The sequence below is a fragment of the Streptomyces sp. DG2A-72 genome (assembly GCF_030499575.1).
Taxonomy (GTDB): Bacteria; Actinomycetota; Actinomycetes; order Streptomycetales; family Streptomycetaceae; genus Streptomyces.
Genome location: NZ_JASTLC010000001.1, coordinates 3,260,536 through 3,721,908 on the forward strand (window position 1 = coordinate 3,260,536; position 461,373 = coordinate 3,721,908).

Annotated in this window: 374 protein-coding genes, 7 tRNA genes and 26 pseudogenes (2 of these 407 cut by a window edge); 197 read left to right on the forward strand and 210 right to left on the reverse strand. The window is 69.8% G+C overall.

The annotated features are described in order from the left end of the window. The 8 genes from QQY66_RS15525 to QQY66_RS15560 all read left to right on the forward strand — a co-directional run. On the forward strand, positions 1–687 hold the 3' portion of the coding sequence (locus tag QQY66_RS15525) for a PhoH family protein (protein WP_301980913.1). 384 nt of this gene lie to the left of the window's left edge; only the last 687 of its 1,071 coding nucleotides appear in the window; its start codon lies beyond the left edge, outside the window; it ends in the stop codon at positions 685–687. A 13-nt stretch (positions 688–700) separates the two neighbouring features. After that, positions 701–1,198 (forward strand): rRNA maturation RNase YbeY, encoded by a 498-nt coding sequence (gene ybeY / locus QQY66_RS15530; protein ID WP_301980914.1) that lies wholly within the window; start codon positions 701–703, stop codon positions 1,196–1,198. Next, positions 1,195–2,493, forward strand: a complete 1,299-nt coding sequence (locus tag QQY66_RS15535) for a hemolysin family protein (RefSeq protein ID WP_301980916.1) — start codon at positions 1,195–1,197, stop codon at positions 2,491–2,493. Before ybeY ends, QQY66_RS15535 begins: the two co-directional genes overlap by 4 nt. Next, a complete protein-coding gene (locus QQY66_RS15540; protein WP_301980917.1) occupies positions 2,490–2,849 on the forward strand; it encodes an MmcQ/YjbR family DNA-binding protein in 360 nt (119 codons plus the stop codon). The genes QQY66_RS15535 and QQY66_RS15540 overlap by 4 nt, the downstream gene beginning before the upstream one ends. Before the next feature lie 23 nt (positions 2,850–2,872). Continuing rightward, the gene (locus tag QQY66_RS15545) at positions 2,873–3,223 is read left to right on the forward strand and encodes a cytidine deaminase (RefSeq protein ID WP_301980918.1); all 351 of its coding nucleotides are present in this window, start codon (positions 2,873–2,875) and stop codon (positions 3,221–3,223) included. A 210-nt stretch (positions 3,224–3,433) separates the two neighbouring features. Then, complete coding sequence (locus QQY66_RS15550) at positions 3,434–3,904, forward strand: hypothetical protein (RefSeq protein ID WP_301980919.1); 471 nt, start codon at positions 3,434–3,436, stop codon at positions 3,902–3,904. A 178-nt stretch (positions 3,905–4,082) separates the two neighbouring features. Next, on the forward strand, positions 4,083–5,402 hold the full coding sequence (locus QQY66_RS15555) for a beta-xylosidase (protein ID WP_301980920.1): 1,320 nt from the start codon (positions 4,083–4,085) through the stop codon (positions 5,400–5,402). Between the two features lie 55 nt (positions 5,403–5,457). After that, entirely contained in the window at positions 5,458–6,468 is a 1,011-nt protein-coding gene (locus QQY66_RS15560; RefSeq protein WP_301980921.1) for a DUF916 domain-containing protein, read from the forward strand. On the opposite strand, the gene QQY66_RS15565 is transcribed toward QQY66_RS15560, so the two are convergent. Beyond that, a complete protein-coding gene (locus tag QQY66_RS15565; RefSeq protein WP_301980922.1) occupies positions 6,362–6,700 on the reverse strand; it encodes a P-II family nitrogen regulator in 339 nt (112 codons plus the stop codon). The genes QQY66_RS15560 and QQY66_RS15565 overlap by 107 nt on opposite strands. A gap of 159 nt (positions 6,701–6,859) precedes the next feature. On the opposite strand from QQY66_RS15565, the gene era reads away from it, so the two are divergent. Continuing rightward, a complete protein-coding gene (era, locus tag QQY66_RS15570; RefSeq protein WP_301980923.1) occupies positions 6,860–7,810 on the forward strand; it encodes a GTPase Era in 951 nt (316 codons plus the stop codon). Between the two features lie 4 nt (positions 7,811–7,814). On the opposite strand, the gene QQY66_RS15575 is transcribed toward era, so the two are convergent. Next, positions 7,815–8,927, reverse strand: a complete 1,113-nt coding sequence (locus QQY66_RS15575) for a carbohydrate kinase family protein (protein ID WP_301980924.1) — start codon at positions 8,925–8,927, stop codon at positions 7,815–7,817. A gap of 281 nt (positions 8,928–9,208) precedes the next feature. Beyond that, positions 9,209–9,740, reverse strand: a pseudogene (locus tag QQY66_RS15580) (enolase C-terminal domain-like protein); the annotation flags it as partial. Between the two features lie 295 nt (positions 9,741–10,035). On the opposite strand from QQY66_RS15580, the gene QQY66_RS15585 reads away from it, so the two are divergent. The 5 genes and pseudogenes from QQY66_RS15585 to QQY66_RS15605 all read left to right on the forward strand — a co-directional run bounded on the left by QQY66_RS15585 (position 10,036) and on the right by QQY66_RS15605 (position 14,324). Beyond that, entirely contained in the window at positions 10,036–11,250 is a 1,215-nt protein-coding gene (locus QQY66_RS15585) for an MFS transporter (protein ID WP_301980925.1), read from the forward strand. A 58-nt stretch (positions 11,251–11,308) separates the two neighbouring features. Beyond that, positions 11,309–11,461, forward strand: a pseudogene (locus QQY66_RS15590) (transposase); the annotation flags it as partial. A 62-nt stretch (positions 11,462–11,523) separates the two neighbouring features. Further along, the gene (locus QQY66_RS15595) at positions 11,524–11,913 is read left to right on the forward strand and encodes a hypothetical protein (protein WP_301980926.1); all 390 of its coding nucleotides are present in this window, start codon (positions 11,524–11,526) and stop codon (positions 11,911–11,913) included. A gap of 225 nt (positions 11,914–12,138) precedes the next feature. Then, complete coding sequence (locus QQY66_RS15600) at positions 12,139–13,731, forward strand: peptide-N4-asparagine amidase (RefSeq protein WP_301980928.1); 1,593 nt, start codon at positions 12,139–12,141, stop codon at positions 13,729–13,731. Between the two features lie 284 nt (positions 13,732–14,015). Beyond that, entirely contained in the window at positions 14,016–14,324 is a 309-nt protein-coding gene (locus QQY66_RS15605; protein WP_301980929.1) for a hypothetical protein, read from the forward strand. Here the strand turns inward: QQY66_RS15605 and QQY66_RS15610 are convergent. The 11 genes from QQY66_RS15610 to hrcA all read right to left on the reverse strand — a co-directional run bounded on the left by QQY66_RS15610 (position 14,321) and on the right by hrcA (position 26,125). Beyond that, complete coding sequence (locus tag QQY66_RS15610) at positions 14,321–14,905, reverse strand: DinB family protein (RefSeq protein WP_301980930.1); 585 nt, start codon at positions 14,903–14,905, stop codon at positions 14,321–14,323. The genes QQY66_RS15605 and QQY66_RS15610 overlap by 4 nt on opposite strands. 223 nt (positions 14,906–15,128) lie before the next feature. After that, positions 15,129–16,121, reverse strand: coding sequence for an adenosine deaminase (locus QQY66_RS15615; RefSeq protein ID WP_301980931.1), 993 nt, complete (start codon positions 16,119–16,121; stop codon positions 15,129–15,131). Positions 16,122–16,141: 20 nt separating this feature from the next. After that, positions 16,142–17,047 (reverse strand): ribonuclease Z, encoded by a 906-nt coding sequence (locus QQY66_RS15620; protein ID WP_301980932.1) that lies wholly within the window; start codon positions 17,045–17,047, stop codon positions 16,142–16,144. Positions 17,048–17,053: 6 nt separating this feature from the next. Continuing rightward, positions 17,054–17,407: a histidine triad nucleotide-binding protein gene (locus QQY66_RS15625; protein ID WP_301980934.1), complete on the reverse strand. Its 354-nt coding sequence runs from the start codon at positions 17,405–17,407 to the stop codon at positions 17,054–17,056. A 119-nt stretch (positions 17,408–17,526) separates the two neighbouring features. Continuing rightward, positions 17,527–20,727, reverse strand: a complete 3,201-nt coding sequence (locus QQY66_RS15630) for a S41 family peptidase (RefSeq protein WP_301980935.1) — start codon at positions 20,725–20,727, stop codon at positions 17,527–17,529. 74 nt (positions 20,728–20,801) lie between these two features. After that, positions 20,802–21,335, reverse strand: coding sequence for a hypothetical protein (locus QQY66_RS15635; RefSeq protein WP_301980936.1), 534 nt, complete (start codon positions 21,333–21,335; stop codon positions 20,802–20,804). A 152-nt stretch (positions 21,336–21,487) separates the two neighbouring features. Then, positions 21,488–21,880, reverse strand: coding sequence for a VOC family protein (locus QQY66_RS15640; RefSeq protein ID WP_301980938.1), 393 nt, complete (start codon positions 21,878–21,880; stop codon positions 21,488–21,490). 16 nt (positions 21,881–21,896) lie between these two features. Next, positions 21,897–22,637 (reverse strand): 16S rRNA (uracil(1498)-N(3))-methyltransferase, encoded by a 741-nt coding sequence (locus QQY66_RS15645; protein ID WP_301980939.1) that lies wholly within the window; start codon positions 22,635–22,637, stop codon positions 21,897–21,899. Then, positions 22,637–23,722, reverse strand: a complete 1,086-nt coding sequence (locus QQY66_RS15650; RefSeq protein WP_301980941.1) for a nitronate monooxygenase — start codon at positions 23,720–23,722, stop codon at positions 22,637–22,639. Before QQY66_RS15650 ends, QQY66_RS15645 begins: the two co-directional genes overlap by 1 nt. A 246-nt stretch (positions 23,723–23,968) precedes the next feature. Further along, positions 23,969–25,108: a molecular chaperone DnaJ gene (dnaJ, locus tag QQY66_RS15655; protein WP_301980943.1), complete on the reverse strand. Its 1,140-nt coding sequence runs from the start codon at positions 25,106–25,108 to the stop codon at positions 23,969–23,971. Beyond that, positions 25,109–26,125, reverse strand: a complete 1,017-nt coding sequence (gene hrcA / locus QQY66_RS15660; RefSeq protein ID WP_301980944.1) for a heat-inducible transcriptional repressor HrcA — start codon at positions 26,123–26,125, stop codon at positions 25,109–25,111. 139 nt (positions 26,126–26,264) lie between these two features. Here hrcA and QQY66_RS15665 point away from each other — a divergent pair, with 139 nt between their 5' ends. After that, positions 26,265–26,990 (forward strand): MBL fold metallo-hydrolase, encoded by a 726-nt coding sequence (locus QQY66_RS15665; RefSeq protein WP_301980945.1) that lies wholly within the window; start codon positions 26,265–26,267, stop codon positions 26,988–26,990. Between the two features lie 34 nt (positions 26,991–27,024). After that, positions 27,025–27,837, forward strand: a complete 813-nt coding sequence (locus QQY66_RS15670; RefSeq protein ID WP_301980946.1) for a DUF3097 domain-containing protein — start codon at positions 27,025–27,027, stop codon at positions 27,835–27,837. On the opposite strand, the gene QQY66_RS15675 is transcribed toward QQY66_RS15670, so the two are convergent. From QQY66_RS15675 to QQY66_RS15685, 3 genes are all read right to left on the reverse strand, one after another. Further along, positions 27,815–28,405, reverse strand: coding sequence for a Uma2 family endonuclease (locus QQY66_RS15675; protein WP_301980947.1), 591 nt, complete (start codon positions 28,403–28,405; stop codon positions 27,815–27,817). The genes QQY66_RS15670 and QQY66_RS15675 overlap by 23 nt on opposite strands. 104 nt (positions 28,406–28,509) lie before the next feature. Beyond that, positions 28,510–29,742 carry a radical SAM family heme chaperone HemW gene (hemW, locus tag QQY66_RS15680; protein ID WP_301980948.1) on the reverse strand — a complete coding sequence of 411 codons (1,233 nt, stop codon included), beginning with the start codon at positions 29,740–29,742 and terminating at the stop codon, positions 28,510–28,512. Positions 29,743–29,769: 27 nt separating this feature from the next. Continuing rightward, on the reverse strand, positions 29,770–31,647 hold the full coding sequence (locus tag QQY66_RS15685; protein WP_301980949.1) for an ATP-binding SpoIIE family protein phosphatase: 1,878 nt from the start codon (positions 31,645–31,647) through the stop codon (positions 29,770–29,772). A gap of 180 nt (positions 31,648–31,827) precedes the next feature. On the opposite strand from QQY66_RS15685, the gene QQY66_RS15690 reads away from it, so the two are divergent. Both QQY66_RS15690 and QQY66_RS15695 read left to right on the forward strand, forming a co-directional pair. Further along, positions 31,828–35,922 (forward strand): HAMP domain-containing protein, encoded by a 4,095-nt coding sequence (locus QQY66_RS15690; protein WP_301980951.1) that lies wholly within the window; start codon positions 31,828–31,830, stop codon positions 35,920–35,922. Between the two features lie 12 nt (positions 35,923–35,934). Further along, complete coding sequence (locus QQY66_RS15695; RefSeq protein ID WP_301980952.1) at positions 35,935–36,489, forward strand: two-component system response regulator; 555 nt, start codon at positions 35,935–35,937, stop codon at positions 36,487–36,489. 83 nt (positions 36,490–36,572) lie between these two features. Here QQY66_RS15695 and QQY66_RS15700 read toward each other — a convergent pair whose 3' ends face one another. Together QQY66_RS15700 and lepA are read right to left on the reverse strand one after the other, a co-directional pair. Then, positions 36,573–38,447 (reverse strand): long-chain fatty acid--CoA ligase, encoded by a 1,875-nt coding sequence (locus QQY66_RS15700; RefSeq protein WP_301980954.1) that lies wholly within the window; start codon positions 38,445–38,447, stop codon positions 36,573–36,575. A gap of 255 nt (positions 38,448–38,702) precedes the next feature. Beyond that, entirely contained in the window at positions 38,703–40,571 is a 1,869-nt protein-coding gene (lepA, locus tag QQY66_RS15705; protein ID WP_301980955.1) for a translation elongation factor 4, read from the reverse strand. Between the two features lie 221 nt (positions 40,572–40,792). Between lepA and rpsT the strand changes: the two genes are divergently transcribed. After that, positions 40,793–41,059, forward strand: coding sequence for a 30S ribosomal protein S20 (gene rpsT, locus QQY66_RS15710; protein ID WP_301980956.1), 267 nt, complete (start codon positions 40,793–40,795; stop codon positions 41,057–41,059). A 180-nt stretch (positions 41,060–41,239) separates the two neighbouring features. Here rpsT and QQY66_RS15715 read toward each other — a convergent pair whose 3' ends face one another. From QQY66_RS15715 to leuS, 9 genes are all read right to left on the reverse strand, one after another. Beyond that, a complete protein-coding gene (locus tag QQY66_RS15715; RefSeq protein ID WP_301980958.1) occupies positions 41,240–41,638 on the reverse strand; it encodes a nuclear transport factor 2 family protein in 399 nt (132 codons plus the stop codon). A 67-nt stretch (positions 41,639–41,705) separates the two neighbouring features. Further along, on the reverse strand, positions 41,706–42,695 hold the full coding sequence (gene holA, locus QQY66_RS15720; protein WP_301980959.1) for a DNA polymerase III subunit delta: 990 nt from the start codon (positions 42,693–42,695) through the stop codon (positions 41,706–41,708). A gap of 204 nt (positions 42,696–42,899) precedes the next feature. Further along, positions 42,900–43,145: a hypothetical protein gene (locus QQY66_RS15725; protein WP_301980961.1), complete on the reverse strand. Its 246-nt coding sequence runs from the start codon at positions 43,143–43,145 to the stop codon at positions 42,900–42,902. A 42-nt stretch (positions 43,146–43,187) separates the two neighbouring features. Continuing rightward, on the reverse strand, positions 43,188–44,021 hold the full coding sequence (locus QQY66_RS15730; RefSeq protein WP_301980963.1) for an arylamine N-acetyltransferase: 834 nt from the start codon (positions 44,019–44,021) through the stop codon (positions 43,188–43,190). A gap of 4 nt (positions 44,022–44,025) precedes the next feature. Continuing rightward, entirely contained in the window at positions 44,026–46,488 is a 2,463-nt protein-coding gene (locus tag QQY66_RS15735) for a ComEC/Rec2 family competence protein (protein WP_301987330.1), read from the reverse strand. A gap of 74 nt (positions 46,489–46,562) precedes the next feature. Continuing rightward, the gene (locus QQY66_RS15740; protein WP_301980964.1) at positions 46,563–47,678 is read right to left on the reverse strand and encodes a ComEA family DNA-binding protein; all 1,116 of its coding nucleotides are present in this window, start codon (positions 47,676–47,678) and stop codon (positions 46,563–46,565) included. A gap of 140 nt (positions 47,679–47,818) precedes the next feature. After that, positions 47,819–48,664 carry a DegV family protein gene (locus QQY66_RS15745; RefSeq protein ID WP_301980965.1) on the reverse strand — a complete coding sequence of 282 codons (846 nt, stop codon included), beginning with the start codon at positions 48,662–48,664 and terminating at the stop codon, positions 47,819–47,821. Between the two features lie 72 nt (positions 48,665–48,736). Continuing rightward, complete coding sequence (locus tag QQY66_RS15750; protein WP_301980966.1) at positions 48,737–49,468, reverse strand: hypothetical protein; 732 nt, start codon at positions 49,466–49,468, stop codon at positions 48,737–48,739. Between the two features lie 192 nt (positions 49,469–49,660). Then, entirely contained in the window at positions 49,661–52,537 is a 2,877-nt protein-coding gene (gene leuS, locus QQY66_RS15755; RefSeq protein WP_301980968.1) for a leucine--tRNA ligase, read from the reverse strand. Between the two features lie 422 nt (positions 52,538–52,959). On the opposite strand from leuS, the gene QQY66_RS15760 reads away from it, so the two are divergent. Together QQY66_RS15760 and QQY66_RS15765 are read left to right on the forward strand one after the other, a co-directional pair. Further along, positions 52,960–54,276, forward strand: coding sequence for a cytochrome b/b6 domain-containing protein (locus tag QQY66_RS15760; RefSeq protein WP_301980970.1), 1,317 nt, complete (start codon positions 52,960–52,962; stop codon positions 54,274–54,276). Then, positions 54,273–55,886 (forward strand): NADH-quinone oxidoreductase subunit NuoF family protein, encoded by a 1,614-nt coding sequence (locus tag QQY66_RS15765; protein WP_301980972.1) that lies wholly within the window; start codon positions 54,273–54,275, stop codon positions 55,884–55,886. The genes QQY66_RS15760 and QQY66_RS15765 overlap by 4 nt, the downstream gene beginning before the upstream one ends. A 58-nt stretch (positions 55,887–55,944) precedes the next feature. On the opposite strand, the gene QQY66_RS15770 is transcribed toward QQY66_RS15765, so the two are convergent. The 10 genes from QQY66_RS15770 to QQY66_RS15815 all read right to left on the reverse strand — a co-directional run bounded on the left by QQY66_RS15770 (position 55,945) and on the right by QQY66_RS15815 (position 61,129). Continuing rightward, positions 55,945–56,017: transfer RNA gene (locus QQY66_RS15770), tRNA-Ala, on the reverse strand. 113 nt (positions 56,018–56,130) lie between these two features. Next, positions 56,131–56,364, reverse strand: coding sequence for a hypothetical protein (locus tag QQY66_RS15775; protein ID WP_003976229.1), 234 nt, complete (start codon positions 56,362–56,364; stop codon positions 56,131–56,133). A gap of 3 nt (positions 56,365–56,367) precedes the next feature. Next, on the reverse strand, positions 56,368–56,541 hold the full coding sequence (locus QQY66_RS15780) for a hypothetical protein (protein ID WP_210574530.1): 174 nt from the start codon (positions 56,539–56,541) through the stop codon (positions 56,368–56,370). A gap of 244 nt (positions 56,542–56,785) precedes the next feature. Next, positions 56,786–56,858, reverse strand: a tRNA-Ala gene (locus tag QQY66_RS15785). A gap of 94 nt (positions 56,859–56,952) precedes the next feature. Next, positions 56,953–57,615 carry a histidine phosphatase family protein gene (locus QQY66_RS15790; RefSeq protein ID WP_301980974.1) on the reverse strand — a complete coding sequence of 221 codons (663 nt, stop codon included), beginning with the start codon at positions 57,613–57,615 and terminating at the stop codon, positions 56,953–56,955. Further along, positions 57,612–58,055 (reverse strand): ribosome silencing factor, encoded by a 444-nt coding sequence (gene rsfS / locus QQY66_RS15795; protein ID WP_301980975.1) that lies wholly within the window; start codon positions 58,053–58,055, stop codon positions 57,612–57,614. The genes QQY66_RS15790 and rsfS overlap by 4 nt, the downstream gene beginning before the upstream one ends. Before the next feature lie 122 nt (positions 58,056–58,177). Then, entirely contained in the window at positions 58,178–59,983 is a 1,806-nt protein-coding gene (locus QQY66_RS15800; RefSeq protein ID WP_301980976.1) for an LCP family protein, read from the reverse strand. Positions 59,984–59,999: 16 nt separating this feature from the next. Then, a complete protein-coding gene (gene nadD / locus QQY66_RS15805; protein WP_301980977.1) occupies positions 60,000–60,626 on the reverse strand; it encodes a nicotinate-nucleotide adenylyltransferase in 627 nt (208 codons plus the stop codon). Between the two features lie 46 nt (positions 60,627–60,672). Beyond that, the gene (locus QQY66_RS15810; RefSeq protein ID WP_301980978.1) at positions 60,673–60,837 is read right to left on the reverse strand and encodes a hypothetical protein; all 165 of its coding nucleotides are present in this window, start codon (positions 60,835–60,837) and stop codon (positions 60,673–60,675) included. Positions 60,838–60,967: 130 nt separating this feature from the next. After that, entirely contained in the window at positions 60,968–61,129 is a 162-nt protein-coding gene (locus tag QQY66_RS15815) for a hypothetical protein (RefSeq protein WP_301980979.1), read from the reverse strand. 124 nt (positions 61,130–61,253) lie between these two features. On the opposite strand from QQY66_RS15815, the gene QQY66_RS15820 reads away from it, so the two are divergent. Beyond that, the gene (locus QQY66_RS15820) at positions 61,254–62,399 is read left to right on the forward strand and encodes a M48 family metallopeptidase (protein ID WP_301987331.1); all 1,146 of its coding nucleotides are present in this window, start codon (positions 61,254–61,256) and stop codon (positions 62,397–62,399) included. 43 nt (positions 62,400–62,442) lie between these two features. On the opposite strand, the gene QQY66_RS15825 is transcribed toward QQY66_RS15820, so the two are convergent. The 8 genes from QQY66_RS15825 to QQY66_RS15860 form a co-directional block, all read right to left on the reverse strand. After that, complete coding sequence (locus tag QQY66_RS15825; protein ID WP_301980980.1) at positions 62,443–63,513, reverse strand: hypothetical protein; 1,071 nt, start codon at positions 63,511–63,513, stop codon at positions 62,443–62,445. A gap of 100 nt (positions 63,514–63,613) precedes the next feature. Continuing rightward, on the reverse strand, positions 63,614–64,189 hold the full coding sequence (locus tag QQY66_RS15830; RefSeq protein ID WP_301980981.1) for a hypothetical protein: 576 nt from the start codon (positions 64,187–64,189) through the stop codon (positions 63,614–63,616). A 188-nt stretch (positions 64,190–64,377) separates the two neighbouring features. After that, the gene (locus QQY66_RS15835; RefSeq protein WP_301980983.1) at positions 64,378–65,664 is read right to left on the reverse strand and encodes a glutamate-5-semialdehyde dehydrogenase; all 1,287 of its coding nucleotides are present in this window, start codon (positions 65,662–65,664) and stop codon (positions 64,378–64,380) included. A gap of 86 nt (positions 65,665–65,750) precedes the next feature. Beyond that, complete coding sequence (locus QQY66_RS15840; protein WP_301987333.1) at positions 65,751–66,203, reverse strand: hypothetical protein; 453 nt, start codon at positions 66,201–66,203, stop codon at positions 65,751–65,753. Between the two features lie 121 nt (positions 66,204–66,324). After that, the gene (proB, locus tag QQY66_RS15845) at positions 66,325–67,452 is read right to left on the reverse strand and encodes a glutamate 5-kinase (protein ID WP_301980984.1); all 1,128 of its coding nucleotides are present in this window, start codon (positions 67,450–67,452) and stop codon (positions 66,325–66,327) included. 400 nt (positions 67,453–67,852) lie between these two features. Then, positions 67,853–68,689 (reverse strand): ABC transporter permease subunit, encoded by an 837-nt coding sequence (locus QQY66_RS15850; RefSeq protein WP_301980985.1) that lies wholly within the window; start codon positions 68,687–68,689, stop codon positions 67,853–67,855. Further along, positions 68,686–70,248 (reverse strand): ABC transporter permease subunit, encoded by a 1,563-nt coding sequence (locus tag QQY66_RS15855; protein WP_301980986.1) that lies wholly within the window; start codon positions 70,246–70,248, stop codon positions 68,686–68,688. The genes QQY66_RS15850 and QQY66_RS15855 overlap by 4 nt, the downstream gene beginning before the upstream one ends. Next, complete coding sequence (locus tag QQY66_RS15860) at positions 70,245–71,192, reverse strand: ABC transporter ATP-binding protein (RefSeq protein ID WP_301980987.1); 948 nt, start codon at positions 71,190–71,192, stop codon at positions 70,245–70,247. Before QQY66_RS15860 ends, QQY66_RS15855 begins: the two co-directional genes overlap by 4 nt. A gap of 118 nt (positions 71,193–71,310) precedes the next feature. Between QQY66_RS15860 and QQY66_RS15865 the strand changes: the two genes are divergently transcribed. The 3 genes and pseudogenes from QQY66_RS15865 to QQY66_RS15875 form a co-directional block, all read left to right on the forward strand. Next, positions 71,311–72,570 carry a cell wall metabolism sensor histidine kinase WalK gene (locus QQY66_RS15865; RefSeq protein ID WP_301980988.1) on the forward strand — a complete coding sequence of 420 codons (1,260 nt, stop codon included), beginning with the start codon at positions 71,311–71,313 and terminating at the stop codon, positions 72,568–72,570. Further along, the gene (locus QQY66_RS15870; RefSeq protein ID WP_301980989.1) at positions 72,567–73,244 is read left to right on the forward strand and encodes a response regulator transcription factor; all 678 of its coding nucleotides are present in this window, start codon (positions 72,567–72,569) and stop codon (positions 73,242–73,244) included. Before QQY66_RS15865 ends, QQY66_RS15870 begins: the two co-directional genes overlap by 4 nt. Positions 73,245–73,665: 421 nt before the next feature. After that, positions 73,666–73,968, forward strand: a pseudogene (locus tag QQY66_RS15875) (recombinase family protein); the annotation flags it as partial. Between the two features lie 81 nt (positions 73,969–74,049). Here the strand turns inward: QQY66_RS15875 and QQY66_RS15880 are convergent. From QQY66_RS15880 to QQY66_RS15945, 14 genes are all read right to left on the reverse strand, one after another. Beyond that, positions 74,050–74,310, reverse strand: a complete 261-nt coding sequence (locus QQY66_RS15880) for a hypothetical protein (RefSeq protein WP_301980990.1) — start codon at positions 74,308–74,310, stop codon at positions 74,050–74,052. A 301-nt stretch (positions 74,311–74,611) separates the two neighbouring features. Next, positions 74,612–75,820, reverse strand: coding sequence for a glycosyltransferase family 2 protein (locus QQY66_RS15885; protein WP_301980991.1), 1,209 nt, complete (start codon positions 75,818–75,820; stop codon positions 74,612–74,614). 205 nt (positions 75,821–76,025) lie between these two features. Next, entirely contained in the window at positions 76,026–78,083 is a 2,058-nt protein-coding gene (locus QQY66_RS15890) for a hypothetical protein (RefSeq protein ID WP_301980992.1), read from the reverse strand. A 122-nt stretch (positions 78,084–78,205) separates the two neighbouring features. Further along, positions 78,206–79,702, reverse strand: coding sequence for a bifunctional cytidylyltransferase/SDR family oxidoreductase (locus tag QQY66_RS15895; RefSeq protein WP_301980993.1), 1,497 nt, complete (start codon positions 79,700–79,702; stop codon positions 78,206–78,208). Positions 79,703–79,916: 214 nt separating this feature from the next. Continuing rightward, positions 79,917–80,381 carry a hypothetical protein gene (locus QQY66_RS15900; RefSeq protein WP_367666973.1) on the reverse strand — a complete coding sequence of 155 codons (465 nt, stop codon included), beginning with the start codon at positions 80,379–80,381 and terminating at the stop codon, positions 79,917–79,919. A 440-nt stretch (positions 80,382–80,821) separates the two neighbouring features. Further along, positions 80,822–82,372 (reverse strand): alkaline phosphatase, encoded by a 1,551-nt coding sequence (locus tag QQY66_RS15905; RefSeq protein WP_301980994.1) that lies wholly within the window; start codon positions 82,370–82,372, stop codon positions 80,822–80,824. A gap of 854 nt (positions 82,373–83,226) precedes the next feature. Beyond that, positions 83,227–84,663, reverse strand: a complete 1,437-nt coding sequence (obgE, locus tag QQY66_RS15910; RefSeq protein ID WP_301980995.1) for a GTPase ObgE — start codon at positions 84,661–84,663, stop codon at positions 83,227–83,229. Positions 84,664–84,767: 104 nt separating this feature from the next. Further along, positions 84,768–85,022, reverse strand: a complete 255-nt coding sequence (rpmA, locus tag QQY66_RS15915; protein WP_030051735.1) for a 50S ribosomal protein L27 — start codon at positions 85,020–85,022, stop codon at positions 84,768–84,770. 14 nt (positions 85,023–85,036) lie between these two features. Beyond that, positions 85,037–85,357 carry a 50S ribosomal protein L21 gene (gene rplU, locus QQY66_RS15920; RefSeq protein ID WP_030601628.1) on the reverse strand — a complete coding sequence of 107 codons (321 nt, stop codon included), beginning with the start codon at positions 85,355–85,357 and terminating at the stop codon, positions 85,037–85,039. Positions 85,358–85,585: 228 nt separating this feature from the next. Next, positions 85,586–89,590, reverse strand: a complete 4,005-nt coding sequence (locus QQY66_RS15925; protein ID WP_301980996.1) for a ribonuclease E/G — start codon at positions 89,588–89,590, stop codon at positions 85,586–85,588. Between the two features lie 262 nt (positions 89,591–89,852). Further along, positions 89,853–90,620 (reverse strand): TIGR03936 family radical SAM-associated protein, encoded by a 768-nt coding sequence (locus QQY66_RS15930; protein WP_301980998.1) that lies wholly within the window; start codon positions 90,618–90,620, stop codon positions 89,853–89,855. Between the two features lie 48 nt (positions 90,621–90,668). Beyond that, on the reverse strand, positions 90,669–91,787 hold the full coding sequence (locus tag QQY66_RS15935) for a hypothetical protein (RefSeq protein WP_301980999.1): 1,119 nt from the start codon (positions 91,785–91,787) through the stop codon (positions 90,669–90,671). A gap of 43 nt (positions 91,788–91,830) precedes the next feature. Further along, positions 91,831–92,277, reverse strand: coding sequence for a hypothetical protein (locus QQY66_RS15940; RefSeq protein WP_301981000.1), 447 nt, complete (start codon positions 92,275–92,277; stop codon positions 91,831–91,833). Positions 92,278–92,360: 83 nt separating this feature from the next. Beyond that, the gene (locus QQY66_RS15945; RefSeq protein ID WP_301981001.1) at positions 92,361–92,504 is read right to left on the reverse strand and encodes a hypothetical protein; all 144 of its coding nucleotides are present in this window, start codon (positions 92,502–92,504) and stop codon (positions 92,361–92,363) included. 465 nt (positions 92,505–92,969) lie between these two features. Between QQY66_RS15945 and QQY66_RS15950 the strand changes: the two genes are divergently transcribed. Both QQY66_RS15950 and QQY66_RS15955 read left to right on the forward strand, forming a co-directional pair. Then, entirely contained in the window at positions 92,970–93,617 is a 648-nt protein-coding gene (locus QQY66_RS15950) for a dihydrofolate reductase family protein (protein ID WP_301981002.1), read from the forward strand. Positions 93,618–93,786: 169 nt separating this feature from the next. Continuing rightward, positions 93,787–95,406, forward strand: coding sequence for a recombinase family protein (locus QQY66_RS15955; protein WP_301981003.1), 1,620 nt, complete (start codon positions 93,787–93,789; stop codon positions 95,404–95,406). A gap of 58 nt (positions 95,407–95,464) precedes the next feature. On the opposite strand, the gene QQY66_RS15960 is transcribed toward QQY66_RS15955, so the two are convergent. From QQY66_RS15960 to QQY66_RS16040, 17 genes and pseudogenes are all read right to left on the reverse strand, one after another. Continuing rightward, a complete protein-coding gene (locus QQY66_RS15960; protein WP_301981004.1) occupies positions 95,465–95,950 on the reverse strand; it encodes a hypothetical protein in 486 nt (161 codons plus the stop codon). Between the two features lie 324 nt (positions 95,951–96,274). Next, positions 96,275–97,599 (reverse strand): annotated as a pseudogene (locus QQY66_RS15965) (replication initiator). 102 nt (positions 97,600–97,701) lie between these two features. After that, the gene (locus QQY66_RS15970) at positions 97,702–98,238 is read right to left on the reverse strand and encodes a hypothetical protein (protein ID WP_301981005.1); all 537 of its coding nucleotides are present in this window, start codon (positions 98,236–98,238) and stop codon (positions 97,702–97,704) included. A 248-nt stretch (positions 98,239–98,486) separates the two neighbouring features. Beyond that, the gene (locus tag QQY66_RS15975) at positions 98,487–99,350 is read right to left on the reverse strand and encodes an SAVMC3_10250 family protein (RefSeq protein ID WP_301981006.1); all 864 of its coding nucleotides are present in this window, start codon (positions 99,348–99,350) and stop codon (positions 98,487–98,489) included. A gap of 203 nt (positions 99,351–99,553) precedes the next feature. Continuing rightward, a complete protein-coding gene (locus tag QQY66_RS15980) occupies positions 99,554–100,816 on the reverse strand; it encodes a VanZ family protein (RefSeq protein ID WP_301981007.1) in 1,263 nt (420 codons plus the stop codon). A 59-nt stretch (positions 100,817–100,875) separates the two neighbouring features. Next, positions 100,876–101,268, reverse strand: a complete 393-nt coding sequence (locus QQY66_RS15985) for a hypothetical protein (RefSeq protein WP_301981008.1) — start codon at positions 101,266–101,268, stop codon at positions 100,876–100,878. Between the two features lie 480 nt (positions 101,269–101,748). Further along, the gene (locus QQY66_RS15990) at positions 101,749–103,719 is read right to left on the reverse strand and encodes a TIGR03960 family B12-binding radical SAM protein (protein WP_301981009.1); all 1,971 of its coding nucleotides are present in this window, start codon (positions 103,717–103,719) and stop codon (positions 101,749–101,751) included. A gap of 80 nt (positions 103,720–103,799) precedes the next feature. Further along, positions 103,800–105,320 carry a CYTH and CHAD domain-containing protein gene (locus QQY66_RS15995; RefSeq protein WP_301981010.1) on the reverse strand — a complete coding sequence of 507 codons (1,521 nt, stop codon included), beginning with the start codon at positions 105,318–105,320 and terminating at the stop codon, positions 103,800–103,802. 91 nt (positions 105,321–105,411) lie between these two features. Then, a complete protein-coding gene (rodA, locus tag QQY66_RS16000) occupies positions 105,412–106,608 on the reverse strand; it encodes a rod shape-determining protein RodA (RefSeq protein WP_301981011.1) in 1,197 nt (398 codons plus the stop codon). After that, positions 106,605–108,848, reverse strand: a complete 2,244-nt coding sequence (gene mrdA, locus QQY66_RS16005) for a penicillin-binding protein 2 (RefSeq protein ID WP_301981012.1) — start codon at positions 108,846–108,848, stop codon at positions 106,605–106,607. Before mrdA ends, rodA begins: the two co-directional genes overlap by 4 nt. An 80-nt stretch (positions 108,849–108,928) precedes the next feature. After that, the gene (mreD, locus tag QQY66_RS16010; protein ID WP_301981014.1) at positions 108,929–109,600 is read right to left on the reverse strand and encodes a rod shape-determining protein MreD; all 672 of its coding nucleotides are present in this window, start codon (positions 109,598–109,600) and stop codon (positions 108,929–108,931) included. A gap of 14 nt (positions 109,601–109,614) precedes the next feature. Then, the gene (mreC, locus tag QQY66_RS16015) at positions 109,615–110,562 is read right to left on the reverse strand and encodes a rod shape-determining protein MreC (protein WP_301981016.1); all 948 of its coding nucleotides are present in this window, start codon (positions 110,560–110,562) and stop codon (positions 109,615–109,617) included. A gap of 135 nt (positions 110,563–110,697) precedes the next feature. After that, positions 110,698–111,717 (reverse strand): rod shape-determining protein, encoded by a 1,020-nt coding sequence (locus QQY66_RS16020; RefSeq protein WP_301981017.1) that lies wholly within the window; start codon positions 111,715–111,717, stop codon positions 110,698–110,700. 318 nt (positions 111,718–112,035) lie between these two features. Then, positions 112,036–112,449, reverse strand: coding sequence for a nucleoside-diphosphate kinase (gene ndk / locus QQY66_RS16025; RefSeq protein ID WP_301981019.1), 414 nt, complete (start codon positions 112,447–112,449; stop codon positions 112,036–112,038). Positions 112,450–112,517: 68 nt separating this feature from the next. Further along, positions 112,518–112,871: a DUF4233 domain-containing protein gene (locus QQY66_RS16030; protein ID WP_301981021.1), complete on the reverse strand. Its 354-nt coding sequence runs from the start codon at positions 112,869–112,871 to the stop codon at positions 112,518–112,520. Between the two features lie 8 nt (positions 112,872–112,879). After that, positions 112,880–114,364: a folylpolyglutamate synthase/dihydrofolate synthase family protein gene (locus QQY66_RS16035; RefSeq protein ID WP_301981022.1), complete on the reverse strand. Its 1,485-nt coding sequence runs from the start codon at positions 114,362–114,364 to the stop codon at positions 112,880–112,882. 170 nt (positions 114,365–114,534) lie between these two features. Next, positions 114,535–117,159, reverse strand: a complete 2,625-nt coding sequence (locus QQY66_RS16040) for a valine--tRNA ligase (protein WP_301981023.1) — start codon at positions 117,157–117,159, stop codon at positions 114,535–114,537. 136 nt (positions 117,160–117,295) lie between these two features. Here QQY66_RS16040 and QQY66_RS16045 point away from each other — a divergent pair, with 136 nt between their 5' ends. Further along, the gene (locus QQY66_RS16045) at positions 117,296–118,276 is read left to right on the forward strand and encodes a hypothetical protein (RefSeq protein WP_301981024.1); all 981 of its coding nucleotides are present in this window, start codon (positions 117,296–117,298) and stop codon (positions 118,274–118,276) included. A gap of 74 nt (positions 118,277–118,350) precedes the next feature. On the opposite strand, the gene clpX is transcribed toward QQY66_RS16045, so the two are convergent. The 5 genes from clpX to QQY66_RS16070 all read right to left on the reverse strand — a co-directional run bounded on the left by clpX (position 118,351) and on the right by QQY66_RS16070 (position 123,203). Next, the gene (clpX, locus tag QQY66_RS16050; RefSeq protein WP_301981025.1) at positions 118,351–119,637 is read right to left on the reverse strand and encodes an ATP-dependent Clp protease ATP-binding subunit ClpX; all 1,287 of its coding nucleotides are present in this window, start codon (positions 119,635–119,637) and stop codon (positions 118,351–118,353) included. Between the two features lie 184 nt (positions 119,638–119,821). Next, positions 119,822–120,502 (reverse strand): ATP-dependent Clp protease proteolytic subunit, encoded by a 681-nt coding sequence (locus QQY66_RS16055; RefSeq protein ID WP_301981026.1) that lies wholly within the window; start codon positions 120,500–120,502, stop codon positions 119,822–119,824. Positions 120,503–120,553: 51 nt separating this feature from the next. Further along, positions 120,554–121,168 carry an ATP-dependent Clp protease proteolytic subunit gene (locus tag QQY66_RS16060; RefSeq protein WP_301981028.1) on the reverse strand — a complete coding sequence of 205 codons (615 nt, stop codon included), beginning with the start codon at positions 121,166–121,168 and terminating at the stop codon, positions 120,554–120,556. Between the two features lie 386 nt (positions 121,169–121,554). After that, positions 121,555–122,949 carry a trigger factor gene (tig, locus tag QQY66_RS16065; RefSeq protein ID WP_301981029.1) on the reverse strand — a complete coding sequence of 465 codons (1,395 nt, stop codon included), beginning with the start codon at positions 122,947–122,949 and terminating at the stop codon, positions 121,555–121,557. Between the two features lie 177 nt (positions 122,950–123,126). After that, positions 123,127–123,203, reverse strand: a tRNA-Pro gene (locus tag QQY66_RS16070). Between the two features lie 131 nt (positions 123,204–123,334). Between QQY66_RS16070 and QQY66_RS16075 the strand changes: the two genes are divergently transcribed. Beyond that, positions 123,335–123,408 (forward strand) — tRNA-Gly (locus QQY66_RS16075). 89 nt (positions 123,409–123,497) lie between these two features. Here QQY66_RS16075 and QQY66_RS16080 read toward each other — a convergent pair. After that, entirely contained in the window at positions 123,498–123,692 is a 195-nt protein-coding gene (locus QQY66_RS16080; protein WP_129802323.1) for a hypothetical protein, read from the reverse strand. Between the two features lie 445 nt (positions 123,693–124,137). On the opposite strand from QQY66_RS16080, the gene QQY66_RS16085 reads away from it, so the two are divergent. Beyond that, the gene (locus QQY66_RS16085; RefSeq protein ID WP_301981030.1) at positions 124,138–125,301 is read left to right on the forward strand and encodes an acyltransferase family protein; all 1,164 of its coding nucleotides are present in this window, start codon (positions 124,138–124,140) and stop codon (positions 125,299–125,301) included. Between the two features lie 127 nt (positions 125,302–125,428). On the opposite strand, the gene QQY66_RS16090 is transcribed toward QQY66_RS16085, so the two are convergent. Then, positions 125,429–125,881: an HD domain-containing protein gene (locus QQY66_RS16090; protein ID WP_301987335.1), complete on the reverse strand. Its 453-nt coding sequence runs from the start codon at positions 125,879–125,881 to the stop codon at positions 125,429–125,431. Positions 125,882–125,917: 36 nt separating this feature from the next. Next, positions 125,918–127,099: a PP2C family protein-serine/threonine phosphatase gene (locus tag QQY66_RS16095; protein ID WP_301981031.1), complete on the reverse strand. Its 1,182-nt coding sequence runs from the start codon at positions 127,097–127,099 to the stop codon at positions 125,918–125,920. A gap of 162 nt (positions 127,100–127,261) precedes the next feature. Between QQY66_RS16095 and QQY66_RS16100 the strand changes: the two genes are divergently transcribed. Further along, positions 127,262–128,515, forward strand: a complete 1,254-nt coding sequence (locus QQY66_RS16100) for a GNAT family N-acetyltransferase (RefSeq protein ID WP_301981032.1) — start codon at positions 127,262–127,264, stop codon at positions 128,513–128,515. Positions 128,516–128,522: 7 nt separating this feature from the next. On the opposite strand, the gene QQY66_RS16105 is transcribed toward QQY66_RS16100, so the two are convergent. Further along, the gene (locus QQY66_RS16105; protein ID WP_301981033.1) at positions 128,523–129,341 is read right to left on the reverse strand and encodes an Fpg/Nei family DNA glycosylase; all 819 of its coding nucleotides are present in this window, start codon (positions 129,339–129,341) and stop codon (positions 128,523–128,525) included. Positions 129,342–129,418: 77 nt separating this feature from the next. Next, on the reverse strand, positions 129,419–129,907 hold the full coding sequence (locus QQY66_RS16110; RefSeq protein ID WP_301981034.1) for a ribose-5-phosphate isomerase: 489 nt from the start codon (positions 129,905–129,907) through the stop codon (positions 129,419–129,421). 215 nt (positions 129,908–130,122) lie between these two features. Here QQY66_RS16110 and QQY66_RS16115 point away from each other — a divergent pair, with 215 nt between their 5' ends. Then, a complete protein-coding gene (locus QQY66_RS16115; protein ID WP_301981035.1) occupies positions 130,123–131,556 on the forward strand; it encodes an amino acid permease in 1,434 nt (477 codons plus the stop codon). Between the two features lie 29 nt (positions 131,557–131,585). Here QQY66_RS16115 and QQY66_RS16120 read toward each other — a convergent pair whose 3' ends face one another. Beyond that, on the reverse strand, positions 131,586–133,496 hold the full coding sequence (locus QQY66_RS16120; protein ID WP_301987336.1) for a serine/threonine-protein kinase: 1,911 nt from the start codon (positions 133,494–133,496) through the stop codon (positions 131,586–131,588). A 182-nt stretch (positions 133,497–133,678) separates the two neighbouring features. On the opposite strand from QQY66_RS16120, the gene QQY66_RS16125 reads away from it, so the two are divergent. Next, entirely contained in the window at positions 133,679–134,404 is a 726-nt protein-coding gene (locus tag QQY66_RS16125; protein ID WP_301981036.1) for an LPXTG cell wall anchor domain-containing protein, read from the forward strand. 75 nt (positions 134,405–134,479) lie between these two features. On the opposite strand, the gene QQY66_RS16130 is transcribed toward QQY66_RS16125, so the two are convergent. After that, positions 134,480–135,064 carry a biotin transporter BioY gene (locus QQY66_RS16130; protein WP_301981037.1) on the reverse strand — a complete coding sequence of 195 codons (585 nt, stop codon included), beginning with the start codon at positions 135,062–135,064 and terminating at the stop codon, positions 134,480–134,482. Positions 135,065–135,349: 285 nt separating this feature from the next. On the opposite strand from QQY66_RS16130, the gene QQY66_RS16135 reads away from it, so the two are divergent. Both QQY66_RS16135 and QQY66_RS16140 read left to right on the forward strand, forming a co-directional pair. Further along, positions 135,350–136,726: an amino acid permease gene (locus QQY66_RS16135; RefSeq protein WP_301981038.1), complete on the forward strand. Its 1,377-nt coding sequence runs from the start codon at positions 135,350–135,352 to the stop codon at positions 136,724–136,726. Positions 136,727–136,829: 103 nt separating this feature from the next. Then, entirely contained in the window at positions 136,830–137,471 is a 642-nt protein-coding gene (locus QQY66_RS16140; protein WP_301981039.1) for a superoxide dismutase, read from the forward strand. A gap of 108 nt (positions 137,472–137,579) precedes the next feature. Here QQY66_RS16140 and QQY66_RS16145 read toward each other — a convergent pair whose 3' ends face one another. Further along, positions 137,580–138,209 (reverse strand): histidine phosphatase family protein, encoded by a 630-nt coding sequence (locus tag QQY66_RS16145; protein WP_301981040.1) that lies wholly within the window; start codon positions 138,207–138,209, stop codon positions 137,580–137,582. 198 nt (positions 138,210–138,407) lie between these two features. Then, entirely contained in the window at positions 138,408–139,841 is a 1,434-nt protein-coding gene (locus tag QQY66_RS16150) for an FGGY-family carbohydrate kinase (protein WP_301981041.1), read from the reverse strand. A 223-nt stretch (positions 139,842–140,064) separates the two neighbouring features. On the opposite strand from QQY66_RS16150, the gene QQY66_RS16155 reads away from it, so the two are divergent. The 4 genes from QQY66_RS16155 to QQY66_RS16170 are packed head-to-tail and all read left to right on the forward strand — an operon-like array spanning position 140,065 to position 143,622. Then, positions 140,065–140,883 carry a DeoR/GlpR family DNA-binding transcription regulator gene (locus QQY66_RS16155; protein WP_301981042.1) on the forward strand — a complete coding sequence of 273 codons (819 nt, stop codon included), beginning with the start codon at positions 140,065–140,067 and terminating at the stop codon, positions 140,881–140,883. A gap of 45 nt (positions 140,884–140,928) precedes the next feature. Then, positions 140,929–141,963, forward strand: a complete 1,035-nt coding sequence (locus QQY66_RS16160; RefSeq protein WP_301981043.1) for a 2-hydroxyacid dehydrogenase — start codon at positions 140,929–140,931, stop codon at positions 141,961–141,963. A 19-nt stretch (positions 141,964–141,982) separates the two neighbouring features. Next, positions 141,983–143,428, forward strand: coding sequence for an FGGY-family carbohydrate kinase (locus QQY66_RS16165; protein WP_301981044.1), 1,446 nt, complete (start codon positions 141,983–141,985; stop codon positions 143,426–143,428). Continuing rightward, entirely contained in the window at positions 143,428–143,622 is a 195-nt protein-coding gene (locus QQY66_RS16170) for a hypothetical protein (RefSeq protein WP_301981045.1), read from the forward strand. Before QQY66_RS16165 ends, QQY66_RS16170 begins: the two co-directional genes overlap by 1 nt. 19 nt (positions 143,623–143,641) lie before the next feature. Here the strand turns inward: QQY66_RS16170 and QQY66_RS16175 are convergent, their stop codons facing one another. Continuing rightward, on the reverse strand, positions 143,642–144,286 hold the full coding sequence (locus QQY66_RS16175) for a DsbA family protein (protein ID WP_301981046.1): 645 nt from the start codon (positions 144,284–144,286) through the stop codon (positions 143,642–143,644). Positions 144,287–144,434: 148 nt separating this feature from the next. Here QQY66_RS16175 and pepN (QQY66_RS16180) point away from each other — a divergent pair, with 148 nt between their 5' ends. After that, on the forward strand, positions 144,435–147,023 hold the full coding sequence (gene pepN / locus QQY66_RS16180; RefSeq protein WP_301981047.1) for an aminopeptidase N: 2,589 nt from the start codon (positions 144,435–144,437) through the stop codon (positions 147,021–147,023). A gap of 223 nt (positions 147,024–147,246) precedes the next feature. Further along, the gene (locus QQY66_RS16185) at positions 147,247–148,284 is read left to right on the forward strand and encodes a hypothetical protein (protein ID WP_301981049.1); all 1,038 of its coding nucleotides are present in this window, start codon (positions 147,247–147,249) and stop codon (positions 148,282–148,284) included. 170 nt (positions 148,285–148,454) lie between these two features. On the opposite strand, the gene bla is transcribed toward QQY66_RS16185, so the two are convergent. Beyond that, the gene (bla, locus tag QQY66_RS16190; RefSeq protein WP_301981050.1) at positions 148,455–149,417 is read right to left on the reverse strand and encodes a class A beta-lactamase; all 963 of its coding nucleotides are present in this window, start codon (positions 149,415–149,417) and stop codon (positions 148,455–148,457) included. Between the two features lie 143 nt (positions 149,418–149,560). On the opposite strand from bla, the gene QQY66_RS16195 reads away from it, so the two are divergent. Continuing rightward, entirely contained in the window at positions 149,561–150,466 is a 906-nt protein-coding gene (locus tag QQY66_RS16195) for a LysR family transcriptional regulator (RefSeq protein ID WP_301981052.1), read from the forward strand. Beyond that, positions 150,463–151,388 (forward strand): annotated as a pseudogene (locus QQY66_RS16200) (serine hydrolase). The gene QQY66_RS16195 and the pseudogene QQY66_RS16200 overlap by 4 nt, the downstream one beginning before the upstream one ends. 34 nt (positions 151,389–151,422) lie before the next feature. Here QQY66_RS16200 and QQY66_RS16205 read toward each other — a convergent pair. From QQY66_RS16205 to QQY66_RS16220, 4 genes are all read right to left on the reverse strand, one after another. After that, positions 151,423–152,562 carry a serine hydrolase gene (locus tag QQY66_RS16205; protein ID WP_301981053.1) on the reverse strand — a complete coding sequence of 380 codons (1,140 nt, stop codon included), beginning with the start codon at positions 152,560–152,562 and terminating at the stop codon, positions 151,423–151,425. A 91-nt stretch (positions 152,563–152,653) separates the two neighbouring features. Continuing rightward, positions 152,654–154,438, reverse strand: a complete 1,785-nt coding sequence (locus tag QQY66_RS16210) for a TIGR03767 family metallophosphoesterase (RefSeq protein ID WP_301981054.1) — start codon at positions 154,436–154,438, stop codon at positions 152,654–152,656. A gap of 315 nt (positions 154,439–154,753) precedes the next feature. Further along, on the reverse strand, positions 154,754–155,641 hold the full coding sequence (locus QQY66_RS16215) for a pyridoxamine 5'-phosphate oxidase family protein (protein ID WP_301981055.1): 888 nt from the start codon (positions 155,639–155,641) through the stop codon (positions 154,754–154,756). Positions 155,642–155,643: 2 nt separating this feature from the next. After that, complete coding sequence (locus tag QQY66_RS16220) at positions 155,644–156,087, reverse strand: VOC family protein (protein WP_301981057.1); 444 nt, start codon at positions 156,085–156,087, stop codon at positions 155,644–155,646. Positions 156,088–156,204: 117 nt separating this feature from the next. On the opposite strand from QQY66_RS16220, the gene QQY66_RS16225 reads away from it, so the two are divergent. Next, on the forward strand, positions 156,205–156,735 hold the full coding sequence (locus QQY66_RS16225; protein ID WP_301981058.1) for a CGNR zinc finger domain-containing protein: 531 nt from the start codon (positions 156,205–156,207) through the stop codon (positions 156,733–156,735). A gap of 241 nt (positions 156,736–156,976) precedes the next feature. Further along, on the forward strand, positions 156,977–160,264 hold the full coding sequence (locus tag QQY66_RS16230) for a S8 family serine peptidase (RefSeq protein WP_301981059.1): 3,288 nt from the start codon (positions 156,977–156,979) through the stop codon (positions 160,262–160,264). Between the two features lie 54 nt (positions 160,265–160,318). Here QQY66_RS16230 and QQY66_RS16235 read toward each other — a convergent pair whose 3' ends face one another. Next, positions 160,319–161,059, reverse strand: coding sequence for a hypothetical protein (locus QQY66_RS16235; RefSeq protein WP_301981060.1), 741 nt, complete (start codon positions 161,057–161,059; stop codon positions 160,319–160,321). Between the two features lies 1 nt (position 161,060). Further along, the gene (locus QQY66_RS16240; protein WP_301981061.1) at positions 161,061–161,582 is read right to left on the reverse strand and encodes a sigma-70 family RNA polymerase sigma factor; all 522 of its coding nucleotides are present in this window, start codon (positions 161,580–161,582) and stop codon (positions 161,061–161,063) included. A gap of 208 nt (positions 161,583–161,790) precedes the next feature. Between QQY66_RS16240 and QQY66_RS16245 the strand changes: the two genes are divergently transcribed. Then, positions 161,791–162,807, forward strand: a complete 1,017-nt coding sequence (locus QQY66_RS16245; RefSeq protein WP_301981062.1) for an aspartate-semialdehyde dehydrogenase — start codon at positions 161,791–161,793, stop codon at positions 162,805–162,807. 34 nt (positions 162,808–162,841) lie between these two features. Here QQY66_RS16245 and QQY66_RS16250 read toward each other — a convergent pair whose 3' ends face one another. After that, positions 162,842–163,312 (reverse strand): DUF1203 domain-containing protein, encoded by a 471-nt coding sequence (locus QQY66_RS16250; RefSeq protein WP_301981064.1) that lies wholly within the window; start codon positions 163,310–163,312, stop codon positions 162,842–162,844. A 121-nt stretch (positions 163,313–163,433) separates the two neighbouring features. Between QQY66_RS16250 and pepN (QQY66_RS16255) the strand changes: the two genes are divergently transcribed. Then, entirely contained in the window at positions 163,434–166,004 is a 2,571-nt protein-coding gene (gene pepN / locus QQY66_RS16255) for an aminopeptidase N (protein ID WP_301981065.1), read from the forward strand. A gap of 57 nt (positions 166,005–166,061) precedes the next feature. On the opposite strand, the gene QQY66_RS16260 is transcribed toward pepN (QQY66_RS16255), so the two are convergent. The 6 genes and pseudogenes from QQY66_RS16260 to QQY66_RS16285 all read right to left on the reverse strand — a co-directional run bounded on the left by QQY66_RS16260 (position 166,062) and on the right by QQY66_RS16285 (position 172,095). After that, entirely contained in the window at positions 166,062–166,256 is a 195-nt protein-coding gene (locus QQY66_RS16260; RefSeq protein ID WP_301981066.1) for a hypothetical protein, read from the reverse strand. Between the two features lie 294 nt (positions 166,257–166,550). Beyond that, positions 166,551–167,207, reverse strand: a pseudogene (locus QQY66_RS16265) (hypothetical protein); the annotation flags it as partial. 44 nt (positions 167,208–167,251) lie between these two features. Next, entirely contained in the window at positions 167,252–167,755 is a 504-nt protein-coding gene (locus QQY66_RS16270; protein WP_301981067.1) for a nucleoside deaminase, read from the reverse strand. Between the two features lie 34 nt (positions 167,756–167,789). Continuing rightward, positions 167,790–170,108, reverse strand: coding sequence for a xanthine dehydrogenase subunit D (pucD, locus tag QQY66_RS16275; protein ID WP_301981068.1), 2,319 nt, complete (start codon positions 170,106–170,108; stop codon positions 167,790–167,792). Positions 170,109–170,331: 223 nt separating this feature from the next. After that, positions 170,332–171,228, reverse strand: coding sequence for a LysR substrate-binding domain-containing protein (locus QQY66_RS16280; RefSeq protein WP_301981070.1), 897 nt, complete (start codon positions 171,226–171,228; stop codon positions 170,332–170,334). 9 nt (positions 171,229–171,237) lie between these two features. Then, positions 171,238–172,095: a DMT family transporter gene (locus tag QQY66_RS16285; RefSeq protein WP_301987337.1), complete on the reverse strand. Its 858-nt coding sequence runs from the start codon at positions 172,093–172,095 to the stop codon at positions 171,238–171,240. 301 nt (positions 172,096–172,396) lie between these two features. Here QQY66_RS16285 and QQY66_RS16290 point away from each other — a divergent pair, with 301 nt between their 5' ends. Continuing rightward, positions 172,397–173,275 carry a trypsin-like serine protease gene (locus QQY66_RS16290; protein WP_301981071.1) on the forward strand — a complete coding sequence of 293 codons (879 nt, stop codon included), beginning with the start codon at positions 172,397–172,399 and terminating at the stop codon, positions 173,273–173,275. A gap of 63 nt (positions 173,276–173,338) precedes the next feature. Here QQY66_RS16290 and QQY66_RS16295 read toward each other — a convergent pair whose 3' ends face one another. After that, on the reverse strand, positions 173,339–174,802 hold the full coding sequence (locus QQY66_RS16295; RefSeq protein ID WP_301981072.1) for an FAD-dependent monooxygenase: 1,464 nt from the start codon (positions 174,800–174,802) through the stop codon (positions 173,339–173,341). 130 nt (positions 174,803–174,932) lie between these two features. Between QQY66_RS16295 and QQY66_RS16300 the strand changes: the two genes are divergently transcribed. Then, positions 174,933–175,526 (forward strand): TetR/AcrR family transcriptional regulator, encoded by a 594-nt coding sequence (locus QQY66_RS16300; RefSeq protein ID WP_301981073.1) that lies wholly within the window; start codon positions 174,933–174,935, stop codon positions 175,524–175,526. A gap of 137 nt (positions 175,527–175,663) precedes the next feature. Here QQY66_RS16300 and QQY66_RS16305 read toward each other — a convergent pair whose 3' ends face one another. From QQY66_RS16305 to QQY66_RS16315, 3 genes are all read right to left on the reverse strand, one after another. Beyond that, positions 175,664–175,951: a hypothetical protein gene (locus QQY66_RS16305; protein WP_301981074.1), complete on the reverse strand. Its 288-nt coding sequence runs from the start codon at positions 175,949–175,951 to the stop codon at positions 175,664–175,666. 91 nt (positions 175,952–176,042) lie between these two features. Next, complete coding sequence (gene malQ, locus QQY66_RS16310) at positions 176,043–178,136, reverse strand: 4-alpha-glucanotransferase (RefSeq protein ID WP_301981075.1); 2,094 nt, start codon at positions 178,134–178,136, stop codon at positions 176,043–176,045. 44 nt (positions 178,137–178,180) lie between these two features. Then, complete coding sequence (locus QQY66_RS16315; protein WP_301981076.1) at positions 178,181–178,456, reverse strand: hypothetical protein; 276 nt, start codon at positions 178,454–178,456, stop codon at positions 178,181–178,183. A 199-nt stretch (positions 178,457–178,655) separates the two neighbouring features. Between QQY66_RS16315 and QQY66_RS16320 the strand changes: the two genes are divergently transcribed. The 3 genes from QQY66_RS16320 to QQY66_RS16330 all read left to right on the forward strand — a co-directional run bounded on the left by QQY66_RS16320 (position 178,656) and on the right by QQY66_RS16330 (position 181,574). Continuing rightward, the gene (locus QQY66_RS16320; RefSeq protein WP_301981077.1) at positions 178,656–179,189 is read left to right on the forward strand and encodes a PadR family transcriptional regulator; all 534 of its coding nucleotides are present in this window, start codon (positions 178,656–178,658) and stop codon (positions 179,187–179,189) included. Beyond that, positions 179,186–179,872 carry an ABC transporter ATP-binding protein gene (locus tag QQY66_RS16325; RefSeq protein WP_301981079.1) on the forward strand — a complete coding sequence of 229 codons (687 nt, stop codon included), beginning with the start codon at positions 179,186–179,188 and terminating at the stop codon, positions 179,870–179,872. Before QQY66_RS16320 ends, QQY66_RS16325 begins: the two co-directional genes overlap by 4 nt. A gap of 352 nt (positions 179,873–180,224) precedes the next feature. Next, positions 180,225–181,574, forward strand: coding sequence for an FtsX-like permease family protein (locus QQY66_RS16330; protein WP_301981080.1), 1,350 nt, complete (start codon positions 180,225–180,227; stop codon positions 181,572–181,574). A 104-nt stretch (positions 181,575–181,678) separates the two neighbouring features. Here the strand turns inward: QQY66_RS16330 and QQY66_RS16335 are convergent, their stop codons facing one another. After that, positions 181,679–182,218 carry an HNH endonuclease gene (locus QQY66_RS16335; RefSeq protein ID WP_301981082.1) on the reverse strand — a complete coding sequence of 180 codons (540 nt, stop codon included), beginning with the start codon at positions 182,216–182,218 and terminating at the stop codon, positions 181,679–181,681. Between the two features lie 318 nt (positions 182,219–182,536). Between QQY66_RS16335 and QQY66_RS16340 the strand changes: the two genes are divergently transcribed. After that, positions 182,537–183,637, forward strand: a complete 1,101-nt coding sequence (locus QQY66_RS16340; protein WP_301981083.1) for a mechanosensitive ion channel family protein — start codon at positions 182,537–182,539, stop codon at positions 183,635–183,637. 11 nt (positions 183,638–183,648) lie between these two features. Here the strand turns inward: QQY66_RS16340 and QQY66_RS16345 are convergent, their stop codons facing one another. Continuing rightward, positions 183,649–184,068: a VOC family protein gene (locus QQY66_RS16345; protein ID WP_301981084.1), complete on the reverse strand. Its 420-nt coding sequence runs from the start codon at positions 184,066–184,068 to the stop codon at positions 183,649–183,651. 359 nt (positions 184,069–184,427) lie between these two features. Here QQY66_RS16345 and QQY66_RS16350 point away from each other — a divergent pair, with 359 nt between their 5' ends. After that, the gene (locus QQY66_RS16350; protein ID WP_301981085.1) at positions 184,428–185,639 is read left to right on the forward strand and encodes an ROK family transcriptional regulator; all 1,212 of its coding nucleotides are present in this window, start codon (positions 184,428–184,430) and stop codon (positions 185,637–185,639) included. A gap of 6 nt (positions 185,640–185,645) precedes the next feature. Here QQY66_RS16350 and QQY66_RS16355 read toward each other — a convergent pair. Further along, positions 185,646–187,278 (reverse strand): annotated as a pseudogene (locus tag QQY66_RS16355) (IS200/IS605 family accessory protein TnpB-related protein). Positions 187,279–187,439: 161 nt separating this feature from the next. Here QQY66_RS16355 and QQY66_RS16360 point away from each other — a divergent pair. From QQY66_RS16360 to QQY66_RS16400, 9 genes and pseudogenes are all read left to right on the forward strand, one after another. Next, positions 187,440–187,811: a hypothetical protein gene (locus tag QQY66_RS16360; RefSeq protein WP_367666974.1), complete on the forward strand. Its 372-nt coding sequence runs from the start codon at positions 187,440–187,442 to the stop codon at positions 187,809–187,811. Further along, positions 187,804–188,116, forward strand: a pseudogene (locus QQY66_RS16365) (ATPase); the annotation flags it as partial. The gene QQY66_RS16360 and the pseudogene QQY66_RS16365, both read left to right, overlap by 8 nt. 249 nt (positions 188,117–188,365) lie before the next feature. Further along, entirely contained in the window at positions 188,366–189,784 is a 1,419-nt protein-coding gene (locus QQY66_RS16370; RefSeq protein WP_301981086.1) for a hypothetical protein, read from the forward strand. 221 nt (positions 189,785–190,005) lie between these two features. Beyond that, the gene (locus tag QQY66_RS16375; RefSeq protein ID WP_301981088.1) at positions 190,006–190,989 is read left to right on the forward strand and encodes a glutamate ABC transporter substrate-binding protein; all 984 of its coding nucleotides are present in this window, start codon (positions 190,006–190,008) and stop codon (positions 190,987–190,989) included. Positions 190,990–191,051: 62 nt separating this feature from the next. Further along, positions 191,052–192,386, forward strand: a complete 1,335-nt coding sequence (locus tag QQY66_RS16380; RefSeq protein ID WP_301981089.1) for a hypothetical protein — start codon at positions 191,052–191,054, stop codon at positions 192,384–192,386. Continuing rightward, entirely contained in the window at positions 192,383–194,902 is a 2,520-nt protein-coding gene (locus QQY66_RS16385) for a serine/threonine-protein kinase (protein ID WP_301981090.1), read from the forward strand. Before QQY66_RS16380 ends, QQY66_RS16385 begins: the two co-directional genes overlap by 4 nt. Next, entirely contained in the window at positions 194,903–196,228 is a 1,326-nt protein-coding gene (locus QQY66_RS16390; protein WP_301981091.1) for a PP2C family serine/threonine-protein phosphatase, read from the forward strand. A gap of 113 nt (positions 196,229–196,341) precedes the next feature. Next, positions 196,342–197,688, forward strand: coding sequence for a VWA domain-containing protein (locus tag QQY66_RS16395; RefSeq protein ID WP_301981092.1), 1,347 nt, complete (start codon positions 196,342–196,344; stop codon positions 197,686–197,688). Between the two features lie 82 nt (positions 197,689–197,770). After that, positions 197,771–199,210 (forward strand): FHA domain-containing protein, encoded by a 1,440-nt coding sequence (locus tag QQY66_RS16400; protein WP_301981093.1) that lies wholly within the window; start codon positions 197,771–197,773, stop codon positions 199,208–199,210. 28 nt (positions 199,211–199,238) lie between these two features. On the opposite strand, the gene QQY66_RS16405 is transcribed toward QQY66_RS16400, so the two are convergent. Then, positions 199,239–200,249, reverse strand: a complete 1,011-nt coding sequence (locus QQY66_RS16405; RefSeq protein WP_301981095.1) for a methyltransferase domain-containing protein — start codon at positions 200,247–200,249, stop codon at positions 199,239–199,241. Positions 200,250–200,388: 139 nt separating this feature from the next. On the opposite strand from QQY66_RS16405, the gene QQY66_RS16410 reads away from it, so the two are divergent. After that, positions 200,389–200,802 carry a globin gene (locus tag QQY66_RS16410; protein ID WP_301981096.1) on the forward strand — a complete coding sequence of 138 codons (414 nt, stop codon included), beginning with the start codon at positions 200,389–200,391 and terminating at the stop codon, positions 200,800–200,802. A gap of 154 nt (positions 200,803–200,956) precedes the next feature. Here the strand turns inward: QQY66_RS16410 and QQY66_RS16415 are convergent, their stop codons facing one another. The 3 genes and pseudogenes from QQY66_RS16415 to ettA form a co-directional block, all read right to left on the reverse strand. Then, positions 200,957–201,652: a hypothetical protein gene (locus tag QQY66_RS16415; protein WP_301981097.1), complete on the reverse strand. Its 696-nt coding sequence runs from the start codon at positions 201,650–201,652 to the stop codon at positions 200,957–200,959. Beyond that, complete coding sequence (locus QQY66_RS16420; RefSeq protein ID WP_301981098.1) at positions 201,649–202,062, reverse strand: thioesterase family protein; 414 nt, start codon at positions 202,060–202,062, stop codon at positions 201,649–201,651. Before QQY66_RS16420 ends, QQY66_RS16415 begins: the two co-directional genes overlap by 4 nt. A 2-nt stretch (positions 202,063–202,064) precedes the next feature. After that, positions 202,065–203,730 (reverse strand): annotated as a pseudogene (gene ettA / locus QQY66_RS16425) (energy-dependent translational throttle protein EttA). Between the two features lie 349 nt (positions 203,731–204,079). On the opposite strand from ettA, the pseudogene QQY66_RS16430 reads away from it, so the two are divergent. After that, a pseudogene (locus tag QQY66_RS16430) lies at positions 204,080–204,199 on the forward strand (IS5/IS1182 family transposase); the annotation flags it as partial. Here QQY66_RS16430 and QQY66_RS16435 read toward each other — a convergent pair. Together QQY66_RS16435 and QQY66_RS16440 are read right to left on the reverse strand one after the other, a co-directional pair. After that, positions 204,171–204,506 (reverse strand): ankyrin repeat domain-containing protein, encoded by a 336-nt coding sequence (locus tag QQY66_RS16435; RefSeq protein ID WP_301981100.1) that lies wholly within the window; start codon positions 204,504–204,506, stop codon positions 204,171–204,173. The pseudogene QQY66_RS16430 and the gene QQY66_RS16435 overlap by 29 nt on opposite strands. Positions 204,507–204,641: 135 nt before the next feature. Then, positions 204,642–205,367, reverse strand: coding sequence for a transporter substrate-binding domain-containing protein (locus QQY66_RS16440; RefSeq protein ID WP_301981101.1), 726 nt, complete (start codon positions 205,365–205,367; stop codon positions 204,642–204,644). 90 nt (positions 205,368–205,457) lie between these two features. Between QQY66_RS16440 and QQY66_RS16445 the strand changes: the two genes are divergently transcribed. Continuing rightward, positions 205,458–205,916 carry a PPOX class F420-dependent oxidoreductase gene (locus QQY66_RS16445; RefSeq protein WP_301981102.1) on the forward strand — a complete coding sequence of 153 codons (459 nt, stop codon included), beginning with the start codon at positions 205,458–205,460 and terminating at the stop codon, positions 205,914–205,916. A gap of 262 nt (positions 205,917–206,178) precedes the next feature. On the opposite strand, the gene QQY66_RS16450 is transcribed toward QQY66_RS16445, so the two are convergent. The 4 genes from QQY66_RS16450 to QQY66_RS16465 form a co-directional block, all read right to left on the reverse strand. Continuing rightward, positions 206,179–207,591: a Cys-Gln thioester bond-forming surface protein gene (locus tag QQY66_RS16450; protein ID WP_301981103.1), complete on the reverse strand. Its 1,413-nt coding sequence runs from the start codon at positions 207,589–207,591 to the stop codon at positions 206,179–206,181. A gap of 260 nt (positions 207,592–207,851) precedes the next feature. Next, complete coding sequence (locus tag QQY66_RS16455) at positions 207,852–208,328, reverse strand: single-stranded DNA-binding protein (protein ID WP_301981104.1); 477 nt, start codon at positions 208,326–208,328, stop codon at positions 207,852–207,854. 248 nt (positions 208,329–208,576) lie between these two features. Then, the gene (locus QQY66_RS16460; protein WP_301981105.1) at positions 208,577–210,814 is read right to left on the reverse strand and encodes a GTP-binding protein; all 2,238 of its coding nucleotides are present in this window, start codon (positions 210,812–210,814) and stop codon (positions 208,577–208,579) included. A 3-nt stretch (positions 210,815–210,817) separates the two neighbouring features. Beyond that, entirely contained in the window at positions 210,818–212,425 is a 1,608-nt protein-coding gene (locus tag QQY66_RS16465; RefSeq protein ID WP_301981107.1) for a dynamin family protein, read from the reverse strand. A gap of 318 nt (positions 212,426–212,743) precedes the next feature. Here QQY66_RS16465 and QQY66_RS16470 point away from each other — a divergent pair. Next, positions 212,744–212,816, forward strand: a tRNA-Arg gene (locus QQY66_RS16470). A gap of 642 nt (positions 212,817–213,458) precedes the next feature. Here QQY66_RS16470 and QQY66_RS16475 read toward each other — a convergent pair. The 4 genes from QQY66_RS16475 to QQY66_RS16490 all read right to left on the reverse strand — a co-directional run bounded on the left by QQY66_RS16475 (position 213,459) and on the right by QQY66_RS16490 (position 223,429). After that, complete coding sequence (locus QQY66_RS16475) at positions 213,459–216,530, reverse strand: DUF3962 domain-containing protein (protein ID WP_301981109.1); 3,072 nt, start codon at positions 216,528–216,530, stop codon at positions 213,459–213,461. An 81-nt stretch (positions 216,531–216,611) separates the two neighbouring features. Then, the gene (locus QQY66_RS16480) at positions 216,612–220,379 is read right to left on the reverse strand and encodes a hypothetical protein (protein WP_301981111.1); all 3,768 of its coding nucleotides are present in this window, start codon (positions 220,377–220,379) and stop codon (positions 216,612–216,614) included. Further along, the gene (locus tag QQY66_RS16485) at positions 220,372–221,640 is read right to left on the reverse strand and encodes a hypothetical protein (protein ID WP_301981112.1); all 1,269 of its coding nucleotides are present in this window, start codon (positions 221,638–221,640) and stop codon (positions 220,372–220,374) included. The genes QQY66_RS16480 and QQY66_RS16485 overlap by 8 nt, the downstream gene beginning before the upstream one ends. Continuing rightward, positions 221,633–223,429, reverse strand: coding sequence for a PD-(D/E)XK nuclease family protein (locus tag QQY66_RS16490; protein WP_301981113.1), 1,797 nt, complete (start codon positions 223,427–223,429; stop codon positions 221,633–221,635). Before QQY66_RS16490 ends, QQY66_RS16485 begins: the two co-directional genes overlap by 8 nt. 166 nt (positions 223,430–223,595) lie before the next feature. On the opposite strand from QQY66_RS16490, the gene QQY66_RS16495 reads away from it, so the two are divergent. Continuing rightward, positions 223,596–225,170, forward strand: a complete 1,575-nt coding sequence (locus tag QQY66_RS16495; RefSeq protein WP_301981114.1) for a serine/threonine-protein kinase — start codon at positions 223,596–223,598, stop codon at positions 225,168–225,170. 66 nt (positions 225,171–225,236) lie between these two features. Here QQY66_RS16495 and QQY66_RS16500 read toward each other — a convergent pair whose 3' ends face one another. Further along, on the reverse strand, positions 225,237–227,258 hold the full coding sequence (locus QQY66_RS16500; RefSeq protein ID WP_301981115.1) for an N-6 DNA methylase: 2,022 nt from the start codon (positions 227,256–227,258) through the stop codon (positions 225,237–225,239). 157 nt (positions 227,259–227,415) lie between these two features. Further along, complete coding sequence (locus tag QQY66_RS16505) at positions 227,416–229,566, reverse strand: UvrD-helicase domain-containing protein (protein ID WP_301981116.1); 2,151 nt, start codon at positions 229,564–229,566, stop codon at positions 227,416–227,418. Between the two features lie 174 nt (positions 229,567–229,740). Here QQY66_RS16505 and QQY66_RS16510 point away from each other — a divergent pair, with 174 nt between their 5' ends. The 3 genes from QQY66_RS16510 (at position 229,741) to QQY66_RS16520 (ending at position 232,736) form a co-directional block, all read left to right on the forward strand. After that, positions 229,741–231,798 (forward strand): GNAT family N-acetyltransferase, encoded by a 2,058-nt coding sequence (locus QQY66_RS16510; RefSeq protein WP_301981117.1) that lies wholly within the window; start codon positions 229,741–229,743, stop codon positions 231,796–231,798. After that, positions 231,795–232,274: an ASCH domain-containing protein gene (locus tag QQY66_RS16515; protein WP_301981118.1), complete on the forward strand. Its 480-nt coding sequence runs from the start codon at positions 231,795–231,797 to the stop codon at positions 232,272–232,274. The genes QQY66_RS16510 and QQY66_RS16515 overlap by 4 nt, the downstream gene beginning before the upstream one ends. 261 nt (positions 232,275–232,535) lie before the next feature. Beyond that, complete coding sequence (locus QQY66_RS16520) at positions 232,536–232,736, forward strand: DUF397 domain-containing protein (protein WP_301987338.1); 201 nt, start codon at positions 232,536–232,538, stop codon at positions 232,734–232,736. 25 nt (positions 232,737–232,761) lie between these two features. On the opposite strand, the gene QQY66_RS16525 is transcribed toward QQY66_RS16520, so the two are convergent. From QQY66_RS16525 to QQY66_RS16535, 4 genes and pseudogenes are all read right to left on the reverse strand, one after another. Then, complete coding sequence (locus QQY66_RS16525) at positions 232,762–236,916, reverse strand: DNA methyltransferase (RefSeq protein ID WP_301981119.1); 4,155 nt, start codon at positions 236,914–236,916, stop codon at positions 232,762–232,764. Continuing rightward, a complete protein-coding gene (locus QQY66_RS50390; RefSeq protein ID WP_367666975.1) occupies positions 236,913–238,181 on the reverse strand; it encodes a helicase-related protein in 1,269 nt (422 codons plus the stop codon). Before QQY66_RS50390 ends, QQY66_RS16525 begins: the two co-directional genes overlap by 4 nt. Positions 238,182–239,053: 872 nt before the next feature. Beyond that, positions 239,054–239,875, reverse strand: a pseudogene (locus QQY66_RS50395) (DEAD/DEAH box helicase); the annotation flags it as partial. Positions 239,876–239,983: 108 nt separating this feature from the next. Beyond that, positions 239,984–245,257 carry a DEAD/DEAH box helicase gene (locus QQY66_RS16535; protein WP_301981120.1) on the reverse strand — a complete coding sequence of 1,758 codons (5,274 nt, stop codon included), beginning with the start codon at positions 245,255–245,257 and terminating at the stop codon, positions 239,984–239,986. A 244-nt stretch (positions 245,258–245,501) separates the two neighbouring features. Here QQY66_RS16535 and QQY66_RS16540 point away from each other — a divergent pair, with 244 nt between their 5' ends. Together QQY66_RS16540 and QQY66_RS16545 are read left to right on the forward strand one after the other, a co-directional pair. Continuing rightward, positions 245,502–246,473, forward strand: a complete 972-nt coding sequence (locus QQY66_RS16540; protein ID WP_301981121.1) for a serine/threonine-protein kinase — start codon at positions 245,502–245,504, stop codon at positions 246,471–246,473. 283 nt (positions 246,474–246,756) lie between these two features. After that, positions 246,757–247,899: a Fic family protein gene (locus tag QQY66_RS16545; protein ID WP_301981122.1), complete on the forward strand. Its 1,143-nt coding sequence runs from the start codon at positions 246,757–246,759 to the stop codon at positions 247,897–247,899. Between the two features lie 18 nt (positions 247,900–247,917). Here the strand turns inward: QQY66_RS16545 and QQY66_RS16550 are convergent, their stop codons facing one another. After that, positions 247,918–249,300: a tyrosine-type recombinase/integrase gene (locus QQY66_RS16550; protein ID WP_301981123.1), complete on the reverse strand. Its 1,383-nt coding sequence runs from the start codon at positions 249,298–249,300 to the stop codon at positions 247,918–247,920. 717 nt (positions 249,301–250,017) lie between these two features. On the opposite strand from QQY66_RS16550, the pseudogene QQY66_RS16555 reads away from it, so the two are divergent. After that, positions 250,018–251,123: pseudogene (locus QQY66_RS16555) on the forward strand (hypothetical protein). A 136-nt stretch (positions 251,124–251,259) separates the two neighbouring features. Further along, the gene (locus tag QQY66_RS16560) at positions 251,260–253,170 is read left to right on the forward strand and encodes a TerD family protein (RefSeq protein WP_301981124.1); all 1,911 of its coding nucleotides are present in this window, start codon (positions 251,260–251,262) and stop codon (positions 253,168–253,170) included. A gap of 268 nt (positions 253,171–253,438) precedes the next feature. On the opposite strand, the pseudogene QQY66_RS50400 reads toward QQY66_RS16560, so the two are convergent. Together QQY66_RS50400 and QQY66_RS16570 are read right to left on the reverse strand one after the other, a co-directional pair. Next, a pseudogene (locus QQY66_RS50400) lies at positions 253,439–254,380 on the reverse strand (tyrosine-type recombinase/integrase); the annotation flags it as partial. A 266-nt stretch (positions 254,381–254,646) separates the two neighbouring features. Continuing rightward, positions 254,647–254,847, reverse strand: coding sequence for an AlpA family transcriptional regulator (locus tag QQY66_RS16570; RefSeq protein ID WP_301981125.1), 201 nt, complete (start codon positions 254,845–254,847; stop codon positions 254,647–254,649). A 536-nt stretch (positions 254,848–255,383) separates the two neighbouring features. Between QQY66_RS16570 and QQY66_RS16575 the strand changes: the two genes are divergently transcribed. The 7 genes and pseudogenes from QQY66_RS16575 to QQY66_RS16605 all read left to right on the forward strand — a co-directional run bounded on the left by QQY66_RS16575 (position 255,384) and on the right by QQY66_RS16605 (position 263,055). After that, on the forward strand, positions 255,384–256,304 hold the full coding sequence (locus tag QQY66_RS16575) for a hypothetical protein (RefSeq protein WP_301981126.1): 921 nt from the start codon (positions 255,384–255,386) through the stop codon (positions 256,302–256,304). Continuing rightward, a complete protein-coding gene (locus QQY66_RS16580) occupies positions 256,301–256,996 on the forward strand; it encodes an ATP-binding protein (protein WP_301987339.1) in 696 nt (231 codons plus the stop codon). The genes QQY66_RS16575 and QQY66_RS16580 overlap by 4 nt, the downstream gene beginning before the upstream one ends. 93 nt (positions 256,997–257,089) lie before the next feature. Then, positions 257,090–258,424, forward strand: a complete 1,335-nt coding sequence (locus QQY66_RS16585; RefSeq protein ID WP_301981127.1) for a hypothetical protein — start codon at positions 257,090–257,092, stop codon at positions 258,422–258,424. A gap of 311 nt (positions 258,425–258,735) precedes the next feature. Further along, positions 258,736–259,077 (forward strand): plasmid mobilization relaxosome protein MobC, encoded by a 342-nt coding sequence (locus QQY66_RS16590; protein WP_301981128.1) that lies wholly within the window; start codon positions 258,736–258,738, stop codon positions 259,075–259,077. Continuing rightward, positions 259,074–260,704, forward strand: a pseudogene (locus QQY66_RS16595) (mobilization protein); the annotation flags it as partial. The gene QQY66_RS16590 and the pseudogene QQY66_RS16595, both read left to right, overlap by 4 nt. A gap of 354 nt (positions 260,705–261,058) precedes the next feature. Beyond that, the gene (locus tag QQY66_RS16600; RefSeq protein ID WP_301981129.1) at positions 261,059–262,633 is read left to right on the forward strand and encodes a hypothetical protein; all 1,575 of its coding nucleotides are present in this window, start codon (positions 261,059–261,061) and stop codon (positions 262,631–262,633) included. A 26-nt stretch (positions 262,634–262,659) separates the two neighbouring features. Then, positions 262,660–263,055: a hypothetical protein gene (locus QQY66_RS16605; RefSeq protein ID WP_301981130.1), complete on the forward strand. Its 396-nt coding sequence runs from the start codon at positions 262,660–262,662 to the stop codon at positions 263,053–263,055. 125 nt (positions 263,056–263,180) lie between these two features. Here the strand turns inward: QQY66_RS16605 and QQY66_RS16610 are convergent, their stop codons facing one another. Continuing rightward, positions 263,181–263,738: a flavoprotein gene (locus QQY66_RS16610; protein WP_301981131.1), complete on the reverse strand. Its 558-nt coding sequence runs from the start codon at positions 263,736–263,738 to the stop codon at positions 263,181–263,183. Continuing rightward, the gene (locus QQY66_RS16615) at positions 263,735–265,006 is read right to left on the reverse strand and encodes a helix-turn-helix domain-containing protein (protein WP_301981132.1); all 1,272 of its coding nucleotides are present in this window, start codon (positions 265,004–265,006) and stop codon (positions 263,735–263,737) included. Before QQY66_RS16615 ends, QQY66_RS16610 begins: the two co-directional genes overlap by 4 nt. A 176-nt stretch (positions 265,007–265,182) precedes the next feature. On the opposite strand from QQY66_RS16615, the gene QQY66_RS16620 reads away from it, so the two are divergent. The 10 genes and pseudogenes from QQY66_RS16620 to QQY66_RS16665 all read left to right on the forward strand — a co-directional run bounded on the left by QQY66_RS16620 (position 265,183) and on the right by QQY66_RS16665 (position 274,222). After that, positions 265,183–265,614, forward strand: a complete 432-nt coding sequence (locus QQY66_RS16620) for an ATP-binding protein (protein WP_301981133.1) — start codon at positions 265,183–265,185, stop codon at positions 265,612–265,614. 3 nt (positions 265,615–265,617) lie between these two features. Continuing rightward, entirely contained in the window at positions 265,618–266,940 is a 1,323-nt protein-coding gene (locus QQY66_RS16625) for a UDP-N-acetylglucosamine 1-carboxyvinyltransferase (RefSeq protein ID WP_301981134.1), read from the forward strand. Further along, the gene (locus QQY66_RS16630; RefSeq protein WP_301981135.1) at positions 266,937–268,175 is read left to right on the forward strand and encodes a metallophosphoesterase; all 1,239 of its coding nucleotides are present in this window, start codon (positions 266,937–266,939) and stop codon (positions 268,173–268,175) included. The genes QQY66_RS16625 and QQY66_RS16630 overlap by 4 nt, the downstream gene beginning before the upstream one ends. Further along, positions 268,172–268,711 carry a dCTP deaminase gene (gene dcd / locus QQY66_RS16635; protein WP_301981136.1) on the forward strand — a complete coding sequence of 180 codons (540 nt, stop codon included), beginning with the start codon at positions 268,172–268,174 and terminating at the stop codon, positions 268,709–268,711. The genes QQY66_RS16630 and dcd overlap by 4 nt, the downstream gene beginning before the upstream one ends. Beyond that, positions 268,708–269,244 carry a deoxycytidine triphosphate deaminase gene (locus QQY66_RS16640; RefSeq protein WP_301981137.1) on the forward strand — a complete coding sequence of 179 codons (537 nt, stop codon included), beginning with the start codon at positions 268,708–268,710 and terminating at the stop codon, positions 269,242–269,244. The genes dcd and QQY66_RS16640 overlap by 4 nt, the downstream gene beginning before the upstream one ends. Before the next feature lie 23 nt (positions 269,245–269,267). Further along, positions 269,268–270,356, forward strand: a complete 1,089-nt coding sequence (locus tag QQY66_RS16645; protein ID WP_301981138.1) for a glycosyltransferase family 4 protein — start codon at positions 269,268–269,270, stop codon at positions 270,354–270,356. A 147-nt stretch (positions 270,357–270,503) separates the two neighbouring features. After that, positions 270,504–271,547 (forward strand): serine hydrolase, encoded by a 1,044-nt coding sequence (locus QQY66_RS16650; protein ID WP_301981140.1) that lies wholly within the window; start codon positions 270,504–270,506, stop codon positions 271,545–271,547. A 203-nt stretch (positions 271,548–271,750) separates the two neighbouring features. Next, the gene (locus QQY66_RS16655; protein WP_301981141.1) at positions 271,751–272,350 is read left to right on the forward strand and encodes a hypothetical protein; all 600 of its coding nucleotides are present in this window, start codon (positions 271,751–271,753) and stop codon (positions 272,348–272,350) included. A 518-nt stretch (positions 272,351–272,868) separates the two neighbouring features. Further along, positions 272,869–273,297 (forward strand): NUDIX domain-containing protein, encoded by a 429-nt coding sequence (locus QQY66_RS16660; protein WP_301981142.1) that lies wholly within the window; start codon positions 272,869–272,871, stop codon positions 273,295–273,297. A 126-nt stretch (positions 273,298–273,423) separates the two neighbouring features. Beyond that, a pseudogene (locus QQY66_RS16665) lies at positions 273,424–274,222 on the forward strand (IS5 family transposase). Between the two features lie 10 nt (positions 274,223–274,232). Here QQY66_RS16665 and QQY66_RS16670 read toward each other — a convergent pair. Beyond that, positions 274,233–274,601: a VOC family protein gene (locus tag QQY66_RS16670; RefSeq protein ID WP_301981143.1), complete on the reverse strand. Its 369-nt coding sequence runs from the start codon at positions 274,599–274,601 to the stop codon at positions 274,233–274,235. A 574-nt stretch (positions 274,602–275,175) separates the two neighbouring features. Here QQY66_RS16670 and QQY66_RS16675 point away from each other — a divergent pair. The 9 genes and pseudogenes from QQY66_RS16675 to QQY66_RS16715 form a co-directional block, all read left to right on the forward strand. Beyond that, positions 275,176–275,442 (forward strand): annotated as a pseudogene (locus QQY66_RS16675) (hypothetical protein); the annotation flags it as partial. Positions 275,443–275,480: 38 nt separating this feature from the next. Beyond that, the gene (locus QQY66_RS16680; protein WP_301981144.1) at positions 275,481–276,185 is read left to right on the forward strand and encodes a DUF5994 family protein; all 705 of its coding nucleotides are present in this window, start codon (positions 275,481–275,483) and stop codon (positions 276,183–276,185) included. 10 nt (positions 276,186–276,195) lie between these two features. Beyond that, positions 276,196–276,465, forward strand: a complete 270-nt coding sequence (locus QQY66_RS16685; protein WP_301981145.1) for a hypothetical protein — start codon at positions 276,196–276,198, stop codon at positions 276,463–276,465. A 453-nt stretch (positions 276,466–276,918) separates the two neighbouring features. Continuing rightward, entirely contained in the window at positions 276,919–278,160 is a 1,242-nt protein-coding gene (locus QQY66_RS16690) for a PP2C family protein-serine/threonine phosphatase (RefSeq protein ID WP_301981146.1), read from the forward strand. A gap of 314 nt (positions 278,161–278,474) precedes the next feature. Next, complete coding sequence (locus QQY66_RS16695) at positions 278,475–278,933, forward strand: STAS domain-containing protein (protein WP_301981147.1); 459 nt, start codon at positions 278,475–278,477, stop codon at positions 278,931–278,933. Beyond that, complete coding sequence (locus tag QQY66_RS16700) at positions 278,930–279,181, forward strand: hypothetical protein (RefSeq protein WP_301981148.1); 252 nt, start codon at positions 278,930–278,932, stop codon at positions 279,179–279,181. The genes QQY66_RS16695 and QQY66_RS16700 overlap by 4 nt, the downstream gene beginning before the upstream one ends. A gap of 61 nt (positions 279,182–279,242) precedes the next feature. Continuing rightward, entirely contained in the window at positions 279,243–279,440 is a 198-nt protein-coding gene (locus QQY66_RS16705; protein WP_301981149.1) for a hypothetical protein, read from the forward strand. Beyond that, on the forward strand, positions 279,407–279,853 hold the full coding sequence (locus QQY66_RS16710) for an ANTAR domain-containing protein (RefSeq protein ID WP_301981150.1): 447 nt from the start codon (positions 279,407–279,409) through the stop codon (positions 279,851–279,853). Before QQY66_RS16705 ends, QQY66_RS16710 begins: the two co-directional genes overlap by 34 nt. Before the next feature lie 78 nt (positions 279,854–279,931). Continuing rightward, positions 279,932–280,648: a GAF and ANTAR domain-containing protein gene (locus QQY66_RS16715; RefSeq protein ID WP_301981151.1), complete on the forward strand. Its 717-nt coding sequence runs from the start codon at positions 279,932–279,934 to the stop codon at positions 280,646–280,648. A gap of 595 nt (positions 280,649–281,243) precedes the next feature. On the opposite strand, the gene QQY66_RS16720 is transcribed toward QQY66_RS16715, so the two are convergent. After that, the gene (locus QQY66_RS16720) at positions 281,244–282,077 is read right to left on the reverse strand and encodes a ribonuclease BN (protein ID WP_301981153.1); all 834 of its coding nucleotides are present in this window, start codon (positions 282,075–282,077) and stop codon (positions 281,244–281,246) included. A gap of 158 nt (positions 282,078–282,235) precedes the next feature. On the opposite strand from QQY66_RS16720, the gene QQY66_RS16725 reads away from it, so the two are divergent. From QQY66_RS16725 to QQY66_RS16745, 5 genes and pseudogenes are all read left to right on the forward strand, one after another. Next, complete coding sequence (locus tag QQY66_RS16725) at positions 282,236–282,592, forward strand: PRC-barrel domain-containing protein (protein WP_301981154.1); 357 nt, start codon at positions 282,236–282,238, stop codon at positions 282,590–282,592. A gap of 36 nt (positions 282,593–282,628) precedes the next feature. Continuing rightward, positions 282,629–282,799: a hypothetical protein gene (locus tag QQY66_RS16730; RefSeq protein ID WP_301981155.1), complete on the forward strand. Its 171-nt coding sequence runs from the start codon at positions 282,629–282,631 to the stop codon at positions 282,797–282,799. A gap of 295 nt (positions 282,800–283,094) precedes the next feature. Further along, positions 283,095–283,529: pseudogene (locus tag QQY66_RS16735) on the forward strand (THUMP domain-containing protein); the annotation flags it as partial. An 83-nt stretch (positions 283,530–283,612) separates the two neighbouring features. Continuing rightward, positions 283,613–283,813 (forward strand): hypothetical protein, encoded by a 201-nt coding sequence (locus QQY66_RS16740; protein ID WP_301981157.1) that lies wholly within the window; start codon positions 283,613–283,615, stop codon positions 283,811–283,813. After that, positions 283,795–284,058, forward strand: coding sequence for a hypothetical protein (locus QQY66_RS16745; protein ID WP_301981158.1), 264 nt, complete (start codon positions 283,795–283,797; stop codon positions 284,056–284,058). The genes QQY66_RS16740 and QQY66_RS16745 overlap by 19 nt, the downstream gene beginning before the upstream one ends. Before the next feature lie 67 nt (positions 284,059–284,125). Here QQY66_RS16745 and QQY66_RS16750 read toward each other — a convergent pair whose 3' ends face one another. From QQY66_RS16750 to QQY66_RS16770, 4 genes are all read right to left on the reverse strand, one after another. Further along, a complete protein-coding gene (locus QQY66_RS16750) occupies positions 284,126–284,545 on the reverse strand; it encodes a CBS domain-containing protein (protein ID WP_301981159.1) in 420 nt (139 codons plus the stop codon). A 170-nt stretch (positions 284,546–284,715) separates the two neighbouring features. Further along, the gene (locus QQY66_RS16755; protein WP_367667082.1) at positions 284,716–285,210 is read right to left on the reverse strand and encodes a YbhB/YbcL family Raf kinase inhibitor-like protein; all 495 of its coding nucleotides are present in this window, start codon (positions 285,208–285,210) and stop codon (positions 284,716–284,718) included. A 525-nt stretch (positions 285,211–285,735) separates the two neighbouring features. Next, positions 285,736–287,493, reverse strand: a complete 1,758-nt coding sequence (polX, locus tag QQY66_RS16765) for a DNA polymerase/3'-5' exonuclease PolX (RefSeq protein ID WP_301981160.1) — start codon at positions 287,491–287,493, stop codon at positions 285,736–285,738. 134 nt (positions 287,494–287,627) lie between these two features. Then, positions 287,628–288,413, reverse strand: coding sequence for a VOC family protein (locus tag QQY66_RS16770; RefSeq protein WP_301987342.1), 786 nt, complete (start codon positions 288,411–288,413; stop codon positions 287,628–287,630). 281 nt (positions 288,414–288,694) lie between these two features. Between QQY66_RS16770 and QQY66_RS16775 the strand changes: the two genes are divergently transcribed. From QQY66_RS16775 to QQY66_RS16785, 3 genes are all read left to right on the forward strand, one after another. Continuing rightward, positions 288,695–289,171: an Hsp20/alpha crystallin family protein gene (locus QQY66_RS16775; protein ID WP_301981161.1), complete on the forward strand. Its 477-nt coding sequence runs from the start codon at positions 288,695–288,697 to the stop codon at positions 289,169–289,171. A 107-nt stretch (positions 289,172–289,278) separates the two neighbouring features. Next, positions 289,279–289,539 (forward strand): DUF5133 domain-containing protein, encoded by a 261-nt coding sequence (locus tag QQY66_RS16780; RefSeq protein ID WP_301981162.1) that lies wholly within the window; start codon positions 289,279–289,281, stop codon positions 289,537–289,539. A gap of 117 nt (positions 289,540–289,656) precedes the next feature. After that, on the forward strand, positions 289,657–289,878 hold the full coding sequence (locus QQY66_RS16785) for a hypothetical protein (RefSeq protein WP_301981163.1): 222 nt from the start codon (positions 289,657–289,659) through the stop codon (positions 289,876–289,878). Positions 289,879–289,937: 59 nt separating this feature from the next. Here the strand turns inward: QQY66_RS16785 and QQY66_RS16790 are convergent. Continuing rightward, a pseudogene (locus tag QQY66_RS16790) lies at positions 289,938–291,033 on the reverse strand (acyl-CoA dehydrogenase family protein). Positions 291,034–291,200: 167 nt separating this feature from the next. Between QQY66_RS16790 and QQY66_RS16795 the strand changes: the two are divergent. Beyond that, on the forward strand, positions 291,201–292,160 hold the full coding sequence (locus QQY66_RS16795) for a D-2-hydroxyacid dehydrogenase family protein (RefSeq protein WP_301981164.1): 960 nt from the start codon (positions 291,201–291,203) through the stop codon (positions 292,158–292,160). Between the two features lie 27 nt (positions 292,161–292,187). Here QQY66_RS16795 and QQY66_RS16800 read toward each other — a convergent pair whose 3' ends face one another. From QQY66_RS16800 to QQY66_RS16810, 3 genes are all read right to left on the reverse strand, one after another. After that, positions 292,188–292,784, reverse strand: a complete 597-nt coding sequence (locus QQY66_RS16800; protein WP_301981165.1) for a DUF2087 domain-containing protein — start codon at positions 292,782–292,784, stop codon at positions 292,188–292,190. A gap of 87 nt (positions 292,785–292,871) precedes the next feature. Further along, positions 292,872–293,732, reverse strand: coding sequence for a tyrosinase family protein (locus tag QQY66_RS16805; protein ID WP_301981166.1), 861 nt, complete (start codon positions 293,730–293,732; stop codon positions 292,872–292,874). Beyond that, entirely contained in the window at positions 293,729–294,139 is a 411-nt protein-coding gene (locus QQY66_RS16810) for a tyrosinase family oxidase copper chaperone (protein WP_301981167.1), read from the reverse strand. The genes QQY66_RS16805 and QQY66_RS16810 overlap by 4 nt, the downstream gene beginning before the upstream one ends. Before the next feature lie 326 nt (positions 294,140–294,465). On the opposite strand from QQY66_RS16810, the gene QQY66_RS16815 reads away from it, so the two are divergent. The 4 genes from QQY66_RS16815 to QQY66_RS16830 all read left to right on the forward strand — a co-directional run bounded on the left by QQY66_RS16815 (position 294,466) and on the right by QQY66_RS16830 (position 296,351). Next, positions 294,466–294,852, forward strand: coding sequence for a hypothetical protein (locus QQY66_RS16815; RefSeq protein ID WP_301981169.1), 387 nt, complete (start codon positions 294,466–294,468; stop codon positions 294,850–294,852). Positions 294,853–295,269: 417 nt separating this feature from the next. Further along, a complete protein-coding gene (locus tag QQY66_RS16820) occupies positions 295,270–295,596 on the forward strand; it encodes a hypothetical protein (protein WP_301981170.1) in 327 nt (108 codons plus the stop codon). 58 nt (positions 295,597–295,654) lie between these two features. After that, positions 295,655–295,972, forward strand: a complete 318-nt coding sequence (locus QQY66_RS16825) for a hypothetical protein (RefSeq protein WP_301981172.1) — start codon at positions 295,655–295,657, stop codon at positions 295,970–295,972. A gap of 58 nt (positions 295,973–296,030) precedes the next feature. Further along, complete coding sequence (locus QQY66_RS16830; protein WP_301981173.1) at positions 296,031–296,351, forward strand: hypothetical protein; 321 nt, start codon at positions 296,031–296,033, stop codon at positions 296,349–296,351. Between the two features lie 329 nt (positions 296,352–296,680). Here the strand turns inward: QQY66_RS16830 and QQY66_RS16835 are convergent, their stop codons facing one another. Beyond that, on the reverse strand, positions 296,681–297,013 hold the full coding sequence (locus QQY66_RS16835; RefSeq protein ID WP_301981174.1) for a hypothetical protein: 333 nt from the start codon (positions 297,011–297,013) through the stop codon (positions 296,681–296,683). A 269-nt stretch (positions 297,014–297,282) separates the two neighbouring features. Between QQY66_RS16835 and QQY66_RS16840 the strand changes: the two genes are divergently transcribed. The 12 genes from QQY66_RS16840 to QQY66_RS16895 all read left to right on the forward strand — a co-directional run bounded on the left by QQY66_RS16840 (position 297,283) and on the right by QQY66_RS16895 (position 311,050). Further along, the gene (locus tag QQY66_RS16840) at positions 297,283–298,503 is read left to right on the forward strand and encodes a glycosyltransferase (protein ID WP_301981175.1); all 1,221 of its coding nucleotides are present in this window, start codon (positions 297,283–297,285) and stop codon (positions 298,501–298,503) included. 140 nt (positions 298,504–298,643) lie between these two features. Next, complete coding sequence (locus tag QQY66_RS16845; protein WP_301981176.1) at positions 298,644–299,654, forward strand: family 16 glycosylhydrolase; 1,011 nt, start codon at positions 298,644–298,646, stop codon at positions 299,652–299,654. Positions 299,655–299,855: 201 nt separating this feature from the next. Then, positions 299,856–301,160 (forward strand): O-antigen ligase, encoded by a 1,305-nt coding sequence (locus QQY66_RS16850; protein ID WP_301987343.1) that lies wholly within the window; start codon positions 299,856–299,858, stop codon positions 301,158–301,160. Beyond that, on the forward strand, positions 301,157–302,854 hold the full coding sequence (locus QQY66_RS16855) for a lipid II flippase MurJ (RefSeq protein WP_301981178.1): 1,698 nt from the start codon (positions 301,157–301,159) through the stop codon (positions 302,852–302,854). Before QQY66_RS16850 ends, QQY66_RS16855 begins: the two co-directional genes overlap by 4 nt. After that, the gene (locus QQY66_RS16860; protein WP_301981180.1) at positions 302,844–303,626 is read left to right on the forward strand and encodes a polysaccharide deacetylase family protein; all 783 of its coding nucleotides are present in this window, start codon (positions 302,844–302,846) and stop codon (positions 303,624–303,626) included. The genes QQY66_RS16855 and QQY66_RS16860 overlap by 11 nt, the downstream gene beginning before the upstream one ends. Beyond that, positions 303,623–304,771, forward strand: coding sequence for a glycosyltransferase (locus tag QQY66_RS16865; protein ID WP_301981181.1), 1,149 nt, complete (start codon positions 303,623–303,625; stop codon positions 304,769–304,771). Before QQY66_RS16860 ends, QQY66_RS16865 begins: the two co-directional genes overlap by 4 nt. Further along, complete coding sequence (locus QQY66_RS16870) at positions 304,768–305,442, forward strand: lipopolysaccharide biosynthesis protein (RefSeq protein WP_301981182.1); 675 nt, start codon at positions 304,768–304,770, stop codon at positions 305,440–305,442. Before QQY66_RS16865 ends, QQY66_RS16870 begins: the two co-directional genes overlap by 4 nt. Further along, on the forward strand, positions 305,439–306,581 hold the full coding sequence (locus QQY66_RS16875; RefSeq protein ID WP_301981183.1) for a GNAT family N-acetyltransferase: 1,143 nt from the start codon (positions 305,439–305,441) through the stop codon (positions 306,579–306,581). The genes QQY66_RS16870 and QQY66_RS16875 overlap by 4 nt, the downstream gene beginning before the upstream one ends. 236 nt (positions 306,582–306,817) lie before the next feature. After that, positions 306,818–308,281, forward strand: a complete 1,464-nt coding sequence (locus QQY66_RS16880) for a UDP-glucose/GDP-mannose dehydrogenase family protein (RefSeq protein WP_301981184.1) — start codon at positions 306,818–306,820, stop codon at positions 308,279–308,281. After that, positions 308,274–309,209 carry an NAD-dependent epimerase/dehydratase family protein gene (locus tag QQY66_RS16885; protein WP_301981186.1) on the forward strand — a complete coding sequence of 312 codons (936 nt, stop codon included), beginning with the start codon at positions 308,274–308,276 and terminating at the stop codon, positions 309,207–309,209. The genes QQY66_RS16880 and QQY66_RS16885 overlap by 8 nt, the downstream gene beginning before the upstream one ends. Positions 309,210–309,318: 109 nt before the next feature. After that, entirely contained in the window at positions 309,319–309,996 is a 678-nt protein-coding gene (locus tag QQY66_RS16890) for a sugar transferase (RefSeq protein WP_301981188.1), read from the forward strand. Further along, the gene (locus tag QQY66_RS16895; protein WP_301981190.1) at positions 309,986–311,050 is read left to right on the forward strand and encodes a glycosyltransferase family 4 protein; all 1,065 of its coding nucleotides are present in this window, start codon (positions 309,986–309,988) and stop codon (positions 311,048–311,050) included. The genes QQY66_RS16890 and QQY66_RS16895 overlap by 11 nt, the downstream gene beginning before the upstream one ends. A 25-nt stretch (positions 311,051–311,075) precedes the next feature. Here the strand turns inward: QQY66_RS16895 and QQY66_RS16900 are convergent, their stop codons facing one another. Then, positions 311,076–312,143 (reverse strand): glycoside hydrolase family 26 protein, encoded by a 1,068-nt coding sequence (locus tag QQY66_RS16900; RefSeq protein WP_301981192.1) that lies wholly within the window; start codon positions 312,141–312,143, stop codon positions 311,076–311,078. Between the two features lie 204 nt (positions 312,144–312,347). On the opposite strand from QQY66_RS16900, the gene galE reads away from it, so the two are divergent. Next, the gene (gene galE, locus QQY66_RS16905) at positions 312,348–313,310 is read left to right on the forward strand and encodes a UDP-glucose 4-epimerase GalE (protein ID WP_301981194.1); all 963 of its coding nucleotides are present in this window, start codon (positions 312,348–312,350) and stop codon (positions 313,308–313,310) included. Between the two features lie 78 nt (positions 313,311–313,388). Here galE and QQY66_RS16910 read toward each other — a convergent pair whose 3' ends face one another. Then, positions 313,389–314,093 carry an LPXTG cell wall anchor domain-containing protein gene (locus QQY66_RS16910; RefSeq protein ID WP_301981195.1) on the reverse strand — a complete coding sequence of 235 codons (705 nt, stop codon included), beginning with the start codon at positions 314,091–314,093 and terminating at the stop codon, positions 313,389–313,391. 170 nt (positions 314,094–314,263) lie between these two features. Continuing rightward, entirely contained in the window at positions 314,264–316,183 is a 1,920-nt protein-coding gene (locus QQY66_RS16915; RefSeq protein ID WP_301981196.1) for a long-chain fatty acid--CoA ligase, read from the reverse strand. 165 nt (positions 316,184–316,348) lie between these two features. On the opposite strand from QQY66_RS16915, the gene QQY66_RS16920 reads away from it, so the two are divergent. After that, entirely contained in the window at positions 316,349–316,942 is a 594-nt protein-coding gene (locus QQY66_RS16920) for a chorismate mutase (protein ID WP_301987344.1), read from the forward strand. Here the strand turns inward: QQY66_RS16920 and QQY66_RS16925 are convergent. From QQY66_RS16925 to QQY66_RS16935, 3 genes are all read right to left on the reverse strand, one after another. Further along, positions 316,930–318,450, reverse strand: a complete 1,521-nt coding sequence (locus QQY66_RS16925) for a VWA domain-containing protein (RefSeq protein ID WP_301981197.1) — start codon at positions 318,448–318,450, stop codon at positions 316,930–316,932. The genes QQY66_RS16920 and QQY66_RS16925 overlap by 13 nt on opposite strands. 138 nt (positions 318,451–318,588) lie before the next feature. Continuing rightward, positions 318,589–319,500: an ABC transporter permease gene (locus QQY66_RS16930; protein WP_301981198.1), complete on the reverse strand. Its 912-nt coding sequence runs from the start codon at positions 319,498–319,500 to the stop codon at positions 318,589–318,591. Beyond that, positions 319,497–322,145, reverse strand: a complete 2,649-nt coding sequence (locus QQY66_RS16935) for a CocE/NonD family hydrolase (protein WP_301981199.1) — start codon at positions 322,143–322,145, stop codon at positions 319,497–319,499. Before QQY66_RS16935 ends, QQY66_RS16930 begins: the two co-directional genes overlap by 4 nt. Before the next feature lie 391 nt (positions 322,146–322,536). Here QQY66_RS16935 and QQY66_RS16940 point away from each other — a divergent pair, with 391 nt between their 5' ends. After that, complete coding sequence (locus QQY66_RS16940) at positions 322,537–323,922, forward strand: condensation domain-containing protein (protein WP_301981200.1); 1,386 nt, start codon at positions 322,537–322,539, stop codon at positions 323,920–323,922. Positions 323,923–324,006: 84 nt separating this feature from the next. After that, entirely contained in the window at positions 324,007–324,852 is an 846-nt protein-coding gene (locus tag QQY66_RS16945) for a hypothetical protein (RefSeq protein WP_301981201.1), read from the forward strand. Positions 324,853–324,899: 47 nt separating this feature from the next. Here the strand turns inward: QQY66_RS16945 and mmsA are convergent, their stop codons facing one another. The 5 genes from mmsA to iolC are packed head-to-tail and all read right to left on the reverse strand — an operon-like array spanning position 324,900 to position 330,952. After that, positions 324,900–326,402: a CoA-acylating methylmalonate-semialdehyde dehydrogenase gene (gene mmsA / locus QQY66_RS16950; protein WP_301981202.1), complete on the reverse strand. Its 1,503-nt coding sequence runs from the start codon at positions 326,400–326,402 to the stop codon at positions 324,900–324,902. A gap of 21 nt (positions 326,403–326,423) precedes the next feature. After that, positions 326,424–328,307: a 3D-(3,5/4)-trihydroxycyclohexane-1,2-dione acylhydrolase (decyclizing) gene (iolD, locus tag QQY66_RS16955; protein ID WP_301981203.1), complete on the reverse strand. Its 1,884-nt coding sequence runs from the start codon at positions 328,305–328,307 to the stop codon at positions 326,424–326,426. After that, positions 328,304–329,116 (reverse strand): 5-deoxy-glucuronate isomerase, encoded by an 813-nt coding sequence (gene iolB, locus QQY66_RS16960; RefSeq protein WP_301981204.1) that lies wholly within the window; start codon positions 329,114–329,116, stop codon positions 328,304–328,306. Before iolB ends, iolD begins: the two co-directional genes overlap by 4 nt. Positions 329,117–329,123: 7 nt before the next feature. Continuing rightward, positions 329,124–330,005, reverse strand: coding sequence for a deoxyribose-phosphate aldolase (locus QQY66_RS16965; RefSeq protein WP_301981205.1), 882 nt, complete (start codon positions 330,003–330,005; stop codon positions 329,124–329,126). Further along, positions 330,002–330,952, reverse strand: coding sequence for a 5-dehydro-2-deoxygluconokinase (iolC, locus tag QQY66_RS16970; protein ID WP_301981206.1), 951 nt, complete (start codon positions 330,950–330,952; stop codon positions 330,002–330,004). The genes QQY66_RS16965 and iolC overlap by 4 nt, the downstream gene beginning before the upstream one ends. A gap of 125 nt (positions 330,953–331,077) precedes the next feature. Here iolC and QQY66_RS16975 point away from each other — a divergent pair, with 125 nt between their 5' ends. Then, positions 331,078–331,995 carry a sugar phosphate isomerase/epimerase gene (locus tag QQY66_RS16975; RefSeq protein ID WP_301981207.1) on the forward strand — a complete coding sequence of 306 codons (918 nt, stop codon included), beginning with the start codon at positions 331,078–331,080 and terminating at the stop codon, positions 331,993–331,995. 376 nt (positions 331,996–332,371) lie between these two features. Beyond that, complete coding sequence (locus QQY66_RS16980) at positions 332,372–332,593, forward strand: AlpA family transcriptional regulator (protein WP_301981208.1); 222 nt, start codon at positions 332,372–332,374, stop codon at positions 332,591–332,593. Positions 332,594–332,660: 67 nt separating this feature from the next. Here the strand turns inward: QQY66_RS16980 and QQY66_RS16985 are convergent, their stop codons facing one another. Further along, positions 332,661–333,707, reverse strand: a complete 1,047-nt coding sequence (locus tag QQY66_RS16985) for a zinc-dependent alcohol dehydrogenase family protein (protein ID WP_301981209.1) — start codon at positions 333,705–333,707, stop codon at positions 332,661–332,663. A gap of 143 nt (positions 333,708–333,850) precedes the next feature. Beyond that, positions 333,851–336,085, reverse strand: a complete 2,235-nt coding sequence (locus tag QQY66_RS16990; RefSeq protein WP_301981210.1) for an MMPL family transporter — start codon at positions 336,083–336,085, stop codon at positions 333,851–333,853. A 128-nt stretch (positions 336,086–336,213) separates the two neighbouring features. On the opposite strand from QQY66_RS16990, the gene QQY66_RS16995 reads away from it, so the two are divergent. The 3 genes from QQY66_RS16995 (at position 336,214) to QQY66_RS17005 (ending at position 339,528) form a co-directional block, all read left to right on the forward strand. After that, the gene (locus QQY66_RS16995; protein ID WP_301981211.1) at positions 336,214–336,888 is read left to right on the forward strand and encodes a TetR/AcrR family transcriptional regulator; all 675 of its coding nucleotides are present in this window, start codon (positions 336,214–336,216) and stop codon (positions 336,886–336,888) included. 82 nt (positions 336,889–336,970) lie between these two features. Further along, positions 336,971–337,186, forward strand: coding sequence for a heavy-metal-associated domain-containing protein (locus QQY66_RS17000; protein ID WP_301981212.1), 216 nt, complete (start codon positions 336,971–336,973; stop codon positions 337,184–337,186). 47 nt (positions 337,187–337,233) lie between these two features. Further along, complete coding sequence (locus QQY66_RS17005) at positions 337,234–339,528, forward strand: cation-translocating P-type ATPase (RefSeq protein WP_301981213.1); 2,295 nt, start codon at positions 337,234–337,236, stop codon at positions 339,526–339,528. Positions 339,529–340,349: 821 nt separating this feature from the next. On the opposite strand, the gene QQY66_RS17010 is transcribed toward QQY66_RS17005, so the two are convergent. Continuing rightward, positions 340,350–341,639: a citrate synthase gene (locus QQY66_RS17010; RefSeq protein ID WP_301981214.1), complete on the reverse strand. Its 1,290-nt coding sequence runs from the start codon at positions 341,637–341,639 to the stop codon at positions 340,350–340,352. 230 nt (positions 341,640–341,869) lie between these two features. After that, positions 341,870–344,143 (reverse strand): ATP-dependent RecD-like DNA helicase, encoded by a 2,274-nt coding sequence (locus QQY66_RS17015; protein WP_301981215.1) that lies wholly within the window; start codon positions 344,141–344,143, stop codon positions 341,870–341,872. 135 nt (positions 344,144–344,278) lie between these two features. On the opposite strand from QQY66_RS17015, the gene QQY66_RS17020 reads away from it, so the two are divergent. The 6 genes from QQY66_RS17020 (at position 344,279) to QQY66_RS17045 (ending at position 351,261) form a co-directional block, all read left to right on the forward strand. Further along, complete coding sequence (locus tag QQY66_RS17020; protein WP_301981216.1) at positions 344,279–345,292, forward strand: LacI family DNA-binding transcriptional regulator; 1,014 nt, start codon at positions 344,279–344,281, stop codon at positions 345,290–345,292. Beyond that, positions 345,289–346,809, forward strand: coding sequence for a sugar ABC transporter ATP-binding protein (locus tag QQY66_RS17025; RefSeq protein ID WP_301981217.1), 1,521 nt, complete (start codon positions 345,289–345,291; stop codon positions 346,807–346,809). Before QQY66_RS17020 ends, QQY66_RS17025 begins: the two co-directional genes overlap by 4 nt. Then, entirely contained in the window at positions 346,799–348,745 is a 1,947-nt protein-coding gene (locus QQY66_RS17030; protein ID WP_301981218.1) for a substrate-binding domain-containing protein, read from the forward strand. The genes QQY66_RS17025 and QQY66_RS17030 overlap by 11 nt, the downstream gene beginning before the upstream one ends. 47 nt (positions 348,746–348,792) lie before the next feature. Beyond that, complete coding sequence (locus tag QQY66_RS17035; protein ID WP_301981219.1) at positions 348,793–349,695, forward strand: ribokinase; 903 nt, start codon at positions 348,793–348,795, stop codon at positions 349,693–349,695. Beyond that, the gene (rbsD, locus tag QQY66_RS17040; RefSeq protein WP_301981220.1) at positions 349,692–350,081 is read left to right on the forward strand and encodes a D-ribose pyranase; all 390 of its coding nucleotides are present in this window, start codon (positions 349,692–349,694) and stop codon (positions 350,079–350,081) included. The genes QQY66_RS17035 and rbsD overlap by 4 nt, the downstream gene beginning before the upstream one ends. A gap of 187 nt (positions 350,082–350,268) precedes the next feature. Beyond that, entirely contained in the window at positions 350,269–351,261 is a 993-nt protein-coding gene (locus tag QQY66_RS17045; protein WP_301981221.1) for an AraC family transcriptional regulator, read from the forward strand. 20 nt (positions 351,262–351,281) lie between these two features. Here QQY66_RS17045 and QQY66_RS17050 read toward each other — a convergent pair whose 3' ends face one another. The 3 genes from QQY66_RS17050 to QQY66_RS17060 are packed head-to-tail and all read right to left on the reverse strand — an operon-like array spanning position 351,282 to position 354,417. Further along, positions 351,282–352,115, reverse strand: coding sequence for a sugar phosphate isomerase/epimerase (locus tag QQY66_RS17050; RefSeq protein WP_301981222.1), 834 nt, complete (start codon positions 352,113–352,115; stop codon positions 351,282–351,284). Beyond that, complete coding sequence (locus QQY66_RS17055; RefSeq protein WP_301981223.1) at positions 352,112–353,263, reverse strand: dihydrodipicolinate synthase family protein; 1,152 nt, start codon at positions 353,261–353,263, stop codon at positions 352,112–352,114. Before QQY66_RS17055 ends, QQY66_RS17050 begins: the two co-directional genes overlap by 4 nt. Further along, positions 353,260–354,417 (reverse strand): Gfo/Idh/MocA family protein, encoded by a 1,158-nt coding sequence (locus QQY66_RS17060; RefSeq protein ID WP_301981224.1) that lies wholly within the window; start codon positions 354,415–354,417, stop codon positions 353,260–353,262. Before QQY66_RS17060 ends, QQY66_RS17055 begins: the two co-directional genes overlap by 4 nt. A gap of 295 nt (positions 354,418–354,712) precedes the next feature. Here QQY66_RS17060 and QQY66_RS17065 point away from each other — a divergent pair, with 295 nt between their 5' ends. The 3 genes from QQY66_RS17065 (at position 354,713) to QQY66_RS17075 (ending at position 357,835) form a co-directional block, all read left to right on the forward strand. Further along, complete coding sequence (locus QQY66_RS17065) at positions 354,713–355,759, forward strand: LacI family DNA-binding transcriptional regulator (protein WP_301987346.1); 1,047 nt, start codon at positions 354,713–354,715, stop codon at positions 355,757–355,759. Between the two features lie 324 nt (positions 355,760–356,083). Continuing rightward, on the forward strand, positions 356,084–357,016 hold the full coding sequence (locus QQY66_RS17070) for a bifunctional helix-turn-helix transcriptional regulator/GNAT family N-acetyltransferase (protein ID WP_301981225.1): 933 nt from the start codon (positions 356,084–356,086) through the stop codon (positions 357,014–357,016). 18 nt (positions 357,017–357,034) lie between these two features. Continuing rightward, a complete protein-coding gene (locus tag QQY66_RS17075) occupies positions 357,035–357,835 on the forward strand; it encodes a sugar phosphate isomerase/epimerase (protein ID WP_301987348.1) in 801 nt (266 codons plus the stop codon). Here QQY66_RS17075 and QQY66_RS17080 read toward each other — a convergent pair. Beyond that, a complete protein-coding gene (locus QQY66_RS17080; RefSeq protein WP_301981226.1) occupies positions 357,819–358,415 on the reverse strand; it encodes an alpha/beta hydrolase in 597 nt (198 codons plus the stop codon). The genes QQY66_RS17075 and QQY66_RS17080 overlap by 17 nt on opposite strands. A gap of 51 nt (positions 358,416–358,466) precedes the next feature. Here QQY66_RS17080 and QQY66_RS17085 point away from each other — a divergent pair, with 51 nt between their 5' ends. Next, positions 358,467–359,405 (forward strand): LysR family transcriptional regulator, encoded by a 939-nt coding sequence (locus QQY66_RS17085; RefSeq protein WP_301981227.1) that lies wholly within the window; start codon positions 358,467–358,469, stop codon positions 359,403–359,405. Here the strand turns inward: QQY66_RS17085 and QQY66_RS17090 are convergent. Beyond that, positions 359,395–359,814 carry an ATP-binding protein gene (locus tag QQY66_RS17090; RefSeq protein WP_301981228.1) on the reverse strand — a complete coding sequence of 140 codons (420 nt, stop codon included), beginning with the start codon at positions 359,812–359,814 and terminating at the stop codon, positions 359,395–359,397. The genes QQY66_RS17085 and QQY66_RS17090 overlap by 11 nt on opposite strands. Before the next feature lie 120 nt (positions 359,815–359,934). On the opposite strand from QQY66_RS17090, the gene QQY66_RS17095 reads away from it, so the two are divergent. The 3 genes from QQY66_RS17095 to QQY66_RS17105 all read left to right on the forward strand — a co-directional run bounded on the left by QQY66_RS17095 (position 359,935) and on the right by QQY66_RS17105 (position 361,718). Further along, complete coding sequence (locus QQY66_RS17095; protein ID WP_301981229.1) at positions 359,935–360,753, forward strand: helix-turn-helix transcriptional regulator; 819 nt, start codon at positions 359,935–359,937, stop codon at positions 360,751–360,753. Continuing rightward, on the forward strand, positions 360,750–360,923 hold the full coding sequence (locus tag QQY66_RS17100) for a DUF397 domain-containing protein (protein WP_301981230.1): 174 nt from the start codon (positions 360,750–360,752) through the stop codon (positions 360,921–360,923). Before QQY66_RS17095 ends, QQY66_RS17100 begins: the two co-directional genes overlap by 4 nt. A 309-nt stretch (positions 360,924–361,232) precedes the next feature. Then, positions 361,233–361,718: a hypothetical protein gene (locus QQY66_RS17105; protein WP_301987351.1), complete on the forward strand. Its 486-nt coding sequence runs from the start codon at positions 361,233–361,235 to the stop codon at positions 361,716–361,718. Between the two features lie 635 nt (positions 361,719–362,353). Here the strand turns inward: QQY66_RS17105 and QQY66_RS17110 are convergent. Then, a complete protein-coding gene (locus QQY66_RS17110; RefSeq protein WP_301981231.1) occupies positions 362,354–362,980 on the reverse strand; it encodes a GNAT family N-acetyltransferase in 627 nt (208 codons plus the stop codon). A gap of 167 nt (positions 362,981–363,147) precedes the next feature. Between QQY66_RS17110 and QQY66_RS17115 the strand changes: the two genes are divergently transcribed. Further along, positions 363,148–363,600, forward strand: coding sequence for a hypothetical protein (locus QQY66_RS17115; protein WP_301981232.1), 453 nt, complete (start codon positions 363,148–363,150; stop codon positions 363,598–363,600). An 889-nt stretch (positions 363,601–364,489) separates the two neighbouring features. Further along, a pseudogene (locus tag QQY66_RS17125) lies at positions 364,490–365,099 on the forward strand (DnaJ C-terminal domain-containing protein); the annotation flags it as partial. On the opposite strand, the gene aroA reads toward QQY66_RS17125, so the two are convergent. Further along, entirely contained in the window at positions 365,055–366,296 is a 1,242-nt protein-coding gene (gene aroA / locus QQY66_RS17130) for a 3-phosphoshikimate 1-carboxyvinyltransferase (RefSeq protein ID WP_301981233.1), read from the reverse strand. The pseudogene QQY66_RS17125 and the gene aroA sit on opposite strands and share 45 nt — an antisense overlap. 403 nt (positions 366,297–366,699) lie before the next feature. Here aroA and QQY66_RS17135 point away from each other — a divergent pair, with 403 nt between their 5' ends. Further along, entirely contained in the window at positions 366,700–368,490 is a 1,791-nt protein-coding gene (locus QQY66_RS17135; protein WP_301981234.1) for a glycoside hydrolase family 3 protein, read from the forward strand. Between the two features lie 107 nt (positions 368,491–368,597). Next, entirely contained in the window at positions 368,598–369,230 is a 633-nt protein-coding gene (locus tag QQY66_RS17140; protein WP_301981235.1) for a hypothetical protein, read from the forward strand. 25 nt (positions 369,231–369,255) lie between these two features. Here QQY66_RS17140 and QQY66_RS17145 read toward each other — a convergent pair whose 3' ends face one another. Next, positions 369,256–370,689, reverse strand: a complete 1,434-nt coding sequence (locus QQY66_RS17145) for a S28 family serine protease (protein WP_301981236.1) — start codon at positions 370,687–370,689, stop codon at positions 369,256–369,258. Positions 370,690–370,808: 119 nt separating this feature from the next. Beyond that, entirely contained in the window at positions 370,809–371,198 is a 390-nt protein-coding gene (locus QQY66_RS17150) for a hypothetical protein (protein ID WP_301987352.1), read from the reverse strand. A 62-nt stretch (positions 371,199–371,260) separates the two neighbouring features. On the opposite strand from QQY66_RS17150, the gene QQY66_RS17155 reads away from it, so the two are divergent. Further along, positions 371,261–371,407: a hypothetical protein gene (locus QQY66_RS17155; RefSeq protein WP_301981237.1), complete on the forward strand. Its 147-nt coding sequence runs from the start codon at positions 371,261–371,263 to the stop codon at positions 371,405–371,407. A 130-nt stretch (positions 371,408–371,537) separates the two neighbouring features. Here QQY66_RS17155 and QQY66_RS17160 read toward each other — a convergent pair whose 3' ends face one another. From QQY66_RS17160 to QQY66_RS17170, 3 genes and pseudogenes are all read right to left on the reverse strand, one after another. Then, positions 371,538–375,260, reverse strand: a complete 3,723-nt coding sequence (locus tag QQY66_RS17160; RefSeq protein ID WP_301981238.1) for an ABC transporter ATP-binding protein — start codon at positions 375,258–375,260, stop codon at positions 371,538–371,540. 170 nt (positions 375,261–375,430) lie between these two features. Beyond that, positions 375,431–376,509, reverse strand: a pseudogene (locus tag QQY66_RS17165) (esterase-like activity of phytase family protein). A 48-nt stretch (positions 376,510–376,557) separates the two neighbouring features. Continuing rightward, entirely contained in the window at positions 376,558–377,418 is an 861-nt protein-coding gene (locus QQY66_RS17170) for a serine hydrolase (protein WP_301981239.1), read from the reverse strand. Between the two features lie 227 nt (positions 377,419–377,645). On the opposite strand from QQY66_RS17170, the gene QQY66_RS17175 reads away from it, so the two are divergent. Together QQY66_RS17175 and QQY66_RS17180 are read left to right on the forward strand one after the other, a co-directional pair. Next, the gene (locus tag QQY66_RS17175) at positions 377,646–378,578 is read left to right on the forward strand and encodes a DMT family transporter (RefSeq protein WP_301981240.1); all 933 of its coding nucleotides are present in this window, start codon (positions 377,646–377,648) and stop codon (positions 378,576–378,578) included. A 187-nt stretch (positions 378,579–378,765) separates the two neighbouring features. After that, positions 378,766–379,569: an endonuclease I family protein gene (locus QQY66_RS17180; RefSeq protein WP_301981241.1), complete on the forward strand. Its 804-nt coding sequence runs from the start codon at positions 378,766–378,768 to the stop codon at positions 379,567–379,569. A gap of 48 nt (positions 379,570–379,617) precedes the next feature. Here the strand turns inward: QQY66_RS17180 and QQY66_RS17185 are convergent, their stop codons facing one another. The 4 genes from QQY66_RS17185 to QQY66_RS17200 form a co-directional block, all read right to left on the reverse strand. Next, positions 379,618–380,397 (reverse strand): M48 family metallopeptidase, encoded by a 780-nt coding sequence (locus QQY66_RS17185; RefSeq protein WP_301981242.1) that lies wholly within the window; start codon positions 380,395–380,397, stop codon positions 379,618–379,620. 4 nt (positions 380,398–380,401) lie between these two features. Beyond that, a complete protein-coding gene (locus tag QQY66_RS17190; protein ID WP_301981243.1) occupies positions 380,402–383,992 on the reverse strand; it encodes a type I restriction endonuclease subunit R in 3,591 nt (1,196 codons plus the stop codon). A gap of 158 nt (positions 383,993–384,150) precedes the next feature. Further along, positions 384,151–384,516 carry a hypothetical protein gene (locus QQY66_RS17195; RefSeq protein WP_301981244.1) on the reverse strand — a complete coding sequence of 122 codons (366 nt, stop codon included), beginning with the start codon at positions 384,514–384,516 and terminating at the stop codon, positions 384,151–384,153. Beyond that, on the reverse strand, positions 384,513–384,866 hold the full coding sequence (locus QQY66_RS17200; protein WP_301981245.1) for a hypothetical protein: 354 nt from the start codon (positions 384,864–384,866) through the stop codon (positions 384,513–384,515). Before QQY66_RS17200 ends, QQY66_RS17195 begins: the two co-directional genes overlap by 4 nt. A gap of 321 nt (positions 384,867–385,187) precedes the next feature. Here QQY66_RS17200 and QQY66_RS17205 point away from each other — a divergent pair. After that, positions 385,188–385,904, forward strand: a pseudogene (locus QQY66_RS17205) (hypothetical protein); the annotation flags it as partial. Positions 385,905–386,028: 124 nt separating this feature from the next. Here QQY66_RS17205 and QQY66_RS17210 read toward each other — a convergent pair. The 6 genes from QQY66_RS17210 to speB all read right to left on the reverse strand — a co-directional run bounded on the left by QQY66_RS17210 (position 386,029) and on the right by speB (position 394,751). Next, positions 386,029–387,249, reverse strand: coding sequence for a restriction endonuclease subunit S (locus QQY66_RS17210; protein WP_301981246.1), 1,221 nt, complete (start codon positions 387,247–387,249; stop codon positions 386,029–386,031). Then, positions 387,242–389,860, reverse strand: coding sequence for a class I SAM-dependent DNA methyltransferase (locus tag QQY66_RS17215; protein WP_301981247.1), 2,619 nt, complete (start codon positions 389,858–389,860; stop codon positions 387,242–387,244). Before QQY66_RS17215 ends, QQY66_RS17210 begins: the two co-directional genes overlap by 8 nt. Positions 389,861–389,955: 95 nt before the next feature. Further along, on the reverse strand, positions 389,956–390,636 hold the full coding sequence (locus QQY66_RS17220; protein WP_301981248.1) for an RloB family protein: 681 nt from the start codon (positions 390,634–390,636) through the stop codon (positions 389,956–389,958). Next, positions 390,636–391,913 carry an ATP/GTP-binding protein gene (locus tag QQY66_RS17225; RefSeq protein ID WP_301981249.1) on the reverse strand — a complete coding sequence of 426 codons (1,278 nt, stop codon included), beginning with the start codon at positions 391,911–391,913 and terminating at the stop codon, positions 390,636–390,638. The genes QQY66_RS17220 and QQY66_RS17225 overlap by 1 nt, the downstream gene beginning before the upstream one ends. Before the next feature lie 118 nt (positions 391,914–392,031). Further along, positions 392,032–393,774, reverse strand: a complete 1,743-nt coding sequence (locus tag QQY66_RS17230; RefSeq protein WP_301981250.1) for a thiamine pyrophosphate-binding protein — start codon at positions 393,772–393,774, stop codon at positions 392,032–392,034. Further along, positions 393,771–394,751, reverse strand: a complete 981-nt coding sequence (gene speB / locus QQY66_RS17235; RefSeq protein WP_301981251.1) for an agmatinase — start codon at positions 394,749–394,751, stop codon at positions 393,771–393,773. Before speB ends, QQY66_RS17230 begins: the two co-directional genes overlap by 4 nt. A 228-nt stretch (positions 394,752–394,979) precedes the next feature. On the opposite strand from speB, the pseudogene QQY66_RS17240 reads away from it, so the two are divergent. Beyond that, positions 394,980–395,399, forward strand: a pseudogene (locus tag QQY66_RS17240) (helix-turn-helix domain-containing protein); the annotation flags it as partial. A gap of 66 nt (positions 395,400–395,465) precedes the next feature. After that, positions 395,466–396,254 (forward strand): phosphatase, encoded by a 789-nt coding sequence (locus QQY66_RS17245; protein ID WP_301981252.1) that lies wholly within the window; start codon positions 395,466–395,468, stop codon positions 396,252–396,254. Here the strand turns inward: QQY66_RS17245 and QQY66_RS17250 are convergent. The 3 genes from QQY66_RS17250 to QQY66_RS17260 form a co-directional block, all read right to left on the reverse strand. After that, positions 396,247–397,116 (reverse strand): acyl-CoA thioesterase II, encoded by an 870-nt coding sequence (locus QQY66_RS17250; RefSeq protein WP_301981253.1) that lies wholly within the window; start codon positions 397,114–397,116, stop codon positions 396,247–396,249. The two genes, QQY66_RS17245 and QQY66_RS17250, sit on opposite strands and share 8 nt — an antisense overlap. Positions 397,117–397,151: 35 nt before the next feature. After that, the gene (locus QQY66_RS17255; RefSeq protein ID WP_232033298.1) at positions 397,152–398,309 is read right to left on the reverse strand and encodes an acyl-CoA dehydrogenase family protein; all 1,158 of its coding nucleotides are present in this window, start codon (positions 398,307–398,309) and stop codon (positions 397,152–397,154) included. A 96-nt stretch (positions 398,310–398,405) separates the two neighbouring features. After that, complete coding sequence (locus QQY66_RS17260) at positions 398,406–398,996, reverse strand: TetR/AcrR family transcriptional regulator (protein WP_301981254.1); 591 nt, start codon at positions 398,994–398,996, stop codon at positions 398,406–398,408. 86 nt (positions 398,997–399,082) lie between these two features. Here QQY66_RS17260 and QQY66_RS17265 point away from each other — a divergent pair, with 86 nt between their 5' ends. From QQY66_RS17265 to QQY66_RS17325, 13 genes are all read left to right on the forward strand, one after another. Next, positions 399,083–400,699, forward strand: coding sequence for a carboxyl transferase domain-containing protein (locus tag QQY66_RS17265; protein ID WP_301981255.1), 1,617 nt, complete (start codon positions 399,083–399,085; stop codon positions 400,697–400,699). 15 nt (positions 400,700–400,714) lie between these two features. Beyond that, on the forward strand, positions 400,715–402,712 hold the full coding sequence (locus QQY66_RS17270; protein ID WP_301981256.1) for a biotin carboxylase N-terminal domain-containing protein: 1,998 nt from the start codon (positions 400,715–400,717) through the stop codon (positions 402,710–402,712). After that, a complete protein-coding gene (locus QQY66_RS17275; RefSeq protein WP_301981257.1) occupies positions 402,709–403,665 on the forward strand; it encodes a hydroxymethylglutaryl-CoA lyase in 957 nt (318 codons plus the stop codon). Before QQY66_RS17270 ends, QQY66_RS17275 begins: the two co-directional genes overlap by 4 nt. A gap of 6 nt (positions 403,666–403,671) precedes the next feature. Further along, positions 403,672–404,832 (forward strand): acyl-CoA dehydrogenase family protein, encoded by a 1,161-nt coding sequence (locus QQY66_RS17280; RefSeq protein ID WP_301981258.1) that lies wholly within the window; start codon positions 403,672–403,674, stop codon positions 404,830–404,832. Between the two features lie 443 nt (positions 404,833–405,275). After that, a complete protein-coding gene (locus tag QQY66_RS17285; protein ID WP_301981259.1) occupies positions 405,276–407,474 on the forward strand; it encodes a glycoside hydrolase domain-containing protein in 2,199 nt (732 codons plus the stop codon). A gap of 29 nt (positions 407,475–407,503) precedes the next feature. Beyond that, positions 407,504–407,824 (forward strand): hypothetical protein, encoded by a 321-nt coding sequence (locus QQY66_RS17290; protein WP_184984484.1) that lies wholly within the window; start codon positions 407,504–407,506, stop codon positions 407,822–407,824. 16 nt (positions 407,825–407,840) lie between these two features. Then, complete coding sequence (locus QQY66_RS17295; protein ID WP_367666976.1) at positions 407,841–408,545, forward strand: hypothetical protein; 705 nt, start codon at positions 407,841–407,843, stop codon at positions 408,543–408,545. A 277-nt stretch (positions 408,546–408,822) separates the two neighbouring features. Continuing rightward, a complete protein-coding gene (locus tag QQY66_RS17300) occupies positions 408,823–409,869 on the forward strand; it encodes an ABC transporter substrate-binding protein (RefSeq protein WP_301981260.1) in 1,047 nt (348 codons plus the stop codon). Positions 409,870–410,004: 135 nt separating this feature from the next. Then, positions 410,005–410,850 carry a siderophore-interacting protein gene (locus QQY66_RS17305; RefSeq protein ID WP_301981261.1) on the forward strand — a complete coding sequence of 282 codons (846 nt, stop codon included), beginning with the start codon at positions 410,005–410,007 and terminating at the stop codon, positions 410,848–410,850. Positions 410,851–411,001: 151 nt separating this feature from the next. Further along, complete coding sequence (gene desA / locus QQY66_RS17310) at positions 411,002–412,444, forward strand: lysine decarboxylase DesA (RefSeq protein ID WP_301981262.1); 1,443 nt, start codon at positions 411,002–411,004, stop codon at positions 412,442–412,444. Continuing rightward, the gene (locus QQY66_RS17315) at positions 412,428–413,705 is read left to right on the forward strand and encodes a lysine N(6)-hydroxylase/L-ornithine N(5)-oxygenase family protein (RefSeq protein ID WP_301981263.1); all 1,278 of its coding nucleotides are present in this window, start codon (positions 412,428–412,430) and stop codon (positions 413,703–413,705) included. The genes desA and QQY66_RS17315 overlap by 17 nt, the downstream gene beginning before the upstream one ends. 5 nt (positions 413,706–413,710) lie before the next feature. Beyond that, positions 413,711–414,235, forward strand: coding sequence for a GNAT family N-acetyltransferase (locus QQY66_RS17320; protein WP_301987356.1), 525 nt, complete (start codon positions 413,711–413,713; stop codon positions 414,233–414,235). Next, positions 414,232–416,001 carry an IucA/IucC family siderophore biosynthesis protein gene (locus QQY66_RS17325; protein ID WP_301981264.1) on the forward strand — a complete coding sequence of 590 codons (1,770 nt, stop codon included), beginning with the start codon at positions 414,232–414,234 and terminating at the stop codon, positions 415,999–416,001. The genes QQY66_RS17320 and QQY66_RS17325 overlap by 4 nt, the downstream gene beginning before the upstream one ends. A 118-nt stretch (positions 416,002–416,119) precedes the next feature. On the opposite strand, the gene QQY66_RS17330 is transcribed toward QQY66_RS17325, so the two are convergent. Further along, positions 416,120–417,679, reverse strand: a complete 1,560-nt coding sequence (locus QQY66_RS17330; protein WP_301981265.1) for a beta-N-acetylhexosaminidase — start codon at positions 417,677–417,679, stop codon at positions 416,120–416,122. Between the two features lie 105 nt (positions 417,680–417,784). Between QQY66_RS17330 and QQY66_RS17335 the strand changes: the two genes are divergently transcribed. Further along, positions 417,785–418,669 carry a DUF4429 domain-containing protein gene (locus QQY66_RS17335; RefSeq protein WP_301981266.1) on the forward strand — a complete coding sequence of 295 codons (885 nt, stop codon included), beginning with the start codon at positions 417,785–417,787 and terminating at the stop codon, positions 418,667–418,669. 11 nt (positions 418,670–418,680) lie between these two features. On the opposite strand, the pseudogene QQY66_RS50405 reads toward QQY66_RS17335, so the two are convergent. Then, positions 418,681–418,904, reverse strand: a pseudogene (locus QQY66_RS50405) (hypothetical protein); the annotation flags it as partial. A gap of 142 nt (positions 418,905–419,046) precedes the next feature. Here QQY66_RS50405 and QQY66_RS17345 point away from each other — a divergent pair. Both QQY66_RS17345 and glmS read left to right on the forward strand, forming a co-directional pair. Next, positions 419,047–419,304, forward strand: coding sequence for a hypothetical protein (locus QQY66_RS17345; protein ID WP_210576728.1), 258 nt, complete (start codon positions 419,047–419,049; stop codon positions 419,302–419,304). Positions 419,305–419,316: 12 nt separating this feature from the next. Further along, positions 419,317–421,134 carry a glutamine--fructose-6-phosphate transaminase (isomerizing) gene (gene glmS / locus QQY66_RS17350; protein WP_301981267.1) on the forward strand — a complete coding sequence of 606 codons (1,818 nt, stop codon included), beginning with the start codon at positions 419,317–419,319 and terminating at the stop codon, positions 421,132–421,134. A 153-nt stretch (positions 421,135–421,287) separates the two neighbouring features. Here the strand turns inward: glmS and QQY66_RS17355 are convergent, their stop codons facing one another. Together QQY66_RS17355 and QQY66_RS17360 are read right to left on the reverse strand one after the other, a co-directional pair. Beyond that, positions 421,288–421,854: a GPR1/FUN34/YaaH family transporter gene (locus QQY66_RS17355; protein ID WP_301981268.1), complete on the reverse strand. Its 567-nt coding sequence runs from the start codon at positions 421,852–421,854 to the stop codon at positions 421,288–421,290. 151 nt (positions 421,855–422,005) lie between these two features. After that, on the reverse strand, positions 422,006–422,533 hold the full coding sequence (locus tag QQY66_RS17360) for a universal stress protein (RefSeq protein WP_301981269.1): 528 nt from the start codon (positions 422,531–422,533) through the stop codon (positions 422,006–422,008). 315 nt (positions 422,534–422,848) lie between these two features. Here QQY66_RS17360 and QQY66_RS17365 point away from each other — a divergent pair, with 315 nt between their 5' ends. From QQY66_RS17365 to QQY66_RS17385, 5 genes and pseudogenes are all read left to right on the forward strand, one after another. After that, positions 422,849–423,169: a hypothetical protein gene (locus tag QQY66_RS17365; RefSeq protein WP_301981270.1), complete on the forward strand. Its 321-nt coding sequence runs from the start codon at positions 422,849–422,851 to the stop codon at positions 423,167–423,169. Positions 423,170–423,547: 378 nt separating this feature from the next. Beyond that, positions 423,548–424,810: a helix-turn-helix domain-containing protein gene (locus tag QQY66_RS17370; RefSeq protein WP_301981271.1), complete on the forward strand. Its 1,263-nt coding sequence runs from the start codon at positions 423,548–423,550 to the stop codon at positions 424,808–424,810. Between the two features lie 162 nt (positions 424,811–424,972). Continuing rightward, on the forward strand, positions 424,973–425,575 hold the full coding sequence (gene orn / locus QQY66_RS17375; protein ID WP_301981272.1) for an oligoribonuclease: 603 nt from the start codon (positions 424,973–424,975) through the stop codon (positions 425,573–425,575). A 115-nt stretch (positions 425,576–425,690) separates the two neighbouring features. After that, positions 425,691–425,763: transfer RNA gene (locus tag QQY66_RS17380), tRNA-His, on the forward strand. A 66-nt stretch (positions 425,764–425,829) separates the two neighbouring features. Next, positions 425,830–426,118: pseudogene (locus QQY66_RS17385) on the forward strand (GNAT family N-acetyltransferase); the annotation flags it as partial. A gap of 28 nt (positions 426,119–426,146) precedes the next feature. On the opposite strand, the gene QQY66_RS17390 reads toward QQY66_RS17385, so the two are convergent. Next, complete coding sequence (locus QQY66_RS17390; RefSeq protein ID WP_301981273.1) at positions 426,147–427,199, reverse strand: LacI family DNA-binding transcriptional regulator; 1,053 nt, start codon at positions 427,197–427,199, stop codon at positions 426,147–426,149. A 427-nt stretch (positions 427,200–427,626) separates the two neighbouring features. On the opposite strand from QQY66_RS17390, the gene QQY66_RS17395 reads away from it, so the two are divergent. The 4 genes from QQY66_RS17395 to QQY66_RS17410 all read left to right on the forward strand — a co-directional run bounded on the left by QQY66_RS17395 (position 427,627) and on the right by QQY66_RS17410 (position 432,424). Next, entirely contained in the window at positions 427,627–428,952 is a 1,326-nt protein-coding gene (locus QQY66_RS17395) for an ABC transporter substrate-binding protein (RefSeq protein WP_301981274.1), read from the forward strand. A 5-nt stretch (positions 428,953–428,957) separates the two neighbouring features. Then, a complete protein-coding gene (locus tag QQY66_RS17400) occupies positions 428,958–429,974 on the forward strand; it encodes a carbohydrate ABC transporter permease (RefSeq protein WP_301981275.1) in 1,017 nt (338 codons plus the stop codon). 11 nt (positions 429,975–429,985) lie between these two features. Continuing rightward, positions 429,986–430,888: a carbohydrate ABC transporter permease gene (locus QQY66_RS17405; RefSeq protein WP_301981276.1), complete on the forward strand. Its 903-nt coding sequence runs from the start codon at positions 429,986–429,988 to the stop codon at positions 430,886–430,888. 99 nt (positions 430,889–430,987) lie between these two features. After that, complete coding sequence (locus QQY66_RS17410) at positions 430,988–432,424, forward strand: GH1 family beta-glucosidase (protein ID WP_301981277.1); 1,437 nt, start codon at positions 430,988–430,990, stop codon at positions 432,422–432,424. A 57-nt stretch (positions 432,425–432,481) separates the two neighbouring features. Here QQY66_RS17410 and QQY66_RS17415 read toward each other — a convergent pair whose 3' ends face one another. Further along, the gene (locus tag QQY66_RS17415) at positions 432,482–432,667 is read right to left on the reverse strand and encodes a hypothetical protein (protein ID WP_301987358.1); all 186 of its coding nucleotides are present in this window, start codon (positions 432,665–432,667) and stop codon (positions 432,482–432,484) included. Between QQY66_RS17415 and QQY66_RS17420 the strand changes: the two are divergent. Together QQY66_RS17420 and QQY66_RS17425 are read left to right on the forward strand one after the other, a co-directional pair. Then, a pseudogene (locus QQY66_RS17420) lies at positions 432,660–432,782 on the forward strand (XRE family transcriptional regulator); the annotation flags it as partial. The gene QQY66_RS17415 and the pseudogene QQY66_RS17420 sit on opposite strands and share 8 nt — an antisense overlap. 11 nt (positions 432,783–432,793) lie before the next feature. Next, positions 432,794–432,982, forward strand: coding sequence for a DUF397 domain-containing protein (locus QQY66_RS17425; protein ID WP_301981278.1), 189 nt, complete (start codon positions 432,794–432,796; stop codon positions 432,980–432,982). A gap of 24 nt (positions 432,983–433,006) precedes the next feature. Here QQY66_RS17425 and QQY66_RS17430 read toward each other — a convergent pair whose 3' ends face one another. The 8 genes and pseudogenes from QQY66_RS17430 to QQY66_RS17465 form a co-directional block, all read right to left on the reverse strand. Continuing rightward, positions 433,007–435,016: a beta-galactosidase gene (locus tag QQY66_RS17430; RefSeq protein ID WP_301981279.1), complete on the reverse strand. Its 2,010-nt coding sequence runs from the start codon at positions 435,014–435,016 to the stop codon at positions 433,007–433,009. Further along, on the reverse strand, positions 435,013–436,326 hold the full coding sequence (locus QQY66_RS17435) for a glycoside hydrolase family 36 protein (protein ID WP_301981280.1): 1,314 nt from the start codon (positions 436,324–436,326) through the stop codon (positions 435,013–435,015). The genes QQY66_RS17430 and QQY66_RS17435 overlap by 4 nt, the downstream gene beginning before the upstream one ends. A gap of 24 nt (positions 436,327–436,350) precedes the next feature. Continuing rightward, complete coding sequence (locus tag QQY66_RS17440) at positions 436,351–437,235, reverse strand: carbohydrate ABC transporter permease (protein ID WP_301981281.1); 885 nt, start codon at positions 437,233–437,235, stop codon at positions 436,351–436,353. Continuing rightward, a complete protein-coding gene (locus QQY66_RS17445) occupies positions 437,232–438,209 on the reverse strand; it encodes a carbohydrate ABC transporter permease (protein WP_301981282.1) in 978 nt (325 codons plus the stop codon). Before QQY66_RS17445 ends, QQY66_RS17440 begins: the two co-directional genes overlap by 4 nt. Next, complete coding sequence (locus tag QQY66_RS17450) at positions 438,206–439,519, reverse strand: ABC transporter substrate-binding protein (protein ID WP_301981283.1); 1,314 nt, start codon at positions 439,517–439,519, stop codon at positions 438,206–438,208. Before QQY66_RS17450 ends, QQY66_RS17445 begins: the two co-directional genes overlap by 4 nt. A gap of 243 nt (positions 439,520–439,762) precedes the next feature. Then, positions 439,763–439,996: pseudogene (locus tag QQY66_RS17455) on the reverse strand (sugar hydrolase); the annotation flags it as partial. Further along, entirely contained in the window at positions 439,981–441,345 is a 1,365-nt protein-coding gene (locus QQY66_RS17460; RefSeq protein ID WP_301981284.1) for a HAMP domain-containing sensor histidine kinase, read from the reverse strand. The gene QQY66_RS17460 and the pseudogene QQY66_RS17455, both read right to left, overlap by 16 nt. Beyond that, on the reverse strand, positions 441,342–442,040 hold the full coding sequence (locus tag QQY66_RS17465; protein WP_301981285.1) for a response regulator transcription factor: 699 nt from the start codon (positions 442,038–442,040) through the stop codon (positions 441,342–441,344). Before QQY66_RS17465 ends, QQY66_RS17460 begins: the two co-directional genes overlap by 4 nt. A gap of 110 nt (positions 442,041–442,150) precedes the next feature. Between QQY66_RS17465 and QQY66_RS17470 the strand changes: the two genes are divergently transcribed. Then, on the forward strand, positions 442,151–442,669 hold the full coding sequence (locus tag QQY66_RS17470; RefSeq protein WP_301981286.1) for a hypothetical protein: 519 nt from the start codon (positions 442,151–442,153) through the stop codon (positions 442,667–442,669). A 91-nt stretch (positions 442,670–442,760) separates the two neighbouring features. On the opposite strand, the gene QQY66_RS17475 is transcribed toward QQY66_RS17470, so the two are convergent. Together QQY66_RS17475 and QQY66_RS17480 are read right to left on the reverse strand one after the other, a co-directional pair. Then, positions 442,761–443,630 carry a spermidine synthase gene (locus QQY66_RS17475; RefSeq protein ID WP_301981287.1) on the reverse strand — a complete coding sequence of 290 codons (870 nt, stop codon included), beginning with the start codon at positions 443,628–443,630 and terminating at the stop codon, positions 442,761–442,763. A gap of 182 nt (positions 443,631–443,812) precedes the next feature. Beyond that, a complete protein-coding gene (locus QQY66_RS17480; protein ID WP_301981288.1) occupies positions 443,813–444,289 on the reverse strand; it encodes a hypothetical protein in 477 nt (158 codons plus the stop codon). Between the two features lie 272 nt (positions 444,290–444,561). Between QQY66_RS17480 and QQY66_RS17485 the strand changes: the two genes are divergently transcribed. Beyond that, the gene (locus tag QQY66_RS17485; RefSeq protein ID WP_301981289.1) at positions 444,562–446,001 is read left to right on the forward strand and encodes a hypothetical protein; all 1,440 of its coding nucleotides are present in this window, start codon (positions 444,562–444,564) and stop codon (positions 445,999–446,001) included. Positions 446,002–446,016: 15 nt separating this feature from the next. On the opposite strand, the gene QQY66_RS17490 is transcribed toward QQY66_RS17485, so the two are convergent. Next, complete coding sequence (locus QQY66_RS17490; protein ID WP_301981290.1) at positions 446,017–446,613, reverse strand: histidine phosphatase family protein; 597 nt, start codon at positions 446,611–446,613, stop codon at positions 446,017–446,019. A 199-nt stretch (positions 446,614–446,812) separates the two neighbouring features. Between QQY66_RS17490 and QQY66_RS17495 the strand changes: the two genes are divergently transcribed. The 7 genes from QQY66_RS17495 (at position 446,813) to QQY66_RS17525 (ending at position 453,319) form a co-directional block, all read left to right on the forward strand. Further along, positions 446,813–447,766 (forward strand): phosphatase PAP2 family protein, encoded by a 954-nt coding sequence (locus QQY66_RS17495; protein ID WP_301987360.1) that lies wholly within the window; start codon positions 446,813–446,815, stop codon positions 447,764–447,766. Continuing rightward, positions 447,717–448,853 (forward strand): hypothetical protein, encoded by a 1,137-nt coding sequence (locus tag QQY66_RS17500; protein ID WP_301981291.1) that lies wholly within the window; start codon positions 447,717–447,719, stop codon positions 448,851–448,853. The genes QQY66_RS17495 and QQY66_RS17500 overlap by 50 nt, the downstream gene beginning before the upstream one ends. Then, entirely contained in the window at positions 448,844–450,433 is a 1,590-nt protein-coding gene (locus QQY66_RS17505; protein ID WP_301981292.1) for a hypothetical protein, read from the forward strand. The genes QQY66_RS17500 and QQY66_RS17505 overlap by 10 nt, the downstream gene beginning before the upstream one ends. After that, on the forward strand, positions 450,430–451,770 hold the full coding sequence (locus QQY66_RS17510) for an AAA domain-containing protein (RefSeq protein ID WP_301981293.1): 1,341 nt from the start codon (positions 450,430–450,432) through the stop codon (positions 451,768–451,770). The genes QQY66_RS17505 and QQY66_RS17510 overlap by 4 nt, the downstream gene beginning before the upstream one ends. 280 nt (positions 451,771–452,050) lie before the next feature. Next, positions 452,051–452,422: a hypothetical protein gene (locus QQY66_RS17515; RefSeq protein ID WP_301981294.1), complete on the forward strand. Its 372-nt coding sequence runs from the start codon at positions 452,051–452,053 to the stop codon at positions 452,420–452,422. 242 nt (positions 452,423–452,664) lie between these two features. Continuing rightward, entirely contained in the window at positions 452,665–453,255 is a 591-nt protein-coding gene (locus QQY66_RS17520; protein WP_301981295.1) for a bifunctional DNA primase/polymerase, read from the forward strand. Next, positions 453,246–453,319 (forward strand) — tRNA-Lys (locus QQY66_RS17525). The genes QQY66_RS17520 and QQY66_RS17525 overlap by 10 nt, the downstream gene beginning before the upstream one ends. Positions 453,320–453,379: 60 nt before the next feature. Here QQY66_RS17525 and QQY66_RS17530 read toward each other — a convergent pair. Further along, positions 453,380–454,585, reverse strand: coding sequence for a M6 family metalloprotease domain-containing protein (locus tag QQY66_RS17530; RefSeq protein WP_301987363.1), 1,206 nt, complete (start codon positions 454,583–454,585; stop codon positions 453,380–453,382). Positions 454,586–455,082: 497 nt separating this feature from the next. Here QQY66_RS17530 and QQY66_RS17535 point away from each other — a divergent pair, with 497 nt between their 5' ends. Continuing rightward, positions 455,083–456,939 (forward strand): bifunctional diguanylate cyclase/phosphodiesterase, encoded by a 1,857-nt coding sequence (locus tag QQY66_RS17535; protein ID WP_301981296.1) that lies wholly within the window; start codon positions 455,083–455,085, stop codon positions 456,937–456,939. Here the strand turns inward: QQY66_RS17535 and QQY66_RS17540 are convergent. The 3 genes from QQY66_RS17540 to QQY66_RS17550 form a co-directional block, all read right to left on the reverse strand. Then, positions 456,915–458,006, reverse strand: coding sequence for an LLM class flavin-dependent oxidoreductase (locus QQY66_RS17540; protein ID WP_301981297.1), 1,092 nt, complete (start codon positions 458,004–458,006; stop codon positions 456,915–456,917). The genes QQY66_RS17535 and QQY66_RS17540 overlap by 25 nt on opposite strands. Before the next feature lie 266 nt (positions 458,007–458,272). Continuing rightward, positions 458,273–459,004, reverse strand: a complete 732-nt coding sequence (locus QQY66_RS17545; RefSeq protein ID WP_301981298.1) for a decarboxylase — start codon at positions 459,002–459,004, stop codon at positions 458,273–458,275. Then, positions 459,001–459,816, reverse strand: coding sequence for an aspartate/glutamate racemase family protein (locus QQY66_RS17550; RefSeq protein ID WP_301981299.1), 816 nt, complete (start codon positions 459,814–459,816; stop codon positions 459,001–459,003). The genes QQY66_RS17545 and QQY66_RS17550 overlap by 4 nt, the downstream gene beginning before the upstream one ends. Before the next feature lie 193 nt (positions 459,817–460,009). Here QQY66_RS17550 and QQY66_RS17555 point away from each other — a divergent pair, with 193 nt between their 5' ends. Both QQY66_RS17555 and QQY66_RS17560 read left to right on the forward strand, forming a co-directional pair. After that, complete coding sequence (locus QQY66_RS17555; protein ID WP_301981300.1) at positions 460,010–460,969, forward strand: D-2-hydroxyacid dehydrogenase; 960 nt, start codon at positions 460,010–460,012, stop codon at positions 460,967–460,969. 19 nt (positions 460,970–460,988) lie between these two features. Beyond that, a protein-coding gene (locus QQY66_RS17560) for an amidase (protein WP_301981302.1) crosses the window boundary here: on the forward strand, positions 460,989–461,373 show its beginning. The gene runs 1,010 nt beyond the window's last position; the window shows 385 of its 1,395 coding nt (coding positions 1–385); the start codon lies at positions 460,989–460,991; its stop codon lies off the right edge, out of view.

Here is a 461,373-nt window from a genome sequence, read left to right on the forward strand (position 1 = left end):
CGCCCCAAGACCCTCAACCAGAAGCGGTACGTCGACGCGATCGACAAGCACACGATCGTCTTCGGCATCGGCCCCGCCGGTACCGGCAAGACCTATCTCGCCATGGCCAAGGCAGTGCAGGCCCTGCAGTCCAAGCAGGTCAACCGCATCATCCTGACCAGGCCCGCGGTCGAGGCGGGCGAGCGTCTCGGCTTCCTGCCGGGCACGCTGTACGAGAAGATCGACCCGTATCTGCGGCCTCTGTATGACGCGCTGCACGACATGCTCGACCCCGACTCCATCCCGCGGCTCATGGCGGCGGGCACGATCGAGGTCGCGCCGCTGGCGTACATGCGTGGGCGTACGTTGAACGACGCCTTCATCATCCTGGACGAGGCCCAGAACACGAGCCCCGAGCAGATGAAGATGTTCCTCACCCGCCTCGGCTTCGACTCGAAGATCGTGATCACGGGTGACGTCACGCAGGTCGACCTCCCGGACGGCACCAAGTCCGGTCTGCGCCAGGTCCAGGACATCCTGGACGGCGTCCCGGACGTCCACTTCTCCCGGCTCTCGTCCCACGATGTCGTTCGGCACAAGCTCGTCGGCCGTATCGTCGACGCGTACGAGGAGTACGACAACAAGCACGGCACTCAGAACGGCTCCCACAAGGGCGGCCGGAGCAGGTCCGGGCACAAGGGGAAGTAGACCGAGCAGCACCATGTCGATCGACGTCAACAACGAGTCCGGAACCGAGGTCGACGAGCAGGCGATCCTCGACATCGCCCGCTACGCGCTCGCGCGGATGCGCATCCACCCGCTCTCCGAGCTCTCGGTGATCGTCGTGGACGCCGAAGCCATGGAGCAGCTGCACATCCAGTGGATGGACCTGCCGGGCCCGACGGATGTCATGTCCTTCCCGATGGACGAGCTGCGTCCGCCGGCGAAGGACGAGGACGAGCCGCCGCAGGGCCTGCTCGGCGACATCGTGCTGTGCCCTGAGGTCGCCGAGAAGCAGGGCAAGGAAGCCGAGACGCAGCACTCCATGGACGAGGAGCTCCAGCTCCTGACCGTCCATGGTGTGCTGCACCTGCTCGGCTACGACCACGAGGAAGCGGACGAGAAGGCCGAGATGTTCGGTCTCCAGGCGGCGATCGTGGACGGCTGGCGTGCGGAGAAGGGTCTCACCGGCCCGTCCCCGGCCCCGACCGTGTCATGAGCCCCCCGCTGATCTCCGGCGCCGTCGCGCTGGTCGTCGTCGCCTGGCTCGCCGCGTGCGCGGAGGCCGGTCTCGCCCGTGTCTCCAGCTTCCGCGCAGAGGAGGCCGTCAAGTCCGGCCGCCGCGGCAGCGAGAAACTCGCCCAGGTCGCCGCCGACCCGACCCGCTATCTCAATGTCGCGCTGCTGGTGCGCGTCGCCTGCGAGATGGCCGCCGCGGCGATGGTGACGTACGCCTGTCTGAACGAGATCGACAGCACCACCCGGGCCCTGCTCGCCGCGATCGGCGTCATGGTCCTGGTGTCGTATGTCGCCGTCGGCGTCTCCCCGCGCACCATCGGCCGCCAGCACCCGCTGAACACCGCGACGGCGGCGGCGTACGTCCTGCTGCCGCTGGCCCGCGTGATGGGCCCCATCCCGCCCCTGCTGATCCTCATCGGCAACGCGCTCACCCCGGGCAAGGGCTTCCGACGCGGCCCCTTCGCCTCCGAGGCGGAGCTGCGCGCACTGGTCGACCTCGCCGAGAAGGAGTCCCTGATCGAGGACGAGGAGCGCCGCATGGTGCACTCCGTCTTCGAGCTGGGCGACACCCTCGTACGGGAGGTCATGGTCCCGCGCACCGACCTGGTCGTCATCGAGCGCTACAAGACCATCCGCCAGGCCCTGACGCTGGCGCTGCGCTCCGGTTTCTCGCGGATCCCGGTGACCGGCGAGAGCGAGGACGACGTCGTCGGGATCGTGTATCTGAAGGACCTGGCCCGCAAGACGCACATCAGCCGGGACGCCGAGTCCGAGCTGGTCTCCACGGCCATGCGGCCCGCCGCCTTCGTGCCCGACACCAAGAACGCCGGCGATCTGCTCCGCGAGATGCAGCAGGACCGCAACCACGTCGCCGTCGTCATCGACGAGTACGGCGGCACGGCCGGCATCGTCACCATCGAGGACATCCTCGAGGAGATCGTCGGCGAGATCACCGACGAGTACGACCGGGAACTCCCGCCCGTGGAGGAGTTGGGCGAGGACCGCTACCGTGTCACCGCCCGCCTCGACATCGGCGACCTCGGCGACCTGTACGGCCTGGAGGCGTACGACGACGAGGACGTGGAGACCGTCGGCGGACTGCTGGCGAAGGCGCTGGGCCGCGTTCCGATCGCCGGGGCGTCGTCCGTCGTCGAACTCCCCGACGGCCGTGAGCTGCGGCTGACCGCGGAGGCCGCGGCGGGGCGCCGGAACAAGATCGTGACGGTGCTGGCGGAGCCGGTGGGCGCCACGAAGGAAGGGGCGGAAGAGGAGTGAGCCCCGAGGAGCTGCGCGGCTTCTGCCTGTCCTTCAACGCGGCAGTGGAGGACTTCCCCTTCGCGCCGGACATCTCGGTCTTCAAGGTCCTGGGCAAGATGTTCGCCCTGAGCTGGCTGGACTCCCGCCCGCTCACCGTCAACCTCAAGTGCGACCCGGAGGACGCTGTCCGGCTGCGCGGCGAGTACGAGGGCCTGATCATCCCCGGCTACCACATGAACAAGCGCCACTGGAACACGGTCGCTGTGGACGGCGGTCTCCCGGACCAGCTGGTCCGCGAGCTCATCGAGGACTCCTACGACCTCGTCGTCGCCGGACTTCCGCGCGCCGAACGCCTCCGCCTGGACCGGGCCTGACGGCCACTTCGTATGCTCAGGGCATGACCGACAGCGCGCTTGACCCCGAGGACCGCAAGATCGTCACCCTGGCCCGTTCCGCGCGGGCCCGCAACGGTGTGCCCGAGGGGGCGGCCGTACGGGACGAGACCGGGCGTACGTATGTCGCCGGGACCGTTGCCCTCGATTCGCTGAAGCTGAGCGCGTTGCGGACGGCCGTGGCGATGGCGGTGGCGTCCGGGGCGACGTCACTGGAGGCCGCGGCCGTGGTCACGGAGGCCGAGTCGGCGTCGGCCGAGGACCGGGCGGCGGTGGCGGATCTCGGCGGGCCGGGGACGCCGGTGCTGGTGGCAGGGCCCGACGGCACAGTGCGGATGACTGTGCCCGCAGGCTGAAAACCGCCCTTTTCAGAGTCGTCCGGAATTCAGCCTTGCCGACCCGCGTCCCACACGCATCAATGGGTCCGGTAGTTCCGACGGGCCGTCAGATTCATCCCCCCACCCCCCACCGAGCGTCCCGCACCGCGCGCGTCGACGGCCCCGCCGGGCTCTCCCAATCCATCCCCACATGGCAATTCCCAGACAGGGAAGGGAGCCGGATTCCCCATGAAACGCATAGCAACGGGTGCGGCACTGACGGTCGGGGCCCTCGCGGTCACCGGCCTGGCCTTCGCCCCAGCCGCCCTCGCCGTCACGCCGGAGACGGCGACGCTCACCGCCGACTGCGGCAGCTTCGGCGGCGGCGAGGCCACACTCACGGCCACGCAGGACGGCACCGCGGCGACCATGACCCTCAAGTCGTCCGCCGTCACCGCGCCGATCGCGCTGGGTGAGGACTCGATCCAGTCCACCCTCACCCTCGTGAAGGCGGGCGGCGGCACCACCACCTTCACCGCCACGGAGAACCCGGCCATGGCGGCCGGCGACGACGTCCAGGTCGGTCCGCTCCCCGGAACCGTGGCCTCCGGCGACAGCCTGGAGGCGTTCGGCGGATCGCTGAAGATGTCGGTCCTCGGCATCACCATCACCTGCACGGCGACGGGACCGCAGTCACCGGGTCCGTTCGTGTTCGACTGACAGTCACCTGGCCGATGGATCGTCAGTTCCTTGGAGCCACAACGGAACTGACGATCCATCAGTTCTTTTCTGCGTCTCCATTGACTTCTCACGCGATCCCCACATCAATGCCCCTCAGCGGGCGCGGGAGTCAGCAGCCGCGCCCGCATCCTCAGCCATAGCTCAGGAGGGGGCACCCATGGCTACGAGAGCCCGAAGACGCCGCTGGTCATCGCTGCTCGGGGCGACCGCGCTCGCGGTCACCGGGGGCGGCGCACTGGCCTGTCCGGCCGGCGCCGCGCCCACGAACGTGGACTTCGCCACGCACTGCATCCCGCCCGACATCGCGGGCATCCCGCCGATCGACGGCACCACCACGGCCAGTGTCGCGGTGGACAACGCCAGTCCGAAGGTCGGCGACACCGTCACCGTCACGTACACGGTCGTCAAGCCCGCCGCCAACAACCCCACCGCCATCGCCCTGCCGGCCGACATCATGACGCCCACCGGCAAGGTCACCCTCGGCGGGGCGCAGACCGGTGAGGTGACCGTCGCCGGGCCGAAGAAGAACGACCCGGTGCCCGGCAACGGCGCCTTCCCGTCGTTCTCCATGACCGGCACCTTCAGAGTCACCGCGCCTGGATCGATCACGCTCTCGCCCGGCGACTACAACATCCACACCAGCTACATCCTCGAACTGGACACGCCCTGCACGGTGATCACCCCGCCCGCGCCGGTCTCCGAGACCATCACCGCGACGGACGGCAACCCCACCAACAACCGTGCCATCGCGCTGAGTTCGGCCTCCGGCGACCCGGGTGACAGCGTCACCGTCAGCGGCAGCGACTTCACGCCGGGGGCGACGGTCACGCTGGCCGGGCGGTCCGGGGGCACCCAGACCGCGGACAAGGCCACCGTCACCGCCGGAGCGAACGGCTCCTTCAGCGGATCGCTCGTCGTCAACGACAAGACCACGACCGGTGTGGTGGCGTACGAGGGGAGTGCGTGGAGCGCGGAGAAGGGGGCCGGGCCCGCCGCGTACGTCGTCAATGACGACACGCCCGTCCCTGACGGAAGTCAGAAGCTGACGACGACCGTGAAGGCGGGGACGCTGTCCATGTCCCAGGCCGGGGACTCCGTGCAGTTGTCGGCGGTGGACTTCGGCGAGGGCGGGGCCTCCACGGGCGCCCTGCAGACCGTCACCGTCGAGGACTTCCGGGGCGGGCCCGCAGGCTGGTCCCTCACCGGCAAGGTCACCGACTTCACCGGGCCCGGCGCCAAGATCGACGCCGGGAAGCTGAAGTGGACCCCCGCCTGCGCCACCAAGGCGGGCAGCCCGAGCACGTGCCGGACCGGTTCGTCCGGCACGGTCGGCAGCGCGGGCGCCACCCTGGCGTCCACCCCCAACGGCACGCTCACCGGCGGTGAGTTCACCGTCGACGCCGGGCTCTCCCTGGACGTACCGGCGTTCACACCTCCGGGCTCGTACGCCGCAGTGCTCACCCTCACGCTCAGCTGACCGCACGGGCGTCCGCACCCGCCCGTTCACCTCATCCACGTGGGGGTCCGCACCCATGCGCAAGCTGTACGTCCTCCTCCTGGGCCTGCTCCTCACCGCCTTCGCCGCGCCCGCGCACGCCGCCGACAACGGCAGCTGGTCCGTCTACCCGGCCGCCTCGAAGGTCGCCGCGCGCCCGTACTTCTACCTCTCCGCCGATCCCGGGACGACCGTCGAGGACAAGGTCGTCGTCGCCAACAAGACGGGTCGGCCGCTGACTTTCCGGCTGTACGCGGCCGACGCCTACAACACCGCGCGCGACGGCGGGTTCGCGGTGCGGACGGTCAAGGAGAAGCAGCGCGGAATCGGAGCGTGGGCCAGGCCCGTCAAGTCCCGGGTGACCGTCCCCGCGCACGGCGAGGTCACCGTCCCCTTCACGCTCCGCGTGCCCGAGAGCGCCGAACCCGGCGATCACCCGGGCGGGTTGGTCGCACTCGACGAACGCGTGAACCGGGGCGACGGCTCACTCGCCCTCGGTGTGCAGCGGGCCGTCGCCGCCCGGATCCACCTCCGCGTCGGCGGTCCGACGCTCCCCGCGATCGCCGTCGAGGACGTCCGCGTCACCCACCACCAGCCCCTCGTCCCGGGCCTCGGCGACAGCACGGCGACGATCTCCTACACGCTGCACAACACCGGCAACGTCACCCTGAACCCGAAGGTGGAGCTACGCGCGAAGGGCCTGTTCGGCCGTACGCTGCTGGCCCGCGACCTGTCGCGCGTCCCCACGGAACTGCTGCCGCGCCAGCGCGTCCGCCTCACCGAGCCCTGGCGCGGGGCGCCCCAACTCGACTGGGGCGATGTGACGTTGACGGCGAGCGCGCAGGACACGCGCGAATCGGGCAGCGCGTCGTTCTTCGCGCTGCCGTGGCTGATCGGCGTGGTGCTGCTGGTCGTGGTGGTCGTCGGGGTGGTGCTCGGGGTCAGAGCGCGTCGGGGCCGCGCTCGCCGGTCCGCACGCGTACGACCGTCTCCACGGGCAGCGCCCACACCTTCCCGTCCCCGATCTTCCCCGTCTGCGCGGCCTTGACGATCGCGTCGATGACGTCGTCCGAGGCGGCGTCCTCGACGACGATCTCGATACGGACCTTCGGTACCAGGTCGACCTGGTACTCGGCGCCGCGGTACACCTCGGTGTGGCCGCGCTGCCGGCCGTAGCCGCTGGCCTCGGTGACGGTCAGGCCGTGCACGCCGAGTTCCTGGAGCGCGTTCTTGACCTCGTCGAGGCGGTACGGCTTGACGATCGCGGTGATGAGCTTCATGCCGGGGCTTGACCTTCTGGGCGGAGGGGACGGGGGACGCGCCGGCCGGGGCGCCATGGCCCAGGACGCCGTGATCGTATGCGGTCCCGGCGCGCACCGTAAGGGAGGCGGGCGCGCACTGGTGCGGCGGGGGCTTGTGGATCAGGGAGAATGGGCGCCATGAGCGTGCGTATCCAGTCATCCGAGCCGTCCGAGGCCACCCATCGCGCCGGCTTCGCCTGCTTCGTGGGCCGCCCCAACGCGGGCAAGTCCACCCTTACGAACGCTCTGGTCGGCCAGAAGGTGGCGATCACCGCGAACCAGCCGCAGACCACGCGGCACACGGTACGGGGCATCGTGCACCGGCCCGACGCCCAGCTGATCCTGGTCGACACCCCGGGGCTCCACAAGCCGCGCACGCTGCTCGGCCAGCGGCTCAACGACGTCGTACGCACCACCTGGGCCGAGGTCGACGTCATCGGCTTCTGTCTGCCGGCGAACGAGAAACTCGGCCCCGGTGACCGCTTCATCGCCAAGGAGCTGGCCGGGATCAAGAAGACCCCGAAGGTCGCCATCGTCACGAAGACGGACCTCGTCGACTCCAAGACCCTGGCCGAGCAGCTGATCGCGATCGACCAGCTCGGCAAGGAACTCGGCTTCGAGTGGGCGGAGATCGTGCCGGTGTCCGCGGTCAAGGACAAGCAGGTGGACCTGCTGGCCGACCTGCTCGTCCCGCTCCTGCCGAAGGGCCCCGCCCTCTACCCCGAGGGTGACCTGACCGACGAGCCCGAGCAGGTCATGATCGCGGAACTGATCCGCGAAGCCGCCCTGGAGGGCGTCCGCGACGAGCTCCCCCACTCCATCGCGGTCGTCGTCGAGGAAATGCTCCCCCGCGAAGACCGCCCCGCCGACAAACCCCTCCTCGACATCCACGCCTTCGTCTACATCGAGCGCCCCAGCCAGAAGGGCATCATCATCGGCCCCAAGGGCAAGCGTCTGAAGGAGGTCGGCATCAAGAGCCGCAAGCAGATCGAGGCGCTGCTGGGTACTCCGGTGTTCTTGGACCTGCACGTGAAGGTGGCGAAGGACTGGCAGCGGGATCCGAAGCAGCTGCGGAAGCTCGGCTTCTGAGCTTTCAGGCAGACCTTCGGAAACCGATCGTCGGGACTGCTCGGCGTAGTGGCCAGGGGCGGGCCGCTGTTTTGGGGACCAGGGGCTGAAGGAACGCGTAGCGCTGGAGAGCCGACTGGTCCTGGGTTTCCAGGGACTGGACCTCGCGCCACCATGTGGCGACCTCGGCCCAGCCGGGGGCCGAGAGGGAACCGCCGAATTCCTGGACGGAGAGGGCGGCGGTGAGGCCGGCGAAGGCGAGACGGTCGGCGAGGGGCCAGCCGGCCAGGGTGCCGGTGACGAAGCCTGCCACGAAGACGTCCCCGGCGCCGGTCGGATCGAGAGCCTCCACGGCGATCGCGGGCACCTCCGCGGTCTCGCCGGTGCGCCGGTCCACGGCGTACGCGCCCTCCTTGCCAAGGGTGACGACGGCGACCGGCACATGCTCGGTGAGGGCATGGGCGGCGGCACGCGGGCAGGTGGCGCCGGTGTAGCGCATGGCCTCCTCGGCGTTCGGCAGGAACGCCTCGCAGTACTTGAGGTCGGTCAGCCCCGCCAGGTCCCAGGCGCCGGTGTCGTCCCAGCCCACGTCGGCGAAGATCCGGGCGCCCTTGCCCGCGGCCTGGGCGACCCAGTGGGCGGGTTTGCCGGGGGTCAGCGAGGCGATGGCGGCACGCGCGCGGGGCGGGCAGTCCGGCGCGGGCTCCTCCGGCGGGGGCTCGTGGCCGTGGGAGACCATCGTGCGCTCGCCCTCGTACGCCATGGAGACGGTGACCGGCGAGTGCCAGCCGGGCACGGTGCGTGCCAGGGAGAGGTCGATGCCCTCCCCGTGCGCCAGGGCGTCCCAGCAGTACTCGCCGTAGTGGTCGTCACCGAAGGCCGCCGCGAGGGACGTCCTCAGGCCAAGCCGGGCCAGCGCGGTCGCCATGTTGGCGACGCCGCCGGGGCTGGAGCCCATCCCGCGGGCCCAGGACTCGGTGCCCCGCACGGGCGCCGAGTCGAGGCCGGTGAAGATGATGTCGAGAAAGACGGTGCCGGTGAGGTACACGTCCCAGGGCGGGTCGTCGGATCTGCGCAGGGCACCCAGGGGGTCGACCTGGGCCTGGCAGCGGTGTCCCTCTCCGTTGAACACGATCACGGTGAGCTCCCTGGCATGGTGCGGATCAGGCCAGTGTGCCTCACACCACTGACAGCGCGCCGTCGCTCACCGGCAGCCACCGCCCCGCGTCAGCCCACCGCAGATCCCGGCCGTACGGTGCGGGCCGCACCCGGCGTCATCTCGGGCCCGGTCGCCGTGGGAGCCTTCGCCGGCCGCGTACGGATCCGGTCATTGCGTCCCCCGCCCCGCACCGGCAGCACGCTCGGCGCGGCGTGGCTCTGCGGGATCGTCCAGCAGATCGGGGCCGCCGCGATCACGCATCACCGGCGAGGCACCGCCGGCGTGACCCAGCCCGGCTCGGCGATGCGCATGGCGGCCTCGTCGTCACGCTCCCGCAGCTTGTCGCGGTCGAGTTCGACGCCGAGGCCGGGGGCGTCACGGACGGCGACCTTGCCGCCCTCGAAGGTCAGCCGCTCGGTGAGCATGGACACCCCGACGCCGAACGTGCGGCAGATCGCGGCGAGTTGCTGCGTGTTCCGCAGCCCGCCCCAGTAATGGTGATCGGAGAGGACGACCTGCACGGCGTCCTTCGCGAACGCCTCATTGATCTCGCCGAACGTCGTCACGCACATGTTGGTGGCGAGCGGCACGTCGAGACGGTGCGGATGCCCGGGAAACGCCTCCGCCAGTGCCCGTACGGCGGTGATCTCCTCCTCCGGCGGAAAGACACCCCCCTTGAGCTTGGAGGACGTAAACCGGCAGCCCGAGCGCCTTGCCGAGCGCGTCCAGGCAGGCCACCTCGAAGCCGGAGACGACGGACAGCCGCAGCTTGTCGGCGGTCTGAACACGACGAGGATCGGGGTGAGGCGGACGTCCGTGATGGTGAGGTTCACAGGGCGGCTCCTACGAGGTCGAGTCCGGTGACACGTCGACCGCGAAGAGGACGTGCCCGGCATCGTCGGCTTCGAGGGGCGCTCATTTACCCGACCCACCCCACCCCAAACAGAATGTGCCTCAGATCACGCCCTCCCCACTTCTTTCAAGAACCGCGTGCTTGATACAAATTGGCCGCGCGTTCCTGTCCGTCGACGGTCGTCGCCCCATCCCCTTTTTTGTGCCGCTCCTTTCGCATGCCCTGGGAACGCCCGTGTTCGCCCGCACCACCACGCCCTGGCCCCTCGTCGCCCTTTTCACGGCCGGGTACCTCGCCCCGTACCTCCTCCCGACCACCGTCGGCAGGCTCGGCTCGGGGCTCCCCCTCTCCGCCACGCAGGCGGGCGCCATCGGCAGTGTGCTGCTGCTGAGTTCGGCGGCGGCGGGCTTCCTGCTCGCCTCCCGCGTGGACCGAGTCGGCCCGCGCACCCTCGCACGCCTCGGCCTCACCCTCGCCGGCGTCGGCTACGGCGGGGCCGCCCTCACGCACTCCGTCCCGGCCGTCGTCGCGGGCGCGGTCGTCGGCGGTTTCGGGTCCGGTACGGTCACCGCCGTCGCCGCCACCGGGATCGCCGGCCGCCCGGACCCGCACCGGGTCACCACACTCGGCCTGCTCGGCGTCTCCGCGCTCGCGGCCACGGTGTACCTGACGGTCCCGCACCTCGGTCCCGGGCACGGTCAGCCCCTGGCCGCCATCGCTCTCACAGCACTGGCGGTCTGGCCCCTCACCACACGGCTCCCGAACCGTTCGGACCCCGAACCGGCCCGCTCCGAGAAGACCCCGCTCCCCCACCCCCGCTCCGGCCTCGTCCTCGCCGTCACCCTGCTGTGCTGGTCCCTCGCCCAGAACGCCCTCTGGGGCGTCAGCAGCCGCATCGGCCTGACCCAGGCTCACCTCACCGAGGTCACCGTCGGCGCGGTGTTCGCCGTGGCGCTGGGCACGGGACTGCTGGGGGTGATCGGGGCGAGCGCGCTGGGCCCGAGGCTCGGTCTCGCCCTGCCGATCGGCGCGGGTACGGCCGTCATCGCCGGCTGCATCGCACTCAGCGCCTCCGCGACCGACCTGGCGACCTTCGCCACCGGCGAGATCGCCTGGAACACCCTGTACCCGATCGTCCTGTCCTACGTCATCGGCCTCGCCGCCTCCCTCGACCCACGCGGCCGTTGGGCGGTCCTGGTCGGCTCCGCGTCCTCACTGGGCACGGCGGCGGGTCCGCTGACCGGCAGCCTGCTGTCGGCACAGGCGGGCTTCCCGGCGATGGGCGCGATGCTCGCGGCCGGACTGCTGATCATCGCCGCCCCGATGACGGCGGTCGCCCTGCACGCCGGACGTTCGCGGGTACCGGAGATCATCGAGATCCCCCTGGACACACCAGCAGTCCCGGCCCAGCGCAAGGCATACGACACGGCAGGAGCGCCCCGTTACTGACCTTTTCGGCGTGATGTCGTTGGGGAGGGCTGACGATGCGTGATCGTTGCGGTATGCCGGTTGTGTGAACTGGGCAGTCGACCTGAACGCGGGCGGAGCCGCCCTGCTGATCGCATTGCTCACCGGTCGCGGCCAGCGGCTTCTCCATATTCCTGGCCGCACCGTTCACCATGCCTCCCGCAGCTACCGGGGCGACGGCAAGACCACTGCGGCAGCCGCCCCAGCACGTCCAACCTCAACTACCGCGCCGGGCAGACCGTTTCCAACCTGGTCGTGACCAAGGTGTGCACCGGCGGCCAGATCAAGCTCTACAACAGCGGCGGACACATCCACCTGATCGCCGACCTCAAGGGCCTCCATACCAGCTCCGTCGTCGACGGCACCTCCCCCTGGGGCAGCCCCTTCGTGCCGGCCAACCCCACCCGCTTCCTCGACACCCGCAACGGCACGGGTGCCCCCGCCGGGCGGCTCGGCGCGAACAGCACCCTCACCGTGAAGGTCGCCGCAGTCCACGGCGTACCGGCCGGCCGACGCGACCTCCGTCCTGGTCAACAGTCCACCGGTCAGGGCGACAGCCATGGCCGTGGCGAGAGCCGGGCGAAGGTCGGTGCGCGTGAACACGACGCTCCTGCGGAGCGCGTGGCCTGTGGCAGCCCGCGATGATCTGAGTGCGGCGGGAGGGGGACTCACCACGCAGCAATGGTGGACGTCCAGTGCACCATGGGGTGGCCTCGCGAGCCGGGCTTCCCCGGCGGCTGGATTACGGGCGCATACCCGCTCGGTCGGTGAACGGTCTGGAATTGGTCAATACCTTCCACCTCCCCTTGGCCGGGGCCGGGACGCGCATATTCACTGCGCCCTATGACACTCACGAGACCTTCGGCACCCATGAGATCCCTGATCAGTCCGGGGAGGACGGCCACCGTGCTGGTCGGCGCGCTTGCCGCTCTCAGTCTGTCCCTGGGCACAGCTTCCGCCGACACGGTGCCGGCGGAGTTCGGGACCGATTACCACGACCCGGTGACCGCCGCCCCGGCCATCTCGACGCCGCACACCAAGTCGTGTTCGGTCACGGTCGCCCAGGCGCAGTTCAAGGACTTCACCCCCTACACCGGTACCTACACGCCGCCCACCGGCTGCGGCACCCCCGGCCGCTGGTCCAAGGTCGTCCTGCGGATGGACGGGAGTGTGAAGGGACGGCAATACGACCGGCTCGGTTATCTGGACATCGGTGGTGTACAGGTCTTCCGTACATCGACGCCCGAGCCCTCGCAGGACGGGATCAACTGGTCCGTCGAGAAGGACGTGACCGAGTACGAGAAGACGCTGAGCAGCGCACAGTCGGTCGACATGCTCATAGGCAACGTTGTAAACGACACCTACACCGGCGTGCTCGACGTCAAGGTGACCCTCACCTTCTACGCCCCCGAGCCCGGCCGCACCCCCTCCGCCCCCGACCGGGTCATCCCCCTCAGCGACGGCGACAGCGTGACGACCGGCGCCTCGCTGACCACTCCACGCAACTCCACGCGGATTCTCGCCGAGGTGTACGCCACCGGCTCGGGCGGCGGCTGTGAGGAGTTCTGGTACTCGGTGGTCACGCCGTCCGCGTCGTACTCCTGCCAGGGCGGGGACGACGGTCCGTACCGCGAGGTGCAGGTGAGCATCGACGGGAAGGTCGCCGGAATCGCCTCGCCGTATCCGAACGTGTGGACCGGGGGCTGGTCGCCCTATCTGTGGTCGGTGATCCCCGCCCCACACGCCTTCGACGTACGGCCGCTGGAGTTCGACCTGACTCCGTTCGCGGGGCTGCTCAACGACGGCAGAGCGCACAAGGTCGACGTGTCGGTGGTCGGGGTGCCGAGCGGCCAGACGGGGTGGAGCGCGCCGACGAACATCCTGGTGTGGCAGGACGCACACAAGTCGGTGGTGACGGGGGCCGTGACGTCGTACACGAAGGCGGATCCGGCGGTGAGCAACACCTACACCGACGGTTCGCTGCGCCACCTGGTGACCGACGGCGAGGACCGGTTGAAGGTCACCGGCTACCTGGACACCTCCCACGGCCGGGTCACGACGACGGTCGAGCGGACCGTCACGACCGCGATCGACCACCAGTGGACGCCGGACGAGAACACCGACGCCCAGACCGGTACGTGGAGCGACCACCAGGCCGTGACCACCAACGGCCAGGTGTCCCGCACGAACCGCACCTACACGCTCGACGGCCGCTCCACCATCGACAGCGCCAACCGCCTCCGCGTGATCATGTCCGTCGGCGACCACGCGCTCCTCGACGCCACCCGCATCGACGACATCTACCAGGGAGACGCCACCTTCACCCTCGGCGTCCCCCGCGAGGACCGGCACGCGGTGGCCACAACCAGCGAGCGCTACCGGCTCCGGGCTCCCGGCGCGTGCTACGACCACACGCTCGCGACGGAGCAAGGGGTGCTGACGAAGGACGTGCGCGGCTGCTGACCCCGGACCCAGCCCTTGGCGCGCAGTCGCTCCACAGAAATTGCGGCCCCCGCCCATCGGCCTGGACGACAAAGAACCCCCGGGTCGCTGACCTGGGGGTTTCTGCTGGAGCGGGTGACGAGAATCGAACTCGCGCTCTCAGCTTGGGAAGTTGCGATCATTTGCAGGCGGATTGCCTTCACAGTGGTTCCCCGCTGTTCCCCGCAGGATCGCTACCGTGCGGTGGCAGTTGCTGGGGTTGCGGTACCTGGCTGCTGTGCCACAAGATCCGAACGGGGGTGACCATGGAACCGCATGTGCTGGAATCACTGTTGGCTGGTGATGACGAGGCGTCCGTGACAGCTCTGGCCACCCTCCGCAGCGGCGCCACCTACTGGGTGGGAGACCGGGCACAACCCGCAGGCCAGCATGCGGGAGTCTTCAAGCGCCGTCTTCAGCGCATGCGCGAACATGGCCGGCCCGTGCGCACAGGGCTGATCGATTCTGCCGATCGGACATGGACCACCCTGCTCTTTCTCACCGAGGACGGCAGCGCACCAGTGGCCTGCGCCGGCTGGCCGCTGCCGCTGGTTGCCAGGGAGCCACCGCTCTAAGCCTTGATTGGTGCGGCCGACCTGGCGGCCTGCTCGATCTTCGCGCAGTAGGCTGCACGGGCTTCCTCGTCGATCGGCTTCTCGTGTTCGGCGCGCACGCCGGTCCGGCCGTCGAGGCCCTCGCGCAGGATATCGGCGTGCCCGGCATGCCGGATGGACTCGCCGAGGACATGGACCATGACGGCGAACAGGTTCGTGTTGGGGCAAGGCTCCGTCCACCACGGCACGTGGCCGGGGGCGTCGAGGGGAAGTTCGTTGATCGTCGCGTCCGAGTGTTCCCACGTGCGCCGGTAGAACCCGATGATCTGATCGCGGGTCTCGTCCTCGGTCGCCCACAGATCGCTGCCGTTGGAGTCCTGCCACCGGGGCAGCGGTTCCGGGCAAGGGCGGTCGAAGACCTCGCCGAAGTACCTGGCCTCGACGGTGGCCACGTGTTTGACCAGGCCGAGGAGGTTGGTCCCGGTCGCTGTCAAAGGCCGGCGGGCGTCGTACTCGGACAAACCGTCGAGTTTCCAGAGCAGCGCCTTGCGGTCCCGCCGCAGTCTCCCGTGCAGGTTGTCTTTCGCGAATTCATCGATCATGCGGCATGAGCCTGCCATGGGCTGTCTCGTGGTCTCAAGATCCCGTACGTGGTCCGCAACGACTGGCAGAACCGAGGCCTGGCCATGGCCGCCGCCCTGACCTGCTACAACCGGTCCCACATTGGAGGGGAACCGTTCGGCGTTCAGCGGGGACCGGCCCCTACAGTAGGGGCGCGGGGAACTGCGCGATCACCCCCCACCGGCCCGCGGCAAACCAGACCGCTCAGCCGAACTCGTACGCCTCCACCTCAGCCAAATACCCCGCCCGCCGCTCCTCATCGTGTTCCAGAAACGCCGCGAGGAACGAGTTACGCGCCAACTCACGCAGCCGATCCTCGCCCAGCCCCAGCGCCGACCGCACCGCATCGTAGTTGTCGCCGACGTACCCGCCGAAGTAGGCCGGATCGTCGGAGTTGACCGTGCACAGCAGCCCCGCCTCGAGCATGGCCGGCAGCGGATGATCGGCGAGGACATCCACCGTGCGCAACCGGACGTTGGAAAGCGGGCACAGAGTCAGCGGCACGCGCTCCCGCACCAGCCGCTCGACGAGGACCGGGTCCTCCACGCACCGCAGCCCATGATCGATCCGCTCGACGCCCAGCACGTCCAGCGCTTCGGTGATGTACTCCGGCGGCCCCTCCTCCCCCGCATGCGCGACGCGCCGCAGCCCCAGCTCCGCCGCCGCCTCATACACCTCGCGGAACTTCACCGGCGGATGCCCGACCTCGGCGGAGTCCAGCCCGATGCCCACGATCCGGTCGAGATACGGCTTCGCGGCCTCCAGCGTCGCCATCGCCGACTCGGCGGACTCGTCGCGCAGGAAGCACATGATCAGCTGCGTGGAGATGCCATGGTTCTGCTCGCTGCTGCCCAGCGCCCGCCACAGCCCCTCGACAACCGTGCCCATGTCCACGCCCCGCGCGATGTGGGCCTGTGGGTCGAAGAAGATCTCCGCGTGCCGTACACCCTGCGCGGCGGCGCGCGCGAGGTAGGCGTTGGCGAGATCCTCGAAGTCCCGCTCGGTCCGCAGAACGGTCATGAGCTCGTAGTACAGGTTCAGAAAGGACTGGAGGTCCTCGAACTGGTACGCCTTGCGGAGCTGGTCCGTGTCGGCGTACGGCAGCTCGACGGCGTTGCGCGCGGCGAGCTCGAAGGCCAGCTCGGGCTCAAGGGAGCCTTCGATGTGGAGGTGCAGTTCTGCTACGGGGAGGGACATCGAAATATCGTACGGGCGTTTTACCGTCGTTTCGGAACCGGCACCCTCAGCAGATCATGCGCCACGGTCAGCTCCCCCTCGAACCCGGCGGCCCGCGCCTGCCGCTCGAACTCGTCGGGCTCGGTGTACCGCTGGCTGAAGTGGGTGAGCACCAGATGCCGTACACCCCCCTCCTTCGCCACCCGTGCAGCCTGACCAGCCGTCAAATGGCCGTGTTCTACGGCGAGTTCCTCGTCCTCGTCGAGGAACGTGGACTCGATGACGAGCATGTCGCAGCCCTCGGCGAGGGCGTACGCCCCGTCGCACAGCCGGGTGTCCATGACGAACGCGAACCGCTGTCCGCGCCGGACTTCACTGACGTCCTCCAGCGTGACGCCGCCGAGAGCGCCCTCGCGCTGGATGCGGCCCACGTCCGGGCCCTTGATGCCGTGCGCGGCGAGCCGTTCGGGGAGCATCCGCCGCCCGTCGGGCTCGACGAGACGGTAGCCGTACGACTCGACGGAGTGGGAGAGCTTGCGGGCTTCCAGCGTGTAGGCGGGGGTGGTGGCGAGCGCCCCGTCGGCGGTCACGGGTGCCTGGGTGAGCTGGACCGTCTCCCGGTAGGCGGTGGCGTACCGCAGCCGGTCGAAGAAACGCCGGCCCGACTTCGGGTAGTGGGCGGTGATCTCGTGCGGCACCTGGTCGAGGTTTATGCGCTGGATGACACCGGCGAGGCCCAGGGAGTGATCCCCGTGGAAGTGGGTGACGCAGATCCGGTTCAGGTCGTGGGCCGCGGCCCCGGCGCGCAGCATCTGGCGCTGGGTGCCCTCGCCCGGGTCGAACAGGATGCCCTCGCCGTCCCAGCGGAGCAGATAGCCGTTGTGGTTGCGGTGCCGGGTCGGGACCTGGCTGGCCGTGCCGAGGACCACCAATTCACGTACGGACACGGTGAGTTACCCGGGCGGCCACTGCATGCCGCGACCGCCCATGACATGGGCGTGTGCGTGGAAGACGGTCTGACCGGCGCCGGCTCCCGTGTTGAAGACGATGCGGTAGCTCTCCAGCTTGTCCTCGTCGGCGACCGCCTTCGTCTCACGCAGTATGTGCGCGGCGAGTTCGGGGGCCTCGGTGGCGAGTTCGGCGGCGTTCGCGTAGTGGGCCTTGGGGATCACCAGGACGTGAACGGGCGCCTGGGGGTTGATGTCACGGAACGCAACGGTCGTCTCCGTCTCTCGGACGATCGTCGCCGGGATGTGCCCCTCGACGATCTTGCAGAACAGACAGTCGTCCTGCGGTTCCCCTGCCATGGTCCCTCCGGGGTGCGCGGCGGTTTACACGGTGCATCGTATCGTCGTCGGCTGCGGGTGCTTTGTGGCTGGTCGCGCCCACGCGGCGGAGCCGCAAATCGATACAGCCCCGCGCCCCTCTACGTCGGCAGAGTCGGCGGTGTTTTTGCCGGGCTGTTCTCCAGCGCCTCCAACGCCAGCCTCACCGCCTCGTCCAGCTGTACGTCCCTCCCCGCCGCATAGTCCTGCGGTCGCTGCACGACCTCCACATCCGGATCCACCCCGTGGTTCTCCACACCCCAGCCGTAATTCTCCAGCCAGAACGCGTACTTGGGCTGAGTGACGAGCGTGCCGTCGACCAACCGATAGCGGTTGTCGATGCCGATCACGCCGCCCCACGTACGCGTGCCCACCACCGGCCCGATCCCCAGCGCCTTGATCGCCGCGTTGACGATGTCCCCGTCGGACCCGGAGAACTCGTTGGCGACGGCGACGACGGGACCGCGGGGGGCGTCCTCGGGATAGCTGTACGGCCGCATGCCGCGCGGCGAGGCCCAGCCGACGATGCGGCGGGCCAGCTTCTCGACGACCAACTGGGACGTGTGGCCGCCCCGGTTCTCCCGGACGTCGACGACGAGCCCTTCGCGGGCGACTTCCACGCGCAGGTCGCGGTGGATCTGGGCCCAGCCCGGCGCCTGCATGTCGGGCACGTGGAGGTAGCCGAGACGGCCGCCGGAGCGTTCGTGGACGTAGGCGCGCCGGTCGGCGACCCAGGCGTGGTAGCGGAGCGGCTCCTCGTCGGCGACGGGGACGACGACGGCGTGCCGGGGCTCGCCGCCGCCGGAGGGCGACACCGTCAGCTCGACCGGCTTGCCCGCCGTACCGACGAGGAGAGGACCGGGCCCGGTCACCGGGTCGACCGGGACGCCGTTCACCGCCATGATCGCGTCGCCCGCGCGAACCGCCACGCCGGGCGCGGCGAGCGGGGCACGGGCATCCGGGTCGGACGTCTCGGAGGGCAGGATCCGGTCGATGCGCCAGCTGCCGTCCGGGTGGCGGGAGATGTCCGCGCCGAGCAGCCCCTGCCGGTCCCCACTGCCGTGGCCGCCGCGCGGCATGACGTACGCGTGGGAGGTGCCCAGCTCGCCGTGCACCTCCCACAGCAGGTCGACGAGGTCGTCGTGGGTGGCGACGCGGTCGAGGAGGGGGCGGTAGCGGTCGAGGACGCCGTTCCAGTCCGTGCCGCCCAGGTCGGGACGCCAGAAGTTGTCCCGCATGATGCGGCCGTTCTCCTCGTACATCTGCCGCCACTCGGCCGCCGGGTCGACGGTCTGGCGGATCCGGCCGAGGTCGACGGTGATGTTGGTGTCGCTCTCGTCGTCGCCCGCGGCCCGCCGGTCGCTGGGGACGACCTTGAGCCGGCCGTCGGTCCACAGCAGGACCCGCTTGCCGTCGCCGCTGACCCGGAAGTGGTCGGCGTCGTCCGCGAGATGCTCCACGCGCCGCTGGACGAGGTCGTACCGCTCCAGCTCCGACTTGGGGTCGGGGTCGTCCGGGTTGGCCCGGGTGGCACCCAGCGCCCCGCGCACCGGGTGGCGCAGCCACAGCACGCCGTCCTTCGCGGCGCGCAGCCCGGAGTAGCGGGCGGCCTCGACCGGGAACGGCACGATCCGGTCGGCGAGCCCCTCCAGGTCGACGCGGGTGGTCGGGGCGCCCTCGCTGTCCGGGGTCTCGTCCTTGTCCGGCGCGTCGAAGGGGCGGCCGTGCCGCTGCGGGCCGAACGGGGACGGGGTGGTCGCGGCCAGCGTGATCAGGTGCGGACGGGAGCCGACGACGAAGGCCAGGTCGAAGACGTGCTCGTCGTAGACCGGGTCGAAGGCGCGCGTCGACAGGAAGGCGAGGTGCTTGCCGTCGAGGGTGAACGCGGGTGCGTAGTCCTGGAAGCGCAGCGGGGTCGCCTCGGTGACCGACAGGTCGGTGGTGTTGGCGAGCTTGAGATGGCACAGCGGGCGCGGGCCGGGGTGCGACCAGGCCAGCCATGCCGAGTCGGGCGAGAAGACCAGCCCGGAGGCGTCGCCGTCCTCGCTGCGGTCGACCTCGCGCACCTCACCCGTCTCGCGCTCGACCAGCAGCACACGTCCGTCGTGCGAGGCCACGGCGGCCCTGCTGCCGTCGGGCGCCATCGCGAGCCCGAGCACGCGGCCCAGCTGCCCGGCGGCGAGCCGGCGCGGAGTCGCCCCCGGAGCCAGACCGGTCGCCGGCGCGAACTCCAGGGCGTCGTCGCCCTCGGCGTCCGTCACCCACACCACCCACTCCTCGCCCTCCGCGCGGAACGTGCGCGGCAGCCGGGCCCGTACGCCGGGCTCGGCGGCGAGCGCGCGGGCCGGTCCCGAGCGGTGGGTGACCCAGTGCACGGCGCCGCGCACCGCGACCGCGCTGCCGCGCGCGGTGTGGTCGGGGGACGCCGACCCGAACCAGCGGGAGGCGTTCACCGGGTACGGCTGCCGGTCGGTGCGCTGCCCCCCGAGCCGGATGTCGAGCCCCCGCGGCTCGGCGCCGTCGAGGTCGTCCAGGATCCAGAGTTCACCGGCGGAGGAGTACACGACGCGGGTGCCGTCGCCGGAGGCGTGCCGGGCGTAGAAGCCGTCGACAGGAGTGTGCCGCCGTAGATCCGAACCGTTGCCGAGGGAGGAGTACAACGCCCCGACCCCCTCATGGTCGGACAGGAACGCGATCCGCTCCCCCGCCCACACCGGGTACTCGAGGTTGCCGTCCAGCTCTTCATGCAGCCGTACGAACTCCCCGTCCCCCTCCCGGTCGATCCACAACTTGCCCGCCGTACCGCCCCGGTACCGCTTCCACCACGCCGCCTCCCGCCCCATGGGCGAGGAGAGCAGCACCGCGCTCGGGCCGTAGGCGACATGGCCGACCCAGCCGTACGGCAGGACGGTCGACGGTCCGCCGTCGAGCGGGACGGCGTGGGCCCAGCTGCGGCGGAGGTTGGCCTGGCCGTAGGTCGTGACGGCGAGAACCTGGCCGTCGGGGGTCCAGCCGCGCACCTGGGTGCGTGAACTGCCCCAGTGCGTCAGGCGCTTGGCGGGCCCGCCGTCGATGGGGGCGATGTGCACCTCTGGGGCGCCGTCGCGGGTGGAGGTCCACGCCACCGTCGTACCGTCGGGCGAGATGCGCGGCAGGGTGACCGGCACATTGTCGGCGCTGACCCGCCAGGCCCGGCCGCCGTCGAGAGGCGCGAGCCAGACGTCGTCCTCGGCGGTGAAGGCGACCAGGTCGCCGTGCAGGTGCGGGAAGCGGAGATACGCGGCGGATGCGGGCTCTGTCACCCGATCACCCTATGCAGGCGCGGCGCCGCTGGACAGGCCTTTGGATCACTTGCCCGGTCTGCGGGGACCACGGCTCACTTGCCCTCGGGCCAGCAGTCCGGCTGCTCCTTGCACCACAGGGTCTTCGTCTCGGTGACCGTGACCGTGGCCCCGGGCTGTTGCGGGTTGTCGACCGGCGGGGTGTTCGCGGCGTCGCAGTCGCCGAGACCCTCGACGTGGAACCACTCCTTGCCGTCGATCTTGGCGGTGAGGTCCCCGCGTACGCACTTGCCGTTGACCGCGCGCGTCACCTTGCCGGTGACGGTGATGTCCTGCCCCTGGTCGGTGCGGCCCTGGCAGTCGACATTGGCGACGGCGTCCTCGGTCGGGCTCGAACTCCCCGGCGTAGAGGCCTTGTTGCCGTCCCCGAAGGACGCCGTGCAGCTGAGCCAGCTCACCTTCGCGTTCTGCCGTTCCAGTTCCTTGGTGACGGTCTGGTCGGTCGTGTACGCCACCGTCGCCGAACTCAGCCCGGCCGGATCACAGGCGACGGCACCGCCGACGGCTCCAGCCACGGCAACCACTCTCGCCCCGCGCGGGCGATCCCAAACCCACCGCAATGCCCCCATGGGAGGGCAGCCTGCCACTGTCCCGCCCGACACGAAAGAGCGCATACGGCCACTCAAGTGCCGCCCGACTGAGGCGCCCCAAAGGGGCGCGGGGAACTGCGCGACAAGCCCCCACCGGCCCGCAGGTCACCACCGCCCTTCCAGCGGAGCGCTCACGTGCGCAGCAGCAACCACTCCTGGAGTTCCACCAGGTTGCCCTCCGGATCCTTGAGGTGGGCGACACGCATACGGGCGGCCATATGGGTCGGCCCATGCAACAGCGTGGCGCCACGCCCGGCGATCTGCTCGCAGTAGGAGTCCAGGTCATCGACGCGCAGGACGACCAGAGAACGGTGACCCGTGGCCGCGTCACCCAGCTCACCCAGCACCTCCGCCATCATCGCCCGGTCCTGGAGCGCGATCCCCGCCGAGCCGGTGGCGGAACTGAACTTCTCGTACGGACCCTCCGTCGCCCCCGACTGCGGCTTGAGGCCGAGAACCTCGGAGTAGAAGCGGTAGCAGGCGGCGAAGTCGGTGACGAGCAGCCGTACTTGGGCGAGTTCCATGACCACTCCCGGGTGTTCAGGACCACCGGCCGGTGCGGCCGAGAAGAAGCGCCGCCGCCGCGGTACCGGCGGTGGAGGTACGCAGCACACTGGGCCCGAGCCGGTACGCCTGCGCACCGGCCTCCGCGAACAGCGTCAACTCCTCGGGAGAGACGCCCCCTTCGGGCCCGACGACCAGCACGATCTCACCCTGGGCGGGCAGTTCGACACCGGCGAGGGGTTCCGCACCGCTTTCATGCAGTACGGCGGCGAAGTCGGCCTTCGCGAGAAGTGCCGCGACCTGCTTGGAGGTCGCGGCGTCCGCGACGTCGGGGAAGCGCACCCGGCGGGACTGCTTGCCGGCCTCGCGCGCCGTGGCCCGCCACTTGGCCAGTGCCTTCAGCCCGCGGTCGCCCTTCCACTGCGTGATGCAGCGGGAGGCGGCCCACGGCACGATCGCGTCCACGCCGACCTCGGTCATCGTCTCGACGGCGAGTTCGCCGCGGTCGCCCTTGGGGAGGGCCTGGACGATCGTGATGCGGGGTTCGGCCTGCGGCTGCTCGGCCACCGAGTCCAGCCGGACGATGAGGCGGTCCTTGCCCTCGGTGTCCAGCACCACGCAGTCCGCCCAGCGGCCCGCCCCGTCGGTGAGCACCAGGTCCTCGCCGGGCCGCAGCCGCTTCACCGAGACCGCGTGCCGCCCCTCGGGGCCGTCGAGGACGTACCGCCCGCCGCTGCCCGCGTCGAAGTGCTCGACCACGAAGACGGGGGCGGTCATCAGGCACCGCCTCCCATGGACGGAGCGGCCGACAACGCTGTCTTCGCGGCGGCGATCTCGGCGGCCAGCACCTCCACCAGCTGTCCGGCGGGCAGTTCGCGGGCCATCCGGTGGCCCTGTCCCGCCCACAGCGCCATGCCCTGCGCGTCGCCCGCCTTGGCCGCCGCCTTGCGCAGCGGCGAGGTGAGGTGGTGGATCTCCGGGTAGGCGGCGGGCGCGTACGGGCCGTGCTCGCGCAGGAAGCGGTTGACCAGGCCGCGGGCCGGGCGGCCGGAGAACGCCCGCGTCAACTCCGTACGGACGAACAGGGGGTTGGTGAGCGCCTGCTTGTGCAGGGCGTTGGCGCCGGACTCGGGGGTGGCGAGGAACGCCGTGCCGAGCTGGGCCGCGCCGGCGCCCGCGGCGAGGGCGGCGGCGATCTGGCTGCCGCGCATGATGCCGCCGGCGGCGACGAGCGGGAGCGACACGGTCTCGCGGACCTGCGCGATCAGCGACAGCAGGCCGATGCCGCCGCCGTCGGTCTCCTGGACGTCCCGGTGCGTGCCCTGATGGCCGCCCGCTTCGATGCCCTGCACGATCACCCCGTCGGCACCGGCCCGCTGCACGGCGAGGGCCTCCTCGGCGGTGGTCGCGGTGACCAGCGTGAAGGTGCCGACGCGGCGCAGCGAGTCCAGCACGTCCCGGCTGGGCACGCCGAAGTGGAACGAGACCACCGGCACCGGGTTGTCGAGCAGGACGGCGAGCTTGGCGTCGTAGCCGTCGTCGCGACCGCTGTCGGGGTCGCCCAGCTCGGTCTCGTACCAGGTGGCCTCACCGGCGAGCTGATGGGCGTAGACGTCCACGGCGGCGGCATCGGCGTACTCGGGCTGCGGCATGAACAGGTTCACGCCGAACGGGCGGCTCGTGATCCGCCGCAGCTGTTCGATCTCCTGGTACATGCCGTCGGCGGTCTTGTACCCGGCGGCCAGAAACCCGAGCCCGCCGGCCTCGGACACGGCGGCAGCGAGATGCGGGACGGAGACTCCGCCCGCCATGGGGGCCTGCACGATCGGATGAGGGAAGAGATCGGTCAGTGCGGAGGACATGACGGCATGTTGTCACGTCCTCCGAACAAGTCCGAATCCGGCCTTCCCTCTGGCATAGGCCAACGGCATGCCAGGGCTAACGCCCGCTGAAGGCATCCTTCAACCGCGAGAACAACCCCTGCTACCCCGACTGGCTGTGTCTGCCCGGGGGACGCTGCGTCCGATAGCCGCTGCGCGGCGGGCCGGACCCCCGGCAGGCCTCCGGCCACCTACGCCAGCAGACAGCCAAGCTCCTCCCAGGCGACGTCAACGCCCGTTGAAGGCATCCTTCAGCCGAGAAAACAGCCCCTGCTGCCCCGGCTGGAACTGCCCCGTGGGCCGCTCCTCGCCGCGCAGCTTGGCCAGTTCGCGGAGTAGGCGTTCCTGTTCGGGGTCGAGCTTGGTCGGGGTCTGGACCTCGACGTGGACGATCAGGTCGCCCCGGCCGCCGCCGCGCAGATGCGTGACGCCCCGGCCGTGCAGCGGGATCGACTGGCCGGACTGGGTGCCGGGCCGGATGTCGACCTCCTCCAGGCCGTCCAGCGTCTCCAGCGGGACCTTGGTACCGAGGGACGCCGCGGTCATCGGGAGCGTGACCGTGCAGTGCAGATCGTCGCCGCGCCGCTGGAACTGCGAGTGCGGCAGCTCGTGGATCTCGACGTACAGGTCACCGGCGGGGCCGCCGCCGGGGCCGACCTCGCCCTCGCCCGCGAGCTGGATGCGGGTGCCGTTGTCGACACCGGCGGGGATCTTGACCGTGAGCGTACGGCGGGACCGTACGCGCCCGTCGCCGGCGCACTCCGGGCACGGCGTGGGGACCACGGTCCCGAAGCCCTGGCACTGCGGGCACGGACGCGAGGTCATGACCTGGCCCAGGAAGGACCGCGTCACCTGAGACACCTCACCGCGACCGCGGCACATGTCACACGTCTGCGCGGAGGTCCCCGGCGCCGCGCCCTCACCACTACAGGTGGTGCAGACGATCGCCGTGTCGACCTGGATGTCCTTGGTCGTGCCGAAGGCCGCCTCGTCCAGCTCGACGTCCAGCCGGATCATCGCGTCCTGGCCGCGCCGCGTACGCGACCGCGGGCCGCGCTGGGACGCCGTACCGAAGAACGCGTCCATGATGTCCGAGAAGTTCCCGAAGCCGCCCGCGCCGAAGCCGCCCGCGCCACCGGCGCCGCCGGCCTGGGACAGCGGGTCGCCGCCGAGGTCGTAGACCTGCTTCTTCTGCGGGTCCGACAGCACCTCGTAAGCGGCGTTGATCTCCTTGAACCGCTCCTGGGTCTTCGGATCCGGATTGACGTCCGGGTGCAGCTCGCGTGCGAGCCGCCGGAAGGCCTTCTTGATCTCTTCCTGCGACGCGTCGCGGCGCACGCCGAGAACGGCGTAGTAGTCCGTGGCCACTTACGACTCCGCCAGGATCTGTCCGACGTACCGTGCCACTGCGCGTACCGCTCCCATCGTTCCCGGGTAATCCATGCGGGTCGGTCCGACCACGCCGAGCTTGGCGACTGCCTCGCCGCCCGAACCGTAGCCGACCGACACGACGGACGTGGAGTTGAGTCCCTCGTAGGCGTTCTCATGACCGATGCGTACGGTCATGCCCGAATCCCCGGCCTCACCAAGCAACTTGAGGAGCACGACCTGCTCCTCCAGCGCCTCTAGCACCGGCCGGATCGTGAGGGGAAAGTCATGCCCGAAGCGGGTGAGATTGGCGGTGCCGCCGATCATCAGCCGCTCTTCGTTCTCCTCGACGAGGGTCTCCAGAAGCGTGGAGAGCACCGTCGAGACCGTGCCGCGGTCCTCGTGGTCGAAGCCCTCGGGCAGGTCCTCGACCAACTGCGGGACATCGGAGAACCGGCGTCCGGCGACCCGGCTGTTGAGCCGCGCGCGCAGATCGGCGAGAGAGGCCTCGCCGAACGGCGCCGGACAGTCGACCATCCGCTGCTCGACCCGCCCGGTGTCCGTGATCAGCACGAGCATCACGCGCGCGGGAGCGAGCGAGAGCAGTTCCACGTGCCGCACGGTGGAGCGGGTGAGCGAGGGGTACTGCACGACGGCGACCTGCCGCGTCAGCTGCGCGAGCAGCCGCACGGTCCGCGCCACCACATCGTCGAGATCGACGGCCCCGTCGAGGAAGTTCTGAATGGCACGCCGCTCGGGCGCGCTCATCGGCTTGACGCCGGCCAGCTTGTCGACGAAGAGGCGGTAGCCCTTGTCCGTGGGGATGCGCCCGGCGCTGGTGTGCGGCTGGGCGATGAACCCCTCGTCCTCCAGGGCTGCCATGTCGTTGCGCACGGTCGCCGGGGAGACACCGAGGTTGTGCCGCTCGGTGAGCGCCTTGGAGCCGACCGGCTCCTCCGTGCCGACGTAGTCCTGGACGATGGCGCGCAGCACCTGAAGCCTGCGTTCACTCAGCATCTGCGCACACCTCCAGAAGTCGTCCTCTCGGCGCCTCGCCTGGCACTCTTCGCTTCCGAGTGCCAGAGTTCCCCGGCCCAGTGTACGGCGGTCAGGCACTCACGGGGCAAGGACGGCGTCGTACGGCTAGCGTCGCCGTATGAGCGTGACTTGGGAAGAGCTGGGGTGGGAGCGGCTGGCGGCCGGGGTCGGGCGGTGCCGGCTGCCGGTGTGGGACTGCACGGTGGGGCTGGTCGTCGGGGCCGGCGCGGCCCTGGTGATCGACGCCGGGTCGAGCCTCCCTGAGGGCGCACGCGTGCGTGCGGGGGCGCAGGAGCTCGCCGGCCACCGTGTGACTCATCTCGCGCTCACCCACCCGCACTTCGATCACGTCTTCGGGGCGGGGGCCTTCGCGGGCGCGGAGTTGTACGGCGCGGTGGGCATCGACACGGCGTACTCGCACACCGGGCGCGAGGAACTGCGTACGGACTCGGTACGCCACGGACTGGACGCCGGCCTGGCGGACGAGGCGGTGCAGGCCCTCACCCCGCCCCGCCATCACGTCTCCGGCGAGTGGACCCTCGACCTGGGCGGCGGCCGGCAGGTCCTCCTCGCCAACGTGGGTCCGGGCCACACCGCCCACGACCTCGCGGTCCTCGTCCCCGGCGATCCGGAGGTCGTGTTCTGCGGCGATCTGGTCGAGGAGTCCGGGGAGCCGCAGGCGGGCGCCGACGCCGTACCGACCCACTGGCCCGCGGCACTTGATCGTCTGCTGGACCTCGGCGGCGAGGACGCGCTGTATGTGCCCGGTCACGGAGCGGTGGTGGACGCGGCGTTCGTCCGCGCGCAGCGGAACGCGCTCGCGCGCGAATTCGGCGTGTCGTGACCACACCCCTCCGGCTTCTCCTATCGTCATCCGAATGCGCCAGTACTCTTCGGACCTGACCCCGCCGTGGAAGAAGCCCAAGCCCGTCCCCGAGGTCCCGGCGGAGCCCGGCCTGGTGGTCGAGGAACCCGGCACCGGTTTCTGCGGCGCGGTGATCCGCTGCGAGGCGGGCACGGTGACCCTGGAGGACCGCTTCGGCAAGCACCGTGTGTTTCCCCTGGAACCGCGGGGCTTCCTCCTGGAGGGCCGAGTGGTGACCCTGGTGAAGCCTGCGGCCGGTCCTGTACGTCCCACCCGTACCGCATCCGGTTCCGTCGCCGTCCCCGGCGCACGCGCGCGTGTCGCCCGCGCCGGGCGCATCTACGTCGAGGGCCGGCACGACGCGGAACTCGTCGAGAAGGTCTGGGGCGACGACCTGCGCATCGAGGGCGTGGTCGTGGAGTACCTGGAGGGCATCGACGACCTGCCGTCCATCGTGGCCGAATTCGCACCGGGCCCGGACGCGCGGCTGGGCGTGCTGGTCGACCACTTGGTGCCGGGCACGAAGGAGTGGCGTATCGCGGAGTCGGTGACGAGCGAGCATGCGCTGGTGGTCGGCCACCCGTACATCGACATCTGGGAGGCGGTGAAACCGTCGTCCCTGGGGATCGCGGGCTGGCCGAAGGTGCCGCACGGGGAGGACTGGAAGACGGGGGTGTGCCGGGCGCTGGGGTGGCCGTCGGAGAACACCGGGGCGGTGTGGCAGGCGATTCTGAAGCGGGTGGGGTCTTACCGGGACCTGGAGCCGGAGTTGTTGGGGCGGGTGGAGGAGCTGATCGACTTTGTTACGGGTAGCGGTGGGGCCTAGCGTTGGGGAACGTTCCGAACTCGCTGGTGTCAAGTTCGAGTCCCAGACGCTCCAGCGGGACTGGGTCTCCGAATTTGATGATCTCCTGGCTGAGGTAGTCGGCGTCCTCGCCCTGGCCCGCGGGCTTCGTCAGCAGGACGCAGTGCCCCATGATCGGGTCGAGGATGAGGTAGGCGGAGATCTTCCCGGCGGCGTAGATCGAGCGCTTGATCACGTAGTCCTGATGGACGCTGGACTTGGAGACGACCTCCACGACCATCGTGACCAGCTTGGAGGGCAGCAGACGGCCCGAGTCCGGTAGGGCGTCTCGCGCCACGACCACCAGGTCCGGTACCGGCTCGCTGGCCTCGTCCAGGATGTCCACGTCCTGAGTCTGAAGGCGAGACCAGCGCTGCCGCGGAATCTGGTCCTGTACATCGGCAACGATCATGTTGTGCACGATGTCAGGGCTGGCCATCATCACGATTACCCCCCGGAGGAGTTCCATCTTGACGCCCTCAGGAGGCTCAAGCTCCTCGAAGATCTTCACCATGCCGGTGGTCATCGGTCGGTCGTCCACAGCGGTCATCTCCGCAGCCCTCCGGTTTCCGCCACCGTGCAATTACGGGGGCAGCCTACGAATCAGGTTAGGGATCGAACCGGCGTTCCGCACCGATTCACCCTTGGGAGTGATCAGTCCACCAGGTCCCTGACCACCGCATCAGCCAGCAACCGCCCCCGAAGCGTCAGCACGGCACGCCCTTCCTCATACGGCCCGCTATCGAGCAGCCCCTCCCCCAACGCCCGCCGAGAAGCCGCAAGCCCCACCTCCCGCAGCAAATCCAACGGCACCCCCTCCCGAAGCCGCAGCTCCAGCAGAATGCGCTCGACCCTGCGGTCCTCCTCCGACAACAGCTCCCGCCCGGCCCCCGGCGACCGCCCCGCCGCCAGCGCCGCCGCATACGCCCCCGGATGCTTCACGTTCCACCACCGCACCCCGCCCACGTGCGAGTGCGCTCCCGGCCCGGCCCCCCACCAGTCGGCCCCTCGCCAGTACAGCTCGTTGTGCAGGCACCGCCCCGCATCCGACGTCGCCCAGTTCGACACCTCGTACCACTCGAACCCGGCCCCCGACAGCACCGACTCCGCGATCAGATACCGGTCCGCATGGACGTCGTCGTCGGTCATCGGAACCTCGCCCCGGCGGATGCGCCGAGCCAGCTGTGTGCCCTCCTCGACGATCAGGGCGTAGGCCGAGACATGGTCGGGCCCGGCGCCGATCGCGGCCTCCAGGGAGGCCCGCCAGTCGTCGTCCGACTCCCCCGGCGTGCCGTAGATCAGATCCAGGTTGACGTGCTCGAAGCCCGCCGCCCGGGCCTCCGCGACGCAGGCCTCAGGGCGTCCCGGCGTGTGCGTACGGTCCAGCACGCGCAGTACATGTTGCTTCGCGCTCTGCATGCCGAACGACACCCGGTTGAAGCCGCCCTCCCGGAGCGTGGCCAGATACGCCGGATCCACCGACTCCGGGTTCGCCTCGGTCGTGATCTCCGCGTCGGCTGCCAGTCCGAACTCGTCGCGGATCGCCCCCAGCATCCGTACGAGATCGTCCGCGGCCAGCAGCGTCGGCGTACCGCCTCCGACGAAGACCGTGCGGACGGGGCGCGGATCGTCGCCCAGCACCTTCCTCGCCAGCCGGACCTCGTCGATCAGCGTCTCCGCGTAGTTGTCACGGGACGCCAGCACGCCGCCCGTGCCGCGCAGCTCCGTCGCGGTGTAGGTGTTGAAGTCGCAGTAGCCGCAGCGGGTGGCGCAGTACGGGACGTGCAGGTAGAACCCGAGGGGGCGGGCGGCGGCGCCGGCGAGCGCGGGCGCGGGGAGCGCGCCGTCGTCGGGGACGGGCTCGCCGTCGGGGAGTGCGGAAGGCATGCCTTCCATTGTCCAGCACAGGAACCTTTACTCGGCTTGCAGCACGAGCAGCGCCAGGTCGTCCTCCGGCGGCCTCCCGCCGAATTCGTGCACCAGTCTGCGGATCCGCTCCGCGATCAGCTCCGCGCCGAGCCCCGCGCACCCCGTCAGCGCCTCCGCCAGCCCGTCGCCGTCGTCGAACTGGCGGGAGCCGGAGCGCCGCTCCGTCACCCCGTCGGTCACGCACAGCAGCGTGTCGCCGGGGCGCAGCTCAAAGGTTTCGCTGGTGTACGTCTCGTCCTCGACCACGCCGAGGAGGGTCTGCGGGCGGGCGGCCGTGCGGACGGAGCCGTCCGGGCCGAGCAGCAGGGGCAGCGGGTGGCCCGCGGACGCGAGCGTGCAGCGTACGCCGCCGTCGAAGGGGGCCAGCTCGCCGTACAGGAGGGAGAGGAAGCGGGTCTGCGGGCCGTCGTCGGGCCGGCCGCCCGCCGCGACCAGCACGCGTGCCGCCGCGTCCGCGGCTTCGGTGGCGTCGTCGAGGAGGAGCTGGTTGAGGCGGTCGAGGACGTCGGCGACGCGGTAGCCCTCGCGGGCCAGCAGGCGCAGCCACGGGCGGGCCAGGCCGATCACCACGGCGGCCTCGGGGCCCTTGCCCTGTACGTCGCCGAGCGCGAAGCACCAGCGGCCGTCGCCGGCCGGGAAGAGGTCGTAGAAGTCGCCGCTGGGTCCGCCCTTGTCGCAGGGCTCGTAGACGAGGGCGCTGTGCACGCCGGGGATCTCGGCGACGGCGCCGGGCAGCAGTCCGCGCTGGAGTACGGCGCTGATGGTGGCCTGGCGGGCGTACTGGCGGGCCGCGCCGATGGCGAGCGCCACCCGGCGGCCGAGGTCCTCGACGAGCCCGGTGATCTCGTCGGGGAAGCGGAGCAGCCCGGAGCGTCCGATGACGAGCGTGCCCAGCGGACGGCCGCCCGCGATCAGCCGGTACGCCAGTGCCGAGCCGTGCTCCGCGCGCGGGCCGAGCGCGTCGCCGGGCCAGGGGTAGGGGACGGGGCCTGAGCGGACCGGATCGGGGGCGCGCGGCGGGTCCTTCTCCAGGGCCCGGCGCAGCTCCTCGATGCGGTTCTCGCTGCTGTGCCAGACGCGGGCGAGCCGGGGCCCGGTTCCGGCGACGCCCTCGGACCAGCCTCCGCGGCCCATGACCTCGTCCTCCAGCCACACCGCGCACCACTCGGCGAGGCGCGGCACGATCAGCTGTCCGGTGAGCGCGGCGACCAGATCCTCGTCGAGCTGTCCGGCGAGCAGGTCGGAGGCCTCGGCGAGGAAGGACAGGGCGCCCCGGTTGAGCCACTCCCGGTCCCGCTCGGCCTGCTGCGGTTCGGGGGCGAGGAAGTCGGCGACGCGGAGGCTGCACTCCCCGGCGTACGCGCCGGGCGCTTCGGCGGGCAGTCGCGCCCACAGCGTCTTGGCGCTGCGGCGGTAGGTGACGCCCCAGTCCTCCGCGAGCGTGGCGACCAGGCGCAGGCCGCGGCCGTACTCCGGTGTCTCGTACGGCGGTTCGCTGTCGCTGTCGCGCGGGGCGCGCGAGGGGTGCTGGTCGGTGACCTCGACGACCAGGTCTCCGGTCGGCGCCTCCAGCCGGCACACCAGCCCGACGTCGGTGCCCGCGTGCACGACGGCGTTGGTGACGAGTTCGCTGACGACCACCACCGCGTCGTCGGCGAGCCGCTCCGTGACGTGTTCGGTGCCGGGCAGGCCCAGTTCGGTCCATTCGGCGAGTGCGGCGTGCAGGAGTGCGCGGGCGGCTCCGGGCGCGAGGGGGCTTCCGCAGAGGGTCGTACTCACCTCCGCGCTCCGGTACCCGCTCTCGTGCGCGGGTGCGTCAGAGGCACGGGGATCGGTCTCCCGTTGCATCGGAATGGCCCCCATGTCCAGCTCCCCGAGCAGATCGGACGAATACACCTCGGTCGATGCGGACAGAGTGACAGACTGGCCACGCCCATAAGCGCCGAGTTACCGAAGTGGGCCGCCATGAGTGAGAACAGTGCCACGCGTGTGCTCGAAGACGGACAGATTCGAGCATCGGATTTGCGCCCTCTGCTCGCCGCGATGACCGCAGCCCGCGACGGGGACTTCTCCAGGGTGCCGGAATCCGGCCATGGATCCGGTCATGGCGACGGCAACGGCCTGGTGGCCGAACTCGCCGCCGTCTTCAACCAGATCATGGACCGCAGCAACCACTTCAACACGGAGGTGCAGCGCGTACGACGCGAGCTGGTCCGGCACGGTCGGCTCGACGAACGCCTCTCGGCCAGCCCCGGCCAGGGCGATTGGACGTCCCGTGTCAACGATGTGAACCAGCTGCTCGACGCCCTGGTCGCCCCGGCCGCGAACGCCACGCGCGTGCTCGATGCCGTGGCAGGGGGCGATCTGACCCAGCGGGTCGACCTGCACGACGGCAACCGGCAGCTGCGCGGTGATCTACGGCGGCTGGGCCGGGCCGTGAACAAGATGGTGGACCAGCTCTCCCTGTTCACCGGCGAGGTCACCCGGGTCGCCCGTGAGGTCGGCACGGAGGGACGGCTCGGCGGACGGGCCAAAGTGACGGGCCTGTCGGGAAGTTGGCGGGATGTCACCGAGGCGGTCAACACGATGGCGTCCCGGCTCACCGCCCAGGTGCGCGACATCGCCCTGGTGACCACGGCGGTGGCGCGCGGCGATCTGACCCGCACGGTCACGGTGGAGGCGACCGGTGAGCTGCTGGAGCTGAAGCTCACCGTGAACACGATGGTCGACCAGCTCTCCGCCTTCGCCGACGAGGTCACGCGCGTGGCCCGCGAGGTCGGCACGGAAGGGCAGTTGGGCGGGCGGGCGCAGGTGCGGGGCGTGTCCGGGGTCTGGAAGGACCTCACCGACAACGTCAACTTCATGGCCTCGAACCTGACCTCCCAGGTCCGCAACATCGCCCAGGTCACCACCGCCGTCGCCAACGGCGATCTGAGCCAGAAGATCACCGTCGACGCCCGCGGCGAGATCCTGGAGCTGAAGTCGACGGTGAACACCATGGTGGACCAGCTGTCCGCGTTCGCCGACGAGGTCACCCGCGTCGCCCGCGAGGTCGGCACCGAGGGAGACCTCGGGGGCCGGGCTCAGGTGCGGGGTGTGAGCGGCGTCTGGAAGGACCTCACCGAGAACGTCAACTTCATGGCGGACAACCTCACTTCGCAGGTCCGCAACATCGCGCTGGTGTCCACGGCCGTCGCCCAGGGCGACCTGTCCAAGAAGATCACGGTCCAGGCCAAGGGCGAGATCCTGGAGCTCAAGACCACCTTCAACACCATGGTCGACCAGCTCTCCGCCTTCGCCGACGAGGTCACCCGCGTCGCCCGCGAGGTCGGCACCGAAGGAAACCTCGGCGGCCAGGCGCAGGTACGGGGTGTCAGCGGCGTCTGGAAGGACCTCACCGACAACGTCAACTTCATGGCGCTGAACCTGACTTCGCAGGTCCGCAACATCGCCCAGGTGACCACCGCCGTCGCCAACGGCGACCTGTCGAAGAAGATCACCGTCGACGCCCGCGGCGAGATCCTCGAACTGAAGGACACCGTCAACACGATGGTGGAGCAGCTGCGCGCCTTCGCCGACGAGGTCACCCGCGTCGCCCGCGAGGTCGGCACCGACGGCCGGCTCGGCGGACGCGCGCAGGTGCTGGGCGTCTCCGGCGTCTGGCGGGACCTGACGGACAACGTCAACTACATGGCCGACAACCTCACTTCACAGGTCCGCAATATCGCGCAGGTGGCGACGGCCGTGGCGCAGGGCGACCTGTCGAAGAAGATCGACGTGGACGCGCGCGGCGAGATCCTGGAGCTGAAGACCACCATCAACACCATGGTGGACACGCTGTCCTCCTTCTCCTCCGAGGTCACCCGCGTGGCCCGCGAGGTCGGCTCCGAGGGACAACTCGGCGGCCAGGCACGGGTGGAGGGCGTGTACGGCACCTGGAAGCGCCTGACGACGAACGTGAACGAGCTCGCCTCGAACCTGACCACCCAGGTCCGCGCCATCGCCGAGGTCGCCTCCGCGGTTGCCCAGGGCGACATGTCCCGCTCGATCACCGTGGAGACCCAGGGCGAGGTCGCCGAGCTGAAGGACAACATCAACCTGATGGTGGCCAACCTCCGCGAGACCACCCGGGCCAAGGACTGGCTGGAGTCGAACCTCGCCCGGCTGGCCGCACTGATGCAGGGCCACCGCGACCTGATGGAGGTCGCCGACCTGATCCTGCGCGAGCTGACCCCGCTGGTGAACGCCCAGTACGGCGCCTTCTACCTGGCCGATCCGGACGAGGACAGCGCCGCGCTGCGCACCACCATCCCGTCGAAGGGCCTTGCGTTCATCGCCGGATACGGCGCCGCACAGGGCGCCACCGTCGAGACCGGCGGCCTGCCCACACACGGCCTGGTCCGGCAGGCGGCCCGCGAGAAGAAGCGGATCCTGGTGGAGGGGGCCCCGCCGGACTACATCAAGATCAACAGCGGTCTCGGTGAGGCGGCGCCCACCAGCGTCGTCATCATCCCGATCCCCTTCGAGGACAAACTCCTCGGCGTGATCGAGCTGGCCTCCTTCTCCCGCTTCTCCGACGTCCACCTGGCGTTCTTCGACCAGTTCGTGAACACCATCGGCGTCGCCATCAACACCATCATCGCCAACTCCCGCACCGAGTCCCTGCTCGGCGAGTCCCAGCGCCTGGCGATGCAGCTCCAGGAACGCTCGGACGAACTCCAGGAGCAGCAGGCCGAGTTGCAGCGCTCGAACGCCGAACTGGAGGAGAAAGCCGCCCTGCTGGCCACCTCCTCGCAGTACAAGTCGGAGTTCCTGGCGAACATGTCGCACGAACTGCGCACCCCGCTGAACTCCCTGCTGATCCTGGCGAGGCTGCTGTCGGACAACCCCGACGGCCATCTCTCCGACCAGGAGGTGCAGTTCGCGACGACGATCCACCGCTCGGGCTCGGACCTGCTCCAGCTGATCAACGACATCCTGGACCTGTCGAAGATCGAGGCGGGCAGGATGGACGTACGCCCGAAGAAGCTCCCCCTCATCAAGCTCCTCGACTACGTCCACGCCACCTTCCGCCCGCTCACCCTCGACCGGGGGCTCGCCTTCGAGGTGGCGGTCGGCGAGGACGTGCCGCGCGAGATGTACTCGGACGAGCAGCGGCTGCAGCAGATCCTGCGCAACCTGCTCTCCAACGCGATCAAGTTCACCGCGACCGGCCGGGTCGAACTCCGCGTCAGCCGGGTCAAGGACCCCCAGCACCACTACGTCCGCGACACCGACGAGGTGATCGCGTTCGCCGTCTCGGACACCGGCATCGGCATCGCGCCGGAGAAACTCCCGGTGATCTTCGAGGCGTTCCAGCAGGCCGACGGCACGACCAACCGCAAGTACGGCGGCACGGGACTGGGACTGTCGATCAGCCGCGAGATCGCCGGCCTGCTGGGCGGCCGTATCGCCGCCGAGAGCGAACCGGGCAAGGGGTCCACCTTCACCCTGTACGTCCCTGTGGCCAGCCCCGGCCACTCGGCGACCGGCCCGGTCCCCGAGCAGCGCCCGCTGCCGGTGCCCGAGCAGCTGTCGGCCGAGCCGTACACCGCGCACGAGCCCGACGACAGCTGGCCGGCACCCACCAGACTGGAGGAGTGGAAATCCGGTCGCGCGGGCCAAGTCCTGCCCGGACGGCGAGTGTTGATCGTGGACGACGACATCCGCAATGTCTTCGCCCTCACCCATGTCCTGGGCCGGGTCGGGATGCCGGTGCTGTACGCGGAGAACGGCCGCGAGGGCATCGAGACCCTGGAGCGCAACCCGGACGTCGAACTCGTCCTGATGGACATCATGATGCCGGAGATGGACGGCTACGAGACCATCGCCGCCATCCGCCGCACCCCCCGCTGGACAGGCCTGCCCATCGTCGCTCTGACCGCGAAGGCGATGCCGGGAGACCGCGAGAAGTCCATCGCACGGGGCGCCAACGGCTACGTACCCAAGCCCGTCGACGTCGACCAGCTGCTGACCGTCGTCTGCGCACTCCTGGATCCGGAGGGCGCGGAGGCGCAGCACACCGACGGCGGCACGGAGACAGCAGTACCGGAACCGCACTCGCCAGGGGAGGCTGCGGTTCCGCCGACCACTGAGTGAGGCACAGTCATCATGAGCGCTGAGGCAACGACCGACGAGCGCGCGAACATCCTCCTGGTGGACGACATGGAGGACAACCTGATAGCGCTGGAGGCCGTCCTGGGGTCCCTCAACGAACCGCTCGTGCGGGCACGTTCGGGCGAGGAAGCGATGAAGGCCCTGCTGCGGCAGCAGTTCGCCCTCGTCCTCCTCGACGTCCGCATGCCGGGCATGGACGGCTTCGAGACCGCCGCGAACATCAAACGGCTCGACCAGACCAAGGACGTCCCCATAATCTTCCTCACCGGCGCGGAGGACGACTCCGGCTACGCCTTCCGCGGCTACGCGACCGGCGCCGCGGACTACCTGACGAAGCCCTTCGATCCCTGGGTCCTGCGGGCGAAGGTGAGCGTCTTCCTGGACCTGCACCGCAAGAACCGGCAACTGGAGAGGTTGAGCGGGGAGATGAGCACAAGACTGGCCGTACTGGAGGAACATCTGACGGGGGACAACCCGCCGGACAAGGCCGGCCTACTGAGGCAGGTGGTGGAGCTACGCCAACTGGTGAACAGGGGCCGCGTCAACTGACCTCAAGGGGCGCGGGGAACTGCGCGACCAGCCACAACGAACCCGCAGCCGCCACGCAGCCCCACCACCCCTCCGCTCCCGCGCTACGCCTCGCGAGAGCCCTCGTACATCTCCTCGATGAGGTACTGGTACTCCCGCTCGACAACCGGCCGCTTCAGCTTCAGGCTCGGCGTAAGCTCACCGTGCTCGACGTCGAGATCCCTCGGCAGCAGCCGGAACTTCTTCACGGTCTGCCACCGCTGAAGCCCCTCGTTGAGCTCCTTCACGTACCCGTCGATGAGGGCCACCGTGGCGGGCGCGGCGACGACCTCCTCGTACGACTTGTCCTCCAGGCCGTTGTCCTTCGCCCAGGCCATGATCGACGGCTCGTCGAGCGCGATGAGGGCACTGCAGAAGTTCCGGTCCGCGCCGATCAGCATGATGTTCGAGGTGTACGGGCACACCGCCTTGAAGCTGCCCTCGACCTCGGTCGGCGCGACGTACTTCCCACCGGACGTCTTGAACAGGTCCTTCTTGCGGTCGGTGATCCGCAGGTACCCGTCGGGCGACAGCTCGCCGATGTCGCCGGTGTGGAACCAGCCGTCCGCCTCCAGCACCTCCGCGGTCTTCTCGGGCAGCCCGTGGTAGCCCTCCATGATGCCGGGACCGCGCAGCAGGATCTCGCCGTCGTCGGCGATCCGGACCTCCGTGCCGGGCAGCGGCTTGCCGACCGTGCCGGTGCGGTACGCCTCGCCGGGGTTCACGAAGGACGCCGCGGAGGACTCGGTGAGGCCGTAGCCCTCGAGGATGTGGATGCCGGCGCCGGCGAAGAAGTACCCGATCTCCGGCGCCAGGGCGACCGAGCCGGAGACACAGGCCCGCAGATTGCCGCCGAAGGCCTCCCGCAGCTTGGCGTAGACGAGCGCGTCGGCGACCTTGTGCTTGGCGGCGAGCCCGAAGGGCGCGGAGTGGTTGCCGGTGCGGCGGAAGTTGTCCTGGGTGACCTTGGCGTACTCGCGGGCGACCCCGGCGGCCCACTGGAAGATCTTGTACTTGGCGGGACCGCCCGCACGAGCCTTGGCCACCACGCCGTTGTAGACCTTCTCGAAGATCCGCGGCACCCCCGCCATGTACGTCGGCTGCACCACCGGCAGATTCTCGATGATCTTGTCGACCCGGCCGTCGACGGCGGTGACGTGCCCGACCTCGATATGGCCGGATGTGAGCACCTTGCCGAAGACGTGCGCGAGCGGCAGCCACAGGTACTGCACGTCCTCGGCGCTGATCAGCCCGGTCGCGGCGATCGCCTTCGCCATGTACGACCAGTTGTCGTGCGGGAGGCGGACGCCCTTGGGCCGGCCGGTGGTGCCGGAGGTGTAGATGAGAGTGGCGAGCTGGTCCTTGGTGATCGCGCCGACCCGTTCCTTGACCAGGTCGGGGTTCTTCTCCAGATACGCCGCGCCCCGGCTCTCCAGCTCGGTGAGGGTGAGCACCCAGTCGCCGGTCTCGACACCCTCCGGGTCGATGACCACGACGTGGGTGAGCTCGGGCAGCTCGGCGCGCTTCTCCTGCGCCTTGGCCAGCTGCTCGGCGTTCTCCGCGACGAGCACCCGGCTGCCGGAGTCGGAGAGGATGAACGCCGACTCCTCGGCGTTGGTCTGCGGATAGACCGTGGTGGTGGCGGCGCCCGCGCACATGATGCCCAGGTCGGCGAGGACCCACTCGATCCTGGTGGCGGAGGCGAGCGCCACGCGCTGCTCGGGCTGCACACCCAGCTCGATCAGCCCGGCGGCGATCGCGTTGACCCGCTCGGCGGTCTGCGCCCAGCTCAGCGACTTCCAGTCGTCCGGGCCCTGCCCGGACGCGGCCGGTACCGGGTAGCGGTAGGCCTCGGCATCCGGCGTGGCGGCCACGCGCTCCAGGAAGAGGCCCGCCACGGACGGCGGACGGTTCTCGATCAAAGTCTGTGTGTCGCTCACGACATCCTCCGGGGCCCGCGGCTGCGCGGCTGGCTCATTGCGGCTGTTTTCACTGCTGCTGTTTCACTCACGAGCGGTTGCCGATCGGTTGTTTAACTCGCGAGTAACTACCGAGCAGAGATCAGAGTAGAGCGCGACCGGCCGGTGCGTAAGGGGCTGCGGCCTGTCACTTCCCCGATCGGGCAACCGTACGGACGCACAGGGGCCCGCCGCGCTGTGACGCGACGAGCCCCAATTTTCGCGGGTGACGGGTGGCTATTTCTTGCCCTTGCCCGATCCGGCGCTCTCGTCGCTGGACAGAACGGCGATGAAGGCCTCCTGAGGAACCTCCACGGAACCCACCATCTTCATCCGCTTCTTGCCCTCCTTCTGCTTCTCCAGCAGCTTCCGCTTACGGGAGATGTCACCGCCGTAGCACTTGGCGAGGACGTCCTTGCGGATGGCTCGGATGGTCTCGCGGGCGATGACCCGGGAGCCGATGGCCGCCTGGATCGGCACCTCGAAGGCCTGCCGCGGAATCAGCTCGCGCAGCTTGGCGACGAGCCGCACACCGTACGCGTACGCGGCGTCCTTGTGCGTGATCGCGGAGAAGGCGTCCACCTTGTCGCCGTGCAGCAGGATGTCGACCTTGACCAGGCTGGAGGTCTGCTCGCCGGTGGGCTCGTAGTCCAGCGACGCGTAGCCACGCGTCTTCGACTTCAGCTGGTCGAAGAAGTCGAAGACGATCTTGGCGAGCGGCAGCGTGTAGCGGATCTCCACCCGGTCCTCGGACAGGTAGTCCATGCCGAGGAGGGTGCCGCGCCGGGTCTGGCACAGCTCCATGATCGAGCCGATGAACTCCGTGGGCGCAAGGATCGTGGCGCGTACGACGGGCTCGTACACCTCGTTGATCTTGCCCTCGGGGAACTCGCTCGGGTTGGTGACGGTGTGCTCGGTGCCGTCCTCCATCAGGACCCGGTAGACCACGTTCGGCGCGGTCGCGATCAGGTCGAGCCCGAACTCGCGCTCAAGCCGCTCACGGATCACGTCGAGGTGCAGCAGGCCGAGGAAGCCGACGCGGAAACCGAAGCCGAGGGCGGCGGAGGTCTCCGGCTCGTAGACGAGGGCTGCGTCGTTGAGCTGGAGCTTGTCGAGGGCCTCGCGCAGCTCGGGGTAGTCGGAGCCGTCCAGCGGATACAGACCGGAGAAGACCATCGGCTTCGGGTCCTTGTAGCCGCCGAGGGCCTCCGTCGCCCCCTTCTGCTGGCTGGTGACGGTGTCACCGACCTTGGACTGGCGGACGTCCTTCACACCGGTGATCAGGTAACCCACCTCGCCGACACCGAGGCCGTCGGCGGGCAGCATCTCCGGCGAGTTCGTCCCGATCTCCAGCAGCTCGTGCGTGGCGCCCGTCGACATCATCTTGATGCGCTCGCGCTTGCTGAGTTGACCGTCGATGACTCGGACGTATGTCACGACGCCGCGGTAGGAGTCGTAGACGGAGTCGAAGATCATCGCGCGGGCGGGAGCGTCCTTGACACCGACCGGCGGCGGGATCTCGCGGACGACCCTGTCGAGCAGCGCGTCTACGCCGACACCGGTCTTGGCGGAGACCTTGAGGACGTCGTCCGGCTCGCAGCCGACGAGGTTGGCGAGCTCCTCGGAGAACTTCTCGGGCTGTGCGGCCGGCAGATCGATCTTGTTCAGTACGGGGATGATCGTGAGGTCGTTCTCCATCGCCAGGTACAGATTGGCGAGGGTCTGGGCCTCGATGCCCTGGGCGGCGTCGACGAGGAGGACGGTGCCCTCGCAGGCGGCGAGCGACCGCGAGACCTCGTAGGTGAAGTCGACGTGCCCCGGGGTGTCGATCATGTTGAGGATGTGCGTGTTGCTCTTGTCGTGGGTGGGGGCCCACGGCAGCCGCACCGCCTGGGACTTGATCGTGATGCCGCGCTCGCGCTCGATGTCCATGCGGTCGAGGTACTGAGCGCGCATCTGCCGCTGCTCGACCACGCCGGTCAGCTGGAGCATCCGGTCGGCGAGCGTGGACTTGCCGTGGTCGATGTGCGCGATGATGCAGAAATTGCGGATCAGAGCCGGGGCGGTACGGCTCGGCTCGGGCACATTGTTAGGGGTCGCGGGCACGCAGGGTCCTGTCTCTTGAGGCGCCTTATGCCTCGGGTCGGATCGATACGTAGGCTCCATGGTCCCACGGGCGGCGTCCGGACACCGTTTTGGGCCGTGGGCCGGGCCACTGGTACTCTGGGTGGCTGTGTCTCATGCCCTCTCAGCGCGAGGCACACCCCAAGAAAATCACCGGTGCGGGACCCGTGCGGCCCCGTACCAGAACCTGTAGAGGCTCATTCGTGGCGAACATCAAGTCCCAGATCAAGCGGATCAAGACCAACGAGAAGGCCCGGCTGCGCAACAAGGCCGTCAAGTCCTCCCTCAAGACCGCGATCCGCAAGGCCCGTGAGGCCGCTGCCGCGGGTGACGTCGAGAAGGCCACCGAGTACCAGCGCGCTGCTGCGCGTGAGCTCGACAAGGCCGTCTCCAAGGGCGTCATCCACAAGAACCAGGCCGCCAACAAGAAGTCGGCGCTGGCTTCCAAGGTCGCTTCCCTCAAGGGCTGACACTTGATTTGACCGCCGGAGGGAATCGAGCGGGCCCTCTCTCATCCGCTCCCGTCCGGCACCCCGAGCCTGTACGCGGCCTGCGTTCGCCACGCGGGTACGGGCTCACCGTCTTGAACCGAAGGCCCCGGCGTCTCGCCCTTCCCCAGGGCGGGAGCCGGGGCCTTCGGCATGCCTGCGTCACGTCCAGAAGTCGTTGGACTTGTCGAGGTCCGCGAGGCACTCGTCGAGATCGGTGATCTTGTCGCCGACGATCCGGAAGACGATGCCCCCGTCCTCGTCGATGTGCTTGTCGCCCCGGTCGGCGGTGAAGCGGTGCACGGTGACGGCGTGCCCGCGGCCGTCCACGAATATGTTGCGCAGCTCGACCTGGAGCGACCCGCCCGTCTCCGAGTAGAGCCGGGCGTAGTACCCGTCGAGGATCGAGTCGATCCCCTTGAAGTCCCCCGAGAGCGGGTGCGAGCCGGGTACGTGGTGCGTGCAGTCCCCGGTCATCAAGCCTCGCAGCGTGTCCATGTCTCCGCGCTGGAAGGCTTCGTAGCCCTTGCGGACGAGAGTTGCGTGCGGGTGTTCAGCCATGCCAGTCGCCACCTTTCCGTCATATCGGCGATCTACGGCTGATACGCCCGATTCTCCTCTCTTCGGGCTACGCGCGCCCCCTGGACCGAGCGGCCCGCGCAATCGTGACGACCGCCTTCTCCAGCGCGTACTCGGGATCGTCCCCGCCGCCCTTCACGCCGGCGTCGGCCTCCGCGACGGCCCGCAGCGCCACGGCCACCCCGTCCGGAGTCCATCCCCGCATCTGCTGGCGCACCCGGTCGATCTTCCACGGCGGCATGCCCAACTCACGCGCCAGATCGGCCGGCCGCCCGCCGCGCGCCGAGGACAGCTTTCCGATCGCCCGTACGCCCTGGGCGAGCGCGCTGGTGATCAGCACCGGAGCCACGCCGGTCGCCAGCGACCACCGCAGCGCCTCCAGCGCCTCCGCGGCCCGCCCCTCCACGGCTCGATCGGCGACGGTGAAGCTGGAAGCCTCGGCCCGCCCGGTGTAGTACCGCCCGACGACGGCCTCGTCGATGGTCCCCTCGACATCGGCGACAAGCTGGGAGACGGCCGAGGCCAGCTCCCGCAGGTCACTCCCGATGGAGTCGACGAGCGCCTGGCAGGCCTCGGGCGTGGCCGACCGCCCGAGCCCCCGGAACTCACCTCTGACAAAGGCCAGCCGATCCGCCGGCTTCGTCATCTTGGGACACGCGACCTCCCGCGCCCCGGCCTTCCGCGCGGCGTCGAGCAGTCCCTTGCCCTTGGCCCCGCCCGCGTGCAACAACACGAGCGTGATCTCTTCGGCCGGCGCCCCGAGATACGCCTTCACATCCTTGACCGTGTCCGCGGACAGATCCTGCGCATTCCGCACGACCACGACCTTCCGCTCCGCGAACAGCGACGGACTCGTCAACTCCGCCAACGTCCCCGGCTGCAACTGGTCCGACGTCAGATCCCGTACATCCGTATCGGCATCAGCGCCCCTCGCCGCAGCCACCACCTCCCGCACAGCCCGGTCAAGCAGAAGATCCTCCTGCCCCACAGCAAGCGTCACAGGCACGAGCGGGTCGTCATCAACAGTCTTCCTGGCCATTGCGACAAGCATGTCACGGCCCACTGACAACGGGGGAAGCAGCCAAGCTGCGGGCATTCGTGCCGCCTAGGGCGGCACGGGTGGGCGCAGGCGGCACCCCGTCAGCGCCGGGCTGCGCGACCCACCCCCGCCCAGCCCTCACGCCGGGCACCCTGCGAACCGAGCCCACCCCTCACTCACCCGGCAGGGCAACGCAACGCAGCGCTACGGCTCCTCCCGCCATCCCTCCCACTCCCCCACAAACGCATCCAGCTCCCCCGGATCCAACCGCCCCTCCTCATCCCGCAGAACCACAAGCCACTGCGCATCCTCCGCATCGTCCTCACCGGCCAGCGCATCCCGCACCACCTGCGGCTCCTCACGCACCCCGAACCGCTCCCCCAGCGCCTCCGCCACCTCTTCCGCGGCAGCCCGGTCAGGCAGCACCAGCACATGTCTCACATCACTCACGCCCCCATTTTCCGGCACCCACCCCGCCCCCGAAGCACCAGGTCAGCCCTCCCGACCGGCCCCCCGAACCACCGGCACAGCCGCCAGCTCGATCCCGAACCTCTCCCGATACGCCGCAAGAACCTCCGCGTCCGACCCCAGCTCCCGCACCTCCCGCGCCCCGTCCGCCGCCGTCACCGTGAGCGCCCGCCCGCTGAGCGTGACCCTCCCTCCGTCCTCCGTGACCCGCGAGCACACCAGCGACTGCACGAAGTGCGAAGCCGCAGACGTGCTGTGCCACCACGCCCCGGCCACGAAGTCACCGAGCACCCGCGGCCGCATCTCCAGCCGATACTGCGGGCTGCCGTTCCGGACGACGTCCAGATCGGGCGCCCCGGCCGAATCGCCCCGCACCCCGGCCGCGTCCGGCCCCGCCTCGACGATCCGGAAGACTCCCCCGGGATCCCCCTGCTCCGCCCGCGCCCCGAACGCCAGCGGATAGTGACTGTTCGCCCCGAACCCCACGTCGGCCAGCCATTCACCCCCGTCCACCGTGCGCACCTTCAGCGCGAGATGGTCGTACGGGATCCCCAACCGCCCCTCGTCGCCGTACACCCGCGCCGCCAGCAGCGTGACGTCGTAGCCCAGCGCGGTCAGCAACGCCCCGAACGTTCCGTTCAGTTCGTAGCAGAACCCGCCCCGCCGCGCCCCCACCACCTTGTCCAGCAGCCGTTTCTCCTCCAGCACGATCTCCTCGCCGAGATGGATCGACAGGTTCTCGAACGGAACGTTCTGCAGATGCCGCAGATGCAGCTCGCGCAGGACGTCGACGGTGGGCCACGCCGGGTGCTCTACTCCCAGGCGACGGAGATAGGCATCAACCTCTGCGGAATTCATGCCCTCAGTCTCGCGCCACGAGCAGCTCTCCGCCCGTACCCGCGACAGCCAGGGCCCCGTCCTCGTCCGTGCGCAGCACCACCGCTCCCTGCGCCCGCAGCGCCGCGACCGTACCGGGGGCGGGGTGCCCGTACGGGTTGTCCCGACCGCAGGAGATCAACGCCAGTCGCGGCGCGACCCGGCGTATCAGCTCCGGCTCCTGATAGGCGGAGCCATGGTGGGCCACCTTGAGCACGTCCACGCCGCGCAGCCACGCCCCCGCCGGTGACCTCAGCAGCGCCTGCTGGGACGGAGGTTCGAGGTCCCCGAGCAGCAGGAGCCGCAGCCCCGCCGACCGGACGAGCAGGCTGACACTGGCGTCGTTCGGCCCCTCCGCGTCCGGCACCGACGCCGCATGCGGTGGCGGCCAGACGACCTGCCAGCTGAGCGCCCCGCTGCGCCGCTGTTCCCCGGCGACGGCTCTCGTCACCGGAATGTGCCGGGCTGCGGCCTCTCTCCCTACGAACTCCGCCTGGTCCTCCGGCTCTTCGAGTCCCGTCGTCTGGATCGCACCTACCGCGCGCCCGTGCAGCACCCCGGGCAGACCGGCCACATGATCCGCGTGGAAATGGGTCAGGATCACCAGCGGAACCCGCGTGATGCCGAGTGTGCGAAGACAGCGGTCGGCCAGCCGAGGATCCGGCCCGGCGTCCACGACCACGCCGGCGCCCTCACCCGCCGCGAGCACCAGCGCGTCCCCTTGTCCCACATCGCACATCGCCATCCGCCAGCCCGGCGGCGGCCACCCCGTGACCACCCTGGCCAGCGGCGGCGGCTGCACAACTGCCAGCAGAAGCAGCACCCCACAGGCTCCGCACCACCAGGGATGCCGCAGCAGCCGGCGGCCGACCAGCAGGACCACCACCGTGACGAGCGCCAGCAGCGCTGCCCCGGTCCAGCTGCCCGGCCAGTCCACGCCCGCCCCGGGCAGCGCCGCCCCGGTACGGGCCACGTCCGCGATCCATCCGGTCGGCCAACTCGCGCACCACGCCAGCGCCTCGGCCACCGGCATCGCCACCGGCGCCGTCGCCAGCGCGGCGAAGCCCAGCACCGTCGCGGGTGCGACCGCGAACTCCACCAGCAGGTTGCACGGCACCGCCACCAGGCTCACCCGTGCCGACAGCACCGCGACGACCGGCGCACACAGCGCTTGAGCGGCGGCAGCCGCGGCCAGCGCCTCGGCGAGCCGCGGCGGGACCCGGCGTCGTTGCAGCGCGGTGCTCCAGCGGGGCGCGAGCGTGAGCAGGGCGCCGGTGGCCAGCACGGACAGCAGAAAGCCATAACTCCTGGCCAGCCACGGGTCGTACAGCACCAGCAGCAGGACGGCCGTCGCCAGCGCCGGGATCAGCGATCTGCGGCGTCCCGTCGCGAGGGCGAGCAGCACGACCGCCCCGCAGGCCGCGGCCCGCAGCACGCTCGGGTCAGGCCGGCAGACCACGACGAACCCGAGCGTGAGCGCGCCGCCGAACAGCGCGGTCGTCCGCAGCGGGATGCCGAGGCGGGGCGCGAGTCCGCGCCGCTCGACGCGCTGGGCCAGGCCGGGCGGTCCGATGAGCAGGGCGAGGATGATCGTGAGGTTGCTTCCGGAGACGGCGAGCGTGTGCGCGAGGTCGGTCTCCTTGAAGGCCTCGTCCAGCTCCGGAGTGATCCGTGCGGTGTCCCCGACGACCAGCCCCGGCAACAGCGCCCGCGCATCCGCCGGCAACCCGTCCGTGGCCTCCCGCAGCCCGGCCCGCAGTCGCCCCGCGAACCGCTGCGCCGCCGACGGCTCCCCCACCACCTGCGGCACCGCCTGGTCCCGCACCCGCACCACGGCGGCGACCCGGTCCCCGCCCACCAGGGCAGGGGCCAGCCGTGCGGTGACGCGCAGCCGTGTGGAGGGCAGCAGCCGGAGCCACGGCGAGGCCTTCGGTCCCTCGGCGGTGGGGCGTGGCCCCGCGTCGACGATCAACAGCACCGGTGCCCGCGTCTTCACCGCCGTCCCGTCCGCCTTCTCGACGTGTCGCACGTCCGCGCCGATCAGCACGGCACTCGGCGCCGCGTGGTTCCCTCTGATCCGGGGCCGGGTGAGCCGGGGATCGGCGGTCACCTCGACCTCGGCCGTCACGGTCGCGTACTCCCGCGCCAGCCCGGGCACCGGCCCGCGCCGCAGATCGGCCCCGTGCAGCCCGGCGGAGGCCGCGCCCGCCGCGACACAGAGGAGGACCGCGGCGACCGAGATGCGGGACCATCGTCGCCGTATCGCCACCAGCACACCCGCCGCGACCAGGCACACTCCCGTGATGCCGGTGATCCACTCCGGCGGCGCGTCCAGCGCCAGCGCGGCCGTCGCCCAGGCAGCGAGCGCGGGCGGAACGAGTCGTAGGTCCGTCGGTCCTTCCTGTCGGGGGTGGGCAGCGCCGAGCCGGTTGCCGGAGGCGGTGTGCACCGAGGCGCGGGGACCGGCAACGCCGGTCTCGTCGGAGATATCGGGGGTGGCCGCACTGCGCCGACGGGCGGCACTCATGGCTGTACGAGATCCCGTAGATCGGCGAAGCGGCGGTCGCCGATGCCGTTCACCTCGCGCAGTTGGTCCACCGAGCGGAAGCCGCCGTGCTGGGTGCGGTAGTCGATGATGTGCTGCGCCAGCACCGGTCCCACGCCCGGCAGGGTTTCGAGCTGTTCCACGGTTGCGGTGTTGAGCGAGACCGGAGCCGTGGGAGCCGCCCCCGCAGCCGAGCCGACCGGGCCGCCTGCCGCCGTACCGCCCGAGACCGGACCGGAGCCCGAGCCTGCGCCGGGACCGCCGACGATGACCTGCTCCCCGTCCACGAGGAAGCGGGCGCGGTTGAGACCGTCGGTGTTCGTCCCGGGACGCACCCCGCCGGCCGCACGGAGTGCGTCGACGACCCGCGAACCCGCGGGCAGCCGCTGGATCCCCGGCTCCCGGACCTTACCGCTGACGTCCACCACGATCTCGGCCGCCGCGGTCCCTCCGGCGGTGGGGCCGCCGGGAGCCTTGCTCGGCTCGCCTTCCGCTTGCGCTGCTTCCGCGAACGGAGCCGCCGCCTGTACGACCTCGGGCGGGCGCACGGGCTGGGTCCGACCGGTCCAGAAGTGCTGCACGGCGAAGGCCGCGGCGACGACCAGCAGCGCGGTGAGTGCGACCACGCTCCTGCGCTCCAGCCCGCACCGCGCCTGCAGCCACACGGGCATCCGCTCCCGCAACACCGGCCCGACCCGCCCTCGCCAAGCCCTCGCGCCCTGCCGGGCCTGGGCACCGGCATCGACGTCCGCGGCGGCGGGCGGGGCATGGTCGCCGGCTCCTCCGCCGGCGGGCGGCACATCGTCGCCGACATCCATGTCGGCGTACGGGATGTGAGGTTCGGCATACGGGACATCAGGGGCGCCCACGCCCGCGTCCCGACCCGCCGTCACCTCTCCCGACTCCCGCCGCCGAACAGCCCGTTCGGCGAAGAGAACCTCCGCACGACGGCGGAGTTCTTCCGCCGATGCGTATGAGTGTCGGGCCCGGCTTCGGGAGTGTAGGCGGCGATGGCGGGTGCGGCTGTCGGAGGCGGGGCCGCGGCCCGGGCCGCTGCTTACGGTCGCTGTGCGTGAACGTGATCGAAGTGCCATGCGACGAGGATCGGGCAGCCCGGCCCTCTCGCGATGATCTTGGTCAAATCCCGGGGATTACCGGCGAGTTGTGGATAACTCCCTCACTCACACGAGTGAGCCACCCGCACCCACCGCCGGAACCCGGCAGGCAGCCACTCTCACCGCGGCGACACCACAACCCCCAGCAACCCGGGCCCGGTATGCGCCCCGATCACCGCCCCCACCTCACTCACATGCAGGTCGGCGAGCCCGGGCACCCGCGCCCGCAGCCGGCCCTCCAGTGCCGACGCACGCTCATGGGCTGACAGATGGTGGACGGCGATGTCGACCTGAGCGCCGCCCGCCCGGTCGGCCACGATCTCTTCGAGGCGGGCGATGGCCTTCGACGCCGTCCGTACCTTCTCCAGGAGTTCGATACGGCCGCCCTCCAGCTTCAGCAGCGGCTTCACCGCCAGGGCGGAGCCGAGCAGCGCCTGCGCGGCGCCGATCCGGCCGCCGCGGCGCAGATAGTCGAGGGTGTCGACGTAGAAGTAGGCGGACGTGCCCGCGGCCCGCTTCTCCGCGGCTGTGACCGCCTCGTCCACCGTGCCGCCGGACTCCGCCGCCTCGGCGGCGGCCAGCGCACAGAACCCGAGCGCCATCGCGACCATCCCGGTGTCCACGACCCGCACCGGCACCGGCGCCTCGCGCGCCGCGACGAGCGCCGCGTCGTAGGTGCCGGAGAGCTCGGCGGACAGATGCAGCGAAACGATGCCGGTGGCACCGGACTCGGCAACCCTGCGATAGGTCTCGGCGAACACCTCGGGGCTGGGGCGTGAGGTGGTGACGGGGCGGCGCTTCTGGAGCGCCTGGGCGAGGGAACGGGTGGAGATCTCGGTGCCCTCTTCCAGTGCCCGGTCGCCGAGGACGACGGTCAGGGGCACCGATGTGATGCCGTGGCGCTCCATCGTCCGCGGCGGCAGGTAGGCCGTTGAATCGGTGACGATCGCGACATGGCGGGACATGAGCTGGAGGTTACCTGGCGTAGTGCCCGGGCGGCAGCCCGGCCCCGCTGACTCGGGCGGGCCGGAACCGGATCAAGTGGTGCTCTCGGGACGGGGCTTCTTCTGCCAGGGATACGTGGGACGCGGGGCCGGCGGGGTGATGGCGGGTCGTGCCGGCTCCTCCTCGGCCGGCTCCGACCGGGGTGTCTCCGGCCAGGTCTGCTGGGCGGCGGGGCTCTCGGCGGCGGGAGCTTCGGGCCACGGGGGCGGCGCGGGTTCCGAGGTGGTCCAGTGTCGCAGCGCGCCGGTCTCCACGTCGATCTGGGTGCTGAGTGAGTCCAGGTCGTCGTCCGCGAAGCGGTGGGCCCGGTCCCGGGCCGCCCAGCGCAGGGAGTCCGCCGAGTCGATGATGCGCTTGGTGCGCTCGCGCAGTGCGGGCAGCCGCTCGGCCAGGGTCGCCCGGTCGGGCTCGGACTCCAGTCGCTTGAGGTCGTCGTCCAGCTCATGGCCGTGCGCACTGAGGCGCTCGAAGAGGCCGATCGACTCCTTGAGGGACTCGTCCTCCGCCACGCGTGCGTGCAGCGCGTCCTGGGTGGCGCGCATCGAGGTGCGCAGCTTCAGCCGGAGCTGGGCGATCTCGCCCGCGGGGCCGATCTGGGCGAGGGACTTGGCCCGCAGGGTGTGGTCCTCCACCGTGCGGCGGGCCTGGGTGAGGGTGCGGTCCACGCCGCGCTTGGCCGCGCCGACCGCCTTCACCGTGGCGTAGGCGCCGAGTCCCAGGAAGAGCACGAAGAGCAGGGCGAAAACTGCGACGACTGCTTCCACGACGCTCCTCCTCCGGACGGGCCCAGCACTCGCGCCGCGCCACTCTTCAACGGTAAACGCAGCGGGCAGGCCCGGAGTTCCAGAAAAACCCCGAACCTGCCCGTAGGGGACCACCCCTAGCCGGAGGCACAATCCCGGCTGGACACCCGCACCCGCACCGACGCGCGCCCGGCGCCCGCCCGGAAACGACGCCTACGCGGGAACGATGTTCACCAGCTTCGGCGCCCGCACGATCACCTTCCGGATCCCGGCGCCGTCCAGCGCCGCGACGACCTTCTCGTCCGCCAGCGCGACCTTCTCCAGCTCCTCCTCGGAGATGGCCGGCGAGACCTCCAGGCGTGCCTTGACCTTGCCCTTGACCTGGACCACGCAGGTCACGGTCTCGTCCACGACGTACGCGGGGTCGGCGACCGGGAAGTCCCGGTGCACCACCGAGTCCTCATGGCCCAGCTTGCGCCACAGCTCCTCGGCGATGTGCGGGGCCAGCGGCGCGACCAGCAGCACCAGCGGCTCGGCGACCGACCGCGGCACCGCACCTCCGGCCTTGGTCAGGTGGTTGTTCAGCTCGGTGACCTTGGCGATGGCGGTGTTGAACCGCATGCCCTCCAGGTCACCGCGCACCCCGTCGATGGCCTTGTGCAGGGCGCGCAGGGTGTCCTCGTCGGGGTCCACGTCGACGACGGTGACCTCACCGGTCGCCTCGTCGACGACGTTGCGCCACAGCCGCTGCAGCAGCCGGAACTGGCCGACCACCGCGCGCGTGTCCCACGGCCGGGAGACGTCCAGCGGGCCCATCGCCATCTCGTACAGGCGCAGGGTGTCGGCGCCGTACTCGGCGGCGATCTCGTCCGGAGTGACCGCGTTCTTCAGGGACTTGCCCATCTTGCCCAGCAGCCGGGAGACCTTCTCGCCCTGGTAGTAGTACGCGCCGTCGCGCTCCTCCACCTCGGCGGCCGGCACCGCGATGCCACGGCTGTCACGGTAGACGTAGGCCTGGATCATGCCCTGGTTGAACAGCTTGTGGAACGGCTCTGCCGACGACACATGCCCCAGGTCGTGCAGCACCTTGGACCAGAAGCGCGCGTACAGCAGGTGCAGTACGGCGTGCTCGGCGCCGCCCACGTACAGGTCGACACCGCCGTGCGGCTGCCCCTCGCGCGGGCCCATCCAGTACCGCTCGATCTCCGGGTCGACCAGCTTCTCGGAGTTGTGCGGGTCCAGGTAGCGCAGCTCGTACCAGCAGGAACCGGCCCAGTTGGGCATGGTGTTGGTCTCACGCCGGTAGGTGCGCGGACCGCGCCCGTCACCCAGGTCCAGGGTGACGTTCACCCACTCCTCGTTGCGCGACAGCGGCGTCTCGGGCTGGGTGTCGGCGTCGTCCGGGTCGAAGGTGCGCGGCGAGTAGTCCTCGACCTCCGGCAGCTCCAGCGGCAGCATCGACTCGGGCAGCGCGTGGGCGATGCCCTCCTCGTCGTAGACGATCGGGAAGGGCTCGCCCCAGTAGCGCTGGCGGCTGAACAGCCAGTCGCGCAGCCGGAAGTTGACCGTGCCCTCGCCGATGCCGGTGCGCTCCAGCCACTCGGTGATGCGCGCCTTGGCGTCGACAACACCCAGGCCGTCCAGGGAGACACCGTCACCGGTGGAGTTGACGATCTTCGCGTCGTACGACACGAAGGCCTCGTCCCACGCGGAGGTGTCCGTGCCACGGCCGTCCGTCGGCTCGACCACACAGTTGATCGGCAGCTCGAAGGCGCGCGCGAACTCGAAGTCACGGCCGTCGTGCGCCGGTACGGCCATGATCGCGCCGGTGCCGTAGCCCATCAGCACGTAGTCGGCGATGAAGACGGGGATCTGCTCGCCGTTGACCGGGTTGGTCGCGTACGCGCCGATGAAGACGCCGGTCTTGTCCTTGGCCTCGGCCTGCCGCTCGACGTCGGACTTCGAGGCGGCCTGCGCGCGGTACGCGGCGACGGCCTCGGCCGGTGTCGCGTGGCCGCCGGTCCACACCTGGTGCGTGCCCTCGGGCCACTCCTGGGGCGTGAACTTCTCGACCAGCGGGTGCTCGGGGGCCAGCACCATGTAGGTCGCGCCGAACAGGGTGTCGGGGCGGGTGGTGAAGACCGTGATGCGCTCGCCGTCTACGGGGAAGTCGACGCGGGCGCCCTCGGAGCGGCCGATCCAGTTGCGCTGCTGCAGCTTGATGGCCTCGGGCCAGTCCAGCGCGTCCAGGTCGTCCAGCAGCCGGTCGGCGTAGGCGGTGATACGCATGTTCCACTGGCGCAGCTTGGCCTTGAAGACGGGGAAGTTGCCGCGCTCGGAGCGGCCGTCGGCGGTGACCTCCTCGTTGGCCAGTACGGTGCCCAGGCCGGGGCACCAGTTGACCGGTGCGTCCGAGGCGTACGCCAGGCGGTACTCGCTCAGGACGTCGGCGCGCTCGACGGCGCTCAGCTCGTGCCAGGAGCGAGCGCCGGGCAGCGCGCGCTCACCGCTCTCGAACTGGGCGACCAGGTCCGCGATCGGGCGGGCCCTGCGCACCTCGTCGTCGTACCAGGAGTTGAAGATCCGCAGGAAGATCCACTGGGTCCACTTGTAGTACGCCGGGTCGATCGTGGCGAACGACCGGCGCTTGTCGTGGCCCAGGCCCAGCCGGCGCAGCTGGATCTTCATGTTCTCGATGTTGGCCTCGGTGGACACCCGCGGGTGCGTGCCGGTCTGCACGGCGTACTGCTCGGCGGGCAGGCCGAAGGCGTCGAAGCCCAGGGTGTGCAGGACGTTGTGGCCGGTCATGCGCTGGAACCGGGCGAAGACATCGGTGGCGATGTAGCCCAGGGGGTGACCGACGTGCAGGCCCGCACCGGAGGGGTACGGGAACATGTCCATGATGAACTTCTTGGGCTTGGCGGCCAGTTCGGGGTCGCCCGCCAGGTCGCCCTTGGGGTTCGGCGCCGCGTAGGTGCCGTCGGCGTCCCAGAAGTCCTGCCAGCGTGCCTCGATCTCCGCGGCCAGGGCCGCGGTGTAGCGGTGCGGCGCGGCCACCTCGGCGGCGGCAGCGGGGTTCGTCTCGCTCATGATCCTCAAAGCTCCATCGATCGTCTCTGCCAGCGGCGACATCCAAGAAACGAAAAATCCCCTCGCACAGGAGGGGACGCCGCGCCGATTCCGACCACCAGGTCTCGCCGTGGTCGGGAGTGATCAGCGCGGCTCGCTAAGCAGAAGGCGTACGGCACGCATGGCGTCAGGGTACCGCAGCCGCCGAGGAGGCCGCGACGGGCTTCCATGGGGCACACTGACGCCTCACAGCCGCTTGTGAAGATTCCGAAAAGCTGAACAACGTTCAATTATTACCCGGCGTAACAGTCGCTAATGGACAACACAGGCCCCGCTTGGCCCGTAGATAACGACGCAATAACTCAAACGGCGTACCGGTCAGTTTGACTGGACTTAGAGTGCGGCAGCGGGACCGCTTTCCCGAACTGCTCGGAGTTGCCCCCATGAACCCTCGTCGTAGTAACAGCTCGCTCCCCCAGACAGGCCGGTCGGCCTACGGGGTGGTGTCGGCTGTCTTTCTGCTGGCCATACCCCTCGTCGTGGTGTACGGGGGCTTCTGGCTCCAGGACCTCCTCAACTTCGCGGCGGGCGTGGTGTCGCTCGTCCTGCTCACCTGCTCCGTGATCTGGGGCCTCGTCGCCCAGGACCGGATGATCCTCAACACCAGGCAGCGGATCATCGCGCAGGGCATCCACCGGGTGACCGCCGTGGGCTCGATCGCGTTCCTGCTGCTGCACATCGGAGTCAAGCTGGCGCTCGACCACGTCGGCTGGATCGCCGTGTTCATCCCCTTCGGCCTGGTGTTCGCCGGCGGCGACGAAATCCCGGGCAGCGCCGCCCTCATCGGCCTCGGCACACTGGCCGGCCAGCTCATGATCTTCGTGGGGATCACCGGCGCGCTGCGCAACCAGTTCGCGTCCCCGGCACCGATCGCCGCCCGCTGGCGGGCGATGCACATGTTGGCCTATCCGGCCTGGTGCGCCGGACTGCTGCACGGCCTGTACTCGGGACGCCCGGTGCAGAGCCCGGTCTTCACCGTCATGTACGCGCTCTGCGTGCTCGGCGTCATGGCGGCCCTCGCTCTGCGCGCGGCACCGCGCCCGTTCAAGCGCCAGGTCATGGACAAGGCCGCCGCGATCATCGGCACCGAGGAGAAGCCGGGCCGCGAGAACCTGGAGGAGAGCCGCGCCCGGGTCGCGGGCGGCGCCACCCTGCCCGGCTACGAGCGGGCCGACGCGACGGGCCCCCAGCCGCGTATGACACCCGGTATGGCACCCCGTACGGCGCCGCTGTACGAGCAGCCCGCCCCGGAGCCCGTGAACGGCTTCGCGGCCGCCTACCGCGCCGTCACGCCCCCGCGCCCCCAGCAGCCGTACGCGGCCGACCAGACCGCCCGCATGGAGCTGCCGCTGGACATGCAGGCCACGGAGGCGATCCCGCGCGTCGACAGCGGCGGCAGCACCTCGGGCAGCTGGCCGATCCCGTCACCGCCGCCCGTCGGCGAGGCGCCCCCATCGGCGTACGACCCGCTCACCGACACGGGATACAACATCCCGGCCTACGACAATTCGGGCACCGGCGGGTACGGCCAGAGTGATGTGTACGACACCGGTGAGACGAACACCCTCTACGGCACGTACAACCCCGATGACACGTACAACAGCGGTCCCGCCAATGAACCAACGCCCGGCGATTCGTACGACTTCGACTCACCGGGTCCGGGCGAACCTTGGAACACGCCTTCCGGAGGCTATAGGTGAACGAGGCCCTGCCCGACGTACCCGAAGTCCGCGTGGTCGGCCTTCCGCAGCTCACGTCTGGCTTCGACCTTGTCGAAAGACTCGATCTGCCCATGCACCTGAAGGTGCACGGGCCGCTTGAACCCATGGGCGGCGAGCAACTCGCCAAGCTCGCCGAGAACATCAGCCTGAAGGGCCGCGGCGGCGCGGGCTTCCCCTTCCACAAGAAGCTGCGCTCGGTCGCCGAGGCGGCGATCAAGCGCGGTGTGCGGCCGGTCGTCGTCGTCAACGGAAGCGAGGACGAACCGGCCTGCCGCAAGGACACGGTGCTCATCAACCGTGCCCCGCATCTGATCCTGGACGGCGCCCTGTTGTGCGCCGAGGCCCTGGGTGCCCGCACGCTCGTGGTGGGGGTCACCCGGGAGTCCACCCAGCGCTCCATGGAAGCCGCACTCGCCGAACGCGGCCTGAGCAACGGCCGTAGGTCGGCGCTCCGCGCGCGCGTGCAGCGCAATCCCGTACGGATGGTCACCGGAGCGGCAGCGTCGCTGATCCGATCCATCGACGGCGGACCGGCGATCCCGCCCGGCCGCAAGATCAGCGCCTCCCAGAGCGGCGTCGGCGGCGCGCCCACCCTGCTGTCCAACGCCGAGACGTTCGCCCAACTCGCCATCGCCGCCCGCATCGGCCCGGAGCGCTACGGCAACACCGGCCTGTACGACGAGCCAGGCACCGTCATGCTCACGGTCTCCGGCGCGGTCGCCCGCCCCATGGTGATCGAGGTCCCCACCGGAGTGCCGTTGCGTTACGTCCTGCAGCTCGCCGGCGCCCCGCCGGTCCCGCAGGGCGTGCTGACCGGCGGCTACCACGGCAAGTGGATCGACGCCGCGACGGTCAACGAGGCGATCGTCTCCCGCAACTCGCTGGACGCGGTGGGCGGTTCGCTCGGCGCCGGCGCGATTCTGCCGATCAGCCAGGAGACCTGCCCGCTGGGCGAGTCGCTGCGCGTGGCCCAGTGGCTGGCCGAGGAGAGCGCGGGACAGTGCGGTCCCTGCTACCTCGGTCTGCCGGCCGCGGCGCGCGGCATGGAGGACATCCTCAACGGCGGCGGTCCGGCCGCCCTGGAGGCCCTCAAGCAGGTCGCCAAGAACGTGAAGCGGCGCGGCGCGTGCTCCCACCCCGACGGCTCCGCGATGTTCCTCGAGTCGACCGTCAAGGCCTTCACCGACGACCTCGCGGCGCACGTCCTCGGAAACGGCTGCGGAAGGCCCGTGGAGGGCGTTCTGCCGCTCTTCGAGGGCGGCAGGACCCCGACGGGCCTCCCGGGCGGCGGCGAGTACGAGGAGAACGGCCCCAGCCGCCAGAAGATCTACGTCGACTGGACGCTCTGCCGCGGCCACGGCCTGTGCGCGGACATCCTCCCGGAGGTCTTCGAACTGGGCGCGGACGGCTTCCCGACCGTCGCGCAGGCACAGGTGCCGCGCTACGCGGAGGCCAAGGCGGTGCGTGCGGTGCGCCGTTGCCCCGCCCTCGCCCTGCGCATCGAGGAAGAGACCCAGCGCGACAAGGCGCCGGCCCGCAACCTCCCGGTCCTGTCCCAGGGCCGCGGACGCCGCGCGCTGGGCCGCTGAGCACGACAGATACGACGAAGGCGGGCCATCCGATCGGATGGCCCGCCCTCAATTTCTGTGGAGCTAAGGAGAATTGAACTCCTGACCTCCTGCATGCCATGCAGGCGCTCTACCAACTGAGCTATAGCCCCGCGTTGCCCTGCCGGTTTCCCCCGGCGGCGACGCCAACATTACACGGTCCACCGGGGGGAACACCAAATCGTTTCCGTCGGCCCAGAGGTCCGCCACGGCAGGGGCGACGGCGTCAAGCCGTGACGAACGAATAGAACCGCTTGAGTGTGCAGTGCTCCTCCAGGAGCCGACCGTAGATCGGCTCGCCCTCCAGTTCACGGTACGTCTCGATGGGGTCGCCCTTTATGATCAGCGCCCTCGCGCATTCCTCGCACCAGTACTGGTAGTCGGGGTTGACCGGCTCCATGTCGCGGACGATCGGCGTCCCGCTGCCGCACCAGTCGCACTTTCGCCTGTGTGCACCCATCGATCAGCTCCAGCTGTGGCCGCAGGCCGTGCACACGTAGGAAATTCCGCCGTTGTCGCCGAGGACCTGAGCGACATGGAGGGAACCGCAGGAAGGGCAGCTGAGCCGGGTCACCGTGTCCCGTGTCATCGCTGCGTCGAGGTGGTCACCGACCGCCTCACGGATGCTCGCAGGCATCACTGGCTCCCTCCCGTCGGGCCGCGCCCCCTTCCGGCCGTTTGATTCTGCCACGGCCGGACCGATACGGTCAGCGACGCCTCAGTACCAGTCCGGACACGGCATTCGCCGCGACCGTCCCGGCCAGCGCGAACCTGCACGCCGGCGGCGTCTCCGTAGAGGTATACGCCTCCGGGGCCCAACTCACTCAAGCCGGTGCGAACAAAAAGATCCCGTCCCCGAGGGGGACGGGATCTTCGTCCTGTGGAGCTAAGGAGAATTGAACTCCTGACCTCCTGCATGCCATGCAGGCGCTCTACCAACTGAGCTATAGCCCCTGGTGTTGCCCCAGCTGAGCGGGGCGAACAAGAAGAACTTTAGCCTGCGACCTGCCGGAAAGTGAAATCCGGGTCACGAGCCCTGGAGCAGGGCTCAGTCGTCGTCGCCGAGCACCGGCTCCGGCAGCGTCCCGGCGTTGTGCTCGAGCAGCCGCCAGCCGCGGGCGCCCTCGCCGAGGACGGACCAGCAGCAGTTGGACAGACCGCCGAGGCTCTCCCAGTGGTGGGCCCCCAGGCCGAGGAGACGTCCTATGGTGGTGCGGATCGTGCCGCCGTGGCTGACCACCACGAGCGTGCCGTCGTCGGGCAGTTTCTCGGCGTGCCGGAGCACGACGGGGGCGGCGCGGTCGGCGACCTCCGTCTCCAGTTCGCCGCCGCCGCGGCGGACCGGCTCACCGCGCTTCCACGCGGCGTACTCCTCGCCGTGCCGGGCGATGATCTCCTCGTGCGTCAGCCCCTGCCAGACGCCCGCGTAGGTCTCGCGCAGCCCCTCGTCGTGGGTCACGTCCAGGCCGGTGAGCACGGAGAGCTCGGCGGCCGTGTGGGCGGCCCGCTTCAGGTCCGAGGCGACGATCGCGTCGGGCTGCAGGGAGGCCAGCAGCCGGGCGGCGCGGCGGGCCTGGGCGAGGCCTGCCTCGGTCAGGGCGACGTCCGTGGTGCCCTGAAAACGGCGCTCCACGTTCCACGCGGTCTGGCCGTGCCGCCACAGGATGACGCGGCGGCCCCGGCCCGGCCTCGCGCCGGCGGGGGCGCTCACCGCAGCCCTCCGAACTCGGCGGCGTCCTCCTCGGCCTGCAGCTTGGCGTGCTCGGCGGCCTTGCCCCGGGTGGCCTTGGCGTCGGCGGGCAGCTCGAGCTCGGGGCAGTCCTTCCAGAGCCGCTCCAGAGCGTAGAAGACCCGCTCCTCGCTGTGCTGGACGTGGACGACGATGTCGACATAGTCGAGCAGCACCCAGCGAGCCTCGCGGTCGCCCTCCCGGCGCACCGGCTTGACGCCGAGTTCCTTCTGCAGGCGCTCCTCGATCTCGTCGACGATCGACTTGACCTGACGGTCGTTGGGCGCGGAGGCCAGCAGGAAGGCGTCCGTGATCGACAGCACATCGCTGACGTCGTAGGCGATGATGTCGTGGGCGAGCTTGTCTGCGGCCGCCTGCGCGGCGGTGTTGATGAGCTCGGTGGAGCGGTCAGTCGCGGTCACTACGTGGCTTTCGGTCGGCGGTCACTTGACATCAAGGGTCTCACGACCGCCGACGGCACCCCACGTGATTAAGGGATCACTCCCGATCACTCCTGATCGCTCCTGATCGCTCGCTGCGGAGCTCACGACGAGGACGGCTCGTAGTCCTGGCCCAGCACCACCGACACGTCCGCGTTCGAGGACCCCTTGCCCTTGGTGACGGCGCTGGTGGGCAGGCCCAGGGTCTTGGCGACCTCGGTGGCGTTCTCCTTGTCGGCTGCATCGGTGTAGGTGACCTTGGACGCTGCCTGGGCGCCGGACGGCGTACCGCCCTCCAGGAAGGTGAAGCCGCCGTTGAGGAGCACCACGCGGGCCTTCTCGGTGTTGTCCTTGACGCCGCTGGCGTTCTGGACGGAGACGCGGACGGCCGCGTCCTTGTCGGGGCTCTTCGCGGTGCCGCCGAGGACGTCCTTGACCACGCTGTCGCTCGCCTGCGCGCTGAGCGTGCCGTCGGTCTGGACGGGCAGCAGCGCCGTCTTGTAGTCGCCGCCCTTGGCGAGGTCGGCGAGCTTGGCGAGGAAGGCGCCGAGGTCCTTGTCGGTCAGCGACGGGTCGAGGATCTGCGCCAGCGTCTGCACGGTGGTCGTGGCCGCGGTGGCGTCGGAGGACAGCTTGCGCAGCACGGCCTGCATGACCTGCCCGAACCGCTCCAGCTGGGCGTTCTGGGCCTCGCCGGAGGCGCGGTAGGTGGCGTAGGCGACGGCCATCTTGCCGCTGAGGGTCTGGTCCTCGCCCTTGCTCACCAGGGGCGCGGCGCCCTTCTTCTTGGCGTCGGGGTCGGGCACGTCGGTGTTGGTGGTGACATCGATGTTGCCGACCAGGTCCACCAGGTTCTGCAGATACGGGGTGTCCAGCCGCCAGGTGCCCTGGATCTGGGTGCCGAGGACGGTGTCGAGGGCCTCGCGCGTTCCGGAGGAGCCGTCGTCCTCGACGGACTTGGCGAGGGTGGTCGTGGTGCCGTCGTCGCCGGTCATGGCGAGGGAGTTGGGCAACAGCACCGTGGTGCCCTGCTTGGTGGTGGTGTTGTCGACGAGCAGCGCCGTGGCGGTGCCGCCCTGCTTGGTGTCGTGCAGATGGACGACGATCACGTCCCGCTTCTGGGCACCCACGGCCGTCGCCTCGCCCGACTTCGAGTCGTCGGAGGAGGACAGGCCGGGCAGCTTGCCCGCGTACCAGAGGTAGCCGACCCCGCCGACCGCGACCAGGGCGAGTACGACGACGAGGGCGACGACCCGGCTTCGGGCGCGGCGCCGGGCCTCCTCACGGCGCTCGGTGCGGTTCTCCGTGAACGCCAGCCAGTCGATGACGTCCTCGGAGTCGACGTCGGGATCCTCGACGAAGGCGAACTGCTCGGTGTGGTAGTCCCGTTCGGGCTGCGCGGGGGCGGCCTCGTGCTCGGCCGGACCGGCCTGCTGCGGGATGTAGGCGGTCTGCTCGGCGGTGCGCTGCTCGACGCGCGGCTGCCGGCCGCTGGTCGCGGCCTGGCCGTAGGGGTCGTACGGCGTGGCGGTTCCGGCGCCCCCTCGGCCGCGGTTGCCGAAGGCGTCGAAGGAAGAGGCGGTGGGCGCCTGCTGACCGGTGTCGTAGGGGTCGAACGACGAAACCGGTTGCTGGGAACCGGTGTCATAGGGAGGAACCGGTTGCTGCGCGCCCGTGTCGTACGGCTCGTAGGGGGGCACCGGCGGCTGTTGGCCCGTGCTGTACGGGTCGTAGCCGTAGCCCTGCTGGCCGCCGTGCTGTTGCTGTGCGTACGGGTCGTACGACTGCTGCTGCGGGAGCTGCTGGGCCGGGACCTGCCGGTACATCGGCCGGCCGTACTCGTCGTAGCCGACGAGTTCGTACTGATCGCCGTGGTCGCCGGGATACCCCGCGTCGTATCGGTCGTTCACCGGTGCCCCTCTCGGCTCAGTCGCCGCGGTACAGCTCGCGCTTGTCGATGTAGCGCACGACTCCGTCCGGCACCATGTACCAGATGGGGTCTCCCTTGGCGACTCTCGCACGGCAATCGGTGGACGAGATGGCCAGAGCGGGAACCTCGACGAGCGAGACACCGCCCTCCGGAAGGCCGGCGTCCGTCAGATGGTGGCCGGGTCGGGTGACCCCGATGAAGTGCGCGAGGGAGAACAGCTCCTCGGTGTCCCGCCAGGTGAGGAGCTGGGCGAGGGCGTCGGCGCCCGTGATGAAGAACAGGTCCGTGTCGGGGTTGAGCTCGCGCAGATCGCGCAGGGTGTCGACGGTGTACGTCGGCCCGCCGCGGTCGATGTCGATACGGCTCACCGAGAACTGCGGGTTCTCGGCGGTCGCGATGACCGTCATCAGATAGCGGTCCTCGGCCGGGGAGACCTTGCGGTGGCTCTTCTGCCATGGCTGGCCGGTCGGGACGAACACCACTTCGTCCAGGTGGAACTGCGCGGCGACCTCGCTGGCCGCCACGAGGTGACCGTGGTGGATCGGGTCAAACGTCCCGCCCATGACGCCCAGGCGGCGCTTGCCCGCATTCGTCGGGCCGGTAGGCATGTCCTGCTCTCCCATGCGTGCAGACCCTACCGGCCCGTCCTGAGGACTCCGGCCGGAGGCTTCAGCGGTCGCGGTTGAAGCGGGTGGTGATCCACAGCAGGAGCAGCAGGATGAAGAGCGCGCCGCCGCCCGTCAGATAGGCGTTGAGGCTCTCGTGGTTGCCGCTGTGCTCCTCGCCCTCGGCGGCGAGGGTGACCAACTGGGCTGCGGTGCTGTGGAAGCTCATCTTCGGCAGTACCTATCCGGTGTGGGCGGGATAAAGATGTCGGCCCATGGTAAGCGGGCGGCCCGGCAGCCCTCACGCCGACTCCGCCGTCGGTACTCGGCAGACGGGCCGGAGGAACTTCCCGGCTGTCTCAGTCGTCCTTTTGTTTGTACCCCCGCAGCAGGAACCACGCGGTCAGGACACAGCCCAGCACCATCACGATCAGTACGACCCGGAGCAGATTCCCCGCCCCTTGCTGTTCGGCGGCGTTCGCGGCTCCGGCGAGCCAGGCGGACGCGGGGTTGTGCTCCATGACGGGACTCCTTCGCTGTACTGCCCGTCCACGGTATATCCGCCTAGGCTGGGCTCTGCTTCGGGGGCGCAAAGGGCCGCACAAGGGTCCGCAAAGGGCCACACACACGCACATGGGGGAAGACATGTCCGACGGCCACGAGCACAACGGGCACGAGAACGTGCCGAGCAGGCAGCGCAGGCGCTTCCCTGGAATCTCCTCGCGTGCGTATGAGCATCCGGCCGACCGCTCCGCCCTGGTGGCGCTGCGCAAGCTGAGCGGCTTCGACACGGTCTTCAAGGCGCTCAGCGGACTGCTGCCCGAGCGCAGCCTCAGGCTGCTGTTCCTGTCCGACTCGGTGCGCGTCTCGGACCAGCAGTTCGCACACCTCAACGACATGCTGCGGGACGCCTGTTACATCCTGGACCTGGAGAAGGTCCCGCCGATGTACGTCAACCAGGACCCGCAGCCGAACGCGATGTGCATCGGCCTGGACGAGCCGATCATCGTCGTCACCACCGGCCTGGTCGAACTGCTCGACGAGGAGGAGATGCGGGCGGTCGTCGGGCACGAGGTGGGTCACGCCCTGTCCGGCCACGCCGTGTACCGGACCATCCTGCTGTTCCTGACCAACCTCGCGCTCAGGGTCGCCTGGATCCCGCTGGGCAACCTGGCGATCATGGCGATCGTGACCGCGCTGCGCGAGTGGTTCCGCAAGTCGGAGCTGTCCGCGGACCGCGCGGGCCTCCTGGTCGGGCAGGACCTCCAGGCCTCGATGCGCGGCCTGATGAAGCTGGCCGGCGGCAACCATCTGCACGAGATGAACGTGGACGCGTTCCTGAAGCAGGCCGAGGAGTACGAGGCGGGCGGCGACCTGCGCGACTCCGTGCTGAAGATCTTGAACGTGCTGCCGCGCTCCCACCCCTTCACCACCCTCCGGGCGGCCGAGCTGAAGAAGTGGTCCGAGTCCCGCGACTACCAGCGGATCATGGACGGCCACTACCCGCGGCGCAGCGAGGACAAGGACACCTCGGTCTCGGACTCGTTCCGGGACTCGGCGTCGCACTACGCCACGCATGTGAAGACCTCCAAGGACCCGCTGATGAAGCTGGTCAGCGATCTCGCCGGCGGGGCGGGCGACCTGGGCGGCAGGGTGCGCCGCGGCTTCAGCGGCTTCGCCGGCCCGGCGGGCGGCTCGGCCGAGTCCACACCGAAGGACCAGCCGCCGCGCGACGACAGCACGGGCCCGGACGGCGACGACAGCACGGGCCGGGACGGCGACAACCGCTGACGTCGTCATCGAGGCAGCCGCTGAGGCCGCGGTTTGCCGCGGTTCACACCTTCGGCTGCGCGCTCTGCGCCAGCGTCCCGCACAGCGCCGGCGCGCTGCCCGTGGCGTAGGGGTCCGTGCCGGCCGGGCCGCCGCCCTTGGCGGTCTGGCCGGCCAGCAGCGGGCGCAGATGGCTGGTGGAGTCGGCGGCGCAGGAGACCGGCCCGGCCTGGACATAGGAGACGGCCAGCTGGGCCTGCTGGAGGCGCAGGTCGTCGCGGTCGAAGCGGAAGTGCAGCTCACGGCGGACGATGAACAGGGACGCCTCGGCCTTCTCGCCGGCGCCGGTGGGCCGTAGCGCGTACACGAAGGTGTGGTCCGAGGTGACCTCGAGCGTGGACGAGTCGGCCTCGGCCGCGTGCAGGCTGCCCTGGACACGGATCTTGTCGTCGGCCAGCTCGGCCCTGTTCGGGTCGAAGCGAACCAGCCATCCGGTCGGCGCATGCCTGCCGTCGGCGGTCGGCTGCCGGAAGCTCTGGTCGAACTGGTCGAGTTGGTCCGGGGCGACCAGGGCACGCACAGGCCGGACCTGTCCGCCGGTGAGCACCTCCGGGTAGAGGGAGGAGCGGACGAGGTAGTCCTTGGCGGTGTTCAGGGCGCTCACGACCTGACTGTCCGAGAAGTGCTCGGTGCGCCGGGTGGCGGGCAGTGGTATGCCCTCGGCGCCGACGCGGTACTGCGCGGCGGGGCTGTGCGCGAACAGTTCGTCGGGCTCGGCGGCGCCGGGCACCTTGCCCTGCGGGGCGAGCGGGATGACGGTCATCCGCAGGGGCTCGGCGGGCTGCCGGCTCTGCGGAGTCTGGTAGGGGTGTCGTACACCCATGTAGATCGCGGCGCCGAAGGCGACCGCGATCAGCACGACCAGGATCAGCGCCTGCCGGGACAGGCCCCGACGCACCGGCGGACGGCGCCGTACGGCGGGCGCGTGGTCGGCCATGCGCTCCTGTGCGGAGAACTCCTGAAGGCGGGCAGCCCGGACGAACGACTCGTCGAAGACGACGGATCGGTATTCGTCCTCGCCACCTCCGGGGCCGCCCTCGGGTGTCCCCTCGGGTGGGTCTGAAGGCCCTCCCATATCTTCAGAGTAGGTCTCCGGGAGGCCAGGTAAACGCCCTGCTGTACGACAAGTTCTGACAGGTTCTCACCAGGATGGTCAGGGCCTGTCGGGGCAGGTGTCAGGGCGTGCGCGGGGTCGCGGGGACCGGTGGCTGGGAGTAGCTGGCGGAAGCGGAGGGTGCCGCCGCACTGCCCTGTTCGACGCCGGTGGAGGCGGGCGGCGGGACCCTGTCCCGGTTGCCCGAGGACGCGCCGCGGTAGACCGCCGTGAAGGCCAGCGCGACCATGCCGATGCCCATCAGGATGGCGAGCATCCAGGCGACCGGGCGGTGCCAGCGGACCTGCTTGCCGTAGGTCCCCGGAGCGCCGTAGCGGCCGTTGAGGGTGTCGGGCTCGTCCAGGTCGTCGAAGTCCGGATCATGGCCGAAACCGCCGTGATCGTCGGGGCCGTAGCCGTCCTCGTAGCGCTCGCCTCTGCGGTGGGCCCGGCGGGCCTCTGCCTCGGAGGCCTCGGCTCTGGCCTGGGCAGCGGCCAGGAGGCGTTCGACGGCGGTCGGCTCGTGCACCACGGCCGCCCGTACGAAGGCCTCGTCGAAGACCACGGAGGCGAACTCTTCGTCCGACACCCCGCGGTCGTGGTCGTCGTCGGGCTCCCAGCCGTCAGGGAACGGCGTGCCCCCCACGTCCTCCGGCACGGATCCAGAGTAGACCTGAGGGGTCAATTTGGGCAGACGGTATGGAAATTCATCCGCCTTGTGAGACACCTAAGCGCTCCGCTGGGAGTGCCGTGACGGGCGGTCGGCCGTCTGCAGGCCCGTCGTGGCTGGTCGCGCCCACGCGGCGGAGCCGCATATAGATACAGCCCCGCGCCCCTTCGGGGCGCTCAGCGCCGTACGTGTCCATCTCCCGTGACGATGTACTTCGTGCTGGTCAGCTCCGGCAGCCCCATCGGGCCGCGCGCGTGCAGCTTCTGCGTGGAGATGCCGATCTCCGCGCCGAAGCCGAACTGGCCGCCGTCGGTGAAGCGCGTGGAAGCGTTCACCGCGACCGTGGTGGAGTCGACCAGCTGGGTGAAGCGGCGGGCGGCCTGCTGCGAGGTCGTCACGATCGCCTCGGTGTGACCGGAGGTCCACAGCCGGATGTGCTCGACGGCCTTGTCGAGCGAGTCGACGACCGCCGCGGCGATGTCGTACGACAGGTACTCGGTCTCCCAGTCCTCCGGCGTGGCCTCGACGACCGTCGCCTTGGAGTCCTTCGCGTACGCCAGCACCCGCTCGTCGGCGTGCACGGTGACCCCGGCCTCCGCGAGGGCGTCCAGGGCGCGCGGCAGGAACTCCGGCGCGATGTCCTGGTGGACCAGGAGCGTCTCGGCGGCGTTGCAGACGCTGACGCGCTGCGCCTTGGAGTTGATCAGGATGTCGATGGCCATGTCGAGGTCGGCGTGCGCGTCGACGTAGACGTGGCAGTTGCCGGTGCCGGTCTCGATGACCGGGACGATGGACTCCTGGACGACCGTCTGGATCAGCGAGGCACCGCCGCGCGGGATCAGTACGTCGACCAGTCCGCGCGCCCGCATCAGCTCGCGTACGCTCTCGCGGCTCTCGCCGGGCACGAGCTGGACGGCGTCGGCGGGCAGCCCGGCGCCGCCCACGGCGTCGCGCAGCACCCGCACCAGGGCGGTGTTCGACTCGTAGGCGGAGGCGGAGCCCCGCAGCAGCACGGCGTTCCCGGACTTCAGGCAGAGCGCGGCGGCGTCCACGGTGACGTTCGGGCGGGCCTCGTAGATGATCCCGACGACGCCCAGCGGGACGCGGACCTGGCGCAGGTCGATGCCGTTCGGGAGGGTCGAGCCGCGGACGACCTCGCCGACCGGGTCGGGCAGGGCCACGACGTCCCGCACATCGGAGGCGATCGCCCGGACCCGCTCCGGCGTCAGCGTCAGCCGGTCGACGATGGCCTCGCTGGTGCCGGCCTCGCGGGCCTTGGCGATGTCCTTGGCGTTGGCCTCGACGATTTCGCTCGTACGGACCTCCAGCGCGTCCGCGATGGCGAGCAGCGCGTCGTCCTTCTCGGCCCGCGGCAGCGGCGCGAGGTCGGCTGCGGCGGCCTTGGCGCGGTAGGCGGCCCGGGTGACCGGGGACATCGAGTCGTACGGCGAAAGCGTGGTCATGAGGGAAGCGTAGTGCGCGGAACGGGTCGGTCCGGCAGGCATCCCAAACCCCGAGACAAGCCGCCCAGACTCGGCAAAACGACCGCTCAATACGGGTGGACGCCTACCGGTGACGCCGGTGGCGGTCCGTACCCTTCCGCGATCCGCTGGTGGTAGGTCTCGCGGTCGATGACCTCCAGGCCGACGATCTCCCAGGGCGGCAGTCCCGCGGACTGGCGGTGCTCGCCCCACAGGCGCAGGGCGACGGCGGCGGCGTCGTGCAGGTCGCGGGCCTCTTCCCAGTAGCGGATCTCGGCGTGGTCGACCGCGTAGCGGCTGGTCAGCAGAAAGGGGTGGTCGTGGGCGAGCTGCTCGAGGCAGCGCCGTACCTCCTTCAGCGGGGTCTCGGCGCCGGAGACGCTCAAGGTGACATGCCACAGGCGGGGCGCGTCCTTGGGCTCCTCGTACCGGTCCCCGGCCGCGACGCTGGTCAGGGCGCGCTCCTCGCCGCCCGCGCGGGAGGGAACACCATCGCGGGACGCCGCCGCCCCAGGGCGCACTCGTCTCACGACGGCCTCCTTACGATGGTCGTGCGGAATGGATCCCCAAGGGATTGGTCCCTAAGACAAAGTTGAGCAGGCCGCAAGCCGCCGCGGGGCTGTTTTGCGCAACGGTCACCTTTTACGGGTGCAGGATCACGAGGTCGTCCCTGTGTACGACTTCACGTTCGTACGCCGGACCCAGTTCACGGGCGAGTTCCCGGGTCGAGCGGCCGAGCAGCTGGGGGATCTCCTTGGCGTCGAAGCTGACGAGCCCACGGGCCACCGCACGTCCCTCGGTGTCGCGCAGCTCGACGGGGTCGCCCGCGCCGAACTCGCCCTCGACGGCGGCGATCCCGGCCGGCAGCAGCGACTTGCGGCGCTCGACGACCGCCCGCACCGCCCCGTCGTCCAGGGTCAGCGAGCCCTGCGGGGTGGACGCGTGCTGCAGCCACAGCAGCCGGTCGGCGGACCGCTTGCCCGTGGGGTGGAAGTAGGTGCCGGTGTCACCGCCGGACAGCGCCTCAGTGGCATGGATGGCGCTGGTCAGCACGACGGAGATGCCGGCTGCGGCGGCGATCCGGGCGGCCTCGACCTTGGTGACCATGCCGCCGGTGCCGACGCCGGCCTTGCCCGCGCTGCCGATCTCCACGTGCGCAAGGTCCGACGGCTCACGCACCTCCGCTATCCGCGCGGTACCCGGCTTGCTCGGGTCGCCGTCGTACACGCCGTCGATGTCGGAGAGCAGCACCAGCAGGTCGGCCCGTACGAGATGGGCGACGAGGGCGGCGAGGCGGTCGTTGTCGCCGAAGCGGATCTCGTCCGTGGCGACGGTGTCGTTCTCGTTGACGACCGGGAGGGCGCCCATCGCGAGGAGCTTGTCGAGGGTGCGCTGCGCGTTGCGGTGGTGGGCGCGGCGGCTCATGTCGTCGCTGGTCAGCAGCACCTGGCCGACGCGGACGCCGTAGCGGGCGAAGGAGGCGGTGTAGCGGGCGACGAGCAGGCCCTGGCCGACGCTGGCGGCGGCCTGCTGCCGGGCCAGGTCCTTGGGGCGGCGACGCAGGCCCAGCGGGGCGAGTCCGGCCGCGATGGCGCCGGAGGAGACGAGGACGATCTCCTTCTCTCCCCCGCTGCGGCTCTTGGCGAGGACGTCCACGAGCGCGTCGACGCGGTCGGCGTCCAGGCCGCCGGACGCGGTGGTCAGCGACGAGGACCCGACCTTGACGACGATCCTGCGGGCCTCGCTCACGGCCTGCCTTGCCCCTGCCACTTCGCTTTCCGTCCCCTCGCACTCGGCTGTCCGCAATCTACGCGAAGGGGGCCAGGAACCGCGCATCGATATCAGTCCCTGGACGTGCGTCCAGTAACGGTGTACTCACGGGTCGCGCACGGCAAAAAGGTTGTATTGGTTGCTTCTAAGATCGCCGCGGCGCCCGCGTGCAGCGCATTCTGCTCCGTTGCGGGAAGAGCCCGTACGACGTCGTCCCCATCGAGGCCCTGTTCTCCCGAAGCTACGGCGAAGTGACAAGTAGCTCTCTGTAGCGGATCTGGGGTGCGCTTGTCAGACCCGCCCGCCCGGCGTCGCTCCCGGTGGCTGGATCGTTGACCGGGTGTGGCGCCGGGCCGGGGAGGGGCCCGAAGCCACCGCGTTCGTGGTCGGCTCGATTCGGCTACGCGTTGCGCCTGTGCAGCAGCAGGCTGCCGACCAGCAGCGCGGCCGCGGCCCACGTGGCGAGCACGCCCAGGCCGGTCCATGGGCCGATGGGCAGCTCGTGCAGATGGACGGTGGCTTGGACCGCGAGTCCGGCGGACATGGGCGAGATCTGCTGGAGGTGGCGCTGCCACTCCGGGTCGTTGACCACCTGGGTGACGACCGGGAAGAGGTAGAGCAGCCCGAGCACGATCCCGATGGCGGTCGCCGCCTCCCGTACTGCCGTCGCCACGCCGAGGCCGAGCAGGGCGATCAGGACGAGGTAGAGGACCGAGCCCACGGCCGCGCGCAGGGTCGGACCGTCGGCCAGGGACAGCGGGGCATAGCCGTGCGCCTCGGTGAATCCGTTGCCGGGCAGGATGTAGCGGCCGACGAGGAGGGAGGCCAGGACGGCAGCCGTCCCGGAGGCCAGGACGACCGTGGTGAGGACCGTCGCCTTGGCGGTGAGGACGGTGAGCCGGTTCGGCACCGCCGTGAACGTGGTGCGGATCATCCCGGTGCCGTACTCGCCGCTGACGGCCAGCACCGCGAAGACGGCGATGACCGCCTGCCCGACGGTGACGCCGGTCAGGGCGAGCTTGACGGCGTCCTGGCCGCACCCCGCGTCCGGGCACTTCACGGCCTTGGCGGTGCCGCAGCCGACGGCCACGGTCAGCGCGACGGCGAGCAGGAGCAACCTGCCCATGTCCCCTGCGGTGCGCAGCTTCGTCCACTCCGCGCGCAGGGCGCGGCCGAAGTCCCCTCGCCACGCGCCGTCCGCCGTGCTCGTGAGTCGTGCACTTCTCAGGACACTCATACGTCCCTCCCCCGCAGCCGCACCACGGCCAGACCGAAGGCGAGCGCGGCGTATCCGCACAGCACAGCGAGGCCGGCCCATGGCGCCAGCGGGTAGTAGCCGGTCGACGGCTCGTACACGCTGAGCACCTGCGCGTACTGCGGCAGGGTCTGCTGGATGGCGAAGCCCGCAGCCGGGGTCACCCGCAGCAGCCACTCCGAGACGCCCGGGGGCAGTACGCCGGAGGTGGCAAGCAGGAAGGGCAGCACGATCGACGCGATGACCAGGGCGACCGCCGTGCCGCTGCGCCGCAGCAGGGCACCGACGCCGAGAGCGAGCACGGCGGCGGCTGCGCAGAGCAGGCCGGTGCCGGCCATGACGCGCACTTCGGTCGCCGACGTGACGGGGAAGACATGGAAGCCCCTGCCGCGCGCGCTGCGTTCCCCGATGGGAATGGTGATCGCGGCGGCCACCAGGCCGATGGCGAACGCGACGCCCCCGGCCACCAGCGCCTTGGCACCAAGCACCCGGCCCCGCAGAGGAGTCGCCGCCATGGTCGTACGCAGCAGACCGCGCCGGTACTCGCCGGTGATGAACACCGTGCCCACGGCGATCACCACGATCAGCCCGGCGAAGGTGCCGACGAGGAAGTTCTCGACGGAGAAGCCGACGCCCATGACGGGCCCGCCGACGACCGGTGCGATGTCACCGGCCCCCGTCACGATGAACCCGCCGCCGTCGGTCTGGGTGAAGCCGCCCTTGGTGGTGTTCGTGTAGCTGCCGGAGGTGCCCGCGTCGCCGCCCACCTGTGTGCCGCTCCACGCCCTCTGGGACCAGCCGCCGGTGAGGGCGGGACGGCCGAAGGTGCCGGTGGCCACGGCGGGGCTGAAGCCCGTGCCCGCCGCGGTGTCCTGCTTCGCCTCCGGTGACGTGGCGAAGAGCCCGGCCTGCACGGTGCGCGCGAGCCCCGGTAGCCTCGCATGGCCGACCTTGGTCCAGTGGAAGCCGTCGGTGGAGGTGGAACCGGTGAGACTGTCACCGGAGCGGACCAGGCGCAGCCAGCGCGGGGACTCCTGGGAGACCTTGCCGGAAGGGCCCGCCATGTCGTGCGTGTAGTCGTACTGCATGCGCACACCGTGGCCGCCGGTGGCCATGACCGCCGCGTACGGGGATCCCTGGGTGAGGCTTTCCTTCACGATGATCCCGGCCTTCGCCCAGGGCTGGGCGCCCTGGGCCGTCTTGCCGGTCCCGGTGTCGGCCACACCAGTCAGCGACCGCAGGGGAACGGTGAGGGTGCCGTCACCGGTGAGCGTCTTGTGGACGAAGTAGAAGCTGTCGTTGACGGCCTCGCCGCCGGGGCCCTTCGGGTACGAGGCGGCGTCGGCGCCGCGACCGCCGGGGGCGGGGGCGGCCGTGCCGAGCAGGCCGACCACGATCGTCACCAGGAGCGCCCCCGCCATGGCGAGGACCCAGCCGCGTACCGTACGGAACTTCGTCCACTCGGCGTGCAGCGTCCTGAGGAACCCACTCTGCTCAGCGCGCCTCGTGGCCGGGGGGCGAGGGGTGAGGGTGGCGGTCATCGCGTGGCCTCCCCCGCCGGGATGCCCCGGTACTCCACCGCGTCCCGGGTGAGCTCCATGTACGCCTCTTCGAGCGTCGCCCGGTGCGTGGACACCTGGGAGAACGGCACCCCGTTCCGGGCAAGCAGAGTCACGATCTCCTCGTCGGGCAGGCCCGTGACGCCGAGGGTGTCGGGGCCGGTGGCGAGAACGGTGGCGCCCGCGCCGTGCAGGACCTGGGCGGCGCGCGGAGGCGCGGAGGTACGCAGGGTGACCCGGCCGCCGGACGCCTCGGCGAGCAGCTCGGACACGCTGGCGTCCGCGACGACCCGGCCGCGGCCGATCACCACGAGATGGTCCGCGGTGTCTTCGAGTTCGCTCATCAGATGACTGGAGACCAGGACGGCGCGGCCCTGCCGGGCCAGCGACGACAGGAAGCCGCGCATCCACACGATGCCGTCGGGGTCGAGGCCGTTGAACGGCTCGTCCAGCATGACGACCGGCGGGTCACCGAGCAGCGCCGCCGCGATCCCCAGGCGCTGGCGCATGCCCAGCGAGAAGCCGCCGGCCTTGCGCCGGGCCGCCGTGCCCAGGCCGGCCTGTTCGATGACCTCGTCCACCCGCCGGGCCGGCACGCCCTGTGAGTGGGCCAGCCACAGCAGGTGGTTACGGGCGGTGCGGCTCGGCTGCAGCGCGGAGGCGTCGAGCAGTGCCCCCAGATGCCGAAGCGGGCGACGCAGGGTGCGGTACGGCACCCCGTCGACCAGGGCCTTTCCCTCCTCAGCCGCGTCAAGGCCCAGGATCACGCGCATGGTGGTGGACTTGCCGGCGCCGTTCGGGCCGACGAAGCCGGTCACCCGTCCGGGCCGCACGGTGAACGTCATCCCGTCCAGAGCCAGCTGTGGCCCGAAGCGTTTACGCAGACCGATGACCTCGATCGTCGCCTTCGTACTCTCATCGCTCATGGCCCCCACCCTGTGACCGAGCGAGTTACAGGGGCCGAACGGCCGCTGTCATCTCGCTGTTAGGCGCCTCGGCTTAGCCTGGCCGGTACGTGTCCTGGTGCGGTGGCGAGAGGCGAACATGCGGATGAAATGGGGTCCGCCCCGACGGCTCGCGGGCCTGACCGCCCGGCTCGGCCTGCGCCGTGGCACTGCCCGCACTCGCTTCACCGCCTTGTACGTGACTCTGTTCCTGCTGTCGGGAACGGCGCTGCTCGCCGTCGCGGCCGTGGTGGCATCCGGCGGATCGCGCTCCAGCCAGACCGCCCCCGACGGCGGCACCGATCAGCCCGCCACGACGGCACACGCCCAGGGCCGCATCGACGAGCTGGAGCAGCAGCTGGCCCAGGCGCACGACACCCAGTCCCGGCAGATCCTGATCGGCTCCGCCATCGCCCTCGGCATCATGGCGGTGATCTCGGTCGGCCTTGGCTGGTTCGTCGCCGGCCGGGTGCTGCGACCGCTGCGCGTGATGACAGCGGCCACCCGCCGGATCACCGCCGACAGCCTGCACGAACGCTTGGCCATCGGCGGCCCCGGCGACGAGGTGAAGGACCTCGCCGACACCATCGACGACCTCCTCGGCCGCCTGGAGGGCTCCTTCGACGCCCAGCGACTCTTCGTCGCCAACGCCTCCCACGAGCTGCGCACCCCGCTCACCACGATGCGGGCCTCCCTGGACGTGGCCCTCGCCAAGCCGGGCCCGGTACCCGAGACCACGGCCACGCTGGCCGCCCGGATGCGCGCCGAACTCGACCAGGTGGACCGGCTGCTGGAGAGTTTCCTCGTCCTGGCTCGCACCCAGCACGGCGAGTTCACCGACTCGGCGCGCCTCGCCCTCAGCCAACTCGCGCTGACCGCCCTGACCGGACGGGCAAAGGACATCACGGCCAAGGGACTGACCGTGCGTGAAAACCGGATCGACGACTCCGCGTGGGTGTGGGGCAGCCAGACGCTGCTGCGCCGCGTGGCCGACAACGTGGTCGACAACGCGATCGCGCACAACAACCCCGGGGGCTGGATCAGTGTCGCGGTAGGGGCCGAAGGAGACGACTCAGGCGCAGTGTCCCTCGTCGTCGAGTCCAGCGGGCCGGTCCTCGACCAGCGGCGGGTGACGGACCTCGTGCAGCCCTTCCGCCGCCTTGGCGCCGACCGGACCGGCACCGGCCAGGGAAACGGCCTCGGCCTCTCCATCGTCGCGGCCATCACCCAGGCCCACCACGGCACCCTGGACCTGAGCGCCCGCCCCGACGGCGGCTTGCGCGTGACCATCACCCTCCCTCGTACGGACGGCAGGGCGGCGGCGGAAGCCCCCGACACAGAGACGGGCGTGGCGCGTTGAGAGTCCTGGTGGTCGAGGACGCCCGCCCCCTCGCCGAAGTCATCGCCGAGGGACTGCGCGACCAGGGCATGGCCGTAGACGTGGCCCACGACGGGCTCGACGCCGCGACCAAGCTGGGCGTCAACGCGTACGACGTCGTCGTGCTCGACCGCGACCTGCCAGGCATCCACGGCGACACCCTCTGTCAGATGATCACCGAGCGGGACGGCCGCGTGATGGTCCTGATGCTGACCGCTGCCGACTCACCCGGCGACCGCGTCAGCGGCCTCACCCTGGGTGCTGACGACTACCTCGCCAAACCCTTCCACTTTCCCGAACTCGTCCTGCGCATCCGCGCCCTGGCCCGCCGTCGTCCCGCTGCCCGGTCCCGCACCCTGAGCGCGGCGGGCATCGAACTCGACCCGATGCGCCGCACCGCCGGCCGCGACGGCCGCCAACTCGACCTCTCCGTCAAGGAATTCGCGGTACTCGAAGCCCTCCTGAACACGAGCCCCGCCTTCCTCAGCGCGGAGGACCTCCTCGAACAGGTCTGGGACGAACACGCCGACCCGTTCACCAACACCGTCACGGTGACCATCAGCCGCCTGCGCCGCAAACTCGGCGACCCTCCGGTCATCGCCACCACACCCGGTGTGGGGTATCGGATCATCGACCCAGCCGTCCCACCCGACTGAGCAGCCGCCAGGGGCCGGCGGCCCGCGAGCGGAGGCGGTGCTCAGTGCACCTGACTCCAGTCATCTGCGCAGTCGACTTCGGAGACTCGTTCGCAAAACCCGTTCTCACTCAAAAGCGGGACGGACCCCCTTCTGAGACTTGCATTGTGCGAAAATCCGGGCCCACGACGAACCCTCAGCAGCCTTCCCCAACCGACCGGTCGGACGCTGACGACGTCGAACAGCACGCCTGTCCGAAGTGTGACGCACAGCCCGGCTCGCCCTGCCGCTCGCGCGGCGACTCGGTCGCCTCCGCTTACCACACCCGCCGCTTCACCATGGTGCCCCGGCTGAAGAAGGCGCTGCGGGTCCCCGGCCGTGGCGGCCGGGCACCCCGCCGCCGACGCCGATCGACCCGGACCTGCCGAGCGCGGACATCCGCATCGGCTACGCCCGCTGCTCGACCCCCGGGCGGGAACTCGACTCCCAGCTCGACGCGCTCGCTAAGCACGGCATCCCGAGGGACAAGATCTTCAGCGAGAAGATCAGCACCCGGGTGCGGGTCCGCCCGAAGTTCGAGGAGGCGCTGAGGACGGCGCGGAAGGTCAAGGCGCACGTCCCGCACTGCCGGGTCATCTTCGCGGTGTACGAGATGAAGCGGCTCGGTCGCGACGCCGCCGAACTCACCGCCCTCACCGACCACCTCACCGCCCACGGCTTGGTCCTGGAGATGCTCGCCGGACCCCTGCCCGGCATCTACGACCCCACCGGCCCTGGGAAGCTGCTGTTCGCGTTCTTCGCCGTCGCGCACGCTGGAGCTGTGCCGCTACTTCGGCATCCCGCACCGCAGGATCGACCAGCTGCCCGAGGACCCCGAAGCCACGGATCCCGCGCGGCTGTACGAGGAGTCCGACGTCGCCGAGCTGACGGGCGGCCACCAGGAGCGCTTCGAGCGGTTCACGGCGTTCCTGGACCGCAACGGACTGCGGAACACCTTCACCCACGGCGACGGCGGCGCCGCCTTCGACGAGCGCATGCGCGCGCCGTCCTTCCCGGCCGGCATCCGCCCCTGGAACGACACGGACATCGCCTCGCTCACCTCCCGGTTCGGCCGGCTGCACAGCCGTATCGCCGAACTGGCCGTGGACAACGCCAAGTTGAAGCGGGAACTGAAGCGCTCGGCCAACCCGGCCGCGTCTCCGCCCCCGGCTTCGGTCTACCGCAAGGCCCGGCGGGCCGTGGGCAGGCCGATCCGCCGGGCGCTAGCGCTCCGCTGGAAGTCCGGTGCTCGTCCGCAGGTCCGTCGTGGCTGGTCACGCCCGCGCGGCGGAGCCGCAAATCGATACAGCCCCGCGCCCCTTCGGGGCGCGGCCGAACCGCAGGGAGTGTCAGGCCGCTGTCCGCATCCCGGATGCGGGCAGCGCCCGGCGTACCCGGCGGATCACCTTTCGCGCGAACGAGTCGGCGCCGCCCTCGCGGTAGCCGGGGAAGACGCGGGCCTCGCGGGACTCGGCGAGGTAGACGGAGTCGGGTATGCCGGCCGCGCGGTCGCGGAAGAGGGGATAGACGAGGTAGACGCGGCGGCCCTTCTTCTCCAGCAGGGCGGCGGCCTGCTTCTTCGCCCGGAGGAACTCCAGGACCTCGACGAGGAGTTCGGACCGCTGCCTGGCCACCAGGTGCAGTCGCAGCCGCTCCTCGACCTTGAGGCGGCGGGCCACCTCTTCGGTCCAGTAGGCCTCCATCAGCGGCTTGGCCAGCTCCAGCTTGTGGAGCCGTACCTCCTCGCTGTCCTTGAGGTAATTGGGGCCGAACTGCGGCAGCAGCGTGATCAGGAAGGGCCGGACCATGAGCGTGTCGCGGCGCGGACCCGCCGGGACGAGGTCGGCGATCAGCCGCATCAGGGCGCGGGCGGAGTCGAAGCGCAGGGTGTAGCTCCCGCTCTTGGTCACATGCTTGCCGTCGTCGCGGCCGACCAGGTAGTAGCAGACGTAGTCCGCGACCACCGAGACGCCGTCGGCCCGCAGATACGCCTCCATCGTGAACAGCGCGTCCTCGCCGGTCCACAGGGACTCGTCGAAGCGCATGCCGTGCCGGTCCAGCAGCGCGCGGCGGAACAGCTTCTGGGCGCTGAGCGTGAACTTGATGTTGGAGGAGTAGACGTCGGTGCGCTCCAGCGTCTTGCCCCACATCGACCTGGGCGGCTTGCGGTTGATGCCCTCGACCTTGCCGAGGACGACGTCCGTGCCGCTGCGGTCGGCCATCGCGACCATCCGCTCCAGGGCCTCGGCGCCCAGCCGGTCGTCGGCGTCGAGGAAGAAGACGTACCGCCCGGCCGCCTTGCCCAGGCCGACGTTGCGCGGGCCGCTGGGGCCGCCCGAGTTCTCCTGACGGATCACGGTCACGCGCATCGGCGCGCGGGCCGCGAACTCCTCCAGATACTCCCCCGTGCCGTCCGTCGAACCGTCGTCGACCGCGATGACCTCGATGCGCTCCGGATCGATGGTCTGTGCCTCGACGGATGCCAGGCACTCGACCAGATACGGCATCGCTTCGTACGCCCCGATGATCACGCTCACATCAGGCTGCGCCACGGTCACGTTTTCTCCCTCGCTAACGGGACATTCCTCCCGTATCTCTTTATTCGCAACCTTGTAGACGGATGAACAAGTGAAGTGGTTGCCTCAAGAGCATGAATTAGTGACCTACGTCATACGAATTCCAGGTGACGTCTATTCATCGGGCACGGAAAAGGCCCCCGAGGATGCGCTCCTCGGGGGCCCTTGTCGGGCTTGTAACGGTCGGTCAGCCCGTCAGCTCCGCCTCCGTCGCCGCGATCCGTGACTCCTGGCCGAGATTGCGGGTCTGGGCCTTCACCGCCAGGTTCGCCACGGCGGTGTTGAACTGGTCGATGGACGTCGGCTCGTCCGGGCCGAGCAGATACCGCTTCAGCTCCTTGCGGTCCGCGGCCAGCGGGTCGGCGGCCGGGTCGCGGACGGCGGCGAGCAGCCCGCCCAGTTCGGCGGCCCTGTTGCTGAGGACGACGGCGGCGCGCACGGCGGTGTTCTGCCGCTTGAACTCCTCCTCGCCCAGCTCGGCGGAGTCGGTGACCGCGTACGGCTTGCCGCTGGCGATGAAGTCCGAGACCACGCTGGAGATGTCGGAGACCATCGCGTCGGAGACGTTGAAGCAGTCGTACAGGCGCGGTTCGGCGCCCGTGATGACGCGGTGCTCATGGGCGGGGAAGGAGCGCCAGTAGGCGTCGTTCCACTCGGCCCGCAACCGGGCGATCTCCTCGTGCTTCGCCACGTCGACCACGCCGTCCCGGGTGGCCTCGGCCTCGTCGCGCTTCTCGGCGCCGGTGCCGGACAGCTCCGCGATACGGGCCTCGATGCGGGCCAGCTCGGCCCTGGCGGCGTCCTGCGCGGCCACATCCACAGGGCCCCGGGCCTCGGCGGCGGCCTTCTCGACCAGCGCGGTGATGCGCTGGTGGGCGGCCCTGGCCGCGGCGCTGCGGGTCCCGGTGAAGGGGTGCGGCTTGTACAGGACGCGGACCGGCGGGTCGGCGGTGATGAGGGTGCGGACGATGTTCTCGCCGGCGAGCAGGATCGAGGTGTTGCCGGGGTTGTCGTCCCAGCCCTCCCAGGTGGGGGCGTACAGGACGGTCGGGCAGCGTCCATCAGCGGCTCCGCCGCGGGGGCCCTCCGGCACGCCCTGCCACGTCTCGATCGGCGCCAGCTGCGGGCGGCCGACCTCCACGATGTCCTCGTCGCGGACCCCGACGTCGGCGATGGCGTAACGGTCGCGGCCCGCGCGCCCGGCGGTCCACACCTCGTCGTACACCTTGCTGAACGGGTTGACGCTGGCCAGCTTGTCGCTGTCGCCGTGGCCGATGAAGACGTGCTTCATGGTCGGGACGCGCAGCATGTGGATGTTCTTGCCGACGTTCGCCGCGTACAGCGTGACGCGCACCGTGGAGAGGTCCATGTTCATCAGGTGCACCCCTCCGGGCACGCAGACGACGGGGACCGTGGTGGGCGCCATCCGCTCCAGGACGGCGCGCTCACGCAGGATGATCAGCGGCTTGGAGTCCAGCTGCTCCATGGTCTCCAGCCACATGTTGACCTGGTACGCGGAGTCCTTGGACCCGGAGAAGTACAGCGCCGTCTCCGGCCGGTACTCGCCCAGCCAGTCGTCGACGGCGGCCAGCACCTTCTCCGCGTTCGGCGGGATCTTCGAGCCGCGGACGTACGGCACCAGCGCGAGGACGTACAGACAGCCCAGGAACAGCGTCACGCCGATGCCGATGAAGCCGGCCTCGGCCGACTCCATGCCCGCGGAGACGATCACGCCGGTGACGGCCGCGAGGTCGAGGTGGAGCATCTTCTCTGCGGAGCGGTGCAGCAGCGGGCACGGCGGGGCGTCCGGGATGCGGATGCGGGAGGCCAGGTCGACATTGCGGGTGGCGACCGGCATCCGGCGGCGGTTGCGGATGAGGGTGACCAGCGCGCCGTGCGGGGCCTGGAGGCCGTAGAAGGCGATGAAGCCGGCGACGGCACCGTAGAAGATCAGGTCGTCCGCGAGGGAGAGGCGGGCCAGCAGCAGGACCAGCAGGAGCTGCCGGATCAGGAAGCGGATCGACAGACCCGCGCGCACCTTGCTCAGGCGGTTGATCAGATAGCTGCTCTTGTGGTGCAGATAGTGGTCCGCCAGATACGTCACGGCGGCCGCGGCCGCGAAGGCGGGAACGCTCGGTACGAGCGCGGCCAGCATGAGCGCCGGGAAGCCCAGCATCATGAGGGCTGCCGCGGCCAGCTCGGCCGCGCTGCCCACCCGGGCGACGCGAATAGCGGTGGAAATCACGGAGAAACCTGCTCCTGGAGGGAGAATGCCGGTTTTGTTCTGTACGGCTTCAGGCCTCTGTGAACACCCCGTAAATGGGTACCCACAAAGGCCTGAATTCAAGATCTATAAGGCGGTAATTATTACACGCCGTCCTGGCGGTCGAGGACCGAGGCCAGCGCCGCATCGAAGCCGGAGGCCTTTGCCGCACCCGCCGTCGGGTCCTGCTGGCGGACGTCGATGACATGGCCGGTCAGCTCGGACAGCAGCACATCGAGCGAGGTGCGGGCGACGGCCTCGGAGGAGAGCAGGCTGCCCGCGGGCTCCTGGCCGAAGGCCTTGGTGCGCATCGGGGTGGCGGTGCGCTCCGGGTTGATGCAGTTGACGCGGATGCCGTCGCCGGCCCACTCGTCGGACAGGGCCTGGGTGAGGTTCACCATGGCGGCCTTGGTGGAGGAGTAGAGGCTGTACTCGGCACGGCCGCGGGTGTAACTGCTGGAGGTGTAGAGCAGCAGCTGGCCCTTGGTCTCCGCGAGGTACTTGTACGAGGAGCGCGCGATCTGCACCGGGGCCAGGTAGTTGACCTTCAGCGCTTCCTCGATGGTGGCGTTGTCCGTCTCGGCGAGCTTGCCGATGCGCAGCACGCCCGCCGTGTTGACGACGTAGTCGATGCGCCCGGTCTCGGCGTACGCCTTGGACAGCGCGTCGTCGACCTCCTCCGGGTTCTCCACGTGCGTGCCGGTGGTGGAGCGGCCCAGCGCGTAGACGTGGGCGCCGTACGCCTGCGCAAGTTCGCAGATGTCCTTGCCGATGCCGTACGAGCCGCCGAAGACGACGACCGTCTTGCCGCCGAGCAGTTCGCGGTAGGCCTCCTCGCCGAACTGCTCGGGCGTGGCGGTGGAGGCCAGCTGGAACAGCTTGTCGGCGATGAACACGTCGACGGGCTGGGTGACCTTCATGTTGTACTCGTCGCCCGCGACGACGTGGATCGGCACGTCCGGCAGATAGCGGAGTACGACCGTGCAGTCGTCCGTGGCCTGGAAGTTGGGGTCGCCGGCCGCGACCTCGTAGGCCCGCTTGATCGTGGACAGCTTGAACGCCTGGGGCGTCTGGCCGCGGCGCAGCCGGGAGCGGTCCGGGATCTCGGTGATGAACTCGCCGTCCTCGCCGTGCGTGCGGGTCACGATGATGGTGTCCGCGGACGGGATGGCGACATCGACGGCCTGGTAACGCTCCAGCGCGGTCACGCAGTCGTCGATCACGCGCTGCGACAGCAGGGGGCGTACGGCGTCATGGAAGAGGACGTTGCGGTCCTCACCCTCGGCCAGGCCCTCGCTGAGCGCGTCGATGGCGCGCTCGGTGGTCTCGTTCCGCGTCGAGCCGCCCTCGATGATCCTGGTGACCTTCTGGAATCCGGCCTTGGCGACGATCTTTTCAATGTCCGGCACATAGCCCGGCGCCATCAGGACGATGACGTCGTCGATCGAGTCGGCCTTCTCGAAAGGGGTCAGGGTGTGCTCGATGACTGCCTTGCCGGCGATCTTCAGCAGCTGCTTGGGGATCGAGAGACCCACACGCTGGCCGGTGCCACCGGCCAGGATCACTGCGGTGGTACGGGGCTTGGCAATGTGCTGTGACACAGGTGACCTACCTTGGGGCGACTGGGGACTTGGAAATGGTCCCACTTGTGGTTACCGCAGTGCAAGGTGAGCGACCTCCACTGCATATGTGCACGCAACCTGGCATTCACCTTGCACGCCTGGTCATGGGCGAGGACGTTCCATGAACCCCCGTGCAATTGCTGTGAGTAACTCCACAGGCGATCGGCATTGCGGAGCGTGACACCCAGGCGGCTCAGCGCCACCGCAGCCGCTTCAGGCACCGATGCCCGAGCACTTTCACCAGTTCCTTGGAAGACGTCTGGTGAACGGTGCGTGCCTTGGTGGGGGCGGTGTGCTTGACGGGCGCCGCGGCCTCCGCGGCCGGCGCGCCGTACAGGGCGTGTGCGGCCGCCTCCGGAGCGATCCGCGGCTCCCCAGCCATCTCGGCACCGATCTCGGAGGCGGCCTCGACGGCCCACTGGGGAGTGCCGATCTTCACGTCATCGGGGCCGGGAGCGCACGTATTCTTCATATGCGTCACGGCGTCATATCGGACGAGCCGCGAATAAAGCCCCTCCGGAAGTCCACTGCCACGGAATTCCACATCAAGATTCCGCAGCATTTCGGTCTCGGCGAGGGTGAGTGACCGGTTTGCGGTGTCCGGAGTGGGCCGCAGAAGATTCCCGGGCAGTCCGAGCAGCGCCTCGAAGATACGCATCAGCCCGCCTTTGCCCCGGTCGTCGACCACGACGACGGTGACCCGCTCGAGCCCAGCGCTCGATGAGCCGGTCGTGCCGGCGCCGGCGCCAGAAGCTGGGGCTGGTCTGCTCGTACGGGGCCTTGCGGAGCATGTGCGCGAGCCAGTCCTCGTAGCCCATGCGCAGGGTGATCAGCACATGCACCCGGTTACCGCCGAGTTCCTCGACGACCCGGGCGATGGTAGCCAGAGGAGGGTTCGTAACTGCTCGCCGGGTCTGCGTGACCGTGCGATCTGGGACGCCGAGTGCGGTGCCGGCGATCCGCCAGGTCGTGAGGGACTCCCCTGCCCCTCGGAGGTGAAAGCGGACGACCGGAACGGTAAGAGGACTCCCTGAGAGCGAACCTCTGCTGAGAGAAGCCTGGGACGGTGTCGAGTCCCAGGCTCTCCCCTACCGACCGTTACACAAGGTGCACGCCCGGCACATCCGACTCCACCCGCAGCTTGGCCAGCGTGCTCGCCGCCGCCGTCGGCTGCCGCACCGTGTCCACGACCCGCACCTGCGCGTCGATCCCGTCGCGGCGGAGGTCGAAGAGGTGGTAGCCGCGGTGGGCGTCGAGCAGCTTCCAGTGCGGGTTGTCCGGCATCCGCGGGTCCCACTCCTTGCGGAAGGCCGCCTGGTCCTGGTCGCCGTTGCTGGAGATGGACGTGCCCACGAACTCGGCGCCGACCACGTCGGAGTCCGGGTTCGCGTAGTCCTTCTTCAGGTCGCTGATCATCGTCAGATGGCGGTCACCGGTGAGCACCACCGGGTTACGGACCTCGGCGAACTCCGCCATCAGCGCGTTGCGTTCGACCTGGTAGCCGTCCCAGGCGTCGTAGAACCACTGCTTGCCCTCGCCGATCAGCAGATCCGTCTCGGCGACCATTATCTGCGAGGCGACCAGGTTCCAGCGGGCGTGCGAGCCGTGCAGCCCGTCCAGCAGCCACTCCCTCTGCTCGGCGCCGAGCATGGTGAGCGACGGGCTCTTGGCGGCTTCCTGGCTGGTCACCTGGTCGCTGCGGTACTGCCGGGTGTCCAGCACATTGAGCCGGGCGAGACGGCCGAACTCCAGGCGGCGGTACATCTGGATGTGCGGCCCGCTGGGGATCGCGCTCGCCCGGACCGGCATGTGCTCGTAGAACGCCTGGTAGCCCGCGGTCAGCCGGGCCACGAACGCGTCGTGGGTCTGCTTGTCCGGGTCCTGCGGGATCTCGCCGGCGAAGTCGTTGTCGATCTCGTGGTCGTCGAAGGTGACCACGAAGGGCGCGCCCGCGTGCATCGCCGCGAGATCGGGGTCGGTGCGGTACTGCGCGTACCGGTTGCGGTACTGGGTGAGGCTGTACGGCTCACCGGTCCCCTCGTGCTTGCGCAGCGCCGTCGTCGACGGCGTCGACTCGTAGATGTAGTCACCGACGAACACCACGACGTCCGGGTCCTGCGCGAGCATGTCGGCGTACGGCGTGAAGTAGCCGTGCTGCCAGTTCTGGCAGGAGGCGAGCGCGACGCGCAAGGTGCCGCCGGAGCTGAGGCGGGAGGGCGCGGTGCGGGTGCGGCCGACGGGCGAAAGCTGGCCGGAGGTGCGGAAGCGATACCAGTACGTACGGCCCGGGCGCAGTCCCCGTACATCGACGTGAACGCTGTGCCCGTACTCGGGCCGGGCCTGGGCGAGGCCCCGGCGCACTCCCTTGCGGAACCGCTCGTCCTCGGCGATCTGCCACTCCACCGGCACGGTGCGCTCGGGCATGCCGCCGCCGTTCAGCGGGTCGGGGGCGAGCCGCGTCCACAGCACGATGCCGTCGGGCAGTGGGTCACCGGAGGCGACACCGAGGCTGAACACCCCGTCGGGAAGCGGGGTTTCGGCTGCTCGGGCCGCCGACGGCAGCCACAGCTGGGCGGAGGCGGCGGCGCCCAGGACGGCGGCGCCCGCGGTCAGAAAGCGGCGTCGGTCGGGGGATACGGCTGGGGTCATGCGCGAACTCCCTTGCCTCGCTGGCCTCTTGGACACTGCAAGGCTCACGCTTCCGGGCAGTCCACCCGTTGAACAGAGGGGTTCGCGTGCATGACAAATAGGGAGACAAGAGGAGACCCGTTGCGACACGGATACAGAACGACAAACGCGATCTTGCCGTAACGGGTCTCATGGGCCGTCAGGAGTCAGACGGCCGCCGGTTTCATCGGCCGTCAGGCATCGACCAGCCGACCAGCACCGGCCGTCAGAGAGTCGACCGACCGGGCTCACCGACCGTCAGAGAGTCGACCGACCGGGCTCACCGACCGTCAGAGAATCTACCGACCGGCCTCACCGGCCGTCAGGAGTCGGCCGACCAGTCTCATCGACGGTCGGTTGTCGGTCAGCCGAGGGGACGCAGCGTGCGAACTCACCGCCGAGGTCGGTCGGGACCGTGCCGGGCGTTCCCGCGCCGAGGCTGAGCGAGCCGGTCGCGTCGGGCCGGTGCCGGCGGAGCGGACGGCCCAGCCAAAGCAGCCTGGGCGAAGTCCGCTGCGGTTCGGCAGCGCCCCAAAGGGGCGCGGGGCTGTATCTGAATATGCGGCTCCGCCGCGATGGGGGTCCCCCCCGGGTTCGAGCGAAGCCGAGAACTTGGGGGAGCGACCAGCCACGACGGCGCCGCAGACGACCGACGACCCATCACCGCACTTCCCGCGGAGCGCTTAGCGTCGTCCCCCTGGTTCTCGCTCGCGGCGCCGACGCACAACTCGACCCGGCCGTCGCGGTCGGTGTCGACCAGCGGTGTCGCTGCCGAAGAAGTCGTTCTGCTCCGCCGTACCCCGGCACGTTCGCAGCGGGGCTGGAACGAAGCCTCCCTAGAACGGATCGAAGTCGTCGAACTCCTGCTCCGCCTCGTCCCGCTCCGCCTGCCGGTCCCGCCGCCGCTGTGCCGCGGGCCTCGGCGCCTCGAGCCGATGGTCCTCGCCCCGTCGGCCCAGCATCTCCGCACCGGCCATCACCGACGGCTCCCAGTCGAAGACGACCGCGTTCTCCTCGGGCCCGATGGCGACGCCGTCTCCGTTCCGGGCGCCCGCCTTCATCAACTCCTCTTCCACACCAAGGCGGTTGAGCCGGTCGGCGAGGTAGCCCACGGCCTCGTCGTTGTTGAAGTCGGTCTGGCGCACCCAGCGTTCGGGCTTCTCGCCCCGCACCCGGAAGAGCCCGTCGTCCTCACGCGTGACGGTGAAGCCCGCGTCGTCCACGGCCTTCGGCCGGATGACGATCCGCGTCGCCTCCTCCTTCGGCTTGGCGGCCCGCGCCTGCCCCACCAACTCCGCGAGCGCGAACGACAGTTCCTTCAGCCCGATGTGCGCCACCGCGGACACCTCGAAGACCCGGTAACCACGAGCCTCCAGATCCGGCCGCACCATCTCGGCGAGGTCCTTGCCGTCCGGTACGTCGACCTTGTTCAGGACGACCATCCGGGGCCGGTTGTCGAGCCCGCCGTACTCCCGCAGCTCGGCCTCGATGACATCGAGGTCGGACACCGGATCGCGCTCGGACTCCAGGGTGGCGGTGTCGAGGACGTGCACGAGCACGCTGCACCGCTCCACGTGGCGCAGGAACTCCAGGCCGAGCCCCTTGCCCTGGCTGGCACCGGGAATGAGTCCCGGCACGTCGGCGATCGTGTAGACGGTGGACCCGGCGGTCACGACACCCAGGTTCGGGACGAGGGTCGTGAACGGGTAGTCCGCGATCTTCGGCTTGGCCGCGCTCAGCACAGAAATGAGGGACGACTTGCCGGCGCTCGGGTACCCGACCAGCGCCACATCGGCGACCGTCTTCAGCTCCAGGACGATGTCCTGCAGATCCCCCGGCTCACCGAGCAGCGCGAAGCCGGGCGCCTTGCGGCGGGCGGAGGCGAGAGCGGCGTTGCCGAGCCCGCCCCGGCCGCCCTGCGCGGCGACGTACGACGTGCCGTGCCCGACCAGGTCGGCGAGCACATTGCCCGCCTTGTCGAGGACGACGGTGCCGTCCGGCACGGGAAGGATCAGGTCCTGCCCGTCCTTGCCGGAGCGGTTGCCGCCCTCGCCGGGCTTGCCGTTGGTGGCCTTGCGGTGCGGGGAGTGGTGGTAGTCGAGCAGCGTGGTGACGGACTGGTCGACGGTGAGGATGACATCGCCACCGCGCCCGCCGTTACCGCCGTCGGGTCCGCCGAGCGGCTTGAACTTCTCACGGTGAACGGAGGCACAGCCGTGGCCTCCGTTACCCGCGGCGACATACAGTTCGACGCGGTCCACGAAGGTGGTCATGTGGGGTGCCTCCAGTTACGTACGCGAATGTCTTCTGATCAACACGCGAAAGGCGGACCCGCTTCCCGTGAGGGAAGTGAGGTCCGCCTCGCGAAAGCTTCCGATCAGGCGACCGGAACGATGTTCACGACCTTGCGGCCACGGCTGGTGCCGAACTCCACCGCACCGGCCTGCAGCGCGAACAGCGTGTCGTCGCCGCCACGGCCGACGCCCGCACCGGGGTGGAAGTGGGTACCGCGCTGGCGGACCAGGATCTCGCCCGCGTTGACGACCTGACCGCCGAAGCGCTTCACGCCGAGGCGCTGAGCGTTGGAGTCACGACCGTTACGGGTGGACGATGCGCCCTTCTTGTGTGCCATCTCTCCTCAGTCCCTTACTTCGCAGCCGCGGGGATCTCAGTGACCTTGATCGCCGTGTACTGCTGGCGGTGGCCCTGACGACGGCGGTAGCCGGTCTTGTTCTTGTAGCGAAGGATGTCGATCTTGACGCCCTTGTGGTGGTCCACGACCTCGGCCTGGACCTTGATGCCGGCCAGCACCCACGGGTCGCTGGTGACGGCCTCGCCGTCGACAACGAGCAGGGTCGAGAGCTCGACCGTGTCGCCAACCTTGGCAGTGGAAATCTTGTCAACCTCAACGATGTCGCCGACAGCAACCTTGTGCTGGCGACCACCGCTGCGCACGATGGCGTACACGCGGATCTCACTCTCTCGCTCGGGAACGGCACCCCCGCAGTCCAGCCGCCCGGCAGAGCGAGCAGCCTCTCCCGGCCGGTGCTGGCCCGAGAGGAAGAGGTTTACGGGGATGTGGCACGTCATCTGTGGACACGCCGACGGTCAAGGTTACGGGGCCACGGCCGAACGGGTCAAACCGGGCCCGCTGGTGTGCGGCCGAGGTGATCAGCCGCACACCAGCGTTCGGTTCTAGCTCTCGTCGGCGGAGGCCGTGACGGACGGCTGCGTCTGCTCCGCCGCCACGGTCTTCTTCGACGTCGACTTCGCGGCCTTCTTGGTGGCGGTGGACTTCGCCGCCTTCTTGGCCGTCGTCTTCTTGGCGGCGGTCTTGGTGGCCGCCGTCTTCTTGGCGGCGGTCTTCTTCGCCGTGGCCTTCTTGGCCGTCTTACGGGCCGTCTTCTTGGCCGGAGCAGCCTCCTCGGCGCCCGCTGCTTCAGCAGGGGCCTCAGTGGCAGCCTCCGCGGCCGACGGCATGACCACGACGGCCGTGTCCTCGGACGTGGTCGGCGCGGTTGCCTTCCGTACCGCACGGCGCCGCGTACGGGCCGGAGCCGCGCTCTCCTCGGCGGCCGGAGCCTCGACGGGAGTCTCGGCCTGCGGTTGTTCGGCGACAGCCGTGGGCGTGGCCTCGGCGACCGTCACCACGGCAGCCTCGGCGCCCGCGGGCGAACCGGCCGGCGCGGACACCTTGCGGGTCGCGCGGCGACGCGTACGGCCCTTGGGCGCGGCCTCTTCTGCGGCCGGAACGACCGGGTCCTCGACCGCGACCGGCTCGGCGTGCGCCTCGGCAGCCGACTCCGGCTGCACCGGACGCTCGACCTCCCGCTCGATCTCGGCGGCCCGCTCGGCGCGGTCGGCCTTGTCCGCCTCTCGCTTGGGCGCGCCCGCCGGAGCCGATGCCCGACGGCCGGCCCGGCGCCGCGAACGGCCTCGTCCGACCGCGGCCTCCGCCTCGGCGACGCTGCTGTACAGCTCCTCGTCCGGCGCGTAGTCGGGAGCGGTCAGCGCGACCGGCTCGGCGACCTCGGCGGCCACCTCGGCCTCGCTCTCCGCCTCCTGCTCGACGGTCTCGAAGGCCTCGGCGCCCTCGACGACGACCGCGGCCTCGTGCTCGTGGACCTGTCCGTCACCGCCACGCCCGCGCTTACGGCGCTTGCCGCCGCCTCCGGTGGAGGTCGGCTGCTCCATGTGCACGATGACTCCGCGCCCGTTGCAGTGGACGCAGGTCTCCGAGAAGGACTCCAGCAGCCCCTGTCCGACCCGCTTACGGGTCATCTGGACCAGGCCCAGCGAGGTCACCTCGGCCACCTGGTGCTTGGTCCGGTCCCGGCCCAGGCACTCCAGCAAGCGCCGCAGCACCAGATCCCTGTTGCTCTCCAGCACCATGTCGATGAAGTCGATGACGACGATGCCGCCGAGGTCCCGCAGCCGCAGCTGGCGCACGATCTCCTCGGCCGCCTCCAGGTTGTTCCTGGTCACGGTCTCTTCGAGGTTGCCGCCCTGGCCGGTGAACTTGCCGGTGTTGACGTCGATCACGATCATCGCTTCGGTCTTGTCGATCACCAGCGAACCGCCGCTGGGCAGCCAGACCTTGCGGTCGAGGGCCTTCATCAGCTGCTCGTCGATCCGGTACGTGGCGAACACGTCGACCTCGGAGGTCCACTTCTGCAGCCGGTCCGCGAGATCGGGCGCGACATGGGCGACATACCCGTGGACGGTGTCCCAGGCCTCGTCACCGCTGACGATGACCTTGGAGAAGTCCTCGTTGAAGATGTCGCGGACGACCCGGACGGTCATGTCCGGCTCGCCGTACAGCAGCGTCGGAGCGTTGCCGTTCTTGGCCTTCTTCTGGATGTCCTCCCACTGCGCCTGCAACCGCTCGACGTCCCGGCGCAGCTCGTCCTCGCTCGCGCCCTCGGCGGCGGTGCGCACGATGACGCCCGCGTCCTCGGGGACGATCTTCTTGAGGATGGTCTTCAGCCGGGCCCGCTCGGTGTCGGGCAGCTTGCGGCTGATGCCGGTCATGGAGCCCTCGGGCACGTACACGAGGTAGCGGCCCGGGAGGGAGACCTGGCTGGTGAGCCGGGCGCCCTTGTGTCCGATCGGGTCCTTGGTGACCTGCACGAGGACGGACTGGCCCGACTTCAGCGCGGACTCGATACGCCGCGGCCCGTTGGCCATGCCGAGCGCCTCGAAGTTGACCTCACCGGCATAGAGCACGGCATTGCGGCCCTTGCCGATGTCGATGAAGGCGGCCTCCATCGAGGGCAGGACGTTCTGCACCTTGCCGAGATACACATTGCCGACGTACGAGGTCGCCTGCTCCTTGTTGACGTAGTGCTCGACGAGCACGCCGTCCTCCAGGACGCCGATCTGCGTACGCTCGCCGCTCTGCCGTACGACCATGACGCGCTCGACGGCCTCACGGCGGGCCAGGAACTCGGCCTCGGTGATGATCGGGACACGACGGCGCCCCTGCTCACGGCCTTCACGGCGGCGCTGCTTCTTGGCCTCCAGACGTGTGGAGCCCTTGATGGACTGCACCTCGTCGGACGGCTCGGCCTTCGGGCGGGGCTCGCGGACCTTGACGACAGTGCGCTCGGGGTCGTCGTCGGACAGCTCGCCGGCATCACCGCCGTCACCGGAGCGACGGCGACGACGGCGCCGACGACGGCTGCTGCTGGAGCCGCCGGATCCACCACCCTGCTCCTCGCGGCCCTCGGCCTCTTCCTCGTCTTCCTCGACCTGCTCGGCGGTGTCCTCGGCGTCCTGCTCGGCGGCGGCCTCCTCGGCCTCCTCCGACTCGTCCTCGCCACCCGGCTCCGCGGACTCACCACGGCGACGGCGACGGCCGCCACGCCGACGGCGACGACGCGAGCCGGTCTCCTCGGCCTCGTCACTCTCGACGGTGTCCTCGGCCTGCTCCTCGGCCTCGTCCGCCGCATCCTCCACGGCGGTCTCGGCGGCGGCCTGCGGCTCGGCCTCCTCACCGAAGGCGGCACCCCGGCGCCGGCGCCGACGCCGCGCCCCGGCCTGCTCCTCCGGGAACTCCTCGGGCTCCACGACCTCGGCCTCCGCAGCCGCCTCGGCCGCGGCCCGCTGGGGCGTCTGGAACTTCGGCTCGGTGAACACGGGCGCCTGGAACACCGGCGCGACCGGCCGCCTCGGCCGACGCGACGTCTCTTCCTCGCCCTCGGCGCCCTCCGCCGCGGCAGGCTGCGCGGGCTCGGCGAACCCGACGGCAGCCGAACGCACGGAACGGCGACGCGAACGCCGGGAGACAGCCCCTTCGGCAGCCTCGGCGGCGGGCTTCTCCGCGGCACGCGGCTCTTCCGCGGCCTCCTCGGCAACCTTCTCCGCCTCAGCCGGAGCTGCCTCTACGGCGGACTCGGCGGCGGTCACTCGCCGGGTGGCCCGGCGGCGCGCACGACGCGGGGCGGCCTCCTCGGCGACTTCGGCGACCTTCTCTGCCTCAGCGGCGGGCGCCTCGGTGCTCTCGACGACGTCGGCAGCGGCCGGAGCGGCGGTCTCGGCGGTCTCGGTGGACTCCACAGCCGCAGGCGCAGCGGCGGGCGCGGACACCCGTCGAGTGGCACGCCGACGCGCACGGGGCGGAGCGGCGTCCTCGGCGGCTTCCGCAGCCGCGACCGGCTCGGCGGCCACGTCGGCAGCGGGCTCGACGGTCTCAGCGGCGGGCACGACCACCTCGGTGGCCGGTACGACGGTCTCGGCGGTCTCGGCCGCCGCCGGAGCCCCGGCAGGCGCCGACGCACGGCGGACAGCACGACGACGCGTTCGCCCAGCGGGCGCGGTCGTCTCTACCGCCTCAGCAGGCTTCTCAGCCTCTTCAGCCTTTTCGACCTCAGCGGCCTCTTCAGCCATAACGGCGTCTCCGGCCTCTTCAGTCTCTTCGGCCGCTGCAACCGCTGCGGCCTCTTCGATGTTCTCGGTCACGTCACTCACGACGCTCGCCTCGGCCACAGCGGCCCCGACTGCCTCTTCGGCAAGGTCCGCGGACTCAGCCACGGCCGGTATGGCCGGCGCGACGGTCTCCGCCGCGGCCTCTGGCGTGCCGGCGGGCGGTCCCGCCGGGCGGGAAGCGGCACGGCGCCGACGACGCGGCGGCAGGGTGTCGCTGGGGGTGTTCGGTTCGGAGTCCGTGACGGACTCATTCGGTTCGGTCGGCTCGAGCATGCGGGCGTTTCTCCCGTCAGGCTCCCGGGCGCCGCACCTGGTCCGGCGTGGATGCCGGTGACGTCCGCGGCTCGCGCGATGCGCGGTGCCGCCGTCCGGGGCGCGGGCGCCGCTCGGGAGCTCTCTGTGTCCTGTCTCGCCGGTTCCGTACGCCGATTTGCGTACGGCCTGGCGAAAGTCTTCTGGTGGGTGCGCTGCCCGACCCAGGTGGCTCCCGAGTACCAGGGCGGCGCTACGACGTCCGTCCTACGCGGAACCTTCCTTACGCCGGCGCCTTCGCGGCGGCAGACGATGGTTCGGCCGATGGGGGGGCCGTGTCTGCCTCGCGGTCGGGCGCGAGCGGGTCGGTCACCGTGCCGGTCTCTTCATCGAACAGCCCCTGCGCCAGCCTGGTCACCCCTGCGGGGACCGGCGGCGCCAGGTCGGCCACGGCGCGGAGACCGGACAGGACGTCGTCGGGTCGTACGGCAGGCGTCACGTGCCGAACAACCAGCCGCAGTATCGCACAGGGCTGGTCGGTCGGCCTATCAGCCGCCGAACTGTGCGTTTCAAGGCTGACGACCGCGGGGCGGGCGTCAAAGGTCCGTACGCCGTTCTTGGTCATCCGCTGGACCTCTACGGACTCGGCGGTGGTGAAGGCCCGGACCGCGCGCTCGGCGTCGGCCGGGTCCACTCCGTCGAGCCGCAGCTCCCATTCGGATGCCGTGAGCCGGTCGGCGAGCCCCGAGGTCCGGGACTCGACCGCCTCGATGATGTCGAGCCCGGTGGGCATCGACTCGTCGAGCAGAACCCTCAGCTTCTCCGGGTCGCGCGCCTCGGTGAGCGCGATCTCCAGGTACTCCGCCTCACTGCCCGTGCCGGTGGGTGCGGCATTGGCGTACGACACCTTCGGATGCGGCGTGAACCCCGCCGAGTACGCCATCGGCACCTCGGCACGGCGCAGCGCACGCTCGAAGGCACGCTGGAAGTCACGGTGGCTGGTGAACCGGAGGCGGCCGCGCTTGGTGTAGCGCAGTCGGATGCGCTGCACCGCGGGTGCGGGCGGCGGGCCTTCGGGCTGTCGCTTGCCCAGTGTCGTTCAGTCCTTCGTGAGAGCGGTCGTACTGCTACCAAGAGTACGTGTCTCGGCGCCCGCAGGTTCCCGCCGTACGACCTCCTCCCGCTCCCGCGGCCGGCCGAACAGCATCTGCCGGACGTCGGCCCTGGCCTGGCGCACGGACTCCCGCGCGGATTCCAGCGCCTGCCGGGCGACCCGCCCCACACCGCGCGCGGCCTCGGCGGCGGGCCGCAGCACGGCGTCCCGCACCACATGCCCCACCGGCGTCAGCACGCTCCGGTACACCCACCGCACCGGCTCGACGAAGATCCACCGCAGGAGCGTCCCGAGGAACCGCCCCACGGCCCGCGAGATCCGCCCCGCGACCCGCCACGCATGCCCGAGCGCCTCCCCGACCTCCCGCCCGATGACGGCGAGCACCCGGCCGACGGGCACGAGGATGTACCGCCACAGCCCAAGGGCGGGCAGCACGAGGAGAACCCGCGCGGTCCAGTACAGGGCCACTCCGATCCCCGTGACGATCATGCGCAGCACCCACACGAGCCCGTTCACGCACCACGCGATGGCCCGTCCGACGGGCGTGAGGACCCACTCGTACAGCCACAGAGCAGGTACGACGAGCAGATACCGCACCAGCCAGGCCACGACGCCGTACACACCGACCGCGACCGCGGCAAGCACCATCCCGATGCCCCTGAGCACCCACATGATCCCGTGCCCGAGAGGCGTCAGCAGCCGCACGTAGATCCACTCGAGACCGGCCCCGATCCCCCGGGCCGCCCAGGCGATCGCATGCCCGACGGGAGTCAGCAGGTACCGATACGCCCACACACATGGCACGACGACGAGCACGTTCCCGAGCCACGCCAGCCCCTTGCCGAGGGGGACGACGGCATACCGCCACAACCCCACGAACGGCCACACGAAGACCGCCCGCCCCACCCACAGCAACGCCCGCCCGAGCGGCCGGAACACCGCGTCGTTCAGGAACCGCGCGGCGACGACAAGTCCGTCCCACACCATCCGCACCGGCACGACCAGCACAAGCACCACGATCCGTACGGGAATCCGAATCGCGACGACGAGGCACCCCTCGGGGTTCTGCTGCTGTGGCGGGGGCGGCGACTTCTCGAGATCCATACCTGCGTAGACGCTTCAGCACCCCGTCCGGATGCAGTAAGGATCACGGTCCGGAGCTGGAGGCCGGTCTCGGATTGATCGTGTCGAAGTAGACGCTGTCCGTACCTGAATCGAAGTGGAACGCGCCGTAGTCGGTGTCGCTCGTCATCTCACGGTCAAAGGACTCGCTCCGGACCCACCTTGCGCTCTGCGGCATGAACTGCGTGAGGACACCCGGCGGTTGGTCCGGCTTCTCGGGCTGAAAGTCCCACTGCGGCGCCCCTGCGAGTGTGGCGACACGACCCGCTCTCAGCCGCGCCAGGCCGACGACACGAACGTCCGTGGGGCCCGGCGCCGGCACCCGTGAGTCCGAGCCCATGACAATGCTCAGCCAATGAGCGTCGGAGAGTGGGCCGAGCGCGGTGAACCGGCGCTCCAGTGGTGCCAAGTCCGTACGGACCTTGTCGCCGTCGGTGCCGCTCGAACCCGACCGGCACGAGGAGAGCGCCACCGCCCCACCAAGCGCAAGCACAAGTGCTCTCCGACGTCCGATGTCTGCCGAGCCACCCACGAAACGTCCTCCCTTGCAGTCCATCAGCAGGCGCCCGCGCGCACCGACGCGAAGAGCTCCACCCGGTCGGGTTCCTCCATGTGCCCGGCCTGCAAGGCGAGCCATTCAGTGCCGTCGACCTCCCTGGCAAGACCCTCGGTGGCCGCCCGCACCTCGGCCGCGGACACCCCGTTGTCGTCGTGCCGATCACCATGACCACCACTCCCACCACCCCCGCGATGCGCCTGTAGAGGAACTGCTCGTCGGACGGTGTGAGCGCCCTGGCAGCCGCTTCGGGGGCGCGGTATTGCTCCATCCCCCTCTCAAAGAGCCGCCGCGGACCGATCAGCGTCATCACAAGAAGGACCGCGGCGACGACAAAGAACACCACAGCGATCCCGACCATCGCTTCCCCCAGCCCGCGCCCAACATGAGCCCTGTTCCCGCCGACTCCTCCTTGCGGACGCTATGCGCTCACAGACGGGAGGGGTCCCGGTTCGGTCAGCCACCACCTGGGGCGGCTGCACGGGACGGCCATCATCGCTTCACGAAGAGCTCACACGCTTCATGAAGATCTGACACGCTTCGTGAAGAGCTGCACCAGCGAAGCTCGATCAGCAGTCGTGATCAGCAGACGGAAGGGAGCACCAGCCATGTCGCTCGCCCGCGTCCACAACTTCTCCATCTCCCTCGACGGCTTCGGCACCGGTGACGGTCAGAGCCATGACGCACCGTTCGGCCACGCCGGCGAAAGGCTGCACGAGTGGATGTTCACCACCGGGTTCTGGCACAACATGACCGGCCGTCCCGGCGGGACCCGCGGCCTCGACGACGCCTTCGCGCGGCAGTTCGAGCCCGGCATCGGCGCCGAGATCATGGGCGCCGGCAAGTTCGGCTACCCCGGATGGCACGAGGACCCGGACTGGAAGGGATGGTGGGGGCCCAACCCGCCGTTCCACACACCGACGTTCATCCTCACCCATCACACGCGCCCGCCGATCGAGATGGAGGGCGGCACGACCTTCCACTTCCTCGACACCTCGCCCGCCAAGGCGCTCGAGACGGCCCGCGAGGCCGCGGGCGGCCAGGACGTACGCATCGGCGGCGGACCCACCGTGATCCGCGACTTCCTCGCCGCCGGCCTCATCGACCACATGCACGTCGTGGTGACCCCGATCCTGCTCGGCCGAGGCGTCCGCCTCTGGGACGGACTGGAGGCCACCGAGCAGGACTACAACATCGAGGCCGCTTCCTCGCCCAGCGGAGTCACGCACGTGACCTTCACCCGCGCGGGCCTCTGAACCACGTCAGCGACCCGCGCCGCGCAGGCGGATTCAGTGAGCGTGACCGCTGGTCGCGGAGTTCTTGACCGTCAGCGGGAGCAACTTCTTCCCCGTAGGCCCGATTTGAATGGACGTGTCCATCTGGGCCATATACCAACGGGGTTAAATCCACACTACCGTCGTTGACATGGGAAAACGAACGAGGACTAGGGCAGCAACTGATCGGCAGCAGTACGCCGTTGAGGCCGAGTGGAGCGAAGCGGATCTTGCACTTCTAGAGGAACTGAAGAGAGCGGACGCCCTCTTACCCGACGACGCCCCAAGGGCCCTGTTGTCCGTGCGCCTGTCCGTCCTCACCGACGACACGACATCACCGGTCCGGCAAGAGCTTGATCTCAGGATCCTCGCCAGGGAGCGCGGCTATCGAGTCGTCGGTGTCGCCAGCGACCTCAACGTGTCGGCGACGAAGGTGCCCCCGTGGAGGCGCAAGGAGCTCGGGGACTGGCTGAACAACCGGGCGCCAGAGTTCGACGTACTGCTCTTCTGGAAGCTGGACCGTTTCGTACGACGGCTCACAGACCTGAGCACCATGATCGACTGGTGCCTGAAGTACGGGAAAAACCTGGTCTCCAAGAACGACTCGATCGACCTGACCACGACGGCCGGAAAGATCATGGTCACGATCGTCGGCGGCATTGCCGAGATCGAAGCGGCCAACACGAGTACGCGCGTCGCGAGCCTCTGGGACTACACCAAGACACAGAGCAACTGGCTTGTGGGCAAGCCAGCGTTCGGCTACGAGACGGCGGTGGACGAGAACGGGAAGGTGGTTCTCGTGATCAACCGCAACGCGTACAAGGCACTGCACTGGTGCCGGAACGCAGCGCTGAGGGCGAACGGTGCGTCCGCCCGGCGCATGGCCAAGGTCCTCGTCCGATCCGGGCTCTGCGGTCCCGGGCTGACGGCGACGACCCTGCTCCGGCGCCTCCGAAACCCGGCGCTCATGGGGTACCGCGTAGAGGAGGACAAGAACGGAGGCGTCCGCCGTTCGAAGATCGTTCTGGGCAACGACGGAAAGCCCATCCGCGTTGCCGATGGCATCTTCACCGAGGATGAGTTCCACAGCCTCCAAGCCGTACTGGATCAAAACGGGAAGGATCAACCGACCCGAAACCCGGAGGGGGCAACGAAGTTCCTCGGGGTTCTGATCTGCCATGACTGCGGCACCAACATGACGGTGCAGAACACCCGCACCGAAGGTCGGTTGTACTCCTACCTGCGATGCGGCAAGTGCAAGAGCGGAGGCCAGGGCGCGCCGAACCCCGAGGCGATCTACAGCAAGCTTGTCGACGACGTCCTGAGGGTTCTGGGCGACGAGCCCGTCATGACCCGCGAGTACCGGCAGGGGGCCGAGGCCCGCAAGGAACAGAAGCGCCTCGAAGAGTCCGTCAGCTACTACATGACCGGCCTGGAGCCGGGAGGCCGCTTCACGAAGACCCGGTTCACCAAGGAGCAGGCCGAGAAGACGCTGGACGACCTCATCAAGCAGTTGGAGGCCATCGACCCCGAGTCGACCAAGGACCGGTGGATCGCGGTACACAACGGCAAGTCGTTCCGCGCCCAGTGGGAGGAAGGCGGCATGGAAGCCATGGCCGCCGATCTACTCCGGGTCGGCGTGCAGTGCAAGATCAAGCGGACGAAGGTGAAGGGCGTACGCGCTCCGCACATCCACATGAAGCTCATGATCCCCAAGGACGTGCGGGACCGCCTGGTACTCAAGGAAGACGACTTCGCGCAGGTCTTCTGACCCCGACTCTGCCACCACACGACGCGACCGCCTTCCCGAGTCACGTGAAGTTGCTTGCTCAGGGCCGGAGCAGGCTGGAGCCCGAGTCGGGTGGCACGACGGCGGCAAGCGCCGCATAGTCCTCAAGAATCCGCAGCAGATGAGGTATCGGGACCAGCTCGCGTTCGCGCCGCACGAACGGGCCGATCGCCTCCCACGTGCGGACGATCCTGTTGTTGAGCGTCATCAAGTAGCGGTCGTCGATGATGCCCAACCGCTTGAGCACTACGAAGTTGTGGAGGAAGAAGGCCACGTCATAGATGGCCTCCTGAGCCTCCGTAGGCAGGCCGGAGATGCCGAGATCAGGATCGTGATCGGCTCCGAGCCGATGAATGACGTACCGATGGTGTTGATGAAACTTCGCTGACCGGAAGTCATCGAGCAACGCCACGTACGCAGGAAGGTAGTTGGCGCGCTTCATGGACGACACCTGCTGGAAGGCGAAGTAGCTCGAACTCAGCAGTGCCAGTACTGACAGGCTGATCGCCACGATATTGAGAATCATCCGATTCCATCCCTTCGCCCAGAAACCTCCGCACCGGATAGACAGAGCTGGTGGGACCCCGGTTCCCAAGCACGGGTACCAGTCACCGCAGGCCAGCCTCTTCCTGGCCTTCACAAGCATCACCTGCACCCCCATCGGCTACCACCGACTCGCTAAATATGATTACTTGTTATTCGAACCAGGACGCTGGATCGAACGGCTCTTCCGTGCCGTCGTCATCAACGATCACTATTTCGCTTTCGATCAGACTCGAAGCCCTGTCGTCGCCAGCCCGGGGCAGCGCCGAGCGCCGAAGCTGCTGGGGTTCAACGTCGGGTAGTGGAGTTATCGGCCCCACTCCCCTTCTTGTCTCACCTCCGCGCAGAGCCGCCTGGACACTGAGAGGTCTTCGGCGATTCCGGCTGCGATGAGTGCGGCGCCGGGGGTGTGGCCGGAGCCGACGTAGCGCCAGTGCCGATCGGTGACGGTCTCGGGGATGTCGGCGTGGCCGAGGTGGTGGGCGCGTTCGACGCGCAGTGCCTCGTATGTCGTGGAGTAGGCGCGGGACTTGGTGAGGATGTGGCCGCGGTAGCCGATGGTGTGGGCCCAGGTGCGCAGGTGTAGGGGTGTGTATTCGGAGAGTGCGCCGAGGCGCCAGCAGGTACGCATCAGGGTGCGAACATGTTCGCTTACGGATGCCGCGTCGACGTCGTCCCAGGTGGTGACCCTGTGGTCGATGCCGGCGCCTGTCTCACTCGCTCCCTTGGTGACGTACTTGGCCACGTACGCGGCCACGACGTCATCATCCGGCCCGCCGCTATCGGGGCGCAGCGGACGGGCGTCGATCTGGGCTCCCCATCGCAGCACCAGCTCACCCACGGCAGGGCTTTAGGGCGTGTGGATCAGGACCCGCCGGGCGGATCTACGTACGGCATCGGTGAGCAGTTGCGCAGTGCCCCAGGCCGGGGGCTCGTCGTCGGGTCCGCTCGGGCCGTCGAGGCGGATGATCGCGTGGACGTGGACAGCGGCGCGTTTCTGGTACTCGGCGACGCGGGCGAAGGACAGCCGGGCGTGCCGGGCGAAGTGGGACTGTACAAGGCCGACCGAGGAGGCGATGCGCCGCCGGACGTCGATGACGAATCGGTCCCACAGCTTGGAGGCGTGCGCGTGCCACAGCACGTGGGCGGTGTAGTCGTAGCAGTCGGGGCAGAGCGGTTGGCCGACAACCAGCGCATCTGGGGCGTGGACGTCGCCGCAGCCAAGGGAGCGTCCGTGTTCACAGACGCCGCCATCGCGGCGGGGACGACATACTCCCCGGCACGGTGGACCGGGCCGAAGGACGGGGCAGTCAGGGTGACGAAGAGCCGGGGCCGGTGCCGGACCGTCGCGGGGACATTCTTGCCGCCGAGGAGGCCCGCGCGGACGAGGTGGAAGGTGTCGCCTGCGTGGAAGCGGGAGCAGGCCGGGCACACGGTTGCGCGTCGGTTGCGGCAGCGGACGAGGAGGCGTTCGCCGGGTTCGTCGCGAGTGTCGTAGTGGCGGAGGATCTCGCCGGTTGTGCCGTCCAGGGTGGTGGTCGAGCCGGAGAGGTGGACGGGGTGGGAGCAGCCGCCGGTTGCGGTGATCTGCTCCAGCCAGCGCGGAAAGTTTGGGTCTTGGGCGATGCGGATGGCGTCGCGGTCTGCTTCGGGGAGCTGACCCGACGTGCACCGGACACGACCTCGACCGTACCGACCGAAGCGCGGAGCGTGTCCACCCCACCAGCGGAGGGGTCAGGACCCGGAGCAGCCCTCAGCCTTCATGGCCTTGTCGTGTGATCCATCATCGGAAACGTCCATAAAGGACACACTCACTTCCTCACCTGCCTTAAGAAGAGAGGCACCGCCGGTGTAGTCATCGTTCGCAAATTGCCCTGGTAATCGCACCCACTTAATTCCATAGGCGTCGACGAAGCTCAGAGCGGTAACCCTTAGGCCATTCTGGATGTATTCCTGATCGGCAACGTCCCACAAGCCTCTGTTCTCTTCACGCGACGCCCATTCCCACGCGAGACGTATGGGGATCTCAAGTCGCGCACAAGGAAGCACCACCTGCCGGTACGTCGAGATGCGTTCCGTGAAGTCAAAATGCCTATTCGTGATCAAAGAAAACTCCACACGGACACCATATATTGGGTCGAGCGATCGGTTCAGGATGGCTACTTTCCCTCTCTTTTCATCCCCCTCGGTCCAGAAAGAAATCATTGCCGCTTGCCTGCGCTCTTCACGGTTCTGCTGATCTCGCGATTGCTCCAACTGATCGTCAGCCACTCGGGCACCATAATAGGTACTCCATGCAGTAAAAGCGAGCCCTAGAGCAGCGACTGCGGTTGTAACTAGGGTGGCTGCCTTTACCCAACTGTCGCCGCCGTTCTCAGCCCTTCGATCGCTGATTTTATTGCTTCCCCGAGCACGCCTGAGGGACGCCGAGGAAAGCACACTTACATGAGAAGGACGTCGAAAGCGGCGAGATAATTGCCGTGTTCTCATTTCTCCCTCAATCGGCGAACAAGCCTTGTCTACTCGGCTGCGGCTGGATCATAGAAGCGCCCTCGATCTCGTGTGGGTAGGTCGGGGCGCCACTTCCACCACGGTCGACCGTACCGAAGACAAAGATCACGATGAAGTCGAATCCTCGTGATCCATCGCAAAGACTTTGGAGCGGCGTACTGGACATACAGCGGTGTAGCCATGATCAGGCGGGAAGTCCATTCGCCATTCGGGAGATTGAAATTTACCCGTGCCAGCCCTTGCACCCTCGCACGCTGCAAAGGGGAGTGGTGCTTCTGGGCGATGCGGAAAACGTCTCTTGCTATCTGTTCGGGCCGATTGATCCTCGGCACAGAAAGCGCCCGCTGCGTCAGTTCCTCTGGGATTCCAGCCGCACCGACGTCATCCTGCTCATCGATTTTGAGGATGAGGTTGTGTAGCCACCTTGTACCGGAGCCCAGACGGCCAACTGTAGCGGTCCGCTCTAATAGATGCTCAGTTGCACCGCACAGCATGAGATCAACCGTGGCAGGGCCGCCCGTGCGATCACCCGGCAGGGATCCGCAGAACAAGAGCACGTCGTCGAGGTCCGGCAAGGCGCTGTCTTCGTGCGACGTCCCCCAGCCCATTTCCAAATCGAAGTAGACCCAGTCGCCAGTCTTCAGATCTGGTGCGTAGAAGTGCGAAGCCTCCCGCTCCAGGTGCTGCCGCACCTTTCGAAGCCGTCGCACTTCTACCTCGGTTGGAGTGAGGGGAGCACCGGGACCGATCCCTATCGTTGCCACCTGAAGATCAACTTCGACGTTCCAAGAGGGCGACATGCCCGGAGTTCGTTCCGGAAAGAAAGCATCGAGTCGTCGACGAGAGAAGTAGATCATCTCGCTGAAGCGCACACTGCCCCCTGCCTCTGCACATTGACTTCATGGCACAGGGAACATTGAAGCACTGCACCTACGTGAGTGCTTGTAGGGGGTGAGCCGACTCACTACTCACTCGCGGTCAACACACGGCCAACCAGAGCCATCCCGCATGGCTCTGGCGCCGTTGCTGACCTCAGACCACTCCACATCGGAATGGATCGGTTGTGAGTTCAAGCTCAGTAGTCAGTAACAGTCACGCGTGCACCAGTCGCGGCGTCGATGGCAATGTCCTCTTTGCCGCTGCCGATGAGCCAGACCGGGCGCCACTCGCCCTTTACCTGTTGGGCGAGGAGCAGACCCTTATCGGCTGGCAGGCCAGTCACGTTGCGCACGAGGGCTCTGGCCTCGGCCTCGTCGATCTTTACCCGTTCAAGCGACGGGTCGTCGACAGTCTTGGCCACGAAGCCGATGACACGTCCTGTCGTAGTGATCGTGAGGTCAAGGCGCATGGGCATCATGACCCCATCCTTGGTATATCGCCGGTAAACCACGGCGTAAGCACGCGTTGGCCCGTCACCGAGAGTGCGGATTCGCTGTTTGCTTCCTACTACGTCCTTCGGGAACCACTTGCGGGCGAAATCATCAGCAGCCGCCGCTACTTGCTTTTCGCTGAGGTTTCCTTCATCGCCACGTGTATTCGAAGACCACGCGCGCTCCAAATCCTTCTGGGGCCACCAGCCAGAAATCGACCCATGATTTGTCTCAGCGGTGATCTTAAGACGGTTCCCGTCCTTCTCTGTGGCGGTCTCGCGGGTCTGGGTATCAGCACCGAAGATTCCCTTGGCGGCCCCGGTGATCCACTCATCGGCTTGAATGGCCGCCTCCGCGCGGTCGTGCCGCTGATCGTCCTTGGCAACAACATCGACTGACTGAATCCGAGATTGGAAGAACCCCACAAGAGCGATCGTGCCGACTACTGCAAGCAACGATCCCCAGAGCAGGTCACGGACGGGACGGCCCAGTTGTTGCCGCCGCCAATACAGCCAGAGGGTCCCCATTACCGAACCCAATATGGCTCCTGTCGCATTTGCTGCGATGTCTGTCACGCTGCACGAACGGCCCAGGTTTGCCACGGACTGAACAAGCTCAATGGTTGCACTCAGGGACGTGAACACCGCAGCAACTGTGACTGGCCGCTTGTACAGCACGACAGCGAGCAGCGCACCCGGCGTGAAAAGAGCGACGTTCAGCAGGGAGCTCGCGGACGTGAACAGGTGGATGGGCGCGCCGGTGTCACATTGGTTCGATTCCAAGCCGGCATTGCCGGACAGGAGGGTGACTGCCAGAATGCCAGCGATATAGACGGCGAGAACCACCGGCAGTGGCCATGGGTTGTCTCTGGCCTTGGCCACAAGAGCCGTCGGCACCGCGACAATAGCGGCGAGAACCAGGAAGGTAACAATCAGGCCTGGCACCGCAGCGATAGATGCTTCAATCACAAGAGGACCTTCACAGCAGGAGGCCGGGGCGCTGACCTGCGCCCCGGCTGCTGCGGAATCTAACAGACGTCCACGTTCGGGGTGTAGTAGTTGCCGGTACTGGCCTTCATGTACCCGGCAATGTCACAGGATTCCGTGTCGGACTTCCTCTTTCCGCCCCAGCTGTGCGAGAGCGTCTGGCCCGAGGATATGGACTTCTGAGTGTCCAGGAAGAGCGAGTTCCCGTCGTCCATGGCCAGCTGAATCGTTACCTTGTTGCCCCCGGTCTTCTTGTACGTCGTGGAGGAGTAATACAGGGTGCAGTTGCCGCTCACCTGACAGCCGTCACTCGCGGAGACGCTCAGAGTCCCGTTCGATAGCGCCGTGCTCTTCGTACCGAAGGCGAACGCACTCGTTCCTGTCATCACGAGCGCACTCGTCATGGCAGCGACGACCAACTTCTTACGCAACATGGCCATTCCCCCTCTTAGTCAAGGTTGACCTGCGTTAGTCACAAGATCAACAACCCAGGGAAGGCCAGAGGCTGTGGACTACAAAAGCCAGATCCGGCGGAATTTTGACTCAAAGCGATCTCGCAGGATGGCTTGATCGACTTCACATGAGGTTCCCCGGTCGAGATCCAGACGGAGGCTGGACCCTGCAAGGTCAAACGCTCCAGCCTCGTCCCTGATCTGCGACTCAGAACAGGCCGAACTGCCCCTGAGTCACAGAGGCTACGAACAGCCGCCTGAAGGGCGTCGGACTATCAGACCCACTCCACCTCTGAATGGATGCTCGGAACGCCTACAGAAGACGGCAGCGGGGTTCTGGGCGTGTCTCGTACAGAGCCCCGCCGCCGCACCTGAGCGCCGAGGGCCTTCAGTACGGCAGCTGCTTCTTCCTCGCTGCTGTCCGCCAAGACGTCGACGATGCGCCGCAACGCCTCACTCACGTCAGTGAGCGTGTCCGCTGGTCGGAGCATCCTTCTTGACCGTCAGCGGCAGCAACTTCTTCCCGCTGTTACTTACTTGTGGCCAAGTATCCATCTGCGGACACACCCCGCAATCGAAGCACGGCGTCCACCGGCAGTCCTCGACCTCCGTCTCGTCGAGGGCGTCCTGCCAGTCCTCCCAGAGCCAGTCCTTGTCCAACCCCGAATCCAGGTGGTCCCAGGGGAGGACTTCCTCGTAGCTGCGTTCGCGGGTGGTGTACCAGTCGACGTCGACGCCGAAGGGGGCCAGCGCCTTGTCGGCGGACTGCATCCAGCGGTCGTAGGAGAAGTGTTCGCGCCAGCCGTCGAAGCGGCCGCCGTCCTCGTAGACCGCGCGGATGACGGCGCCGATGCGGCGGTCGCCCCGCGAGAGCAGGCCTTCGACGATGCCCGGCTTGCCGTCGTGGTAGCGGAAGCCGATCGAGCGGCCGTACTTCTTGTCGCCGCGGATCTTGTCGCGGAGCTTCTCGAGGCGGGCGTCCGTCTCCTCGGCGGAGAGCTGGGGGGCCCATTGGAAGGGGGTGTGGGGCTTGGGGACGAAGCCGCCGATCGAGACCGTGCAGCGGATGTCGTTGGACTTCGACACCTCGCGGCCCTTCTGGATCACGTTCATCGCCATGTCGGCGATCTGGAGGACGTCGTCGTCCGTCTCCGTCGGCAGGCCGCACATGAAGTACAGCTTCACCTGGCGCCAGCCGTTGCCGTACGCCGTCGCCACCGTCCGGATGAGGTCATCCTCGGACACCATCTTGTTGATGACCTTGCGCAGGCGCTCCGAGCCGCCCTCCGGCGCGAAGGTCAGGCCCGAGCGCCGGCCGTTCCTCGTCAGCTCGTTCGCCAGGTCCACGTTGAAGGCGTCGACACGCGTCGACGGGAGGGACAAGCCGATCTTGTCCTCCTCGTAGCGGTCCGCGAGCCCCTTCGCGATGTCGCCGATCTCCGAGTGGTCCGCCGAGGACAGGGACAGCAAGCCCACTTCCTCGAAGCCCGTCGCCTTCAGGCCCTTGTCGACCATCTCGCCGATGCCCGTGATGGAACGCTCACGGACCGGGCGGGTGATCATGCCCGCCTGGCAGAAGCGGCAGCCGCGGGTGCAGCCGCGGAAGATCTCGACGGACATCCGCTCATGGACCGTTTCCGCCAGCGGCACCAGCGGCTGCTTGGGGTACGGCCACTCGTCCAGGTCCATCACCGTGTGCTTGGACACACGCCACGGGACACCCGACTTGTTGGGGACGACGCGGGCGATGCGGCCGTCCGGGAGGTACTCGACGTCGTAGAACGCCGGGATGTACACCCCGCCCGTCTTCGCGAGGCGGAACAGGACCTCCTCCCGGCCGCCGGGACGCCCCTGCGCCTTCCACTCGCGGATGATCCGCGTCATGTCGAGCACGGCCTGCTCGCCGTCGCCGATGATCGCCGCGTCGATGAAGTCGGCGATCGGCTCGGGGTTGAAGGCGGCGTGGCCGCCGGCCAGGACGATCGGGTCGTCCGGTCCACGGTCCTTCGACTCCAGCGGGATGCCCGCCAGGTCCAGCGCCGTCAGCATGTTCGTGTAGCCGAGCTCCGTGGAGAAGGAGAGCCCGAAGACATCGAACGCGCGCACCGGCCGGTGGCTGTCCACCGTGAACTGCGGGACGTCGTGCTCCCGCATCAGCGCCTCCAGGTCCGGCCAGACGCTGTAGGTGCGCTCGGCGAGGACGCCCTGCTGTTCGTTCAGGACCTCGTAGAGGATCATGACGCCCTGGTTGGGCAGCCCGACCTCGTACGCGTCCGGGTACATCAGGGCCCAGCGGACGTCGCACGACTCCCACGGCTTGACCGTGGAGTTGAGCTCTCCGCCGACGTACTGGATCGGCTTCTGCACATGCGGGAGCAGAGCTTCGAGCTGCGGGAACACGGATTCTGCGGCCGCAGCGACTTCGGAGGGCATCTCGCGAACCTTCGTGAGCTGGACTGTACTGACGGGGGTGGCCATCCAGCCTAACGCGGCCGACGACCTCCCCCGCCCGCTCAGATGTCCGTCAGGGCCTTGATCTCGGCCCAGAGTCCGGGCAGCTCCGCCTCGTCCGCGGCGGCGCGCTGCTCCTCGCGGCCGTACAGCAGCCCGTAGGTGAAGGCGCTCTCCCCCGCCGCGTGCGCCTGCTGCGCCAGCTCCCGCAGGGCCTCCCGGGTCATCACGCTGTCCTGGTGGTTGCCGAGCAGGTTCTGCAGGGACTTCATCGACTTCAGCAGGGCGGAGGCCGGATCGCCGAGGGCCGGGAGCGCGGACTCGGCCGAATAGCGGGTCCGCTTCGCCTTCTTCCGCGCCTCGTGCAGCGGGACGTCGCGGTCATGGCCCGAGGGCAGAACGAGGGCCTCCTCGATCAGCTCGGACACCTTCGAGAAGTCCTTGCGTACGGCCTTCCCGATCACCTTCTCCGGACTGCCGGCCGCCGCTTCCAGCAGGGGCGGGTCGGCGATCAGGGCGTCGAGGGTTTCCAGCAGTGCGAGGTACCGCTTCCCGTCCAGTACGGCGATCAGCCGCCGCCGGGAGCCGCCGCGCCGGGCGTGCGACCAGGTGCGCAGCCGGGTGCGGACGGGGCCGGAGATCAGGGTCCTGGGCAGTTCGTCGAGCGCGGCGGTGAGGCGCTCGGTCAGCACCTCCTGGTCGCGGTCGACGCCCAGCTCGCCGGCGAGCCATTTCAGCTCGTCGCCGATCGGGTCGGTGACGGTGCGGTCGAGGACTTTGCCGTACGACCTGAAGGCGCTGCGCATCCGGCGGGTGGCGACGCGCAGGCGGTGCACGGAGTCGTACACGTCCCGCCGGACAGCCGGGTCGAGCTCGACGATCGCGTCCCGCTGGGCCCGCAGATAGGCCAGCACATGGTCCCCGGCGGTCCGGGGCGCGGCGGTCTCGGGTGCGGGGGCCTGCTTGTCCTTGCGCCGCTTCTTCTTGGGGGCCGTGTCGGCCAGCGCGCGTGCCAGCTTGGAGGGCGATGCGGACGGTCGTACGCCCGCTTTGCGGAGTCGTTTCTCCACCTTGTCGAGGAAGGCCGGGTCGCCGCCGTCGGCGAGTTCCACCTCGATCTCGGTCCACTGGGCGGTGCCGCCGCCCTCGGTGAGCCGCTCGGCGCGTACGGCGTCGACGCTGACCTCGGCGAGCAGCCGGCCGTCGGCGTCCAGGAGGTCGCGTACGTCGCGGGCGGAGCGGAGCCGGACGACGGGGACCAGCTCCAAGTCCCGGACGCGGGAGCGGACGAGCCCGGCGAAGGTGCGCGGCAAGGCGTCGGAGAGGGGTGCCTGGATCTCGTCCCGGACCCCGGGGCCGACCGGGAACTTCAGATGCCAGCCGGCGTCCGAGCCGCCGGTCCTGCGGCGCAGGGTGATCGAAGCCGCCGCGAGACGGGTGTCGACCGTGTCGTAGTAGGTGGCGTCGAGTTCGGCGACACCCTTGTCCATGACGGCCGCGACTCCGGCGACGCCGGTGAGGTCGGGCAGACCGCTCTCGTCGGATTCATACTTGCGCTCGATTTCGCGCTTCGTGTCCGCCATGGACTGAATCTAGTGGCAGTCGGGATCAGATGACAGTGCCTACAGGAGGTGAATCACGAATGAACGTCAGGGTTCCGGGAGGTTGAATGACTTACGCCGACATGGGTCGTTGCACCCGAATCGACTGCAACAGTCCCACTGCCACCCACACCGCGAACATGGACGAGCCGCCGTACGACACGAACGGCAGCGGCAGCCCCGCCACCGGCATGATCCCGAGCGTCATCCCGATGTTCTCGAAGGACTGGAAGGCGAACCAGGCGATGATCCCGGCGGCGACGATCGTGCCGTACAACTCGGTCGTCTCACGGGCGATCCGGCACGCACGCCACAGCACCACGCCCAGCAGCACGATGATCAGGCCGCCGCCGACGAAGCCCAGTTCCTCCCCCGCGACCGTGAACACGAAGTCGGTCTGCTGCTCCGGCACGAACTGACCGGTGGTCTGCGAGCCGTGGAACAGGCCCGAGCCCGTCAGTCCGCCCGAACCGATCGCGATACGGGCCTGGTTGGTGTTGTAGCCGACGCCGGCCGGGTCCAGCTCCGGGTTGGCGAAGGCGGCGAAGCGGTTGATCTGGTACTGGTCCAGCACGCCCAGCTGCCAGACCGCGATCGCGCCCGCGACACCGACGCCGAGCAGCCCGAAGACCCAGCGGTTGGAGGCGCCGGAGGCCAGCAGCACGCCCAGCACGATGATCACCATGACCATGACCGAGCCGAGGTCGGGCATGAGCAGCACGATCAGCATCGGCACGGCGGCCAGGCCGAGCGCCTGCATGACCGTGCGATGGTCCGGGTACTGCTTGTCGCCCGCGTCCACCCGTGCCGCCAGCAGCATCGCCATGCCGAGGATGATCGTGACCTTCACGAACTCCGAGGGCTGGAGCGAGAAGCCGCCGCCGAGGACGAGCCAGGCGTGGGCGCCGTTGATGGTCGCGCCGAGCGGGGTGAGCACCAGCAGCACCAGGAACACCGAGAGGCCGTACAGGATCGGCACGGCGGTGCGCAGGGTGCGGTGGCCGAGCCAGACCGTGCCGATCATCAGGGCGAAGCCGATGCCGGTGTTGAGCAGATGCCGGATCAGGAAGTCGTACGGGTCGCCCTGGTTGAGCTCGGTGCGGTTGCGGGTCGCCGAGTAGACGAGGGCCGCTCCGATCAGCGACAGCGCGATGGCCGACAGCAGTATCGGCCAGTCGAGCCGGCGCGCGAGGGAGTCACGGGCGAACAGCCGGGTCCAGCCCGCGCGCTTGGGCCCGTACCCGGAGACGGAGAAGCTGTTGCCGGTCATGTGCGCCTCCTGCGACGGCGTCTGTGCCTCCTGCGGGTGTCACGGTTGCCCGTCGCCGGCGTCCGCACGGTCGCCGCCTGCTGGGTCGCGTCCGGCTCGGCCTCCCCCTTCTGACTGGCCTGCTGCTCCTTCGCCGGGTCTCCCTTGACCTTCGGCGCGGTGATCGAACCGTCCGTCTTGATCTTCGGCAGGCTCTTCTGCGGCGTGGGCAGCAGCGCGTTCTTCGGGTTGATCTCGCCGTCGTCGGACACGCCGTACAGCGCGTCGTAGATGTTGCGGACGGCCGGGCCCGAGGCGCCGGAGCCCGTACCACCCTGGGAGATCGTCATGACGACCGTGTAGTCCTTGGTGTACGTCGCGAACCACGACGTCGTCTGCTTGCCGTAGACCTCGGCGGTACCGGTCTTGGCGTGCATCGGGATCTTGTCCTGCGGCCAGCCGCCGAACCGCCAGGCGGCGGTACCGCGGGTGGCGACGCCGGCCAGGGCCTCGTTCATCTCGGCGAGGGTCTTGCGGCTGACGGGCAGCTTGCCGTGCGAGGAGGGCTTGATCGGCGAGATGGTCTTGCCGTCGGCGCTGATGATCGCCTTGCCGACGGTCGGGTCGTACAGGGTGCCGCCGTTGGAGATGGCCGCGTAGATGGTGGCCATCTGGATCGGGGTCACGAGGGTGTCGCCCTGGCCGATGGAGTAGTTGATCTCGTCACCGGCGCGCATCTTGTTGCCCTCGAGGCAGTTCTCGTACGAGATCTTCTCGACGTAACTGCCGTTCTTCTTCCCCGTCTTGCACCAGGCGTCCTTGTTGGCCTCCCAGTACGACTGCTTCCACTGGCGGTCGGGGACGCGGCCGGTGACCTCGTTGGGCAGGTCGATGCCGGTCTCCTTGCCGAGGCCGAACTGGTGGGCGGCCTTGAAGAAGTAGTCCTTGGGCTCGCCCTTCTTCGGGTTGATGCCGCCGTCCTTCTTCCACTCGCTGTGCGCGAGGCCGTAGAAGACGGTGTCGCAGGAGACCTCCAGGGCCCGGCCCAGGTCGATCGGGCCGTAGCTCTGCGACTCGAAGTTCTTGAAGACCTGGCCGCCGACGGAGTAGGAGCTGGAGCAGTCGTAGTTGCCGTCGAACGGGTAGCCCGCCTCGACCGCGGCGGCCGTGGAGACCACCTTGAAGATCGAGCCGGGCGCGGCCTGACCCTGTATGGCCCGGTTCAGCAGCGGGTAGTTGGAGGCCTTGCCGGTGAGCCGCGTGTAGTCCTTGGCGGAGATACCGCCGACCCAGGCGTTGGGGTCGTACGACGGGTTGGACGCCATGGAGACGACGCGGCCGGTCTTGTTCTCCATGACGACGACGGCACCGGAGTCCGCCTTGTAGTTCTCGCCGGTGTTGTCGTCGAACACGTCGCGGGCCTTCTTCATCGCCTCGTTCAGCTCGTACTCGGCAACCCGCTGGACCCGGGCGTCGATGCTGGTGACGAGGTTGTCGCCGGGCTGGGCGGCGTCGGCCTCGGCCTGGCCGATGACACGGCCGAGGTTGTCGACCTCGTAGCGGGTGACGCCGGCCTTGCCGCGCAGTTCCTTGTCGTACGCGCGCTCCAGGCCCGAGCGGCCGACCTGGTCGGAGCGCAGATAGGGCGAGTCGGTGTCCTGCGCCTTGGTGATCTCCTCGTCGGTGACGGGGGACAGATAGCCGAGGACCTGCGCGGTGTTGGCCTCGCCGGGGCTCGTGTACCGGCGTACGGCCTGCGGCTCGGCGGTGATGCCGGGGAAGTCCTCGGAGCGCTCACGGATCTGCAGGGCCTGGCGGGGCGTGGCCTCGTCGGTGACGGGGATCGGCTGGTACGGCGAGCCGTTCCAGCAGGGCTGCGGCGTCTTCGCGTCGCACAGCCGGACCTTGTCCATGACCTCCTTGGGCTTCATGCCCAACACGCTCGCGAGCTTGGTGAGGACGGCCTTGCCGTCGTCCTTCATCTTCAGCAGCTCGGTGCGCGAGGCGGACACCACGAGCCGGGTCTCGTTGTCCGCGAGGGCGACCCCGCGGGCGTCCAGGATCGAGCCGCGTACGGCGGGCTGGACGACCTGTTGGACGTGGTTGCCGGACGCCTCCTTGGCGTACTCGTCGCCCTCCCGGATCTGCAGGTACCACAGGCGTCCGCCGAGGGTGCCGAGCAGGGAGAGGACAAGGATCTGGATGACGACGAGCCGGATCTGCACGCGTGGCGTCCGGCCGGTCTCCGGGATGTTGGTCACTGCTGCCTCCCCCTCTCAGTACGTGTGCGACGTCTTCATATCCGACGGACCTGTGTGGGCTGCCGCCAACTCTCCTGGGATCACAGCCGCTTGACCCCCTTGATGCGTCCGGCGCGGGCCACCCGCGCGCGGGCCGCCTTCACCTTGAGGCCGCCTCGCTGGCCGCCGATCCGCAGGCCGGTGCCGGAGGAGAGCCAGCCGGTGGAGATGTCGGCGGACTTGGCGGCCGAGGTGGTGTCGGCGAGCGGATCGTTCTCCGCGCGCCGGGCCAGCGCCATGATCCCGGGGACGACGAAGGGGGCGAGCAGCAGGTCGTACAGCGCGGCCGTGAACAGCAGGCTGCCGAGGCCGACATGGCGGGCGGCGGTGTCGCCGACGAGGGCGCCGACTCCGGCGTAGAGCAGGGTGGAGCCGATGGCGGCGGCGGCGACCACGACCATGGGGCCGGTGGCCGACTTCAGCCGGCCGTTCTCCGGTCTGACGAGCCCGGCGAGATAGCCGATGACACAGAGCACCAGCGCGTAGCGGCCGGCGGCGTGGTCGGCGGGCGGGGCGAGGTCGGCGAGGAGACCGGCGCCGAAGCCGACGAGGGCGCCGCCGACATGGCCGTACACCAGGGCCAGGCCCAGGACGGTGAGCAGCAGCAGGTCGGGGACAGCGCCCGGGAGGTGGAGGCGGGCGAGGACGCTCACCTGGAGCACCAGGGCGACGACGACGAGCGAGGAGGAGAGCAGGATCCGGTTGACGCGCATGTGGGACTCAGCTCCTACTGCTCTTGCTCGGACTGGCCGTCGAGGGGCGCTTCGGCGGACGGCGTGACCGTCACCGTCACGGTAGGCGTGGGGGTGGGCTGCGGTTTGTCCGGCAGCACCGTGTCGCGCGGATCCTGCTTCGGGGTCTCGACGACCACGCCGATGACGTCGAGCTTGGTGAAGTTGACATACGGCGTGACGTACAGCGTGCGGGTCAGGTCGCCGCCGGAGGGGTCGACGCGGGAGACCACGCCGACCGGGACGCCGGGCACGAACGGCTTGTCGGCCTGCGAGCCGAAGGTGACCAGCCGGTCGCCCTTCTTCACCTCGGCCTTGCCGTTGAGGAGTTCGACGCGCAGCGGACGGTCGCCCTGTCCGGAGGCGAAGCCGAGCTCGTCGCTGGCTTCCATCCGGGTGCCGACGGTGAAGTCGGGGTCGCTGGCGAGCAGCACGGTGGCCGTGTTGGGGCCGACGGTCGTCACGCGCCCGACCAGGCCGTCGCCGTTGAGGACGGTCATGTCGCGCTTGATGCCGTCGTTGGCGCCCGCGTTGATGGTGATGGTCCAGGAGAAGCCCTGGGCCGCCCCTATGGCGATGACCTCGGCGCCCTTGATGCCGTACTGGCCCTTGCCCGCGATCTTCAGCATCTTGTCGAGCTGGGCCAGCCGGCTGCGGTTGCGGTCGTCGCTGCCGAGCTTCGCCTTGAGGGCCGCGTTCTCCTGCTCCAGTGCGGCGAGCCGGTCGTGCCGCTCGCCGGAGTCACGGATCGCGGAGACCGCGTTGCCGACCGGGTCCACCGCGCTGGACACCCCGTCCTCGATCGGGCCGAACACGGCTGCCGCCCCCTGGCGCGCACCGTCGACCGGTGAATCCTCCCCGCCGCGGATGTCCACCGTGATCAGTGCGAACGCGATGGCGATCAGCAGCACCAGAAGCAGCCGACTCTCTTTCGTGTCCCTCACGTGCGGCGGCCGTGCCTTCCCTCTAGGAATGTGCAGGTGTTGAAGAGCAGCGTTTATGGGTGAGCTTATGTCTCTATATCAACGATCCGCCGTACAAGAAGAGATCGTCTCGTACGGCGGAATCGAAGAGTTACGTCATCTGCGGGGCTGGGCGTCGAGCACCTGCTGCAACGCCTCGAACTCCTCGACACACTTACCGGAACCGAGCGCCACGCTGTCCAGCGGATCCTCGGCGATATGGATCGGCATCCCCGTCTCCCGGCGCAGCCGCTCATCGAGGCCGCGCAGCAAAGCACCGCCGCCGGTGAGAACGATTCCGCGGTCCATGATGTTGCCGGACAGCTCCGGCGGGCATTTGTCGAGGGTCGTCTTCACGGCGTCGACGATGGCGTTGACCGGCTCCTCGATCGCCTTGCGCACTTCGCCGGCCGAGATGACGACGGTCTTGGGCAGCCCGGAGACCAGGTCCCGGCCGCGGATTTCGGTGTGTTCGTCAGCATCGAGGTCGTACGCGGAACCGATCGTGATCTTGATCTGCTCGGCCGTCCGCTCACCCAGCAGGAGCGAGTACTCCTTCTTGATGTGCTGGATGATCGCGTTGTCCAGCTCGTCGCCGGCGACGCGGATGGACTGGGCGGTGACGATGCCGCCGAGGGAGATGACCGCGACCTCCGTGGTGCCGCCGCCGATGTCCACCACCATGTTGCCCGTGGCCTCGTGGACCGGCAGGCCGGAGCCGATGGCCGCCGCCATGGGCTCCTCGATGATGTGCACCTGACGGGCGCCGGCCTGGGACGACGCCTCGATGACGGCGCGGCGCTCGACGCCCGTGATGCCGGAGGGCACACAGACGACGACCCGCGGACGAGCCAGATACCGCCGCTTGTGGATCTTCAGGATGAAGTAGCGGAGCATCCGCTCGGTGATCTCGAAGTCGGCGATCACGCCGTCCTTCAGCGGACGTACGGCAACGATGTTGCCGGGCGTGCGCCCGATCATCTTCTTCGCTTCGGCGCCGACCGCGAGAATGCCACCGGTATTGGTGTTGATCGCGACCACGGACGGCTCGTTGAGTACGATCCCGCGACCCCTGACGTACACCAGCGTGTTGGCGGTCCCGAGGTCGACAGCCATGTCACGGCCGATGAACGACATTGAGTTCCCCATCAGGATTCGTCTGGCCTTCCCACAGAGCTTTTGAGGGCTTTTCAGGTCGGCGAAGTGGGTGCTGTGACGTGAAGGCTTCCATCGTAGACGCGCCTTCCCGAACACTGCGCGAGGGTCTTCGCCATTGTCAGCAGATGATGAGCCGCCTCGCTGCCTCAGACGGTCCATCGGGGGCTCTCGTTCCCCCGATCGGCACGCATATGCCGGGGGACGGCCGGAAATAGCCAGCCGTCCCAGGTCAAGCAGGGTGACACGAGGGAACTGACGGCCTCTCAGATGAAGGCTCGGTGACGCACGGGCCTACGGTCAGGCGTGGCCAGGGAAGAAGATCTTCACCTCGCGCTCGGCGGACTCCTCGGAGTCGGAGGCGTGGATCAGGTTCTCCCGGACGATCACGCCGTAGTCACCGCGGATGGAGCCGGGAGCGGCGGCGATCGGGTCGGTCGGGCCGGCCAGGGCACGCAGCCCCTCGATGACCCGCTCACCCTCGACGATCATGGCCACGACCGGGCCCGAGGCCATGAACTCCACCAGCGGCTCGTAGAAGGGCTTGCCCTTGTGCTCGCCGTAGTGCTGCTCCAGGGTCTCCTGGTCCAGGGTGCGCAGCTCCAGCGCGGTGATCTGCCAGCCCGCCTTGCGCTCGATACGGCTGATGATCTCGCCGGTCAAGCCACGACGTACGGCGTCGGGCTTGAGGAGGACGAGGGTGCGCTGGGTCACGAGCGAGCTCCTTTGAATCAAAGGTTGTGCGGGGTGGAATGAGCATACGGGCCGCGGCTGAGTGCTTGTTACGCAGCGTCAGGCTGATCCGCCTGGCCGGCCGCGAATCTGGCCTTCGCCTCGTCGATCTTCCTCCCGTAGTGCACCGACGCCCACCACAGGACCGCGAAGACCGCCCCCAGGAAGAACATGCTCGGCACGATGAGGCCGGAGGCGATGAGGGCGAGCTGCAGGGCCCAGCCGAGGACGACGCCGCCGGGCCGGGTCACCAGGCCGCACAGCACCAGGCACAGGAACATCGCGATGCCGCTGACCGTCCACACCGTGGTCATGGACAGATCGTCGTCCTTCATCGCGACCAGACCGGCGAAGCCGATGATGAACAGCTCGGCGATCAGGGTCGAGGAACAGAGCGTACGCATGCGTGGATTCAGCCCTTCCCCAGCAGCAGCCGGGCCTCGCCGACAGTGATGACGGAACCGGTGACGAGCACACCACCACCGGCGAACTCGCCCTCCTCCTCGGCGAGCGTGATCGCGGCCTCCAGCGCGTCCGGCAGCCGCGGCTCGACCTGCACGCGGTCGTCCCCGAACACCTCGACGGCGATCGCGGCCAGTTCGTCGGCGTCCATCGCGCGATGGCTGGAGTTCTGCGTCACGACGACCTCGGCGAAGATCGGCTCGAAGGCCTCCAGCAGCCCCCGTACGTTCTTGTCCCCGCTGGCCCCGACCACGCCGATCAGCCGGCTGAAGTCGAAGGCCTCCCCGATCGCCTCGGCGGTGGCGCGGGCGCCCGCCGGATTGTGGGCCGCGTCCAGGACGACCGTCGGGGAACGGCGTACGACTTCCATCCGCCCCGGCGAGGCGACGGAGGCGAACGCCTTGCGGACGTGGTCGATGTCGAGCGGGTCGGAACGCTGCGCGCCGACGCCGAAGAACGCCTCGACGGCGGCGAGCGCCACGGCCGCGTTGTGCGCCTGGTAGGGGCCGTGCAGCGGCAGATACACCTCGGGGTATTCGCCGCCCAGCCCGCGCAGGGTGACCTGCTGCCCGCCGACGGCGACCTGCCGCGCGACCACCCCGAACTCCAGCCCTTCGCGGGCCACCGTGGCGTCGACCTCGACCGCCTTCTTCAGCATCACCTGCGCCGCCTCGACGGGCTGCTGCGCAAGGATGACGGTCGCGTCCTGCTTGATGATCCCGGACTTCTCACCGGCGATCGCGGCGGGCGTCTCGCCGAGCCGGTCGGTGTGATCGAGGTCGATGGAGGTGACGACGGCGACATCACCGTCGATCACATTGGTGGCGTCCCAGGAGCCACCCATGCCGACCTCGACGACCGCCACATCCACGGGCGCGTCCGCGAAGGCGGCGTACGCCATGCCCGTCAGCACCTCGAAGAACGACAGCCGGAACTCCTGCCGGCCGTCGACCATCTCGATGTACGGCTTGATGTCCTGGTACGTCTCGATGAACCGCTCGGCGGAGATCGGCGCACCGTCCAGACTGATCCGCTCGGTGATCGACTGCACATGCGGGCTCGTGTACCTGCCGGTGCGCAGCTCGAAGGCGCCGAGCAGGGCCTCGATCATGCGGGCGGTGGAGGTCTTGCCGTTGGTGCCGGTGATGTGGATCGAGGGGTACGTCCGCTGCGGCTCGCCCAGGACGTCCATGAGTGCGGCGATCCTGGCGACCGAGGGCTCCAGCTTGGTCTCGCCCCAACGGGTCGCCAGCTCGGCCTCGACCTCGCGGAGGGCCTTGTCGACCTCGGGGTTCTCGGGGCGCGCGGGCACGGCGGCATCCGGTGGGCCGCCCTGGGTGCGCAGGGTGCGGCTGCCGGCCTCGATGACCGCGAGGTCGGGGTCGCGGTCGGTTTCGGCGGCGACGATCTCGTCGAACGGGTCGCTTTCACTCACGGGGTCAGTCTACGGAGGTGGACTGACAGGGTGCCTACGGAGTGGGGTGGCTGTGTTGTCGGGCGGCTGACGGCTGTGTGTGGCTGGTCGCGCAGTTCCCCGCGCCCCTAGGTGGGCAAAGGCCCCCGGTGCTCGTGCAGCTCCGGGGGCCTTCAGCAACGTAGAAACCCTTACGCAGGCGGCAGGCGATCCAGTTGCGCCTTGATCCGCGCGATGTCCTCGTCCGCCTTGGCGAGCCGCGTGCGGATCTTCTCCACGACGTGGTCCGGAGCCTTTGCGAGAAAGGCCTCGTTGCCGAGCTTGGCCTCGGCCTGCTGCCGCTCCTTCTGCGCCGCCGCGAGATCCTTCGCGAGCCTCTTGCGCTCGGCCGCGACGTCGATGACGCCGGACAGGTCGAGCGCGACCTCCGCGCCCGCGACCGGCAGCGTCGCCGTCGCCGAGAAGCCCTCGCCCTCCGGCTGGAGGCGCAGCAGCTGGCGGATGGCCGGCTCGTGCGGGACGAGTGCCGTGCCGTCGAGGGCGAGGCGGGCCGGGACGCGCTGGCCGGGCTGGAGACCCTGGTCGGCGCGGAAGCGGCGGACCTCGGTGATGACCTGCTGGAGAACGGCGATCTCCCGCTCGGCCGCCGCGTCCCTGAAGCCACCGTCCTTCGGCCACTCGGCGATGACGACCGACTCGCCGCCGGTCAGCGTCGTCCACAGCGTCTCCGTGACGAACGGGACGACCGGGTGCAGCAGCCGCAGCGTGACGTCAAGGACCTCACCCAGGACGCGCTTGCTGACCTCGGCCGACTCGCCGCCCACGTTGAACGTGGTCTTGGACAGCTCGACGTACCAGTCGAAGACCTCGTCCCACGCGAAGTGGAACAGCGCGTCGGAGAGCTTCGCGAACTGGAAGTCCTCGTACAGCGCGTCGACTTCGGCGACGACGGAGTTGAGACGGGACAGAATCCAGCGGTCCGTTGCCGACATCTGCTCCTGAGAAGGCAGCGGGCCTTCCACCGTCGCGCCGTTCATCAGCGCGAAGCGCGTCGCATTCCAGATCTTGTTGGCGAAGTTGCGGGAGCCCTGGACCCAGTCCTCGCCGATCGGGACGTCGGTGCCGGGGTTGGCACCGCGGGCGAGGGTGAAGCGCACGGCGTCGGAGCCGTACTTGTCCATCCAGACCAGCGGGTTGACCACGTTGCCGAATGCCTTCGACATCTTCTTGCCGTTCTCGTCGCGGACCATGCCGTGCAGCACGATCGTGTGGAACGGCGGAGTGTCGTCCATCGCGTACAGGCCGAACATCATCATCCGGGCGACCCAGAAGAAGAGGATGTCGTAGCCGGTGACCAGGACGGAGTTCGGGTAGAACTTCGCGAGCGATTCTGTCTGTTCGGGCCAGCCGAGGGTGGAGAAGGGCCACAGGCCGGAGGAGAACCAGGTGTCGAGGACATCGGTGTCCTGGTGCCAGCCCTCACCGGTCGGGGTCTCGTCGTCGGGGCCGACGCAGACGACCTCGCCGTTCGGCCCGTACCAGACCGGGATCCGGTGACCCCACCACAACTGGCGTGAAATACACCAGTCGTGGAGGTTGTCGACCCAGTCGAAGTACCGCTTCTCCATCTCCTGCGGATGGATCTTGACACGGCCGTCGCGGACCGCGTCGCCGGCGGCCTTCGCGAGCGGGCCGACCTTGACCCACCACTGCATGGACAGGCGCGGCTCGATGGTGGTCTTGCAGCGTGAGCAGTGGCCGACGGAGTGGACGTACGGCCGCTTCTCGGCGACGATCCGGCCCTCGGCGCGCAGCGCGGCGACGATCGCGGAGCGGGCCTCCAGACGGTCCAGGCCCTGGAAGGGGCCGTGGGCGGTGATGACGGCGTGCTCGTCCATGATCGTGATGGCGGGCAGGTCGTGGCGCTGGCCGATCTCGAAGTCGTTCGGGTCGTGGGCCGGGGTGACCTTGACGGCACCCGTGCCGAACTCGGGGTCGACATGCTCGTCCGCGACGACCGGGATGGAACGGTCGGTCAGCGGCAGCCTGATGAGCTTGCCGACCAGGTGCTTGTACCGCTCGTCCTCGGGGTGAACGGCGACGGCCGTGTCGCCGAGCATGGTCTCGGCACGGGTGGTGGCGACGACGATCGCGTCGTCCCCGTCCCCGTACTTCATGGAGACCAACTCGCCGTCGTCGTCCTGGTATTCGACCTCGATGTCGGAGATGGCGGTCAGACACCGGGGGCACCAGTTGATGATGCGCTCGGCGCGGTAGATCAGCTCGTCGTCGTAGAGCCGCTTGAAGATGGTCTGAACGGCCTGGGACAGGCCCTCGTCCATGGTGAAGCGCTCACGCGACCAGGCGACACCGTCACCGAGCCGCCGCATCTGACCGCTGATCTGCCCGCCGGACTCGCCCTTCCACTGCCAGACCCGCTCGACGAAGGCCTCACGGCCCAGGTCGTGCCGGGACTTGCCCTCCTTGCCCAGCTCGCGCTCGACGACGTTCTGCGTCGCGATGCCCGCGTGGTCCATGCCGGGCTGCCACAGGGTCTCGTAACCCTGCATGCGCTTACGACGGGTCAGCGCGTCGATGAGGGTGTGCTCGAAGGCGTGCCCGAGATGGAGCGAACCGGTGACGTTGGGCGGTGGAATGACGATGGTGTACGGAGGCTTGTCGCTCTTCTCGTCCGCCTCGAAGTAACCCCGTTCTACCCAGCGCTCGTACAGCGGCCCCTCTACATCGGCCGGCGCGTACTGGGTCGGCAGTTCGGTGTCGGGCGCTGGTGGCTGCTGCTGAGCGTTCTCGGTCACCCGCTCAGTTTAGAGGTGTCGCGGGCGTGTCCCGAAACGGGATTCTTCTGTAACGGAGCGCCCCCCGATGCGATGCGTGCGCTGTGTCTGCGCCAGGATGTCGGGAACACATAAGCATCTGGAGGGGAACCCAGAAATGAGCTACAACCAGCCGGGCCCGTACGGCGGGCAGCCCCAGCAGCCCGGACCGTACGGCCAGCCGGGTCCGTACGGCCAGCCGCCGCAGGCCCCCCAGCCCGGCTATGGCTACCCCCAGCAGGCTCCGCCCGCCCAGCCCGGTTACGGCTACCCCCAGCAGCCCCCGCAGGGCGTCCCGCCCCAGTCCCCTCCCTACGGCCAGCAGCAGCCCTACGGCCAGCAGCCCCCGTACGGCCAGGCCCCGTACGGCGTCCCGCAGCCGCCGGCTCCGGGCGGCGGCGCGAAGAAGACGGGCCTCATCATCGGCGCGGTGGCCGTTGTGGCGGCGATCGGTGTCGGTGCGTACTTCCTGATCGGCGGGGGCGTCGGCGCGGGTGGCATCGAGGACGACGGCGCTCACAAGCTGACGACGCCGGAGACGGTGCTCAGCGAGTACAAGCTGTTCACCAAGGACTCCGAGGGCTCCGGCACGGACACGGCCAAGGACCTGACGAAGAGCGGCGTCAAGAACGGCACCGCGGTCTCCGGCATCTACTCGACGGCCGACCTGAGCGACTACGACCCCAGCGACCCCTCCACCGCGCCCGACCCCAGCGAGGTCGCGACGGCCAAGGGCATCACCTACATCGGCGCCTACGGTGAGATCGCCGATCCCGAGGCGTCCCTGGACGAGTTCTTCGCGCTGATCAAGAAGGAGTCCCAGGACAACTCCTCGTCCTCGGGCAGCACCGCCGCTCCGAAGACCGAGTTGGTCGGCGACCCCGAAGAGGTCGAGATCGACGGTGCGGTGATGAAGTGCCAGGCGGCCAAGGGCACCAACCTGGCCACGCGGAAGGCGAAGACCGACTGGTTCTGTGCCTGGGCCGACTACAGCACGATGGCCATGGTCTCCCCCGGTGACGCCACCAAGGACATGACGAAGGACGTCGCCGCCGACCTCACCAGCAAGCTCCGCGAGGAGATCCGCGTCAAGGCCTGACGCCTCGCACGCCCGTCGAGCGCGAAGGGGCCCCGGTCGGCTGACCGGGGCCCCTTGCCATGTGCGTACGGCGGTTACGCCGACTTCTGCTCGCCCGAGCCCCGCCCACGCGCGTCCCGCGGGATCAGGGTCGGGTTGACGTTCGAGTGGACGACCTCGGCGGTGATGACGACGCGGGCCACGTCCTTACGGGACGGGATCTCGTACATCACGCCCTGGAGGACTTCCTCCATGATGGCGCGCAGGCCGCGGGCGCCGGTCTGGCGGAGGATGGCCTGGTCGGCGATGGCTTCGAGGGCCTCGCGTTCGAAGTCGAGTTCCACGCCGTCGAGTTCGAAGAGGCGCTGATACTGCTTCACGAGCGCGTTGCGCGGCTCGATCAGGATCTGGAGCAGGGCCTCACGGTCCAGGTTGTGGACGCTCGTGATGACGGGGAGGCGGCCGATGAACTCGGGGATCATGCCGAACTTGACCAGGTCCTCCGGCATGACGTCCTCGAACTGGTCCTTGGACTGCAGCTCCCGCTTCGAGCGGATCGTCGCGCCGAAGCCGATGCCCTTCGCGCCCGCCCGGGACTCGATGATCTTCTCCAGTCCGGCGAAGGCGCCGCCCACGATGAACAGGACGTTCGTCGTGTCGATCTGGATGAACTCCTGGTGGGGGTGCTTGCGCCCACCCTGCGGGGGCACGGAGGCCGTCGTGCCTTCAAGGATCTTCAGCAGCGCCTGCTGGACGCCCTCGCCGCTCACATCCCTGGTGATCGACGGGTTTTCGCTCTTGCGGGCCACCTTGTCGATCTCGTCGATGTAGATGATCCCGGTCTCGGCCTTCTTGACGTCGTAGTCGGCCGCCTGGATGAGCTTCAGCAGGATGTTCTCGACGTCCTCGCCGACGTACCCGGCCTCCGTCAGCGCCGTCGCGTCGGCGATGGCGAACGGGACGTTGAGCATGCGTGCGAGGGTCTGGGCCAGCAGGGTCTTGCCGGAGCCCGTGGGGCCGAGCAGCAGGATGTTGGACTTCGCCAACTCGATGGCGTCCTCGCGGCTTTGGGCGCCGCCGTTCTCGCCGGCCTGGACCCGCTTGTAGTGGTTGTACACCGCGACGGAGAGCGCCTTCTTGGCGGCCTCCTGGCCGACCACGTAGCCCTCGAGGAACTCGTAGATCTCGCGCGGTTTGGGGAGTTCCTCCCAGCGCACCTCGCTGGTCTCCGCGAGCTCTTCCTCGATGATCTCGTTGCAGAGATCGATGCACTCGTCGCAGATGTACACACCGGGGCCTGCGATGAGCTTCTTGACCTGCTTCTGGCTCTTGCCGCAGAACGAGCACTTGAGCAGATCGCCGCCGTCACCGATGCGTGCCACGGTGTGCTTCCCCTTCGCCTGGGAGACGCCTAGGTCCAGCGGCTCCTGGTGCTGCCTTATGTCCGACGGTACCTTGCCGGGGCCCTCGTTCGGGCCCCCCTTGGCACGGTTCACTTCGACGCGCACTTTGTCGTGCACAGTGCCGAACCGTGCCAAGGAGCGGCAGACGATACAGCCTTCCGCGTCAGCGCACCGATTCGTTGTTCATCTTCCGGGTCGAGATGATCTGATCGATCAGGCCGTACGACAGCGCGTCCTCGGCCGTGAGGATCTTGTCGCGCTCGATGTCCTCGCGGATCTTCTCGATCGGCGTGGTGGAGTGCTTGGCCAGCATCTCCTCCAGCTGCGAGCGCATCCGGAGGATTTCGTTCGCGGCAATCTCCAGGTCGGAGACCTGACCGCGGCCCGTCTCGCTGTACGGCTGGTGGATCAGGATGCGGGCGTTCGGCAGCGCCATGCGCTTGCCGGGCGAGCCGGCCGCGAGCAGAACGGCCGCGGCGGAGGCCGCCTGGCCCATGCAGACGGTCTGGACGTCCGGCTTCACGAACTGCATCGTGTCGTAGATCGCAGTCAGCGCCGTGAAGGAGCCGCCGGGGCTGTTGATGTAGACCGAGATGTCCCGGTCGGGGTCCATCGACTCCAGGCACAGCAGCTGTGCCATGACGTCGTTGGCGGAGGCGTCGTCGATCTGCACGCCGAGGAAGATCACGCGCTCCTCGAAGAGCTTCGCGTACGGGTCGTACTCGCGGATGCCCTGCGAGGTGCGCTCGACGAAGCGGGGGATGACGTACCGGGACTCGGCGACGGGCACCGTGCTCTCGGCGCGTGCGCGGTCGTACATCCCGCTGCCGGGGAAGTCGTTCACTGTCTGTCTCCTAGAAGGCTGAGGCGGTCGGCTGGGGGCTGCGCGGGGGCCTCAGGCCCCGGTGCCGCCGCCGCCCGGCAAGCTCGCGGCGTGCGTGATGACATCGTCGATCAGGCCGTACTCCTTGGCCTCGTCGGCGTCGAACCACCGGTCGCGGTCGGAGTCACGGGTGATCTGCTCGATGGTCTGGCCGGTGTGGAAGGCCGTCAGCTCGGCCATGCGCTTCTTGGTGTGCAGCAGCCGCTCGGCGTGGATCTTGATGTCCGAGGCCGAACCGGCGAGGCCCGCGGAGGGCTGGTGGATCAGGATCTCGGCGTTCGGGAGCGCGAAGCGCTTGCCCGGGGTACCCGCGCTGAGGAGGAACTGACCCATCGAGGCGGCGAGGCCCATCGCGATCGTCACCACGTCGTTCTTGATGAACTGCATGGTGTCGTAGATCGCCATGCCGGCCGTGATCGAGCCGCCGGGGCTGTTGACGTAGAGGTTGATGTCCTTGTCCGGGTCAGCGGCAAGGAGCAGCAGCTGCGCGGTGATCTTGTTCGCGATGTCGTCGTCGACCGGCTGGCCGAGGAAGATGATCCGCTCGTTGAGCAGCCGGTTGTAGACCTGGTCGCCGAGGCCACCGATGGAAGGCTCGCCGGCGGCTGTAGGCATCAGATTCGTCACGTATCCACCTGCTCGTCTAAACGACGGCGCCGGGCCGTCTTCACGTGTTCCCTGCGGGGGCCTCCGGCGGTTCGGCCGGGTTCGGCCGAGATTGCTGGGCCCCGTATTCATGGACCCTAACGCGCTGGTCCCTTTGGGGAATCCCGGAGAGGTGAGTGTTCGCCGGGGGCGTAGAGGGTCCGGCGGGTGGGGTGCTGGCTACTCGCCGTGATTGTGCGGGTACGTGGGCGGATGCGGGTCGTGTGTGGCTGGTCGCGCCCACGCGGCGGAGCCGCATATCGATACAGCCCCGCGCCCCCAGGTTGGCTGCCCCGCCGCACGACAGAAGGGCCCCTGGGTTCACAACACCCAAGAGCCCTCCCTACGACCTACCAGGCGCCGTGGGCTCAGCCCTCGGGCTTCTCCTCGGGCTCGGCGTCGGCGGCGCCCTCCGCGGCCTCGGCCGTCTCCGTGGCCTGCTCGGCCTCGTCCTCGTCGTCCAGGTCGATGATCTCGCCGTTGGTGTCCTTGACGGTGGCCTTCTCGACGACGACGGCCAGGGCCTTGCCGCGGGCCACCTCGCCGACCAGGAGGGGGACCTGGCCGCCCTCGACGACGGCCTGGGCGAACTGGTCGGGGGACATGCCGGAGGAGGCGGCGCGCCGCATGAGGTGCTCGGTGAGCTCCTCCTGGTTGACGTTGAGCTTCTCCTGCTTGACGAGCTCGTCGAGCACGAACTGGGTCTTGATGCCCTTGACCGCGGCTTCGCGGGTCTCGGTCTCGAACTCTTCCTCGGTCTTGCCCTGGATCTCCAGGTACTTCGGGAGGTCGAGGCCCATCTGGCCGAGCTGGTGGTGCTCGAGGTTGTGCTTACGGGTGTTGATCTCGTCCTCGAGCAGCTTCTCGGGGACGGGCACCTCGACCAGCTCGAGCAGCTTCTCCAGGACGCGCTCCTGGGCCTGCGTGGCCTGGTCGTACTGCTTCATGTTCTCGAGGCGCTTGCGGCTGTCGGCCTTGAGCTCGTCCAGGGTGTCGAACTCGGAGGCGAGCTGCGCGAAGTCGTCGTCCAGCTCGGGGAGCTCGCGCGCGGCGACCTGGGAGACCTTGACGGTGACCTCGGCCTCCTTGCCGGCCGCGGAGCCGCCCTTGAGCTCGGAGGTGAAGGTGGCCTCGCCACCGGCCTCCAGGCCCTTCACGGCGTCGTCGATGCCGTCGAGGAGCTCGCCGGAGCCGATCGTGTAGGAGACACCGCTCGCCACGCCGTCCTCGAGGACCTCGCCCTCGACCTTGGCCTCCAGGTCGAGGGTGACGACGTCGCCGTCCTCGGCGGCACGCTCGACCGGGGAGGTGGAGGCGAAGCGCTCGCGGAGCTGCTCGACCGACTGCGCGATGTCGTCGTCCGTCACCTCGACGGCGTCGACCTCGACCTCGATGCCGGAGAAGTCCGGGATCTCCAGGGTCGGGCGGATGTCGACCTCGGCGGTGAAGTTCAGCGTCTCGCCGTCCTTCAGCTCCGTGATGTCGACCTCGGGCTGGCCCAGGACATCGATCTCGGCCTCGTTGACCGCCTCGGTGTAGAACTTCGGCAGCGCGTCGTTGACGGCCTCCTCCAGAACCGCACCGCGGCCGAACCGCTGGTCGATGATGCGGGCCGGGATCTTGCCCTTACGGAAGCCCTTCACCGTGACCTGCTGGTTGATCTTCTTGTACGCCGCGTCGAGGCTGTCCTTGAGCTCCTCGAAGGGCACCTCGACAGTGAGCCGAACCCGGGTCGGGTTCAGGGTCTCCACGGCGCTCTTCACGGTTCGGTCTCCTTGTGGCTGACTTCTTGGTTTCTGCCGGAGCCAGACTGGTCCGGCGGATTTCGCCGCCCGGAGGACTTCAGTGATCTTCACTGCCGAGACACACGGACGCGCAGCTTGCATAGTAGCCGTAGCCGCCGGACGCCCCAAAGGCGATCATGCGAGGTGATCCGTACGTGGTCGGGGTGGCGGGATTTGAACCCACGGCCTTCCGCTCCCAAAGCGGACGCGCTACCAAGCTGCGCCACACCCCGTGCTGGTGCGAGACGTAGGGTACATGCCCGCAGGCGGTGCGGCTGCCGCAATTATGGGGTGTGCGGTGAGGCGGCACGACCCGCTACGATGCCTGCAGTGCCGCGGTCACCTGACCTGCGGCGCGTGCTGTGCGGGCGTAGCTCAATGGTAGAGCCCTAGTCTTCCAAACTAGCTACGCGGGTTCGATTCCCGTCGCCCGCTCCACGAGGGCCCGGTTCTTCGGAACCGGGCCCTTTTGCATGTCACGAGTCCGCCCGCCTCAAGATCGGCGGATCCGCACCGAGGCCGGCCGGTCAGAACTGGATCTCGTTGATGGTCTGGGCTATCGAGTCGAGGAAGCGCTGGATGTCGTCGGCCATACCCGTCGAGGCGAGGAAGAAGCCGAAGAGGACCGCGACGATCGCGGGGCCGGCCTTGATGTTCCCTGCCCGGATCATCACCACCAGGATGATCGCCAATAGCAGCACCACTGACAGTGAAATGGCCACAACTGATCACACCCTCGGTCGGATCCGCTCTCCCGGCCTGGGATGCCGCCCCGCGCACCCCCGCCAGAACCATCGTGCCACCAACGGGGCCCCGGTATGCGGCCCGTGACGTATCGTCTGCCACACCCGTATCCGACAAGTCTGGATCTGTCCGTACGAACTCACACCTCTGGCACAGCTTGCGACACAATTCGCCAGTCAACCGCGCAAGGAATTCGGCCGGTTCGTTTCGTTGTCCACACAACGCGTTCGCAGGGAATTCGATTTGTTGCACACAAAGGCAACGGAAGCGGACATTCCGTCGCTCGGCGCAAGTGACTCACTGTGTTCACCGTCACGCCATCCGCCCATGCCAACTTCTGGCAAACACAAGCGGTCGCGGTGGAAAAGCAGGAATGACGTCGGGGTTTTACGAGAACCCACGGGCAACGCTAGGGTGCCTCAGATGTTCCACGCCGCCACGCCCTCCACCAGCGGTCACAACCGAACGCCGCTCCCCCCGGCACAGTCGCCGACACCGGGAGCGCCGAGTACGGGAGCACCGCAGAGACAGCAGAAACAGCAGCGCGACGCTTTCTTCGACAACGCCAAGTATCTGGCGATCGTGCTGGTCGCGATCGGCCACTCCTGGGAACCGCTCAAGGCCGACAGCCGGATCCTGGAAGCCGTGTACTCGGTCGTGTACTCGTTCCACATGCCGGCCTTCATCGTCATCTCCGGCTTTTTCTCGCGCAGTTTCGACATGCGCCCGGACCGGCTGAAGCGATTGATCACCGGTGTGGCGGTGCCGTACATCCTCTTCGAGACGGCCTATCCGCTCTTCAAGCGTGTCGTCGCCGGCGATCCCGGCCAGGAGATCAGTCTTCTCGACCCCTGGTATCTCACCTGGTTCCTGTGCGCGCTGTTCATCTGGCGGATGACGACCCCGATCTGGAAGCTCGTGCGCCGGCCGCTGCCGCTCGCGCTCGGCATCGCCATGCTGGCGTCGGTGACCCCGGAGATCGGCAACGACCTGGATCTGCAGCGGGTGTTGCAGTTCCTGCCGTACTTCGTGCTGGGTCTGTGCATGAAGCCCGAGCACTTCCAGCTGGTGCGCCGGCGTTCGGTGCGGATCGCGTCCGTGCCGGTGTTCGCGGCGGCCCTGGTGGTCGGCTGGTGGGCCGTGCCGCGGATGAACACCGCGTGGTTCTACCACCGTGACGCCGCGCAGAACCTGGGCGCTCCCTGGTGGGCGGGGCCGGTGATGGTGCTGGCGATGTTCGGCTGCTCGATGCTGCTGACCGCCTGCTTCTTCGCCTGGGTGCCGCGCCGCCACATGTGGTTCACGGCGCTCGGCGCGGGCACGCTGTACGGCTATCTGCTGCACGGATTCCTGGTCAAGGCCGGTGACTACCAGGGCTGGTTCGACCACGCCTGGCTGCACCGGCCGCTCGGCGAGATCACCGTGACCGTCCTCGCGGCGGCCGTCGTGACCCTGCTCTGCACGGCGCCGGTGCGGCGGGTGTTCCGGTTCGCGATGGAGCCGAAAATGGAGTGGGCGTTCAAGCGGGACGCGGCCGAGCTGGCCCGGGAACGCGAGAAGGCACGTAGCGCTCCGCGGGACGTGTAACGCTAGGCCGTCGATCGTCTGCGGGTCCGTTGTGGCTGGTCGCGCCCACGCGGCGGAGCCGCATATCGACTCAGCCCCGCGCCCCTTCGGGGGCGCTGCCGAACCCAGCTGATTTCGCCAGGGCCGCTCAGCCGCCGTTCGATTCACCCTTCAGACCGAGAAGTGCGCGCATCCGTGCGTACTTCTCGGTCAGTCGTGTGCGGGTGGCCGCGTCGAGTACGGCGAGCCGCGCCGGGTCCGCGTTGTGCGCCAGGTCCGCCTCCTTGACCAGCAGGGCGCCCGGGGTGGCGAGAATGCGCGCGGCGTACGCCTCGGGGGGTTCCCCGGCCCGCTTGGTGACCGCGCGCACGATGTCCTTCGTACGACGGCTCAGCGCGGCCTCGTCCAGCCACTGCTCGGAGAGCTTGTCGTCCTCCACGGCGTCGTGCAGCCAGGCCGCCGCGATCTGCTCGTCGTCCCCGCCCCGCGCGCGTACGCCCTCGGCGACGGCCCTCAGGTGTTCGGCGTAGGGCCGTCCGGCCTTGTCGGTCTGGTCCTGGTGGGCGGCGCGGGCCAGGGCTTCTACTTCGGGGAGGGTCATGGGCGTTGGAGTCACCCCTCCAGTGTGAGTCCCCCCTCAGCGGGCAAGGGCCTGAGCCGTCGGCCCCTCGCGGCAGATCAGCAGCAGCGCCCGGTCGTCGTTGACGTCCTTCGCCACTGCCTCGATGAGATGCCAGGCAGCGCCGTGGAATCCGCCGGCGACATAGCGGTCGGCCTCGCCGGTGAGGCGGTCGATGCCCTCGACGATGTCGCGTTCGGATGTTTCCACCAGACCGTCGGTGAACAGCATCAACACGTCACCGGGGCGCAAAGACCCCTTCACCGGGTCGAACTGGGCACCGTCGTACACGCCCAGCAACGGCCCCTCGGCCGCCTTCTCCTCCCAGCGTCCGTTGCCCGCGCTGAGCTGGAGCCCCGGTGGATGTCCGGCGGAGTACAGCTCGTAGTCGCCGGAGTCGAGGTCGAGGACGAGGTGGATGGAGGTGGCGAAGCCCTCGTCCCAGTCCTGGCGCAGGAGATAGCCGTTGGCGGCGGGGAGGAAGGCGTGCGGCGGCAGGCTGCCGAGCAGGCCGCCGAACGCGCCCGACAGCAGCAGCGCCCGTGATGCCGCGTCCATGCCCTTGCCGGAGACGTCGGTGAGGACGACTTCGAGCGTGCGCCCGCCGTTCGTGCGGGCGGCCACCACGAAGTCGCCCGAGAAGGACTGCCCGCCGGCCGGCCGCAGCGCCATCTCGCGGTGCCATGCCATCGGCAGCTTCGGCAGCTTGCTCTGCACCCGGATACGTTCCCGCAGGTCGAACAGCATCGTGCCGCCGCGCCGCCAGGGCACGCCGACCCGGCTGCGGAACTGTGCGATCAGCAGCCCGAAGAACCCGCAGGCGGCGACCACCAGCACCACACCCGGCGTCACTCGGGACGGCCCTTCCGTGTACGGCCCGAGCTGCACCGACTCCACGATCAGCGCGGTCGCCGCCGCCGCGTAGAGGCCGAGCAGGCTGGCGGGGCGCAGCAGCAGCCCGCCCGCGACGATGGGAAGGACCAGCGCGGCCGGTGAGCACCACACCGAGTTGGCGAGCGTGGTGATCGCGATCAGCGGGATGGTGAGCAGCAGTCCGGCCAGCGCGATCCAGTCCGAGCCGTCGCCGCGGAAGTAGTCGACGGCGCTTCTGCGCAGGCCGGTGCGGGCCCGGTGCCAGTGCATCTTCAACCGGGCCGTGAACGTCTCGGCCGCCGTGCGCCGCTCTCGTCCTGCTGCCATTAGTTCGGGACCCTATCCATCCGACCAGCCGCTTGGCACGGGAGGTCCCACTTGTCCCCCGTCCGAGGCTGGACTTCACAGTGAACTTCACAGAAACCCGTCGCGCCCCCGCCCCGGCGAAATTCCCTCGCCGGTTCCGCAACGCCCTGATAGGCATGGGCCATGGGCACAGACAGCGCGACGGGCGCCATGACCGACCTGCGGGTGCTGCGGCAGGACGAGTGGAACACCTTCTACGACACCCTGATCCGCGCCTTCGGCGGGGTCCCGGAGCCGGCCGAGGAGCGGGAGCTGTGGAACTCGCTCACGGAATTGGACCGCTCGATCGGCGCCTGGGACGGTGACCAGTGCGTCGGCACGGCCGGCGCGTTCACCTTCCGGCTGACCGTGCCCGGCGGCGCCTCGGTGCCCGCGGCGGGCGTCACCATGGTCAGCGTGGCCGCCACCCACCGGCGGCGCGGTGTGCTGACGTCGATGATGCGGCGGCAGCTGGACGACGTCCGTTCCTGGGGCGAGCCGCTCGCCGTACTGACCGCCTCCGAGCCGGAGATCTACGGGCGGTTCGGGTATGGCGTCGCGACGTTTCACGCCAACGTCGAGATCGACACGAGTCGTGTACGGCTGTCCGTGCCGCCCGGCACCGACGACGTACGGCTGCGGTACGCGGCGCCGGCCGACGTGCTCGACGTATGCGAGGCGGTGTACGCGCGGGAGGTGTCGCTGCGGCCGGGCATGCTGGCCAGGCAGCCGGGCTGGGCGCGGGCCGGGCTGCTCGACCCGGAGAGCGAACGGGAGGGTGCGTCAACGCTGCAGTGTGTGGTGGCGGAGCGGGACGGCGAGGTCGTCGGGTATGCGCGCTTCCATGTGAAGCCCGAGTGGGACATCACCGGGCCCAGGGGCACCGTGCAGCTGCGGGACGCCTTCGGGGTGGACCCCGCGGCGCACGCGGCGCTGTGGCGTTTCCTGTGCGACATCGACCTCACCTCGACGCTGAGTGCGCGCGGGCGGCCGCTGGACGAGGCGTGGCAGTACATGGTGTCCGACATCCGGCGGTGTTCGCTGCAGGTGCGGGACTCGCTGCACGTACGGCTGGTGGATGTGGGGGCGGCGCTCGAGGCGCGGAGGTATCAGGCCCCGGTGGACGTGGTGTTCGAGGTCGAGGACGCCTTCTGCCCCTGGAACACGGGGCGTTGGCGGCTCACCGGCGATGCGAAGGGGGCGTCCTGCGCGCGTACGGAGGACGCGGCCGATCTCGCCCTGTCCGTACGGGAGTTGGGGGCGGCATATCTCGGCGGCGTGACCCTGGGCGCGCTGGGGGCGGCCGGGCGGGTGCGGGAGCTGCGGGACGGGGCGCTGGCGGAAGCGTCCGTGGCGTTCGCGTCAACCGTGGCGCCCTGGCTGCCGCACGGGTTCTGACGTCTGATCAACTCCGCTGGCAGCTCTGGCAGTTGGGGCACCAGAAGAGGTTACGGGCGGCGAGATCGGCGGTGCGGATCTCGCCGCCACAGATGTGGCAGGGCAGGGTGGCCCTGCGGTACACGTAGACCTCGCCGCCGTGGTCGTCGACGCGGGGCGGGCGGCCCATCGCCTCCGGGGTGTGCTCCGAGCGGACGGTGTCGATCCGGTTGTTGCGGACGCCCTCGCGCATCAGCTCGACGAGGTCGGTCCAGATCGCGTCCCACTCGGCCGGGGTGATGTCCTTGCCTTCGCGGTACGGGTCGATGCCGTGCCGGAACAGGACCTCGGCACGGTAGACGTTGCCGACGCCGGCGATGACCTTCTGGTCCATGAGGAGCGCGGCGATGGTGGTGCGGCTGCGGGAGATACGCCGGTAGGCCGCCTCCCGGTCGGCGTCCGTGCGCAGGGGGTCCGGGCCGAGACGGGCGTGTATCGCGTCCTTCTCGGCGTCCGTGATCAGGGCGCAGGTCGTGGGGCCGCGGAGATCGACGTACGACGTGCTGTTCGCGAGGCGGAGGCGGACGGTGTCCGTCGGCGGGGGTGCGGGGGCGTCGCCGAAGTTGACCTTGCCGAAGAGGCCGAGGTGGATATGGATCCAGTCGGCGTCCCGGAAGCCGAGGAAGAGGTGCTTGCCGTGGGCGTCGGCGGTACGGAGGACTTCGCCGGTCAGGAGGGTGGCGGCGTCGGAGAACTTGCCCTGGGGGCTGGTGACGTGGGTTGTACGGCCGGAGAAGCGGTCCCTGTAATCCAGCGCCAGCCGGTGAATTGTGTGGCCTTCGGGCAAGTCCCGCGATCCTTTCCCTGGGGCTCCGCCCCAGACCCCGCTCCTCAAACTCCCCCAGAGGGGGCACCCCCAAGAGGCTAGTTCTGCTGCGGGTGGTGCGCCGGGATCGGCGGGAGGGCGCCCGTCGTCTCGTAGTCGCCCAGCATCTCGATCCGCCGCGCATGGCGCTCGTCGCCCGAGAACGGTGTGCCGAGGAAGGTCTCGACGAACTTGGTCGCCTCCTCCGTCGTGTGCATGCGCGCGCCCACCGCGACGACGTTGGCGTTGTTGTGCTGCCGGCCGAGCGACGCCGTCTCCTCGCTCCAGGCGAGGGCCGCACGGACCCCCTTGACCTTGTTCGCGGCGATCTGCTCGCCGTTGCCGGAGCCGCCGATCACGATGCCGAGGGAGTCGGGGTCGGCCGCGGTGCGCTCGGCGGCGCGGAGGCAGAAGGGCGGGTAGTCGTCCTGGGCGTCGTAGATGTGGGGGCCGCAGTCCACGGGGTCGTGGCCGGCCGCCTTGAGCCACTCGACGAGGTGGTTCTTGAGTTCGAAGCCCGCATGGTCGGAGCCGAGATACACGCGCATGGGGAGAGTGTGACACGGGTGTTTCCGGGCGGCAGCCTCGGGGCCGGGCCAGGAAAAGTGTGAGCAACACTACAGAACCTCAGGGAAACCTCAAGTAACGATCTGGAATCAAAGGTTCAATAATCTGTTCGCCTCCGATTCACTGGACCGATTCGTACGCCCCCGTGCCCCGCTCGCACGGAGTCTGCTCGTCCGGCGCAAAGGAAATCCCCTCTATGACCTCGCAGCCGACCCTTTCCAAGGCCAGCAAGGACCCAGGAGCCACCGGCGATCCCGGTACCGGCCTCCAGGCAGGTCTCAAGAACCGCCATCTGTCGATGATCGCCATCGGCGGTGTCATCGGAGCCGGGCTCTTCGTCGGCTCCAGTTCCGGTATCGCCACCGCCGGACCCGGCATCCTCCTGTCGTACGCCCTCGTCGGCACGCTCGTGGTGCTGGTGATGCGGATGCTCGGTGAGATGTCGGCGGCCAACCCGACCTCGGGTTCGTTCTCGGCGCACGCCGACCGGGCGCTCGGGCGCTGGGCCGGGTTCTCCATCGGCTGGCTGTACTGGTTCTTCTGGGTCGTGGTGCTGGCCGTCGAGGCGACCGCCGGTGCGGTGATCCTGGAGGGCTGGATACCCGCCGTCCCGCAGTGGGCCTGGGCCCTGATCGTGATGGTGGTGCTGACCGCCACCAACCTCGTCTCCGTCGGGTCGTACGGCGAGTTCGAGTTCTGGTTCGCCGGGATCAAGGTCGTGGCGATCGCCGCGTTCATCGTGATCGGCGGGCTGGCCGTGTTCGGGCTGCTGCCGGGCGTCGACAGCGAGCAGGCCGGGCTGAGCAACCTCACCGACCACGGCGGATTCCTGCCGAACGGGCCGGGCGCGATCCTCACCGGTGTGCTGCTCGTCGTCTTCTCCTTCATGGGAAGCGAGATCGCCACGCTCGCCGCCGGTGAGTCCGAGAACCCGCAGCAGGCCGTCACCAAGGCCACCAACAGCATCATCTGGCGGGTCGCCGTCTTCTACCTCGGCTCGATCTTCGTCGTGGTCTCCCTGCTCCCGTGGGACAGCAAGTCGATCGCCGACGACGGTTCCTACGTCGCCGCTCTCAACTCCCTCGGCATCCCGCACGCCGGTCAGATCATGAACTTCATCGTGCTGACCTCGGTGCTGTCCTGCCTCAACTCCGGCCTCTACACGGCCTCCCGCATGGCCTTCTCGCTCGGCCAGCGCGGTGACGCGCCCAAGGCCTTCGCGAGGACCACCAACCGTGGTGTGCCGCTCGCGGCGATCATCGCCTCCGTCGTCTTCGGCTTCGTCGCGGTCTTCTTCAACTACAAGTTCCCGGACTCCGTCTTCCTCTTCCTGGTCAACTCCTCCGGCGCCGTGGCGCTGTTCGTCTGGCTCGTCATCTGCTTCTCGCAGCTGCGCATGCGGAAGATCATCCAGGCCGAGGCACCGGAGAAGCTGGTCGTCCGGATGTGGCTGTACCCGTATCTGACCTGGGCCACGGCCGCGCTGATCGTGTTCGTCCTCGGCTACATGCTCACCGACACCGAGCACGACGGACGCAAGACGGTACTGCTGTCGCTGCTGGTCGCCGCGGTCGTACTGGCCATCGCCTTCGCGAAGGAGAAGGCGGCCCGCAGGCGTACGACCGTCTGAACAGGCTGAGGGAGCCCCGGGGGGCTCCCTCACAGCACGGTGAAGGTGTTCTTGACCTTCTTGTACGTCTTCAGCGCCTGCGCCTCGATGTCCGGCTGGTACCACGTGTTGACCTGGTACGTCTTTCCCTCCACGGTGAAGCCCAGCAACTGGGCGTGCCAGGGGACGCCCTTGAGCGTGAAGGTGTACTCCCAGACGACCGCCGGGTAGCCCCGGAAGGTCGTCTTCTGCAGGCGGATCTTCTGGTACGCCTGTCCTCGGCGGGCGTTCTGCTCCGAGGTCTCCCAGTTCTCCAACAGGTCGCCGCGGGCCAGCGAGGACTTGGTGGCGAGTTCCTGTTCGGCGTCGGGGGACGTGTAGTGCACCTCCGAGCCGGTCTTCGTATCCCGCCGCCAGCCGTCGGGCGGCACCCAGGCGTATCCGCCCGCTTCCTTCCGGGCACCCGGCGGCAGGGTCTGCGGCCTGGAGGTGCCTTCTACGGTCGACGAGGGCGTGTCGCGCGGGGGCGTGGACGCTCCCGCCTTCTTGTCGTCCGGCGACCCGGAGTTCAGCACCAGGACGACCGCGATCACGGCCCCGGCGGTGACCGCTGCCACGGCCGCCAGCGGGCCCGTACGACGGCGTCCCCGTCCGGGGCCGGCCGGGACGGCGGGGCCCGGGAGTTCGCCGGGCGGCATCGCGACCGGCTGGGCGGCGTACGGCGGACTGTGCTCGTGCGTCGCCGCCTCGGCGCGTACGAAGGAGACACCGGTCCTGCCGCGTGCCGCCGAGTTGGCGGACGGGGTCTCGGAGCGCGTCTCCGAGCGCAACTCGGAGGCGGCTTCAGTGGAGGCGGATGCGGGAGTGGGGGCAGGGTCGGAGGCGGGGACAGAGGTGCGGCTGCGACCGAAGTCGTGGGTGTCGGCACGTCGTTGTGGCTGAGGGTGGGGCTGGGGAGGTTTCGCGTCCTCGACGGGTTCGGGTCGCGACTGCCTGGGGTCGCGCGGGGCGGGGATGCGGTGGGGCTCGATGAGGGCCGGAGTGGGTGACTCCGGCGGCTGCGGGGCAGCGTCCTGTGGCTCCGGTTCCGCGCGCGTGTGCGCCGCTTCCTGCTTCTGTTCCTCTTCTCCTTCTACGGCTTGTGGTGCGGCGCCGGTGTCGCTCTCCGCGGCGACGGAACGCAGCGTGGACTCCAGGTCGTCCAGGCCCGGCCGGACCGACGGCTCCTTCTCCAGGAGGGCGGCCAGGATCGTGGCCAACATGCCTGCGGAGGAGGGGATTTCGGGCTCCTCGTACAACACCGCGTGCAGCGTGGCCAGGGTGGTGTCGCGGGAGAAGGGGGATCGGCCGCCCATCGCCGCGCAGAGTGTCGCGCCGAGGGACCAGATGTCGGAGGGCGGGCCCTGGGGGCGGCCGGAGACGCGCTCGGGGGCCATGTAGTCGGGCGAGCCGACCAGCATGCCGGCCATGGTGAGCGCCTTGGCGTCCTGGATGGCGGCGATGCCGAAGTCGGTGAGGACGACGCGCTGTCCGCCGCTCTCGACCAGGACGTTCCCGGGTTTGATGTCGCGGTGCAGCACGCCGCGTGCGTGCACCTGGCGCAGCGCCTCCACCAGGCCGAGTCCGATCCGTGCCGCCTCGCGCTGTCCGAGCGGCCCGTCCTCGGCCATGATCCGTTCCAGGGAGCGGCCGGCGATCAACTCCATGACGATCCACAGGCGTTCACCCTCGTCGACCACGTCATACACCCGCACGACGTTGGGGTGGTCGATCCGGGCGGTGGCCCTGGCCTCACGCAGGGTGCGTTCCCGGCGGGTGCGCGCGTCCTCGGCATCGAGGCCGTCGATGCGCATTTCCTTCACGGCGACCTGACGATCGAGCATTTCATCGGCGGCTCGCCACACCCGCCCCATTCCCCCCTGGCCAATACTTTCGACCAATCGGTAGCGCCCCGTCACCAGTAACCCAGGAACCCCGCCGCTCCTCGTGTTTTCCGTATTCCCCGGCAATCCGCTGCACCCCCTCAACTACTCCTCGTCTGAAACACAATGGTCACACTTCAGGCCGTACCAGCATAGTGCGGAGAAATCTTGTGGTAGCTCTTCAAGTACTGCGAATTCAGGCGCAGGCAAGGGGGACGAACATGAGTTCTCGTCGTATGACGACCATCGCGGGATCGCTGGTTGCGGCATCCCTCTCGACGGTGATGGTCCTTTCCGTCACCGCCAGTGCGGATGACCAGGGGCCCGGAAGCAGCAAGGGGGGCAAGGCCGTTGACGAGGCGCCGGCGGATGTCGAGCTGACCACACTGCTGCCCGAGGAGATCTCGGTCGACAACAGTTCACAGGAAACGGCGATGACCGCCACGGTGAAGAACGAGGGGACCAAGGACAGCGGCAATATCAGGCTCTGGGTCGTCGGCTTCGACGGCCTGACCGTAAAGAACGTCCAGGGGTGTTCGCCGATTGCGGAGGGCGATCTTCCCGAGGGCTCGAACAGCGGTTACACCTGCCCGATCGACAATCTCGCGGCCGGTGATTCCAAGTCGTACGACGTCGACGCGACGTACGACGTGAGCCAGACCGGAGCGAAAACCGGAAAGATCTGTCTGCCCGTGCAGAACAGTGACGGAAGCAAGACATTCTGGCAACAGGGCCCGGTGCCGTTCGGCACGACGAACCCGTCACCGGACGCCCCGGCCACCCCGCTGCTGCTCGGCACCGACAACACTCCGGTGGCACCGGGGAGCGACGAGTTGCCGAAGACCGGTCTCGGACGTGACGTCCTGCCGCTCGGCGCGGCGGGCACGGCGCTGATCACGGCCGGTGCGGCCGGCCTGTGGTGGTCGCAGCGGAGGCGCGAGACCTGAGCCTCAGTACAAAAGCAACCGGGGTGCGGCAGCCTGCCGCACCCCGGTTGCTGTCTGCTCACAACAGCCAGTGCCTCAACGCTTGTTGACGAACTTCCAGGCCGTCGGCAGCAGCCCCATCGCCAGAGCCGCCTTGAGGGCGTCGCCGATCAAGAACGGCGTCAGGCCGGCCGCGATCGCCGCGGACGCGGACATGTCGGCGGCGAAGGCGAGATACGGCACGCCGATCGCGTAGATGATCGCCTCGCCGAGCAGCATCGCGCCCGCCATGCGCAGGACGGAGCGGTCGGCGCCGCGGCGGGCCAGGGCGCCGACGACGGTGGCCGCCAGCATCATCCCGATGATGTAGCCGAAGGAGACGGAGACCCCGGACGCCCCGTTCGCGAACCACGGCACCCCGGCAAGGCCGGCCAGCGCGTACACGACGAGCGAGAGCAGGCCGCGCCCGGCGCCGAGGCTCGTGCCGACCAGCAGCGCGGCGAAGGTCTGTCCGGTCACCGGCACCGGGGAACCGGGCACCGGCACGGCGAGCTGGGCGGCGAGGCCGGTGAGCGCGGCGCCGCCCAGCACGAGCGCGGCGTCCCGGACGCGGGAGGCGGGGAGGAGGTCGGCGAGGACCTGCCCGGTGCGGGCGGGCGCGGCGACGGCAGCGGTACTCATGGGGACTCCGGGTGAGGGCGGTTCGGGACACCGTGACGCTAACCCAGGGCACCTGAGCGCAGCACCGTCACCGCTCGACAAAGGCCGGAGCGCGACTGTGGTGGGCTCCTGACAAAGAGTGCCGGTTACACGTGATCCGGCGTGATACCGGTCACTGAGGTAAAGCCGTGTGGGTCACCAATACGGGCGTATGCAGGCACTGTAGGGTCTCACCAATCCGGAACCCGCTGCTCCCTTTTACACTCCTGAGGTCGCACCCCCTCACGCATTGGACGAGCCGCGCCCATGCCCAGCACCACCGTCGAGACTCCGCCCGAGGCGGGCGTCTCCCTCTCCCACGGCCTGAAACAGCGCCATCTGTCGATGATCGCCCTCGGCGGTGTCATCGGCGCGGGCCTGTTCGTTGGCTCCGGCGCCGGTATCGCCGCCGCCGGACCCTCGATCGTCGTCGCCTACGCCCTATCCGGCATCCTCGTGATGCTGGTGATGCGGATGCTGGGCGAGATGTCGGCCGCGTATCCCTCCTCGGGCTCCTTCTCCGCGCACGCCGAGCGCGCGATCGGCCCCTGGGCGGGCTTCACGGCCGGCTGGTCCTTCTGGGTTCTGCTCTGCACGGCCGTAGGCCTGGAGGGCATAGGCGCGGCGAAGATCGTGACGGGCTGGCTGCCCGGCACGCCGGAGTGGGCCTGGGTCGCCCTCTTCATGGTGGTGTTCTGCGGCACGAACCTGGCAGCCGTGAAGAACTTCGGCGAGTTCGAGTTCTGGTTCGCCGCACTGAAGGTCGGCGCGATCACGCTGTTCCTGGCGCTGGGCGTGCTGGCGATCACCGGCATCCTGCCCGGCACGGACTCCCCCGGCACCGCCCACCTCACCGACTTCCTCCCCAACGGCGGCGAGGGCCTGGTCATCGGCCTGCTCGCGTCCGTCTTCGCATACGGCGGACTCGAGACGGTGACGATCGCCGCGGCCGAGTCCGAGAACCCCGTCCGGGGCGTGGCGAGCGCGGTCCGCACGGCGATGTGGCGCATCGCCCTCTTCTACATCGGCTCGATGGCCGTCATCGTCACCCTGGTCCCCTGGGACTCCAAGGAGGTCGTCGAGAAGGGCCCGTACGTCGCCGCCCTCGACGAACTCGGCATCCCCGGGGCGGGCCAACTCATGAACGTGGTGGTGCTCGTCGCCCTCCTGTCGGCGATGAACGCCAACATCTACGGCGCCTCCCGCATCGCCTACTCGCTCGTCGAACGCGGCCAGGGCCCGAAGGCACTCGGCAAGGTCTCCTCGGGCGTGCCCCGGACCGCCGTGCTCACCTCCTCCCTCTTCGGCTTCGGCTGCGTCCTGCTCAGCTACTGGCGCCCCGACGACGTCTTCTCCTGGCTCCTGAACATGATCGGCGCGGTCATCCTGGTCGTCTGGATCTTCATCGCCGCCTCCCAACTCCGCCTCCGCCACCGCCTGGAACGCGAGGCCCCGGAAAAACTGGTCGTCCGCATGTGGGCCTTCCCCGCCCTCACCTGGGTCGCCCTCGCCGGCATGGCAGCGATCTTCATCCTGATGGCCCGCGAGCCCGACACCCGGGTCCAGCTGTACTCGACGGGCGCGATGACGCTGGTGCTGGCGGGGGCCGGGTATGGGTGGCAGAAGGTGCGCGCCAAGCGCTGACGCCCCTGCGACGGCACCAATGCCCCCGGGTGATCCACCCGGGGGCTTTTTGCTGTTAGCTTGTTATTGCAAACTACTTGCAACAAGCCTGAGGGGACCCTTCATGCCCGTCTACACACTCCCGGAACTGCCCTACGACTACTCCGCGCTCGCCCCCGTGATCAGCCCCGAGATCATCGAGCTGCACCACGACAAGCACCACGCGGCCTACGTGAAGGGCGCCAACGACACGCTGGAGCAGCTCGCGCAGGCGCGGGACAAAGAGTCGTGGGGATCGATCAATGGGCTGGAGAAGAACCTGGCCTTTCATCTCTCCGGGCACATCCTGCACAGCATCTACTGGCGGAACATGACGGGTGACGGCGGTGGCGAGCCGCTGGAGAAGGACGGGGTGGGGGAGCTCGCGGATGCGATCGCCGAGTCCTTCGGGTCCTTCGCCACCTTCAAGGCGCAGCTGTCCAAGGCGGCCGCGACGACGCAGGGTTCGGGCTGGGGTGTGCTGGCGTACGAGCCGTTGAGCGGGCGGCTGATCGTGGAGCAGGTCTACGACCACCAGGGCAACGTCGGGCAGGGCGCCACGCCGGTCCTCGTCTTCGACGCCTGGGAGCACGCCTTCTATCTGCAGTACAGGAACCAGAAGGTCGACTTCATCGAGGCGATGTGGCGGGTCGTCAACTGGCAGGACGTGGCCCGGCGTTACGAGGCCGCCAAGTCCCGCACGGACGTGCTGCTGCTTACGCCCTGAAGCCCTGAGACGTCCTGCCTCGTGATCGTCTTCTCACCGTTCACGTTCGGCAGGCGGATGAAGGAGCCGACCCCGCGAGGACGTGACTCGCGGGGTCGGCTCTGTAGGTCACGGCAGGTCCGGCTCGCAGGGCACGTTGAGGGAGAGAAGGGCCGCGGATCCGTCGGTGTTCATGCGGAGTTCGGTGAGCGCCGTGTTGTGGAGTTTCGGGAAGACGCGGCGGTATTCGCCCAGTGGGATGGACAGCAGGCTGCACAGCACGAGGCGGAGCAGGGTGTTGTGGGCGACTACGAGGACGCGTTCGCCGGGGTGGGCGGCGGCGATGCGGCGGAGGGCTGCCGTGCCGCGGGCCGCGGCGGTCACCGGGTCCTCGGCCTCGGGGAAGGGGTTCGCTGCCGGGTCGGTGCGGAACGCCTTCGCGCGTTGGGGGTTCTCGGCCACGAACTCGGCGAGCGTACGGCCCTCCAGGACCCCGAAGTCGCATTCGGCCAGGGCGGGTTCGCGGTGCGGGGTGAGGCGCAGGGCGCGGCAGGCGGGCTCCGCGGTGGCGATGGCCCGGGAGAGCGGGGACGTCCAGATCGCGTCGACCGGATGGGCCGCCGCCCAGCGGCCCAGCGCCTCGGCCTGGGCGCGGCCCGTGTCGGTCAGGGCGATGTCACTGACTCCGGCGTAGCGGTTCTCGGCGTGCCAGACGGTCTGGCCGTGGCGGGCCAGGAGGAGGGTGGTGGGGGTGCTCATGCTCCGGCAGTATCCATGGCGACCTCATGGCTCGGCAGCATCCAGGGTGAGCGTCATGGCTCGGCAGCATCCACGATGAGCCTCAAGGCTCGGCAGCATCCACGATGAGCCTCAAGGCTCGGCAGCATCCACGATGAGCCTCAAGGCTCGGCAGCATCCACGATGAGCCTCAAGGCTCGGCAGCATCCGCGGTGAGCCTCATGGTTCGGCCGTATCCATGGTGAGGCGCGCGCGGGCGTGTGCCGCGACCTGTGTCGGTAGCCAGCCGCGCGCCTCCAGTTCGTCGACGAGCCGGGCGTACGGCTCGGCGAAGAGGACCGTGCGGTCGGGGCGGGGGTCGACGACGGTCCGGATGCGGACCATCCGTTCGGCTGTGCCGGCTAGCGAGGTGCCGCCTCCGGTGCCGTACGCCGCCAACGCGGCCATGCCCAGCGCCGGTTCCGTCTGTTCCGGTACCCGGGCCGTGCGGCCCAGGACGTCGGCGCGCAGCTGGTTCCAGTACGGGCTGCGGGCGGCGCCTCCGGTGAAGGTGAGGGTGCCGTCGAGCGGGGCGCCCAGGTGGTGCAGGTAGTCCAGGCAGAGGCGCTCGGCGAAGGCGACGCCCTGCAGCAGCGCGGCCCACAGGTCGGCGTCGCAGCTGGGTTCGCCGAGGACGACGGCGGTGGCGGCCGGGGCCAGGAACGGGAAGCGTTCGCCCGGCGAGGCCAGCGGGTAGGTCACGGCGCCGGACGGTTCGAAGGCCGCCGCTCGTGCGTCCATGGCGGCCGGGTCGGCACCCGAGAACGCGGCGGTGAGCACGCCCGCGCCGACACTGGACGCCCCGCCGGGCAGCCACCCCCCGTCCGGCGCACGGTGGTTGTAGACGACGCCGGCCGGATCCCGGACGGGGTGCGAGGTGGCGCCCTTCAGCACCAGCGTCGTCCCGAGCACCGCGTTCCAGGAGCCCTCGCGCAGTGCGCCGGAGGCGATCTGGGCCGCGCAGCCGTCGGTCATCCCGGCGATGACCGGGGTGCCGGCGGGGATGCCTGTGGCCTCGGCGGCGGCCACGCAGACCTCGCCCAGCCGGGTGCCGGGCGGTACGACGTCCGGGAGCGCCCCGTCCGGCAGGCCGAGGATGTCCGGCCAGGCGTCGCGCTCCACGTCGTACGCCGTCTTCAGCGCATGACTGGAGTCGGCCGGCACCCGCCGGCCCACGAGCCGTGCGGTGATCACGTCGGGCTGGTGGGTGAGCCGTCCGGGTCCGTACGTCTCCGCCAGCCACCGCGCCTTCGGCAGTGCCCAGGTGTCCTGCACCGACAGCCCCGCCGCCCGGGCCTTGGCTCCCTGCTCGCCCGCCCGCCCGTCGTCGTACATCAGGGCCGGGCTGATCGGCTCCCCTGAGATGTCGGTCAGCAGTACCGTCCCGGACGTCCCGCACACCGCGACTCCGCGCACCTGTGCGTGCCGGGGCAGCGCGGCCTGGGACGCCGCGCACACCGCGTCCCACCACTCCCCCGGATCCTGCTCGTGCCGTACGCCGTCACGCCGACCGGTCAGCGGGGCCGTACCCCTGCCCAGGACCGTGCCGTCCGCGGCGACGAGCAGCGCCCGGACGCCCTGCGTCCCCAGGTCGATCCCGAGCCATGACTCCATCGGACCTCCCACACCTGGCCGTGAATTTCTCACTCTGCACCGAGGTTTCCACCTGCGCGAGGGATTGACGCCCCTCTTCCGCCGTTCCACCCTCTGTTAACGAGTCGATTCGACGTGTTAACCCACGAACCCGGCGGTCACGGATGAACATGCAGGTGCGTGACGGCCACCGCTTCCTCGCCCCCGCTGCTCACGGCGTGCGTCCAGGACGAAGGATCGGGCGATGAGCAACGCACAGCGGGGGCCCGCTGCCCGTCAGGCCGCCATGGCGGAGCAGGTCCTGGCCGACGGCTCGGCGACGGCCGCCGAGTTGGCCGAGCGCTTCGGGGTCAGCCTGATGACCATCCACCGGGACCTGGACGAGCTCGAACGGCAGGGGATCGTACGGAAGTTCAGAGGTGGCGTGACGGCGCAGCCGTCCGGGGTGTTCGAGTCGAATGTGCAGTACCGGCTGAAGACCATGCGGGCGGAGAAGGCCGCGGTCGCCGGGCATGCGATGAAGTCGATAGAGCCGGGTATGGCGATCATGCTCGACGACTCCACCTCCACCCTGGAGATAGCCCGCAGGCTGCGGCTCGGCGAGGTGACCCCGCTGACGGTCGTCACCAACTTCCTGGAGGCGATCAACCTCCTCTCCGACCAGCGCGGCATCCACCTGATGGCCCTCGGCGGCGACTACGATCCGCTGCACTCCTCCTTCCTCGGCGTGTCCTGCGTGGAGGCGGTGCAGTCGCTCCGTGTCGACGTCTGCTTCGCGTCCACGTCGGCCGTGCACGGGGGCTACGCCTACCACCAGGAACAGCACATCGTGTCCGTGAAGCGGGCGATGCTCGACTCGGCCGCGCGGAACGTCCTGCTGATCGACCACACCAAGCTCGCCCGGGTCGCCCTGCACCGGGTGGCCCCGCTCTCCCGCTTCGATCTGCTCCTCGTCGACGACGGGGCGTCGGCCGAGGCGCTGCGGGACCTGGACGAGCACAAGGTCCGTTACGAGGTCTGCGCGACGAAGGGCAGCGGCCATGACCCAGCTGGACTTGCGTGAACTGCCCGACGTCATGTCTTCGACGCCGACGGGAGACGCACTGCGATGAACGGGACGCTACGAGTCGTCGCCGCCGGAGATCACTTCGTACTGCCGTCGCTGATCGCGTCGGCGGTGGGCGAGGAACTTCGCGACCACCCCTGTGACGTACGGGAGCTGACCCTCGGCTGGCCCCTCGAACCCTTCGGCCCGGTCGCCGAGGTGACGGAGGCGAGCGACGCCGAAGATGTACTGATCGAGGCGTTGTCGGACGACCGTGAGGTACTGGTCACGCAGATGGCCCCGGTCACCGAGCGCGTCCTCGCAGCCGCCCCGTCCCTCCGCCTGGTCGTGGTGTGCCGCGGCGGCCCGGTCAACGTCAACCTGGACGCGGCCAAGTCCCGTGACGTACGGGTGTGTTTCTCACCCGGCCGCAACGCCGCCGCCACCGCCGAGTTCACCGTCGGCCTGATGCTGGCGGCCCTGCGCCGTATCCCGCAGGCCCATGACCTCCTCGCCCGGCAAGGGAGTTGGCAGGGGGCGACCTACTACACGTACGAGCACAGCGGCCTGGAGCTGGAGGACCTGCCCGTCGGGCTCGTCGGCTACGGGGCGGTCGGCAGCAGAGTGGCCCGCGTCCTGTGCGCCTTCGGCGCACGGGTCATGGTGTACGACCCCTACGTCCACGGCGAGATCCACGGACTGCGGCTGTCGTCCCTGGACGAGTTGCTCACCCGCTCCCAGGTGATCACCCTGCACGCCCGCCTCACCCCCGAGACCCGCGGCCTGATCGGCGCCCGCGAACTGGCTCTCCTCCCGCCCGGCGCGGTCGTCGTGAACGCGGCCCGCGGCCCTCTCCTCGACGAGGACGCCCTCTGCAACGTGCTGGAGAGCGGACGGCTGTCGGCGGCGGCACTGGACACATACGAGCGGGAGCCGCTCCCCGCCGGCTCACGGCTGCCGGGCCTCGCGGAACGCGTCGTACTGACCCCGCACTTGGGCGGCGCGAGCCGAGCGACGGCCGAGAAGGCGGCGGCGATCGCGGCCGGCGAGGTCGGACGGTGGGTGCGCGGGGAGCCGCCGGCGCACGGCTTGGGGTGAGGACTGGAGGTAGGGCTCTATGTACATCGGGATCGATGTGGGCACGTCCATGGTCAAGGCAGCGGCCTTCGGCCGTAGCGGCCGTGAACTCGCCGTCGAGGCACGGCCGGTGCGGCTGTCCCTGCACGGCGGGTTCGTCGAGCAGGACATGGAGGACGTGTACGGGGCGGTGGTCGCCGTACTCGACGCGCTGACCGCCCGCTTGCCCGAGGAACAGGTCGAGCTGGCAGGCCTCACCGGTCAGGGCGACGGAGTATGGCTGGTCGACGACTCGGGGCGTCCGATCCGCCCCGCCGCCTCCTGGATGGACGGCCGCGCCCATGAACTGCTCGACCAGTGGCAGGCGGACGGCACCTTCGAGACGGTGTTCCGGCGCACCGGCAACGCGATGTTCCCGGGCTGTCCGGGGCCGCTCCTCGCCTGGCTGGACGCGCACGAGCCGAAGTCGCTCGACGCCGCGAAGGCGGCCGTGTACTGCAAGGACATGGTGTTCCAGCGGCTGACGGGGGCGGCGCGGGCGACGACGGACGTGTCGGACGCGTCGATGCCGTTCCTGGACCCGAGGTCGCGGTCGTACGACAACCGGGTGGTGGAGCTGCTGGGGCTGACCCACCGGCGGGCCCTGCTCGCCCCCGTCAGCGACCCACTGGCTACAGCCGAGGCACGCGGCGAAGGGCTGCCGTCGGGCACCCGGCTCGCGAACGGCCCCTACGACCTCCCCGCCAGCGCGCTCGGCGCCGGCGTCACCTCCCCGGGCGACGGTCTGCTGATCGTGGGCACATGCCTCGCCGCCCTCGTCGCGACGGCCGACCTGGACCTGACCGGCGAGCCCGCCGGCCTGTACATCTCCACCGACCGGCCCGGCCACTGGCTGCGTGCGATGCCGGCGATGGTCGGGACGGCGGCGCTGGACTGGGTGCTGTCGACGACGGGCGTCGCGCATGAGGAGGTGGACGCCCTGCTGACCGACACCCCGCCCGGCGCGCACGGCGTCCGCGTCCTGCCGTACTTCGCGCCCTCGGGCGAGCGCGCGCCTTTCGTCGAGCCCGGCCTGCGCGCCGAACTCACCGGCGTCAGCCTGGAGTCGACCCGTGGCGACCTGGTCCGCGCGACCTGCGAGGGCATCGGTTATGCCGCCCGGCACTGTCTGGAGGCGGCGGGTCTGACGGGGTCGCTCGCGGTGTGCGGGGGCGGTACCCGCAGCCATGCCTGGATGCGGCTGCTCGCCGATGTGCTGGGCCGGCCGCTGCGGGTGGTCGAGGGCGAGGTGGGCGCGCGGGGCGCGGTACTGGCGGCGGCCGAGCGGTACGGGGTCGCGCTGGACGAGGGCGCGTGGACGGAGCCGACGGAGGTCGTCGAGCCGGACGCGGGGCGGGCCGCGTATTACGCGCGGGCGTATCGGGACCATTTGACCCGGCTGGCGCAGGCGCGGGCCGCAGTCGGCGCCGCGGGGCGGACCGCCTGATGTTCCGGCGGTGCCCGAACTGCGGTGGCGGCCCGCTCCAGGAGTTCCGCGAGCTGGATGACGCGGAGAAGGAGATCGTCCGGCAGCGGAAGAAGGAGTTTCCGCCGGAGGCCTACGTCCGGTGCGCCCGCGACGGCTGCAGACGGTTCCAGCGGAAACTCAAGTGGGACGACGGCGGGAACTTCCCCGAGTGATCCCGACCGGCGGTGATGCTTACAGGTTGCTGAAGTCCGGCCCCTTCGTCCGCGTGCGCTTGATCTCGTAGAAGCCGGGGACCGAGGCCACGGCGAGGGTGCCGTCCCAGAGGCGGGCGGCCTCCTCGCCCTTGGGGGCGGGGGTGACGACCGGGCCGAAGAAGGCGATCTGCTCGCCGTCGGCGCCGGGCACGGCGATGACGGGGGTGCCGACGTCCTGGCCGACCTTGTCGATGCCCTCCTTGTGGGAGGCGCGCAGCTCGGCGTCGAACTCGAAGTCCTCCTGGTCGAAGTAGTCGATCAGGTCGGCGGGCAGGCCGGTCTCGGCCAGGGCGCCGACGACGGCCTCACGGGTCGGGCCCTCACCCTGGTTGTGGATGCGCGTGCCGAGCGCGGTGTAGAGAGGGCCGAGAACTTCGGAGCCGTGCTTCTGCCAGGCCGCGGTGACCACGCGAATCGGCTGCCAGGCGGTGGTGGCGAGCATCTCCCGGTACTCCTCGGGCAGCTCGTCCACCTTCGGCTCGTTCAGTACGGCCAGGCTCATGATGTGCCAGCGGACCTCGATGTCCCGGACCTTCTCCACCTCCAGCACCCAGCGGGAGGTCATCCAGGCCCAGGGGCACAACGGGTCGAACCAGAAGTCGACGGGGGTCTTGTCCGACATGTCTCTCCTCATGAGGCGGGCAGGTCTCCGCGGAACGTCTGGGGAACGTCCCTGCTCGCCCGGCCATTCCCTGATGCCGCGTGTCAGGGCCACATGGCAGGATCAGTGCTGTCCGCATACTGAACACACCCCCGAGGGAGTGCCGCCCGTGCCCGGTGAGAATCTGTCCCGCGACGAGGCCCGGGAGCGGGCCGCCCTGCTCTCCGTCGACGGGTACGACGTGTCCCTCGACGTGCGCTCCGCCATCGGTGGCGGGGACGGCGAGGACGGGGCGCCGCGCACCTTCCGTTCGGTCACCACGATCCGCTTCCGCTGCGCCGAGCCCGGCGCCACCAGCTTCGCGGACCTGATCGCGCCGAGCGTGACGGCCGTCTCCCTCAACGGCAAGGACCTCGACCCGAGCGAGGTCTTCGACGGGACTCGGATCACCCTGGAGGACCTCGCCGCCGACAACGAACTCGTCGTCGACGCCCAGTGCGCCTACTCCCGCACCGGCGAGGGCCTGCACCGCTTCGTCGACCCCGAGGACGGCGAGGTCTACCTCTACACGCAGTACGAGCCCGCCGACTCCCGCCGCGTTTTCGCCAATTTCGAGCAGCCGGACCTCAAGGCCCCGTTCCGCTTCGAGGTGCGGGCGCCTCAGGAGTGGACGGTGTGGAGCAACGGCGTCGGTGAACTCGCGGACGGGGTATGGCGTTTCGCGGAGACGAAGCCGATCTCGACGTACATCACGTGTGTGGTGGCGGGCCCGTACCACTACGTCACGGACTCGTACTCCCGTACGTTCACCGACGGCACGACGCTGGACATCCCCCTCGGCGCCCTGTGCCGCAAGGGACTCGCCCCCTACTTCGACGCCGACGACGTGTTCCTGGTGACCAAGCAGGGCCTGGACTTCTTCCACGACCACTTCGACTACCCGTACCCCTTCGGGAAGTACGACCAGGCGTTCGTGCCCGAGTACAACCTCGGCGCGATGGAGAACCCGGGACTGGTCACCTTCCGGGAGGAGTTCATCTTCCGGGGCAAGGTGACGCGGGCGTCGTACGAGGGCCGCGCGAACGTCGTGCTGCACGAGATGGCGCACATGTGGTTCGGCGACCTGGTCACCATGGAGTGGTGGGACGACCTGTGGCTGAAGGAGTCGTTCGCCGACTTCATGGGCGCGTTCTCGCTGGTCGGCGCGACCCGCTTCCAGGACGGCTGGATCACCTTCGCCAACCGCCGCAAGGCGTGGGCGTACCGCGCGGACCAGCTCCCCTCCACGCACCCCATCACGGCGGACATCCGTGACCTCCAGGACGCGAAGCTGAACTTCGACGGCATCACGTACGCCAAGGGGGCTTCGGTCCTGAAGCAACTCGTCGCCTACGTCGGTCAGGACGCGTTCCTGGAGGGCGCGCGGCGCTACTTCAAGCGGAACGCGTACGGCAATACGCGCCTCGGTGATCTGCTGTCGGTGCTGGAGGAGACCAGCGGGCGGGACATGGCCGCGTGGGCGCGGTCCTGGCTCCAGACGGCCGGGGTCAACTCGCTGACCCCGCAGGTGCTGCTGCGCCCGGACGGCCGGATCGACGAGCTGGCGGTGGTGCAGGAGGCCCCCGAATCGCACCCTGAGCTGCGGCCGCACCGGGTGGCCGTGGGGCTGTACCGGCGTTCCGAAGGCGGGGCGCTGGAGCGGTACGCGCGCGCCGAGGTGGACGTCGACGGGCCGCGTACGGTCGTGGCGGAGCTGGCGGGTGCTCAGGCGCCGGAGCTGGTCCTGGTCAACGACGACGACCTGACGTACTGCAAGATCCGCTTCGACGACACCTCGCTGGCCACGCTGAAGGACGGTCTCGGCGGGATGACCGACCCGCTGGCGCGGGCCCTGTGCTGGTCGGCGCTGTGGAATCTCACCCGGGACGCGCTGCTGCCGGCGCGGGACTTCATCGGGCTCGTGCTGCGGTTCGCGGGGCGCGAGTCGGACATCGGGGTGCTCCAGATGCTGCACGCCTGGGCGAACTCGGCGCTGGTGCACTATGTGGCGCCCGGGTGGCGGCCGGTCGGCAAACGGCTGCTGGCCGAGGGCGCGTTGCGTGAGCTGCGGGGTGCCGCGCCGGGCAGCGAGCACCAGCTGGCGTGGGCGCGGTTCTTCGCGACGGTGGCGGCGGGCGAGGGCGATCTGAAGCTGCTGAAGGGGCTGCTGGAGGGCACAGAGACGATCGAGGGCCTGGCGGTGGACCAGGAGCTGCGCTGGGTGTTCCTGGAACCCCTCGCCGCGCACGGGGTCGCCGGCGAGTCGGCGCTCGCCGCCGAACTGGCCCGCGACGACACCGCGTCCGGCAAGCGCCACCAGGTCCGCTGCCTCGCCGCGCGCCCGTCGGCCGCGGTCAAGGCGCAGGCGTGGGCGCAGGTCGTCGAGTCCGACGCGCTGTCCAACGCGCTGGTCGAGGCGACGATCGCGGGGTTCGGGCAGCCGTCGCAGCGGGAGCTGATCGCGCCGTACGCCGAGAAGTACTTCGCGGCCATCGAGCGGGTGTGGTCCGAGCGGTCGATCCAGATCGGGATGGACGTGGTGCGGGGGCTGTTCCCGGGGTTGCAGGACTCCGAGGAGACCCTGGCGGCCACGGATGTCTGGCTGTCGGCGCACGGGACGGCGGCACCGGCCCTGCGGCGGCTGGTGCTGGAGGCGCGGGACGATCTGGCGCGGGGGCTGCGGGGGCAGGCGTGCGATGCGGCGGCCGACGGCCGGTGATCCATGGCCCGTAGGACCTTTGGCCAACGATCACGGCCTTCCGTGACCGTTACGGAATTCAGGCAATAGCAGCCGTAACCCCTGGTCCAACCCGAACGGACCAGGGGTTTTCCGTGCCTACTCGGCATCCGAACACTCGTCCTTTAGTGCCAGGTTGTCCGCTTTTGTCGACGGGCGTGTAACAACGGTTAAAGGGCGGATCGGACGCGGGAACCTCCGGGTCATGAACCACAACACCCCGCTCTCCCCCCGCCCCCTCCGCCACCTCTCCGAGGTGCACCGCCGCGTCATGACCGCGGCCCAGCTGCGCTCGCACGGTGTGTCCGCGGCCGACGCGAACGACCAGTGCCGGCCCGGCGGCCCCTGGCAGCAGATCCTGCCGGGCGTCTTCCTGCTCCACCCGGGCCCGCCGACCGGCGAGGAGCGGCTGCACGCGGTCCTGATGTACGCGGCACGCGAGTCGTCCCCCGGCGTGCCGGCCCAGCCCGGCGCGGACGACCCGCACCGACCCGGGTACACGGAGGCCATGATCACGGGCCTCGCGGCGCTGACCCTCCACGGTTTCGCCTCCGCTCCCCCGCTGCTGTCCCTGGAGAAGCTCGACGTCCTGGTCCCCCGGCTGCGCCGGCTGCGCTCCACCGGGCCGGCCCGGATCGTCCGTACGGCGGCCCTGCCCACCCCGCAACAGATCACCGGCGTGCCCGTGGCCCCCGTCCCCCGCGCCCTCGCCGACGCGGTCTCCGGCCTCGCGGACGCCGGCGCCGTACGCCGCCTCCTCACCGAAGCCGTGCGCGCCGGTCACTGCGAACCGGCCTCCGTCGTCCGGGAGTTGAACAACGCCAAGCTGCTCAGCCGCCCGCATGTCGTCGACGCGGTGGACTCCCTGCTGGCCGAGGGCCGCGCGATCGCGGAGGACCGGCTGTACCGCATGGTCCGCGAGTTCGGCCTGCCCGACCCGGTGTGGAACGTCGACCTGCGGCTACCCGGTGGACCTCACCTCGGCGGCCTGGACGCGTACTGGCCCGAGCAGGCGGTCGCCGTGGAACTGGACACCCGGGCTCCCCGCCAGGACGAGGACGCCCTGTGGTCCGAATACGCCCGCAAGCGCGAGCACTTGGAGCGCCTCGGCATCACCGTCGTCCACATCACGCCGAAGAAGCTCCGGGACTCGATGGAGCAGCAGGCCACGGTCGTCCGTACGGCCCTGATGGCGTCGGCGGACCGCGATCCGGCCGCGTATGTCGTGGTGCTGCCCCGGTAACGACGGACCGGGACCGGCATCAGGAGGGGAGAGGAGGGGCGCCGGGCCTGAGCCCGGGGCTCCTCCTCATGCGCACGTCCTGAATGCGCGCCCTGCATCGGCTTCGCCTTCAAGTCCGCGCCGCCACGACCGCCAGGGTCCTGGTGAAGTACTGCGACCGACGGCCCACTTCAGCGCCTCCCGCTGAGCGCTTCGCGGCCGAGGCCCTCGACCGCCACCGTGGCGGCCTTGGCGAGGAGCGCGTCGTCCCGCTCGGCGTCCTTCTTGCCGCGGGTGGACAGGACCGTCATGACGATGGGATTGCCGCCGTCGTCCGGCCAGACCACGGCGATGTCGTTGCGTCCGCCGTATCCGGCGGTGCCGCTCTTGTCGGCGACGTCCCAGGCCTTGGGGACGCCGGCCCTGATGAGGGTGCGGCCGGTCATGTTCGTGGTCATCCACTGCCTGAGGAGCCGGCGTTCGTCGCTCTTGAGGGCGTCGCCGAGGAGGAAGGCGCGCAGGCTTCCCGCCATCGCGCGGGGTGTGCTCGTGTCGCGGATGTCGCCCGGGGTGCCCTCGCTCATCTCCGTCTCGTAGCGGTCCATCTCGGTGACGTCGTCGCCGAACCCCTCCAGCACCTTCTCCAGGCCGTCGGGGCCGCCGAGTTCGTCGAGGAGCAGGTTGACGGCCGTGTTGTCGCTGTACCAGAGGGTCGCGGCGCACAGGCCCCGCAGGGTCATGCCGGTGTCGACGAAGTTCTCGGAGACGGGCGAGTTCTCGACCAGGTCGTCGCGGGAGTACTTGACCACCTTGTCGATGCCGTCCGTGCCGTACTTCCGGAGGATGGCGCCTGCCGCCAGCGCCTTGAACGTGGAGGCGTACGCGAACCGGTCGTCCGCGCGGTAGCCGACCGAGCGGCCTGTGCCGGTGTCCAGGGCGTAGACACCGAGCCGTGCGTCGAACTGCCGCTCCAGGGAACGGAATTCGGCAGCGGTGGGTTTCGTGGCCGCCGCCGGTGACGCGGATCTCGCCGCACCGGCGGATGAGCCGGTCCCGGACGCGGATTCCTGACCGCACGCCGGCAGCACGGCGAGGGCGAGCAGTCCGGCCGCCGCCCAGGCGGCGCCTCGGCGGATGCGAAGCGGATACGTCATGGATGAACCTCCAGGCCGTCGAAGGACAGGTGGGCGGTGCGGGCCCGGGAAGCCCCGGGCCGCGACCAACTCTCCGGCCCGCGGGGTGCCGAGGTCCAAGACGCGGACGTTCAACTCCATGCTGTTTTGGCATAGTAGAGCGCGTGGATCTTGTTGCGGCCTGCCGGGCGTTCGTCAGTGTGAGCGAGCACGGCAGCTTCACGGTGGGCGCCGCAGCGGCCCGTACGGCCCAGTCCGTGGTGAGCCGTCGCGTCGCCGCGCTGGAACAGCGCCTGGGCGAGCGGCTGCTTGACCGTTCCTCGCGGGCGGTGACGCTGACGCCCTTCGGCCGGGACATGCTGCCGACGGCGAGGCAACTGGTGCTGCTCGCCGACCGGTTCGAGTACGAGGCGGAGGCGGCCCGGCGCCGGCCGCTACGGCTCGCCGTGCCCGCCGTCTGCCCGACGGGCGCCCTCGCCCGCCTCATCGCCGACGCACACGGGCAGGGCGTCCTCCTCGACCCGTTTCCCGCCGGTCCGGCCGAGCGGGCCGACCTCGTGACCTCCCGGCAGGTGCGCGCGGCGCTGCTCGCGGTGGCGCCCGCCGAGGCGGCCTGGACGGTGCCGCTGGGACTGGCGGTCGCGGACGAGCCCGGCGGCGGGCCGATCTACCTGGACACCCTGCGCCCCGGCCGGGCCGACCGCGACCGGCGGCCCCGGCGGGTGTGGCTGCAACCGGAGGACGATGTGCCGCATGTCCGGGACCGTCTCACCCGGCTGCGCGACGCCGTCGGGCTGCGCCCGGCCCAGCTGGCCGTCGCACCGGCCGTGGCCGCCGCCGCGGCGGACGTGCTCAGCCACGGCGACGCGCTGCTGTGCTCGGCCCCGCAGGCCCGCGAACTCCGCCTCCACTGGCGGCCCGTCGGCGAGCTGGGCCCCGGCTTCGCCCGCGGGTTCTCGCTCGCGGTGGCGGACGAGGCGGACGTCGATGCCGGGCGCTTACGCCAGGCGTGCGCGCCCGGCATCGCCCGGTGCCTCGGCGCGACGGAGAGCGCGGAGGCGGCCGTATGACCACCGGTACCGAGAGACTGCTCGGGGAACTGCGCCGGGCCCTGCACGACGGCGGGCTGTACGGCTCCTTCCTCGTCCGGGATCTGGAGACGGGCGACGAGATCGGGATCGACCCCGACACCGAGTTGCCGGTCGCGTCCCTCGTGAAGATCCCGCTGGCCCTGGCGACGCTGGAACGCATCCGGCGCGGGGAACTCGACGGCGCCAAGGTGATCGAGGTGGAGCCCGGGCGGATCACCACTCCCGGTCCGACCGGCCTGAGCCGGTTCCGGCACGCCGCCCACATCGCCGTGGAGGACCTGCTCTACCTCAGCACCTGCATCAGCGACAGCAACGCCGCCGACGCCCTCTTCGCCCTCACGCCGCCCACCCAAGTCGGGGCGGTCCTGCACGAGTTCGGGCTGCGCGGCATCGCCGTCCGGCACACCATGGGCGAGCTGATGGACACCCCGGTGGAGCGTTTCGACCCGGCGGACGTCCACCTCGCGCATGCCCTCGCGATCGACGCCGGCACCCGGGGCGCGGCCACCGGGTGCCGCAACTCGACATCTCGCGTGCGAACACCGGAACGGCACGGGCCTTCGTCGACCTCCTCCAGGCCCTGTGGACCGAGACCGCAGAGCCCCCGGCGATCCACCCCGACGTCGCGGCCCAGGTACGCGGCTTCCTGGCCAACAACCTCCTGCGCAACCGCCTCGCCCCGGACTTCGAATCCGACGCCTCCACCTGGTCCTCCAAGACCGGCACGCTGCTCAACCTGCGCCACGAGGTCGGCGTCGTCGAGCACGCCGACGGCCAGACCTACGCGATAGCCGTCCTGACCGAGTCACAGGTGGCCGCCGGCCGGCAGCCGGGCGCCGATGCCCTCATGGGCCAGGTCGCCCGGCGCCTGCGCGACGAACTCCGTTCGAGGTGGGTCTAGAGCGTCGGTGGCCACGGCGACCCCCGTCGCCCCGTCACTTGCCGCAGTACTCCCCCTCGAGCACCGCGACGGCGTCCCCGGTCCAGTCCCCGTTGAAGTTGAAGGCGAGGGAGTGGCGGCCGTCGGCGGTCGTGACCGCCACCGAGGAGGAGCCGTGGATGCCGCCTTCGTGGCCCCAGACGTGGACGCCGCAGCTGAGCTTGACGTCCATGAGGCCGAGGCCGTAGCGGATGTCGTTCGTGTCGGGGTCCGTCACCGTGGTCTTCATCTCCTTCAACTGCTCGGCCGGGAGCAGCCTGCCCTGCATCAGGGCGCGGTAGAAGCGGTTCAGGTCCGCCGAGTCGGAGATCATTCCGCCCGCGGCCCCGGCTCCGGAGGGGTTCAGCACCGTGACGTCGTAGGTCGGTCCCGTCGTGTCCTCGGCCAGCTTGGAGTAGGCACGGCTGCTGGGCTGCGGGACCGTGGCCCGGGTGCCGGGAACGGAGGTGGCGGTGAGATGCAGGGGCTCGATGATGCGCCGGCGCACCTCGTCGCCGTACGGGTGGCCGGTGACCTTCTCGATCACCATGCTCGCGACGATGTAGTTGGTGTTCGAGTAGCCGTAGGAGGTGCCGGGCGCGAACTCCGGCTTGTGCCGCATCGCGATCGACACCAGCTGCCGGGGCGTCAGGGTGTCGTAGCGGTGCTTGAAGAAGCCGTCCGCGAGGAAGTACCTGCGGACGAAGTCGTCGTCCGAGGTGTAGCTGTAGATGCCGCTGGTGTGGTTGAGGAGCTGCCGGAGGGTGATCCGCGCGCCGTCGTGGCCGTTGCCCTGGACCACGCCCGGCAGCCACTGCGCCACCGTGTCGTCCAGGGACAGCCTGCCCTCGGCCTCCAGCTGGAGCAGCACCGTGGCCACGAAGGTCTTGGTGATGCTGCCGACGCGGTAGCGGTCGTACTCCGAACGCGGCTGGTCCGTCTTGATGTTGCCGACGCCGGCCGTCGTGGACCAGCTGCCGCGGCCGTCCTTCGCGGTCGCCGTGACACCGGGGACACCGGCGTCGACGGCTGCCTCGATCGCCTTGCGGGTGGCGTCGTGGTCGCCGCCGCGCTCGGCGGCCACGGCGGGTCCGGCGAGTGCCACCGCCGACAGGGCGATTGCCGTCGCCGCCGCCAGGGTTGTCCGTACGGTCATGTCTTCCCCCATCTCGAACTCGGCTCGATCGAGGAATCAGACCTGGGGCGCACGGCGAAGGTTGAGGAGCGGTACGGCAGTTGAGCCGTATTCAGCCTTTCTTCATCACCAGCTCGGTGTTCCGGTCGCCCGGGTTCCCCGCCAGGGTCGTGCTGGCGCCCGGGGCGTTGAAGGAGAGTTCGCGGTAGAGGGCGGCCAGGCCGGTCTGGGAGAGGTCGGTGAAGTCGGTGCGGTGCGGGGCGGCGGACTCGATGAGGGTGGTGAAGAGCGACAGCGTGCCGTCCTTGTTGTCCACCACCTCGATGACGCGGGCGAGTTGGGGGAAGTCCACGTGGGAGGCGGTGGAGATCTCCCAGAAGGAGTGGCCGCCGGAGCCGGTGCGCGCGGTGATGACGTTCCGGTGGATGTGGCCGTTCACCCAGGCGACGACGTTGGTGTTGCGGCCGAGCACGGCGAGGACGTCCTCGCCGCCGTGCCGGCGGTCGTTCGGGCGGGCCGGGTCGGGGCGCAGGTTCGTCATCGTGCCGCTGGTGTGGTGGCTGAAGACGAGGGCGTACGAACCATTGCTGCGTGCTTGCTTCAGCGTCCGGTCCAGCCACTTCAACTGGGCTGCTCCGATGGACCCGTTGTAGTGGCCGCCCGCGTCGCAGGTGTCGAGGCTGATGCCGATGACGTCGTCGGAGATGCGGAAGCTGTAGTACTGGGTGCCCGCCTCGACGTTCGCCGCGGAGTAGCCGTGCCCGACCGGGCCCGCGCCCTTGTACGCCGGGTCCAGGTGGGCCTTGACGTACTCGACGGCGGTGAACGGGGCGCGGCTGTCGTCCGGGGTGACCGAGCGCAGATCCCGGGAGTGCGCCTTCAGCAGGTCGCGGAACCAGGTGCCCTTGGGGTCCGTGTCGCCCTTGAGCGTGTCCTGGAGCTTCTTCGCCTCGGACGCCGACAGGCTCATCAGCTTCTTGCCGCCGACGGCGAACTCGGCGAGGTAGGAGTCTCCGTGGCCGTAGGTGCCGAGCGGCATGGCGTCGTGGTTGCCGACCGTGGAGTACCAGGGGATGGTGAGGCCGGGGCTGTTCATCTCCCGGATCGCGGCGGCGAGGAAGCCCTCGATGTGCGGGAAGCCGAGCTGCTTGTCGGCGTCGCGGGTGGCGGCGTCCGGCTGCCAGTACTGCTTGAGGCCGCTGTTCTGGACGCCCTCATAGCGGCGCGGATCCCCGGTGTTGGGCCTCACCCGGCCGCCGCTCATGATCGTCAGGAACCACTCCAGCTCGGACTTGGCGTTGTTGTCCGTGTTGTTGCCGGTGGTCATGGCGAAGTGGAGCGGGGAGCCGGTGACGGGGGCTCCCCGCAGCGCGTTGACCCGCTCCACCAGCGAGATGGCGCCCGGCACAGTGAGCGCCTCCTGCGGCCGCCAGGCGTGTACGTCCGTCGAGCGGAGGAACTCCAGACGCAGCGGGTGCTGGCTGTCGATCAGATGCAGATCGGTGAGCTGCACGAACGCGGCGAGCGCGGTACGGCGGCCCGCGCGCCCCGACTTGGGCGCGGCCAGGTCGCTGCGCACGACGCGCTGCCAGCCGGGGCCGTCACCGAGGCGCCGGTAGCCGGAGGAGGTGCGGGGGGCGGCGACGCCGGCGAGTGTGGTGCCGCGCGTGTAGGGCGCGAGGGGTGCGGCGGCGGCCTCGCGAGCGGCGGCCGGGGCCTCCTTGGCGGTGGCGGCGCCCGCGTCGGCGGCATCGGCGCTCGCGGTGGCGGCCTGGCTGTCGGTGGGCCGCAGGGCGTAGCCGACGCCGGCGGACAGGGACACCGCCCCGGTGGCGGCGAGCAGCGTACGACGGTGGACCCCCAGCGCGGAGCTGGCGACAGAGCGTATCCGCGACATGCGCGTGTCTCCCCGAGTGCGAACGCGTCGACAGTGGTCACGGGCCGTCGCTCTCGCGAACTTCCCGCTCGTACTGGATCGTTGGCAGCAGGGGTGACCTGCGCGTAAACAAGACCACAACGCGCAGCGCCGATCACCGTACGTCGATCTTGGACTACCCTGCGCGTACGCGACCGCTCCGCGAACGTCTGGGATGCGGTCACTCAGCGTTCATCTTCCGGGGTATGGGAGCTAGGCGCTCGTCGGAGACGCGGTGATGGATCCGCGGGCCGGTGGGGGCTGGTCGCGCAGTTCCCCGCGCCCCTTCGGGGCGCGTCAATAGGCGGACGCGGGGTTGGCAGGCGAGTATTCGGGCTCCGCCCAGCGCAGTGGCAGGGCTGCCGGGGTCTCTACCGACTCCGTCACCCTGAAGCGGACCGTGCGCGTGCCGTCGGTGGTGAACTCCGTGTGCGCCTCGCCGGTGAGCTGGAGAGCCGTGCCCGTCGTCCAGTCCAGGAACAGCAGGCCCGCGCGCGGGTCGGCCACCAGGTTGCCGAGGGTGAGGAACATGGAGTTGCCCGGGTAGTCGCGCCAGCTCAGTTGCGCGGGTGAATCGACCTGTACGAAGCCGGGGTTGCCGCCTCGATGGCTGACGTCGGCTCCGTTCCCGTGCACGGTGGCGAGGAAGAAGGTGTTGGCCGACTCGATGAACTCGGCCTGGTCGGCGGCCAGTTCGGGGACGCGCCGAGGAGTTCCTGGCCTGCGGCCGTCGACCACCTCGTACGTCTCTCTCTTCTGCAGGTACTTGGGGCAGTTGGCGAACACGCGCTCGGCCTCGATCGCGAAGCCCCGGGGTGTGGGGCGGAGCCGGCCGTCCAGGCGCATGCGGCGGCGGGTGCGGGGGTCGAGGGCGAGGGTGCCGACGGGGGTGCCGGGGGTGGTGAGGGCGGGGGCGAGGGGGTCGGCGGGGCGGGTCGCGGCGGTGACCGAGATCTGGCGCGGTCCCGTGGCCCGTACGAAGCCGGGGGTTCCGGCGAGCGCCGAGGCCCACACCCTGCCGGTCGCCGGGTCAGCCGCACCCAGCATCAGCAGCGGCTGGAGTTCGAGGAAAGCGGCGGCCACCGGCTTGATGCCCTCGCCGACGGACCGGCCGACGTGGTCGGCGAGGTCACGGACGCCGACTCGGTCCTGCACGGCGCGCGAGCCCTCGTGATAGACGCCCATGACTAGAAGAAACCGCAGGTCGGCGCCGACGAGTTCGGGGCGGGGGCGCCTTCCGCGCCGCTCGGCACCGAGATCTCCAGACGGGTGCCGTCGGGGTCGTGGAAGAAGATGCCGCCGGAGGCCGCGCCCTCGCCGTGGGCCACGACACCGTCGTACGCGAAGTCCACGCCGTACCCCCGCAGGGCCGTCTCGTACTCCCTGACCTGCTCGATCGAGTCCGCTTCGAGGGCGAGGTGGTGCAGGCCAGCCCGCTCGCTTTCGTACGCCCCCTGCGCCTGCTGCCAGAGGGTGAGGACGAGGTGTCCGTCCGCGCCCAGGAACGCGTATCGCCGGTCGTCCTCCTTGCCCTCCGCGATCAGGCCGAAGCCCAGGACGTCCCGGTAGAAGGCGAGCGAGCGGTCGAGGTCGGTGACGTTCAGGCCGAGGTGGCCGGTGCGCAAGGTCATGGCTGTCCCCTTCAGCAGATCCAAGATCTAACCGTTGACATCGAGATTAGAGGTTAGGGTCGAATGCGTCAACCGATCACGTACTCTTGAGCGGTTAGCAGAGAAGGGAGCCACCTCATGTCCGCCGACCCCCGCCCGCTCACCGGCGAACCGCTCTCCCTCGACCTGCTCAACACGCGGTGGATGCGGGAGGGCGCCGTGCAGGACCTGCTGACCGGCACCGACGGGCTCGCGGTGTGGCTCGCGGCGAACCGGCTCGACGCCGACGCCGATGCCGCGACGCTCCGGCACGTCCTCCAGGCGCGCGACGCGCTCGCCGCAGTGGTCGACGGATCGCTCACCGAAGGTGCCGCGGCCGTCGACGCCGTGCTCGCGCACGGGCGGATCCGGGCGACGCTCAGCGCCGATGGCCCCGGAGAGCTGCCCGAGTTCCGCGACGGCTCCTGGGGGCCCGCCTGGCTCGCCGCGCGCGACTACCTGGAGCTGCTCGCCACCGCGCCGGACCGGATCCGGCGCTGTGCCCACGGCGCCTGCATCCTGCACTTCTTCGACACGTCACGGAACGGCACCCGCCGCTGGTGCTCGATGGCGGCCTGCGGCAACCGGGCGAAGGCCTCCCGGCATTACGCGCGGTCGAAGGAAGGCTGAAGGACAGCCTGAAGGGCGGCAGCCTGAACGGGTGGGCGACTTGGCGTCGTTCGCGAGGTATACCCGTAAAGGCCATCGCGGGTTTTCCCCATACATGCATATCGTTTCGGTCAACACTCCCCAAACATCTGTCCCTTGCGTAAAGCTGTGCGATCGTCCGGGGTCGCATTCCGGACCAACGTGACCGAGGTTGACCGGCCCGGTCACGCCACGATCGTTCCTTTACCTACAAGGGATGCCGATGACCCTCACCCCCCAGCGCGATCCGATATCGGGTGCAAGACATGTGGCCCGCATAGCCGTGGCCGCGGGTCTCGTCGCCGCGCTCTCCGCGGCCGGGCCGATACCCATGGCCATGTCCGCCGACCAGGCCGCGCCCGCGGCCGACCCCACCGTCAAGTCCGCCCACGACAAGCTCGGTTCGGACGACGCCGATCTGCTCGCCGAGGCGAAGGCCGACGGCGCCAAGACGGTCACGATGATGGTGGCCACGGCCCCCGGCAAGACCGAGCAGGTCGCCGAGCAGCTCGACGCGGTCAAGGGCGGCCTGGTGGGCCGTACGTACGACAAGCTCGGCTACGTCCGTGCCACCGTCCCCACCGCGAAGGCCGACTCGGCCATCGCCGCCGCCACGAAGCTGTCCTCCGTGCACGGCATCGACCTGCGCGAGGAGATACCCCTCGACGACCCGACGCCGAGCGCCCACACGGCGAAGAACTCGGCGGCCACGGGCACTTACCCGGCCCCGGGCAAGAAGACTCCCGCCGAGAACCCGTACAACCCGTCCTTCGAGACGGGCGCCGTCGACTTCGTGGACGAGCACCCGAAGTCGGACGGCCGCGGTATCACCATCGGCATCCTGGACTCGGGCGTGGACCTCGCCCACCCGGCGCTGCGGAAGACCACCACCGGCGAGCGCAAGATCGTCGACTGGGTGACGGCGACCGACCCGGTCGTGGACGCCGACCGCACCTGGCGCCCGATGACCACCTCGGTGTCCGGGCCGACCTTCACCTACCAGAGCAAGACCTGGACGGCGCCCGCGGGCTCGTACCGGATCAGCACGTTCCTGGAGTCGTACACCACCGGCGGCGACGCGGCGGGCGACGCGAACCGGGACGGCGACAAGACCGACTCGTGGGGCGTCCTCTACGACGCCGCGGCCGGCACGGTCCGCGTCGACCTGAACAACAACCACGACTTCGGTGACGACACCCCGATGAAGCCGTACAAGGACGGCTTCCAGATCGGGTACTTCGGCACCGACGACCCGGCCACCGACGTCGCCGAGCGCCAGCCGTTCGTGGTCGAGATCCGCAAGGACGTCGTCTACAACGCGGCCGGCGCGAAGGCCGACTTCGTCAACATCGGCGTCATCGAGTCCGAGCACGGCACGCACGTCGCCGGTATCACCGCCGCCAACGGCCTGTTCGGCGGCAAGATGAACGGCCAGGCCCCGGGCGCGAAGCTCGTCTCGTCCCGTGCCTGCACCTGGTCCGGCGGCTGCACCAACGTCGCGCTCACCGAGGGCATGATCGACCTCGTCACCAAGCGCGGCGTCGACATCGTCAACATGTCGATCGGCGGCCTGCCCACGCTCAACAACGGCAACAACGCGCGCGCCGAGCTGTACACGCGCCTCATCGACGAGTACGGCGTGCAGCTCGTGATCTCCGCGGGCAACTCCGGCCCCGGCACGAACACCATCGGCGACCCCGCCCTGGCCGACAAGGTCATCTCGGTCGGCGCGACCGTCTCCAAGCAGACGTGGGCCGCCAACTACGGCTCGGCGGTGCGGAAGTCGTACGCCATGATGCCGTTCTCCTCCCGCGGCCCGCGTGAGGACGGCGGCTTCACGCCGACGCTCTCCGCGCCCGGTGCCGCGATCAACACCATCCAGACCTGGCTGCCGGGCGCCCCGGTCGCCGAGGCGGGCTACTCGCTGCCGGCCGGCTACGGCATGCTCCAGGGCACCTCGATGGCGTCCCCGCAGGCGGCGGGCGCGAGCGCGCTGCTGCTGAGTGCCGCCAAGCAGAAGGGCATCGCCCTCACCCCGGCGAAGCTGCGCACCGCCCTGAACTCGACCGCCGAGCACATCCCCGGTGTGCAGGCCTACGAGGAGGGCGCGGGCCTGATCAACATCGTGGACGCCTGGGACTCCATCAAGGACGGCGCCACCGCCCACGACTACACCGTCAAGGCGCCGGTCGACACCGCGTTGGACTCCGAGCTGAAGACGCCCGGCTTCGGTACCGGCCTGTACGACCGTGAGGGCGGCCTGAAGGCGGGCCAGAAGAAGACGTACGACGTCACGATCACCCGTACGTCCGGCGCGGACCGGCCGCTGCGGCACGAGCTGGACTTCGAGAACAACGCGGGCGACACCTTCAAGATCGTCGGCTCCGACGACGTCAAGCTGCCGCTGAACCAGCCGGTGACCGTCAAGGTCCAGGCCACGCCCAAGAGCGCGGGCATCAAGAGCGCGATCCTCGAGATCGACGACCCGCGCACCGAGGGCATCGACAAGCAGGCCATGAGCACCGTCGTGGTCTCGGCGCCGCTGAAGTACACCTACTCCGCGTCCGGTTCGGTGCAGCGCAACAGCTCGAAGTCGTACTTCGTGACCGTGCCCGAGGGCGCGAAGGCGCTGGAGGTCGCGATCGGCGGGCTGAAGGGCAAGAGCCAGACCCGGTTCATCGCCATCCACCCGTACGGCGTTCCGGTCGACCCGACGTCGACGATCAACTGCTACCCGAACTACTCCAACCCGGACAGCGCTCCCTGCCGCCCCGACGTGCGCTCGTACGCCGAGCCGAAGGCCGGCGTCTGGGAGATCGAGGTCGAGTCGCGCCGTACGTCGCCGCTGCTCGACAACCCGTACAAGCTGGACGTCGCCGTCTACGGCGCGGCCTTCGACCCCGAGGTCGTGACCGTGCCCGAGGCCAAGGTCGGCACCCCGGTCGAGGCGTCCTGGAAGGCGACCAACAAGCTCGCCGCCCTGGACGGCAAGCTGGCCGGCGGCCCGCTCGGCTCGTCGAAGACGGCCCGCCCGACCATCGCGAACGGCGTGACCCAGACCAGCACGGTCGAGGTGCCCGAGGGCGCCACGTCGCTGGACGTCGCCATCGGCAACGTCTCCGACGGGGCGGCCGACCTGGACCTGGTGGTGCTCGACGCCGCCGGCGACGAGGTCGGCAGCTCGGCCGACGGTGACTCGGAGGAGTCCGTCTCGGTGCCGAAGCCGGCCGCCGGGACGTACACCGTCCAGGTCATCGGCTACTCGGTGCCGTCCGGTTCCACGGCGTACGACTACCAGGACGTGTTCTTCTCCACCGTCCTCGGCAGCGTCACCGTCGACAACGCGCCGGTGAAGCTCGGTACGGGCGACTCGGCGACCGTCTCGGCGAGCGTCACCGCCGCGGCGGCCGCTCCGGAGGGCCGTGAGTTCTTCGGCCAGGTCCAGCTGGTCAACGCGCGCGGCACGGTCGCGGGCGTGGGCAGCGTGAAGATCGAGAAGGTCACGCCGTAGTTGTTACGGCTGCTGGGGCGGGCGTCCTTTCGGGCGCCCGCCCCTTTCTCTTTCTCATTCGCAGGTGAGGGTGCGGGACTCGGGCAGGGCCCTGGTGATCCAGGCGCGTTCGCGGGCGATGTCCTTCCTGCCGACGGCCCACATGTCGGGCGAGGCCGCGTTCCGCGGGAGGCCGATCAGGGCGTGGTCGCCCTTGTTGAGAATGTCCTCGTCCATGACGAAGACGACCTCGTCCTCGCCCTTGGCGGGCTTGTAGGAGCGGGTGACGTCCAGGGTGACGCGTTCCTGTGCGGTGCCGGGGACCGGCACCACGGCGGTGACCGTGCCCTCGACGACGAGGTGGGCGCAGGCGAGGTAGCGGGCGCGGCTCTTCGACAGGCTCTCCGCCTTTCCCGAGCTGTCGCTCTCCGCCTTCCCCGAGCTGTCAGAGGCGCTGGCTTCCGCCACCGTGCCACTGCCGCTGTCGTCCGTCCCCGACCCGGCCTGCACGACAAGCCACCCCATCCCCGCGAACAGCGAGGCGGCACACGCCACCGCGAGTCCGCCCAGCGCGAACCTCAGCGTCCGGCGCCCCCGCTGCCGTACCGCTGGAGCGGGTTTCTCGGCCTTCTTCTTCGCCGGCTCGGCGGCCAGCGCGTCCCCGATGGCCCCCAACTGCTCGCGCAGCAGCTCCAGATCGGCGAGTGCCGACTCGTGCTCGGTCATGAAGGCGGCGTCCGCGCGGGCCTCGTCCGTCAGCGGCTCGTCGGTGAGCGCGGCCATCAGCGCGTCGGTGCCGTTGTGTTCGGCGGTCATGTCACACCACCTCGTCCTCGTGCAGGCGGGCGCGCAGAGCCCGTACCGCCGTGTGCAGCCTGCTCTTGACCGTGCCTTCCGGGATGCCGAGTTCGTCGGCTATCGAACGGACGGGCAGATCGGCGTAGAAACGCAGGACGAGGACCTGGCGCTGGGAGTCGGGCAGCTCGTCCAGGCCCTGGGCGACGGCGAGGGAGAGCACGCTGGTGTCCTCGCCGGAGGGGTGCTCCAGCTGGCGCAGGGAGGCCAGGCGCTCGCCGAGCCGTTCCTGGCGGCGCTTTGCGCGGTGCCAGTCCATGGCGAGGTTGGAGGCGACCACGGCCGCCCATGCGGAGACGTCGCGCGGGGCCTCGTACCCCTTCGCCGCCCGCTCCAGCAGCCGCAGGCGGACCTGCTGCACCCCGTCCGGCAGGTCCGTCTGCGGCACACCGCCCAGCGCGAGCACCGCCCGCACCCGGCGTTCCTGAGCCGCGTCCAGAGGATCATCGCCCCCCTGGTCACGGCGGGCCTTTCTGCGCAGCACAAGCCACCCCCCTCACCGCGTTTCCTCTACGACGCCGCAGCGCACGGAAACGTTCGGCGGATCCTCGGGAAATCTGCCCGAGGCGTACGTCACACTGCCCGGTGTTCCACTCCTCGGGCATGGAGCGCAAAGAATTGGACAGGCGGACCGGGGTCGGCCGCATGATGGATAAGCCGCAGACACGTATGTACACGCAGAGGGAGTCGCCGTGAGGGTCGGAATCGTCGGAGCCACCGGGCAGGTCGGCACGGTCATGCGCAGGATCATCACGGAGCGTGCCTTTCCGGTCACCGAGCTGCGTCTGTTCGCCTCGGCCCGCTCCGCGGGGACGACCCTGGACGGCGTGACGGTGGAGGACGCGGCGACCGCCGACTACAGCGGCCTGGACATCGTGCTGTTCTCCGCGGGCGGCGCGACCTCCAGGGCGCTGGCCGAGAAGGTCGCCTCCCAGGGCGCGGTCGTGATCGACAACTCGTCGGCCTGGCGCAAGGACCCGGACGTACCCCTGGTGGTGTCCGAGGTGAACCCGCACGCGATCGCCGACCGCCCCAAGGGCATCATCGCCAACCCGAACTGCACGACGATGGCCGCGATGCCGGTCCTGAAGCCGCTGCACGCGGAGGCGGGCCTCGAAGCGCTGGTCGTCGCCACCTACCAGGCCGTGTCCGGCTCGGGTCTCGCGGGCGTGGCGGAGCTGCACGGGCAGGCGCAGAAGGTGGTCGCCGACGCCGACCGGCTCACCCACGACGGCGGCGCGGTCGACTTCCCCGAGCCTGGTGTCTACAAGCGCCCCATCGCCTTCAATGTGCTTCCGCTGGCCGGTTCGATCGTCGACGACGGTCTGAACGAGACCGACGAGGAGCAGAAGCTGCGCAACGAGTCCCGCAGGATCCTGGAGATCCCGGATCTCAAGGTCTCCGGCACCTGTGTGCGCGTCCCGGTCTTCTCCGGCCACTCCCTCCAGGTCAACGCCCGTTTCGCCCGCCCGATCAGCGCCGAGCGCGCCACCGAGCTGCTGGCCGGCGCCCCGGGCGTGGAGCTCTCCGACATCCCCACCCCCCTCCAGGCGGCCGGCCAGGACCCGTCGTACGTCGGCCGCATCCGCACCGACGAGACCGTCGACAACGGCCTCGCCCTCTTCGTCTCCAGCGACAACCTCCGCAAGGGCGCCGCCCTGAACGCGGTACAGATCGCGGAGCTGGTGGCGGCGGAGCTGAAGGGCTGACCGGCAGCAAGGGCCCTGCCGCGCTCAAGGGCCCCTAGGGCCTGCGCACCTCGTAGTAGAAGCAGCCGTACTCGACGGCCCGGACGTGGACCAGCGCCACGGCCGGGTCGTCGAATGCGTTCGTGAGGGCCGTCTCGAAGTCCCGCTCCACGAGCTCTCCGCCCAGGATGTGCCCCTCGGCGGAGTAGCGCCGCAGCGCACGGCGGGAGTTGGTGAACGGCAGGGCGTCGTCCTCCGGGCCGGGGCATTCCCCCGCGTGGACGAACACCGGGCCCTGCTCGTCGTACGCCCCCGGAGCCGCGCCCGTCCGGGCCGCCCAGCGGCGCAGCGGGGCGTAGGAGACCAGAGCGATCCTCTCGCCCGGCTCGCTGTGGCGCAGGCAGCAGCGCAGCGGGGCGCCGCCCTCCTCGTCCGTCACGGGAACCATCTCGCGGCCCTGATCGTCAGCAGAACGCAGCTCCTTCAGCACCGGTGCCTCGATCGGTCGTGCGATGTACGTCGTCATGTACGCCAGGCTCCCGTTCGTACCGCCTGTTCACCGGCGGGAACCGGACATCGCGTTTCTCTCAGGTCCCATGGAAGGATGACTGAACCGCCGAAGCCACCCATATCGAGGAGATGACCGCGTGCCTGGCACAAACCTGACTCGCGAAGAGGCGCAGCAGCGAGCCAAGCTGCTCAGCGTTGACTCGTACGAGATCGATCTCGACCTCTCCGGCGCGCAGGAGGGCGGTACCTACCGGTCCGTGACCACGGTGCGCTTCGACGTCGCCGAAACCGGCGCGGAGTCCTTCATCGACCTGGTCGCCCCGACCGTCCACGAGATCACGCTCAACGGGGATCCGCTGGATGCCGACGAGGTGTTCAAGGACTCCCGGATCGCCCTGCCGGGGCTGCTGGAAGGCCGCAACATCCTCCGTGTCGTTGCCGACTGCGCGTACACCAACACCGGAGAGGGCCTGCACCGGTTCGTCGACCCGGTCGACAACCAGGCCTACCTCTACACCCAGTTCGAGGTGCCGGACGCCCGGCGGGTCTTCGCCTCCTTCGAGCAGCCGGACCTGAAGGCCACGTTCCAGTTCACCGTGAAGGCGCCGACGGGCTGGACGGTCGTCTCCAACTCGCCGACGCCGGAGCCCAAGGACGACACCTGGGTCTTCGAGCCGACGCCGCGGATCTCGACGTACATCACGGCGCTCATCGTCGGGCCGTACCACTCCGTGCACAGCGTGTACGAGAAGAACGGGCAGTCCGTCCCGCTCGGCATCTACTGCCGCCCCTCCCTCGCCGAGTTCCTCGACTCGGACGCGATCTTCGAGGTGACCCGGCAGGGCTTCGACTGGTTCCAGGAGAAGTTCGACTACACGTACCCGTTCAAGAAGTACGACCAGCTGTTCGTGCCGGAGTTCAACGCGGGCGCGATGGAGAACGCGGGCGCGGTGACGATCCGCGACCAGTACGTGTTCCGGTCGAAGGTGACCGACGCCGCGTACGAGGTGCGGGCCGAGACGATCCTGCACGAGCTGGCCCACATGTGGTTCGGCGACCTGGTCACCATGGAGTGGTGGAACGACCTGTGGCTGAACGAGTCGTTCGCCACGTACACGTCCATCGCCTGCCAGGCGTACTCCCCCGAGTTGCGCTGGCCGCACTCCTGGACGACCTTCGCCAACTCCATGAAGACGTGGGCGTACCGCCAGGACCAGCTGCCCTCGACGCACCCGATCATGGCCGAGATCCGCGACCTCGACGACGTGCTCGTCAACTTCGACGGCATCACGTACGCGAAGGGCGCGAGCGTCCTCAAGCAGCTCGTCGCGTACGTCGGCATGGACGAGTTCTTCCGGGGCGTACAGGCGTACTTCAAGGCGCACGCGTACGGCAACACGCGCCTGTCGGACCTGCTCGGCGCGCTGGAGGAGACCTCCGGGCGCGACCTGAAGACCTGGTCGAAGCTGTGGCTGGAGACGGCCGGCATCAACATCCTGCGCCCGGAGATCGAGACGGACGACAGCGGCGTGATCACCTCCTTCGCGATCCGCCAGGAGGCCCCCGCGCTCCCGGCGGGCGCCAAGGGCGAGCCGACGCTGCGCCCGCACCGCATCGCGGTCGGCCTGTACGCGCTCGATGACGACAGCGGCAAGCTGCTGCGCGACGAGCGCGTGGAGCTGGACGTCGACGGCGAGCTGACGGCCGTACCGCAGCTGGTGGGCAAGCGCCGCCCGGACGTGGTCCTGCTCAACGACGACGACCTGTCGTACGCGAAGGTCCGCCTGGACGAGCAGTCCCTGTCCTTCGTCACGGACCACCTCGGCGACTTCGAGGCGTCGCTGCCGCGCGCCCTGTGCTGGGCGTCGGCGTGGGACATGACGCGGGACGCGGAACTCGCCACCCGCGACTACCTCTCCCTCGTGCTGTCCGGCATCGGCAAGGAGTCCGACATCGGTGTCGTGCAGTCGCTGCAGCGCCAGGTGAAGCTGGCGATCGACCTGTACGCCGACCCGGCCGCCCGCGAGGCCCTGCTCACCCGCTGGACCGACGCCACGCTGGCCCAGCTGCGGTCGGCGGAGCCGGGCGGCGACCACCAGCTGGCGTGGGCGCGGGCGTTCGCGGCGACGGCTCGTACGCCGGAGCAGCTGGACCTGCTGGAGGCGCTGCTGGACGGTTCGCAGACGATGGAGGGCCTGGCCGTCGACACCGAGCTGCGCTGGGCGTTCGTCCAGCGGCTCGCCGCCGTCGGCCGGTTCGACGAGGCGGAGATCGCGGGCGAGTACGAGCGGGACAAGACGGCGGCGGGCGAGCGGCACGCCGCCACCGCCCGCGCGGCCCGGCCCACTGTGGAGGCGAAGGCCGAGGCCTGGGCGTCGGTCATCGACTCCGACAAGCTGCCCAACGCCGTCCAGGAAGCCGTCATCTCGGGCTTCGTCCAGACCGACCAGCGCGAGCTGCTGGCCCCGTACACCAACACGTTCTTCGAGGTCGTCAAGGGCATCTGGGAATCCCGCTCCCACGAGATCGCCCAGCAGATCGCCGTCGGCCTCTACCCGACCCTCCAGGTCTCCCCGGAAACCCTGGCCAAGACAGACACCTGGCTGACCTCCGCCGAGCCCAACGCGGCCCTGCGCCGGCTGGTCTCGGAGTCACGCGCGGGCGTGGAGCGCGCGCTGAAGGCACAGGCGGCGGACGCGGTGCAGTAGTCCGTCGTACGTCGATGGGGGCGCCCGGCGCGATGCCGGGCGCCCTCTTTCGTACGGTCAGTCAGCAGGCCGAAGCTTCTCCGGCTCCGGCCTGTCGATGCGCGCGAGCCGGTACACGCCCCACAGTTCCCGTCCTTCCTCACAGCCGTCGTAGGTGCCCACCACGGCGTTGGTGCTCACGTCGTCCGGGAAGACGGGCGTCTCGCTGTCTGGCCACAGATGCGGCGCCCGGCGGCGACGCGCGCCCGCCAAGATGGCGCCCCACATCTGGAGTGACGGGCAGTCACCCACCAGGCTCGGACCGGCCTCCGGAGCCCGACGTGAGACCGGACCGACACGAGCAGGCTGTTCGGGCCCTCTCGGCCCGAACAGAAGTGCTCTCACCCATTCAAGTGCCTGTGATACACAGTGCAACGTCGACGCTCCTTCGTAGCGTTGGCCACGCCCCGGGACCGTCGCGAGCGGTTGCCGGGGTCTGTCGGTCTTCGACCCTAGGAGCGGTTCGAGCGATGCAGAGGCACACTTTGTGCCCCTGCGGTCAGGCTGTCATGCGGCCAAGAGGCCCAGCTTTACGGCAAGTTCGGAGGCACGTCGGCGTCGGGCGGGGTTCTTGGACTCGGCTTCCTCAAGGACGATCCGCTTCGCGTAGCCGTTGTACTTGATCGTCTCGGGAGCGGCCTCGTGTGCCTGGTTGAGCGTGGCGAGCGCGACATCGGGCTGTCCGTCAAGCTGGTAGCCGCGAGCTTCCTCGATACGGTGCCGGGCCTGGCGGGGACGGGATGGGATGGAAACGGCGTCGGCCGCCTCCGCCTGTCGTACGGACTCGCCGCCTTGGTGCAGTTCCACGGCCACGGTGACCGCGTGCGCCCCCATGACAGCCCGCGAGAAGGACGTCATGGGGTGGTAGTAGTTCTCCGGCAACCGGTCGGCCATGGCCCGTGCCCGGTCCCAATACCGCCAGGCCGTACCCGTTTCACCGCGCCGGGCAGCCGTATACCCGGCTTCGAAGGTGAGCGCCCCCGTGATGGCGAGGACGTCGTCCGATGCATCAGGCAACAACGGTTCCAAGAACGCGAGCGTCTCCAGGTTCACCGCGTCGGCAGCGTCGAAATGTGCCAGTCCCGCGTCGCGATGGGCCTGGGCTGCCAGCCAGGCGGCCACCCCGATCGCGTGTGGTTCCTCGGACTCCTGCGCGGCGATCAGCGGTGCATCGTGTGCTTGCGCTCGATGTGCACGAGCGCCCCTTGTCAGTAATCGACGCGATCGGACTTGGCCAGCCAGGCGTCGAACGGCGCCGTACGGTTCGGCAGGTTCAACTGCTCGACCGACGTCGGCCACATCGACTTGGGCTTCTTCTCGAACAGATCGTAGAACTTGCGGTCGTCGAAGCCGGCCACCGCGGCGTCGTGCCGGTCGGCGGCGTAGACGATCCGGTCGACTCGCGCCCACAGTGCGGAGGAAAGGCACATCGGACATGGCTCGCACGACGTGATCAGGACGCAGCCGTCGAGCGAGAAGGTGTCCAGAACCTTGCAGGCGGCGCGCATCGCGCTCACCTCGGCGTGCGCCGTCGGGTCCAGGGCCGAGGTGACCTGGTTGTTGCCGAGCGCGACGACCTCGCCGTTCTTGGCAACCAGCGCGCCGAAGGGGCCGCCGCCGTTGGTGACGCTGGTGGTGGCGAGGCTGATCGCCTCTTCCATCCAGGCGCGCTCGGACGCGTGGACGCTCGTTTCCTGGGTGTGCGTGGTCATGGTCGTTCCTCTTTTCGTTCTCGAAGAGTGGGGGCTATGCGCCGCAGATGTGCTTCGGGGACACCGGCGTGTGCGTCAGGTTCAGCCCCGTCGCATTGCGGATGGCGTTGACGACCGCGGGGGTGGCGGAGATGGTGGGTGGTTCGCCGACACCCCGCACGCCGTACGGCGCGTTCGGGTCGGCCCTCTCGATCACGTCCACCGCCATCGGGGGCGTGTCCAGGATGGTCGGGATCAGATAGTCGGTGAACGACGGGTTGCGGATCTTGCCGTCCTTGACCTGGATCTCCTCCATCACGGCAAGGCCGAGCCCCTGTGCGGAACCGCCCTGGATCTGTCCGACGACGGCGTCCGGGTTGATCGCCTTGCCGACGTCCTGCGCACAGTCCAGCTGTACGACCTTGACCAGACCCAGCTCGGTGTCGACGTCCACCACCGCCCGGTGCGCGGCGTAGGCGTGCTGGACGTGGACCCGCCGGCTCTGTCCGGTCTCCGGGTCCATCGCGTAGGTCTGGAGGTGGTGGTACTCCCTGGTCTCCTCGATCACGTCGTCACCGAGCACCTCGACGAGATCGGCGACGAAACCGGTGGCGTGGGACACGACCTTGCCGCCGGAGAGCGACAGATCGGCGGGGTTCTGGCCGAAGCGCTGGGCGACCCGGTCGAAGAGCGCCTCGCGGACGGCTTCGCACGCGTTCCGGACGGCACCGCCGGTGATGTAGGTCTGCCGGGAGGCCGAACTCGAGCCCGCGTCACCGACGTTGGTGTCGGTCGGGTGGATGTTCACCCGCTCCACGCCGAGTTCGGTACGGGCGATCTGCTGCTGCACGGTGACCAGGCCCTGCCCGACCTCGGCCGCCGCGGTGTGCACCATCGCGACCGGTTCACCGCCGATGGCCTGCAGCCGCACCCGCGCCGTGGAGTAGTCGTCGACGCCTTCCGCGTAGGAGACGTTCTTGATGATCACGCTGTAGCCGACGCCCCGGACGACGCCTTCGCCGTGCGTGGTGTTGGACAGCCCGCCCGGCAGGCTGCGGACGTCCGCCGGGCCGGTCGGGTTCTGAGGCGGCAGCGGGAGCCGCTTGAGCCGTTCCAGCAACTCGGAGACCGGCGCGGGGGAATCCAGCACCTGCCCGGTGTGCAGGGTCGAGCCCTCTTCGACGGCGTTGAGCTGCCGCAGCCGTACCGGGTCCATGTCCAGCGCCTTGGCGAGCTTGTCCATCTGGGACTCGTAGGCGTACGCCGGCTGCACGGCGCCGAGGCCGCGCATCGCGCCGCACGGCGGGTTGTTCGTGTAGAGGCCCCAGCCCTCGATCCGGACGTTGGGCACCTCGTACGGTCCGGTGCCCAGCGAGGTGGCGTTGCTGACCACGACCGGGGTCTTGGAGGCGTACGCGCCGCCGTCGAAGTACATCTGCGCCTTGATGTAGACGAGCTTGCCGTCCCTGGTCGCGCCGTGCTCGTAGTACATCTTGGCGGGGTGCCGGTGCACATGGCCGTAGAAGGACTCCTGCCGGTTGTAGACCATCTTCACCGGCTTGCCGGTGTGCAGCGCCAGCAGGCAGCAGTGGATCTGCATGGACAGGTCCTCGCGGCCACCGAAGGCGCCGCCGACACCGGACATGGTGAAGCGCACCTTGTCGACCGGGAGCCCGAGCGCCCGCGCCGTCTGCTTCTGGTCCACGTGCAGCCACTGGGTGGCGATGAACAGGTCGACCCCGCCGTCCTCGTCCGGGATGGCCAGACCGGACTCCGGCCCGAGGAACGCCTGGTCCTGCATGCCGAGGGTGTACACGTCGGAGACCACGACGTCGGCCTTTGCCTCCGGGTCGCCCTTGATGATCGGCTGGTAGCGCACCACGTTGCCGCCGGGGTGCAGCTTGGGCAGCGTGTCGTCGTGTGCGGCCCGCTCCGGGTCGGTGATCGGTTCGAGTACGTCGTAGTCGACCACGATCTTCGCCAGTGCCCGGCGTGCCGTCTCCGGGTGGTCGGCGGCCACGAGGGCGACTGGCTCGCCCTGGTAGCGCACGATGTCCTCGGCGAGCACCGGTGTGTCGGAGACCTTCAGGCCGTAGATGTTCTCGCCGGGTATGTCCTTGTGGGTCAGCACCGCGTACACGCCGGGGTGTTTGAGCGCGGGCGAGATGTCGATCGAGTTGATCCGCGCATAGGGGTGAGGGCTGCGCAGGGTCGCGCCCCAGAGCATGTCCTCCGCCCACAGGTCCGAGGAGTAGGCGTACTCCCCGCTCACCTTGAGCGTTCCGTCCGGTCGGAGCGGGCTGTCGCCGATCCCGCCGCTGATGGCCTCTTTGAGGTCCTGCGGGGTGCGGGCGGGAGAGGTCTGGCTGGTCATCCGGAAGCATCCGCCTTTGTCACGAGATCCTCGTCCGTTCGGAAAGTCAGTGATCCACGTCGATCTCAACCAACTGTTGAGGAGTAGACAGCCAACCGAACGCAGGCAGCCAGGAGTGGATGACATGAAAGCGACCGCAGGCAGGGAGCGGCTTTTCGTAGCTTTCTACGAGCGCCGGTCAGGCCCGCGGCCTTGGGAAACTCCTGGAACTCCAGCCCTGTGATCAGCCGGCGGCAGCACTCCGCAGGGCAACGAGCACCCGGCCGACCGCCGGTGCGTCCTCCGCGCCCTTCCGCACCGCCGCCACCACATGCCGCACCGGCCGATCGTCCCCGAGCTCCCGCATCACCACGCCCTCGCGCCGCGCCCCCACCATCCGCGGCACCAGAGCCACCCCCATCCCCGCCTCCACCATCGCCAGGATCGCGGTCCACCCGGCCGCCGAATGCCCCTGATACGGGCTGAACCCGGCCGCCTCGCACGCCCCCCGCGTGATGTCGGACCAGGGCCCGCTGCCCCCGAAGATCCACGGCTCGGCGGCGAGGTCGGCCAGCCGCAGCCCCTCGGCGAAGGCGAGCGGATGGTCGTGCGGGAGGGCGAGGTCCAGCGGATCGGCGAGCAGCGGCACCCGGGTGAAGCGCGGATCCGCCTCGCTCGGCGCCTGGGCCGCCAAGGACAGGGCCAGATCCACGTCCCCGGCGGCCAGCAGCTCGTACGCCTGCCCCGCCTCGGCCTCCCGCACCCGCACGCCGACCCCGGGATGCGTGGCCCGCAGCGCCTTCACGGCCGGTACGACCAGGGCGGGCACCGCGGTCGAGAAGGCGCCGACCCGCACCTCGCCGACCTCGCCGTGCGCGTACGCCGCCAACTCGGCGTCCGCACGCTCCAGTTGCTCGAACACCACCTCGGCATGGCGCAGCACCAGCCGTGCCGCGTCCGTGAGCCGCACGCGCCGCCCCTGCGCCTCCAGCAGCGGCACCCCGATCTGCTTGGCCAGGTTGGTCAGCTGCTGGGAGACGGCCGACGGGGTCATCCGCAGCACCTTGGCGGTCGCCGTGACGGTGCCCTGTTCCCGCAGCGTCCGCAGGATCTGCAGCTTCCGGATGTCCCACTCGGCCATGGCGGCAACCTATCCGGCGCCACGCCGCGACCCGGCACCCAGCACGACCCCGCCCAGGATCAGCGCCATGCACAGCAGCTGCGCCGGGCCGGTCGTCTCGCCGAGCAGCGCCCAGGACAGCAGGGCCACACAGACCGGCTGGAGGTAGTAGACGACGCCGGCGCGGGTCGGGCCGACGAGTGCGATCGCGGTGTTCCAGGCGAAGAAGGCGAGTGCGGAGGAGGCGATGCCGACGTAGAGGAGGGGCAGTACGGTTCCGGTCGTCGGCTCGAAGCCGCCCTGTACGGCGAGGCTCACGGCCTGGGCGGGCAGCAGCAGGGTCGTGCCGAAGAGGAAGGTGGTGAACAGGAAGGCGGTGCCGCCGAGTTCGGCGGGCCTGCGGCGCAGCAGTGCGCTGTACCCGCCGAAGCAGCAGGCCGCGGCGACCATCCAGAGGTCGCCCACCGCGAAGCCGGCTCCGCCGCCCACGAGCAGCACTACGCCCGCGCAGGCGATCAGCAGCCCGGCCACCCGGCGGGCGCCGAGCCGTACGCCGCTCGCCCGCTCGTACACCGCCATCAGCACCGGCGCCGCGGCCGTGATCATGCCCATGGTGGCGGCGGGCGTGGACACTCCGGCCTGGTTGACGAGGGTGTTGTAGACGGTCACGCCGAGGAGGGAGGCGAGGAGTACATAGCCGAGATGACGCCGGATCAGCTTCCGTTGCCGCCAGGCCTGCCGGGCGCCGAACGGGGAGACGGCCACCAGTGCCACCACCCAGCGCCAGAAGGCGTGCTGGACGGGCGGCACGCTGTCGCCCAGCGCACGGGAGGTGACGAAGCTGCCGGACCAGACGAGGGTGGCCAGGGCGGCGAGGGCGATCCCCAGAAAGGGGGCCGCCCTCGATGTCGTAGAGGAAGAAGAGGAAGAAGTGGTGGTGGTCCGGTCGGCTACGACGGCCACGGAGGTCCTTTCGCTGGTCGGTGATCGCGGTGGATCCACCGTCGCAGCGCGTGAATCGTCACGTCCATCGAAACTTTTCGAGCGTTCCTTTCAGCAGAACTGAATGATCGCTAGGGCTTTCCCTATGAATCGATCACGCTCTTGTCCCGACGCTCCCCAGGCGCTTCACTTGGCCCACCTCCCCACAGGAGAACACCCACTCCCACCTGCCGAAGGGGTAGTTCTTTTGTCAGTCATACGCGTCACCGCCACCGCCGTCACCGCGGCGGCCTGTGCGGCCGTGCTCGCCACCGCGCTGCCGGCCTCGGCCATCAACTCCTACAACGCGACGCCCGCCCCCGAGCGCACCGAGGTCGGCGCGCTCGTCGCCACGTGGGACAACGACGACAACCCCGCGACGCCGGACCGGGTCGACTGGGTCTGCTCCGGCACCATGATCGACGCGGACACCTTCCTGACGGCCGCGCACTGCACCACCGACTGGCCGGACAACGTCAAGTTCTACGTGTCGCTGGACCAGGACGTGCAGTCCGGCCTCGACGCCGCCGCGAAGAAGTACCCGGGCGACCCGGCCGCCCTGGCGAACGCCGTCGCGGTCCAGGGCACGGCCCACAGCCACCCCGACTTCCCCGGGCCCGCGTCCGACACCCACGACATCTCCGTGATCGAACTCTCCGCCGCGAAGATGAAGTCCCGCTGGTCCTTCACGCCCGCGACCCTCCCGACCGCCGGTCAGCTCGGCGCGCTCGGCCCGCGGGGCCTCAACTCCACCGACTGGTTCGTCGCCGGATACGGCACCCAGGAGGCCGTCAACGGCCCCGGCGGCCAGACCCACCCCGGCGGCGGCGTCCGCATGAAGGCACCCGTCACCTTCGACGCGCTCAACAACTCCTGGGTACGCCTGGCGATGACCGCCCCGCAGGGCAACGGCGGTGCCTGCTACGGCGACTCCGGCGGCCCCAACTTCGCGGTGATCGGCGGGAAGAACGTCCTGGCCGCCACCACCATCACCGGCGACACCCCGTGCTACGCGACCAATGTGACGTACCGCCTGGACACTCCGGGCGCCCGCGCGTTCCTGTCGCCGTTCGTCACGCTTCCCTAAGGCTGCCGACGGAGGGGCCGGGAAGAGCGATCCGCTCTTCCCGGCCCCTTCGTCCACGCGCCCTCACCCCAGATGCGCGGCGAGCGCGGCCTCGATCGCGGCCGGTTCGGCGGAGTCCGCCGCCCAGGCCACGTATCCGTCGGGGCGCACGAGCAGGGTCGTACGGCGGCCTCCGGCCCAGTGCTCGACGGCCAGCCGGTCCTCGCGGGCGCCCCTCTCGTCGTACCCCTCGGGCGTGATCAGCACGAAGCGGCCGCCGCGCAGCGCCTCGTAGAGACGGCCGCTCTTGAGGGCGGCGTCGGGGACTCGGGTGCCGGTGAGGCGGTGGGAGCCGCGGGGGGCCGGGTACTTGTAGCCGAGGCCGGAGATCTGAGCGAGGGCCTTGCGCTGGGCGGGGCGGGCCACGTTGACGAAGGCCGAGACGAGCGTGCGTACGGTACGCAGTACGGAGCTCTGTGCGCGGGCCAGCCGGACCAGCCCGCCGCTGCTGCGCAGGACCGCCTTGCCGACGGGGTGGCGTTCGGCCTGGTAGGTGTCGAGGAGACCCTCGGGAGCCCAGCCCTGGACGGCCGCGGCGAGCTTCCAGCCGAGGTTGGCCGCGTCCTGGAGGCCGGTGTTCATGCCCTGGCCGCCGGCCGGTGAGTGGATGTGCGCGGCGTCCCCGGCGAGGAAGACCCGGCCGACGCGGTACTCCGGCGCCTGGCGCTCGTCGCTGTGGAAACGGGAGAGCCAGCGCGCGTCATGCATGCCGTAGTCGGTGCCGAGGGCGCGGCGGGTGACCTCCTTGATCTCGTCGAGGTCGAGCGGGGCGTCGTCGGCCGCCTCGTTGCGGCGGTTCCAGCCCATGACGCGGTACCAGCCGTCGCCGAAGGACGCGATCATCGCGAAGGCATCCCCGGCGCCGTTGACGGTGAGCACGCCTTCGGGCCGCTGCGCGAGCCGCACGTCCGCCAGGAACATCGACTTGATGACGGAGACGCCGGGGAAGGGCAGGCCGATCGCCCGGCGTACGGCGCTGTGGTGGCCGTCCGCGCCGACGACGTAGGCCGCGCGGTGAGCGGTGACCTCGCCGTCCGGGCCGCGTACGTCGAGGTCGACGCCGTCTTCGTCCTGCCGCAGGCCTACGACCTCGCTCTCGTACACGAACTCCACCCCGGCCTCGCGCGCCCGCCGCTCCAGCAGCCGCTCGACCTCGTACTGCGGGGTGATCAGCAGGAACGGGAAGCGGGACGGCAGCATGCCCAGGTCGAGCGTGAGCCGGCGGAAGAGACGCAGGCCGGTGATGGTGTCGCCGGTGGCGAGCAGCGGGTCGGCGAGGCCGCGGGCGTCGAGCTGCTCCAGGGTACGGGCGTGCACACCGAAGGCGCGGGAGAGGTTGCTGATCTTGTGGGGGCGCTTTTCGAGGAGGGTGACGGGGACGCCGGCGGTGGCGAGGTCACCGGCGAGGAGCAGGCCGGTGGGGCCGGAGCCGACGACGATGACGGAGGGGGTGGTGCCGTTTCCGGTGCCCGTGCCGGTGCCGTTCATGGTGGCCTCCCTGGATGCCAACGCTTGCTTGCCAACGTTCGTTTGCCAACAACTGTTGACCAACGCTCGTTGACAAACGTAGAGCCGCCGCCCTGGACGTGTCAACACGTGTTGGCCTACGTTTGTTGGCATGACCGACAGCAAGCCCACCGACAGCAAGCCCCCCGCACCGTCCCGCCGCTCCGACGCCACCCGCACCGCGATCCTCGCCGCCGCCCGCGAGCGCTTCGCGACCGACGGATACGAGCGGGCCACCATCCGCGCCATCGCCAAGGACGCGAACATCGATCCGTCGATGGTGATGCGCTACTTCGGCAACAAAGAAGGCCTGTTCGCGGCGGCGGTCTCCGTCGATCTGCGGCTGCCGGAGTTCGCCGCGCTGCCCCGGCAGGTCGTCGGCGAGACCCTCGTGACGCACTTCCTCACCATGTGGGAGGAGAACGAGGAACTCACGGCCCTGCTGCGGGTCGGCGCCACCAATCAGGCGGGCGCCGAGCGGATGCAGGGCATCTTCCGGGACCAGGTCCTGCCGGTCGCCCGGTACGCCTGTCCCGACCCCGAGCAGATCCCGGCGCGGGCCGGGCTGGTGGCGACGCAGATGCTCGGGCTGGCGCTGACCCGCTACGTCCTGAAGTTCCCGCCGGCCGTGGCGCTCAGCCGCGGAGAGATCGTGGCGTGGCTGGGGCCGACGGTGCAGAGGTATCTGACGGCACCGAGTCCCTGACACCCCGGAACGCGAGAAGGCGCCGACCTCGCCCACGTACGGCTGCTGCGCGTACGTACGGCGGGGTCGGCGCCCCTCGGTTCAGACGTCGGCCTCGGCTCGGACGCCCCTCGAATCAGGCGTCGGGCCTCGGGAACTCAGACCTTCGCTTCCGCCTCGGTCCGGGTCTTCCGCTTGGCCACGGCCTTGGACTTCGGCTGACGGTCCGTGGACCGGTCGAGGACCATCACCAGGCCGGCGATGACCGCGAAGAGGGCGAGCGGGGCCAGGACGAACAGGCCCAGCGTCTCGATGACGCTCAGGCCCGTGCCGGGGTCGTCGCCGTCGTCGCGGGTGAGCGCGAGCGCGGGGGACGACATGAGCAGCATCATCAGCGTCGTACCGGCAGCCAGGGCGCCGGCGCGCAGGGCGTTCTTCTTGTCCACGGAGCCAAAGTATCCAACGCCGGGTGGGGACGCGCGTCCGGGGTGCCGTAAGAGGCGGACCACGCGCCACCGGACCACGCACCACCCACGCTCACGCATGCCGGCCACCGGACGCCCGTACCACCTCCACCAGCGCATGCAGCCGCGCCGACCCGGCCAGCTCCTCCAGCGTCATCGGCCTGCCCTCCGCGTCGGCCACCGGAAGCCGCCAGTTCGGGTACTGGTCCCACGTACCCGGCAGGTTCTGCGGACGCCGGTCGCCCACCCCGTCCGGCAGCCAGATGCCGATCATGCGGGCCGGGGTGCGGAGCAGATAGCGGTGGACGGCCTGGACCTCGGCCTCCTCGGCGGACGTGCCGAGGCCTCCGCTGGTCCCCCGCAGCAGACCCAGCCGGGCGAGCAGCGTCAGCCACTCCCCCGTGTCGGCGGCGGCCTCCGCCCGCTCCTCGTCGAGGGGGCGCGTCAACAGGCCGAGGCGGTCGCGGAGTTCGACATGGTCGCCGGTGAGGCGGGCGGCGGTCGGGGGCAGGTCGTGGGTGGTGGCGGTGGCGAGGCAGTCGGCGCGCCACTGGTCGGGGGGCAGGGGGCGGCCGTCGCCCTCCCAGTCCCGTTCGAACCACAGGACCGAGGTGCCGAGCACCCCGCGCTCGCGCAGCGTCTCGCGCACCCCGGGCTCTACGGTGCCCAGGTCCTCGCCGATCACCACGGCCCCGGCGCGGGACGCCTCCAGCACCAGGATCGCCAGCATGGCCTCGGCGTCGTAACGGACGTAGGTGCCCTCCGTCGGCGGCAGCCCTTCCGGCACCCACCAGAGCCGGAACAGGCCCATGACGTGGTCGATGCGCAGGGCGCCGGCGTAGCGGAACAGGGCCTTCAGCAGCATGCGGAAGGGGGCGTACCCCGACTCGGCGAGCCGGTCCGGCCGCCAGGGCGGCAACCCCCAGTCCTGGCCGCGGGCGTTGAAGGCGTCGGGTGGTGCGCCGGCCGACATCCCGGCCGCGAAGTACCGCTGCTGGGCCCAGGCGTCCGCACCCTCCGGGTGCACCCCGACCGCCAGATCGTGCACGATCCCGACCGGCATGCCCGCCTCCCGCGCGGCACGCTGCGCGGCGGTGAGCTGGGCGTCGGTGAGCCAGGCGAGCCGGCAGTGGAAGTCGACGCGGTCCATCAACTCGCCCCGGGCGCGGGCGGTTTCCGCCGAGCGGGGGTCACGCAGACCAGTCGGCCAGCCGCGCCAGTCCGGGCCGTGCACCTCGGCCAGCGCGTACCAGGTGGCGTGGTCCTCCAGTGCCTCGCCCTGCTCGGCGAGGAAGTCGGCGTACGCGGCCCGCCGCCCCGGCCCGAGCGGCACCTCCCGCACCAGCTCCAGCGCCTCCCGCTTCAGCTCCCACACCGCGTCCCGGTCGATCAACTCCCCCTTCTCCAGCACCGATTCCCGCAGCCGCGCCGCCCGCTCCAGCAGCCCCCGCACCCGTTCCCGCCCGTCCACGTAACCGAACTCGGGGATGTCCTCGACCCGCAGATGCACCGGGTCGGGGAAGCGGCGTGAGGAGGGCCGGTAGGGGGACGGGTCGGTGGGCGTGCCGGGCACGGCCGCATGCAGCGGGTTGACCTGCACGAATCCGGCGCCGAGCGCCCGCCCGGCCCAGGCGGCCAGCTCGGCGAGGTCACCGAGGTCGCCCATGCCCCAGGAGCGCCGGGAGAGCAGGGAGTAGAGCTGGACGAGGAGGCCGTACGAGCGTCCGGGCGGCGTGGGCAGCCGGGGCGGGGCGACGACCAGGTGGACGCGGGCGGTGCGGCCGTCGGGGGCGGTCGCGGTCAACCGGTGGACTCCGGGCGGGAGTTGCTCGGGGGCGGCGCGGGTCTCGCCCTGCTCGGTCTCGATCCGCAGCCGGGTGCCCGCCGGGAGGGCGGCCAGCGCGGCGGGCGCACTGCCGCTCCAGCACACCACCGTCGGCGGCAGCAGCCGTTCGCTCAGCTCCCGTTCCCGGGCGGCGAGCGCGGCGCGGACGGAACCGGGGGTGCTCGCATCGACACCGAGCGCGGCCAGCGCCCGGGTGAGCGCGGCGGCCGACGCGGCGACGGTGCGGTCGGGCGACGGGCTGTAGGACGTGGCGACGCCGTGCAGCTCGGCGAGCCGGGAGAGGTCCTCGTCGGGGGCCGCGGCCGACCGGGGTGCTGTCATCTACGGCTCCGCGCGGGAAGGGTCCGAAGTGTCCGGGTGGACATCTACCACTCCGGGCGGAAGGTGTCCGAGTAGGCATCGAGCTCGCCGGCCGGCGTGTCCGGGTAGGCGTCGGACTCGCTGGTCAGCGGGGCGGCGTCGGCGAGCGGCGGCTCGCTGGTGAGGGGCTCCGCGTCCGGCAGCGGGGGTTCGCTGGTCAGCGGGGCCTCGGCGCAGGCGCCCTCCGCGCTGAAGACGCACAGATGCAGATCGGATGCGGCGGACGGCTCCGCCTCCTGTTTGGAGAGGGCCGAGAGCAGAAGATGTGCCGATGCGGCCACGGGGGCCTCCTTGTCGAGTACGGCGGGTAAGGCTTCGTACGGGTTACCGCAGCCCTACCCAGCGGACGCGAGCCCAGACGTCCGCGGCCGGACGACGTGCGCCTCGTCACACACCACCCCGTGCGACCGCAGAACTCGTACCCCCTAATTCATAGATCACTATTCACTCAGTACATGTAGCGAGTGCATACTGATCCCCATGAGCACCCGCCACATCCTCCTGGGGCTGCTCGCGACGGGCCCGAGCCACGGCTACGACCTCAAGCGACGCCACGACGAACGCTTCCCGCAGGCCCGTCCGCTCGCTTACGGGCAGGTCTATACGACCCTCCAGCGCCTGGTCCGCGACGGCCTCGCCGAGGTCGACGGCACCGACTCGGACGGCGGTCCGGAGCGCACGACGTACCGCTCGACGGACGACGGTGCGCGTGAACTCGCCAAGTGGGCGGGCGAGATCACCCCGCCCGCGCCCTTCGTGACGAACGAGATCTTCGCCAAGGTCGTCGTCGCGATCCTGTCCGGCGGCGACCCGGAAGCCTATCTGCGCGCCCAACGCGCCGCGCACATGGAGCGGATGCGTGAGCTCACGGCGGTCAAGACCGCACCGGGCGCCGATCTCGCGACCATGCTCTCGGCCGACTACGCCCTCAACCACCTTGACGCCGACCTCCGTTGGATGACCACGACGGCGGCCCGGCTCACCACCCTGACCGCGGAGGTCGACACAGCATGAGCAACCCAGTGCCGCTCCTGGCGGCCCATGACCTGGCGAAGGCGCACGGCAGCACACCGGCCCTGCGCGGCGCCTCGGTCGCGTTGCACGCCGGCGAGATCCTCGCCGTGACCGGCGCCAGCGGCAGCGGGAAGTCGACGCTGCTGCACTGTCTGGCGGGACTGGTCCGCCCGGACGAGGGCGTGGTGACGTATGACGGAGAGCGGCTGGACGCACTCCCCGAGAAGCGACTGAGCGAGCTGCGCCGTACCGACTTCGGCGTGGTCTTCCAGTTCGGGCAGCTCATCCCGGAGCTGACCGCGCTCGACAACGTGGCCCTGCCGCTGATGCTGGGCGGGACCGCCCGCAAGGACGCCCAGGAGCGGGCCGGCGAGTGGCTGGAGCGGTTCGGGGTGCGCGGGCAGGAGGGACTTCGGCCCGGCGAGATGAGCGGCGGGCAGGCACAGCGGGCGGCGCTGGCCCGGGCCCTGGTCACCGGCCCGAAGGTGGTCTTCGCGGACGAGCCGACCGGCGCGCTGGACTCCCTCGCGAGCGAGCAGGTGATGACAGCCCTGACCCACACGGCCCGCGAGTCCGGCACGGCCGTCCTGCTGATCACCCACGACGCACAGACAGCGGCGTACGCGGACCGCGAGGTACGGCTGAGCGACGGAACCGTGAGCCCGCTGGAGGTGACGGCATGACGTCCCACCTGCGGACCATCCCGACACACGCGAACCCACCGGGTACGGCCGAGCGACGAGGCCGCGACGCCACTGGAGACGACCGCATGACGTCCCACCTGCAGACCATCCCGACACACGCGAACCCACCGGGTACGGCCGAGCGACGAGGCCGCGACGCCACTGGAGACGACCGCATGACGTCCCACCTGCAGACCGCCCCGACACACGCGAACCCACCGGGTACGGCCGAGCGACGAGGCCGCGACGCCACTGGAGACGACCGCATGACGTCCTGCCTGCGGAGCGTCCATGACCCCCTGATCCCGGCGCACGCGGACCGCCGGCCCCTCACACCACTGGAGGTGCCCGCATGAACGCCGACCTGCGGCTGGCCTGGCTGCTGACCCGAGGTTCGAACCGGCGGGAGTGGTGGCGGGCGGCGCTGACGGCGGTGGGGGCGGGGCTTGCCACCGGGTTCGGGCTGGCGGCCGTGGCAATCGCGTCGATCGAGGGGCAGTACTCCGTGTCGTTCGGCAACGGGCTGCTGAATCAGCCCGGCGAGCGGACGGGCGTGGTCTTCGCGCTGGTGCTCCTGCTGATCCCCGTGCTCGGGTTCCTCGGGCAGTGCGCCCGGGTCGGTGCCGTGCACCGCGACCGGCGGCTGGCCGCGCTGCGGCTCGCGGGGGCCGCGCCGGCACAGGTGCGGCGGATCGCCGCGCTGGAGGCCGGGCTGGCCTGTCTGGTGGGGGCGGTGATCGCCGTACTCGCCTCCGTGGTGTTCGTACTCGGGGAGTGGGAAGAGCCGCCGGGCATCGCCTGGGCCGGGTTCGTGCTGGTCGCCGTCGCCGTGCCGGTACTCGGTGCGCTGGTGAGCGCGCTGGCGCTGCGCCGGGTGATCACCTCGCCGCTGGGGTGGGTGCGCCGGGTGCGGACGACGAGCCGGCCAGGGCTCGCGCTCGCGGTGGTCGTGCCGACGTTCGCCGTCCTGGTGCTGCTGACGGCCCTCACGTCGTACCGGGACAATCCCCTCATCGCCTTCGCGATGCCTCCGCTGACGGTCTGCGCCGCGGTGGTGCTGGTCGGCGTGGTCTCGGTGTGGCTCTCGGGGTTCACGGCCCGGCTGACCGGCCGGTACCTCGCCGCCCGCACCGAAAGCCCGGCCGTGCTGATCGCGGCGGAGCGGCTGCGCGACGACCCGTGGGCGGCGGCCCGTACGCATGCGGCAGTGCTGCTGGTGACGATCGTGGGCACGGGCTTCGTGGGCGTCCGGCAGGGGCTGCTCGCCCAGCTGCACAGCATGAAGTACCCGGCCGAGAACATGTCCTTCTACGAGACGGGCCTGAACCTCACGGCCGCCGCGATCCTCGTCGCCCTCGCGATCACGCTGTGCGCGCTCGCCGTCGGCACCGCCGAGTCACTGGCCACCCGGCGCCGGGGCCTGGCCGCACAGACCGCCGCCGGGGTGCCGCGGGCGGTGCTCGGCCGGGCGCTGCTCCTGGAGACGGCGCTGCCGCTCGCGCCCGCGCTGCTCCTGGCGGGGTTCGGCGGCCTGGCGATCGGCGTCGGATACGCCGGGCTCGTCGGTGACGTGCTCGCCCCGTCCTCGTTCGCGGCCCTGCTCGTCCCGCTCGCGGTGTACGCGACCTGCCTGGTGGCGGCGGCCACCTCGCTGCCCCTGCTGCGCCGCTCGGCGCACCCCGGGGAGCTGCGCTACACGTGACGCTTCCGGTCCCGGGGGCACGGGGGACCCTCGGGACCGGCGGAAGGCGTGCCATACGCCCGGCCGTGCGGGAACCGGCCGGGGCAATGCGAAAGCCCGGATCGTCAGGCGGAAATAGCGCCGTCGATCCGGGCCAGAGCGTCGTCCGCGCCGTAGGGCTGCAAGTACGGCAGCCAGCGCGGATCCCTATGGCCGGTCCCGATGATGCGCCAGGCCAGGCCGGAGGGCGGAGCGGGTTTGTGGCGCAGCCGCCAGCCGATCTCGAAGAGATGCCGGTCGGCTTTCACATGGTTGCAGCGACGGCAGGACGCCACCACGTTGTCCCAGACGTGCTTGCCCCCGCGGCTGCGCGGGACGACGTGGTCGACGCTGGTTGCGACGCCACCGCAGTACATGCACCGGCCCCCGTCGCGCGCGAAGAGCGCCCGCCGGGTAAGAGGAACGGGCCCCCGATAGGGAACCCGGACGAATCGCTTGAGCCGGACCACGCTTGGTGCGGGGACTGTGACAGTTGCGCTGTGCATAAAGGCGCCGGACTCCTCGAGGCATACGGCCTTGTTCTCGAGGACGAGGACGAGCGCGCGGCGGAGCGGTACGACGCCGAGCGGCTCGTACGACGCGTTCAGGACCAGGACATGCGGCACGGATGCCTCCTTGTGCGTCGGCGGCGCGTGGCTCGCGCCGGGACGATCTGTAGTCAGTCTCCCCTCATGCCTGGTGGAAGCGCCACCATGTCCCGGTAACGGGCTGGGAGTGTTTTCGACCACATCTTGATTCATCCCCAGGATCACGGGCGGTTCATCCCACCAGTTCATCCCCGGCGGAGCGCCTCTCCTCCCTCGAACTCCGCAACGATCCACACACAATGCCCCGATAGTGTGGTGAGCCTGCCCGTCCGGTGACCATCTTGTGATCTTTACTGCCTGTCGGCGGGCGGACCGCTGCACCTGGAGGTACCTGCCGTGTCCCTGTCCGCCGTCCTCTTGGCCGCCGGTTCGTCGCCGTCGCCGTCGCCGTCTCCCTCACAGACGACGCCCCCGGCGGTCCCCTCGCTCCAGGACGCCCATGAGAGCGCGACCAACGCCGCGGGCTGGGTCCAGCAGAACTGGTCCACCTGGCTGGCGATCGGCCTCAGAGTCCTGCTGATCCTGGTGATCGCGGCGGTGCTGAGAGTGGCGGTGCGCCGGGCGATCACCAAGCTGATCGAGCGCATGAACCGGACGGCCCAGGCGGTCGACGGCACGGCGCTGGGCGGTCTGCTGGTCAATGTGGAGCGCCGCCGCCAGCGCTCCCACGCGATCGGCTCGGTGCTCCGCTCGGTGGCCAGCTTCCTGATCATGGGCACCGCGGGCCTGATGGTCCTCTCCACCTTCGAGATCAACCTCGCCCCGCTGCTGGCCTCCGCCGGTGTCGCGGGCGTCGCGATCGGTTTCGGCGCCCGCAACCTCGTCACGGACTTCCTCTCCGGCGTCTTCATGATCCTCGAGGACCAGTACGGCGTCGGCGACACCGTCGACGCGGGCGTCGCCTCCGGCGAGGTCATCGAGGTCGGCCTGCGCGTCACCAAGCTGCGCGGCGACAACGGCGAGATCTGGTACGTCCGCAACGGCGAGGTCAAGCGCATCGGCAACCTGTCCCAGGGCTGGGCCACGGCCGGTGTCGACGTCACCGTCCGCCCGTCGGAGGACCTGGACCGGGTCAAGGCCGTCCTCACCCAGGTCGGCGAGGACATGAGCAAGGAAGACCCCTGGAACGAGATGCTCTGGGGCCCGGTCGAGATCCTGGGCCTGGACAGCGTCCTGCTGGACTCCATGGTCGTCCGTGTCTCCGCCAAGACCATGCCCGGCAAGTCCCTCACCGTCGAACGCGAACTCCGCTGGCGCATCAAGCGCGCCTTCGACGCCGAGGGCATCCGCATCGTCGGCGGCCTCCCGCTCCAGCCGGACGACGAGTCGCCCGCCGACCCGACCGCGGGCATGTCGGCCCCGTCGGTCTTCTCGAACACGTCGTCCCCGCAGGCTTCGGCGGCCTCACCGCTGACTCCGCCGAGCGCCACGAAGTAGGCGCTGCGGGACTACTCCGGTGCCGCGGCCGACTGGGTCTGGGGGTTGGACACCAGTTCCCACAGGTGCCCGTCGGTGTCGGTGAAGTACCCCATGTAGGACCCGTCATAGGTGCCCGCGCTCTTGGGGACCGACCCGCCCGCCGCCGCGGCTCGGGCGAGGATGTCGTCGACCTCTGCCTTGCTGCCGATGGCACAGGAGATGACGCACGCGCCCGCCACGGCAGCGTCGGGAGTGGCGACGCCGGCACGGTCGGTGTACGTCGCGTACTCCTCGCGCTCGATCAGGAAGAGCGACAGGTTCGGCAGCTCGAAGAGGACGGCGCCTTCGTCCACGGCTGCCGCGGACAGACCCAGTCCGTCCCGGTAGAAGCGCAGGGCCGCGTCCAGGTCGGCGACCGGAAGCGAGAGGACGACGGTTTTCGGCTTCATGGTTTCTCCTGACTTGGCCGGGGTTCGCTATGGACTAGTCGTCGCTGGAGCCGGAGCCCGATTTCCCGCTCCCGCTGGTGCTGCGCCCCAGAAAGCGCACGAGCACGGCCATGCGCCGCCCCTCCTTCTGTTGTGGTCACGTCTGTTGGGGTCACGTTCTGTTGGGGTCACGCCATCCTGTCAGGAGCGGTTGCGCCGATCTCTCTTGACGCCCCCTTCACGCCGGGCTTACCTTCCTGAGCACCGCGATAGGAAACTTTCCTAACAGTGATCGGTCGGGACTCCGTCGAGCGCCCTCGATGGACTTCCCTCCCCCGTCACTGAAAAGCTGGGCGGCTGAAAGGCAGGTGTCGACTCACATGGCTGGAACCGCCGGCACGCCGGGCACCCCGCGCGTCCTGCGCGCCATGAACGACCGTGCCGCGCTGGACCTCCTGCTGACCCACGGCCCCCTGTCCCGCACGAAGATCGGCAAGCTCACCGGCCTCTCCAAGCCGACCGCATCCCAGCTCCTGGCCCGCCTGGAGGCCGCCGGGCTCGTCCTCGTCACCGGCACCAGCGAGGGCCGCCCGGGCCCCAACGCCCAGCTGTACGCGGTCAACCCGACCGCCGCGTACGCCGCGGGACTCGACGTCACCCCCGAACGCATCCACGCCGCCGTCGCCGACATCACCGGCCGCACGGTCTGCGAGTACGAGCTTCCGACCCCGGGCAGGCAACCCAAGGGACCCGTCGTCCAGCAGGTCACCGACGCCCTCGACGGCGCCGTCAAGGCGGCCGGGCTCGCCCGCGCCGATCTCCACCGGCTCGTCATCGGCACCCCCGGCGCCTTCGACCCCGGAACCGGCCGACTCCGCTACGCCTCCCACCTCCCGGGCTGGCACTCCCCCACGCTCCTCGACGAACTCGCCGCCACGCTACCGATGCCGGTCGAGTACGAGAACGACGTCAACCTCGTCGCCGTCGCCGAGCAGCGACTGGGGGCGGCCCGGGGCCACGAGGACTTCGTGCTGCTGTGGAACGAAGGGGGCCTGGGTGCCGCCCTCGTCCTCGGCGGCCGGCTGCACCGCGGCTGGACCGGCGGTGCGGGAGAGGTAGGTTTCCTGCCGGTCCCCGGCGCACCGCTCGTGCGGCAGGTAACCAAAGCCAACAGTGGCGGCTACCAGGAGCTGGCCGGTTCGCAGGCGATCCCCCACCTCGCGCGTGAGATCGGCATCTCCGACATCCCCTCGGGACCGTACGCCGAAGTCGCCGCCGCCCTCGTCGCGCGGGCCGCCGCGGAGGACACCGTCCTGCACCGGCTGCTCCTCCAGACCTACGCGACCCGGCTCGCCACGGGTCTCGCCTCCCTCGTCTCCGTCCTCGACCCCGAACTCGTCGTCCTCAGCGGCGCCTCACTCGCCTCCGGCGGCGAGGTGCTGCGCGCCCTCGTCCAGGCCGAGCTGGAGGAGCTGGCCGCGACCCGGCCCCGGCTCGTCGTGGGCGACGTGCATGAACACCCCGTGCTGCGCGGCGCGTTGGAGAGCGCGCTGGCAGCCACCCGCGACGAGGTCTTCGACACCTCCCGCTGACCGTTCCTAAAGACTGAGCGGGAGTGAGTCCTGTTGCCAGGACGCATGCTCAGCCGAACGCCCCGAACGGTGTTGGGCGTTCTGGTCTCCCGCGTTCGCTCCGCATCCGGGCGGCACGCATCTGGTGCGTGGTCCGAGAATGCGGGGGCGGGTTTCCTCACGCCCGGGGACCTCCGGTCGGGCCTGGACGGTCCGATGCCCACGACGATCACTCCGGTCGTCGTGGGGCGGTGCCGTCCGTCGCCGGACTGGGTGTCCCTGGGCGCGCCTTCCGATCGCCACGGCGGCTGCGTCGTGGCGGGTTGTGGTGCGGTTCTTCGAGGTCAGCGGGCGCTGCCAGTGCTGGGCGCCCCACTTGGATGTGTAGGCCGGGTCCACGGCGATGATCGCGATGCCCGTGTGGTCGGCCATCGAGGTCAGCCGGGCGCGGAGCTTCCCGGTGGGCATGGCTGGAGATCAGCTGTCGGAAGCGTTTCTTGCGGCCGTGCTTCGCCCGGGTCTTCTCCGCACGGAAGTCCAGGTCCTCCACCGCGATCGCTGTGACGCCACAGATCTTCGCCCAGTTCAGCAACCGCGTGAGGGCGTGACGGACCTGGGCGTCGCGGTGCTCGCGGGTGCCGGACAGGTCGTAGAAGAACCGGCGCGGCCTGCCGATCGGGTTGCCGTGCACATCGAGGCGCCAGGCGGCGAGGTGGTCGGCGTTGGTGTCCACGCCGATCACGCCCTCGGCCAGGGCAGCCTTAAGCGGGATCGTCTGCGCCGACTGGTACTGCCAGGACGCGGTGAGGTACCAGCGCCCGCGTGCCACATCCAGGTGAATGCGGTACGCGACGGCCCGGTTCGCCTCGACGCGGTCGGCCCATTCCTGCCCCCGGTGCGGGAAGCTCACACGGGCGGCGAGCACATAGCGGCCGTGCTTCGCGTTCGCCAGATCTGCCAGCGGGGCGGGAAGCCTGATGCTCACCTCGCCGTCAGGGCTGACGCGGATGGTCTCGTTGCCGTATCGCTTCCCGGACTCGCCGTCGGCGCCGAGGAACCAGCGTTCGGCTTCCCACTGCCTGTGCCACTGGTCCTCGGTGAGCTGGGCAGTGTCGAGGTGGTGGCGGGTGCGGGCCAGGCGCCTGCCGCCTCTCACCACATGCACGATCCCGGCCTCGCGGTCGGCTTGCTCGGCGGCCAGCCTGTCTTCGAGGACGTGCAGGCGGCGGGTCTTGGCATGCCACTCCTGACGGGAACTGTAGCCGCCCGGCGTCTTCTTGTTGCCCTTCTCCCTGATCGGGAGCGACAACCGGTGCGCGATCGTGGCGATGCCCGCTTCCAGGCCCTGGATGTGGGCGGACCGGCAACGGCGGGCGAGTGCCCACTGATCATGTGTGGCCTTGGTGATGCTGCCTGCCCACCGCGACGAGGACACCGCGGTCAGCTCCCGCTTGCGCACCGCCCACGTGTCCGCGGAATGCTCCAGACCGTCTGTGCAGCGGACCTTGAGGTCCTTCGAGGCGAGCGAACCGAGATGCGCGCCGACCAGCCCGAGGACTTTCTCGTCCTGCGGCGTCAGACACTTGAGGCGGGTCCGCACGGCCACACCGCTCGGGCCGGTCGCGACGAACGACTTAGCCGGTGACCGTAGCCCGCCCACCCCGTCACCCCCTGCCCCGCCCGCCGTCACCGCATCCAACGAGGCCCGACAGCAACGGTCACGCATTCGACGTAAGAAAATCCGTTCCCCCACGAAGGGCTCGCCTATGTCGCACGCACGGCCCCGACCACCGGCACTCGCTCCTGCCCACCAGAACACGCTTGAGCACACTCCAGCGGCAGCAGCTCCAAACCCCTGGTGAGGCCAAGCGGCTCAAGAGGCTGGAACAGCGGCGGGAACGCCAGCGCGCCCACCGCAAGCCCGACGAACGCACCAGCAACCGCCTGCGCCACACGTACGACCAGATCGCCCTGTTCCGCGCAAGAGCCACGCGCCGAGCGGTCGACTGGCAGCACAAGACCACCACCGAGATTTCCGACATGTTCGGCGTCATCGGGGTGGAAGATCTGACCATCGTCAACATGGTCAAGTCCGCCAAGGGAACCCTGGAAGCCTCCGGCAAGAACGTCCGGCAGAAAGCCGGGCTGAACCGGTCGATCAACGGTGAGGCATGGGGCCGGACGGTCACCTGACCCGGTGGCCCGGGCGATCGTGGACCGGGTGGCCGACGAGGTGGTGACGATGGCGACGGTGGCCCTGACCCGCCTGGGGCTGCTGGAGGAGGAGACGCCGGTGGTGCTGGGGGGGCGGGGTGCTGGCCGCGGGGCACGCGCAACTGGACGACCGGATCAGGGACTTGCTGGCGGAACGCGCTCCGAAGGCGGTGGCCCGGGTGGTGCGGGCCCGGCCGGTGCTGGGCGCGGTGTTGCTCGGGCTCGACCGGGTGGGGGCGGGGGCCGGGGTGCAGGAACGGGTACGTACTCAGTATGTGACATAGCACCACCCGCCCCCCGATGGAACCGAACCGATTCCCCCGGCGTATTCATGGGCAGGGAGGCTGCGGAGCGCCACGTCATGCCCGAAACCCGGGCTGCACCGCTGCGATCCGATCAAGATCCAGTGAAGGCCGGTGCGGAATGTCAGTCCCGGCAGCGATACTTGCGGCGAAGGATGACCATGGGGGAGGTCAGCAGTGACACACTCGCCGAAAAGCAGCACGGCGCCACCAGCGGGCGCCGCGCCCACGATGCCATCACTACCGCCGCAACCGGGCGGCCCCGGCGCATCCGGCCCATCCCTTCCCCCCGCACCACAGGGATCGGCCGCCCCGGACCCCACCGAGCCGCCCCGCCGCACCGCGTTCGCCGAGGGCGTCGACCGCCTCCGCGCGGCGGCCACCACCGAACCCGGCCGTCTGCGCATCATCGGCGCGGTCCTCGCCCTGCTGGTCGTCGCCTTCGGTGCCGTGACGGCCTGGCAGACGACCGAGCGGGCGGGCGCGGCCGACGACGTACTGCACAGCAGCCAGCCGCTCAGCTCGGACGCGGCCGACATCTACCGCTCCCTCGCCGACGCCAACACGGCGGCCTCCAGCGGCTTTCTGGCCGGCGGCCAGGAGACGGCAGCGACGCGCGACCGGTACGAGAAGGACATCCGCACCGCCGCGGCCAAGCTCGTCAACGCCGCCGCGAACTCGGAGCCCGACTCCCCGTCCGCGGCGACCATCGCCCGGCTCAACCGGCTGCTGCCGGAGTACAAGGGCCTCGTCGAGCGCGCCCGGACGTACAACCGGCAGGGCTTCCCGGTCGGCGGCGCGTATCTGCGGTACGCGAACGAGAAGATGCAGACCCAGATGCTCCCCGCGGCCGAGGATCTCTACACGAAGGAGAACCAGCGGCTGCGCGACGACTACGACGACGCGACGCCGTATCCCTGGGCCGCGATCGCTCTCGGCGTCCTCGCGCTCGCCGGGCTGGCCTGGGCCCAGCACCGCAACTACCGGCGCACCAACCGCGTGCTCAACCACGGCCTGGTCGCCGCGACCGCGACGGCCACGGTGGTGCTGCTCTGGCTGGTCGTCGGCCACAGCGTCGCCCGCGCCGGCCTCAACGACTCGTACGACCACGGCGTCCGCTCGCTGAACGTGCTGAACGACGCCCGGATCGCCTCCCTGAAGGCACGCGGCAACGAGAACCTGACGCTGGTCGCCCGCGGCGCCGAGACGGTCACCACCCCGGACGGCAAGACCCTCGACAAGTTCGACGACACCTTCCAGAAGGACATGAAGACCCTCGCCAAGGGCCTGACCGCAGCCGAGGATCTCGCCGACGACCGCTCTGGCGAGCAGCCGGTCACGGCGGCCGTGGGCAACATGGAGGAGTGGCAAAAGCGCCACACCTCCGCCCGCGCGGAGGACGACAACGGCAACTACCAGCAGGCACTGGACAAGGTGATCGGCACCAAGGGTGCGACCGGCGAGTGCTTCGACAACGTCGACGCGAACCTCGCCAAGGCACTCGCCCATGAGCAGACCGAGTTCAAGCAGGCCGCCGGTGACGGCCTCGACGCGATGACCGGCCTGTCGGTGGGCGCCGCCGTCCTCGCGGTACTCGGTGCCGCTGGCGCGGTACTGGGCATCGGGCGCAGGCTGTCGGAGTACCGATGAAAGGGGGCGTGACGATGCATGCACGGAGGTTCTCCATTCGCCGCCTCCGCGGCGCTGAAAGCCTGTGCCGAGAGGACGACCGTGCTCAGCCCTTCGGGCCTCCGCGCTCCCCCACTCTCGGCTTCGCTCGAGCGGGGGGACCCCCACGTCCTCTCGGCACAGGCGCGCCGCTCCGGCGACGTTTGCGAGCCGGCCTGAAAGGCTGGGGCGGTGTCGGTGCGATGGCGGTCGTGTGCGCCCTGGCGTTGGCCTTCGCGCTGCTGCTGCCGAAGACCCAGTCCACCGGCGAAGGCGCGGACCCGGCCGGCCGGGATGTCGCCCAGGGCAGCCAGGCGCGGGCCGAGGAGTGCACCGCCCCGGAGAAGCAGACCCTGTCCCCGTCCGGCGCCGACGGCTCCACCATCGACGCGATCAAGGCCCGCGAGGGCGAGAAGCGGAAGCTGATCGTCGGCGTCGACCAGAACAGCTACCGCTGGGGCTACCGCAACCCCAACAGCGCCGGTACGGCCGAGCTGGAGGGCTTTGACATCGACCTGGTCCACCGGATCGCCCAGGACATCCTCGGCGACCCGGACGCGGTCCAGTTCAAGGCCATCCCCACCAACCAGCGCATCCCGGCCATCCAGGAAGGCCGCGTCGACATGATCGTCCGCACGATGACGATCAACTGCAGCCGCCTCGAGGACGTCGCGTTCTCCGCGCCGTACTTCAAGACCGGCCAGCAGCTCCTGGCCCCCAAGTCCTCGACCATCACCGGCTACAACGACTCGCTCGCCGACAAGAGGATCTGCACGGCCGAGGGTTCCACCGCGTACGCGAAGCTGGACGAGGACAAGAAGGCGAACGAGCTGGTCTCCTCCGCCGACATATCCACCACCGTCCCCAACCAGCTCGACTGCCTGGTGCGGCTCCAACTCGGCGAGGCCGACGCCGTGGTGACCGACGGCGCGCTCGCCGCCAGCCAGGCCGCGCAGGATCCGACGGTCGAGCTGAAAGGCGCTCCCTTCACCACCGAGTACTACGGCGTGGCGATGAACCAGGACGCCGACGATCTGGTACGCCGGGTCAACCAGATCCTCGTGGACTACCGGAAGGACACCGCGAACGGCTGGCAGGCGTCGTACGACAAGTGGTTGTCGGCCACACTGGGTGAGGACTCGACGGAGTCGGAACCGCCCGCACCGCAGTATCTGCGCAAGAGCTGAAGCACCGTCAACGTCCGCTCCAGGTCAACCACATAGGAACACAGAGCAGCGAGAGGTGATCGATGGGCGTCACGGGACCCCCCGGGCCGGTGATGGACCGGGACGAGGTGGACCGTGCGCTGGCGCGGCTCGGCGCGGAGCACGAGGCGATCGAGACCTCGCTCCTCGCCCTGCAGGACCACGCGGGCCGCAGACTCCTCGAAGGTGCGCAGTTGACCGGCGTCACCAAGGAGCGCTGGACAGCTGCCGAGGGGTCGATCACCCTGCTGTGGGCGTACTTCGACGCGTACACGGACGCGTTGCGCGCCGCCCGCGAGATCCGCGCCCGGCGCCGCTGGTCCAGCCGTGAGGACCTGGCGGAGCTGACCGAGCTGCTGCGCGGCGAGGCCGTCACGGTCGCGGGCTCCACCGGCGCCACGGCCGGCGCGCCGACCCTGCACGGCGGCTCGGGCAAGCTCAGCGAGCAGTTCACGCTGGTCACGCTCGTCGACCGGATGAACGAGCTGTACGCGACCTCGCTGGACATGGTCGTCGCCGCCGACGCGGTCTGGTCGGCGCTGCCCGCCCGGATCGATTTACTGGCCGCGGAGCTCCAGCGCACCCGCAAGCTCGCGCACTCCGTCGGTGTACGCCCCGGCGAGCACCCGGCGGGCGACGACCTGGAACGCATCACCCGCACGCTGACGAACCTGCGCGAGCAGGTCGTCTCCGACCCGCTGGCCTTCTGGACGCCCACCCCCGGGAGTTCGGCCCCCGGCGGCGGCCGCCCGGACACCACGGTCTACGACCGTGAGGCGCGCGCCCTGGAGGACGTACGACGTGAGATCGACGCTGTACTGACCGTCCGTCAGGATGCCGAGCAGCGCCTGGTCAAGCTGCGCGACGTGCTCTCGCGCGCGGACCGCACGCTCGCCGAGGCCCGCGCCGCGCGCGGCGAGGTCCTGGCGAAGATCGCGGCCACGGAGGTGCCGGTCGTCAGCGGCCCGCCGACCGCGCTGCAGGAGCAGCTGGCGACGGCCGCCGAGTACCGCAGACACGCCCAGTGGCACCGGCTGTCCCCGCTTCTGGAGTCCCTGGAGCAGAAGGCGGAGGACGAACTGCTGCGTGCCCGCGAGTCGCTGACCGCGGTGACCCAGCCGCTGGCGGTCCGCGCCGAGCTGCGCGGCCGGCTCGACGCGTACAAGGCGAAGGTCGCCCGGCACGGCCTCGCGGAGGACCCGTTCCTGATCGAGCGGTACGACGCGGCGCGGCGGATGCTGTGGAGCGCGCCCTGCGACCTGCGGGTCGCCGAACAGGCCGTACTGCGCTACCAGCAGGCGGCGGCCGAACTGCTGGGCAGCCCGCGCGTCCCGGGCCAGGGCGGGCCGGAGGATCGTAGGGGGGAGCACTCGTCATGAGTCAGGCAGAGCAGAAGTGCCAGCGCCCGGGGTGCGAGGGCGCGTACGAGGACATGGGCGGCGGCGAGCTGTACTGCGACACCTGCGGTCTCGCCCCGGTCGTCTCGGCGAAGGGCATGGTCGGCTCGCCGCCCACCGGCATCAGCCGCAGCGGCAAGGGCTCGTCCGGCAGCGCAAGTTCACGCGCCGGCTCCCGCGGCAGCTCTCGTACGTCGTCACAGTCGTCGAAGTCGCGGCGCTCGGTGTCGGGACGCCTGTCGCGCTCCCTGTCCGGCCGTTCCACGGGCCGCTCGGTGTCGGTGCGCAGCTCCGGCTCCGGCGCCGGTTCCAGCGGTCGCGGCCGGCTCGGCCTCGGGCTCGTCCAGGTGCCGGACGTGCCGCGGCCCGACCCGCGCGAGATGGTCCTGGAGAAGGCGGAGGTCCCGGAGCGCAAGCGGTTCTGCTCCCGCTCCGACTGCGGGGCCCCGGTCGGCCGGGCGCGCGGCGAGCGACCCGGCCGTACGGAAGGCTTCTGCACCAAGTGCGGTCACCCGTACTCCTTCGTCCCGAAGCTGAAGGCGGGCGACGTCGTCCACGGCCAGTACGAGGTCGTGGGCTGCCTGGCGCACGGCGGCCTGGGCTGGATCTACCTCGCGGTGGACCGCGCGGTGTCGGACCGGTGGGTGGTGCTGAAGGGCCTGCTCGACACCGGCGACCAGGACGCGATGGCCGCCGCGATCTCCGAGCGGCGCTTCCTCGCGGAGATCGAGCACGCCAACATCGTGCGGATCTACAACTTCGTGGAGCACCTCGACCAGCGGACGGGCTCGCTGGACGGGTACATCGTGATGGAGTACGTCGGCGGCAAGTCGCTGAAGGAGATCGCCAACGAGCGCCGTACACCGGGCGGCAAGCGGGATCCGCTGCCCGTGGAGCAGGCGTGCGCGTACGGCATCGAGGCGCTGGAGGCCCTGAGCCATCTGCACAGCCGCAACCTGCTGTACTGCGACTTCAAGGTCGACAACGCCATCCAGACCGAGGACCAGCTCAAGCTGATCGACATGGGCGCGGTCCGCAGGATGGACGACGAGGAGTCGGCCATCTACGGCACGGTGGGCTATCAGGCACCGGAGGTGGCGGACGTCGGCCCCTCGGTCGCCTCCGACCTGTACACCGTCGCGCGTACGCTCGCCGTCCTCACCTTCGACTTCCAGGGCTACACGAACGTGTTCGTGGACTCCCTGCCCGACCCGGACAACATCGAGGTCTTCCGGCAGTACGAGTCCTTCTACCGGCTCCTGGTCCGCGCCACCGACCCGGATCCGGCCCGCCGCTTCGCCTCCGCGCAGGAGATGACCGAGCAGCTCACGGGTGTCCTGCGCGAGGTCGTCTCCCTGCAGACGGGCCAGGCCCGGCCTTCGTTGTCGACGCTGTTCGGGCCCGAAGTGAAGGTGACGGACACCGAGTTGTTCCCCAAGCTGGAAGGGGATGTGTCGCGGCTGGGGGCGCGAATGGTGGCCCCTCGGCTGCGAGGGGCCGGTGCTGCCGAGTTGCCGACTGGGGGAGCCGGCAATGGACAGGGCACCCAGGACCTCGTCAGACACATCAACGCGCCCGCCGCCGCGCTCGCCCTGCCTGTGCCGCACGTCGACCCGAGCGACCCGAACGCCGGGTTCCTGGCGGGCCTGATCGCCTCCGCCCCGGGCGAGTTGATCAGTGCGCTCGCGGCGGCGCCGACGGAGTCGACCGAGACGCGGCTCAGGCAGATCAGGGCCTGGCTGGAGACCGGCGACTCCGACACCGCGCTGGAGACCCTGGCGCGCTTGGAGGCCGACCACCCGGACGACTGGCGGGTCGTCTGGTACCGGGGCGTCGCCGCGCTGGTGACGGGCGATCACGAAGGCGCCGCGCTCTCCTTCGACGCGATCTACGACGCCTTCCCCGGCGAGCCCGCGCCCAAGCTGGCGCTCGGCCTGTGCGCGGAGGTGCTGGGCCAGCTCGACAACGCCGCCGAGTACTACCGCCTGGTGTGGTCGACCGACCCGAGCTTTGTGTCCGCAGCGTTCGGCCTGGCCCGCGTCCGGCTGGCGACGGGCGATCGCAGGAGTGCCGTACAGACGCTGGAGTCGGTTCCCGAGTCGTCCATCCACTACACGGCCGCGCGCGTGGCCGCCGTACGGGCGCGGCTGCGTCAGCGCACGGCCGCCGCCACCGACGTACCCTTCCTGGAGGACCTGACCGCGGCCGCCGGGCAGGTCGAGGCCCTGGACGCGTACGGTCTGGACCCCGCGCGACGCGAGCAGTTGTCGGCGGAGGTCCTCGGCTGTGCGCTGGACTGGATACTCTCCGGTGGCCAGGGTTCCGTACCCCCCGCCGCCGGGGGACGGGTGCTGCTCGGCAGCGGCCTGGACGAGCGGGGACTGCGTTTCGGCCTGGAGCGTTCGTACCGCACGCTGGCCCGGCTCGCACGGGGCGGCGAGGAGAGAATCGATCTGGTGGAACGTGCCAATCGTTACCGCCCCCGGACGTGGGTGTAGTTGATGTCGCAGATGCCCCAGCAGACCGCCCTGTCCCGGTGCCCGAGCTGCGAGGAACCCCTCGAGTCGGGTGACCGTTTCTGCGGTGCGTGCGGATATGACCTGTCCGCCGTCCCCGCACGGCCGGAGGACCAACCGACGATCACCATGAACGGCTCGGCACCGCCCCCGCCGGCCGGTGCCGCCGATGTGGACTGGCCCATCGCCCCCGGCCGGCCCGCCGCCACGCATCTGCCGACCGACCTCCCGGACACGGACCCGGGCGGCCACGCGATCCCCGCGCAGGCACCGGTGGGCTCCCCCGTGTCCCCCGCCTCCGGTGTCCGCTTCGACCGCCCGCCGGAGCCCGACGAGTACCCGCTCCAGGCGCCCGACCCACGCATCGCCGACCTCGCGTCCCCGCCGGAGGGCACCACCGTGTGCGTCGCCTGTCGTTCCGGCCGCGTCGACAACGACGGCTACTGCGAGAACTGCGGGCACGCCCAGCCCCGCGAGCGCAACCACATGGAGCAGGACGCCGGCCCGGTCGCCGCCGTCAGCGACCGCGGCCTGCGCCACCACCGCAACGAGGACGCGTTCGCCCTCGGCTGCACCGCGCTGCCCGACGGCGCCCCCGCGACCGTGGCGATCGTCTGCGACGGCGTCTCCTCCGCGACCCGCCCGGACGACGCCTCCCTCGCCGCCTCCCGGGCCGCGAGCGAGTCGCTGCTGGCCGCCCTGCCGCGCGGCACGCACCCGCAGCAGGCGATGCACGAGGCGATCGTCGCCGCCTCACGCGCCGTCAACTCCCTGGCCGGGGAACCCGCCACGGCCCGCGAACACGCCCCGCACCAGAACGCCCCCGCCTGCACCCTCGTCGGCGCGATCGTGACCGCCGGACTGCTGGTCGTCGGCTGGGTCGGCGACAGCCGCGCCTACTGGGTGCCGGTGGACCGCGGCTCCCACCCGGCCCGGCTCACCGAGGACGACTCCTGGGCCGCGCAGATGGTCTCCGCGGGCCTGATGAGCGAGGCCGAGGCGTACGCCGACGAGCGCGCCCACGCGATCACCGGCTGGCTCGGCGCCGACGCCTACGAACTGGAGCCGCACACCGCTTCCTTCAAGCCGGACCGTGCGGGTGTAGTGGTGGTGTGCACCGACGGACTGTGGAACTACGCCGAGGCAGCCGAGGAGATGGCCGAGGTCGTCCCCCTCGACGCCGCCGTGCGCCCCCTGCACAGCGCCCAGGTCCTGGTCGGTCACGCGCTCGACGGCGGGGGCCACGACAACGTAACAGTGGCCGTCGTGCCGTTCCCGGCCCCGCCGCAGGGGGCAGGATCGGCCTGAGGCCACCGCACGAAACGGACTGGAGGGGACCAGTCCGGACACAGTCATCACCCCGCTCCTGTGGGGTTTTCGAGGGGATCTTCAGGAGATCTTCAAGGGGGATCAGAGAAGGCATGGCCAATTTCTCGAAGTCGAACGTGCCGCAGTTCTCGGTGGACGTCTATCAGAACGAGTACCTGCCGGAGGGAGGTCGCGAGGTCAACGCGATCGTCACCGTGACCGCGACCGGCGGCGGCACGATCGGAAGCGCGGTCGCCGCACCCCACCTCTACGCGCCGGGACAGGGCCCGGACGCGGCGGTGGCGATCATGGTCGACTGCTCCGGCTCGATGGACTACCCGCCGACCAAGATGCGCAACGCCCGGGACGCCACGTCCGCCGCGATCGACACCCTGCGCGACGGCGTGCACTTCGCGGTGATCGGCGGCACGCACGTCGCCAAGGAGGTCTACCCGGGCGGCGGGCGCCTCGCGATCGCCGACGCCACCACCCGTGACCAGGCCAAGCAGGCGCTGCGCAAACTCAGCGCGGGCGGCGGTACGGCCATCGGGACCTGGCTGCGTCTCGCCGACGGCCTGCTGTCGTCCGCGGACGTCGCCATCCGGCACGGCATCCTGCTCACCGACGGCCGCAACGAACACGAGTCGTCCGAGGCCCTGAAGGCCGCGCTCGACTCCTGCGCCGGACGCTTCACCTGTGACGCCCGTGGCGTGGGCACCGACTGGGAAGTGAAAGAAGTCACAGGAATCGCCTCCGCCCTGCTCGGCAGCGCCGACATCGTCGCCGACCCGGCCGGTCTCGCCGCCGACTTCACGCAGATGATGGAGACGGCCATGGGCAAGGAGGTCGCGGACGTCGCCCTGCGGCTGTGGACGCCGGTGGGCACCACGGTGAAATTCGTCAAGCAAGTCGCGCCCACGGTCGAGGAGTTGACCGAGCGCCGCACCGAGTCCGGCCCGCGCGCCGGGGACTACCCCACCGGCTCCTGGGGAGACGAGTCCCGTGACTACCACGTCTGCGTCGAGGTCCCGGCCGCCAACCTCGGCCAGGAGATGCTCGCCGCCCGCGTCTCCCTGGTGATCCCGCAGCCTGGGGGCACCGCCCAGAACCTGGGCGCCCAGGGCCTCGTACGGGCCGTGTGGACCGACGACATGGTCGCCTCGACGTCGATCAACCCCCAAGTCGCCCACTACACCGGCCAGGCCGAACTGGCACAAGCCATTCAACAAGGGCTCGATCTGCGCAAAGCGGGCGATATCGATGGCGCAACGGCCAAACTGGGCCGCGCCGTTCAGCTCGCCAGCGACTCCGGAAATGCGGATACCGCGAAACTCCTTGCGAAGGTGGTGGACGTGGTCGACGCCGCGACAGGTACTGTGCGACTGAAGGCGAAGGTCGCGGAGGCCGATGAGATGACCCTCGAGACCCGGTCCACAAAGACTGTTCGTGTAAAGAAGTGACCTGAGACAGACGCGAGTCTGACCCCTTGGGGTTGGAGAAATCCGGTCGTCGCGGCCGGAAAGGAGAGGGGGAAGCGCCGACATGCCGACCTGCCCGAACGGACACCAGTCGGGTTCCGACGACTGGTGCGAGGTCTGCGGTCACCGCATGGCCGGTGCCGTACCCCCGCCCCCTCCGCCGCCGCCCCAGGCCGCCGGGTACGGCTACCCGCCGCCCGGCCCGGCCCAGGCCCCGCCGCCGCCCGGCGCCCACCCCGGGGGACGCCCGCACCTGTCCGCCGTGCCGGACCCCGAGCCGGAGCTCTGCCCGCAGTGCCGTACGCCGCGTGAGGGCGGCGCGCCGTTCTGCGAGGAGTGCCGGTGGAACTTCCTGACGAACACGGCGACGTCGTACACCCCCGCGGCCCCGCGCCCGCAGGCGCCCGGCCCGGCCGTGCGCTTCCAGCAGCAGCCGCCGCCCGGACCGTCGTACGGCGGCGGAGAGTCGTACGACTACCAGAGCTCGCGCCCGTCGCAGATGAACCGGCCTGCCGAGCCGATCCCACCCTTCGGCACCGACCCGTCGGCACCGGGCGGCCCGCCTGGTCCGCCTAGTCCTCCTGGTCCGCCCGGTCCGCCCGGTCCGCCCGGTGGTCACGGCGGCCAGCCCGGTCACGGCGGCCAGCCCGGTCCTGGTGGTCCGTCCGGTCCTGGTGGTCCGTCCGGTCCTGGTGGTCCGTCCGGCTTCGGTGGCAATCCGCCGCGGCAGGGCCCGCCCGGGCCGACTCCCGGTGGTCCTGGCGGCCCCAACGGTCCCGGTGGTCCCATGCGTCCCAACGGTCCCGGTGGTATGGGTGGTCCCGGTGGTCCGGGTCATCCCGCGCAGGCGTTCCAGCAGTCCGGTCCGCCCGCCCCGCCAGCGTTCCCGCAGGAGACGAACAGGCCGCAGCAGCCCGGAGGTCAGTCCTTCGGCGGCGGTGACGACGACTGGCTGCTCTCCCCGCCCGGCTCGACCGCGCCTGGCGGCCCCGGCGGCCCTGGCGGTCCCGGCCCCGGTCAAGGTGGCTACGGCTACCCGCAGCAGCCCGGCTCGACCCAGGCCCCTCCCCCGCCCGGCCCGGCGTACCAGCAGCAGCCGGCGACCTGGCTGGCGACCATCGGTCCGGACCGTGACTACTTCATGGCGATGATGCAGCGCTCCGGCCCCGAGGCCGCGGGCCTCAACCTGCCCGCGTACTCGCCCGAGCAGCAGCGCACGCTCACCGGCAACCAGGTCACCATCGGCCGGCGCCGCCATTCCACCGGCGACACCCCCGACATCGACCTCTCGGTGCCGCCGGAGGACCCGGGCGTCTCGCACCAGCACGCGGTGCTGGTGCAGCAGCCGGACGGCAGCTGGGCGATCGTCGACCAGAACTCGACGAACGGTACGACGGTGAACGGCTCCGAGGAGCCCATCCAGCCCTTCGTGCCGGTGCCGTTGCAGGACGGGGACCGGGTGCACGTGGGCGCTTGGACGACGATCACGATCCGCCGGGGTTAGTGGCTTCCGCTCACTCGGTGGCTTCCGCTCACTCGGTCAGCAGGCGTGGCCGGTCGTTCGGGAGGGGCCAGGCATACGGCCCCTCCGGATCGTCCAGCCAGGCCCACTCGTGCTCACCACTGACCGTCACGCCGTAGCGCTCCCGCTGTGGCTGTCCCTCGCGCTCCCACAGTGCGTACGCCTCCTGCGGTTCGAGGCTGCCGCGGCTCAGCGCCAGCAGGAAGCGGAACAGCTCGTGCTCCCTGGCCCGGCGCGGTACGCCGCCGAGGTGCGCCGGTTCCGCGTCGGGCCTGGCCGATCCGCGCAGCGGCACGAAGTAGGCGGGCGTGTGCAGGAACCGCCCCTCGGCGTGCTCGGCGTCCTGCACCTCCAGCGCGATCAGGCCGGTGCCCAGCGGTGTCAGGATGCGCGCGCCGGGATTGCACTGGGCGAGCCAGGCACACGGGATCGAGGTCAGGGTGCAGGTCGCGATGATCCGGTCGAAGGGGGCGCGTTCCGGCACCCCGCGCGCTCCGTCGCAGGTGACGACGGCCGGGTGATAGCCGGCGGCGGCCAGGTGCCGACGGGCCGACTCGGTGATCTCCGGTTCCAGGTCGACGGTGGTGACCAGGTTGTCGTCGCCGAGCCGGTGGGCGAGCAGGGCGGCGTTGTAGCCGGTGCCCGCGCCGATCTCCAGGACCCGGTTGCCGTCCTCCACCCGCAGCTCGACCAGCATGATCGCCATGAGCGAGGGCTGACTGCTGGAGGAGACCAGCTCGCCGTCGCGCAGCCGGGTGGCCAGCGGGGCATCGGCGTACGCCCCGCGCATCCAGCGTTCCCGTGTGCGCGGGTCGGGGCTCTCGCCCCTCCGGCGTTCATAGCCGCCGACGACGCCGACGTAGTAGTACGGCACGAAGAGGTGGCGCGGCACCGCCTCGAACGCCTCCCGCCACACCGGATCCGCCGCCCAGGCCCCGCTCAGCTCGATCTCGCGCACCAGCGCGGCCCGCGCCGGCGCGGCGAGGTCGTCGAGTTCGTTGTCGAGAGCGTGCGCACCCATACGTCCACTTTCCTGCGGGACGGCCCGAGAGGCGAGCACCCATACCGGTCGAACCGGAATCGACCAGTCAGTACCGGGGGGTCCACCGGTCGGGACGGTGGTCCTAAGCCTTGAGTCCTGGTCCTCCCCGTCTGAGACCATGGGTGATGTGAATGAGATTCGGCGCGGCACGCTTCAGGAGCAGACCTTCTACGAGCAGGTCGGCGGGGAGGAGACGTTCCGCCGACTGGTCCACCGTTTCTACGAGGGAGTCGCCGAGGACCCGATCCTGCGGCCGATGTACCCCGAGGAGGACCTGGGCCCGGCCGAGGAGCGCCTCACCCTCTTCCTGATCCAGTACTGGGGCGGCCCGACGACGTACAGCGAGAACCGCGGCCACCCGCGTCTGCGCATGCGCCACGCCCCCTTCACCGTCGACCGCGCGGCGCACGACGCCTGGCTGAAGCACATGCGCGACGCCGTCGACGACCTCGGCCTCTCCGAGGAACACGAGCGCACGCTGTGGAACTACCTGACCTACGCGGCAGCCTCGATGGTGAACACGCCGGGCTGACCGACCTCTGGCATGATCCGGCCTCCGGCGTGACCGGCCTCTAAGCGGTCTGGGGGAAGTCGGGTGCGCAACCGCGCCCCGCAAGGGGCGCGGGGAGCTGCGCGACCAGCACCCACCGGCCCGCGGCGAACGAACCGCATATCCAGCGGAGCGCTCAGCGGGACACGCTGACGTCCAACGCCCCAAGTCCCGCCCTGCGTACGGCAATCGACCCGTACGGCGTACGCAGCCTGAGCCAGGCGCCCGACGAGAACAGTGCGAGCTGCGGCTCGTCGGGTGCGTGGGTGTCCTGTCGTACGCGGAGAAAGCCCAGTGACTGGGCCGCGTGCACGGCCCGCACCGGCAGATGCGTGTCCCCGACCGACCGGGACCAGATCTCCCGCCCGATCCGGTCGAGTTCGGCCCGCGTACGCCCCTCCGGCGTCAACTCCTGCGTACGGGACCGGAATTCGGCGACCCCCGCCCGGACCATGGCCCGCAGGGCGTCCGGTGCCGGCAGCCCGGGCTCGGGCCTCCACCCGCCGCGCGGCGGCAGCACCCCGGCCCACGGGGGCCCGGTGACCTCGGCCGGGACGGCAGCCGTGGCCGCCGGCTCGTCCAAGGCTTCCAGCAGCTCACCCGCGGAGACGGTCACGTCCAGTGTGACGTCGAGCCCGTTCTCGTACGGCTTGGCGAGCCGCACCGCACGGATCGCCAGCACCTCGAAGGACGGTGGCCGCCCGAAGACGGCGAGCGCGGTCCCGGCCGCCTGCAGGCGCACCGCGGCTCCACGGTCGTAGTGGAGCAGCCGGGAGAGGAAGGCCGCGAGATCCGCCGCCTCCCCCTCGTCGGCGAGATGGAGCACCGTCATGCGGCGACGGCCTCCTCCTCGTCGTCATCCCTGTACTCCGCGAGGAACTCCCGTTCCTCCGCCGTCAGCCGGCGCGGACGCTGCGCCTCGAAGTCGAACGGCACGATCACCGTCGAGGCCCGGACATAGACCTGGTCCGGATCCTTGACCTCGTAGGCGATGGTGAAGGAGGCCGCCCTTATCTGGGTGACCCACAGCTCGATGTCCACGGGCGTGTGCCGGTGGACGAGCTGCCGCTTGTAGTCGATCTCATGGCGCGCCACCACAGACCCCTGCTTGAAGTCCTTCTCCGGGCGGAACAGGAAGTCGATACGCGCCTCCTCCAGGTAGCGGAGGAAGACCACGTTGTTGATGTGGCCGTACGCGTCCATGTCCGCCCAGCGCAGTGGGCAGCGGTAGATGTGCCGCAAGATCAGCCCCGGGTCAGCTTCTTGTAGGTGGCGCGGTGCGGTCGGGCGGCGTCCGGGCCGAGCCGCTCGATCTTGTTCTTCTCGTACGACTCGAAGTTGCCCTCGAACCAGAACCACTTGGAGTCACCCTCGTAGGCCAGGATGTGCGTGGCGACCCGGTCCAGGAACCACCGGTCGTGGGAGACGACCACGGCCGCGCCCGGGAACTCAAGCAGCGCGTTCTCGAGGCTGGACAGGGTTTCGACGTCGAGGTCGTTCGTCGGCTCGTCGAGGAGCAGCAGGTTGCCGCCCTGCTTGAGGGTGAGCGCGAGGTTCAGCCGGTTGCGCTCACCACCGGAGAGGACGCCGGCCGGCTTCTGCTGGTCGGGGCCCTTGAAGCCGAAGGCGGAGACGTAGGCGCGCGAGGGCATCTCGACCTGGCCCACGTTGATGTAGTCCAGTTCGTCGCTCGACGACGGCCCACAGCGACTTCTTCGGGTCGATGTTCTCGCGGCTCTGGTCGACGTAGGAGATCTTGACGGTGTCGCCGACCTTGATCGTGCCGGAGTCGGCCTCCTCCAGGCCCTGGATCATCTTGAAGAGCGTGGTCTTGCCGGCACCGTTCGGGCCGATGATCCCGACGATGCCGTTGCGCGGCAGGGTGAAGCTCAGGTCGTCGATCAGGACCTTGTCGCCGAAGGCCTTGCTGAGGTTGCTGACCTCGACGACCACGTTGCCCAGACGCGGGCCCGGCGGGATCTGGATCTCCTCGAAGTCCAGCTTCCGCATCTTGTCCGCCTCGGCGGCCATCTCCTCGTAACGGGACAGCCGCGCCTTGGACTTGGCCTGCCGGCCCTTGGCGTTGGAGCGCACCCACTCAAGCTCTTCCTTGAGCCGCTTCGCCCGCTTGGCGTCCTTCTGCCCCTCGACCTTGAGGCGGGAGGCCTTCTTGTCGAGGTACGTGGAGTAGTTGCCCTCGTACGGGTGGGCGCGACCGCGGTCCAGCTCGAGAATCCACTCGGCGACGTTGTCGAGGAAGTACCGGTCGTGGGTGACGGCGACGACGGTGCCCGCGTACTTCGCGAGGTGCTGCTCCAGCCACTGCACGGACTCGGCGTCCAGGTGGTTGGTGGGCTCGTCGAGGAGCAGCAGGTCGGGGGCTTCGAGGAGCAGCTTGCACAGGGCCACGCGGCGGCGCTCACCACCGGAGAGGTTGGTGACGGGCCAGTCGCCGGGCGGGCAGCCAAGGGCGTCCATGGCCTGCTCCAGCTGCGTGTCCAGGTCCCACGCGTTGGCGTGGTCCAGGTCCTCCTGGAGCTTGCCCATCTCGTCCATGAGCGCGTCCGAGTAGTCGGTCGCCATGAGCTCGGCGACCTCGTTGAAGCGCTTGAGCTTGCCCATGATCTCGGCGGCGCCGTCCTGCACGTTCTCCAGGACCGTCTTGGTCTCGTCCAGCGGCGGCTCCTGGAGGAGCATGCCGACGGAGTAGCCGGGCGACAGGAACGCATCGCCGTTCGACGGCTGCTCAAGACCGGCCATGATCTTGAGAACGGTGGACTTACCGGCCCCGTTCGGACCGACCACACCGATCTTCGCGCCGGGCAGGAAGCTCAGCGTCACGTCGTCAAGGATCACCTTGTCGCCGTGCGCCTTACGCGTCTTGCGCATGGTGTAGATGTACTCAGCCAAGAGGAACCGTCCGGCAGCTTGAATTCTGGCAGTGGGCAGATACACCCCATCTTGCCCGACCGCCACCCCTCGGGGGAAACGGGTATGGGTGGAGGGCTCTGACCTGGGGGTCGCTGCTGGGGACGTGGGTCGATGGTCGCTGTCGGTCGTCGTTGGTCGGCCTCGGGTGCCCCTGTTCCGCACCTGGTGGCAGCGGGACACGGGTGCCGACCATGACTGTGTGCGGATCCGCCGGACGCAACCCGTCGTCGCGCACGACCTCGGTTCTGATGTACGCAAAAACACAAGCGAGGCTGTACACCGATCGAGGATCGTCAGTACTGAAACGCCACGGTCGCCGCCGCAGCCGATGTCCTGGCTCGCCGACTGCCACCGTCTCCACCGTCGCTACGAGCGCAAGGCCGAGCACTTCCTCGCCTTCACGAGCATCGCCTGCACCCTCATCTGTTACCGGCGGCTCGCCCGCTGATGTGGGCGCGCAGCAGCTTCACCGCCAGGTCGTGGCCGTAATGATCTGCCATGTCCATGGGGGTGTGACCGTCTGGATCTGCGAGCTCCGGGTCCGCCCTGAAGGCCAGCAGCACAGCAGTGGTATGCACAGCCAACGGTCGGCCGCTCTGGAGGGAGCCATCGCCCTCGACGTCGATCGCGTGCGTCAGCAGCGTCATGTTGCTGAAGACTTCATCAGGATCGGAACCGTCGGCCAGCAACCGGGTCAGGGTCTCCGCATCCTCGTGCTCGACCGCGTGATGGGCGGGTGTCCAGTAGTCACTCACCAAGGCATTCAACCGCCACCGCAGCACGTCTGCCAGCGACTGTCTACAGGGGGCGTGTCGCTCCATCGGGCACGCAGGGGTACTGGCGCCCCTGTCCGGTCGTCACGGAGGCGCTGTCGACGTTCAGGCCCCGCGTCAAACCGCGGTGGGGGCAGCCAGTGTCGGGTCCTGGCCGGAGTGGCGTAGCGACCTGGCGATGAATCCGGACGCCACCAGTTCGGTCACGAGTTCATTGAGAAACCGTGTGGTCTTCGGGCTCCGCTCCTTCGTTGTGCCCATGGCCTGTCGGATCGTCATGAACGCAGGCTCCAGCAGGCGCAGTTCGGGCCGCTGGGAGACGTGCGCGGTCAGCGGTTGGCGGATGCCGGCCGCCACGTCCAGGCCCTCGGCGTGGAAGACGTCGACCCCCTCGTCGCCGCGCACCACGGTGGCGTGACGCAGGGTGCGGCTCAGGTAGAGGTCGTACGCGGACCCCTTCTTGACGCCAATGCGTACCCCGTCCCGGTCCACGTCGTTGCCGGACAAGAACGCCGAGTTCACTGGTGCCGCGTACACCCCCTCGATGTGCACGTACGGTTTGCTGAATGCGACTTCCTTCTCGCGGTCCGGATCCACGGCCAGGAAGCAGAGGTTGGCGTGGCCCTCGGCCATCGCGGCGTACGACTTGCGGGCCGCATCGAAGCAGATGAACTGCACCGGCAGAGCCAGACGTGCGGCAACCTCGCGGGCAAGCTCGACCGTGACCCCGGACGGCTCGTTGGGGGTGCCCTGAGCGAGGACTGGGTTGCCGAGGTTGATGGAGGCGCGCAGCACTCCAGTGGGGGCCAGGTTGTGCGCAAGCTCTGCGTCTACAGGCGTCATGGCCCGAGCCTAGGGCGCGTTGTGAAAGTGAGTGGCTGGGCTTACGGCGTCCATGAAATTTTTGGGGCAGCCGCAAACGTTGACTTGATCATGACTCAAGGCCCGGCACCCCGCCCTCTATCCGACGAAGCGCTCTCCAACCTGCTCGGCAAGCAGCAGTTCGGCACTCTCGCCACCGTAAAGCGCAATGGCCGCCCTCACCTGACCACCATGCTCTACAGCTGGGACTCCGAGGCCCACATCGTGCGGTTCTCGACGACGGCCGATCGCATCAAAGTCAAGCACCTGCAGCACGACCCGCGTGCGGCGCTGCATGTGCAGGGTGGCGACGTGTGGTCGTTCGCCGTCGCTGAGGGCGAGGCCGAGGTATCCGAGGTCACGACAGTCCCTGGCGACACGGTCGGGCGGGAACTGCTCGGGATGATCCCGAAGGCTGCGAAGCCAGAGGACGAGGATGCGTTCCTGGAGCAGTTGGTCCTCGAACGCCGGGTTGTCATCCGGCTGAAGGTTGACCGGCTGTACGGGACGGCGCTTGACATCAACGGATAGACATACCGGGCCCGTGCTGGTCATATCCGAGCCGCCGTGGAAGGCCGGTCGGGCCCTTCACGCCCTGGCCCATCTCGGCACGCGCTCCGTACGGCCATTCCAGCCGAGCCCGTCCGCGACCGGCACCGTCAGCTCGAAGAGGTCGTGGCCTCAGCCCAGTACCGACGCCTGATCTTCGACGCGGCCTCCTCGGTACTCAACGCGGCCGCGGATGACCGCCTGTTGGCCTCGAATCCCTGCCGGGGCCAACGATCCGTACCGCTCAGCCCTGCCCAGGCGTCTTCTTGTTGCGTACGAGGACCAGGACGCCGCCGCCGATCACGACGAGGGCGATGGCGGTGCCGCCGATCACGGGGGTCGCGCCGGAGCTGCCGGTTTCGGCGAGGTTGGTGTCGGGGGTGGTGCCGCCGACCGTGGCGGGGCTCGGCTCGGTGAGGAGCTGGGTCGAGTCGCCGCTGTCGCTGCCCTTTGTCCGGCAGTCGAGGACGCCGGCGAACCGCTTCTGGAAGCCGCCCGGTGCCTCGATGGTGAAGTCGTACGCCTGGTCCTCCTGCAGGGGGATCGTCACCGTCCGGGACTCGCCGGCGGCGATCGTGTGCTCGATCCCCATCAGCTTGAAGGTGAAGTCCTCGTCGCCCTTGTTGTCCGCGGTGAGGTCCACGCCGCCCGCGGCGCAGTTCTTCACCGCGGACAGTGCGGGTATCGGGCCCTGCTCTGCCCACGTCGCGCTCGCCGTCGCCGAGACCGTGGACTCGCTGGAGCCGGCCAGGATCTGGGTCTGACTGCGACTCTCGGAGGCGAAGGCGCGGCCCACCGGCACGGTGGTCGAGGCCTGCACGGTCAGCTCGGCCGACCCGGCCGCGGCATCCTCGGGGACCTCGAAGAACACCTGGCTGCCGTCGGCCGCGGAGGTGACGGCCTTGCCGTCCCCGTCGACGATCGTCACCCCGCTCGTGGCGGAGTCGGCAGGCGGTGTCACCGTCACGGAGTCCGCGTTGGTGTGCACCGTCACCGGGCCGAGCCGCTCGCCGGAGCGGCCGGAGACCGCGGGCGGGTCCAGGGTCAGCGACGCCTTCGGCTCCGCCATGTCACGGGCGTTCTTCTCGAGGTAGTCCGCGAGCTTCTCGGCCTGCGGGTCGACGGCATCGACGTCCACGTCGTCCGAGTGGCGCCAGATGGCCACCTGGGTGCCGGCCGCCGCGTCCTGCTCGGTGAGGCCGCCCTTGACACCGGCCTTGGCGGCGAGCGCCGCGAGGTCGTTCACCTGCGGGTAGGAGTTCTGCAGGATCCAGCGGATCTTGCCCGCGTCCTTGTTGGCGCCCAGGGACGTACCGCTCCAGGGCGTCTCGTGGTACTTGGCGTCCTTCTGCGTAGGGTTGCGGATGTCGACGCAGTACGTCTGCAGCATGCCGCCGCCCTCGACGGACATCTCGAACAGCCCGGCCGACAGCCCCTGGTCCCCGGCCGGGTCGTGGATCACGGCCGCGCCGTACGTCTTCAGGCCACCTATGGTGGCGGTCGCACCGCCCTGGTTCTGCGCCGTCCCGTCCGCGACGGCCGTGCCGGCTCCGGCCATCACACCGGTGACGGCCACTAGCCCGGACACCAATGTCGCCACGGCGAGGCGGACTGCCCCTCGCCCGCGCGCAGACGGCGCGTAGAACGAAGAAAACACAGAAATCCCCTTCGAGCAGGACCCGTTGATGTGGGGGGTGCGGTCCCACCAGCAGAATCAGAAGCCCCGAGAGCTACGCCTCGCATCCTAGGGACGTGGCGCACCACGCCTCCCGGGGATACTGTCGGACAGCCGATCCGACTCGGAATCGTTATCGCCAAGACCGCTTGCGAGCAGGGCTTATCGACAAATCCACCGCAGTGGCGCGGTGCGTATTCGCCGATAAGCCGCAGTTCAGTCGGCTCCGGGCGAAGGTGACATCACGTCACCGCCACAGGTTCCGGCTCCCGTTGGGCTTCCGCGCCGACCCTGTCCCCGGGCGGCGTCTCCCAGCTGGGCTCCGACTGCGCGGGCGCCGCACCGGCCGCCCCCATGTCCGGCTTGTTCGGGCGCCGGAAGACCGATGTACCCCGTGAGAGGTCGTGCCCGACCGCCACCGCGTCGATGTCGGCCGACGTCCAGCTCTGCCCCTCACGCACGTCCGAACGCACCTTCAGCCTGCCCTGCACGATGACCGGGTCGCCCACCGACAGCGACGACGCCACATTCGTGGCCAGCTGCCGATTGGCCCACACCGTGAAGAAGTTGGTGTGCCCGTCCGTCCAGGTGTTCTTCTCCCGGTCCAAGTAGCGCGCGGTCACCGCCAGCCGGAACCTCGCCGAACCGCCCGACGCCAGCTCCCGGTACACCGGCTGCGTCGCCACGTTTCCCACCGCGCAGACCATCGTCTCGTTCATCACAACCCCTCCCTCGCCCCGAGCGGTTCACCCTGGGCGGATACGCCGACGGGCCCGTCCCGTACGGCTGCGTCTGCCGCGACGACCCGGCACACCAGGTACGCCGCCGCCTCCGCGACCACCGCGTCCGCCGCGATCGCCGCAGAGCCAGACTGCCTCCGCCGGGCCGAGCCCGCTGAGCGCTGTGGACCACCGCCCGCCTGTGGAAAACTCCGTCACCCGAACGGGCGCCCGAGCCTCCGCGCCCCTCACCTCACCACGGCCTCCGCCCCCAGCACCCTGCCGTACTGCTCCCGAACCTCCCGATATCGCAGCAGCTCCGCCGCCACCGGATCCAGCACGCGCGCCCGCCCGCATCCGGCGGCGGCCTCCCGCAATCGACGCTCCGCCTCCAGCCCGTACCGCCGTGCCGGTCCGCGCGCCGCGAGCTTGCAACTCCATTCGACGAGCGGACCGCCCACGATGCCCGCCACCATCAGAAGCACCGGCACGCCCAGGTTCGGCGCCATGACTTGAAAGATCTGCCCGGTCAGCCAGATTCCGCCGACGACCTGAAGGATCGTCATGGCCGCCTGCGCCAGTACGGCCACCGGCCACCAGCCCGGCCGCGGCGGTCGCCCCGGAGGCAGCCCGGCCCGCGCGGCCAGCTCGTCCAGCGCCTCCGGCAGCCCCTGCGCCCCCCGTACGGCCGCCTCCCGCACCGCCTGCGCCCAGGGCGCGGGCAGCCCCGCCGAGGCGCGGTCGGACACCGCCCGCACGGCCTGCTCGACGCGCTGCCGGGCCGTGGCCTCCTCGTCGTTGTGCGTACGCAACGACAGCCGCCCGGTGGGCGGTTCGCGCCGTTCGTTGTACCACCGCCACAGCCGCAGCCAGGGCGTGCCGCACGCGCGACCCGCGTTGCGCAGCCACGCGCGTTCGGCGGCTTCACCGGCGGCGGTCGCGCCCACCGCGTCCGCGAGCCGCGCCGAGAACTCCTCCCGTGCGTCCTCACTGAGCCCGCTGCGCCGCCCCGTGGCGTACACGGGCCGCAGCCGCCAGGCCGCGGCGTCCACGTCGGCCGCGATCCGGCGCGCCGCTGCCCCGCGTTCCGCCACGAACTCACCGAGCGCCTCGCGCAGTTCTCCGACCCCATCCCCGGTGAGCGCGGACAGCGCGAGCACGGTCGCGCCCGGCTCGCCGTACTCCCCCAGGGCGATGCCGTCCTCGTCGAGCAGCCGCCGCAGGTCGTCGAGGACCTGGTCGGTGGCCTCCCCGGGCAGCCGGTCGATCTGGTTGAGGACCACGAACATGATCTCCGCGTGCCCCGCCATCGGCCGCAGATAGCGCTCATGCAGCACGGCGTCGGCGTACTTCTCGGGATCGACCACCCAGATGACCGCGTCGACGAGCGCCAGGACCCGCTCCACCTGCTCGCGGTGCTGTACGGCGGCCGAGTCGTGGTCGGGCAGGTCGACCAGGACGAGCCCGCGCAGCTCGGCCTCCGTGTCCGGGTTCTGCACCGGGCGCCGCCGCAGCCGTCCCGGAATGCCGAGCCGGTCGATGAGGGACGAGGCGCCGTCGCTCCAGCTGCACGCGATGGGGGCGGCGGTGGTGGGCCGACGCACCCCGGTCTCCGAGATGTTCACTCCGGCGAGCACGTTGAACAGCTGCGACTTTCCGCTGCCGGTGGCGCCCGCGATCGCCACGACGGTGTGCTGCCCGGAGAGCCTGCGCCGCGCCGCCGCCTCGTCGAGGACGCGCCCCGCCTCGGCCAGCGTCTTGCTGTCGAGCCGCGTACGGGACAGCCCCACCAGTTCGCGCAGCGCGTCCAGCCGCGACCGCAGCGGCCCGTCGTACGCCAGCGGCGCCACCGTCTGCGGTCCGGAACGCCTGCTCTCCACGACGGCGACCGGCTCCGCAGCAGCGGTCTCGTCGACCCGCCGCGCGATCAGCCCGTCATCCCAGGGGCTGACGGATTCGGTACCGCCGGACTCCGCATGGCCGGACTCCGCATGGCCGGATTCGGTACGACCGAACTCCGTACGACCGGACTCACCATGCCCGGACTCACCATGCCCGGAGTCAGCACGGCCGGCGTCCTGTCGACCACAGTCTTCTCGGCCGGCCTCCCCGCGCCCGGATTCATCCCGCCCGCCCTTCGTGGGCCCGGCAGCCTCGGTCTCCCCACGCCCGGACTCTCCGCGCCCGGCCTCCTCCGTACGCCCGAATCCGCCGCCGCCGTCCCCCACGCGCGCGTGCTCGTCGCGGTCACCTTCTGCTTCTGCATCAAAGAACCCGCTGCCCATGGACGCACTCTCCCCGTCAGAACCCTCCCCAAGGTTGCCGGACGCGCTCTCCCTGTTCGGCCTGTCCCCAGGGAGGCTGTTTCTGGAATCGTGCTCTTCAGGGAGCTCGACATCGACGCGCGCGTCCTCGGGGGCCACGCCCTCCGGGCGCTCGGCGTGCTCGGTGTGCTCGGTGTGGTCCCGGTCAGTGATGGCGGTCACCGGTCACCTCTCCTTCTGCAGTACGGACAGCGCGGCGATGAGTTCGGCCTGAGGTTCGGGGTGTACGTCGAGTGCGTCGAGCGGGGCGAGACGGCGCTCGCGTTCGGCGTGCATGACCCGGTCCAGGTGATCGGCGAGCAGTCGTCCGCCCCGGTCGCGCAGCCGCAGCGCCCCGTGCGCGCCGATCCGCTCGGCGAGCGCCTCACCACCGGACCGCGCCCGGCGACCGCCGAGCAGGGTGGTGGCGGCGAGGGCGGCGACCACCTCGGCGTCGGGCGCGACGCTCCGGTCGAGGTCGCGCACCTCTTCCTCGGCGAACTCCTCGAGCTCCCGCCGCCACCGTCGTACGGCCATCCCGATCCGGTGCTCGGCGCTCTCCAGCGACGGATCGCGGTCGGTGAGCCCGGGGGCGCCGGAGGCGGGTTCGCGCCGCCAGGCGTCGTCGACGCGCTCGTCGGCGGCGGTGACGGCGCACAGCAGGAGAGCGGCAAGGCTCTCCACAAGGGCGTCAAGCAGTTCGCCCGCGGAGCAGTCGAGCGGGAAGGCACGCCACCGCTTCAGGGCGTCGCCGGCCAGTACGGCGCCCGCCTGCAAGCGACCCCGCACGCGCGCGTACTCGCTGTCGTAGGCCGAGTCGACGGCGGCGGTGAGCCGCAGGGCGGCGGCGTACTGGGCGGCGGCGGCGCTGGCCAGCTCGGGCATCCGGGACCGGAGTGATTCCAGAAGGCCGTACGCCGTACGGGCCATCGAGTGCTGTCGGGCGGCCGGCTCCTGCGCCTGCTGGACGAGCCAGGTCCGCAGCGGCGCCACAGCGGTGGCCGGCAGCAGCCCGCCGCCCCAGGCCGACTCGGGCAGCTCGGGCACCGTGAACCGGGGTACGTCGCCGAGTCCGGCCTTGGTCAGCAGCGCCGCGTATTGCCGGGACACCTCGGACACGACCTGGTGGGGCACCCGGTCCAGGACGGTGACCAGGGTGACGTCGTACTCCTTGGCGGTGCGCAGCAGGTGCCAGGGCACCGCGTCGGCGTACCGGGCCGCCGTGGTGACCATGAGCCAGATGTCGGCGGCGCAGATCAGCTCCGCGGCGAGGACCCGGTTGTCGGCCACCAGGGAGTCGACGTCGGGCGCGTCGAGGAGGGCGAGCCCGCGCGGCAGGGTGTCGGCGGTCTCGATCCGCAGCACGCGCGCGGGGTTCTCGCCCGGCAGCAGTAGCTCGTCGCCGGCGTCCTGATGGGGCATCCACACGCGCGTGAGTTCGGGCAGCACCCGCATGCCGCTGAACCAATGATGGTCTTCCGGGTTGCACACCAGCACCGGAGTCCGCGTCGTCGGGCGCAGCACCCCCGCCTCGCTGACCCGCCGTCCCACAAGGGAGTTGACCAGCGTCGACTTCCCGGCCCCGGTGGATCCCCCCACCACGGCGAGCAGCGGCGCTTCAGGCTCTCTCAGCCGGGGCACCAGGTAATCGTCGAGCTGAGCGAGAAGTTCGTCGCGGTTGGCACGCGCGCGTGGCGCCCCCGCCAGGGGCAGCGGGAAGCGTGCGGCGGCGACACGGTCGCGCAGGGCAGAGAGTGCATCGAGCAGCTGAGGCCGTACGTCCAAGGTCACCACATGCGAAGAATGCCCAATTTTAGGGGATATTTGAAGCATATGAGCATGTCTGCGCGCCGACAGGACACAAGGGATGGAAGGGACGAGTGGGGCGAGGGCAAAGCCCAGGCATAACGAGTGCACAACACCCGAGGTGCGAGACGCCAAAAGCGATGCACGATTCGTACCTGCCTGCGATTATCAGGACCGCTTCACCGAACCTCCACATCGAGCCACGGAGGCGAAGCAACAGGGACAAGGATCGGGGAGCCCTATCCTTGTCCCCGGCAATGTCACGGATCAGCCCCCGCCCGGGCACCACGACACAAGCCACCACCGGCCCCCGTAGCTCAGTGGATAGAGCAGGCGCCTTCTAAGCGCTTGGCCGCAGGTTCGAGTCCTGCCGGGGGCGCTCATTTTTGCAGGTCAGAGCCGCTTTCCAGCCCTTCACGAGATCAGCCGTGGAGGGTTTTTTCGTTACCGAGGATTCCGTTTTGCCCTGATTCATACCCTCGAATCAGGCTCCCCGTCCCACATACATCCCCCGGTTCGGGAGTCACTCCACGGCCAGTCACCGTCTGCAGACTAGTAATGCCTGGTCAGAGCCAATCTGACGACCCCTTGGGAAAACATCGAGCAGGCGTCAAAGCGGCGCCTGCCCTGTTCTTGTTTGCTGGCTCGATCTACTCGACGCCTGTCCTCACACCACCGCACACACGTAGATTCAGCCCCGACGCGAGCCGCCCGATGGGGTGCGGCTGGAGGGCTCCGCGGCGGAGGCCGTGGTCAGAGCTTGGACGGTCCGCAGGGCCGACACGGAGAGCGCGAAGCGCAAGAGTTCGCTGAGGGCGTGGTGCTCGCCGACTGAGTGGAAGCCAGCTGTCTTAGCGGCCGCGCGTCGATCACCGAGGCGTAGGACTTCCTCGCGCGCCTATCAGGGTGAGGACGTCTGACAGCGTGGACACTTGGCACCAGCGTGGACGCTTCATCACCATGGAGACCCACACGCAGAACCGCGTCGTCCCACGGCTCAGCGCGTCGCCGCAGAAGAGCTTTACCCATCCTCTTCTTCCATTTCCGTCTCGGGTTCCGTGGTCAACCCTGCAGCGTCCATCAGGTCCGGGTCCAGGTCGTCCCCCGTCGTACTCCGCCGCCGCTCGTCAGAGGGCTCCGCCGTCTCCCCTCCTGGAGTCCCATCACTCTCCGCGAGCATCGGAAGGACGTACGCCTGGGCCAGTCCCGCCAGGTGAAGAGGGAGCGGCAGGGACAGCGCCGCAGCGTAGTCCGGCGCCTGACGCAGCTGGTGTACGGCGAGGGCCAGAGCCTCGGCCTCGTCCGGCTTGCCCAATGCGGGGACGGCCGGGTCGTCGTCCGCGTGGCAGCCGAGAACCGCGATCTCGACCAAGGTCGGGTTCCAGGCGGGGGTGCCCGCCTGTGAGGTGAGGTTGCCCGCGGCATTAACTCGGGTGGCCAGGCGGTCGAGGGCGGGCGACACCGCATGGGTACCGGGGCGTTCCGTGGTGCTGTAGAAGATCCGGTCACCTGAGGGGGCGCCGCCCGACGACGGGCTGGTCTGGGCCCAGAAGCCAGCCGGCTGTCCGTGCGGCTTACCGGGTTCCGCCAGACCCCACCACTGCGCGGTCTCCCGTCCGCCACACCCACGGACGCGTACAAGGCGCAGCTCATCGTCGAGCCGGCCCGCGGGAGCGTGGCCCGCCTGGATCAGATCCCGCTCGATCCGACCATCCTGCAGCCACGGCCAGTGCAGCCTGCTGTTCTGCGCGTGGGTGATCAGCGCGGTGGGCTGACCGCGCAGCGAGTGCAGTACACGCTGGAGGAATGCCGCGGTCTCCTTGCGCTGCTGGGCGAGGTTGGTACGCCACTGCTTGCCGGTCACACGGGAGCTCCCGGGGTACGGGTCGCCGGTCTGTGGGTCAGGCTCGGCGCATGCCTCGGGGTCGATCTCGGCTTGCTTCACCAGACCTAGGAGGAAGCGCGGGTACGGCACCCACTTCCCCTCGGCATCGTCCCATCCGCGCACGGCCGCCAGGCCGGCCGCGTCCGGCAAAGGGGTGGTCAGGACGGCCACGGGCAGGTGCTTGGGCAGCCGGGTCGGGCCGTCCTTGCGGCGCTTCACCATCCACACGGCGGCGTACTGAAGTCCGTCGGGCAAGTCGTTGCCGAGTGTGTGCTGCGGCAGTACGCGGACGCCGAGCTGGCGCAGTCCGTCGAGCCAGGAGCTGTGGGTGCGATGGCCGAGGCTGTCCGCGTTGTCGATCTGCCGGTCGGTGGACGGGGTCACGACGAACTGGGTCAGTACCCCCGCGTCGGCACACCCCAGACGGACGGCGAACTTGGGGTCGGTCGTCAACGGGCGGAAGGTGCTGCGGTGGGCGATCTCCACCAGGGCCAGCTCAGGGTGGTTGGGGTCCGCACCGTCCGCGCTCAGCCATGAGTGCAGGGCGCGGCGGCGCTCACCGATGGCCGTCGCGATGGCCGCGCCCTTGGCTTTGACGACCGAGTCGGGCACCAGCCGGTCTCCGAGTCCGTCGGCCAGCGGCAGGCACCGCAGCCGTAGGGTGAGTTCCTCCGTCCGCCATTCCAGAACGACCGGTGCTCCGGGCCTGGCCTCGTCGAAGTCCCGATCCGTGATCGCGGCGGCGGAAGCGCCGCCGTCACCGTCCAGCCCCAGGGCGTGTGCGAACTGGGCCACTGCTTCCTTCCGCACCTCCGGTGACTGCCACAGCAACCGGACCTCCACCAGCGGCAGACCACCGCGATGCGGGTGCCGGCTGGCGATCCGCGCCTGCGCCGCCAGATTCGCCCTGCGCGCCTGGGTTTCACGCAGCAGCTCGGTCTTCTTGACTTCGTCGGTCCTCGGTTTGGGTCGCCGGTTGTCCGGTGCGCCGATGCCCTTGCCTCGCCCCCGCTTCAGATCGGGTACCCGTACCACCGTCTCCGGAAGGGCCTGTTCAACCCACTCGGTCAGCTGGGCTCGCTGGTTGGGCATGAAGCCGGTACCGATCTCGTGCTTCCCCATCCTGGTGCTGTGCACGACGGCGGCGCGGACTCCGCGGCCCTCGCCGATCCAGGAACCGGGTTCGGCGAGGAGTTGTTCGGGGTCGGGGAAGTTACCGGCGAGGCTGAGCCCACGCAGGATGCCGGCGGTGTCGTTCTCCGACCAGGCGAAGGTGTCGGCCGCCCGGTCCCGGCGCAGCCGGGCGAGTGCGTAGCGCTCGGTGGCCGGTGCTCCGGGCAGCCAGGGGATGGTGGGTCGCAAGTAGACCGTGGTGGCCTCCCGGTAGGACAGGTTGAGGCGTTTGGTGGCGACCCGCGGATGCGTCGCCCATCGCCGTACGCCCCAGTGCAGATGGAGGCGCGGCCTGGCGTCGAACGGTGTGGTGTGCAGGGAGATGTTGAGTACGACGGAGAACCACCACTCCTTGCGCTTGACGGTTCGGCACAGAGGCTGCGACATGAGTTCGGCGCCCTGGTCGCGGGGTCCGCGAGGCACAGCGCGAAAGCGTAGCTCGCCGCCTTCGAAGGGGTAGGGGTCGAGGGACAGGACGCGGCGGGCCAACGCGTCGGTGGCGAGCTGGAACTGCCGGGGGTCGGGGGCTGCGGTACCGCCGTCTGTGACGGGGGCGGTGAGCAGTTCGACGCCGGGGACCGGTTGCCACTCGGGCAGGTTCCGCTTGAGGCCGGCGCTGGTCGCGAGCAGCAGCGAACGGAACCCGGGATCCTGCCCCGCGCCCCTGGGGCCGAGCGTGCGCAGCCAGGCGTCCAGGAGCTGCCGCATGGAAGGGCCCGGGAGCGGATCGGTCGCCGAGGCAGGGACGTACATCCAGAAGTCCTCGTCGATCCGATGGCTCTGCTCCGCCCCCGCCTCGACGGGGGTACGAGGGCGGGGGCGCACGATCACGTCGGGGGCGAGGGTCTGGAGTACGCCGTCGAGCCGGCGAGTGGGCAGGGTCAGCTGCCGTTTCTCCTCGTCGCGCCCGTGGTTGTGCAGTGCGAGAAGTTCCGCGTGCCAGTGTTCGGGAAAGGCGAGTGCGCGGAAGTCCTCGGTCCAGGACTCGCTGCCCTCGGCAAGGTGGTACGCGGATCGGCGGATGTTCTGGTACATGTCCGTTCTCCCTGCGATGTCGTACGTGGTCGGTCGCGTGCCGCGTCTTCCACGGCCTTGGAGGTGGCGGGTCTCGGTGTGTCAGCCGGTGCCGCGCGGCTCGGGCGGAGCGTCCAGGCCGCACAGCGCCTCGTACAACGGCCGATAGAGCAGCTTGACGAGTTCGGTGTCGGCCGGGTCGGGATCGGTACCGCCAGTGGTGTTCTCGGTGCCGGTGCCGGTGAAGTACGGGGCGAGAACGTCCCGAAGGCGTACCAGCAGTCCCGGGTCGCTGGTGCGGGACCGCCCGCTCCTGTCAGCGACGAGTGCCTGTGCCGCCGCCAGCCGCGGTGCGAAGGCGGCGTCGACGAACACGACGCGGGCCGGCACACCACCGCGGACGAGGCGGCCGATGACCTGCCAGATGGTGACGAGCTGGTCCCAGACGAAGGACTCCTTCTCGTCGTCGGGAAGCGCGGAGAAGATGTAGGGGCGGGACAGTACGTGCCGCCAGACACGGCGGGCAACGGTCCGGAAGGTGCCGCCCGCCGCGTCGAGACCGTCGGCCTCTGTCACCAGCTCACCGAACGTTCCGTCCGGGCTGGTCAGTTGACCGCGTACGAACCGGCTCGCCCAGTCGTTGATGGCGAACACCGCCAGGGAAAGGTCATCGGGGCGAGGGTGGGGGCGGACCAGGAAGAACACCGTCCCGAACGCCGCCACCCTCTCCTCGCCGGGGCGCTGGGGAACGGTGAGAATGTTGTGCCCTCGCTCGACGGCGAGCAGGGGGGCGACGAGCAGTTCGGCGTCCGGGTCCTCGGCGAAGGAGGCGAGGTCTCCGCGCCGCACCGCCCCTGTGCTCCGTGTCCGGCTCCCCGTCGGCGCCGCGCCGTCGACCGCCGCTTCCAGTTCCGCGTCGTCGGCGGCCAAGACACGCACCCGGCCGCGCCAGCGCGGGATCTCGTCCAGGGCCGCGGCGGCCACCCCGGCCTCCGCGTAGCTGCCGACCAGAAGGAGGGCGCGCCTGCGGCGCTGGTCGGGGATCTGGGCGAGTTCGCTCTGCAGCGGGGAGGTGGTTCCGTCCCTGCGGGGACGGGCCAGCCGGTCGATCATCAGGCGCAGGATGTCCTCGCGTTTGTCGGGGTCCTGTCCGGAGAGGCGGATCGGCTGCCCGGCCGCGTCGTAGAGGAACTCGGTGCGGAACACGGTGTCCCGAATGGACCGCAGCGCCTTGCTCTGCGGTTTCAGGACCGCCCGGACGGGAGCGAGGACATGAGCGCGGGTGGACGTGCCGGCCCAGCTGGTGCCCGACATCAGCAGAACGTGCGGACCGGCCTTCTCACGGCCGGGATCGGCGCCGAGCTGGGGAAGGCCGAGCAGCAGTTCGCGGCCCACGCCCGCGCAGCGGAAGAAGCGCAGAGTTCCGGTGCGGCGGCCATCCTTGTCGCGGGCGGCGGCACGTTCGTCGATCAGGTACTGGAAGCCGAGGACGTTACCCATGGGCGCTTCAGGCACAAGCGGTGCGTAGTCAAGGGGTGGTCGGCGGGTCAGTTCGTGGCTCGCCGCGTCGAGCCGCAGCGCTGCCTCCACCTGGGGCCATAGGAATGTCACCCGGTCAAGGCGCTGGTGCAGCGCGGCCAGCACGAGGGTGAACTCCAGTCGCCGCGCGTTCAGTTCACGCCACTCCTCGGTGAGAGGAACCTCCTCGCGCGCCGGCTCCTTGCCCTGGCGGGCTGTGGACGGCGGGCGCTGCTGAGGACCCGGCGCTCCGGCGAGGAAGGAGTCGAGGAGCGCGCGGACCCGGCTGCGTGTCCGCTTCTCGTCGAGGGTGTGCAGGACGTCGTGGGCGAGGGCGGTGAGCTCGTCGGCGGGCGTCAGATAGGGGCCCCGCCCGCCGAGCGGATCGTCCCGGAAGGTGTCGAAGAACGCGGTGATCTCGCTACGGCGGTGCGCCCAGGGCACTTGCGGTTCGGGGACCTCGTGTCCTCCCGGCTGATCCTTGCCGTCACTGTCGTCCTCGTCTTCGTACAGCGCGTTCTCGTCCTCGACATCCCCCGCCTCCGTGCCGTCGGGGCGCCGGACGGACCAGCCGGGCGTGAGCGGATACCAGGCGTTGAGCAGCTTCTCCTGGAGGGTCCATGCGCTGAAGTAGTCGATCTGCGCCCAGTTCCGCAGCCCTTCGTCGTCGATGAGCATGGCGTACAGCCGGTCCGCCGCGGAGCCGACGATGTCCAGGGCGGCGGACCACCGTTCCACGTCCTGGTCGGAGAGCTGGAGCCGTCCCTGCCGGGCGAGTTCGGCGATCTCATGGGTCTGCAGCTGGTCGAGCCAGGATTCGGAGACACCGGTGGTGACGAGAGTGGCCGACGGTGCGAACATCTGGTCCAGCTGCATCTGTACGCGGTCGGCCTCGTCGACGACCACGATGTCGCTGCGCAGGCAGGCCAGTTCCAGGTAGCGCAGGCGTTCGGCGTTGAGCTGGCGCGGTACGGCCGTCTGCACAAGGCTGGCGGGGTTCGCCACCCAGATCCGCGCGTCCACGAGGTCACGCGCGGCGGAGTGGCGAGGGCAGGCACTCCACAGCGGACAGGCGTGCGGGGTGCCCCACTCCTCCTCTTCGTCACTGTCGTCCTCGGGGGGCTGCCTCCTGGCGGCGCCACGGGCGCGTTCGAGTTCGCGTACGGCGTGTTCGGCCGCCGACTCCTGAGCGTCGCCGGAGTCGGCGGCCGGCCGCACGGGGTGCAGGCCGCCGCACGGTGCGTCGTTGTAGCGAAGCGGCTCCGATGTGTCGAGGGCGCGCAGCGCGTCCAGCGGACAGGCGGTGCTGAGGTGTCTGAAGGCCGCGTTGGTGTGGGCGAGGAGTGAGTGCGCTCCGCGCGCGGCGAGCCTGCGGTGCAGCCGCTGGGTGTGCTGAGGCCGTGTGGTGCCGCCCTGGATCAAGGCGGCCTTCAGGCCGAGACCGCGGAAGAGTTCGGTCAGGGTGAGCTGCTCGGCCACGTCACCGACGACGAGTGTGATGCGCAGGGAGTTGTGGTGCGCCCAGACCGCGAGCAGAGTCATCAGGGTCGACTTGCCGGCGCCGACCATGCCGACGAGATGGGTGAGCCGGTCGAGCGGCAGCGCGGACGCCGGCGCGAAGGCGGCCCCGTCCGGGGTGCGGGTGTCGAGGTCGAGGTCGTGGAGGCGCTGGGCCCAGTTGCCTGCCTTTCGGCCGAGACGCCGCTCCTCCTCGTCCATCCAGCGCGCCACGTCGGCGAGTTCGTCGAGCGGTACGTCCAGCGGGCCTGCGGTGGCGGGGCGTTCGGTGGTGAGGGGATGACCCGGGAGGGGGTCTCGTACCAGCTCGGACGGGATGGTGACGGAAGTGCGCCGGTGGCGGCGGTCCATGAAGCGGTGCTCGCCCTCCACCGCCTGCTCCAGCGGCTTGACGGCGAAGCCGGGCAGCTGCGCGAGCGCTTCGTCGTACACGGCGAAGCGGTCGGCGGCGACCACGAGGGGAAGCCGGTACGCCGGTTCCCCCTCCGCCGGGACACGGTACGCGCGCAGCCTTTCCGGCAGTCGCAGGTAGGCGTCCAGGGACTGGTGCCACATCCGGGCGCGGCGCATCGGCCAGAGCAGGTGCCGGGCCGCGGTGAGCGCGACCTGTTCCGCCTCGCCGACGGACAGCTTCGCGGCGCGCGCGAAGGCCAGGCCGTAGCCGCCCAGGAGCGTCCACGCTCCGTCGGCGGCGTGGCCGGGCGCCACGGTCTCCATCAGCCGCAGGGCGAGCTCGACCTGGCACAGCAGAGCGGGCCGGGTCCTGGCGTGCTCTTCGGGCCAGGGCCCCAACGCGGCTACGACCGGTTGGTACCAGCTGCTGCGGTCACGCATCGTCCACTCCGTCCTGCCCGGCGTCCTCGGCCGGTGTCGTGTTGTCAGCGGGGCGGTTCCCAGTGGCTCGTCGGCCGGGGCCCGACGGTCCGCCCGCTCCAGTGGGAAGGGGGCCGATGAAGGCGTCCGGCCCGCAGTCACCTGACAGACGCAGCCGTGCGGCCCGCACCAGCTGCCTGTCCGTCAGCAGCCGCAGTCCACCCGCCTGAGCGCCCCGCTCCCTGGCGTAGCTGTCGAGGTAGTCGCGGCGTGCGCGGACCCTGAATTCCGGGACGACCCAGCAGGCTTCGTCGTAGGGCGGTTCGGCGCGCACCGCGGTCGCGCTGCGGCCGAGGAAGGCGGGATGCGCCCAGTCCTTGACGTCCACGGCCCACACATGGCCGTCGGGGAACGTGACGCGCACGTCGTACGAGTCGAAGTTGGGCCACATCTCGACGGTGAGCCCCAGCGCCCGCAGCTCGCTCTCCAGAGAGATCTCCGCCTGTCCCGGCCCGGTGACGGACAGCCGCAGCGGTTTGCGCAGTTGGCGCACCTCTCCCACCTGCGCCGCCACGAGTTCCCGGCCGTGCGGCGCGGGACCCCGGTGCCGGCACTGGTCCCGCTCACACCACCACTCGGTGTCGGAGACCGGATGCAGCAGGGTCAGGCAGCGGTGGCAGCACAGGTAGGAGCCGTCCCGCCGGAACCCGGCGGGGACGGGGGCGTAGATCTCCTCGACGAGGAACCGGACCGGGTCGAGGAAGAGGTCGCAGCTGACCTCGGCCCATTCCTCCTCGGTGAGGACCGGCCGGGTGACCAGGAGGCGGCGGAAGGCCGTGTACGACTCGGGCGAGGACATGGCGCGGCAGGCCCGCAGGGCTTCGTGGATGACCATGCGGTCGTACTGGCGTCCGGTGCTGTCGCCGTATCCGCGGACGGCGAGTTCGTGGCAGAGCTGTGCGGGTTCCCCCGAGTCCTCGTCGATCAGCCGGTCCGCGGTGTCGAACAGGTCGGGGGGCAGTTGGTCGAGGGGCCAGTTGCCGAGCGGCCGGGCGCGGGCCCAGCGCATCATCTCGGGGACACCGGTCGGGGGCCTGGCCTCGTTGCGCAGGCACTGGAGGACCAGGGCGTCCAGGGCGCGCTGCGCGCTGGGCGGGTAGGGCAGGGTGAAGGCGTCGAGGTCGTCGACGGCGGCCAGATGCAGGACGGCGGTGGCCACGTCCCGGAGCAGGACGACGTCCGGGTTGAACAGCCAGTCCGGCGTGGGCTGTTGGTCAGTCATGGACCGGAACACCTCCTCGCGACTGGGGTGGGACGCTCGGCTTCGGGCCGCCCGCGTGCGAGGGCACGTCGGCGCCGTGCGGCAGCGGATGGTCGGTGACGTAGGCGGTGCCGGGCCGGCACCAGGTCCGCGCCTGGCAGCCGTGGCAGTGACGTCCGGTCCTCGGTTCGTACGTGGTGTCGTCCAGGAGCGGCTGGGCGAGGCCGGCGATGACGTCCCGGGCTTCGTCGACGATCGCGGTGCGGCCGGGATCGACGCGTTCGAGCCTGCTCTCTCCGTGGCCCTCGCGCAGATGCTCCAGTTCGACCCAGGAGCGGCGCGGGTCGTCGCCCAGCGCCCCCGTGTGGAACAACAGGACGCCGAGGGCCAGTTGTGGGTACGTGCGGAGCAGCGGCTCCCGATCCCACAACGGGCGGGCGGACGTCTTCGTCTCGCGCCAGATCCACCGGCCGCGATGGGTGTACACCAGATCGGGTACGGCGAGCACGACGACATCGAGCTCCGGCACATAGGCCGTGACCCGATGCTGTACGAGTACGCGCTCGTCGGCGTCGAGTCCGTTGAGCGGGCACAGCAGCCGGTGCTCGGCCAGCATTCCGGCGGCCTCACGCGCGGACGCGTCGTCCAGACCGGTCTCAGACCGCAGCGTGGCCGGGTCGGGGGACGCGCTGTCCCGGCAGCCGTGCACCGGCCGTTCGCCGTGTCGCGCGTCCAGCCAGGAGTCGACGACCCTGCCGCGCCGCGCTCCCTCGTTCTCGGCGGACAGATCGCTGAGATGCAGGCGCCGCACCAGGTGGTACTGGGCAGGGCATTCGGCGTACAGCCTCAGGTCCCAGGCGGAAACGGAGCGGCGCTTGCGTGCGAAGGACGGGGGCCGCCCGCCCCACAGACCCGGGGTGCGCCTCAGGTCCGTACAGCCGGCGATGGCCTTGCAGTCGACGCAGCTCTCGCCGGGCCGGGTACCGGTCGCGGTGGTGGCGGCGAGGAACGCCGGCACGGCGTCGCCCTCGAACCGCTTCCTCGCCTCGCCGGGCCCCTCGCCGAACCGTGGTGCCACGCCCAGCAGCGGTTCCACCGAGCCGTCGGCGCATCCCACGTCGAAGACGCGCACCAGGGCAGGTGAGCGGGTGGTGTCGGTCGCCTCGGCCGGGGGTTCGTCACGCGTCCTGCGCCGGGGCGTGGGTGCCCCGTACGCCATCACCTGTGCCACGGCTCCGAGTTCGGCCTCGGGGCGGCTGCTCTTGGCCCGGCCCAGCGAGGGCAGCCACAGATCGCGCACCGCCCCGTCGGCGGAGGCGTACATGCGGCCCCACAGGGTGTGCTCGTACTGCCGGGCCCCGCGCGGGTCGGGGACGTCCGTGCGGCGGGTGCGCCACGTCCACGAGAGTTTGACCGCCGCGGTCGGCGGCAGGCCCGACTCCTCGGCGGCGGCCTGCTCCCGGGTGCGGGCCGCGATGTACCGCTCCAGGGCGTGGGCGGTCCACGCGAGGTGGACGGGGTGGACCGGCGCGCCGCGGCCGCGGAACGGTCCACGGGTGCCGCGCAGTTCCGTACGCACCCGCTCGACGGACCAGCCATGGTGCTCCACGAGGTCGAGCGCCGTGAAGAGCGGGACGAACCAGAACTCCTCGTACGGCGTGGACAGGAACGGCACGGCCGGTTCGGGCACGAGCTGGGGCCGCATCGCGATGCGGCGGTGCGTGGGGCAGGCTGCGGCGTCGGGCCGAGCCATCCGGGGACTCGCCCTGATCAGCCAGTCGTCTCCGGCGACGCCCGGTGGATTCTGCATGGTGACCCCCGTGGAGGGCGGCATGGGCAGGAGGGCGTCCAGGACCGTCGGGCTTCACACACCCTCACACGAAGCCCCGGACGCGACCCCAGCATGGCATGCACCTGTGAACTGAGTCCATGCATATCTCGCAAGAGAGTCACTTCACGCTACTCTGGTGTGCTGAATGGTGCGGGAGGCGAAGGAGCTGCGCGGCGTGGACGCGGATTCGTACGCGGAGATGTACAAGCCAGGCACGGGCGATCTGATCGACGGGCGCTACGAGTTGATGGAGTCGCTCGGCAAGGGCGGGATAGCCCACGTCTGGCGCGCCCGCGAGGTCTTCCCAGGCCATGAGGCTCCCGAGAATCACGAGGTTGCCGCGGGGCGCGAGGTCGCGGTGAAGTTCCTGCGCCACGACTCCGAGGCCCTGTACGCCCTGGACCCGGACGAGAGGGCGGCCGAACTCGCCGTCAGAAACGCCCGGTTCCGGCGCGAGGCCACACTGCTGGGCACGCTCGACCACCCGGGCATCACGGAGCTGTACGGCAGCGGATCGCACCAGGGTGTGCCGTACATCGCCATGCGCTTGGTGACCGGAGTGAGTCTGCGGACCTTCCTCGACGAGCACACACCGCTGCCGCTGATGTCGGCGATCGCCATCGCCGTACAGATGGCGGGAGCACTCGCCTGCGCACACACGTTGCCCGTCGTGCACCGGGACCTCAAGCCTCCCAACATCATGATCGACGACGAAGGGGCGGTCGTCCTCATCGACTTCGGTATCGCCAAGCCGCTGCGGGCCGACGCCACCCGGTACACGGCGCACGGCTCCACGCTGGGCACCCGCGGCTACCTGGCACCCGAACAGCTCCTGGAGCGCGAGCCGACCGCGCGTACGGACGTGTACTGCTTCGGCTGCGTCTTCTACGAACTGCTCACCGGACGCCCGCCGTTCCCGCTCGGCGCGGACTCCGGTCTCACCGAGAGACATCTCTACGAGGATCCCCTGCCGCCGAGCGTGTACGCCGCGGGCATCCCCGAGGCGATCGACGACCTGGTGATCCGCATGCTCGCCAAGCAGCCCGGACAGCGTCCGCCCGTCGACGAGGTCCTGGCGATCCTCGCCCCGCTCGGCCCCCGGCCCGGCGACCCCGAACCCCGACCGCGCACCCACCCCGACCCCACGGCCCCGCTGCGCCGGCCCGCGGACCGGGCTCCGCGCACGCACCGCGCTCCCGCCGCGCCGCCGGTCGCGTCCCCGGTGGCGGGCGAGGAGGAGTGGCTGGACGCCCGCGCGGTGGAACTCCTCTGCACACGGGCCGAGTCGGAGATCGCCGCCGGTAAACCGGGAGACGCGGTCGGCCGTCTACGCGAACTGGCGGAGCGGGTGCGTGCGGAGTGGGGAGCGCGCCGCCCGCTGGTGCGCCGCGTATGGCGGGGGGCGGCGGACGGGCTCCGGTTGGCCTGGGACTTCGGCTCCGCGGCCCGTCTCTACCAGGGCATCGACAACACTCTCCTGCACGGCGACGGTCCGGCCGAGCGGGCGGAGCGCGCGGTGGTGCAGCTGCGGCTGGCCGAATGCCGCCTCGCCTTCGGTGAGCTGGACGCCGCCGTCGCCACCGTCGACGCCGCGGGACGTACGGCCGCGGGCCTGCCGCGCGAGCTCGCCGTACAGGTCGAGTCCGTGCGGCGCGAGGTCGATGTCCAGCTCTCTGCCCGGCTCGCGGATGCGGACGATCAGGGCGGGCCAGGGGCCTGACCGCAGGGGAGGGCGCCGTGACATGCCTCGCCTCGCCGCATGCGGCGCCTGCCCCTCTCGGGCGCTCTACGCCCCGCCCGCTAGCCGCCCGGCCGCCAGTTCGTCGCCAAGATCGTGGACGAGGTCCGCACCGAGCTCGGCGGTGCGCCGCGCCAGCTGTTCGAAGGCGGCGAGCTCGCGGAACGCCTCACCGTAGCGCCGCTGTTCACGGAGCGGCACCTGGCGGACCTGCAGGCGCCGGACATCGATACGGGAGGAGCTCGTCGCGTGCGTCCCGGCCTGCCGGACATTTGCCGGGGCGCGCAGCGAACCGGCGAGGAACCAGGCGTCGAGCTGCTCGGGCTGCACTCGCACGGCGTGGAGCTGGGGCCCCAGAGCGGTCGGCGGCCCTTCGTGGACCCAAGCCGAGAACGCCCGTGCCACCCCCACCACTACGATGTCCCCGGGTTCGGCAATCACGGCCTCGCGCACCGCGGGGTCGTCGGCGGTGAGATGCCCCCTGGGTTCACCGCCCGACAGCAGATCGGGAACCGTCAGGAGCGGAATGTCCTCGGCGGACGGCACCCCGGTACGGACCGCTGCCTCCGGTGGTTGCTGACCGCCGCGTAGGGTGAGCGCCCCCGCCCGCGCCAGTTCGGCGACGGTGGTCGCCGTCGGCGAGTCCTGTGCGGAGGAGGTCAGTTCGAGCGACGCGAGCAGCCGGGCCGACTTGGTCACCCTGGCGGCCAGATCCTTGAACTCCCGCCAGGCTTCCGCCAGTCGAGGTGCGGTGTCCGCCGGGGACGGGGTGATGTGACGTCCCGGAGTGAGGTCGACCTCGTCGTCGAGGAGCTCGATGACGGGTACGCGTCGTACGAAGGGAGAAACCTCGGCCGGATCCGTCCGCCCGACGGCCTCGCGCACGAAGTCGCCGATCGCCATCCAGTCGGGGGCCCACTCGCGGCCCGGGTCGCGGGGAAAGCGGGACACGCCGTCGGCCACCAGCAGGTGGCCTCCCGTATGTAGCTCCTCACCTGGTACGGGCGCCCGCAGCACCCACAGGTGCAGGGAGACACTGTGCGGCGCGGCGCAGCCCGGCGGCAGCGCGACGACGGCCTTCAACTGGCCGGTGCGCAGCAGCGACCCGCGGATGCGCCGACCCGCTTTACGCGCCGCCACGGCGGGGGGCAGCAGCAGCACGGCCGCGCCGCCGGGCCGCAGCCCGGCCAGACAGTGCTGGACCCAGGCGAGTTCGGGTTCGGTGCGCGGCGGCAGCCCGTGGCTCCAGCGGGCGTCCGTGGCCAACTCCTCGTATCCCCAGTCCCGTTCGTTGAACGGCGGGTTGCACAGGACGATGTCGGCGGGGATGCCGGCGAACGGGTCGTCGCGCAGCGAGTCCCCTTCGCGTACGTCGATGTGCGCGGGCTCTGTCCCCGACAGCTCCCCGGCGAGGCACAGACGGGCTTCGGCGAGTGCCGCGAGTACGGGATCACGGTCGCCGCCCAGCAGGGTCGGCGCCTCACCGCCTGCCGTCTTGACCGCCTCGGTCGCGGCCATCAGGAGATGGCCGGTGCCACACGCGGGGTCCATCACCGTGACGCCGCCGTCGACGGCCGCGACGCGGGTGGCGAGCTCCGCCATAAGCTCGGCCAGCGGCTCGGGTGTCGTGGCGATCTGGCGCACATGGACGTCCAGCCAGCGCCGCAGCAGAAAGGCGAAGGTCTCCGAGCGTCCTTCGCGCCACCCGAGGTCTACAGCCCGCTCGATCAGCGCCGCCACCTCTTCGGGGAACGCGGACTCACCTGCCGCGCGCCGACGGGCGAGCCTCCTGCCCACCTCCGCGACCGCCGCCCCCGTCTCGTCGCGTCCGCCGAGCGCCTCGAAGCGGGGCCAGAGCCATTCCCGCTCGGCGGACTTCTTGAGCTTCTTGTTGTCGCGCAGCCAGTTCTCGATGTCGGTGAGGGAGAACTGGGGATTGACATCCGTGCCGGCGATCCGGGTGGGGAACGACGGATGACGCCGCCGCCAGTTGCTGACGGCGGCCCGCCCGACGCCCGCGAGACGAGCGATTTCCGCCAGAGACACAGGTACGGCACCGGGCGTGGACATCTGGACTCCCTGGACGTTTCTCAATGACTGCGGACACTCCCCCACCTACGGGCGCGTGTTCAAGCCACTTTCCCCTCCCGCGCGTCCGGCAGACTACTACGGCAAGACGCGAGCATTGACATTGTTCACAGGCCGACCGCAGGTATCGCCTTTCCCGCTATCTCACCCCGTCGAGGAAGATGCTCGGCCGCCCGCTGTACGACATGTACAGCGCCTCTCTCGCCCGAGTGCTCGCCACGAACAGCAGGCACCGTTCCGCCGCGAGGTCCGTCGCGTTCTGCAGGGGATCGACGTCGGCCGGCGTCACCGCCGGCGAGAACGGGAACGCCGACGCAGTCACCCCGGCTACGGCCACACAGCGGAACTCAAGGCCCTTCAGACTGTGCAGACTCGACACCCGCACCCCGGCCGCGTCGTCGGACTCCCCGTCCTTGACCCGCACCACGGGCAGCCCGGCCTGAGCCAGCCGGTCGCCGATCCGCGCGGTCTGCGTGTGGAACCGGGCACACACCGCGATCTCGGACGGCGCGACCCCGGCCGCCACCCACGCGCCCACCGTGCGCACGACGGCATCGGCCTCGGCCGCCTCCGTCCCGTGCCCTTCGCACACGGGCCGCTCCCCGTGCAGCAGGGACCGGTAGCCGGAGAGCGAATCCGGCGCGTCACCGGTCAGGTCCGCCACGGGCTCCCCGTCGAGCAGCGCCCGCGACCAGCGCAGAATCTCCTCCGTGGAACGGTAGTTGAGGCGCAGCCGCGCACCACGCCCCGCGACGGAGACTCCGAGGGAGCGCAGTGAGACCCGGGAGTCGTAGATCCGCTGGTGCGGGTCGCCGGTGAGGAACAGGTCGTCGGGCCCCTCCGGCACCAGGGCCCGCAGCAGCCGCCACTGGGCGGGGTGCAGGTCCTGCGCCTCGTCCACCACCACATGGTCGTACGAGGGACCCTCGCCCGGCCTTTCCTTCAGCAGCCGGGCGGCCCGGGCGCACAACTGCAGCCAGGTGCAGGCACGGTCGCGGGCGAGTTCCTCCTCGAACTGCGCCATCGCCTGCCAGAGCCGCGGACGCTGCCCGGCCGCAAGTTTGCTGCCGCACCCACGCCGAAGACACTTCTCGTACTCCTCGCGGGTGCGCAGGTCCTGGGCGAGCAGCACATGCCGGTATTCCTGGGCCAGGAAGGCGTCGGTCCACGGCAGTTCGAGCCTGTGGGCCAGACGCTGCCAGCGCCGCCGCTCGTCCTTGTCGCCGAGGACGCTCCCCGGGTTCCCGTGCAGCTCCCGCACGATGCGGTGCGCGGTGGCGTCGACCGTGGTGACGGTGACCCGGTCGAGGAGCGCCTGGTCGTGGTCGAGGAGCAGGGCGAGCCCGGAGCGCAAGGATCGGGCGAGCGCGCCGGGGTACGTGGTCAGCAGGACGCGGGTGTCCGGTGAGCGACCCAGCAGATGCTTGACGCGGTGCAGGGCGACCACGGTCTTGCCGGTGCCGGGGCCGCCGGTGACCTGGGCGGGGCCCGCGTACGCGGGCCGGTAAGCCACCCGCCGCTGAGTCGGGTGCAGGAAGATCCGCCACGCGTCGAAGGGCTTGGCGAGAATGTCGGCGAGCTCCTCGGGCCCGGTGACAAGGGCGATCCGGCTGCGCGTACGACTGACGGCGGCGGCCAGCCCGCCCAGCTTCTCCTCGGACTCGTCGCCGATTACCGTCTGCCGCGCAGCGACGAGGTCACGGTAGATGTCGTCGGGGTCGAACCCTTCCGCAAGCAGCCACAGCGCCTCGAACTGGTCCTCGGGCATCAGCGACCCGAACGCCTCCAACTGCGCCTTGCCGGTGATGACGCGGGCGGCACGCAGCGTGACGTCGTCGACGCCGAGCTGCCGCAGCACGGTGTCCGACCAGCCGGCGAACAAGAGCTTCGGCGCGGCCTCGACCTCCTGGGCGAAGAGCGGGGTGACCTGCTCCATGGCGGTGAGATCACGCACTTCGAGACAGCGGGTGACCGCGTTGACGGAGTACAGCCGCCGCTTGGCCCAGGAGTACGCCTTGTCGTGCGAGACCACATGGACGAAGACGAACACGTCACTGCCGTCGTCGGGCGCGAGCAGCACGATGCGCTGTCCGTCGTCGACCCGGATGGTGCGCATGCGCGAATCGCGGGAGCCGACCACGGATTCCAGGTGCAGGCCCTTGTCCGCGTGCAGTTGGTGGACCGTCAGCTGCTGGAACTTCGCCATCGCCTTGTGCACGCGGGCGCGGGACGGCTTGTCGAGCCGGTCGACACCCTCCCAGAAGGTGTTGGTGATCGCGATCTGCGGCATACACGCCTCGCCTTCCTGCGCCAAGCCCTACTACAACAGCAAGCATTGACTGAGTTTACAATTGATCGGGTCGGTGCGACCCCATCTGATCAATCCATGGTCCGCAGGGGGCTCCGCTTGGCAAGATTCACCTGGGACGTTGATCGGCCGGACAAGTGGCCACGGAGGGGGAACATGGCGATCGAGGTGCTGCCGGTGTCCGGGGAGGGGTCGGAGCTGATGGGCCCGGTCATCGCCCTGGGCGACAGGTACACGAGGTATCTGGGCCTGCTCACGCCGCCCGCGTACCACAAGCACGCCGAGGACGGCGGCCTGTTGGCGGCCGTGGAAGACGGGGAAGTCGTCGGCTACGCGCTCTTCGGGCTCCCGAAACGGAATCTCCATGTGCGCCTCGCCCACTTGTGCGTGGCAGAGGAGCACCGGAAGAAGGGAGTCGCACACCGACTGATCGATGCCATACGGGAGCGACACGCGCACCGACTCGGGATCCGGGCCAAGTGCCGTCGTGACTACGGCCTCAGCGGCATGTGGACGGGCCTCGGCTTCGTCCCCAAGGGCGAGAGCGTGGGCCGGGGCAAGGACAGAGAGGTCCTGGACACCTGGTGGCTAGACCTCGGCCATGAGGACCTGTTCACCGAGGCCCAGAGCGATGCCCTACTCGTGGTGACCGTCGACCACAGCGTCTTCGCCGGGCTCCGCGGCGCGGGGTCGGAGCGAGCCGTGAAGGAGTCGCGGGCCCTCGAAGCGGGATGGCTCGCCGACCTGATCGAACTCGCCTTCACTCCACAGCTGCTGCACGCCGTACGCGACGTGGAGAAGGCGAGAGAGCGGCAGCATCAGCGCACCGGATTGGCCGAGCTGCGCTCGCTGTCCCCTGACACCGCCGCGGTTTCGGCCCGTTTGGCGGAGTTGGTCGCGGCCGTAGGGAAAGGGTCGCCCGGCGCACCCCTCACCGATGCACAGCGCGCCCGCCTGCGGTACGTGGCCGAGACATCCTGCGCCGGCCTTCAGGTACTGGTGACACGCGACCCCGAACTTGCCGCCCTGGCCGACATCGCCTGGGACGTGGCACGCGTCAAGGTCGTCTCGCCAGCCGTGGTCACCCTGCATGTGGATGAACTGCGCCAGGCCCAGGTATACCGACCGGCCGATCTGATGGGTACCGCCTTTTCCGCCGAGACGGTCGCACCAGGCAGCGAAGGTGAGCTGGTCGCCTTCTTCGACCAGGCCGACGGCGACAGGGGTTCCGCCTTCGCGGAGCGACTGAAGCGCCTCGCCAGGGACGGTGTGCTGTGGCACAGGGGACTGCTCCGGGACGGAGCGGGGCGCCCCGTGGCTCTGAATGTCTGGGCCATGGACGGCCGCACACTCAACGTCGCCTTCCTGCGTACGGCCTCACATCCCCTGGAGGAGACACTCGCGAGGCAATTGCTCTTCATGCTGAAGAAGCTCGCCCGGGAGAGAGGTGCACAGGCGGTCCGCATCTCGGATCCGTATATGTCCGCGGCAGCCAAGGCGGCAGCCGGCATCGACGGCTTCCTCGCCGATGAGACCGGCTTCACGGCGGTCCTCGTCGATGTGTGCGGCTCCGCCGACACCGTATCCGCGGCGGCAGCCGAGATCGGGAGCCGCCTGGGGCGGGTGATGCCGGCCCTGGATTCCCGCGTGCCGCCCGAGATCGCGAGCGTGGCCGAGCGGGTGTGGTGGCCGGTGAAGCTCATCGATTCGACCCTGCCGTCCTTCATCGCACCCATCAAGCCCCGTTGGTCGACGGAGCTGTTCGACATTCCGGCCATGTTGGTACCTCGCGCCGATGTGCTCGGCATCAGCCGTGAGCACGTCTACTACCGGTCGTCCGGACGCAGGGGAGAGACGACCCCTGCCCGGATCCTCTGGTATGTCAGCGGGGGCGGCTCCGGGCAGCAGGGAAAGATGGTGATCGGCTGCTCACGCCTGGACGAAGTGATCGTCGACGAACCTGACACCCTCTTCTCGAAATTCGAACACCTGGGCGTATATGGTCGTGCCGACGTGCGCGCGACAGCCGACAACTCAGGGAAGGTCATGGCCTTGAGGTTCTCCGACACGGAGATCTTTCCTGTACAGGTGACGCATTCCCGGTTGACCGCGTTGGCCGCGAAGCTGCGGCTACCGTTGTCACTGATGTCGCTGTCAAAGATCAGCAACGCGCTGTTCCAGGCTGTTTATGAAGAGGGGCACCGAACGACGTGAACGATCCGGAGCGCGCGATGCTGCTGTCCGTCCACCCTCGGTTCGCCACGGCGATCCTGGCCGGGACGAAGACGGTGGAGGTCCGCCGCCAGCGCGTCGCCGCCCCGCCCGGGACTCCGGTCCTCCTCTACGCGACCGCCCCCACCATGGCCATCGTGGGCCTCGCGCGCATCGCCTCGGTGCGGGTGGCCTCGCCCCGCGAGGTCTGGTCCGCCAGCCGGACGAAGGCCGGAATCAGCCGACGCGAGTACGACGAGTACATGAGCGGAGCACTCCAGGCGAGCGGGCTTTCGCTAGAAGCGCCCGTGACCCTCGAAGTGCCGGTGCCGCTGGCGGCCCTGCGGGCTTCCGGGTCGTTCCATCCACCACAGAGCTACCGGTATTTGACGGGAGAGGACCTGCGGAAGGTGGCGGTGGCCGCGCCGGACGGTGGCGCGGCCCTGCGTGACACGCTGGGCGAACTCGTTCGGGTCTGAGTGGTCCAGGGGCGGCGGGACGCGGGCCACTGACTTACCGGCGACACACGGCCCACACCGTTTGACGCCTGGGTGGTGCGGGCGCACGCCCCAGTCGTCGGCGAGGGCCTCGACGAGGAACAGACCTCGCCCCGATTCGCCGACGCCGCCGGGGTGTTGTGGCGTCGGCCACCTGTCGCCGCGGGCGTCGGTGACATCGATCCGCAGTTCGCCCGCGCCCAGGCGGACGTCGAGGCGGGCCTCGCGACCGCGTACCCGGCCGTGCAGAGCTGCGTTCTCGGTCAGTTCGGCGATGAGGAAGGCGGCCGTGGTGGCGAGGGCGGCGCGTGTGTTGAGGTCGCCGCCGACCGCGCCGCCATCCGTGTACGGGACTCGAAGGAGCACGACGGCCCCCAGCTCGCGTTCGCGCCTGACGCCTGGACCGGGTTCGTCGCACATGCCGGGCGGGTCCGGTCCAACTGACTATCTCCGCCCGCGAGTTCCGTGCTCAGCCGTCATGCCGAGGCCCCTTGCCCGGCGGCGGGTCCAGCACAGTCTGGTACGCACTGCCGGTCACGCGGGCCTCTTCCATGCGGTCGTAGACATCAAGGATGAGGTCCCGGGTGCGGTAGGTGCCGTGGGCAGCCTCGTCCTCGCGCTTGACCACCGGGAAGGTGTCCATGACGTACTCCACGTCGTCACGGCCCACCCCGTAGAGGTGGAACAGTGCGGCGTCCAGCTCGGCGCGCAGCAGCTCACGACGGCTACCGCTCCATCGAAACGGTAGCCCGGTGTAGCCGAGATCCTTGGCGAAGCTCGTCATGTCCGCGCTGGTCCAGGCCAGTTCGGCCACTCGGTCGATGAACCACCGGGTTCCGCCGGGCGCCCCGGCAAAGTCCGACAGCTTGGGAACCGGCAACTGGTACAAGTACCCGAACGTCAGGTTCGTACCAGCGATCTTCTGCCGGATCACGTAGTCGAAAGAGTAGGACGAGAGAGACGCCTGAAGTAGTGCACTTGCGGTTGCATCTGCCGGGAACATGAGCGGACTGCTGTGCCCCACCCCGTATGGCGGGAGCGCAAACACCACCATCGTCCGTCTATCGCTCGACCGAGCAATGTTCCGCCAGCCCATCAACCAGCCGTGCAACCACTCCCGCTCCCGCAGCCGAGAAGCCACCCCCGGCCACATGATCGGGTTCAGCTTCTTGTCCCGCTTCCCCGAGTCCACGTCGAACTCCGGCACCCAATAACGGGGCAGCGGCGCGAACTCCGGATCATCATGCTGCTCCGGCGTCACCCTCGGAAGCGTCCCCACGTTCGCCTGCGCCTGCGTCTGCCCCTCGTACGTACCCAGCCGGTGATCGAAGTGGTGCAGCATCTTTGCCTCGTACAACGGCAGATAGCGCCGCCCGTCGGACGGGTGCGTAAAGACGTTGCCCTCGAGCTTCCAGCCCTCGCCCTCCAGGTCCGTCTTGCCACGGAACAGATGGGAGTCGGACGACATGTTGAACAGCCCTTGCCTGAAGGTCAGGCCCCACGGATTGGAGCCACCTCTGCCCTCCGTGTCCGGCTCCTTGAGGAGCACAGGGATACGCCGATAGATGCCGAACGTGATCTCCGCATCCCGACGTGACTCGAATACCGGCAAGTTCCCCGTATTGGGGTTGACCAGCAGGATCTCCTCGACGGGCATGGCGAACCGACGCTCTGGAAGGTCCTCCATGTACCAGGTGCCGAACGCGAACGACGCTTCACGTACCTGCTCCTCCCGCCCGGTGACGGTCAACAGCGCGAAGCGCACGGAATGGTGCACGTCCCGGCTAAGAACGAACGCCTCGTTCTTGAAGTCCAGGAACGAGACGAGCCGCTTCGAGCGGACCAGGTCGGAGAAGAAGGGGGCCGTTGTCGCATCCGTGGCGATCCCCGTCTGGAGAATGAGACCGAAGCGCCCTCGGTCTGCAATCCCGTGCGATGCCGCTTCGGCGAAGAGCGGGTAGGTGTTCAGCTTGCCTCGCGCGGCCAATGGATAGCGGCCAGACCACCGCGCCAGATGCGAGTACCCGTCCGACCGTCGTTTGTCGACGATGTACTGCTGGAACAGCGCGCGGTCGGCTTCCTCGACGCTCTCGGCAAGCTGGTCGATCAGCCCCTGTCTGGCAGCCTGATTCGACGCATTAGCGATCTCAGGCGCGCTGGTAGCGAAGTACTCCTCCGTCTTGAACTCAAGGGTCTCCCACGGCGGATTCCCCAGCACACAGCTGAACCCGCCCCTCCACCCGGTCCGTTCATCCACCCCCGCCGCGTCCGGATCGGCCAGCACCCGGAACACCTCCGGGAACTCCAGGTGCCAGTGGAAGAAGTGGTACTCCTCGCGCAGCCGCGCCACCTTCTCCACCGTGCCCGGCGGCAGGCTCGCGCCCCCGTCGGAGGAGTGCAGCGCGAGCAGGGAGTCCGTGGTGAGCGCGGGCGGGAAAGTCTCGTCCGTCCACTTCGTCCCGTCGGTCCGCTCTGTCTTCTCCCAGACAAACGCCGCACACCACGAGTCGGCGAGCTCCAGGGCCCGCAGGTAGTCCTTGGAGGTGGTGAGCTCGTGGTACGCGCTGGCCTGGCCCTGGACGTCCTCCAGCTCCTCCGACGGAGCGCCGGTGATGTCGGAAGTCGCCCTACTGATCGCCGCGTTGGAGATCTCCAGCGCGTGCTGCTCCGAGAACAGGGCGTCCTGGCTCGCGTGGTGTCGCAGCGCCGCCAGCCACCGCTCCCGCTCGCTCGCGTTGCGGGCCTTCAGGTTTCTGACGGCCTTGGACTCGTCGCCCTCGAGGACCTTGAACGCCTCGTCGGGCAGACCGCACGCCAGGAGCTTCGGTGTCGTGCCGAGCAGTCCGTTGCCGTGCTTGATGTGGGCGTCGAGGAACGTGAGCGGGCGGCCCGGCTTCATGGCCTCGATCCACAGGGAGACCTTGGCGAGTTCCACGGCCATCGGGTTGAGGTCGACGCCGTACACGCAGCGGGAGATGACCTCGCGCAGGGCGTCGCGGACGGCCTCGGCGGTCGGCTCCGGATCGTCGGTCTCGATCTCCGCGAACCGGCGGGCGATGCGGCGGGCCGCCGCGACCAGGAAGTGGCCACTGCCGCAGGCCGGGTCGCACACGGTCAGGGCGAGTAGCGCCGCCTTGCGCTCCTCCTTCGTCGTGCCCGAGCGGACGGCTCGTTCGATGACGGGGTCGAGGGCCGAGTCCAGGAGGCAGTCGATGAGCGGCGAGGGAGTGTAGTAAGAGCCGGAGGTCTTGCGGTCGTTGCCGTCCAGCTTCTTCAGAACGTAGGAGCCGTCGTCGTCCTGGTGGGCTTCGAGTTCGAGCAGCGACTCGTAGACCGAGCCGAGTTCGTCCGCGCCCAGGTGCCGGTAGTCGACCTTGCGGGGCCGGCCGAGCTTGGCGTCGAAGATGACGGCGAGGGCGCGAACCGCCTCGTACAGGGACTCGTTGGTGAGGGCGAGACCCTCCAGCCTCCCGTCCACGGGGGTGGGTTCGAAGAGGCCGCCGAGTGCGGGCAGACCCAGTTCGGGACGTCCGCCAGGCTTACCGAGGCCCTCGAGGACGAGGGTGAGAGCCTGCCACTGGTCGCCGTGCGGGCTGCCGGTGCGGCGGGCGAGGCGGCGCAGGCGGTCCGTGGAGAAGTACTTCTCGTACCGGTCACGTGCTGCGTCGTCCGCATCCGGGTGGAGGAGCAGGCCACGGTCCTCGGTGACGAAGAGGAAGAGCAGCCGGTAGACGAGCCGCAGCAGGGCGGGTTTCAGGTCGCGGACGGTGAGGGCGCCGGTGCTCAGGGCCGCGCGCAGGGCCGCGTTGTCGGGGTGGGCGATGAGCCCGGAGCCGATCACGGTGAGCGCCTTCTCGACGCCCTTGCGAAGCTCCTTGAGGGCGCGGGTGCCGGAGTCGATGGCCTCGGTACGCCACTTCTCCAGCGGGCAGGACGAGGCAGGGTCGCCCTCGAAGCGGGTGCGGTGCAACAGGCGCCACAGGAGGACGAAGTCGTCGGAGCGCTTGCCCTCGAAGATCGCCTGGAGGTCGAACTCGATGAACGCGGCGCCCGTCAGCGACACGGACTCGCGCAGCAGCCGCAGCTGGCGGCCGTTGGACAGGACACCCCACAGGGCCTTGTCGCCGGAGCGGTTGAGGTACTCCTGGACCATGGACTGCGGTGCCTGCGGCGCCACTTGGGGGGTGCGGGTGTCCAGCGGGACGTTCCAGCCGGTGAGGTGCACGGGTACATGCGCCCACGCGTGGCTGACCGGGAAGTTCTTCGTCTCGTCGTGGGCGGGGAGGCCGGGCTCCGGCACGGCGGACAGCGCGCCGAAGCCGAGCTGCTCGAACAGGGGCAGCAGCCAGCGTTCGGTGGTGAGCCCCACCGCATGCACACCGGGATCGTCGTCCGCTCCGTCGCGGGCGAGGGCGTCCTGGTAGGCGGCCCAGACGCCGCGCAGATAGCCCCATGAGCGCTCGGCGGCGTCCCGTACGGACTCGCCCTTGGCGAACAGCCGGTAGTCGGCGGGCTTCGCGCCGGACTGCTCCTTGCCCTCCTTGATGCGTACGAGGAGGTCGTACGGCAGCAGTCCGCCGACGGTGGCGACGGTGTCGGTGACCAGGGTCCTCGCGGTGCTCATGCGTCGGCTCCGAGCTGGATCGTGGCGGCCGGGCGGTAGAGGAAGACGCCGAGGACGTCCGGGTCGCCCTGCGGGACGGCCTTCAGGCCGGCGAGGCGGGCTCGGGCGGCGGTGCGGACCCGGTGGTGCGAAGCTTCCAGCTCCTTCGCGGCCGCATTGGAGCGCAGCCGCAGTTCGTCCATGAGGCCGGTGTCGAGGGCGGCGAGGATCGACGCGATGTGGTCGGTGGCGAAGCCCGGATCGGAGTTGCCAGTTGCACGGGCCTCCAGGAGGGCCAGGGCCTCTTCGTCGGGCAGCCACTGGGGCGCCTCGGCTCTGCCGTGGAAGGCCACCACCCGTGCGTCCTCGGCGAGTTGGGTGCGTACGTCGCCGTCGCGGGTGGGCAGGCTCAGCTGGAAGCGGTGCCGGACGAGGAGCATCGTGGTGGGCCGTCGTACGGCACTCGTACGGACCACGCCGCAGCGGCGGGCCGGGCGCTGCCAGGCGGGGAACTTCTCGTCCAGGGCGGTGTCCAGGACGAAGCGGGCGATCGCGGCCACCACCGGGTCGGTGCGGGTGAGCGCCGCCTCGCCGCGCGGGGCGCTCGGCGCGTCGTGGAAGACGACCGGGCTGGGATGGCGGGAGCCGAGCGCCGCCGTCACGGCGTCGCGCAGGCCCTGCGGAAGGGCGTCGGTGTGCGCGGTGAACCCGCCTTGCTTGCGGTCGGCGGGCGCGCCGCGCAGCGCGCCGAGCGCGCGGCGGGTGAACTCCCTGACCTCCTCGCCGGTGCCGAGCGCGGCAAGGATCTCGGCGACCTCTGCGGCCACGTCCTCCTTCTTGATCCGGTTCTGGGCGTAGAGGGACCGGGACGCCTTCTCCCGCTCGGCGGAGGATTCCCAGGCGAGCTCCAACTGTTCGGCGGCGGGCAGCTGTTCGCGCTCGAACAACCCCTCCTGCTCGAAGGAGGGGGTCTCGACGTTCAGGATCAGCTGTTCGAAGACCGCCTGCATGGCGCTCTCCGCCTGCTGCGGCACCGGGACGGAGATGCCGGTGGCGCGGCGGATGCGCTCGTGCTTGCGCAGCAGCACCTTCAGGACGATGTCGTCGACCGGGTTGTCCGCCCCGTACAGGGTGAGGGCCTTCACGGTGTCGGTGCGCTGCCCGAAGCGGTCGACCCGGCCTTCGCGCTGTTCGTGGCGGGTCGGGTTCCAGGCCAGGTCGTAGTGGATGACGGCGTCGAAGGACTCCTGGAGGTTGACGCCCTCGGACAGGCAGTCGGTGGCCACCAGGACGCGCCGTTCGGGGCCGGCTCGCCGTTCTCGTCCGTGCCGGTGAGTTCGGCGATCCGGTTCAGGCGCATGTCGGGCGAGAGCTCGCCGGTGACGGAGGCGACCGCCACCGGGTGCTCGGTGCCTCTCTTGTTGAGCACCTTCTTCAGGTGCTCGGCCACGTAGTCGGACGTGGCGATGTAGCGGCAGAACACGATCGGCCGGTAGCCGGAGTCGAGGAGGTCGGTGACCGTCGCCACCAGCTTCTTCAACTTGGTGTCGCGGGTGGGCCCGGCGAGCCTGCCCGCGGCCTCGGCCATGGCGACGAGTCGGGCCTTCTCATCGGCGTCGAGGCCGTCAGGGTCGGCTTCCTCAACCCTGGACGCGGCGGACGGCAGCAGGCTGCCCGGGACCTCGTCGGCGGACTCCGCACTGTCGGTATCGGCCGGGTCCGAGACGGTCGACTGCCCGGTGCGGTCCGCCTCGTCGGGGGTGTCCGCCTCCTGGACACCGGCCCTGGTCTTCAGGGACCGTACGGCGGCGGCGGGCGAAGAGGACAGGGTGCGCAGCAGCGCCAGCGTCGACCACCAACGCTGCCTTTGCTGCAGCGCCCCGTCGGCGGAGCGCACCGTCTCACGGGCGTACGCGAGGACCTCGGCGAGCAGGGCGCGGTAGTCGCTGTGCAGGGCGTAGGAGACCTCGGCACTGTCCCGGCTGGAGGGGAAGTGCGCGCCGTCCTGGAAGTCCTCACGGATGTCGGCGCGGCGGCGCTGCACGAAGAACTGGGCGAGCAGCTCACGGCCCGCGCGGGACTCGAAGCTCACGGTGGCGAGGCGGGCGTCGAGAAGCCCGAGCAACCTTCGGAAGGGCTCCTCCTTGCCACTGTGCGGGGTCGCGGTGACCAGGAGGAGGTGCCGGTCGGGGGCGTCGGCGAGCGCGCGCAGCAGTCCGTACCGCTGCTGCGAGGTGCGCGCCGAGATCTGCGCCGAGGTGTCCGCGACACAGGTGTGCGCCTCGTCGACGATCACCAGGTCGGGGCAGTTGCGCAGGAAGTCCTCACGGTGGCGGGGCGACTTGATGAAGTCCGTCGACACGACGTAGGCGCCGTCCGGGCGGAACACCGACTGCCCGTACGGCGTCTCGCGCTCGAGCCGGCCGATCGTGGCGGGCAGCACCAGACGCGCGTCGATACCGAACTTGCCCCGCAGCTCGGCCCGCCACTGTTCGGCGAGCGCCGGGGAACACAGCACGACCAGGCCACGGGCGTCGCCCTGGGCAAGCAGTTCGGCCGCGATGAGACCGGCCTCGACGGTCTTGCCGATGCCCACGTCGTCGGCGATCAGCAGCCTCACCGTCTCCTGGCGCAGCGCCATCATCAGCGGCACCAACTGGTACGGGCGCGGGTCCACGGCGATCGAGGCGAGGGACCGGAAGGGACCGGCCCCGGCCCGGAACCCGATCCGCAGGGCGGTGCGCAGCAGACCGGCGGTGTGCTGGTCGCCGAGATCACCGGGCGTGGGCGGGGCGAACGTGGCGGGCACCACGGTCTCCAGGCCGGGCAGCACCCCCGCGATGTCGACGTCGGCGCCGCCCAGCGGGCGCAGCACGAGGAGGTCCTCGGTGGAGTCCGGCAGCACCACCCATTCACGGCCCCGGGCGTGGACGAGGGAGCCGACGGCGTACTTCGGGGCCGGCGCGGCGGCGGTGGTCATACGGGCCTTCCGGGTGGGTGCGGGGGCGGGGACGTGGGGTGTGCACGGAGCGGAGCGGTGGGCCGACGGGCTGCTGAACCTGTCGGCCGATGTGCCTGGAGAAGCAGGTCAGCGGCGAGGTTCGCCGAACACCTGAGGGTACTCGGCGACCTTCTTGGACCAGTCGTCGTCGTAGCGGACGCGGACCACTTCCCAGCCGAAGTCCTTCAGCCGTTCCTCCGCCTCCTCGTCGCGCAGCACGACGTCGTCGTGGTCGTGATGCGGGCCGTCGACGAAGACCGCGATCGGGCCGAACCCGGTGTCGTACACGAAGTCCGGCTTGGACAGGGCCTCGCGCACCGTGATCTGCTGGTGGTCCGGGAGCCGGTGCCCGTGCGACCTCAGGTATTCGACGAAGCGCTCCTCCAAGGTGGAGTCCGAGCCCTGCCGCAGCGCGTCGGCGTGCTCGTCGCGCGAGCGGCCCGGGGTCGACTCGCCGACGGTGCCGTCCGCGAACGCCTGGAGCAGCTCGCGCGCCAACTGCCGGTCGATGACGCGGTGGTGGCGCTGATTGCTGAAGGAGAGCAGGCAGTCGTAGCAGCCCTTCTCGCACGGGTCTCCGTTGGTCTTCTCGTCACCGCGGTCACGCCCCAGTTGGTCGAAGTGGGCGATCTCCAGAGCCTTGCGCGCAGCGCGGGCCAGTGCACCGGGCTCGGACTGCAGACGCCGGAGCACCCCCGCGCCACCCTCCGCGCTCTCGATGAACAGCAGCCGCTCACGCGGCCCGTCGTACGGCGGCAGTTCCTCGGTGTCGAGTTCGGCGTCCTCCAGTTGGAACTCGGCCTCGATGCCCCGCTCCAGGGCGTACTGGAGGGTGACGGCGGTGTCCCGGTCGACCGGCTCGGCCAGCTGGAGGACGAGGATGTTCCGGGTGTCCTGCACATACGGGATCACCGGCATCTTACGGCCCGCCTTCTCCGCGTCCGCGAGCCCTTCCTGCTCCTGGGGGGTCTCCCGGCCGCCCTTCTTGGCCGCGCCGCCCGCGAGCCACTCGCCCGTCACCGGATCCATCCAGAAGCCGATCTCCCCCTTGGCGACGGAGCGGCGATAGCCGAGGTTGGTGAGCCGGACGGTGGCGCTGTCGCCGTACGCCAGCTCGGCCAGGGCACGGCCGGACGCGGACTGCGCCATGGCCCGCAGTGATCCGTCGCGGCCGTCCTCGTGTTTCTTGAAGCGGTAGGAGATCTCCACCTTGTAACCGGTGCGCTGGCGCTCCTCCTCGTCGGAGGAGATCCGGTCGCGTCGGTGCGTGAAGACGGTGTGCAGGTGCAGCAGACCGGTCCGCGCGTCACCGAGGCCGCTGCCGCAGCCCCCGCAGACGTCCTCGCGCTGCTCCTCCGGGGACAGATAGCCGCACCGTCCGCAGACCTTCGCGCTCTCGGTGGTCAGCTCGCCCGCGGTGTCCGGCGGCAGCTGCACCCGGTCCACCTTGTAGCGGCTGCCCTCGTGGTAGATCAGCGCACCGGGCCCGAACTCCCGGATCGCGATGAACCTGGAGCGCTGCAGATAGTCGCCGTCGTAGCCGCCGCGGCTGGTGCGGCCGGTTCCCGGGATATAAGCGGCGAGCGGCAGCCGGGGGAAGGAGTAGCCCGGCAGGAAGCCCTCGGAGGCGAAGTAGCGGTACGGGAAGAAGTCCGACATCACGGTCCGCTCGCCACCCTGCTCGTTGCGCAGCAGCGCGAGCTGGCTCTCGGCCTGGGCGCGGCGGCGCTTGGCCTGGTCCTTGGAGCGGCCCGTGGCGGTGCGGTTGAGGATGTTGCGGTGCTGGATCTCGCGCTCTTCGAGGGCGCGCCTGAAGAGATTCCGCCAACGCCCGCAGGCCCGGCGGAAGCTGCCCGGCGCGGCCTCGACGGTCTGCTCCAGCCACTGCTCGTGCCACCAGGACGTGGCGCGCAGCAGGTCGCCACAGCCGTCGAGAACGGTACGGGCCCGCGCCAGAGCACGGCGCCGGGCGGCCGGCTCGTCGATGGCCCCGGCCACGGACGACGCCAGTTCCAGCGAGGGGTTGTCGCCGTCGGACTCGATCAGCCTGGCCATGCTGGTGCCGAGATCGAGCCGGGTCTCGGCGAGCCAGATCGCGTGCACATGAGAGGCGAGCAGATCCTCGTTGGCCAGGTCGAGCCGGGGCGGGGCGACGACACCGGACACCATCTGCCTGCGCCGGGTGAAGTAGTACTGGTCGTGGCTGTTGCCGGTCGCGCAGTACGTGGTGACCAGCGCGGGCTGCCCGCTGCGGCCAGCGCGGCCCGAGCGCTGTGCGTAGTTGGCGGGGGTCGGCGGCACGTTGCGCAGGTTGACCGCGTTGAGGCTCTTGATGTCGACGCCGAGTTCCATCGTCGGCGAGCAGTACAGGAGCGGAAGCCGGGTGCCCTCACCGAACAGGTCCTCGCGCTCCTGGCGGACGTCGGGGTGGACCTGGGCCGTGTGCTCGGCTGCGTGCAGACCGGCGAAGGTGGCAGCGATGTCCTTGTAGAGCCGCTTGAAGAAGGCGTTTACGCGGGGCCCGCGCTCGTCGCGGTAGGTGCGGCGCAGGCGGTCCACGGCGCCGTGGTCGTCGTCGCGGGCGTGCCAGCGGATGACCGTGTGGTTGATCCGGTAGCCCGGCTCCTCGCCCCTCCCCTGGGAGACCTCGGTCAGCACTCCGCCGTCCGCCAGAACCCGGAGCAGGTCGCGGATGACGTCCTGGGCCTCGTCCAGGGACAGCCCCTGCCCCCAGTCGGGGAAGGTGCCGCTCTTTCGGACGTGGCGGCCGAACGCGCCTCGGCCGGTGAGGTTCAGCTCGCTGCGAACGCGCCCGGTACGGCCGGGGCGTCCGGCGCGGGCGACGGCGACACCGGCAGGAGGCGGCGCCGCCTCCGTGTCGGCGATTCCCCACGCGTCGTTGAGCCGGGCCGACTCCTTGCGCAGTTCGGCGAACTTGGTCTCGGTGAAGTACGGGGTGTCCACGGCGCGCTGGCGGCGCAGCTCATCCATGAGGACCGTGGACAGCCCGTGGCGCACCTCGGAGGTCGCTGTACGCAGCGGGCCCGCGGTGTCCTGCCACCGGTCCTCATCACCGGCGATCGCCGCCAGACCCGCGTACTCAAGGCCGAGCAGCCCGGTCTGCTCCAGGTTGGGCATGGTGACGCGCCAGCCGCGTTCCAGGTCGAGGAAGAGGCGGTACTCGGCGACCGCGGCCAGTGCCTCCAGCGTACTCTCGGCGAGCTCCTCGATCTCGGTGGGCTTGGCCGCGTACTCGTGCGGGGAGAGCCCCATCGCCGCCACCACTTCCTCGCCGAGTCGCTTCCAGCGCAGCCCCTTGTCGCCGGCCTCGACCATCGCCCGGTAGAGAGCGCCACGCAGCTGCGTGACCATGACGAAGTCGTTGAAGTGCCCCGACTGGAGGCTCGCGTCCTGCCGGTTGTCGACGAAGGTGAGCAACTTCCTTGCGTCCTTCTTGAGTTCACCCTCGGGGATGCTCTTGAGGTGACGCACGATCGAGGCGCTGATGACCGACGTGGCGGTCGAGCGGCCCTCCTGGTCGAGGGTCATCAGCTTGGCGAAGTCGCGCTCCTTGACCTGCTCGTAGCCGACACCGCACTCCAGGCAGAAGAGGAACGGGGCAGGCAGGTACGCCGCGTAGATGCCGCCGTTCGCCTTTCCCCCGCCGGTGCCGTCCGGGCGCACCCACACCGGCTGCGGCGCTCGCTTCCTGCGGCTCGCGGTGAGCACCGGGGCGCCCTTGCGCTCGTCGAAGGTGAGCCAGCTGTCGGGGAAGCGTCGCTGCTCGATGGCGTCGCCGACCTGCTCCGGCCACGGGTTGACGGCCGAGATGTACAGATACCCCTGCTCGTCGTCCTCATCCTCGCGGGTACGGAAAGCGACGCTGCCGTCGCCGTCCTGGTCGCGGGCCACCATCAGGTACTCCTGTCCGCATTCACGGCAGAAGGACAGCGGCAGCAGCAGCTTCTCGGGGGCGTTGGGGACGCGCTGCTGGTAGGTGCGGGTGATATGGCGGTCGGCCTCTCCCTCCAGGGAGACGTAGACGGATCCGCCCTTGGACAGGAACTGGTGCAGCCTGAAGGCGAACAGCGGGCGGGCGCCCTCCTCCCGGCGGGCGGCCGCCCCCGCCTGGAGGGTGGCCCGGATGGCCTCAGCGCACGCCTCGTACCAGCGTTCCTCGGGCTCGCTCTCCTCGATGCCGAACGCCTCGGAGCGCAGGCGCAGAGCGGCGGCCTCCACGGTGACCGGTTCGGCGCGGACCAGGAGCGTGCTGCCATCCTCGTCCTCGGTCTCCACCAGGCCGAAGGTGGTCTCGATCCAGCGGGCCAGCGGATCGGCAGCCAGCCGCCCGTACTCGGCCGGAGGGTTGTTCTCCCTTACCCGCTCGGCGAGTTCGGACGGCGTGGGCACGGCATCCCCGGTCGCCCGCACCAGGGTCTCGCCGACCACCCGCTTCGGGTCGATCTCCGTGTCGAAGAGGGTGGAGGCGACCCGGGCGACCTCACGACGGCGAGCGGCGGGCGTGCCGCCGGTGGCCATCGTCGCGGACGTGCCCACGCACTGCAGATTGGGCGATTCGCAAGCCTCACGTACGCGCCGCACCAGCATGGCGACGTCGGCGCCCTGCCGCCCCCGGTAGGTGTGCAGTTCGTCGAGGACGAGGAAGCGCAACCCCTTGGCCGCCCCGATGAGCTTCTCGCGCTCCTTGGGACGGGTGAGCATCAGCTCCAGCATCACGTAGTTGGTGAGCAGGATGTCGGGCTTGGATTCGCGGATGGCCTCCTTTTCGTCCTCCTTCTCCTGACCGGTGTAGCGCGCATAAGTGACCGGCTCGCTCCCCTCGCCGTATCCGGCGGTGAGGAACTTCGCCAACTCCCGCTCCTGGCTGTTGGCGAGGGCGTTCATGGGGTAGACGATGATCGCCTTGATGCCGGGCGCACCCCCGGCCTCCTTCTCGCGCAGCACCCGGTCGACGATCGGCACGATGTAGCCGAGGCTCTTCCCGGAGCCGGTGCCGGTCGTCAGGACGTACGACTCCCTGGAGTCGGCCGCCTTGATCGCCTCCAGCTGGTGCTGGTGGAAGTGGATCGGGCGGACGATGGCGCCCCGCTCGTCCTTGCCCGTACGGAAGATGTCCGCGCACGCCGGGTGAAGCAGTCCTCCCGGCCGCGCGAGATCCTCGACCGAACCGCCGGGCGCGAAGCTCGGGTTGAGGGAGAGGTAGGGGTCGGGCCACTGGTCTCCGTCGGCGAGCGACTTCGAGACCTTGGCGTCGATGCGCCGGTCGTCGATCACCACCGATCCGGACGTGTACTCCTTGTAGTCCCGGATGAGCCGCTGGTGCACCTTGAAGACGTCCACGTGTTCCCCACTTGTTCCCGAGGCGGTCCGGAGCAACGGTAGCCACCCGCCGGCCGCGGTGCGCCACACTCCCCTTGATCGTACGTCGCACATCACAGCATGCAGTTGTGAACTAAGTCAATAGACACTAAAGGTGGGAAGGTCGGTTCACGAAACAACGTGCTCATGCCACACTCTGTCCGAGGCGCCCGCCCGGCGGACGCGCCGGGCCACGAAGACGGACGCGGACGGAGTCGCCCCGCACATGGACATCGGACCTGTGATCGCCAAGCGCTACCGGATCAAGCGGGAGATCGGATCCGGCGGTATGGGTGTCGTCTGGCTCGCCCACGACGAACACCTCGGCCGCGATGTCGCCCTCAAGACCATGAACACGCCTCCCGGCTTGACGCAGGACCAGCGCACCCGGGACGCCGAACGCTTCCGACGCGAGGCCCGCGCCGCCGCGCGCCTCGACCACACCGGCATCGCGACGGTCTACGACCTCGGCGAGGAACGCGGCACACGCTTTCTGGTCATGCAGTACGTGACCGGCGTCGACCTTGAAGACCGGATCACCGAACAGGAACGGCTGAGCATCGAGGAAGCCGCTTCGGTCGGGGTGCAGATCGCCTCCGTCCTTGGCTCCGTGCATGCCCGCGACGTCGTCCACCGCGACCTCAAGGGCCGCAACGTCATCATCCGCACCGACGGCGTGGTCAAGGTCCTCGACTTCGGCGTCGCCGCTTTCCTCGAACCCGGCACCGCCAAGCTCACCACCACGGGCGAGCGGCCGGGCAGCCTGGAGTGCATGGCACCCGAACAGATCCTGGGCAAACCGGTCGACCATCGCACTGACCTGTATGCCCTCGGCTGCCTGCTCCACAAGATGCTCACCGGCGAACCCGTCTTCGAGCACCGCTCGGAACTCATGCTCCCCGGACTGATCCTCGACCACCCGCCGATCCCTCTGCGCGACCTGCGCCCCGACACCCCCGAAGACCTGGAAGCCCTCGTACTCGAACTCCTCTCCAAGACACCGAACGACCGCCCACCCCACGCCGGCGAGGTCTGGCGGCGGCTCGCCACTTGGCTTCCTGAACGCGGCGACCCGGCGGCCGCGCTCACCCCCTGGGCCGAGGTCGATCCACTGCGCCCCTTCCGCCACCCGATGGGGCCAGAAGCGCGCCCGGTGCGCTCATGGGCGAGGTCCCCACAGGCCGGCCGGCTGGGCTGACACAAGCGCCCATCCAGCATCCGCCACGCGGTGGAACGCCTCCCCCGCGAGGCGCAGGGCGCGGATTCCAGGTCCCCTGGCTGGTTGCCGCGCCAGCACCCGCCCGGCAGGGATTTACGGTTCCCCGTTTCTCAGCTCTGCGCCAGAATCGGCTCGGGCCCACAGCGGTGCTCCGCAGGACCGCCACCGAAAGCCTGCTAACGCCGGAGGGAACGACTGGAGCGAGGAACCGATCCAGACACACACGCTTGACTTGATGACACAATTATCATGTCATGGAGACATGCTGTACGCGACTCCCTCCCTGGACGCCGACGACCAGCGAGCCCTCGACGAGATCGAGAGCATGCGCCGCTCCCTGCGCCACATGCTCCGCGCCACCCCTCGCTGGACCCGCCAGCTGCGCCGCAACCTCACCGCCCGCGCGATCGCCGGGTCGAACACCATCGAGGGCTACGCCGCGACCGTGGACGACGTGGAAGCCCTCATGTCGGGCGAGGAGCCCCTGGAGACCGGGGAGAAGACGCGTGCCGAGCTGGAGGGCTACCAGCGCGGTATGACCTACATCCAGGCTCTCGCCGACGCGGGCGACGATTTCCGGTACGACGCCGGCCTGCTCAACGGCCTGCACTTCATGCTCCAGGGCCACCACCTCGACAAGCGCCCCGGCCGCTGGCGCGACGGACCCGTCTACGTCACCAGCCCCGACGACCCTCTGGTCCCCGCCTACACCGCTCCGGACCAAGCGGACGTTCCCGCTCTGATGTCGGAGTTCATCGAGTGGCTCAACGAGGGCGACCTCGACGCCCCCGTCCACATCCGCGCTTCCATGGCCCACCTCAACCTCGTCAAGATCCACCCGTGGAAGGACGGCAACGGGCGCATGTCCCGCGCCCTGTCCACCCTGGTGTTCTCCCGCGAGGCCCTGATGCCACCCGAGTTCTCCTCCATCGAGGAGTGGCTCGGCCGGGGACAGAACACCTACGCCTACTACCAAGTGCTGGAGGACGTAGGCGGCCCACACTGGAGCCCGAAACGGGATACCCGCCCCTGGATCCGGTTCTGCCTGACCGCCCACCACCGCCAGGCGCAGCAGGCCCAGCGACGCTTCGACGTGATGTCCCGCGCCTGGACCCGTCTAGTCGAATCCGTCGAAGCAACGGGCCTGGACGAGCGTGTCGTCTACGCCCTCCTACCCGCCTTCTCGGACGCGAAGGTCCGCCGCACCGTCTACCAGCAGGACGCCGACCTCAGCGACCAGCAGGCCATCCGCGACATCCGGGAGCTTGTGGCCCGCGGCTGGCTCGTCCCCCACGGCAAGGCCCGCGCCCGCTACTACGCTCCCGGGCCCCTCATGGACCCGGTCCGGGACGAGGTCCGCCAGTCCATGGAGCCGTACACGGATCCCTACCGGCGGGAGCGGTGACCCACCCACTCTCGATGGTTATGCCGCCAGGGTGGCCGAGGCGCTCTGCATCTCGTCGAGCCGCCGCCGCAGATCTTGCTCCTGGCCACTGATGCATTGCGCGTACGTGGCGAACAGCATGGCAACACTGGTGCCTGCCCACTCGGCAACCTGAGCAGGCGGGACACCACTGTTCAGCCACATTGTCAGTCGGGTGTGCCGAAGGTCGTAGACGCGCCGCCCCGTCAGTGATGCGTATAGGTGCGGTGGCAACATCGCACTGCGGGCGCGATCCCACGCGCGACGGTAGACGGAGCCCGCGAGAACTCCGCCATGCTCCCCGGGGAAGAGGCGGTCGCCGGGGAGCAGGCCCGCGCCCTTGATGCGTGCCCGCAGGACATGGACAAGTGCGGGAGGGCACGGGACTATGCGCGTCTCGCCTTCTGCCCTCCCCTTCAGATACCTCTGATCGTGTCGGGTTCCGCTGTCAGTCCACGTGCGTCCGATCTCAGGCTCGGCAGTGTGCACCACGATCTCGGCCCACTGACTCTCCCCCGACGCAGGCATGACAAGGTCTGAGACATGCAGCGCGACAGCCTCTTCCGGTCGCAGCCCCGTGAAGTACAGCGTGGCGAAGAACGCATGCAGTCTTCGCCCGCTCCGCGGCTGATTGCGTATCCAGTCGAGCAGCCGCGCCGCTTGCTGCGCATTGAGCAGACGGCGTCGGTCAATAGCGCCAGCCGACTGCGGAGTAAGGTTCCGTCCCTGGGGAACCGGATCGGACAGCAGAACTCCGCGCGCGATCGCATACCTCATCACCAGATGCAGAACTCGTCGATGCCGCTTCACAGATGAGGCCGCCGCTCGTCTACCGTCAAGCAACGTACCCAGCACCCGCAGCACGTCCTGCACCACGAGCGGATCGGTCCAGGCGTCCATGGTCGGAGTGTGCCGTCGCACCCAACTGAGTGCCGCGACGATGTCCTCCGGCGCACCACCACGGCGGTTGGTGTTGAAAGCCCAATCGCTCAGCGCCGCACGAACACGGCGAGAGGGGACACCGGGCGGATCCCGGTCCATCAGCGCGGTAGTGACGATCATCAATGTGCGCGCAGTGTTCCTCCGGTGATTCGCCGAAACTCGCGGCCACTGGGCGTCCGCGAACTGCACGGCGAAGTCATACCACCCAACCGAAGAAGCTCTCGGCTCCTGCCGCTCCGGCAAGCCAGTCGAAACGTTGAACGGCTCGCCGACGTGCGTCGCGGTCACCAGCTCCGCTCGGAAACCGTCGGCCAGCGCGAACGTCTGAAACGACTTGCGATGACGTTTCCCGGCGACGGACCAGCGCACCCCATAGGACTCGCGAAGCCGCCCGGACCCTCTCTCGATTTGCCAGACCCTGACGTCGAAAGTGGTGTCCATCGTCTGCACCTCGATCCGGCCCTGCCTACGGTGCCCGCCTCACGAGGGCCGACGCTTCCGGGCTACTACGAGCTCTACCTCCATGATCCCACCAGCAGCGGGCGTCACTGGAGTCCCACTCGCCGACGCCTCATCCCGGCCCCGATCAGTCAGCGTGACCGAGCAAGATCGTCCCACATGCGTCCCCCAAAACAGCTGACGATGCGCCACCACATCACAAAAGCGCAGGTCAGACGGATGGAGGTACAGTTAGACTGAGTGCCTTCTAAGCGCTTGGCCGCAGGTTCGAGTCCTGCCGGGGGCGCCCTCTTCCGCCCTCCCATCGGGAGGGCGTTTTTGCTGGTCAGAGGCCGTTTATCGGGCTCGGCGGAGCAGCTTCGCGGGTGCGGGTGGGTCCTCGCGCGGAGTCGGCGGGTGTCCGGCTGGAGACGATTTCGTCCGGCCCTCGGCGGGTGTTCTTCCCGAAAACTTCCCGAAGTTTCGGTGCGGTCTCTTGCCGTCGAACCGCTCACCCACACCACGGTCTGTGGTCGGCCACAAGCATCGCCCTCGGCCGCCCAGACGGCCGCCGCGGTCATGGACGGCGGCTGGCACTCACCCACGCTGCGTTGACGCTCCCTGACGGTGGGAGGTGCCATTGCCACGACGGATGAAAACACGTTGGCGGGCCGCCTCCGAGCTGCGACCATGCAGCTGCTTCCCTTACGGAGGGTGCATTTGTTCGTTTTCATTTGCGCGCGCTGCGGTGCCGAGCTGACAGTCCCTTTGTCCCAGGTTTCCCTTCCGCCCCATGCCCGTCAGAAGTACGGGAATGGGGTCCAACTACCGGTGCTCATGGAGGCAGGGACGTTTGCCGTGGACCCGGACCCATGGGGAGGGCCATGGCGGATGTGGGACGAGATCGATCCGGGCGAGGCGGAGGCACGCGGCATCTACGCGCCGGTCTACGCCCTGTCCGACAGCACGCCCGGGGCAATCGTCACCGCTCCCGGTGATATCCGCGGGACCCGGCTGATTCCCGAGAAGCGTGGCGGTGCCTGCTGTGGCCTCGACGGGGCCGAGGGGCCCAACATGGCCTGCGAGGCGTGCGACCTGCCCGTGGCAACAAGGGTCGACGACTGCTCGCTGTGGCAGGCAGTGCGGCTCAGCTCAGACGCCGTGCGCCGCGTCCCCACCGGCGGTGTCCACACTGCGCCGTTCTCCTGGACGGAATTGGTAGAGAGGGGGAGAGCACACCCCCGTTCGAGCCGATTGGCACGTGGGGAGGACGGTCTGGGTCGAGCCACTACTGGTCGTGGAGTCCTCAATGGGAAGCGGCAGCCGGCCAGGCGCTCGCCCACCTGTTGGTGGCCTCCAAAGGGCAGCCGGTGAAGGTCCCGGGCGGTCTGACCGCGGACGTGTTCCAACGCGCGCTCGACGCCTTGCTGCCCGCAGGCCCGCCAACGCGGCACGCCGTCCTGGTTGGACCGGGAGAACCCTCCGCCAGTGCGGGCGTCGACATCCTCCTCGTACCGATCCATCCCCAGACGGGTCAGACCTGGACCCCCGCCGGCCCGGCGGCATCGGCATACCCGGTGCCCCTGCCGCTGGGGGTGTGGCTGTGGCTCGTCTCCCCCGAACCGTACTTGCCTGTTCCCGCGTCGGGCGGCATACCCCAAGACGTACTCCGCGACGACCCGCTCCCGCCGCGCCCCAACTACCTGTTCCGGGCCGACCGGAGCAGGTTCGAGCACACCTTGGTCCGGCTACCAGCCGTTCGCAGCCCGTGGATACGCACGATCCTCGAAACCCTCACGCAAGATGCATCGGTCGACATCTTCTAGCCGTATGGCAATCGAACAGCGCCACCCGCCGGTTCAGCGGTCAACATCGTAGGACCGCCTCGTTGCAGCCATCCAAACAATGGCAAATCGGCATACGGGTTGAATGGGCGCTTGATATCCGATCATCCTTGCCGTCATGAGTCTCGTCTCCACCTCCTTCGACGTACCCGCCATGGGCGACTACGCCTACGACTGGGCCTTGGTCGACGTGGAGACATCGGGCCTCATGGCCCGGCGAGATCGCGTGCTGTCCGTGGCGGTGATCACGATCGGTCCGGACGGCGAGCAGACCGGGGAGTTCTCGACGCTGCTCAATCCGGGCTGCGATCCGGGACCGGTGGAGGTGCACGGGCTGACCATCGAGCGGTTGCAGGGTGCACCGACGTTCGATCAGGTCGCCGGGCGGATCGGAGCGATGCTTCAGGACCGGGTGCTGGTCGCCCACAACGCGCAGTTCGACTACGACTTCCTGGCCTACGAGTTCGCCCGTGCGCGGATGTGGTTGCCGGTGTCGCAGCGGCTGTGCACCCTGGCGCTCAATCGCCAGGTGGATCCGCCGACGGACGACATGAAGCTCGGCACCCTCGCCGCCCACTACGGCGTCCCCCAGCAACGCGCGCATGATGCGCTGGACGACACCCGTGTGCTGGCCGGGATCCTGCGGGCCTCACTGCGCGAGGCAGCGCGGCTCGATCTGCCCTTGCCGCTGGTGAGCTGCCCGCCCCGGGCAGAGTCGCAGTTCACGCCGCAGCCGCCGAAGACACCCTGCGCCTACCGCAATCCGGGGCGCATGACTCCCGGCGGGCCTCTCCAGCAGGGGATGAAGGTCGCGATCACCGGTGAGACCGTCCAAGCCCGGGCGGAGCTTGTGGGGCGGGCGGTTGCCGCCGGGCTGAACATGATGACCTCCGTCAGCCGGCACACCAGCGTGCTGGTCACCAATGAACCGGCGTCCGGTTCGGCAAAGGCCCGACGCGCACTCGCCGAAGGCGTGCCGGTCATCGATGAGCCCACCTTCCTGCGGCTCCTGGCCGACGTACGACCGGGGACAGCCCATGAGGCGACGGCCGTGGCTGTCGCCCCGGTGACCGAGCTGGAAGCAGAACCCATCGTCCGACCCGTGGAGTTGGCGCCCAACACGACCTCTGCCGTACCCGTCCCGGAGGCCGCACCCCTCCCCACGGCCGCACCCGGTGTGGGGGTACCCGCTCCGCGTCGACCGGTGCCCTCCGTCGGCACGTTGGACAAGCCTCTGGCGGGGCGTCGCGTGCTGGTGCTGGGTGGTGTCCATGCCGATGCCGCGGCGGCTCGTACCCGCGTCGTCGAGCTGGGCGGGTCCGCGGCGATCAACCTGTCCGCCAGTGTCACCGACGTCGTACTCCTGGAGGGCGGGCAGAGCGACCGGCGCATGAGCCGCATCACCGCCCTCGAACTCCCCGTGCACGACCTCCACTGGCTCACCGCTCCGACCGCCACCACCCCGGCCGCAGCAACGCTCCGGACTCAGGAGCCGCACGTGATGCCGAGAGGAGGTGTCATCGATCTGCCCATGCCGCAGGGCAGACCCGCGCCGGAGTGGTACGTCACCGCTGGCTGGGCCCCGCAGTCCGGCTACGAGATCGACGTCGTCGCCTTCCTCCTCGACGAGGACGAACAGGTCACCTTCGACGAGGACTTCATCTTCTACGGGGCCCCGGAGAGCCCGGCTGGAACTGTGCGACTGCTGACCGGCGGTCCTGCCGAACAGACCATCGCCCTCGACCTGGCCTCCCTGTCACCCGCGACGCGCAAGGTCGTCGTCGCCGCGGCCACCGACGGCGCCGCCACCTTCGGGACGGTCGGTGCGATCCAGATCGGTGCGGCACCCGGCAGCAGCGGCGCACCGCTCGCCCGCGCCACCCTGGACGCCGCCACCACCGAACGCACCATGCTCCTCGCGGAGATCTACCGCAGAGGCCCGGTGTGGCGCCTACGCGCCGTCGGTCAGGGCTACGACCACGGCCTCGACGCCCTCGCACGCGGATACGGCGTCGACATCGCCGACTGAACGCCGGCGCCGGGAGCGAAGATCTGCGCGTCCCTGCGCCCGGTTCAGGCACGGCGACGCGGTGCGGGCGTGGATCCGGGCTTGGGCACCGGCATGCTCGGGGCCGGCCCGGCGGGCAGTCGCTGGGGGCCTTCGATGCGCTGCTGGAGCTCGGCCAGCTGGCCCGTGAACAGCGGGCGTAGGTGGCGAGCAGGACGGGGACGCTGTTGCCCGCCCACTCGGCGACCTGGGCGGGTGGGATGCCGTGGTTGAGCCAGGTGGTCAGGCATGTGTGGCGCAGGTCGTAGACGCGCTTGCCCACGGGTGACTCGTATTCGTGCTCCGGCAGGACCGCCTTGCGGGCCTTGTTCCAGGCACGGCGGAAGACCGATCCGGCCAGCAGCCCGCCCTTCTCGCCGGGGAAGAAGAGGTCGCCCGGCTGGAGGCCGTCTCTTTTGATCAGGTCGCGGAGGACAGCGACGAGTGCCGGGTGGGCGGGGACGGGGCGGGTGTCGCCCTCGGCGCGGCCCTTGAGGTCGCGGGTCTCGTGGACGCGGCCGTCGTCGGTCCACTGGCTGCCGACCTCGGGCTCGGCGGTGTGGACGAGCAGTTCGCCCCAGCCCTCGGCGGGCAGTGTGGTGGCGCTGACGCGGAGGGCTACGGCCTCCTCCGGCCGCAGTCCGGTGTAGTAGAGGGTGGCGAAGAAGGCGTGGAGGCGGTGGCCGGTGCGGGGGCGGTCGGCGATCCAGGCCAGGAGGCGGGCGACCTGACCCGGGTTGAGCAGCGACCGCTTGTCGACGGCCTCGGCCACCTTGGGGGCGGCGCCTTCCTCCTTGCCCTTGGGGAGCGGGTTGGCGGTGAGGATCTTCTGCCGTACGGCGTACTTCATCGCCACGTTGAGGATCCGCTGCTCGCGCTTGACGGAGCTGGCGGCGGCCGGGCTGCCGTCCAGAAGTGTGTCGAGCGCGTGCATGACGGCGTCGACACGTTTGGTCTCCTCCCAGGCCGTCATCGGCAGGGAATCGCGGGCTATCCACGACAGGACGGTGCGGACTTCGGGCGGCGCCTCGTCGCGTCGGAGCTTGTTGAAGGCGTACTCGCGCAGGGCCCGGCGTACGTCGATCGGGTCGAAGCGGTCCGGGAGTTCGGTGCGCAGCAATGCGAGGGTGACCTTGGTGAGGGCCTTGGCGGTGTTCTTGCGGTTGTTGGCCGAGATGCGCGGCCACTTCATGTCGACGTACTGGAGGGCGAATTCGTAGTTGGTGACCTCGGCGGCCGATGTGGCGTGTGAGACCGGCAGGCCGGTGTCCACGTCGAACGGTTCGCCGTTGTTAGCGGCGACGCGCAGTGTTGCGCGGAAGGATTCGGCGAGCGCGCTCGTGGCATAACTCTGGCCGTGGCGCCTTCCGTTGACGGACCACCGGACGGTGTAGCTGGTCTTGCGCTTTCCCCTGTAGATCTCCGTGTCGTAGAAGCGGACCTTGTAGGACCGGTTGCTCAAGCGTGGTCCTCGCAGTCGGTCAGCCAGTTCTCGTAGTCACTGCGGCGGATGCGCAAAGCGCCGTTGGGGATGCGTACGCAGCGCGGGGCTGTGCCCTTCTTGCGCCAGTCGTAGAAGGTGGAGCGGGAGATGCGGAGGTCGTCGCAGAACTCGTCGACCGTGAGTTTGTCGGTGGGGCGGCGGGGCGGAGACGTCAAGCGGTGTTCCTTGGGCAGGGGGGGCTGTCCTGCTTTTGCGCCGGGTCGGTGCGAAAGGCAGGCGGACTGTGGAGTTGCCAGTCGATAGCGGCGTGGATCCGTGGGCAGGGTCAGCACCTCGATTGGCACCACAACTATCCATAGAATCGCCGGTTTCGTTAACCGGCGATCGTCGTCTATATTGCGCTCGCGCGGTTCGCCGCGAAGCGGTTTCCCAGGGGCGGGAAGTACCGAAAACCGGCACATCAATCGACTATTTCGTCAACCGGCGATCGTGCCCTAAAGTTTTGGGACCGCCTTCTACCGCCTTCTTTTTCGGCACGCTTTCTGCCGTGAGAGATGTCGCGGGATAGGGCTGGACTTGCGCGGTCCGGGTGTGGCTATGTGTTGACGGCACCTCCGGAAAGCGCGAGCGGCCACCAGTGCGCCACGCGCCGCCGGCCGGTCAACTCCCCCACCCCTGATGCCCGTACCGCCACGACGACGGTGAGCCGTGGGTGTCCGCCCACCTGCAACCGAGTGAGGAACCGCCCCTCTTGGCCCGAATCCGCACCATCAAGCCCGAAGCCTTCGTCTCCGAGTCCCTGGCCGCCGTCTCCCTGACCGCCAAGCGCACCTTCATCGGCCTGCTCACCCAGGCCGACGACCAGGGCCGCCACCGCGACCACGCCGCGATCATCACCGGACAACTGTGGGTGCTGCGCCCGGAACACGGGCCCTCGGACGTCGAGACGGACCTCGCCCAGCTCGCCGACGCCGGACTGATCTGCCGCTACACGGGGCTGGACGACAAGCGGTACCTACACATCGTCACCTGGAGCCGACACCAGAAGATCAACCGGCCCAGCAAGAGCCGCCTCCCCGCCTGCCCGCACCACGACACCCCGGCCGCCGGAGCCACGCCAAGCCCCACGGGGGTCGGCTTCACGGAGCCCTCCGTGCCGCCTCACGCAGCCCTCCGTGCAAACGCACGCGAGATGCGCGAGCCCGCACCGAATCCTGGCACCGATAACGAATCCGCAGGTCAGGACGGGTTCACGGAGCCCTCCATGCGGGCTCACGGAGGACGCCCGGAGCCGCAGGTGAAGCCTCACGGTACGGATCTAGGACCTAGGATCATGGACCTAGGAAGTACCCCTTCGGGGGGCGCGAGCGCCCACGCACCCGACATGGTCTCGGCCCGGCAGATGATCGCCGAGTACGTCGCCGCCTGCGCCCACCGTCCACCAGTCGGCGTCCTGGACCATCTCGGCCGGGAAGTGCGCAAGATGCTCGACGAGGGCATCTCCCCCGCCCACATCCGGGCCGGACTCGAACGCCACCGGGCCAAGGGCCTGCATCCCAGCACCTTGCCGAGTCTCGTCCACGAGGCCATGAACGCCGCGCCCGTGACGGTCGGCCACACGCCGTGGACGAACCCAAGTGACATCGACGCCGCCTACGGAGGTGACCTCTGACCGCCACCCTTGCCCGAGAGCCGCGCCAGGTCGGTCCGCTCGCCAACCGGCTCAACACGATCCTGGCCACCCGCGGTATCGACCCCAGCGTCACAGCCGAGGAACCGCCGCCCGAGCCCGTCACGGCACTGGAACTCGCGGACGCCCGGATCCCCGCCCGCTACCGCCGTGCCCTGGCCGACCAGCCGCAGATCACCGCCTGGGCCGACCACATCGCCGGAGCAGGTCGCCCCGGACCCGGCGGACCGGGCATCGCGGAGGGCCCGTCGCTGCTGATCGCCGGCCCCACCGGCACAGGCAAGACCCACCAGGCGTACGGCGCCGTACGCGCTCTCCTCACCCGGGGCATCCGCCTCCGCTGGGAGGCCACCACCAGCGCCGACTTGCACGCGCGCCTCCGCCCCCGTGCCGGTCACGACGGCGAACGGGAACTGCAGACGCTGGCCCGCTGCCCGCTGCTGCTCCTGGACGACCTCGGCGCGGCCAAGACCAGCGAGTGGACCGAGGAGATCACCTACCGGCTCATCAACCACCGGTACGAGCACATGCTCCCCACCCTCATCACCACCAACCTCCCCACCGCCGAGCTGCGCACCGCGCTCGGCGACCGCGTCGCCTCCCGCCTCGCCGAGATGACCGAACGCGTCGTCCTCACCGGCCCCGACCGACGCCGTACCGCGCCCGCCGCCTGAGGGCAGCTCCGCGTCTCCCCCCTCCCACCCTCGCCTCACCCCGCCCGCGCACAGGCATGCCCTCGCTCGCGCGAGCCCTTGGAGAGCCCCTGCATGACCTCCCGCAACACCGTGCCCACAAGCGCCGGAGAGACTCCGGCAGCGTCCCTGGCGCACTGGATCACCTCGCCCACCGCCGCCGTGCTGCTGCTCGTCGCCCTCGCCTTGACCGCTGGATGGCGGTGGCAGCGCGCCCGTAAGCCCGGCAACGGACCGCGACCTCGAACCGCCGCGATCCCGGTTGCCGCCGTTGCCGCGATCGGCTGCACCGCCTACAGCGCGGACACCAGCTGGCGCTTCGCCGCCGACTACCTCGACATGGGCGGGACCATCGAGCGCGCCGCGATGTTCGCCGTCGCCGAGCTCGCCCTGTTCTCCACCGCGCTGATGGCCCGGGCGAACCTCAACGGCCCGAAGCAGGCGCCCGGCCTGCCCGGCACCCTCACCTGGGTGATCACCGGCGTGCAGATCGTGCCCGCCTACGCCGAGTCCGGGCTGGTCGGCGGAACCGTGCGGGCCTTCGTCGGCCCGGTCCTGGCGGCCATGCTCTGGCACCTGGCCATGGGCATCGAACTGCGCAACCGCAGCCCGCACTCCGCCTCCCGCAGCCTGACCGCCGTCCTCGCCCGACAGGCACGCGAACGCCTACTCGCCCGCCTGAGTATTGCCGACCGGGACGCGGACGCCGCCCGGATCATCCGCGAGCGCGCCCTCGACCGCGCAGTCACCCTGATCCTCCGGGCCGAGGCCATGAAGCCCGAGAAACGCGTCATGCGGCGAGGCCAGCGCCTCACCCGCCGCCTGCACCAAGCACTGGAGCAGGCCGACGTCGACCGCGACGAACGCCAGGACGAGCTGCTACTGCGCAAACTCGCCACCCGGCAACAGGCCCTCGCCCTGGCCTCCATCCCACTGCCCGCCCGTTGGCCCCACTACTCCGCCCCCGGGTCTATGGACGGATCCACGATCGCCGGCCTGCGGGCCAACACGGCAATTCGGGCAGAGATTCCGGGTAGCCCGCCTTCAAAGGCCGCGGGCGGGGACGCCGCCGACCGGGCAGCCCGAACTCAGGCCGAAAACCGCCCGCAGCAGCCCGCCCGCACCGCCACCAGCCCAGAACCGAAACCGGGCGAGGAACCGCTGGACGTCGATTTGGGCAAGGCCGCGCGGGCGAAGTCGAATCGCCCGGGCCCCAAGCCGCGGGCGACACGGAACCTCCTCACCGAGTACGCCCATCGCCTCCACCGCGACACCGGACGTCTCTCCCGTGACCTGCTGGAGAACGCCGTGCGCGAGGACGGCTACAGCGTCGCCAGCGACACCGCCGGAGAAGTCGTCCGCAGCGTCAAGGCCGACCTGCGCACCAGGCCCGCCGGCCGCCCGCAATGAGACCGCCCCTACACCCAAGCCCCAAGGAAGACCGCTCGATGCACGACTCTCACCACGAACTCCACGACGCCCAAAAGGAGATCAACACCCCAACCTCGGCGCCAGCAAGTTGTACCGGGAGCAATGCTCCCGGCCTTCCCGCCCCAGGGGTGACGGGAACAGTCCTGCGCCGGGGGGGGGCACCGGACCGTCAGGCTGCGACCGAGGGCGGACCGCAGCCAGGAGGGAAGCAGGGCGAATCCCTCGCGAAGAAACGTCAGCGTGTGCGTCAGCCAAAAGAGCGCAAGCGCTTGAAGCAGCCCAGCTGCCGCATGAACGAAGACGAGTTCAAACGTCTGACTGACGCAGCCGCCCACTGCGACATGACCATCGCCGCCTTCCTCGCCTACGCCGCGGACAAGGCCGCTCGTGACCTGACTCGCACTGCCGCCGAAATCGCCACCGAACGGGAAGTCATCAACGAGCTGTTCGCCGCCCGCCGCCACCTGGGCCGCATCCACGGCCTCTTCAACCAGGTCGCCAAGGCCCTCAACTCAGGCGCCGACGCACCCCACCTGAACGCTACGGCCGAGGCCGTCCAAAGCGCCGCCCTACGTATGGCGGACGCCGCCGATGCACTGCTCGCCCACCGCGACGGCGGTGCCGCTGAGTGATCCCCAGCATCCACGAGCGCGGGAGCAGGACGATCGGCCTCATCAACTACCTCTACGGGCCCGGCACCCACGAGGAGCACATCGACCCGCACCTCGTCGCCGCATTCGACCCCCTCACCCCCGACCCCGGCCGCGACCCGAAGGCCACCTACGAGCAGCTTCAGCGCCTGCTCGACCAGCCCGTCAACGCCCTGCCCACCAGCCGGCGCCCCAAGAACCATGTCTGGCACCTGTCGGTGCGGGCTGCCCCCGAGGACCCGGTCCTGTCCGACGAGGACTGGGCCGCGATCGCCCGCCGCATGGTCGCCGCCACCGGCATCGCCCCCGGCGGCGACGAGCAGGCATGCCGTTGGGCGGCCGTCCGCCACGCCGACGACCACATCCACATCATCGCCACCCTGGTCCGCGACGACGGCCGACGGCCCCGCCTGCACAACGAGGCCCGCCGCGCCCAGGCCGAATGCCGCCGCATCGAAGCCGACTACGACCTGCGCCGCGTCCCGACCGGGGACGGCACCGCCGCCAAGCGCCCCACCAGCGCCGAACGCCACAAGGCGGAACGCCAGGGCCGCGAACGCCCCGCGCGCGAAGAGCTGCACGAGACCGTCCGCCAAGCGGTGGCTGGCGCCGCGAGCGAGGCGGAGTTCTTCGCCCGGCTTCAGGCCGCCGGGCTCCTGATCCACCAGCGCGTCGCGCCGTCCGGGGACCTGCTCGGCTACAAGGTGGCCCTGCCCGGCGACGTGAACGACGACGGCGAGCCCATCTACTACGCCGGCTCCACGCTCGCCCCCGACCTCTCCCTGCCCCGCATCCGCAGGCGCTTCCCCACCCCCCACGACGTCCACCAGGACGAGCAGGAAGCGGCCACACGTCGGCCGACCGCCCACACGCGCACAGCTCGGCGCCGGCCGCCGCCCGGCGCTCGGCCACCCGCGCCGCCTGGACTGCCCTGGTCACCTTCGACCAGGACGGCGACGGTGCCGCGGCGGCCCGCATCGCCGCCACCGGCGAGATCTTGGACACCCTCGCCCAGACCAGCGCAGCACACACTCGCCAACAACTCCGTGACGCGGCCTGGGCGTTCGAGCGGGCCACCCGCTCCCACACCCGTGCCGAGTACCGGCATGCCCAAGCCCTGCGCCGAGCCGCCCGCGACCTCCGCTACAGCGGTCCGGCGCTGGGTCGAGGGGAGGACGGCGCGACCACGGCGATGCTGATCGATACCCTGTTCTTCCTCGCCACCGCCGCCGCTCACTGGCACGCCCAGCGTCACCACGCGCAGCAGGCCGAGGCCGCCCGTCAGGCCGCCGCCCACCTACGCGCCGCCTACGCTGCCGCCGCCGAGGAGCCCATGGCCCGCCTGCGCGCCCAGGGCCTGCGCCTGGTCCAGCCCGTACGCGACTGGGCCGCCGCCCTCCTCCGCGCCACCGTGCCCGAGATCGCCGAGGCGGTAGTGAGTGAACCGGGATGGCCCGCCTTGGCCGCCACCCTCACCCACGCCTACCAAGCTGGCCACAACCCACAGGAGCTGCTGACCGAAGCCGTCGCCCACCGCGAACTGGACACCGCCGGGTCCGTCAGCGATGTCCTCGTCTGGCGCCTGCGCCGCATCGCCGACCTGCCCGCCAACGCGGTCGAACCACCTCCTACTCGGCCCGCGCGCCACAGCACAACGGCCTCGTCTCCGGGCACCACTCGGCTTCCCGGTCAAGGCGGCGCACCGCAGGGACACCGCAGGTAACGCCGCTGCGGAGGCGCCTTTCGGTCAATGTTCGACCTGGGTGCCTCCGTGTGCGGCTTGTGCGGGTTTGCGGTATGGCGGTGCTTCCTGTGCCCGAGGACGATGCCCCTTTGCGTCCGCCGCTGATCGTCGTGGCTGGCCGCCAGGAGACACGGGGGTGGGAACTTGTCATACGCGGAGCACCAGTCGGTGTTCTCGGCGCCTGCAGTGCCCTTGGGGACGGCGGCCAATGCCGGGGAGATGATCAGGCACGGGGCATACACCGAGGGCGTCACTCGCCGGTTGAGCGCCATCGCCTTCGCCCGTACGGACTGGCTGGCCGTGCTCCGCGCCGTGCTGGCGCAGCTGTGGAAGAACCTGAAGGCCGCCGTGCGGAAGCGTCTGCGATGGCTCCTCCCCACCAAGGAGGCCGAGAAGGCTGCCGGTTCGTCGGAGCCGAAGCCGCCAGAGGTGGTGGTGGGTGAGGACTACGCGGTCTGGGTGCGTCGTCGGATCAAGAAGTCGGCGCGGCCGATCCCGGTCTACGGCTTGCATCAGGAGCCGGTGGTGCACGCGTGCGATCGTGCCATCCAGCACATGCGAAAACGCCGAGGGGCCGTCGTGGCCGTGGTCGCGGTCGTTGCCTGGCAGGCCATCTCCGGTGCCCTCACTGCCGGATGGGCCGTCCTCGTCCTGATGGCTGGGTTGTGGGGCGTCTACCTGGTGGAGCGCTACCTGGCCCAGCTGCGGCTCAACGCGCTGCTGGCCGGAGAACTGCACGCGCCTTCGACCGCAGTGCAAGCCCACGCCTTGCCGTACCTCCACGAACGTCGCGCAAACGGCGATCGGCACCGGTTCCTCGGGGCGGGGCTTCAGGCATGGCAGGAGGCCGTCATCGGCATCGACGTCGAGCCCGCTCCTGAGGGCCAGGACGCCGAAGACGACAGCACGCCGCCGCTTCCGGGCCTCGGCTCACCGGCGCAAAAGCCAGGTCAGCCTGACATGGCTGAGGTGGCCAAGGCTGTCCTGGATGCGCTGGCGAAGCACAACAAGCCGGTGGCCCGAAAGCCGCTGAAGCACTTCACCGCCGCTCAGCTGCACGCCCACATCGCTCGCCGTCTGGACGATCCGGCACCCTCCCATCACCGCGATCACCCGAAACTGCGCGTGGAGGTCATCGGGATCGCCGGCATCCATCACAAGCGCTGGGACCAGATGGACGACGACGCCTGGCGCAGCCTGCACACCCTCGCCGTGGACAACATCGGCGACAAGCCCACCGAGGAGGTCGCCCGCCGCTACATCTGGGCCCGGGTCACCGCCTGGAACGGCGACCTCGTCGCCGCCATACTCGTCCACTTCGCCTACCAGGGCGGCTTTCTGCGTGTCACCGTCCGCCCGCACATCATGGGCCCACTCAACCCGAAGGTCGCCGGGCTCACGCCCGCAGATCCGAGCAGCCTGAAGTGGCTGGGCCGCACCGCGTTCAACGCCCTTGCCGACGTCTACGTCGGACTCGACCGGCTCATACGCCGCAAGGCCCGCAAGCGCCCCGAGCTCGACCCGGGCAGCGGACCGGTCAGCCTCCGCGAGGTCTACAGCCTCCGCTGGCTGGAGGACATGCACATGCACGACGACGCCCGCTACTACGTGCAGATGATGCAACGCCGGGTCTTCGACTCCACCGAGATCTTCCTGCGCGACCACAACGTCGACATCGCCGCCTACCGGCAACAGTCCACCGCCATCTACAACTTCGGCGTCATGAACGGCGGCACCATGACCGGCGCAGTGCAGGCCACGCCGTTCTCCGTCAACCCCTCCATGACGAACTGACCCAAGAGCCCGCCAGGAGCCCCCGCATGCCCATCCGCCGCCAGCCCGACCCGGTACCGAACGGCCCCAACTTCGGCATCATCAACACCGGCAACATGACCGGCCCCGCCCAAGCCGCGCCGTTCTCCCAGAACGCCACCCAGACCAACAACATCACCAACGAAGCCGTCGACAAGGCCCGCGGAAGCATCGACGAGCTGCGACAGCGCCTGGAAGAACTGCGCGGCCAGTACCCCGGGGTGGACGGCGCCCTGCGCGACCTCGACATGATCGCCCCGCGGCTCGACGAACCCGATCAGGACCCCGGCACCCTGCGCTACATGCTCCAGAACCTCGTCGAACGATGCGGAGGCATCCCCGGCGTCCTCGCCGCAGCCCAGCTCGTCCAGTCCACGGTCGCAGCCTTACTACCCGGATCTTGAGGCTCACCAGAGCGGCCTGCAACTGACGTAAGTTGCCCGCCCGATCTGCGGTTCGGACAGTTACCTCAGCGCCAAGGCGCACAGTTCGTGCTGGCCTGACAGCCCAACAGCACCGTCACTCTGCATCACGGCCGCGCCGACAGCTTGGGAGTGAGCAGTTCCAGCGCCTCCGCCCAGCGGTAGCGATCCGCGCCGCCCCCGGCCTTCGGCCGGTGAGGCTCGTACGAGCCGATCAGGACGCCCATCTCGCGCAACCGCTCCAGGCTCTGTCGGTACGCGGGATGGGCGGCCTGGGCCGAGTTCACATACGGCAGGACGGCCGTGGGGATGCCCATGCCGTACGCCTCGCACAGGATGCCCAATGCCAGGGTGTCGGAGATTCCTGCCGCCCACTTGTTGACCGTATTGAAGGTGGCCGGCGCCACAGCGATGGCGTCGGCGGGCGGCAACGGGCGAGGATCGCCGGGTGAGCGCCAGGCCGAGCGGATCGGGTAGCCGGTCTGGGCCTCGACCGCCTCCGTGTCGATGAAGCCCAAGCCCTGCGGAGTGGCCACCACGCCCACGTCCCAGTTCGCCTCCTGAGCAGCCGTGATCAGCTTGCCGACGTTGTCGGCGACTCCGGCCGCGCACACGACGACGTACAGGAACGGCTTCTTGGTCTGCTGGTCGGGCTGGTCGCTCACGCGGGGACTCCCAGTTGACGGCTGAAGTGATGCAGTGCGGGCAGCGTACGGCGGCGGTCGCGGGCGGCCATATCCGCGACCAGTTCCCGGACAGCGGGGCGCCGGATGTCCTGGGCCGCGCAGCTCTCGGCGATGCGCAGCGCCTGGTACCCGTCGGCGAGGCGGCCCTGCTGGTTGTAGGCACGGGCGGCCTCGACCCACAGGGCGGCGCGGCGCTCGGGGACGGGAATGTGCCGGCGCATGAGGGGGCGGGCGGTTTTCAGGGCGATGCCTGCGTCGCCGAAGGAGACGGCCGCGCTGACCTGGTGGAGGGCGACGTTGGTGGGGCTGAAGTTCGCCCAGGCGTCGGGCCGGTCGAAGGTGACGTAGCGCGCGACTTCCCGGGCCTCGGTGAGGAAGTCCTCAGTGGTGTCCCGGTCGCCGCTCCTGCTAGCGGCGGTCGCCCCGCGGAGCAGCAGCAGGCCGACCGCTGCCAGGTAGCGTGGCGGGCGCTGGTCGTAGGAGCCGGTGAGCTGGTCGGCGGTGTGGCGGATGATGTTCACGGCCTGTGCGGTGTGCTTCTCACGGACGAGAACGTGGGCGTGAACGCGGATGCTGGCGGCGAGGGCGACGGGGTCCCCGGACCGCTCCGCCTCGGCCATGGCGCGACCGGCCGCGAGCCAGGCGTTGCCTTGGTCGGCTCGCTTCAGCAGCAGGCTCACGGACGTCTGGTATGCGGTCGCCAGCAGTGCGGACGCGTCGGCCGAGCCGGATGAGCCGTCGGCGGCCTGACGCAGGTCGGCGATCAGACCCGGCAGAGTCCGCTCAAGCTCGGTGTAGTCGCACGTGCAGAACAGCCGACGTGCGGTCCGTGTCCGGTCGCGTAGGTCGTTGATGCCCAGGGCTTGGCCGGTGGCCGCGGGAGTCGTACCGGGCAGCAGGACCTGGACCAGATCGTGATGGGGTGCGGCGGGCGAAGGCTGAGCCGCGAGCGCGGTGATGCCGGCGGCGAGGAAGGTACGGCGGTGCATGTCCTCTGTCTCAGGGTCCGAGGGGCTGGCATTCGAAGCGGCGGCGAGGCCAAGGCGGTGCGGTGGAATGTCCAGCACCTGCGCGATCTCGCGCAGCATGCGGACGTCCTGGGTGCCCCGGCCGCTCTCCAGGCGGCTCACCTTCGACTGGTGATACCCCAGTGCGGCGGCGACGTCCTTCTGGGAGCGCCGCTGTAACACGCGTGCCTGACGGATCACTTCACCGATCCGTCTCGCTTCACTCTGTGCCTCGGCCATCTGTGCCACGGCTCCTCCTGCCGTCGCCGATCCTGCCTGCTCAACCGAGCGTAGCCGAGGGGCATTTGGCTGTGATGCAGCTCCTGCATAGGCGATGCAGCCCCGGCACACGGCCTGGTTCCGCTTGTGCCTGACGCGGTTGCGTGGAGGAGCAGCACCGATCCAGGAGGCCGCTCATGGAAGTGCACCACGTCCGTTTTCCCGTTTCCGGCACGTCTGCTGCCGCGGCGTCCGCGCGGCAGCGGCTCGCGGGTGCGATACGAGCATGGGGCGCCTTCCTGAAGCCGGAGCTCCTGGAGACGGCGGAGCTGGTGGCAGCTGAGCTGATCACGAACGCGGTACGGCATGCGGGGAAAGGGCCCATCTCGGCCGGTGCCCGCCTGAGCGACGCGCGTCTACTGATCGAGGTGACCGACACCAGCCCCGACGTCCCGCAGGTCGGTCTGCCCAGCGCGGACGAGGAGGGCGGACGCGGTCTGTTCCTCGTCGCCGCGCTCGCGGATCGCCACGGCTTCGATCCGATGCCGACAGGCAAGCGCTGCTGGGCCGAGTTCGAGGTGAGCGATCCGGTCCAGACCTCACACCCCCTTCCTGTGCAGAGGAGTTGACTGTTGACAGCCGTACGGATTCCCCCGATCGCCACCGAAGTAGTCGCCGTCCGGCCGAGCAGGCCACTGACCGGTTCCGTGACTGTCGACGGGTCCAAGAACGCCGCCCTTCCGCTGCTGGCCGCCGCCGCTGCACTGAACCGCCCGGTGCAGCTGGCCAACGTTCCGGCGAACACGGACGTCGAGACCATGCTCACCCTGCTTCAGCAGACCGGCTGGCACACGGCTCGCCCCGTCAGCGATCCCCACACCGTGATGATCCTCCCGAGCGACAAATCCCAGCCGGGATCTGTCGCCGAGACCGCCGCCCGTATCCGGGCCTCGTACTACCTCGTACCCGCGCTGCTGGGCGGATACGGGCGTACCCGGCTTCCCTGGCCGGGCGGCTGCCGGATCGGGCAGCGGGGGATGGAGCAGCACTTCAAGGTCTACGAGCGCTTCGGCGACCGCACGACCGTCGACGACCACGGCTATGTCGTGGAGGCAGCGGCAGCCCGGACCGCCGAAACGGTTTCGATCATGCTGCCCTTCCGCTCTCGGGGCGCGAGCATCGCCGCTCTCCTGCGTGCGGCCGTAGCCGGACGGCCGCTGCGTCTTGGCCAGCCGAACCTGTCACCAGAAGTGCTCAGCGTCGTCGAGGCGTTGCGGATGGCCGGGTGGGAGTGCCGCGTCAGCGAGTCCGTCCTGACGCTCGTACCCGATCGGTCCGCCCCCACGGAGACCATCACCTGGAAGGTACCCGGCGACAAGATCGAGGCTGGCACTCTGGCCTGTGCGGTCGCGGTGACCGGCGGCGACGCACGCATCTGCGGCGTGAGCGGCGATGACGTAACTCCGCTGATCACCGCCCTGCGACAGCTCGGCGTGCCCGCCGACACCGAAGACGACGTGCTCACCGTGCGGGCCCAGGACGCCCACCCCACCGGCAAGCCGCTGCGGGCCGTCGCCTCCCTCGCGCCCGGCGGTCTGGACGCCGACTTCGAACCACCGCTGATGGCGTTGGCCCTCACCTGCCCCGGCACCCATCTGTTCGCCGACACGATCAACCCCGGCCGCCACGGCAACCTGTTGCCCCAACTCGCCCGCCTGGGTGCCGAGATCCACGAGCACTCATCCACCGAGTGCCGCTTCACCGGTCCGCAGTACCTGAACGGCGCCGGAGTGGAAGCCACCGACATCCGCACAGGCTCGGCCCTACTCATCGCCGGCCTCACCGCCCGCGGCGTCACCACCCTCGGCGGGCTCGAACAGCTCCGGCGCGGCCATGCCGACTTGCCCACCAAGCTGTATGCCCTCGGCGCTGACATCTGCGAGGTCACCCCATGAGCCGACAGCTCCGGCGGATCATCGCCACGACCGACGTGCACTCCACCTTCGACTCGGCCACCTCGATGCTCACCCACTTACACGCCGCCAAAGCCGACAGCCTGATCGTGGACTGCGGCGACTTCTTCGAGGGCAGCGGCTTCTACCGCTTCGGCAAGGGCCGGATCGAGCGCGAGATCCTCGCCGGCCTGTACGACCTGCTCGCACCGGGAAACCACGGCTGGCCGCACTACTTCGAACCGGGGCTGCACGAGATGACCGTGTGTGCCAACGTGGCCGACGGCAACGGCAACCCCCTCTTCGACCAGGTACGCATCAAGCGCATCGGCGGCCGTCGAGTCGCCGTCACCGCGGTGATCGGACCGCAAGCGTTCAACGCCATCTCCGCCCACCAGCGCGCAGGCCACCATGTCTCCGATCCGGCCCAGGCCCTGCGCGAGGTGATACTGAAGCACCACCACCGCACCGACGCCTGGATCGTGTTGTCCCACTCAGGCTTCGACGAAGACCTGAAGCTCGCCGCCACGTGCTCGTTCGCGGACGTCATCTTCTCCGGCCACTGCCACAGCGGCACCTACGGCCCCGTGCGCGTCGGCGACACACTCGTCGTCAAGGGCCTCGAACTCGGCCGCGGATACGCCACCGCCGAGCCCAGCGACAGCGGCTGGGCCGCCCGCGCGTGTATCTTCCCGGACTCGGTCGCGGTTCCCGAGGACCTGTCCGTGCTGCAATCAAAGATCACCTTCGTCGCCCGGACCCTGGCGAGCCCGATCGGCACCGTGAACGAGACCTACCGCAACACCCCGCTGGACCGACGCTGCCTCCTGACAGAGATCGCCGGCCGCCTGCACTCCGGTCTCGGCGCGGACGTGGTCATCCTCAACGAGACCGCCCTGCGCCCCACTCCACTCGCCGATGTTCTGACCCTCGGCGACCTGCTGGCCATCGAGCCCTTCGACAACCAGCTCGTCCACGCATTCCTCCCCGACGAACACACCCACAGCCGAGACAAGCTGCTCGACCACCTCACCGAACGCGTCGGCCCCTTGGTCATCACTCCCACGCCCCTGCCGTCGGCGATACGCAGCGTGCTGACCACCGACTACCTCGCTGACAGCCACCTCGGCGGCCGTACGCATCAGGCCGGACTGCGGTTGGGCCAGGCCGTACGCCGCGTCCTGACCACGCCGCCCTTCCCCTCCACCGCCGACCTCGCTGAAGGAGGCGAGCAATGATCCTCACCGGGCACGAGATCACCGCCGCAGCACACGACGGCCGCCTGACCATCACCCCCTTCGAGCCGGACCAGGTCAACCCCAACAGCTACAACGTCCGCCTCGGCCCCACCCTGCTGACCTACACCGCCCCTGTGATCGACGCCCACCGTCCCAACCCCACCCGCGCGACCGAGATCGGCCCGAGCGGATACGTACTCCAGCCCGGCGAGCTCTACCTCGGCCACACCCTCGAACAGGTCGGCTCCAACGCCTTCGTGCCGCTTCTCTTCGGCCGCTCCTCCGTCGGCCGACTCGGGCTGTTCGTCGAGATCACCGCCCCCGTCGGAGACATCGGCTTCCACGGCCAGTGGACGCTCATGCTCTCTCCGATCCGCCCATTACGGGTCTACGCCGGCATGAAGATCGGGCAGATCATGTTCTTCGTCTCCACCGGCGCCATCGACCTCTACCGCGGCAAGTACCAGGCCGCCCACGGCCCGCAGCCGTCGCGCTACTGGCAGGACGTGGCGGGAATCGAGGCGGTCGCGTCGTGATCCTCACCGGCTCCGAGATCGACGCCGCAATCCATACCGGCGAGATCACGATCGACCCCTACGACCCCGCCCGGCTCTCCCCGAACTCCTACGACTGGCGGCTCGGCGGCACGATCCGTGTCTGCGTCGGCGCCTTGGACGCCGCCGTGCCCACGGCGTTCACCGAGCAGACCATCCCCACCACGGGCTTGGTGCTGGAGCCCGGGCTGCTCTACCTCGGTGTCACACACGAGCGGACGGGTTCGGAGGCGTACGCACAGATGCTCAACGGCGACCGCACCATCGGCTCCCTCGGCATCTGGGTGCACGTCTCTGCCCCGCTCGGCCACCAGGGCCACGCCATCCGCTGGACCCTGGAGATCCGCGCCGCCAAACCGGTGCGGATCTATCCGGGCATGACCTTCGGCAAGCTCGTCTTTCTCACCGCCTACGGCACACCGGCCAGCTATCAGCTGCAGCCCGCCAAATACGCGGCGACGGACGGCATCGACATCTCCCGACTCTACGAAGAGCTTCCCGGAGGAGTCCTGTGAGCCCCGGGCCGACCATGGGGCCGATGGCCGCGACTTTCCTGGACCTGCCCGCCGGAAGCCCTGGCGGCAGCGTCGAGCTCTTCCTTGACCTCTACACCGGCGACCGCCCGCTCATCCCCGCACGCGCCTTCATGCTGGGCCCGTCGGGTCCCAGACACCGGCTCCCCGCCGGGCTCGACCTGCTGTCTGTGGCCGGGAAGTGCCTTCAGGGCCCGGCCTTCGGCCGCTATGTCGCAGCCCTGCGCAAGGCTCTCGCGGTCGCGATCGACCCAGCCCAGATCGGCGTACTACACCTTCAGCACCTCACCTTCGGTGCCACCCCCGCCCTGATCCGGGCGCTCCCTCTGCACCCCCGTATCGCTCTGGTCCACGGCACGGACCTGATCTTCGCCGAGGCCCACCGAGACCAGCTGCAGGTGCTGCGCGAGACTGCAAGGGCGGCCGACGCGATCGTCGTACCAACAGGGGCAATGGCCGACCGCCTCCGCAAGCTCGCCCCGCACGTCGACCGCCGGAAGATCATCCACATACCCTGGGGTATCCCCGACCACCTGCTCACTGATCCGCCGCCCCGGCCCGCCCGCACGTCCTCCAGCCACTTGCGCCTGCTGTACGCCGGACGGCTGACCTCCGAGAAGGGCGTCGAGGCCCTGATCAAGAGCTTGGCCTCAGTGCCGGGCGTCGAACTGAGCATGGCCGCGCCCCGAGCCCAATTCCATGCCTTGGCCCCGTTGTTGCAACGGGCTGGCGTGAGAGCCCGCTACCTCGGCTGGCTCCGCCGTCCACAGCTATGGAAAGCCTTCACCGAGCACGACGTACTGGTCATGCCATCCACGACCCTGGAGGCCATGGGCCTGGTCGCCTTGGAGGCCCAAGCCTGCGGACTGCCCGTCCTCTACCAGCCCGTGCCCGGCCTCAACGAAGTGCTCACCGCCTCCGGCGTGGCCACCGACTTCACCCACTCCGCCGCCCTCGCGCGAGACCTGGATCGGCTATGCACCGCACCCGGCCTCCTGCCCGCCCTGAGGCAGGCGGGCTACGCGAACGCCGCCCGCTACCCGCTCTCATCGACTGCTCAGGCGCTGACCGACATCAGTCGCCAGCTCGCCTGAATAGGGCGAGCGGCCCTGCTGGCGACGGCCCGACAGCGAGTACGCCGATGCCGCGGCCGATATCCGACACACCATTGCACCGCCAGTCCTACCCGCCCCACCTCACTACGCTGGCCCGGCGGGATGCCCACGGCGAACAGGGAGACCATGACGTACCGCACCGACCGCATCGAGCAACTCCTGAACGAAGGCGTCCGCGACAAGGTCTACCCAGGCGCCGTGTGGGCCGTCGGCGACGCCGCCGGGACCTCCGCCCACGGCACCACCGGGGTCCTCGACCCCGACGAGCCGGACACGCCGATGCGGCGCGACACCGTCTTCGACGCCGCCAGCCTCACCAAGGTCCTCGCCGTCTGGTCCTCCATCGGCGCCCTGTGGGAGGAAGGCAAACTCGACCTCGACGTCCCCCTCAACGACTTCTGGCCCGAGGTCGCCGGCCACCCGCTCGGGGCCGTAACCGCCCGCCAGCTGCTGACCCACACCGCCGGCGTCCCCTTGCGAGCCCAGCTGAAGAACCTCTACGGCACCGACCCACAGGACGTGCGCGACGGCGTCCTCCACGAGGCCCTGCACCGTCCTCCCGGCGAGGCTGTCGAGTACACCGACCGGGCGGCCCTCATCCTCGGCTACCTCGCCGAGCACCTCTCCGGCCAGCGCCTCGACCGGCTCGCCACGGAACGGGTCTGGCAGCCGCTGAGCATGGCCTCCACCCGCTTCGGGCCGCTGCCCGCCGAGATCGCCGCTCGATGCGCGCCGACGGAACTCGACCAGGACAGCGACACTCACCTCAAGGGCGTCGCCCACGACTTCTCCGCCCGGCTCCTGGGCGGAGTGTGCGGGATCGCGGGCGCCTTCACCGTCCTCGACGACCTCGCCCTTTTCCTGCGCCACATGCTGGACGCCTCAACCAGCCTGGGGCGAGCCGGATTCGGCCCCGCCTGGACCAGCCAGTCACTGACCGTCCAGACCGGCGCCCTCGAACCCGTGCGCGGCTTGTTCTGGCACCCCGCCGCTGGCACCCACCCCGAAGACGACATCTGGGTCCACTACGGCTTCACCGGCACCGGCATGTGGATCTCGCCCCAACAGGGGCGCTGGGCAGTGCTACTGACCAACAAGCTCTACTACACCCGCGACCGCCAGCCCTTGACTGACATCCGCAACGCCTTCCGCGCTCTGGCCTTCGCCTGAAGCCACGGTTGGGCGAATCCGTTGAGAGAGGCCGGATAGCTTCCGAACGAGTGACGGGCCCGACCGATCCTGGTCAGGCCCGTCATGTGTCTTCGTCCGGTGGCCTACAACCGCTGCACCCTACGCGAGGTCAGGAGCCCAACACCGTTGTCAGTGACTGGTGTCAGGATCAGCATCGCCCCACGTCGTCGTCTGGAGGACACATGAGTGCCGATCTTGGTCCGCTGACCATCACACGCCGTAGCAGCCGTGAACCGATACGGGCGGGCGGCGAAACGGTAGGCAGACTCGGCGACTTCTGGAGCTGGGCATGCTCCGACCTGGCCAACAACACCATGAGGGGCGTCTTGGCCGAGTATCTCGTGGCAACGGCGCTGAACGCCGCGGCCGGCACTCGCACCGAATGGGACACCGTCGACATCCGCACGCCCGAGAAGTGGCGCGTCGAGGTGAAATCGGCCGCCTACCTGCAGTCGTGGGCACAGCCCCGGCTGTCGGAGATCGCGTTCTCCATCGCGCCGGCCTCCGGCTGGGACGCCCAGACCGGCACCACCTCGGCCGAAGTACTGCGCCGCTCGGACGTGTACGTCTTCTGCCTGCTGCACCACCAGGACAAGCAGACCCTCGCCCCCCTGGACCTTGACCAGTGGAGCTTCTACGTCCTGCCCACGCAGGTCCTGGACGAGCGCTGCCCGACCCAGAAGTCCATCAGGCTGTCCAGCCTAGAGCGCCTGAACCCGTTGAAGACCGATTTCGCCGGCTTGCCGAAAGCAGTCGCCGCGTGCGCCGAGGGCATGCGATAGCCCGACGGCAGAGATCTCAACCCGTCCGGTGGGCCTACAACTCGCATCCTGCGCACATGGGTTCAACCTCCGCCATCACTGACTGGAGGCCATCTTCAAGCAGGACTGCGCGACACCTACCTTGCCTGCATGCAATGGATAACCCTGCTCAGCGCAGTTGTTGGCGCAGGCATCGCTACCTCGTCCGCAGCCCTGCTTGATCGAGTCCGGTGGCGACGAGATCGACACGACCATCTCATCGGTGTCCGCCGTGCACTGTACGGCGACTACCTCGAATGCCTCTCGCAGGCCCGCAACACCTTCCGCAGCCTCGCACGCGACCTGGAAGCACCGGCCTCCGAACGGCAGCGAATCGCCCGGGACAGCTTCAGCCCCTGCTACGGCATGCGATACCAAATATCGATCACCGCCTCAGAAGCGGCCTTCGAAGCATCAGAGGTCGCCTTCAGACGCCTTCGCGATCTCCGCGACCTGGTGGCAGCTCCTTACATAAGCAACGCTACCCGGAGGGTAGGTCAATGCCGCTTCACTCGGTCTCGGTCGCTGGCGTGGTTGTGCGCGATGACGGCCGCGTGCTCGCGATCCGCCGCGCGGACAACGGCACGTGGGAGCCCTCTGGGGGAGTCCTCGAACTGGACGAACGCCCCGAGGACGGCGCCGTGCGGGAAGTGCTGGAAGAGACGGGCATCCGTGTCTCAGTCGAGCGCCTGACCGGCGTCTACAAAAACATGAGCCAGGGCATCGTGGCTCTCGTCTTTCGATGCCGCCCGGTCGACGGTGTGGAGCGCACGTCGAGCGAGTCGACGGCCGTGGAGTGGCTGACTCCCGATGAAGTCGAGAAGTCGATGGGTGAGGTCTACGCCGTACGCGTGCTGGATGCCCTGGGCTCCACGGTCGCGCCCCACGTGCGCGCCCATGATGGGCGCCACCTCCTGGAATCCGCCTGAGCCGTTTGCAGGGCGTACGCCAACAGCACCGCAGACCTGCAGCCGGGCGCGGACGGTCCGCTCACAACTTGATTAAGACACCGTTTCTTTTGGTGCCGTTGGGTCGTTGAGCTGTTCGTGGCAGACCTGGTTGAGCGGCTGGTTCCGGACGAGTTGTGGGTGCTGTTCCGGCGGGTGGTGCCGCCCACGGTGACCAAGCGTCCGCAGGGCGGCGGCCGACGTCGGGCGGGTGACCGCGAGACGCTGGCCGCGATCATCTTCGTAGCCACTTCCGGCTGCACCTGGCGGCAGCTACCGCCGGTCTTCGGTCCTGCATGGCCCACCGTCTACCGGCGCTTTGCCCACTGGAGCCGGACCGCGTCTGGGCAAAGCTCCACCGCGTCCTCCTCGACGAGCTTGGCGCAAGAGGTCATCTGGACTGGTCTCGGTGCGCGATCGACTCCGTCAGCGTGAGGGCGGCAAAAGGGGGTCACTGACCGGACCGAATCCGACCGACCGCGGCAAGAGCGGATCGAAAATCCACCTGATCACGGACCGCAACGGCCTGCCCCTGGCGCTGGGTATCTCCGCCGCCAACACCCACGACAGCCTCGGACTCCAGCCGCTCGTGCGTGGCATCCCGCCCGTCCGCTCCCGGCGCGGACCACGCCGACGACGGCCGGCCAAGCTGCATGCCGACAAGGGTTACGACTACGACCACCTGCGGAAATGGCTCCGCCAGCGTGGCATCCGCCACCGCATCGCCCGCAAGGGCATCGATTCCTCCCAGAGGCTCGGTCGGCACCGCTGGGTGGTCGAGCGCACGGTGTCCTGGCTGGCCGGGTGCCGTCGCCTGCACCGCCGCTACGAGCGCAAGGCCGAGCACTTCCTTGCCTTCGTCGCTGTAGCCGCAGCCCTCATCAGCTACCGCAGACTCACCACGTGACCCCCATCTGTCAGACGCTCGGGCCGGTGCGTACAAACAGACAGAACGGGTGGCCCGCCGGGTCGCACAGGACGCGTACATCGGATTGAGGTTGGAAATCCGCCACGGTCGCTCCCAGGGCAACAGCATGATCGACGGCTGATGACAGATCGTTCACCTCGATGTCCAGATGCATCATCATCTGCTGCTCGGACCGGTTGGAAGGCCACTGCGGACGTGTGAAGAGCGGCTCTGTCTGGAAGGACAGCCCGGCACTGCCGTCGGGCGGTGCGATCTCAACCCAGCCCGGTTCTTCCTTCTGCATCGGCCAGCCAAGCAGGCCTTGGTAGAACTGCGCCAGCTCGTGGGCGTTCGGTGCATCAAGAGTGGTCGCAGCCAACGTGAAACAGGGTTGGGGCTTCATACAGTGCCGCTGCCCGGGTTCGCTGCTGAAAGGCCAGCTGTCCATCTTTCGGCCGCTGCCGGAGCTTCGCGATGCCCCTGCCCACGACACCTCACTCCGTCCCACCCGCACCAAAAGAAACGACGTCTAAGCGCCCATAGGCCAGACACGGCCTACGCGGTGGCGGAACACACGGCTGTTCGGAACGCACTGAGCCGCGCGCACAGCTCCCCGGCAGAGAAGCGGTCGCAGCCCTCCTCCGCCGGCGCACAGCAGGTCAATCACCCGCTCGGCCAACGGTCGCCGTCCCAAGTGCCCTGCTACTCCGCCCCGAGCGCCATCCAGCGTCAATCATCCTGGCTATCGTCCCGGCGCACGATCCTCACCGTACCGAGAGGCCAGGCAATACCAGGTTCCCTGCGCCGACTTCGAGTACGGGGCCATCCTCGCTTTAGCGTGAGAGTCAACAAGCAAACCAACACAGCACCCAAGAAGACCAGGTAGCCAATCCATGTCCCCTGCTCGCCGCGAGAAGCGAGAGCACTGAACGGCTTCAAGGGAATTCCTGGCGCCGCTGCTCCCGTCGGACGCACGGGACAAGATCGTCCAGTCCCTCCGGCGCGCTCTCAACACCTTCGCCGACACACCGCGCGAGGCACTGGAAGAGGCCGAGAGCGCCTACGACGAAGCCACCGCCCAGCTCGTGAACGCCCTCGCGGAACGGCGGCGTCTCCTTCGCGCCGGCTGGCAGGACCGGGACCCGGAGGCACAGTCCGACGGACTGCGGCTCGCGCTGAGGCAGTATCGGGAGATCACCCAGCGACTGCTCCACATCTAGCGGCCACTGCTCCGCGCCGCGGCGTTGCGCGGAGTAGTGTGGACAGTACCGAGGGCATTTCGCACACCGGCTTTCACGCCGGGTCGTTCTCGGCGAAAGATGAAACCCGGGCCGCCGCAGAGACGGCCCGGAGACGGGTCCGCATCATGTCGGCGACCTTGCTTCCACCCCTGCCGCACCCCGAGCCCGTCGCAGCCCCGGCCGCGCGTCTCGCCCTGAAGACCGACGGCACCTCCCGTGGACTCCTGGACGGTGCCTGGTGGCCCCGCTCCCGGGATCTGCTGAGCGAACTGCCGGAACTGACCGACGTGTTGGATCCCTTGTGGGGCCGCATCACCCGCATCGCCGTCAACCCGGAGCACTGGCCGGTCGTCCCCCGCCAGGTTCCCGTGGACGGCCACATCGTCAAGGTCGGCTGGTTCACCCCGGAAATCGACCCGCACAAGCTGCTGCTGCTCTCCTACGGCACCGGGCGCTGGGACCTGCTGGTCATACCGCCGGAGACCGGCGCGGAGTCGGCGGCCCGGTTGATGGCTGCCGCGTCCGCCTACGACGGCCCGCCGCTGACCGCGAGCGCTCTCATCGCCGCGGACGAGGCCCGGCACGGTGTCTCCGCGACGTACGGGCCACTGGAATCGGACGAGGCGTGGGAGTACGAGGGCGGCGCCTCCGCGGTGTCCGCGGCCGTTCCGGAACAGACCGGTCCGGCCGGTCGAGCCAATCGCCTGATCATCGGTACGTGAGGTGGCCGCCATGAACGCCTTCCTGACAGTCGCCGCTTTCGTGGTTCTCGTCGCAGTGGCGGCATACGTGATCCACCGGCTCAACATCCAGCACGCCGACAGAATCGCCGTGCACCGGTACAGCGCCCCCCTGCCCGGCCGCCGCGGCCGGGGCACCCCGCAGCCCTCGGTGGGTCCGGACCGGTCCGAGTCGCCGACCGCCGGTGAGCGGCGGGACCAGCGCGATGGGGGTCGCGGCCGCTTTCCGCCGCGCCGGCGCCGTACGACTCACCACAGGTGACCAGGCGGTTTCCGTCACCGGGCCATTGACTGTGCGAGGAGCGGCCGGGTCCCATGAACCGAGGCGTCACGACTCTTCCGCAGCTGAACATCTACCGGCACGACCGGGGCAGACCGCACGGCTCCTCACGGACAGCGGCTCCGATCTTCTGCTCCTGTGAGGGCTCCGGGAGAGAAGTGGTGCACAACGGGACCCAGAGCCATCCGTTCCGACCGGGTGTGACATGCCGCCTCTGGCGTAATGGGCTGTTCGGCGTGGCCCGCCGCGTCACTCTGTGCCGGTTGATCGCGGTCGTGTCAGGAGCCTGTGTGTGCAGATCACGTGAGCGGGTCGAGCGCATCCGCTGTGACCGCAGGAAGGACCGCGCGTGTCGGCGGGCGCTGGACTCGCGGTACGGGGTGAGCATGGACACGGCGGCCGAAGCTTCGACGACGCCGGTGCGGGAGTGCGGTTGTGGCGGAAGGTGAGCGCCGACCCGACGAGGGCGTGCTGGACCGGTCGGAAGGGTTCGGTGAGCGGCTGCTGGGGGTGCTGCTGGACCGGGCACACGAGATGCCGCCGCAGCTGATCGCCCCGCTGATCGCGGAAGAGGTGGCCAGGGTCGGGGGCCGCGACGTCTCGATCCTGCTGCAGGACTACGGCCAGCTGGTGTTGGTGCCGTTGCCGGGTCGGCGGCTGATGGTCGGCGAGCCCGAGCCGATCGGTGACTCTCCTGCCGGCACAGCCTTTCTGCATGCGACCGCTGTCGAGGTGCCGCAGTCCGACGGCGTCCGGATGTACCTGCCGTTGCTGGACGGCAGCGACCAGGTGGGCGTGATGGCCCTCACCCTGGACACCGTCGATGACGACGACCGGCGGCTGCTGCGCAGGCTCGCCGGCCTGGTCGCCGACATGCTGGTCACCAAGCACAGCTATACCGATCAGTTCTTCTTCGCCCGGCGCCGCGAACCGATGAGCGTGGCCGCGGAGATCCAGTGGTCCCTGCTGCCGCCGCTGGCGATGTCCGTCCCACAGGTTGCGGTGGCCGGAATCCTGGAGCCCGCCTACGACGTCGCAGGCGACAGCTTCGACTACGCCCTCAACGAGGACATCCTGCACGTGGCCATGGTCGATGCGATGGGCCACGGCCTGGACGCCGCCACGATGGCGACCGTCGCCGTCGGGGCCTACCGGCACGCCAGGCGTGCCGGCATCGGCCTGTCCGAGATCTACACGTTCATGGACCGGGCCATCGCCGAGCAGTTCGGGCCCGACCACTTCGTCACCGCACAGATGATGCGTCTGAACATCACGACGGGCCACCTGCAGTGGGTCAACGCGGGCCACCCCGCACCGCTGCTGATCCGTGACCACAAGGTCGTCCGGCAACTGGTCGGCCCGACCACCTTGCCCGTCGGCTTCGGCGGTGAAGAGCCCCGGATCAGCCGGCAGAGGCTCCAACGCGGCGACCGAGTGCTGTGCTTCACCGACGGCCTGATCGAGGAGCACGAAGCCGGCGAAGAACAATTCGGCGAAGAACAACTCATCCACTGGGTCAACCACATCGAACACACAGAGAAGGGAGTACGAGCGGTGGTGCGCGCACTCTCCCACGCCCTGAAGCAGCAACGGGGCGGCCGCACCACCGACGACGCGACCCTCTTCCTGATCGAATGGCGAGGGGGCGCCGCCGACCACCTCGTGCTCCTGGAGTGAGCCGACAACCGCACGACCGGCTCCGTCATGCGAGCCACCGCGTGTTCTGCACCATCCATACCGTGGGATTGGGCTGCTTCGGACCGTACGTCACACGATGCGAGGACTACTCTGCTGCGGGGTGCGGACTCTTCGTCTGTCACCCGGCGCTTCCCTGGAGGGAACTGGGTGGGTTCTCTGTCCTGCTGCGCAGGCTGTCGGACCGGCCGCCGCTCTGCCTCCGCCGAAAGTACGACCCTGCCGGGAGCGCGCCCAGGGTGCCGGAACTCCGGCTCACCGTGCCGCCGCCGGATGCTCTTCCGAACCGAGGCGTCATGCCCCTCTCACAGCTCACCGTCCACCGCCATGACCAGAGGAAACAGGCGCTGATCACCCTGTCCGGTGAGATCGACCTCGAATCCGCGCCGTTGGTGCGCGAGTCCCTGGAGCGGTGCCTGCGGGACGGTATCCGCACCATCGACGTCGACCTCACCCCCGTCACCTTCTGCGACTGCAGCGGACTCAACGCATTCCTCCACGCTGCGCAGCAGACCACCGTGGCCGGCGGAACCCTGCGACTGCACCATCCGCCGACGACACTGGCTCGGATTCTCGACCTCGTCGGCTGCGGGTTCCTGTTCCTCGGCCTTCCGTTCGGCCACCTGCCACCTCCTCTCGGCGACACCCCGGGCGGGGCGGGGACAGTCACGGAAGCCGGGGGACGGCGAGCCGTCCGCCGTGGCTCCGGCGCGGTTGCGTCGGCTGAGCCGTTGGCTGGTGGAGGGCCTGCGTGAGGATCTGGTGGCTCTGTATGTGGCTGACCGACCATCAGGCATCGCTCGGCGCCACCCTGGTGGACCGGGCCGATCGCCCGACCCTCGCCGCGCTCCACTCCTGGGGGTGGCTGGACATCGGAGAGCTTCGCAGGCCGACGGGCGCCACCACGTTCCGCGCGCTGGTACTTCCCTTCGGGGAACGCACCACGGCGAGGCTGGAGGGCCTTGTCACGATGCCCGGAGACGGTGGCCCCAGTGGGGCCTGACAGGCGGTCGACCCGCATTCGGATGCTGGTGGCCGAGCAGACGGTGCGACGAGGTGCCCGGGTGAGTGTGGTGGACGTATGCACCGCGGCCGTGGCCGCGCTGCCGGTCGGCGGGGCCGGGCTGTCGGCGATGTCCAAGGCCGCGCCGAGCCATCCGTTGTGCAGCACCGACGACATCAGCGGGCAACTGGGGGAGCTCCAGCCCACGCTGGAGAGGGGCCCTGCGTGGACGCCTTCGTACGCGGCTCGGCCGTCCTGACTCCCGATCTGCTCTCCACTGAACTTCAGGATCACTGGACCGTGTTCGCCGATGCGGCCCTGGTAGCCGGAGCCCGCGCGGTGTTCTCGCTCCCTCTGCAGAAGGGAGCGATCAGAGCGGGGGTTCTGGACCTGTACGCCGACATTCCGACCGTACTGAACACGGAGGAACTGGCCGACGCTATGGCGGACCGCAGCTTCGAAGACCTGGGCGCATACCGAGCGGAGATCGACCAGGCCGGCGGAATGCTCACTGCTCAGCTCGGAGTCGGCATCGAAGAAGCCTTCGTCCGGCTCCGCGCCTACGCCTTGGCGCAGGGACGCCGGCTCGCGGACGTGGCCGCCGACGTGGTGGCCCGACGGCTTCGTTTCTCCCCGGACGGGGAGCCGGATCAGGACGAGGAGGAAACCTGACGTGTGGACCCGGCCGAGGAACGTGCCGTACTTCCCGCCCCTTCGGGCAGGGACTAGTCTCAATCGAGGGTGCCCACGATGGACCAACAGCTTCTGGCCAAGACCTTCGTCGAGCTGGCCGACAATCTGGTCGCCGACTTCGACATCATCGACTTCCTGCGCCTGCTGACCGACCGCTGCGTCGGCATGCTCGACGCGAGCGCCGCCGGGGTGCTGCTCGCCGACCGGGACGGCAAACTCCGCGTCATGGCCGCCTCCGACGAACAGGTGCGCCTGCTGGAGCTCTTCCAGCTCCAGAACGACGAAGGCCCCTGCCTCGAGTGCTTCCGCACGGGCGTACCGGTGATCGTCCCCGACCTCGGCACGGCGACCGCCCGCTGGCCGCGCTTCGCGGTGGCGGCCCAGCGCAGCGGGTTCGGGGCAGTCCAGGCTCTGCCCCTGCGTTTGCGGGACGAGATCGTCGGCGCCCTGAACCTCTTCCGCACCTCCCCCGGCCTCTTCGACCCGGCCGCCACACCCGTCGCCCAGGCCCTGGCCGACGTCGCCACCATCAGCCTGCTGCAACAACGCACCGCTCAGCGCAGCACGGTGCTCAACGAACAACTGCAGACGGCGCTGAACAGCCGGGTACTGATCGAACAGGCCAAGGGGAAGCTCGCCAAACGCCAGGACATCGACATGGAGCAGGCGTTCACCGCGCTGCGCGGCTACGCCCGCTCCCACAACCGGCGCCTGGCCGATGTGGCCCGCGCCCTCATCGACAGTTCCGAACCCCTCACCGGCCTGGGGTCCTGACCCACGCCTTGCCGGAGCCCGCTACTGCTCTGCGCCGAAGGCGATTGCGCGGATGTAGACGAACGGCATCGCCCCTGTCCTCAGGGCACCGCCGGTAACAGGGAACGGCCCACACCGCCCCCTGGCGGTCCGGCGCCGCCCGTGGGGCAACTGCGGCTGCCTACAGGCGACGCGGAGCGGACAACGGACGAGGAACCGCAAGAGCCGGATCACCGAACGCATCGGCCGGACCACCCGCAATCGGCGACTCCAGCACGCAGGCAGGACCGGCCGGCTCTCCGGACGGGGCCTCAACATTCAATGAGCCGACAGAAATTCACGGAAAGGAAGCACTGGTCACCGACCAGCCGACCGACCCATCCCGGCCCCACCCACCGTCCCCCGACGACCAAGGCCACGCACCGTGGGCACTGGCCCGACGGTGTGGTCTGCGGCGGCACGAGTGCCGGTGTTCCGAAGCGTGGCGCAGGGCAGAGCCGTTGACCCAGGTGCCGCCTCGCACCTTGCAGAGGCCCGCGGATCCGAAAAGGAACCCGGCCCGGCAGCGATGACGAACTCGCGGCCCAAGCGACATGACCAGTTGCAGGGCCGCACCTCATCCGCGCCGTTTCAGTGCGTGTGCCATGCGTGGGAGTTCCTCGTACAGCAGCCGGCCGACCAGCGCCCCGCCGAAGACGACGACACCCACGCCGACCAGCCAGGACTGGATGACCAGGACAGTTCCGACAGGTCCGTAGGTGACCGCGTTGGATGCGATCAACGGCGAGAAGACGAGCCTGGAGAAGACCCTCAGGCCGATCAGCCCGATCACGGTGGCCACGGCGCCGGGCAACAGGGCACGCCAGCGGATCCGCCCGCCGAGGAGCAGGCGCTGGGACCACCACAGCAACAGCACAGCACTCAGCGACGCGACGGCCCCACCTGCCAGAGGTTCACGCCGCAGCGTGGTGATGGCGGAGACGTAGAGGTATCCGGTGAGGACGCCGAGCCACACCACATGCCGCCACCTGGCCCACCAGCGGGCCGAAGGCAGGTCCCAGACCTTCTCATAGCCTGTCTGCACCGCCGCCCCGAAGCTCAGACCGAACACGGCAAGGGCGGCGATACCGAACGCGGTCGTGGTCCGCAGGGCCTGGCCGGGCCGGATGAACAACTGCTCGACCTGCTGCCTGGAGGACGTCGACACGCCAAGCCCTTCCCCCAGCCACTGTGCGAACCCCCGCCCGCGCTCGGGGTCGGCAGAGGAGACAATGATCAGCAGCGGCACCAGCGTGAGAAATCCCAGCGCGGCAAAGCCCAGCGAGCGCGACCACAGCTCAATGTCCCTGCTCCGCCGCCATCCGCGCCCGACGGGCGAACGGCTGATCGTATGGCGCAGCGGCCCGAACCGAGATGAACGGTCCGCGGCACCGGAAGGCTTCATCGGCATGCCTGTCGACTACCACGTTCGGAACCCTTGCCGGGCGAGGGCGCGACGCGGAGATTCCCGGATAACCTGGAAGAACAGAGGGCTACCGGGCTCAGCGGGCTGCGACTGCCCGAAGGGCGGCTCGTACCGGCCCGGATCAACGGCTCAGGAGGCAGGCCATGATCCATTCAGCCGATATCCGCGAGTGGCGCAACCGCAGCGTCGTCGACCCGAAGGGCCACAAGATCGGCGTACTCGAAGCGGTCTACGTCGACACCACCACCGACGAACCGGCCATGGCCACGGTCCGCACCGGACTCCCCACCCGCCACCACCTGGCCTTCGTCCCCCTCGACGAGGCGACCCTCGGACCGGACTACGTCAAGGTCTCCTACACCAAGACGCTGGTGAAGAAGGCGCCCTCGGTCGGCATGGACGACATCCTGCCCGCCGAGTCGGAGCAAGCGATCTTCCAGCACTACGACATGCCCTACCAGACGGGCGCAGGCGGCGAGCGGCAACTCGCGCGCCGCTGATCGCCCACGCCCAGCCACCCAAGGGAGGTACGCGTCATGGCCCTCTTGCTGTTTCTCCTTCTGGTCGCCGTCGTGCTGGGAATCATCGGAGTAGCCGCAGAAGGGGTGGGCTACCTACTGATCATCGGCATCGTGATCCTTGTAGCTGCGCTGGGCCTCATCGCCGTCCGCTGGTCCCAGCGCACCGGTCACCGCCCCCTCCGATAACGCACGCACCAAACTCAACGCCCTGAACTGCGAAAATGCCAAACTGACAGGTGTCGATCACGCCCGATCCTCAGTCGGGACGGAAAGGTCGCGAGTTCAGAACTGGCCCGTTCCTTCTTGTCTTGTCGAACAGCTTGAACGGGCCCCATCCCTTGGTGGGTTCGGCGCCGACGAAGAAGCAGCGGCCGACGCCCATCAGCGGGAGGGTGCCGGTGGTCGGCTTGTGGAACCCGGAGAGGGCCGTACTCCGTTGTCGTTGGTCGAGGTGAGGGGGTGAAGGGGCGATGTGGCAGCCGTGCGTGTTGCTGAAGTACGGGGAGTTGATGCTCAAGGGCCGCGACCGAGGCCGCTTCGAGCGCCGGCTGATCGACAACGTGCGTCGTGTGGAGGACGACCTGGAGTATCCGGTCCGCATCCGGCGCCGCGGCGGGTTGCTGCTGCTCTACCCGTCCGGGCAGTCCGAGCTCCCGGCGGATCTGCTCAACCGTGTCCGGCAGGTGGTCGGGGTCAGCGTGGCGCAGCCCGCGCTCCGGGTGGACCGCACGCCCGATGCCGCCGTCGACGCGGCCCTCCAGCTGGCCCGCCAAGCTCGCTCTGCGGCCGGACGGCGCGTTTCGCGGTACGGGCGCGCCGCCGTCGCAAGGGCTTCCCGCTCACTTCCGCACAGCTCGCTGCTCTGGTCGGGGACCGGATCAACGCGGAACTCGGCTGGCCCGTCGATCTGAGCACGCCCGAGGTGGAGATCGCGGTCGAGGTGGACCTGCACGAGGTCTTCGTGTCCGTGGAACGGAACCGGGGTGCGACGGACTGCCGGTGGGCAGCAGCGGCTGTGCGCCGGCCCTGCTCTCCGGCGGCTACGACTCCCCCGTGGCCGCGCACCGCGTCATGCGCCGCGGCCTGGCCTGCGACTTCGTCCACGCCACCGGTGCCCCACTGACCGGGCCTGCCTCCGCCTACAAGGCGTACGCCCTGGCCGGTGCCCTGCCCTGCACGTGGTGGCCCAGCGGCGGCTGATGGTGCGCGCCGCCGACCGGCTCGCCCGCGAACAGGGTGCGCAGGCCCTGGTCACCGGGGACAAGGAGGAGATCTTGGCCGAGGCGAGCAGGCTGGGCACGGCGGACATCTCGCGGCTCCCGGACGAGGACCGCTGCACCCTGCTCCTGCCCCGCCCGGTGGCCACACGCACCACGCCGGGTCAGCTCACGCGGATCGAGCAGCGGCTGGACCTGGACGACATGGTCGACCGGGCCGCGTCCTGATCACCGCACAGGGGTCGACCTGGCGACGGATGCTGCCGTCGCCAGGCAACCACGCGGCCGAAGGCGTTCAGGCGGTGGCGTACACCCGCTCGGCGAACTCGGCGATCTGATGCTCACTGAGGTGCCGGGCGATGTCCCGCTCGCTGATCATGCCGACCAGAGTCTTGTTCTCGATCACCGGCAGGCGCTTGATCTGGTGCCGCTCCATCGTGGCGAGCACCTCGCTGACGTCGGCGTTGACGTCGATCCACTGCGGGGTGCCCTGGCACAGCTCCGTGCACTCGGTCTCGGCGGGGTTGCGCCCCTCGGCGACGCACTTCACCACGATGTCGCGGTCGGTGATGATGCCGCACATCCTGCCGTCGTCCTCACAGACCGGCAGTGCGCCGACCTCCAGTCGTTTCATCAACTCGGCGGCGTGTGCGAGGGTTTCCGTCTTGTTGATGCACTCTGCGCCTCGGTGCATGATCTGCCCGGCAACCGGCATGGAGTCCTCCTGATTGGAAGCGTCTGACTCCCCCCTCGTCCTGGTACGGCGCTTCCACGCTATGCGCGGGCACTCCGCGGCCCCGTGCCGTAGTACGCCACTTGGGTGACGTGCCGGGCCGGTGCTGCGAGGGAGGCCGCCATCGGGCGGCGCTCACCGTCGTGTTCGTGTCAGTGCTCGTACAGGCCCACAAGTGTGCTGTCGGCCGGTTCACGCCTCTCCACCCGCGTCGTGGACCGCTCGGCGCTGGGCGCGTCGGGCAGCACGCACGGCTGGGCCAGGGCGTAGAGGTGGAACACGTAGCGGTGCGGCTGGTCCCCGGGCGGCGGGTTGGGTCCGCTCCAGCCGCGGCGGCCGAAGCCGTTGACGAGTGCCGTGCCGCCCGGCGGGGTCCGGTCTGCCTCTACGCCCCGGCTGTGGGGGGCGATACCGACCACCGTCCAGTGGACGACGCTGCCCGACGGCGCGTCGACGTCCTCGCACAGCAGCACCCGTTCCGCCGTCCCGTCCGACACGCCGGACCAGGTCAGCGGCGGTGACACGTTCCCGGCGTCCTCGGTGTAGCGGGGCGGTATGCGGTGGTGGTCCTTGAAGACGGGACTTTCCAGTGCGCCGCATCGGCATCCTCGACGTAGAGGCGCAGGGAGGCGGGCGTCGGCGGCCAGTGTGGCGGCGCGTCGAACGGCATGACGATCGAGTCGCCGATCCGTACCTCCGCGTGCCCGACGCCGCTGTCACCACCGGTGTGGCGACGGCGCCACTGGGGCGCCGGCACCGGGGCCGCGGCAGCCCTGGTGACTGCTGCCGAGCGGCAGGAGCCCGCACGGCGGCTGAGCGCACCGAACAAGCTGCATGTCGTGCCGAGCGCGACCCATCCTCTTCGAGGAACCCGGCGCGTTGGAGGAGGCCGCCCGGCAGACCAGAACAGCTGCCCCCTGCGCCGCGTCCTGGTCACCGACACCCTCGCCACGAAGACCACGAAGACCCCGGAGGCCACGCAGGAGACGCAGGAGACGCAGGAACCACCGCTGCAAGTGCGATCCGTGGCCCCGTTGCTCGCCGACGCCATCGCCCGTCTGCACAACGACCGGCCCCTGGACTCCCCTGGACACCCTGCTGATGCCTTCCTGATGCAGCGGCGCCCACTACGCACGACTGCCGCACGATCGCCTCGCCAGGACTCGGCTCGGTCAGCCGCGGGATCTGCGACCGGTCCTTCCCTTGCGCAAGAAGCGCCGCAGGCGGGTCTCCGGCCAGGTGTTGATCACGTCGTCCTTGGTGAGCCAGCCGCGCTGTGCCGTGCCCACGCCGTAGCGCATGTTGGCCAGGTGGAGGGTGGCGTGGGCGTCGCTGTCGACGGCGAACTTCACGCCGTGCCGCCTGGCCCGCAGGATGTCCTCGTCGCGCAGGTCCAACCGGTCGGGGTGCGCGTTGATCTCCAGGGCCGTGCCGGTGCGCGCGCACGCGGCGAAGACCGCGTCGAGGTCGGCGTCGATGCCGGGCCGCTTGCCGATGATCCGGGTGGTGGGATGGCCGATGATGTTGACGTACGGGTTCTCGCAGGCCCTGACCAGCCGCCGGGTCAGTGCCTCGCGGCTCTGGTTGAAGTGCGAGTGCACGGAGGCCACGCACAGATCGAAGCCGGCCAGGAACTCCTCCGGCCAGTCGACGTCCCCGTCCGGGTCGATGTTCAGCTCCACGCCGTGCAGCAGCCGCATTCCCCTGCCGCCCTTGCCGCCATGGGCGCCGTCGAGCTCCCGCACGCGCTCGCGCTGGGCCAGGATGCGTTCGTCGGTCATACGCTGCATGTACAGGTTGGGCCCGTGGTCGGTGATGGCGTAGTAGGCGTAGCCGCGCTCGGCGGCCGCGGTGACCATCTCCTCCAGCGGGGCGAGACCGTCGGTGAGGTCGGTGTGGGTGTGCAGGTCGCCCCGGATGTCCTTCTCCTGGATCAGGGCGGGCAGTTCGTCGTGCAGCCCGGCCTCGATCTCGCCGCGGTCCTCGCGCAGGGCGGGCGGGATCCAGGGCAGGCCGAGTCGGGCGTACACGTCCTCCTCGGTCGCGGAGACGATCTTCTCGCCGCTCTCGGCGTCGAAGAGCCCGTACTCGGAGAGCTTGAGCTTCTGGTGGACGGCGATCTCCCGGGTGCGGATGTTGTGCGCCTTGGAGCCGGTGAAGTACTGCAGCGCCGCTCCCCAGGAATCCGGCGGGACGACGCGCAGGTCGACGGCCAGGCCCTTGGTGGTGCGGATCGACGTCTTCTTCTCGCCGTGCGCGATGATCTCCGAGACGTACGGCAGCTCGGTGAACGCCCGCATGAGCGGCTCCGCCTTCTTCGCCGCGACGAGGATGTCGATGTCACCGATGGTCTCGCGGACGCGGCGCAGTGATCCGGCGTAGGTGCACCGCTTGCAGCCGGTCACCTGCGACAGCTCGGTGACGATGTCATCGGCGAGGTCCATGGCGACGTCGAGCAGGACCCGCTCTCCGGAGGACTGCAGGAGTTCGATGCCGTGGAGGATGTTCTCCTCCGTCTTCGGCCCGAAGCCCTTCAGGTCGCGCAGCCGTTCCTCGTGGATGGCGTCGGCCAGTTCCTCGACGGAGGCGATGCCCAGCTCCTCGTACAGGACACAGGCCTTCTTCGGGCCGAGCGTGGGGATGGCGGTCAGCCGCCGGACCCCGGCGGGGATCTTCGCCCGCAGCTCCTCGACGGCGGACACGCTGCCGCTGCGGAAGTACTCGAGGATCTTCTCGGCGATGGACTTGCCGACGTTGGGGATCTCCTGGAGGCCCTTGATGTCGAGGGTGGAGACGTCGGCGTGGTGGCCGCCGATCGAGCGCGCGGCCTTCTCGTAGGTGCGCGTCCTGTACGCGTCCCCTCCGGTGATCGAGATCAGGTCCGCGTATTCGTAGAACAGCGCGGCCACCTCGTCGTTGGACCGAGCCATGACTCCCGAGTAGACAGACAACGCCCGTTTCATGCGTGCCGGCCACGTCCGTGTGCCCTGGAACCGGCGTGGGTTCCCGAGAGGTCACGCGCGGTGCGAGCGACCGCGTTGTGCATCCCATCGCAGGGCCGACGTCAGCGTTCCCGGCGTGAGGTGACCGTGAACTGGGCGCCGTCGGGGTCACGCAGCACGGCCTCCTGCTCGCCCTCCTTCAGGACGCTGCCGCCATGCTTCTCCGCGGCCCGGGCGCACGGGCCCGCATCGTCCACGGCGAAGTGCACCTGCCAGTGCGACCGGACGGAAGGATCAGGTGGCGTCTCCACCGAGCCCGACTCGATACGGGCCACGATCTCGCCCCGGCTGCGCAGCAGTACGCCGCCTTGCGCGTACTCGACCTCGCAGCAACCGGGCAGGCCCGAGGCCCAGTCGAGGATCTCCCCGTAGAAGATGGCCGCCTCGAAGGCGTCCCGGGTGTGAAGGACGATGAACGTGGATGCCGCCTGCCGCCACGCCTCCCACTCGGTGACGAGTTTCCCCTGCCATATCCCGAAGGCGGCCCCGTCACGGTCGGCGACCAGCGCCGCTCGTCCGGGAGGGAAGGAGAGCGGCCCCACTGCCACGGTCGCGCCGCGCTCCCGCACGCGGGCCGTGGTCTCGTTCGCGTCCGCCACGGCGAAGTACGGCGTCCAGGCCGAGGCCACCTGCCACACGCCGGCCACCCCCGCGATCCCCGCGACGGGCACCCCGTCCGCCAGCGCGGTCCGGAAACGGTCGCCCAGCCTCGCGTCGCGCCACTGCCAGCCCAGTACGGCCCCGTAGAAGTCCTGCGTGGCCTTGAGGTCGCGGCTGGTCAGACTCACCCAGCACGGCGCGCCGAAAACGGAACGCGTGAGGACGACGTCCGCCGCGTCGTGATTCATGGCCATCGCGCCCTGGTCTCGTACGCCGGCAATCACTGCTCTCTACCTCAGTGTCCAACCCACGTTCCGGTCCCGCACATCGCCTGACGCGTTGATACTGCTGTGGCAGCACAGGCCCGCAGTACACCAAGTTGCGGGTGCAGCTGCAGCGTGTCCTGGCGCGCAGCGAGCCGGCGGACGGTGGGGACGGGCGACCATTCACGGCCCGGTCGCCGGGCGCGGCGGGAACGCGCACCATGGAGGGTGACCCGTATGGCCCACCCTCGCGGAGGTGAACCGCGATGACGCTGCCTGTACGACACCGGCCCGGCAGCCTGCCGGACAGGCCGTTCCCCGGCTTCGGATGGGGTGAACCCATCACCGCCGAGTTCGACGAACTGTTCGAGCGTATGAACCGGCTGCTGCAAGGCGCCACCGCCGCTCCCGCCGCACTGGCCTGGTCTCCCGCGGCCGACATGCGAGAGACGGACGACGCCTACGTCATCGAGGCGGAACTGCCGGGGATCAAGCGCGACGACATCCACATCGAGATGAGCGAGCGCGAGCTGCACATCACCGGGGAGTACAAGGAACGGGAGCACGCGGGCGTCCTGCGCCGCGGCACCCGCCGCACCGGCCGGTTCGAGTACCAGGCCCTCCTGCCTGCCGACGTCAAGTCGGAGGAGGTCAGCGCCACCCTGCACGACGGTGTGCTGACCGTCACCGTGCCCAAGGCGCAGGCCACCAAGCCGCGGCACATCGAGATCACCGAGTCCTGACCCCGACCCGGTGCGTGCCGCGACGTCGTCGCACGGCAGGCCCGTTCTGGGCGCGGCTTGGCCGTGCGACGAGCCGTCCGCCGGCACAGGGAGGTGTGGAGACGAAGATGCTGATGCCTCACGTCAGGACCGTCACCGCAGCACTTCACGCCTACCGGTCCGCATGGGCCGGTCTGCTGCGCGACCCGGCGAGCCCACACAGCTACCGTCGGCTCGACGACGCCGCCTACACACTCTGCGTCCTCATGGGACAACGCAACGCGGCCGACGCCGCGGCAAAGGCAGAGCGCTTTCTCGCCCGGGCCTCAGCGGAGAGGAGGGCAGGGGCCGGCCGCCGTGCCGGGCAGGCACGGACCGTCATCCCCTGAGATCGATGCCGAGCCTGCGGCCGACGGCTCGGTCCGCGGGCAGACAGGCGTCGGTCAGGCCGAGGTCTCCGCGTGAGGCGGTGGCTTTATGGTGGTCAAGACAGACCCTGTGGGGCGGTGAGCACCGTGCGAGTCGAACTGATCCAACGGGCCGCCAGCGTGCTCTTCGACGTGCCGGACGAGACGCACGAGGAGATCATCACGCTCATCGACGCGGTCACCCAGGACGCGGAGACCCAGGACGCGGACTTGGCCGCAGCGTTCGGCGAGTGGTGCTGGCTCGTCTACACGGTCCACGGCGACGTGATCGAAGTGCTGGATGTCGGCTGTGCACGCTGAGGCAGACCCGGTCGGCCGGCTCCGATCTCCCGCGTCGTGCGGCACGCGGCCGGCGATGTTCACCCGTCGAGCCCGTCGAGTCCGCCCCGCTTGACCAGCTGGCTCGCGATGACGTTGCGCTGGATCTCGTTCGTGCCCTCGCCGACGATCATCAGTGGGGCGTCGCGAAAGTAGCGCTCCACGTCGAACTCGGTCGAGTAGCCGTAACCGCCGTGGATGCGGACGGCGTTGAGAGCGATCTGCATGGCGGTCTCGGAGGCGAACAGTTTCGCCGTGCCCGCTTCCATGTCCGCCAGGTAGTTGCCGATCGACTGGTGCTGCCAGATCGACTTGCCGAACGACTCCCGCTGCTGTGCGCAGGCGAGCGCGTCCTCGAATGCCGCCCGGCCGACACCGAGGGCGCGGGCGGCGACCTGCAGCCGCCCGGTCTCCAGGCCCTTCATCATCTGCGCGAAACCCCGGCCCGCCACGCCGCCCAGTACGGCGTCGGCCGGAGCCCGGTAGTCCTCGAAGGACAGCTCGCAGCTCTCCACGCCCTTGTAGCCGAGCTTGGGCAGGTCGGGAGACGGTCAGTCCGGGGCCGTGCCCGACGAGCAGGATCGAGATGCCCTGGTGCGCGGGGCTCGCCTCCGGGTCGGTCTTGCACAACAGGGCGATCAGCTGCGAGCGGCGGAAGTTGGTGATCCACGTCTTGGCCCCGTTGATCACATAGCCGCCGGCGTCCTCGCGGGCGACCGTCCGCATGGCCTGCAGATCCGAGCCGCCGCCCGACTCGGTCAGCGCCATGGTCGCCCGGATCTCGCCGCGGGCCATCCCCGGCAGGTACCGCCGCTTCTGCTCGTCGGTGCCGAAGCCCAGCAGCAGCTTCGCGACCACGGTGTGCCCGCCCATCGCTCCGGCCAGGCTCATCCAGCCGCGGGCCAGCTCCTCGGTGATCAGCACATAGCAAGGGGTGGAGACCGGTGTGCCGCCGTACTCCTCCGGGACGGCCAGGCCGAAGATGCCGAGCCGCTTCATCTGCTCTATGAGGGCCTCGGGGTAGGTGTCGGCGTGCTCCAGCTCCTGGACGACCGGCCCGACCTCCTTGTCGACGAAGTCGCGCGCGGTGCGGACGATGAACCGCTCGTCCTCGGACAGGATGTCGAGAGTGCTCATACTGCGTTGCTCCCAGAAGTGAGACCGGCGTCAGAGGACTCGGTCGGCTCGCAGGGCTCGATCTCGGCCGGACCGTGGCCCAACCCCACACCACGCCCTGACACCGCCTCGGCCAGGTCACGTAGGGTGCATCAGACGCTGGGCCCCGGCCACGGAAAGGAGCCGCCGTGCGGCTGCGCTGTGCTGTGCTCGACGACTTTCAGCGGGTGGCGACGGAGGCCGCCGACTGGTCGCCGCTCGCGGACGACGTAGAGGTCGTCCCCTTCTCCCTCCACTTCCCCGACGAGGACGCCCTCGCCGAAGCTCTTGCCGGGTTCGACATCGTGGTCACCCTCCGCGAACGCGTCCCCTTCCCCGCCTCGCTGCTCGCCCGGCTCCCCCGGCTGAGGCTGCTGATCGCCTCCGGCATGCGCAACACGGTCATCGACTACACCGCCGCCGAGGCGCACGGCGTCACCGTGTGCGGCACCGGCAGCTCCTCCACCCCGCCCGTCGAACTGACCTGGGCGCTGCTGCTGAGCCTCGCCCGCGGCATCGTGGAGGAGGCCAACGCCCTGCGTTCGGGCGGCCCGTGGCAGTCCACCGTCGGCGCCGATCTGCACGGCCGCCGCCTCGGGCTGCTCGGCCTCGGGAAGATCGGCAGCCGCGTGGCGCAGGTCGCTCTCGCCTTCGGCATGCAGGTCGGCGCCTGGAGCCAGAACCTCACCAGGGAACGCGCCGACGAGTGCGGCGTGCAACTGGCCGCCTCCAAGGAGGAGTTGCTCGCCGAGAGCGACTTCGTCTCGATCCACCTCGCCCTGAGCGACCGTACCCGCGGCCTCCTCGGCCCCGCCGAACTCGCCCTGCTCAAGCCGACGGCGTACCTGATCAACACCTCGCGCGCGGCGATCGTCGACCAGGACGCCCTGCTCACCGCCCTGCACGAGGGACGGATCGCCGGCGCCGGCATCGACGTCTTCGACATCGAGCCCCTCCCCGCCGACCACCCCATGCGCACCGCCCCGCGCCTCCTCGCCACACCGCACCTGGGCTACGTCTCCCAGGCCAACTACGCGACGTACTACGGCCAGGCGGTGGAGGACATCCAGGCCTTCCTGGCGGGTTCTCCGGTACGACAACTGCCCTGAAGTCGGCGGTCGAGCGATGCCGGCGAGTCAGGCGATGCCGGCGGCCCCGGCCTGCGCGGTGTCGACCGGCCGCCGGTAGATGCCCTCGCTCCGGCGCAGATGGTGCAGGTCCACCAGATGGCGCCGGAGCGTCACATGGTCGATGTCGTCGCTGTCCTGGCACCAGGCGCGCAGCTTGTCGTTGACAGCCCGCTCCGGGTACTCGACGCCCGGCTCGAAGGTCTGCTCGGCGATGTGCCGCAGCACCAGCTTCTTACGGGTCCACTGCGCGGGAAGCCGGACCAGCCGCCCGTCCCGGACGAAGGTCCGCAGGACGATGTCGGTCCGATCGCTGCCGGAGGCGGGGCGCTCGGCGGCTTCGGAGCCGTCCGCCCGCTGCGCCGCCGCTCGCGCGTACTCCTTGAACAGGCCGTAGGCGACGCCCAGTTCACCGTCGTCCCCCGCCGTCACGACGCCCTGCTCCCGCAGCCGCCGCAGCGCCACAGCCGTCTCCCTCGGGGACAGCCCCGCCGCCCGGGCGACCTGCTCGGCGCTCCCGGCGCCCAGCGTCACGGCGGCGAAGGCGCGCACCCGGTTCTCCTCGGCGAACAGTCGGACCAGTTGCTCCGTCGCATCGGTTGCCATGCGCGGAGGCTAGTGGACGTCGGCCGCGGTACCGAGCGATTTTTCTCGACCGTGCGCGGGGGCTCTTCCATGCGAGGCGGGCGGGCCTCATGCGTACCGGTAGATGTGGGACACGTCCTCCAACTCGTCCGGAGTGACATCCCACGGCGGCAGCCGCTGGTGCCGGGCGACGATACGGCCGTACTGGGGACTGCCCGGACCGGGCGGCCGGTCCGGCAGATAGCGGTGGTTGCGGTGGCGCCGCTGCCAGCGCTGCCACTGCAGGTCCACGAAGGCATGGACCAGCCAGAAGACCGGGTCGTTGACGGACGCGCCGCCGAGCATGGCACCCCCGACCCAGCGGTGCACCCGGTTGTGGTTGCGCCATGGGTTGCTGCCGCTCCCCCATCCCTCCAGCTGGTTGCGGAAGCCCCTGGTCACCGTCGAGTCCCACGGGGAGACGTCGTAGACGGGGTCGTCCAGCGCCCGCTTCAGATCGTCCTCGGTGGGCAGGGCGATCGGCCTCCGGGGGCGGCCCAGATCCCGGGTGAGGAACTCGTCGTCGGTGATGCCCACCCGGATGGTCCAGTGACCCGCCGCATAGGCGAACGGCCCGGTCATCACCTGCCGGTCGAAGCGCCGCCCGTTGCCGCCGAGCAGATCGTCCGTCCACGGCACCGAGGTCGTCGTACGGTCCCGGGTCCAGTCCCAGTACGGCACCGTCACCGAGGGGTCGACTCGGCGCAGGGCGCTCTCCAGGTCCAGCAGGAACCGGCGGTGCCAGGGCAGGAAGGAGGGCGTCATATGGGCGGCGCGCAGACCGCGGTGGCCGTCCCCTACGAAGTGCGCGACATGGAGCCGTACGAACTCGTCGTACTCGCCACTCCGTTTGAGCTCCAGCAACGCCTCGACGAACCGCCGCCGCTCGGTCCGCGTCAGCTTGCTGACGTTCTTACGCACGTACGTCATGCTCTGCCCCCCTGATGCGAGTGCCCGCCGCCCCGCGGTCCGGGGGCGATGTCACGCAGCCGCCGTAGGGGCCCGAGTTCGTCGACGGCCGCGCGGGTCGCCTCCAGCGGGGTGCGGAACCAGCCGTAGTGGTCGAGCATGCTCAGCCAGCTGCCGTCGGCCCGGCGCATGAGGTGCAGCGGTTGGCCGTCCACGGTGACGTGCCAGGCGACATCGAGGGCGCCGAGGCCGCCGAGGGGCACCAGGACGCCCTGGATACGGCGGCCCTGGTAGACCTCGTCGAAGGCGGTACCGGTCCCCTCCACCCCGTCCGCGGACCGCGGGGGCCGGGAGGCGGTGACGAACGGGGCGACGGCGGAGGCGAGCAGCCCCCGCGCCACCTCCCGCCGCGGCGTGCCCATCGTCATCGCTCACTCCTCGCACGGTTCGGCTGTCCGTACGAGCAACCGCCCAGCCCTCCCCACGGTCACCGCCAAGACGGCCATACGGCGGTGCCGGCCCGTCAGCCGAATTCCTCATTCATTTCAGCAATTCAGCCGGACCGCACCGGACGAACCATACGATCAATCGATTCGCCGATCACATTCCAATCCCTCCGCAACGCCTCGCGCATTGCATTCTTCACTCCCGCGACTTTCATACGTATGGAGCAACGTGTCGCTTTTGCGGAGCCCATGGACTGCTATGTTCTCCAACCGTCGGATCAGAGGTAACTTTTCAAGCGAGGTGAATCATGAAGAAGGCAGTTTTCACCACTGCGGCGTTGGCCATCGGTGCGGGTCTTGTGGGCGGCTCCGCCGCCGCGGCATCGGCCGCCGGAGGTTCGGGTACGGCCCCGGCTCCGCTCGGTCTCATGTCCCCGACCAAGGTGTCTCCGGCTGTCGTGCCGGCGGCCGACACCGTGACGCAGTTGGTCCGTGAAGGCGGGATCGGAAAGGGCAGCGCGTTCGACAAGAACAACTCGGGCGGAATGTCCGGCATTTATCTGGACGGAATGGACCCGGACGCCGCAAAGAAGCCCACGATTCCGGTGAAGAACCCGGCCGGAAAGGGTTCCGTGCAGGTCCACCCGCTGCATGCGCCGACCGCCGCCGGGCTCGGCACCATGCTGAGCAAGTGAAAGCGTGCGAGTCGGCCGCACCAGCGAATTCCCGCAGGCTGGGCCTGGAATTCTGAGACTCTGATCCGGTTCTCGGCAGCCGGAGACCGACAGCAGGCCCAGACGCTGGATCCGGACCCGCAGCTCCACCTCCGCATACGGCGGGCCCAAAGCCCCCTGGCACCCGCGAACCATCTGTCCGGCCCACCGGCCCTCACCCTGCCGGTGGGCCGGACGCACGTCGGCGTCCATGCCGTCGGCTCATACGGCCGACGAGCGCCGCAATTCCTGGAACACCGCGCGGATTCCACGCTGCCCGCGTTGCGCCATCCGATGGAATCTGCCCGCGTTTGAATGTTCTCACCGTGACTTATGCACAGTTATATGGGTTTCCTGGTACGTAAGCGTGCGCAACCGTGAATTCAGGAAGGAATCGAGTTGTCCAAGAAGTTCGCGGTCATCACGGCCCTCGCCCTCAGCACCGTCGTCGGCAGCGCCGGCATTGCCACCGCTGACGGCGGCGGCAACAACACCACCATCAAGGGCGGTGGCGGCTTCTCGACGTCCCCGGTCGTCGTGAACGCCCCTCAGCAAGGCGTTCTCGTCGTCAACGGCACCGTCGTCGACGGCCGGTGCATCGCCCCGTGGTCGAACGGAGCCGTCCTCGGCGGCGTCGTCCCACCGAACTCGCACTACGCCGCCTGCAACACGGCCCCGATCGACCAGTCGCAGAACGCCCCCTACGCGGGCGGTCTGCTGTTCTGACCCCTGCTCCGAGCAATTCAGAGCAGGTAAACCCACGCAGCCCGGAAAGGCGCAACTCATGCGTAACAAGGTTACGGCCATTTCCGCCCTCGCGGCAGGCATCGTCCTCGCGGCCGGCGGCACCGCCGCGGCCTGCAACTGTACGGATGTCGCAGGTGGTGACGGCTTCTCGACGTCCCCGGTCGTCGTGAACGCCCCTCAGCAAGGCATTGCCGTCGTCAACGGCACCGCCGTCGACCTCCGCTGCGTTGCCCCGTGGTCGAACGGAGCCGTCCTCGGCGGCGTTGTCGCACCGAACTCGCACTACGCCGCCTGCAACACGGCCCCGATCGACCAGTCGCAGAACGCCCCGCACAAGGGCGGCCTGCTGTTCTGACCCCTGCTCCGAGCCATTCGGAGCAGGTAAACCCACGCAGCCCGGAAAGGCGCAACTCATGCGTAAGAAGGTTACGGCCATTTCGGCCCTCGCGGCAGGCATCGTCCTTGCGGCCGGCGGCACCGCCGCGGCCGACGGCGACACCACCACGGTCACCGGCGGCAACGGCTTCTCGACGTCCCCGGTCGTCGTGAACGAGCCTCAGCAGGGTATTGCCGTCGTCAATGGCGCCCTCATCGACGGCCGATGCATCGCCCCGTGGTCCAACGGAGCCGTCCTCGGCGGCGTCGCGGCGCCGAACTCGCACTACGCCGCCTGCAACACGGCGGCAGTCAACCAGTCGCAGATGGCCCCCTACTTCGGCGGCCTGCTGTTCTGAGCAGTACTTCACACCCGAGTGCGGTCCTCCGGAAACCCGGTGGACCGCACTCGGCTTTTACGACGAGAGGTGAGTTGCAGCGAAGGGTGAGCTCTGCATCAAGCCCGTGGGCCCTGTCTGCGTCAGTACACAGACAGGGCCCACGGTCACGAGAGAACGCCAACAAGGAGGAAAGGGCGCCCATTCACCAGGTGCAACGGAGTTGCGCCGCCCACGGTCACCCTGAATCGTCCGTTTGGCCCAACGGGCAAAGGGCCATGGCAGCCCCGCATACATGCCGAAGGGCCGGCTCCGAGAAGTGCGGAGCCGGCCCGGCGCGGGATGAATCGCTACTTGGTGGCCGGCTTGGCCGCCGTCTTGCCGACCGGAAGGCCGTTGAGCAGCTTGCCGTCGAGAGCGTTGGGCAGGGTGCCGCCGAAGACGGGGGTCTTCACCATGCCCGACTCCTGCACGCCCTGCTTCACACCCTCTGCCGTGCGCTTCACCTTGCCGCCCACCATGCCCGTCGGCGCCTTGGCGGCCGCGGGGAGATTGCGGGCGACCGTCTTCCCGTTGTCGACCAGGCCGCTCCCCGGCTTGTCCGCCGCGACGGCGGGCGCAGTGACGCCGGCGAGGGCGAGGGAGCCGACCACGACGGCAACAGCCTTCAGGTTCTTCATCATGCGCCTTTCTTGGCAAATCTTCGGTCTCGGTTCTCCTGGGCTAACGAGAGCGGACCTTCCGGGAAACTCTGCCGCCGACAAGTCCCGGGAACTCATACGAGAAGACCCCCCGCCGATCGGGTGGTCCGTGCGAGGAAACACTCAGAAAGCGTCGCAGTTCCGAGACTGTTGATCGGTTCGAAGATACATATGGATAAGCGGCTCATGCTGCTCATCTCATGATCAAACTAAGCCGATTGAACTCTTTCTTCGGAAGGGCAGCCTCGGTCATGCGTATTTCCCCGGGTCCCGTCCCGTGCCGTGCGACGCCGTCCGTGGTATGCGCGCCGCACATCCTGCATGTGACTCAGCCTGTGGAGGGCGAGATCGCGCGGGCTGTGACGGACCTGGTGACGGCGCAGCTCGCCGCGGGGCTGCGGGTGACCGTGGCGTGCCCGGAGGGCGGCACGCTGACGGAGGGGCTGCGCGCCCTGGACTGCACGGTGCTGCGCTGGGACGCGACCCGCTCGCCGGGGCACCGACTCCCGGACGAGGTACGGCGGTTGGCGCGGCTGTTGCGCGAGGTACGGCCGGATCTGGTGCACGCGCACAGCGCGAAGGCGGGGGTCGCGGCCCGGCTCGCGGTGCACGGCCGTATGCCGACCGTCTTTCAGCCGCACGCCTGGTCGTTCGCGGGGGCGGACGGAGTCGTCGCCCAACTGGCGCTGGGCTGGGAGCGGTTCGGGGCGCGGTGGGCGACGCGTGTGCTGTGTGTCAGCGAGGCGGAGCGGCGGGCCGGGGAGCGGTACGGCATCACCGCGCGGTGGCAGGTGATCCCCAACGGTGTCGACACCGACCGGTTCCGGCCGGAAGGAGAGCGGGCGCGGTCCGATGGGGGTCCCCCCGCTCGAGCGAAGCCGAGAGTGGGGGAGGGCCCGGTCGTCGTGTGCGTGGGGCGGCTGTGCCGGCAGCAGGGGCAGGACGTGCTTCTGCAGGCCTGGCCCGAGGTGGTGCGGCGGGTGCCCGGCGCACGGCTGGTGCTGGTCGGCGACGGTCCGGACGCGGAGCGGCTGCGCGCCGGAGCGCCCGCGTCGGTGGAGTTCGCCGGCGCGACCGCCGACACCGCCGCCTGGTACCGGGCCGCCGACGTCGTGGTCCTGCCGTCGCGCTGGGAAGGCATCGGGCTCGCCCCGCTGGAGGCCATGGCGTGTGCCCGGCCGGTCGTCGTCACGAACGTGGACGGAGCGCGCGAGAGCCTTCCGCCCGGCCATCTGCCGTCCTGCCTGGTGCCGCCGGAGGACCCCGGCGCGCTGGCCCGGGCCGTGACGGCGCTGCTGCGGGACGAGCCCAGGCGCACCGCGCTGGGTGCACAGGCCCGCGCGCATGTGCTCGTCACCCACGACCTGCGGCACGCCACGGATGCGGTGATCGATGTGTACCGCGAGCTGCTCGGCATGGTCACCACGTCGTGCGTCGTACCCAGTCAGAGCAGGGAGTCCATCACTTCCTGACGGCGTGGCCGTCACCTACGAGGGAGCTCCGGCCTATGAAGAGGGCGAGCCGTGTCGCGGCGCTGACTATGGCCGGGATGGTGTCCTTGGCGTGTCATGTCAATGCGACGGCGCCACAAGGGAGGAGCGTTCCCGCAAGCGTGAGCGTCGTCCAGGACGGTCTCACTCCGTCAGGCGCCCAGCCCGGAAAGGCCGTCGCCGCCACGGTGAAGCTGCGCGCGCCCGAATGCGTCACTGTCCGCAGAGTGGGCGTGGCCGTACGGGACGGGCTGGAGAAGCCGCTCGATTACCCCGGGGCGGCCATGAACGCACGGATCTGCCCCGGCGGTTTCACCTTCACCACCAAGCCCCGCACCTTCCGCGCGGGCACGTACACCCAGTACGCCTATTACGACGACGAGACCGGTCACCATCCGCTCGCGAAGACCAAGCTCCGGGTCGTCTCCAAGGGGCGGAGCGTGGATCCGACCGCGGGGAAGAAGCTCGTCTGGGCGGAAGACTTCAACTCGCCTTTCGCGTGGGGGCGCCGCTGGACCCGCGACGCCAGCTCGGCCTATGAATACGGGACCCACAATCCGAGGTACTTCAAGCTCGACTGGCTGAATCCCCACAACGTGCGTATCGCCGACGGAAAAGCGATCTTCACCGCTCGGCCCGGTCGGCAGACCCTGGAGAACGGACTGCAGGCCTGGGAGACAGGGCTGATCACGACGGAACGTTCCCGAGAGGGGTTCCGGCTGCGGCCCGGCCACTACATCGAGGTCCGGGTGAAGCTGCCCACCGCCGTCGGAGCGTGGCCGTCGGTGTGGACCTGGATCGGCGACGGCCACGAGATCGACGTACTCGAATACCATCCCGATGCCCCGGACCTGCTGGAAATGGTGAACCACGTCCGGGAAGCGGCCAATTACCACGTGATCAGGCCCCCGGGCAAAGGGAATTGGATGCGGGTCGGGGTGCTGCTGGGCACCCGTTCCGCCGACTGGTACGTCGACGGCGCTCTGGTCTACCAGGACGGACGCGGAGTGGACCCGAAGTGGTCCGCCTATCTGAACGTCAATCTCTCGATTTCCTCGGGCATCCACCACCCCGTTCCGCAGACGAAGGACCCCATCACCTTCAGCGCCGACTATGTGCGCGTATTCCGATGAGGCCGATGCTCCATTCGAGGTGTCGGGTGCGCCCGTTCCGACACAGTTGACGAGTTCTCAGATAAATACAGGTGCTGGTTCAAAATCCCACATGCAGGGAGACCGACCCCACATGACTACGGAAAGCACCGCTCCCCCTCCGTACGGCCGGGGAGCTGAGTGCCGGTGAGCACGACGCTCGCAGCCGCGTCACCGTGGGCGCTGCCCCTGCCGGCGCTGCGCCGGGCCGCTCCCGTTCTGCCCGTCGTGGCGCTGATCGCGCTGATCGGGCTGCCGCCCATGTCGGACGGCGTGACCCCTGCCGACGCCGCCTCAGGGCTGGTGGTGCTCTGGGCCGTCGTACACACCGCACGCCGGGCCCGGCGTCCGCTGACACGCACAGCCGCCGTGGTCCTCGGGCTTCCTGTGATCGGCTTCTCGGTCGCCGCGACGGTCACGCCCAGTGCGGGTGAGGGCCTCATGGGCCTGGCTCGCAGCGTCCAGGTGTTCGTGCTCGTCCCGGTCGCGGTGCTGCTGTTGTTGCGCGACCGCCGTGATGTGCGGCTGGTGGCCTGGTCGGTGATCGGTCTCGCGGTGTGGCAGGGCGCGGTCGGGGTGCACCAGTATCTGACCGGTACGGGTGCCTCGTACGACGGGGAATTCGTGCGGGCGGTGGGCACGTTCGGGCCGACCGAAGTGATGGGGATGGCGACGGTCGTCGCGTCCGGGATCGTGGCCGCCACGGGTCTCGCGCTCGAGGCGCCGGTGCGGCGGCAGCGGGTCGTGGCCACGGTGTGCGCGCTGGTGCTGCTCGTTCCCCTCGTCCTGTCCTTCAGCCGGGGTGCCTGGATCGCCACGGCCGTGGCCTGCGGGGCACAGCTGCTGCTGGCCGGGGTGCGGCGGGCGGTGAAGGTGTTCGCCGTGGCAGCCGCGGCCGGTGTGGTGCTGGTCGGCGGGTTCGGCGTGGGTACGTCGATGCTGCAGGAGCGGCTGGACAGCATCACGCAGGTCGCCGCCGCTCCGGATCAGTCGGTCCTCGACCGGTACGCACTGTGGTCGGCCGCGCTGGGCATGTGGAGCGACCAGCCGGTGACCGGTGTGGGGTTGAAGGCCTTCCCCGAGTACCGGGACGGCCATGCGCCGCTCGCGCTGGAGTCGGCGGCCGACACGGACGGAGCGGGCCACGACTTCTACCGCCAGCCCTTCTTCTCCCCGCACAACATGTACCTGACGGTCCTGAGCGAGCAGGGCCTGGTGGGTGTGGTGACGGTGGCGGGCAGCTGGCTGGCCCTGCTGGTGTGCGGGCTGCGCCGACTGCTCCGTACCCGCACGGCACGGCACGACCGGGACTGCGCGCTCATCTGCTGCGGCCTGCTCCTGTGGCAGCTCGTGGACTTCACGTACGCCGACACCGGCGGAGGCTCCGCCACCCTGGTGGCCCTGGACTTCGGACTCGCGGCCTGGTGGGCGATGGGCGGCGGCGCGGCGCCGGCCACGACCGCGGCGTCGGAAGAGGGCCCGCGATGAGGCCCACGCCGACCGGTTCCGTCCCGGCCGGCCTTCCCGACGCCGAGCAGGACGACGTCCCAGGGCGAAGCCGGGCCACCGCCCGTGCCGCGGACACGGCGCCCGCATCGGCCCCCTCGGGCCGCTTCCTCGCGAAGGCGACCCTGCTCACCACCGTGCTGTCCATGCTCGGGTCGCTGCTCGGGCTCGCCAGGGACCAGTCGCTGGCCCACTTCTTCGGGGCGAGCGGGGAGACCGACGCGCTGCTGGTGGCCTGGACCCTGCCCGAGCTGGCCGGGTCGTTGCTGATCGAGGACGGGATGGTGATCGTGCTGGTCCCGGCGTTCAGCGTGGCGCTGGCCCAGCGGGCGCGCGGCGTCATCTCGCCCGACCCGGTGCGGGCGCTGATCGCCGCGTCGTTGCCACGGCTGGGCCTCGCCTTCGCCGGCATGGCGGCGCTGTTCATCGTCGCGGCGCCGCTGCTGGTCTCCGTCCTCGCGCCGGGCCTGCCCGATCCGTCCCTCGCCGTGGACTGCACCCGTCTGACGGCGACTTGCGTCCTGACCTTCGGACTGGCCGGGTACTGCAGCGCGGCGCTGCGAGCGCACCGCTCGTACCTCGCACCGGCGACGATCTCCCTCGCGTCCAACTCCGCGATCATCGTCACGATGTTCGCCCTCGGTGGGCACTGGGGCGTGCGGTCCGCCGCGTTCGGCGTCGCGCTCGGTGGGTGCCTCATGGTCACCGTCCAGGGGATCGCCCTGTGGCGCAGGATCTCCGACGGGCCCCGGCAGCCCTCGTCCGCGGAGGCCGAGGAGGACGGCCGGCCGCTCACGCTCGCCCTGGTCGGCGCGGTTCTCGTCTTCGCGCTGTGCCGCCACTCGCAGGTCCTCGTCGAGCGCTACTTCGCATCCGAGCTGCCCAGCGGTTCCATCTCCCACCTCAACTACGCCCAGAAGGTCGGGCAGTACCCGATGCTGCTGGCGCTGACGCTGGCCATCGTGACGTATCCCGTGGTGGCACAGGCCATCGCCCAGGGGGATCTGCGGCGGGCCCGGGAGCGTATCGAACAGGACCTGGTCCTGGTGGCCTCGATCGCGTTGATGGGCGCCGCCGCGATCGTGGCCTGTGCGCCGCAGATCGTCCAGGTCCTCTTCGAGCGGGGCGCTTTCACCGCCGAGGACACCGCGGCGACCGCCGGCATCCTGCGGGTGTACACGCTCGGGCTGCTCGGCCAGGCGCTGGTGGGGACGCTTCTGCGGTCGTACTTCTCGGCGGGGCGCGCCACTTGGTACCCGGCGGGGGCGATGGCTGTGGGCCTGGTCGCCACCGCCGGCATCGACGCCTGGAGCGCGAGCCACTGGGACGCGCGCGGCATCGCCCTCGGCAACGCGGCCGGTATCACCCTCACCGGGCTGATCCTGTTGCACGGGCTGGGCTCGCACAGCGTGCCCGTGCCCGTGCGTGTTCGCGGGCTCGTCGTCGAACTGGCCAAGGCGCCTGTCGCTGCCGCGTGCGCAGCCGGAGCGGGGTTCTTCTGCGCACGGGCGTTCAGCTCGCCGCCGGCCGCGGTCGCCGCGGGGGGCGTGACTGTGACCGTCGTCTTCCTGGTGCTGGCGTGGGTCCTCGACGCGGCGGATGCCCGGCACCTGATGCGTGTCGCCGCACGCGCCGTCCGACGCTTCCTCACCCGAAAGGCACGCCATGGTCGTTGACGGCTCCGCATCCCGCGACGCGATCGCGCCGACGGCACGAGGACGTACCCGGCGCGGCCCCAGCGCCTGGGTGGCCATGTACCACTCCGTCTCCGACTGCCCGGAGGACCCGCACCACATCACCGTCTCCCCCGACCGCCTCGACCGCCAGCTCGCCTGGCTGTGCGGGCGCGGCCTGCGCGGGGTGAGCATGCGCGAGCTGCTCGCGGCGCGTGCCCGGGGGGAGGAACGCGGCCTGGTCGGGCTCACCTTCGACGACGGGTACGCCGACTTCCTCACCACCGCGCTGCCCGTGCTGCGCCGCCGGCGGTGCAGCGCCACCGTGTTCCTGGTCGCCGGGCGGCTCGGCGGCGGGAACGACTGGGAGTCGTACGGACCGCGCAAGCCGCTGCTCGACGCCGACGGCGTCCGCCGGATCGCGGCGGCCGGCATGGAGATCGCCTCGCACGGCCTCACCCACACCGACCTCATCGCTCTCCCGGACGACCTGCTGCACGCCGAGCTCCACGACAGCCGCACCCTCCTCGCCGGGATCACCGGCGAGGACGTCGAGGGCTTCTGCTACCCGTACGGCACGATCGACGCGCGCGTACGGGCCGCCGTGCGCAGCGCGGGCTACCGGTACGCCTGCGCCATCGCCCCCGGCCGGGAAGCCGCCGGCGATCTCGCGCTGCCCCGCATCAACATCAGGCAGGCCGACACGGCGGTGCATCTGGAACTGAAACGACGGCTGGCCCGTGTCTGGGGCCGCGCATTGGAGACGAGCGCATGAGAGTTCTGCACATCATCACCGCTCTCAGGGCCGGCGGCGCCGAGCAGCAGTTGCGCCAGCTCCTGCGCCATATGCCGCCGGAGGTGGAGTGCGACGTGGTCACGCTGACCCGGCCCGGCCTGGTGGCCGACGGGCTGCGGGCCGACGGGATCCGCGTCCTGCACCTCGGCATGGGCGGCAACCGCGATCTGCGCGCCCTGCCCCGTCTCGTCAGGCTGATCCGGACCGGCGGCTACGACATCGTCCACACCCACCTGTACCGGGCGTGTCTCTACGGGCGGATCGCCGCGCGCCTTGCGGGGGTGCGGGCGGTGGTGGCCAGCGAACACAGCCTGTCCGGCACCGAGTTGGAGGGCCGACGGCTGACCGCTGGTGTGCGCGCGCTGTATCTGCTCGGCGAGCGCCTGGGCCGCGTCACGATCGCCGTGTCGCCGACGGGGGCCGAGGACCTGCGGGCGTGGGGGGTGCCCGGGTCACGCATCCGCGTCATCCCGGTCGGCTTCGACCCTGCGCTGTTCCGGTTCGACGACGTGCGCCGCAAGAAGGCCCGGATCCACTACGGGCTGCCGGAGGACTCGTACGTCGTCGGCGGCGTCGGCCGGCTGATTCCCGGCAAGCACTTCGAGGTGCTTGTGGGCGCGCTGCCGCAGCTGCCCGCCGACGTACGGCTGCTGCTGGTCGGTGACGGCCCCGAGAAGGCGGCGCTGTGGCACACCGCCCGGGAACTGGGGGTCGCTGACCGGGTGGTGATGACGGGCGAGCGGCCGTACGTACCGGACCCCGGGGACGACGCGCCCGGCATGCCCGACCTGATGTCCGCGATGGACGTGCTGGCCGGCCCGTCGACCTCCGAGACCTACGGCATGGCCGTGGTGGAGGCATTCGCGACGGGGCTACCGGTGCTGTACACATCCGCCCCGGCCGTCTCGGACCTGCCCCCCGACGCGGTACCGACCGCCCGGCAGGTCCCGTGCGGTGCCGAGGAGTACGCGCGGGAGGTGCTGCGGCTGTACGCGGCGCATCCCGGTGAGCGAACCGTCCCGGACGTCGTACAGCGCAACAGCATCCAGAACATCGCCCGGCAGACGGTGGATCTGTACTCGGCAGTCCTGTCCGACGCACCCCTGGAAGTGAGGCCCCGATGACGACCGACACCTCCCCTCAGCCCGCACGACGTGCCCTCCGGGCGCTCGCGCGCGCCACGCGGCTGCCGGCGCGGTGGCTGCTGCCGGCCGGCGTACTGCTCGGCGCCGCGGCCGGCGGCCTGTACGGCACGGCGCAGACCCCGCAGTACACGGCCACCAGCTACGTCATGGCCGTACCGGTCAAGCAGAGTTACGTCGACTCGCAGGCGGCGCTGGGCTTCGCGCAGGCGTACGGCCGCGTCGCCACGCAGCTCGCCGTGCTCGGGTACGCGCAGATGTGGGCCGACGTTCCGGTCGGGACGCTGCGCAGGAGCGTGCGGGCCCAGACCTCGCCGGACGCGCCGATGGTCTCGATCTCGGCGACCTCCACGCGCCCCACGCAGGCCGCCGACATGGCCAACGCCGTGACCCGCTCGCTGACCGAGCATGCCGGCCACGCCGCCGGCAACACCGGCATCAAGCTGGTGAGCTTCTCCCGCGCCTTGAAGCCCGCCCAGCCGTCGTCCGCGTCCCCCGCCCTGACCACGCTCGTGGGCGCCAGCGCGGGAGGTCTGCTGGGTGGCCTGGCCCTGCTGGTCCGGCCGCGGCCGAGCACGGACCAGGACGACTCGGCGCACGCTTCGGTGCCGGCTCCGGCCCACGCCGGTGATGCGCAGGAGCAACTCGGATGACCGCGTCCGGCAGCCCGCTGTCGGTGGAGATGTGCACCGACGAGCGCGTGTTCGCCGGGCTGGCCGAGGAGTGGGCGCGCCTGCACAGGGCGTGTCCGGCGGCGACGCCGTTCCAGAGCTACGCCTGGGTGCATTCGTGGTGGCTGTCGTACGGCAGGCCGGGCCGGCTCCGGCTCGTGCTGGTGCGCAGGCGCGGCACGTTGGTGGCCGCCGCGCCGCTCATGCGCGTGCACTATCCGCTGCCCGCGCTGGTGCCGATCGGCGGCGCCATCACCGACTTCTGCGATGTGCTCCTCGACGAGCAGGCGGTCGTACAGGGCACCCTGGCCCTGGCGGACGCCCTGCACGACGAGGCCCGTACCGCACTGATCGACTTCCGCGAAGTGCGGCCGGGTGCCGCGGTGGAGCGGATCTACCGCATCTGGGGCGGCCCGCGCCGACGGCTGCGCGACTCCGAGTGCCTGGAACTGCCCGCCGCTCCCATGAACGATCTGCTCGGGCGGCTGCCGAAGACTCGCTCCCAGCGGATCCGCAACAAGCTGAACAAGCTCACCAGGCTCGGCGTCGAGTCGCGTGTCGTGGGCCCCGAGGAGACGGCGTCGTCGTTGCGGCGCATGCTGGAGCTGCATCAACTGCAATGGCAGGGCAGGGGCGTGACGCCGGAGCATCTGCGACCGCGCTTTCTCGACCACCTCGTCCGGTCGACCGTCCCCATGGCCCGCTCCGGCGAGGCGCTGGTGCGGGAGTACCGGCTGGAGGACGAGGTCGTGGCCGTCGATCTGACGCTGCTGTCCCGCCAGTTGGCGGGCGTCTATCTGTACGGCGTCCATCCGAGGCTGCGGGAGCGCAAGGCGGACGTGGCGACGATGGTGGTGCGCGCGTCGGCCGAGTACCTCGCGTCCCGCGAGCACCAGGTGCTGAGCCTGCTGCGCGGCAACGAGCCGTACAAGTACCGCTGGCACCCCGAGTCCGTCGTCAACCAGCGTCTCCTGCTGGCCCGTCGCCGCACCGCACCGCTGCTGGCGGCTGCCGCCGGCGAGGCCGCCGCGCGCGGCCGGGCCAAGGTGATCCTGCGCAGTCGGGCGTGGTCCCGGAGCAGCGCCGACAACGAGAACCACCGTGGCGCCGACGGAACATGACGGAGCGTCGGATCTCTGACAACAGCTGAACATTTCATGGCAGGCCGTCCGGGCGTGGGCCGGGCGGCCTTTTGGATGACAATATGCGTCGGCACCGCGTCAGGCCACCTGGACAGACTCCATTTCCGTGTATATATGAATTCGCCGCCCGCCCCGAAATTTCCTGACCAAGTTAGCGGCGGTCAGTTCAATGCCGGTCATCCCAGCAGAGATCAGGAAATGGAGCATCCCTCACGATGTCCGCTGACACCCAACGCCCACGGCTCTCGTTCATCGGCACCGGATATCTCGGCGCGACCTACGCCGCCTGTTTCGCCGACCTCGGTTACGACGTGATCGGCTACGACAACGACATCGCGAAGGCCGCGCGGCTCGCCTCCGGCGTCCTGCCGTTCCATGAACCGGGACTGGATACGCTGCTACGCCGCAATCTCAGGGCCGGCCGCCTCTCCTTCACCGCCGACATCGACGAGACATCCCGCTTCGCGGACATCCACTTCATCTGCGTCGGCACACCCCAAAGACCCGACGGCCTCGGAGCCGACCTCGGCCACGTCGAGACCGCGGTGACCGCACTCGCCCGCCATCTGCACCGGGACGCGCTCATCGTCGGCAAGTCGACGGTCCCCGTGGGCACCGCCGAGCACGTCGAGCGGCTGGCCCGGGAACACGCCCCCGAAGGCATCGCGGTAGACGTGTCCTGGAGCCCGGAGTTCCTTCAGGAGGGACGTGCCGTCGAGGACGTCCTGCGTCCCAGCCGGATCGTGTTCGGCGTACGCGACGAGAGCGCACTGGCGCGGCTGCACGCCGCCCATGAGGGCCTCTACCGGCTCGCCGAGCACGAAGGGCGTGAACTGCCCCTGCTCATCACGGACTTCGCCACCGCCGAGCTGGTGAAGGTGGCGGCCAACTCCTTCCTCGCCACCAAGATCTCCTTCATCAACGCCATGGCCGAGGTGTGCGACACGGCAGGCGCCGACGTCACCGAACTCGCCGAGGCCCTGGGCCACGACCCGCGGATCGGCCCGGCCTTCCTGCGTGCGGGTGTCGGATTCGGCGGCGGCTGTCTGGGCAAGGACATCAGGGCCTTCCAGCAGCGGGCGAGCGAGCTCGGTGCCGTGGGCGCACCGCGCCTGCTGCACGAGGTCGACATGATCAACCAGCGCAGCCGGGCCAGGACCGTCGAGCTCGCCGCCACCATGCTCGGCGGCACCTCCGCAGACCCGCACCTCGATCTGTCCGGCCACACCGTCGCCGTACTCGGCGCCACCTTCAAACCGGACTCCGACGACGTCCGCGACTCGCCCGCCCTCGCCGTCGCCTCGGCACTCCGCGCGGCCGGGGCACGAGTGCGTGTCTACGACCCCATGGGCACGGACAACGCCAGGCGCGCCGAGCCCCTGCTCGACTACGCGGACGACCTCGAATCCGCCGGGGCCGGGGCCGACCTGGTCTGTGTCCTCACGGAATGGGCCGAGTTCCGGGACGCCGACCCCGCCGTCCTGGGCAAGGTCGTCTCCGTCCCCCGGGTGCTCGACGGGCGGAACTGCCTCGACCCCGCCGCCTGGCGGCAGGCCGGCTGGACCTACCGGGCCATCGGCCGCGGCATCGGACAACGCCGCCGCACCGGCACCGTCCACGCGCCCGCCGGCGAGCCCCGTCTGGAGTCCGCCCACCACGAGGAGATGGCTCATGTCTGACGATCGCGACGGCCTCACCCTCGTCACCGGAGGCGCCGGCTTCATCGGCGGCCATCTGATCCGGAAGCTCCTGGCCAAGGCGCCCGGCACCCGCATCGTCTCCGTCGACAACTACTTCACCGGCAGCCGCGACAACCACATCCAGGACGACCGGGTCCGGTACCTGGAAGGCTGCACCACCGACATCGCCAAGATCTGGGCCGCACACGGCCTCGGCCGCATCGGCACGGTCCACCACCTCGGCGAGTACTCCCGCATCCCCCAGTCCTTCGACGAGCCCGACCGGGTCTGGGAGTTCAACCTGCTCGGCACCAAGGAAGTGGTGTCGCTGTGCCAGGAGCACGAGGCCCGCCTGGTCTACGCCGGCTCCAGCTCCAAGTTCGGCAACGGCGGACGCGACGAGCACCTCAACCCGTACGCCTGGACCAAGGCGAAGAACGTCGAGTACCTGCGCAACTACGGCGACTGGTTCGGACTCGACTACGTCATCACGTACTTCTACAACGTCTACGGCCCGGGCCAGATCTCGACCGGCACCTACGCCACGGTCATCGGCATCTTCGAGGAGCAGTACCGCCTCGGTCGCCCGCTCACCGTAGTCGAACCCGGCACGCAGAGCAGGGACTTCACACACGTCGACGACATCGTCGAGGGCATTCTCATCTGCGCGGCCAAGGGGTCCGGCGACGGATATCTGCTGGGCCGGGGCGAGGAGCACCGGGTGATCGACGTGGCCCGGATGTTCGGCGCGCCGATCGAGTTCGTACCCGCCCGCCGTGGCGAACGGACCCGGGGCCGGGCCGACAACTCCAGGGCACGGGCGCTGGGCTGGGAGCCCAGGATCGCCCTGCGCGACTACATCGCGCAGTTCCGCGCGGGCACGGGCACGAGCGTGCACGCGAGCGTGGACCAACTCGCCCCCGTGTGACGCGCGTCGCGCGCGGCGGCCTTCGTGCTCGACCCGTGCCGTCGCATCCATTTCGAACGTCGCTTTTTCCTGTCTCGGGAGGAGTAGTGCCTTGGAAGGAGTAGCCCCCGTGCTGAACGAGGTGGAGAGCTCGGCGGCGACGCCGCGGCCACCACTCATCGGCACGCCCCGTCCGCGCTGCGCAGGCTCCCGCGCCAAGCGCATGCTCGACATCGTGCTCTCCGCGGTTCTGCTGATCGTCTTTCTGCCGCTCATGATGGTCATCGGCCTCGCCGTGGCCCTGAGCAGCACCGGACCCGTGATCTTCAGGCAGACCCGGGTCGGCCTCGGTGAACGGCCGTTCACCATGCTGAAGTTCCGTACCATGCACCACAACACGTCCGTGGGCTTGGTGGACCTGCTGCAGGCCGACGGCCACCAGCTGTCCCTGCGCACCAAGCCCCGGCACGATCCCCGGATCACGGCGGTCGGCCGCTTCCTGCGCAAGGGCTCCCTGGACGAACTCCCCCAGTTGGTCAACGTGCTGCGAGGCGACATGTCGCTGGTGGGACCGCGCCCCTGCGAACGCGTCGAGCACACGACGCTGAGCCCGGGGGACCAGGTCAAGCGGGTGTCCGTCAAACCGGGGATGACGGGACTGTGGCAGGTCTCGGGCCGCTCGACCATCACGGCCGAGAAGGCGATCCAGCTCGACCTGCAGTACATCGACGACTGGCGCCTGCGGCTGGACCTGCTGATCCTCCTACGTACGCTGCCCGCCGTCCTCAGGACGCGCCATGCGTGGTGACCCGGGTGCGACGCCGCAGAGGAACGGGCGGCCGGCGGTCCTGCACGTCGCTGAGGCATGGCAGGGCGGTGTGCAGGCGATCGTCTACGACTACGTACGGGCCGTTCCGGAGGCGCGGCACCTGCTGCTGAAGGGTGATCGGGAGGGCTACCAGGTCGCCGACGAGGAGACCGTCTTCGACGGCGTCTGGCGGATGCCGCCCGGCCACCTGGCACGGGTCCGCGAGGTGGGGCGGCTGTACCGGGAACTACGGCCGGACGTGGTTCACGCCCACTCCTCGATGGCCGGAGGGTATGTGCGCCTCGCCGCCTCCGTGCCGACACGTCGCATCGTCTACACCCCGCACGGCTTCGCGATGGAGCGCAGCGACCTCTCCTGGTACGCGTCGGCGGCGGTGTGGACGGCCGAGCGCGTGCTGTCCCGGCGTACGGGCATCGCGGCGGGCTCCAGCCCTCGGGAGACCGAACTCGCCCGGCTGCTGCGCAAGCGGCAGCGAACCGTCTACGTGCCCAATGTGGTGCGCCCTCGGACAGGCCCGGGCACGAGCGACACCGACCTGCCATCGCCGACCGTCGCCGCGGTCGGAAGACTGTGCACACAGAAGGACCCCGCGTTCTTCGCCGACGCGGCGGCCCGGGGGAAGCAGCTGCTGCCGTCGAGCAACTGGGTCTGGCTCGGCGGCGGGGAACCCGCCCACCGGGACCGGCTGGAGCGGGCCGGTGTCACGGTCACCGGCTGGCTGGACCACCATGACCTGCAACGACTGCTCGCCCAGGCCGACGTGTACGCGCACACCGCGTTGTGGGAGGGGGCACCGATGACACTCCTGGAAGCGGTGGGACTGGGGCGTCCTGTCGTGGCACGGCGTATCCCGGCACTGGAGTCCCTGGGCCTGCCCGGCCTGGTCGACACACCGGCAGAACTGGCCGCTGCGGCTGTCGCCCTGCTGAAGGACGGTCCCAGCAAGGGCGCCGAGGAGAGAATGGCCGAGCTGTTCGTCGAGCACAGTCCGGAGCGGCAGCGGACGATGTTGCGGTACGTGTACGGCCATTGACGGATTCCCCGGTCCGGCGCCCCCGTCATCCATCCGGCGGGGGCGTCGGCCATGTGACGATGGGCGAGCCCTGCCTCGGGTCGGTCTGGGCGGCCAGCCACACACGGACCAGGGCGGCCGAATAGGGGTTGTCGGGGCACTGCCACATACCGTGCGGGCATTTGTCGAAGAACGTGCCGTACAGCGGTTTGTGCTGGTCCATCCACGCGAGCATCCGCAGCGTGTACGTCGCGTTGTCACCGTTGCGGTACAGACCCCACTCGGGATACGAGATCTCCTTCCCGTGGGCCTTCGCGAAATCCACCTGATGCTGCAGGCCGTAGGGCTCCGAGATCTCCTCGTCGAACGACATCCCCTCCGGCTGGTCGTAGGAGTCCATGCCGATGATGTCCACGAAATTGTCGCCGGGATAGCAAGCGGTCCATGGAATGTCGTCCATTCCCCGGTTCGGAGTGAAGTCGAATCTGAACTTCTGCTCCGGCACCGAACGCATCACTCTCACGATCCGCCGCCAATACGCCTTCCAGCTCACCGGATCAGGACCGCAGCGATGGGTGTACGAGATGCCGTTCATCTCCCAGCCCAGCACGAGAATCGTGTCCGGCACCCCCAGTTCGACCAGCCGGGTCGCCAGGACCTTGAAGTGCTTGTCGAACTCGCCGGCCGCGCCGCGCCGCAGAAGCTGTCTGACCTCCGCGTCGGAGAGCCCCTCCTCGTTGCGCTCCTGCATCGGCACATTGAGCGCGAAGAGCCGGTCGTCCTTGGCCCGGCGCCACTCGGCCCACTTGTCCAGGAATCCATGGGCGCCCTCGATATTGCTCCACAAGTCCCCCGGCAGATATGTGCGCGCGACACGCAGCTCGTAGCCGTTCAGCCACTTGCTGAGGTCGTTCATCAGCGCCACCGCGGTGGCGCCGTCGTAGTGGACGTATGCGCCGTACGCGGGAGCGTGAGAGGCCTTCCCCGGCGGCGAGTGCTGTGTCTCCACAGGTGGTGGGGAGGTCGACAACGCGACCGATGCGACCGCCGCTGCCGTGCCGGCCGCGATGACCATCAGCCAGCGGCCGACGGCCCGGGGGCGCTCAAGGGCCATACTCACTCCTCATGCTCCGCCCCCTTATCACCTGACATTCAGTCATATATAGGTAATCTACTGCGGATTCATGGGAGGTGCGCCCCACGCGCTAGCCCGCGAGAGTGAGGAATGACCAGGGAATTCGCGGCACGCGTGCAAAGCAAGCCCGGTCTGGATGCACTGTTCGACGACGAATCGTCGGCGACGAAAGGGAGCGAGTCCATGAGCGGGAAGTGTCTGGTCACCGGTGGAGCGGGCTATGTGGGTGGTGTCGTCGCGCAGCATCTGCTGGAGGCCGGCCACGAGGTCACGGTTCTGGACAATCTCTCGACCGGCTTCCGCGAAGGCATCCCGAGCGGCGTCACCTTCATCGAGGGCAACATCAAGGACGCCGCCAAGTGGCTCGACGCGTCGTACGACGTGGTGTTGCACTTCGCCGCGTGCGCGCTGGTCGGCGAGTCGGTCGTACTGCCCGAGAAGTACTGGGACAACAACGTGGCCGGCAGCATGGCGCTGTTGGAGGCGATGCGCTCGGCGGGCGTGCGCAAGCTCGTCTTCTCCTCCACCGCGGCCACCTACGGCGAGCCGGAGCAGGTCCCGATCGTGGAGACGGCGCCGACCCGGCCGACCAACCCCTACGGCGCCTCGAAGCTCGCCGTCGACCACATGATCACCGGCGAGGCGGCGGCGCACGGCCTGGCCGCGGTCTCCCTGCGCTACTTCAACGTGGCCGGCGCGTACGGCGCCCAGGGCGAGCGGCACAACCCCGAGTCCCACCTCATCCCGCTGGCGCTCCAGGTCGCCCAGGGCAAGCGGGACGCCCTCTCCATCCACGGCGACGACTACCCCACGCCCGACGGCACCTGCGTCCGCGACTACATCCACGTCGCCGACCTGGCCGAGGCCCACCTGCTGGCCGTCGAGGCCGCGCAGCCCGGCGAGCACCTGATCTGCAACCTCGGCAACGGCAACGGCTTCTCGGTGCGCGAGGTCATCGAGACCGTCCGGCAGGTCACCGGGCACCCGATCCCCGAGGTCGTCACGGCCCGGCGCGGCGGCGACCCGGCGGTGCTGGTGGCCTCCGCCGGGGCCGCCCGCGACAGGCTCGGCTGGAACCCGTCCCGGGCGGACCTCGCGGAGATCGTCGCGGATGCGTGGAAGTTCGCGCAGAACACCGTGCGCTGAGCGTGGTTGCGCAGTTCGCTTGCTGCGGGCCGGTGGGGGCTGGTCGCGCAGTTCCCCGCGCCCCTTCGGGGCGCTGTACTACCGGTGGGCGCCTGCCCGGCCTCGTCGGTACAGGACGGTTCCGGCGGCCAGGAGTGCTCCGCCGGCGGCCGTGGCCGCGATGATGCCCTCAGCGCCGGTCTCGGGCATGTGCGGATGGTGCGGCTTCACCGGCGGTGTCTTCGACGGGGTGGGCGTCGGCTTGTGGGAGGGCGGCGGCGTGACCGTCTTGGTCGGTGTGGGGGTGGGTGTGGGCTCGGGGTGGTGGCTGTGGCACTCGCAGGTCGGCTTCTCGCTCGGCTCCTCGCGACCGTAGCCGGGCGGCTCTTCCGGACCGTAACCGGACGGCTCCTCGCGGCCGTATCCGGACGGGACCTCGCTGCCGTATCCGGACGGCTCTTCGTGGCCGTACGCGGGCGGGACCTCGCTGCCGTTGCCGGACGGCTGCTCGGAGTGGTGTCCGGACGTGTCCTCCATGTCGTAGCCGAAGGTGCCGTCTTCGAACCACGGCTGCGGGACTTGCAGCCGGTCCAGCCGCTCGTCCAGGTTGTTCAGCTTGTCGTCCAGGTCGTCCAGGTCGTCCTCGGTGTCCCACCGAGCCGCGTTGCCGGACAGTACGGCCGGGGACTGGGCCGCGGTCCCGAGCATGCCGGGTGTCGCGAAGGCCCATGTGCCGTACAGGGACAGGGCGCTTGTCGTGGCGGCGACGGCCACGATCAATCCCTTGCTGAGGGTCTGTCGCACTCTCGTTGTCTTCCTCTCAGGGGCGAAGCCGGTCGTCGCGGGGACCGCGCTGCCGCGCGTTCGTATGCGCCACGACCTGCAAACTGTGAACGAGATGTGGAGACCCAAGGAAACCGATATGTGCAAATGTCTGGGTAATTCACCTGATCGCCCGCCCATGCCCGGTGGGCTCACCCGCCGTACAGCGCCTCGATCTCGTCCGCGTACGCCGCCGTCACCGCGTGCCGCTTGACCTTCAGGGACGGGGTGAGCATGCCGTTGTCCTCGGTGAACTCGCCCTCGACCAGGGCGAAGGCCCGGATCGACTCGGCGCGGGAGACGGCCTCGTTGGCGTAGTCCACGGCCTTCTCGACCTGCGCACGCATCCGCGGGTCCCGGACGACCTCGGACAGCGGGGTGTCGGCGGGCAGCTTGCGGACCGCCAGCCAGTGGGCGACCGCGTCGGGGTCGAGGGTGATCAGGGCGGCCACGAAGGGGCGGTTGTCGCCGACGACGAGGCACTGGCCGACGGGCGGGCGGCTGCGCAGCCGGTCCTCCAGGACGGCCGGGGAGACGTTCTTGCCGCCGGAGGTGACGATGATGTCCTTCTTGCGGCCGGTGATGGTGAGATAGCCGTCCTCGTCGAGGGCACCCAGGTCGCCGGTGGCGAACCAGTCGTCGGTGAGCACGGCGTCGGTGGCGGCCGGACTGTTCCAGTACGACCCGAAGACGATCCCGCCCTTGATGAGCACCTCGCCGTCGTCGGCGATACGGATGGCCGTGCCGGGGACCGGGAGGCCGACCGTGCCGGGGCGGGGCCTCAGGGGCGGGACGATGGTGGCGGCGGCGGTGGTCTCGGTCAGGCCGTAGCCCTCGTAGACGATGATTCCGGCCGCGTAGAAGAACAGGTTGAGGTTGCGGTCGAGCGGGGAGCCGCCGCTGATGGCGTACCGCATCCGGCCACCGAGTTCCTTGCGGACCCGGCGGTAGACCAGCAGATCGTACAGAGCCCAGGCGGCGTAGAGGGCAGGGCCCGGGCCCTTGCCGGTGCCGAGGAACTTGTTCAGGTACGCCTCGCCGAAGCGGACGCCGATGCGGTCGGCGCGGTCGAAGGAGGCGCCGCGGCCGATCTTCTCGGCGGTGGCGCGGCCGGTGTCGTGGATCTTCTCGAAGAGATACGGGACGCCGACGAGGAAGGTGGGCCGGAACTCCTTGAGGGCGGGGCGGAGTTCGTCGGGCTTGATGCTCAGGCAGTGGCCGATCTCGATACGGGCCATCAGACAGGCGATCTGGAGCGTGCGGCCGAGGATGTGGGCGAGGGGGAGGAACAGGAGGGTCGAGGCGGTCTGTCGGGTGACCTCCTTGAAGATCGGGTGGAGCAGCTCGACCGTGTTGGCGGCCTCGGCGTGCAGGTTGGCGTGGGTGAGGACGCAGCCCTTGGGTCTGCCGGTGGTGCCGGAGGTGTAGCAGATCGTCGCGATTGTGTCGGGGGTCAGGCTCGTACGGCGCTTGGTGACCTCCTCGTCGGGGACGGCCCGGCCGAGGGTGGTGAGGAGTGCCAGTGCTTGTGCGTCCAACTGCCAGATCTTCCCTGGCTCTTGGAGGCGGGCCGTGGCCGTTGTCACCGTGCGGGTGTTCTCAGCGGTCTCGGTGACGACGAAGCGGGCGCCGGAGTCGCGGACGATCCACTCGATCTGCTCGGCCGAGGAGGTGGCGTAGATCGGGACGGTCTGGCCGCCGGCCGCCCAGATCGCGAAGTCCAGGACCGTCCACTCGTAGCGGGTGCGGGACATCAGGGCGACCCGGCCGCCCGGTTCGAGGCCGGCGGCGATCAATCCCTTGGCGACGGCGGTGACTTCGGCGGCGAAGGCGGCGGCCGTGACGGGCTGCCAGGTGCCGTGGTGCTCGCGGCGGAGGACCACCGCGTCGGGAGCCTCCGCGGCGTTGGTGAACGGCAGGTCGGCCGTGCTGCCGGTGGTGACGCGCGGCGCCAGCGGCGCGGTACGGGCCTCGCGCACCGCGCCCGACTCGTCCCTGATCAGCTCGACCTTGGTGCGCGCGGCCAGGTCGGTGCGCTGCTTCGCCCGCTTCAGGTCCTTGCGTACGCCCATGTCGGCTCCCGGTGCCAGTCGGACTTACCGGGGAGTCAACTTACTCGCGCGTAACGGAAGGTCAATGGGTCGGGGCGTAGTGATGGTATGTGCGTCTGTACGTTGCTGTACGACCGCCCCCCACCGGAAGGAAACCCCGTGCACTGTCGACGTCTCCGGTCCGCCATGGTCGCCGTCTGCGCCGCCGCGGCCCTGTCCCTCTCCGGCGCCGCACCGGCCGCCGCACACACCTCGACTCCCCCGCGGGCGGCCTCCGTCGCCCCCGGACTCACCGCGCTGACCGACCTGTTCGCCGAGCGGCTGCTGCTCGCCGACAAGGTGGCAGCCGCCAAGTACGGCACCGACAAGCCGATCGACGACCCGGTGCGCGAGCAGCAGATCCTGGACGACGTCGCCGCCCGGGCGACCGGGCTCGGGCTGGACCCGGCGGCCGTGCGGGCCGTGTTCCGGGACCAGATCGAGGCGAACAAGCTGGTGCAGCGCGGGCTGTACGTACGCTGGGACGCGCATCCCGAAGAGCGGCCGACCGAGCGCCCCGACCTGGTCAAGGAGGTGCGCCCGCAACTCGACCGCATCACCACCGAGTTGCTGACCGCCCTGAAGGACACGCAGCGGCTGCGGACGTCGCCGTCGTGCGAGCCGAGGCTCCATCTCGCGGCCACCTGGTCGGCGTACCGCCATGAGCTGGACGTCCTGCATCTGAAGGGGCTTCAGCGGGCCGTGCCCTCGGTGTGCGGGGGCGGGCTTCAGTCCTCCTGACCGGCGAGGTCACTCGCCCGGTCGATGGTGTCGGCGAGGCGGCGGACCTCCTCGTCCTCGGTGCGGGTCGCCAACTCGGCGGAGTAGTCGGCCAGTCCGGCGAGGGTCGGGGCGCCCGGAAGGGAGCCGTCGCCGTCGAGGGCGTCGGCGAAATAAGCGGCCGTCGCGGTGACCTGGAGGCGCGGCGCGGCTTCGCTCAGGGAGTCCTGGAGGGAGCCGGTCTCCAGTTGGCCGGACTCCTCGTGCGGGGTGCGCGATTCGGGGTCGAGCCAGCGGACGCTCGCCGTGGCGAGGTGGCCGTCGGCGCCGGGCTTGACGCGGACGGCGTAGAGGGCGGTGACGGTGTGGCCGGGGCCGACCTCGCCGCCGTCGACGCGGTCGTCCCGGAAGTCCTCGTCGGCGACCTGGCGGTTGTCGTAGCCGACCAGGCGGAACTCGGCGACCGTCTCGGGGTCGAAGGCGACCTGGGCCTTGGCGTCGCGGGCGGTGAGGTCGATGTTCTGCGGGAGTTGCCGCACGAAGACCTTGCGGGCTTCCTCGTCGTCCGAGACGTAGACCGTGTGGCCGTCGCCGTTGTCGGCGAGCTGTTCCATCAGGGCGTCGCCGTAGTCGCTGCCCACGCCGACGCCGAAGAGGGTGATGCCGTGCTCGCGGCGTTCGCTCGCGATGCGTTCGAGGATGGTCTCCGCGTCGGTGTCGCCCGTGTTGGCCAGGGCGTCGGAGATGAGGACGACGCGGTTGGTGGCGCCTTCACGCAGGCCTTCCTCCGCGGTCTCGTAGCCGGTCTCGACGCCCGCGCCGAGGTTGGTCGACTCGGTGGGCTCCAGGCTGTCGATGGCGTCGTGCACCTCCCCGCGGTTGTCGTCGAGGCGGGTCATCGGCAGCACCTCCTCGGCCTCGTCGCTGAAGGTGACGATCGCGACCGAGTCGTCGTCGCGCAGCTGGTCCGTCATCACGCCGAGGGAGTCCTTGGCGAGGTCGAGACGGCCGGGCTCGGCCATGGAACCGGAGATGTCGATGACGAAGGTGAGAGCGGCGGACGGCCGTTCACCCTCGTCCGCGGCGGACCGGGTGGCGAGGCCGACCCGGACCAGGGACCAGTCGTCCGCGGCGGTGCGGGCGCCGTCGACGGTGACGGAGAAGCCGTCGCCGTCGGGGCGGTCGTAGTCCTGGCGGAAGCTGTTGACGAACTCCTCGGGGCGGACCGTCGACGGGTCGGGCAGCCGGCCCTCGGCGAGGGTGCGGCGGGCGTAGCCGTAGGAGGCGGTGTCGACGTCCAGGGCGAAGGTGGAGAGGTAGTCGGGGGCCGGGGCGAACTCGCGGGATTCGTCTGTTCCCCGGCTTCCTTCGGGCCGCGGCATGGCGGGTGCCGGGAAGCCGGTTTCCGGTGCCGAGTCCGAGGCCTTGCCGCTGTCCGTGTCCTCACCCCCGCCGCAGGCCGTGAGCAGCAGGCCGCTCGCCGCGGTGAGCGTGAGCAGCAGCCGTCGTATGCCGTACCGCTTCAACATCCGTGCCCCCTTCGTCGGTCGACGTCTGTGACTGTGACGGCGAAGGGGGCCGGAACGTGCGTTACGGGGCGTTGCGGAAGCGTCTCGATGAGGGCACGGAGCAGGCCTGTCGAGACCGGTGGGTGATCCTCCGTTGACCTACGACACCACGTCCTTGCGCGCGAAACCGCGGAAGGCCAGCGCGAACAGCACGAGCGCGTACGTTACGGAAATCGCGCAGCCCTGGATCATGCTGGACCACTCGGGGTTCGGCTGGACGGCGTCGGCCCATGCGTAGTTCCAGTGCGCGGGCAGGAAGTCCCGCCAGTCACCGAGGGCGGTCACCTGGTCGAGGACGTTGCCGACGATGGTCAGGCCGACCGCGCCGCCGACCGCCCCGAGGGGCGCGTCCGTCTTGGTGGACAGCCAGAACGCGAGCCCCGCGGTGACCAGTTGGGAGACGAAGATGAACGCCACGACCACCACGAGCCGCTGCGCCGCCGTGCCCGAGTCCACCGCGCCGCCGGTCGGGAGCTGCAGCGGACCCCAGCCGTAGGCGGCGACACCGACGGCCAGCGCGACCAGCGGCAGCAAGATCATCGCGGCGAGGCTGAGGCCGAGGCCGACGACGAGCTTGGACCACAGCAGCCGGGCGCGTGGCACGGGTGCGGCGAGCAGATAGCGCAGGGAGGACCAGCCGGCCTCCGAGGCGACCGTGTCCCCGCAGAACAGGGCGACCGGGATCACCAGCAGGAAGCCCGCGGACACGAAGAGGTTCACCGCGGCGAAGTTGGCGGCGGACCGGGTGGCCGTGTCCAGCAGCGTGATCTGGTTGCCGCCGCCGTCCGGCTCGCCGCCGATCGCGAAGGCGACGACGAGTACGAACGGCAGGGCGGCGAGGATCGCGAACATGACCAGCGTGCGGCGCCGCTTGAGCTGGCGGAGCAGCTCGACGCGGAGCGGCAGGGTGCGGCCCGCGCGGTAGCCGGACGCCGTTTCGGCGCGCTCGACGAGCGGCTCGGGGCGGCCGGTCTCTTCGGAGCGGCCGGTTCCCTCGGTGAGCGTGCTCATGCGGAGCCTCCGATCAGGGTGAGGAAGGCGTCTTCGAGGCGGCGGTGCGGGCCGACCGACTGGACGGGGATGTCGAGGCGGACGAGTTCGGCGACCAGACGCTGTGGTGTGCCGTCACCGTCGAGCCTGATCAGCAGCCCCTCGTCGGTGGACACGGCCGAGGTGACCCCCGGCAGCGCCGCGACCTTCTCCACGACGGGCCCCTCCACGGGCGTACCGGTGCCGACCAGGAGGGTGTCGCCGGAGCCGATGATCTCCCCGACCTGGCCCGCCTGCACGAGTCTGCCCCGGTCCATGACCACGAGGTGGGTGCAGGACTGCTCGACCTCCGCCAGCAGATGGCTGGAGACGATCACCGTGCGTCCGGCGGCGGCGTACCGGATCAGCACCTCGCGCATCTCGCGGATCTGGGGCGGGTCGAGGCCGTTGGTCGGTTCGTCGAGGATGAGCAGGTCCGGCAGGCCGAGCATGGCCTGGGCGATGGCGAGGCGCTGGCGCATGCCCTGCGAGTACGTACGGACCGCGCGGGCGAGGGCGTCGCCGAGGCCCGCGATCTCCAGGGCCCCCTCGATGTGCGCGTCCTCGGCGGGGCGGCCGGTCGCGGCCCAGTACAGCTCCAGGTTCTCCCGGCCGGACAGATGCGGCAGGAAACCCGCGCCCTCGACGAAGGCGCCGACCCGGGACAGCACCGGGGAGCCCGGCCGGATGGCATGGCCGAAGACCCGGATCTCGCCGCCGTCCGGAGTGATCAGGCCCATCAGCATGCGCAGGGTCGTGGTCTTGCCCGCGCCGTTCGGTCCGAGGAGGCCCAGCACCTGGCCCTTCTCGACGCGGAAGGACAGGTCCTTGACCGCGTAACGGTCGGACGACTTCGAGTACCGCTTGCTCAAGTCGGTGATCTGGAGCGGAACTTCGGCGAGCGCGGGGTCCGGAGGCACGGACGCGGTGCGGCGGCGGGCGGTCAGCAGCAGGGCCAGGGCGATGGCGGCACCCGCGAGCGGCAGCCACCACACCCAGGACGGCAGCGGGGCCGCCGCGGTGCTCACACCCGAGGCCGTGGGCACCTTCAGGTCGCCCTTCAGGGAGACGGTGTACGTCGCCGGGGCCGCCGGCGAGGCGTAGCCGAGGTCCGTGGAGGAGAGGACCAGGCGCAGACGGTGGCCCTTGTCGACGTTGTGGTCGATGGCGGGCAGCGTGATGGTGACGTCCTTGCCGGCCTTCGCGTCCGCCACCCTCAGGGGCGTCACCAGCTGGGACGGCAGCACCTGCTGGGTGCCGTCGGGGCCTACGTCGTACACCTTGCCGAAGAGGACGGCGTCGGCGCTGGTGGACTTGACGTGGACGGTGGCCGTCGGCGATCCGGTGATGCGGAGGTCGTCGCCGACGGGGGCCGACTCGAAGGCGGCGTACTGGCCGGGGAAGTCCAGCGAGATGCCGACGCCGAGCGAGGAGAGCTGGGCGAGTCCGCCGGTGCCGCCGAGTCCGGGCAGGGCGGAGATGGCGGGCGGGTTGGCGCCGGCCGGGTTGTCGAAGGTCTGCTCGCGGCCGGTCAGGGCGACGGACTTCTGGCCGCTCTCCAGGCCCGGGTAGGTGTCGCCGCTCGCGCCACGCAGCGTGGCCTCGCCGTCGGTGGAGTCGACGCCGCCGGTGCGGGTGATGCGGAAGGCCGGGCCGGTGTCGGCGCTCTTGTCGTCCTTGAGGTAGCGGTCGAACCAGGAGTCCACACGGGCGTTGAGCCGGCTCTCCTCCAGGTCGCCGCCGTCATGGCCGCCCGAGATCCAGTCGACGTCGACGGGGGCGCCGTTGGCGCGGATCGCCTTCGCCGCCGCGTCGGCCTGGCCGAGCGGGAAGAGGGAGTCCGTCTGGCCCTGCATCAGCAGTGTGGGCACCTTGATGCGGTCGCCGACGGCCGACGGTGAGCGCTCCTGAAGGAGCTGTCGTGCCTCGGCGTCCGGGGTGCCGGACTCGGCGACCCGGTCGTACATCTCGCAGAGCTGCGCCTCGAACTTGTCGCAGCCGCCCGCCGTGTTGAAGAAGACGCCCGCCCACAGCTTCTTGAAGACACCGTTCGGGAACAGGGCGTCCGCGAGGTTCCAGTAGGTGATCGCCGGGGCGATGGCGTCCACCCGGTCGTCGTACCCGGCGGCGAGGAGGGAGATCGCGCCGCCGTACGAGGCTCCCGCCATGCCCACGCGCGGGTCGCCGCTCTTGTCGAGCTGGACCTGGGGCTGCTTGGCCAGCCAGTCGATCAGCCGGGAGACGTCGGCGACCTCGGCCTTCGGGTCGTTGAGCCCGACCTTGCCGGTCGACTTGCCGAAGCCGCGGGCCGACCAGGTCAGCACCGCGTAGCCGTCGGCGGCGAGGTCCTCGGCCTGCTCGCGTACGTCGTCCTTGCTGCCGCCGAAGCCGTGCGCCAGCAGGACGGCGGGACGGCGGCCGTCCGCGCCGGAGGTGAAGTACGAGGTGTCGATGCGCACCCCGTCGCCCACGGCCATGACCCGGTCGGCGCGGTGCACCACGGGCGCGTCGTCGGAGGCGACGGCCGTCCACGTACCGGCGCCGGCGAGGACGACAACGGCGGCCGCGGCGGCAAGTAGCCGCCGCGGCCGCCCTGGCCCACGCAGTCCGGGCAGTCGAAGATCCATGCGTCAACGGTACGCGGCCAACCTGTCGGACCCCGACAGCTTCTGGGCGGAACCCCCTGACCTCCCAGGGGCGTACACGCACCGTCCCGCATACCGCGACCGTGGTACGCGCGCCGTGGTACTGAGCGGCCCCGGTGAGTTCGGCAGCGCCCCGAAGGGGCGCGGGGCTGTATCAATATGCGGCTCCGCCGCGTGGGCGCGACCGGCCACGATGGCGCCGCAGACGACCGACGGCCAATCGCGGCACTTCGCGGAGCGCTTTGCACCGTGGTACAAGCACCGCTGTTCGAAGCGCCACTCGATCCATTGAAAGATCACGGCACGGCGGGTTTTCCGGGGCCGTCCCGGCAGATCCTTGAAGGTCTGCCCCCTTCGCGAACGGAGACGCCCTGTGCGCATCACTGACATCCAGCGCTGCGAGGTCCGGCCCGGACGGCTCGTCGAGTGGACGCTCAGTCCGGCGACCGTGGAGACGGCGGCGGGCCTGCCGGATGACACCCGGCCACCGGCGTACATCCAGGAGTCGCACATCAAAACGGCGCGAAGTGTGCGGGAGGACGGCCTGTTCGTGCCGACCTGGCTCGGTACGGCCTTCGACATCCCGGGCCGGGTCGACCTGGACGCGCTGCAGGACGCGCTGCGGGACTGGACCCTCCGGCACGAGACGCTGCGCAGCGGCTTCCGGCCGGACGGCGACGCACTACGGCGCTTCACCCTCGCCCCGGGGGCCGTGTCCCTGCACCGAGAGGACGTCGGCGACTTCCCCGACGCGGACGGACTGGTCCAGCACCTCCAGGACCGCTTCGACACGACGGCGGACGCGTTGCGCTGGCCGAACCTCATGTACGCGGCGGTCGTCCGGGACGACTCCACCAGCGTGTACATGGCCTTCGACCACAGCAACGTCGACTCCTACTCGATCCAGCGCATCCCCGCCGAGATCCACGAGCTGTACGCGACCGGCGTCGAGGGCGGTCCGGCTCCGCAGGACCCGGTCAGCAGTTATGTCGACTTCTGCGAGATCGAGCGGGCGGACGCCGACCGGATCGACGAGACCCACGAGATCGTCGCCCGCTGGCGGGAGTTCGTCCGCCGCTGCGACGGCAGGCTGCCGAACTTCCCCGTCGACCTCGGCCTGGACCCCGACGCCGGGCTGCCCACCCAGAAGCTGATGCGGGAGACGCTCGTGGACGCGGACGACGCCGCCGCCTTCGAGGCGTACTGCCGGCCCTACGGCGGCAGCCTCGTCGGCATCCTGGCCGCCACCGGCCTCATCGTCCGGGAGCTCGGCGGGCAGTCCGTCTACCGCACGGTCGTGCCCTTCCACACCCGGGTGAAGTCGCACTGGTCGGACACCGTGGGCTGGTTCGTGGGCGGCGCGCCGATCGAGGTTCCCCTGGCGCCGGGCCTCGACTTCCCGGCCGCCCTGAAGGCCGTACGCGCCGAGATGCACGCCAACCGGTCCCTGGCCCGCATGCCCATCGCCCGGGTACTGCGGCTGCTCGGCTCTGACTTCCGTCCGACCTCACCCGACCTGTACTCCATCGTCTCCTTCGTCGACGGAAGGGACCTGCCCCGCTCCGCGGACTGGTCCGAGCTGGCGGCGTACGGACTGCTGCGGGTGTCCTACGGCGACCAGGTGTGCGTGTGGATCAACCGGCTGCACGAGGGCCTGTGGTTCGCGAGCCGCTATCCGGACACCGACGTCGCGCACAAGAACATGCGGTTGTACGTCGAGCGGCTGCGGGACCTGATCAGGTCCGTGCCGCGGGGGTGACGATCACCCCGCTGTGCGCGCTGGTGTCAGTGGGGCTCATCAGAGCCCCGTGCACAGTCGATTCACAGCTACGGGTGGGGACAGATGAAGCAGAAGTACACCGCTGCCTGGGTGGGGTTCACGGCAGCGGCGTTGGTGGCGACGGCCGGGTGCGGCGCGGAGGCCACGAAGGAGACCGCGGAGCAGGCGGCCAAGGCGGTCGGCAACGGGGACAAGATCATGGCGGTGCTGTCGCGGGCCGCGGACCGGACCGAGGAACTCGGGTCGGCCGAGGTGAAGATGACCACCTCGATCGACGGCGGCGCCCCGATCGCCATGGACGGCACGTACTCCTGGGGCGACGGGTACGCGTTCGACGTCGAGATGGACACCAAGGCCGTGCAGATGCAGACACTGACGGACGCACCGAAGGTCCGCTGCCTGTTCGTGGACGGCGACTACTACTACGACGTCGACCCGCAGCCCTCCGGCCCTCTCGCGGGCAAGGAGTGGATGAAGATCGACGGTTCGGCCGTGTTCGGCGAGGACGCCGACCAGGCGCTCAGCGGAAGCTCCGGCGGCAGCCCGTCGGCCTCCATGAAGAGCCTGAAGTACGCCGAGGACGTCGAGGACCTCGGCACGGAGACCGTGAACGGGCAGCGGACGACGCACTACCGGGCCGTCCTCGACAAGAACAAGATGGGCAAGCTCAAGGAGCTCTACGGCGACGACGAATCCCTCTACAACTCGATGCTCGGCGCCGACGGCTCGCTGACCATGGACATCTGGGTCGGCGACAAGGACCTGCCGGTGCGTCTGACGCAGAAGACCGGCGCGATGAAGGTCACCATGGACTTCGAGAAGTTCGGCGCCACGGCCGACGTCAAGGCGCCGCCCGCCGCGCAGACCGGTGACCTCACCGAGACGCTCAAGGCAGCCAACGGCCAGTGACATGACGGAGCCCGGGCACGTGCGGTGCCCGGGCTCATGTCTGTCACTCAGTGGTTGCGCGGGAAGCCCAGGTCGACGCCGGCCGGGGCGTCGGCCGGGTCGGGCCAGCGGGTGGTGACGACCTTGCCGCGGGTGTAGAAGTGCGTGCCGTCGTTGCCGTAGATGTGGTGGTCACCGAAGAGGGAGTCCTTCCAGCCGCCGAAGCTGTGATAGCCGACGGGGACCGGGATCGGGACGTTCACGCCGACCATGCCGGCCTCGATCTCCAGCTGGAAGCGGCGGGCGGCACCGCCGTCCCGGGTGAAGATCGCGGTGCCGTTGCCGAACGGGGAGGCGTTGATGAGGGCCACGCCCTCGTCGTACGTCTGCGCCCGCAGCACGCACAGGACGGGGCCGAAGATCTCGTCCTGGTAGGCCTTCGCGGTGGTCGGCACCTTGTCCAGCAGGGAGATGCCGATCCAGTGGCCGTCCTCGAAGCCGTCGACCGTGTAGCCGGTGCCGTCGAGGACGACCTCGCAGCCCTCGGCCGCCGCGCCCTCGACGTATGAGGCCACCTTGTCGCGGTGGACCTTGGTGATCAGCGGGCCCATCTCCGAGGCCGGGTCGTTGCCCGGACCGATCTTGATCTTCTCGGCGCGCTCGCGGATCTTCTCCACCAGCTCGTCGCCGATCGCGCCGACGGCGACGACCGCGGAGATCGCCATGCAGCGCTCGCCCGCGGAGCCGTAGGCCGCACTCACGGCAGCGTCGGCCGCCGCGTCCAGGTCGGCGTCGGGCAGGACCAGCATGTGGTTCTTGGCGCCGCCCAGCGCCTGGACGCGCTTGTGGTTGGCGGAGGCCGTGGTGTGGATGTAGCGGGCGATCGGGGTCGAGCCGACGAAGGAGACGGCCTTGACGTCCGGGTGCTCCAGGAGGCGGTCGACGGCCACCTTGTCGCCGTGGACGACGTTGAACACGCCGTCCGGCAGCCCGGCTTCCGCCAGCAGCTCGGCGATCTTGATCGACGCCGACGGGTCCTTCTCGGACGGCTTCAGCACGAAGGTGTTGCCGCACGCGATGGCCATCGGGAACATCCACATCGGGACCATCGCCGGGAAGTTGAACGGCGTGATGCCCGCGACGACGCCCAGCGGCTGCCGGATCGAGGAGACGTCCACGCGGCTGGCGACCTGCGTCGACAGCTCGCCCTTCAGTTGCACGTTGATGCCGCACGCCAGGTCGACGATCTCCAGGCCGCGTGCCACCTCGCCGAGCGCGTCGGAGTGCACCTTGCCGTGCTCGGCGGTGATCAGCTCGGCGATCGCGTCCCGGTTGGCGTCCAGCAGCGCCCGGAACTTGAACAGGATGTTGGTGCGCTGGGCCAGCGAGGACTGGCCCCAGGTCGCGTAGGCCTCCTTGGCGGCCTGCACCGCCGCGTCCACCTCGTCGACCGAGGCGAACGCGACCTTCGTGGTGACCGCGCCGGTGGCAGGGTCGGTGACCGGCCCGTACGTACCCGACGCGCCTTCGACGGTCTTGCCGCCGATCCAGTGGTTGACGATCTTCGTCATGGCTGAGCTCCAGTCATTCCTTCACAGAGGGCGGCGTCGGGCAGTGACGTGCCGGTCGTACTCCTCGCGGGCCTTCAGCGCCGACGAACGGGTCGCGGTCTCGGCCACAGGTACATCCCACCAGGCCTGCGCCGGAGGCGGGCCCGACACTGTGTCTGCCGTTTCGGTCTCGACGTAGACACATGTGGGAATGTCGGCGGCGCGCGCCTCGGCGAGCGCCTCCCGCAGGTCGGCCACGGTCTTCGCGCGCAGCACGCGCATGCCGAGGCTGGCGGCGTTGGCGGCGAGATCCACCGGCAGCGGGGCACCGGAGAACGTCCCGTCGCCCGCGCGGAAGCGGTAGGCGGTGCCGAACCGCTCGGCGCCGGTCTCCTCCGACAGACCGCCGATGGACGCGTACCCGTGGTTCTGCACGAGCAGCATCTTGATCGCGACGCCCTCCTGCACGGCAGTGACGATCTCCGTCGGCATCATCAGGTAGGTGCCGTCGCCGACCAGCGCCCACACGGGCCGGTCGGGCGCCGCGAGCTTCACGCCGATCGCGGCCGGGATCTCGTAGCCCATGCAGGAGTAGCCGTACTCCAGGTGGTACTGGTCCGCCGACCGCGCCCGCCACAGCTTGTGCAGGTCGCCCGGGAGCGAGCCGGCCGCGTTGATGATGATGTCCGACTCGTCGACGATGGCGTCCAGCGCGCCGATGACCTGCGGCTGCGTCGGCCGCCCATCGGGCTCCTCGGCCTCGAAGCAGGCGTCGACGCGCTGCTCCCAGCGCTCCTTGTCCTCGCTGTACTCGGTGACGTACGCGTCGGGGACCCGGTGGCCGTGCATCTCCAGCCTCGCGGTCAGCTCCTCCAGGCCGGTGCGGGCGTCCGCGATCAACGGCGTCCCCGCGAGCTTGTGGCCGTCGAAGGGCGCGATGTTGAGGTTGAGGAAGCGGACGTTCTCGCCGTTGAAGAGGGTGCCGGAGGCCGTGGTGAAGTCCGTGTAGCGGGTGCCGACGCCGATCACCAGGTCGGCGGTGCGGGCGAGTTCGTCGGCGGTCGCGGTGCCGGTGTGGCCGACGGCGCCGACGTCCTGCGGATGGTCGAAGCGCAGGGAACCCTTGCCCGCCTGGGTGGAGGCGACCGGGATGCCGGTGGTGCGGGCGAACTCCTCCAGCGCCTCCTCGGCGCGGCTGTGGTGGACACCGCCGCCCGCGACGACGAGCGGGCGCCGGGCGGCGCGGATCGCGTTCACGGCCTCGGCGAGTTCGGCCGGGTCCGCTCCTGGACGTCGTACGACCCAGGTGCGCTCGGCGAAGAACTCGTCCGGCCAGTCGTAGGCCTCGGCCTGGACGTCCTGGGGCATCGCGAGCGTCACCGCGCCGGTCTCCACCGGGTCGGTGAGCACGCGCATCGCCTGCAGGGCCGCCGGGATCAGGGCCTCGGGGCGGTGGATCCGGTCGAAGTACTTCGACACCGGGCGCAGACAGTCGTTGACCGAGATGTCGCCCGCGTACGGCACCTCGAGCTGCTGGAGGACCGGGTCGGCGGGGCGGGTGGCGAAGATGTCGCCGGGGAGGAGCAGCACCGGAAGGTGGTTGATGGTGGCGAGGGCGGCGCCCGTGACCAGGTTGGTCGCGCCCGGGCCGATGGAGGTCGTCACCGCGTGCGTGGACAGGCGGTTGGACTGGCGGGCGTAGCCGATCGCCGCGTGCACCATGGACTGCTCGTTGCGGCCCTGGTGGTACGGCATGTCATCGGCGTACTCGATCAGCGCCTGGCCGAGCCCGGCGACGTTGCCGTGGCCGAAGATGCCCCAGGTGGCGTCGATGAGCCGGTGCCGTATGCCGTCCCGCTCCGTGTACTGGACGGACAGGAAGCGCACCAGTGCCTGCGCGACCGTCAGCCTCGTCGTTGAGGTCATCGGTAACCCTCCGTGTGATCCGGGTGGAAGCAGATCCGCCACTCTCGAGTCTCGCCGGGCCCCGCCATGACGTTCAGGTAGTACATGTCGTGTCCGGGCTGGGCGATCGACGGGCCGTGCCATCCGTCGGGGACGAGGACGGCGTCTCCGGAGCGGACCTCCGCGAGGACGTCGGATCCGCCCTCACGGGAGGGGAAGACGCGCTGATAGCCGAAGCCGTTCGGGCCGTCGATCTCGAAGTAGTAGATCTCCTCGAGCTCCGCTTCCTCGCCGGGCCGGTGCTCGTCGTGCTTGTGGGGCGGATACGAGGACCAGTTGCCGCCGGGTGTGATCACCTCGACCGCGATGAGCTTGTCGCACTCGAACGCGTCGGCGGAGGCGAAGTTGCGCACATGGCGGGTGCTGTTGCCGCTGCCGCGCTGCTCGACGGGGACCTCCGGCGCGGGGCCGTAGCGGGCGGGGAGTCGTCGCTCGCACTTCGCTCCTGCCAGGGCGAAGCGGCCTCCCGCGCCGGAGGCGATCTGTACCCGGGCGTCTCGGGGCGCGTACGCGAAGTCGGTGACCGACGCGAACACGCTCTCCCTGCCCAGGAGTTGGAATACCTCGTCCTCCACTTGCACCGTACAACCACCGCTCAGCGGCACCACGATCCACTCGCTGTCACCGGTGGTGAAGGTGTGCGAACCACCCGCCTCCAGCTCGACGATCCGCAGACTGGAGTGGGTCCACCCGGCCAGCTTGGGGTCGATGTCGAGCGCGTAGTGCGGGTCGGCGGTGGCGCCCTTCGGGACGTACAACTCGTTGCTCATGCGGCCCTCACAGCAGTCCTACGGCGGTGTCCACGGCGGCGGCCACATCGCCGTCCGCCGGGTACAGCAGCGAACGGCCGACCACCAGGCCCTGGACGGTGGGCAGTTGGAGGGCGCCGCGCCATTTCTCGTACGCGCCGTCCTGATCGTCCCCGACATCGCCGCCCAGCAGCACGGCGGGGAGGGTGGAGGTCTCCATGACCCGGGCCATGTCGTCCGGGTTGTCGGTGACGGGGACCTTCAGCCAGGTGTACGCCGAGGTGCCGCCCAGGCCGGAGGCGATGGCGATCGACTTGGTGACGGCGTCGGCGGAGAGATCGTTGCGGAGCTTTCCCTCGGGCGTACGACGGCTGATGAACGGCTCGACGAACACCGGGAGTTGACGCGCGGCCATGTCGTCGATCGCGCGGGCGGTGGACTCCAGGGTGGTGAGGGAGCCCGGGTCGTCGAAGTCGATCCGCAGCAGCAGCTTGCCCGCGTCGAAGCCGAGGCGCTCGATGTCCTGGGGGCGGTGGCCGGTGAAGCGGTCGTCGAGTTCGAAGGAGGCGCCCTGGAGGCCGCCGCGGTTCATCGAGCCCATGACGACCTTGCCGTCGAGGGCGCCGAGCAGCAGCAGGTCTTCCAGGATGTCGGCGGTGGCGAGGACGCCGTCGACGCCGGGTCTGGCGAGGGCCAGGCAGAGGCGTTCCAGCAGATCGGCGCGGTTGGCCATGGCGAACTTGCGGTCGCCGACACCGAGCGCGCCACGGGCGGGATGGTCGGCGGCCACGATCATCAGCCGGCCCGAGTCGCCCAGCAGCGGCCGGCGGATGCGGCGGGCGGCCGCTTCGGCGATCGCCTCGGGGTGGCGGCTGCGGGTGCGGACCAGCGCCTCGATGTCGACGGTCACAGCACGGCTCCCGCGGTGAGGGCGGCTTCCACTTCGGCGAGGGTCGGCATGGCGGACGAGCACTCCAGTCGGGAGGCGACGATGGCACCGGCGGCGTTGGCGTGCCGCATGATCTTCTCCAGGTCCCAGCCTTCGAGGAGGCCGTGGCAGAGGGACCCGCCGAAGGCGTCACCGGCGCCGAGGCCGTTGAGGACGGTCACGGGGAGGGGCGGGACTTCGGCGCTTTCGCCTTTGCTGTTGACCGCGAGGACGCCCTTGGGGCCCTGCTTGACGACGGCCAGTTCGACTCCGGCGTCGAGGAGGGCGCGGGCGGCGGCGTGCGGTTCGCGGACGCCGGTGGCGACCTCCACCTCGTCGAGGTTGCCGACCGCGACGGTGGTGTGGCGCAGGGCCTCGGTGTAGAAGGGGCGGGCCGCGGCCGGGTCGCTCCAGAACATGGGGCGCCAGTCGAGGTCGAAGACCGTCGTACCGGCCTTGGCGCGGTGGGCGAGGGCCGCGAGGGTCGCCGTACGGCTCGGCTCCTCGCTCAGGCCGGTGCCGGTCACCCAGAAGACGCTCGCGTCGCGGATCGCGTCGAGGTCGAGCTCATGGGCGTCGATCTCCAGGTCAGGGGCCTTGGGGCGGCGGTAGAAGTACAGCGGGAAGTCGTCCGGCGGGAAGACCTCGCAGAAGGTGACCGGGGTGGGCAGTCCGGCGACCGGGGTGACCCAGCGGTCGTCGACGCCGAAGTCCCGCAGCGCCTCGTGGAGGTAGGTGCCGAACGGGTCGTCGCCGGTACGTGTGATCACGGCGGTACGGCGGCCGAGGCGGGCCGCGGCGACCGCGACGTTGGTCGCCGAGCCGCCGAGGAACTTGCCGAAGGACGTCACCTGCGGCAGCGGGACACCCGTCTGCAGCGGATAGAGGTCCACGCCGATCCGTCCCATGGTGATCAGGTCGTACGCCATCGCGTTCCCTTCGTATCGGCTCTCTCCGGCTTTCTAGACCTCTATGGCGCGCCCTGTCAATGTTTTGTCCAGACATTCGGACCAGAGCTTGACAGGCCCTGCCGTGCGGCCGGAAGCTGGCCGCCATGACTTCGTTGTCACCGCAGTCCTCACTGTCCCGCATCCGGGTCGGGTCGGCGCCCGACTCCTGGGGTGTGTGGTTCCCCGACGACCCGCAGCAGGTTCCCTGGCAGCGCTTCCTCGACGAGGTCGCGCAGTCCGGCTACGAGTGGATCGAGCTCGGCCCCTACGGCTATCTGCCGACCGACCCGGCCGTGCTCACCGAGGAGACCACGCGGCGTGGCCTCAAGGTGTCGGCCGGGACGGTCTTCACGGGGCTGCATCACGGTGAGGCCGTGTGGGAGAAGACGTGGGCGCATGTCGCGGACAACGCGGTGCTCGCGCAGGCGATGGGGGCGAAGCATCTGGTCGTCATCCCGTCCTTCTGGCGGGACGACAAGACCGGTGAGGTGCTGGAGCCGAGTTCTCTGACGGCCGAGCAGTGGCGGAACCTCGCCTCACTGACCGAGCGGCTGGGGAGTCGGGTGCGGGAGGAGTACGGCCTGCAGATCGTCGTCCATCCGCACGCCGACACGCACATCGACAGCGAGGAGAACGTCGTCCGGTTCCTCGACGCGACCGACTCCGACCTGGTGTCGCTGTGCCTGGACACCGGGCACTACGCGTACTGCGGTGGGGACAGCGTCAAGCTCATCGAGACGTACGGTTCGCGGATCGGGTATCTGCATCTCAAGCAGGTGGATCCGGAGATCCTTGCGGAGGTGCGGGCCGAGGGGACGCCGTTCGGGCCTGCGGTGGCGCGGGGTGTGATGTGTGAACCGCCGTCCGGGGTACCGGCGTTGGGGCCCGTGCTGGAGGCCGCGCAGAGGCTGGATGTGGATCTGTTCGCGATTGTGGAGCAGGACATGTACCCGTGTGCGGCGGATGCGCCGTTGCCTATTGCGATGCGGACGCGGGCGTTTCTGAGGTCGTGCGGGGCGTAGCCCTCCGGGGTGGGGCCGGGCGCCTACTGGTCTGCCGGGTTGCGGGAGTGGGGCGGCTGCGGGTTGTGGGGGTTGTTCGCGCAGTTCCCCGCGCCCCTTACGGGGCGCTGTACTGCAACGCCCTCAGGGGCGCGGGGAACTGCGCGACCAGGCCCCACCGGTCCGCAGCAAGCAACCCGCGTGTCACAAATAACTCCCTCGTGTCACACATGTCGCATGTTCGCGAGTCATCCGTCACACCCGGTGCACAGGCCCTGCCCCGCGCTCACTCTGCGTCGTTCACCGGACACAGGCTTTGTGATCGCCAGCGCAGCGCCCGGTACCCCCGACGGCCGTTCCCGGCTGCCGCCGCGGTGCGCGCAGGGAGGTGCACCTCATGACCGACCGACGGCTCTGGTCCTACAAGGAGATCGCGGCGCACATCCGGGTGCAGCCGGACACCGTGCGGTCCTACCGCAAGCACGGTCTGCTGCCGCCACCCGACCATGTGGAGGGCGGCAAGCCCTACTGGTACGCGGACACCGTCCGGGCATGGGTCGCTTCCCGCCCGGGCAACCGCGCCCGTAGAGAGGACCGAACGGCCCGTCGAGAAGACTGAACCGCCCGTCGAGAGGACTGAACGCCCCGCGCCTGCCCGGTGAGGCGACCGGACAGGCGCGGCGCGTTCAGCTCCACGGCTCGATGACCGTCACACCCGCTCCCGGTGCCGTGCCCATCGCGGCGAGGGCCGCCGGCGTCGCGTCCAGCGTGATGGTGGAGGTGACCAGGAGGTCGGGGCGCAGGGCACCGGTCCGGACCAGCTCCAGCATGGGCGGGTAGGTGTGAGCCGCCATTCCGTGGCTGCCGAGGAGTTCTAGTTCCAGGGCGATCGCGCGGGCCATCGGGACGGGGGTGGTGCCCGTGGGCGAGGGCAGCAGACCGACCTGGACGTGCCGGCCACGGCGACGCAGGCCGTTCACGGAGGCGGCGCAGGTCGCGGGTGCGCCGAGGGCGTCCAGGGAGAGATGGGCGCCGCCGCCCGTGAGGTCGCGGATCGCCGCCGCCGTGTCCGGTGTCCTCCTCCCGTCCACGCACTCCGCCGCCCCGAACTTCCTTGCCAGGTCCAGGGCTTGGGCGGATACGTCGACGGCGATCACCCTCGCCCCGGACGCCGCCGCGATCATCACCGCCGACAGGCCCACGCCCCCGCAGCCGTGCACCGCGACCCACTCCCCCGCCGCCACCCTGCCCTGCTGCACCACCGCCCGGAACGCCGTCGCGAACCGGCAGCCCAGCGAGGCCGCCGTCGCGAACGACATGCCGTCGGGCACCGCGACGAGATTGACGTCGGCGTGGTCCAGCGCCACGTACTCGGCGAACGAGCCCCAGTGGGTGAAGCCGGGCTGGGTCTGGCGCTCGCACACCTGCTGGTCACCCGCCGCGCAGGATGCGCAGGTGCCACAGGCGCACACGAAGGGGACGGTCACTCGGTCGCCGGGCCGCCATGCGGTCACTCGGTCGCCCACCGCCTCGACGACACCGGCGAGTTCATGGCCCGGAACGTGCGGGAGCGTGATGTCCTCGTCGTGGCCCTGCCAGCCGTGCCAGTCGCTGCGGCACAGGCCGGTTGCCTCGACCCGCACGAGCACTCCGTGGGGGGCGGGGGTTGGGTCGGGGGCGTCATTTCTGACCTCGGGCGGTTGCCCGTACCGCTCGAACATCACTGCGCGCATGTGCTTCCGCCTCCGAGGTGGGTGCCGCGAAATGGGTGGGTGCCGCGATATGCCGGTTGTTGTCTGCTGCACCATCGTGGCTGGTCGCGCCCGCGCGGCGGAGCCGCAAATTGATACAGCCCCGCGCCCCTTCGGGGCGCTGTTCAACCCTGCGTGACCTTGACCCGTTCCTCCTCCGTCGCACTCGCCTCCGCGCTCCCATCGCTCTCACTCAAGCCGAACCGCTGATGCAAGCGGCGCAATGGCCCCGGAGCCCACCAAGTCGCCCTGCCCGTGAGGCGCATCACCGCTGGGACCAGGAGACTGCGGATGATCATGGCGTCCATGAGGACCGCCAGGGCGATGCCCAGGCCGAGCATCTTGGTGTTGGTTACTCGGGAGGTGCCTATGGCGACCATCACCACGGCCAGGATGACGGCGGCGGCGGTGATCAGTCCGCCCGTGCGCTGCAGGCCGTGCCGGACTGCCTGCTGGTGGTCGCCTGTGTGGTCGTACTCCTCCTTGATGCGGGAGAGCAGGAACACGCCGTAGTCCATGGAGAGTCCGAAGGCCACGCAGAACATCAGGACCGGGAGGGTGGTCTCGATGGAGCCGGGGCTGGTGAAGCCGAGCAGGCCCGAGAGATGGCCGTCCTGGAAGACCCAGACCACCGCGCCGAACATCGCCGTCAGGCTGAGCGCGTTGAGTACCACCGCCTGGATGGGGATGAGCACGCTGCCGGTGAGGAGGAAGACCAGGAGCAGGGTGACTATGGCGATGAAGGCCGCCGCCCAGGGCAGTTGCTCGGCGATCGCGTCCTTGGAGTCGACCAGGACGGCCGCGGTGCCGGTCACCTTGGTGTCGAAGGGGGCGTCCGTTTCCCGTAGTTCGCCGACGAGTCGCTGGGCCGGGTCGTCGACCGGTTCACCCTCGGGCTGCACGGTGAAGTAGGCCGAGTCGCCCTTCACCAGCGGGCCCTCGACCCGCAGCACGTCGGGGAGGGCGGTGATCCGCTGCTTGTAGGCGGCGTACTGCGCCTCGGTCGCCCCTCCCTCGGCCAGCACCTCGAGGCCACCGCCGGGGCTGCCCGGGAAGCCTTCGCGGATGTGCTGCTGCACGACGTGGGACTCGGCGCTGGACGGCAGCTGACGGTCGTCCGCCGTACCGAACTTCACGCCCAGGAACGGCAGGCCCAGCAGCACCAGCACGGCGGTGGTGCCCAGGGCGAAGAACGGGGCGCGGCGCATGACGAGGGAGGCGGTTCGCGCCCAGCCCGTGCCCTCCTCGTCGGAGGTGTCGGGGGCGCCGGTCGTCCTGGACCGCTTCCCGCGTCGCAGCAGCTTCCGCAGATCCAGCGCGTTCACCCGGTGGCCCAGCAGGATCAGCGCCGCCGGGAGCAGGATCAGGGCTGCCGCCGCGGCCAGCAGCACCACGGCGATGCCCGCGTAGGCGAAGGACCGCAGGAAGTACTGCGGGAAGAGCAGCATCGCCGCCAGCGACACCGCGACCGTGAGGGCGGAGAAGAGGACCGTGCGGCCCGCCGTGCGCAGTGTGGTGCCGACCGCCGTCAACGGCTCGGCTCCTGTGGAGAGTTCCTCGCGGTAGCGGCGGACGATGAACAGGGCGTAGTCGACGGCCAGTCCCAGGCCCAGGGCCGTGGTCAGGTTCATCGCGAAGATGGAGACGTCGGTGAACTCGGTGAGGCCGCGCAGTACCGCGTTCGTCCCCAGGATCGCGACGATGCCGATGCCGAGCGGCAGCAGGGCCGCGACCGCGCTGCCGAAGACCATCACCAGCAGGACGAGGGTCACCGGCAGGGCGATCACCTCGGCGCGTGTCAGGTCCTCCTGGATGATCGTCTGCATCTCGTGCCGCACGGCGACCATGCCGCCGACCTTCACCTCCACCGGGCCGTGCGTGCCGCGGAACGAGGGCACGATGCGGTCCAGGGTCTCGCCCATCGCCTTCTCGTCGCCGGTGAGGCGGGCGGCGATCAGCGCCTCGTGCCCGTCCTTGGCGCGCAGGGCGGCAGCCGCCGAGGGCTCGGCCTGCCAGTAGGAGCCGACACCTGTGACGCCCTTCTCCCTTGCCAGCCGCTCGGCGAGACGCTCGGCCTCGACGGCGACCGCCGGATCGTCGACCGAGGCGCGGCCCGCGTCGACGAGCAGCAGGAAGTTGGGCTGGGAGTCGGGGAATTCACGCTCCAGCGCCTTGGTCGCGTACGTCGACTCAGCGTCCGGGTCCTCCCAGCCGCCGCTCCCCAGCCGGTCGGCGACACCGCTGCCGGCCAGCACGGCGAGGGCTGTCAGCACCAGGGCCGCGAGCAGCGACAACCGGGGTCGGGCGGTGACGAAGCGGGTCCAGGCTCCGACCCGAGGCGGGCTGTTGACTTCGGTCATGGTGCGGTGTCCCCTTCACCGTGGAAACCATAGACTGGAAAACACGAGACGTCGCTCGCGTTCCGACTCCAGAATGCGAGCGGTCACTCGTGTTTGTCAATGATGTTCGGAGAGCTGGGGATAACCGCGTGCCCGACAACCAGGAGAAGAAGGACCAGCCGCGCCGGCGCCAGGCCCGCGGGGAGCGCCGCATCGCCCAGCTACTGGAGGCCGCGGCCAATGTCTTCTGCACGACCGGCTACACGGCGGCCAGCGCCAATGCCATCGCCCGTGAGGCGGGCGTCTCGCCGGGCACGCTGTATCAGTTCTTCCCGAACAAGGAAGCGATCGCGATCGAGCTGGGCGGCCGGCTCATGCACGAGATGCGGGAGGCGTACGGCGAGGCGCTCGCGCCGGTCGACCCCTCGACCCCACTGGAGGAGGCCGTCGGCGCGGCCGTCGACCGCTTCATCGCCTTCAACTGCGCACACCCCGTGTTCTTCGCGCTGATGCACGGCCCCGACCTCCCCGGCCGGATCGCCGAGGACCACGACGCACTGCGCGCGACTCTGCTCTCCCGGGTGGAGGGCCTGCTCTCCTCACTCCTGCCGGACACCTCGGCCACCGACATCACCCGCACCGCGCATGTCGTCCTGGGGATGTACATGGCCGGCCTGGAGCTGGTGCTCGCCCACGAGGGCGCCGAACGCGACGCGTACATACAGGAATTGAAGAACGTCCTGATCCGCTACCTGGACCCGATGGTCGGCGACCGACTCGGCCGCACGGACCTCACCACGACGCCGCCGACCCCTCTTGGATAGGTACCCCCTAGGGGTATAGTCTGTGGGTATGGGGCTCCCCTGGGCCCCGTCAGCCCCACATGCCTCCACGAGGAGTTACGACATGAGCATCACCGCCACGTACAAGGTCAGCGGGATGAGCTGCGGACACTGCGAGGGCGCAGTGTCCGGCGAGATCTCCGAACTCCCCGGCGTCAGCTCGGTGAAGGCCGTCGCCTCGACCGGTGAGGTCACCGTCATCTCGGAGGCCGCACTGGACGAAGAGGCCGTGCGCGCCGCAGTCGACGAGGCCGGCTTCGAACTCGTCGGCACGGTCTGAGAACACCCCGAGAGCACCGTGAGCGCACCCCGAGAGCCCCTGAGCGCATGACCGGCATCATCACCACCGCCTCCGCCGCTCCGGCGCCGACAGCCGCGCCCCCCGAGGTCGAGCTGCTCATCGGCGGGATGACCTGCGCCGCCTGCGCGGCCCGCGTCGAGAAGAAGCTCAACCGCATGGACGGCGTGACGGCCACGGTGAACTTCGCGACGGAGAAGGCAAAGGTCACCTACCCCGTCGGCCTCGAGGTCGCGGACCTGATCGCCACGGTCGTCAAGACCGGCTACACGGCCGAGGAACCCACGCCCGTCAGCGAGGCGACGCCGCCCGAGGACCCCGAACTCACGTCCTACCGGCACCGCTTCACCGTCTCAGCGCTGCTCGCGATCCCGGTCGTCCTGCTGTCGATGGTCCCGCCCCTCCAGTTCGACTACTGGCAGTGGCTCGCACTCACCCTTGCCGCGCCTGCCGTCGTCTGGGGCGGGTGGCCCTTCCACAAGGCCGCCTGGACGAACCTCAGGCACGGCGCCGCCACCATGGACACCCTGGTGTCGCTCGGCACGCTGGCCGCGTTCGGCTGGTCCCTGTGGGCGCTGTTCTTCGGTGACGCGGGCATGCCGGGCATGCGGGACAGCTTCCGGCTGACCGTCGGCGGCATGGACGGCGCGTCGACGATCTACCTCGAAGTGGCGTCCGGAGTCGTCGCGTTCATCCTGCTGGGCCGCTATCTGGAGGCCCGCTCCAAGCGCCGCGCGGGGGCCGCCCTGCGGGCGCTCATGGAACTGGGTGCGAAGGATGTCGCCGTACTGCGATACGAGGAGGGCGAGCGCGAAGCGCTCTCGGTTGAGGGCGGTGGTGGGAGACGGGTGGGCGGGCGGGAAGTGCGGATTCCGGTGGCCCGGCTGGCTGTCGGTGACCGGTTCGTCGTACGGCCGGGCGAGAAGGTCGCCACCGACGGGACGGTGGTGGAGGGCTCCTCCGCCGTCGACGCCTCCATGCTGACCGGCGAGTCCATGCCGGTGGATGTGACGGTCGGGGACGCGGTCACGGGCGCCACGGTCAACGCGGGCGGGCGGCTGGTCGTCGAGGCCGTCCGGGTCGGCGCCGGCACCCAACTCGCCCGGATGGCGAAGCTGGTGGAGGACGCGCAGAACGGCAAGGCCGAGGTGCAGCGGCTCGCCGACCGGATCTCCGGGGTCTTCGTGCCGGTCGTCATCCTCATCGCGGTCGCCACGTTCGGCGCCTGGCTCGGCCTCACCGGCGACACCGTCGCCGCGTTCACCGCGGCCGTCGCGGTCCTGATCATCGCCTACCCCTGCGCGCTGGGGCTGGCCACCCCGACCGCCCTCATGGTCGGCACCGGCCGCGGCGCCCAGCTCGGCATCCTCATCAAGGGCCCCGAGGTCCTGGAGTCCACCCGCCGCGTCGACACGGTCGTCCTGGACAAGACCGGAACGGTCACCACCGGCCGGATGACCCTCCAGAAGGTGTACGTCGCCGAAGGCGTCGACGAGCAGGAGCTGCTGCGTCTCGCCGGCGCCCTGGAACACGCCTCCGAGCATCCCGTCGCCCGGGCGGTCGCCGTGGGCGCGGAGGAGCGCGTCGGGCCGCTGCCGCCGGCCGAGGAGTTCGAGAACGTACCCGGGAGGGGTGTGCGAGGGCGCGTGGAGGGCCGCGAGGTGGCCGTGGGGCGCCTCTATGAAGCCCTCCCCGGGGAGTTGGCCCGGGCGAAGGACCAGGCCGAGAGCAGCGGTCGTACGGCCGTCGTGGTCGGCTGGGACGGAGTGGCACGCGGTGTCGTCGCCGTCGCGGACGCCGTCAAGGAGACCAGCGCGGAGGCGGTGCGCGAGCTGCGCGCGCTGGGGCTGACGCCGGTGCTGCTGACCGGCGACAACCGGGCGGTCGCTCAGGCGGTCGCGCGGGCCGTCGGGATCGACGAGGTGATCGCCGAGGTGCTGCCCGAGGACAAGGTCGATGTCGTACGGCGGCTGCGGCGCGAGGGACGTACGGTCGCCATGGTCGGTGACGGCGTCAACGACGCGGCGGCGCTCGCCACCGCCGATCTCGGGCTGGCGATGGGCACGGGGACGGACGCGGCGATCGAGGCGAGCGATCTGACGCTGGTGCGCGGGGATCTGCGGGTGGCCGCGGACGCGATCCGGCTGTCCCGGAAGACGCTGTCCACGATCAGGGGAAATCTTGTGTGGGCGTTCGGATACAACGTGGCCGCGCTGCCGCTGGCCGCGGCGGGACTGCTGAACCCGATGATCGCCGGGGCGGCGATGGCCTTCTCGTCCGTGTTCGTGGTGACGAACAGCCTTCGGCTGCGAACGTTCCGCTGAAGTTACCGCTGGTTACGCGGAAGTAGGGGTGAGAGACCCTCTGGAGTCCGCGACGAGCCTCACATAAGCTCTTCACAAGGCTCGCGCATCATCCTTACGATAGGGCCCCGATCGCCAAATCGGGGCTCTTGCGTATCTAACGGACATATGCAAGAGACGCAGATCACAGTGATGTGAAGGTAACCATCGAAGGGGTTCGAAGGTCTAAGTTGACGATGTCAGGAAGCGTCTTGGGGGGCGCCGACTGACATCTGAGGATGTCTTGGGGGACTTCCTCAGAGCTGCGTTGCCGGGGCACGTACAGACGGGAAGCTTTGAGCGGCCCTCCCGATCGTGCGCTGTCCCGGCAGACCGCACACCCCAGGAGTACGACGAGTCCCGCTCGTTTTACTCAAAGGCTGCCTCGGCAGTTTGCTTGACAGCGATTCAGGCGCTGGTTTCTCACAGACGCCCGGCCGGATCCCGTGGGGGGAATCCGCACCGGGACATGGGAAGGCGCCCTGATCGTCGGCCCGTGGGGGGACCGGCGCAGGGCGCCTTCCTTCTTTTTTGAGGCTCGGTTCGCTCCGGGGCGCGTCGGGCCCGCTGCAGTGAACGGCCAGCGCGCCCGGCGATGACAAGCTCAGCGAGCCTCGACCGGAACGAAGTCGCGCTCGACCACGCCCGTGGCCATGCCGGCCCGGGGACGACCCCCGGACCCCCGGCCGCAGCCTCCGGAGCCACCGCGCCCACGACAGCAGGACCCGGCACCCGCGCCCGAAACCACAGGGCAAGCCCCCGTGACGGGGCACCAGTGACCCGGCGCCCCTCACCGGCAGGTATCAGCGAGCCTCGACCGGAACGAAGTCGCGCTCGACCACGCCCGTGTAGATCTGGCGCGGGCGGCCGATGCGGGAGCCCGGCTCCTTGATCATTTCGTGCCACTGGGCGATCCAGCCCGGGAGGCGGCCGAGGGCGAAGAGGACCGTGAACATCTCGGTCGGGAAGCCCATGGCGCGGTAGATCAGGCCGGTGTAGAAGTCGACGTTCGGGTAGAGGCTGCGCGAGACGAAGTAGTCGTCGGAGAGCGCGTGCTCCTCCAGCTTCAGCGCGATGTCCAGCAGTTCGTCGGACTTGCCGAGGGCCGAGAGGACGTCGTGCGCCGCCGCCTTGATGATCTTCGCGCGCGGGTCGAAGTTCTTGTAGACCCGGTGGCCGAAGCCCATCAGACGGACGCCGTCCTCCTTGTTCTTCACCTTGCGGATGAAGGAGTCGACATCGCCGCCGGAGGCCTGGATGCCCTCGAGCATCTCCAGGACGGACTGGTTGGCACCGCCGTGCAGCGGGCCCCACAGGGCGGAGATGCCGGCGGAGATCGAGGCGAACATGTTCGCCTGCGAGGAGCCGACCAGACGCACCGTGGAGGTGGAGCAGTTCTGCTCGTGGTCCGCGTGCAGGATCAGCAGCTTGTCGAGGGCGGCGACGACGACCGGGTCGAGGTCGTACTCCTGGGCCGGCACCGAGAAGGTCATGCGCAGGAAGTTCTCGACGTACCCGAGGTCGTTGCGCGGGTAGACGAAGGGGTGGCCGATCGACTTCTTGTACGCGTACGCCGCGATCGTCGGGAGCTTGGCGAGCAGACGGATCGTGGAGAGGTTGCGCTGCCTCTCGTCGAACGGGTTGTGGCTGTCCTGGTAGAAGGTGGACAGCGCCGAGACGACCGACGACAGCATCGCCATCGGGTGGGCGTCGCGCGGGAAGCCCTTGTAGAAGTTCTTGACGTCCTCGTGCAGCAGGGTGTGCTGCGTGATGTCGTTCTGGAACGTGGTGAGCTCGTCGACCGTCGGCAGCTCGCCGTTGATCAGCAGGTAGGCAACCTCCAGGAACGTGGAGCGCTCGGCCAGCTGCTCGATCGGATAGCCGCGGTACCGCAGAATGCCCGCTTCGCCGTCCAGATAGGTAATGGCGGATTTGTACGCGGCGGTGTTGCCGTAACCGCTGTCCAGCGTCACCAGACCGGTCTGGGCGCGGAGCTTGCCGATGTCGAAGCCCTTGTCACCGACGGTGCTGTCGATCACCGGGTAGGTGTACTCGCCGTCGCCGTACCGCAGTACTACAGAGTTGTCGCTCACGTCTTCCCTCACCGACGTTGTGCCTCATCTTCGAGGTTGCCCTGACTGTCTCTACCATCCCCCATTTGGCGCAGGTGAGTGCACTCGGGGTCGACCATTGGGCCTATTGGCGGCACTGAGTGCCGCCAACTGTTCATCCTGCCCCTTCTTGTTCCCCATCTGCTAGTGCTGTGTGACCCAAACGACTCATTTGATCGATCATTTTTCGCGCCACCCCGCCCGGCCCCTCGTCAGCCCTCCAGGGGCCGCGGCGAGAGCCTGAAGTCGAGGGCCGTACAGCGGCGTCCCGCCGACACCGTGCGCACCGCCTGTCCGATCGCCTTGCGTGAACCGACGAGGACGACCAGCTTCTTGGCCCGGGTCACCGCGGTGTACAGCAGATTCCGCTGGAGCATCATCCAGGCCCCGGTGGTGACCGGGATCACCACCGCCGGATATTCACTCCCCTGCGAGCGATGAATCGTCACCGCGTATGCATGGGCCAGTTCGTCCAGTTCGTCGAATTCGTACGGAACCTCCTCGTCTTCGTCGGTCAGCACCGTGAGGCGCTGGTCGACCGGGTCGAGCGAGGTGACCACGCCGACGGTGCCGTTGAAGACACCGTTCTTGCCTTTCTCGTAATTGTTGCGAATCTGGGTGACCTTGTCGCCGACCCGGAAGACACGGCCGCCGAACCGCTTCTCGGACAGGTCGGGGCGGCCGGGTGTGATCGCCTGCTGGAGCAGGCCGTTGAGGTTGCCGGCGCCCGCGGGCCCCCGGTGCATGGGGGCGAGCACCTGGACGTCACGGCGCGGGTCGAGCCCGAACTTGGCCGGAATCCGCCGTGCCGCCACGTCCACCGTGAGTCGGCCGGCCTCCTCCGTGTCGTCCTCGACGAAGAGGAAGAAGTCCTTCATGCCGTCGGTGACCGGATGCTGCCCGGAGTTGATCCGGTGCGCGTTCGTCACCACGCCCGACTGCTGGGCCTGGCGGAACACACGCGTGAGGCGGACGGCGGGGATCGGGCCGCCCTCGGCCAGCAGATCGCGCAGCACCTCGCCGGCGCCGACGCTGGGGAGCTGGTCGACGTCCCCGACGAAGAGCAGGTGGGCCCCCGGCGGTACCGCCTTCACCAGTTTGTTGGCGAGCAGGAGGTCCAGCATCGAGGCCTCGTCCACCACCACCAGGTCGGCGTCCAGAGGCCGGTCCTTGTCGTAGGCGGCGTCCCCGCCGGGCTTCAGTTCCAGCAGGCGGTGGACGGTGGAGGCCTCGGCGCCGGTGAGTTCGGCGAGGCGTTTGGCGGCGCGGCCGGTGGGGGCGGCGAGGACGACCTTCGCCTTCTTGGCGCGGGCCAGTTCCACGACGGACCTGACCGTGAAGGACTTGCCACAGCCCGGCCCGCCGGTGAGCACCGCGACCTTCTTCGTCAGCGCCAGCTTGACGGCGGCCTCCTGCTCGGGGGCGAGCTCGGCGCCCGTACGGCCCTTCAGCCAGCCGAGCGCCTTGTCCCAGGCCACGTCATGGAAGCCGGGCATCCGGTCCTCGTCGGTGCGCAGGAGGCGCAACAGCTGGGCGGAGAGGGAGAGTTCGGCGCGGTGGAAGGGGACGAGGTAGATCGCGGTGACCGGCTCACCGTGCTGACCGGGCACCTGCTCGCGTACGACGCCGGGCTCGCCGGATTCCTCGTCGGGCTGGGCCAGTTCGGCGAGGCACTCGATGACCAGGCCGGTGTCGACCTGCAGCAGCTTCACCGCGTCGGCGATCAGCTGCTCCTCGGGCAGGAAGCAGTGCCCTTGGTCGGTGGACTGCGAAAGGGCGTACTGCAGGCCCGCCTTGACCCGCTCCGGGCTGTCGTGCGGGATGCCGACGGACTGGGCGATCTTGTCGGCGGTGAGGAAGCCGATGCCCCAGACGTCGGAGGCGAGGCGATAGGGCTGGTTCTTCACCACGGAGATGGAGGCGTCGCCGTACTTCTTGTAGATGCGGACGGCGATGGACGTGGACACCTCCACCGTCTGCAGAAAGAGCATGACCTCCTTGATCGCCTTCTGCTCCTCCCAGGCGTCGGCGATCTTCTTGGTCCGCTTGGGACCGAGCCCGGGGACCTCGATGAGCCGCTTGGGCTCCTCCTCGATGATCTGCAGGGTGTCCAGGCCGAAGTGCTGGGTGATCCGGTCGGCGAAGACCGGCCCGATGCCCTTGACCAGCCCGGAGCCGAGATAGCGGCGGATGCCCTGGACGGTGGCCGGGAGGACCGTCGTGTAGTTCTCGACGGTGAACTGCTTGCCGTACTGCGGGTGCGAGCCCCAGCGGCCCTCCAACCGCAGCGACTCCCCGACCTGGGCCCCGAGCAGCGCACCGACGACGGTCAGCAGATCCCCGCCGCCACGGCCGGTGTCGACCCGGGCGACCGTGTAGCCGTTCTCCTCGTTGGCATACGTGATCCGCTCCAGGACGCCTTCGAGTACGGCCAGGTGCCGTTCCCCCTGCGCTGCCTGCTTCGGACCGCCCGCCTGATTCGACATGATCCGACGCTACCGCCCGGCACTGACATCACGATCTGGTCTCGCACCCTTGCCAACCTTCGTGTAATCGATTCCAATCCTCTGTACGCAATCGATGTAATCGATTCCATGCATCCACGAGGAGGTGGAGCGGCGATGGCGGGCATCAAGGACGTCGCTGCCGAGGCGGGGGTTTCCGTCGCCACGGTGTCGCGTGTCCTGAACGACCATCCGTCGGTCAGCGCGGACGCGCGCACGCGCGTGCTGGCCGCCGTCGAGACGCTGGACTACCGTCCGAACGCCGTCGCCCGCTCGCTGCGTACCGACCAGACCCACACCCTCGGCCTGGTCATCAGCGATGTGCTGAACCCGTACTTCACCGAGCTGGCCCGCTCCGTCGAGGAGGAGGCCCGCGCGCTCGGCTACAGCGTGATCATCGGGAACGCCGACGAGCGGCCCGAATTGCAGGACCACCACGTGCGGAATCTGCTCGACCGGCGGATCGACGGGCTGCTGGTCTCCCCCACCGACGGCGGCTCCCCGCTGATGCTGGACGCCGCGCGCAGGACGCCGATGGTGTTCGTGGACCGGTGGATTCCGGGTGTCGACGTACCCGTGGTGCGCGCCGACGGGCGGGCCGCCGTACGGGATCTCGTCGCGCATCTGCACGGGCTCGGCCATCGGCGGCTCGCCATCATCGCGGGCCCCGCCGCCACCACCACCGGCAGCGAGCGCGTCGAGGCCTTCCGTCAGGCCCTGGCCGAGTACGGGATTCCGCTCCCGGACGCCTACATAGGACAGGGCGACTTCCAGGCCGAGAGCGGACGCCGGGTCACCGACGGCTTCCTCGATCTGGCCGAGCCGCCCGAGGTCGTCTTCGCCGCCGACAACCTGATGGCGCTCGGCGCGCTGGACGCCGTACGCGCGCGCGGGCTGCGAGTGCCACGTGACATAGCGCTGGCCGCGTTCGACGACATCCGCTGGTTCGTGCACACCGATCCCCCGATCACCGCCATCGCCCAGCCGACCGGCGAGCTGGGCCGGGCCGCCGTCCGGGCGCTCGTCGACCGCATCGAAGGGCGGCCCGGCGAGTCCGTCACTCTCGCCGCCCGGCTCGTCGTACGCCGCTCGTGCGGCGAGAACCCCGAACAGAACAGGAGCACGTCGTGAGCAACGAGGACGAGTTGCTGCGCATCGAGGGCATACGCAAGTCCTTCCCCGGTGTGGTCGCGCTCGACGGCGTCGACTTCGACCTGCGCCGGGGCGAGGTGCATGTGCTGCTCGGCGAGAACGGCGCCGGCAAGAGCACGCTGATCAAGATGCTGTCGGGCGCCTACCACCCCGACGGGGGCCGCGTCCTGGTCGACGGCAAGGAGACGCACATCCGCGGGGCGCAGGACGCCGAGCGGCTGGGCATCGCCACCATCTACCAGGAGTTCAACCTCGTTCCCGATCTGACGGTCGCCGAGAACATCTTCCTGGGCCGCCAGCCGCGCCGCTACGGGATGATCGACCGCAAGCGGATGGAGGCCGAGGCCGCCGTCCTGCTGGAGCGGGTCGGCGTCAACGTGTCGCCCCGCGCGCGTGTCCGTGAACTCGGCATCGCCCGCCTCCAGATGGTCGAGATCGCGAAGGCACTCAGCCTCCACGCGCGCGTGCTCATCATGGACGAGCCGACCGCCGTGCTCACCTCCGAGGAGGTCGAGAAGCTCTTCTCCATCGTGCGCACGCTGCGCGAGGACGGCGTCGGCATCGTCTTCATCACGCATCACCTGGAGGAGATCGCCGCCCTCGGAGACCGGGTCACGGTCATCCGGGACGGCAGGTCCGTCGGACAGGTCCCCGCCGCCACGCCCGAGGACGAGCTCGTACGCCTGATGGTCGGGCGGTCGATCGACCAGCAGTACCCGCGGGAGCGCGCCGACACCGGGGACGCCCTGCTCAAGGTGGAGGGGCTCACCAGGGACGGCGTCTTCCACGACGTGTCCTTCGAGGTGCGCGCCGGTGAGGTCGTCGGGATCGCCGGGCTCGTGGGAGCCGGTCGTACGGAGGTCGTGCGGGCCGTGTTCGGCGCCGACCCGTACGACAAGGGCGCCGTGAAGGTCTCCGGTTCCCCGGTTCCCAAGTACGACGTCAACGCGGCGATGACCGCGGGCATCGGGCTGATCCCCGAGGACCGCAAGGGCCAGGGCCTGGTGCTCGATGCCTCCGTCGAGGAGAACCTCGGTCTGGTCACGATGCGGGCCGCCTCCCGTGCCGGTCTCGTCGACCTCAGGGGGCAGCGCGAGGCCGCCGCGCGCATCGCAGGGCAGCTCGGCGTGCGGATGGCCGGACTCGGCCAGCACGTACGGACGTTGTCCGGTGGCAACCAGCAGAAGGTCGTCATCGGCAAATGGCTGCTCGCCGACACCAAGGTGCTGATCCTCGACGAGCCGACGCGCGGGATCGACGTGGGCGCCAAGGTCGAGATCTACCAGCTGATCAATGAACTGACGGCCGCCGGTGCCGCCGTACTGATGATCTCCAGCGATCTGCCCGAGGTGCTCGGCATGAGCGACCGGGTGCTGGTGATGGCCCAGGGCCGGATCGCGGGCGAACTGGCCGCCGACGAAGCAACGCAGGACGCGGTGATGGCGCTCGCCGTCAGCACGCCCACGACAGAAAGGGAGGCCACCCGTGGCCGCTGACACGCTCAAGAGCACATCGGGCGCGAGTGGCGCCTCGGGGCTTCGCCGCCTCCTGCTCGACAACGGCGCGCTGACCGCGCTGATCGTCCTCGTCATCGCCATGTCGGCGCTGTCCGGCGACTTCCTGACGACGGACAACCTCCTCAACGTCGGCGTCCAGGCGGCCGTGACCGCCATCCTCGCCTTCGGCGTGACCTTCGTGATCGTCTCGGCGGGCATCGACCTGTCGGTGGGCTCGGTCGCCGCGCTGTCGGCCACCGTCCTTGCCTGGAGCGCCACTTCGGAAGGGATTCCGGTCCCGATAGCGGTCGTCCTCGCCGTCGCCACCGGTATCGCGTGCGGCCTGGTCAACGGCTTCCTGATCTCGTACGGCAAACTCCCGCCGTTCATCGCGACGCTCGCCATGCTCTCCGTGGCCCGCGGTCTGTCCCTGGTGATCTCGCAGGGCTCCCCCATCGCCTTCCCGGACTCCGTCTCGCACCTCGGTGACACGCTCGGCGGCTGGCTGCCCGTGCCCGTGCTCGTGATGGTCGTCATGGGGCTCATCACGGCCTTCGTGCTGGGACGGACGTACATCGGCCGCTCGATGTACGCGATCGGCGGCAACGAGGAAGCGGCCCGGCTGTCGGGTCTGCGGGTGAAGAAGCAGAAGCTCGCGATCTACGCCTTCTCCGGGCTGTTCGCCGCCGCCGCGGGCATCGTGCTCGCCTCGCGGCTGTCCTCCGCGCAGCCGCAGGCCGCGCAGGGGTACGAACTGGACGCGATCGCCGCGGTCGTCATCGGTGGCGCCTCGCTCGCCGGCGGTACCGGCAAGGCGTCCGGCACGCTGATCGGCGCGCTGATCCTGGCGGTGCTGCGCAACGGCCTCAACCTCCTGTCGGTGTCCGCCTTCTGGCAGCAGGTCGTCATCGGTGTCGTGATCGCGCTGGCGGTGCTGCTGGACACCGTGCGCCGCAAGGCCGGGGCGACTCCGGTGACGACCGGCGGGGGCGGCAACAAGGGCAAGCAGGCGGTGACGTACCTCCTCGCCGCCGTGGTCGCGGCGGCGACAGTCGGCGCCACCTCCCTCCTGCACACCGGCTCGTCGAGTGCGGCCCAGCAGAAGGTGGGCCTGTCCCTGTCGACCCTCAACAACCCCTTCTTCGTGCAGATCCGGGCCGGTGCCCAGGAGGAGGCGAAGAAGCTGGGCGTCGACCTGACCGTCACCGACGCGCAGAACGACGCCTCGCAACAGGCCAACCAGCTGCAGAACTTCACCAGCGAGGGCCTCGGCTCGATCATCGTGAACCCGGTCGACTCGGACGCGGCGGGCCCGGCGGTACAGGCCGCCAACCAGGCCGGCATCCCCGTCGTCGGCGTCGACCGCGGCGTCAACAACGCGGAGACCGCCGCGCTGGTCGCCTCCGACAACGTCGAGGGCGGCAAGCTGGGCGCCAAGGCACTCGCCGAGAAGCTGGGCGGCCAGGGCACGATCGTGATCCTCCAGGGCCAGGCCGGTACGTCCGCCAGCCGTGAGCGGGGCGCGGGCTTCGCGGCCGGGCTGAAGGCCTACCCGGGCATCAAGGTCGTCGCCAAGCAGCCCGCGGACTTCGACCGCACCAAGGGCCTCGACGTGATGACGAACCTCCTCCAGGCCCACCCCGACATCGACGGGGTCTTCGCCGAGAACGACGAGATGGCGCTCGGCGCGATCAAGGCGCTGGGGTCGAAGGCCGGGAAGTCGGTCCAGGTCGTCGGTTTCGACGGCACTCCGGACGGTCTGAAGGCAGTCGAGACAGGCACGCTGTACGCATCCGTGGCGCAGCAGCCCAAGCAACTCGGGAAGATCGCCGTGGACAACGCCGTCCGGGCGGCCGAGGGGAAGAACGTCAGCACGACGGTGAAGGTGCCGGTGAAGGTGGTCACGAAGGAGAACGTGGCCGGCTTCGGCGGCTGACCGGACCTCAACCGAAACCGACTCGGACCGAATCGGGGAGACATTTCATGTACGACTACGACCTCCTGGTCGTGGGGTCCGCCAACGCCGACCTGGTGATCGGCGTCGAGCGGAGGCCCGCCGCCGGGGAGACGGTGCTCGGCTCCGACCTGGCCGTCCACCCCGGCGGCAAGGGCGCGAACCAGGCGGTCGCCGCCGCCCGGCTCGGGGCCCGTACGGTGCTGCTGGCCCGGGTCGGCGACGACGCCAACGGCCGGCTGCTGCTCGACTCGCAGCGGGCGGCCGGCGTCGACACGGTGGGCGTCCTGGTCGGCGGCGCGCCGACCGGGGTGGCGCTGATCACCGTGGACCCGTCCGGGGACAACAGCATCGTGGTCTCGCCGGGCGCCAACGCCCGTCTGACACCACCGGACGTACGGGTCGCCGCCAGCCTCTTCCAGGCGTCCCGGGTGGTCTCGGCGCAGCTGGAGATTCCGCTGGAGACGGTCGTGGAGGTGGCGAGGAACATCGCGGACGGCAGCCGCTTCGTACTGAACCCGTCCCCGCCGCGCCCCCTCCCGTCCGAACTCCTCGCCGCCTGCGACCCGTTGATCGTGAACGAGCACGAGGCGAAGGTGATCCTGGGCGAGGCCGCCGTGGGGGATTCCCCCGAGGACTGGGCGCGGATCCTGCTCGCGAAGGGCCCGCGGTCGGTCGTCGTGACCCTGGGCGCGGACGGTGCGCTGGTGGCCTCCGACGAGGGTGTCACCCGGGTCCCGTCCGTGAAGGTGAACGCCGTGGACACGACGGGCGCGGGCGACGCGTTCACCGGCGCGCTGGCCTGGAAGCTGGGCGCGGGCGCGTCCCTGGTCGAGGCGGCGGCGTACGCGGCCCGGGTCGGAGCGGCGGCCGTCACGAAGCCGGGCGCGCAGGAGTCGTTTCCTACGGCGGCAGAGGTGGATGCCCTGTGAAGAAGGCGGGCATCCTCAACCGTCATCTCTCCGGTGCCCTGGCCGAGCTGGGCCACGGGGACGGGGTGCTGGTGTGCGACGCCGGCATGCCGATACCGGACGGGCCCCGCGTCGTGGACCTGGCGTTCCGGGCCGGGGTGCCGTCCTTCGCCGAGGTGCTGGACGGTCTGCTGGCCGAGTTGGTCGTCGAGGGCGCGACGGCGGCGACGGAGGTGCGGGACGCCAATCCGGCGGCTTCGGCGCTGCTGGACGGCCGCTTCCCCGAGCTGGAGCTGGTCTCCCACGAGAAGCTCAAGGATCTGACGGCGCACGCCCGGCTGGTCGTACGGACGGGGGAAGCACAGCCGTACGCGAATGTGCTGCTGAGGTGCGGAGTCTTCTTCTAGCCGCGCCGCGCTCCGCTGGAAGTGCCGGATGGGGCCGCCGGTCCGCTGCGGCACCATCGTGGCTGGTCACGCAGTTCCCCGCCGCGCGAAAATTGAAGGGGCCCGGTCCGTCGACCGGGCCCCCTCATGTTTTCCCCTCCGCATCAGAACCTCCGCGATCCCCCCAGATCCCCCTCCAGAAGTCCTGATGCCAAGTACGACCCGCGGGCTGCCGGAAGGGTTGCACGGTCTCTCCGGAATTCTTCGGCCCGCCCGCGCGCTGATGCAGGAGTTCACGACCGAGGTGGTGCCTGCCGCTGAGCGGTTCGACCTGTGGCAGGACATCAGCGCGCGCACCTACATGCCCCATCTGCTGCGCACCGACTGCCGGGACGACTTCCGCGCCACGCTGCGCACGCTGCCGCTCGGTGATGTGCAGATCTCCTCGGTGGCCTTCGAGCATCTGGTGTCCGTCCGCACGACGCGGCTCATCCGGCGCAAGGGAGTCGTCGCACAGGACGGGCACGACCGGGCCTTCCGCGCCGGGGACCTCCTGTTCATCGACAGCAGCCTGCCGTACGAGTCCTGGCACCGCATGTCGTCGGACACCGCGTCGACGGTGATCGTCGCGATGCCGCGCACGGTGCTGCCGCTGCCGCCGCGGACGGTACGGCGGCTGCTGGCCCCGCCGATTCCGCTGGACCGGGGCCTGGGCGGGGTGCTGTACCGCTGGCTGGCCGACATCGCGGCCCGCGCCGACGAGTTCACCGAGGCCGATGTGCCGACGCTCGCCTCGGTGACCACGGATCTGCTCGCGTCCGTGTTCGGCGACTGTCCGGACGCCGAGGACGCGCTGACGCCGGAGGCCCGCCGCCGCGCCCTGCACACCCGGATCCGGGACTTCATCGACCAGAACCTCGGCGATCCGTCGCTCTCTCCGGCGGGTGTCGCGGCAGCCCACGGCATCTCGGTACGCCACCGCCGCCTGGAGCGCTGCCGCCGCGACCTCGCCGACCCCCGCCTGCGCGCCCGCTCCATCCAGACGGTGGCGGCCCGACGGACCCGCATACCGCACAGAAGCATGCGGGAATCGTCAAGATCCGTGCACTCCCGGCCAAGGATCCGGGCGCTTTGCCTTGACATCCTGTTGCACGGGGGAAGCGGGTACGGCGGCTCACTGCCGGTGTCGGCGCGGCAGTGAGCCACCGTACACAGCGCCTGTCACCCGGCCGTGTGCTCGACGAACCGCGCCGCCGTCTCCGCCAGCACCTCCCGCCCGTCCCGGGCCCACAACGCGTCGTTGAACAGCTCGACCTCGATGGGCCCGGTGTACCCGGCCGCCTCGACGTACCCCTGCCACTCCCGCATGTCGATCGAGCCGTCCCCGATCTGACCGCGGCCGTTCAGCACGCCCTCCGGCAGCGGGGTGGTCCAGTCGGCGAGCTGGAAGGTGTGGATACGGCCGCCGGCACCCGCGCGGGCGATCTGCGCGGGCGCGTTGTCGTCCCACCAGATGTGGTACGTGTCCACCGTGACGCCGACCTGCCGCGCGGGGAAGCGTTCCGCGAGGTCGAGGGCCTGGGTCAGGGTGGAGACCACGCAGCGGTCCGCCGCGTACATCGGGTGCAGCGGCTCGATCGCCAGCCGTACGCCGTGGGATTCGGCGTACGGCCCCAACTCGCCCAGCGCGTCGGCGATCCGCTCCCGCGCGCCGTGCAGGTCCTTGGAGCCCGCTGGCAGGCCGCCCGAGACCAGGACCAGCGTGTCCGTGCCGAGCGTGGCCGCCTCGTCGACCGCACGGCGGTTGTCGTCGAGGGCCTTGGCCCGCTCCTGCGGGTCGATCGCCGTGAAGAAGCCGCCGCGGCACAGCGTCGTCACCGTCAGGCCCGCCTCGCGAACCAGTTTGGCGGTGGCCTCCAGGCCGTACGACTGGACCGGCTCACGCCAGAGCCCGACGTTGCGGATGCCCAGCTTGCCGCAGGCATCGGCCAGTTCGGGCATGCTCAGCTGCTTCACCGTCATCTGGTTGATGCTGAAGCGTTCGAGGCCGGTCACTGGTTCACTCCGTACAGGCTCAGCAGGTTCTTCATCCGCTCCTCCGCCAGCTTCGGGTCCGGGAACAGGCCCAGTCCGTCGGCGAGTTCGTAGGCGCGGGCGAAGTGCGGGAGGGAGCGGGCCGACTGCAGGCCGCCGACCATCGTGAAGTGGGACTGGTGGCCCGCGAGCCAGGCCAGGAAGACCACGCCCGTCTTGTAGAAGCGGGTCGGGGCCTGGAAGAGATGGCGGGACAGCTCGACGGTGGGGTCCAGCAGCGCCCGGAAGCCGGCCGCGTCCCCGGTGTCCAGCGCCCGTACCGCCTCGGCCGCCAGCGGCCCCAGCGGGTCGAAGATGCCGAGCAGGGCGTGACTGAAGCCCTGCTCGTCGCCCGCGATCAGCTCGGGGTAGTTGAAGTCGTCGCCGGTGTAGCAGCGGACGCCCTGCGGGAGCCGGCGGCGGATGTCGATCTCGCGCTGGGCGTCCAGCAGCGAGACCTTGATGCCTTCCACCTTGTCGGGGTGGGCGGCGATGACCTCCAGGAAGGTGTCCGTGGCCGCGTCGAGGTCGGACGAGCCCCAGTAGCCCTCCAGCGCCGGGTCGAACATGGGGCCGAGCCAGTGCAGGATCACGGGCTCGGTGGCCTGGCGCAGGAGGTGGCCGTAGACCTCCAGGTAGTCCCCGGGATCGAACGCGGTGGCGGCCAGCGCGCGGGAGGCCATCAGGATCGCCTGCGCGCCGCTCTCCTCGACCAGCGCCAGCTGCTCCTCGTACGCCGCCCGGACCTCGGGCAGGGAGCCCTTGACGATCTGGTCGGTGCCGACACCGCAGGCGATCCGGCCGCCCACCGCCTTCGCCTCGGCGGCGCTGCGCCGGATCAGCTCGGCCGCGCCCGCCCAGTCCAGCCCCATCCCCCGCTGGGCGGTGTCCATCGCCTCGGCGACACCGAGTCCGTGGGACCACAGGTGGCGGCGGAAGGCGAGGGTGGCGTCCCAGTCGACGGCGGCGGGCGAGTCGGGGCTGACATCGGCGAACGGGTCGGCGACGACATGGGCCGCCGAGAAGACCGTACGAGAGGTGAAGGGGGCGCCGGGGGTGACGGCGAGGGGTTCGGGGCGGGGCTCGTATGCCCTCAACCCGCCTTCGGCGTCCGGGAGTCGGATGGTCACAGCGCGATCTCCGGTACATCGAGACGGACGCCCTCGGCCGAGGACTTCAGGCCCAGTTCGGCGAGCTGGACGCCTCGGGCGCCGGCGAGGAGGTCCCAGTGGTAGGGGGCGTCGGCGTAGACGTGCCTGAGGAACAGCTCCCACTGGGCCTTGAAGCCGTTGTCGAACTCGGCGTTGTCGGGCACCTCCTGCCACTGGTCGCGGAAGACCTCGGTGGCGGGGATGTCCGGGTTCCACACCGGCTTGGGGGTGGCGGACCGGTGCTGGACGCGGCAGTTGCGCAGACCGGCGACCGCCGAGCCCTCCGTACCGTCGACCTGGAACTCCACCAGCTCGTCGCGGTTGACGCGGACGGCCCAGGAGGAGTTGATCTGGGCGATCGCGCCGCCGTCCAGCTCGAAGATGCCGTACGCCGCGTCATCGGCGGTGGCGTCGTAGGGCTTGCCGTTCTCGTCCCAGCGCTGCGGGATGTGGGTGGTGGCGATGGCCTGGACGGACTTCACCCGGCCGAACAGCTCGTGCAGGACGTACTCCCAGTGCGGGAACATGTCGACGACGATGCCGCCGCCGTCCTCCGCACGGTAGTTCCAGGAGGGGCGCTGGGCGGCCTGCCAGTCGCCCTCGAAGACCCAGTAGCCGAACTCGCCGCGGATGGACAGGATGCGGCCGAAGAAGCCGCCGTCGATCAGGCGCTTGAGCTTGAGCAGGCCGGGGAGGAAGAGCTTGTCCTGGACGACGCCGTGCTTGATGCCGGCGTCGGCGGCGAGCTTCGCCAGCTCCAGGGCGCCCTCAAGGCCGGTGGCGGTCGGCTTCTCGGTGTAGATGTGCTTGCCCGCGGCGATGGCCTTCTTCAGCGCCTCCTCACGGGCGGAGGTCACCTGGGCGTCGAAGTAGATGTCGACGGTCGGGTCGGCGAGGACCGTGTCGACGTCGGTCGAGATGTTTTCCAGACCCAGGCCGTGCTGCTCGGCGAGCGCCCTGAGCGCGTGCTCGCGGCGGCCGACCAGGATCGGCTCCGGCCACAGCACGGTGCCGTCGCCGAGGTCGAGGCCGCCCTGTTCACGGAGGGCCAGGATCGAGCGGACCAGGTGCTGGCGGTAACCCATGCGCCCGGTCACACCGTTCATGGCGATACGCACCGTCTTGCGTGTCACGTCATTCCCTTCGTGGGCCTTGTACGCGGTGGCGCCGCGTACGCCCCTCGTGTCACAGGTGAGCCGTACAGCAAGCGCTTTCTATCTAGGGAGAAGCTAGCCTCTGACCAGGGGTCTGGACAAGACCGTAACGAGGCCGAGTTGTTCGAGGGGGCGAACAACAGGGGTCGATGGCCTTAAGGTCTGCTCGGCATGCGGGGAACCGCGACCCCGGCCGGCCTGTCTACGACGACGTATGCCGAAGCCTGACGAGTACGAAGAGGTACGACGAGATGCGCGACCGGAGGACGACGAGATGACGGTGACCCTGGCGGACGTGGCGGCCCGCGCGCAGGTCTCGCCCGCGACGGTGTCGCGCGTGCTGAACGGGAACTATCCCGTGGCAGCCTCCACCCGGGAACGGGTGCTGCGGGCCGTGGACGAGCTGGACTATGTGCTGAACGGCCCGGCGAGCGCGCTGGCGGCGGCGACCTCGGACCTGGTGGGGATTCTCGTCAACGACATCGCCAACCCCTTCTTCGGGATCATGGCGGGCGCGATCCAGTCGGAGATCGGAGGGCCGGGGGGACGTGCCGGGGGTGAACGGCTCGCCGTCGTCTGCAACACCGGGGGTTCGCCGGAGCGTGAGCTGACCTATCTGACCCTGCTCCAGCGGCAACGGGCGGCGGCCGTGGTGCTGACCGGCGGCGCCGTGGAGAACGCGCCGCACGCGGCGGCGGTGGCCGCGAAGCTGCGGAGGCTGGGCGACGCGGGCACGAGGGTCGTCCTGTGCGGCCGGCCGCCGGCGCCGGACACCGAGGCGATCGCGCTGACCTTCGACAACCGCGGGGGCGGGCGCGAGTTGACCGAACACCTCATCGGCCTCGGACACCGGCGCCTGGGCTACATCGCGGGACCCGAGGAACGGACGACGACCCGGCACCGCCTCGAGGGCCACCGGGAGGCACTGGCCGCGCACGGAATCGAGGAGGATGCGCGCTGGACGGTGCACGGCCGCTACGACCGCCGGTCGGGTTACGAGGCGACGCTGGAGCTACTGCGCCGGGACCCGTCGCTGACGGCCGTGGTGGCCGCCAACGACTCCGTCGCACTGGGCGCGTGCGCCGCGCTGCGGGACTCCGGACTGCGGATCCCGGACGACGTGTCCGTCGCCGGCTTCGACGATCTCCCGTTCAGCATCGACGCGGTACCCGCCCTGACGACGGTCCGACTGCCGCTCGCGGAGGCGGGGGCACGGGCGGGACGCATCGCGATGGGGCGAGAGGAGCCGCCGCCCGGGGGGATCGCGACGGTTCGGGGGGAGCTGATGGTGCGGGGGTCTTCTGGGGTGCCGCGGGCTTGAAAATCCAGCCACTCCGGCGCCTCTGAATTTCAGCCCCTCCGGCGTTTGAGGAGCGGGGGTCCAGGGGGCGGAGCCCTTGGCGGGGTGCAGGGGGCAGAGCCCCGCGGGGGTGCAGGGGGCAGAGCCTCGCGGGGCTCCAGGGGGCGGAGCCCCTGGCGGGGTTGAAGGGGCGGAGCCCCTGGGGGATGGGACGGGTAGGGGCGGCGGGGGCGAAGATCCGAGGGGCGCCGACCAGACGCCGAGGGGTAGCAGCAAGGCCGTGGGCGTCCTACGCTCGACCCGACGATACCTCTGACTGAGTCAACCATCCGGGGGTCGACGACCATGACCGTCCAGGACATCCGCGCCTTCAACCGCTTCTACACGAACGTGATCGGCGCCCTCGACTACAGCCGCCGGCTCTACGCGCCGTACACCCTCACCGAGTCCCGCGTCCTGTACGAACTCGCGCACTCCCCCCGTACGGACGCGGCCGACCTACGGACCGAACTCTCCCTGGACGCAGGCTACTTGAGCCGCATCCTCAACAAGTTCGAGCAGGACGGCCTGATCGAGCGCACCCCCTCCCGGCGTGACCCGCGCCGCCGCAACGTCACACTCACCGCACGCGGCCGGGAGACCGCCGCGCTGCTCGCCGAGCGGGCGGACGAATCCGTCGGCGCGCTGCTGTCCACCGTCCCGTCCGCGGACCGCCCCCGCCTGGCCGAGGCGATGCAGACGGTCCGTACGATCCTCTCCGCCGCCCGTCCGCCCCGCGCCGAGGACGTCGTTCTGCGCGAGCCCGGCCCCGGCGACCTCGGCTGGATCGTGCAGCGCAACGCCGCGCTGTACGCCGCCGAATACGGCTGGAACGCCGACTACGAGGGTCTGGTGGCACGTATCGTCGCCGACTTCGCGGAGGATCACGACCCCCACCTGGAGCGGGTGTGGCTCGCGGAGCTGGACGGCCGGCCGGTGGGCTGTGTGATGTGCGTACGGGACGACGCGCCGGCCACGGCCCGCCTGCGCCTGCTGCTGGTCGAGCCCGACACCCGCGGCCTCGGCATCGGCGACCGTCTCGTCCGCGCCGTGATCGACTTCGCCCGCGGCGTCGGCTACCGCGAACTCGTCCTGTGGACCAACGACGTCCTGACCGCCGCCCGCCGTATCTACCAGCGTCACGGCTTCGTCCTGGTCGCCGAGAAACCGCACCGCTCCTTCGGCAAGGATCTCGTCGGCCAGGACTGGCGCCTGGATCTGCACGGAACGGGTGAGTGACGAGTAGGGTCGATGACCATGAAGCTGGCGTTCTCCACCCTCGGCGTCCCTGGCCTCCCCATCGCGGACGTGCTGCGCCTCGCGGCCACGCACGGCTATCACGGCGTCGAGTTGCGCGCACATCCTGAGGAGCCGGTGCACCCCGGCATCGGGCTCGCCGAACGGGCCGACGTGGTGGCCGAGTTCAAGGGGGCGGGGGTGGAGGTCCTGGGCGTGGCGGGCTACGCACGCGTGGCCGCACCAGGCCCCGACGAGCCGGTGATCGAGGAGATCCACCGCCTCCTGGACCTCGCCCGCGACCTGGGCGCCGGCTTCATCCGGGTCTTCCCCGGCGCCGGCACCGACCAGTCCGCCGAGGAGGCCGACGCGACGGCCGCGCGACGCCTGGGCACGGCCGCGGAGTACGCAGGCGACCTGGGCGTACGCATCTTGATGGAGACCCACGACTCCCACCGCACCGGCGCCGCCGCGATCCGCGTCCTGGGCCTGGTCGGCCACCGCCAGGTCGGCTCCCTCTGGGACGTCATGCACACCTGGCTCGGCGGCGAACAGCCCTCCGAGACCTACGCCGCCCTCTCCCCCTACCTCGGCTACGTCCAGGTCAAGGACATCGCCTCCGCCACCGACACCACCCCCCTTCCCCTGGGCACAGGCGTCCTCCCCCTCACCGAGTGCGTCGAGGTCCTCTCCCGCCACGGCTGGGACGGCTGGCTCTGCTGGGAGTACGAGAAGCGGTGGTACGAGGGGGCCGCGCCGCTTCCGGAACTGCTGGGGGCGGGGCGCGAGCACCTGGCCCGGCTGCTCAACGAGTCGGCGTAGGCGTGGCGGAGATCCTGACCGACGGCTCCAGGCACCACTCCAGCACGGCGGGCCAGGAGCCGTAACCCGCGTCCAGGTCCAGATGGGCTGCACCGGGGATCAGGTCGGTCGGAATACCGAGAGGATCACCGAAGGCTGCGCGTGCGCCTTCCGGACAGCACGGGTCGTCGTCGCCTGCGACAAGGCGAGTGGGCCCAGGGAGCGTGAAATCCAGGACGGGCGGGGCGAATTCGGCCACCTCCGGGTGTCGTACGAGCACGGAGGCGGAGGGCGGGGCCACGAGCAGGACCCGGTCCACGCCACCGAGTCCGGGCAGACCGCGGGCGGCGGCGTGCAGCCACAGGACGGCGGAGGCGCTGTGGGCAAGGACGATGCGTTGGGCGCCGGCGGGCAGGTCGTCCAGATGCCGGGCCAGCTCGGTGAGCCAGACCTCCAGGTCGGGGTCGCCGGGGTCCGGCAGCTGGGGATAGGTGACGTGGTGGCCGAGTTCGGTCAGACGGTCGGCGAGCCAGTGCTGCCAGTGGTCCTTGGGACGGCGGTTCTGCCAGCCGTGGAGGATGAGGTAGGAGCGCGTGGTCATGGGGTTGACGGTTTCCGACCACTGACCTAATGGTCCAGTTAATCTTTTGCGGTGGAACAGGTAAGCGAAACCTTCACCATTGACCTGCGTCGCCTGACCGTACTGCGCGAGCTCCAGCGCAGGGGCAGCCTCGCTCGCACGGCCGAGGCGCTGCATCTCACCCCCTCGGCGGTCTCGCAGCAGCTCGCGGCGCTGGCCCGTGAGGTGGGTGTTCCGTTGACCGAGCGGGACGGGCGAGGCGTACGCCTGACCGGTCAGGCCCGTCTCCTGCTCACCCACGCCGACCTGATCGCCGCCCAACTGGAGCGGGCGCGCGCCGACTTGGCGGCGTACGGGGACGGCGGCCGGGGGCAGGTGACCGTCGGCTGCTTCTCCAGCGCCATCCTGGGGCTGCTCCCCTCCACCCTCGCCGCCCTGCGCGACCGGCTCCCCCACCTCCGTATCGACGTCGTCGAGTCCGAACCGCCGGACCTCTTCACCGCCCTCGACGCCGGCCAGGTCGACGTGGCGATCGCCGTAGACTTCGCCGCCGCGCCCCCGCACACCGACAAGCGCTACGTCCGCACCGACCTCCTCACCGACGTCCTGGACCTCGCCGCCCCGGCCGACCACCCGCTGGCCGGGCAGGGACGGGTCGCGTTGCGGGAGCTTGCCGGTGAGGCCTGGATCGTGGGCGAGGCGCGGAGTTGCTGCGGCGCGGTGGCACGGTCGGTATGTGCGGCTGCCGGCTTCACACCCGACATCCGGCACGCGGTGAACGACTGGGCGGCGGTGGCGGCGCTGGTGGAAGCGGGGCAGGGGGTGGCCCTCATCCCACGGCTGGTCCGGTCCTCGTACGCCGGGCGCCGCATCACCCTGCTGACCACGGACGGCGAGCCACCGTCGCGGAACGTCTTCGCCGCCGTACGAGCCGGGTCGGAGCGGGATCCGGTACTGGCGGCGGTGCGGGAGCAGCTACGTTCCATGGCAGCCGAGTTGGTCAACTGCTGAGGACGCGGACCCAGACCGACTTGCCGAATTCGCGGTCTCTTACTTCCCAGGCGTCGGAGAGAGCCTCGACGAGGAGGAGGCCTCTTCCTGATGTGGCGTCGGGGTCATAGGGCTTGCGGACCGGGTGGTGCGGTGAGCCGTCGGCGACCTCGATCTCGATCGTCTTGGCGCCGTCGTAGGTGAGAGCCACGTCGACGGTGCGGCCGGGGCGGCGGACGTGACGGATCGCGTTCGTGGCCAGCTCCGAGATGACGAGCGTGATCGTCTCGGTGGTGTCTTCGGGGACCGACCAGGACGTGAGCACGATACGGGCGCCGTGACGGGCCTCGGCGATGTTGTCGGGGATGGGCATGAAGCTGCGGCGCCAGGTGCGGGGGCGGGGGTTTGGTACGTGACTTTCTGTGTTCACGGGACCACTGTCGGCGCAGGTGGGTAGCGTCCGATAGTGACCGAGCGTCGACCATCGCGAATGGCAACTGCGGTTGTGGGCGTGTTGATTGGCGTTGAGCCGTGTTGAGGGGGCGCTGCGATGGGGCAGCCGAAGAAGAACACGTCGTCACCGGCCGCGCAGTACTTCGCGGAGGTACTGCGCATGTTGCGTACGGCGGCGGGGCTCTCGCAGAACGAACTGGGTGACCGGATGGGGTACTCGGGCGCTGCGGTGAGCGCGGTGGAGACGTGCGCGAAGCCTGCGACGGACGAGTTCATCGAGGTGGCGGAGAAGGCGTTGGATGCCGGGGGGCTGGTTGCGGCTGCGGCGAAGTATCTGCGGTTGGAGCGGTATCCGGCGCACTTCCAAGGGATGGTGCAGCTGGAGCAGGAGGCGCTGAGCGTGTCGGCGTACTGTGTCCAGCTGATTCACGGGTTGCTGCAGACCAGGGAATACGCCCGCGCCCTTTACGACCACGCGGTCCCGCCGCTGGATCCCGAGGAGGTCGAGCAGCACGTCACGGCTCGCATGGAACGACAGGCTCTGTTCGACCGCAAGCCGGTGGCGATGATCAGCGTGGTGCTCGAAGAAGCGGCGCTACGACGGTTGATCGGCGGATCGAGCGTGATGAAGCAGCAGTACGAGCACCTCATCGAGTGCGCCGCGCGCCCCAACGTCGCCCTCCAGGTCATGCCGATGAGCCGAGCCGGGCACGCTTGCCTGGCCGGCCCGTTGACGGTCATCGAGACTCCGGAAGAGGTCACCCTGGTCTATCTGGAAGGTCAGGGCAACAGCCACCTGGTCTCGAAGCCCGACGAGGTGGGTGTGCTCGCACGGCGTTATGCGATGATCCGAACGCAGGCCCTCAGCCCCGAGGAGTCCGTGACCCTGATCGAGCAGCTTGCGGGTGAACTGTGAATAACTTGGCTTGGTTCAAGAGCAGTTACAGCGACAACACAGGGGGCGAATGCGTCGAGGTCGCCACCACCTCCGCCATCCACATCCGCGACTCCAAGAACCCCGACAACCCGCACCTCACCGTCTCCCCCACCGCCTGGGCCGACTTCCTCACGCATGCCGTGAAGTGACTGTCAGGGCCGCCCGCTTCCTTGCCAGTGTCGTGCTTCCACGGCCCGCCTCAAGGGCGCTTCGCGTCGGCTACGCCGATCGGCCTCCGGCCGACCCTTGACCCGGTCCGTTCCAGCACGGGTGAGAAGCGAGCGAGCGGCCCGGAAAGACGGGTGGCCGACGTATGTTCGCGGTGAGGTGAGCTGGGATGCGGGCCGGGGATGGCGGGCGCGAACGCGCCTCGCCAGCACGCCGGGTGGGCTCAGCGGCTTGCGGCCATCAAGGAAATCAGGCTGCGTCGGGATGCGCTGCCGGGACAGCATGGCGGGGTGCCTGATCTGCTGTGGGATGACGTTGCGTACTTCTTCGATCCTGATCTGATGGGTTCGCTGCCGGACGTGCGCGTCCCAGAGGCGTCGGTGGAGGACTGGCAGGCACTCCTCGATCTCGTCGGTGAGCGCGGCTGGCAGTTCCAGTACTCCGAGGGCGAGACGGTGCTGCCGGTGCCCAGGGCGGACGCAGCGCTCTCCGGCCCGGCGGGCGCCGAGCTCCCTGAACTGCGGGTCTGGCTGTCTGCCGAGGTGCTGGCGATCTTTCGTTTCCATTCAGCGGAGGAGATCGACTTCGATGTCGACCTACGGGAGCTTCAGGGACAGGAACGGCTCGATACCTTCTGCCGTTTCCTGCGGGACATCGGCCAGCGGCTGGGCAAGCCGGTGCTGATGGATCCGGAGGGCGATCACGGTCATCCGGTACTCGGGTTCGATGTTGAAGCCGATCGGGTCGTGCTCCTGGCTGAACCACCGGTTACGTGACGGCTGTTGTGGTCCGCGGTTCGTAGAAGGTTCCGTCGCGGAGCATCGCGAAGAGCACGTCGGCTCGGCGACAGATTGCCGGGAGGACGGGGTACGGGTGTCTAGCGGACGGCGGCGCACTCGGGACACAGGCCCCGCAAGTTGCCCTGCCGAGGTCAATTGGAAGATCTGGGCCACCGGCAACACAAGGAACCCCTCTCGGCGGAGATCCTCGTGGCCCAAACTGTCCAATTGCTGCCCGCCACCGCCCGGACACGCCCCGACCGACCACCTCAGACTCCGCCCCACCGGCCGTTCGTCGCTTAGCCCACCCGGCGTGCCACCACCTGGCCGACGCGCCCCCACCACCCACCGGTCGCCCGCCGCTAAACCCACCCGGCGTGCCCCCATCCTGCTGACGCGCCCGCCCACCCCGGCCCGCCACGCAGCCCACCTCACCGCAAACCCACCTCGGCCACCCGCATCTCCGGGCCGCCCGCTCGCTTCTCACCCGTGCTGGAGCGAGCCGAGTCAAGGGTGAAGCGAAGCGGAATCGGCGCAGCCGACGCGACCGGAGGGAGCGCCCTTTACTCGGGTCGCGGAAGCACGACACTGGCAAGGAAGCGGGCGGCCCAACGGCAACCGCTCAACTCCGTTCAGCGTGCCAACGCCTTGGCCAGCCGCCTCTCCAGCCGTACCCTGCACTCCGGCCACTCCGTCGCCGTAATGGAATAGATCGCGGAGTCACGCAGCAGCCCGTCCTCGCCCGGTGCCCACGAGCGGGACCAGTTCCTGAGCACGCCCTCGAAGTGGGCGCCGGTGGCTGCGATCGCCGCGCGGGAGCGGGTGTTGCGGGCGTCCGTCTTGAGGTCCAGCCGGGACACGTGCCACTCCTCGAAAGCGTGTCGGAAGAGGAGGAGCTTGGACTCCGTGTTCAACCCCGTGCCCTGAGCGCTCGCCGCCAGCCAGGTGAAGCCGACCTCGATGGCGTCCAGGCGGTCGTCGGAGAGCCAGGAGCGTGGCTCCCAGTACGACGTCGTACCGAGGGCGCGTCCCGAGGGGACCGACACCTGGGCGTACGGTGCCAAACGGCCCGTCGCCGCGCGGGCGAGTTGCGCGTCGATGTACGCGCCCACCTCGTCCGCCCTCGGCACCCACGTGAAGTCGTACGTGCCCCGGTTCTCCTCCGCCGCCACCGCCAAGTCCGCCGCGTGCCGGTGCCCCAGCGGCTCCAGGCGCACCAACTCGCCCTCCAGGACGGGCCCCTCCAGCCTGAAACTCATCGCGTGAGGTCCCCCTTGTTCCGCCGACCGGCAATGTTCCGTTGATCCACGACGTTCCGCTGTTCCGCGACATTTACGCAACCGGTTATCGCGGCCCGCACTTGACGGGCAGACTGGAGGCCGCAGATGGACAGGGAACGGGGGACGGTATGGCGGCGGTCAGGAGTATGAGGCTGGTCGTGTCCGGTGACGCCGATGTGGATCAGGCGGAACTCGACTCGCTCACCTCGCAGTTGAGACAGCGCCTGCTCGAAATGGACGTCGACGACGTCCGGTTGGGCCGCTCCGGCCACCCCGCACCCGAGGGCGCCAAGCCGGGTGAGCTCATCGCGGTCGGCGCCCTCGCCGTCAGTCTCGCGACCGCCGTCCTGCGGCCCACGCTGCGCCTCATCGAGATCTGGATGCAGAACCGCCCCGTCCGCACGGTCACGGTCGACATCGATGGCCGCGTCCTCGAACTCGGCCACGCCTCCAAGGAACAGCAACAGCAGATGCTGGATCTCTATGTGGAAGCGGTGCGGTCCACCGCGGAAACGCGGTCCGGCGAGTCCCGCGTGGAGTCGCCCGCCGGCCGGCGGGCCCCGGTAGGCCCCGTCGCCCCGGACGCCGCCCAGGAATAGACCGCACATGACCGACTTCCCCCTCGGCACGGGCCGCAGGGACGCCCTCCTCATCGCCGCCGGCACGTACGACGACGCCACGCTCGACACCCTGCGCTCCCCCGCCCAGGACTGTGCGGGCCTCGCCGCCGTGCTCGCCGACCCCCGCATCGGCGGCTTCCGTACCGAGCAGGTGAAGGACGCCCGTGCCCACCAGGTGATGCGGGCGATCGAGCACTTCTTCCTGGACCGCAGCCGCCACGACCTGCTCCTGGTCCATGTCTCCTGCCACGGCATCAAGGACCTCCACGACGGTCACCTGTACTTCGCCGCGCGCGACACGGACCGCACCCTGCCCGCGTCCACCGCCGTCCCCGCCGCCTTCCTGCGCGACCGCATGGAGCGCTGCCGGGCCACCGTCGTCGTTCTTCTCGACTGCTGTTACAGCGGAGCCTTCCTGCCCGGTGCGAAGGGTGACGACCAGATCCACGTGCGCGAGGAACTCGGCGGCCACGGCCGGGCGGTCCTCACCGCGACCAACCGGGCCGAGTACGCATGGGAGGGCGAGCGCGTCTCCGCGAAGGAGCCGCAGCCCTCCCGTTTCACCGGCGCGCTGATCGAAGGGCTGCGCACGGGCGCGGCGGACCTCAACCGGGACGGCCGGATCACCGTCACCGAGCTGTACGACTACGTGTACGAGTCCCTGCATCGCAGCGGGGCGAAGCAGCGGCCGCTGATGTGGGCGGAGCTGGAGTATCAGGTCACGATCGCGCGGGCGGTGGGGGAACGGGAGAGCGCCGAGAGAGGGCGGGTGTCGCCGTCCCCGGCCGAAGAGACCAGGGTGCCGCCCGCGCAGGGCCGTCCCGTCCCGTCCCGACCCCGGCCGCCCGCCGCGCCCCAGCCCCAGCCGCGCACCCCGCCCTCACGCGTCCGTCGAGGCCAGGACGCGCTGATCCGACTCGAACTGGACCTGGAAGAGACCGCGTTGGGAACGGTCAAGGACATCACAGTCGAAACCGCGGTCGTGTGTCCGACCTGCTCGGGCTCGGGCACGGCGAGCGGCGGTTGGCGGTCACGCTGCCGCGAGTGCAAGGGCGACGGCCGGGTCCGCCGACTCCGCACGCTCTCCGTCAAGATCCCGGCCGGCGTCGAAAACGGCATGCGGATCCGTCTCGCCGGCAAGGGCGAAGTCGGCCCCGGCGGCGGCCCGCCGGGCGACCTGTACGTCGAGATCACGGAACTACCGCACGAGGTCTTCCAGCGCGTCGGCGACGACCTGGTGTGCACCGTGACCATCCCGACGGTCACAGCGAGGTCGGGCGGGACGGTCCCGCTGCCGACTCTGGACGGCCGGAAGACCATCCGCATCCCCCGGGGACACCCGACGGCCGGACCCTGCGGCTCGCCCACCTCGGCGTCACGCACCTCAAAGTCGGCGGCCGAGGCGACATCCTGGTGCACATCCAACTGGCAGGCTAGCTCGGCAGCTTCGCCCGCAACTCCCCGAACGCCTCATGAAACCCGGGAAACGTCTTCCGTACGCACCCGGGGTCATCGAACGAAACCCCGGGCACCCGAAGCCCGGTGACCGCGAAGGACATCACGATGCGGTGGTCGCCGTACGTCTTGATCTCGGCGCCGCTCGTGACGGGCGTACCGGGGTGGATCTCGATCCAGTCGGGGCCGGTCTCCGCCTCCACCCCCAACCGCCGCAGATTCTCCGCGCACGCCTCCAGCCGGTCGCACTCCTTCACCCGCGTATTCGCCACGTCCTCGATCCGCACCGGACCGGAGGCGAACGGGGCGATCGCCGCCAGGGTCGACATGGTGTCCGAAATGTCCCGCATGTTGACCGTCAGGCCACGGAGCTCGCTGGTCCCCCTCACCGTCGTACTCTCCGCACCGACCGTCACCTGTGCGCCCATCCGGCCCAGTACGTCCACGAAGTCCAGGTCGCCCTGGAGGGCTCCGGCGCCAAGCCCGGGGACCGTCACCTCGCCGCCCGTGACGGCCGCCGCGGCGAAGACGTAGCTCGCGGTCGAGGCGTCCGGTTCGATCGCGTACGTCGTGGCCCGGTAGCCGCCCGGCGGAACCACGAAGACGTCGCCGTCCCGCCCGACCTCCACGCCGAACGCCCGCATCATCGCGAGCGTGATCTCCACGTACGGCGCCGAGACCAGGTCCGTGACCTTGATCCGCAGGCCCTTGCGGGTGAGCGGGCCGAGCAGCAGCAAGGCCGTCAGGTACTGCGAGGACTGGCCGGCGTCCAGCGTCACTTCGCCGCCCTCGACTCCCGACGCCCGGACGGTCAGGGGGTGGTGGCCCTCCGTCTCCTCGTGCCGCAGGTCGACGCCCAGGTCGCGCAGGGCCCGGGACAGGGGCAGCAGGGGCCGGCGGCGCATCTGTGCGGAGGCGTCGAAGCGGTAGGTCCCGCGCCCTGTCGCCGCCAGGGTCGGGAGGAAGCGGGCCGTCGTCGCGCCGTCGCGGCAGTACACGTCCGCCTCGGTCACGGAAGGGCCCTCGGGGCGGCCGTCGATCTGCCAGGTGTCCGGGGTCCGGCCCACGCGGTAGCCGAGGCGGGTCAGGCCTTCCACGAAGCCTTCCGTGTCGTCGGAGCGGAGGGGGCGTACGAGGGTGGTGACCCCGTCGGCAGCCGCCGCCAGGAAGAGGGCGCGGGCGGTGATGGACTTGGAACCGGGGATGTCGACAACAGCCATGCCTCATGATCGCCCGGCACCTGCCTTCGGTGTCGCCACGTCCACGGGATGGACCACGGAACGTCGCCCGGTGGTCACCGACGTCCCATTGATCCCTGGGTCACCGACTTCCGGGAATCGGGGCCAACCCGGGAACCCGGCCACACGCCCGCTCGTCCAACCCGCAAGCTGTCGGAGAGTCACCGTGGTGCGGTGTCGGCCTCGCTGCTGGCTGCGAACGCTGACCCACCCTCTCCGCCGTACTGCGGCCGGCAGCATGCCGCCATCGGCGCGCCCCCCTCCAACAGCGCCGATGGCGGCCCCTCCGCAACTAGCGTGCGTTCCCTTGACTGGCAGAAACTTCCCGGATATTGGTGACTCCTCGGAAGTTTCCTTCAGTGGATCACCTCCGGAAGGAGCGCACGTGCCCTCCAGACGTACCGTTCTGGCCGCCACCGCAGGCGTCGCCGCCACTCTCGCGGTGAGCGGAACCGCCTACGCGGACGACAAGAAGCTCCGCTCTCTCATCTCCCGTATGACGCTGCCCGAGAAGGTCGGGCAGCTTTTCGTCATGCGGGTCTACGGCCACTCCGCCACCGCCCCCGATCAGGCCGACATCGACGCCAACCTCAAGGAGATCGGCGTCCGCAACGCCGCCGAACTCATCGCCGAGTACCGCGTCGGCGGCATCATCTACTTCACCTGGGCGCACAACACGCGTGATCCCCAGCAGATCGCCGGCCTGTCCAACGGCATCCAGCGCGCCTCGCTGCAGCAGCCGCGCGGGCTGCCCGTTCTCGTCTCCACCGACCAGGAGCACGGGATAGTGTGCCGAGTCGGCGAGCCCGCCACCCTTTTTCCGGGCGCCATGGCCATGGGGGCAGGCGGGTCGCGCACCGACGCACGTTCCCTCGGCCGTATCGCCGGGCAGGAGCTGCGAGCCATCGGCATCCGGCAGAACTACTCCCCCGTCGCCGATGTCAACGTCAACCCCGCCAACCCCGTCATCGGCGTCCGCTCCTTCGGTTCCGAACCCGACGCGGTGGCCGGTCTGGTGGCCGCCGAGGTCGCCGGGTACCAGCGGTCGGGAGTCGCGGCGACCGCCAAGCACTTCCCGGGGCACGGGGACACCACCGTCGACAGCCACACCGGCTTTCCCGTCATCACGCACAGCCGAGAGGAATGGGAAGAGCTGGATGCCGGACCCTTCCGGGCCGCGATCCGCGCGGGCATCGACTCGATCATGACCGCGCACATCCAGTTCCCGGCCCTCGACGACTCCGGCGACCCGGCGACGCTCTCCCGCCCGATCCTCACCGGCATCCTGCGGGAGGAACTCGGTTACGACGGAGTCGTGGTGACCGACTCCCTCGGGATGGAAGGCGTGCGCACCAAGTACGGCGACGACCGCGTGCCGGTGCTCGCGCTCAAGGCCGGCGTGGACCAGCTCCTCAACCCGCCGAAGCTGGACGTCGCGTGGAACGCCGTCCTCAAGGCCGTTGAGGACGGGGAACTCACCGAGGCACGGCTCGACGAGTCGGTTCTGCGCATCCTGCGGCTGAAGGCGAAGCTCGGACTGTTCGACGCGCCCTACGTCAGCCCGAGCGGCGTCGACCGGAACGTCGGCACCCCGGCCCACCTCGCCGCCGCCGACCGCATCGCCGAGCGGACGACCACGCTCCTCGTCAACGAAGGCGGACTGCTGCCGCTGTCCGCCGGCGAGCATCCCAGGCTCCTCGTCGTCGGCGCCGACCCCGCCTCCCCGTCCGGCACCACCGGACCGCCCACCGCCGTCCTCGCCGCCGCCCTCACCGGACTCGGCTTCACGGCCACCAGGTTGTCGACCGGTACGGCACCGACCTCGGCGACCACAAGTGCCGCCGTCGCCGCGGCGGGCGAGGCGGACGCCGTCGTGGTCGGGACGTACAACGTGACGGCGAGCAGCACCCAGAAGGCCCTGGTCCAGGAGCTGCTGGCGACGGGGAAGCCGGTGGTGGCGGTCGCCACCCGCAATCCCTACGACGTGGCCCAACTGCCCGCAGTCCAGGCCTACTTGGCATCGTACTCCTGGACGGACGTCGAGCTGCGCGCCGCGGCCCGCGTGATCGCCGGGCGGGTGCGGCCGCGCGGGAAGCTGCCGGTGCCGGTGCAGCGGGCCGACGATCCGGCGCGGGTGCTGTATCCGGTCGGACATGGGCTGTCGTACCGGACGTAGTACACATACGTCATGCGCCCGGCGTACAACTGCCAATGGGCGCAAAGCACCCCGGCACGTCTGGCGTGCGCCCGCCTCGGCGGGTCACGCTGGGCGGGGGTGTGACGATGCAGAAGAAGGGTTCCGTGGGGGTGGTGTGCGCGCCGGCTGCGCTGCTCGTCGCCCTGCTGACGGGGTGTCAGGGTGATCCGCCCGCGGCTGCGGAGGAGACGCCGGCCGGCAGCGGACGGGCGACCTCGACGCAGCCGTCCGGGCATGGCGCGGTGTTCCTCGCGGTCGACGAGTGCAGCTCCTTCGGTACGACGAGCTTCACCGAGGTGCCGTGCACCAGTGAGCGGGCGGCGGCGCGGGTCGTGGCCCGGCACGACGGCCGGGTGGACGACGGGCCGCTGTGCCCCGGGACCTCGGACTTCGTCCTGCACATCAGCGACGAGGCGCCGGTCTCCGACGAGGACGGCGACGGAACGGTCCCGCAGGGCTACGCCTGTATGCGCAACCTCTCCCCGCCCCATCCCGGCGACCCGGGCGCCGGAGGCGGCCCCCGCACCATCGTCGGCGACTGCGTCTACAGCTCCGGCGACGGACAGGTCCGCGAGACGTCCTGCGAGGGCGAGGGCAGGCAGGAACCCGAGTACGAGGTGACGAAGGCCGTCGGCAAGCGCACGGAGTGCCCGGCGTCGACGGCCCTGTATGTCCAGCTGGGCGGGGCTGATCCGGTGGGCTGCGCCCGGCCGCTGTGAGCAACGGCCGGGCGCACCTCATGCGTTACGGACGCAAGGCCGGCTCGCGCTCGATGTCACGCTTGTCCAGCTTGCGGTCGAACTTGGCCAGCGGCTTGGCCGCCGCGGGGTTCGACTGGACGGCGCTGGACGCGACGCCCGCCCACTGCAGGATCCGTGCCGTCGCCAGGGACTTCTCGTCGGCGACGAGGCCCGCGACGTTGGCGCCGTGGTTGAGGCCCGGCGCGGTGAAGACGTAACTGTCACGCGCGCTCTTGCCGAGGCGGAACGGCTCGGCGCCCCACGGGTCGTTCTCGCCGTAGACGAAGAGCATCTGCCGCGCGTTGTGGCGGACCCAGGTGTCGACGTCCTTCATGACGTACGGCTGGAACTTCATCGGGATCGACCGCGGCACGAAGTTGCGCGGCGGCAGGTAGCCGTAGCGGATGTACTTCTTCTCGATGTGCGGGAAGCCGATCGTCGGCGCGCCCAGCTGGGTGCCCGCCTGGTAGTAGTACGGCGTGTACGGCTCCAGGCCCTGGTCCGTGTAGAAGGAGAACCCGGCGATGGCGTCGAGGGAGTTCCAGATGGCGTCGTCGGTGGCGTTCTTGGCGTCGGCCGGGATGGTGTCGCAGTCGGACAGCAGGCTGTACTGCCAGAAGCCCCAGACGTAGTCGAGGACGGTTACCTCGTAGGCCTTGTCGAGGCTGCCGACGGTGTTGAAGGTGTAGCCGTTGTCGGCCGCGTAGGCCGCGTACCGCTTCTCCATCGGCTCCCGGCGCACCAGTGCCTCGCGCTGTACGCCGTTCAGCCGGTCGCGGCACTCCTTGGTGCCGACGGTGGCGAAGAACTCGTCGTAGGCGGAGTCCTCCTTGTTCACGACGTCGTTGGGGGCGACGTAGGCGACGACGCCGTCCATGTCGCGCGGGTAGAAGCGCTCGTAGTACGTGGCGGTCATGCCGCCCTTGGAGCCGCCCGTGGAGAGCCACTTCCGGTCGTAGACCGGCTTGAGCGCCTTGAAGATGCGGTGCTGGTCGCTGGCCGCCTGCCAGATGTCCAGCTTGGTCCAGTCGGCCGGGTCGGGCCGGGACGGGGTGAAGAAGCGGTACTCCATGGAGATCTGGTTGCCGTCCACGATCTGGGTCGGCTCGCTGCGGCGGGGCGTGGTGGAGACGTTGTAGCCGCTGGTGAAGAAGACCGTCGGGCGGGCCTCGTCCTTGTGCAGCACGGTGATGCGCTGCTGGAACGTGCCCTTGGACGGGCGCCGGTGGTCGACCGGCTGGGTGTAGTTGAGGACGAAGAAGCGATAGCCGGTGTACGGCTTCTCCTCGACCAGGCTCATGCCCGGAATCGAGAGCAGCTTCTCCTTGATGTCAGTGGTGCCGGTGGCCTCCGGCTCGGCGGCGGTGGCCGCCCCCGCCGTACTCAGCGTGCCTATGAGCACGGTGAGCGCCAGCAACCATCTGAGCGCCTTGCGCATGCACCCTCCCGGTGAATACAGATGTGCGCCGGAAGCTAGCGGAGCAAGTCACCTGAGCACCAGGGGAGATGACAGGTCGATGGGGAAAACCCTGTAGGAAACCTGTGGATCCGTGTGGATCAGTACCGGATCCAGCCGGTGCTGACCGATCCCCCGCCGACCGCGCCCTTCACGCGCACGCTGCGGTGGCCCATGTAGACCAGCGGCGTGCTGATGCGGCGGATGCGCTTGTCCGTGAAGGCGACCGGGCGATGGCCGCGCACCTGCACGCTGACCGACATCGTCCGCACGGGGCCGGGGTTCTTGGCGAGCGTGACGGCACAGATCTCGCGGTCCTGCTTGTAGACGCGCACGATGCCGGTCGAGAACGTGAGTGTCCTGACCTTGCGGCCGGCGCAGGGCTTGGCGACCGCGTGCGCCTCGGCCGGTGCCGCCAGCCCGAGCAGTCCGGATGTGGTGAGCACGGCGATACCGAGCGCCAGTCCCCGGCGTATCGCACCACTGTCCACTGTCATCCCTCCCGTACCCCGTCGACGATCGTACGGATGTACGGACGCAGCACGTATGTCGGATGGTTGCACGCCCGTCAGCGCGACGCGCCAACCAGCTCCTCCGGCTCGGCCTGCCCGACGAACGTCCGCCACAGCTCCGCGTACAACCCACCCCGCGCAAGAAGTTCCTCGTGCGTGCCGTCCTCAGCAACCCGGCCGCGGGCTGAACCCCCCAACGTCGCCCTCGCACCGCTCGGCCCTGGCCGGCCTCCCCGGCTTCAGGACGACTGGCCGGACTCCATCCGACGGCTCACGTGACCGTCGACCCACGACCCTGCCCGGCACACCGACGATCCGTCAGGCCACCACGGCCGCGTCCTCCCCCACAAACGTCCGCCACAACTGCGCGTACAACCCACCCCGCGCAAGAAGTTCCTCGTGCGTGCCGTCCTCGGCGACACGGCCGCGGTCCATGACGACCACGCGGTCCGCGCGGGCCGCGGTTGTGAGGCGGTGGGCGACCACGAGGGTCGTGCGGCGGCCTGCGAGGCGGTCGGTGGCCTGGTTGACCAGGGCCTCGGAGGCCAGGTCCAGGGCGGCTGTCGCCTCGTCGAGGAGGAGGATGTCCGGGTCGACCAGCTCGGCGCGGGCCAAGGCGATCAGCTGCCGTTGGCCCGCGGAGAGGTTGCGCCCTCGCTCGGCGACCTCGTGGAGGTAGCCGCCCTCGAGCGTGGCGATCATGTCGTGCGCGCCGACCGCCCGGGCCGCCGCCTCCACTTCGGCGTCGGTGGCGTCGGGGCGGCCGTAGGCGATGGCGTCGCGGACGGTGCCCTGGAAGAGGTACGCCTCCTGCGGGACGACGCCCAGGCGGTGGCGGTACGACGTGAGGTCGAGGGCCCGCAGGTCGGTGCCGTCGACAGTGACGCGGCCACCGGTGGGGTCGTAGAAGCGGGCCACCAGCTTGACGAGGGTCGACTTGCCGGCGCCGGTCTCGCCGACGAAGGCGACGGTCTGGCCGGCGGGGATGGCGAGGTGGATCCCGGTGAGGGCCTCCTCCTCGCCGCCGTATGCGAAGTGCACGTCCTCGAAGGCGACTTCGCCGCGCAGCGAGAGCACGTCGAGCGGATCGTCGGCGCTCTTCGTCGACGTCGGCTCCTGGAGCAGCTCCTGGATGCGGCCCAGCGAGACCGCCGCCTGCTGGTAGCCGTCGAAGACCTGGGAGAGCTGCTGGACGGGGGCGAAGAACAGGTCGATGTAGAGGAGGTACGCCACCAGCGCACCGGTGGTGAGCGTGGCGTTGTCGACCCGGCCCGCGCCCACGATCAGCACGGCCGCCGCAGCTACCGACGACAGCAGCTGCACGCCGGGGAAGTACACCGATATCAGCCACTGGCCCCGGATACGGGCCTGGCGGTAGCTGTCGCTCCGCTCCGCGAACCGCCGCCCGCCGTCCCGCTCGCGCCGGAACGCCTGCACGATCCGCAGCCCGGACACCGACTCCTGGAGGTTGCCGTTGACCACCGACACGCGTTCCCGGGCCAGTTCGTACGCCTTCACGCTCGCCCGGCGGAAGAAGACCGTGGCGAGGATCAGCGGCGGGAGGGTGGCGAAGACGACCAGCGCCAGCTGTACGTCGATCACCAGCAGGGCGACCATGATGCCGAAGAACGTGACGACCGAGACGAACGCCGTGACCAGTCCGGTCTGGAGGAACGTCGACAGCGCGTCGACGTCCGTCGTCATCCTCGTCATGATCCGGCCGGTCAGCTCACGCTCGTAGTAGTCGAGTCCGAGCCGCTGGAGCTGGGCGAAGATCTTCAGGCGGAGGGAGTACAGGACCCGCTCCCCCGTCCGTCCGGTCATCCGGGTCTCGCCGATCTGCGCCATCCATTGCACGAACACGACGAGCAGTCCGAGCAGCGAGGCCGCCCACACCGCGCCGAGGGCCATCTCCGAGACACCGCTGTCGATGCCGTGCCGGATCAGGACGGGCAGGAGGAGGCCCATACCCGCGTCCACGGCGACGAGGGAGAGGCTGACGAGGAGGGGGAGGCCGAAGCCGCGGAGGAGTCTGCGCAGGCCGTAGCTCTCCTCGGCTCGCACGGCGCGTGCCTCGTCGATCTCCGGGGTGTCGGTCGCCGGGGGCAACGCGTCCACCTGGGCGAGGAGTTCGGGGGTGGCCGGGGTGCCGTCCATCGCGAGGTCGCGCGGGGTGCGCTCGCCCGCCCACAGCCGGGGCGTGATGCCGCGCTCGGCGTCGAACTCGGCGTCCAGCTCTTCCCGTACGGAGGTGTCCTCCTGCGGACAGGCGGGCTGGGCGTGGCCGGGCGAGACGCCGCCGAGTTCGTCCGGGTCGGTGAGGAGGCGGCGGTAGAGGGCGGACCGCTGCTGGAGTTCCTTGTGGGTACCGATGTCGGCGAGCCGGCCGCCGTCGAGGACCGCGATGCGGTCGGCGAGGTTGAGGGTGGAGCGGCGGTGGGCGATGAGGAGGGTGGTCCGGCCCTCCATGACGTGCTTCAGGGCCTCGTGGATCTCGTGCTCGACGCGGGCGTCCACGGCGGAGGTGGCGTCGTCGAGGACGAGCAGCCGCGGGTCGGTGAGGATCGCGCGGGCGAGGGCGACGCGCTGGCGCTGGCCGCCGGAGAGGGTGAGGCCGTGCTCGCCGACCTTGGTGTCGTAGCCGTCGGGGAGTTCCCTGATGAATCGGTCCGCCTGGGCGGCGCGGGCGGCGGCCTCGATCTCGTCGTCCGTCGCGTCGGGACGGCCGTACGCGATGTTGCTGCGGACCGTGTCCGAGAAGAGGAAGGAGTCCTCGGGGACCAGCCCGATCGCGGCCCTCAGCGAGTCGAGGGTCAGCTCGCGGACGTCATGACCGCCGATGAGGACGGCGCCGTGGGTGACGTCGTAGAACCGGGGCAGCAGGAGCGAGACCGTCGACTTGCCGGAGCCGGAGGAGCCGACGACGGCGAGGGTCTCGCCGGGGTGGATCTCGAAGCTCAGCCCGTCGAGGACAGGGCTGGTTTTGCCCAGGGCGCCCTCGTAGCCGAAGGAGACGTCGTCGAACTCGACGGTGGCGGGGGCGTCGGCGGGCAGCGTCTTGTGGCCCTCGTCGAGCGTCGGCTCGGTGTCGATCAGCTCCAGCACGCGTTCTGTGCCGGCGCGGGCCTGCTGGCCGACCGTGAGGACCATGGCGAGCATGCGGACCGGGCCGACGAGCTGGGCGAGGTAGGTGGAGAAGGCGACGAACGTACCGAGCGTGATGTGACCGCGCACGGCGAGCCAGCCGCCCAGCGCGAGCATCGCGACCTGGCCGAGCGCGGGGACGGCCTGGAGGGCGGGGGTGTACTTGGAGTTGAACCGGATCGTGCGCAGCCGCCCCGCGAAGAGCTTCCGGCCGACCTCGCGCAGCTTCCCGGTCTCCTGTTCCTCCTGCCCGAACCCCTTCACCACGCGTACGCCGCTGACGGCGCCGTCGACGACGCCCGCGACGGCCGCCGCCTGGGCCTGGGCGTACCAGGTGGCGGGGTGGAGCTTGATGCGGCTGCGCTTGGCGATGAACCAGATCGCGGGCGCGACCGCGAGGGCGACCAGCGTGAGCGGGAGCGACAGCCACGCCATGATGACCAGGGAGATCAGGAAGAGCATGAAGTTCCCGATGGTCATCGGGAGCATGAAGAGCAGGCCCTGGATCAGCTGGAGGTCGCTGGTCGCCCGCCCGACGACCTGACCGGTGGACAGCTCGTCCTGACGGCGGCCGTCGAGCCGGGTGATCGTGCCGTACATCTCGGTCCGCAGGTCGTGCTGGACGTCGAGGGCGAGACGGCCGCCGTAGTAGCGGCGGATGTAGGTGAGGACGTAGACGAGGAGCGCGGCGCCCATCAGGGCGCCCGCCCAGACCGCCATGGACCGGCTGTGATCGACGATCACGTCATCGATGATCACCTTGGTGATCAGCGGGGCCAGCGCCATGACGGCCATGCCGACGAGCGAGGAGCCGAGGGCCAGGACGACGTCCTTGGGGTAGCGCCAGGCGTACGCCCACAGCCTTCGCGCCCAGCCTTGCCCCTGCCGCGCTGCCACGTCGGTGCCTCCCCGTTCTGTTGGATCTACGGAAGGCACCAACGCCGGGGCAAGCGGATTTCATCCCTCCGCGACAGCGCTGCGCTGGCGGGGCCGTCATTCGGCTGCGGCGCCGCGAGGGCTGGTCGCGCCCACGCGGCGGAGCCGCATATCGATACAGCCCCGCGCCCCTAGGGGGTTGTCCGTACCCGGAGATCGTAGAACCGCGTCGTCTGTACCGGATTCTGGTTGTCGTCGCTGGCCAGCAGCACCTTCAGGCGGCCCTTGGTCCAGCCGGTGATCGTCATCGCCTCGATGTTGTCGAGGAGGGGGTTGGGCTGGGGCTGCTTGGCGGTTGCGCCGAGTGACGGGCAGTTCACGAGGTCGGCGAGGAGGGTCTTCTTGACCAGCCGTACGCCGTCCTGGCCGGTCAGCGTGTCGATGCCGCTGGTGTCGGTCGCGCGGCGCGGGTCGGCGAGGTAGAGGCGGACGGTGTTGCCGACGCCGGAGGTGAAGCCGCGCTCCAGGACCAGGAACCGGCCGTCGGGCAGCGCGGTGACCTCGGGGACGCCGAGGCCGGTGTCGGCCCGGTAGGCGTACTGGGCACCGAGCCCGAAGGTGCCGTGGTGCCGCTTCCAGGTCTGCCAGCGGACGATGCCGGCGGTGTCGCCGGACAGCGCGTACTCCATCGACGCGAGCAGCGTGCGCCCGCCGGGGAGCATGGTCAGGCCCTCGAAGGTGCCGTTGGAGACGGCCCGCCCGGCCGGGGCGACCTGGAGGGACGCCGGTACCGGAAGACGGTCGAGGATCTTGCCGTCGCGCGAGTAGCGGCGTACGGACGGCTCGGTCTCGGAGCTGATCAGCCGGGTGCCGATGGGGGTCCCCCCGCTCGAGCGAAGCCGAGAGTGGGGAGCTCTACGACCAGGCCCTCGGAGTCGAGCGGGGCGCCGCCCTCGTCGGCGAGCTGGACGACGGACTTCGGCTGGAGGGTTCTGCGGTCCAGCGTGAACAGCGACGAGCGGTCGGAGAGCGCGGCGAGGTCGCCGTTCCGGTCCACGGCGAGCGCGGAGAAGTTGCCGACATAGGTGCCCTGGTACGTCGTCTTGTCCAGGGCGTCGGAGAAGCCCTGGATGGCGACGGAGGGCGAACAGGCGTGGCTGGTCTGCGTGTTGGTGCCCGCGTCTGCGGGCCCTGCGGCGGTGAGGCAGGTGGCCGCCGCAAGGCCGGCGGTGGCGGTCGCGAGCACGGTTCGTACGTTTCTCAGGCGCATGGGCGTCACCGTAGAGCGGGCCGGTGACGGACGGGAGACGACCAGGCGTCAACTACCGGACGCGGCCAGATCCCGGTGGATGACCTTGGCGACGCCCTGAATGGTCGTGATGCCATAGTTCATGGTGCTGTTGCCGTGGGTGAGCACCGTGACCATGTAGTCGTGACCACCGCCCTTGAACGTACCGACGCTGTGCACCCGCCAGCCGTGCGTGGCCCGCTGAAGCCAGCCGTTCTTGACGTGCACGGAGACGCCGGCGGGGACGCCGTACGGGGTGCCCCAACGCTGCGACGACACGACCTGGCCCATCAACTTCAGGATGTAGGCACGGGAGTTGTCGCTGAGGACCGTGTTCTTGGCGGTGATGAGCTGGAGCAGCTTCCGCTCGTCGGTGACGGTGATCTGGGTCAGCCCCCAGTAGCCGTCCGTGCCGGGCTTGGTCTGCGTCATTTTGGCCGCGGCGAGGAAGCCCTTGATCTTCGTCAGGCCGAGCTGCTTCCAGAGCGTGCTGGTCGCCGCGTTGTCCGACTTGGTGATCATGGCCTTGGCGAGCGTGGCCTCGCGGTCGGTGAGATAGCGGTTGTGCTTCTTCGCGTCCCAGAGCAGCGTGGCGAGCACGGTGACCTTGACGACACTGGCGGAGTCGTAGGCGGTGGAGGGGCGCAAGGTGCAAGTCGTCTTGGTGCTGCGGTCGTAGAGACCCACGGCGACCGTTCCCTTGCGGTTCGCCAGGGCCGCGGTGATGTCCCTCTGGAGCTTGGCGGCGAGGCCCGCCTTCGCCGACGTACAGCTGACGGCGGGTGCGGTCGCCGCGGCAGCGGGCGAGACGGCGACCACGCACGGTATGAGGATTCCCGCGCCGAGAACCAGCGACAGCGCTCTCGCGCGTCCGAATGTCCGGTGAGTCATGCCCTGTTGACTCATGAGTTCGAGGGAAAGGTTGTACGGCCAGGTACGATCCCCACGTGAACATTTACTGGCACGCCGTCACTCCGCCTCCCTGCGCCTGACCGGGCGCAGACGCTGAGGACTTGATTCCCCGGCCCCGACCGACCCGCAGTGGACGGTGAGGGGCCGTCGTCGTGCGCCCGTTTCGGACCCGGTCCCAGACGCATCGACGACGGAAGACCACGACTGTGCCGAACCGCACCACCACTCTGCTTCCCGCGCGCCCGAACGCGCGCCTCCTCACCGGCCCCGCGCCCATCCTCATCTCGGCCGTGCTGTGGGGCACGACCGGCACCGCCTCCTCCCTGACCCCGGCCGGCGCCCCCGCGGCGGCGATCGGCTCCGCCGGTCTCATGCTCGGCGGCATCCTGCTGTTCCTGACCTCCCGCGGCGCCCGTTCACTGCCCGCCGTCTGCACACGCCGTGAGCGGTGGCTGCTGGTGCTGGGCGCGCTGGCGGTGGCCGGATATCCGGTCACCTTCTATCCGGCGGTGGCCCGCACCGGCGTAGCGGTGACGACGGTGATCGCGCTCGGCAGCGCGCCGGTCTTCTCCGGACTGCTGTCCTGGATCACCGGACAGTCCCGGCCCACCGCACGCTGGACGCTCGCCACGGCTGCGGCCGTCCTGGGCTGCGCCCTGCTGGTACTGGGCCCCGAACTCACCGGCCACGCCACACCTATGGACCTGACCGGCGTGGCACTCGCCGCGGGCGGCGGGCTGTCGTACGCCGTCTACTCGCTGATCGGCGGCCGGCTCATCACCCGCGGCCACGCGTCCGACGCGGTGATGGGCGTGCTGTTCGGCGCGGCCGGGCTGCTCGTCCTGCCGCTCGTGCTGCTCGTGGACACGCAGTGGCTGACCACGACACGCGGCGCGGCGGTGGCCGGCTATCTCGCCCTGTTCACCGTCGCGCTGGCCTACCGGCTCTTCGGCTACGGGCTGCGGCACACCCCCGCCTCGACGGCCACGTCACTGACCCTGGCCGAGCCCGCCGTCGCCGCGGTCCTGGGCGTCACCGTACTCGGCGAACACCTGCCGGCCGCCTCCTGGTGCGGGCTGGCCGTGCTTGCACTGGGGCTGGTGTTCGTCAGCGGTGACAACCCTACGGGCGCCGGCTGACAATCCGCCCAACGGCCCCCGACCTTCCAGTCAGGGGCCGTTTCCCGTGTCAACTCGCGTAGACAAGGGTCGATTTGCCGCTCCAGGTCACCGAATGGACACACAGAGTCCATTTACACCGCCTGCATGTCCATGCCACTCTCCCACGTGCCGCCTCCATTCAACCCGCGTAGATGGGACCCCCTTCATGCTGGCGACACGCATCCGGCACTGGAAGCCCGTGGCTCTGACCACCGCGGCCGTCCTGGTCGGCCTCACCGCCTCGACGCTGACCGCGACCCCCGCAGCGGCCACGACCACGGCGTACGACGACACGTACTACGCCGACGCGATCGGCAAGACCGGTACGGCGCTGAAGGACTCGCTCCACACGATCATCGGCGACCAGACGAAGCTGTCGTACTCGGCGGTCTGGAACGCGCTGAAGGTGACGGACCAGGACCCGAACAACAGCGGCAACGTGATCCTGCTGTACTCGGGCATCTCCCGCAGCAAGTCGCTGAACGGCGGCAGCACCGGCAACTGGAACCGCGAGCACACGTGGGCGCAGTCCCACGGCGACTTCGGCACCTCGGCCGGCCCCGGCACGGACCTGCACCACCTGCGCCCCGAGGACGTCCAGGTCAACTCGATCCGCGGCAACAAGGACTTCGACAACGGCGGCAGCAGCTTCACCAACTCCGGCGGCAGCCTCACCGACTCGAACTCCTTCGAGCCCCGCGACGCCGTCAAGGGCGACGTCGCCCGCATGATCCTCTACATGGCCGTCCGCTACGAGGGCGACGACAGCTGGGCCGATCTGGAGCCCAACGACCGCGTCAGCAACGGCAGCACACGGTTCCACGGCCGCCTCTCCGTCCTTAAGCAGTGGAACGACGAGGACCCGCCGAGCGCCTTCGAGGAAAACCGCAACGAGGTCATCTACGACACCTACCAGGGCAACCGCAACCCGTTCATCGACCACCCGGAATGGGTCGAGGCGATCTGGTAGCCCTTGCTGTGGCCGAACTCCCCTATTTATGCGGGGAGTTCGGCCAGCTCACCGAATATCACCCATCCAGAGTCGCCGCCCCAGCTCGTCGAGGTCCGCCCGCCGCTCTTCGTACTCGGGCAGCGCGATCCGCAGCAGCCGCCAGAAGTCCTCCCGGTGACCGGACACCTTCACGTGGGCCAGTTCATGTGCGATGACGTAGTCGATCAGATGCATGGGCAGCTGGAAGAGCGGCCACCCGAGACTCATCAGCCCCTTGGCACCCGAGCCGTCCTGCGGCGGCCGATAGGAACCCCATCGGTCCCCCAGGTCCCGCACCTCCAGTTCCGGCTCGGCCACACCCATGCGGGCCGCCCAGGGCTGGAGCCGATGTCCCGTCCAGGTCCGGCCGGCCCGGCAGTACCAGTCGACAAGCGCTGCTCGCCCCGCCTGCGGCTCCGCCGCCAGATCCGGACCCATGACAAGGCGCCCCGCAATCAGCCTGACCCCTTCGGCCACCGCCTCCTCACCGGACACAGCCAGACGATACGTCCGCCCCAAATAGCGGAAGACCTCTCCGTCGGTGATCTGTTTGACGGGGCTGAGCGGGCGTGTCCGCTCACGCTCACGCCGCTTTGTCACCAACCAGTCCCGGTGAGCTCGTACGAACTCCTCCGCCTCGGCTGTCGAACGCCCGGCAGGAGTGTGCAGGGTGAGGGTCGCGTCAGCCTCGACAGTCAGTGCGAACCGTTTCCTGCGCGCGCTGGCACGCACCCGCAGAGACAGCCCGTCCACCGTGAGCAGGGCCTCTGGGGCTGAGTAGGTCGAAGGATCGGCCGGCGCGGTCACCCGCCTATTCTCCCCTCGCCCTACTCCGGAACTGCCGAAGGTTGTCCTGCGCGAAAGACGCCAGGCGCTCAGCCGCGTTGTCCAACGGCGCCCAGTCCGCGCCCACCACGGGCCGGACACCGCCACTGAGCAGGACTTCGTGCAGCTCTCCGGCCAGCATGCTGATGTCCTGGTGCTGCCCCTGGTACGACGCCCTGGCCATGGCCCGGGTGGCCACATCGCACACCTTGCCCGTGAGCTGTCTGACGTCACCGCTGTCGGCCAGTCTGATCCCAGGGGTGACCTCCAGGATCTGCTCCACCAGCCGGTACACCTTCTGTTCGAGCGGCGATAGACCGGCGAGTTCCGGGGACTCCTCCTGTTCTTGCCTGGCCTCCTCGATCAGCGGGCCGAACTCCTCGATCTGCTCCTCGAAGCGACCCGGCATCGTGCGCAGGATCTCTTCCAGGCGCTTGGAGAGCCGCTCGTATTTCGCGGGGTCCTCCCGCTTCGTCCGCTCCTCCAGATGGAAGCGGAGCGCATGGCCCATCTCCGCCGCGGCCTCCTGCGGCGGCAGTCGCCGCACGGCGTCGTCGAAGGTGAGTGCGGTGAGCGAGACCGGCGGAATGACCTGATCGATCTCCGGGCCTTCGAGGTGGTCGGCAATCATGGCCCGGACCTTGCGGCCGTACCGGCGCAGCGTGAACGTGCCGCCCTCGGCGTCCCTGCACAGACGCCGCACCCGCTTCTGGAGGAGGCTCCAGCGCCTGGCGTCCGCCACGTAGTCGAGGGCGTCCTCGTGCGGAAGGACGCGCTCAAGGGTGGCGAGGAACGCGTGCAGTACCTCGTCAAAGTCGAACCGCAGGGCTTCGGGTTGCAGGGCGAGGGCCGCGGGCCCCAGTTTCGCGAGCTGGTCGAGTTCTGCGTCGTCGATGCCGTTGTGCTGCAGGAAGTCGCGGACCTTTTGGGCAGCGGGCCCGAGGTTGTTCACCTCGTCGGACAGCTTGCGCATGGTGTCGGTGACGTCGGCGTTCCGGTACCCGGCGAGTGCGCTGGAGAGGTGCTCGAAGACTCCGTAGTAGTCGACGACGTAGCCGACCTCCTTACCGGGCGAGGTGCGGTTGACACGCGCGACGGCCTGGAGCAGCTCGGCGTCACGGATCGGCCGGTCCAGATAGAGCACCTGTTCGCGCGGGGCATCAAATCCCGTAAGCAGCATGGACTTTACGATCAGGAAGGCGATGGGGCTGTCGGGGTGCACGGGGTCGGGCACCGAGGTGGGCAGCGGCGTCTCGCTGTTCACGGCATCGGACCACGGGGTGTTCATGCCGTCGGCGGGGTCGATCGGCGGTATCGGGGCTTGCGGTGGATTGAAGGGGGTCACGGCGACCCACTCCGGATCGGGTGCCAGCTCGGAGAACGCCCTCTGGAAGCGCTCGGTGTATGCCTCCTGGCGACCGGCGTCGGTCCACTCCTTCCACTCGCCTCGCTTGTTCCCTGATCCCGGCGAGATGACGGGAACGAAGTCGATCCGCCGCAGCAAAGCCCGGAACTGGTGGGCCTGGTAGAGGTAGCGCAGCCTGCCGGGCAGCTCCTCCAGCGGAATCCCGGCCACCGACTCCGGGGCGAACTCGGCGAGCTCAGCGAGCAGTTCGTCACGGGCCTTGCGCAAAGCGTGGTGGTACTGCACGGCCGCCTTCCGGCTGACGGCCGCGACCTGTGCCTTGAAGCCGCCAGGCAGCACCGTGGTCACCCAGTGCTCCAGCATGTCCTCGGCCTTCGCCTCGATCATGGGAACGGACTCGGCGACGTCCCGCTCGGTGGGCCACCGCTTGAGCAGCGCGGCCCGCTCCTCAGGAGTGCGGTCCCGGACGAGGTCGTCGAACCCCTCGTCAAGGACCTCCCCGTCACGGACCTCGCCTTCCCCTGTCCGCCCCTCGTAGCGGATACGGACGACGACGCCGTCGTGCTCGGCATCCTCCATCCGGTACTCGTCGAGGAAGCCCCGCGGAGAGTCGCCGCGCCCGAAGATCCGGCGCGTGTCCTCCTCACGCCCGGTGATGATCGGCGTTCCCGTGAACCCGATCTTGGCGGCGTTCGGGATCGCCTTGCGCAGGGCGGCATGCAGGATGCTGGTGTGTGAGCGATGTGCCTCGTCGACGAGGACGAGGATGTCGGGCGAGGTGTTGCACTCGGGAAAGTCCGGTACGGGTCCCTGAGTTTCAGCTTGCTCTCCTTGCCCGGCTCCCTCACCCTCCCCGACCAGATCCCGGTCGTCCCCGTTGCCTTCGGCGTCCCCGGCGAACGTGAACCCAGTCCCGTACTTCTGGATCATCCCGAAGACGACGCGCCGCCCGCCGTCCCGCAGCAGCCCTTCCATCTGCGTCCGGGTCTTCGCCGTCTCGACATCGGACTCGCTGAGCTTCAGCGTCCGCGACAGCTGGGTCTGCAACTGGGTGCGGTCGGTGACCACGACCACCATGAACTCACTGAGCCGATGGTGCAGATGAACCCGTCGTACCAGAAACGTCATGGTCAGCGACTTACCGGAGCCCTGTGTGTGCCAGATGACACCGCCACGCTCGTCATCGGTGTCTCGCCCGGCACGAGCCCGCCCGGTCAGCAGTCTGCGTACGGCTTTCTCGGCGGCCCGGTACTGCTGATGCCGGGCGACGGCCTTGACGGTCCGCACGGCCCCGCTGTCCGCCCCCGACTCGACGGCCATCGGGATCACGTAGTGCCGTACGACGTTGAGCAGGGCGGCCGGCCGCAGCACCACACCGACGAGCTTCTGCTGCTCGCCGAGCGGCGCAGGTGCGGATTCGGACGCGGATGTGGCGCCGTCCGCGAGCAGCCCGGCGGTACGCAACTCCCGCCGCAGCGTGCCCTCTTCCTCCGGTTCGACACTGCGCCACGGATGGAAGTGCTCGGGCTCGGAGGTGACGGTACCGAGGTGGGCGGTCTCTCCGGTCGCGGCAACGAGAAGCTGCACGGTCCGGAACAGTTCCGGCACCCCGGCGGGGACCGGAGTCCCGGTGGCGTCGAGGTCCAGAACGGGATTCCCGGCGTAGTGCCGGAGATCGAGTACGGCACTACGGACGGGCTCGGCGAGATCGGCGCTCTTGCACTCGACAGCGACGATCGGGATGCCGTTCACGAAGAGGACGAGGTCGAGTATCGACAGGTCACCGGAGCGGCTGCGCACGCGGAGCTGGTCGACGACGGTGAAGGTGTTGTGCGTTACACGGTCCGGGTGCCACTCGACGTACTGGACGGTGGCGGAAGGCCCACCGTGCGCGGCGGAGGGCGAGGGCAGCGTCCAGCCGTGAAGCAGCATGTCGGTGGCAGCGATGTTCGCGTGTACGACACCCTTACCGAGGGAGAGGGAGGCAAGCTCGCTCACCACCCGCCTGATGTCGTCATCGCCCATCCAGGGCTGACCGTCACCGCCACGGAGGTTGATCCGACGTAGGGCGGGCCCTAGTTGGTCGACGAGCAGCGGCACAGCCGCGTCAAGCGTGTCCAACTCCGCGCCCGGGACGTGCGTCCACCCCATGGCCTCCAACTGCGCGACGAACGGCCGCTCCACCTCGTCCCGCTCGACGTGCACCACCACGGCCCCGCGCCCCTCCGTACGTCCCTCTGTTCCCCGGAGATCCATTCTGCGCCCGGGGGCGCGGTAAGGGGAGGGGATCCGGACGGAGGACGCGGCTGAGCGTGCGAACGTACGGGGCTATGTGGTGGTACGTCCGCACGCTCGGTGGGGCGGGCGGGTCAGGTGCCGGTGTCCTCCTCGGGGACAGCCTCAAGGACCTCGTCGTCGTGGGGCACGGGGAGACGGGCTCCCCTGATCCGGGCGATGCGATGCACGTCGTGCAACGACTCGGTCAATCGAACGACGAGGAAACGGAGTTGGGGCGCGGTGGCCTTGCCGTCACCGAGGAGATCGGCGGCGTGGTCGAGGAGGTCGTCGGCCATGTCGAGCTGGACGGCTTCGACGTCGTCGGCAATGCGGGAGAGATGACTGGTGCCGGTGTTGTCGGTCAGGAGGTAGCAGGGGTTGCCGTCGAGGTTGGACCAGGGGAGGAGACGGGGTCGGCTGACGGTGGTGGCAGCGACGTCGTAGCTCTCGTAGATCATGCGGCGGCCACCTCGACGCCTCGGATTCGGCGCGGGCCGACGTCGACGCCGTGGATACGCCGTGGCCCTGCGTCGATGCCGTGCGCGGCGAGCCAGAGGGCACGGCGACGGGCGCGTAGCTGTCTGGCCTGCTCGCGTTGTTCGTGGGCGAGGAGGTAGGGGCGGACGAGTCGGGAGTCCTCGCCACGGATGGGGGTTTCATACGGGGAGGGGCGGCAGCTGGGTGCGGCGGGGACAGCAGGTACGGGGGTGAGCGCCACCCCTCCCCCGGCGGAGAGCCGGTGCCGCCCGGAGGCGGGCCACAGCAGCCGCAGCAGCGGCTCGACGAGGCGGGCGATATGGTGCAACACGTCTTCAACTCCAGTGCAGTTGAGGGCCATGCCCCCGGGCCGTCGCTAGCGGTCGCGGGGGTCCTTCCTTTCGGCCGAGATCGCTCGGCGCGTGTGCAAGAGGTAACCGTTCGGACACCCTCCGCAGGTACCGTTGGAAGGCGGTGGGACCGTGAACGCCGTGAACGCCGTCGTTGAACACCACACAAGCCGTTGGGAGTTGAGGACATGGCAGGGAAACGCACCCCCAACCGCGCCCTGGACAACCTGCTTGACCAGGCACGATGGACCAGGACCCAGCTCGCACAGCAGGTGAACCGCCTCGGCCCTCAGGCAGGCCTCGACCTCACGTACCTGACCGGCTGGATGGCCATGTACGAGAAGGCCCACGGCCTCGGGCAGCGCTACTACGTCCAAGCCCTCGGCCTGGCGCGCGAGGCGGAAGACCACGTCACCTACTGCAGGACACTGCGCGGCATGTCCCTCCAGGCCTCCAACCTGGGCTACGGTCCCAAGGCCCTGGAACTCGCGGACTTCGCAGCAGAAGCAGCCCCTTCTGCGGGCCCGCGTCTCGTGGCGTTCCTACGCGGCCAGCAGGCTCATTCCTCGTCCATGGTGGGCCTGAAGCAACAAGCCCACGCGCGCCTGAAAGAGGCAGAGGACGCACTGTCGAAGGCGGACAACCGCAGGGATTCGATCGGCGGCTACGACCAGACCGCGTACCTCTTCCACGTCTCCCACGTCCTGTACGAGGAGAAAGATTTCGCGGGCTCGATCAAAGCCCTGAAACAGTCGATCCGCCTCCAGCCGAAACAGGAACGCCAGGGCCGCGTGCACGCCTATGCCCTTCTCGCGCAACGCCAGCTACGCGTCGGCCACTTGGACGCGGCCTGCGAGAGCTGGTCACGGTTCCTGAACGAGTACGAACACGTCTCGTCCAACCGGGGTGACGACCACTTCCGCACTATGGCCACCGAACTCCGCCGCCACCCGAACGCCCGGCCGGTACGTGAGCTCGCCGTCCGCGCACGGGAGGTAGCTTCAGCTAAGGCGGCATAGGCCCGGCGCTGTTCCCTGTGTCGGCAAACTGATCGCCGTTCTCCTCACGGCGGTCAAGACCGGGTCCTCTTGCCTGGCCGCTGACCGCCACGAACTTTCGCCCCACGGCGAGAGCCGGACGTCGTTACGCCACCGCCGAAACGGCAGCCCGCCCGGACAGCAGGTCGTCCACGAGCCCTTGTTTGAGCTGACGAAGCTTGTTCAACTCCCCGACCTCGCGGTCCATCTGCTCATCGCATGCCTCCAATGTCGCAACGATGCGACGCTGTTCAGCCAGATCGACTGGAAGATCAATCGCCAGTTCCCGCAACCGGGACGGATTGACGTTCACTTGCTGAACAGCAACCGTAGAAATGGACCGCACTCGTTGCCGAACCAGTGGGTGCATCAGCCATTCGACGAGATACTCCGGCGTCACCCGCTGCAGATCAGGAATCAAGCGCACCAGGTACGACGCAAATGTCGCGTTCGGTAGCTCGTCGCGCCAGATTGCCGACTTGCCGATGTGCTCCATGCTGTTGGTCCTGTTGAACAGAACGTCGCCGCGCCGAAGGAACAGCTTCTCCGGAACCGGAACCGGACAGTACCGAAGCTCCTCCGCATCAATCCGGCCGTCCTGGATGTTGTTCATCCGCAGCACTGGCATGCCGCACGCATCCCTGTCGAGCGCTTCGGAGATCCCGTACTCAGCCGACGGGACAACTTCTTTGAGCGGGACACGCGCCCAACCCGGCAACGGGCTTTCGCTAGTCACGGATTCCATGGCTGACAGCAGAGCCCCTCTCCGCACGCTACGGAGCTTGGCGATGGACGCCTCAATACCACGCTCCATCTCCGAGACGCCGTCGATCACCTCAACGATCCGCCGCTGTTCCGCCAAGTCTACTGGGTGTGCGATAAGTTGTTCAGCGAACTTGTCCTGCGGCAAGTGCGCGATGCTCGTCTGACTGACACCATTGACGAAGAGGTCGAATCGGGCGGCGTACGCCATGTAATGGAGCATGTACCGCGGCTCGATCGCCCCGCGCGTGCGCAGCCGGTGTAGCGACATCTGAAAATAGCACTCCTCCCGCTGACCTTCCCAGATCGCCGTCCGCCCCACCTCCCCTCCTTCGGTTACAAGAAGGTCCCCTGGCAGCAGCCTGAATCGCTCCCTTTCAGCAGCGCTGAAGCTCATTCGGTTGAGCTTCTTGAAGTGAATTCGATTCCACTGAACATCTTTGTTAGTGACGTACTCGCGCTGCTCCAACCCTGCTGATGCTTCCTTGTTCAGCTTCTTGCCGATTTGCATGTCAAAGAGGTCACCGACCTTGCTCAACGTCCACCCGGGAGCCAACTCACGCATACCCGAGCTCCTTCAGGAACCCATCCAGCTCTCCGGCCGCCCGTTCCCGCCCCGCCCGAATCTCCCTCAAGGACACCGCATACTTCTGCTCCCACGTCTCATAAGACGCCGCCAACTCCCACTGCCACCGCACCACATGGCCATCCAGCTTTGCCGCCAGGTCGTCCCGCAGCAGGTCGAGCACGACCCGGCGTTCCCCCTCCGCGTCCAACTCCTCCCGCGCCCGGAACAACCGCGGCGGCTCCTCCCTCAGCGTGGGCGAGTCGCTCGGATACGGATACCGATGGAAGTCCGTCTCAAGGCGTTTGATGTCTGCGCCTGCCTTCGTGCGCGCCTTCTTCACCTTCGCCAGCTCAGCCGTGAGCTGGGCCAACTCCTCGACGCTCAGAGCGGCTTCCTCCGGGTCAGCGTCACCATCAGACGGGTCACCGTCAGTCTCCGGCTCCTCCCCGCCCCCGGAAAGCCGCGCACTCAACTCCTTGAACCGCGCATCCGCCTCCGCCTTGCGCGCATCCGCCTCCGCCAGCTCCTCCAAGAACCGGGGAGCAATGGCGGCAACCACCTTGTGGTCGTACGCCTGACGCCGCTCCGCCGCCGTCCTCGTACGCAACTTCTTTGTTCGTGCGTCCTGTTCAGGCGAAAGCATCGTGTCGACGTTCTCGATCCACCCGTCGACGACACCCCCGAACCCGTTCTCGGACAGCGCGAGCAGGTCGTACTTGGCGTCGTACCACCAACCCGCGACCGCCCCTGCCAGCGCATACCGGTCCAGCAACCCGACGCGGCCCAGCCGTTCCCAGAACGACTTCATCAACTGCCCCCGCACCGCCATCAACGCGGCCTTGCGCTCAGATGACGTAGACGAAGCAAGAGCTTCAGGTGTGGCCGCCACCGCCTCCAACCGGCGGGCAGCCTCTTCCTCCCACCACTTGCCGAACTCCGCCCGCAACGCCTCCTCCCGAGGCCGGGCCAGCTCCCCCAGCTCAGGACGGCCACCCGCCACCTCGCCCCGGAAGTCCACATACACCGGGTCCGCGGGCTCCCGCTCCACGAACAGATCAGCTACTCCGATCCCGTACGAGTCGAGCAGCGGCTTCTTCGCCTCGATCTCCGCTCGCGGCACACCTCCCACCAGATGCGCCCGCACGTCTTGCGGCTCGGGCGGCGGCGTGTTGTCGACGTACCGGCGGATGTTGAGGTTGTCGTCGTTCAGGGCGAGTTCCTCGCGGGTCACGATCCGCGAGAAGCCGGGTACCTCCGCGTACGCGTGGAACGTAGAGACGATCTTCTCGGCGTGCTCGGGCAACAGCACGTTCTGCGCCCGCTCCGAGTGGAACTCCCGGTCGGCGTTGATGAACAACACCTTCCGCTCCCGCACCGGGTCCTTCCGCCCAGGCGGACGCAACACCAGGATGCAGGCCGGGATGCCGGTCCCGTAGAAGAGGTTCGGTGCGAGGCCGATGACCGCCTCGATGGCGTCCTTCTCCAACAGTTCCGTCCGAATGGCCTGTTCACCGCCGCCACGGAACAGCACGCCGTGGGGCATGACCGTGATCACCATGCCACCGCGAGGGCCCTCCCGCTTGGCCTCCCACAACATGTGCTGGAGGAACATCAGGTCGGCCTTGCCGCGCTCGCTCGTCTTCCCGTACTTGGCACGCTCGGCCGGATGCGCCAGATCCGCGAGGGCGTAGTCCAAGGAGAACGGCGGATTGCTGAGCACTCCGTCGAAGCGGTCCTCATCCGACCGCGGTACATGCGCCGGCTGCGAGAGCGTGTCCCCGGTGGCCAGGTCGAAGCGGCGCACCCCGTGCAGGACCATGTTCATCGTCGACATGATCCATGAGCCGGAGTTGGCATCCTGCCCTGCGAAGAACATCGATGACGTGTCGCCACCGTGCTCCTCCACGTACTCCGCCGCGTGGATGAGCATGCCGCCCGAGCCAACGCACGGGTCGTAGATCCTCATGTCCTCGGTGGGGGCGAGGAGTTCGACCATCATGCGGACCACGGCGCGCGGAGTGTAGAACTCGCCGCCCTTGCGTCCGGCCGAGTCCGCGAACTCCTTGATCAGGTACTCGTACGCGGCACCGATCAGGTCGGGGAACTCGAAGTCCTCCGTGCGCAGCCTGATCCGCCCGAAGTGCGCGATGAGGAGTTTCAGGCGCTGGTCGGCAAGCTTGGCCGTGCTGGACGCGGCGCCCGATCCACCGATGCGGTTGAAGTCGAGGTGATCAAAGAGGCCTTTGAGCTTGGCGTTCTGGCTCTCAAGTGCTTGGAGCGCGGGACGCAGGCTCATCTCGTTGATGTTGGAGGTGGCAGCGGAGACCTTGTGCCAACGGGCCTTCTCCGGCACGTACAGCACATCGCGCTTACGGTAGGGCCCCGCCTGCTCCAGATAGCCGGGAAGGTCTTCGTCGCTGAGCTTCAGCTTCTCGACCGCGTACTCCCTGAGCTTGTCCCTGGCCGCCTCGAACTCGTCATTGGCCCGCTTCAGGAAGAGCAGCCCGAAGATGTAGTCCTTGTATTCGGAGGCGTCCATCGTGCCGCGCAAAATGTCAGCGGCGGCCCACAGATGCCGTTCCAGCTGGGCGAGCGTGAGCTTGGCCACGTGCGACTCCCTACGACCCGACCTTAGATAACGGAGAGACTTTATTGCCCGGCCGGGGCCATATCGAAATCAGCGCATGTTTGTGGCCGATGGGGTCAGTACGTGTCGATGTGCAGTGCCTTCTCCACGAACTCATGCACGTCGGTGTACGGGTCCCGGTCCCACTTGTCCACATGTGCCGCATGCTGGCTGTTCATCCGCTCGGCGTTCTTCCGCGCCGCCTTGTACCGGCCCAGGACCTGGTGTGGCAGGACGACCTTGGGACTCTTGGCGTCCTGGGAGCCGCGCTGGAACGGCAGTCGCTCGGCCGCCCCGTCGCACACCCCGGCGAACGAGCCGCTGACCGGCTTGTAGTGGGCGAGGCGCCACACCTCGAAGCACGGATGCGAGAAGGCGACTCCGATGCCAGCCCCCTCCGCCTGCTCCAGCGCGTTGCGGATGTACTTGTACCTGTCGTGATCGAAGAGGCACCAGACTTCAGGCAGGTACTTCGCGTCCAGTTTGGCCCGCTTCGCCTTGCGGTCCTCTTCGCGCTTCAGCTTGATCGCCTGCTCGACGAGGTCGAGCGGCTTGCGTCCGCTGTCCGCCCTGCGGTTGGCGATGTGCATCTCCACCTGGACCTCGTCGGCCATTGGGACGCCCTGGTCCTTGAGGATGTCGAGATACGAGGGCTCGGTCACCTTGCCCTCGGTGAAGATGAAGACCTGACGCCTGCGCTGTCCGCCCCGCCGAGCCGGACGCTCCCACGAGTCCTTGCCCTTCTGCGCCCGCCCCATCAGTCCCGCCCCGCCCGGTCCGATCGATCGCCTGACTCGTCGTACGTCCCGGCCTCACGCGCCACGAGCAGCCGACGCGCGATCTGCCCCTCCAGAAGGGCCGGAACCCCGCCGAAGGCCCCCGCGAGGTACGACTGCGTGAGGTCCTCGTCCTCGCCCGGCTCCACATCGGTGAGCGGATACAGCTCGGTCGCCCCGTCCTTGTCCTTCTGCGTCAGCCAGACCTGTCCGGGGTCGAGGAGCCGCTCGCCGCTCGGGGTGGTGAGCACCGTCGCGTCGTGCGACGTGAAGACCAGCTGGGCGCCCTTGGGGTTCGCGTACGGGTCGTGGAAGAGCCGCACGACCTCTGCGGCGAAGCGGGAGTGCAGGCTCGCGTCGAGTTCGTCGACGAGCAGGACCGCGCCTTCGTCGAGGGCAAGAAGCATGGGGCCGAGGAGAGCGAACCAGGAGCGGGTGCCGTAGGACTCCTCCTGCCAGTCGAAGGACACGTCCCCTGCAGCCGAATGGTGCGTCAGCTTCACGGTGTCCTGGCCCGTGCCGTCATGGACGACCATCGCTCTGGTGATGCCGAGGTCGGCGACCCGCAACAACTCCTGGATCCTGTTGGCCCTCGGCCCTGACAGCTCCCTCGTGGTGTACCGTGCGCGCTCGTCCCGCTCGACCTCAGGGTTGATCATCCAGAAGTTGCGGCGAAACCAGTGGAAGAGCGGAGAGAGCTGCGGGTGGTTGTCCGTGCCGGCCGTGGAGAGCAGCAGTGCGTTCGGCCGCGTACGCCGTACGAGCTGGGCCCGGTCCCTGACACGTCCGCCGCGCCACTTGAAGACGTCCGGCCGGGAGGCGTCGCGGTCGAGCCATTCCTGACGGCGGCCGCGCGGATAGCTGTGCAGCCACTCGGATTCGACACGGGTGGCGCCGAGCTCGAAGCCGTACGTCCAGCGGACCGAGTCGATGACGACGTCGACCTCGAAGAAGGAGGGTTCGCTCTCGCTCTTGGGACTCAGGGCGAAGACCTGGCGCGGGATGCCGTCGTAAGAGGCCCAGCGTGCATAGGAGTTGAGGACCGCGTTGCGCATGTCAGTCATCGCGGTCAGGACATTCGACTTGCCGGAGGCGTTGGCCCCAAAGATGCCGATCAGCGGGAGGACGGAGATGGATCCGCCGCCCGCAAGCTCCAGGGGATTCGCCGACGCGTCCTGTCCGTCGCCAGGCGCGACGAAGGACAGCTCCTGCTCGTCTCGCAGGGACCGTACGTTCGCGACGCGGAACCTCAGCAGCACGCTGTCCTCCTCTCCGGGCTCAGAGTAATGGCCGCATCTGACATCGGCCCGGCCTGGGACGCCTGCGACCTCACGGAACCTATCCCGTGAAGGTCACCGCGAACAGCCGATCAGGTGATCAGTCCGAGCCCAGGTGGGTCGGCGCGAACATGCGCAGCACCGCCGGCAGAACGACCACCGAGGGCCCCGGTGCTGCCAGCGCCTTCGCCAGGTCCGTCTCCAGGGTCTCGGGGGACGTGCGAACCCCCGGGACCCCGAAGGACTCCGCCAGCGCCACATAGTCGGGCCGGGTCAGCTCCGTCGCCGTCGCCTCCCCGAACGCGTCGGTCATGTACTCGCGGAGGATGCCGTAGCCGCCGTCGTCGACGATGAGCCAGGTGACCGGCAGGTCGTACTGCCTGGCCGTCGCCAGCTCGGCGATCGAGTACAGGGCGCCTCCGTCGCCGGACACCGCGAGCACCGGTCGTGTCGGATCCGCGGCTGCCGCACCGAGCGCCGCCGGGAAGCCGTAGCCGAGGCCGCCGGCGCCCTGGGCGGAGTGCAGGAGGTTGGGGCTCTTGGCGTCGAAGGCGGACCAGGCCCAGTAGGCCAGGATCGTCATGTCCCAGAAGGACGGCGAGTCGGCGGGCAGGGCCCTGCGTACGGAGGCCAACACGTCCTGTTCCAGGGTGAGTTCCTGGGCGGCGATGCGCTCGGAAACCTTCGCCAGGACCGCCCGCACCCGCTCCGGCGCCGACGCGTCCGTCCGCTCCTCCACCGTCTCCAGCAGCGCCTGCAACGCCAGTCGCGCGTCCGCGTGGATGCCCAGTGCCGGGTGGTTGGACTCCAGCTTGCCGAGGTCGGCCTCGATCTGGACGACCCGGCCGCGCGGCTTGAACGTGTGGTAGTTGGACGACACTTCACCCAGACCCGAGCCGACCACCAGCAGGACGTCGGCGTCCTCCAGGAAGTCCGTGGTGTACCGGTCCTCGATCCACGACTGGAGCGACAGCGGGTGCTTCCAGGGGAACGCGCCCTTGCCGCCGGGCGTGGTGACCACCGGCGCCTGCACCCGCTCGGCGAGCCGACGAAGTTTGCCCGAGGCGTCCGACCGTACGACTCCCCCGCCCGCGATGATCGCCGGGCGGGCAGCCTTCGACAGCAAGTCGGCTGCCACCGCCGTCAGTTCGGGGCGCGGCGGCAGCTCGTCGGGGAAGGCGTCGCCGCCCGTCACCACCGGGATCGAGGTCTTCGCCAGCAGCACGTCGTGCGGGATCTCCACCCACACCGGGCCGTGCGGGGCCGTCAGCGCCGACTTCCAGGCCGCCTCGATGGCGGACGGGATCTGTGACTGCGTACGGACGGTGTGGACGGACTTGACCACGCCCCTGAACGAGGCCGCCTGGTCCGGGAGTTCGTGCAGATAGCCGTGGCGGCCACCGCCCAGCCCCGCCGTCGGGATCTGGCTGCTGATCGCGAGCACGGGCGCCGAAGCCGCCGCCGCTTCCTGAAGCGCCGCCAGTGACGTCAGCGCGCCCGGTCCCGTCGACAGCAGCAGCGGTGCCGCCTCGCCCGTGATCCGGCCGTACGCGTCGGCCGCGAACCCGGCGTTGTTCTCCACCCGGAGCCCGATGTACCGCAGGTCGCTGCGCCGCAGCGCGTCGAACATGCCGAGCGCGTGCTGGCCGGGCAGCCCGAACACCGTCGTGGTGCCGAGCGCCGCCAGCGTCTCCACGACCAGGTCTCCGCCGTTGCGGCCAGTCATCACGCGGCGCGAAGCGCCTCCTTGAGGGGTGGTGGCCGGGCGACGGGTGGGCGGATTCAGCGCGGCCGAGATCTGTGCCTCGGTCGGACGGAGCACCAGGTCGTGGTCGTGGGTCACTTGGCTTCCGAGTCCTTCCGGGCCGCCGCGATCTGGCGCGACATGATGGTGGTCAGTTCGTACGCCGTGTGGGACGCGGCCACCGACGTGATCTCGGCGTGATCGTACGCGGGGGCCACCTCGACGACGTCGGCCGAGACCAGGTTGCAGGACGCCAGACCCCGCAGGATCTCCAGCAGCTCCCTCGACGTCATGCCGCCCGCCTCCGGCGTCCCCGTGCCGGGCGCGTGCGCCGGGTCCAGGCAGTCGATGTCGATGGAGATGTACAGCGGGCGGTCGCCGATGCGCTGGCGGAGCTGGTCGGCGACCTCGTCGACACCGCGCCGCATCACGTCCGCGGACGTCACGATGCCGAAGCCGAGCTTGGCGTCGTCGTCCAGGTCCTGCTTGCCGTACAGCGGTCCGCGTGTACCGACGTGCGAGAGGGCGGAGGTGTCCAGGATCCCCTCCTCCACCGCCCGCCGGAACGGCGTCCCGTGTGTGTACTCGGCGCCGAAGTACGTGTCCCAGGTGTCGAGGTGCGCGTCGAAGTGCAGCAGCGCCACCGGGCCGTGCTTCTTGGCCACGGAGCGGAGCAGCGGGAGCGCGATCGTGTGGTCGCCACCGAGGGTCATCAGCCTGGCCCCCGTCCCCAGCAGCTCGTCCGCCGCCGCCTCGACCGTCTCAACGGCCTCGTTGATGTTGAACGGGTTCACCGCGATGTCCCCGCCGTCCGCGACCTGCGCCAGCGCGAAGGGTGACGCGTCCTGCGCCGGGTTGTACGGCCGCAGCAGCCGGGACGCCTCACGGATCGCGTTGCCGCCGAAGCGGGCGCCCGGCCGGTACGAGACGCCCGAGTCGAACGGCACGCCGACCACGGCGACATCGGCACGGCCGACCTCGTCGAGCCGCGGCAGCCGGGCGAAGGTCGCGGGCCCGGCGTACCGCGGGATGCGGGAGGAGTCGACGGGGCCGCGGGGCGTCTCGGTGCTGCTCATGAAAAAATGCCTTCTTTCCTACGCTTCGTCGCGTATATACATCTGCCCTCGACTCTACTGGGGATCCGGGGCTGATTCGGACGCGAGTTCGGCGGCCCGGACGACCGTGCCGACTGCCGGTCCAGGTCGACCATAGGAGGCCGAAAAGCGACTGCGAACTATACGTTTCGTACACCGCAGCGCGACAGGATGGAGGAAACGTCCATCACGCCGGACCCCTCCGGGCATCCAGCGGAGCGCGAGCCCGAGCCGCAGCCGGGCTGGACGCTCGGCGTCAGCGCGCCCGCCGCGCCGCAGGAGTGGCCGTCGGCCGACACACAGGCGGCCCGCGCCCTGGCACGCGCGCGTGCCACCCGCACAGCCCTGGTCCGGCACGGCGCCCGCCCCGGTCTCGCCGAACTCCTCCCGCAGGAAGAGGCGGAGGCGCACGCCCGCGCGCTCCTCGCTCCCGTCGACACTCCGGCCCTCACCGAGACCCTGCGCACCTGGCTTTCCCTGCACGGGAGTTGGGACCGTACGGCCGTCGTGCTGTCCGTGCACCGCAACACCGTGCGGCAGCGGATCGCCCGGTGCGCGGCGTTGCTGGGCGCCGACTTGGACGATCCCGACGTACGCATGGAGTTGTGGTTCGCGCTGCGGAAACGGTGAGTGACGCGTGTCCCAGCGGGCGGGACGCCGGGTGTTCGCACTGCCGTCTGCCTCACAATGGTTCCCATGCCGATATCCGGGACCCCCAGCCGCGCCGAGCTCGTCGACCACCTCGTGAAGACCCGTATCGCGGGCGACGTGGCCACGCCTCGTGAGAACAACCTCTCCCACTACCGCAAGCTGGCCAACGGCGACCGGCACTACTGGCTCGGCCTCGAGCTCGGCGAGCGCTGGACGGACGAGCAGGACGTGCTCGCGGTGATGACCGAGCGGGTGGGTGTGCACGACGACCCGGAGTACCGGCACGGCCAGGACACCATCGACCCCGAGCTGACGGTCGACGCCCTGGAGCGGATGGCGGCCCGGCTGCGCAAGGCGGCCGACGGGGAGCAGCGGGTGCTGTTCGCCACCGGCCACCCCGGCGGCCTGCTCGACGTGCACCGCGCGACGGCCGCCGCGCTGCGCACGGCCGGCTGCGAGATCGTCGTGATCCCGGACGGGCTGCAGACGGACGAGGGATACGTCATGCAGTTCGCGGACGTGGCGATGCTGGAGCACGGCGCCACGCTGTGGCACACGCACTCCGGCGCCCCTATGCGCGCCATCCTCACCGCCCTGGAGCAGGAGGGCCGCCCGCTGCCCGACCTGGTCGTCGCCGACCACGGCTGGGCCGGATACGCCGCCCAGCACGGCGTCGACTCCGTGGGGTACGCGGACTGCAACGACCCGGCGCTCTTCCTCGCCGAGTCCGAGGGCACCCTCCAGGTGGCGGTCCCCCTCGACGACCACGTCCTCAGCCCGCGGTACTACGACCCGCTGACGGCGTATCTGCTGTCCGAGGCGGGGCTCACCTAGGCCGGGGGGCGCGCACCACGCCCTCCTGGATCACCGATATCGCGAGCTGGCCGTCCTGGGTGTAGATACGGGCCTGTCCGAGCCCCCGGCCGCCGTGTGCGGAGGGCGACTCCTGATCGTACAGGAGCCATTCGTCGGCGCGGAAGGGCCGGTGGAACCACATCGCGTGGTCCAGGGAGGCTCCGACGACGTCCCCGACCGCCCATCCCCCGCGCCCGTGCGCGAGGAGGACCGAGTCGAGGAGGGTCATGTCGGAGACGTAGGTGGCGAGGACCACGTGGAGCAGGGGGTCGTCGGCCAGTTTGCCGTTGGTGCGGAACCAGACCTGGGAGTGCGGCTCGCGGAGCTCGCCGTAGCGGCCGTACGGCGGGTCGTCGACGTAGCGCAGATCGACGGCGGCCCGCGCCTTCAGCATCCTCTCGACGATCTCGGGGGCGAGGTCGTACGCCGGCAGCCGTTCCTCGGCGGTGGGGAGGGTGGCCGGGTCGGGGGCGGGCGGCATCGGGGTCTGGTGGTCGAAGCCTTCCTCGTATTTCTGGAAGGACGCCGAGAGCGCGAAGATCGGCTGCCCGTGCTGGACCGCGACCACGCGGCGCGTGGTGAAGGAACGGCCGTCGTTCATCCGGTCGACGTTGTAGACGATGGGCGCGCCCGGGTCGCCGATGCGCAGGAAGTACGCGTGGAGAGAGTGGGCGAAGCGGTCCTCGGGGACCGTACGCCCGGCGGCGACGAGCGCCTGGGCCGCGACCTGTCCGCCGAAGACGCGTGGGATGACGGCGGAGCGGGACTGGCCGCGGAAGATGTTCTCCTCGATCTGCTCGATGTCGAGCAGATCGAGGAGACCCTGTAGTGCCTGGTTCATGGCACCTTTTCTACTGGCCGGTAATTTCGGGAACCTTACAGGCCCATGTCCTTCGCGATGATCGACTTCATGATCTCGCTGGTCCCGCCATAGATGCGGTTCACACGGTTGTCCGCGTACAGACGCGCGATCGGGTACTCGTTCATGAAGCCGTAGCCGCCGTGCAGCTGGAGGCAGCGGTCGATCACGCGGTGCGCGACCTCGGTGCAGAACAGCTTGGCGCTGGCGGCCTCGGCCGGGGTCAGCTCACCGGCGTCGAGGGCCTCGAGGGCGCGGTCGGCGACCGCTTCCGCCGCGTCCACCTCGGCCTGGCAGGCGGCCAGCTCGAACTTGGTGTTCTGGAACGAGGCGACGGTCTTGCCGAAGACGGTGCGGTCCTGGACGTACTCCTTGGCGAACCGGACGGCCGCCTTGGCCTGGGCGTAGGCGCCGAAGGCGATGCCCCAGCGCTCGGAGGCCAGGTTGTGGCCGAGGTAGTAGAAGCCCTTGTTCTCCTCGCCGAGCAGGTCCTCGACCGGGACCTTGACATCGACGAACGCCAGCTCGGCGGTGTCGGAGGTCTTCAGCCCGAGTTTGTCGAGCTTCCGGCCGACCGAGTAGCCCTCGGACTTGGTGTCCACGGCGAAGAGGGAGATACCGAAGCGACGGTCCTCGGCGGTGGGCGCCGACGTCCGGGCGCAGACGATCACGCGGTCGGCGTGGACGCCACCCGTGATGAAGGTCTTGGCGCCGTTGAGGACGTAGTGCGTGCCGTCCTCGCTGAGCTTGGCGGTGGTCTTCATGCCCGCGAGGTCGGAGCCGGTGCCCGGCTCGGTCATCGCCAGGGCCCACATCTCCTCACCGGAGACGAACTTCGGCAGGAACCGCTTCTTCTGCTCGTCGGTGGCGAGCATCTTGATGTACGGCAGACCGAGCAGCACGTGCACACCGGAGCCGCCGAACTGCACACCCGCGCGAGCCGTCTCCTCGTACATCACGGCCTCGAACTTGTACGAGTCGATGCCGGCGCCGCCGAACTCCTCGTCCACGCGGATGCCGAAGATGCCCAGCTCGGCCAGCTTGTAGTAGAAGTCGCGCGGCGCCTGACCGGCCGCGAACCACTCGTCGTAGACCGGCACGACCTCGGCCTCGATGAAGGCGCGAAGGGTCTCCCGGAACGCCTCGTGATCCTCGTTGAACACCGTACGGCGCACGCCGCCCACCTCCACCGGTACATGTCTAAGCGCTTGCTCATTCACCGTACCGGCGAGTACGAAGCCGCGTCCAGACCGGTCCCTACGTAACCCTCGTCACGCCTCCGCCGCCCCGAACGCCCCCCGGGCCATCCGGTGCAGCAGCTCCGCCGTGGCCGCACGCCCCGGCAGGGACCCCGGCCGTCCCAGGTGCGGTGTCGAGTTGAGCAGGCCGAAGACCGAGTGGACGGCGGAGCGGACCGTCGGTTCGGTCATGCCGGGATAGACCTTGCGCACCACCTCCACCCACAGCTCGACGTACTGCCGCTGGAGCTGCCGTACGAGCTTGCGGTCGCTGTCGCGGAGGCGGTCCAGCTCGCGGTCGTGCAGGGTGATGAGGGGGCGGTCGTCGAGGGCGAAGTCGATGTGGCCCTCGATGAGGGAGTCGAGGACGGCCTCGGCGCTGCCGTCGGCCTCGGCGACCCGGCGCTTCCCGCCGGTCAGCAGCTGGCCGCTGATGCCGACGAGCAACTCGGCGAGCATCGCGTCCTTGCCCGCGAAGTGCCGGTAGAGGCCGGGGCCGCTGATACCCACCGCGGCGCCTATCTCGTCGACTCCGACCCCGTGGAAGCCACGCTCGGCGAAGAGCCGGGCCGCTTCCTTGAGGATCTGCTCACGGCGGGTGGGGGCGTCGGTTCTGGTGGCCATGAAGCCAATTCTAGACAGGGAGGTTAGCGGTCGTTAACCTGGAGGAAATGCGTTAACGCTCATTAACAAGGTGAGGGGACCGCGGAATGCAACAGGCACCGGAGCTCCACAGCGCGGCAGACCCCGCGTCGGAGACCTGGCGGGCCAACGAGGCGGCACAGCTGGCGCTCGTCGAGGAGCTGCGCGGCAAGCTGGCCGCCGCCCGGCTGGGCGGCGGGGAAAAGGCCCGTGCCCGCCACACCGCACGCGGCAAGCTGCTGCCCCGCGACCGGGTCGACACCCTCCTCGACCCTGGCTCGCCCTTCCTGGAGCTGGCCCCGCTCGCGGCCGACGGGATGTACGACGGACAGGCCCCGGCGGCCGGTGTCATCGCCGGGATCGGGCGGGTCGGCGGGCGCGAGTGCGTGATCGTCGCCAATGACGCCACCGTGAAGGGGGGCACGTACTACCCCATCACCGTGAAGAAGCATCTGCGGGCGCAGGAAGTCGCCCTGGAGAACCGGCTGCCCTGCCTCTGTCTCGTCGACTCCGGCGGCGCCTTCCTCCCCATGCAGGACGAGGTCTTCCCCGACCGTGAGCACTTCGGGCGGATCTTCTACAACCAGGCCCGGATGTCCGCGGCGCGCATCCCGCAGATCGCGGCCGTCCTCGGCTCGTGCACGGCCGGCGGGGCGTACGTCCCCGCGATGAGTGACGAGGCCGTGATCGTCCGCAATCAGGGCACCATCTTTCTCGGCGGGCCTCCGCTAGTGAAGGCCGCCACCGGTGAGGTCGTCACTGCGGAGGAGCTCGGCGGCGGCGAGGTCCACGCGCGCGTGTCCGGTGTGACCGACCACCTCGCGGAGGACGACGCGCACGCGCTGCGGATCGTGCGCGACATCGTCGCCACGCTTCCCGCGCGCGGGCCGCTGCCCTGGGATGTGGTGCCTGCCGCGGAGCCGAAGGTCGACCCGTACGGGCTGTACGGCGCCGTGCCCGCCGACCCCCGCACCCCGTACGACGTCCGCGAGATCATCGCGCGCGTCACCGACGGCTCCCGCTTCTCCGAGTTCAAGTCCGAGTTCGGGCAGACCCTGGTCACCGGCTTCGCCCGGATCCACGGCCACCCGGTCGGCATCGTCGCCAACAACGGCATCCTGTTCTCGGAGTCCGCCCAGAAGGGCGCCCACTTCATCGAGCTGTGCGACCAGCGCGGGATCCCGCTGGTGTTCCTGCAGAACATCTCCGGGTTCATGGTCGGCCGGGACTACGAGGCCGGGGGCATCGCCAAGCACGGCGCCAAGATGGTGACGGCGGTCGCCACTACGCGCGTGCCGAAGCTGACGGTCGTGGTGGGCGGGTCGTACGGCGCGGGCAACTACTCGATGTGCGGCCGGGCCTACTCCCCCCGCTTCCTGTGGATGTGGCCCGGCGCCAAGATCTCCGTCATGGGCGGCGAACAGGCCGCCTCCGTCCTCGCCACCGTCAAGCGGGACCAGCTGGAGGCCCGCGGCGAGTCCTGGCCCGAGGACGGGGAAGAGGACTTCAAGGCGCCGATCCGTGCGCAGTACGAGCGTCAGGGGAACGCTTACTACGCCACCGCCCGGCTCTGGGACGACGGCGTCATCGACCCGCTGGAGACCCGTCAGGTGCTGGGCCTGGCCCTGACCGCGTGCGCCAATGCGCCCCTGGGTGACCCCCAGTTCGGCGTCTTCCGGATGTGAGGGGACCTTACGACCATGTTCGACACAGTGCTTGTGGCCAACCGGGGCGAGATCGCCGTCCGGGTCATCCGCACGCTGCGCACGCTGGGCGTCCGCTCGGTCGCCGTCTTCTCCGACGCGGACGCCGACGCCCGGCACGTCCGGGAGGCCGACACGGCGGTACGGATCGGTCCTGCCCCGGCGGCACAGAGCTATCTGTCCGTGGAGCGCATCCTGGAGGCCGCCGCCCGCACCGGCGCCCAGGCGGTCCACCCCGGGTACGGCTTCCTCGCCGAGAACACCGCGTTCGCGCGCGCGTGCGCCGAGGCGGGCCTGGCCTTCATCGGGCCGCCCGCCGAGGCGATCTCCCTCATGGGCGACAAGATCCGAGCGAAGGAGACGGTGCAGGCGGCCGGGGTGCCGGTGGTGCCCGGCGGACGTGACCCCGAACTCACCGACGCGGCCCGCGAGTTGGGCGCCCCCGTGCTTCTGAAGCCCAGCGCCGGCGGTGGCGGCAAGGGCATGCGCCTGGTGCGCGACCTGGCCGTGCTGGACGAGGAGATCGCGGCGGCCCGGCGCGAGGCCGCGGCCTCCTTCGGCGACGACACGCTCCTCGTCGAGCGGTGGATCGACCGCCCCCGGCACATCGAGATCCAGGTCCTGGCGGACGCCCACGGGAACGTGATCCACCTGGGCGAGCGAGAGTGCTCGTTGCAGCGCCGCCACCAGAAGATCATCGAGGAGGCCCCTTCAGTCCTGCTCGACGAGGCCACGCGCGCGTCCATGGGCGAGGCGGCGGTGCAGGCGGCGCGTTCGTGCGGGTACGTCGGCGCGGGCACGGTCGAGTTCATCGTCCCGGGCGTCGATCCGTCGTCGTACTACTTCATGGAGATGAACACCCGCCTCCAGGTGGAGCACCCGGTGACCGAGCTGATCACCGGCCTGGACCTGGTGGAGTGGCAGCTGCGGGTGGCGGCGGGCGAGCGACTGCCGTTCACACAGGACGAGATCCGGCTGACCGGGCACGCGATCGAGGCCCGCGTCTGCGCCGAGGACCCCTCGCGCGGGTTCCTCCCGTCCGGCGGCACGGTCCTGCGACTGCGCGAGCCCCAAGGCAACGGCGTCCGCACCGACTCCGGGCTCAGCGAGGGCACCGAGGTCGGCAGCCTGTACGACCCGATGCTGTCCAAGGTGATCGCGTACGGCCCCGACCGCGCGACCGCGCTCAGGAAGCTCCGGGCCGCCCTCGGGGAGACGGTGACGCTGGGCGTGCAGACGAACGCGGGGTTCCTGCGGCGGCTGCTGGCCCATCCGGCGGTCGTGGCGGGCGAGTTGGACACGGGGCTGGTCGAGCGGGAGGTGGACGGGCTCGTACTCGACGAGGTGCCCGCGGAGGTCTACGCGGCGGCGGCGCTGCTGCGTCAGGCGGCGCTCGCCCCGGCCGGCGGCCCCGGCTGGGCCGACCCGTTCGCCGCCGCGGACGGATGGCGGCTGGGGGGCGAGCGGGCCTGGACGGCGCACCACCTGCGCGTGCCGGGCCACGAGCCGGTGACCGTGCGGGTACGCAGCACACCGGACGGCGCGACCGAACTGCTTGTGGACGAGGCGGAGGAGCCTCTCCGGGGGGCCTCGGGCCCGATGCCCGGGCCCGCAGGCCGGTTCACCTGCCGGCTCGACGGCATCGCCCACACCTTCGCCGCCCTGCCGGACGGCACCTGGCTCGGCCGCGACGGCGACGCCTGGCACGTGCGTGACCACGACCCGGTCGCCGCCTCGCTCACCCGGGCCGCGCACTCCGGTGCCGACTCGCTCACCGCGCCGATGCCGGGCACGGTCACGGTCGTGAAGGTGGCCGTCGGTGACGAGGTGGCCGCGGGTCAGAGTCTGCTGGTCGTGGAGGCGATGAAGATGGAGCACGTCATCTCCGCCCCGCACGCCGGCACGGTCGCCGAGCTGGATGTGGCGCCGGGCACGACGGTCGCCATGGACCAGGTACTGGCGGTCGTCGCACCGCACGAGGAGGCGGAGGAATGACAGTTCAGGGACTCCCCATGGTCGTACCGGCCCAGGGCCTGCCCACCCGGGTGCGGATCCACGAGGTCGGCGCGCGCGACGGACTGCAGAACGAGAAGTCGACCGTGCCGACCGAGATCAAGGCGGAGTTCATCCGCCGGCTGGCCGACTCGGGACTGACGACGATCGAGGCGACCAGCTTCGTCCACCCCAAGTGGGTGCCTCAACTCGCGGACGCGGAAGAGCTGTTCCCGGCCGTGAGCGAGCTGCCGGTCGCACTCCCGGTGCTCGTGCCGAACGAACGCGGACTGGACCGGGCGCTGTCCCTCGGCGCCACCCGCGTCGCCGTCTTCGCCAGCGCCACCGAGTCCTTCGCCAAGGCCAACCTCAACCGGACGGTCGACGAGGCGCTGGCCATGTTCGAGCCGGTGGTCTCGCGGGCGAAGGCCGAGCAGGTCCACGTACGCGGCTATCTGTCGATGTGCTTCGGCAACCCGTGGGAGGGCCCGGTCCCCGTCCACCAGGTCGCGCACGTCGCCAGGGCCCTGCTGGACATGGGCTGCGACGAGCTGAGCCTCGGCGACACGATCGGCGTGGCGACCCCGGGCCATGTCCTCGAACTCCTCGCCGCACTCAAGGAACAACACGTCCCGACCAGCACATTGGGCGTGCACTTCCACGACACGTACGGCCAGGCGCTGGCCAACACCCTGGCCGCGCTGCAACACGGCGTCACCACCGTCGACGCCTCGGCGGGCGGCCTCGGCGGCTGCCCGTACGCCAAGTCCGCCACCGGCAACCTCGCCACCGAAGACCTCGTGTGGATGCTCCAAGGACTCGGCATCGACACCGGAGCAGACCTCGGCCGTCTCGTCGCCACCAGCGTCTGGATGGCCGCCCACCTGGGCCGACCCAGCCCGTCCCGCGCCGTTCGCGCACTCGGTAAAACACCACAGCCCCACAAGGAGCAGTGATCTGCCATGGACCACCGCCTGTCCCCCGAACTCGAAGAACTCCGGCGTACGGTCGAGCAGTTCGCACACGACGTGGTCGCCCCCAAGATCGGCGAGTTCTACGAGCACCATGAATTCCCGTACGAGATCGTCCGCGAGATGGGCCGCATGGGCCTGTTCGGGCTGCCGTTCCCGGAGGAGTACGGCGGTATGGGCGGCGACTATCTGGCGCTGGGCATCGCCCTGGAGGAACTCGCCCGCGTGGACTCCTCGGTGGCCATCACCCTGGAGGCCGGCGTCTCGCTCGGCGCGATGCCGATCCACCTCTTCGGCACCGAGGAGCAGAAGCGCGAGTGGCTTCCCCGCCTCTGCACCGGCGAAATCCTCGGCGCCTTCGGCCTGACCGAGCCGGACGGCGGCAGCGACGCGGGCGCGACGCATACGACGGCCCGGCTGAACGCCGAGACGAACGAGTGGGTGATCAACGGCACGAAGTGCTTCATCACCAACTCCGGTACGGACATCACGGGTCTGGTGACGGTCACGGCGGTGACGGGCCGCAAGCCGGACGGCAGGCCGCTGATCTCGGCGATCATCGTCCCGTCGGGAACCCCGGGCTTCACGGTCGCCCCGCCCTACTCGAAGGTCGGCTGGAACGCCTCCGACACCCGTGAGCTGTCCTTCTCCGACGTCCGGGTCCCGGCGGCGAACCTGCTGGGCGAACAGGGCCGCGGCTACGCCCAGTTCCTGCACATCCTCGACGAGGGCCGTATCGCCATCGCGGCCCTCGCGACCGGCCTGGCCCAGGGCTGTGTGGACGAGTCACTGAAGTACGCGAAGGAACGCCACGCCTTCGGCCGCCCGATCGGCGCCAACCAGGCGATCCAGTTCAAGCTCGCCGACATGGAGATGAAGGCCCACACCTCCCGCCTGGCCTGGCGTGACGCGGCCTCCCGCCTGGTCGCCGGCGAACCCTTCAAGAAGGAGGCGGCCCTGGCCAAGCTCTACTCGTCGACGATCGCGGTGGACAACGCCCGCGAGGCGACCCAGATCCACGGCGGCTACGGCTTCATGAACGAATACCCGGTGGCACGCATGTGGCGCGACTCGAAGATCCTGGAGATCGGCGAGGGCACCAGTGAGGTCCAACGGATGCTCATCGCACGGGAGTTGGGGCTGACGAGCTGAACCTGTCCGGCGGATCGGCGACAGCGTCAACAACACCACTGCGGGCCACGGCTGAATGCCGTGGCCCGTACGACGTCTGAGGCCACGTCAGGGTTGTGGTCGATTTCCATACCGCTGAGATCACGGTTGGACGACAGGCTGAGCCCGCTCACCCCATGGAACAACACACTTCTGCCATATCGGACTTGACCGTCTCCCGTGCGCGACGGAAGATCACGACGAGTTGCCGTGGGCTCACTCGCTCAGCGCGCGCCAGGCCTTGGAGCAAGGGCGATCGGTGTCGGTTGCCGTGCGACGTCCGGGCCGATTCAGCACAGTCGCGTCCGCTGCGTAGCGGACCCTGTTGCCCACGTATGCCCAGAAGCTGACCACCAGGTCGACAGCGTGATGCCGCGGCCCCCCGGCTTCACCGCGTCAGCCGGACGACAAGAGGAGACGGAGCCATGGCCGACGAGATGGTGCTTCGCGCGCAGAGATTCGTGAACACCACCTACAACAACGGCGCGACGCTCGGCATATCCAAGCTGGAGGAGAACGGCCGGACGGGCTGGCCTGTGATGTACGCCCTGACCCGGGCGCTCCAGTACGAGATGGGCATCACCGCCCTGTCCGACTCCTTCGGCCCGACTACCCTCGGGAAGCTGGGGGAGTTGTACGGCAAGCTCGACGAGACGACCATCCCGTCGGCCAACTTCTGCCGCATCATCCAGTCCGCCCTGTACTGCAAGGGTTACGACGGCGGCGAGATCGACGGCAAGTACAACGACCGGGTCAAGGCCGCCGTCGAGAAGCTCAACCAGAACATGGGCGTCAGCGCCACGTATCCCGGCAGCTCCCTGTGGCCGAAGGTGGTCAAGGGCCTGTTCAACATGGACGCCTACGTCACCGTCAACAACGGCTCGGACACCATCCGTTCCATCCAGCAGTGGCTGAACGGCCGGTACATCCTGCGCAAGGACTTCTACGTCATCCCCTGCGACGGCCACCACTCCCGCGACGTGGCCAAGTCGATGCTGTTCGCGATCCAGTACGAGCTGGGCATGGCGGACGGCGTCGCCAACGGCGTGTTCGGGCCCGGCACCCAGTCCGGCCTGAGGTCCCGCACCGTCTCGGTCGGCACCACCGGCGTATGGGCGCAGTTGTTCACCGCGGCAATGGTCCTCAACAAGCGGAACGTTTCCTTCGGGAGCTTCACCGCCGCGGTGCAGTCCGCCGTGGAGACCTTCCAGTCCTTCAGCAAGCTGCCGGTCACTGGCAAGGGCGACTTCCAGACCTGGGCCTCGCTGCTCGTCTCCTACGGCGACCAGTCCCGCAAGGGCACCGCCTGCGACGGCGTCACCAAGATCACGCCCGCGCGGGCGCAGGCCCTGAAGGACGCCGGCTACAAGTACATCGGCCGCTACCTCTTCAACCCCTCCGCGACGGACCTGCCGGAGAAGCAGATCCAGCCCGGTGAGCTGGCCACCATCAAGGAGTACGGGCTCAGCTGCTTCCCGATCTTCCAGACGTGGAGCCGGTCGGCGGACTACTTCAGCTACAACCAGGGCACCGCGGACGCGTTCCGCGCGATCGAGTGGGCCCAGTTCCACGGCTTCAAGGCCGGCACCATCATCTACTTCGCCGTCGACTACGACGCCATGGACGGCGAGGTCACGGACTACGTCATCCCGCACTTCCGCGGTGTGATGCGCACGATCGGCGAGAACTCCGGCTACGGCGTGGGCGTCTACGGCCCGCGCAACGTCTGCCAGCGCGTCGCCGACGCCGGGTACGCCGCGACCAGCTTCGTCTCCGACATGTCCAGCGGCTTCTCCGGCAACCTCGGCTATCCGTTGCCCACCAACTGGGCGTTCGACCAGATCTCCACGATCAAGGTCGGCTCGGGCGCCGGCCTGATCGAGATCGACAACAACATCGTGTCCGGGCGGGACTTCGGCCAGAGCGACTTCAACCCCGGGGCCGATCTCGGCGGGTTGGACACGAACCTCGACAAGGACGCCTACCGGAGCATGATGCTCCAGGACGTGAAGACCTACCTGGAGTCGATCGGTGTCCCCGAGACCGGCGGGGACGGCTGGACCGACAAGGACTGGGCCACCCTGGGCGGCATCTCCAACACGGAGGCCTTCAACGCCGTGGTGGACGCGGACTGGCTCTTCACCGCGCTGGCCCGTCAGCTCAAGCTCCGCAAGGCTCTCATCCAGGCCCCCGTGCTGTGGGAGCTGCGCAAGCTCAACCCGAGGGACTTCGCGTCCGATGCGGCGGTGATGTCGGGCGCGGCCGAGGACTGCAGCACCGGCTGGGGACAGATCTGGGCCTGGGTCACCATCGACGCCCGCAACTACTGCATGCAGCAGGGCATCATCAACGGCACACCGCTGACCGACGCGGACAAGCGGGATGTGTGGAACAAGCTCCACGACGACCAGGAGTACAACGTTCGCTCGGTCGCGTACCTGACGGTCTACAACGCCCACCAGCTCGGCATCGCCCGGCCGAGCCTGACCACCAGCCTCGCCGACGCCCAGGCCCTGCTCGCCCGGTACAACGGGACCGGTGACGCAGCCGCCCAGTACGGCCGCGAGCTGATCGGTCTGTACCGCGTGCTGGAGAATTACAACGCGCTGTCGCGCGGCAACTGACGACCTACGCGTACGGAGGAGTGGGAAGGATGGCAAAGCACTGGTCGGCACCGCTCCTGGTGAACCTGCTGCTCGGAATCCCGGCAGTGGTGCCGATCTGGTTGCTGTGGTACCTCGCGGTGAACTGGCCGCTCGCCGAACTCGGGCTGACGGTGCGGGAACCGACGGAGAACGACGGGATGGCGCTCTGGTTGGTGATCGTCATTCCCGTCGTCACGCTGTTCGGCCTGATCTGGTGGCTGGCCAACAGTCCCCTCCGGCGCCGGACGGCGCTGGCTCCGCGTACGTACTGGCTGCTGAGCGTGCTGGCCCCCTGCCTCCCGACGGTCGTCCTCATCCTCATCACCTGAGAAAGGAACAGCAGACGTGCAGCACGACATGCGCAACGCCGTATCGAGACGAACCCTGGTGAAGACCGCCGGGGTGATCACGGCCGCTGCGGCCGTCGGCTCCATCACCCCGTCCGCCGCCACGGCCGCCCCCGCGAACCTCCCAGTGCGCGTACAAAAGAAGGCCCCCACCTCCGCCAACGGCTGGCCCCTGGAAGAGCGGGCCAATCACGTCTCCACCGTCTGGACACGCCCCGTCTCGGGCACCGGTCTGGAGGTCGACATCCGGATCGGCGACGTGGAGGCGATCCTCCTCCACGCCGTCCGGCGCTTCCATTACGAGGTCGAGCAGCTGCCCCGCATCGACCTCGCGGGCTGGCAGCCGATCGGCAGCCTGAAGAAGGGCCGGCCGGAGTCGAACCTTGCCTCCGGCACCGCGGTCCAGATCCGTCCGGGCGCGAGCGCGGCCGGTGGTCTCTTCCCGCTTCAGCTGCTGACGCTGCGCGACATCCTCGCCGACTGCGAGGGCGTGGTGCGCTGGGGCGGCGACGACAGTCCGGTGGACGAGTCGCTGTTCTACATCGACCTCGGCCCGGACGACGAGCGGGTGCGCGCACTCGCAGACCGGCTCCGTGCGGCGGAAGCCACCCCCGGCCAGGGTGCCGGCGTGGACGTGGATGCCTTCAGCAAATCCCGGCGCAGCCGCGCGGACCGCCTTGCCGAGCAGCAGCGAGCGAGCTGACCGCAGGCGATGACGTGGGCTGTACCGCCGATCGGCGGTATGGCCCACCGCCTTGGAGCACCGCCCTTGGGGATCAGCGCTTTCGCGGGTCACCGCCGCAGTGCCTCGACCGGCAAGATGCGGCCGGCCCGCCAGGCGGGACACAGCCCGGGGAGTCGAAGCCTCGTGGGCAGTGGGACGGGCGGGCGCCCCGCCCTCTGGACGCCTAGTGAGGTTAGGCTAACCTATCTTCGCAAGGTCCGGCGGGTGATCCACCCTGTTCGAAAGTAGCGTAGCCATGTCCAACACCAGAGCCACCCACTTCACCCGCCGTGGCATCCTCGCCGCCGGTGGCGCCCTCGGCCTCGGTGCCGCGCTCGCAGCCTGCGGAGACGACGACGCGAAGAGCGGTGGCTCTGAGTCGACGGCCTCCGCGAAGACCTCCGGCCCCTGGACCTTCAAGGACGACCGCGGTACGACCGTGAAGCTGGACGAAGTCCCCACGAAGATCGCCGCCTTCACCGGTGTCGCCGCCGCCCTCTACGACTACGGCATCGAGGTCAAGGGCGTCTTCGGCCCGACCAAGACCAAGGACGGCAAGGCGGATGTACAGGCCGGCGACATGGACGTCAGCAAGCTGACGATCTTCGGCAACGTCTGGGACGCGTTCAACGTCGAGCGGTACGCCGCCTTCCAGCCCGACCTCCTCATCTCCACGACCTTCGACAGCGCCGGCACCCTCTGGTACGTCCCCGAGGCGTCCAAGGACAAGATCGCCAAGCTCGCGCCGAGCGTGGCCATCTCCGTCTACGACCGCCGGCTGACCGAGCCGCTGGAGCGCATGTGGGAGCTGGCCGAGTCGCTCGGCGCCGACATGAAGGCCGACAAGGTCGTCCAGTCCAAGAAGAAGTTCGAGGACGCGGCTGCCCGGCTGCGGGCCGCCGCCAAGGCCAAGCCCGACATCAAGGTGCTGGCCGGTTCCGCGAGCGCGGAGCTGTTCTACGTCTCCGGCACCAACCTCTCCATCGACCTGGAGTACTTCAAGGCCCTCGGCGTGAACTTCGTCGAGCCCCCGGAGAAGGCGAAGGAGGCGACCGGCGGCTGGTTCGAGAGCCTCAGCTGGGAGAACGTCGACAAGTACAAGGCGGACGTCATCATGATGGACGACCGGTCCTCGACGATTCAGCCGGCTGACATCACCGAGGGCACGTGGAAGCAGTTGCCGGCGGTGAAGGCTGGGCAGGTCATCGCCCGGTCGCCGGAGCCGATTCTGTCGTATGACAAGTGCACGCCGCTTCTTGAGAGCCTTGCGGAGGCTCTTGAGAAGGCGAAGAAGGTCAGCTGATAAACGGGGCTTGATGTTGTGGGTGAGCTGCGGGCCGGTGGGGGCTGGTCGCGCCCACGCGGCGGAGCCGCACATGTCACAGCCCCGCGCCCCTAAAGGACGTCACCCCGCCGCCTGATTTACAGGAGCGCCCCTATGGCCACCGCCGTCGCCGCCCCGTTCCGGTTCTTCTCGCTCCATGTCGTACGGACTCGGCGACTCGGGCCGTCTCTGGTCCGGGTCACCTTTGCCGGGGACGAGTTGCGGGACTTCCACTCCAACGGGCGTGACCAGTCGCTGTCGTTGTTCCTGCCGCATCCCGGGCAGGCCGAGCCCGCCGTGCCCATCGAGCTCGGGGATGGCTGGTGGCAGGGGTGGCGGGAACTGCCGGACGACGTACGGGCCGTGATGCGGTCGTACACGTTGCGGGCGTTGCGCCGGGAGCCCGATGAGATCGATATCGACTTCGTGCTGCATGGGGTCGAGCCGGGCGCCGCGGTTCCCGCAGGGCCGGCGTCGCGGTGGGCCTCGCGGGCCCGCGCCGGGGACCGTGTGCTGTTGCTCGGGCCGGCTGTCGCCGACAACCGGGCCATTCGTTTCCGGCCGCCCGCCGACACCGATCTGGTGGTGATCTGGGGCGACGAGACCGCCGTACCGGCCGCCTCCGCCATCGTCGAGTCGCTGCCGGCCGGCACCCGTGCCCGGGTGTGGCTGGAGGTGCACCATGCCGGTGACATCCAGGACCTGGTGACGGAGGCGGACGCGGACATCACGTGGCTCGTACGGACCGAGGGGTCCCCCATGGCCCTCGACGCCGTACGGGCCGACCAACTCCCGCCCGCGGAGCGGCCGTACGTCTGGATCGCGGGCGAGTCCGGCTGTGTGAAGCAGCTGCGCCGGCATTTTGTGGGCGAGCGCGGGATCGACCGCCGCAGGGTCACGTTCGTGGGCTATTGGCGGCAGGGGCTGACCGAGGAGCAGCTGCGCGAGCGCGGCGAGTGATGAGACAGCGACAGGAGTGACCACTGTCACGGGTGGGGTTGGATTCCTCACGCGTCAAATTCGATGAAGTTAGGTTAGCCTTACCTAAGTTGAAGCCCAGACTCCGCTTCTCCTCGCCCCGCCACGGATCGTCCCCACCGGAGGACCCCACATGCGCTCGCACCTGCTCAATGACACGACCGCGGAGCGGTATCGCAGCTCCGTGACCGAAGGAATCGAGCGGGTGGCGGCCAAACTCGCCACCACCGACCGTCCGTTCACCGGCATCACGGTCGACGCCCTCGCTCCCCGCATCGACGCGATCGACCTCGACCGGCCGCTGCACGACACCGCCGCGGTCCTCGACGAACTGGAGGACGTCTACCTCCGGGACGCGATCTACTTCCACCACCCCCGCTACCTCGCCCACCTCAACTGCCCGGTCGTCATCCCGGCCGTGCTCGGCGAGGCGGTCCTCTCCGCCGTCAACTCCTCCCTGGACACCTGGGACCAGTCGGCAGGCGGCACCCTCATCGAGCGCAAGCTCATCGACTGGACCACTGCCCGCATAGGCCTCGGCCCGGCCGCCGACGGCGTGTTCACCTCCGGCGGCACCCAGTCCAACCTCCAGGCGCTCCTGCTCGCCCGCGAGGAGGCGAAGTCCGACTCCTTCGCCAAACTGCGGATCTTCGCCTCCGACGTCAGCCACTTCAGCGTGAAGAAGTCCGCGAAGCTGCTCGGCCTGAGCCCCGACTCCGTCGTCTCGATCCCCGTCGACCACGACAAGCGCATGCGGACCCTCGCGCTCGCCCATGAGCTGGAGCGCTGCAAGAAGGACGGCCTGGTCCCCATGGCCGTCGTCGCCACCGCCGGCACCACCGACTTCGGCTCCATCGACCCGCTGCCCGAGATCGCCGAGCTGTGCGAGCAGTACGACACCTGGATGCACGTCGACGCCGCCTACGGCTGCGGACTCCTCGCGTCGATCAAGTACCGCGACCGCATCGACGGCATCGAGCGCGCCGACTCCGTCACCGTCGACTACCACAAGTCCTTCTTCCAGCCGGTGAGTTCATCCGCCGTGCTGGTCCGTGACGCCGCCACGCTGCGGCACGCCACCTACCACGCCGAGTACCTCAACCCGCGCCGGATGGTGCAGGAGCGCATACCCAACCAGGTCGACAAGTCCCTGCAGACCACCCGCCGCTTCGACGCGCTGAAGCTGTGGATGACGCTGCGGACGATGGGCGCCGACGGGATCGGCCAGCTCTTCGACGAGGTCTGCGATCTGGCCGTAGAGGGCTGGCAGCTGCTTGCCGCCGACCCGCGCTTCGACGTGGTCGTGGAGCCGTCGCTCTCCACCCTCGTCTTCCGCTGCATCCCGGCCGCCGTCACCGACCCCGCCGAGATCGACCGGGCCAACCTGTACGCCCGCAAGGCCCTGTTCGCCTCCGGTGACGCGGTGGTCGCGGGCACCAAGGTCGGCGGCCGCCACTACCTGAAGTTCACCCTGCTCAACCCCGAGACGCAGGCGGCCGACATCGCCGCCGTCCTCGATCTGATCGCCGGCCACGCCGAGCAGTACCTGGGAGAGACCGTTGTCCGCGCTTCCTGAAGCCTCTGAAAAGAACCTCGACTTCGTCGGGATAGGCCTCGGCCCCTTCAATCTCGGCCTGGCTTGTCTGACCGAGCCCATCGACGATTTCGACGGCGTCTTCCTGGAGTCGAAGCCGGACTTCGAGTGGCACGCTGGCATGTTCCTGGACGGCGCCCACCTCCAGACCCCGTTCATGTCGGACCTGGTCACCCTCGCCGACCCGACGTCGTCGTACTCCTTCCTCAACTACCTCAAAGAACAGGGGCGGTTGTACTCGTTCTACATCCGCGAGACTTTCTACCCCCTGCGCGTCGAGTACGACGACTACTGCCGCTGGGCCGCGAACAGACTCAGCAGCGTCCGCTTCAGCACGACGGTGACGGAAGTGACGTACGAGCACGATCTTTACGTCGTGAAGACAGCGGCCGGCGACACCTTCCGCGCCCGCCACCTGATCCTCGGCACCGGCACCTCGCCCTTCTACCCACAGGCGGTGCGCGGCCTGGGCGGCGACTTCTTCCACAACTCCCGCTATATGCAGAACAAGGCGGAGCTGCAGAAGAAGGAGTCGATCACACTCGTCGGCTCAGGCCAGTCCGCCGCGGAGATCTACTACGACCTCCTCAGCGAGATCGACGTCCACGGCTACCGGCTGAACTGGGTGACCCGCTCCCCGCGCTTCTTCCCGCTGGAGTACACCAAGCTCACGCTGGAGATGACGTCGCCGGAGTACATCGACTACTTCCGTGAGCTCCCCGAGGCCACCCGCTACCGCCTCACGGCCCAGCAGAAGGGCCTGTTCAAGGGCATCGACGGCGACCTGATCAACGAGATCTTCGATCTGCTGTACCAGAAGAACCTCGGCGGGCCGGTGCCCACGCGCCTGCTCACCAACTCCTCGCTGAACAGCGCGCGGTACGAGAACGGCACGTACACCCTCTCCTTCCGCCAGGAGGAGCAGGAGAAGGAGTACGAGATCGAGTCCCAGGGCCTGGTCCTGGCCACCGGCTACCACTACGCCGAGCCGGAGTTCCTGAAGCCCGTGCGCGACCGGCTGGTCTACGACTCGCAGGGCAACTTCGACGTCGCCCGCAACTACTCGATCGACACGACCGGCCGGGGCGTCTTCCTGCAGAACGCCGGCGTCCACACCCACAGCATCACCAGCCCCGACCTGGGCATGGGCGCGTACCGCAACAGCTACATCATCCGTGAGCTGCTCGGCAGCGAGTACTACCCGGTCGAGAAGACCATCGCGTTCCAGGAGTTCGCCATATGAGCCCCATGACCTTCACCTTCCGCCCGCTCGACCCGCTGAACGACGCCGAGCTGCTGCACACCTGGGTCACCCACCCCAAGGCGGCCTACTGGATGATGCAGGACGCGAAGCTGCAGGACGTCGAGCGCGCCTACATGGAGATCGCGGCCGACGAGCACCATCACGCCCTGCTCGGGCTGCAGGACGGCGAACCCGCCTTCCTCATGGAGTACTACGACCCCGCGCACCGTGAACTGGTCGGCCTGTACGACCCGCAGCCCGGCGACGTCGGCATGCACTTCCTGGTGCCGGCGACCGACCAGCCCGTGCACGGCTTCACCAAGGCCGTCATCACCGCCGTGATGGCCCACCTCTTCGAGGACCCGCGCACCGCCCGCGTCGTCGTCGAGCCGGACATCGCCAACAAGGCCGTCCACGCCTTGAACGAAGCCGTCGGATTCATACCCGAGCGGGAGATACAGAAGCCGGAGAAGAAGGCGTTGCTGAGTTTCTGCACCCGCGACCACTTCGAGAAGGCGGTGCACGGATGACCCTCGCCGACGCCACGGCCCACCTCTCCCCCGAGCGCTGGGAACGGGCGGGCCGCCTCCTCATCCGCAAGGCGCTCGCCGAGTTCGCGCACGAGCGGCTGATCACCCCCGAGAAGGAAGGTGACCAGTACGTCGTCCGCAGCGACGACGGCCTGACCCGGTACACCTTCACGGCAGTGGTCCGCGCCCTGGACCACTGGCAGGTGGACGCCGACTCCATCTCCCGCCGCCGCGACGGCACCGAACTCCCCCTCGCCGCCCTCGACTTCTTCATAGAGCTGAAGAAGTCACTCGGCCTGAGCGACGAGGTCCTGCCGGTCTACCTGGAGGAGATCTCCTCCACCCTCTCCGGCACCTGCTACAAGCTCACCAAGCCGCAGACGACCTCCGCCGAACTGGCGAAGAGCGGTTTCCAGGCCATCGAGACCGGCATGACCGAGGGCCACCCCTGCTTCGTCGCCAACAACGGCCGGCTCGGCTTCGGCGTCCACGAATACCTGTCGTACGCCCCCGAGACCGCGAGCCCGGTCCGGCTGGTCTGGCTCGCGGCCCACCGCTCACGCGCCGCGTTCACGGCCGGTGTCGGCATCGAGTACGAGTCCTTCGTACGGCAGGAGCTGGGCGAGGAGACCGTAGAGCGCTTCTACGACGTCCTGCGCGACCAGCACCTCGACCCCGCCGACTATCTCCTCATCCCCGTCCACCCCTGGCAGTGGTGGAACAAGCTGACGGTGACCTTCGCCGCCGAGGTCGCCCAGAAGCACCTGGTCTGCCTCGGCGAGGGCGACGACGAATACCTGGCCCAGCAATCGATCCGCACCTTCTTCAACAGCACCACCCCCGAGAAGCACTACGTCAAAACAGCGCTCTCGGTCCTCAACATGGGCTTCATGCGCGGACTCTCGGCCGCCTACATGGAGGCCACCCCGGCGATCAACGACTGGCTCGCCCAGCTCATCGACAACGACCCGGTCCTCAAGTCCACCGGCCTGTCGATCATCCGCGAGCGCGCCGCCGTCGGCTACCGGCACCTGGAGTACGAGAAGGCGACGGACCGCTACTCGCCGTACCGCAAGATGCTCGCGGCCCTGTGGCGCGAGAGCCCGGTGTCCTCGCTGACAGACGGCGAGTCGCTGGCCACCATGGCCTCCCTCGTCCACGTCGACCACGAGGGCGCGTCCTTCGCGGGCGCACTGATCGAGCAGTCGGGCCTGACGCCGACGGAGTGGCTGCGCCGCTACCTGAGGGCGTACTTCACCCCTCTCCTCCACAGCTTCTACGCCTACGACCTGGTGTTCATGCCGCACGGCGAGAACGTCATCCTCGTCCTGAAGGACGGCGTGGTGAAGCGCGCGATCTACAAGGACATCGCCGAGGAGATCGCCGTCATGGACCCGGACGCGGTGCTGCCGCCGACGGTCGAGCGGCTGCGGGTGCAGGTGCCGGAGGAGAAGAAACTCCTCTCCATCTTCACCGACGTCTTCGACTGCTTCTTCCGCTTCCTCGCCGCGAACCTCGCGGCCGAGGGAATCCTGGAGGAGGACGCCTTCTGGCGCACGGTCGCCGAAGTCACCCGCGACTACCAGCACTCGGTGCCCGAACTCGCCGACAAGTTCAAGCAGTACGACATGTTCGCCCCCGAGTTCTCCCTCTCCTGCCTCAACCGCCTCCAACTCCGCAACAACAAGCAGATGGTGGACCTGTCTGACCCGGCGGGCGCACTCCAGCTGATCGGCAACCTGAAGAATCCCATCGCAGGGCTATAAGCGCCCACAGACCGACGGGCACCCCGGAGTACGGTCCTCCGGGGTGCCCGTCAGCGCAATTTCCCTAGAGGCGCGGGGAACTGCGCGACCAGCCCCCACCGGACCCGCAGACAACCACTCACCACGGAACCTGCGGCGACCGGTAGTACTGAATCCCCAACGCATCCCACCGCGCCCCCTGCGCAGCAAGCCGCACCTTGTAGCCATCCCAGTCATGCGTGGAAGGCGGCGACCACCCCAACTCGGCCACCCCCGCCAACCGCGGAAACGCCATGTACTCGATGTCGGCAGACTTAGTGATCGTCTCGCTCCACAACGGCGCCTCAACACCCCGGATCGCGGAAGCCGGCGCCCCCGCAAGGTAGTCACCGGGATCCCAGTCATACGACCGCTGCACCTCGACGTACCCTGCCCACGACAACCCCAGCGGAGTATTCGCGTCGTACTTCATGTCGAGATAGATCCGGTCGGCCGGCGACAGGATCAGCCCCGTCCCATTCCGCGCAGCCGCTGCGACCTGCGCCTTCTCCTCCGCACTCGTGGAGTCGAGCCCCCAGTACTGCGCCAGAGCCCCCCGCGAGGGGTTCGCCCCTGTCAGCTGATGCCAACCCACCACTGTCTTCCCGTACTTCGCGACGATCGGCTGCACCCGGTCCATGAACTTCACATAGTCGGCGTGACTGGTGGAATGCGCCTCATCCCCACCGATGTGCAGATACCGACCCGGCGTGATCGCGGCCAGCTCCCGCACCACGTCCTCCACGAAGTCGTACGTGATCTCCTTGTCCACGCACAGCGAGCTGAAGCCGACCTCCGTGCCGGTGTAGAGCGGCGGAGCCACACCGTCGCAGTTCAGCTCGGCGTACGAGGCCAGCGCGGCGTTCGTGTGGCCGGGCATGTCCATCTCGGGGACGACCTCCAGATGGCGGGAGCCCGCGTACCGGACGATCTCCTTGTAGTCGGCCTTGGTGTAGTAGCCACCGGGGCCACCGCCGACCTGCGTGGAACCGCCGTACGTCGCCAGCCGCGGCCAGGAGTCGATGGCGATGCGCCAGCCCTGGTCGTCGCTGAGGTGCAGATGCAGCTTGTTGATCTTGTACAGGGCGAGCTGGTCGATGTAGCGCTTGACCTGGTCGACGGTGAAGAAGTGCCGGGAGACATCGAGCATGGCGCCGCGCCAGCCGTACCGCGGGGTGTCCTTGATCGTGCCGCCCGCGATCAGCCACGGCCCGGGCTGCACGGAGTCCTTCTCGACGGCGGCGGGGAGGAGCTGACGCAGGGTCTGGACGCCGTGGAAGAGCCCGGAGGGCCCCGCCGCCGTGATGGTGACGCCCTTGCGCCCGCTGTCCAGGCGGTAGCCCTCCGCACCGAAGGAGCCCTTGCCGATCCGGAGTTGGATGCCTCCGGAGCCGTACGTCGTGACCGGCAGCCGATAACCGGTCGAGGGACGCAGGACGTCCGCCAGATACTCGCCGACCCGGCGTGCCTCGCGCGAGCCGTCGACACGGATACGGGTGGAGTCGGTGATGCGGTACGGCGATCCGCCCGCGTCGACCGAGGCGGGGGCCGGGATCACCCGGTCCAGTGGCGTCGCGGCGGCCCGCGGGGCCGGTGCCGCGCCGATCGCGACGGCTCCGGCCGCCGTCACCAGCAGCAGCGAACCGAGGAGCCGGAACATACGGGGAGTCGTTCTGCGGTGCCGTCTCACATGCGCTCCCTTCAGGATTACCCTCAGGATTGGTAGAGACCACTCTCTCGCAGAAGCGATGAAACAATCCCTCCCATGGCGGAAATCATCCAGAAGGACGGCACCTGGGCCTTCGACGGCGACGCCCTGCGACTGACCCCGGGACGGGACAAGAACGTCAGCCTGCTCCGCAAGACGCTGGGTGAACTGGTCGTCCCCCTGGGGGCGTTGGCGGGCATCTCCTTCGAGCAGGGCAGGAAGTCCGGGCGGCTCAGGCTCCGGCTGCGCGACGGCGCCGACCCGCTGCTGCATGCCACCGGCGGGCGGCTGGCCGAACCCCACGACCCCTATCAGCTGATCGTCGACTCCGACCGCTACGGCGTCGCCGAGTACTTCACGGACGAGGTGCGCAACGCCCTGCTCCTGGACGAGGTGCCGTCCGACCCCGTCTCCGAATATCTGCTGCCGGGCCCGGCGGTCCCGCTGTCGGTCTCCGCGGGCGACGGCACCGCCGGCTTCGACGGCGAGCGCATCCGACTGGAGTGGAACTGGAAGACCGAGGATGCCAAGGCCGCCGCCGGCACCCGCACGCTCACCCTGTCCGACCTGACCGCCGTCGAATGGCACCCGGCGGCCGGCCTGGAGAACGGCTATCTCCGCTTCACCGTGAAGAACGCCCCCACCAAGGCCCCGCCCAAGTACGACCCCAACTCCGTCGAGCTGTGGGGCTTCAAGAAGGACCCGCTGATGGCCCTGGTCGCGGCGGCGGTCCAGGCCAGACTTCCGCATCCGGCCCAGGCCGCCGCCATCGACGTACACGACGCACGACCGGAAGTGCCCTCTCCTCCGGTGGCCTCCGCCGAGGACGACCATGACGCCCTCCTGCGCCGGCTGCGCGAACTCGGCGAGCTGCACCGGTCGGGCGTGCTGACGGACGAGGAGTTCACCGTGGCCAAGCCGGCGATCCTCAAGCGGATGTAACCCCAGGGGAGTTACTTCGCCCTGCGCGCCACCGTGAAGTGGTCGATCCGGTCACCGGTCTCGAGTAGCACACCCGGGACCAGGCGACGGTCTCATCGATCACCAGGTCCACCGTGTACTTCTCGAACAGCGGCACTCACTCCTGGCGCACGCCCCCCTCCGAGGCATGCGAGATGACCGCGGTGTTGCCGTAGACGAAGGAGTACACGCCCGGCAGGTTCGCCTTGTCGGGCCCGCAGCCGAGTGCTCCCGGATGGACGGCCCACAAACAGGTACTCATGACGGATTCAACGTTTTCCCAAGGACTTTCACAGGTCATTGCCCGATATCGGGCAGGATTCTTGCGAAAGCGCCGCCGGTGCTCCAGGATCTACCGGGTGCACGACGAACTCGTTGATCATCTGACGCGCTCCACGCCCCTCAGCCGGGGCGAGGCGCTGCGCGTGATCCAGGACGTGCTCGCCTACTTCGACGAGACGACCGAGGACTACGTCCGTCGCCGCCACCGTGAGCTGCAGGCCCAGGGTCTGGTGAACGCGGAGATCTTCGAACGGATCGAGGCGGACCTCACATACAGGGCGGTCGCACCCCCGGAGCTCACCCTCCGGCAGCTGCGCCGCATCGTCTACGGCTAGGAATACCTCTACATGTGCGGAATTGTCGGATACATCGGCAAGCGTGATGTCGCCCCCCTGCTCCTGGAGGGACTTCAGCGTCTGGAGTACCGCGGCTACGACTCGGCCGGCATCGTCGTGACCACCCCCAAGTCCACAGGCCTGAAGATGGTCAAGGCCAAGGGCCGGGTCCGCGACCTGGAAGCCAAGGTACCGGCCCGTTTCAAGGGCACCACCGGCATCGCCCACACCCGCTGGGCCACCCACGGCGCCCCCTCCGACGTCAACGCCCATCCGCACCTCGACGCCGAGGGCAAGGTCGCCGTCGTCCACAACGGCATCATCGACAACGCCTCCGACCTGCGCCGCAAGCTGGAGGCCGACGGCGTCGAGTTCCTCTCCGAGACCGACACCGAGGTCCTGGTCCACCTGATCGCCCGCTCGCAGGCGGAGAAGCTCGAGGACAAGGTCCGCGACACCCTGCGCGTCATCGAGGGCACCTACGGCATCGCCGTCCTGCACGCCGACTTCCCCGACCGCATCGTCGTCGCCCGCAACGGCTCCCCGGTCGTTCTCGGCATCGGCGAGAAGGAGATGTTCGTCGCGTCGGACATCGCGGCCCTGGTCACCCACACCCGGCAGATAGTGACGCTGGACGACGGCGAGATGGCCACCCTCAAGGCCGACGACTTCCGCACGTACACGACGGAGGGCACCCGTACGACGGCGGAGCCCACCACCGTCGAGTGGGAAGCGGCCTCCTACGACATGGGCGGCCACGACACCTACATGCACAAGGAGATCCACGAGCAGGCCGACGCCGTGGACCGCGTGCTGCGCGGCCGCATCGACGACCGTTTCTCCACCGTGCACCTCGGCGGCCTGAACCTGGACGCCCGCGAGGCCCGCCAGATCCGCCGCGTCAAGATCCTCGGCTGCGGCACCTCCTACCACGCCGGCATGATCGGCGCCCAGATGATCGAGGAGCTGGCCCGCATCCCCGCGGACGCCGAGCCCGCCTCCGAGTTCCGCTACCGCAACGCGGTCGTCGACCCCGACACCCTGTACATCGCGGTCTCCCAGTCCGGTGAGACGTACGACGTCCTGGCCGCCGTGCAGGAGCTGAAGCGCAAGGGCGCGCGGGTGCTGGGCGTGGTGAACGTCGTCGGCTCGGCGATCGCCCGCGAGGCCGACGGCGGCATCTACGTGCACGCGGGCCCCGAGGTCTGCGTGGTCTCGACGAAGTGCTTCACGAACACGACGGTCGCCTTCGCGCTCCTCGCCCTGCACCTGGGCCGCACCCGCGACCTCTCGGTCCGCGACGGCAAGCGCATCATCGAGGGCCTGCGCAAGCTCCCCGCCCAGATCGCCGAGATCATGGAGCACGAGGGCGAGATCGAGAAGCTGGCCCAGAGTTACGCCGAGGCCCGCTCGATGCTCTTCATCGGCCGCGTCCGTGGCTACCCGGTAGCCCGCGAGGCCTCCCTGAAGCTCAAGGAGGTCTCCTACATCCACGCGGAGGCCTACCCCGCCTCAGAGTTGAAGCACGGCCCCCTCGCCCTCATCGAGCCCGCCCTCCCCACGGTTGCCATCGTCCCCGACGACGACCTCCTGGAGAAGAACCGCGCCGCCATGGAGGAGATCAAGGCCCGCAGCGGCAAGATCCTCGCGGTGGCCCACCAGCACCAGGAGAAGGCCGACCAGACGATCGTAGTCCCGAAGAACGAGGACGAACTGGACCCGATCCTGATGGGCATCCCCCTCCAACTCCTCGCCTACCACACGGCATTGGCCCTGGGCAGGGACATCGACAAGCCGAGGAACCTCGCAAAGTCGGTGACGGTGGAGTAAAGGCTTTTTGCCTTTAGGGGCGCGGGGAACTGCGCGACAAGCCCCCACCGGCCCGCGGAGGCCAAGCAAGAGAACGGACCCCCACGTGTCGCCACCAGACACGGGGGGTCCGTTATCTACGCCGAGGGCCGCCCAAACCCCCAGCCTGCGCAGCTAGCCGTGGGCCGTCACGCCCCGGCCGGCAGCGCGCCGCGGCAGCACCGTCGGCCAGTGAGCCAGCGCAGCAGTCGCGGCGTACCAAGCCACCGCCCCCGCCGCGACAGCGAACCACCCACCCACCTTGGTGAGCCCGTCATTGTCGGCGAAGTTGGCGATGGCCATGAGCACCAGGGCGACGAAGAACAACCCGTACATCCCCTGACCGAGCTGATCGCCACCCGCGAGCGTCAGCGTCAGCGCCACAAGGGCAAACAGCAGCAGGAACAACCCGGCCGCGTTGGCGGAGACTTGGGCGTCAGCAGAGACGGCCCACGTGAACCAGAGCGCACCGAGCGCAGAGAACGCCGTACCACCGACGGAGTCCCGGTCCCGGAAGGCCATGAGGCCGGCGACGAAGAGGGCAATGCCGCCCACGTACTGGGCGATTGATACGGCGTCAGCAGCCGACACACCGTCGATCACGTCGGTGTACCCCAGCCCGAAGGCCAACAGGGTGATTCCCAGGGCGAGTCGGCCGACCACGGTAGTGATTCCGCTTCCCGCAGAGACGTCGTTGTCCACGGCGGGCTCCCTTCATGCATGTGCAGTTGTGCGGTGACCGATATATGCCCTTCACAAGGGCACAAACACCTCTACGCACGAGTAGTTTTACGCTCTGCACAAAGAGGGTCCGGCCGCGCCAACTCCACATCTCACCTGGGGCAACGGCAAGTTACGGAATGACAACGACGGGCCGCTTCGCACGCTTGGCGAGCCGCCCGGCGACGGACCCGAAGATCCGTCCGACGATGCCCTGCGTGGACCCGACGACGATCGCGTCCGCCTCGTACTCCCGCCCGACCTCTTCGAGTTCATGGCAGATGTCGCCGCCGCGCTCGACGAGGATCCAGGGCACCTCGGCGAGATAGTCCGCGCAGGCGAGCTCCAGCCCGAGCACCTCGGTGCGATGGTCCGGGACGTCGACGAAGACGGGTGGCTCGCAGCCGGCCCACACGGTGGTCGGCAGCCGGTTGGCCACATGGACGATGATCAGGCCCGACCCGGAGCGATGCGCCATGCCGATGGCGTACGCGAGGGCGCGCTCACTGGAGGTGGAGCCGTCGAAGCCGACGACGACGCCGTGCTTGAAAGCGGGATCGCAGGAATGGCGTGACTCTTCCGCCGCCAGGGGATCGGCCGCCGTGTGGTCGGCGACCGGCCGCTTGCGGTCCGCGGGTTCGAAGAATTCGTGACCGGCCATGGCTGTCTCGGCGTTGTGATCCTTTTGGGAGGGACGACAGTGTGCGGCGGAGCTGTGTCCGGGAATCATCTTCCCAACCCCATACCCCAAGGGTACGGCGGCACGCCTCCTTAAGCCCAGATCCCGCGCAACCTCCGCGGGGGTTCCAGGGAGCATGCACGAGGCCACTGCCGTAACGCAATGGTTGCTGAACCGTACAGGCGGTTTGCACAGCATTCACTTACCCGCCCTGCGCCGGGCCGGAGCAGCACGTACAGTGACCGACACCTCGAACACGCGTTGAACCCGGCGACCGACCGACCCCGGGAGCACGCAATGTCCGGCCCACGTTCCACCCCCGAGGCCCCCCACTCCCAGGACACCGCGACCGACGTGGTCCGCTGGGCGGCCTTCAGCTGTGTACTCGTCCCCGTCGTCCTTCTCGTGTACGGCACCTCGCTCGCCGGCGCCACGGGTACGGCCCTCGGCCTGGCGGCCGTCACCGCCGTCTGCCGGGTGCTGCTGCGCCAGTCCGAGCGCAGCGCCGCCCGGCCGCTCACCGACGAACCCGCACCGCACCGGGGCCGTCACCACAGGAGCGGGACGGGGGCCCACCGCGGTGGACGTCACACTGGGGGAAACTCACCGGTCGACTGACCGGTTTCCATACCCGGAACCGCTTCTTTTCAGCCAACTTCTGGCCACCGCGCGCCCCTTGCCCGAAGCACCCCCCACGCCCCGTTCCACCTGCACGGAAAGGGCCTCGAAGGGCGTGCGCACCCTACAGGGATTGGCCACTGCGACGAGGCGTACTTCCCTGCACGCCCCGCGAGTGCAACGCTTCGTGATCGAATGCTTTACGCCAAGTTGCCAAGTCGACAATGTGCCGGGTGATGAACTGGTCACCCCGGCACCACGGGACGCAGTAGATTCGATCTTGACTGTCTTACGGCGGGGGACTCGTGCAGGACCGAGGGGAAACGTGCAGGAGCGACACAACCGAGGAGCCGCGACCACCGAGGGGGGCTTAGCAGGATGAGCCACGACTCCACTGCCGCGCCGGAAACCGCGGCCCGGAAACTTTCCGGGCGACGCCGCAAGGAGATCGTCGCGGTGCTGCTGTTCAGCGGCGGCCCCATCTTCGAGAGTTCCATACCGCTGTCGGTGTTCGGAATCGACCGCCAGGACGCCGGCGTACCGCGCTACCGACTGCTGGTGTGCGGTGGCGAAGAAGGACCGCTGCGGACCACGGGGGGCCTGGAGCTCTCCGCACCGCATGGCCTGGAAGCGATCTCGCGGGCGGGCACGGTCGTCGTGCCTGCCTGGCGCTCGATCACTTCCCCACCACCGGAGGAGTCGCTCGACGCACTCCGCCGGGCACACGAAGAGGGCGCCCGCATAGTAGGGCTGTGCACCGGCGCCTTCGTACTGGCGGCGGCCGGCCTGCTGGACGGCCGCCCCGCGACCACCCACTGGATGTACGCGCCGACGCTGGCCAAGCGCTATCCGTCGGTGCACGTCGACCCACGGGAACTCTTCGTGGACGACGGCGACGTACTGACGAGCGCGGGCACCGCGGCAGGAATCGACCTGTGCCTGCACATCGTGCGGACGGACCACGGCAACGAGGCGGCGGGCGCGCTCGCCCGGCGCCTGGTGGTCCCGCCGCGCCGGAGCGGCGGCCAGGAGCGCTACCTCGATCGATCTTTACCAGAGGAGATCGGCGCCGACCCGCTGGCCGAGGTCGTCGCTTGGGCGCTGGAGCATCTCCACGAGCAGTTCGACGTGGAGACGCTCGCCGCGCGCGCGTACATGAGCCGTCGTACGTTCGACCGCCGCTTCCGCTCACTGACGGGAAGCGCCCCGCTGCAGTGGCTGATCACGCAGCGGGTGCTCCAGGCGCAGCGTCTGCTGGAGACCTCGGACTACTCGGTGGACGAGGTCGCGGGCCGCTGCGGCTTCCGTTCGCCGGTGGCGCTGCGCGGGCACTTCCGCCGCCAGCTGGGCTCGTCGCCTGCGGCGTACCGGGCCGCGTACCGGGCGCGCAGGCCGCAGGGCGAGAAGCCGGTGGACACCGACGGAGCGCCGGCCGCGACCGGCTCACCGGGCTCCCCGAGCCCAGCACCCGCGCTCCATCCGGAGGGCCCCGGCCCGGTCCCGATGCAGACCCGCCGTACACCGGCGGCGAGCGCGGTCGGACCGTCGTCGTCGCTGGCGGCGACCGCGACCGGCGAGCACGTCCGTGAGGCGTACGCGGGAAGCCGGGCGACGTTGCCGGGGCAGCGCAGCGGATCGTAGGCCGATGTCGATGGTGAGGGGCGGGGAACTCCACGCCTGGGAATCTCCACGCCTGGGGAGTTCCGCGCCTGGGGATTTCCGCGCCCCTCACCATCGCGCCCGGCGTGAGCCCGGCGCCACCGCGGGGCCCTCATAAGCGGAGGTCGGCTTTAGGGTGGTCGCATGAACGATCGTATGGTGTGGATCGACTGCGAGATGACCGGCCTCTCGCTGTCCGACGACGCGCTCATCGAAGTGGCCGCCCTCGTCACCGACTCCGAGCTGAACGTGCTCGGCGAGGGTGTGGACATCGTCATCCGTCCGCCGGACTCCGCGCTGGAGACGATGCCGGAAGTGGTGCGTCAGATGCACACGGCGTCCGGACTGCTCGACGAGCTCCCGGCCGGTACGACATTGGCGGACGCCGAGGAGCAGGTGCTCGCCTACGTCCGGGAACACGTCAAGGAGCCCGGCAAGGCCCCGCTGTGCGGCAACTCCGTCGGCACGGACCGCGGTTTCCTCCTGAGGGACATGCCGAAGGTCGAGGAGTACCTCCACTACCGCATCGTCGACGTGTCGTCGATCAAGGAACTGGCGCGGCGCTGGTATCCGCGGGCGTACTTCAACAGCCCCGAGAAGAACGGCAACCACCGCGCCCTCGCCGACATCCGCGAGTCCATCGCGGAACTGCGCTACTACCGCGAGGCCATCTTCGTCCCCCAGCCCGGTCCCGACTCGGACACGGCGAAGACGATCGCCGCGAAGCACGTCCTGCCTGGTCAGTAGGCAGGTCAGGGGCGTTGAGGGGGGCGCCGCGAAAGCCAGGCGCGAGCACCCCTTCGGACCCTGTACACTTTTTCTCGGCCGGTCGGGGAGAACACTCGTCGAACCGCCGGTCATGGTGGGTGTAGCTCAGCTGGTAGAGCACCTGGTTGTGGTCCAGGATGCCGCGGGTTCGAGTCCCGTCACTCACCCTGAGTGATCAGCCGGTGGCTTCGAGAGATCGAAGCCACCGGCTGATTCCGTTTCCGGGGGTCCTGCTGCACACCGAACCGATCCGCACCGCCCGCCTCGATCTCCTCCCCCTGTGCGTCGAGCACGCACCCGAGATGGCCGCCGTACTCTGCGACCCGGCCCTGCACACCTACATCGGCTCACACCGTGCACCCCTGGGTCGTGGGCACGCCATGGCACGGACACGGTTACGCCTCCGAGGCGGCGCGAGGGCTCGCGACCTGGCTACGGGAGCGATCCCGGGCGCTCACGGTGATCGCCCACATCCACCCGTCCCACCACGCCTCCGCCGCTGTGGCCAGGGCCGCCGGCCTTGAGTGCGATGCCGAACCAGCACCCCGCCTCAGGACGACGTACGCGGCACCAGTTCCGTCGCCAGGACCAACTGGCGGCGCTCCAGGCCTCGGGAGGCCGGCGGGCGGCGGTCGGCTATCTCTGCGAGGAGGAGGTCGATCATGGTGCGGCCCATTTCCTCTATGGGCTGGCGGACGCTGGTGAGGGGTGGGTCCATGTGGCGGGCGATGGCGGAGTCGTCGTAGCCGACGAGGGCGACGTCGTCGGGGATGCGGCGGCCGGCCTCGCGCAGGACCTGGCGGGCGCCGGCCGCGGTGACGTCCGAGGCGGCGAAGACCGCGTCGAGATCGGGGCAGCGGTCGAGGAGGGCGGCCATCGCCCGGTGGCCGCCCTCCTCCGTGAAGTCGCCGGGTTCGATGAGGCGCTCGTCGGCCTCGTGGCCCGCGTCGCGCAGGGCGTCGCGGTAGCCGTCGACGCGGCGCTGGGCGCCGTAGACGTCCTGGCGGCCGGTGATGTGGGCGATCGTGCGGCGACCGCCGGCGAGGAGGTGCTCGACGGCTGAGCGGGCGCCGCCGTAGTTGTCGGAGTCGACCGAGGTGAGCGTCTCGGCGGCCGACCTGGGGCCGCTGATGACCGCGGGTATCTCCAGCTGGGCGAGCAGGTCGGGGAGCGGGTCGTCCGCGTGGACCGAGACCAGCAGGACGCCGTCGACGCGGTGGGCGGCGAGGTACTGGGCCAGGCGGGCGCGCTCCCGGTCGCTGCCCGCGAAGATCAGCAGCAACTGCATCTCGGTGTCGGAGAGTTCGGCGCCGACGCCCTTCAGGATGTCCGAGAAGTACGGCTCCGAGAAGAAGCGGGTCTCCGGCTCGGGGACGACCAGGGCGATCGCGTCCGTCCGGTTGGCGGCGAGGGCGCGGGCGGCCGTGTTCGGGACGTAGCCGAGCTCCGCGACCGCCGCCTCGACGGCCGCGCGGGTGGCGTCGCTGACCCGGGGCGAGCCGTTGATCACCCGGGAGACCGTGCCGCGGCCCACGCCGGCCCGTGCCGCCACCTCCTCGAGGGTGGGCCGGCCACCGCTCCGGCCCCGCGCTCCGTGGACCATGGCTCCGCCTTCCCGCAGTCATCTTCAAGCTGGCCTGTTCAAGCCTGCCTGTTCAAGCTGGCCTGGAATTTAACAGTCCCGCCTGTTCGCGGGGCCGTCACGGAGCCCGCCGGCCCCGGGCTCCCGCCTCGGCCCGGACGACCTCGCCCCCGATCACCGGACGGGCCGGCGGATGTCGATCTTGGCCGAATCGGAATCCCCGAGGTCCAGTTAACAGCCCGGTAACTGAACGCACCTCTCCGCCCCTAGTCCCTTGACACCCCCGCTCGAACCGACGAACCTTCAACACATCACGAGTGGGAGCGCTCCCACGGTACCTGACACATACACATCCCGCACGTTCCCCGCCCGAGCCGCAGCTAGAACTAACGGGCCCAACAACGCAGTTGGCCGGGGGGTCGGCACGTCAGGGCAACAGGAGGACGCAATGCGAGCACGTACCCGAATCGCCCGCAAGACGATGGTCCTCGCGGCCGTCGCCGCGCTGGGCTCCGGGCTGCTGGCCGGCTGTGCCGACGACGGCGGTGACGGCGAGGAGAACTCGTCGTCGGACGGCGGCAGTGGCAAGACCACGATCACACTCGGCCTCTTCGGCACCCAGGGCTTCAAGGAAGCCGGCCTCTACGCCGAGTACGAGAAGCTGAACCCGAAGATCAAGATCGCCGAGAACGTCGTCGAGCGGAACGAGAACTACTATCCCGCGCTCGTCAACCACCTGACCACCAACAGCGGCCTGCAGGACATCCAGGCCGTCGAAGTCGGCAACATCGCCGAGGTCGTCAACACCCAGGCCGCGAAGCTGATGGACCTGTCCAAGGTGTCGGGCGTCAAGTCGAGCAACTGGCTGGAATGGAAGTGGAAGCAGGCCACCACCAAGGACGGCCAGACCATCGGTCTCGGCACCGACGTGGGCCCGATGGCCATCTGCTACCGCAAGGACCTGTTCGAGCAGGCCGGTCTGCCGAGCGAGCGCGAAGAGGTCGGCAAGCTGTGGGCGGGCAGCTGGGACAAGTTCGTCGAGGCCGGCAAGGACTACCAGGCGAAGGCCCCCGAGGGCACCACCTTCCTGGACTCCCCCGGTGGTCTGCTGAACGCCATCGTCAGCGGTGAGAGCGAGAAGTACTACGACGCCTCCGGCGAGGTCATCTACAAGACGAACCCGGCCATCAAGAAGGCCTTCGACCTGACCGCGCAGGCCGCCGAGGACGGGCTGATCGGCAACCAGACGCAGTTCCAGCCCGCCTGGGACACGACGATCGCCAACAGCAAGTTCGCCGCGATGTCCTGCCCGCCGTGGATGCTCGGCTACATCAAGGGCAAGTCGAAGCCCGAGGCGGCCGGCAAGTGGGACGTGGCCACGTCGCCCAAGCCCGGCAACTGGGGCGGCACCTTCCTCGCCGTGCCGAAGTCCGGCAAGAACACCGAGGAGGCCGCGAAGCTCGCCGCGTGGCTGACCGCGCCCGAGCAGCAGGCCAAGCTCTTCGCCAAGCAGGGCAGCTTCCCGAGCGCCCCGGCCGCCTATACGCTGCCGCAGGTCACCGGCGCCGAGAACACCATGACCGGTGACGCCCCGATCGGCACGATCTTCGCCGACGCCGCCAAGCAGATCCCGGCCCAGGTGATCGGCCCGAAGGACCAGATCATCCAGCAGGGTCTGACCGACAACGGCGTGATCCTGGTGACCCAGGGCAAGTCGGCCAAGGAGGCCTGGGAGACGGCCACCAAGACCATCGACAACAACCTGGAGAAGTGACCGGTATGGCCACCCGGCACGGCACCGCCGCGCCCCCCGCCAAGGAGGGGGGCGCGGCCCCGGGCCGCCCGCCCGCCGGCGGCGTGCCCACCGAGGCTGACCGGCGCCGCCGGGCCCGTATGTCCCGCCGCTGGCAGCGGGACATGCGCTGGAGCCCGTACGCGTTCGTCTCGCCGTTCTTCCTGCTGTTCCTCGCGTTCGGCCTGTTCCCGCTGATCTACACCGGCTGGGCCTCGCTGCACACGGTGGAGATGACCGCGCCCACCGACATGGAATGGGCGGGTCTGCGCAACTACACCCGGATCTTCGACGACGACTTCTTCTGGAACGCGGCGAAGAACACCCTGACCATCGGCATCATCTCGACGGTCCCGCAGCTGCTGATGGCGATGGGCATCGCCCACATCCTCAACTACAAGCTGCGTGCCTCGACCTTCTACCGGGTCATGATGCTCGCGCCGTACGCGACGTCGATCGCCGCCGCGTCCCTGGTGTTCGTGCTGCTCTTCGGCCGCGACTACGGCATGATCAACTGGGCGCTGGGTGCCGTCGGCATCGACAACATCGACTGGCAGAACGACAAGTGGGCCTCGCAGATCGCCGTCTCGTCCATCGTCATCTGGCGCTGGACCGGCTACAACGCGCTGATCTACCTGGCCGCCATGCAGGCGATCCCGCAGGACCTGTACGAGTCGGCGGCCCTGGACGGGGCCAACCGCTGGCAGCAGTTCTTCCACGTCACCCTGCCGTCGCTGCGCCCGACGATCCTGTTCACCTGTGTCGTGTCCACCATCGGTGCCTCCCAACTCTTCGGTGAGCCACTGCTGTTCGACGCGAACAAGGGCACCTCCGGAGGCTCCCAGCACCAGTTCCAGACGCTCGGCCTGTATCTGTACGAGCAGGGCTGGGTCAATCAGCACCTGGGCCGTGCCTCGGCGATCGCCTGGACGATGTTCCTGATCCTCATCGTGATCGGGATCGTCAACTACGTCATCTCGCGCCGGCTGCGCGCCAGTAGTTAGGAGATCCGGCCGTGACGACGACACTGACTCCGGTGGATACGACCGACCAGAAGCCGAAGCGCCTACGACGGCCCAAGTCGGCCCGCGCCGGCGGGCACATGCACGCCGGCCCCGTCGCGTACATCATCCTCGCCCTGTTCACCGTCGGCTCGCTGTTCCCACTGGTGTGGACGGCGATCGCCGCCTCGCGTGACACGCAGCGGCTGGCGCAGTCGCCGCCGCCGTTCTGGTTCGGCTCGAACCTCTTCGACAATCTTGAGATCGCCTGGAAGGACGCCAACCTCGGCGAGGCGTTCATCAACACGACGTTCGTGGCGGGTGTGTCGGCGCTGACCATCGTGTTCCTGTCGACGATCGCCGGATTCGCCTTCGCCAAGCTGCGCTTCAAGGGCCGCGGCGCGATGATGCTGATCGTGGTCGGCACCATGATGGTGCCGCCGCAGCTCAGCGTGATCCCGCTGTACATGATGGTCGCCGAGCTCGGCTGGACCGACCAGCTGAAGGCGGTCATCTTCCCCTCGCTGGTGAGCGCGTTCGGTGTGTTCTTCATGCGGCAGTACCTGATCCAGGCGCTGCCCGACGAGATCATCGAGGCGGCCCGGGTGGACGGCGCGAGCAGCTGGCGAGTGGTGTGGCACGTGGTGTTCCCGGCCGCGCGGCCCGCGATGGCCGTCCTGGGCATGCTGATGTTCGTCCAGACCTGGAACGACTTCCTGTGGCCGTTCCTCGTACTGACCCAGACCGGCAGCCCGACCGTCCAGGTCGCGGTCGCGGGCCTCGGCCGGGGGTTCACCCCCGACCAGTCCCTGATCATGGCGGGCGCGCTGCTGGGCACCCTGCCGCTGCTGCTCGTCTTCGCCATCTTCGGCAAGCAGATCGTGGGCGGCATCATGCAGGGTGCCGTCAAGGGCTGAACCCTGCTCCTCGGGGGCCGAGCCACCGCCGCCTCGACCCCTTTCCTCCCCCTCCCCATCCACCCGACGGTCTTCATGACCTCCTATGGGAGCGCTTCCATGCCTGAGTCCGCATCGCCGGTGACCCCGGTGGCCTTTCCCCCCGCCTTCCTCTGGGGCGCCGCGACCTCCGCCTACCAGATCGAGGGGGCGGTGCGGGAGGACGGCCGTACGCCCTCCATCTGGGACACCTTCAGCCATACGCCGGGCAAGACGGCCGGCGGCGAGCACGGTGACATCGCTGTCGACCACTACCACCGCTACCGCGACGACGTGGCGATGATGGCGGACTTGGGTCTGACCGCGTACCGTTTCTCGATCTCCTGGTCGCGGGTGCAGCCGACGGGCCGGGGCCCTGCGGTCCAGCGGGGCCTGGACTTCTACCGCCGGCTGGTGGACGAGCTGCTCGGGCACGGCATCAAGCCGGCCGTCACGCTCTACCACTGGGATCTGCCGCAGGAGTTGGAGGACGCGGGCGGCTGGCCGGAGCGCGACACGGCGTACCGCTTCGCCGAGTACGCGCAGATCGTCGGTGAGGCGCTCGGCGACCGGGTGGAGCAGTGGATCACGCTCAACGAGCCGTGGTGCAGCGCGTTCCTGGGCTATGCCTCCGGGGTGCACGCGCCCGGCCGTACGGACCCGGCTGCCTCCCTGAAGGCCGCGCACCATCTGAACCTGGCGCACGGTCTGGGCACCACGGCCCTGCGTGCCGCGATGCCGGCCCGCAACTCGGTCGCGATCAGCCTCAACTCCTCGGTCGTCAGGCCGCTCTCGCCGGACCCGGCGGACCTGGCGGCGGTCCAGAAGATCGACGACCTGGCCAACGGCGTCTTCCACGGCCCGATCCTGCACGGCGCGTACCCGGAGACGCTGTTCGCCGCGACGGAGCTGGTCACGGACTGGTCGTACGTCCTGGACGGCGACCTGGCGATCGCCAACCAGCCGCTCGACGCGCTGGGCCTCAACTACTACACGCCGACGCTGGTTTCGGCCGTGGACCCGGACGCGGGCGGCCCGCGCGCCGACGGTCACGGCAACAGCGAGAACTCCCCCTGGCCGGGCGCGGACGACGTCGCCTTCCACCAGACGCCGGGCGAGCGCACGGAGATGGGCTGGACGATCGACCCGACGGGCCTGCACGACCTGATCACGCGCTACACGCGCGAGGCCCCGGGTCTGCCCCTCTATGTCACCGAGAACGGCGCGGCCTACGACGACAAGCCCGACCCCGAGGGCCGCGTCCACGACCCCGAGCGCATCGCGTACCTCCACGGCCACCTGCGGGCGGTCCGCCGCGCCATCGCCGAAGGCGCGGACGTCCGCGGCTACTACCTGTGGTCCCTGATGGACAACTTCGAGTGGGCCTACGGCTACGGCAAGCGCTTCGGCGCGGTCTACGTGGACTACTCGACGCTGGAGCGGACGCCGAAGTCGAGCGCGCGGTGGTACGGGGAGGCGGCGCGCACGGGGAGCCTGCCGGCCGTAGCGGGGGACTGAGCGGGGGGCGGGGCGCGGCATGCGGTGGGGGCATGCCGCGCCCCGGTGTTCACCGCGTCACGCTTCCTCGAACAGCTCCTCGCCGTTCGAGACGGTCAGGGAACGGTCGAGCCAGGTACCGAGGACCTCCAGGTCGGAGCAGGATGTGACCTGCTCCCGGACGGCGTCGGAGACCTCGATGCCACGCCGGTCGAGGATGCGGAGGATGTCCTCGGCGCGGGCCTTGATGATGGTTTCCTCGATGTTCGAGAGGCTCTCGGAACTGGCGCTGGCCCCGGTCGACCCGGAATCGGCACCGGAATCGCACGAGTCACGAGACTCCCTGAGCCTCATCCAGCATGTGATGTACACCCTGTGAAAGGACCAGTCATGCCCGAACTTGCCTGGCAGAAGTCGTCGTTCAGCTCAGGCGGCGAGGGCAACTGCGTAGGACTGGCGGCGTCATCCCCGCACCGCATCCACTTCCGCGAGAGCGACCACCCCCACGAGATCGCCGCCACTACACCCCAAGCCCTCGCCGCCTTGCTCCATGCCGTGAAGGGCGGAGACCTCAGCTGAGCGGAGACCTCCGGCTCTCCTCGTTCACCCTCGGGGCTCCCTTGCGACCACGACGTGCCCCGCCCGGACAGTGACCGTGCCGCCCTCGACGGGCTTGCCCGCCAACAGGTCCGTCGCGTCGGCCGTGACCTCGACCTCAGCGTCCCGGTCGCCGTGGTTGATCAGGAAGAGGTAGTCGGCGTTCTCACCTCGTCGCAACACCGCCTCCACCCCCTCCGGCGTCACCCGCACCGGCCGTACGCCCGCCTCGGCGCGCATGCGGTCCAGGAGGGCGGCGAGGGTGTCGGGGTCGGGGCGGGTGGAGACGTACCAGGTCGTCCCCGTGCCATGGGAGTTGCGGGTCACCGCCGGGACACCGGCCAGGGGGCCGTCCGTGTACGAGGCGACCGCCTCGGCGCCTTCCAGGTGGACGCGCTCCGACCACAGGGTTGCGGTCGCGTCGCCGCCGAGGCCGACCTTCTCGCCCGGCAGCAGGGGGAACAGCTCGTCCGTGCGGACGCCCAGGGCCTCGCGGAACGCGCCGGGGTAACCGCCCAGCCGTACATGGCAGTTCTCGTCGACCATCCCGCTGTGGAAGCCGACGGCCAGCGTGCCGCCGCGTTCGGCGAAGGCGGTGAGGTTGGCGGTGCTCGCGTCGTCGACCAGGTAAAGGCTGGGGGCGAGGACCAGGCGGTACGACGACAGGTCCGCGTCCGGGCGTACGAAGTCCACGGCGACGCCCGACCGCCACAGCGGCTCGTACCAGGAGCGGACGAGGTCGAGATGGCGGACCATCTCGCTGGGCTGGGAGGGGAGTTCGAGGGCCCAGCGGGCGTCCCAGTCCCAGACGATGGCGACTTCCGCCGCGCCCGTGCTGCCGCGCACTTCGGCCAACGCCTTGAGATCCGCGCCCAGTTGGACGACGTCCCGCCAGATCTGGCTGTCCGTGCCCGCGTGCGGCAGCATCGCCGAGTGCCACTGCTCGGCGCCCGCCTTGGCGGCCCGCCACTGGAAGTAGGCGATGCCGTCGGCGCCGCGGGCGACATGGGCGAGGGCGTTGCGGCGCAACTCGCCCGCGTTCTTTGCCCGGTTGACCGGCTGCCAGTTCACCGCGCCCGTCGAGTGCTCCATCAGCAGCCAGGGGCCGCCCGCGAGGGAGCGCATCAGGTCGCCGCTGAGGGCGATGTCGATCTCCGACTCGGGGTCGGTGGAGCGGAGGTAATGGTCGTTCGAGACCACGTCCAGTTCCGGGGCCCAGCGCCAGTAGTCCAGGGCGTCGAAGTTGTACATCACCATGAAGTTGGTGGTGGCCGGCAGAGACGGGGCTGCCTTGCGCAGGACGTCCCGTTCCGCCTCGTACAGCGACAGCAGCTCGTCGCTGCAGAAGCGGCGCCAGTCCAGCTGGTGGGTCGGGTTGGGGACGGCGCCCGTCGCGCGGGGCGGGATGATCTCGTCCCAGTCGTAGTACCACTGGCTCCAGAAGGTGGTGCCCCAGGCGTGGTTGAGGGCCGCGAGGTCGTCTGCGTACCTGGTCCGTAGCCAGCGGCGGAAGGCCGCCGCGCTCTCGTCGCAGTAGCACTCCGCGTTGTGGCAGCCGTACTCGTTGTGGACGTGCCACATCACCACGGCCGGGTGGTCGGCGTACCGCTCGCCCAGCGCGCCCGCGATCCGCAGGGCGGCCTCACGGTAGGCGGGGCTGCTCGGGCAGAACGTCTGGCGACTGCCGTACGACAGCCTGCGCCCGTCCTTGTCGACGGGCAGCGCCTCCGGATGCTTGCGGAAGAACCACGCCGGGGGTGCGGCCGTCGGGGTCGCCAGGTCGGCGGCGATGCCACCCGCGTGGAGCAGGTCGAGGATCTTGTCCATGCGGGAGAAGTCGTACACGCCCTCGGCGGGTTCGAGCAGCGCCCAGGAGAAGATGCCGACGCTGACCATGGTCACGCCGGCCTCGCCCATCAGGCGTACGTCCTCGGCCCAGACCTCCTCGGGCCACTGCTCGGGGTTGTAGTCGCCGCCGTACGCGATGCCCGGGACGTTCAGTACACGCTTGGTCATCGGGCAACTCCGCTCAGAAGACGGCGTGTTGTGGCCACGCCCCACTCGTCGAGCGACAGCAGCCGGTCGCTGGACGCCATCAGGCCGCTTGTCGCCGCCACGTGCGCCGCCCAGCGTTCGCGGGTCTCGACCGCCGGGCGGGCCATCAGGCAGTCGGGGTCGTTGATCCAGAGGCGGCCGTGCTGCCACTGCCGTCCGACGCCCGTGAACTCGGCGGCGTCCTGGCCGGGCTGGCTGTAGTCGTCCGCCTTGGGGCGGCGGTACGGCGCGGTGTCCGCGCTGACGCGCATCGCGTCGAACAGGCCGATGGAGGGGAGGATCGGAGCGCCGCAGCCCAGCAGGTAGGCGTCGTCGCCGATCGCCTCGCGGATGAGGGTGATGCCTTCGCGGTACGCGGTGAGCGGGTCCGCGCCGGAGTGTCGTACGCCGTCCAGGGCGCCCGCGTAGAGAAAGTCGACCTTGAAGTAGTCGTAGCCCTCGGTGCGGAGCGTGCTGAACACCTCGACCAGGTAGGCCGCCGCCTCCGGGTGGGTGGTGTCCAGGGCGTACAGGTCGTGGCCCCAGTTGACGCCGGCGTGCAGGGGCGCGCCGTCCGCGTCGCGCACCAGCCAGTCGGGCTGTGTGGCGGCCAGCTCGCTGCTCGGGTCCACCAGGAACGGTGCCGTCCAGATGCCCGCCCGGCGGCCCCGCGCGCGGATCGCGTCGGCGATGCCCGCGCGGGAGCGGAAGCGGCCGGAGAGGATGAGCCAGTCGCCCAGCTTGCTCTGGTAGCCGTCGTCGATCTGGACGACGTCGATGGGCAGGTCGAGGGTGTCCATCGCACGGAGGTTCTCGTGGATGTCGTCCTCGGTGATGTCGGTGAAGTACTCGTACCAGGAGCACCAGACGGTCGGCGCCGGGTGCGGGGCCGGTACGCCGAGGCCGGCGGCCCAGTCCGCCAGCACCGACTGGATGTCCGTCCCGGTGACCAGCTTCACCGGTCCGTCGGCGCTGATCTCCGCCTGGTCGCCCTGGACGGTCAGCCGGATGGACGGGACCGTGTGCTGCGGGTCCGGCGTCGCCCACAGCCGGACCGGTGAGCCGTCGCCCGGGTCGAGCGCGAGCAGCCCCTCGCCCTGGAAGGTCCCGGCGGGGACGGTGACGCCGGGGCGGTAGCAGACCGTCGCCCAGTTGTCGTTGGTCGGGCGGTGGGGGGTCTCGCCGAGGGCGTAGGCGCCGCTGGGGCTCCAGGACTGCCAGCCCTCCTCGTGGACGCGGGCGGTGCGCGGGTCCACGGGGACGGTGGCCACCAGGGTGAAGGGGTTGTGCACGGGGTTCTCTTTCGGGAAAGGGGGTCAGCCCTTGTTGGCGCCGAGCGTGAGGCCGCTGACGAACTGCCGCTGGAGCACGAAGTAGACGATCAGCGTCGGGATCGCGGTGAGCAGGGCGCCGGCGGCGACCAGGTTGGGGTCGGTGAAGTACGCCCCGGTGAGGTTGTTCAGCGCCGAGGTGATCGGCATGTTCTCGCCGGTCGAGATCAGCACGAGGGCCCAGAAGAAGTCGTTGTAGATCCAGATGGACAACAGCGTCGCCAGGGCCGCCATCGCCGGACGGCACAGCGGCAGCACGATCTGCCAGTACTGCCGCCACACCGAGGCGCCGTCGACCAGCGCGGCCTCGGTCAGCTCGTGCGGCAGCGTGCGCATGTAGTTGCTGAGCACGAAGGCGCAGAAGCCCGACTGGAACGCGACATGGATCAGCACCAGGCCGAGCGCGGAGTCGTACAGCTTGCCGCTCATGGTGATGCCGGGCAGGTCGATCAGCAGGTACAGCCGGTACAGCGGGGTGATGATGACCTGCGGCGGGAGCAGGTTGCCCGCGGTGAAGACCAGCAGCAGCGCCAGGTTGAGGCGGAAGTCGAAGCGGCTGACGTAGAAGGCGACCATCGACGACAGGAACAGCGTCAACAGCACCGCCGGGACGGCGATGATCATCGTGTTGACGAAGTAGTGCCCCATGTCCGACTGCGTGAACGCGTTGGTGAAGTTGTCGAAGTTCAGCGTGTCCGGCCAGGACACGTATCCCTTCTCACTCGTCTCCGCGTACGGCCGCATGGCCGAGTACAGCGCCCACAGCAGCGGCGCGAGCCAGGCCAGGGAGGCACCCGCGAGGAAGAGGTGCAGCAGGATCCGGGCGGGGCGGATGGGCGTACGGGGCTTGGTCACGACGGTGGTGCTCATGCGCGCCGCTCCTTCCGGAAGGTGGCCACCAGGTACGGAATGATCACGACGAGCGAGATCAGCAGCAGGACGACCGCGATCGCGGAGCCGTAACCGATACGGCTGGACTCGCCGATGATGTTGTTGGTGACCAGGATCGAGAGCAGCTCGGTGCCCTCGGCGCCCTTGTTGAAGACGAAGACCAGGTCGAAGGCGCGCAGGGCCTCGATGATGGTGACGACGAGGACGACGGTGTTCGTCGGGCGCAGGGTCGGGAAGATGACGTTCTTGAACGTCTGCCACTCGTTGGCGCCGTCCAGCGCGGACGCCTCCCGCAGGGACGGGTCCACGCCCTTCAGGCCGGCCAGGTACAGGATCATCATGTAGCCGGCGTGGCGCCAGGACGCGGCGACGAGGATGGCCCACAGGTTGAGGTCCGGGTCGCCGATCCAGTCGATGTACTTGCCCGGCTCGTTGGCCCCGATGAGGCTGTTGATCAGGCCGGTGTCGGGGTTGTAGATCAGCTGCCAGACGAAGCCGATGACGGCCATCGACATGACGACGGGCAGGAAGAACGCCGTCTGGTAGACGCGGCTGAAGCGGATCTTCTTGTCCAGCTGCACGGCCAGGAACAGGCCCAGCGGTGTCGGGATCGCGATCAGCACGACGAACCAGATGACGTTGTGCTGGACGGCCGGCCAGAACTGCGGATTCTGCTCGAACAGTTCCTTGAAGTTCTGCAGCCCGACCCAGTGGATCGAGTCGAAGCCGATGCCGTCCCAGGTGGTGAAGGCCAGCGCGATCGAGGCGAGGGCCGTCACCCAGACGAGAGCGACGTGCAGGATCGTCGGCAGACCCGCCATGAAACCGAGGGTGATCCGGTCCCGGCGGGTGAGCAGACGGCGGTGGCCGCGGGGGGCCTTGGGCGCGGGGGCAACGCCCGGAGGCGGCACGGCGGCCGCCTCCGGGATCTCCTTGGTGGTTTCGGTTGTCATGACTGGGCGAAGATCGTCTTCTTCTGGCGCTCGATGGAAGACAGCAGGCTGTCGACGCCCTTGGGGTCACGGACGAACTTCTGCAGCGCGGGCTGCATCACGGTGGAGGTGAAGTCCGGGCGGCTGTCGCGGTCCATGAACTGCGTCAGGGACTTGGCGCCGGAGATCATGTCGTACGCCTTCTTCTGCAGGGGCGTGTACGACGAGGTGTCGGCCTTGGTGGAGGCGTGCACCGAGCTCGGGTCGGACTTGAGGTAGATGGTCTCGGCCTCCGGGGTGCCGAGGTACTCCAGCAGCTTGACGGCCTCGGCCTTGTTCTTCGGGCTCTTGCTCATCATGAAGCCGTCGGTCGGGGCCTCGACGGTGTCCTGCCCGTACGCCGGGTCGATCTCCGGGAAGGCGAAGAAGTCGAGGTCGTCGAGGGCGGCCTTGTCGGTGAACTGCTGGGCCACGAAGGTGCCCAGCATGTACATGCCGGCCTTCTTGGAGGCCAGGGTCTGGGCGGCGTCCTGCCAGGTGCGGCCGACGGCGCCTTCCTGGTGGTAGGGGAGGATCTCGGTCCACAGGTCGAAGACCTTGCGCACCTTGGCGTCGGTCCAGGACGCCTTGCCCGCCATCAGCTCGACGTGGAAGTCGTAGCCGTTCTGGCGGAAGTTGATCTGGTCGAAGGTGCCGAGCGCGGGCCAGGCGTCCTTGTCGCCGAAGGCCATCGGGACCAGCTTGTCCTTCTGCATCTGCTTGCACAGCGCGACGAAGTCGTCCCAGGTGGTGGGGACCTGGTAGCCGTACTGCTTGAAGACGCTCTTGCGGTAGAAGACCGCCCAGGGGTACGTGTACAGCGGCACGAAGTAGTACTTGCCGTCCTCACCCTTGCTGAGCTTCTTCATCGCCTCGGGGAAGTTGCCCCCGATGGTCTGCCACACGTCGTCGATCGGCGTGGCGAGGCCCTTGGCCGCGAAGAACTGCATCCGGTACCCGGCGAACCAGGTGAACACGTCGTCCGGCGTGCCCTGGAGGTAGGAGTTGATCTGCTCCTGGAAGGTGTTGGAGTCCTTGGTGTTCACGTCGACCGTGATGCCGGACTTCTTCTTGTAGGCCGCGTAGATGTCGGCGAACGCCTTCTTCGGCACCGGGTCCGACGCCTTCGAGCCCAACGTGACCGTCTTCGGGTCGGCGGCCGTACCGCTGCCGCCGCACGCGCTGAGCAGGGGTATGCCGGCACCGAGCACGGCCGCGCCGCCTATGCCGCGCAGCAGGGTGCGGCGGCTGGGCGCGGAGAGGGCGAGGCCCGAGGGGGAGAGATCGTGCATGAACGGCTCCAGGGGTGAGGGTTCTACCATGAGCGAGCCGCGTCGAGTCCCGTCGTAATCACTCAGAAACCAACTTGACCGAACATGGGTGGCGTAATAACAGCCGTATGTCCAGTCATGCGTCAAGGGTTTGCCGCCCCAGTTGTCGAAACGTAATCGACATCACCGCACCCCCTCTCGGGGCACACAAAGGGGGCGCACAACCGCACCGGCGGCTGTACGCCCCCTGGAGGCGACCCTGACCTACTGGTACGCGGCGAACGCCTTCGAGAACGCGTGCTCGTCCTGGACGATCGAGCTGCAGGTCGCGTCGGCGGCGGGCTTGGTGCCGCCCGGGCACTGCTTGTCGCGGGTCGCGGACCACATCGACAGCCGGCCGAGGCCCTTGGACCTGGCGAAGTTCACCAGCTGGGTGGCGTCGTCGATCTTGAAGATCTCGGACACGACGTCGTTGACGCCGATCATCGGGGTGACCGCCGCCGTACCGTCCCCCGATGCCCCCTGCGCTCCGGTGCCCGCCCGTCAAGCTGGATCCAGATCCGCACCTCCGTGCCGCCGAGCACCGAGGAGCCGATGCGTACGTCGCCGCCCGTCGACTCGGCGAGGCACCGCACGATGTCCAGCCCGAGGCCGGTCGAGCCGGAGCTCCCCGAGCCACGCCCGCGGGCCATCGCGGCCTCGGGGTCGGTTATGCCGGGGCCCGCGTCGGAGACGAGCACGATCACCGCGTCCTCGCCGTCGTGCACGTCGACGGCGAAGGCCGTGCCCTCGGGGGTGTGCCGGAAGACATTGCCGAGCAGGGCGTCCAGCGCGGCCGCCAGGTCCGCCCGGGCCACGGGTGTCCGCACCGGCCGGTCGACCCCGGCCACCCGCACCTTGCGCCCCTCGTCCTCGGCGAGCGCCGACCAGAACCCCATCCGCTCCCGCACCACCTCGGCCGCATCGCATCCGGCCCCGGCACCGGGCGCAGCGGTCTGCGGCTTGGCCTCCCGTGCCGTCTGGATGATGGTGTCGACCTCCCGCTCCAACTGGGCGACGGCGGCCCGTGTCTGCTCGGCGGCGGGCCCGTCCCCGAGCGAGGCGGCGTTGAGCCGGAGCACGGTCAGCGGGGTGCGCAGCCGGTGGGAGAGATCGGCCGCCAACTCCCGCTCGTTCGCCAGCAGTTGTACGACCTGATCGGCCATGGAGTTGAACGCGACCGCCGCCAGCCGCAGTTCGGTCGGCCCCTCCTCCGGCACCCGGGCGCCCAGCTTCCCCTCCCCCAGTTCATGCGCGCCCTCGACCAGCCGCTGCGCGGGCTGCACCATGCGTACGCCCAGCCGGTCGGCGACCGCGACCGAGCCGACGACGAGCGCGAACGCCACCGCGGCAAGCACGGCCCACGCGGTGTCGACGCCGTTCGTCACCTCGGACTCGGGGACGTACACCTCGACCACGGCGATCTCACCGGAGCTCAGCGCGACCGGCTGCAGCAGCGTGGACCCGCCGGGCACCTCGGTGGTGGAGGCGCGGCCCAGCTTCCGTACGGTCGCGATGTCCTCGTCGGCGGCGCGCTGCTTGCCCAGGCCGACGGCGGCGGCACCGTCGGAGGCCGGTATGTGCACGGCCATCCCGGCATCCGAGCCCGCGGAGGCGACGACGCGCTCGAGCTGGTCGCGGTCGGTGGTGATGGACAGCGCCGGGGCGACGGCCGCGGCCTCCCGCTCGGCGTTGGAGAACGCGCGGTCCCGGGCCATCCCCTTGATGACGAGGCCCAGCGGCACCGCGAAGGCGACCACGACCATGGCGGTGACCGCCAGCGAGACCTTGACCAGTGCCCACCTCATGGCTCCACCCCTGGTGGCTCCAGCTTCACGCCGACCCCGCGCAGGGTGTGCAGATAACGCGGTCGCGCCGCCGTCTCCCCCAGCTTCCGGCGCAGCCACGACAGATGGACGTCGATGGTCTGGTCGTCTCCGTACGACTGCTGCCACACCTCGGCGAGCAGCTCCTTGCGCGGTACGACGACACCGGGCCGCCCGGCCAGGAAGGCGAGCAGGTCGAACTCGCGCCGGGTCAGGTCGAGGCGTACGCCGTCCAGCTCGGCCTGGCGGCGCAGCGGATCCACGGTCAGCCCGCCGACGCGGATCACGGTGGACGGCGGTGCCTCCCCCGCCGCCGCACGGGACCGCCGCAGCACCGCGGCCATCCGGGCGGAGAGATGGTCGACCGAGAACGGCTTGGTCAGGTAGTCGTCCGCACCCGCGTTCAGCAGCCGGACGATCTCCGTCTCGTCGTCCCGCGCGGTGGCGATGATCACCGGGACATCGGTGATGCCGCGCAGCATCTTCAGCGCCTCGGACCCGTCCAGATCGGGCAGACCGAGGTCGAGAATGACCACGTCGAAACGGAAATGGGCGACCTCGCGCAGCGCCTCGAGCGCGGTGCCGACGCTGCGCACGGTGTGCGCGGCATCGGTCAGATGCCGGATGAGGGCCGAGCGTACGAACTGGTCGTCCTCGACCACGAGCACACTTGCCATGCGCCGCACCGTACGCCATGCGATGGACACCGGTCCGGCGCCTGTGGACAACTCCAGGCGGTGTGCATCCGGGCGACACCGGTGGGACGCGTGAGGCAGTATGGCCCGCGATGCGCAGGGGTCTCATACACGTTCTCGCGTGGATGCTCGCCACGGGCGCGGCGGTCACGCTGTCGTGGTGGGGTGTCCACACGGTGATGGCGGGCACGGCGTACGACCCGCCGCGCGCCCTCCCCATCACGTCCGGCGACGCGACCACGCAGGAGTCGAAGCCGCTGGCCTCCTCGACGGCACGGGCGGAGCCGACGGGGACTCCGTCGAGCGAGCCGCCGTCGACGCCGAAGCCGCGTGCGACGCCCTCGGCTTCGGCGTCGACGCAAGCCCCCGGTCCGTCCCCCACCGCCTCCGGCCGGGTCAAGAGCTACGACACCGAGGGCGGGCGGGCGGTCTTCGACCTGGGTGAGACCTCCGCGACGCTGGTGTCGGCTTCGCCGGCCGCCGGGTGGTCGATGCAGGTGTGGAAGACGGAGACGTGGATTCGGGTGGAGTTCGCGAAGGGTGCGGATCGGGTGTCGGTGTTCTGTACTTGGCACGACAGTGCGCCTCGCGTGGACATCGGTACGTATTAGCTCCGCTGGTTGGGCTGGTTCGTCAACGGGTTCGTGGGGGCTTGTCGCGCAGTTCCCCGCGCCCCTTAAGGGGCGCTGTACCTCACCGGCGTTAGCGGAATACCGAAGGCGGTGGTGCCGGGGACGCTGTCGCCACCGCGTCCGTCACCGGTGTGGCTCCGCCGGTGAAGTCGGTCAGGGGTTTGCCGTGTTCGACTCGGGCCGGGTGGGGGTCGGAGGCGGCTCGGCGGGTCAGTTCAGGGATCGGCAGAGGGTGGTCGGAGGCTACGAGGACTGCGTTGCCGAACCGCTTTCCCCGCAGCACCGTCGGGTCGGCCACTAGCGCCAGCTCTGCGAAACCGGCGGACGCGGTGGCGATCTGGCCCCGGAGATGGGTCAGCGGTGGGCCGTCCGCGAGGTTGGCGGCGTACCAGCCACCCGGTCTGAGCGCCCTGCGTACCTCGTCCAGGAACTCCGTCGAGGTGAGGTGGGCGGGCGTGCGGGCCCCGCTGTACACATCGGCCACGATCAGGTCGGCCCACCCGTCGGGCACCTTGGCCAGCCCCTCCCGCGCATCCACGGACCGCACCCGGATACGGGCCCCCGGCTCCAACGGCAGCTGCCTGCGCACCAGTTGTACGAGGGCGGCGTCCCGCTCGACGACCTGCTGGGTCGACCGGGGCCGGGTGGCCGCGACATAGCGGGCCAGCGTCAGCGCCCCACCGCCGAGATGCACGACGTGAACGGGGCTGCCGGGCGGGGCGACGAGATCGACGACGTGGCCGAGCCGCCGCTGGTACTCGAAGGAGAGATGGGCGGGGTCGTCCAGGTCCACATACGACTGCGGCGCCCCGTCGATGAGCAACGTCCAGCCCCGGGCGCGATCCCGATCCGGTATGAGCTCGGCCAGCCCCCCGTCGACAGCCTCGACGACAGCCGAATCACCCCCACCACGCCGCCGCAACTTCCTGGACTTTCCCATTGGGCCATTATCGAGGCAGCCGACCCCGTCAGCCTGCGGGCGGCTGATGCCCGCCCCGCCCAAGCTGCGGGCATGCGTGCCGCCTGGGGCGGCACGGGTGGGCGCAGGCGGCACCCCGTCAGCGCCGGGCTGCGCGACTCACCCCAACCCAGCCACAACCGACGGTCACGTCACACCACCCGTCACCGACAGTTGTCCGCCGCCTCGATCAACCGAGCCGCCTCCCCCAGCGCCGCCCGCAGCACCGCGGGATCCGTCGCCAGATCGACCTCCCCCGGCGGCAGCAGCCAGTCCGACCCCTCCACCGGCGGCTCGGGATTCAGACACGACCCCCGCCCGTCCGTCTCCGTACACGTACTCCCCGGGACATCCCACCCCGCCGCGGTCCCGGCCGGCACCACGAAGCCCAGGGTGTCGCAGCCGTCGTCGTGCAGCACCGGCCCCACCGAGTCCCCGGCCCCTCGTCGCAGGATGTCGACCGCCTCCAGCCCCTGCCGAGCGGGCACGGTCACCAGGTCGCACCCGTCCGCGTCGGCGGCGAACGGCGTCGCGCTGCTCTCCGGAGTCGGTGCGTGCCCCGCCGTCGTCACCGGGGCACTCGGCATGCACGGCATGCACGGTTCGACGCTCTGGCTGGTCTCCATCCCGGCCTCCACCACGGAACCCCTCCTAGGACGAGCGGGTCGGGAGTCGGGCGGCTCCCGGTCCACAGAGTCCAACGCGTCGCCGTGTCAACGGCTACGCGAGAAGTCAGCCGCAAAGGATGGCAGTTCATGGCAGATCACGGATGAGATATCCGGTTTGTAGCCAAACACTGCGTGGTGGCTCCGACACAGCAGGTACGTTCTTGCCCGCCGGACGCAGGGGTGCCTCACGGACAACCAGCCCTATATCCGGCATGGTTCGACGGTTCGCACGAGAGGACCCGGCCATGGCGTCGTCAGAGGTGACCTCGTCTCAGTCTCCCCGGCCACCGCGGCCGAATCTCGCGTTCCGGCAGTTGCGCGCCCAGCGCTCGCCGGCCGAGTTCGCCGCGGCGGTCCGGCGAGCCGCCCGTGAGATCGGTGAGCGGGTCAGCTGTGACGCGCGCTACATCGGTCGGGTCGAGGCGGGTGAGATCCGCTGCCCCAACTACGCGTACGAGCGGGTGTTCCTGCACATGTTCCCCGGCCGCACGCTCACCGACCTGGGCTTTGCGCCCCGCGCATCCGTACGCGGACGGGGGGCGCGAAACCGCGAGGACATGCCCCCCTTGCACACCACAAGCCCGGCGTACGAACCCGGTGAGACGGAAGGGGCGTACGAGCCGTATGACCCGCAGAACCCCTACGAGACGTACGAGAACCACGAGGAGAGCGACGTGCTACGTCGCGCATTCATGACCGGCGGTGGCGCCACGGTGGCCGCCGCCCTGGGCCCCATCGGGCTCGCCGCCGACGCATCGGCCGTACAGCGCCCGGCCCGCCGCTCCGGAGCGGGCGAGGCGGATGCCCTGGAGGCAGCCGTGCGCAGAATCCGGCTGCTCGACGACCGGCACGGCGCGGACGGCCTATACCAGCGCGCGGCTGCCCCGCTGCGCGCCGCGTACGCGCTGCTCGACGCCGGCGCGACCCGGCAGACGACCGCCGACCGCCTGCACTCGGGCGCCGGTGAGCTGGCCATCTCGGTGGGCTGGCTGGCCCATGACTCGGGCCGGTTCGACGACGCGCGCTCGCACTACGCGGAGGCGCTCGCGACCGCCCGGATGTCCGGCGACCCCGGCCTTGAGGCGCACGCCTTCTGCAACACGGCGTTCCTCGCACGGGACGCGGGACGGCCGCGGGAGGCGTTGCGTGCCGCGCAGGCCGCGCAACGCGTCGCACGCCCCCTGGGCTCCGCCCGCCTGATGTCGCTGCTCGCACTGCGTGAGGCGGGCGGCTGGGCGGGACTCGCCGACCGCACCGGCTGCGAGCAGGCACTGGTCCGCGCCCAGGCCCTGTACGACCGCGGCCCCTCGGAGAACGACCCCGAGTGGATGAGCTTCTACGGAGAGGCCGAACTGGAGGGCCTGGAGGCGCAGTGCTGGTCCACCTTGGGCGACTGGCCCCGCGCGGCCCGCCATGCCCGGCGTGCGGCCCAGCTCCAGGACCCGCATTTCACCCGCAACATCGCCCTGTACACCGCCGAACTGGCCGATGACCTGGCCCGCGGCGGCCATCCCGACGAGGCGGCCCTGGCCGGCATGCGCGTCCTGGACCTCCTCAACGAGGTCCAGTCGTCCCGCATCCAGACGATGCTGGCGGGAACCGCGCGCGTGCTGCTCCCGCACCGCCGCGCCTCGGACGTGTCGGCCTTCCTGGAGCGACACGCGTCGCTCCCGCGTACGGCATGAGCAGCCCCGTAGGCCCTACCCGCCCAGGTGCCCCAGGTCGTTCCAGCTCTCGATCGCCGGCTCGCCGTACGCCCACCCGAGCACCGACAGCGACGTGGGATTGAGCCGTATCCGGGCCGCGAAATCGAGCGGCAGGCCCAGCCATCGCGCGCCGATGGACCGCAGGATGTGCCCGTGGGCGAAGACCAGCACATCCCGGTCCGCCGCCCGCGCCCAGGCGACGACCTCGTCCGCACGGGCCGTCACCTCGGTGAGGGTCTCCCCCTCAGGCACCCCGTCGCGCCAGATCAGCCAGCCGGGCCGGCCGGACTGGATCTCGTCGGGCGTCATGCCCTCGTACGCGCCGTAGTCCCACTCCATGAGCACGTCCCAGGCACGCGCGCGTTCCCCGAACCCGGCCAGTTCGCATGTCTCACGCGCGCGTGCCAGTGGGCTGGTGCGCACCTCGACGCCGGGGAGACCGTCGTACGGTGCCCGGTGCAGCCGTTCGCCGAGCAGCTTGGCGCCGCGGCGGCCCTCCTCCAGCAGAGGGACGTCGGTCCTGCCGGTGTGTTTGCCGGACAGCGACCACGCCGTCTGTCCGTGCCGGGCCAGCAGGATGCGCGGTGCCATGGAAGACCTTTCCAGAGGGATTCCATGAGGAATCGAGTCGGACCCCTGCATCATCGCCTATGGCACACAGGGGCAACCCGCCGGGCGATCTCTGCGTCTATCAGGGCCGGGGGCGCCCCTCGGCGGCTCGCACATACACCGTAAAGTGGCACGTCCGGAGCGCCGGGGGCCGCGCGACGAGAAGGGGGAGGGCGATCGGATGCCGCACGCCGAGACACTGGGCACCGAGGCAACCCCTCGTACCCGGTCGCGCTGGTGGACCGAACTGCCGCTGATCCTCCTGGTGTACGCCTGCTACTCCGCGGGCCGGCTGCTCGTCGGGGGCGATGTCTCCAAGGCCGTCGACCACGGCCTGGCGATCCTGAAGATCGAGCAGGTCCTCCACCTCAACGCGGAGCATCCGCTCAACCGCCTGTTCACCCGCGAGCCCTGGATCGGCGTCCCGGCCGACTTCTGGTACGCGTCGCTGCACTACGCCATAACGCCCGCGATCCTGATCTGGCTCTTCCGGTCCCGTTCCCGGCACTACCGAGCGGCTCGCACGTGGCTGATGACGTCCACCTTCATCGGCCTGATCGGCTTCACGCTGATGCCGACCTGCCCGCCCCGTCTGCTCGACGCGGGCCACGGCTTCATCGACACGATGGCGCAGTACAGCTCGTACGGCTGGTGGGGCGGCGACGCGAGCGCGCCGAAGGGGCTGGGCGGCCTGACCAACCAGTACGCGGCGATGCCGAGTCTGCACTGTGGCTGGGCGCTGTGGTGCGGCGTGATCCTCTGGCGGTACGGAGGGACGCGCCTGACCAAGGTCGCCGCCGTCGTCTACCCGCTGGTGACGACGATCGTGGTGATGGGCACCGCGAACCACTACTTCCTCGACGCGGTCGCGGGTGCGGCCGTGATGGGCGCCGGGTTCCTGCTGACGCCGTATGTGCTGCGGGTCGCCGACCTGGCCCGGACCCGGCTGGTGGCGCGGGTCGTGCCCGGCACAGCGGGCACTGCCGACGCACCGGCCTCAATTGTCAGTGGCGGATGCCAGACTTCCACGGGTGAGCGAATTCCACGGCAGCGCGAGTCCCGGTTCGGATCCGGAGCCGAGCCGAGTGCCGCCCCCCAGGACGCGGGGGACAGCACTCCGGCACCGGCTCGCTGAGCTGCGCGGCCCCGACGTACCGGCCAAGGCACTGGACGCCCGTGCCCTGGCCGCACTCGCCGCCAACCCCGGCTGCAAGCGGCGCGCGATCCTCGACGGCGCCGGGGTGAACAAGGCGGCGCTGGCGAGCGCGCTGGGTGCCCCGTCGGCCTTCGGGCAGTCGCAGTTCGCGTTCGTCCGGGGCAACGCGTTCGAGGCGAAGGTCAAGGCCGACGGTGGTGCGGAGCTGCTGCGGCTGGTGCACGAGAAGCTGGACCGAGGCGCCGAACCGCCCGCACGCGCGCACGTGCCCGACCTGTCCGCGATCGGCCCCGAGGGGCGGTCCGCGCGTACGGCGCTGGCGCTGCGCGAGGCCGTCGAGGCCGGTGACTGGACGCTGCTCGACCATCCGATGCTCGCCCTCGACGTCGCGGGGTCGCCCGCCTTCCTGGAGCCGGACGCGGTGGTCGTGCACCCGGACGGCAGCTGGACGGTCGTAGAGATCAAGTCCTTCCCGATGCTGGACGGCTCGGCGGACCCGGCGAAGGTGGGCGCGGCAGCCCGCCAGGCCGCGGTGTACGTACTGGCACTGGAGCAGGTCGCGGTCCGCCTCACCCCTGCCCCGCGCGTACGCCATCGGGTGCTGCTGGTCTGCCCGAAGGACTTCTCCAACCTGCCCACGGCGTCCGCCGTCGACGTACGCAAGCAGCGCGCGGTGACCGGCCGCCAGCTGGCCCGGCTGACCCGCATCCAGGACATCGCCGACGCGCTCCCCGAGAACACCTGCTTCTCCCCCGAGCTGCCCGCCGCCGAACTGACCGCGGCCGTCGAGTCGGTTCCGGCGACCTACGCGCCCGAGTGCCTGTCCGCCTGCGAGCTGGCCTTCCACTGCCGTGACCGCTCCCGCGCGGCCGGCGCGGTGACCTCCCTCGGCCGTTCGGTACGGGCCGAGCTGGGCGGTCTGACGACGGTCGGGGACGTGCTCGCGGCGGCCCGCGGCGAGGCCGGCGACCCGGACGACCCGGCGGTGGCGGCGCTGCGCCGGGCGGCGGAGCTGCGGGCGGAGGCGCTCGACCGGCGCGTGGGGGAGGCCGCCCCGTGTCGCTGATCTCCACCCTCGCCCGCCTCGAAGCCGTCGCCACCGGTCACGCCCGGCCCGCCGCCACGGTCCGGCACCGGCATCTGTCCGATCACCCCCTGGTCTTCGTGCCGCTCACCACGGCCGGTGAGGCCGGCGCCCCGCTCGGCGCGCTGGTGGGCACCGACCGGGACGTGCCGCGCCTGCTGGTCGTACCGCAGCCGCGCGACCGTGACCTCAGGTTCGCGTTCCTGGCGGAGCTGGCGGATGTCGTGCTGCCGTATGTCGACGGGTACGCCGAGGCGGTCGAGGCCGCCGAGCGCTCCGAGACGGACCCCGAGACCGGCAAGCGGGTCAAGGTCGAGGTCGAACTGTGCGCGGACGCCCCGCAGTTGATCGTCCCGAGCCGCACGGGCGTCGATTTCGTACGACTGCTGGGACGCTCCATGCGCTTTCGGCGCACGGCGGAACAGGACCCGGAGACCCCGTACCCCGCACCGCCCCGGGTCCCGCTGCTCGGCCGGTGGCTGACCCACTTCGGGGAGCGGGCCCGCGTGCCCGGCTCCTCCCTGCTGCTGGCCATGACGGACGTGCTGGCCCGGCACTGGGCGACCGGCCAGTCCAGCCTCGAGGACCAGCACCTCGGCGCGCTGCTCGCGTGGATCGACCCTCCGGAGGACGAGTCGGGAGCCGAGGCCGCGCTGCGGGCCGAGCTGGCGCGGGACCGGCAGGGCCAGCTGCTGTGCCCGCCCGCCGGTCCGGCCACCGACCCGGCGTTCGACAACAAGCTGCTCGCGCCCGCCATCGAGCGCTACGACCGTGCGCGCACCGCCCTCGCCGCCGCCGAGGACGGTCTGGAGGCGGACGACCGGCTCGGTGAACTCACCGCTGCCGAGCGGGAGATCCGCGACCTGGTGCTGAGCCGTACGCTGCCCACCTGGCAGAAGGTCTGGCAGGGCCTCGACCTGCTGCGAGCCCTGCCCGCCGGCGCACACATCGAGGAGCGGTGGACGCGCGACCGCTGGTCCTTCACCGCCCACCGCGACCGGATCGTGGCCGGCGAGCCCCCGCAGCCGCGCCGCGACGACGCGGTCACCGCGGCCAACAAGCTCGCCGCGCGCGAACGGGAACAGGCCCGTCTGGAGGCCCAGGAGGCGCTCGACGACCCGCTGGTGATGGCCGGGCGGCGGCTGTCCGGAGAGGCGTTCGCGGGCGAGGTCACGGATGTCGTCATGGCGTACAGCGAGAGCAAGCGCCCCAGCCCGCGCCCGCTGATCACGGTCCGCACCGACGACCGGCCGCATCTCGGTGAGCGGGTGAAGGTCTACCGGTCGCTGGGCGGGAAGCCGCAGGCGACGGAGTTCGTCGAGCGCGCGGGGGACGATCTGATCGTGCTGCGGATCCTCGACAAGATGGGCCGCGGCAAGGTGCCGGAGGAAGGTTCGGTGCCGGACAAGGGCGACGCGGTCTGCTTCACGCTCTTCGAGCACGAACAGCGGGGCGGCGCCAAGCTGCCCGACCCCGAGCAGACCCCGTGGACCCATGGCGGGCCGCCGGGCGAGGCGGTCCTCCCCGAGGCCGACCCGATGACCGCGGAGGACGTGCTGTGACGGCCCAGGCCGCTTTCGACCCGGGTGCGGAGGCCGCCCGCGCCACCGACGCAATCCTCGCCGACACCCTGCACGGCACCCACCGGGGCGTCGTCGTCGACTCCCCTCCCGGCGCCGGCAAGTCCACGCTCGTCGTCCGTGCGGCACTGGAACTCGCCGATGCCGGGCGCCCGTTGATGGTCGTCGCGCAGACGAACGCCCAGGTCGACGACCTGGTGCTGAGACTCGCCGAGAAGAACCCCGAGCTGCCGGTCGGCCGGCTGCACAGCAGCGACACCGACCCGTACGACAAGGCGCTGGACGACCTGCCGCAGGTACGGAAGTCCGCGAAGGCCGCCGACCTGACCGGCCTCCCGGTCGTGATCTCGACGGGCGCCAAGTGGGCGCACGTCAAGGTCGACGAGCCATGGCGGCACGCGATCGTCGACGAGGCGTACCAGATGCGCTCGGACGCGCTGCTCGCCGTGGCCGGGCTGTTCGAGCGGGCGCTGTTCGTGGGCGACCCCGGGCAGCTGGACCCGTTCTCGATCGTGGGCAGCGAGCAGTGGGCGGGCCTGTCGTACGACCCGTCGGGCTCCGCCGTGACCACCCTGCTCGCGCACAACCCCGAGCTGCCGCAGCACCGCCTCCCGGTCTCCTGGCGGCTCCCGGCGTCCGCGGCGCCCCTGGTGTCGGACGCCTTCTACCCGTACACGCCGTTCCGCAGCGGCACGGACCACGGCGACCGGCGGCTGAGCTTCGCGGTCCCCTCGGACGGCTCCGGCCCCGACCGGGTGATCGACGAGGCGGCCGCATCGGGCTGGGGCCTGCTGGAGCTGCCCGCCCGGCGCACTCCGCGCACCGATCCGGAGGCGGTGCGGGCCGTGGCGACGGTCGTACGGCGACTGCTGGACCGGGGCGGTGCGGCCACGTCGGAGCGGTCGGACGGACCGGCACCCCTGACCGCCGACCGGATCGCGGTCGGCACGGCACACCGGGACCAGGCGGCGGCGATACGGGCGGCGCTGGGCGAGCTGGGTGTCGCCGATGTCACCGTGGACACGGCAAACCGGCTCCAGGGGCGGGAGTACGACGTGACGGTGATCCTCCATCCCCTGTCCGGGCGTCCCGACGCGACCGCGTTCCATCTGGAGACCGGACGGCTCTGCGTCCTCACCTCCCGCCACCGGCACGCGTGCATCGTGGTCTGCCGGGCCGGGGTGAGTGACCTGCTGGACGAGTATCCGTCGACCGAGCCGGTGCAGCTGGGGACTGTCGTGAAGTTCCCCGACGGCTGGGAGGCGAACCACGCGGTGCTGGCGCATCTGGCCGAGCGACGGGTGGCGTGGCGGCCGTGACCAGCTCCCGGGCAGTGCACCAGCAAGCACCGCAGACGACGACGCCCCACCACCGGACGGAGTCCGGCACGCCGCCGGAGGCGGCCAATGAATACAGCCCCCGACGGCTGGGAGGCGAACCACGCGGTGCTGGCGCATCTGGCCGAGCGGCGGGTGGCGTGGCGGCCGTGATGCCTGTGCCGGTGCCATGTGCCGCAGGCCCACTTGCGGAGGCGCGAGACAATGGACGGTGGCCCTCTCCACAGGCCGGTCGTCAATGACGTACGAGGAGGAGACAGACATGGCGGAGCCCACGCCGCGTCGGAACGAACCGCGGCTACGCCCCGCGCCCCTGCTCTTCGAGCCCGCGCAGGTGGCAGACGATCCGGAGCACTTCTTCGATCTGGAGTCGATCGAGGATCCACGCGCGTTGCTGGCGCGGGCGACGGAGCTGACGCAGGCGTTTCGGGCGGCGACGGATCGTGCGGTGGAGTTTCAGGCGATCGCGGCTGCGCAGTTGGCGGATCCTCGGCGGTTTGATCGGCTGACGGCCGCGGATATCGCTGAGCGGGCCGAGTGGACCGAGGACTACGCGAAGAAGATGGTCGAGTTCGGGCGGGACCTTTTGCGAGGGGTCGCCGGGGATGGGCAGGGAACTGCGGATCCGGTGTGAGTGACGTGAACGTTGGCGGGGGCGGGATGGGTCGCGCGGCCCGGCGCTGACGGGGTGCCGCCTGCGCGCCCACCCGTGCCGCCCCAGGCGGTACGCATGCCCGCAGCTTGGCGGGAGGGCGACCCCCGGCTTGGCGCGGCGGCATATGCCAGGCGGGCAAGGTACTCCCTCCCGTTGCTCCCTGTCTCCGTTTCCGGCAACCCTCCGGGACTGCCTGCTCACCGGCGGTAGATCTGGACGGTATGAGCCGCAGCACCCGCCATGAGACGTTGTCCGATCGATTCGACGTATCCGGTGTCACCGCGGACGGTGCCGCGTGGCTGGCGTCGGCCGGTGCGTACCCGCGGAGCGCTCTCGCGCTGTGGGAGGAGCGGCCGGACGCGCCGGTCGTGCTGCCGTGCGGTACTGCCTTCGATGTCGTGAGCGTGCCCGCGATCTTCGGGCGCCAGATGCTGGACCGGTTGTGGAACGAGGGGCCGGGGTCCGGGCCGGTCGCGGCGTTCCGGGGGCGGATGCTGCTGTTCGCCGAGCCGGGTACGGCACAGCGGCTGCCGTCGCTGCTGGAATGGGAGGAGTGCGCCGGCCGTACCGGTGGAATCCCGCCACTGCTCTGTCACGGCAATGGTGACGCCGTGACCCTCCCCGCACCCCTCGGCGCGGTCGGCCTCCACTCCCGCTGGCTCGTCGCCCCCGACACCCGTCGTCCCTGGCTGCCGGGGCCGGAAATCCTGCTGTGGGCGGCCGTGCGGGCGGCCCGGACCACCGTACGGATATCGATTTTTCCTCCCGCCGATCAGGATGCTAAGGTCTACGACGTCAGCAGGCGCCGCTAGCTCAGTTGGTTAGAGCAGCTGACTCTTAATCAGCGGGTCCGGGGTTCGAGTCCCTGGCGGCGCACCGACCGGAAGGCCTCCCACTCAGGTGGGGGGCCTTTTGCGTGCGCCCTGGCCGGAGGGATCACGCGCCCGTGATCTTCACCGTCCACGCCCCCGCCGCCGTCCGCCCCTCCACCTCCACCCGGACCCCTTCGCCCGGCACCGTGAAGGTCTCGCCGAGGGCGACCGGAGCGTCCGCGAGGGGTGGGTAAACCGAGTTCGCCCAGCAGGCCTCGGTGCGGGGGTGGGCGTCGATGACCTGGATCGGGCCGCCGCCGGATGCCTCGCCGCTGCGGACGCGGTAGACGAGGATGCCCTGGCGGCAGGCCGTCGCGTCGTTGCCGACGGGACCGCGTGCCTCGAAGGCGAGGGCCGTGTCGGCGCCGGTGCGGAGGATGGCCACCTTGGTGCCGTGGCCGAGGCCGAAGGACGGGGCGCCCGCGGCGCCGGTCGCCGGGTCGTCCGGGCCCGCCGCGAGCGGCTCCAGGGTCAGCCGGGTGGGCCCACTGCCCTGCACGCATCTCACCTGACGGCCGTCCAGCCAGCCCAGCTTCCACTTGTGCCAGCCGAACAGGTCGGGTGCCAGGCCGAATTGGCTGCCCATCAGGTCCCAGTCACCGACGTACGTGTCCCAGTCGCCCTCGTCGTCCGTCGGCCGGTGGTACAGGTCCGGCAGGTCGAAGACATGCCCGGTCTCATGGGCCAGGACCAGCCGGTCCGGCGGGTGCTGTTCGAAGACCGTGACGACCCGGCGCAGATCCGTGCCGTCGGCACGCAGCGGGGTCTCCAGGTTGACGACCTTCGTCGCGTCGGAGTCGACGCCGGGAGCGTGCGGATCGGCGACGAAGTACACGATGTCGTAGCGGGAGAAGTCGACGTGCGGGTCGGCCACCCGCATGGCGTCGCGCAGGAACGCCGCCCGGTGCGCGGAATTCCAGTCGCGCTGTATGGCGTACGACATCGACGAGTGCGGCATCCGGATCCAGTGCCGGAGCGGGTGCGGGCGCAGGGTGAAGCGGCCGTAGGAGGAGCGTTCGAAGAAGCGGCTGGTGACCGGGAAGTGGTCGGCGGTCAGCTCGGCGGGGGTGGTCAGCGGAGTGGAGTCCGGGAAGGACAGGAACACCATCACCGCGTCAAGTCGGCGGGCCGGGCGCGGATAGGCGGCGTTCCAGGTGTCGACGCCCTCCGAGTGATGGGCGTCGGTGCGGTGCAGGGCGCACGAGGCCGGCGAGAAGGGCTCGGCGACCGAGGGGCCCGTGATCAGGGATGTCGCGGCGAGCGCGGACATCGTGGTGAACACCGCGGCCGTACTGCGCAGTCGGGGCCGCGCCGCCGCCCAGCCGAACCCTCGGCGGACCCCATGGGTGAGTCCGGTGAGGGAGAGCTTACGTGGCACGGGGACCTCCGGGTGCGGTTCGCGGGACACCGCATCCAGCCTGTGGGAGATTGTCGTACTACGTCCTGTTTGTCTGGACCAGATGAGTGAGATACCCGAGAGACCGTCAGAAGAGAGGACCAGTGGCAACAGCCGAAGCCGACACCCCCGAATCGCTCACGGAACGTCACATGCGGTCGGGGGCCCGAAGAACCCGCCCATGTGCGGGCAGAAACGATCTGCCAGAAAGGCCGGTGCGTCGGGGACACTGGACTGTGGCTGGAAGGGCCCGGGGCCAGCCTCTATGATCGGCACACTTTCCAGCCCGGACACGGCCCGGAGGCCTTCCTCCCCGGACGGCCATCCCGACGAGACCCATCCGAAGATCGAGTGCACTGCGGGAGCGAGCGGTGAGCGGAACGTCCGAAGGGCCGGCGCCCACGGCAGATCTCATCCAACCTGCCGTCACAGAGAGTGATGAAATGTTGTCGTCCGGTACCACCCCGGACGCTCTGACCCCACCAGTCGACTTCCGTTCCGCGTTCTCCGCCGCCCCGCTCGCGATGGCCGTGGTCGACCGCGAGGGCCTGGTCGTCAGCGCCAACGAAGCGCTCGGCGCTCTGCTCGGCGCGCAGCCAGGGGTGTTGGCCGGCCGACTGGCCGCCGATCTGGTGGACCTGGCGTCCGACGCCCGTACCTGGCACGCGTATCGCGAGGTGCTGCGCGGCCGGCAGGCGCGGCTGCGCTGTACGCGTCGTATCAAGCATCCCGACGGGCACGCGGTGTGGGTGCAGGTCACGGTCGGGCCGCTGCCGGACCGGGCCGAGGCGGTGCTGCTGTCCGTCTCCGACATCAGTGCCCGGCGTGAACTCCAGGCGCGGCTGCGGCACTTGCAGATGCACGACCCGGTGACCAAGCTGCCCAACCGCACGCTGTTCTTCGAGCGTCTGTCGTCCGCGCTGGAGGCGGATGCGTACGCCGAGGGCGGCACCGGACGGATCGGGCTGTGCTACCTGGATCTCGACGGCTTCAAGGCGGTCAACGACACGCTCGGCCACCGGGTCGGCGACCGGCTGCTGGCCGCCGTGGCGGAACGCCTCAATCGCTGTGCGGACGAGGCCGGTTACGCCAGAGCGAGCGCGCCGCTGGTGGCGCGGCTCGGCGGGGACGAGTTCGCCCTGCTGGTCGAGGACTCGACCGGTACCGAGCAACTCGCCGATCTGGCCGAGTCGGTGCTGCGGGCCCTGCAGGCACCCTTCGACCTGTCCGGCCAGCGGCTGTCGGTCTCGGCGTCGATCGGTGTCGTCGAACGCCGGGCTGCCGGGACCACGGCGACCGGTCTCATGCAGGCCGCCGACACCACGCTGTACTGGGCGAAGGCCGACGGCAAGGACCGCTGGACGCTGTTCGACCCGGAGCGCAACGCCCACCGCATGACCCGCCAAGCACTTGCCTCCACCCTCCGTCCGGCCATCGAGCGCGGTGAATTCACCCTCGAATACCAGCCGTTGGTGGGCATGGAGGACGGACGGCTGCGCGGGGTCGAGGCGTTGGTCAGATGGAACCATCCACAGTTCGGCGTACTGACGCCGAATCGGTTCATCGGATTGGCGGAGGAGGACGGTTCGATCGTTCCGCTGGGCCGCTGGGTGCTTGCCACCGCCTGCCGGCAGGCGCGGCGCTGGCAGGTGGAGCACCCGGACGAGCCCCCGCTGTTCGTCAGCGTCAATGTGGCGGTCCGCCAGGTCTGGGACTCCGACCTGGTGGCGGACGTGGCCGAGACGCTGGCGGAGACGGGCCTGGCACCGCATCTGCTCCAGCTCGAACTCACCGAGTCCGCGGTGATGGGCTCGGCGGGCCGCCCCCTCCAAGCGCTCCAGGCCCTCAGCGAGATGGGCGTGGGCATCGCGATCGACGACTTCGGCACCGGCTACTCGAACCTGGCCTACCTCAGCCGGCTGCCGGTGTCGGTGCTGAAGCTCGACGGGTCGTTCGTACGGGGCTTCCAGTACGACGGCTCCGACGACAAGGCCGTCGCGCCCAACCCGGCGGACGAGGTCATCGTCGAGGCGATGATCCAGCTCGCCCACCGGCTGGGGCTGACCGTCACGGCGGAGTGCGTGGAGACGTCGGCGCAGGCCACTCGGCTGAGGCACATCGGCTGCGACACCGGGCAGGGGTGGCTGTACTCCCGTCCGGTGCCGCCGGATCGTATCTCCGAGCTGCTGGGCCCGCCGGAGGTTCAGGCGGCGGTCGGCAACCCGTAGGCGTCCGCGATGAGTTCGTAGCTGCGGACGCGGAGGGCTCCGTCGTGGGCGTGCGAGGTGAGCATCAACTCGTCGGCGCCGGTGCGCTTTTGGAGGTCGTCGAGGCCGGAGCGGACCTCGTCGGCGGTGCCGTAGATGATGTTGGAGTTCCAGGAGCCGATGAACTCCCGCTCCATGGGGCTGAATTCGTAGGCCTCGGCTTCCTCGGGGGTGGGCACGAGGCCGGGACGTCCGGTGCGCAGACGGATCATGTTCAGGGCCCCGGCCATGACCTGGCGGCGGGCCTCCTTCTCGTCGTCGGTGGCGAGCGCGGAGACGCCGATGAGGGCGTACGGCTTGTCCAGGTTCGCCGACGGCTGGAAGGACTCGCGGTAGATGTCGAGGGCCGGGATCGTGTTCTGCGCGGAGAAGTGGTGCGCGAAGGCGAAGGGCAGGCCGAGGGCGGCGGCGAGACGGGCGCTGAAGCCGGAGGAGCCGAGCAGCCAGACCGGGGGGCGGTGCGGGGACTGGACGCCGCCGGGGCTGGTCGCCTGGACCGGGCCGGGGACGGCGTGGATACGGCGGTAGGGGTGGCCGTCGGGGAAGTCGTCGTCCAGGAAGCGGACCAGCTCGGCGAGCTGCTGGGGGAAGTCGTCGGCGCCCTCGTTGAGGTGGTCCGTGCGGCGGAGGGCTGCCGCGGTGGCGCCGTCCGTACCGGGGGCTCGGCCGAGGCCCAGGTCGACGCGGCCCGGGGCCATCGCCTCCAGCGTGCCGAACTGCTCCGCGATGACGAGCGGGGCGTGGTTCGGGAGCATCACACCGCCCGAGCCGAGGCGGATGCGGCTGGTGTGGGCGGCGAGGTGGGCGAGGATCACGGCGGGCGACGAGGAGGCCACGCCCGGCATGGAGTGGTGCTCGGCGACCCAGTAGCGGTGGAAGCCGCGGGACTCCGCGAGGCGGGACAGCTCGACGCTGGTGCGGAGGGCGTCGGTGGCGGTGTGGCCCGCGCCGACGGTCACCAGGTCCAGTACGGAGAGGGGGGTGGGGGCCGTGCCCTGCGCTGCGCCCCGGATCTCGTCTGCCGTCACGGTGAAGCCTCCTGTGTTGGTGCCGTGCGCTGTCCGCGCCGGGGTGAACAGGAGGCTGTCTCCGTTTATTCCCGAGGACGTTTTTCGCCCCCGCCGCCCCTACCCGTCCCATCCCTGGGGGCTGCCGCCCCCAGACCCCCGCTTCGGCCTGAACGGCCTCGTCCTCAAACGCCGGACGGGCTGAAAAACCAGCCCCTCCGCGGGGTCGAAGGGGCGGAGCCCACTTCAAGATGGGACGGGTAGGGGCGGCGGGGGCGAGAGTGGGCTCATACCTGCACGATCGGTTCCCGCGTGAACAGAGACCCCAGCGTCGGCGCGTTCACCCGCCGGTCCGTCAGCCTCAGGGCCTCCCAGACCGTGACCTGATTCGCGGTGAGGACCGGCTTGCCCAGTTCCTTCTCCAGGGTCGGGAGGTGGGAGGCGGTGTGGAGGGCGGTGTCCGGGAGGAGGACCGCCTCCGCGTCCGTGTGGTCCGCCTCGCGGGCCAGCGTCAGGACCTCGTCCTCGCCCCACGTGCCGACCTCGGCCGCCGTGATGATGCCGGAGCCGCGGACGGAGAGCACCTCCGCGCCGCCGGCCCGCAGGAACTCCGCGAACAGGTCCGCCACGTCCGATGGATACGTCGCGCCGACGGCGACCCGCCGCACGTCCAGCTCCCGCAACGCGTGCACGAAGGCGAAGGACGTCGAGGATGCGGGCATGCCGGCCGCGAGCGCGAGGGTGCGGACCTGGTCGTGGGCGCCCTCCCAGCCGTAGACGAAGCTGCCGCTGGTGCAGGCCCACACCACCGCCTCGGCGCCGGTCAGGCGGAGGGCCTCGACGCCCGCCGCGAGTCGCTCCGCCGAGCCCATCCGGAGCAGCGCGTCGACGCGGTGGGCGTCCTCGCCGATGTCCGTGTGGATCACGTCGAGCCGGATGTCGCTGCCCAGGAGCTGCTCGATGCGTGGATAGTCGTCCTCGGCGGAGTGGCCTGGGTAGAGGAATCCGAGTGCTGTCATGTCCACCCTTCCTGCTGCTGCTCTTCCTCCGGCAGTACGGGGCCGGAACCCTCCGGCACTACGGGGCCGATACGCGCGGCCGGATCGACCAGCCGCTGATACGGCCCCACCGCTCGGGTACCCAGTCGGCGCAGTGCCGCCCACATCGTCACCTGGTTGGCCGACAGGACCGGCAGGCGCAGTTCCGCCTCCAGTTGGGGGATCACGTCGTACGTGGGGAGGTTGGTGCAGCTGATGAACAGGGCGTCCGCCCCGCCCCGGCGCACCGCCTGCCGGGCCATGTCCGCCACGTTCCGGTACGGCACCTTCCAGATGTGCCGTGTCAGGCCCATGAACGCGCAGCCCGTGACCGTGACGCCCGCCTCCGCCACGTACTCCTCCAGCGAGCGGGTCACCGACACCGTGTACGGCGTCACCAGCGCCACCCTTCGCGCGCCCAGCGAGGCCAGCGCCTCCAGCAGGGCGCCGGACGTCGTGAGGGACGGCACCGCGCCCTCGCGGGTCATCGCCTCGCACATCGCGCGTTCGCCCGCGATGCCGCCGACGAAGCTGCCGGAGGTGCAGGCGTAGGCGACGACCTCGGGTGTGACGGCGTTCAGGGTGCGCACGGCGTCGCCGAGCGTCTCGTGCTCGCTGACCAGCCGGGCCAGGTCGAGGCTGACCTCGACGGGCACGAACGGCGTGCGCGTGAGGTGGAGGGAGATTTCGTCGGGCACCCAGCGCCACAGCTCGCGGTCCAGCGCGAAGTCGAAGGGGGCCACTACACCGACACCGCGCTGAGGGCGCGGTCCGCCCAGAAAGGAGACGTCCATGGCAGGCACCGGCCTCACATGAGAAACAAGAGGGCAGCGGCCTTACGCACGCCCATGTTGACGACGGTAGGTTCGGGTGCGAGCGTGGTCAATCCTCGCATGTCGCCCGCAGGTCAACGTGTCGTTACCGCCGCATCACCGCCCACGTCAGACGACTGTCATCGCCGAGAAATCGCCGAGAAACGGCCCCCGAATGACCTCACCCCCGTCCGCCCCCACCCTCCTCGTCCTCGACGCCGAGCCGCCGCCCCGCCTCGGCCGCCTCACCGGCCGCGCGCGCATCGAACACGCGGACCCCTCGACCCTCGCCGAGCGCCTCCCGCACGCCGATGTGCTCCTGGTCTGGGACTTCACCTCGCACGCCGTGCGCGAGGCCTGGCCGGGCGAGGGACCGCGCCCGGGCTGGGTGCACACGGCGAGCGCGGGTGTGGACCATCTGATGTGCCCGGAGCTGGCCGACTCCGACACGGTGGTGACCAATGCGCGCGGCGTCTTCGACCAGCCCATCGCCGAGTACGTCGCCGCGCTCGTCCTCGCGATGGCCAAGGATCTGCCGCGGACGTGGGAACTCCAGCGCGCCCGGGAGTGGCGCCACCGCGAGTCGCAGCGGGTCGCGGGCACGCGCGCGTGCGTCGTCGGCACGGGCCCGATCGGGCGGACGATCGCCCGTACCCTCAAGGCCCTCGAGGTGACGACGGCGCTCGTCGGGCGCACCCCGCGCACCGGCGTCCACGGTCCCGAAGACCTCGACCGGCTGATGGCCCGCGCCGACTGGGTGATCGCCGCCGCGCCGCTCACCGAGCAGACGCACGGCATGTTCGACGCCCGCCGCTTCGGCATGATGCAGCCCTCCGCCCGCTTCATCAACGTGGGCCGCGGCCAGCTGGTCGTCGAGGACGCGCTCGCCGAGGCGCTGTCGAAGCGGTGGATCGCGGGCGCCGCCCTGGATGTCTTCGAGCACGAGCCCCTCACCCCCGACAGCCCGTTGTGGCAGTTGCCCGGCCTGATCGTGTCCCCGCACATGAGCGGCGACACGATCGGCTGGCGGGACGAACTCGGCCGGCAGTTCTTGGAGTTGTACGAACGCTGGGAGGCGGGCAGATCACTGCTGAACGTGGTCGACAAGAAGCGCGGGTACGTGCCCGGACGCTGACGTCCCTGGAGGGTGCTGCATGTCGGAGCTCACCGAGCTGACCGCCGTACAACTCGTCAACGGCTACCGCAAGGGCGAATTCAGCCCCGTCGAGGCGACCCGCGCGGCCCTGGAGCGGGCCGAGCAGATGCAGCCGGTCGTCAACGCGTTCGTACGCCTCGACCCCGAGGACGCGCTCGCGCTGGCCGCCGCGTCGGCGGAACGATGGCGGCGCGGGGAGCCGGCCGGGCTGGTGGACGGCGTGCCGGTGACGGTGAAGGACATCCTGCTGATGCGGGGCGGGCCGACGCTCAAGGGCTCCAAGGCCATTGACCCGAACGGCCGTTGGGACGAGGACGCCCCCTCCGTCGCCCGGCTGCGCGAGCACGGTGCCGTGTTCCTCGGGAAGACCACGACGCCCGAGT

Bases quoted from the DNA above. Each gene is read 5' to 3' on its own strand.
- QQY66_RS17465 (WP_301981285.1), bottom strand. From the start codon at position 442,040: ATGGCAAGTGTGCTCGTGGTCGAGGACGACCAGTTCGTACGCTCGGCC.
- QQY66_RS16620 (WP_301981133.1), top strand. From the start codon at position 265,183: ATGGAAGTGCACCACGTCCGTTTTCCCGTTTCCGGCACGTCTGCTGCC.
- QQY66_RS16895 (WP_301981190.1), top strand. From the start codon at position 309,986: ATGCGTGGTGACCCGGGTGCGACGCCGCAGAGGAACGGGCGGCCGGCG.
- rodA (WP_301981011.1), bottom strand. From the start codon at position 106,608: ATGACCGGCAACAGCTTCTCCGTCTCCGGGTACGGGCCCAAGCGCGCG.
- QQY66_RS16295 (WP_301981072.1), bottom strand. From the start codon at position 174,802: ATGAACGGCACCGGCACGGGCACCGGAAACGGCACCACCCCCTCCGTC.
- QQY66_RS16030 (WP_301981021.1), bottom strand. From the start codon at position 112,871: ATGCGTACGCTCTGTTCCTCGACCCTGATCGCCGAGCTGTTCATCATC.
- iolC (WP_301981206.1), bottom strand. From the start codon at position 330,952: ATGGCGTACGACCTGATCACCATGGGACGGATCGGCGTGGACCTCTAT.
- QQY66_RS15695 (WP_301980952.1), top strand. From the start codon at position 35,935: ATGAGCGCTGAGGCAACGACCGACGAGCGCGCGAACATCCTCCTGGTG.
- QQY66_RS17290 (WP_184984484.1), top strand. From the start codon at position 407,504: ATGGCAAAGCACTGGTCGGCACCGCTCCTGGTGAACCTGCTGCTCGGA.
- mreD (WP_301981014.1), bottom strand. From the start codon at position 109,600: ATGCGCGTCAACCGGATCCTGCTCTCCTCCTCGCTCGTCGTCGTCGCC.
- QQY66_RS16800 (WP_301981165.1), bottom strand. From the start codon at position 292,784: ATGGCAACCGATGCGACGGAGCAACTGGTCCGACTGTTCGCCGAGGAG.
- QQY66_RS15825 (WP_301980980.1), bottom strand. From the start codon at position 63,513: ATGGGAGGGCCTTCAGACCCACCCGAGGGGACACCCGAGGGCGGCCCC.
- QQY66_RS17365 (WP_301981270.1), top strand. From the start codon at position 422,849: ATGTCCGGCCCACGTTCCACCCCCGAGGCCCCCCACTCCCAGGACACC.
- QQY66_RS16475 (WP_301981109.1), bottom strand. From the start codon at position 216,530: ATGTACCAGAACATCCGCCGATCCGCGTACCACCTTGCCGAGGGCAGC.
- QQY66_RS15880 (WP_301980990.1), bottom strand. From the start codon at position 74,310: ATGTCCGTGTCGTTCCAGGGGCGGATGCCGGCCGGGAAGGACGGCGCG.
- QQY66_RS17035 (WP_301981219.1), top strand. From the start codon at position 348,793: ATGTACGACTACGACCTCCTGGTCGTGGGGTCCGCCAACGCCGACCTG.
- QQY66_RS15775 (WP_003976229.1), bottom strand. From the start codon at position 56,364: ATGGGTGCACACAGGCGAAAGTGCGACTGGTGCGGCAGCGGGACGCCG.
- QQY66_RS17195 (WP_301981244.1), bottom strand. From the start codon at position 384,516: ATGATCTACGAGAGCTACGACGTCGCTGCCACCACCGTCAGCCGACCC.
- QQY66_RS16085 (WP_301981030.1), top strand. From the start codon at position 124,138: ATGTTCCACGCCGCCACGCCCTCCACCAGCGGTCACAACCGAACGCCG.
- QQY66_RS16490 (WP_301981113.1), bottom strand. From the start codon at position 223,429: ATGCAGAATCCACCGGGCGTCGCCGGAGACGACTGGCTGATCAGGGCG.
- QQY66_RS15760 (WP_301980970.1), top strand. From the start codon at position 52,960: ATGAACCCTCGTCGTAGTAACAGCTCGCTCCCCCAGACAGGCCGGTCG.
- QQY66_RS16825 (WP_301981172.1), top strand. From the start codon at position 295,655: ATGCGTAACAAGGTTACGGCCATTTCCGCCCTCGCGGCAGGCATCGTC.
- QQY66_RS16235 (WP_301981060.1), bottom strand. From the start codon at position 161,059: ATGACCGCCGAACACAACGGCACCGACGCGCTGATGGCCGCGCTCACC.
- QQY66_RS17450 (WP_301981283.1), bottom strand. From the start codon at position 439,519: ATGCACGATCTCTCCCCCTCGGGCCTCGCCCTCTCCGCGCCCAGCCGC.
- QQY66_RS16915 (WP_301981196.1), bottom strand. From the start codon at position 316,183: ATGGGCGTACGCAAGGACCTGAAGCGGGCGAAGCAGCGCACCGACCTG.
- aroA (WP_301981233.1), bottom strand. From the start codon at position 366,296: ATGGCTGTTGTCGACATCCCCGGTTCCAAGTCCATCACCGCCCGCGCC.
- QQY66_RS17460 (WP_301981284.1), bottom strand. From the start codon at position 441,345: ATGAGGTGGGCACTGGTCAAGGTCTCGCTGGCGGTCACCGCCATGGTC.
- QQY66_RS17300 (WP_301981260.1), top strand. From the start codon at position 408,823: ATGTCCAACACCAGAGCCACCCACTTCACCCGCCGTGGCATCCTCGCC.
- QQY66_RS16840 (WP_301981175.1), top strand. From the start codon at position 297,283: ATGCGTATTTCCCCGGGTCCCGTCCCGTGCCGTGCGACGCCGTCCGTG.
- QQY66_RS16730 (WP_301981155.1), top strand. From the start codon at position 282,629: ATGGCCCTCTTGCTGTTTCTCCTTCTGGTCGCCGTCGTGCTGGGAATC.
- QQY66_RS16855 (WP_301981178.1), top strand. From the start codon at position 301,157: ATGAGGCCCACGCCGACCGGTTCCGTCCCGGCCGGCCTTCCCGACGCC.
- glmS (WP_301981267.1), top strand. From the start codon at position 419,317: ATGTGCGGAATTGTCGGATACATCGGCAAGCGTGATGTCGCCCCCCTG.
- QQY66_RS15645 (WP_301980939.1), bottom strand. From the start codon at position 22,637: ATGACCGCCCCCGTCTTCGTGGTCGAGCACTTCGACGCGGGCAGCGGC.
- QQY66_RS16985 (WP_301981209.1), bottom strand. From the start codon at position 333,707: ATGCGCGCAGTGATGTTCGAGCGGTACGGGCAACCGCCCGAGGTCAGA.
- orn (WP_301981272.1), top strand. From the start codon at position 424,973: ATGAACGATCGTATGGTGTGGATCGACTGCGAGATGACCGGCCTCTCG.
- QQY66_RS16020 (WP_301981017.1), bottom strand. From the start codon at position 111,717: ATGTCGTTCATCGGCCGTGACATGGCTGTCGACCTCGGGACCGCCAAC.
- QQY66_RS16500 (WP_301981115.1), bottom strand. From the start codon at position 227,258: ATGTCCACGCCCGGTGCCGTACCTGTGTCTCTGGCGGAAATCGCTCGT.
- QQY66_RS17325 (WP_301981264.1), top strand. From the start codon at position 414,232: ATGACCCTCGCCGACGCCACGGCCCACCTCTCCCCCGAGCGCTGGGAA.
- QQY66_RS15670 (WP_301980946.1), top strand. From the start codon at position 27,025: ATGCGCCAGTACTCTTCGGACCTGACCCCGCCGTGGAAGAAGCCCAAG.
- QQY66_RS16660 (WP_301981142.1), top strand. From the start codon at position 272,869: ATGCCGCTTCACTCGGTCTCGGTCGCTGGCGTGGTTGTGCGCGATGAC.
- QQY66_RS17080 (WP_301981226.1), bottom strand. From the start codon at position 358,415: ATGACCACGCGCTCCTACCTCATCCTCCACGGCTGGCAGAACCGCCGT.
- QQY66_RS16695 (WP_301981147.1), top strand. From the start codon at position 278,475: ATGCCCCTCTCACAGCTCACCGTCCACCGCCATGACCAGAGGAAACAG.
- QQY66_RS16280 (WP_301981070.1), bottom strand. From the start codon at position 171,228: ATGGCCGAGTGGGACATCCGGAAGCTGCAGATCCTGCGGACGCTGCGG.
- QQY66_RS16095 (WP_301981031.1), bottom strand. From the start codon at position 127,099: ATGGCAGCAGGACGAGAGCGGCGCACGGCGGCCGAGACGTTCACGGCC.
- QQY66_RS16250 (WP_301981064.1), bottom strand. From the start codon at position 163,312: ATGACGACGTACATCGCACGACCGATCGAGGCACCGGTGCTGAAGGAG.
- QQY66_RS16185 (WP_301981049.1), top strand. From the start codon at position 147,247: ATGAACCACAACACCCCGCTCTCCCCCCGCCCCCTCCGCCACCTCTCC.
- QQY66_RS16440 (WP_301981101.1), bottom strand. From the start codon at position 205,367: ATGACGCCTGTAGACGCAGAGCTTGCGCACAACCTGGCCCCCACTGGA.
- QQY66_RS16860 (WP_301981180.1), top strand. From the start codon at position 302,844: ATGGTCGTTGACGGCTCCGCATCCCGCGACGCGATCGCGCCGACGGCA.
- QQY66_RS16750 (WP_301981159.1), bottom strand. From the start codon at position 284,545: ATGCCGGTTGCCGGGCAGATCATGCACCGAGGCGCAGAGTGCATCAAC.
- QQY66_RS16920 (WP_301987344.1), top strand. From the start codon at position 316,349: ATGGTCGCCGTCTGCGCCGCCGCGGCCCTGTCCCTCTCCGGCGCCGCA.
- QQY66_RS15555 (WP_301980920.1), top strand. From the start codon at position 4,083: ATGGCTACGAGAGCCCGAAGACGCCGCTGGTCATCGCTGCTCGGGGCG.
- QQY66_RS16400 (WP_301981093.1), top strand. From the start codon at position 197,771: ATGCCGACCTGCCCGAACGGACACCAGTCGGGTTCCGACGACTGGTGC.
- QQY66_RS16770 (WP_301987342.1), bottom strand. From the start codon at position 288,413: ATGAATCACGACGCGGCGGACGTCGTCCTCACGCGTTCCGTTTTCGGC.
- QQY66_RS16220 (WP_301981057.1), bottom strand. From the start codon at position 156,087: ATGACCTTGCGCACCGGCCACCTCGGCCTGAACGTCACCGACCTCGAC.
- QQY66_RS16370 (WP_301981086.1), top strand. From the start codon at position 188,366: ATGCCATCACTACCGCCGCAACCGGGCGGCCCCGGCGCATCCGGCCCA.
- nadD (WP_301980977.1), bottom strand. From the start codon at position 60,626: ATGGGAGAGCAGGACATGCCTACCGGCCCGACGAATGCGGGCAAGCGC.
- QQY66_RS16810 (WP_301981167.1), bottom strand. From the start codon at position 294,139: ATGACGATGGGCACGCCGCGGCGGGAGGTGGCGCGGGGGCTGCTCGCC.
- QQY66_RS17180 (WP_301981241.1), top strand. From the start codon at position 378,766: ATGCTGGCGACACGCATCCGGCACTGGAAGCCCGTGGCTCTGACCACC.
- QQY66_RS16585 (WP_301981127.1), top strand. From the start codon at position 257,090: ATGACCTCCCGCAACACCGTGCCCACAAGCGCCGGAGAGACTCCGGCA.
- QQY66_RS17400 (WP_301981275.1), top strand. From the start codon at position 428,958: ATGGCCACCCGGCACGGCACCGCCGCGCCCCCCGCCAAGGAGGGGGGC.
- QQY66_RS15650 (WP_301980941.1), bottom strand. From the start codon at position 23,722: ATGTCCTCCGCACTGACCGATCTCTTCCCTCATCCGATCGTGCAGGCC.
- QQY66_RS17440 (WP_301981281.1), bottom strand. From the start codon at position 437,235: ATGAGCACCACCGTCGTGACCAAGCCCCGTACGCCCATCCGCCCCGCC.
- QQY66_RS15925 (WP_301980996.1), bottom strand. From the start codon at position 89,590: ATGCTCGAGCCGACCGAACCGAATGAGTCCGTCACGGACTCCGAACCG.
- QQY66_RS16405 (WP_301981095.1), bottom strand. From the start codon at position 200,249: ATGGGTGCGCACGCTCTCGACAACGAACTCGACGACCTCGCCGCGCCG.
- QQY66_RS16885 (WP_301981186.1), top strand. From the start codon at position 308,274: ATGTCTGACGATCGCGACGGCCTCACCCTCGTCACCGGAGGCGCCGGC.
- QQY66_RS16150 (WP_301981041.1), bottom strand. From the start codon at position 139,841: ATGGAGTCATGGCTCGGGATCGACCTGGGGACGCAGGGCGTCCGGGCG.
- QQY66_RS17360 (WP_301981269.1), bottom strand. From the start codon at position 422,533: ATGGCCGGTCACGAATTCTTCGAACCCGCGGACCGCAAGCGGCCGGTC.
- QQY66_RS16175 (WP_301981046.1), bottom strand. From the start codon at position 144,286: ATGTCGGACAAGACCCCCGTCGACTTCTGGTTCGACCCGTTGTGCCCC.
- QQY66_RS15815 (WP_301980979.1), bottom strand. From the start codon at position 61,129: ATGGAGCACAACCCCGCGTCCGCCTGGCTCGCCGGAGCCGCGAACGCC.
- QQY66_RS17495 (WP_301987360.1), top strand. From the start codon at position 446,813: ATGCCGCACGCCGAGACACTGGGCACCGAGGCAACCCCTCGTACCCGG.
- QQY66_RS16525 (WP_301981119.1), bottom strand. From the start codon at position 236,916: ATGAGCACCGCGAGGACCCTGGTCACCGACACCGTCGCCACCGTCGGC.
- QQY66_RS16720 (WP_301981153.1), bottom strand. From the start codon at position 282,077: ATGCCGATGAAGCCTTCCGGTGCCGCGGACCGTTCATCTCGGTTCGGG.
- QQY66_RS17515 (WP_301981294.1), top strand. From the start codon at position 452,051: ATGGCGGAGCCCACGCCGCGTCGGAACGAACCGCGGCTACGCCCCGCG.
- QQY66_RS17470 (WP_301981286.1), top strand. From the start codon at position 442,151: ATGCGCAGGGGTCTCATACACGTTCTCGCGTGGATGCTCGCCACGGGC.
- QQY66_RS17260 (WP_301981254.1), bottom strand. From the start codon at position 398,996: ATGGCCACCAGAACCGACGCCCCCACCCGCCGTGAGCAGATCCTCAAG.
- QQY66_RS17445 (WP_301981282.1), bottom strand. From the start codon at position 438,209: ATGACAACCGAAACCACCAAGGAGATCCCGGAGGCGGCCGCCGTGCCG.
- QQY66_RS17015 (WP_301981215.1), bottom strand. From the start codon at position 344,143: ATGTCGAATCAGGCGGGCGGTCCGAAGCAGGCAGCGCAGGGGGAACGG.
- QQY66_RS15860 (WP_301980987.1), bottom strand. From the start codon at position 71,192: ATGAGCGATGAGAGTACGAAGGCGACGATCGAGGTCATCGGTCTGCGT.
- QQY66_RS16205 (WP_301981053.1), bottom strand. From the start codon at position 152,562: ATGACCGTACGGACAACCCTGGCGGCGGCGACGGCAATCGCCCTGTCG.
- QQY66_RS16900 (WP_301981192.1), bottom strand. From the start codon at position 312,143: ATGGCCCTTGAGCGCCCCCGGGCCGTCGGCCGCTGGCTGATGGTCATC.
- QQY66_RS15565 (WP_301980922.1), bottom strand. From the start codon at position 6,700: ATGAAGCTCATCACCGCGATCGTCAAGCCGTACCGCCTCGACGAGGTC.
- QQY66_RS16540 (WP_301981121.1), top strand. From the start codon at position 245,502: ATGGACATCGGACCTGTGATCGCCAAGCGCTACCGGATCAAGCGGGAG.
- QQY66_RS15550 (WP_301980919.1), top strand. From the start codon at position 3,434: ATGAAACGCATAGCAACGGGTGCGGCACTGACGGTCGGGGCCCTCGCG.
- QQY66_RS17550 (WP_301981299.1), bottom strand. From the start codon at position 459,816: ATGGACGTCTCCTTTCTGGGCGGACCGCGCCCTCAGCGCGGTGTCGGT.
- QQY66_RS15625 (WP_301980934.1), bottom strand. From the start codon at position 17,407: ATGGCAGGGGAACCGCAGGACGACTGTCTGTTCTGCAAGATCGTCGAG.
- QQY66_RS16880 (WP_301981184.1), top strand. From the start codon at position 306,818: ATGTCCGCTGACACCCAACGCCCACGGCTCTCGTTCATCGGCACCGGA.
- QQY66_RS16650 (WP_301981140.1), top strand. From the start codon at position 270,504: ATGACGTACCGCACCGACCGCATCGAGCAACTCCTGAACGAAGGCGTC.
- speB (WP_301981251.1), bottom strand. From the start codon at position 394,751: ATGAGCAGCACCGAGACGCCCCGCGGCCCCGTCGACTCCTCCCGCATC.
- QQY66_RS15865 (WP_301980988.1), top strand. From the start codon at position 71,311: ATGCGGATGAAATGGGGTCCGCCCCGACGGCTCGCGGGCCTGACCGCC.
- QQY66_RS16395 (WP_301981092.1), top strand. From the start codon at position 196,342: ATGGCCAATTTCTCGAAGTCGAACGTGCCGCAGTTCTCGGTGGACGTC.
- ybeY (WP_301980914.1), top strand. From the start codon at position 701: ATGTCGATCGACGTCAACAACGAGTCCGGAACCGAGGTCGACGAGCAG.
- QQY66_RS17280 (WP_301981258.1), top strand. From the start codon at position 403,672: ATGGACCACCGCCTGTCCCCCGAACTCGAAGAACTCCGGCGTACGGTC.
- QQY66_RS16320 (WP_301981077.1), top strand. From the start codon at position 178,656: ATGAGCACCCGCCACATCCTCCTGGGGCTGCTCGCGACGGGCCCGAGC.
- QQY66_RS17265 (WP_301981255.1), top strand. From the start codon at position 399,083: ATGCAACAGGCACCGGAGCTCCACAGCGCGGCAGACCCCGCGTCGGAG.
- QQY66_RS17065 (WP_301987346.1), top strand. From the start codon at position 354,713: ATGACGGTGACCCTGGCGGACGTGGCGGCCCGCGCGCAGGTCTCGCCC.
- QQY66_RS15990 (WP_301981009.1), bottom strand. From the start codon at position 103,719: ATGCCCTCCGAAGTCGCTGCGGCCGCAGAATCCGTGTTCCCGCAGCTC.
- QQY66_RS15740 (WP_301980964.1), bottom strand. From the start codon at position 47,678: ATGGCACTTCGATCACGTTCACGCACAGCGACCGTAAGCAGCGGCCCG.
- QQY66_RS17020 (WP_301981216.1), top strand. From the start codon at position 344,279: ATGGCGGGCATCAAGGACGTCGCTGCCGAGGCGGGGGTTTCCGTCGCC.
- QQY66_RS16170 (WP_301981045.1), top strand. From the start codon at position 143,428: ATGTTCCGGCGGTGCCCGAACTGCGGTGGCGGCCCGCTCCAGGAGTTC.
- QQY66_RS16780 (WP_301981162.1), top strand. From the start codon at position 289,279: ATGCTGATGCCTCACGTCAGGACCGTCACCGCAGCACTTCACGCCTAC.
- QQY66_RS16215 (WP_301981055.1), bottom strand. From the start codon at position 155,641: ATGGGCGTCTATCACGAGGGCTCGCGCGCCGTGCAGGACCGAGTCGGC.
- QQY66_RS17545 (WP_301981298.1), bottom strand. From the start codon at position 459,004: ATGACAGCACTCGGATTCCTCTACCCAGGCCACTCCGCCGAGGACGAC.
- QQY66_RS15635 (WP_301980936.1), bottom strand. From the start codon at position 21,335: ATGGGGGCATTGCGGTGGGTTTGGGATCGCCCGCGCGGGGCGAGAGTG.
- era (WP_301980923.1), top strand. From the start codon at position 6,860: ATGAGCGTGCGTATCCAGTCATCCGAGCCGTCCGAGGCCACCCATCGC.
- QQY66_RS16725 (WP_301981154.1), top strand. From the start codon at position 282,236: ATGATCCATTCAGCCGATATCCGCGAGTGGCGCAACCGCAGCGTCGTC.
- QQY66_RS17170 (WP_301981239.1), bottom strand. From the start codon at position 377,418: ATGACTCACCGGACATTCGGACGCGCGAGAGCGCTGTCGCTGGTTCTC.
- QQY66_RS16975 (WP_301981207.1), top strand. From the start codon at position 331,078: ATGACTTCGTTGTCACCGCAGTCCTCACTGTCCCGCATCCGGGTCGGG.
- QQY66_RS16645 (WP_301981138.1), top strand. From the start codon at position 269,268: ATGGCCGCGACTTTCCTGGACCTGCCCGCCGGAAGCCCTGGCGGCAGC.
- QQY66_RS16550 (WP_301981123.1), bottom strand. From the start codon at position 249,300: ATGGACACCACTTTCGACGTCAGGGTCTGGCAAATCGAGAGAGGGTCC.
- QQY66_RS17155 (WP_301981237.1), top strand. From the start codon at position 371,261: ATGGTTGCACGCCCGTCAGCGCGACGCGCCAACCAGCTCCTCCGGCTC.
- QQY66_RS16510 (WP_301981117.1), top strand. From the start codon at position 229,741: ATGGCGATCGAGGTGCTGCCGGTGTCCGGGGAGGGGTCGGAGCTGATG.
- QQY66_RS15665 (WP_301980945.1), top strand. From the start codon at position 26,265: ATGAGCGTGACTTGGGAAGAGCTGGGGTGGGAGCGGCTGGCGGCCGGG.
- QQY66_RS16045 (WP_301981024.1), top strand. From the start codon at position 117,296: ATGAGCTACAACCAGCCGGGCCCGTACGGCGGGCAGCCCCAGCAGCCC.
- QQY66_RS16590 (WP_301981128.1), top strand. From the start codon at position 258,736: ATGAACGAAGACGAGTTCAAACGTCTGACTGACGCAGCCGCCCACTGC.
- QQY66_RS16875 (WP_301981183.1), top strand. From the start codon at position 305,439: ATGACCGCGTCCGGCAGCCCGCTGTCGGTGGAGATGTGCACCGACGAG.
- QQY66_RS17075 (WP_301987348.1), top strand. From the start codon at position 357,035: ATGAAGCTGGCGTTCTCCACCCTCGGCGTCCCTGGCCTCCCCATCGCG.
- hemW (WP_301980948.1), bottom strand. From the start codon at position 29,742: ATGCCTTCCGCACTCCCCGACGGCGAGCCCGTCCCCGACGACGGCGCG.
- iolD (WP_301981203.1), bottom strand. From the start codon at position 328,307: ATGACCTCAACGACGAGGCTGACGGTCGCGCAGGCACTGGTGCGCTTC.
- QQY66_RS17210 (WP_301981246.1), bottom strand. From the start codon at position 387,249: ATGCGTGAGTTGGCTCCCGGGTGGACGTTGAGCAAGGTCGGTGACCTC.
- QQY66_RS16225 (WP_301981058.1), top strand. From the start codon at position 156,205: ATGTCCGCCGACCCCCGCCCGCTCACCGGCGAACCGCTCTCCCTCGAC.
- QQY66_RS15745 (WP_301980965.1), bottom strand. From the start codon at position 48,664: ATGTCCCGCCATGTCGCGATCGTCACCGATTCAACGGCCTACCTGCCG.
- QQY66_RS16115 (WP_301981035.1), top strand. From the start codon at position 130,123: ATGACCTCGCAGCCGACCCTTTCCAAGGCCAGCAAGGACCCAGGAGCC.
- QQY66_RS15780 (WP_210574530.1), bottom strand. From the start codon at position 56,541: ATGCCTGCGAGCATCCGTGAGGCGGTCGGTGACCACCTCGACGCAGCG.
- QQY66_RS16385 (WP_301981090.1), top strand. From the start codon at position 192,383: ATGAGTCAGGCAGAGCAGAAGTGCCAGCGCCCGGGGTGCGAGGGCGCG.
- QQY66_RS16300 (WP_301981073.1), top strand. From the start codon at position 174,933: ATGACCGACAGCAAGCCCACCGACAGCAAGCCCCCCGCACCGTCCCGC.
- QQY66_RS15955 (WP_301981003.1), top strand. From the start codon at position 93,787: ATGGGAAAACGAACGAGGACTAGGGCAGCAACTGATCGGCAGCAGTAC.
- QQY66_RS15850 (WP_301980985.1), bottom strand. From the start codon at position 68,689: ATGAGTGTCCTGAGAAGTGCACGACTCACGAGCACGGCGGACGGCGCG.
- QQY66_RS16560 (WP_301981124.1), top strand. From the start codon at position 251,260: ATGAGTCTCGTCTCCACCTCCTTCGACGTACCCGCCATGGGCGACTAC.
- QQY66_RS16980 (WP_301981208.1), top strand. From the start codon at position 332,372: ATGACCGACCGACGGCTCTGGTCCTACAAGGAGATCGCGGCGCACATC.
- QQY66_RS17395 (WP_301981274.1), top strand. From the start codon at position 427,627: ATGCGAGCACGTACCCGAATCGCCCGCAAGACGATGGTCCTCGCGGCC.
- leuS (WP_301980968.1), bottom strand. From the start codon at position 52,537: ATGAGCGAGACGAACCCCGCTGCCGCCGCCGAGGTGGCCGCGCCGCAC.
- QQY66_RS17370 (WP_301981271.1), top strand. From the start codon at position 423,548: ATGAGCCACGACTCCACTGCCGCGCCGGAAACCGCGGCCCGGAAACTT.
- QQY66_RS17520 (WP_301981295.1), top strand. From the start codon at position 452,665: ATGAGCCGCAGCACCCGCCATGAGACGTTGTCCGATCGATTCGACGTA.
- QQY66_RS15855 (WP_301980986.1), bottom strand. From the start codon at position 70,248: ATGACCGCCACCCTCACCCCTCGCCCCCCGGCCACGAGGCGCGCTGAG.
- desA (WP_301981262.1), top strand. From the start codon at position 411,002: ATGCGCTCGCACCTGCTCAATGACACGACCGCGGAGCGGTATCGCAGC.
- QQY66_RS16485 (WP_301981112.1), bottom strand. From the start codon at position 221,640: ATGACTGACCAACAGCCCACGCCGGACTGGCTGTTCAACCCGGACGTC.
- QQY66_RS16925 (WP_301981197.1), bottom strand. From the start codon at position 318,450: ATGTTGAAGCGGTACGGCATACGACGGCTGCTGCTCACGCTCACCGCG.
- QQY66_RS16600 (WP_301981129.1), top strand. From the start codon at position 261,059: ATGATCAGGCACGGGGCATACACCGAGGGCGTCACTCGCCGGTTGAGC.
- malQ (WP_301981075.1), bottom strand. From the start codon at position 178,136: ATGACAGCACCCCGGTCGGCCGCGGCCCCCGACGAGGACCTCTCCCGG.
- holA (WP_301980959.1), bottom strand. From the start codon at position 42,695: ATGGCCAGGAAGACTGTTGATGACGACCCGCTCGTGCCTGTGACGCTT.
- obgE (WP_301980995.1), bottom strand. From the start codon at position 84,663: ATGACCACCTTCGTGGACCGCGTCGAACTGTATGTCGCCGCGGGTAAC.
- QQY66_RS16135 (WP_301981038.1), top strand. From the start codon at position 135,350: ATGCCCAGCACCACCGTCGAGACTCCGCCCGAGGCGGGCGTCTCCCTC.
- QQY66_RS17390 (WP_301981273.1), bottom strand. From the start codon at position 427,199: ATGGTCCACGGAGCGCGGGGCCGGAGCGGTGGCCGGCCCACCCTCGAG.
- QQY66_RS16815 (WP_301981169.1), top strand. From the start codon at position 294,466: ATGAAGAAGGCAGTTTTCACCACTGCGGCGTTGGCCATCGGTGCGGGT.
- QQY66_RS15900 (WP_367666973.1), bottom strand. From the start codon at position 80,381: ATGCGTATCTTCGAGGCGCTGCTCGGACTGCCCGGGAATCTTCTGCGG.
- QQY66_RS17320 (WP_301987356.1), top strand. From the start codon at position 413,711: ATGACCTTCACCTTCCGCCCGCTCGACCCGCTGAACGACGCCGAGCTG.
- QQY66_RS16090 (WP_301987335.1), bottom strand. From the start codon at position 125,881: ATGACCCTCCCCGAAGTAGAAGCCCTGGCCCGCGCCGCCCACCAGGAC.
- QQY66_RS17555 (WP_301981300.1), top strand. From the start codon at position 460,010: ATGACCTCACCCCCGTCCGCCCCCACCCTCCTCGTCCTCGACGCCGAG.
- QQY66_RS16375 (WP_301981088.1), top strand. From the start codon at position 190,006: ATGGCGGTCGTGTGCGCCCTGGCGTTGGCCTTCGCGCTGCTGCTGCCG.
- QQY66_RS16445 (WP_301981102.1), top strand. From the start codon at position 205,458: ATGACTCAAGGCCCGGCACCCCGCCCTCTATCCGACGAAGCGCTCTCC.
- QQY66_RS16350 (WP_301981085.1), top strand. From the start codon at position 184,428: ATGGCTGGAACCGCCGGCACGCCGGGCACCCCGCGCGTCCTGCGCGCC.
- QQY66_RS16830 (WP_301981173.1), top strand. From the start codon at position 296,031: ATGCGTAAGAAGGTTACGGCCATTTCGGCCCTCGCGGCAGGCATCGTC.
- QQY66_RS16165 (WP_301981044.1), top strand. From the start codon at position 141,983: ATGTACATCGGGATCGATGTGGGCACGTCCATGGTCAAGGCAGCGGCC.
- QQY66_RS16775 (WP_301981161.1), top strand. From the start codon at position 288,695: ATGACGCTGCCTGTACGACACCGGCCCGGCAGCCTGCCGGACAGGCCG.
- QQY66_RS17045 (WP_301981221.1), top strand. From the start codon at position 350,269: ATGCCAAGTACGACCCGCGGGCTGCCGGAAGGGTTGCACGGTCTCTCC.
- QQY66_RS16210 (WP_301981054.1), bottom strand. From the start codon at position 154,438: ATGTCGCGGATACGCTCTGTCGCCAGCTCCGCGCTGGGGGTCCACCGT.
- QQY66_RS16805 (WP_301981166.1), bottom strand. From the start codon at position 293,732: ATGACGTACGTGCGTAAGAACGTCAGCAAGCTGACGCGGACCGAGCGG.
- QQY66_RS16480 (WP_301981111.1), bottom strand. From the start codon at position 220,379: ATGCGTGACCGCAGCAGCTGGTACCAACCGGTCGTAGCCGCGTTGGGG.
- QQY66_RS15600 (WP_301980928.1), top strand. From the start codon at position 12,139: ATGAGATCCCTGATCAGTCCGGGGAGGACGGCCACCGTGCTGGTCGGC.
- QQY66_RS16495 (WP_301981114.1), top strand. From the start codon at position 223,596: ATGGTGCGGGAGGCGAAGGAGCTGCGCGGCGTGGACGCGGATTCGTAC.
- QQY66_RS16100 (WP_301981032.1), top strand. From the start codon at position 127,262: ATGGGCACAGACAGCGCGACGGGCGCCATGACCGACCTGCGGGTGCTG.
- QQY66_RS16870 (WP_301981182.1), top strand. From the start codon at position 304,768: ATGACGACCGACACCTCCCCTCAGCCCGCACGACGTGCCCTCCGGGCG.
- QQY66_RS16655 (WP_301981141.1), top strand. From the start codon at position 271,751: ATGAGTGCCGATCTTGGTCCGCTGACCATCACACGCCGTAGCAGCCGT.
- QQY66_RS16415 (WP_301981097.1), bottom strand. From the start codon at position 201,652: ATGACGGTGCTCCATCTCGCCGACGAGGGGGAGGCGGCGGATCTCGCG.
- QQY66_RS17475 (WP_301981287.1), bottom strand. From the start codon at position 443,630: ATGGGAAAGTCCAGGAAGTTGCGGCGGCGTGGTGGGGGTGATTCGGCT.
- QQY66_RS16865 (WP_301981181.1), top strand. From the start codon at position 303,623: ATGAGAGTTCTGCACATCATCACCGCTCTCAGGGCCGGCGGCGCCGAG.
- galE (WP_301981194.1), top strand. From the start codon at position 312,348: ATGAGCGGGAAGTGTCTGGTCACCGGTGGAGCGGGCTATGTGGGTGGT.
- QQY66_RS16545 (WP_301981122.1), top strand. From the start codon at position 246,757: ATGCTGTACGCGACTCCCTCCCTGGACGCCGACGACCAGCGAGCCCTC.
- hrcA (WP_301980944.1), bottom strand. From the start codon at position 26,125: ATGCTGAGTGAACGCAGGCTTCAGGTGCTGCGCGCCATCGTCCAGGAC.
- QQY66_RS17220 (WP_301981248.1), bottom strand. From the start codon at position 390,636: ATGGGGCGGGCGCAGAAGGGCAAGGACTCGTGGGAGCGTCCGGCTCGG.
- QQY66_RS17145 (WP_301981236.1), bottom strand. From the start codon at position 370,689: ATGCGCAAGGCGCTCAGATGGTTGCTGGCGCTCACCGTGCTCATAGGC.
- QQY66_RS17115 (WP_301981232.1), top strand. From the start codon at position 363,148: ATGAGGCTGGTCGTGTCCGGTGACGCCGATGTGGATCAGGCGGAACTC.
- QQY66_RS16945 (WP_301981201.1), top strand. From the start codon at position 324,007: ATGAAGCAGAAGTACACCGCTGCCTGGGTGGGGTTCACGGCAGCGGCG.
- QQY66_RS15835 (WP_301980983.1), bottom strand. From the start codon at position 65,664: ATGACCACGCTTTCGCCGTACGACTCGATGTCCCCGGTCACCCGGGCC.
- QQY66_RS15545 (WP_301980918.1), top strand. From the start codon at position 2,873: ATGACCGACAGCGCGCTTGACCCCGAGGACCGCAAGATCGTCACCCTG.
- QQY66_RS16130 (WP_301981037.1), bottom strand. From the start codon at position 135,064: ATGAGTACCGCTGCCGTCGCCGCGCCCGCCCGCACCGGGCAGGTCCTC.
- QQY66_RS16410 (WP_301981096.1), top strand. From the start codon at position 200,389: ATGGGTGATGTGAATGAGATTCGGCGCGGCACGCTTCAGGAGCAGACC.
- QQY66_RS15605 (WP_301980929.1), top strand. From the start codon at position 14,016: ATGGAACCGCATGTGCTGGAATCACTGTTGGCTGGTGATGACGAGGCG.
- QQY66_RS15560 (WP_301980921.1), top strand. From the start codon at position 5,458: ATGCGCAAGCTGTACGTCCTCCTCCTGGGCCTGCTCCTCACCGCCTTC.
- QQY66_RS17245 (WP_301981252.1), top strand. From the start codon at position 395,466: ATGCCGATATCCGGGACCCCCAGCCGCGCCGAGCTCGTCGACCACCTC.
- QQY66_RS15640 (WP_301980938.1), bottom strand. From the start codon at position 21,880: ATGGAACTCGCCCAAGTACGGCTGCTCGTCACCGACTTCGCCGCCTGC.
- QQY66_RS17305 (WP_301981261.1), top strand. From the start codon at position 410,005: ATGGCCACCGCCGTCGCCGCCCCGTTCCGGTTCTTCTCGCTCCATGTC.
- QQY66_RS16930 (WP_301981198.1), bottom strand. From the start codon at position 319,500: ATGAGCACGCTCACCGAGGGAACCGGCCGCTCCGAAGAGACCGGCCGC.
- QQY66_RS17490 (WP_301981290.1), bottom strand. From the start codon at position 446,613: ATGGCACCGCGCATCCTGCTGGCCCGGCACGGACAGACGGCGTGGTCG.
- QQY66_RS16330 (WP_301981080.1), top strand. From the start codon at position 180,225: ATGAACGCCGACCTGCGGCTGGCCTGGCTGCTGACCCGAGGTTCGAAC.
- QQY66_RS15960 (WP_301981004.1), bottom strand. From the start codon at position 95,950: ATGATTCTCAATATCGTGGCGATCAGCCTGTCAGTACTGGCACTGCTG.
- QQY66_RS16345 (WP_301981084.1), bottom strand. From the start codon at position 184,068: ATGAAGCCGAAAACCGTCGTCCTCTCGCTTCCGGTCGCCGACCTGGAC.
- QQY66_RS17275 (WP_301981257.1), top strand. From the start codon at position 402,709: ATGACAGTTCAGGGACTCCCCATGGTCGTACCGGCCCAGGGCCTGCCC.
- dcd (WP_301981136.1), top strand. From the start codon at position 268,172: ATGATCCTCACCGGGCACGAGATCACCGCCGCAGCACACGACGGCCGC.
- QQY66_RS17285 (WP_301981259.1), top strand. From the start codon at position 405,276: ATGGCCGACGAGATGGTGCTTCGCGCGCAGAGATTCGTGAACACCACC.
- QQY66_RS16505 (WP_301981116.1), bottom strand. From the start codon at position 229,566: ATGCCGCAGATCGCGATCACCAACACCTTCTGGGAGGGTGTCGACCGG.
- QQY66_RS17110 (WP_301981231.1), bottom strand. From the start codon at position 362,980: ATGAGTTTCAGGCTGGAGGGGCCCGTCCTGGAGGGCGAGTTGGTGCGC.
- rpmA (WP_030051735.1), bottom strand. From the start codon at position 85,022: ATGGCACACAAGAAGGGCGCATCGTCCACCCGTAACGGTCGTGACTCC.
- QQY66_RS16990 (WP_301981210.1), bottom strand. From the start codon at position 336,085: ATGACCGAAGTCAACAGCCCGCCTCGGGTCGGAGCCTGGACCCGCTTC.
- QQY66_RS15675 (WP_301980947.1), bottom strand. From the start codon at position 28,405: ATGACCGCTGTGGACGACCGACCGATGACCACCGGCATGGTGAAGATC.
- QQY66_RS17430 (WP_301981279.1), bottom strand. From the start codon at position 435,016: ATGACCAAGCGTGTACTGAACGTCCCGGGCATCGCGTACGGCGGCGAC.
- iolB (WP_301981204.1), bottom strand. From the start codon at position 329,116: ATGAGCAACGAGTTGTACGTCCCGAAGGGCGCCACCGCCGACCCGCAC.
- QQY66_RS15950 (WP_301981002.1), top strand. From the start codon at position 92,970: ATGTCGCTCGCCCGCGTCCACAACTTCTCCATCTCCCTCGACGGCTTC.
- QQY66_RS16110 (WP_301981034.1), bottom strand. From the start codon at position 129,907: ATGCGCGTGTATCTCGGCTCCGACCATGCGGGCTTCGAACTCAAGAAC.
- bla (WP_301981050.1), bottom strand. From the start codon at position 149,417: ATGACGTATCCGCTTCGCATCCGCCGAGGCGCCGCCTGGGCGGCGGCC.
- QQY66_RS16140 (WP_301981039.1), top strand. From the start codon at position 136,830: ATGCCCGTCTACACACTCCCGGAACTGCCCTACGACTACTCCGCGCTC.
- QQY66_RS16715 (WP_301981151.1), top strand. From the start codon at position 279,932: ATGGACCAACAGCTTCTGGCCAAGACCTTCGTCGAGCTGGCCGACAAT.
- QQY66_RS16455 (WP_301981104.1), bottom strand. From the start codon at position 208,328: ATGAACGAGACGATGGTCTGCGCGGTGGGAAACGTGGCGACGCAGCCG.
- QQY66_RS17485 (WP_301981289.1), top strand. From the start codon at position 444,562: ATGGCGTCGTCAGAGGTGACCTCGTCTCAGTCTCCCCGGCCACCGCGG.
- pucD (WP_301981068.1), bottom strand. From the start codon at position 170,108: ATGACCAGCCAGACCTCTCCCGCCCGCACCCCGCAGGACCTCAAAGAG.
- QQY66_RS16125 (WP_301981036.1), top strand. From the start codon at position 133,679: ATGAGTTCTCGTCGTATGACGACCATCGCGGGATCGCTGGTTGCGGCA.
- QQY66_RS17070 (WP_301981225.1), top strand. From the start codon at position 356,084: ATGACCGTCCAGGACATCCGCGCCTTCAACCGCTTCTACACGAACGTG.
- QQY66_RS15905 (WP_301980994.1), bottom strand. From the start codon at position 82,372: ATGACCCCAGCCGTATCCCCCGACCGACGCCGCTTTCTGACCGCGGGC.
- QQY66_RS17140 (WP_301981235.1), top strand. From the start codon at position 368,598: ATGCAGAAGAAGGGTTCCGTGGGGGTGGTGTGCGCGCCGGCTGCGCTG.
- QQY66_RS16615 (WP_301981132.1), bottom strand. From the start codon at position 265,006: ATGGCCGAGGCACAGAGTGAAGCGAGACGGATCGGTGAAGTGATCCGT.
- QQY66_RS15820 (WP_301987331.1), top strand. From the start codon at position 61,254: ATGTCCGACGGCCACGAGCACAACGGGCACGAGAACGTGCCGAGCAGG.
- QQY66_RS15995 (WP_301981010.1), bottom strand. From the start codon at position 105,320: ATGGCGGACACGAAGCGCGAAATCGAGCGCAAGTATGAATCCGACGAG.
- QQY66_RS16155 (WP_301981042.1), top strand. From the start codon at position 140,065: ATGAGCAACGCACAGCGGGGGCCCGCTGCCCGTCAGGCCGCCATGGCG.
- QQY66_RS15690 (WP_301980951.1), top strand. From the start codon at position 31,828: ATGACCGCAGCCCGCGACGGGGACTTCTCCAGGGTGCCGGAATCCGGC.
- QQY66_RS15610 (WP_301980930.1), bottom strand. From the start codon at position 14,905: ATGATCGATGAATTCGCGAAAGACAACCTGCACGGGAGACTGCGGCGG.
- QQY66_RS16935 (WP_301981199.1), bottom strand. From the start codon at position 322,145: ATGGATCTTCGACTGCCCGGACTGCGTGGGCCAGGGCGGCCGCGGCGG.
- QQY66_RS15535 (WP_301980916.1), top strand. From the start codon at position 1,195: ATGAGCCCCCCGCTGATCTCCGGCGCCGTCGCGCTGGTCGTCGTCGCC.
- QQY66_RS15715 (WP_301980958.1), bottom strand. From the start codon at position 41,638: ATGGCTGAACACCCGCACGCAACTCTCGTCCGCAAGGGCTACGAAGCC.
- QQY66_RS16270 (WP_301981067.1), bottom strand. From the start codon at position 167,755: ATGACCACGCACACCCAGGAAACGAGCGTCCACGCGTCCGAGCGCGCC.
- QQY66_RS15685 (WP_301980949.1), bottom strand. From the start codon at position 31,647: ATGGGGGCCATTCCGATGCAACGGGAGACCGATCCCCGTGCCTCTGAC.
- QQY66_RS15935 (WP_301980999.1), bottom strand. From the start codon at position 91,787: ATGGATCTCGAGAAGTCGCCGCCCCCGCCACAGCAGCAGAACCCCGAG.
- QQY66_RS15730 (WP_301980963.1), bottom strand. From the start codon at position 44,021: ATGAATTCCGCAGAGGTTGATGCCTATCTCCGTCGCCTGGGAGTAGAG.
- QQY66_RS16160 (WP_301981043.1), top strand. From the start codon at position 140,929: ATGAACGGGACGCTACGAGTCGTCGCCGCCGGAGATCACTTCGTACTG.
- QQY66_RS16145 (WP_301981040.1), bottom strand. From the start codon at position 138,209: ATGAGCACCCCCACCACCCTCCTCCTGGCCCGCCACGGCCAGACCGTC.
- QQY66_RS17095 (WP_301981229.1), top strand. From the start codon at position 359,935: ATGGGGCAGCCGAAGAAGAACACGTCGTCACCGGCCGCGCAGTACTTC.
- QQY66_RS15985 (WP_301981008.1), bottom strand. From the start codon at position 101,268: ATGTTGCGTAAGAAGTTGGTCGTCGCTGCCATGACGAGTGCGCTCGTG.
- polX (WP_301981160.1), bottom strand. From the start codon at position 287,493: ATGGCTCGGTCCAACGACGAGGTGGCCGCGCTGTTCTACGAATACGCG.
- QQY66_RS15810 (WP_301980978.1), bottom strand. From the start codon at position 60,837: ATGAGCTTCCACAGCACCGCAGCCCAGTTGGTCACCCTCGCCGCCGAG.
- QQY66_RS17000 (WP_301981212.1), top strand. From the start codon at position 336,971: ATGAGCATCACCGCCACGTACAAGGTCAGCGGGATGAGCTGCGGACAC.
- QQY66_RS16685 (WP_301981145.1), top strand. From the start codon at position 276,196: ATGAACGCCTTCCTGACAGTCGCCGCTTTCGTGGTTCTCGTCGCAGTG.
- QQY66_RS16230 (WP_301981059.1), top strand. From the start codon at position 156,977: ATGACCCTCACCCCCCAGCGCGATCCGATATCGGGTGCAAGACATGTG.
- QQY66_RS17335 (WP_301981266.1), top strand. From the start codon at position 417,785: ATGGCGGAAATCATCCAGAAGGACGGCACCTGGGCCTTCGACGGCGAC.
- mmsA (WP_301981202.1), bottom strand. From the start codon at position 326,402: ATGACGAAGATCGTCAACCACTGGATCGGCGGCAAGACCGTCGAAGGC.
- QQY66_RS17410 (WP_301981277.1), top strand. From the start codon at position 430,988: ATGCCTGAGTCCGCATCGCCGGTGACCCCGGTGGCCTTTCCCCCCGCC.
- QQY66_RS15615 (WP_301980931.1), bottom strand. From the start codon at position 16,121: ATGTCCCTCCCCGTAGCAGAACTGCACCTCCACATCGAAGGCTCCCTT.
- QQY66_RS17530 (WP_301987363.1), bottom strand. From the start codon at position 454,585: ATGTCCGCGCTCGCCGCGACATCCCTGATCACGGGCCCCTCGGTCGCC.
- QQY66_RS16325 (WP_301981079.1), top strand. From the start codon at position 179,186: ATGAGCAACCCAGTGCCGCTCCTGGCGGCCCATGACCTGGCGAAGGCG.
- QQY66_RS16380 (WP_301981089.1), top strand. From the start codon at position 191,052: ATGGGCGTCACGGGACCCCCCGGGCCGGTGATGGACCGGGACGAGGTG.
- QQY66_RS16605 (WP_301981130.1), top strand. From the start codon at position 262,660: ATGCCCATCCGCCGCCAGCCCGACCCGGTACCGAACGGCCCCAACTTC.
- QQY66_RS17250 (WP_301981253.1), bottom strand. From the start codon at position 397,116: ATGAACCAGGCACTACAGGGTCTCCTCGATCTGCTCGACATCGAGCAG.
- QQY66_RS16630 (WP_301981135.1), top strand. From the start codon at position 266,937: ATGAGCCGACAGCTCCGGCGGATCATCGCCACGACCGACGTGCACTCC.
- QQY66_RS17005 (WP_301981213.1), top strand. From the start codon at position 337,234: ATGACCGGCATCATCACCACCGCCTCCGCCGCTCCGGCGCCGACAGCC.
- QQY66_RS17330 (WP_301981265.1), bottom strand. From the start codon at position 417,679: ATGTTCCGGCTCCTCGGTTCGCTGCTGCTGGTGACGGCGGCCGGAGCC.
- QQY66_RS17270 (WP_301981256.1), top strand. From the start codon at position 400,715: ATGTTCGACACAGTGCTTGTGGCCAACCGGGGCGAGATCGCCGTCCGG.
- QQY66_RS16835 (WP_301981174.1), bottom strand. From the start codon at position 297,013: ATGATGAAGAACCTGAAGGCTGTTGCCGTCGTGGTCGGCTCCCTCGCC.
- QQY66_RS17425 (WP_301981278.1), top strand. From the start codon at position 432,794: ATGCCCGAACTTGCCTGGCAGAAGTCGTCGTTCAGCTCAGGCGGCGAG.